Annotated in this window: 419 protein-coding genes, 4 tRNA genes, 4 pseudogenes and 2 riboswitches (2 of these 429 cut by a window edge); of the genes and pseudogenes, 150 read left to right on the top strand and 277 right to left on the bottom strand. The window is 70.3% G+C overall.

Annotated features, from left to right (window positions below; all coding sequences use genetic code 11):
• Positions 1-419: the beginning of a multicopper oxidase family protein gene (locus tag FNV62_RS31905; protein WP_060899003.1), read on the bottom strand. It extends 1213 nt beyond the left edge of the window; only the first 419 of its 1632 coding nucleotides appear in the window; its start codon is at positions 417-419; the stop codon falls past the left edge of the window.
• Positions 420-554: 135 nt separating this feature from the next.
• Here FNV62_RS31905 and FNV62_RS31900 point away from each other — a divergent pair, with 135 nt between their 5' ends.
• Genes FNV62_RS31900 through FNV62_RS31890 form a run of 3 tightly spaced genes read left to right on the top strand, consistent with a single transcriptional unit; the run spans position 555 to position 3729 of the window.
• Positions 555-1616: an iron-siderophore ABC transporter substrate-binding protein gene (locus FNV62_RS31900; protein ID WP_143627921.1), complete on the top strand. Its 1062-nt coding sequence runs from the start codon at positions 555-557 to the stop codon at positions 1614-1616.
• Positions 1613-2647, top strand: coding sequence for a FecCD family ABC transporter permease (locus tag FNV62_RS31895; protein ID WP_164331795.1), 1035 nt, complete (start codon positions 1613-1615; stop codon positions 2645-2647). The genes FNV62_RS31900 and FNV62_RS31895 overlap by 4 nt, the downstream gene beginning before the upstream one ends.
• Positions 2644-3729, top strand: a complete 1086-nt coding sequence (locus FNV62_RS31890) for a FecCD family ABC transporter permease (protein WP_143627919.1) — start codon at positions 2644-2646, stop codon at positions 3727-3729. Before FNV62_RS31895 ends, FNV62_RS31890 begins: the two co-directional genes overlap by 4 nt.
• 83 nt (positions 3730-3812) lie before the next feature.
• Here the strand turns inward: FNV62_RS31890 and FNV62_RS31885 are convergent, their stop codons facing one another.
• Positions 3813-4853, bottom strand: coding sequence for an NAD(P)-dependent alcohol dehydrogenase (locus FNV62_RS31885; protein WP_054234752.1), 1041 nt, complete (start codon positions 4851-4853; stop codon positions 3813-3815).
• Positions 4854-5028: 175 nt separating this feature from the next.
• Between FNV62_RS31885 and FNV62_RS31880 the strand changes: the two genes are divergently transcribed.
• Positions 5029-5919, top strand: coding sequence for a helix-turn-helix domain-containing protein (locus tag FNV62_RS31880; RefSeq protein ID WP_054234751.1), 891 nt, complete (start codon positions 5029-5031; stop codon positions 5917-5919).
• A 242-nt stretch (positions 5920-6161) separates the two neighbouring features.
• Here FNV62_RS31880 and FNV62_RS31875 read toward each other — a convergent pair whose 3' ends face one another.
• The 6 genes from FNV62_RS31875 to FNV62_RS31850 form a co-directional block, all read right to left on the bottom strand.
• Positions 6162-6932, bottom strand: coding sequence for a group II truncated hemoglobin (locus tag FNV62_RS31875; protein ID WP_143602749.1), 771 nt, complete (start codon positions 6930-6932; stop codon positions 6162-6164).
• Positions 6933-7023: 91 nt separating this feature from the next.
• Positions 7024-10266, bottom strand: coding sequence for a S8 family peptidase (locus FNV62_RS31870; RefSeq protein WP_143627917.1), 3243 nt, complete (start codon positions 10264-10266; stop codon positions 7024-7026).
• A 263-nt stretch (positions 10267-10529) separates the two neighbouring features.
• Complete coding sequence (locus tag FNV62_RS31865) at positions 10530-11213, bottom strand: ABC transporter ATP-binding protein (RefSeq protein WP_143627915.1); 684 nt, start codon at positions 11211-11213, stop codon at positions 10530-10532.
• Between the two features lie 89 nt (positions 11214-11302).
• Positions 11303-12769 (bottom strand): ABC transporter permease, encoded by a 1467-nt coding sequence (locus FNV62_RS31860; protein WP_054234748.1) that lies wholly within the window; start codon positions 12767-12769, stop codon positions 11303-11305.
• 181 nt (positions 12770-12950) lie between these two features.
• Positions 12951-14216 carry a L,D-transpeptidase gene (locus FNV62_RS31855; RefSeq protein WP_097286020.1) on the bottom strand — a complete coding sequence of 422 codons (1266 nt, stop codon included), beginning with the start codon at positions 14214-14216 and terminating at the stop codon, positions 12951-12953.
• Positions 14217-14481: 265 nt separating this feature from the next.
• On the bottom strand, positions 14482-14790 hold the full coding sequence (locus tag FNV62_RS31850) for a hypothetical protein (RefSeq protein ID WP_225900445.1): 309 nt from the start codon (positions 14788-14790) through the stop codon (positions 14482-14484).
• A 149-nt stretch (positions 14791-14939) separates the two neighbouring features.
• Between FNV62_RS31850 and FNV62_RS31845 the strand changes: the two genes are divergently transcribed.
• Both FNV62_RS31845 and FNV62_RS31840 read left to right on the top strand, forming a co-directional pair.
• Positions 14940-15320, top strand: coding sequence for a cell wall protein (locus FNV62_RS31845; RefSeq protein ID WP_399222847.1), 381 nt, complete (start codon positions 14940-14942; stop codon positions 15318-15320).
• Between the two features lie 35 nt (positions 15321-15355).
• A complete protein-coding gene (locus FNV62_RS31840) occupies positions 15356-16093 on the top strand; it encodes a DUF2625 family protein (RefSeq protein WP_143609084.1) in 738 nt (245 codons plus the stop codon).
• 98 nt (positions 16094-16191) lie between these two features.
• Here the strand turns inward: FNV62_RS31840 and FNV62_RS31835 are convergent, their stop codons facing one another.
• The 5 genes from FNV62_RS31835 to FNV62_RS31815 form a co-directional block, all read right to left on the bottom strand.
• Positions 16192-17817, bottom strand: coding sequence for a DEAD/DEAH box helicase (locus FNV62_RS31835; RefSeq protein ID WP_143609083.1), 1626 nt, complete (start codon positions 17815-17817; stop codon positions 16192-16194).
• Between the two features lie 135 nt (positions 17818-17952).
• Positions 17953-18156, bottom strand: coding sequence for a cold-shock protein (locus FNV62_RS31830; protein WP_028803001.1), 204 nt, complete (start codon positions 18154-18156; stop codon positions 17953-17955).
• 193 nt (positions 18157-18349) lie between these two features.
• Entirely contained in the window at positions 18350-19888 is a 1539-nt protein-coding gene (hutH, locus tag FNV62_RS31825) for a histidine ammonia-lyase (RefSeq protein WP_097286017.1), read from the bottom strand.
• 99 nt (positions 19889-19987) lie between these two features.
• A complete protein-coding gene (locus tag FNV62_RS31820) occupies positions 19988-21169 on the bottom strand; it encodes a sensor domain-containing diguanylate cyclase (RefSeq protein ID WP_143609082.1) in 1182 nt (393 codons plus the stop codon).
• Positions 21170-21270: 101 nt separating this feature from the next.
• On the bottom strand, positions 21271-22077 hold the full coding sequence (locus FNV62_RS31815) for an enoyl-CoA hydratase/isomerase family protein (RefSeq protein WP_054234739.1): 807 nt from the start codon (positions 22075-22077) through the stop codon (positions 21271-21273).
• A 220-nt stretch (positions 22078-22297) separates the two neighbouring features.
• Here FNV62_RS31815 and FNV62_RS31810 point away from each other — a divergent pair, with 220 nt between their 5' ends.
• Positions 22298-23128, top strand: a complete 831-nt coding sequence (locus tag FNV62_RS31810; protein ID WP_143627913.1) for a hypothetical protein — start codon at positions 22298-22300, stop codon at positions 23126-23128.
• 29 nt (positions 23129-23157) lie between these two features.
• On the opposite strand, the gene FNV62_RS31805 is transcribed toward FNV62_RS31810, so the two are convergent.
• Both FNV62_RS31805 and FNV62_RS31800 read right to left on the bottom strand, forming a co-directional pair.
• Positions 23158-24240: an adenylate/guanylate cyclase domain-containing protein gene (locus tag FNV62_RS31805; RefSeq protein WP_225900884.1), complete on the bottom strand. Its 1083-nt coding sequence runs from the start codon at positions 24238-24240 to the stop codon at positions 23158-23160.
• 364 nt (positions 24241-24604) lie between these two features.
• Positions 24605-25471: a biotin--[acetyl-CoA-carboxylase] ligase gene (locus tag FNV62_RS31800; protein WP_143627911.1), complete on the bottom strand. Its 867-nt coding sequence runs from the start codon at positions 25469-25471 to the stop codon at positions 24605-24607.
• A 131-nt stretch (positions 25472-25602) separates the two neighbouring features.
• Between FNV62_RS31800 and FNV62_RS31795 the strand changes: the two genes are divergently transcribed.
• Entirely contained in the window at positions 25603-27195 is a 1593-nt protein-coding gene (locus FNV62_RS31795; protein ID WP_054234736.1) for an acyl-CoA carboxylase subunit beta, read from the top strand.
• Between the two features lie 24 nt (positions 27196-27219).
• Complete coding sequence (locus tag FNV62_RS31790) at positions 27220-27426, top strand: acyl-CoA carboxylase epsilon subunit (protein ID WP_054234735.1); 207 nt, start codon at positions 27220-27222, stop codon at positions 27424-27426.
• Here FNV62_RS31790 and FNV62_RS31785 read toward each other — a convergent pair.
• Positions 27423-28553, bottom strand: coding sequence for an SGNH/GDSL hydrolase family protein (locus FNV62_RS31785; protein ID WP_143602742.1), 1131 nt, complete (start codon positions 28551-28553; stop codon positions 27423-27425). The genes FNV62_RS31790 and FNV62_RS31785 overlap by 4 nt on opposite strands.
• Positions 28554-28717: 164 nt before the next feature.
• Here FNV62_RS31785 and mmpB point away from each other — a divergent pair, with 164 nt between their 5' ends.
• Positions 28718-28846, top strand: coding sequence for a morphogenic membrane protein MmpB (mmpB, locus tag FNV62_RS57165; protein WP_096239832.1), 129 nt, complete (start codon positions 28718-28720; stop codon positions 28844-28846).
• Positions 28847-28948: 102 nt separating this feature from the next.
• The gene (locus FNV62_RS31780) at positions 28949-29569 is read left to right on the top strand and encodes a Maf family protein (RefSeq protein WP_054234733.1); all 621 of its coding nucleotides are present in this window, start codon (positions 28949-28951) and stop codon (positions 29567-29569) included.
• Here the strand turns inward: FNV62_RS31780 and FNV62_RS31775 are convergent, their stop codons facing one another.
• Positions 29570-30115, bottom strand: coding sequence for a hypothetical protein (locus FNV62_RS31775; protein ID WP_097286012.1), 546 nt, complete (start codon positions 30113-30115; stop codon positions 29570-29572).
• Positions 30116-30470: 355 nt separating this feature from the next.
• On the opposite strand from FNV62_RS31775, the gene FNV62_RS31770 reads away from it, so the two are divergent.
• Positions 30471-32243, top strand: a complete 1773-nt coding sequence (locus FNV62_RS31770) for an acetyl/propionyl/methylcrotonyl-CoA carboxylase subunit alpha (RefSeq protein ID WP_143602741.1) — start codon at positions 30471-30473, stop codon at positions 32241-32243.
• A gap of 848 nt (positions 32244-33091) precedes the next feature.
• On the opposite strand, the gene FNV62_RS31765 is transcribed toward FNV62_RS31770, so the two are convergent.
• The 3 genes from FNV62_RS31765 to FNV62_RS31755 all read right to left on the bottom strand — a co-directional run bounded on the left by FNV62_RS31765 (position 33092) and on the right by FNV62_RS31755 (position 37089).
• Positions 33092-34210 (bottom strand): AI-2E family transporter, encoded by a 1119-nt coding sequence (locus tag FNV62_RS31765; protein WP_054233756.1) that lies wholly within the window; start codon positions 34208-34210, stop codon positions 33092-33094.
• Between the two features lie 300 nt (positions 34211-34510).
• Positions 34511-35473, bottom strand: coding sequence for a DeoR/GlpR family DNA-binding transcription regulator (locus FNV62_RS31760; RefSeq protein ID WP_079089491.1), 963 nt, complete (start codon positions 35471-35473; stop codon positions 34511-34513).
• A 167-nt stretch (positions 35474-35640) separates the two neighbouring features.
• On the bottom strand, positions 35641-37089 hold the full coding sequence (locus FNV62_RS31755) for an NAD(P)H-quinone dehydrogenase (RefSeq protein ID WP_054233630.1): 1449 nt from the start codon (positions 37087-37089) through the stop codon (positions 35641-35643).
• A gap of 143 nt (positions 37090-37232) precedes the next feature.
• On the opposite strand from FNV62_RS31755, the gene FNV62_RS31750 reads away from it, so the two are divergent.
• The 4 genes from FNV62_RS31750 to FNV62_RS31735 all read left to right on the top strand — a co-directional run bounded on the left by FNV62_RS31750 (position 37233) and on the right by FNV62_RS31735 (position 42064).
• Positions 37233-37670: a gamma-glutamylcyclotransferase gene (locus tag FNV62_RS31750; RefSeq protein ID WP_054233631.1), complete on the top strand. Its 438-nt coding sequence runs from the start codon at positions 37233-37235 to the stop codon at positions 37668-37670.
• A 163-nt stretch (positions 37671-37833) separates the two neighbouring features.
• A complete protein-coding gene (locus FNV62_RS31745; protein ID WP_060896436.1) occupies positions 37834-38658 on the top strand; it encodes a purine-nucleoside phosphorylase in 825 nt (274 codons plus the stop codon).
• Positions 38659-39011: 353 nt separating this feature from the next.
• Positions 39012-40643, top strand: a complete 1632-nt coding sequence (locus FNV62_RS31740; RefSeq protein ID WP_143627909.1) for a phospho-sugar mutase — start codon at positions 39012-39014, stop codon at positions 40641-40643.
• 188 nt (positions 40644-40831) lie between these two features.
• Positions 40832-42064, top strand: coding sequence for a hypothetical protein (locus FNV62_RS31735; RefSeq protein ID WP_373559511.1), 1233 nt, complete (start codon positions 40832-40834; stop codon positions 42062-42064).
• A 280-nt stretch (positions 42065-42344) separates the two neighbouring features.
• Here the strand turns inward: FNV62_RS31735 and FNV62_RS31730 are convergent, their stop codons facing one another.
• The 10 genes from FNV62_RS31730 to FNV62_RS31685 form a co-directional block, all read right to left on the bottom strand.
• Positions 42345-43148, bottom strand: coding sequence for a hypothetical protein (locus FNV62_RS31730; protein WP_143627907.1), 804 nt, complete (start codon positions 43146-43148; stop codon positions 42345-42347).
• 30 nt (positions 43149-43178) lie between these two features.
• Positions 43179-44066: a phosphate ABC transporter ATP-binding protein PstB gene (gene pstB / locus FNV62_RS31725; RefSeq protein WP_225900444.1), complete on the bottom strand. Its 888-nt coding sequence runs from the start codon at positions 44064-44066 to the stop codon at positions 43179-43181.
• Positions 44067-44087: 21 nt separating this feature from the next.
• Positions 44088-45029 (bottom strand): sortase, encoded by a 942-nt coding sequence (locus FNV62_RS31720; protein ID WP_143627905.1) that lies wholly within the window; start codon positions 45027-45029, stop codon positions 44088-44090.
• Positions 45030-45116: 87 nt separating this feature from the next.
• Positions 45117-46535 (bottom strand): Ig-like domain-containing protein, encoded by a 1419-nt coding sequence (locus tag FNV62_RS31715; RefSeq protein ID WP_143651739.1) that lies wholly within the window; start codon positions 46533-46535, stop codon positions 45117-45119.
• 158 nt (positions 46536-46693) lie between these two features.
• On the bottom strand, positions 46694-47683 hold the full coding sequence (locus FNV62_RS31710; RefSeq protein WP_097286004.1) for a hypothetical protein: 990 nt from the start codon (positions 47681-47683) through the stop codon (positions 46694-46696).
• Positions 47684-47853: 170 nt separating this feature from the next.
• Positions 47854-50298 (bottom strand): hypothetical protein, encoded by a 2445-nt coding sequence (locus FNV62_RS31705; RefSeq protein WP_143627901.1) that lies wholly within the window; start codon positions 50296-50298, stop codon positions 47854-47856.
• Complete coding sequence (gene pstS, locus FNV62_RS31700) at positions 50295-52028, bottom strand: phosphate ABC transporter substrate-binding protein PstS (protein ID WP_225900443.1); 1734 nt, start codon at positions 52026-52028, stop codon at positions 50295-50297. Before pstS ends, FNV62_RS31705 begins: the two co-directional genes overlap by 4 nt.
• The gene (gene pstA / locus FNV62_RS31695; RefSeq protein ID WP_097286002.1) at positions 52025-53341 is read right to left on the bottom strand and encodes a phosphate ABC transporter permease PstA; all 1317 of its coding nucleotides are present in this window, start codon (positions 53339-53341) and stop codon (positions 52025-52027) included. Before pstA (FNV62_RS31695) ends, pstS begins: the two co-directional genes overlap by 4 nt.
• A 14-nt stretch (positions 53342-53355) precedes the next feature.
• Positions 53356-54285, bottom strand: coding sequence for a phosphate ABC transporter permease subunit PstC (gene pstC, locus FNV62_RS31690; protein ID WP_225900442.1), 930 nt, complete (start codon positions 54283-54285; stop codon positions 53356-53358).
• Between the two features lie 323 nt (positions 54286-54608).
• Positions 54609-54881 carry a hypothetical protein gene (locus FNV62_RS31685; protein ID WP_143602734.1) on the bottom strand — a complete coding sequence of 91 codons (273 nt, stop codon included), beginning with the start codon at positions 54879-54881 and terminating at the stop codon, positions 54609-54611.
• Positions 54882-55489: 608 nt separating this feature from the next.
• On the opposite strand from FNV62_RS31685, the gene FNV62_RS31680 reads away from it, so the two are divergent.
• Positions 55490-56248, top strand: a complete 759-nt coding sequence (locus FNV62_RS31680; RefSeq protein WP_143627899.1) for a calcium-binding protein — start codon at positions 55490-55492, stop codon at positions 56246-56248.
• Positions 56249-56417: 169 nt separating this feature from the next.
• Here the strand turns inward: FNV62_RS31680 and FNV62_RS31675 are convergent, their stop codons facing one another.
• A complete protein-coding gene (locus FNV62_RS31675; RefSeq protein ID WP_054233635.1) occupies positions 56418-57059 on the bottom strand; it encodes a PH domain-containing protein in 642 nt (213 codons plus the stop codon).
• A 570-nt stretch (positions 57060-57629) separates the two neighbouring features.
• On the opposite strand from FNV62_RS31675, the gene deoC reads away from it, so the two are divergent.
• Genes deoC through FNV62_RS31660 form a run of 3 tightly spaced genes read left to right on the top strand, consistent with a single transcriptional unit; the run spans position 57630 to position 60929 of the window.
• The gene (deoC, locus tag FNV62_RS31670; protein ID WP_054233759.1) at positions 57630-58580 is read left to right on the top strand and encodes a deoxyribose-phosphate aldolase; all 951 of its coding nucleotides are present in this window, start codon (positions 57630-57632) and stop codon (positions 58578-58580) included.
• A 5-nt stretch (positions 58581-58585) separates the two neighbouring features.
• Entirely contained in the window at positions 58586-60028 is a 1443-nt protein-coding gene (locus FNV62_RS31665) for an aldehyde dehydrogenase family protein (protein ID WP_054233636.1), read from the top strand.
• Complete coding sequence (locus tag FNV62_RS31660) at positions 60021-60929, top strand: aldehyde dehydrogenase family protein (protein WP_097285999.1); 909 nt, start codon at positions 60021-60023, stop codon at positions 60927-60929. The genes FNV62_RS31665 and FNV62_RS31660 overlap by 8 nt, the downstream gene beginning before the upstream one ends.
• A 37-nt stretch (positions 60930-60966) precedes the next feature.
• Here the strand turns inward: FNV62_RS31660 and FNV62_RS31655 are convergent, their stop codons facing one another.
• The gene (locus tag FNV62_RS31655) at positions 60967-61380 is read right to left on the bottom strand and encodes a hypothetical protein (RefSeq protein ID WP_143602731.1); all 414 of its coding nucleotides are present in this window, start codon (positions 61378-61380) and stop codon (positions 60967-60969) included.
• A 221-nt stretch (positions 61381-61601) separates the two neighbouring features.
• Between FNV62_RS31655 and FNV62_RS31650 the strand changes: the two genes are divergently transcribed.
• Positions 61602-62228, top strand: a complete 627-nt coding sequence (locus FNV62_RS31650) for a uridine kinase (protein WP_079090287.1) — start codon at positions 61602-61604, stop codon at positions 62226-62228.
• Between the two features lie 210 nt (positions 62229-62438).
• Here the strand turns inward: FNV62_RS31650 and FNV62_RS31645 are convergent, their stop codons facing one another.
• Positions 62439-63191 carry a SigE family RNA polymerase sigma factor gene (locus FNV62_RS31645; protein ID WP_075028321.1) on the bottom strand — a complete coding sequence of 251 codons (753 nt, stop codon included), beginning with the start codon at positions 63189-63191 and terminating at the stop codon, positions 62439-62441.
• A 309-nt stretch (positions 63192-63500) separates the two neighbouring features.
• Here FNV62_RS31645 and afsQ1 point away from each other — a divergent pair, with 309 nt between their 5' ends.
• The 5 genes from afsQ1 (at position 63501) to FNV62_RS31620 (ending at position 67708) form a co-directional block, all read left to right on the top strand.
• Positions 63501-64178: a two-component system response regulator AfsQ1 gene (afsQ1, locus tag FNV62_RS31640; protein ID WP_054233761.1), complete on the top strand. Its 678-nt coding sequence runs from the start codon at positions 63501-63503 to the stop codon at positions 64176-64178.
• Entirely contained in the window at positions 64076-65752 is a 1677-nt protein-coding gene (locus FNV62_RS31635; RefSeq protein WP_371645409.1) for an ATP-binding protein, read from the top strand. Before afsQ1 ends, FNV62_RS31635 begins: the two co-directional genes overlap by 103 nt.
• A complete protein-coding gene (locus tag FNV62_RS31630; RefSeq protein WP_060901423.1) occupies positions 65749-66396 on the top strand; it encodes a hypothetical protein in 648 nt (215 codons plus the stop codon). Before FNV62_RS31635 ends, FNV62_RS31630 begins: the two co-directional genes overlap by 4 nt.
• Positions 66397-66826: 430 nt before the next feature.
• A complete protein-coding gene (locus FNV62_RS31625; RefSeq protein ID WP_054233642.1) occupies positions 66827-67378 on the top strand; it encodes a VanZ family protein in 552 nt (183 codons plus the stop codon).
• 129 nt (positions 67379-67507) lie between these two features.
• Entirely contained in the window at positions 67508-67708 is a 201-nt protein-coding gene (locus FNV62_RS31620; protein WP_054233643.1) for a PspC domain-containing protein, read from the top strand.
• Between the two features lie 103 nt (positions 67709-67811).
• On the opposite strand, the gene FNV62_RS31615 is transcribed toward FNV62_RS31620, so the two are convergent.
• Together FNV62_RS31615 and FNV62_RS31610 are read right to left on the bottom strand one after the other, a co-directional pair.
• Complete coding sequence (locus FNV62_RS31615) at positions 67812-68165, bottom strand: hypothetical protein (RefSeq protein ID WP_054233644.1); 354 nt, start codon at positions 68163-68165, stop codon at positions 67812-67814.
• Between the two features lie 141 nt (positions 68166-68306).
• Positions 68307-69461: an adenosine deaminase gene (locus FNV62_RS31610; protein WP_143627897.1), complete on the bottom strand. Its 1155-nt coding sequence runs from the start codon at positions 69459-69461 to the stop codon at positions 68307-68309.
• Positions 69462-69573: 112 nt separating this feature from the next.
• Between FNV62_RS31610 and FNV62_RS31605 the strand changes: the two genes are divergently transcribed.
• Entirely contained in the window at positions 69574-70335 is a 762-nt protein-coding gene (locus FNV62_RS31605) for an alpha/beta hydrolase family protein (RefSeq protein ID WP_054233646.1), read from the top strand.
• 101 nt (positions 70336-70436) lie between these two features.
• On the opposite strand, the gene FNV62_RS31600 is transcribed toward FNV62_RS31605, so the two are convergent.
• Positions 70437-71399 carry a LysR family transcriptional regulator gene (locus tag FNV62_RS31600; protein ID WP_054233647.1) on the bottom strand — a complete coding sequence of 321 codons (963 nt, stop codon included), beginning with the start codon at positions 71397-71399 and terminating at the stop codon, positions 70437-70439.
• 62 nt (positions 71400-71461) lie between these two features.
• Between FNV62_RS31600 and FNV62_RS31595 the strand changes: the two genes are divergently transcribed.
• The 3 genes from FNV62_RS31595 (at position 71462) to FNV62_RS31585 (ending at position 75121) form a co-directional block, all read left to right on the top strand.
• On the top strand, positions 71462-72763 hold the full coding sequence (locus tag FNV62_RS31595) for an MFS transporter (protein ID WP_143627895.1): 1302 nt from the start codon (positions 71462-71464) through the stop codon (positions 72761-72763).
• 99 nt (positions 72764-72862) lie between these two features.
• Positions 72863-74020: a DNA polymerase III subunit beta gene (dnaN, locus tag FNV62_RS31590; RefSeq protein ID WP_143627893.1), complete on the top strand. Its 1158-nt coding sequence runs from the start codon at positions 72863-72865 to the stop codon at positions 74018-74020.
• A 111-nt stretch (positions 74021-74131) separates the two neighbouring features.
• Positions 74132-75121, top strand: coding sequence for a sigma-70 family RNA polymerase sigma factor (locus FNV62_RS31585; protein WP_097285992.1), 990 nt, complete (start codon positions 74132-74134; stop codon positions 75119-75121).
• On the opposite strand, the gene FNV62_RS31580 is transcribed toward FNV62_RS31585, so the two are convergent.
• Positions 75023-75409, bottom strand: a complete 387-nt coding sequence (locus FNV62_RS31580; RefSeq protein WP_097285991.1) for an STAS domain-containing protein — start codon at positions 75407-75409, stop codon at positions 75023-75025. The genes FNV62_RS31585 and FNV62_RS31580 overlap by 99 nt on opposite strands.
• 145 nt (positions 75410-75554) lie before the next feature.
• Here FNV62_RS31580 and FNV62_RS31575 point away from each other — a divergent pair, with 145 nt between their 5' ends.
• Complete coding sequence (locus FNV62_RS31575) at positions 75555-76475, top strand: AEC family transporter (protein ID WP_054233651.1); 921 nt, start codon at positions 75555-75557, stop codon at positions 76473-76475.
• A gap of 115 nt (positions 76476-76590) precedes the next feature.
• Here FNV62_RS31575 and FNV62_RS31570 read toward each other — a convergent pair whose 3' ends face one another.
• From FNV62_RS31570 to FNV62_RS31530, 9 genes are all read right to left on the bottom strand, one after another.
• A complete protein-coding gene (locus FNV62_RS31570; protein WP_097285990.1) occupies positions 76591-77874 on the bottom strand; it encodes a thymidine phosphorylase in 1284 nt (427 codons plus the stop codon).
• Between the two features lie 87 nt (positions 77875-77961).
• Complete coding sequence (locus FNV62_RS31565) at positions 77962-78375, bottom strand: cytidine deaminase (protein ID WP_097285989.1); 414 nt, start codon at positions 78373-78375, stop codon at positions 77962-77964.
• The gene (locus tag FNV62_RS31560) at positions 78372-79634 is read right to left on the bottom strand and encodes an ABC transporter permease (protein WP_075028333.1); all 1263 of its coding nucleotides are present in this window, start codon (positions 79632-79634) and stop codon (positions 78372-78374) included. The genes FNV62_RS31565 and FNV62_RS31560 overlap by 4 nt, the downstream gene beginning before the upstream one ends.
• Positions 79631-80758, bottom strand: a complete 1128-nt coding sequence (locus FNV62_RS31555; RefSeq protein ID WP_054233654.1) for an ABC transporter permease — start codon at positions 80756-80758, stop codon at positions 79631-79633. Before FNV62_RS31555 ends, FNV62_RS31560 begins: the two co-directional genes overlap by 4 nt.
• On the bottom strand, positions 80755-82335 hold the full coding sequence (locus FNV62_RS31550; RefSeq protein WP_399222837.1) for an ABC transporter ATP-binding protein: 1581 nt from the start codon (positions 82333-82335) through the stop codon (positions 80755-80757). The genes FNV62_RS31555 and FNV62_RS31550 overlap by 4 nt, the downstream gene beginning before the upstream one ends.
• Before the next feature lie 345 nt (positions 82336-82680).
• Positions 82681-83730 (bottom strand): BMP family lipoprotein, encoded by a 1050-nt coding sequence (locus FNV62_RS31545; RefSeq protein WP_143602727.1) that lies wholly within the window; start codon positions 83728-83730, stop codon positions 82681-82683.
• 471 nt (positions 83731-84201) lie between these two features.
• The gene (locus tag FNV62_RS31540; protein ID WP_054233764.1) at positions 84202-85269 is read right to left on the bottom strand and encodes a BMP family lipoprotein; all 1068 of its coding nucleotides are present in this window, start codon (positions 85267-85269) and stop codon (positions 84202-84204) included.
• A gap of 375 nt (positions 85270-85644) precedes the next feature.
• A complete protein-coding gene (locus FNV62_RS31535) occupies positions 85645-86931 on the bottom strand; it encodes an amidohydrolase (RefSeq protein WP_143627891.1) in 1287 nt (428 codons plus the stop codon).
• Between the two features lie 694 nt (positions 86932-87625).
• Positions 87626-88066 carry an ATP-binding protein gene (locus tag FNV62_RS31530; RefSeq protein WP_225900441.1) on the bottom strand — a complete coding sequence of 147 codons (441 nt, stop codon included), beginning with the start codon at positions 88064-88066 and terminating at the stop codon, positions 87626-87628.
• Positions 88067-88300: 234 nt separating this feature from the next.
• Between FNV62_RS31530 and FNV62_RS31525 the strand changes: the two genes are divergently transcribed.
• Both FNV62_RS31525 and FNV62_RS31520 read left to right on the top strand, forming a co-directional pair.
• Positions 88301-89182 carry a DUF5753 domain-containing protein gene (locus tag FNV62_RS31525; RefSeq protein WP_060900021.1) on the top strand — a complete coding sequence of 294 codons (882 nt, stop codon included), beginning with the start codon at positions 88301-88303 and terminating at the stop codon, positions 89180-89182.
• A 3-nt stretch (positions 89183-89185) separates the two neighbouring features.
• The gene (locus tag FNV62_RS31520; protein WP_060900022.1) at positions 89186-89383 is read left to right on the top strand and encodes a DUF397 domain-containing protein; all 198 of its coding nucleotides are present in this window, start codon (positions 89186-89188) and stop codon (positions 89381-89383) included.
• Here FNV62_RS31520 and FNV62_RS31515 read toward each other — a convergent pair.
• From FNV62_RS31515 to FNV62_RS31490, 6 genes are all read right to left on the bottom strand, one after another.
• Positions 89377-90063: a contact-dependent growth inhibition system immunity protein gene (locus FNV62_RS31515; protein ID WP_143627889.1), complete on the bottom strand. Its 687-nt coding sequence runs from the start codon at positions 90061-90063 to the stop codon at positions 89377-89379. The genes FNV62_RS31520 and FNV62_RS31515 overlap by 7 nt on opposite strands.
• Before the next feature lie 13 nt (positions 90064-90076).
• Complete coding sequence (locus FNV62_RS31510; RefSeq protein ID WP_143602722.1) at positions 90077-90376, bottom strand: RNase A-like domain-containing protein; 300 nt, start codon at positions 90374-90376, stop codon at positions 90077-90079.
• 22 nt (positions 90377-90398) lie between these two features.
• Positions 90399-91127, bottom strand: a complete 729-nt coding sequence (locus FNV62_RS31505; RefSeq protein WP_143602721.1) for a hypothetical protein — start codon at positions 91125-91127, stop codon at positions 90399-90401.
• A gap of 10 nt (positions 91128-91137) precedes the next feature.
• A complete protein-coding gene (locus FNV62_RS31500; RefSeq protein WP_143609065.1) occupies positions 91138-92673 on the bottom strand; it encodes an RNase A-like domain-containing protein in 1536 nt (511 codons plus the stop codon).
• Positions 92674-93068: 395 nt separating this feature from the next.
• On the bottom strand, positions 93069-93383 hold the full coding sequence (locus tag FNV62_RS31495) for a WXG100 family type VII secretion target (RefSeq protein ID WP_060900027.1): 315 nt from the start codon (positions 93381-93383) through the stop codon (positions 93069-93071).
• Between the two features lie 79 nt (positions 93384-93462).
• A complete protein-coding gene (locus tag FNV62_RS31490; protein WP_060900028.1) occupies positions 93463-93897 on the bottom strand; it encodes a WXG100 family type VII secretion target in 435 nt (144 codons plus the stop codon).
• A 172-nt stretch (positions 93898-94069) separates the two neighbouring features.
• Between FNV62_RS31490 and FNV62_RS31485 the strand changes: the two genes are divergently transcribed.
• Positions 94070-94258: a DUF397 domain-containing protein gene (locus FNV62_RS31485; protein WP_060900029.1), complete on the top strand. Its 189-nt coding sequence runs from the start codon at positions 94070-94072 to the stop codon at positions 94256-94258.
• A 13-nt stretch (positions 94259-94271) separates the two neighbouring features.
• Here the strand turns inward: FNV62_RS31485 and FNV62_RS31480 are convergent, their stop codons facing one another.
• The 13 genes from FNV62_RS31480 to FNV62_RS31420 all read right to left on the bottom strand — a co-directional run bounded on the left by FNV62_RS31480 (position 94272) and on the right by FNV62_RS31420 (position 111896).
• Positions 94272-95099 carry a poly-gamma-glutamate hydrolase family protein gene (locus FNV62_RS31480; RefSeq protein ID WP_143627887.1) on the bottom strand — a complete coding sequence of 276 codons (828 nt, stop codon included), beginning with the start codon at positions 95097-95099 and terminating at the stop codon, positions 94272-94274.
• Between the two features lie 17 nt (positions 95100-95116).
• A complete protein-coding gene (pstB, locus tag FNV62_RS31475) occupies positions 95117-95920 on the bottom strand; it encodes a phosphate ABC transporter ATP-binding protein PstB (RefSeq protein WP_143611426.1) in 804 nt (267 codons plus the stop codon).
• 163 nt (positions 95921-96083) lie between these two features.
• The gene (locus FNV62_RS31470; RefSeq protein ID WP_143627885.1) at positions 96084-96992 is read right to left on the bottom strand and encodes a sortase; all 909 of its coding nucleotides are present in this window, start codon (positions 96990-96992) and stop codon (positions 96084-96086) included.
• A gap of 122 nt (positions 96993-97114) precedes the next feature.
• On the bottom strand, positions 97115-99112 hold the full coding sequence (locus FNV62_RS31465) for an Ig-like domain repeat protein (RefSeq protein WP_097285971.1): 1998 nt from the start codon (positions 99110-99112) through the stop codon (positions 97115-97117).
• Between the two features lie 623 nt (positions 99113-99735).
• A complete protein-coding gene (locus FNV62_RS31460; RefSeq protein ID WP_164331794.1) occupies positions 99736-102399 on the bottom strand; it encodes a hypothetical protein in 2664 nt (887 codons plus the stop codon).
• A complete protein-coding gene (locus FNV62_RS31455; RefSeq protein ID WP_143627883.1) occupies positions 102396-104189 on the bottom strand; it encodes a phosphate ABC transporter substrate-binding protein PstS in 1794 nt (597 codons plus the stop codon). The genes FNV62_RS31460 and FNV62_RS31455 overlap by 4 nt, the downstream gene beginning before the upstream one ends.
• Positions 104189-105466: a phosphate ABC transporter permease PstA gene (gene pstA / locus FNV62_RS31450; protein WP_143627882.1), complete on the bottom strand. Its 1278-nt coding sequence runs from the start codon at positions 105464-105466 to the stop codon at positions 104189-104191. Before pstA (FNV62_RS31450) ends, FNV62_RS31455 begins: the two co-directional genes overlap by 1 nt.
• 1 nt (position 105467) lies before the next feature.
• Entirely contained in the window at positions 105468-106487 is a 1020-nt protein-coding gene (gene pstC / locus FNV62_RS31445) for a phosphate ABC transporter permease subunit PstC (RefSeq protein WP_079090288.1), read from the bottom strand.
• Positions 106488-106688: 201 nt separating this feature from the next.
• Positions 106689-107072 carry a hypothetical protein gene (locus FNV62_RS31440; protein WP_097285968.1) on the bottom strand — a complete coding sequence of 128 codons (384 nt, stop codon included), beginning with the start codon at positions 107070-107072 and terminating at the stop codon, positions 106689-106691.
• 99 nt (positions 107073-107171) lie between these two features.
• Positions 107172-108251, bottom strand: coding sequence for a hypothetical protein (locus FNV62_RS31435; RefSeq protein ID WP_054233673.1), 1080 nt, complete (start codon positions 108249-108251; stop codon positions 107172-107174).
• An 80-nt stretch (positions 108252-108331) separates the two neighbouring features.
• Complete coding sequence (locus tag FNV62_RS31430; RefSeq protein WP_054233674.1) at positions 108332-109270, bottom strand: N-acetylneuraminate synthase family protein; 939 nt, start codon at positions 109268-109270, stop codon at positions 108332-108334.
• Between the two features lie 14 nt (positions 109271-109284).
• Positions 109285-110517, bottom strand: a complete 1233-nt coding sequence (locus FNV62_RS31425; protein WP_075028355.1) for an N-acylneuraminate cytidylyltransferase — start codon at positions 110515-110517, stop codon at positions 109285-109287.
• 71 nt (positions 110518-110588) lie between these two features.
• Positions 110589-111896, bottom strand: coding sequence for a DUF6716 putative glycosyltransferase (locus FNV62_RS31420; protein WP_097289164.1), 1308 nt, complete (start codon positions 111894-111896; stop codon positions 110589-110591).
• A 198-nt stretch (positions 111897-112094) separates the two neighbouring features.
• On the opposite strand from FNV62_RS31420, the gene FNV62_RS31415 reads away from it, so the two are divergent.
• From FNV62_RS31415 to FNV62_RS31405, 3 genes are all read left to right on the top strand, one after another.
• Complete coding sequence (locus FNV62_RS31415; protein WP_054233676.1) at positions 112095-113075, top strand: glycosyltransferase family 2 protein; 981 nt, start codon at positions 112095-112097, stop codon at positions 113073-113075.
• Positions 113072-114406 (top strand): alpha-2,8-polysialyltransferase family protein, encoded by a 1335-nt coding sequence (locus tag FNV62_RS31410; RefSeq protein WP_143602713.1) that lies wholly within the window; start codon positions 113072-113074, stop codon positions 114404-114406. Before FNV62_RS31415 ends, FNV62_RS31410 begins: the two co-directional genes overlap by 4 nt.
• A 224-nt stretch (positions 114407-114630) precedes the next feature.
• Positions 114631-115755 (top strand): acyltransferase family protein, encoded by a 1125-nt coding sequence (locus tag FNV62_RS31405; protein WP_225900883.1) that lies wholly within the window; start codon positions 114631-114633, stop codon positions 115753-115755.
• Positions 115756-115880: 125 nt separating this feature from the next.
• On the opposite strand, the gene leuE is transcribed toward FNV62_RS31405, so the two are convergent.
• The 3 genes from leuE to FNV62_RS31390 all read right to left on the bottom strand — a co-directional run bounded on the left by leuE (position 115881) and on the right by FNV62_RS31390 (position 118839).
• Positions 115881-116534: a leucine efflux protein LeuE gene (gene leuE / locus FNV62_RS31400; RefSeq protein ID WP_143602712.1), complete on the bottom strand. Its 654-nt coding sequence runs from the start codon at positions 116532-116534 to the stop codon at positions 115881-115883.
• Positions 116535-116585: 51 nt separating this feature from the next.
• Positions 116586-117164, bottom strand: coding sequence for a Uma2 family endonuclease (locus FNV62_RS31395; RefSeq protein WP_097285965.1), 579 nt, complete (start codon positions 117162-117164; stop codon positions 116586-116588).
• Positions 117165-117258: 94 nt separating this feature from the next.
• On the bottom strand, positions 117259-118839 hold the full coding sequence (locus tag FNV62_RS31390) for a methylmalonyl-CoA mutase (protein ID WP_054233680.1): 1581 nt from the start codon (positions 118837-118839) through the stop codon (positions 117259-117261).
• A gap of 228 nt (positions 118840-119067) precedes the next feature.
• Between FNV62_RS31390 and FNV62_RS31385 the strand changes: the two genes are divergently transcribed.
• A complete protein-coding gene (locus tag FNV62_RS31385) occupies positions 119068-119901 on the top strand; it encodes a L,D-transpeptidase family protein (RefSeq protein WP_181360916.1) in 834 nt (277 codons plus the stop codon).
• Positions 119902-120292: 391 nt separating this feature from the next.
• On the opposite strand, the gene FNV62_RS31380 is transcribed toward FNV62_RS31385, so the two are convergent.
• The 9 genes from FNV62_RS31380 to FNV62_RS31340 form a co-directional block, all read right to left on the bottom strand.
• Complete coding sequence (locus FNV62_RS31380; protein WP_143609059.1) at positions 120293-121333, bottom strand: hypothetical protein; 1041 nt, start codon at positions 121331-121333, stop codon at positions 120293-120295.
• Positions 121333-122007, bottom strand: coding sequence for an RNA polymerase sigma factor (locus tag FNV62_RS31375; RefSeq protein ID WP_060899933.1), 675 nt, complete (start codon positions 122005-122007; stop codon positions 121333-121335). Before FNV62_RS31375 ends, FNV62_RS31380 begins: the two co-directional genes overlap by 1 nt.
• 615 nt (positions 122008-122622) lie before the next feature.
• Positions 122623-123213 carry an RNA polymerase sigma factor gene (locus FNV62_RS31370; protein ID WP_143602710.1) on the bottom strand — a complete coding sequence of 197 codons (591 nt, stop codon included), beginning with the start codon at positions 123211-123213 and terminating at the stop codon, positions 122623-122625.
• A gap of 149 nt (positions 123214-123362) precedes the next feature.
• Positions 123363-124835 (bottom strand): MFS transporter, encoded by a 1473-nt coding sequence (locus FNV62_RS31365; protein WP_060899931.1) that lies wholly within the window; start codon positions 124833-124835, stop codon positions 123363-123365.
• 112 nt (positions 124836-124947) lie between these two features.
• Complete coding sequence (locus FNV62_RS31360; protein ID WP_143602709.1) at positions 124948-125343, bottom strand: hypothetical protein; 396 nt, start codon at positions 125341-125343, stop codon at positions 124948-124950.
• Positions 125344-125463: 120 nt separating this feature from the next.
• Positions 125464-126099: a hypothetical protein gene (locus FNV62_RS31355; protein WP_164331791.1), complete on the bottom strand. Its 636-nt coding sequence runs from the start codon at positions 126097-126099 to the stop codon at positions 125464-125466.
• A 75-nt stretch (positions 126100-126174) separates the two neighbouring features.
• Complete coding sequence (locus FNV62_RS31350) at positions 126175-126678, bottom strand: hypothetical protein (RefSeq protein WP_060901438.1); 504 nt, start codon at positions 126676-126678, stop codon at positions 126175-126177.
• A 123-nt stretch (positions 126679-126801) separates the two neighbouring features.
• Positions 126802-127536 carry a DUF4328 domain-containing protein gene (locus tag FNV62_RS31345; RefSeq protein WP_225900440.1) on the bottom strand — a complete coding sequence of 245 codons (735 nt, stop codon included), beginning with the start codon at positions 127534-127536 and terminating at the stop codon, positions 126802-126804.
• Positions 127537-127655: 119 nt separating this feature from the next.
• Entirely contained in the window at positions 127656-129308 is a 1653-nt protein-coding gene (locus FNV62_RS31340; RefSeq protein ID WP_225900439.1) for a beta-N-acetylhexosaminidase, read from the bottom strand.
• A gap of 357 nt (positions 129309-129665) precedes the next feature.
• Here FNV62_RS31340 and FNV62_RS31335 point away from each other — a divergent pair, with 357 nt between their 5' ends.
• The 11 genes from FNV62_RS31335 to FNV62_RS31285 all read left to right on the top strand — a co-directional run bounded on the left by FNV62_RS31335 (position 129666) and on the right by FNV62_RS31285 (position 137333).
• Positions 129666-130178, top strand: coding sequence for a 2-oxo-4-hydroxy-4-carboxy-5-ureidoimidazoline decarboxylase (locus tag FNV62_RS31335; RefSeq protein WP_309171441.1), 513 nt, complete (start codon positions 129666-129668; stop codon positions 130176-130178).
• A 146-nt stretch (positions 130179-130324) separates the two neighbouring features.
• A complete protein-coding gene (sdhC, locus tag FNV62_RS31330) occupies positions 130325-130705 on the top strand; it encodes a succinate dehydrogenase, cytochrome b556 subunit (protein ID WP_075028381.1) in 381 nt (126 codons plus the stop codon).
• A 5-nt stretch (positions 130706-130710) separates the two neighbouring features.
• Positions 130711-131202 (top strand): succinate dehydrogenase hydrophobic membrane anchor subunit, encoded by a 492-nt coding sequence (locus FNV62_RS31325; RefSeq protein WP_054233701.1) that lies wholly within the window; start codon positions 130711-130713, stop codon positions 131200-131202.
• A 24-nt stretch (positions 131203-131226) separates the two neighbouring features.
• Positions 131227-132981, top strand: a complete 1755-nt coding sequence (sdhA, locus tag FNV62_RS31320; RefSeq protein WP_054233702.1) for a succinate dehydrogenase flavoprotein subunit — start codon at positions 131227-131229, stop codon at positions 132979-132981.
• Positions 132981-133760 (top strand): succinate dehydrogenase iron-sulfur subunit, encoded by a 780-nt coding sequence (locus tag FNV62_RS31315; RefSeq protein ID WP_054233703.1) that lies wholly within the window; start codon positions 132981-132983, stop codon positions 133758-133760. The genes sdhA and FNV62_RS31315 overlap by 1 nt, the downstream gene beginning before the upstream one ends.
• Before the next feature lie 227 nt (positions 133761-133987).
• Complete coding sequence (locus tag FNV62_RS31310; protein ID WP_143627876.1) at positions 133988-134137, top strand: M23 family metallopeptidase; 150 nt, start codon at positions 133988-133990, stop codon at positions 134135-134137.
• 286 nt (positions 134138-134423) lie between these two features.
• Positions 134424-134837 (top strand): VOC family protein, encoded by a 414-nt coding sequence (locus tag FNV62_RS31305; protein ID WP_143627874.1) that lies wholly within the window; start codon positions 134424-134426, stop codon positions 134835-134837.
• 106 nt (positions 134838-134943) lie between these two features.
• The gene (locus FNV62_RS31300) at positions 134944-135354 is read left to right on the top strand and encodes a hypothetical protein (RefSeq protein WP_054233707.1); all 411 of its coding nucleotides are present in this window, start codon (positions 134944-134946) and stop codon (positions 135352-135354) included.
• A gap of 5 nt (positions 135355-135359) precedes the next feature.
• Positions 135360-135866, top strand: coding sequence for a thiol-disulfide oxidoreductase DCC family protein (locus FNV62_RS31295; RefSeq protein WP_143605603.1), 507 nt, complete (start codon positions 135360-135362; stop codon positions 135864-135866).
• Positions 135867-135877: 11 nt separating this feature from the next.
• The gene (locus FNV62_RS31290) at positions 135878-136648 is read left to right on the top strand and encodes a TetR/AcrR family transcriptional regulator (protein ID WP_143627872.1); all 771 of its coding nucleotides are present in this window, start codon (positions 135878-135880) and stop codon (positions 136646-136648) included.
• A 76-nt stretch (positions 136649-136724) separates the two neighbouring features.
• The gene (locus FNV62_RS31285; RefSeq protein WP_143627870.1) at positions 136725-137333 is read left to right on the top strand and encodes a Uma2 family endonuclease; all 609 of its coding nucleotides are present in this window, start codon (positions 136725-136727) and stop codon (positions 137331-137333) included.
• Here the strand turns inward: FNV62_RS31285 and FNV62_RS31280 are convergent.
• Entirely contained in the window at positions 137326-139734 is a 2409-nt protein-coding gene (locus tag FNV62_RS31280) for an MMPL family transporter (protein WP_144316528.1), read from the bottom strand. The two genes, FNV62_RS31285 and FNV62_RS31280, sit on opposite strands and share 8 nt — an antisense overlap.
• 188 nt (positions 139735-139922) lie before the next feature.
• On the opposite strand from FNV62_RS31280, the gene FNV62_RS31275 reads away from it, so the two are divergent.
• From FNV62_RS31275 to FNV62_RS31265, 3 genes are all read left to right on the top strand, one after another.
• On the top strand, positions 139923-140612 hold the full coding sequence (locus FNV62_RS31275; protein ID WP_054233711.1) for a response regulator transcription factor: 690 nt from the start codon (positions 139923-139925) through the stop codon (positions 140610-140612).
• Positions 140609-142159 carry a sensor histidine kinase gene (locus FNV62_RS31270; RefSeq protein ID WP_143627868.1) on the top strand — a complete coding sequence of 517 codons (1551 nt, stop codon included), beginning with the start codon at positions 140609-140611 and terminating at the stop codon, positions 142157-142159. Before FNV62_RS31275 ends, FNV62_RS31270 begins: the two co-directional genes overlap by 4 nt.
• 178 nt (positions 142160-142337) lie before the next feature.
• Complete coding sequence (locus FNV62_RS31265; protein ID WP_225900438.1) at positions 142338-144542, top strand: sulfatase-like hydrolase/transferase; 2205 nt, start codon at positions 142338-142340, stop codon at positions 144540-144542.
• Between the two features lies 1 nt (position 144543).
• Here FNV62_RS31265 and FNV62_RS31260 read toward each other — a convergent pair.
• The 4 genes and pseudogenes from FNV62_RS31260 to FNV62_RS55890 form a co-directional block, all read right to left on the bottom strand.
• Positions 144544-144925, bottom strand: a pseudogene (locus FNV62_RS31260) (ATP-binding protein).
• A 114-nt stretch (positions 144926-145039) separates the two neighbouring features.
• A complete protein-coding gene (locus tag FNV62_RS31255) occupies positions 145040-146596 on the bottom strand; it encodes an ABC transporter substrate-binding protein (RefSeq protein ID WP_097285950.1) in 1557 nt (518 codons plus the stop codon).
• A 147-nt stretch (positions 146597-146743) separates the two neighbouring features.
• Positions 146744-148045: a metallophosphoesterase gene (locus FNV62_RS31250; RefSeq protein WP_143609052.1), complete on the bottom strand. Its 1302-nt coding sequence runs from the start codon at positions 148043-148045 to the stop codon at positions 146744-146746.
• 60 nt (positions 148046-148105) lie between these two features.
• Positions 148106-148348, bottom strand: a complete 243-nt coding sequence (locus tag FNV62_RS55890) for an SCO4848 family membrane protein (RefSeq protein WP_097285948.1) — start codon at positions 148346-148348, stop codon at positions 148106-148108.
• Positions 148349-148460: 112 nt separating this feature from the next.
• On the opposite strand from FNV62_RS55890, the gene FNV62_RS31240 reads away from it, so the two are divergent.
• The gene (locus FNV62_RS31240) at positions 148461-149771 is read left to right on the top strand and encodes a D-alanyl-D-alanine carboxypeptidase (protein WP_323186428.1); all 1311 of its coding nucleotides are present in this window, start codon (positions 148461-148463) and stop codon (positions 149769-149771) included.
• Here the strand turns inward: FNV62_RS31240 and FNV62_RS31235 are convergent.
• From FNV62_RS31235 to FNV62_RS31220, 4 genes are read right to left on the bottom strand one after another with little or no spacing between them, the layout of a single operon-like run.
• On the bottom strand, positions 149725-150684 hold the full coding sequence (locus FNV62_RS31235; RefSeq protein ID WP_143602700.1) for a YihY/virulence factor BrkB family protein: 960 nt from the start codon (positions 150682-150684) through the stop codon (positions 149725-149727). The genes FNV62_RS31240 and FNV62_RS31235 overlap by 47 nt on opposite strands.
• Positions 150672-151121, bottom strand: coding sequence for a GtrA family protein (locus FNV62_RS31230; RefSeq protein ID WP_211180071.1), 450 nt, complete (start codon positions 151119-151121; stop codon positions 150672-150674). The genes FNV62_RS31235 and FNV62_RS31230 overlap by 13 nt, the downstream gene beginning before the upstream one ends.
• The gene (locus FNV62_RS31225; protein ID WP_060894425.1) at positions 151115-152059 is read right to left on the bottom strand and encodes a decaprenyl-phosphate phosphoribosyltransferase; all 945 of its coding nucleotides are present in this window, start codon (positions 152057-152059) and stop codon (positions 151115-151117) included. The genes FNV62_RS31230 and FNV62_RS31225 overlap by 7 nt, the downstream gene beginning before the upstream one ends.
• Positions 152052-152582 (bottom strand): phosphatase PAP2 family protein, encoded by a 531-nt coding sequence (locus tag FNV62_RS31220; RefSeq protein WP_054233720.1) that lies wholly within the window; start codon positions 152580-152582, stop codon positions 152052-152054. Before FNV62_RS31220 ends, FNV62_RS31225 begins: the two co-directional genes overlap by 8 nt.
• A 142-nt stretch (positions 152583-152724) precedes the next feature.
• On the opposite strand from FNV62_RS31220, the gene FNV62_RS31215 reads away from it, so the two are divergent.
• On the top strand, positions 152725-154116 hold the full coding sequence (locus tag FNV62_RS31215) for an FAD-binding oxidoreductase (protein WP_097289157.1): 1392 nt from the start codon (positions 152725-152727) through the stop codon (positions 154114-154116).
• Positions 154117-154193: 77 nt separating this feature from the next.
• The gene (locus tag FNV62_RS31210) at positions 154194-154949 is read left to right on the top strand and encodes a decaprenylphospho-beta-D-erythro-pentofuranosid-2-ulose 2-reductase (RefSeq protein ID WP_097285943.1); all 756 of its coding nucleotides are present in this window, start codon (positions 154194-154196) and stop codon (positions 154947-154949) included.
• A 72-nt stretch (positions 154950-155021) separates the two neighbouring features.
• Here FNV62_RS31210 and FNV62_RS31205 read toward each other — a convergent pair whose 3' ends face one another.
• Complete coding sequence (locus tag FNV62_RS31205) at positions 155022-155606, bottom strand: 2'-5' RNA ligase family protein (RefSeq protein ID WP_054233723.1); 585 nt, start codon at positions 155604-155606, stop codon at positions 155022-155024.
• 198 nt (positions 155607-155804) lie between these two features.
• Entirely contained in the window at positions 155805-156818 is a 1014-nt protein-coding gene (gene trpS / locus FNV62_RS31200) for a tryptophan--tRNA ligase (protein WP_054233774.1), read from the bottom strand.
• Between the two features lie 177 nt (positions 156819-156995).
• Between trpS and FNV62_RS31195 the strand changes: the two genes are divergently transcribed.
• The gene (locus FNV62_RS31195; protein ID WP_225900437.1) at positions 156996-157649 is read left to right on the top strand and encodes a hypothetical protein; all 654 of its coding nucleotides are present in this window, start codon (positions 156996-156998) and stop codon (positions 157647-157649) included.
• Positions 157650-157662: 13 nt separating this feature from the next.
• On the opposite strand, the gene FNV62_RS31190 is transcribed toward FNV62_RS31195, so the two are convergent.
• Positions 157663-159159 carry a glycine hydroxymethyltransferase gene (locus tag FNV62_RS31190; RefSeq protein ID WP_079089764.1) on the bottom strand — a complete coding sequence of 499 codons (1497 nt, stop codon included), beginning with the start codon at positions 159157-159159 and terminating at the stop codon, positions 157663-157665.
• Between the two features lie 201 nt (positions 159160-159360).
• On the opposite strand from FNV62_RS31190, the gene rocD reads away from it, so the two are divergent.
• Positions 159361-160569 (top strand): ornithine--oxo-acid transaminase, encoded by a 1209-nt coding sequence (gene rocD, locus FNV62_RS31185; protein WP_097285941.1) that lies wholly within the window; start codon positions 159361-159363, stop codon positions 160567-160569.
• 15 nt (positions 160570-160584) lie between these two features.
• On the opposite strand, the gene FNV62_RS31180 is transcribed toward rocD, so the two are convergent.
• Together FNV62_RS31180 and FNV62_RS31175 are read right to left on the bottom strand one after the other, a co-directional pair.
• Positions 160585-161772: a glutathionylspermidine synthase family protein gene (locus tag FNV62_RS31180; RefSeq protein WP_097285940.1), complete on the bottom strand. Its 1188-nt coding sequence runs from the start codon at positions 161770-161772 to the stop codon at positions 160585-160587.
• Positions 161773-161843: 71 nt separating this feature from the next.
• A complete protein-coding gene (locus tag FNV62_RS31175; protein WP_143602694.1) occupies positions 161844-162227 on the bottom strand; it encodes a hypothetical protein in 384 nt (127 codons plus the stop codon).
• 135 nt (positions 162228-162362) lie between these two features.
• Here FNV62_RS31175 and FNV62_RS31170 point away from each other — a divergent pair, with 135 nt between their 5' ends.
• A complete protein-coding gene (locus tag FNV62_RS31170) occupies positions 162363-163214 on the top strand; it encodes a DMT family transporter (protein WP_097285939.1) in 852 nt (283 codons plus the stop codon).
• 280 nt (positions 163215-163494) lie between these two features.
• Here FNV62_RS31170 and FNV62_RS31165 read toward each other — a convergent pair whose 3' ends face one another.
• Entirely contained in the window at positions 163495-164274 is a 780-nt protein-coding gene (locus tag FNV62_RS31165) for a DUF3050 domain-containing protein (RefSeq protein WP_186003119.1), read from the bottom strand.
• Positions 164275-164471: 197 nt separating this feature from the next.
• Between FNV62_RS31165 and FNV62_RS31160 the strand changes: the two genes are divergently transcribed.
• The 6 genes from FNV62_RS31160 to FNV62_RS31135 all read left to right on the top strand — a co-directional run bounded on the left by FNV62_RS31160 (position 164472) and on the right by FNV62_RS31135 (position 172574).
• Positions 164472-165095 (top strand): antibiotic biosynthesis monooxygenase, encoded by a 624-nt coding sequence (locus FNV62_RS31160; protein ID WP_225900436.1) that lies wholly within the window; start codon positions 164472-164474, stop codon positions 165093-165095.
• Positions 165096-165125: 30 nt separating this feature from the next.
• Complete coding sequence (gene pabB, locus FNV62_RS31155; RefSeq protein WP_143627864.1) at positions 165126-167324, top strand: aminodeoxychorismate synthase component I; 2199 nt, start codon at positions 165126-165128, stop codon at positions 167322-167324.
• A 2-nt stretch (positions 167325-167326) separates the two neighbouring features.
• Positions 167327-168892: an AMP-binding protein gene (locus FNV62_RS31150; protein ID WP_143652172.1), complete on the top strand. Its 1566-nt coding sequence runs from the start codon at positions 167327-167329 to the stop codon at positions 168890-168892.
• 86 nt (positions 168893-168978) lie between these two features.
• Positions 168979-170550 carry a class I adenylate-forming enzyme family protein gene (locus FNV62_RS31145; RefSeq protein WP_143602692.1) on the top strand — a complete coding sequence of 524 codons (1572 nt, stop codon included), beginning with the start codon at positions 168979-168981 and terminating at the stop codon, positions 170548-170550.
• On the top strand, positions 170547-171749 hold the full coding sequence (locus FNV62_RS31140; RefSeq protein ID WP_143627862.1) for an FAD-dependent monooxygenase: 1203 nt from the start codon (positions 170547-170549) through the stop codon (positions 171747-171749). Before FNV62_RS31145 ends, FNV62_RS31140 begins: the two co-directional genes overlap by 4 nt.
• 18 nt (positions 171750-171767) lie before the next feature.
• Positions 171768-172574 carry an aminotransferase class IV gene (locus FNV62_RS31135; RefSeq protein WP_143627860.1) on the top strand — a complete coding sequence of 269 codons (807 nt, stop codon included), beginning with the start codon at positions 171768-171770 and terminating at the stop codon, positions 172572-172574.
• A 101-nt stretch (positions 172575-172675) separates the two neighbouring features.
• Here the strand turns inward: FNV62_RS31135 and FNV62_RS31130 are convergent, their stop codons facing one another.
• Together FNV62_RS31130 and FNV62_RS31125 are read right to left on the bottom strand one after the other, a co-directional pair.
• Complete coding sequence (locus tag FNV62_RS31130; protein WP_097285934.1) at positions 172676-173167, bottom strand: carboxymuconolactone decarboxylase family protein; 492 nt, start codon at positions 173165-173167, stop codon at positions 172676-172678.
• Positions 173157-174683 carry a PLP-dependent aminotransferase family protein gene (locus FNV62_RS31125; RefSeq protein ID WP_225900434.1) on the bottom strand — a complete coding sequence of 509 codons (1527 nt, stop codon included), beginning with the start codon at positions 174681-174683 and terminating at the stop codon, positions 173157-173159. Before FNV62_RS31125 ends, FNV62_RS31130 begins: the two co-directional genes overlap by 11 nt.
• A gap of 47 nt (positions 174684-174730) precedes the next feature.
• Between FNV62_RS31125 and FNV62_RS31120 the strand changes: the two genes are divergently transcribed.
• The 3 genes from FNV62_RS31120 to FNV62_RS57160 are packed head-to-tail and all read left to right on the top strand — an operon-like array spanning position 174731 to position 175853.
• The gene (locus tag FNV62_RS31120) at positions 174731-175261 is read left to right on the top strand and encodes a carboxymuconolactone decarboxylase family protein (protein ID WP_054233735.1); all 531 of its coding nucleotides are present in this window, start codon (positions 174731-174733) and stop codon (positions 175259-175261) included.
• Positions 175262-175296: 35 nt separating this feature from the next.
• Positions 175297-175725 carry a carboxymuconolactone decarboxylase family protein gene (locus tag FNV62_RS31115; protein WP_373559508.1) on the top strand — a complete coding sequence of 143 codons (429 nt, stop codon included), beginning with the start codon at positions 175297-175299 and terminating at the stop codon, positions 175723-175725.
• Entirely contained in the window at positions 175722-175853 is a 132-nt protein-coding gene (locus FNV62_RS57160) for a hypothetical protein (RefSeq protein WP_257040369.1), read from the top strand. The genes FNV62_RS31115 and FNV62_RS57160 overlap by 4 nt, the downstream gene beginning before the upstream one ends.
• Before the next feature lie 6 nt (positions 175854-175859).
• Here the strand turns inward: FNV62_RS57160 and FNV62_RS31105 are convergent, their stop codons facing one another.
• The 5 genes from FNV62_RS31105 to FNV62_RS31085 are packed head-to-tail and all read right to left on the bottom strand — an operon-like array spanning position 175860 to position 183035.
• Positions 175860-176816, bottom strand: a complete 957-nt coding sequence (locus tag FNV62_RS31105; RefSeq protein ID WP_097285932.1) for an ABC transporter substrate-binding protein — start codon at positions 176814-176816, stop codon at positions 175860-175862.
• Position 176817: 1 nt separating this feature from the next.
• Positions 176818-178776 carry an ABC transporter permease gene (locus FNV62_RS31100; RefSeq protein WP_097285931.1) on the bottom strand — a complete coding sequence of 653 codons (1959 nt, stop codon included), beginning with the start codon at positions 178774-178776 and terminating at the stop codon, positions 176818-176820.
• Positions 178776-179897, bottom strand: a complete 1122-nt coding sequence (locus FNV62_RS31095; RefSeq protein ID WP_143627856.1) for a quaternary amine ABC transporter ATP-binding protein — start codon at positions 179895-179897, stop codon at positions 178776-178778. Before FNV62_RS31095 ends, FNV62_RS31100 begins: the two co-directional genes overlap by 1 nt.
• Positions 179897-181444 carry a GMC family oxidoreductase gene (locus FNV62_RS31090; RefSeq protein ID WP_143609045.1) on the bottom strand — a complete coding sequence of 516 codons (1548 nt, stop codon included), beginning with the start codon at positions 181442-181444 and terminating at the stop codon, positions 179897-179899. The genes FNV62_RS31095 and FNV62_RS31090 overlap by 1 nt, the downstream gene beginning before the upstream one ends.
• A 52-nt stretch (positions 181445-181496) precedes the next feature.
• A complete protein-coding gene (locus FNV62_RS31085; RefSeq protein ID WP_097285928.1) occupies positions 181497-183035 on the bottom strand; it encodes an aldehyde dehydrogenase family protein in 1539 nt (512 codons plus the stop codon).
• Positions 183036-183305: 270 nt separating this feature from the next.
• Between FNV62_RS31085 and FNV62_RS31080 the strand changes: the two genes are divergently transcribed.
• A complete protein-coding gene (locus FNV62_RS31080) occupies positions 183306-184229 on the top strand; it encodes a helix-turn-helix domain-containing GNAT family N-acetyltransferase (RefSeq protein WP_143609043.1) in 924 nt (307 codons plus the stop codon).
• A gap of 7 nt (positions 184230-184236) precedes the next feature.
• On the opposite strand, the gene FNV62_RS31075 is transcribed toward FNV62_RS31080, so the two are convergent.
• The 8 genes from FNV62_RS31075 to FNV62_RS31040 form a co-directional block, all read right to left on the bottom strand.
• Complete coding sequence (locus FNV62_RS31075) at positions 184237-185166, bottom strand: hypothetical protein (protein ID WP_143609042.1); 930 nt, start codon at positions 185164-185166, stop codon at positions 184237-184239.
• 41 nt (positions 185167-185207) lie between these two features.
• The gene (locus FNV62_RS31070) at positions 185208-185570 is read right to left on the bottom strand and encodes a hypothetical protein (protein WP_054233744.1); all 363 of its coding nucleotides are present in this window, start codon (positions 185568-185570) and stop codon (positions 185208-185210) included.
• Complete coding sequence (locus FNV62_RS31065; protein ID WP_143627854.1) at positions 185563-187266, bottom strand: hypothetical protein; 1704 nt, start codon at positions 187264-187266, stop codon at positions 185563-185565. The genes FNV62_RS31070 and FNV62_RS31065 overlap by 8 nt, the downstream gene beginning before the upstream one ends.
• A gap of 237 nt (positions 187267-187503) precedes the next feature.
• A complete protein-coding gene (locus tag FNV62_RS31060) occupies positions 187504-188493 on the bottom strand; it encodes a malate dehydrogenase (RefSeq protein WP_054233746.1) in 990 nt (329 codons plus the stop codon).
• 789 nt (positions 188494-189282) lie between these two features.
• Positions 189283-190602: a helix-turn-helix domain-containing protein gene (locus FNV62_RS31055; protein ID WP_143602682.1), complete on the bottom strand. Its 1320-nt coding sequence runs from the start codon at positions 190600-190602 to the stop codon at positions 189283-189285.
• Between the two features lie 398 nt (positions 190603-191000).
• The gene (locus FNV62_RS31050; protein WP_143627851.1) at positions 191001-191642 is read right to left on the bottom strand and encodes a helix-turn-helix domain-containing protein; all 642 of its coding nucleotides are present in this window, start codon (positions 191640-191642) and stop codon (positions 191001-191003) included.
• A 269-nt stretch (positions 191643-191911) separates the two neighbouring features.
• Positions 191912-192379, bottom strand: coding sequence for a DUF3017 domain-containing protein (locus FNV62_RS57630; protein ID WP_097289151.1), 468 nt, complete (start codon positions 192377-192379; stop codon positions 191912-191914).
• Between the two features lie 253 nt (positions 192380-192632).
• Entirely contained in the window at positions 192633-193487 is an 855-nt protein-coding gene (locus FNV62_RS31040) for a bifunctional methylenetetrahydrofolate dehydrogenase/methenyltetrahydrofolate cyclohydrolase (protein WP_054233749.1), read from the bottom strand.
• Between the two features lie 280 nt (positions 193488-193767).
• Between FNV62_RS31040 and FNV62_RS31035 the strand changes: the two genes are divergently transcribed.
• Positions 193768-194376 (top strand): proline-rich domain-containing protein, encoded by a 609-nt coding sequence (locus FNV62_RS31035; RefSeq protein WP_060898689.1) that lies wholly within the window; start codon positions 193768-193770, stop codon positions 194374-194376.
• Between the two features lie 163 nt (positions 194377-194539).
• Here the strand turns inward: FNV62_RS31035 and FNV62_RS31030 are convergent, their stop codons facing one another.
• Positions 194540-194971 (bottom strand): peptidase inhibitor family I36 protein, encoded by a 432-nt coding sequence (locus FNV62_RS31030; protein ID WP_060898688.1) that lies wholly within the window; start codon positions 194969-194971, stop codon positions 194540-194542.
• Positions 194972-195195: 224 nt separating this feature from the next.
• On the opposite strand from FNV62_RS31030, the gene FNV62_RS31025 reads away from it, so the two are divergent.
• On the top strand, positions 195196-196350 hold the full coding sequence (locus FNV62_RS31025; RefSeq protein WP_143602679.1) for a helix-turn-helix domain-containing protein: 1155 nt from the start codon (positions 195196-195198) through the stop codon (positions 196348-196350).
• 55 nt (positions 196351-196405) lie between these two features.
• On the opposite strand, the gene purH is transcribed toward FNV62_RS31025, so the two are convergent.
• Both purH and purN read right to left on the bottom strand, forming a co-directional pair.
• Complete coding sequence (gene purH, locus FNV62_RS31020) at positions 196406-197995, bottom strand: bifunctional phosphoribosylaminoimidazolecarboxamide formyltransferase/IMP cyclohydrolase (protein WP_054233753.1); 1590 nt, start codon at positions 197993-197995, stop codon at positions 196406-196408.
• Entirely contained in the window at positions 197992-198612 is a 621-nt protein-coding gene (purN, locus tag FNV62_RS31015) for a phosphoribosylglycinamide formyltransferase (RefSeq protein ID WP_060898685.1), read from the bottom strand. Before purN ends, purH begins: the two co-directional genes overlap by 4 nt.
• A 465-nt stretch (positions 198613-199077) precedes the next feature.
• Here purN and FNV62_RS31010 point away from each other — a divergent pair, with 465 nt between their 5' ends.
• Positions 199078-199923, top strand: coding sequence for a hypothetical protein (locus FNV62_RS31010; protein WP_143627849.1), 846 nt, complete (start codon positions 199078-199080; stop codon positions 199921-199923).
• A gap of 201 nt (positions 199924-200124) precedes the next feature.
• Here the strand turns inward: FNV62_RS31010 and FNV62_RS58055 are convergent, their stop codons facing one another.
• Both FNV62_RS58055 and FNV62_RS31005 read right to left on the bottom strand, forming a co-directional pair.
• Complete coding sequence (locus tag FNV62_RS58055) at positions 200125-200586, bottom strand: hypothetical protein (protein ID WP_413083924.1); 462 nt, start codon at positions 200584-200586, stop codon at positions 200125-200127.
• A gap of 62 nt (positions 200587-200648) precedes the next feature.
• Positions 200649-201683, bottom strand: coding sequence for a DUF6350 family protein (locus FNV62_RS31005; protein WP_318658507.1), 1035 nt, complete (start codon positions 201681-201683; stop codon positions 200649-200651).
• A 126-nt stretch (positions 201684-201809) separates the two neighbouring features.
• Between FNV62_RS31005 and FNV62_RS31000 the strand changes: the two genes are divergently transcribed.
• Complete coding sequence (locus FNV62_RS31000) at positions 201810-203042, top strand: helix-turn-helix domain-containing protein (protein WP_143627847.1); 1233 nt, start codon at positions 201810-201812, stop codon at positions 203040-203042.
• Between the two features lie 78 nt (positions 203043-203120).
• On the opposite strand, the gene sucD is transcribed toward FNV62_RS31000, so the two are convergent.
• The 6 genes from sucD to FNV62_RS30970 form a co-directional block, all read right to left on the bottom strand.
• Positions 203121-204005 carry a succinate--CoA ligase subunit alpha gene (gene sucD, locus FNV62_RS30995; protein ID WP_075028438.1) on the bottom strand — a complete coding sequence of 295 codons (885 nt, stop codon included), beginning with the start codon at positions 204003-204005 and terminating at the stop codon, positions 203121-203123.
• Positions 204006-204026: 21 nt separating this feature from the next.
• A complete protein-coding gene (sucC, locus tag FNV62_RS30990) occupies positions 204027-205205 on the bottom strand; it encodes an ADP-forming succinate--CoA ligase subunit beta (RefSeq protein ID WP_060901446.1) in 1179 nt (392 codons plus the stop codon).
• A 710-nt stretch (positions 205206-205915) separates the two neighbouring features.
• On the bottom strand, positions 205916-206863 hold the full coding sequence (locus tag FNV62_RS30985) for a hypothetical protein (RefSeq protein WP_143609028.1): 948 nt from the start codon (positions 206861-206863) through the stop codon (positions 205916-205918).
• Positions 206864-206967: 104 nt separating this feature from the next.
• Positions 206968-208176, bottom strand: coding sequence for a VWA domain-containing protein (locus FNV62_RS30980; RefSeq protein WP_097285918.1), 1209 nt, complete (start codon positions 208174-208176; stop codon positions 206968-206970).
• Complete coding sequence (locus tag FNV62_RS30975; protein WP_144315705.1) at positions 208173-210557, bottom strand: DUF5682 family protein; 2385 nt, start codon at positions 210555-210557, stop codon at positions 208173-208175. Before FNV62_RS30975 ends, FNV62_RS30980 begins: the two co-directional genes overlap by 4 nt.
• On the bottom strand, positions 210554-211720 hold the full coding sequence (locus FNV62_RS30970) for an ATP-binding protein (protein WP_097285916.1): 1167 nt from the start codon (positions 211718-211720) through the stop codon (positions 210554-210556). The genes FNV62_RS30975 and FNV62_RS30970 overlap by 4 nt, the downstream gene beginning before the upstream one ends.
• A gap of 133 nt (positions 211721-211853) precedes the next feature.
• Between FNV62_RS30970 and FNV62_RS30965 the strand changes: the two genes are divergently transcribed.
• Entirely contained in the window at positions 211854-213209 is a 1356-nt protein-coding gene (locus FNV62_RS30965; protein WP_097285915.1) for an SWIM zinc finger family protein, read from the top strand.
• 42 nt (positions 213210-213251) lie between these two features.
• Positions 213252-214932 (top strand): annotated as a pseudogene (locus FNV62_RS30960) (DUF5691 domain-containing protein).
• 101 nt (positions 214933-215033) lie between these two features.
• Here FNV62_RS30960 and FNV62_RS30955 read toward each other — a convergent pair.
• Positions 215034-215450: a cobalamin B12-binding domain-containing protein gene (locus FNV62_RS30955; protein ID WP_060901461.1), complete on the bottom strand. Its 417-nt coding sequence runs from the start codon at positions 215448-215450 to the stop codon at positions 215034-215036.
• Positions 215451-215905: 455 nt separating this feature from the next.
• Here FNV62_RS30955 and FNV62_RS30950 point away from each other — a divergent pair, with 455 nt between their 5' ends.
• A complete protein-coding gene (locus FNV62_RS30950) occupies positions 215906-216778 on the top strand; it encodes an esterase/lipase family protein (protein WP_097285913.1) in 873 nt (290 codons plus the stop codon).
• Between the two features lie 84 nt (positions 216779-216862).
• On the top strand, positions 216863-218527 hold the full coding sequence (locus tag FNV62_RS30945; protein WP_143627843.1) for a M23 family metallopeptidase: 1665 nt from the start codon (positions 216863-216865) through the stop codon (positions 218525-218527).
• A 95-nt stretch (positions 218528-218622) separates the two neighbouring features.
• On the opposite strand, the gene pcrA is transcribed toward FNV62_RS30945, so the two are convergent.
• The gene (pcrA, locus tag FNV62_RS30940) at positions 218623-221163 is read right to left on the bottom strand and encodes a DNA helicase PcrA (protein WP_143609018.1); all 2541 of its coding nucleotides are present in this window, start codon (positions 221161-221163) and stop codon (positions 218623-218625) included.
• 338 nt (positions 221164-221501) lie between these two features.
• A riboswitch (cyclic di-AMP (ydaO/yuaA leader) is annotated at positions 221502-221674 on the top strand.
• A gap of 7 nt (positions 221675-221681) precedes the next feature.
• Here pcrA and FNV62_RS30935 point away from each other — a divergent pair.
• Together FNV62_RS30935 and FNV62_RS30930 are read left to right on the top strand one after the other, a co-directional pair.
• Positions 221682-222860, top strand: a complete 1179-nt coding sequence (locus tag FNV62_RS30935) for an NlpC/P60 family protein (protein ID WP_143627841.1) — start codon at positions 221682-221684, stop codon at positions 222858-222860.
• 95 nt (positions 222861-222955) lie between these two features.
• Positions 222956-223930: a tellurite resistance/C4-dicarboxylate transporter family protein gene (locus FNV62_RS30930; protein ID WP_143627839.1), complete on the top strand. Its 975-nt coding sequence runs from the start codon at positions 222956-222958 to the stop codon at positions 223928-223930.
• 91 nt (positions 223931-224021) lie between these two features.
• Here the strand turns inward: FNV62_RS30930 and FNV62_RS30925 are convergent, their stop codons facing one another.
• Positions 224022-224375, bottom strand: coding sequence for a hypothetical protein (locus FNV62_RS30925; protein ID WP_143627837.1), 354 nt, complete (start codon positions 224373-224375; stop codon positions 224022-224024).
• A gap of 413 nt (positions 224376-224788) precedes the next feature.
• Between FNV62_RS30925 and FNV62_RS30920 the strand changes: the two genes are divergently transcribed.
• Both FNV62_RS30920 and FNV62_RS30915 read left to right on the top strand, forming a co-directional pair.
• Positions 224789-225871 (top strand): NlpC/P60 family protein, encoded by a 1083-nt coding sequence (locus tag FNV62_RS30920; RefSeq protein ID WP_179858255.1) that lies wholly within the window; start codon positions 224789-224791, stop codon positions 225869-225871.
• A 148-nt stretch (positions 225872-226019) separates the two neighbouring features.
• The gene (locus tag FNV62_RS30915) at positions 226020-226652 is read left to right on the top strand and encodes a hypothetical protein (protein ID WP_097285907.1); all 633 of its coding nucleotides are present in this window, start codon (positions 226020-226022) and stop codon (positions 226650-226652) included.
• 22 nt (positions 226653-226674) lie between these two features.
• On the opposite strand, the gene FNV62_RS30910 is transcribed toward FNV62_RS30915, so the two are convergent.
• Positions 226675-227394 carry a LuxR C-terminal-related transcriptional regulator gene (locus tag FNV62_RS30910; RefSeq protein ID WP_143605593.1) on the bottom strand — a complete coding sequence of 240 codons (720 nt, stop codon included), beginning with the start codon at positions 227392-227394 and terminating at the stop codon, positions 226675-226677.
• A 134-nt stretch (positions 227395-227528) separates the two neighbouring features.
• Complete coding sequence (locus tag FNV62_RS30905) at positions 227529-228818, bottom strand: ATP-binding protein (protein WP_225900432.1); 1290 nt, start codon at positions 228816-228818, stop codon at positions 227529-227531.
• A gap of 178 nt (positions 228819-228996) precedes the next feature.
• On the opposite strand from FNV62_RS30905, the gene FNV62_RS30900 reads away from it, so the two are divergent.
• Positions 228997-230463, top strand: coding sequence for a PspC domain-containing protein (locus FNV62_RS30900; RefSeq protein WP_143602656.1), 1467 nt, complete (start codon positions 228997-228999; stop codon positions 230461-230463).
• Positions 230450-230674, top strand: a complete 225-nt coding sequence (locus FNV62_RS30895) for a hypothetical protein (protein WP_143602655.1) — start codon at positions 230450-230452, stop codon at positions 230672-230674. The genes FNV62_RS30900 and FNV62_RS30895 overlap by 14 nt, the downstream gene beginning before the upstream one ends.
• Before the next feature lie 153 nt (positions 230675-230827).
• Here the strand turns inward: FNV62_RS30895 and FNV62_RS30890 are convergent, their stop codons facing one another.
• Complete coding sequence (locus tag FNV62_RS30890; protein ID WP_060898089.1) at positions 230828-231364, bottom strand: DoxX family protein; 537 nt, start codon at positions 231362-231364, stop codon at positions 230828-230830.
• Positions 231365-231599: 235 nt separating this feature from the next.
• Positions 231600-232904: a hypothetical protein gene (locus tag FNV62_RS30885; protein ID WP_373559507.1), complete on the bottom strand. Its 1305-nt coding sequence runs from the start codon at positions 232902-232904 to the stop codon at positions 231600-231602.
• A 165-nt stretch (positions 232905-233069) separates the two neighbouring features.
• Between FNV62_RS30885 and FNV62_RS30880 the strand changes: the two genes are divergently transcribed.
• Complete coding sequence (locus FNV62_RS30880) at positions 233070-233987, top strand: DUF4429 domain-containing protein (RefSeq protein WP_097285903.1); 918 nt, start codon at positions 233070-233072, stop codon at positions 233985-233987.
• A gap of 17 nt (positions 233988-234004) precedes the next feature.
• On the opposite strand, the gene FNV62_RS30875 is transcribed toward FNV62_RS30880, so the two are convergent.
• Complete coding sequence (locus FNV62_RS30875) at positions 234005-234799, bottom strand: class II aldolase/adducin family protein (protein ID WP_060898092.1); 795 nt, start codon at positions 234797-234799, stop codon at positions 234005-234007.
• Positions 234800-234988: 189 nt separating this feature from the next.
• Here FNV62_RS30875 and FNV62_RS30870 point away from each other — a divergent pair, with 189 nt between their 5' ends.
• A complete protein-coding gene (locus FNV62_RS30870; RefSeq protein WP_225900431.1) occupies positions 234989-235507 on the top strand; it encodes a pyridoxamine 5'-phosphate oxidase family protein in 519 nt (172 codons plus the stop codon).
• Positions 235508-235516: 9 nt separating this feature from the next.
• On the opposite strand, the gene guaA is transcribed toward FNV62_RS30870, so the two are convergent.
• Complete coding sequence (gene guaA, locus FNV62_RS30865) at positions 235517-237097, bottom strand: glutamine-hydrolyzing GMP synthase (RefSeq protein WP_060898094.1); 1581 nt, start codon at positions 237095-237097, stop codon at positions 235517-235519.
• Positions 237098-237623: 526 nt separating this feature from the next.
• On the opposite strand from guaA, the gene FNV62_RS30860 reads away from it, so the two are divergent.
• Positions 237624-237947 (top strand): chorismate mutase, encoded by a 324-nt coding sequence (locus FNV62_RS30860; RefSeq protein ID WP_282459373.1) that lies wholly within the window; start codon positions 237624-237626, stop codon positions 237945-237947.
• A gap of 528 nt (positions 237948-238475) precedes the next feature.
• Here the strand turns inward: FNV62_RS30860 and FNV62_RS30855 are convergent.
• Positions 238476-239726, bottom strand: coding sequence for a hypothetical protein (locus FNV62_RS30855; RefSeq protein ID WP_143627836.1), 1251 nt, complete (start codon positions 239724-239726; stop codon positions 238476-238478).
• Between the two features lie 225 nt (positions 239727-239951).
• On the opposite strand from FNV62_RS30855, the gene FNV62_RS30850 reads away from it, so the two are divergent.
• On the top strand, positions 239952-240929 hold the full coding sequence (locus FNV62_RS30850) for an LAETG motif-containing sortase-dependent surface protein (RefSeq protein WP_097289146.1): 978 nt from the start codon (positions 239952-239954) through the stop codon (positions 240927-240929).
• A 97-nt stretch (positions 240930-241026) separates the two neighbouring features.
• Here FNV62_RS30850 and FNV62_RS30845 read toward each other — a convergent pair whose 3' ends face one another.
• The 7 genes from FNV62_RS30845 to FNV62_RS30815 all read right to left on the bottom strand — a co-directional run bounded on the left by FNV62_RS30845 (position 241027) and on the right by FNV62_RS30815 (position 255659).
• Positions 241027-242832, bottom strand: coding sequence for a GMC oxidoreductase (locus tag FNV62_RS30845; RefSeq protein ID WP_143627834.1), 1806 nt, complete (start codon positions 242830-242832; stop codon positions 241027-241029).
• A 57-nt stretch (positions 242833-242889) separates the two neighbouring features.
• A complete protein-coding gene (locus FNV62_RS30840; RefSeq protein WP_097285899.1) occupies positions 242890-244527 on the bottom strand; it encodes a succinic semialdehyde dehydrogenase in 1638 nt (545 codons plus the stop codon).
• Between the two features lie 213 nt (positions 244528-244740).
• The gene (locus FNV62_RS30835) at positions 244741-246420 is read right to left on the bottom strand and encodes a serine/threonine-protein kinase (RefSeq protein WP_164331787.1); all 1680 of its coding nucleotides are present in this window, start codon (positions 246418-246420) and stop codon (positions 244741-244743) included.
• Between the two features lie 103 nt (positions 246421-246523).
• On the bottom strand, positions 246524-248212 hold the full coding sequence (locus tag FNV62_RS30830; RefSeq protein WP_143627832.1) for a protein kinase domain-containing protein: 1689 nt from the start codon (positions 248210-248212) through the stop codon (positions 246524-246526).
• A gap of 110 nt (positions 248213-248322) precedes the next feature.
• Positions 248323-250071, bottom strand: a complete 1749-nt coding sequence (locus FNV62_RS30825) for a serine/threonine-protein kinase (RefSeq protein WP_143652166.1) — start codon at positions 250069-250071, stop codon at positions 248323-248325.
• A 164-nt stretch (positions 250072-250235) separates the two neighbouring features.
• Positions 250236-253127, bottom strand: a complete 2892-nt coding sequence (locus tag FNV62_RS30820) for a protein kinase domain-containing protein (RefSeq protein WP_225900430.1) — start codon at positions 253125-253127, stop codon at positions 250236-250238.
• A gap of 225 nt (positions 253128-253352) precedes the next feature.
• Positions 253353-255659 carry a protein kinase domain-containing protein gene (locus tag FNV62_RS30815; RefSeq protein WP_143627830.1) on the bottom strand — a complete coding sequence of 769 codons (2307 nt, stop codon included), beginning with the start codon at positions 255657-255659 and terminating at the stop codon, positions 253353-253355.
• 184 nt (positions 255660-255843) lie between these two features.
• Here FNV62_RS30815 and FNV62_RS30810 point away from each other — a divergent pair, with 184 nt between their 5' ends.
• Positions 255844-257004 carry a serine hydrolase domain-containing protein gene (locus FNV62_RS30810; RefSeq protein WP_225900429.1) on the top strand — a complete coding sequence of 387 codons (1161 nt, stop codon included), beginning with the start codon at positions 255844-255846 and terminating at the stop codon, positions 257002-257004.
• Between the two features lie 158 nt (positions 257005-257162).
• On the opposite strand, the gene FNV62_RS30805 is transcribed toward FNV62_RS30810, so the two are convergent.
• A complete protein-coding gene (locus FNV62_RS30805; protein ID WP_060901467.1) occupies positions 257163-258869 on the bottom strand; it encodes a glycerol-3-phosphate dehydrogenase/oxidase in 1707 nt (568 codons plus the stop codon).
• A gap of 261 nt (positions 258870-259130) precedes the next feature.
• Here FNV62_RS30805 and FNV62_RS30800 point away from each other — a divergent pair, with 261 nt between their 5' ends.
• Positions 259131-260339: a nucleotide sugar dehydrogenase gene (locus FNV62_RS30800; RefSeq protein WP_060901468.1), complete on the top strand. Its 1209-nt coding sequence runs from the start codon at positions 259131-259133 to the stop codon at positions 260337-260339.
• Between the two features lie 123 nt (positions 260340-260462).
• Positions 260463-261065, top strand: coding sequence for a hypothetical protein (locus FNV62_RS30795; RefSeq protein WP_097285893.1), 603 nt, complete (start codon positions 260463-260465; stop codon positions 261063-261065).
• Between the two features lie 82 nt (positions 261066-261147).
• On the opposite strand, the gene FNV62_RS30790 is transcribed toward FNV62_RS30795, so the two are convergent.
• The 4 genes from FNV62_RS30790 to FNV62_RS30775 form a co-directional block, all read right to left on the bottom strand.
• Entirely contained in the window at positions 261148-262272 is a 1125-nt protein-coding gene (locus FNV62_RS30790; RefSeq protein ID WP_067366955.1) for a GuaB3 family IMP dehydrogenase-related protein, read from the bottom strand.
• Between the two features lie 127 nt (positions 262273-262399).
• Positions 262400-263905, bottom strand: a complete 1506-nt coding sequence (guaB, locus tag FNV62_RS30785; RefSeq protein WP_060901470.1) for an IMP dehydrogenase — start codon at positions 263903-263905, stop codon at positions 262400-262402.
• A 275-nt stretch (positions 263906-264180) separates the two neighbouring features.
• Positions 264181-264756 (bottom strand): sigma-70 family RNA polymerase sigma factor, encoded by a 576-nt coding sequence (locus FNV62_RS30780; protein WP_060901477.1) that lies wholly within the window; start codon positions 264754-264756, stop codon positions 264181-264183.
• Between the two features lie 256 nt (positions 264757-265012).
• A complete protein-coding gene (locus FNV62_RS30775; protein WP_003948568.1) occupies positions 265013-265624 on the bottom strand; it encodes a response regulator transcription factor in 612 nt (203 codons plus the stop codon).
• A gap of 390 nt (positions 265625-266014) precedes the next feature.
• On the opposite strand from FNV62_RS30775, the gene FNV62_RS30770 reads away from it, so the two are divergent.
• Complete coding sequence (locus tag FNV62_RS30770; RefSeq protein ID WP_060901471.1) at positions 266015-266347, top strand: WhiB family transcriptional regulator; 333 nt, start codon at positions 266015-266017, stop codon at positions 266345-266347.
• Between the two features lie 86 nt (positions 266348-266433).
• On the opposite strand, the gene FNV62_RS30765 is transcribed toward FNV62_RS30770, so the two are convergent.
• Entirely contained in the window at positions 266434-267330 is an 897-nt protein-coding gene (locus tag FNV62_RS30765; RefSeq protein ID WP_143602649.1) for a LysR family transcriptional regulator, read from the bottom strand.
• Between the two features lie 79 nt (positions 267331-267409).
• Between FNV62_RS30765 and FNV62_RS30760 the strand changes: the two genes are divergently transcribed.
• The 3 genes from FNV62_RS30760 (at position 267410) to FNV62_RS30750 (ending at position 269761) form a co-directional block, all read left to right on the top strand.
• Positions 267410-268078, top strand: a complete 669-nt coding sequence (locus tag FNV62_RS30760; RefSeq protein WP_143627828.1) for an MOSC domain-containing protein — start codon at positions 267410-267412, stop codon at positions 268076-268078.
• A 117-nt stretch (positions 268079-268195) separates the two neighbouring features.
• A complete protein-coding gene (locus FNV62_RS30755; RefSeq protein WP_060901474.1) occupies positions 268196-268969 on the top strand; it encodes an SDR family NAD(P)-dependent oxidoreductase in 774 nt (257 codons plus the stop codon).
• An 84-nt stretch (positions 268970-269053) separates the two neighbouring features.
• Positions 269054-269761 carry an ester cyclase gene (locus FNV62_RS30750; protein ID WP_097289144.1) on the top strand — a complete coding sequence of 236 codons (708 nt, stop codon included), beginning with the start codon at positions 269054-269056 and terminating at the stop codon, positions 269759-269761.
• A 106-nt stretch (positions 269762-269867) separates the two neighbouring features.
• Here the strand turns inward: FNV62_RS30750 and groL are convergent, their stop codons facing one another.
• The 4 genes from groL to FNV62_RS30730 all read right to left on the bottom strand — a co-directional run bounded on the left by groL (position 269868) and on the right by FNV62_RS30730 (position 273913).
• Entirely contained in the window at positions 269868-271496 is a 1629-nt protein-coding gene (gene groL / locus FNV62_RS30745; RefSeq protein WP_144315704.1) for a chaperonin GroEL, read from the bottom strand.
• 129 nt (positions 271497-271625) lie between these two features.
• Positions 271626-271934 carry a co-chaperone GroES gene (gene groES / locus FNV62_RS30740; RefSeq protein ID WP_060901476.1) on the bottom strand — a complete coding sequence of 103 codons (309 nt, stop codon included), beginning with the start codon at positions 271932-271934 and terminating at the stop codon, positions 271626-271628.
• 273 nt (positions 271935-272207) lie between these two features.
• Positions 272208-272987 (bottom strand): polysaccharide deacetylase family protein, encoded by a 780-nt coding sequence (locus FNV62_RS30735; protein WP_097285891.1) that lies wholly within the window; start codon positions 272985-272987, stop codon positions 272208-272210.
• Positions 272984-273913 carry a polysaccharide deacetylase family protein gene (locus tag FNV62_RS30730; RefSeq protein ID WP_060901483.1) on the bottom strand — a complete coding sequence of 310 codons (930 nt, stop codon included), beginning with the start codon at positions 273911-273913 and terminating at the stop codon, positions 272984-272986. Before FNV62_RS30730 ends, FNV62_RS30735 begins: the two co-directional genes overlap by 4 nt.
• Positions 273914-274023: 110 nt before the next feature.
• On the opposite strand from FNV62_RS30730, the gene FNV62_RS30725 reads away from it, so the two are divergent.
• Complete coding sequence (locus FNV62_RS30725; RefSeq protein WP_097285890.1) at positions 274024-275205, top strand: THUMP-like domain-containing protein; 1182 nt, start codon at positions 274024-274026, stop codon at positions 275203-275205.
• A 47-nt stretch (positions 275206-275252) separates the two neighbouring features.
• Here FNV62_RS30725 and FNV62_RS30720 read toward each other — a convergent pair whose 3' ends face one another.
• Both FNV62_RS30720 and FNV62_RS30715 read right to left on the bottom strand, forming a co-directional pair.
• A complete protein-coding gene (locus FNV62_RS30720; RefSeq protein ID WP_260691496.1) occupies positions 275253-276578 on the bottom strand; it encodes an RNA polymerase sigma factor in 1326 nt (441 codons plus the stop codon).
• 45 nt (positions 276579-276623) lie between these two features.
• The gene (locus FNV62_RS30715; RefSeq protein ID WP_060901481.1) at positions 276624-276980 is read right to left on the bottom strand and encodes a YciI family protein; all 357 of its coding nucleotides are present in this window, start codon (positions 276978-276980) and stop codon (positions 276624-276626) included.
• 157 nt (positions 276981-277137) lie between these two features.
• Between FNV62_RS30715 and FNV62_RS30710 the strand changes: the two genes are divergently transcribed.
• Entirely contained in the window at positions 277138-277743 is a 606-nt protein-coding gene (locus tag FNV62_RS30710) for a class I SAM-dependent methyltransferase (RefSeq protein WP_097285889.1), read from the top strand.
• Here FNV62_RS30710 and FNV62_RS30705 read toward each other — a convergent pair.
• From FNV62_RS30705 to tsaB, 12 genes are all read right to left on the bottom strand, one after another.
• The gene (locus FNV62_RS30705; RefSeq protein WP_143652159.1) at positions 277736-278728 is read right to left on the bottom strand and encodes an LCP family protein; all 993 of its coding nucleotides are present in this window, start codon (positions 278726-278728) and stop codon (positions 277736-277738) included. The two genes, FNV62_RS30710 and FNV62_RS30705, sit on opposite strands and share 8 nt — an antisense overlap.
• A gap of 214 nt (positions 278729-278942) precedes the next feature.
• Positions 278943-280322 (bottom strand): endo-1,4-beta-xylanase, encoded by a 1380-nt coding sequence (locus FNV62_RS30700; RefSeq protein ID WP_097285888.1) that lies wholly within the window; start codon positions 280320-280322, stop codon positions 278943-278945.
• A 100-nt stretch (positions 280323-280422) separates the two neighbouring features.
• Positions 280423-281472, bottom strand: a complete 1050-nt coding sequence (locus FNV62_RS30695) for a LacI family DNA-binding transcriptional regulator (protein WP_179858254.1) — start codon at positions 281470-281472, stop codon at positions 280423-280425.
• Positions 281473-281584: 112 nt separating this feature from the next.
• Positions 281585-283810 (bottom strand): beta-glucosidase, encoded by a 2226-nt coding sequence (locus tag FNV62_RS30690; protein ID WP_144315703.1) that lies wholly within the window; start codon positions 283808-283810, stop codon positions 281585-281587.
• Positions 283811-283852: 42 nt separating this feature from the next.
• The gene (locus tag FNV62_RS30685; RefSeq protein ID WP_143627826.1) at positions 283853-284734 is read right to left on the bottom strand and encodes a carbohydrate ABC transporter permease; all 882 of its coding nucleotides are present in this window, start codon (positions 284732-284734) and stop codon (positions 283853-283855) included.
• Complete coding sequence (locus tag FNV62_RS30680; protein ID WP_097285885.1) at positions 284731-285747, bottom strand: carbohydrate ABC transporter permease; 1017 nt, start codon at positions 285745-285747, stop codon at positions 284731-284733. Before FNV62_RS30680 ends, FNV62_RS30685 begins: the two co-directional genes overlap by 4 nt.
• Before the next feature lie 9 nt (positions 285748-285756).
• Positions 285757-287067: an extracellular solute-binding protein gene (locus FNV62_RS30675; RefSeq protein WP_382094163.1), complete on the bottom strand. Its 1311-nt coding sequence runs from the start codon at positions 287065-287067 to the stop codon at positions 285757-285759.
• Between the two features lie 261 nt (positions 287068-287328).
• Positions 287329-288369 carry a LacI family DNA-binding transcriptional regulator gene (locus tag FNV62_RS30670; RefSeq protein ID WP_371645590.1) on the bottom strand — a complete coding sequence of 347 codons (1041 nt, stop codon included), beginning with the start codon at positions 288367-288369 and terminating at the stop codon, positions 287329-287331.
• Between the two features lie 100 nt (positions 288370-288469).
• Positions 288470-288721, bottom strand: a complete 252-nt coding sequence (locus tag FNV62_RS30665; RefSeq protein WP_097285884.1) for a hypothetical protein — start codon at positions 288719-288721, stop codon at positions 288470-288472.
• Entirely contained in the window at positions 288718-289845 is a 1128-nt protein-coding gene (gene tsaD / locus FNV62_RS30660; protein WP_097285883.1) for a tRNA (adenosine(37)-N6)-threonylcarbamoyltransferase complex transferase subunit TsaD, read from the bottom strand. Before tsaD ends, FNV62_RS30665 begins: the two co-directional genes overlap by 4 nt.
• Positions 289838-290344: a ribosomal protein S18-alanine N-acetyltransferase gene (gene rimI, locus FNV62_RS30655; protein WP_060895788.1), complete on the bottom strand. Its 507-nt coding sequence runs from the start codon at positions 290342-290344 to the stop codon at positions 289838-289840. Before rimI ends, tsaD begins: the two co-directional genes overlap by 8 nt.
• Before the next feature lie 17 nt (positions 290345-290361).
• Entirely contained in the window at positions 290362-291024 is a 663-nt protein-coding gene (tsaB, locus tag FNV62_RS30650; protein WP_097285882.1) for a tRNA (adenosine(37)-N6)-threonylcarbamoyltransferase complex dimerization subunit type 1 TsaB, read from the bottom strand.
• 122 nt (positions 291025-291146) lie between these two features.
• Here tsaB and FNV62_RS30645 point away from each other — a divergent pair, with 122 nt between their 5' ends.
• Positions 291147-291698, top strand: coding sequence for a hypothetical protein (locus FNV62_RS30645; RefSeq protein ID WP_097285881.1), 552 nt, complete (start codon positions 291147-291149; stop codon positions 291696-291698).
• 439 nt (positions 291699-292137) lie between these two features.
• Here FNV62_RS30645 and tsaE read toward each other — a convergent pair whose 3' ends face one another.
• The 12 genes from tsaE to FNV62_RS30585 all read right to left on the bottom strand — a co-directional run bounded on the left by tsaE (position 292138) and on the right by FNV62_RS30585 (position 302857).
• Positions 292138-292671, bottom strand: coding sequence for a tRNA (adenosine(37)-N6)-threonylcarbamoyltransferase complex ATPase subunit type 1 TsaE (gene tsaE / locus FNV62_RS30640; RefSeq protein ID WP_060895783.1), 534 nt, complete (start codon positions 292669-292671; stop codon positions 292138-292140).
• Positions 292637-293875, bottom strand: coding sequence for an alpha/beta fold hydrolase (locus FNV62_RS30635; protein ID WP_097285880.1), 1239 nt, complete (start codon positions 293873-293875; stop codon positions 292637-292639). The genes tsaE and FNV62_RS30635 overlap by 35 nt, the downstream gene beginning before the upstream one ends.
• Positions 293876-294033: 158 nt before the next feature.
• Entirely contained in the window at positions 294034-295188 is a 1155-nt protein-coding gene (gene alr, locus FNV62_RS30630; RefSeq protein ID WP_097285879.1) for an alanine racemase, read from the bottom strand.
• Positions 295189-295234: 46 nt separating this feature from the next.
• Positions 295235-296113 carry a L,D-transpeptidase family protein gene (locus FNV62_RS30625; protein WP_143602641.1) on the bottom strand — a complete coding sequence of 293 codons (879 nt, stop codon included), beginning with the start codon at positions 296111-296113 and terminating at the stop codon, positions 295235-295237.
• Positions 296114-296527: 414 nt separating this feature from the next.
• Positions 296528-297967 carry an NAD(P)H-hydrate dehydratase gene (locus tag FNV62_RS30620; protein ID WP_097285877.1) on the bottom strand — a complete coding sequence of 480 codons (1440 nt, stop codon included), beginning with the start codon at positions 297965-297967 and terminating at the stop codon, positions 296528-296530.
• Between the two features lie 68 nt (positions 297968-298035).
• Positions 298036-298407: a holo-ACP synthase gene (locus tag FNV62_RS30615; protein ID WP_060895278.1), complete on the bottom strand. Its 372-nt coding sequence runs from the start codon at positions 298405-298407 to the stop codon at positions 298036-298038.
• A gap of 64 nt (positions 298408-298471) precedes the next feature.
• Positions 298472-299719, bottom strand: coding sequence for a CU044_5270 family protein (locus FNV62_RS30610; protein ID WP_143627824.1), 1248 nt, complete (start codon positions 299717-299719; stop codon positions 298472-298474).
• Entirely contained in the window at positions 299716-300390 is a 675-nt protein-coding gene (locus FNV62_RS30605; protein ID WP_143602638.1) for an RNA polymerase sigma factor, read from the bottom strand. The genes FNV62_RS30610 and FNV62_RS30605 overlap by 4 nt, the downstream gene beginning before the upstream one ends.
• Positions 300391-300594: 204 nt before the next feature.
• Entirely contained in the window at positions 300595-301086 is a 492-nt protein-coding gene (locus tag FNV62_RS30600; RefSeq protein WP_060895263.1) for a peptidylprolyl isomerase, read from the bottom strand.
• 158 nt (positions 301087-301244) lie between these two features.
• Complete coding sequence (locus FNV62_RS30595; RefSeq protein WP_144315702.1) at positions 301245-301442, bottom strand: hypothetical protein; 198 nt, start codon at positions 301440-301442, stop codon at positions 301245-301247.
• A gap of 81 nt (positions 301443-301523) precedes the next feature.
• Complete coding sequence (locus FNV62_RS30590) at positions 301524-302216, bottom strand: DUF4232 domain-containing protein (protein WP_143602634.1); 693 nt, start codon at positions 302214-302216, stop codon at positions 301524-301526.
• A 227-nt stretch (positions 302217-302443) separates the two neighbouring features.
• On the bottom strand, positions 302444-302857 hold the full coding sequence (locus FNV62_RS30585) for an ATP-binding protein (protein WP_143602633.1): 414 nt from the start codon (positions 302855-302857) through the stop codon (positions 302444-302446).
• A gap of 210 nt (positions 302858-303067) precedes the next feature.
• Between FNV62_RS30585 and FNV62_RS30580 the strand changes: the two genes are divergently transcribed.
• A complete protein-coding gene (locus tag FNV62_RS30580; RefSeq protein WP_143605579.1) occupies positions 303068-303904 on the top strand; it encodes a helix-turn-helix domain-containing protein in 837 nt (278 codons plus the stop codon).
• An 8-nt stretch (positions 303905-303912) separates the two neighbouring features.
• On the top strand, positions 303913-304125 hold the full coding sequence (locus tag FNV62_RS30575) for a DUF397 domain-containing protein (protein ID WP_097289139.1): 213 nt from the start codon (positions 303913-303915) through the stop codon (positions 304123-304125).
• On the opposite strand, the gene glmS is transcribed toward FNV62_RS30575, so the two are convergent.
• Positions 304086-305933, bottom strand: coding sequence for a glutamine--fructose-6-phosphate transaminase (isomerizing) (gene glmS, locus FNV62_RS30570; RefSeq protein WP_097285871.1), 1848 nt, complete (start codon positions 305931-305933; stop codon positions 304086-304088). The two genes, FNV62_RS30575 and glmS, sit on opposite strands and share 40 nt — an antisense overlap.
• 209 nt (positions 305934-306142) lie before the next feature.
• Here glmS and coaA point away from each other — a divergent pair, with 209 nt between their 5' ends.
• A complete protein-coding gene (gene coaA, locus FNV62_RS30565) occupies positions 306143-307111 on the top strand; it encodes a type I pantothenate kinase (protein ID WP_060895269.1) in 969 nt (322 codons plus the stop codon).
• A 135-nt stretch (positions 307112-307246) separates the two neighbouring features.
• On the opposite strand, the gene glmM is transcribed toward coaA, so the two are convergent.
• The 3 genes from glmM to rplM all read right to left on the bottom strand — a co-directional run bounded on the left by glmM (position 307247) and on the right by rplM (position 309779).
• Positions 307247-308605, bottom strand: coding sequence for a phosphoglucosamine mutase (gene glmM / locus FNV62_RS30560; RefSeq protein ID WP_060895270.1), 1359 nt, complete (start codon positions 308603-308605; stop codon positions 307247-307249).
• A 163-nt stretch (positions 308606-308768) separates the two neighbouring features.
• Positions 308769-309290 carry a 30S ribosomal protein S9 gene (gene rpsI / locus FNV62_RS30555; protein ID WP_060895271.1) on the bottom strand — a complete coding sequence of 174 codons (522 nt, stop codon included), beginning with the start codon at positions 309288-309290 and terminating at the stop codon, positions 308769-308771.
• Positions 309291-309335: 45 nt separating this feature from the next.
• Positions 309336-309779 carry a 50S ribosomal protein L13 gene (gene rplM, locus FNV62_RS30550; protein ID WP_060895272.1) on the bottom strand — a complete coding sequence of 148 codons (444 nt, stop codon included), beginning with the start codon at positions 309777-309779 and terminating at the stop codon, positions 309336-309338.
• A gap of 472 nt (positions 309780-310251) precedes the next feature.
• Between rplM and FNV62_RS30545 the strand changes: the two genes are divergently transcribed.
• On the top strand, positions 310252-311133 hold the full coding sequence (locus FNV62_RS30545) for a hypothetical protein (protein ID WP_143602631.1): 882 nt from the start codon (positions 310252-310254) through the stop codon (positions 311131-311133).
• A gap of 29 nt (positions 311134-311162) precedes the next feature.
• On the opposite strand, the gene FNV62_RS30540 is transcribed toward FNV62_RS30545, so the two are convergent.
• The 5 genes from FNV62_RS30540 to FNV62_RS30520 all read right to left on the bottom strand — a co-directional run bounded on the left by FNV62_RS30540 (position 311163) and on the right by FNV62_RS30520 (position 318020).
• Complete coding sequence (locus FNV62_RS30540) at positions 311163-311915, bottom strand: polyprenol monophosphomannose synthase (RefSeq protein WP_143608980.1); 753 nt, start codon at positions 311913-311915, stop codon at positions 311163-311165.
• 84 nt (positions 311916-311999) lie between these two features.
• Positions 312000-313652, bottom strand: a complete 1653-nt coding sequence (locus FNV62_RS30535; RefSeq protein ID WP_097285868.1) for a glycosyltransferase family 39 protein — start codon at positions 313650-313652, stop codon at positions 312000-312002.
• Complete coding sequence (locus tag FNV62_RS30530) at positions 313649-315421, bottom strand: ArnT family glycosyltransferase (RefSeq protein ID WP_225900428.1); 1773 nt, start codon at positions 315419-315421, stop codon at positions 313649-313651. The genes FNV62_RS30535 and FNV62_RS30530 overlap by 4 nt, the downstream gene beginning before the upstream one ends.
• Positions 315418-316434 carry a glycoside hydrolase family 26 protein gene (locus FNV62_RS30525; protein WP_143627822.1) on the bottom strand — a complete coding sequence of 339 codons (1017 nt, stop codon included), beginning with the start codon at positions 316432-316434 and terminating at the stop codon, positions 315418-315420. The genes FNV62_RS30530 and FNV62_RS30525 overlap by 4 nt, the downstream gene beginning before the upstream one ends.
• On the bottom strand, positions 316434-318020 hold the full coding sequence (locus FNV62_RS30520) for a glycosyltransferase family 2 protein (protein ID WP_097285866.1): 1587 nt from the start codon (positions 318018-318020) through the stop codon (positions 316434-316436). Before FNV62_RS30520 ends, FNV62_RS30525 begins: the two co-directional genes overlap by 1 nt.
• A 297-nt stretch (positions 318021-318317) precedes the next feature.
• Between FNV62_RS30520 and FNV62_RS30515 the strand changes: the two genes are divergently transcribed.
• The gene (locus FNV62_RS30515; RefSeq protein WP_225900427.1) at positions 318318-322742 is read left to right on the top strand and encodes a choice-of-anchor D domain-containing protein; all 4425 of its coding nucleotides are present in this window, start codon (positions 318318-318320) and stop codon (positions 322740-322742) included.
• A 195-nt stretch (positions 322743-322937) separates the two neighbouring features.
• Here the strand turns inward: FNV62_RS30515 and truA are convergent, their stop codons facing one another.
• The 39 genes from truA to mycP all read right to left on the bottom strand — a co-directional run bounded on the left by truA (position 322938) and on the right by mycP (position 348091).
• Positions 322938-323792, bottom strand: a complete 855-nt coding sequence (truA, locus tag FNV62_RS30510) for a tRNA pseudouridine(38-40) synthase TruA (RefSeq protein ID WP_097285864.1) — start codon at positions 323790-323792, stop codon at positions 322938-322940.
• A gap of 92 nt (positions 323793-323884) precedes the next feature.
• Positions 323885-324394 (bottom strand): 50S ribosomal protein L17, encoded by a 510-nt coding sequence (gene rplQ, locus FNV62_RS30505; protein WP_060895277.1) that lies wholly within the window; start codon positions 324392-324394, stop codon positions 323885-323887.
• Between the two features lie 193 nt (positions 324395-324587).
• Positions 324588-325610: a DNA-directed RNA polymerase subunit alpha gene (locus tag FNV62_RS30500; RefSeq protein ID WP_003966937.1), complete on the bottom strand. Its 1023-nt coding sequence runs from the start codon at positions 325608-325610 to the stop codon at positions 324588-324590.
• A 115-nt stretch (positions 325611-325725) separates the two neighbouring features.
• Complete coding sequence (gene rpsK / locus FNV62_RS30495) at positions 325726-326130, bottom strand: 30S ribosomal protein S11 (protein WP_003956432.1); 405 nt, start codon at positions 326128-326130, stop codon at positions 325726-325728.
• A 64-nt stretch (positions 326131-326194) separates the two neighbouring features.
• Complete coding sequence (gene rpsM / locus FNV62_RS30490; protein WP_060901485.1) at positions 326195-326575, bottom strand: 30S ribosomal protein S13; 381 nt, start codon at positions 326573-326575, stop codon at positions 326195-326197.
• Between the two features lie 211 nt (positions 326576-326786).
• Complete coding sequence (gene rpmJ / locus FNV62_RS30485; RefSeq protein WP_003998809.1) at positions 326787-326900, bottom strand: 50S ribosomal protein L36; 114 nt, start codon at positions 326898-326900, stop codon at positions 326787-326789.
• Positions 326901-326969: 69 nt separating this feature from the next.
• On the bottom strand, positions 326970-327191 hold the full coding sequence (gene infA, locus FNV62_RS30480; protein WP_003948620.1) for a translation initiation factor IF-1: 222 nt from the start codon (positions 327189-327191) through the stop codon (positions 326970-326972).
• A gap of 452 nt (positions 327192-327643) precedes the next feature.
• The gene (gene map, locus FNV62_RS30475; protein ID WP_143627820.1) at positions 327644-328480 is read right to left on the bottom strand and encodes a type I methionyl aminopeptidase; all 837 of its coding nucleotides are present in this window, start codon (positions 328478-328480) and stop codon (positions 327644-327646) included.
• A 140-nt stretch (positions 328481-328620) separates the two neighbouring features.
• Complete coding sequence (locus FNV62_RS30470; protein ID WP_143602627.1) at positions 328621-329283, bottom strand: adenylate kinase; 663 nt, start codon at positions 329281-329283, stop codon at positions 328621-328623.
• Positions 329283-330596: a preprotein translocase subunit SecY gene (secY, locus tag FNV62_RS30465; protein ID WP_060901488.1), complete on the bottom strand. Its 1314-nt coding sequence runs from the start codon at positions 330594-330596 to the stop codon at positions 329283-329285. Before secY ends, FNV62_RS30470 begins: the two co-directional genes overlap by 1 nt.
• A 228-nt stretch (positions 330597-330824) precedes the next feature.
• The gene (rplO, locus tag FNV62_RS30460) at positions 330825-331280 is read right to left on the bottom strand and encodes a 50S ribosomal protein L15 (RefSeq protein WP_060901489.1); all 456 of its coding nucleotides are present in this window, start codon (positions 331278-331280) and stop codon (positions 330825-330827) included.
• Between the two features lie 2 nt (positions 331281-331282).
• Complete coding sequence (gene rpmD / locus FNV62_RS30455; RefSeq protein ID WP_060901490.1) at positions 331283-331465, bottom strand: 50S ribosomal protein L30; 183 nt, start codon at positions 331463-331465, stop codon at positions 331283-331285.
• A 2-nt stretch (positions 331466-331467) separates the two neighbouring features.
• Positions 331468-332073, bottom strand: coding sequence for a 30S ribosomal protein S5 (rpsE, locus tag FNV62_RS30450; protein WP_006376045.1), 606 nt, complete (start codon positions 332071-332073; stop codon positions 331468-331470).
• A 41-nt stretch (positions 332074-332114) separates the two neighbouring features.
• Positions 332115-332498 carry a 50S ribosomal protein L18 gene (gene rplR / locus FNV62_RS30445; RefSeq protein ID WP_143602623.1) on the bottom strand — a complete coding sequence of 128 codons (384 nt, stop codon included), beginning with the start codon at positions 332496-332498 and terminating at the stop codon, positions 332115-332117.
• A 3-nt stretch (positions 332499-332501) separates the two neighbouring features.
• Positions 332502-333041: a 50S ribosomal protein L6 gene (gene rplF / locus FNV62_RS30440; RefSeq protein WP_060901492.1), complete on the bottom strand. Its 540-nt coding sequence runs from the start codon at positions 333039-333041 to the stop codon at positions 332502-332504.
• A 24-nt stretch (positions 333042-333065) separates the two neighbouring features.
• Complete coding sequence (rpsH, locus tag FNV62_RS30435) at positions 333066-333464, bottom strand: 30S ribosomal protein S8 (RefSeq protein WP_010986352.1); 399 nt, start codon at positions 333462-333464, stop codon at positions 333066-333068.
• Positions 333465-333675: 211 nt separating this feature from the next.
• The gene (locus tag FNV62_RS30425; RefSeq protein WP_003948630.1) at positions 333676-333861 is read right to left on the bottom strand and encodes a type Z 30S ribosomal protein S14; all 186 of its coding nucleotides are present in this window, start codon (positions 333859-333861) and stop codon (positions 333676-333678) included.
• Positions 333862-333866: 5 nt separating this feature from the next.
• Positions 333867-334424, bottom strand: a complete 558-nt coding sequence (gene rplE, locus FNV62_RS30420) for a 50S ribosomal protein L5 (protein ID WP_143627818.1) — start codon at positions 334422-334424, stop codon at positions 333867-333869.
• Entirely contained in the window at positions 334424-334747 is a 324-nt protein-coding gene (gene rplX, locus FNV62_RS30415) for a 50S ribosomal protein L24 (protein ID WP_060901494.1), read from the bottom strand. Before rplX ends, rplE begins: the two co-directional genes overlap by 1 nt.
• Positions 334748-334749: 2 nt before the next feature.
• The gene (rplN, locus tag FNV62_RS30410) at positions 334750-335118 is read right to left on the bottom strand and encodes a 50S ribosomal protein L14 (RefSeq protein WP_003998823.1); all 369 of its coding nucleotides are present in this window, start codon (positions 335116-335118) and stop codon (positions 334750-334752) included.
• Positions 335119-335318: 200 nt separating this feature from the next.
• Positions 335319-335606, bottom strand: coding sequence for a 30S ribosomal protein S17 (gene rpsQ, locus FNV62_RS30405; RefSeq protein WP_060901495.1), 288 nt, complete (start codon positions 335604-335606; stop codon positions 335319-335321).
• Positions 335606-335830, bottom strand: a complete 225-nt coding sequence (gene rpmC / locus FNV62_RS30400; RefSeq protein WP_003998824.1) for a 50S ribosomal protein L29 — start codon at positions 335828-335830, stop codon at positions 335606-335608. Before rpmC ends, rpsQ begins: the two co-directional genes overlap by 1 nt.
• Entirely contained in the window at positions 335830-336249 is a 420-nt protein-coding gene (gene rplP, locus FNV62_RS30395; RefSeq protein ID WP_010986348.1) for a 50S ribosomal protein L16, read from the bottom strand. Before rplP ends, rpmC begins: the two co-directional genes overlap by 1 nt.
• A 5-nt stretch (positions 336250-336254) precedes the next feature.
• Positions 336255-337091, bottom strand: a complete 837-nt coding sequence (gene rpsC / locus FNV62_RS30390; protein WP_143602621.1) for a 30S ribosomal protein S3 — start codon at positions 337089-337091, stop codon at positions 336255-336257.
• The gene (gene rplV, locus FNV62_RS30385) at positions 337091-337438 is read right to left on the bottom strand and encodes a 50S ribosomal protein L22 (RefSeq protein ID WP_003974262.1); all 348 of its coding nucleotides are present in this window, start codon (positions 337436-337438) and stop codon (positions 337091-337093) included. Before rplV ends, rpsC begins: the two co-directional genes overlap by 1 nt.
• A gap of 41 nt (positions 337439-337479) precedes the next feature.
• Positions 337480-337761, bottom strand: a complete 282-nt coding sequence (gene rpsS, locus FNV62_RS30380) for a 30S ribosomal protein S19 (RefSeq protein WP_015035577.1) — start codon at positions 337759-337761, stop codon at positions 337480-337482.
• A 12-nt stretch (positions 337762-337773) separates the two neighbouring features.
• Complete coding sequence (gene rplB / locus FNV62_RS30375; RefSeq protein ID WP_030039757.1) at positions 337774-338610, bottom strand: 50S ribosomal protein L2; 837 nt, start codon at positions 338608-338610, stop codon at positions 337774-337776.
• 39 nt (positions 338611-338649) lie between these two features.
• The gene (rplW, locus tag FNV62_RS30370) at positions 338650-339066 is read right to left on the bottom strand and encodes a 50S ribosomal protein L23 (RefSeq protein WP_067367110.1); all 417 of its coding nucleotides are present in this window, start codon (positions 339064-339066) and stop codon (positions 338650-338652) included.
• Positions 339066-339722: a 50S ribosomal protein L4 gene (gene rplD / locus FNV62_RS30365; protein WP_060900353.1), complete on the bottom strand. Its 657-nt coding sequence runs from the start codon at positions 339720-339722 to the stop codon at positions 339066-339068. The genes rplW and rplD overlap by 1 nt, the downstream gene beginning before the upstream one ends.
• 5 nt (positions 339723-339727) lie before the next feature.
• The gene (rplC, locus tag FNV62_RS30360) at positions 339728-340372 is read right to left on the bottom strand and encodes a 50S ribosomal protein L3 (RefSeq protein WP_030619125.1); all 645 of its coding nucleotides are present in this window, start codon (positions 340370-340372) and stop codon (positions 339728-339730) included.
• Positions 340373-340389: 17 nt separating this feature from the next.
• Positions 340390-340698 carry a 30S ribosomal protein S10 gene (gene rpsJ, locus FNV62_RS30355; RefSeq protein ID WP_003948644.1) on the bottom strand — a complete coding sequence of 103 codons (309 nt, stop codon included), beginning with the start codon at positions 340696-340698 and terminating at the stop codon, positions 340390-340392.
• A gap of 597 nt (positions 340699-341295) precedes the next feature.
• Positions 341296-341808 carry a hypothetical protein gene (locus FNV62_RS30350; protein WP_143627816.1) on the bottom strand — a complete coding sequence of 171 codons (513 nt, stop codon included), beginning with the start codon at positions 341806-341808 and terminating at the stop codon, positions 341296-341298.
• A gap of 9 nt (positions 341809-341817) precedes the next feature.
• A complete protein-coding gene (locus tag FNV62_RS30345; RefSeq protein WP_164331784.1) occupies positions 341818-341979 on the bottom strand; it encodes a hypothetical protein in 162 nt (53 codons plus the stop codon).
• A gap of 118 nt (positions 341980-342097) precedes the next feature.
• Positions 342098-342757: a hypothetical protein gene (locus tag FNV62_RS30340; RefSeq protein WP_143627814.1), complete on the bottom strand. Its 660-nt coding sequence runs from the start codon at positions 342755-342757 to the stop codon at positions 342098-342100.
• A gap of 117 nt (positions 342758-342874) precedes the next feature.
• Positions 342875-343339 carry a hypothetical protein gene (locus FNV62_RS30335; RefSeq protein ID WP_143608967.1) on the bottom strand — a complete coding sequence of 155 codons (465 nt, stop codon included), beginning with the start codon at positions 343337-343339 and terminating at the stop codon, positions 342875-342877.
• Between the two features lie 39 nt (positions 343340-343378).
• Complete coding sequence (locus tag FNV62_RS30330) at positions 343379-343798, bottom strand: hypothetical protein (protein ID WP_143651735.1); 420 nt, start codon at positions 343796-343798, stop codon at positions 343379-343381.
• Between the two features lie 113 nt (positions 343799-343911).
• The gene (locus FNV62_RS30325; protein WP_225900426.1) at positions 343912-346158 is read right to left on the bottom strand and encodes a hypothetical protein; all 2247 of its coding nucleotides are present in this window, start codon (positions 346156-346158) and stop codon (positions 343912-343914) included.
• An 87-nt stretch (positions 346159-346245) separates the two neighbouring features.
• Positions 346246-346629 (bottom strand): hypothetical protein, encoded by a 384-nt coding sequence (locus FNV62_RS30320; RefSeq protein WP_186003117.1) that lies wholly within the window; start codon positions 346627-346629, stop codon positions 346246-346248.
• A 232-nt stretch (positions 346630-346861) separates the two neighbouring features.
• Positions 346862-348091 carry a type VII secretion-associated serine protease mycosin gene (gene mycP / locus FNV62_RS30315; protein WP_143627810.1) on the bottom strand — a complete coding sequence of 410 codons (1230 nt, stop codon included), beginning with the start codon at positions 348089-348091 and terminating at the stop codon, positions 346862-346864.
• Between the two features lie 1179 nt (positions 348092-349270).
• On the opposite strand from mycP, the gene FNV62_RS30310 reads away from it, so the two are divergent.
• Complete coding sequence (locus tag FNV62_RS30310) at positions 349271-349642, top strand: hypothetical protein (RefSeq protein ID WP_164331782.1); 372 nt, start codon at positions 349271-349273, stop codon at positions 349640-349642.
• Between the two features lie 46 nt (positions 349643-349688).
• Here the strand turns inward: FNV62_RS30310 and FNV62_RS30305 are convergent, their stop codons facing one another.
• Positions 349689-350258, bottom strand: coding sequence for a hypothetical protein (locus tag FNV62_RS30305; protein WP_318658473.1), 570 nt, complete (start codon positions 350256-350258; stop codon positions 349689-349691).
• 665 nt (positions 350259-350923) lie between these two features.
• Between FNV62_RS30305 and FNV62_RS30300 the strand changes: the two are divergent.
• A pseudogene (locus FNV62_RS30300) lies at positions 350924-351070 on the top strand (Uma2 family endonuclease); the annotation flags it as partial.
• A gap of 98 nt (positions 351071-351168) precedes the next feature.
• The gene (locus FNV62_RS30295; RefSeq protein ID WP_143627804.1) at positions 351169-352413 is read left to right on the top strand and encodes a cytochrome P450; all 1245 of its coding nucleotides are present in this window, start codon (positions 351169-351171) and stop codon (positions 352411-352413) included.
• Here the strand turns inward: FNV62_RS30295 and FNV62_RS30290 are convergent.
• The 6 genes from FNV62_RS30290 to rpsL form a co-directional block, all read right to left on the bottom strand.
• Positions 352403-355462 (bottom strand): glycosyl hydrolase 115 family protein, encoded by a 3060-nt coding sequence (locus tag FNV62_RS30290; RefSeq protein WP_143627802.1) that lies wholly within the window; start codon positions 355460-355462, stop codon positions 352403-352405. The two genes, FNV62_RS30295 and FNV62_RS30290, sit on opposite strands and share 11 nt — an antisense overlap.
• Before the next feature lie 213 nt (positions 355463-355675).
• Positions 355676-355963, bottom strand: coding sequence for a DUF6193 family natural product biosynthesis protein (locus FNV62_RS30285; protein ID WP_143627800.1), 288 nt, complete (start codon positions 355961-355963; stop codon positions 355676-355678).
• A 303-nt stretch (positions 355964-356266) separates the two neighbouring features.
• A complete protein-coding gene (gene tuf / locus FNV62_RS30280) occupies positions 356267-357460 on the bottom strand; it encodes an elongation factor Tu (RefSeq protein WP_060900339.1) in 1194 nt (397 codons plus the stop codon).
• A 168-nt stretch (positions 357461-357628) separates the two neighbouring features.
• Positions 357629-359755, bottom strand: a complete 2127-nt coding sequence (gene fusA, locus FNV62_RS30275) for an elongation factor G (RefSeq protein ID WP_060900338.1) — start codon at positions 359753-359755, stop codon at positions 357629-357631.
• 39 nt (positions 359756-359794) lie between these two features.
• Positions 359795-360265 (bottom strand): 30S ribosomal protein S7, encoded by a 471-nt coding sequence (rpsG, locus tag FNV62_RS30270; protein ID WP_003992340.1) that lies wholly within the window; start codon positions 360263-360265, stop codon positions 359795-359797.
• Positions 360266-360267: 2 nt separating this feature from the next.
• Complete coding sequence (rpsL, locus tag FNV62_RS30265) at positions 360268-360639, bottom strand: 30S ribosomal protein S12 (RefSeq protein WP_003948652.1); 372 nt, start codon at positions 360637-360639, stop codon at positions 360268-360270.
• Between the two features lie 628 nt (positions 360640-361267).
• Between rpsL and FNV62_RS30260 the strand changes: the two genes are divergently transcribed.
• From FNV62_RS30260 to FNV62_RS30235, 6 genes are all read left to right on the top strand, one after another.
• Complete coding sequence (locus tag FNV62_RS30260; protein WP_060900337.1) at positions 361268-361924, top strand: Crp/Fnr family transcriptional regulator; 657 nt, start codon at positions 361268-361270, stop codon at positions 361922-361924.
• Positions 361925-362554: 630 nt separating this feature from the next.
• Positions 362555-363415, top strand: coding sequence for a hypothetical protein (locus FNV62_RS30255; protein WP_143627798.1), 861 nt, complete (start codon positions 362555-362557; stop codon positions 363413-363415).
• The gene (locus FNV62_RS30250; RefSeq protein WP_143627796.1) at positions 363412-365568 is read left to right on the top strand and encodes a hypothetical protein; all 2157 of its coding nucleotides are present in this window, start codon (positions 363412-363414) and stop codon (positions 365566-365568) included. Before FNV62_RS30255 ends, FNV62_RS30250 begins: the two co-directional genes overlap by 4 nt.
• 24 nt (positions 365569-365592) lie before the next feature.
• Positions 365593-366942 carry a PE-PGRS family protein gene (locus FNV62_RS30245; RefSeq protein ID WP_186003116.1) on the top strand — a complete coding sequence of 450 codons (1350 nt, stop codon included), beginning with the start codon at positions 365593-365595 and terminating at the stop codon, positions 366940-366942.
• On the top strand, positions 366939-367442 hold the full coding sequence (locus FNV62_RS30240) for a Pycsar system effector family protein (protein ID WP_143627794.1): 504 nt from the start codon (positions 366939-366941) through the stop codon (positions 367440-367442). The genes FNV62_RS30245 and FNV62_RS30240 overlap by 4 nt, the downstream gene beginning before the upstream one ends.
• 26 nt (positions 367443-367468) lie before the next feature.
• The gene (locus FNV62_RS30235) at positions 367469-368932 is read left to right on the top strand and encodes a M48 family metalloprotease (protein ID WP_144315701.1); all 1464 of its coding nucleotides are present in this window, start codon (positions 367469-367471) and stop codon (positions 368930-368932) included.
• Between the two features lie 87 nt (positions 368933-369019).
• Here FNV62_RS30235 and FNV62_RS30230 read toward each other — a convergent pair whose 3' ends face one another.
• The 11 genes from FNV62_RS30230 to FNV62_RS30180 form a co-directional block, all read right to left on the bottom strand.
• Positions 369020-372919, bottom strand: a complete 3900-nt coding sequence (locus FNV62_RS30230; RefSeq protein WP_060901496.1) for a DNA-directed RNA polymerase subunit beta' — start codon at positions 372917-372919, stop codon at positions 369020-369022.
• A gap of 113 nt (positions 372920-373032) precedes the next feature.
• Positions 373033-376518 (bottom strand): DNA-directed RNA polymerase subunit beta, encoded by a 3486-nt coding sequence (gene rpoB / locus FNV62_RS30225; RefSeq protein ID WP_060901497.1) that lies wholly within the window; start codon positions 376516-376518, stop codon positions 373033-373035.
• A gap of 638 nt (positions 376519-377156) precedes the next feature.
• The gene (gene rplL / locus FNV62_RS30220; RefSeq protein ID WP_143602606.1) at positions 377157-377540 is read right to left on the bottom strand and encodes a 50S ribosomal protein L7/L12; all 384 of its coding nucleotides are present in this window, start codon (positions 377538-377540) and stop codon (positions 377157-377159) included.
• Between the two features lie 125 nt (positions 377541-377665).
• Positions 377666-378196: a 50S ribosomal protein L10 gene (gene rplJ, locus FNV62_RS30215; RefSeq protein WP_060901499.1), complete on the bottom strand. Its 531-nt coding sequence runs from the start codon at positions 378194-378196 to the stop codon at positions 377666-377668.
• 360 nt (positions 378197-378556) lie between these two features.
• Positions 378557-379408: a DUF1396 domain-containing protein gene (locus FNV62_RS30210; protein ID WP_164331953.1), complete on the bottom strand. Its 852-nt coding sequence runs from the start codon at positions 379406-379408 to the stop codon at positions 378557-378559.
• A gap of 150 nt (positions 379409-379558) precedes the next feature.
• Positions 379559-380494 carry a hypothetical protein gene (locus FNV62_RS30205; RefSeq protein ID WP_097285831.1) on the bottom strand — a complete coding sequence of 312 codons (936 nt, stop codon included), beginning with the start codon at positions 380492-380494 and terminating at the stop codon, positions 379559-379561.
• Positions 380495-380648: 154 nt separating this feature from the next.
• A complete protein-coding gene (rplA, locus tag FNV62_RS30200; RefSeq protein ID WP_060901502.1) occupies positions 380649-381374 on the bottom strand; it encodes a 50S ribosomal protein L1 in 726 nt (241 codons plus the stop codon).
• A 94-nt stretch (positions 381375-381468) separates the two neighbouring features.
• Positions 381469-381903: a 50S ribosomal protein L11 gene (gene rplK, locus FNV62_RS30195; protein WP_030359033.1), complete on the bottom strand. Its 435-nt coding sequence runs from the start codon at positions 381901-381903 to the stop codon at positions 381469-381471.
• Between the two features lie 168 nt (positions 381904-382071).
• On the bottom strand, positions 382072-382947 hold the full coding sequence (gene nusG / locus FNV62_RS30190; protein WP_099921156.1) for a transcription termination/antitermination protein NusG: 876 nt from the start codon (positions 382945-382947) through the stop codon (positions 382072-382074).
• 77 nt (positions 382948-383024) lie between these two features.
• Positions 383025-383306 carry a preprotein translocase subunit SecE gene (secE, locus tag FNV62_RS30185; protein WP_060901504.1) on the bottom strand — a complete coding sequence of 94 codons (282 nt, stop codon included), beginning with the start codon at positions 383304-383306 and terminating at the stop codon, positions 383025-383027.
• 107 nt (positions 383307-383413) lie between these two features.
• Positions 383414-383486 (bottom strand) — tRNA-Trp (locus tag FNV62_RS30180).
• A gap of 247 nt (positions 383487-383733) precedes the next feature.
• On the opposite strand from FNV62_RS30180, the gene FNV62_RS30175 reads away from it, so the two are divergent.
• Entirely contained in the window at positions 383734-384960 is a 1227-nt protein-coding gene (locus FNV62_RS30175; RefSeq protein ID WP_143627788.1) for a pyridoxal phosphate-dependent aminotransferase, read from the top strand.
• 130 nt (positions 384961-385090) lie between these two features.
• Positions 385091-386131 carry an adenosine deaminase gene (locus FNV62_RS30170; protein WP_097285828.1) on the top strand — a complete coding sequence of 347 codons (1041 nt, stop codon included), beginning with the start codon at positions 385091-385093 and terminating at the stop codon, positions 386129-386131.
• Here FNV62_RS30170 and FNV62_RS30165 read toward each other — a convergent pair.
• Positions 386076-386795, bottom strand: coding sequence for a hypothetical protein (locus tag FNV62_RS30165; protein WP_143627786.1), 720 nt, complete (start codon positions 386793-386795; stop codon positions 386076-386078). The two genes, FNV62_RS30170 and FNV62_RS30165, sit on opposite strands and share 56 nt — an antisense overlap.
• A 51-nt stretch (positions 386796-386846) precedes the next feature.
• Positions 386847-387458: a TetR/AcrR family transcriptional regulator gene (locus tag FNV62_RS30160; RefSeq protein WP_060901508.1), complete on the bottom strand. Its 612-nt coding sequence runs from the start codon at positions 387456-387458 to the stop codon at positions 386847-386849.
• Between the two features lie 125 nt (positions 387459-387583).
• Here FNV62_RS30160 and FNV62_RS30155 point away from each other — a divergent pair, with 125 nt between their 5' ends.
• The gene (locus FNV62_RS30155) at positions 387584-388216 is read left to right on the top strand and encodes an NAD(P)-dependent oxidoreductase (RefSeq protein ID WP_143627784.1); all 633 of its coding nucleotides are present in this window, start codon (positions 387584-387586) and stop codon (positions 388214-388216) included.
• 14 nt (positions 388217-388230) lie between these two features.
• On the opposite strand, the gene FNV62_RS30150 is transcribed toward FNV62_RS30155, so the two are convergent.
• From FNV62_RS30150 to FNV62_RS30115, 8 genes are all read right to left on the bottom strand, one after another.
• Entirely contained in the window at positions 388231-389286 is a 1056-nt protein-coding gene (locus FNV62_RS30150; RefSeq protein WP_143602602.1) for a UDP-N-acetylmuramate dehydrogenase, read from the bottom strand.
• Between the two features lie 195 nt (positions 389287-389481).
• Positions 389482-390951, bottom strand: coding sequence for a DHA2 family efflux MFS transporter permease subunit (locus FNV62_RS30145; protein WP_143602601.1), 1470 nt, complete (start codon positions 390949-390951; stop codon positions 389482-389484).
• Positions 390952-391054: 103 nt separating this feature from the next.
• Positions 391055-391624, bottom strand: a complete 570-nt coding sequence (locus tag FNV62_RS30140) for a TetR/AcrR family transcriptional regulator (RefSeq protein WP_186003115.1) — start codon at positions 391622-391624, stop codon at positions 391055-391057.
• Positions 391625-392048: 424 nt separating this feature from the next.
• A complete protein-coding gene (locus FNV62_RS30135; RefSeq protein ID WP_060899259.1) occupies positions 392049-392477 on the bottom strand; it encodes a MaoC family dehydratase in 429 nt (142 codons plus the stop codon).
• 2 nt (positions 392478-392479) lie between these two features.
• Entirely contained in the window at positions 392480-392932 is a 453-nt protein-coding gene (locus FNV62_RS30130) for a MaoC family dehydratase N-terminal domain-containing protein (protein WP_060899260.1), read from the bottom strand.
• Positions 392933-393097: 165 nt separating this feature from the next.
• Positions 393098-393262 carry a 50S ribosomal protein L33 gene (gene rpmG, locus FNV62_RS30125; protein ID WP_004571794.1) on the bottom strand — a complete coding sequence of 55 codons (165 nt, stop codon included), beginning with the start codon at positions 393260-393262 and terminating at the stop codon, positions 393098-393100.
• An 87-nt stretch (positions 393263-393349) separates the two neighbouring features.
• Positions 393350-393422: transfer RNA gene (locus FNV62_RS30120), tRNA-Met, on the bottom strand.
• A 46-nt stretch (positions 393423-393468) separates the two neighbouring features.
• Positions 393469-393541, bottom strand: a tRNA-Thr gene (locus tag FNV62_RS30115).
• Between the two features lie 584 nt (positions 393542-394125).
• On the opposite strand from FNV62_RS30115, the gene FNV62_RS30110 reads away from it, so the two are divergent.
• Positions 394126-395376, top strand: coding sequence for an amidohydrolase family protein (locus FNV62_RS30110; protein ID WP_143627780.1), 1251 nt, complete (start codon positions 394126-394128; stop codon positions 395374-395376).
• A 196-nt stretch (positions 395377-395572) separates the two neighbouring features.
• Positions 395573-396229, top strand: coding sequence for an NAD(P)H-binding protein (locus tag FNV62_RS30105; RefSeq protein WP_179858249.1), 657 nt, complete (start codon positions 395573-395575; stop codon positions 396227-396229).
• Between the two features lie 33 nt (positions 396230-396262).
• On the opposite strand, the gene FNV62_RS55880 is transcribed toward FNV62_RS30105, so the two are convergent.
• A complete protein-coding gene (locus tag FNV62_RS55880) occupies positions 396263-396475 on the bottom strand; it encodes a hypothetical protein (protein WP_060901523.1) in 213 nt (70 codons plus the stop codon).
• 938 nt (positions 396476-397413) lie between these two features.
• On the opposite strand from FNV62_RS55880, the gene FNV62_RS30095 reads away from it, so the two are divergent.
• Positions 397414-397728 carry a DUF6416 domain-containing protein gene (locus tag FNV62_RS30095; RefSeq protein WP_263986787.1) on the top strand — a complete coding sequence of 105 codons (315 nt, stop codon included), beginning with the start codon at positions 397414-397416 and terminating at the stop codon, positions 397726-397728.
• Between the two features lie 414 nt (positions 397729-398142).
• On the opposite strand, the gene FNV62_RS30090 is transcribed toward FNV62_RS30095, so the two are convergent.
• From FNV62_RS30090 to FNV62_RS30080, 3 genes are all read right to left on the bottom strand, one after another.
• Entirely contained in the window at positions 398143-399093 is a 951-nt protein-coding gene (locus FNV62_RS30090) for a hypothetical protein (RefSeq protein WP_143627774.1), read from the bottom strand.
• 404 nt (positions 399094-399497) lie between these two features.
• Positions 399498-400067 (bottom strand): GNAT family N-acetyltransferase, encoded by a 570-nt coding sequence (locus FNV62_RS30085; RefSeq protein WP_143627772.1) that lies wholly within the window; start codon positions 400065-400067, stop codon positions 399498-399500.
• Entirely contained in the window at positions 400064-400831 is a 768-nt protein-coding gene (locus FNV62_RS30080; RefSeq protein ID WP_143627771.1) for a GntR family transcriptional regulator, read from the bottom strand. The genes FNV62_RS30085 and FNV62_RS30080 overlap by 4 nt, the downstream gene beginning before the upstream one ends.
• 535 nt (positions 400832-401366) lie before the next feature.
• On the opposite strand from FNV62_RS30080, the gene FNV62_RS30075 reads away from it, so the two are divergent.
• The 14 genes from FNV62_RS30075 (at position 401367) to FNV62_RS30010 (ending at position 412043) form a co-directional block, all read left to right on the top strand.
• Positions 401367-401747 (top strand): RNase adapter RapZ, encoded by a 381-nt coding sequence (locus FNV62_RS30075; RefSeq protein WP_143627769.1) that lies wholly within the window; start codon positions 401367-401369, stop codon positions 401745-401747.
• 137 nt (positions 401748-401884) lie between these two features.
• On the top strand, positions 401885-402154 hold the full coding sequence (locus FNV62_RS30070; protein WP_143627767.1) for a DUF6284 family protein: 270 nt from the start codon (positions 401885-401887) through the stop codon (positions 402152-402154).
• Positions 402151-403014 carry a protein spdB gene (locus tag FNV62_RS30065; RefSeq protein WP_143627765.1) on the top strand — a complete coding sequence of 288 codons (864 nt, stop codon included), beginning with the start codon at positions 402151-402153 and terminating at the stop codon, positions 403012-403014. Before FNV62_RS30070 ends, FNV62_RS30065 begins: the two co-directional genes overlap by 4 nt.
• Entirely contained in the window at positions 403014-403418 is a 405-nt protein-coding gene (locus FNV62_RS30060) for an RRQRL motif-containing zinc-binding protein (RefSeq protein WP_143627763.1), read from the top strand. Before FNV62_RS30065 ends, FNV62_RS30060 begins: the two co-directional genes overlap by 1 nt.
• Positions 403415-403600: a hypothetical protein gene (locus tag FNV62_RS30055; RefSeq protein ID WP_143627761.1), complete on the top strand. Its 186-nt coding sequence runs from the start codon at positions 403415-403417 to the stop codon at positions 403598-403600. Before FNV62_RS30060 ends, FNV62_RS30055 begins: the two co-directional genes overlap by 4 nt.
• A gap of 2 nt (positions 403601-403602) precedes the next feature.
• Positions 403603-403920, top strand: a complete 318-nt coding sequence (locus FNV62_RS30050; RefSeq protein WP_143627759.1) for a hypothetical protein — start codon at positions 403603-403605, stop codon at positions 403918-403920.
• Between the two features lie 106 nt (positions 403921-404026).
• Entirely contained in the window at positions 404027-406156 is a 2130-nt protein-coding gene (locus FNV62_RS30045) for an FtsK/SpoIIIE domain-containing protein (protein WP_143627757.1), read from the top strand.
• 203 nt (positions 406157-406359) lie between these two features.
• Positions 406360-406827 carry a hypothetical protein gene (locus tag FNV62_RS30040; protein WP_143627755.1) on the top strand — a complete coding sequence of 156 codons (468 nt, stop codon included), beginning with the start codon at positions 406360-406362 and terminating at the stop codon, positions 406825-406827.
• Between the two features lie 19 nt (positions 406828-406846).
• Complete coding sequence (locus FNV62_RS30035; protein ID WP_143627753.1) at positions 406847-407407, top strand: hypothetical protein; 561 nt, start codon at positions 406847-406849, stop codon at positions 407405-407407.
• 86 nt (positions 407408-407493) lie between these two features.
• Positions 407494-408405, top strand: a complete 912-nt coding sequence (locus FNV62_RS30030; protein WP_143627751.1) for a bifunctional DNA primase/polymerase — start codon at positions 407494-407496, stop codon at positions 408403-408405.
• The gene (locus FNV62_RS30025) at positions 408402-408812 is read left to right on the top strand and encodes a hypothetical protein (RefSeq protein WP_225900424.1); all 411 of its coding nucleotides are present in this window, start codon (positions 408402-408404) and stop codon (positions 408810-408812) included. Before FNV62_RS30030 ends, FNV62_RS30025 begins: the two co-directional genes overlap by 4 nt.
• Positions 408809-410227 carry a phage/plasmid primase, P4 family gene (locus FNV62_RS30020; protein ID WP_225900423.1) on the top strand — a complete coding sequence of 473 codons (1419 nt, stop codon included), beginning with the start codon at positions 408809-408811 and terminating at the stop codon, positions 410225-410227. The genes FNV62_RS30025 and FNV62_RS30020 overlap by 4 nt, the downstream gene beginning before the upstream one ends.
• Before the next feature lie 245 nt (positions 410228-410472).
• Entirely contained in the window at positions 410473-410682 is a 210-nt protein-coding gene (locus tag FNV62_RS30015) for a helix-turn-helix transcriptional regulator (RefSeq protein WP_143627749.1), read from the top strand.
• A complete protein-coding gene (locus tag FNV62_RS30010) occupies positions 410679-412043 on the top strand; it encodes a tyrosine-type recombinase/integrase (RefSeq protein ID WP_143627747.1) in 1365 nt (454 codons plus the stop codon). Before FNV62_RS30015 ends, FNV62_RS30010 begins: the two co-directional genes overlap by 4 nt.
• A gap of 154 nt (positions 412044-412197) precedes the next feature.
• Here the strand turns inward: FNV62_RS30010 and FNV62_RS30005 are convergent.
• Positions 412198-412279: transfer RNA gene (locus tag FNV62_RS30005), tRNA-Tyr, on the bottom strand.
• Between the two features lie 202 nt (positions 412280-412481).
• Here FNV62_RS30005 and FNV62_RS30000 point away from each other — a divergent pair.
• Positions 412482-412970 (top strand): YajQ family cyclic di-GMP-binding protein, encoded by a 489-nt coding sequence (locus FNV62_RS30000; RefSeq protein ID WP_054228329.1) that lies wholly within the window; start codon positions 412482-412484, stop codon positions 412968-412970.
• Between the two features lie 130 nt (positions 412971-413100).
• On the opposite strand, the gene FNV62_RS29995 is transcribed toward FNV62_RS30000, so the two are convergent.
• On the bottom strand, positions 413101-413367 hold the full coding sequence (locus FNV62_RS29995) for a GlsB/YeaQ/YmgE family stress response membrane protein (RefSeq protein ID WP_143627744.1): 267 nt from the start codon (positions 413365-413367) through the stop codon (positions 413101-413103).
• A gap of 171 nt (positions 413368-413538) precedes the next feature.
• Here FNV62_RS29995 and FNV62_RS29990 point away from each other — a divergent pair, with 171 nt between their 5' ends.
• On the top strand, positions 413539-414783 hold the full coding sequence (locus FNV62_RS29990; RefSeq protein ID WP_143627742.1) for an APC family permease: 1245 nt from the start codon (positions 413539-413541) through the stop codon (positions 414781-414783).
• Between the two features lie 79 nt (positions 414784-414862).
• On the opposite strand, the gene FNV62_RS29985 is transcribed toward FNV62_RS29990, so the two are convergent.
• The 14 genes from FNV62_RS29985 to FNV62_RS29920 form a co-directional block, all read right to left on the bottom strand.
• Positions 414863-415429, bottom strand: coding sequence for an SMI1/KNR4 family protein (locus tag FNV62_RS29985; protein ID WP_143627740.1), 567 nt, complete (start codon positions 415427-415429; stop codon positions 414863-414865).
• Between the two features lie 52 nt (positions 415430-415481).
• Positions 415482-416627 carry a barstar family protein gene (locus FNV62_RS29980; protein ID WP_143627729.1) on the bottom strand — a complete coding sequence of 382 codons (1146 nt, stop codon included), beginning with the start codon at positions 416625-416627 and terminating at the stop codon, positions 415482-415484.
• Between the two features lie 15 nt (positions 416628-416642).
• Positions 416643-417035, bottom strand: a complete 393-nt coding sequence (locus FNV62_RS29975) for a YccF domain-containing protein (protein WP_054228318.1) — start codon at positions 417033-417035, stop codon at positions 416643-416645.
• Complete coding sequence (htpX, locus tag FNV62_RS29970; protein ID WP_060901518.1) at positions 417032-417895, bottom strand: zinc metalloprotease HtpX; 864 nt, start codon at positions 417893-417895, stop codon at positions 417032-417034. The genes FNV62_RS29975 and htpX overlap by 4 nt, the downstream gene beginning before the upstream one ends.
• Before the next feature lie 156 nt (positions 417896-418051).
• Positions 418052-419551 (bottom strand): NADH-quinone oxidoreductase subunit N, encoded by a 1500-nt coding sequence (locus FNV62_RS29965; RefSeq protein WP_143627727.1) that lies wholly within the window; start codon positions 419549-419551, stop codon positions 418052-418054.
• The gene (locus FNV62_RS29960; RefSeq protein ID WP_097285815.1) at positions 419548-421125 is read right to left on the bottom strand and encodes an NADH-quinone oxidoreductase subunit M; all 1578 of its coding nucleotides are present in this window, start codon (positions 421123-421125) and stop codon (positions 419548-419550) included. Before FNV62_RS29960 ends, FNV62_RS29965 begins: the two co-directional genes overlap by 4 nt.
• Positions 421126-421131: 6 nt before the next feature.
• Entirely contained in the window at positions 421132-423123 is a 1992-nt protein-coding gene (locus FNV62_RS29955; protein ID WP_143627725.1) for an NADH-quinone oxidoreductase subunit L, read from the bottom strand.
• Positions 423120-423518 carry an NADH-quinone oxidoreductase subunit NuoK gene (gene nuoK / locus FNV62_RS29950; RefSeq protein WP_054228323.1) on the bottom strand — a complete coding sequence of 133 codons (399 nt, stop codon included), beginning with the start codon at positions 423516-423518 and terminating at the stop codon, positions 423120-423122. Before nuoK ends, FNV62_RS29955 begins: the two co-directional genes overlap by 4 nt.
• A complete protein-coding gene (locus tag FNV62_RS29945) occupies positions 423518-424171 on the bottom strand; it encodes an NADH-quinone oxidoreductase subunit J (protein WP_060901521.1) in 654 nt (217 codons plus the stop codon). Before FNV62_RS29945 ends, nuoK begins: the two co-directional genes overlap by 1 nt.
• Positions 424168-424920, bottom strand: a complete 753-nt coding sequence (locus FNV62_RS29940) for a NuoI/complex I 23 kDa subunit family protein (protein ID WP_143602571.1) — start codon at positions 424918-424920, stop codon at positions 424168-424170. Before FNV62_RS29940 ends, FNV62_RS29945 begins: the two co-directional genes overlap by 4 nt.
• Before the next feature lie 2 nt (positions 424921-424922).
• The gene (locus tag FNV62_RS29935; RefSeq protein WP_060901522.1) at positions 424923-425891 is read right to left on the bottom strand and encodes a complex I subunit 1/NuoH family protein; all 969 of its coding nucleotides are present in this window, start codon (positions 425889-425891) and stop codon (positions 424923-424925) included.
• Entirely contained in the window at positions 425888-427228 is a 1341-nt protein-coding gene (locus FNV62_RS29930; RefSeq protein ID WP_143627723.1) for an NADH-quinone oxidoreductase subunit C, read from the bottom strand. The genes FNV62_RS29935 and FNV62_RS29930 overlap by 4 nt, the downstream gene beginning before the upstream one ends.
• A complete protein-coding gene (locus tag FNV62_RS29925) occupies positions 427225-427893 on the bottom strand; it encodes an NADH-quinone oxidoreductase subunit B (RefSeq protein WP_082416315.1) in 669 nt (222 codons plus the stop codon). The genes FNV62_RS29930 and FNV62_RS29925 overlap by 4 nt, the downstream gene beginning before the upstream one ends.
• Positions 427884-428297 carry an NADH-quinone oxidoreductase subunit A gene (locus FNV62_RS29920; RefSeq protein WP_060901524.1) on the bottom strand — a complete coding sequence of 138 codons (414 nt, stop codon included), beginning with the start codon at positions 428295-428297 and terminating at the stop codon, positions 427884-427886. Before FNV62_RS29920 ends, FNV62_RS29925 begins: the two co-directional genes overlap by 10 nt.
• Before the next feature lie 382 nt (positions 428298-428679).
• On the opposite strand from FNV62_RS29920, the gene FNV62_RS29915 reads away from it, so the two are divergent.
• The 5 genes from FNV62_RS29915 to FNV62_RS29895 all read left to right on the top strand — a co-directional run bounded on the left by FNV62_RS29915 (position 428680) and on the right by FNV62_RS29895 (position 436079).
• Positions 428680-429963 (top strand): sensor histidine kinase, encoded by a 1284-nt coding sequence (locus tag FNV62_RS29915; protein ID WP_143627721.1) that lies wholly within the window; start codon positions 428680-428682, stop codon positions 429961-429963.
• A 274-nt stretch (positions 429964-430237) separates the two neighbouring features.
• Positions 430238-431593: a sensor histidine kinase gene (locus FNV62_RS29910; RefSeq protein ID WP_143602568.1), complete on the top strand. Its 1356-nt coding sequence runs from the start codon at positions 430238-430240 to the stop codon at positions 431591-431593.
• A 500-nt stretch (positions 431594-432093) separates the two neighbouring features.
• Positions 432094-432753, top strand: a complete 660-nt coding sequence (locus FNV62_RS29905; RefSeq protein ID WP_054232179.1) for a response regulator transcription factor — start codon at positions 432094-432096, stop codon at positions 432751-432753.
• 322 nt (positions 432754-433075) lie between these two features.
• A complete protein-coding gene (locus FNV62_RS29900; RefSeq protein WP_054232178.1) occupies positions 433076-435007 on the top strand; it encodes a 2-oxoacid:acceptor oxidoreductase subunit alpha in 1932 nt (643 codons plus the stop codon).
• A complete protein-coding gene (locus tag FNV62_RS29895; RefSeq protein WP_143602567.1) occupies positions 435000-436079 on the top strand; it encodes a 2-oxoacid:ferredoxin oxidoreductase subunit beta in 1080 nt (359 codons plus the stop codon). Before FNV62_RS29900 ends, FNV62_RS29895 begins: the two co-directional genes overlap by 8 nt.
• Before the next feature lie 22 nt (positions 436080-436101).
• Here the strand turns inward: FNV62_RS29895 and FNV62_RS29890 are convergent, their stop codons facing one another.
• Positions 436102-436464, bottom strand: coding sequence for a winged helix-turn-helix transcriptional regulator (locus FNV62_RS29890; protein WP_143605564.1), 363 nt, complete (start codon positions 436462-436464; stop codon positions 436102-436104).
• A gap of 209 nt (positions 436465-436673) precedes the next feature.
• Between FNV62_RS29890 and FNV62_RS29885 the strand changes: the two genes are divergently transcribed.
• The 3 genes from FNV62_RS29885 (at position 436674) to FNV62_RS29875 (ending at position 439823) form a co-directional block, all read left to right on the top strand.
• On the top strand, positions 436674-437528 hold the full coding sequence (locus FNV62_RS29885) for an SDR family oxidoreductase (protein WP_143602566.1): 855 nt from the start codon (positions 436674-436676) through the stop codon (positions 437526-437528).
• Positions 437529-437670: 142 nt separating this feature from the next.
• Positions 437671-438744 (top strand): EamA family transporter RarD, encoded by a 1074-nt coding sequence (rarD, locus tag FNV62_RS29880; protein WP_225900422.1) that lies wholly within the window; start codon positions 437671-437673, stop codon positions 438742-438744.
• A gap of 131 nt (positions 438745-438875) precedes the next feature.
• Positions 438876-439823 (top strand): M28 family metallopeptidase, encoded by a 948-nt coding sequence (locus tag FNV62_RS29875; protein WP_143602565.1) that lies wholly within the window; start codon positions 438876-438878, stop codon positions 439821-439823.
• 89 nt (positions 439824-439912) lie between these two features.
• Here the strand turns inward: FNV62_RS29875 and FNV62_RS29870 are convergent, their stop codons facing one another.
• Entirely contained in the window at positions 439913-441073 is a 1161-nt protein-coding gene (locus tag FNV62_RS29870) for a tetratricopeptide repeat protein (RefSeq protein ID WP_143627717.1), read from the bottom strand.
• Between the two features lie 169 nt (positions 441074-441242).
• Here FNV62_RS29870 and FNV62_RS29865 point away from each other — a divergent pair, with 169 nt between their 5' ends.
• Together FNV62_RS29865 and FNV62_RS29860 are read left to right on the top strand one after the other, a co-directional pair.
• The gene (locus tag FNV62_RS29865) at positions 441243-441791 is read left to right on the top strand and encodes a DUF6668 family protein (protein WP_143652148.1); all 549 of its coding nucleotides are present in this window, start codon (positions 441243-441245) and stop codon (positions 441789-441791) included.
• 138 nt (positions 441792-441929) lie between these two features.
• Complete coding sequence (locus FNV62_RS29860) at positions 441930-442562, top strand: flavodoxin family protein (protein WP_143652147.1); 633 nt, start codon at positions 441930-441932, stop codon at positions 442560-442562.
• Positions 442563-442565: 3 nt separating this feature from the next.
• Here the strand turns inward: FNV62_RS29860 and FNV62_RS29855 are convergent, their stop codons facing one another.
• The 5 genes from FNV62_RS29855 to FNV62_RS29835 form a co-directional block, all read right to left on the bottom strand.
• Positions 442566-443474: an ABC transporter permease gene (locus FNV62_RS29855; protein ID WP_143627715.1), complete on the bottom strand. Its 909-nt coding sequence runs from the start codon at positions 443472-443474 to the stop codon at positions 442566-442568.
• Positions 443461-444456: an ABC transporter ATP-binding protein gene (locus FNV62_RS29850; RefSeq protein WP_225900421.1), complete on the bottom strand. Its 996-nt coding sequence runs from the start codon at positions 444454-444456 to the stop codon at positions 443461-443463. Before FNV62_RS29850 ends, FNV62_RS29855 begins: the two co-directional genes overlap by 14 nt.
• Before the next feature lie 103 nt (positions 444457-444559).
• Positions 444560-445837 (bottom strand): LolA family protein, encoded by a 1278-nt coding sequence (locus tag FNV62_RS29845; RefSeq protein WP_143627713.1) that lies wholly within the window; start codon positions 445835-445837, stop codon positions 444560-444562.
• A 245-nt stretch (positions 445838-446082) separates the two neighbouring features.
• Positions 446083-447114 carry a CHRD domain-containing protein gene (locus FNV62_RS29840; RefSeq protein WP_225900420.1) on the bottom strand — a complete coding sequence of 344 codons (1032 nt, stop codon included), beginning with the start codon at positions 447112-447114 and terminating at the stop codon, positions 446083-446085.
• Positions 447115-447311: 197 nt separating this feature from the next.
• The gene (locus FNV62_RS29835; RefSeq protein WP_054232168.1) at positions 447312-448322 is read right to left on the bottom strand and encodes a polyprenyl synthetase family protein; all 1011 of its coding nucleotides are present in this window, start codon (positions 448320-448322) and stop codon (positions 447312-447314) included.
• Positions 448323-448710: 388 nt separating this feature from the next.
• On the opposite strand from FNV62_RS29835, the gene FNV62_RS29830 reads away from it, so the two are divergent.
• The 3 genes from FNV62_RS29830 to FNV62_RS29820 all read left to right on the top strand — a co-directional run bounded on the left by FNV62_RS29830 (position 448711) and on the right by FNV62_RS29820 (position 452317).
• The gene (locus FNV62_RS29830) at positions 448711-450849 is read left to right on the top strand and encodes a CocE/NonD family hydrolase (protein WP_144316526.1); all 2139 of its coding nucleotides are present in this window, start codon (positions 448711-448713) and stop codon (positions 450847-450849) included.
• Positions 450850-450854: 5 nt separating this feature from the next.
• The gene (locus FNV62_RS55875; protein ID WP_225900419.1) at positions 450855-451013 is read left to right on the top strand and encodes a hypothetical protein; all 159 of its coding nucleotides are present in this window, start codon (positions 450855-450857) and stop codon (positions 451011-451013) included.
• A gap of 449 nt (positions 451014-451462) precedes the next feature.
• Positions 451463-451623: riboswitch (cyclic di-AMP (ydaO/yuaA leader) on the top strand.
• Between the two features lie 4 nt (positions 451624-451627).
• Entirely contained in the window at positions 451628-452317 is a 690-nt protein-coding gene (locus tag FNV62_RS29820) for a transglycosylase SLT domain-containing protein (RefSeq protein WP_143608922.1), read from the top strand.
• 145 nt (positions 452318-452462) lie between these two features.
• Here FNV62_RS29820 and FNV62_RS29815 read toward each other — a convergent pair.
• The 3 genes and pseudogenes from FNV62_RS29815 to FNV62_RS29805 form a co-directional block, all read right to left on the bottom strand.
• Positions 452463-453266: pseudogene (locus FNV62_RS29815) on the bottom strand (HAD family hydrolase); the annotation flags it as partial.
• A gap of 304 nt (positions 453267-453570) precedes the next feature.
• Positions 453571-454773: an FAD-dependent oxidoreductase gene (locus FNV62_RS29810; RefSeq protein ID WP_143627711.1), complete on the bottom strand. Its 1203-nt coding sequence runs from the start codon at positions 454771-454773 to the stop codon at positions 453571-453573.
• A gap of 27 nt (positions 454774-454800) precedes the next feature.
• The gene (locus FNV62_RS29805; protein WP_060894824.1) at positions 454801-456051 is read right to left on the bottom strand and encodes a D-aspartate ligase; all 1251 of its coding nucleotides are present in this window, start codon (positions 456049-456051) and stop codon (positions 454801-454803) included.
• Between the two features lie 365 nt (positions 456052-456416).
• Between FNV62_RS29805 and fahA the strand changes: the two genes are divergently transcribed.
• The 5 genes from fahA to FNV62_RS29780 form a co-directional block, all read left to right on the top strand.
• Positions 456417-457640, top strand: a complete 1224-nt coding sequence (gene fahA, locus FNV62_RS29800; protein WP_097285796.1) for a fumarylacetoacetase — start codon at positions 456417-456419, stop codon at positions 457638-457640.
• Positions 457641-458167: 527 nt separating this feature from the next.
• On the top strand, positions 458168-458947 hold the full coding sequence (locus FNV62_RS29795; RefSeq protein WP_186003113.1) for a GntR family transcriptional regulator: 780 nt from the start codon (positions 458168-458170) through the stop codon (positions 458945-458947).
• A 162-nt stretch (positions 458948-459109) separates the two neighbouring features.
• Positions 459110-459337 (top strand): ferredoxin family protein, encoded by a 228-nt coding sequence (locus FNV62_RS29790; protein ID WP_010986276.1) that lies wholly within the window; start codon positions 459110-459112, stop codon positions 459335-459337.
• A gap of 15 nt (positions 459338-459352) precedes the next feature.
• The gene (locus FNV62_RS29785) at positions 459353-460702 is read left to right on the top strand and encodes an ABC transporter substrate-binding protein (RefSeq protein WP_143627705.1); all 1350 of its coding nucleotides are present in this window, start codon (positions 459353-459355) and stop codon (positions 460700-460702) included.
• Positions 460699-461373, top strand: the 5' portion of a protein-coding gene (locus FNV62_RS29780; RefSeq protein WP_143627703.1) for an ABC transporter permease. Its footprint extends 183 nt past the window's final position; the window shows 675 of its 858 coding nt (coding positions 1-675); its start codon is at positions 460699-460701; its stop codon lies off the right edge, out of view. Before FNV62_RS29785 ends, FNV62_RS29780 begins: the two co-directional genes overlap by 4 nt.

Here is a 461373-nt window from a genome sequence, read left to right as displayed (position 1 = left end):
CCGTGCGAGTGCAGTGTCGTGGACACGGGCAGATGGTTGGTCAGGTTGAGATCGAGGATGTCGCCCGACTTGATCCGCACCTCCCTGCCGGGCAGCGAGTCGCCGTACGCCCATGACCTGACGGTCCGTCCACCCAGGTCGAGGGTGGTCTCGGCGGCCGTGAGCCTGAACGAGCGAACGGGGCCGGACCCGCGTTTCCTCTCGACGGCGAGGACCTCGGGATCGGACGGGTTCACGTACCCCTTGGGCCCCCTGGGGACGAAGGGTCTGCCGCCGTGGCCGCTCCCCTGGTGCTCGCCGGGGCCGGGGTGCGAGCCAGGTCCGGAGGGAGAGTCGGACCCGGAGCAGCCGGCCAGGAGTCCCGAGCCGGCGGCCGCGATCGAGGCACCGAGCACGGTGCGCCGCGTAGGTGAGTGCATGAATGAATAACACACGTTTTACGCTGATATGTCCTCGAACCCGGCACGGCGTGTCCCCCATCGGAGCAGACCCCGTCACCCCGAAACAGAGACTAAGGTTAGGCTTACCTCATCGCGATTGATCGGAGTATTTTCGTGCGCACCTTGGGGTCGAGGGCCGTCCTGGCCGTTGCCATCGTCGGCGGTCTGCTGGCCGGATGTTCGTCCGGGAGCGGGGACGGGGACAACGGCTCCTCGCAGAGCAAGAACACCTCGAGCGGCGACCGCAATCTGGTGAGCGGGGCCTCCGAGGGCCCCTCCGTCGCCCCCAGCGCCGTCGCCGCCGGGATGGGCGCGGGCAGCGCCAAGGACGGCGAATTCCCCCGGACCGTCGGGCACTTCGAGGGCAGGACGGAGATCAGGAGCGCGCCCAAGAAGATCGCCGCGCTCAGCACCGGACAGTTGGACGACCTGCTGACCCTGGGCATCGTGCCGACCGTGACGACCCGCGCGGACAACGCCGGGCCGGCGCCGGACTATCTGAAGGACGCCTTCCCCGCGTACAAGAAGCAGTTGTCGGCCATGACCGACGCGGGGACCCGCACCGCGCCCAACCTGGAGACGCTCGCCGCCGCCAAGCCCGATCTGATCCTGATCAACGACTCGCTCGGCGACCTCTACCCGAAGCTGTCGAAGATCGCGCCCACCGTCGTGACGGCCGGCAACGGCATCAACTGGAAGCGGGATCTGCTCCTCGTCGGTGACGCGGTCGGCAAGGGAGACAAGGCGCAGGAACTGCTCGACGGCATCGTCAGCGACGCCGCCACGCGGGGCAAGCAGCTCGGCGATCCCGCCGTGTCCATGGTGCGGTTCACGCCGGACCGGACGCGGATGTTCGGCGTGTCGTCCTTCACCGGCTCCATCGCCGCCGACATGGGGCTCTCCCGGCCCAAGTCGCAACAGTTCAAGGCGATTTCGCAGGACATCGGGGCGGAGAGCATCGATGTCGCGGACGGGGACTGGATCTTCTACTCCGTTCAGGGCGACGCCTCCAGGACCGACGCGGGCAGCGTGCTCGCCGGGCCCCTGTGGAAGTCGATGAAGGCGGTCAAGGCCGGGCACGCGGTGAAGGTCGACGACGACCCCTGGTACCTCAACGCCGGCCCCACCGCCGCCCGGCTCGTCGTACGACAGCTCGCGGACACCCTCGGCAAGTGACCGGTCCCACGTCCGTCACACGCCCCACGTCCGCCCCGACGGGCGCGCAGCGTGCGACCTGGCTGGGTGTGGCCCTCCTCCTCGCCGTCACCGCCGCCGCCCTCAGCCTCGCCGTCGGCACCCGCCCCGTCCCGCTGTCCGCCGTCCTCGACGCGCTGGTGCACGGCGGGAGTTCACCGGACGCTCTGGTCGTACGGTCGCTGCGGGTGCCGCGGACCGCGATCGGACTGACCGCCGGTGCCGCCCTCGGACTCTCGGGGGCGGCACTCCAGGCGGTCACCCGCAATCCGCTCGCCGACCCCGGCATCCTCGGGCTCAGTCAGGGCGCGGCGGCCGGTGTCGTGTTCGCCATCGCGCTCGGCTGGGCGAACGGCTTCGACGGGTACGTCTGGTACGCCTTCACCGGCGCGGTCCTCGCCGCCTGCGTCGTGTACGCCATCGCCTCGCGCGGACGCGGCGGCGCCTCCCCGGTGAAGCTGGCGCTCGCCGGCACCGCCCTGTCGGCGATGACGGCGGGAGCCACGACCGTGGTCCTCACATCGAGTTCGGCCACGCTGGACCAGTTCCGGTTCTGGCAGGTGGGCGCGCTCAGCGGGCGCGACGCGGCAACGGTGGGGCGCATGCTGCCCTTCCTCGCCGCCGGTGCGCTGCTCGTGCTGGCCTGCGCCCGGGGCCTGGACGCGCTCGCGCTCGGCGACGACACCGCACGGGCACTCGGCCACCGGGTCACACTCGTACGGGGCTGTGCGGCGCTCGGCGCGACCGTGCTCACCGCGGCCGCGGTCGCCGCCGCGGGCCCCATCGCCTTCATCGGCCTCGCGGTCCCCCACCTCGCCCGCCGACTGGTCAACGGCGGCCACCGCTGGACCCTTCCCCTCTCGGCGCTCCTCGGCGCCGCCCTGCTGCTCGCCGCGGACGTGGCGGGCCGGGTGGTACGCGCCCCGGCGGAAGTGCCGGCCGGGGTGATGACCGCGCTGGTCGGCGTGCCGGTCCTGGTCATACTCGTCCGACGCAAGGGCATGGCCTCGTGACCACAGCACCCACGACACCCACCGAGCCCACCGCGAGCCGCACCACGTACCCGCACTCGGCCGGGCTCTCCGTGCTCCGCCACCGGCGCCTCTCCCTCCTGGTGCACCGGCGCGCCGCCGTCGTCGTCACCGTCCTCCTCCTGCTCCTCGCGGGCGTGATGCTGCTCGCGGCCTGCGTCGGGCAGACGTATGTCCCGCCGGGCGAGGTCTGGCGGGTGCTGCGCGGCCACGGCGGCCCCTACGACCTGGTCGTCAGCGAACTGCGGGTACCGCGGATCGTGCTCGGCGCGCTGGTCGGGGCGGCGCTCGGGCTCTCCGGGGCGCTCGTACAGACCGTGACGCGCAACCCGCTGGCCAGCCCGGACGTCATCGGCGTCGGGCACGGGGCCGCCGCCGCGACCGTACTGGCGCTGGCCACCGGAACCGTCGCCTCCCCCGGCGCGCTGCCGGCCGTCGCCGTCACCGGCGGACTCGCCGCCGCCGCCCTGGTGTACGTACTGGCCTGGCGGCACGGAATGCAGCCGAGCCGGTTCGTCCTGACGGGGGTGGGCATCGGTGTCGCCCTCTCCGCCGTCGTCCAGCTCTACCTCACCGACAGCGAACTGGCCGCCGCCGAACAGGTCAAGCTGTGGCTGACGGGCAGTCTGAACGGGCGCGGCTGGGAGCAGGCGGGGCCCCTCGCCCGGGTCCTCCTCCTCTCGCTGCCCGCCCTGGTGTGGGCGGGCCGAGCGCTGCGCCCGCTCGGTCTGGACGCCGAGACGGCCGCCGCGCTCGGCGTCCGCGTGCAGCGCAGCCAGCTCGGCCTGACCGTGCTCGGGGTGGTGCTCGCCGCGGTCGCGACCGGCGCGGCGGGCCCGATCGGCTTCGTCGCCCTCACCGGCCCCCAACTGGCCCGCCGCCTCACGCGCACCTCGCAACTCCCCCTCGCCGCCTCCGCCCTGACGGGCGCGCTGATCGTGGTCGGCGCCGACCTGGTGGCCCGCACGCTGGTGCCGCCGCTGGAGATCCCGGTCGGGGCGCTCACATCCTTGGTGGGCGGCCCCTATCTGCTCTGGCTGTTGGGCAGGTCGGGCCGCCGCTGACGGGATCGCTGTACGTACGGTGGAACACCGAGGGCGCCGACCGGTCGTACGACCGGTCGGCGCCCTCCGAACGCCGTCCGCGACTAGATGGTGGCGGTGTCGATCACGAAGCGGTAGCGGACGTCGCTCGCCAGCACCCGCTCGTAGGCGTCGTTGATCTCGGACGCGCTGATCAGCTCGATCTCGGCACCGAAGCCGTGCTCGGCGCAGAAGTCCAGCATCTCCTGGGTCTCCTGGATGCCGCCGATACCGGAACCGGCGAGGGTCTTGCGACCGCCGATCACGGAGAAGAGGTTGAGCTTGACGGGCTCCTCCGGGGCGCCCACGTTCACGAAGGCGCCGTCCGTCTTCAGCAGGGACAGGTAGGCGTCCAGGTCCAGCGGGGCGGACACGGTCGACAGGATCAGGTCGAAGGTGCCGCGCAGTTCCTCGAAGGTCTTCGGGTCGCTGGTGGCGTAGTAGTGGTCGGCGCCCAGCTTCAGCCCGTCGTCCTTCTTGCGCAGGGACTGCGACAGGACGGTCACCTCGGCACCGAGCGCGTCCGCGATCTTGACGCCCATGTGGCCGAGGCCGCCCATGCCGAGGATCGCGACCTTCTTGCCGGGGCCGGCGTTCCAGTGCTTGAGCGGGGAGTACGTGGTGATGCCGGCGCAGAGCAGCGGCGCGGCCACGTCGAGGGAGATGCCGTCGGGGATACGGACGGTGTAGTTCTCGTCGACGACGATCTTCTCGGAGTAGCCGCCGTAGGTCGGCTCGCCGTTCTTGTCGAGGGCGTTGTAGGTGCCGACGCCGCCTCCGGTGCAGTACTGCTCCAGGCCGGCCTTGCAGTTGTCGCACTCGCGGCAGGAGTCGACGAGACAGCCGACGCCCACGCGGTCGCCGACCTTGAACTTGGTGACACCGGAGCCGACCTCGGAGACGATGCCGGCGATCTCGTGACCCGGCACCATCGGGAAGATCGCCTCGCCCCAGCCCTCCCGGGCCTGGTGGATGTCCGAGTGGCAGATACCGGCGAACTTGATGTCGATCAGGACGTCGAACTCACCGACCGGGCGGCGCTCGATGGTGGTGCGCTCCAGCGGAGCCTTGGCGGCGGGAGCGGCGTACGCAGCAACAGTGGTCATGCCGGGGGTTCTCCTAAGGAGTGGTATGTCCTGTGCCCGGCTGCCTTCGGTCGGGCACGCTGTACAGCCTGCCCCGGCGGAGAGCCTTCACCCAGGTCACGGCTTTGCGTACGTCCGCTGGTCCTACTACTGGCGGGGGCAGGGTCACCGGCGTACGACCGTGAATACTGGACGTATGGACGAACAGCCCTCCCCGCCCCTGGACCGGCGTGCCGAGCTCAGCGAGTTTCTGCGCACCCGCCGGGCCCGGCTGAAGCCGGAGGACGTGGGGCTGCCCGACTTCGGCCGGCACCGCCGGGTGCCCGGGCTGCGGCGCGAGGAGCTGGCGCAGCTGGCCGGGGTGTCCGTGGCGTACTACACGCGCCTGGAACAGGGCAACGGACGGAACGTGTCGGCGGAGGTGCTCGACGCGATCGCCCGCGCCCTGCGGCTGACGGACGCCGAGCACGCGCATCTCACGCACCTCGCGAAGCCCAAGGCGCACAAGAAGAAGCAGCCGGCACGGCCGCAGCAGGTACGGGGCGCGCTGCGGCAACTGCTGGACTCGATGGACGGCATCCCCGCGTACATCGGTGGGCGGCGCACGGACATCCTGGTGTGGAACCGGATGGCGGCGGCCGTGTTCGGTGACTGGTCGGAGCTGGCGCCGCATGAGCGGAACTGGGCGCGGCTGGTGTTCCTGAAGCCCGAGTACCGCGACCTGTACGTGGACTGGGAGCAGAAGGCGATCGACATCGTCTGCATGCTGCGCATGGACGCGGGCTGTCACCCGGACGATCCCCGGCTGTCGACGCTGGTCGGGGAGCTGTCCGTGAAGAGCGAGGACTTCCGGCGGCTGTGGGCCACGCACGACGTCAAGGAGAAGAGCCACGGGGTGAAGCGGATGCGGCATCCGCTGGTGGGTGATCTCTCCCTCCAGTACGAGTCGTTCCGGCTGCCCGACGACAGCGAGCAGTCACTGGTCACTTACCACGCGGAGCCGGGGTCCGCCTCGGCGGAGGCACTGCGTCTGCTGGCCAGCTGGGGCACGGACGCGACCCGCGCGGGCACGACGACGCCCCGGTAGCCCGGGCCGCGCCCCTCGGACCGGGGCTCCGCCCCAGATCCCCAGCCGCCCGAAGTGCCTCGTGTGCGGGTCGGCGGGGGCTGGTCGCGCAGTTCCCCGCGCCCCTGAAAACCTCGGCCCGCGCCTTCAGCCCGTCCGGCGTTTCAGGACGAGGCCGTTCAGGCCGATCGGGGGTCTGGGGGCAGAGCCCCCAGGAACGGGATGGGACGGGTAGGGGCGGCGGGGGCGAGGGAAATCCGGCGTCAGGGCTGGTACGGCGGGGCCGCTCCCCATGTCCACCTCGGTACCGGTTGGTCGCCCGGAGGGGTCGCGTCGGGGGCGGAGAAGTGGACGGCCAGCCGCGTGCCCCATTCCGCGTAGGCGAGGAAGGCGGAGCGGAACTCGGCGTCCGTGGGCAGGCCCGCGTCGTCCGCGGCGTCCTGGAGCAGGTTGACCCACCGGCGTCGCTGCACCTCGGTGATGTTCTTGCCGAGGTGTTTGGCGACCATGTGGCCATGGCCGCCCTGGGCCTCGGAGTAGGCGGGCGGCCCGCCGAAGACCTCGCCGAGCCAGAGGGCGACGTGGGCGGCGTGTTCGGGGGCGAGGCCGGAGAAGACCGGTGCGAGGACGTCGTCCTTGAGGACCTTGTCGTAGAAGACCTCGGTGAGGCGGGCGAAGGCCTCGGCGCCCCCGGCCCAGGCGTAGAGGGTGGGGACCGACGCGCCCGGGCCCCGTACCGCCGTCGGCGTGTAGTGGCGCATCTCCTCGATGTAGGGGATGTAGGGCCGGATCTCGGCGAGGAAGGCGGGGAACAGCTCCGACTTCCGGAATCCCTCGACGTGGTCCTCGGTCGAGGTCCAGGTGATGCGCAGGACGAAGTGCTCGAAGTCCTCCTCGCAGCGCGCCAGCTCGTAGTCCACGCAACTCGGCGACGCGGCGAGCTGGCCCGCGGCCCGCGTGTAGGCGGCCAGGAACTCCGCGGACTTCTCCTCGGGAATGCGATACCGGACGTACTCCACGGTCTGGTTGGTCATGGTGCCCACGGAAACACGGACGGCCCGCCGGAAGCTGCTCTTCCGACGGGCCGTTCGCTATCGGCACACTTCACGTGGCCGCGCTACGGGATCACTTTCCGTAGTACGCGTTGTAGATCGAGACCGTCGACTTGTTGCCCTGCTTGTCGGTGATCTTCGCGTGGAAGGAGATGCCCTTCCCCTTCGCCGGGTTCTTGACGGTGATCTTGCCGTTCTTGACCTTGAGCATCTTCCAGGTCTGGCCGTAGTCGTACGAGACGTAGACGTACAGCGACTTGAGGTTCCTGCCCGCGGCCGAGCCCTGCACGGAGACCGGGATCGTGACCGTCTTGCCGGCCGCGACACGGCTGTCGAGGCCGGTGGTGGCGTTGAAGCGGACCGTGGAGGTGGGCAGCTTCGTGAAGTCGGCCTTCTTGGACTTGAAGGTCCAGCTGGCGTCGATCCGCGTGGAGGCCGCGGCGACCTTCACCGTGCGCTTGACCGAGGTCGTGAGCTTGTAGGTGGCCTCGGCGGCCGGGACCTTGAACTCCTTCATCCCGACGAGCGGGTCGTCGTTCGAGGCGATCTTCGCGCCGTTGCGGTACAGCGTCGTCGTCACGGAGGTGTACAGCGAGGAGCCGGGGTGACCGCTCCCGTCGGCGAACAGCGGCAGGTAGCCCGAGATGCTGTTGCCGTCCCGGAAGACGCCGTAGTCCGCGTTGATCTTCGGACCGAAGACGGCCGTGTTGTACGTCCTCGTGTAGCTCTTGCCCGCCAGGAGGGTCTGCGGGTAGTCGTCCGTGTAGTAGGCCTCGATGATCGGGGTCCCGGTGGCGTCGACGCCCGCGTCCTGCTCGAGGTCGAACGCCCACTGGACCTTCTCACCGGTCGACACGTACAGCGTGCGCGAGGCCGGCAGCGTCTGGGGGACCCCGACGCTCATGCTGTCGTCGTCGGGCAGGAAGCCGTACGCGGTGACCGCGCCCGTCTTGCCGGAGGCCGCAGCCCCGAGGTTCGCCTTCACCTTGGCCAGCTCGCTCGCCTTGTAGTGCTTGACGTGCGCGCCCTGGAGCTTGGTGGTCCTGGTGCCGGTGAAGGTGTCGTACTCGGTGCCCGCACCCTTGGTCCACTGTCCGGACCAGCTCTGGAAGAGGCCGGAGGAGACCGCCGCGCCGACGTGCGCCACGCGCACGTCCTGGAAGGAGGCCAGGCCGATGCCGATGCCGATGCCGGTGGTGTCGTCGAAGTAGTTGACGAGTGCCGACAGCGGCTTCGCCCCCGCGTCCGGCACCGTGATGTCGGCGCCCTTGGCGGTACGGGCGTCGAGGGTCACCGTGGTGTTCCCGGTGACGCTCAGCCGGGGCTGGATCAGCCAGTCGACCCCGCCCTTCGCCTGGACCAGGTCCTTCACGAAGAGGGAGTTGAGCACGTACTTGCCCTTGGGGACGCGCAGGGTCGCGGTGTCGGCCGTGCTCTGCGACGTGTAGTCCCGGGTCTCGCCGACGCCGGAGTAGCCCGCCAGGTCGGTGAGGTGGGTGGGCGTCTCACCGGGTCGGTTGACGTACTTGAAGGTGACGTCGTACGACTCCACCTCGCGCTCGACCGCGACGGCCGTGCGCACGGCCTGGCCGCCGCCGCTCGCCGTCACGTACGCCGAGTACGCGCCGTCGAGGGTGCCCCCGAGCTTCGTGTTCGTGGTGACGTCGACGGAGGCCTTGCCGCCGGCCGGGACGGTGACCGTCTTGGCGCCGAGCGCGAAGAAGCCCGCCGGAGCCGTCTGGCCCTTGGGGTTGGTCGCGGAGATCGCCAGGGTCAGGGTGACGTCCTTCGTACCCAGGTTGCGGTACGTCAGCTGCTTGGTCGTCGCCGTGTCGTCGGTGTGCGGCCACTGCGCGACGCCGAAGCTCACCGAGGACGGGTCGGCGATCACGGTCTGCTTGATCGCCCTGTCGACGGCGATCCGGCCCGACCCCTGCTGGAACGGCGTGTAATTGCCGCCCTTCGCGGAGCCCGTCAGCGCACTCTTGAGCTCGGTGTACGTCCAGTCCGGGTGTTCCTGCTTGAGGATGGCCGCGGCGCCCGCGACATGCGGGGTCGCCATCGACGTACCGGAAATGGTCAGGTAGCCCGCGGGCTTCTCGCCGACCTCCTGGTCGATGAGACTGCCCGGGGCCGCCGCCGCCGTGATGTCCACGCCGGGCGCGGTGACGTCCGGCTTGATGGCGCTGTCGCCGACGCGCGGGCCGGTGCTGGAGAAGTCCGCCAGCTTGTCGTTGCCGTCGACGGCGCCGACGGTGAGCGCGGCGTCCGCGCTGCCGGGGGAGCCGATCGACTCGGGGCCCTCGTTGCCCGCCGCGATCGCGAAGAGGATGCCCTTCTCGGCCGAGAGTTTGTTGACCTCGGCCTCCAACGGGTCGATGTCGGGGGTGTCCTGGCCGCCCAGGCTCAGGTTCACGATGTCGGCGCCCTGCTCGGCCGCCCACTCCATGCCCGCGAGGATGCCCGAGTCGTCGCCGCTGCCGGTGTCGTCGAGGACCTTGCCGTTGAGGATCTTCGCGCCGGGCGCGACACCTTTGTACGTGCCGCCCGACTTGGCGCCGGTGCCCGCCGCGATGGACGCGACGTGGGTGCCGTGGCCGAAGTGGTCGGTGGCGTCGGCGGCGGTGGAGAAGTTCTTGGACTCGATCACCTGGGTCTTGAGGTCCGGGTGGCTCGCGTCGACGCCGGTGTCCAGGACGGCGATCTTGACGCCCTTGCCGTCGTATCCGGCCGCCCATGCCGTGGGGGCGCCGATCTGCGGCACGGACTTGTCGAGGCTCGCCTTGCGGACGCCGTCCAGCCAGACGTGCGCGATGCCGGAGGCCGTCTTCCCGTCGTCGGTGACCGCGGACCACAGCTCGGCCGCGTCCCGCTGCGGCGTCTGCACCGCGTCCGCGTTCAGGGCCTTCAGGCTCCTGCGGAGCGTGCCGGCGTCGCGGACCTCGGCCTTGGCGGCCGCCGCGGCTCCCCGGTAGCCGACGATCACCTTCAGGCCCCGCTGCTGGGACTTGCGGACCGCCGCCTTGTTGAGCTCGGTGACATCGAACAGCCGGCGGTCGAGCTTGCCGTCGGCTATCAACGCCTGCGCGTCGGCCGGCACCACCAGGGTGTGGCCGTCGGCCTTGCGGATCTGCACGGGTACGTGCTCACGGCCCTTGGCCCGTTCGAAGCCGACGACGCGCCCCTTGGCGTCGACGACCACCCGGTCACCGGTGATCAGGGTGATGCGGTGCTTGGCCGTGATCCCGGCGGCTTTCCCCGCCGCGGAGACACCCCCCGTGCGCTGCTCCGCCCGCGCCGACGCCGGGCTGGTCATTCCCGCCGCCAGCGCCACGGACGCCGCTACGGCGACGCTCGCAGCGCACGCTCTCTTCACTTGTCTGCGCAAGTCTCCCCCTGGAGATCAGGTCCGGACGAATCCCCGTTCATCCGGTCGGGGGAAGCCTCGTACGCATGCACGTACACCCCCCGGAATACGAAAGTATGCCCGGGAGGTGATCGTCCCCTCAATAGCGGGGTGAGGGTGAAGAGTTGACGGAGTTGTTCCGCTAAGGCCCCGCACGCTCCTTTTGCGCTTCTTTAAGCACCCGCGTTTTCCTTGACGGAGATCTTCCCCTTGCGAATCGTCGCGAGGCGCGGGGCCTTCTTCGCGATCGAGGAATCGTGCGTCACCATGATGAAAGTGAGCCCGTGCTCCTTCCACATGGCCTCGAGCACCTCCATGATCTCGTCGCGCATGGACTCGTCGAGGTTGCCGGTGGGCTCGTCGGCGAGCAGCACCTTCGGCTGCTTGACCAGGGCGCGGGCGATCGCGACACGCTGCTGCTGGCCACCGGAGAGCTCGGCGGGCAGATGCCCGAGCCGCTCGGCGAGTCCCACCGACTCCAGCGCGTCGGCGGCCCGTTGCCGCCGTTCCTTCGCCTTCACACCGAGGGGTACGAGGGCGGTCTCCACGTTTTCCTGTGCGGTGAGCGTGGGAATCAGGTTGAAGCTCTGAAAGACGAATCCGATGTTCTCGCTGCGTACTTTGGTGAGTTTCACCTCGGACAGTTTGGCCATGTCCGTGCCGTCGAGTTCGACGCTGCCCTCCGTGGGCCGGTCGAGACCGCCGAGCATCTGGAGAAGGGTGGATTTTCCGCCACCGGTGGGGCCCTGGATGACGAGCCGGTCGCCGTCCGCGATGGTCAGGTCGACCCCGGCGAGCGCGTCGACCGTCTCCTTGCCCCGGGTATAGCGCTTGGTGACGCCTCTGAGTTCGTACATGGTGCAACTCCTGGGTGAGGTGAAGGGGGTGCCCGGTACGGCGAGCAGCAGTGGGCGATTTCGGGGCACCCCCCTGAGAGGGGCTGGGCCTATTCGACGCGGCGCAGGGCGTCCGCGGGGCGGAGTCGGGAGGCGCGCCAGCCGCCGAAGGCGCCGGCGATCAGACCACCGGTGATGGCGAGGGCCACCGCGCCGACGATGGTGCCGAGGCTGACGGGCGCGGTGAGCGCGACGTCGAGGGCCTTGGCCGCGGCCTGCCGGCCGGGACCGCCGAAGCCGCCCCCGCCGCCGGGGCCGCCCTGGCCTCCGCCGCCGCCCGAACCGCCCACCTGCGCCTGCAGGGTGGGGCTGATCTCGGTGACGACGTAGGCGCCCGCGAGGCCGATCGCGATACCGAGGGCGCCGCCGACCAGACCGTTGACCATGGCCTCGCCGACGACCTGCCGGGTCACCCGGCCCGACTTCCAGCCGAGCGCCTTGAGGGTGCCGAACTCGCGCACGCGCCGGGAGACGGCGGAGGAGGTGAGCAGGCCGGCGACCAGGAACGCGGCCACGAGCACCGCGATGGACAGCCACTTGCCGACGTTCGACGCGAGGCTGGAGGCGGTGGAGAGGGAGCCGGAGACGGTGGACGCGAGGTCGGCGGAGGTGGTGACCGTCGTCCCCGAGATGTTCTTCTGGATGGTGCTCTTCACGCTGGAGATCTGCTGCGAGTCCGACGCCTTGACGTAGATCGTGGTGACCTTGTCCTTGGAGCCGCTGAGCGTCTGCGCCTGCTTGAGCGGGATGTAGAGGTTGGCCGCCGCGTCACCGCTGTCGGGCGTGGCGATGCCGATGACCTTGTACTTGACGCTCTTGATGGTGACGGTGGAACCGACCTTGAGCTTCTTCTCCTTGGCGTACGAGACGTCGGCGACGACCACCTTGGCATCGGTCTCGGACGTCTGGAACGTACGACCGCTGGTGATCTTCGAGGAGGTCAGCGGGCCGAGGGCGGGCTTGGTGACGTCGGTGCCGTACACCGAGTAGTTGTTGACGTCGAAGTTGGCGCCGCCGCCCTCGACACGACCCTGCGGGGACTGCTGGGCGTTCGGGCGCCCGCCCCCCTGGCCGGTGCCGCTGTTCTGGTTCTGCTGGAACTGACCCCGCGTGAACTGGCCGTTGATCCTGATGACCTGGAGGCTCAGTCCGCCGACGGAGTCCGCGACGCCCTTCTGGGAGTCGACCTTGGTGACCGTGGAGGCGGCCAGGGTCTGGAAGCCCTGCACCATGACGCGGTCGCTGCTCTGCTCCTTGGTGGAGCCGTTGTCGTTCGCGTCGAAGTTGAAGCGCGGACGCTGGCTGGTGCTCGTCGCCGGCGCCGCCGCCTTGGTGACGGTCATGTCCGTACCCAGTCCGTACAGCGACTGGAGGACCTTGCCCTGCGCCTTCTCCATGCCGGACGACACGGAGCTGACCACGATGACCAGGGCGATGCCCAGGGCGAGTCCGGAGGCGACGACGAGCGCCGCCTTCCTGCGGCGGCGCAGTTCGCGCCTCAGGTAGGTGAAGAACATGGCGGAAAGCTAGGTACGGCGCGTGATGGCGCGATAAGCCCCGCATAAGAGAAGGATGAGAAGGCTGTGGCAGCCCGGAAGTTCACCTGTGGGCGGTCCCTGAAGGCTGTGAGAACGCCGATGGCGGCGGCGACCCGTGCGGGCCACCGCCGCCATCGGCGAACGAGGGATTGCGGCGCGACTAGACGGCCGAGCCGGCCTTCCAGGCGGACCAGCTCAGGTTCCAGCCGTTGAGGCCGTTGTCCGGGGCGATGGTCTTGTCGCCGGTGTTCTTGACGACCACGACGTCACCGATCAGCGAGTGGTCGTAGAACCAGGCCGCGGGCGTGTTCGGGTCGCCCGCACCCTTGGTGTCGGACAGACCCACACAGCCGTGGCTGGTGTTCACCGCGCCGAAGATGGACTTCGCGCCCCAGTAGTTGCCGTGGATGAAGGTGCCGGAGCTCGACAGACGCATGGCGTGCGGCACGTCCTTGATGTCGTACTCGCCCTTGCCGTCGGTCTTCGTGAAGCCGACCGTCGAGCCGTTCATCCGGGTCTCCTTGAACTTCTCGGAGATCACCATCTGGCCCTGGTACGTCTTGTGCTCCGGGGATCCCGAGGAGATCGGGATCGTCTTGATCGTCTTGCCGTCCTGCGTGACCTTCATGGTCTTGCTCTGGGCGTCGACGATCGAGACCTGGTTGCGGCCGATCTTGAAGGTGACCGTCTTCTGCTGCACGCCGTAGACACCGCTCGCGCCCTGGACGCCGTCCAGGTTGAGCTTGAGGGTGACGGTGGAGCCGCCGGTCCAGTAGTTCTCGGGACGGAAGTCGAGGCGGTTGGCGTTGAACCAGTGGCCGACGACCTCCTGGCCGCTGCTGGAGGAGACGGTGATCCCCTTCTGCACGGCGGCCTTGTTCGTGATCGCCTTGTTGAAGTTGATCGAGACCGGCATGCCGACGCCGACGGTGGAACCGTCCTCAGGCGTGAAGTTGCCTATGAAGCTGTTCGCCGGGGAGACCGTGGTGAACGAGGCGTTCTCGTGGGCGACGAGGCCGGCGGAGTCGGTGGCTTCGGCGGCCACCTTGTACGTGGTGGCGCGGTCGAGCGGGGAGGCGGGCTTCCAGCTCTTCTTGTCGGCGGATATCTGACCGGACACCGGCGTGCCCGACTCGGTCGTCATGGTGACGGCCGTGAGCGTGCCCTTGCTCACGGTGACCGCCGCGGCGTTGTTGATGGAGGCGTTGTCGGAACCGTCAGCGGGCGTGATCTTGATCTGGGCCTGAGAGCTCTTCTTGGCCGCCGCCGCATCGGCCTGGGCCTGCGAGGTCTCGCCGTCCGAGGCGCTGGCCTTGCTGCCGTCCCCGCTGCTGCACGCAGAGAGCACCAGCACTCCGCCGAGCAGTGCGGACGCGGCCGTCAGACCCCTGCGCCGCTTACTGTCCGTCATCACACGCTTCTCCATCGTCGCCGAATCACCTGGAACCACATGAGCCCCGTTCGAACACTCAACGCTACGACCGGTTCGTCCCATTCCATACACTTCTGAGGCGTGGGTAACACCACCTCGGTCCACGGCGTCAACCGAATCGACCCGAGTCGACGGACCCCGATCGAGTGGTACCGACAGCCGGACCGAATTCTGGTGCGGAGGTGGTCGGTGCGTCGTCGGAGACGACAAAACCCCGGGCAGCGGTTGCCACCCGGGGTCACGTTTTCCCCAAGAGGCGTCAGCCGACTCCGACTTCCTCGTCGTCATCCTCGTCGCCATCATCCTCGTCGAGGTCCCATTCCGGCGAATCGGGGTCGTAGTCGATCGGCTCGCTGCTCCAGGAGGCCTGGGCGAGGTCGACCCCGGGCACCTCGCTGACCAGGTCGAACGGGTCTACGAGATAGGCCAGGGCCTCGGCAGTGTCTTCCGTCACTGCGTTCTCGGCGTGGGTCCGCTCGTCGGCCGGCATGCCGGAGTCGTCCGCGATGCGGCGCAACGCGGCCTTGGTGACGGCGTCCGCGTCGTCGACTTCCAACACCAGCTCCACGCGAAGCCGGACAAATCGTGATGTCTCAGGAGTACTCATGGGACGGAGCGTACGGCCCGTGGCTCCCGCGACTTTCCCACGACCCGCGCCTTTCATTAGCATCGGCCCACACGGCCAATTCGCCAGCGCCACAAGGGGATCGATATTACGTGTCCGCCGCTCGTCGCTCGTTGCTGACCGCCACCGCAGCGGGAACCCTTCTGGGGGCCCTGTGGTTCGTCCCGTCCGCCAACGCGACCCCGGAAAAGCCTGCTCAGCACAGCAATATGTCGACGAACACCACGTCGAGAACCGCGCTGCAGGCATCCACCGAGTCGGGCGGCACCCAGCCGGGCGCCGCCGACGCGAGCGACGCCGGAGCGAACGACACGGGCTCCGACACCACCGGGGCGCAGGACAGCGGGACCCTGCTCGCCGACACCGGAAGCGTCGACACGACGCCGTACGTCGTCGGCGGAACCCTCTTCCTGGGCCTCGGCGCCGGCTTTGTGACCTACTCGGTGCGCCGGGAGCGCACGGCGGCCTTCTGAGCGCTCCGCTCCGGCCCGGAACCCACGGGATACCCATGCGAGACCTGACCGAGCTGACTGATGTCGAGGAGCCGGCATGGCCGCTCCTCTCCGAGGCGATCTCCAACAGCAGGGTGTCCATGGACGTGCTGCCGGTGGACCCGGCGCAGGCCCGTGGATCCCTGCTGCAACTGCAAGCCACCGCGCGCTCCTCGCTCGGCTCCTTCGTGCTCAACTGCGGCGGGGTACTGCTGGACAGCGGCTGGCTGCGCATCTACGGCAGCCCCGACGACGACGCGCCTCCGGGGACGCCGAGCTTCGCCGAGATCAACGACCTCCCCGAGCGGTTCGACCCGGCATGGCGGCCGGAGGGCGGGCTCGTCATCGCCCATGACATCCTCGGCGGCGTCTTCGTGGTCAACGGACCCGACCCCGCGCAGCTGAACCGCCCCGGCGGTCCCGGCGAGGTGCTGTACTTCGCGCCGGACTCGCTGCGCTGGGACGCGCTCGGCGTGGGCCACGCGGACTGGCTCAGCTGGCTCCTGGACGAAGGCGGCATAGAGCAGTTCTACGACACCCTGCGCTGGCCCGGCTGGCGCGCCGAGACGGGGCCCATGTCGGGGTCCCACGGGATCACCTTCGACCCGGTCCTGTGGACGGCCGCCAACCGCCGCGACCTTCCCGCGGCCCGCCGCCGTGCCGTCCACATGTCGGATCTCATGGACCTCCACCGAGGCACCGGCCTGGAACTCGACAAGATCGACCCGGGCTTCCTGGGCAACTTCGACTACTGAGAAGTTCCGGGCCCCTAGGGAGCGCGCCTTGGGGCGCTCCCTAGGGGCGCGGGGAACTGCGCGACCAGCCCCCACCGAACCCGCAGATACAAACCGGGCTACGCAGCGCGCCGCCCGCCGCCCTGCCCGCCACGCTCCGTACGCCGCTGCTGCGGAGCACGCCCACGACCGCCGGAGCGACCCGCACCCCCAGTACCGCCACCCGTGCCGCCACTGGCCGTACCGCCGGCGGCACGCCGCGGCTGACGGCCCTGCGACTCCGAACCCGCGCCCGCACCCGTTCCGGCCGGACGCCTCGCGCCGCCTCCGACGCGCGGCCGTGACCGCTTCTTCGGCTGCTCAGGCTGCTGCGGCACCTCGATGACGACCGGGACGCCGGACGGCTCACGGGCGCCGGTGAGGCGGGCGAGCTCCTCGTCGCTGGACGCGATCCGCGCCGTGCGCGGGGTGATGCCGGCGTCGGCCATCAGCCGCGTCATCTCCCGCCGCTGCTCGGGCAGTACGAGGGTGACGACGCTGCCGGACTCACCGGCCCGGGCGGTGCGTCCGCCGCGGTGCAGGTAGTCCTTGTGGTCGGTCGGCGGGTCGACGTTGACCACGAGGTCGAGGTCGTCGATGTGGATGCCGCGCGCCGCGACGTTGGTGGCGACGAGCGCGGTGACCTGACCGTTCTTGAACTGGTCCAGGGTGCGGTTGCGCTGCGGCTGGCTGCGCCCGCCGTGCAGCGCGGACGCCCGGACGCCGCTCGCGAGCAGCCGCTTGGTGAACCGGTCGGCGCCGCGCTTGGTGTCGACGAAGAGGATCACCCGGCCGTCGCGTGCCGCGATCCGCAGGGCGACGGCCTTCTTGTCGGTCTCGTCGGCGACGTGGAGCACGTGGTGCTCCATGGTGGTCACCGCACCCGCCGAGGGGTCGACGGAGTGCACCACGGGGTCCGTGAGGAACATCTTCACGAGCCGGTCGATGTTCTTGTCGAGCGTGGCCGAGAAGAGCAGTCGCTGACCGCCCGGCTCGACCTGCTTGAGCAGCGCGGTGACCTGCGGCATGAAGCCCATGTCGGCCATCTGGTCGGCCTCGTCGAGGACCGTGATCGCGACCTGGTCGAGGACGCAGTCGCCGCGCTCGATGAGGTCCTTGAGCCGCCCGGGGGTGGCCACGAGCACCTCGGCGCCGCGCCGCAGCGTGCCGGCCTGCCGGCCGATCGACATCCCGCCGACGGCCGTGGCCACGCGCAGGTTGACCGCGGTGGCGTACGGCGTGAGCGCGTCGTCGACCTGCTGGGCGAGTTCGCGCGTGGGGACGAGGACGAGCGCGAGCGGTGCCTTCGACTCCGCCCGGCGACCCGCCGTACGGGCCAGCAGGGCGAGTCCGAAGGCGAGCGTCTTGCCGGAGCCGGTGCGGCCACGGCCGAGGACGTCGCGTCCGGCGAGGGAGTTGGGCAGCGTCGCGCCCTGGATCGGGAAGGGCTCGGTGACGCCCTGCGCGGCGAGGGTCTTGGTGAGGGCCGCCGGCATGTCGAGCGCGTCGAAGGAGTCGACGGCGGGCAGCGCCGGGGTGATGGTCTCGGGCAGGGAGAACTCCTGCGGCGCCACGGCCTTGCGGACCGGGCCCTTACCCGTGCCACGGCCGCCGCCGCGGCCCGCGCCCTTCGCGAAGCCGCCGGTCTGGGCGCCACCTCGTGCGTTTGCCGGCCGCTTACGGACGGGACGTTCGGATCGAGTCATGCTGGATCTGGATTTCCTTCCTGGGCCCCACGGACTGCACGCACAGCGCTCGCAACTGACAAGCACTCACAGCACGAGCCGGGACCCGCACCCCGAAGGTGCGGGCCCCGGCTCTGGAAAAGCGCGTCCCCGAAATCAGGCGGGGATGATGTTCTCCGCCTGCAGGCCCTTCTGGCCCTGCGCGACGTCGAACGAGACCTTCTGGCCCTCCAGCAGCTCACGGAATCCGGAGCTGGCGATGTTGGAGTAGTGGGCGAAGACGTCGGGGCCGCCGCCGTCCTGCTCGATGAAGCCGAAGCCCTTTTCCGAGTTGAACCACTTCACGGTGCCAGTTGCCATGTTTTTCTCCTGAATAGGTAGGGCCCCAATCCGGAGATGCACCGGGAAAAGCCGGAGATGCCGGTAAAACAAAACGCGCCTGCGGAGGATTCCGATCAGGCGCACAAAGTAAATGGGTACCAAAAACGTATCAATGAGACAGTAGCACACCTCGGGCCGCCCCTGTGACAGTGGCGGCCCGAAGGCGCTCCGGTCAGGCCAGCGGTCCGGTCACCGGCTCCACCGCCGCCACCACCCGGCCGCCGCGCACGAACGCGTCCGCCGCCTCCAGGTCCGGGGCGAGGAAGCGGTCGGGGCCCGGGCCCTGGACGCCGGCCGCGCGGACGGCCTCGATGACGGCCTGCGAGGCGGGGGCCGGGGTCAGCCCCTCGCGCAGTTCGATCGCGCGGGTGGCCGCGTACAGCTCGATCGCGACGATACGGGTCAGGTTGTCCACCGCGGTGCGCAGCTTGCGCGCGGCCGACCAGCCCATGGAGACGTGGTCCTCCTGCATGGCGGAGGAGGGGATGGAGTCCGCGGACGCCGGTACGGCGAGGCGCTTCATCTCGCTCACCAGCGCCGCCTGGGTGTACTGGGCGATCATCAGGCCCGAGTCGACGCCCGCGTCGTCCGCGAGGAACGGCGGCAGACCGTGCGAGCGGTTCTTGTCGAGCAGCCGGTCGGTGCGGCGCTCGGCGATCGAGCCGAGGTCGGCGGCGGCGATGGCGAGGAAGTCGAGGACGTAGGCGACCGGGGCGCCGTGGAAGTTGCCGTTCGACTCGACGCGGCCGTCGGGCAGCACGACCGGGTTGTCCACGGCGGAGGCGAGCTCGCGCTCGGCGACGAGCCGGGCGTGCGCGAGGGTGTCGCGTCCGGCGCCCGCGACCTGCGGGGCGCAGCGCACGGAGTACGCGTCCTGGACGCGCGGGGCGCCGTCCTGGTGGTGGCCGGTGAGCTCCGAGCCCTTCAGCACGGCCAGCATGTTGGCGGCGCTGGCGCTCTGTCCCGGGTGCGGGCGGATGGCGTGCAGCTCGGGGGCGAGCACCTTGTCCGTGCCGAGGAGTGCTTCGAGGGAGAGCGCGGCGGTGACGTCGGCCGACTTGTAGAGCGTCTCCAGGTCGGCGAGGGCCATGACCAGCATGCCGAGCATGCCGTCGGTGCCGTTGAGAAGGGCGAGGCCCTCCTTCTCCCGCAGCTCGACGGGGGTGATGCCGGCCTCGGCGAGCAGCTCGCCCGCGGGCCGTACGACACCGTCGGGACCCTCGGCGTCGCCCTCGCCCATCAGCGTCAGCGCGCAGTGGGAGAGCGGGGCCAGGTCGCCGGAGCAGCCGAGCGAGCCGTACTCGTGGACGACCGGGGTGATCCGGGCGTTGAGGATGTCGGCCATGGTCTGGGCGACCTCGGGCCGCACACCGGTGTGCCCGGAGCAGACGGTCTTGAGCCGCAGGAACATCAGCGCGCGGACGACCTCGCGCTCCACGCGCGGGCCCATGCCGGCGGCGTGCGAGCGGACGATGTTGCGCTGCAGCTGGGCGCGCAGCTCCGGGCTGATGTGCCGGCTCGCGAGGGCGCCGAACCCGGTGGAGACGCCGTAGACCGGCTCCGGCTTGGCGGCCAGCGCGTCCACGATCTCGCGGGCCGCGGCGAGGGCCGCCACCGCCTCTTCGGAGAGCTCGATCCGGGCGCCGCCGCGCGCCACGGCGAGTACGTCGGACGCGGTCACTCCGGACGTCCCCACCACCACAGTGTGCATATCCATATTCAGGAGCGTACGCACTGAATTCGATGATGTCACTAGTGGGTGGGCGGTTGACCCCTTACTTCGACGTACGTCACACACGCCCGCGCCGACTCAGGGGCGGGGGTGCTCGTGACGCCCACGGAAGCGGCGGCGCTCCCCCCGCGCAGGGGAGGGCGCGTCGGCGAGACGCACGACCGGGTCGTCGGGTCCCTCGCGCCCGGCGACGACGGGCTTCGCGGCCCGTACGGCCTTCGCCCGGTACTGGGCGGCGTCGGCCAGCCGGAAGAGCCGCCGCGCCGAGCGCACCGGACCGATCGGGTCCGCGGTCGAGGCGACCCCGCACGCCACCCCCTCCCCCAGCTCCAACTCGGCGGCGCGGCGGCACAGTTCGTCCGCGATGCGGACGACCTCGTCGGCCGGCGGGCCGACCGCGAGCAGGCAGAACTCGTCACCGCCGAGGCGGGCGGCGAGCGTGCCCGGGAGCATCGCCCCGCACAGCGACAGCACCGATCCGAACCGCTCCAGGAGCCGGTCGCCGACGGCGTGCCCGCGGGTGTCGTTGACGTTCTTGAGTCCGTTGAGGTCACAGACGACGAGGCTGACCGCGGCCCCTTCCTGCCGGTGCAGCTCGATGGCCTCGTCCAGGCGTACGTCGACCGCGCGGCGGTTGGCGAGTCCGGTGAGGGCGTCCGTGAACGCGAGGCGCCGGGCCTCCTCCAGGCGCTCGGTCTGGGCGAGTCCGGCGGCGACGACGGAGGCCAGCACGGTCGCGAAGTCCGCGTCGGCCCGGTCGAAGACGGGTGCCGTGACCGGGCGGGCCACATACAGCTCGCCCCACGCCCGTCCGTGCAGCACGATCGGGGCGACGACGCAGCAGCCGCGGCGGCGTCGGCGCAGGGCGGCGACCCTCCCCCCGCCACCGCCGGGAGGTGCCCCCAGGTGGCAGTGGCCGACGGGACCGGCCGCCGGCCCGTCGGCGGTCTCCACCCAGGCGTTCGGGCCACCTCCCCCGGCCCAGCGCTCGTGCAGGAACTCGGTGATCTCCGGGAACTGGTGCACGGGGTAGGCCTCGCCGTCCGGGAACTCCTCCTCGTCCGGCGCGCGTTCGCCCACGTTCGCCAGGACCCGCAGCCGGCCGAGCTCGCGCTCCCACACGGAGAGCGCGGCGAAGCTCCCGGCGAGCGCGTGGCAGGCGCCGAGCGCCGCGGCCCGCCAGGACTCGCGCGGGGTGCGTGCCGCCGCCATCCCCTGCGCCAGCTCCACCACGGCCCTCAGCCGTCTGTCCTCACCCATCACTCCAGGCTAGGGATATTCACGATGATTCGGGACATTGGTGAGGCGAACAGGGGTCCGAGTGGCCGTACCGGCCGGAGGGCACCGGGAAGCGTGGGGGGCTACTCCCCCGGCCACTGCGGCGGGCGCTTCTCGTTGAACGCGGCGACTCCCTCCGCGCGGTCCCCCGAGAAGGCGACGGACCGCCAGGCCGCGTCCTCCACCTCCAGGCCCGCGCGCAGGTCGAGCCCGTGCCCGAGCCGCAGCGCACGCTTGGCGGCGCGCAGGCCGACGGGGGAGTTGGCGGCGATGCGGGCGGCGAGCGCGAGGGCTTCGCCGCGGTCCTGGCCCGCGTCCACGAGTTCGTCGACGAGGCCCAGCTCCCTCGCCTCGCCCGCCTCCAGCCGCCGTGCCGAGAAGATCAGCTCGGCCGCGCGGGCCGCCCCGACCCGCCGCGGCAGCAGCTGCGTACCGCCGCCTCCGGGAATCACCCCGACCGACACCTCGGGCAGCCCGAGCACCGCCGTACGGTCGGCCACGATCAGGTCGCACGACAGGGCGAGCTCGAAGCCGCCACCGAGCGCGAAGCCGTGGACGGCGGCGATCGTCGGCATCGGCAGCTCCAGGACGCCGGTGTACGCGGCCCGTGCGACGGGGCGCTGGCGGACCAGGTCGGCATCACTGAAGGAGTTGCGCTCCTTCAGGTCGGCGCCGACGCAGAAGGCGCGCTCGGCGGTGGAGGTCAGCACGACCACGCGTACGTCGCGCTCGCCGCCGAGCGCCTCGCAGGCGGCCGTGATGGAGCGGGCCATGTCCGTGGACACGGCGTTCATGGCCTTCGGCCGGTCGAGGGCGAGCTCCGCGACGTACGCGTGCCGCCGTACGACGACGAACTCCCCGAACCGCCGCTCGTCCCCTTGCTCCGCCATGACACCCTCCCGGTGAACGGTTAACGCGGGTTAACTCCCGATGCCTCCGATCATCGCAGCCACCCCCGCCCGGCGAAACCCGTCCCCTCCCCTCCCCTCGCCCCGCGCTCCCCGTTCGAGTGACATCCCGCCCAACTCCCGCCCCACGCCCGCAAAACGCGCATAACCTGCGCACCACCCGGTGCTTCGGGGGGCGCGGGCACATCGGGGAGGGATGACCATGACGAACGGCACGACGACAGACGTGACGAGGCCGTCGAGAACACCGACGGACTCTCCACTCACCCCGTACTCCCTGCCCACGGCCCGGCGCGCGCCGGTTCCCCCGGGCACGCGTGAACCCGGCGGCACGGCAACCCGCCCCGTGCTCCGCCCCGTGGGGGGCGACCGCACGCCCGCCGGTCGCCCGGCGGCGGACCCCGCACCCGCCGCCTCGCCCTCCGCGAGCCTCGCGGAGGGCGAGGCGGTCGGTCCGCTCCGCGAGCGGGGCGGCCGGGGGCGGCACCGTAAGCCGCGGCCCCGGCGGGCGCTGTTCGCCGTGGGTGGGCTCGCGCTGGCCGCGGGGGCGTTGAGTCTGGCGCGGATGGCGCCTGAGTCGGTGGTCGGCGGCGGGAGCGGGAACACGGAGGCCGAGCCGAGGCCCGGGGTCGCCACGGACGAGGCGCTCGACGCCGCGCCGACCGTCTGGGCCGTGCCCTCCGCGCATCCGGCGTCCCCGGGTTCGACCGGCGCGCAGGGCGGGGCGAGCGCGACCCCGACCTCGGGCGTGAGCCCGGCGCCCACGGCACCGTCGACGGCCGCCTCACCCTCGGCGACGGCGACGATCCCGTCCGCCCGGGCGAGCGCCCCCGTGGGGAGCGTGCCGGACACGACCGGCATCCCGACCGCGCCCGTCGTCGTACCGTCGCAGCCACACACGCGGCCGACGCCCGCCCCGAGTCCCACCACCCACACCCCGGCCCCGGCGCCCACCCAGAACCCGCCGGGTCTGTGCGTGCCGATCGTCGGCATCTGTGTGAACGATCTGGCGGGCCCCGCCGGAGGCCATTGAGGGAAACCGGGTCCCTTGAGGGCCAGGGCCTACGGCTGGTCACCGTTTCGGCGGGCCAGCAGCCACGGTTCGACCACGCCGAGGCCGCGGACGGGACGCTGCCACATCGGCTGGAGGGCGAAGCGGTAGACGGGCGGCTCCTCGCCCTCCTTCTCCGCGGCGGCCGCGGCCTCGGCGGCCTCCGCCTCGGAGGCGGGCGCGTCCGCGGTGCGGATCAGTTCCCCCGCGAAGGCGCCGTCCACCAGGACGGCATCCCGTGGCGCTATCGACGTGAGCCGCGAGGCGAGGTTCACCGTCGTACCGAAGACGTCGCCCATGCGGGTCGTCACGGTGCCGAAGGCGATGCCGACGCGCAGCTCCGGCATCGTCTCGTCGTTGGCCATCGTCTCGATGAGGCGCAGGGCGATCTCGGCGGCGATCCCGGCGTCGTCCGCGGCGTACAGCACCTCGTCACCGAGGGTCTTGATGAGGCGCCCCCCGTGCGCGGCCACCAGGTCGGCGGCGGTGGTCTCGAAGGCCTCGACGAGCTCGCCGAGTTCCTCCTCCTCCATCCGGCGCGTCAGCCGCGTGAAGCCGACGAGGTCCGCGAAGCCGACGGCGAGGCGGCGGTCGACCATCTCCTCGTCGTCGCCGGCCTGGACGACACGGCCGGTCGCGGCGGCGAGCTGGCGCCGCCAGACGTAGACGATGAACTCCTCCAGCTCGGGCAGGAGCAGCTCGATCAGCGGGTACGTGACCTCGGTGCGCGTCATGCCCGGCTCGGGGGGCTCGGTCAGGCCCTCCAGGAAGGAGTCGATCTGCCATTCGGCCAGGCGGGCCGTGGTCTGCCCGGTGGAACGGGCGACCTGGACCGCCATCGCCTCGCTCAGCAGGCCCGCCTCGACGAGACCGGCGAGGCGCCGCAGCGCCAGCACGTCGGCCTCGGTCAGCGCCTTGGCCTGGCCGATGTCGGCGAAGCCCATGGCCCGCCAGAAACGCGAGGCCAGTTCCATGGAGACGCCTGCGCTGCGGGCGGCCTGGAAGGGGGTGTAGCGGCGCTCGGCGCCGAGGATGAGCGTTTCGAGGCGCAGCGCGAGGGGGTCCTCGCCGGAGTCGACGGACTCCTCGTCCATCCGGTTCTGCGCGTCCAAGCGGCTCTGTCCGTCCATCCGCCCGGTCGTCTCACCGGTCGGCCCGGCGGTCCTCTCGCCGGCCATGTCACCGTTCGTGTCGACGCGCGCGGGCGCCGGGTCGGTGACCGGCCCGGCGGTACGCCCCGGCTCACCGTCGGGGGCGGGGTGTGCACCCGTGCCGGAGCCCGTGTCGTCGACGGTCACGCCTGCTGCCCTTCCGATCTGCCGTGGTCAGGTATCGACCGCGCTCAACTCTACGGCAGGTGTGCGCTGGCTCACTCCTGACTCGTACGCCCGGTCGGAGCTCGGCACCACGATCGGTTCCGGGCCCCACCGCTCAGTACGGTCCACCGACCTCCTCGGCTCACGCCGGCCGCAGATGAACGATGTCCCCCGCTCCCACCGGCTGCTGTACGCCCTCCTCCGTGGCCAGGACCAGACGCCCGTCCCCGTCGACCGCCACCGCTTCCCCGGTGATCGACGTGCCGCCGGGCAGTTCCGCACGCACCACCCTTCCGAGGGTCGCGCATCCCGCGGCATACGTCTCCTGGAGACCGGAGGCGGCGGGGTCGCCACCCGCGGCCCGCCACTTCTCGTACCACTGCTCCAGGGAGCGCAGGACGGCTCGCAGCACGGTGTCACGGTCCGTGGTCGTGGCGCCCGCGAGGGCGAGGGAGCCCGCGCCGGGCACGGGGAGTTCGTCCTCGCGCAGGGTGACGTTGATTCCGATGCCGACGACGACCGCGTCGTTCCCGGCGCGCTCGGCGAGGATGCCGCCCGTCTTGCGCTCCTCGCCGCCCACCGTGACCAGCAGGTCGTTGGGCCACTTGAGCGCCGTGTCGACACCCGCCACCTTGGACAGGGCCGTGGCCACCGCGACCCCGGTGAGCAGCGGGAGCCAGCCCCAGCGCTCGACGGGAACCCCGGTGGGCCTCAGGAGTACGGAGAAGAACAGGCCCGAGCGGGCCGGTGCCGTCCACTGGCGGTCCAGACGGCCCCGCCCGGCGTTCTGCTCCTCCGCGACGAGGACGACGCCCTCGTCGGCCTTCTCGTCCGTGGCGAGGGCCACGAGGTCGGAGTTGGTGGACCCGGTGCGCGGCGTGACCCGGACATCACCCCAGAGCCCGCCCTCGCGCACCAGAGCCCGGCGCAGGCCGGTCCCGTTCAGCGGTGGACGGTCCAGGTCGGACCACCGGTTGTCGTTCGCGTCTGAAGCATCTCGCGGCGTCATGCAACCCACCCTAGGTGTGGTAAACGCCGCACTGCCGAACGGTATCGACACCACTACCCTACGAGTCAGTAGCAACCCCCTGAGCACATCACCCTCATATTCGCACTGAGCAGGCAGGGAGCCGCATCCCGATGTCCGAGCCGGAAGAGCTGCACCACCCCGACATCCACACGACCGCGGGCAAACTCGCGGACCTGCGGCGCCGCGTCCAGGAAGCGACGCACGCCGGCTCGGCACGCGCTGTCGAAAAGCAGCACGCCAAGGGCAAGCTGACGGCCCGTGAGCGGATCGAGCTGCTGATCGACGAGGGCTCGTTCGTCGAGCTGGACGAGTTCGCGCAGCACCGCTCGACCGACTTCGGCATGGAGAACAACCGGCCCTACGGCGACGGTGTCGTCACCGGCTACGGCATGGTCGACGGCCGTCCCGTCGCCGTCTTCTCCCAGGACTTCACCGTCTTCGGCGGCGCCCTGGGCGAGGTCTTCGGCCAGAAGATCATGAAGGTGATGGACTTCGCGCTGAAGACCGGCTGCCCGGTCATCGGCATCAACGACTCCGGCGGCGCCCGCATCCAGGAGGGCGTCAGCGCGCTCGGCATGTACGGCGAGATCTTCCGCCGCAACACCCACGCCTCCGGCGTCATCCCGCAGATCTCGCTCGTCGTCGGTCCCTGCGCGGGCGGCGCGGTGTACTCCCCCGCGATCACCGACTTCACGGTCATGGTCGACCAGACCTCGCACATGTTCATCACGGGGCCGGATGTCATCAAGACGGTGACGGGCGAGGACGTCGGCTTCGAGGAGCTCGGCGGCGCGCGCACCCACAACGCGGTGTCGGGTGTGGCCCACCACATGGCGGGCGACGAGAAGGACGCCATCGAGTACGTCAAGCAGCTGCTGTCGTACCTGCCGTCCAACAACCTCAGTGAGCCCCCGGTCTTCCCCGAGGAGGCGGACCTCGCCCTCACGGACGAGGACCGCGAGCTGGACGTGATCGTGCCGGACAGCGCGAACCAGCCGTACGACATGCACGCGGTGATCGAACACATCCTGGACGACGCCGAGTTCTTCGAGACCCAGGCGCTGTTCGCGCCGAACATCCTCACCGGCTTCGGGCGGGTCGAGGGCCACCCGGTGGGCATCGTCGCCAACCAGCCGATGCAGTTCGCCGGCTGTCTGGACATCGACGCGTCCGAGAAGGCGGCCCGCTTCGTGCGCACCTGCGACGCCTTCAACGTCCCCGTCATCACCTTCGTGGACGTCCCCGGCTTCCTCCCGGGCGTCGACCAGGAGCACACGGGCATCATCCGCCGCGGCGCCAAGCTGATCTACGCGTACGCCGAGGCGACCGTCCCGCTCATCACGGTCATCACCCGCAAGGCCTTCGGCGGCGCCTACGACGTCATGGGCTCCAAGCACCTGGGCGCGGATCTCAACCTCGCCTGGCCGACCGCCCAGATCGCGGTGATGGGCGCGCAGGGCGCGGTGAACATCCTGCATCGCCGCACCATCGCCACCGCCGAGGATCAGGACGCCACCCGGGCCCGCCTGATCCAGGAGTACGAGGACACCCTCCTCAACCCCTACACCGCGGCCGAGCGCGGCTACATCGACGCGGTGATCATGCCGTCCGACACCCGCTCCCACGTCGTACGGGGCCTGCGTCAGCTGCGTACGAAGCGGGAATCACTCCCTCCGAAGAAGCACGGCAACATCCCGCTCTAGAACCCCGGACCCTTGGGAGCAGACATGACGATCAAGGTCGTACGGGGCAATCCGACCCCGGAGGAGCTGGCCGCCGCTCTGGCGGTGGTCCGAGCGCGCGCCGCGGCGGCCACCACGCCGCCCGGCGCGCCCGGCACCCGGGACTCCTGGTCGGACCCGTCCCGCATAGCCGCCCAGCACCTGCCCCAGCCGGGCCCCACGGCATGGACGCGGACGTACTGGCCCGCCTAGAAGCACCCCGCCACCTCCTCGGCCATCACCTCGTACCCGGCGTCATTGGGGTGCAGGTGATCGCCGAAGTCGTACACACCCCGTAGCCGATCCGGATCCTCCGGATCGGCCAGCACCCCGTTGAGGTCCACCACCGCGTCCCACTCCCCCGCCCCGAGAATCCACCCGTTCACCTCGCGGCTCACTTTCGCGGCCCGCTCCCCCCAGTGATCGGACCCCCCGAAGGGGATCAGCGTCGCCCCGATCGCCCGCAGCCCCCGCCCACGCGCCTGCCGTATCAACTCCCGGTATCCGTCGATGAGTTCGTCGGCCTCCACCACCGGCGCGGGCTTGTACGTCGGCTGTTCGTCCGTCTCGCTGAACCCGATGTCGTTGAGCCCCAGCAGCACGACGACCGCCTCGACCCCGGCCTGGTCGAGAACGTCCCGCCCGAAACGCCGGACGCCCTTCTCCCCGTACCAGGCGGAGTCGTTCAGCAGCAGGTTCCCGCCGATGCCCGCGCCCAGCACGGGCCGCCCCGTGCGCTCGGCGAGCGCGTCCGACCAGCGGCGGTTCGCGCCCGGCGTCGAGCCGAACCCGTCCACGATGGAGTCCCCGAAGAGCACGACACCGTCCGTACGGCCCGCGTCGACCTCGACGGCCGACAGGAAGTACCAGGACTCGCTCGTCTCGCCGAATCCGTCGCCGTCGAGGTCGTCGAGGCGGTCCCCTTCGCCCCGGTGGCTCGTCGCGAAGGCCTGGGCGTGGAAGGTCGCGGGCCCGGTGGCGGCGTCGAGGCGCAGGGTGACGGTCACGGACTCCAGGGCCTCCACCACGAGTTCGGCGGGGTCGCTGGCGACCTGTCCGCGCGCCGGGATCTCGACGCCCCCGGCTCCCTCGAAGGTGAGCCGCCGCAGTGAGCCGGGCTCGACACCGGCCCCCTCGCCCGCACGGGCCACGGTGGCCCCGGCGATCCGCAGCGGCGAGGTGCCGTACGCGTTCGACAGCCGTATACGAACCCGGCCGCCGCCCGCCCCGATGCGGACGACCTGGCGCAGGGACTGGCGCCAGAAGCCCTCCTGGGACCAGTTGGGGGTGAAGCCCACGGCGGGGAGCTGGGGCGATGCGGTCCAGGCGGTGGTGAACACGGCGACTGCCTTCCTAAAAGGGACCAGAGTTCCTTTAGTGACTGCCATGACCGTAGCAGGCGGACGCGCGTTAAAGGAACCCTGGACCCGTTTAATCGGGTCGAGGGCAAGTTGAGTACGCGTACTCAGGCGGTCGACGCCCTCGCCGCCGCACGATCGAAGGCATGCTGTGGTCCGACCCGGAGAACGAGCCGCCCAAGGAACTTCGCGACATGCAGGAGATGTTGCGGCGGCTCGGCCTTCTCATGGCGTTGGCCATGCTGCTCGCGATGATCGTCCTCGGAGTGATGTGATCGGCACGAGGTGATCGGCGCCGCGTGATCGGCACGAGGTCATCGGCGCGAGGTGAGACAGGGCGACGGGGGACGACACGCCCACGCCGATACCCTGACCGCATGACTGATCAGCCGCGCCGCCGCCTCGTGCTCGCCTCGCAGTCCCCCGCCCGGCTCGGCCTGCTGCGCCAGGCCGGACTCGACCCCGAGGTCATCGTGAGCGGCGTCGACGAGGACGCCGTCTCCGCCCCGACCCCCGCCGAACTCGCGCTCGCCCTGGCCGAGGCCAAGGCCTCCGTCGTGGCCGCCCGGCCCGAGGTCCAGGGCGCCCTGGTGATCGGCTGCGACTCGGTCCTCGACCTGGACGGCGAGGCGCTGGGCAAGCCCGCGGACGCCGAGGAGGCCACCGCCCGCTGGAAGGCGATGCGCGGCCGGGCCGGCACCCTCCAGACGGGGCACTGCGTCTACGACACGGCCGCCAAGCGCTACGCGTCGGGGACCGCGTCCACGGTGGTCCGCTTCGGCGACCCGACCGACGCCGAGATCGCCGCGTACGTCGCCTCGGGCGAGCCGCTCCACGTCGCCGGGGCCTTCACGCTCGACGGCCGCTCGGCCCCCTTCGTCGAGGGCATCGACGGCGACCACGGCAACGTCATCGGCATCTCCCTGCCGCTGGTGCGTCGCCTGCTGGCGGAACTGGGCGTGGGCATCACGGAGTTGTGGACCCCGCGGGAGAAGTGATCAGGACGCGCTCGGTGTCGGGGGCGCCGTGACCGGGGATCCCCCGGTGCCTCCGTTCGTACCACCGTTCGTGTCTCCGTTCGCGTCCCCGTCCGTGCCCCCGTTGCCGTCCTTGCCGCCCGCGCCGTCGCCCGGCGCGGCGTCGGCGGGACCCGCGCCGCGGTCGAAGGCCAACAGAGTGAACACGATCAGCCCGAGCGCCACCATCATGAACACGAACGCGCCCCAGCCCACCAGGCCCACCGTGAACGCGCCGAGCAGACCGTGCACCACGGCGGCGCTGATCAGCAGGATGCGGCCGAAGAGACCCGGGGCGCGGTCGCGCACCGCGACGAGCAGCGCGGCGACGCCGCACAGCGCGAAGTAGAGGCCGAAGACCAGCCCCCCGACCTTGGACGAGACGGACATCATGTTCGAGTCGAGACCCGCCAGAGACATGTCCTGGCGGTCGACGACCACGCCGAGGAACCAGTTCAGCAGCGCAATGCCGATCGCCTCCACGAAAAGCACGATCGCCGCCACCCACGCCACCGGTCTGCGCGCCACCGGTCCCCACCCACTTCCGAGTGCTGTTACCCCAAGTATGTTCGAGACCTCCCGAACGCTACTAACGGGTAAACGCCGGGACAAGGGTTCGGCCGCGGGCAAAGAATCGTTGGGCCATTCGTAGGGACTCCACAAAGAAACGCTGTGCGTCGCAGCACGGCCTCACAGAGACCTTGGCCACACAGGAGGGCTAGGGTTCAGCCAAGGATTCCTGCGTACCGCGGTGTGACAAGGGATCTCGCGGGTCGAGCGAGCCTCGAATCACGCTCCGTGTGGGCAAGCTCACCATTGGGGACGGGTCGAAAGGTCGTGTCGGCAGTCCCTAAACTCGGCTTGTTTCAAGGAGGGAGCCATCGTGCGCAAGGTGCTCATCGCCAACCGTGGCGAAATCGCTGTCCGCGTGGCCCGGGCGTGCCGGGATGCCGGGATCGCGAGCGTTGCCGTGTATGCGGAACCAGACAGGGACGCTCTGCATGTCCGGGCGGCGGACGAGGCGTTCGCTTTGGGCGGTGACACCCCCGCCACCAGCTACCTGGACATCGCCAAGGTCCTCCAGGCCGCCAAGGACTCCGGCGCGGACGCCATCCACCCGGGCTACGGCTTCCTGTCGGAGAACGCCGAGTTCGCCCAGGCGGTCCTGGACGCCGGCCTGACCTGGATCGGCCCGCCCCCGCAGGCCATCCGCGACCTCGGCGACAAGGTCGCCGCCCGCCACATCGCCCAGCGCGCCGGAGCCCCCCTCGTCGCGGGCACCCCCGACCCGGTGAACGGCGCCGACGAGGTCGTCGCCTTCGCGCGGGAGCACGGGCTGCCCATCGCGATCAAGGCGGCCTTCGGCGGCGGCGGACGCGGCCTGAAGGTCGCCCGCACCCTCGAAGAGGTCCCCGAGCTGTACGACTCCGCCGTGCGTGAGGCGGTGGCCGCGTTCGGCCGCGGCGAGTGCTTCGTCGAGCGCTACCTCGACAAGCCCCGCCACGTCGAGACCCAGTGCCTGGCCGACACCCACGGCAACGTCGTCGTCGTCTCCACCCGCGACTGCTCCCTCCAGCGCCGCCACCAGAAACTGGTGGAGGAGGCGCCGGCGCCGTTCCTGTCGGACGACCAGGTGGCGGAGCTGTACTCCTCCTCCAAGGCGATCCTCAAGGAAGCCGGCTACGTCGGCGCCGGCACCGTGGAGTTCCTCGTCGGCATGGACGGCACGATCTCCTTCCTCGAGGTCAACACCCGCCTCCAGGTCGAACACCCCGTCACCGAGGAGGTCGCCGGCATCGACCTCGTCCGCGAGATGTTCCGCATCGCCGACGGCGAGGAACTCGGCTACGGCGACCCCGCCCTGCGCGGCCACTCCTTCGAGTTCCGCATCAACGGCGAAGACCCGGGACGCAACTTCCTGCCCGCCCCCGGCACGGTGACGCTGTTCGCCCCGCCGTCGGGTCCGGGCGTGCGCCTGGACGCGGGCGTCGAGTCCGGCAGTGTCATCGGCCCGGCCTGGGACTCCCTGCTCGCGAAGCTGATCGTCACCGGCGCCACCCGCGAGCAGGCGCTCCAGCGCGCCGCCCGCGCCCTGGAGGAGTTCCAGGTCGAGGGCATGGCGACCGCCATCCCGTTCCACCGCGCGGTGGTCCAGGACCCGGCCTTCGCCCCCGAACTGACCGGCTCCACCGACCCGTTCACGGTCCACACCCGCTGGATCGAGACCGAGTTCGCCAACGAGATCCCCGCGTTCACGGCCCCCGCGGACACGGACACCGACGAGGAGCCGGGCCGCGAGACGGTCGTCGTCGAGGTCGGCGGCAAGCGCCTCGAGGTCTCGCTGCCGTCCTCGCTGGGCATGTCCCTGGCCCGCACCGGCCTCGCCGCCGGCGCCAAGCCCAAGCGCCGCGCGGCCAAGAAGTCCGGCCCGGTCGCCTCCGGTGACACCCTCGCCTCGCCCATGCAGGGCACGATCGTCAAGGTCGCGGTCGAGGAGGGCCAGGAGGTCAAGGAGGGCGACCTCGTCGTCGTCCTGGAGGCCATGAAGATGGAACAGCCCCTCAACGCCCACCGCTCCGGCACCATCAAGGGCCTGAGCGCGGAGGTCGGCGCGTCCATCACGTCCGGCGCCGCGATCTGCGAGATCAAGGACTGACGACCCGGTCGTACGCCATCCGAAGCGCCCGCCGAACCGAACAATCGGTCCGCCGGGCGCTTCGCCGTCTCCGACAACGACCAGATCGCTTACCCCTAGGCCGAGCCACAGAAGTCCGTCCGGACCGGAGCCCGGGGACCGGAGCCCGGGGACCGGAGCCCGGGGACCGGAGCCCGGGGACCGGGGACCGGATGCCGGGGGCCGGAGGCCGGAGGCCGGAAGCCGGGGACCAGAGCCCGGAAGCCGGGGAGCGGGGACCGGGGACCGGATGCCGGAAGCCGGGGACCGAAGGCCGGGGACCGGGGAGCGGATGCCGGGGAAATCGTCGCCTCGGCCGGGCGGGCGACCGGGATGATTCCGCCCGCGCCAGACCCGCACCTCGCTGATCACGACGGCCCGCAGACCGTCCTCCCGGCGGCACGCCGCAGACCCCCCCAGCCGCGACCCACAGACCGCCTCACCCAGCCGCGGACCGGGGAAATCGTCACCTCAACCGGGCGGACGACCTGGATGATCCGGTCCGCGCCGGACCCGCACCTCGCTGATCGCGACGGCACGCAGACCGTCCTCCCGGCGGCACGTCGCAGACCGCCCCCCAGCCGCGGCCCACAAACCGCCTCACCCAGCCGCGGACCGGGGAAATCGTCACCTCAACCGGGCGGACGACCGGGATGATCCGGCCCGCACCGGACCCGCACCTCACTGATCGCGACGGCCCGCAGACCGTCCTCCCGACCCCCGACCCACAGACCGCCTCTCCCAGCGGCAGGCCGCAGCCCGCAAACCATCTCCCCCAGCCGCGACCCACCGACCGTCTCTCCCGGCCGCAGGTCGGAGAATTCGTCGCCTCAGGCAGGTGAGCGGCCGGGGTGGTCCGGGGCGGGGCGGGTTCGGATCTCGCTGATTACGGACCAGGCGACCGACACCATCGGGACGGCGACCACCGCACCGATCACACCGGCGAGGATGCCGCCCGAGATGACGGACAGGGCCACGACCACCGGGTGCAGCCGGACCGCCCAGCTCAGCACGAGCGGGTGCAGGACATGGCCCTCGATCTGGCCGACGACCACGATCATGGCGAGCACCACGAGCGCGATGACCGGCCCCCGTGAGGCCAGCGCGACGACCGTGGCCACGGCCAGCGCGATGGGCGAGCCCACCAGCGGGATGAACGCGGCGAAGAACTCCAGCAGCGTCAACGGCAGAGCCAGCGGCACGCGCAGCGCGAACAGGGCGATCCCCACCAGTACGGCGTTGGTGGCGGCCACGATGATGATGCCGCGGGTGTACCCGGCGAACGTCCGCCACGCGACCCGTCCCGCGCGGCCCCAGGGATCCCGGGCGCTCTCGGGCAGCAGGCCCTGGAACCAGTGCCAGAACCTGTCCCCGGAGTGGATGAAGAACAGCGAGCAGAACAGCGCGAGCACCGCTCCGGTCAGCACCTCCACCGCCCGCCCGGCACCGCTGAGCGCGCTGCTGATCAGTGTGGAGCGGTGCTCCGAGAGGTACGTCCTCACCTTGCCCTGAAAGTTCGACAGCACGGTGTGCCGGACGCGGAAGGGAGGGCCCTCCAGCCACCGCTGGATCCGCCCGATGCCCCCGGCGAACTGCTGCCCCAACTGGTCCGACTCGCCCGCGACCTGGCTGCCGACCAGCGCCAGCAGCCCGAGCATCAGCACCAGACTGCCCAGGACGCTCACCACGACGGCCAGGGACCGGGGCATGCGCCGCGCCAGCAGATCGGCCAGGGGACGCAGCACCGAGGTCACCACCAGCGCGAGGAACAGCGCCACGGCGACCAGTTGCAACCGGCCCAGGATCTTGAAGGCCGCGTACACGGCCACCCCGAGCACCAGCAGCCGCCACGCGTACGCCGCGGCCACCCGCAGCCCCTGGTTCACCGGAACGTCGTCGCGCTCCGCGGCACGCCGGATCGCCGTCCCCGCCGTACGGGCCCGTGCCACCGCCCTCACCCCGCGGGCGGACCCGCGGGCGGACCGGCTCCCCAGGACGACGTACCGCATCCGTCGCCGGTGCGAACGGCGCGATCCGTCGTTCACCTGTGCGTCACCGCCTCCCGTCGCCGTGTCAAGGACAGGTTGCGGGTGGACGAGGAGCCGTCGCAAGCCGGGACGCATGCGGACAAACCGCACCCGTAGGCCGTGAGCTGGGCCGCTTCCCCGTAGCGGGGCGGGGGGACGGCCGAGTGGAGGGTGCCCGGCGTACGCCATACGGCCCATGGGGGTGCACGCCGGTCGAGTCGGTCAGCGGCGGCGCAAATCCGCCACTCGCGCCCGCTCTCCCGGGGACTGCTCGCCCAGGACGGTAGCGCTGCGCAACTGCGGTCCCGCACCCGGCACCTGGCCGCGGCGCGGACCGGGGAGAGGCATGTCCCGGCGCGGCTGGCGCCCCGTCGGGACCGCGTCCCCTCCCGTGCCGCCGCCCGCCTGCCCGGCCACCGCGATCTGTACGCCCTGGTCCGCCAGGGCCTGCAGTTCGGTGACCGCACGGTCGTCGTGCGCCGGCGGCTCGTCCGTGACCAGGCGGGTGATCAGATCGGTCGGCACCGTCTGGAACATGGTGTCGGTGCCGAGCTTGGTGTGGTCGGCGAGGACGACGACCTCCGCGGCGGCCTGCACCAACGCGCGGTCGACGGACGCCGACAGCATGTTGGAGGTGGACAGCCCGCGCTCGGCGGTGAGCCCACTGCCGGAGAGGAAGGCCCGCGAGACCCGCAGCCCCTGGAGGGACTGCTCGGCGCCGCTGCCGACCAGGGCGTAGTTGGAACCGCGCAGGGTGCCGCCGGTCATCACGACCTCGACGCGGTTGGCATGGGCCAGCGCCTGCGCCACCAGCAGGGAGTTGGTGACGACGGTCAGCCCGGGCACCCGCGCGAGCCGGCGCGCCAGCTCCTGCGTAGTGGTGCCCGCGCCCACCACGATGGCCTCGCCCTCTTCGACGAGACCCGCGGCGAGATCGGCGATGGCCGTCTTCTCGGCGGTCGCGAGATGCGATTTCTGCGGAAAGCCGGACTCCCGCGTGAACCCGCCCGGCAATACCGCACCGCCATGCCGGCGGTCGAGGAGTCCTTCTGCCTCCAGTGCGCGCACGTCCCGCCGTACGGTCACTTCGGAGGTCTGGACGACGCGGGCGAGCTCACGGAGCGACACGGCCCCGTTCGCTCGCACCATTTCGAGGATCAATTGGCGACGTTCTGCAGCGAACACGAAACTGACAGTAACCCCAACGACCGTCTGCTTTCAGCAGTTTGCGCCGAATAACAGAAGTTGTTCGCATGGCAGTACGCGAAGTGGTATACGCGCCTACTCGCTCCGCCTATGCCGTACGAATGGTCGACAACTCCCCGTGACCAGCGGGAAGTCGGGGTGGGGCGTCAGCCTTCGTCGCCCGCCTTGCGGGTGTGCAACTGCCGTGCGACCTCGGCGATCGAGCCCGAAAGGGAGGGATAGACGGTGAACGCGTTCGCGATCTGTTCGACCGTCAGATTGTTGTCGACCGCGATCGAGATGGGATGGATCAGTTCCGAGGCGCGCGGCGCGACGACCACGCCACCGACGATGATCCCGGTGCCGGGGCGGCAGAAGATCTTGACGAAGCCGTCCCGGATGCCCTGCATCTTGGCGCGCGGGTTGCGCAGCAGGGGCAGCTTGACGACACGGGCGTCGATCTTGCCCGCGTCCACGTCGGCCTGCGAGTAGCCGACGGTGGCGATCTCGGGGTCGGTGAAGACGTTGGACGAGACGGTCTTCAGGTTCAGCGGAGCGACCGCGTCGCCCAGGAAGTGGTACATGGCGATGCGTCCCTGCATCGCCGCGACGGAGGCGAGGGCGAAGACGCCCGTCACGTCACCGGCGGCGTACACACCCGGGGCGGTGGTCCTGGAGACCTTGTCGGTCCAGATGTGCCCGGAGTCCCTGACCCTCACCCCGGCCTCCTCCAGACCCATTCCGCTGCTGTTCGGGATGGCGCCGACGGCCATCAGACAGTGCGAGCCGCTGATGACCCGACCGTCGGAGAGCGTGACCTCGACCCGGTCGCCGACGCGCTTGGCGGATTCGGCGCGGGAGCGGGCCATGACGTTCATGCCACGGCGCCGGAACACGTCCTCCAGCACCGCGGCGGCGTCCGGGTCCTCGCCCGGCAGCACGCGGTCGCGGCTGGAGACGAGCGTGACGCGCGACCCGAGCGCCTGGTAGGCACCGGCGAACTCGGCACCGGTGACACCGGAACCGACGACGATGAGCTCCTCCGGGAGCTCGTCGAGGTCGTAGACCTGCGTCCAGTTCAGAATCCGCTCGCCGTCCGGCTGCGCGTCGGGCAGCTCACGCGGATGCCCGCCGGTCGCGATCAGCACCGCGTCGGCGACGAGCGTCTCCTCGGTCCCGTCCGCGGCCCGTACGACGACCTTGCGCGAGCCGTCCAGGGACTGCATGCCCTCCAGTCGCCCACGCCCGCGCAGCACCCGCGCGCCGGCCCGCGTCACGGAGGCCGTGATGTCGTGCGACTGCGCGAGCGCGAGCCGCTTCACACGCCGGTTGACCTTCCCGAGGTCGACGCCGACGACCCGGGCCGCCTGCTCCGCGGGAGGGGTGTCGTCGGCGACGATGATCCCCAGCTCCTCGTACGACGAGTCGAAGGTGGTCATCACCTCGGCCGTCGCGATAAGGGTCTTCGACGGCACGCAGTCGGTGAGCACCGACGCCCCGCCCAGACCGTCGCAGTCGACGACGGTCACCTCCGCGCCGAGCTGGGCGGCAACCAGCGCCGCCTCATATCCGCCGGGTCCGCCACCGATGATCACGATCCGAGTCACGTACTCCATTGTCCCGCACGCTTCAAGATGCTTCCGCCCGGGGGCCGCGCCCGCCCCCATCCGAGCCCCATCCGTTATGTGCTCCTCCGTTATGCGCTTATGCGTTCTGTTACGCAAGAGGCTCCTGTGCTCCCTGCCGTACCCTCGACCTCATGTCGCTCTACGCCGCGTACGCCGGCAATCTCGACCCGCGGCTCATGACGCGCCGCGCCCCGCACTCGCCGCTGCGCGCCACGGGCTGGCTGAACGGCTGGCGGCTGACGTTCGGGGGCGAGCACATGGGCTGGGAAGGCGCGCTGGTGACCCTCGTCGAGGCCCCCCGCTCACAGGTCTTCGTGGCGCTGTACGACATCGCCCCCCTGGACGAGGACTCCATGGACCGCTGGGAGGGCGTGGGCCTCGACATATATCGCCGGATGCGCGTACGGGTGCACACGCTGGAGGGCGAGGAGCCCGCGTGGGTGTACGTACTGAACGGGTACGAGGGCGGACTCCCCTCCGCGCGCTACCTCGGTGAGATCGCCGACGCGGCGGAGTCGGCGGGCGCGCCCCACGACTATGTGATGGAACTGCGCAAGCGTCCCTGCTGAGGGGCCCTTCCGCGCCCCGGGCGGCCCTGCCGGGGGCACCCCTGATGGGAAGCGCCGGTCCACCGCGTTCCCATCCCTTCGTCGGAAACGACAAGACAACGATCGCAAGACCGTGACCTCCGTCATCTACGCGCGTAGGCCTGGACCAGCTACCCTCATGCGCGTGAACGCATCTCTTCTTCCGGACGACATCCAGGGCGACCCCCACGCCGCCGCCGACGCCGCCGCCACCCGCCTGCGGGAGCTCACGGGCGCCGAGACCCACGACGTCGCGCTCGTGATGGGCTCCGGCTGGGCTCCGGCCGTGGACGCCCTCGGCACCCCCGAGGCCGAGTTCCAGGTCACCGAGCTGCCCGGGTTCCCCCCGCCGGCGGTCGAGGGGCACGGCGGCAAGATCCGCTCGTACAAGGTCGGTGACAAGCGGGCCCTGGTCTTCCTCGGCCGCACCCACTACTACGAGGGCCGCGGGGTCGCCGCCGTCGCGCACGGCGTGCGTACCGCCGTCGCCGCGGGCTGCAAGACCATCGTGCTCACCAACGGCTGCGGTGGCCTGCGCGCGGACATGCGCCCCGGCCAGCCGGTGCTGATCAGCGACCACATCAACCTGACGGCGACGTCCCCGATCGTCGGGGCGAACTTCGTCGACCTGACCGACCTGTACTCGCCGCGGCTGCGCGCCCTCTGCAAGGAGGTCGACCCCACCCTGGAGGAGGGCGTCTACGCGCAGTTCACCGGGCCGCACTACGAGACGCCGGCCGAGATCCGGATGGCCCGTGTCCTCGGCGCGGACCTCGTCGGCATGTCGACGGTTCTCGAGGCGATCGCGGCGCGTGAGGCCGGTGCGGAGGTTCTCGGCATCTCCCTCGTCACCAACCTCGCCGCCGGTATGACGGGCGAGCCTCTCAACCACGAGGAGGTCCTCCAGGCCGGCCGCGACTCCGCGACCCGCATGGGCGCCCTGCTCACCCAGGTCCTGGACCGCCTGTAGGGGTCCCATCCTCAACCTGGGGTGCGTTCTTCGACTGCGGGGCGGTGGGGGCTGGTCGCGCAGTTCCCCGTGCCCCTGGGGCACGGGGCTACGCCCTGGCGCCCCATCGGCCTGACGGCCCAGGCCTCATACGCCGGACGGGCTGGAGGCTTTCAGGGGCGCGGGGAACTGCGCGACCAGCCCCCACCGGCCGTCGGCCGAAAGACCACGGGCAGGCGGGGGACGCGGGGCGAAGCCCCGCCTGCAGGGGCGCGGGGAACTGCGCGGGCAACCCCCGCCCACCTGCGGCCGACAGACCCACCTCCTGGCCGGGTACACAGCAAGGGCAGCACAAACAGAGAGGTTCACCCGACGTGCAGGACGAACTCATCGCACGGGCCGAGGCGTGGCTCGCCGAGGACCCCGACCCGGAAACCCGCGAGGAGCTCGCCGAGCTCATCGCCGCCAAGGACGTCCCCGAGCTCACCGCACGCTTCAGCGGCACCCTCCAGTTCGGCACCGCCGGCCTCCGGGGCGAACTCGGCGCGGGCCCGATGCGCATGAACCGCGCGGTGGTCATCCGTGCCGCCGCCGGCCTGGCCGCGTACCTCAGGAAGCAGGGCGAGACGGACGGCCTCGTCGTCATCGGCTACGACGCCCGCCACAAGTCCGCCGACTTCGCCCGCGACACCGCCGCGGTGATGACGGGCGCGGGCCTGCGCGCCGCCGTCCTCCCCCGCCCCCTGCCCACGCCCGTCCTGGCGTACGCCATACGGCATCTCGGCGCCGCGGCCGGCGTGGAGGTCACCGCCAGCCACAACCCGCCCCGCGACAACGGCTACAAGGTCTACCTGGGCGACGGTTCGCAGATCGTCCCCCCTGCGGACGCCGAGATCGCCGCCGAGATCGCCGCCGTCGGCAGCCTCGCCGACGTCCCCCGCCCGGACTCCGGCTGGGAGACCCTCGACGAGGGCGTCCTGGACGCCTACCTGGCCCGTACGGACGCCGTCCTCGCCCAGGACTCCCCTCGCACCGCCCGCACCGTCTACACGGCGATGCACGGTGTCGGCAAGGACGTCCTGCTCGCCGCCTTCGCCCGGGCCGGCTTCCCGGAGCCCGCGCTCGTCGCCGAGCAGGCGGAACCGGACCCCGACTTTCCCACCGTCGCCTTCCCCAACCCGGAAGAGCCCGGCGCGATGGACCTGGCCTTCGCGAAGGCCCGCGAGACCGGCCCCGACCTGATCATCGCCAACGACCCGGACGCGGACCGTTGCGCGGTGGCCGTCAGGGACGGTGCCGACTGGCGCATGCTGCGCGGCGACGAGGTCGGCGCGCTGCTCGCCCAGCACCTGGTGAACCGCGGCGCGCGCGGCACCTTCGCGGAGTCGATCGTCTCCTCCTCCCTCCTCGGCCGGATCGCCGAGAAGGCGGGCCTCCCCTACGAGGAGACGCTCACCGGCTTCAAGTGGATCGCCCGGGTGGAGGGCCTGCGCTACGGCTACGAGGAGGCGCTCGGATACTGCGTCGACCCGGACGGCGTACGCGACAAGGACGGCATCACCGCGGCCCTGCTCATCACGGAGCTCGCCTCCGAGCTGAAGGAGGCGGGCCGCACCCTCCTCGATCTCCTCGACGACATCGCCGTGACGCACGGTCTGCACGCCACCGACCAGCTCTCGGTCCGCGTGGAGGACCTGTCCGTCATCGCGAACGCGATGGGCCGGCTGCGCGAGCAGCCCCCGACGGAGCTGGCGGGCCTGCCCATCACCGGGTCCGAGGACCTGACGAAGGGCACGGACACGCTTCCGCCGACCGACGGGCTGCGCTACACGCTGGACGGCGCCCGCGTCATCGTGCGCCCCAGCGGCACCGAGCCGAAGCTGAAGTGCTACCTGGAGGTCGTGGTCCCGGTGGGCTCGCACGCCGAGCTGCCCACGGCCCACGCGAAGGCCGCCGAGCTGCTCGCGGGGATCAAGCGGGACCTGTCGGCGGCGGCCGGCATCTGATCCCGCGTCTCGGATCCGGCACCTCGGATCCGGCGCCTCGGATCCGGCACCTCCGCGAGGGCCCGAGTCCAGGGCCCAGCCACGTACGGGTGATTTCCGCCCGGCAGTTGACGCAGCGCTCCGGTGCGCCACCATCCGACCGAGGAACGGTTGGCGGTAGCGCACCGCCGAGCCCCAGGAGCTGCCGCGTGTCCTCGACCGCTTCCCGGCCGACATCCTCCCCACCCCGGAACGCTCCCGGCGAATTCCCCGCGACCACGAACACGAACACGAGTACGGGCACCAGCACGCGTGCGCGCACAGGCACCCTGTGCGCCTTCCGCACCCAGCTGCGCCGGGCGGCCCCCGCCCTGCTCGCCTACGGGGCCGTACGCCTCGTGAGTCTGCTGTTCCTCACCCTGTGGGCGCACCATCAACACCACGGCGTGTGGCCCGTCCTGGCCACGCAGTGGGACGCGGACTGGTATCTGGGCATCGCCCAGCACGGCTACACCCACCACCTGGGCACCCGGTACGACGCGAACAACCTCGCGTTCTTCCCGCTGTACCCGTTGCTGGTCAAGGCGGCCGCGGTCCTGACCCCGGGTACGCGCGCCACGACGGGCCTGGCGATCTCGATCGTCGCCTCCTTCCTCGCCGCGTGGGGGGTCTTCGCCGTCGGCCACCATCTCCACGGCCGGCGGGTGGCCCTGCTGCTGACGTTCCTGTGGGCGGCCCTTCCGGTCGGCCTGGTCCAGTGGATGGGTTACACCGAGTCCCTCTTCACGGCGTTCGCCGCCTGGTCGCTGTACGCGGTGCTCACCGGCCGCTGGCTCTGGGCGGGCACCCTGGCGTCGTTGTCGGGCCTGACCCGCCCGACGGGCATCGCGGCGGCGGCCGCGGTCACCGTCACGGCCCTGCTCTCCCTGCGGCACCGCTTCTCGCCCCGCGTCCTCGCGGCCGCGGCCCTCGCCCCGGCGGGCTGGTTCGCCTACGTCGGCTGGGTGGGTGTGCGCCTGGGCCGATGGGACGGCTACTTCGCCGTGCAGCGGCTGTGGCACAACGACTGGGACGGCGGCGCGGAGACCCTGCGCCGTGTGCGGGAGGTCCTCGCGGACGACTCCAGGCCGGAGCTGTTCCTGGTGATGGTGACGCTCACGCTGATCGTGTCCGTGGTCCTCTACGCCCTGGGGGCCTGGGACCGGCAGCCGCTCCCTCTGCTGGTCTTCACCGGCGTCCTGCTGCTGATCGTGCTGGGCAGCGGCGGCGTCTACTTCCCCCGTGCCCGCTTCCTCCTGCCCGGCTTCCCGCTCCTGCTCCCGCTGGCCCTCCATCTGTCCCGCGCCTCAGCCCGCTTCCGGGCCCTCGCCGTGACCGCGGCCCTGCTGAGTTCGGCGTACTGGAGCGCGTACATGGCGCTGGTGTGGCCGAGCGCGCCCTGAGCCGGCGTCCGTACGGCACCACACCTGGATTCGAACGTCTCTCGATTCACGGGGAGTTGGGCTGTCGCATGCTTCTCGGCTGCCTGCTCCGTCCCCGCGCGTCCCACGCTGGAGGGAAGCGCGGATGTGCTCCTCACCCCCCTTGGACGCATCCGCCCGCCAGGTGTCCCGCGCCCCCCATCACTGCGATGGGCGGGACGCCGCGCATGGGCCGGACACGGGGTTCAGCCCGCCCCCCCCCAGGCAACTGAACCCCGTGTCGGGCTCCGGCCGCGCCGCCTCACACGCGCATGAGGTAGCTGAAGCCCGTGTTCGGGCCGACGCAGGACTGGAGCGTGAGGTCGCCCCAGTACAGGCCCTGGGACGGGGTGCCGCGGCCGGGGCTGAGGTAGTGGGCGTACACGCGGTACTCGAACGTGCCGCGTGGCGTCGTGGCCGTGACGACGGTGCCCACGGGCAGCTCGGCGAACCGCTCGAAGCCGCAGTAGTCGTGGCCGACGACGACGGCGGTACGCAGCGCGTAGCCGTCCTCCGTCCCCAGGTCGGGCCCCGTCCACTGCACGGCGTCGCGGCACGCGTCCACCGCGTCCTGCCCACCGCGTACCACCCGGGCCGACCAGGAGCCGATGCGCAGGGTGGTCGAAGCGTCCGGGCCACGCCGACCGAACGTCTCGGCACCGGCCGACGGCCTCGGTGACGGCTTCGCGGGCGTGGTGCCGGGGCGCGGCGAGTGGGACGGGGGTGGTGTGCGCGACAGGTCCGGGAGCTTCGTCGTCGGCGACACGGTGGGCGCGCCGGGGGACGGCGAGGCCTGCGGAGCGGGGTCGCGGGGAGGTGGAGTGGGGGTGGGTTCGGGCGTGCGGGGGCGGGCCGAGGTCCCGAGTCGGGTGGGCCCGGCCGCGTCCGGGGCTGTCCGCTCGGTGGGCGGGACGGACGCGGGTGGGCCCGCCGACGCCTTCTCAGGCGCTCCGGGGACGGCGCAGCCGGCGAGGGCGACGGAGGCGACAGCGGCCAGGAGGGCCGCGGTACGGGCCACCGCGCGGCCGGATCGTCCCTCGCTCGTCGCTCGGAGGGTGCCTGGCATCCGACGCCTCCGTTCGTGTGACCGGTCGTCCTATCCGAAGCGTCCGTTCACGTAGTCCGTCGTGCGGGGGTCCTGCGGGTTGTTGAACATCGCGTCCGTGGTGCCGTGTTCGACGATGGCGCCGGGGGTGCCCTGCTCGGCGAGGAAGAACGCGCACTGGTCGGAGACCCGGGCGGCCTGCTGCATGTTGTGGGTGACGATCACGATGGTGACCTCTTCGGACAGCTCGTGGATCGTCTCCTCGATGCGCCGTGTCGAGGTCGGGTCCAGCGCGGAGCACGGCTCGTCCATGAGCAGGACCCGCGGTCGTACGGCCAGCGAACGCGCGATGCACAGACGCTGCTGCTGGCCGCCGGAGAGCGCGCCGCCGGGCTGCCGGAGCCGGTCCCGGACCTCTTTCCACAGGCCCGCCTTCGTCAGGCACTCCTCGACGAGCCAGTCCTTGTTCTCGCGGCCGGCCTTGATGCCGCCGAGCTTCAGGCCTGCGGTGACGTTGTCGTAGATGGACATCGCCGGGAAGGGGTTCGGCTTCTGGAAGACCATGCCGATCTGGCGGCGGGCGTGGGTGATGCGGCGGCCGCGGTCGTAGATGTCCTCGCCGTCCAGCAGCACCCGGCCCGCGAGGGAGGCGGAGCCGATCAGTTCGTGCATGCGGTTGAGGATCCGCAGGAACGTGGACTTGCCGCAGCCGGACGGGCCGATGAGCGCGGTGACCTTGCGGGCGGGCATGGTGAGCGACACGTGCTCCAGGACCTTGTGCTCGCCGAACCAGGCCGAGATGGAGTCGGCCTCCAGGGTCGCCGGGTTGCTCTCGCCGGGGCCGGGGCCGGCGACGACGGGCCTGCTCGCCCTGGTGCTCCGCATCTTCACCGTCGGGTCGAGGATCTCGTCGACGAGCGTCGGGTTCGTGTCGGACATGATGGTGGAACTCCTCGTCGGTCAGAGCAGGTTGGGCAGCAGGCGGGTGGCGGCGCCGGAGACGGCGAGGCCGAGGGCGGTCAGCACGGGCACGCAGACGATCCAGGTCTGCCAGCGGCCCCACACGCGGTACGCGGCCATGGTGAGCAGGGCCGCGCCGAGCAGCCCCTGCGACCAGAGGAAGACCGAGAGCCAGGCGGCGTTCTCCGTGCCCAGGGCCTGCTCGGACTCGTCGATCCAGCCGAGCGCCAGCGGGCGGGGCGGGGCGGGCTGTACGGCACTCGCCAGGGTCGCGTCCAAGCGGAGGGTGCCGGAGGGGGTGTAGGGGGCGCCGTCGGCGGTGATGAGCGTGAGCCGGCCCTGGCCCTGCTTGAGCGTGGGCGGCAGCGGGTCGCCCTTGCGGCGGATGGAGGAGACCTTGTAGGTGGCGGTGCCCTGACCGGTCGTCAGCCGGATCTCGGTGCCGAGGGGCAGTTGGTGCAGGTCGTTGAACGGGCTGCCGTACCCCCACTGACGGCCCATGATGACGCTGGTGCCGGCCTGTCCCGGCAGCGGGGTGTCCCGGCGGTGGCCGGGGCCGGACATCAGCACACCGGAGGTGGTGCCCTCCCCCGCGACCTCCTTCAGGCCCAGCGCCGGGATGCGCAGCAGGGCGACGGGCGCGCCGGGCTCCAGCATCCTGCCGTCGTACCCCCGCTGGCCCACCGGTGCCGTTCCGAGGGCGAGTTGACGGCGGAACTCGTCGTACGCGGTCTGCTGGTCACGCGCGTGCTGGAGGTGGCCGACGATGGTGAGGTTGGCGGCGAAGCCGAGCAGCAGCGCGGCGAGCACGCACAGCGCGGCCCCGGCGAACGCGAAGCCGGGACGCTCGGCCCGCGGCGGCCCCGCTTCGGACCTGGGCTCGGGTGCGGGCGCCGGCACCGGCGGCGCGTCGGCCGGCGGGGGCGGGGACAACACGGTCACGGGGAGCGCTCCTGTGGAGAGGTGTGTGGTGGAGATACGAAGGCGCGGGCGGCGGGGTGGGGGCCCGCCGCCCGTGCTCCCGAGCCGCTACGAGCGGGGGTCGCCGAACTTCAGCAGCCCCTCGCGGCGGCCGTACCGCACGGCGAGGACGCCGGCCGTGACGAGGACGACGGCTCCGAGGCCGGAGAACAGCGCGATCTGGCTGCCGGTGGAGGCGAGCCCCCCGGTGGGCGAGGTCCCGCCGGAGGTGGAGTCGCCGCCGGTGCCGCCGCCACCGGTCGTGGTGGTGCCGGACGTGGTGCCGGACGAGTCGCCCGAGGAGCCGTCGGTCGGTTCACTGCTGGAACCGTCGGTGGGCTCGCCGGAGGGGGTGTCCGTCGGGGAGTCGGTCGGGCTCGCCGACGGGGACCCGGAGGACGGCTCGGGGACGGTGAAGTCCACCGCGCGCACGGGGTTCTTGCCGCCGGTGCAGTCCGGGCTGTAGTCCCAGTTGCTCGCCCCTGCCACGGCGTCGTCCGGCACGGTCAGAGTGGACCAGGTGACCGTTCCGCTCGCGTCGGCCGTCGCGGTGGGGAAGGTGGCGTCGTTGTGGAACATGGTCATCGAGTACGTCGCGTTCGGCTGGCATCCGCGGATGAGGACCTTCACGGTCTGGCCGCGCTGCAGCTCGGGGTTGTAGGCCAGCAGCTTCCCCGCGGCGTCGCGCATCTCGTATCTCGGCAGCTGCACGGTCACCGCGAAGGGCGCGGATTCCGAGGCTCCCCAGTCGGCGGCGTTCCCCGGAGTGAAGCGGGCCGTGACGCTGTGGTCCCCCTCGGCCGGCGTCGACGTCTTGAACTCGGCCTTGCCACTGGCGACCGTGGCCTGGCCCAGCGTGGTGGCGCCTTCCAGGAAGGTGACGGTGCCGGCCGCCGCCGCGGGCGACACCGTCGCGGTGAGCGTGGTCTCCTCGCCGGGCGCGACCACGGCGGGGGAGGCGGTCAGCGCGACCTGGGTGGCCTCCGCGCCTGTGCCGACCACCCAGTTGTCGCCGGTGACGGTGATCTTCTGGGTCCAGTACGGGTCGCCCGGCACGATCGAGTCGGGCGGAACGGCCCAGTCGTAGTTGTCCACGCACCGCAGGCGCAGCTCGTAGGTGCCGTCGCCCGTGATGGCGTCCGACAGGCTGCTGACCACCATCCCCGGGTTGTCCGCCGCGACCAGCGAGACCGCCGGGGTCGCCGCGGTGTAGGGGGCCTTGTTGGTGATCCCGTTGAGCGCCTTCACCTCGGTGCCGTCGGCCTTGACGACGTACAGGGCGAGGACGCTGTTCCAGTTGAGGTCCTCGATGGTGGCGGCGGGACACGCGCCGGGGATCGCGATCGAGCCGGCGATGGGCTGCGGGTCACTCATCCTGCCGCCGGCGGGCGTCATGGTGAACTCGCCGACGGACGCCGCCCGGGCAGGCTGGGACTGGGACATGGCCAGGACCACGAGGCCCAGGGCGAGTAAGGCACAGGCGGCCACGATCGCGGCCGCTCTTCGGAATGGTTGTGGCACTGTCACGGCGATGCCCCCCGGGGGACGGTTGACGGATTACGTTGACGGATGTCAGGGACAGCGCGTGGGGCCGGGCACCTGGAGGGTGCCCGGCCGTCACGCGAGGATCAGACGACGATCACGGATCACCGCTCGCCCGTGAGCGTGGTGGCACCGCAGTTGGACACGGCGCCGAAGCCGTAGGTCGCGATCGTGGAGGTGGCGGCGCAGACCTTCGAGCCCGAACCGACGAAGGTCCCGGCGACGACCGAGTCCGAGAGGTTGGCGGTCGGGACGACGTTGTAGACGTCGCGCAGGAAGCCGGGGTCGAAGGCCGTGTTGAGCGCGATCGCGGAGCCCGTGCCCGTGGTGGGCGCCAGGCCGTTGATGCTGCGCAGACGCGACTCACCGCGACGGTTCGGGACGTCGGAGAGGCCCTTGCCCTGGGCGATCCACTGGGCGATCGAGTACGGCATGAGCTGGTTGCCGTTGAGGATCGCCGCGCCGTTGTGCTCCTGGATGGTGCCGTCGACGCAGGAGCCGACCTGCGCCTCGGTGATCCCGATGGCCGACAGCCAGAAGGTCCGGGTACCGGAGCCGGACTGCGGCAGCAGCGGCTGCGCGTTCGGGAACTCGGTGGAGTTGCACTGGTAGATCGCGGCCAACTGCGCCTTCGTCAGGTTCGTCGGCAGCGTGCTGCCCAGGTCGGTGGCGTAGGTCACACCGTCCTTGGCGTACGGGATCCACGTGAGGTCCGTGGTGGTGGTGTCCACCGGGCCACGCGAGGAGCGGGCGAAGTCGATGCAGTGGGTACCGGCGGTGATGTCGGCGTTCAGCGCGTTGATACCGGCCGAGGAGCCGTCCGGGCGGGCGACGGTGTCACAGCCGGTCGCCTTGGTCTTCACGGTGGCGGTGCCGGTGGCGTTCCACGACGCGACGATCTTGCCGCCCGCGTTCGTGACGGCGTCGCCGATGCCGTTCATGACGTACTGCGTGGTGTCCGAGCCGACACCAGCCAGCTGACGGTAGTCGGTGACCGGGTTCGGGTCCGCCGAAGCGGGGGAGGCCAGGATGCCGAGACCGAGAGCCGCGACACCGAAAGCAGCGCCGACCTTGGCGCGAGACTTGACGTTCACTTCTGAACCCCTTGTTTTCTGGATTTCGAAGGCTGGCCGTTCAAGCAAAATCCGGATCTTTTTCCTGCCGGCCCGTCGGTCGGCCACCACAAACAATTCCAGGATTTCCGCGCGGTGACCAACCAATTCCCCGTGAGAGAAAGGTTACGGGCAGGCTTCCTAGGTGTCTCCTAGGGAGTCCGACGCTGCGCGAAATGCAGCATTATCGGACCCGAAAGTCCTGCCGCACCACCCAGGAACAGGACGACGAGAAGAATCCAGCGAATAACTCCCAGGATCTCTCCGGGGGTGAATCCGGCCTTGGCTTCCGCGACATTTTGCTGCGGCCCCGAGGAGGGAGGAGCGGAGCCGTTCACCGCGGCGGCGGAGTCCGAGGCCGAGGGGGTGGCCCCGCCGCCCGTTCCGCCCCCGGACGCTCCGCCGGTGCCCCCGCCGGAGGAGGTTCCTCCGGTGCCGGCTCCGGATCCGGGCCCTCCCGTGTCACCCTGGTTCGACCCGCCGGACGGAGGGCCGGTCGTGGTCGCGCCGCGCTCCAGGGCGTCGGCGGCGGTCCGGGCCTGCAGACGCTGCTGGGCCGGCAAGGGCGCGTAGCCGAAGGGCAGCTGGCCCGCCGACACGCCGAGCGTCTGGCCCGATCCCGCGGCGTACCTGATGAACCGGGCGTACGCCTTGCGAGCCTTCGCGTCCTGGTTCACCGAGGCCGCGGCGTAGGCGACGGCCGTCAGCGGATACGCCTGCCCCTTGGCGCGCGCCGGGTCGGGCTTGAGCACCGAAGCGTCCTCGGACGACGGCCGCATGGTCGCGACGTCGGCCGTGAGCGTGGCGGCCGAGGGCTTCACGAAGTTGCCGTCCGCGTTCCGCAGCGCCGCGGTCGTCAACCCGTAACGCTCCGCCGACGCGGCGTCGACGATCGCCATCACGGCGCGCTGACCCGACATGGGCGCGTCGTTGATGAGCTTGGCCGGCGACTGGGCGGTGTCCCCCGACTGCCACTGGATGGTGCGGGTGTTGTTGCCCCGGCGGGTTCGTAGGGCCCCGTCGTGCAGGTCGGCCGTGTACGGGTCCAGGTCGGTGATCGCGTAGCTGAGAGGGGGTGTCCCGTTGCCGAGGGCCGGCGTTGTCGTCGGGTCCACCTTGGGGTAGTCGGTCAGCGTGGTGTTCTCCGCCAGCTTGAGGTCCTGGAAATAGCGATTCACCCGCATCCCCCATCGGTCCTTCGTCCCGGAGAGGAAGCCTCGGGCGTCCGCGTCCGACTGGAGCCAGTTCCAGACGATCCGCGTGGTGTCGGAGGACTGCAGCGGAACCATGAGACTCCTCAGCTGGTGATTGGTCAGCCGAGGGAATCCAGGATTCAATTCCTTGAATTCCGGATCCGTGACGAGGGAAGTGCTGTTCCCTATCAGATAATCAGGGGTGGCGCCCAGCGTCACGTCTTCCGCATAGGAGTGGGTGAGCATCTTCGCCACGAGCCGCGGATTCAGTTTCATTCCCTGGACCACGCCGGACGGACCTTCTATGAAGAAGGCGATCGCAAGCCCGGACACCGCCACCGGCGCGTGCACGACCTTGGATCCGTCCTCCGGCCGGGCGACCGGGTCGACGGTGAAGCCCAGCAGGGGCGCGTCGGCTGACGTGCTCAGGACCTGGCCTCTGGCCTCCTCCTCGCCGCCCTGGGTGAAGGCGAACGTGTTCCCCGTGGACGAGCACAGCTTCGGCTGCCAGGAAGTGACGGCGTCGGTCATCAGTTCGGAGCCGACCGTGGGCAGCTCCGGCTGGCCCTGCGGACAGAACGCGTCGACCGGCTGGAAGTCCAGACGGACGACCATCCGCTGAGCCCAGTTCGTCGCGGACAGCGGCGAGCTCTGCAGTGAATTGCCCGCCTGGTTCGGCTTGGTGATCTCGGTGCCGTCCGCGTCGTGCGTGCCGCGCGGGACGACCACCAGCCAGCAGTGCCGCGGAACGGGGTCGCTCCCGGCAGGCGCCGTGTTCATGCCGCAGCCCAGGTGGGACGCCTGGATGCCGTCCTGCGCCTCGAAGGTCACCTCGCCCGTGCCGTCGGCATAGGTTCTGGCGAACCGCTGCTCGTTGGTGTCCAGCGGACCGAAGTAGGTGAAGTCGTGGGAGGACTTGGTGGGGGGCAGGTCACCGACCGGGCGGAACGGGACGAAGCCACCGGGGTACTGGGTCTCGCCCGGATCGGTGCCGACCAGCCGGCCGTTTCCGGCCCCGAGTATCGAGCCGTCGCCGCCGAAGACGCACTGATCACGGTCGGGCCCGGCTGGATCGTCGCCCCAACACTGCATGATCTGGAGGAAGTTGACGGCGGCGTTCTGTCCGTCGATCGTCGGCGCCCCGCCTTGCCAGGTGACCCGCACCCCCTGCGACCGCAGGTTCTTCGTCTGGTGGACGGTCACCTTCAGCTTGGAGAAGTCGTCGTACCTGCCCTGCTTCCCCGTCACCGTGACCGCGGAGTCCTCCCCCGCGCCGTCCGCCGCCGCGGCGGAGGTGGCGGCGGACGGCAGCGGGAGCAGGGCCAGGACCAGCGCGGCCAGCAGCGCGCTCACGGCGGCGACGACGCGCCGCCGGGAACGGGACATCGCGGTCATCGCAGTCATGCCACACCCCCCTTGCGGCGGGCGCGGTGGGACATCATGCGCCCGATCAGGGGTGGCCCGACGACCACGCCGATCAGGAGCACGGCCGACAGTGCCATCAGCACGGTGCGCAGACCGAGGGCGTCCCCGGTGCCGAGGGAGACCGGGCTGGCGGCGACCGAGGTGTCGCCGGTGCCTCCGTCGCCGCCGAGCACCTGGCCCGTGTCGGGGTCGACGACGCCACCCGCCGTCGTCCCGCCCGTACCGCCGGTGCTGCCCGCCGTACCGCTGCCGCCGGTGGTGGTACCGGCCGTTCCCGTCGCGCCCGATCCGCCCGTCGCACCGGAACCGCCGGACGTGCCCGAACCTCCGGTCGTACCCGAGCCGCCCGAGCCCGAGCCGCCGCCGGACGTGCCGGAGCCGCTCGGCGAGGTGGGCTGCTTGGCGCCGCCGGTGCCGGTGGCGCACTGGTCCGAACCCTTCTTGTCGCACGCCGCGGGATACGGGGCGTTCTGGGCCAGGAGGTTCTTCCCGTCACTGGAGAACGTCGGGTTGTTGCAGTTCTTGATGTTGATGTTGTCCGTCACGGCGCCGGGGATCCTGCGCACCTGCTCCATGGCCGCCTGCACGAGGTTGATCGGCAGCGGCGAGTAGCCGAGCCGGTCGGCCAGTTGCTGGCCCTCGCAGAGGAAGTAGTTGTCGAACGCGCTCAGCGTGGCGCCCTTGGCCTTGGTGAACCCCATCTCCTCCTTGGTCGGGACGATCATGTAGCTGTAGCTGGACAGCGGGTAGGTACGCCGGTCGCCGTACGTGTAGACCCCGTCCAGGTTCTGGGTGAGGTAGTTGGCGGACCGCGAGTCGTTGTTGATCTGCGCCTGGGTCAGGGCGACGGCCACACTGGAGGCGGTCGGCTCGACGTAGTACCCGGACTTGTTGAGGACCTTGACGACCGGGAAGCCCGCGTTCCTGGCGTAGGAGTACTCGACGTAGGTGATGGCGCCCTCGGCCTGGGGCTGCTTGGTGTAGCCCGCGACGCCGAGCGAGCCGGACTGGGCGACGAAGCCCGAGCCGGGGATGTTCGGGAAGTACGACGTCAGACCGCAGGGCGTGGGCTTGCCCGCCCGACGGCAGTAGTCGTTCCACAAGGTGCCGTACTGCTTGGACATCCACAGGGTGAACTGCGCGGTGGTGCCGGAGCCGTCGGAGCGGATGACCGGGACGATACGACGGGCGGGGAGGGCCAGCTTGGGGTTGTCCGCCCTGATCTCCGGCGCGTTCCACATCGTGAGCCCGCCGGTGAAGATCTTGCTGAGGACCTCCCCGGACAGCCGCAGGTTGGTGACCCGGTTGCCGCCGATCTTCAGGTTGTACATGAACGACGTACCGCCGGCCACGATCGGCATGTAGGCGTACTTGCGCTGCGGCGGAGTGTCGGTCGTACCGAACTCCTTGAGGCCGTAGGGGATCTCGGACACACCGAAGTCGGAGGTGCCGTTCGCGAACTGGGTACGTCCGACCGACGAGCCCACCGACGCGTAGTTCACGGTCATGCCCTGCTGGCGTACGTTGCGCCGCCACTGCTCGATGGCGTTGGCGCTCCATGTCGAGCCGGAGCCACTGATCTTCACGTAGGTGACCGCGAAGGCACCTGGCGGATGTACGGCCATGAGCGCGCAGACCAGTGCGACGACCAGCGCCAGCGCCTGGTACACGCGCACGCTGCGCGGACGACGGACGGGTGCGGATATCACGGGGTGCTCCTCGTCGATGCGGGACTGGTCGAGGCGGGACCGGCGGACGGCCGGCCGGCGGTTGCGTACACGTCGAAGCGCTGCGCGTCACGGCGGGACGCCCTGACCCGGCGGTGCTCCTGACGGCGGGTCAGCTTGCCCGGCCCGCGGCCGCCGACGACGCGGGCCGCGACGAACAGGACGAGCACCAGCACCAGAAGCACCGCCGCGGTGCCGAAGCCGCGGGCGATGTAGGTGGGCTCGGGGGACTCGACGAGCTTGAAGGCCGCCAGCGGCAGCGACACCATCGGGTCGTGGAGCGGGTTGGTGTTGAGCTCCTGGGTGAAACCGGCGGTCAGCAGGACCGGCGAGGTCTCGCCCACACCGCGCGCGGTGCCCAGGATGACCGCCGTGGTCAGCCCCGACCGCGAGGTGGGGAGCACCACGTGCCAGACCGTGCGCCACCGTGAGGTGCCGAGCGCGTAGGACGCCTCGCGCAGCGTGCCGGGGACCAGCCGGATCACCACGTCCGCCGCGCGGATGATGATCGGCAGCATCATCACGGAGATCGCGAGCCCGGCGGCGAGGCCGGACTGTCCGAAACCGAGGCTCAGGATGAAGGTCGCGTAGATGAACAGGCCGGCCACGATGGATGGCAACGCTGTCATCGCCTCGACGATGGTGCGGACGAACCGGCTGAAGGCGCCGGGGACCTCGTTGAGGAAGACCGCGCACACCAGCCCGGTCGGTATGCAGATCACCAGGGCGATGGAGATCTGCCACAGCGTGCCGACGATGGCGTGCGCGATGCCGCCGACGCCGAGGGGCTCCAGCGGACCCGCGTCGGCCATCGACTCGGTGTAGAAGTTCAGGTGCGGCAGCGCCTCACGCCCCTCGTAGAGGGTGTAGACGACCACGAAGGCCAGCACGGTCAGCATCACCAGACCGAGGCTCTGGACGATCGCGGCGGCCACCCGGTCACGGACCGCGGGACCGTCCTCGTCGAAGGAGACAAGCAGCGCGTACAGGGCGATGAAGAGCGCGTAGGCGATGACGACGAAGCCCAGGGCGCCGTTGAAGGGCAGCAGCCGGTCGAAGATCAGCCAGGTCAGGGCGAGGGACGCGGCGCCGGCGCCGAGCATGGCGTACACGTCGGTGGCGCGCAGCGTGGAGAGGTTGCGGCGCGAGTCTCCGCGCGTTGAACCCCCGCCGGGCCGGCGTCCGGGCAGGTGGGTGGCCGGGGCCTGGGGCGGCGCCTTCGGCGCACCCGCGGGGCTCGGATCGGCCCCCGGCCCCTGGTCGCCGGGCGGGCTCTGTGGAGCGGTGACGGTCATCGGGCTCGGTCTCCTCAGGAGTCGCTCGTCGCGCCGGAACGGCTGCGGGCGACGATCGACGAAGCGGCGAAGTTGACCACGAGGGTCATCAGGAAGAGCGCGAGGCCTGCGGCCATCAGCGCCGACATGCCCATGGGGCTCGCCTCGCCGTAGCGCAGGGCGATCAGGGACGAGACCGAGCTGGTGCCGTTCTGCAGGATGTGCGGCTGGATCACGAACACCGGCGAGATGATCAGGTACACGGCGATGGTCTCGCCGAGTGCCCGGCCCAGGCCCAGCATGGTGCCGCCGATCATGCCGCCCTTGCCGAAGGGCAGGACGACGCTGCGGATCATGCCCCAGCGGTTGGCGCCGAGCGCGTACGCGCCCTCCCGCTCGCCGACCGGAGCCTGCGAGAAGACCTCCCGCACCACCGAGCAGATGATCGGCGCGACCATCAGGGACACGACCATGCCCGCGATGAAGGTGGAGGAGGTGTAGACCGTCGCGGTGGCGAGCGGGTCCCTCGGATCGGCGCCGTCGACCTTGAAGAGGGGGATCCAGCCGAAGTAGGTCGAGATCCAGCGGGACACGGTGACCACGTGCCCCTGGAAGAAGAACAGGCCCCACAGGCCGTAGACGACCGACGGCACGGCCGCCATCAGGTCCACGACGCTGATGAGGGTCTGGCGGATCCGCGGCGGCGCGTACTCGGAGATGTAGAGCGCGGTGCCGAGCGCCAGCGGTACGGCGAACACGATGGCGACCATGGCTATCAGCACCGTTCCGACGAGCACGGCCGCGATGCCGAAGTGCCCGCCTTCGGGCTCCCACGCCTCGGTGGTGACGAAGTCCCACTTCGCGACCGACAGCGCCTGCCAGGCCCGGTACGTCAGGAAGCCGCCGACCAGCAGCATGATCGCGAGGACCAGGCCGCCGCCGCCGCGCAGGACGCCCCTGAACACGCGGTCGGGCAGCCCCCGATCGGGGTGCAGGCGTCTCGGAGGGTCGTCCCCCGGAACCACGGATCGCTCAAAGATTCGCGTTGTCACATGGGACGACACTCCTGACGCGTGATGGACGCACGCACACACGAACGTGAACGAGACGCCCCCGAGGGGCAACTTCCGGTGTTGACGTGAACGCGGCGAAAGGAGAACACGTGAGGGGCTGGGGTGCGCTCTTGTGGCGCTCCCCAGCCCCTCACGTACACGGTCGAGCCGTCAGCCCCGTCCGTTCGCTCGGGGTCGCCCCGTCACTCGGGCCCCCATCACTCGGCGTCGTCCCCTCACTCGGCCTCGTCCCACGGGATCACCCCACCCGACCCGAGCTCGGCCAGGAGAGCCCGGAAACGTTCGTAGGCGGCCTGGCACGTCGAGTGCCGCTCGTAGGCACGCGAGGACACGGCCACGGCGCCGCCGGTGCCGTCACGCAGCCGCCAGACCCATCCACTGCCTTCCGCGGTGTGGTGCACCGCGCCGGGTAATTTCCCGATGTCGGCGCACAAGCGCTCGAACGCCGCACGGCACTCGCCGTAGTTCCGGTACGTCCTCGCGGCCACGGCGATCACCCGCCCGTTCGTGGCGGTGAGCCGCCACGAGTAAGTGCCATCTGCACCTATATCTATTTGGCAGCGCGTGCCTGGTACGGCCGCGCCCCCCATTCTTGCCGCCATCCATCCCCACTCCTGTATCCCCATATCAGGAAGCCGCATGAGTCGACGCGGATTCGTCGGTCATGCGGCACACGCAGATTAGTGAGACTAAAGAGAAACTTGATCCACACGTGAAACACATTTCACGCGAAGGTTGCCCCTCGTTCATGCAGTCGACCATCAGGTCACCTCAAGAGCGGGCGAATTCATCGACGCGCCGACGGGGCGCCACCCCGGGGCGCCCCGCCCTCCCGGCCCACCACGAAGAGGGGTGGTACACGTAGGTGGCCTCCAGGTCCGCTGAAATTTGAACCGAATTTCCCCTTCGGCTTTCCACGGAAACGGCGCACTCGATATTCGCGCGCATTCCCTTCACCGGGAAATCAGCGACTCGCACAACCCTCATACGAACGTTCCGAAATCCCATGGCAACGAGTACGCTGCACACGTCAATTCGGGCCTGCCGGTGTGAAATTGACAGGCCGCGGCATTCACATTGGGGAATTCGCATGCGTATGAGTTCAGCTGTCGCCGCTGCGTGTGGCGTCGCCCTGTCCGCCCTCACCGTTCCGGCCGCGCACGCGGACGAGAGGTTCGGCGACACCGACATCACCGGCGTGGTCGTCAACGACGGCAACCCCGTCGTCGTCGGCACCGGCGCGAGAACCGTCACCGCCGAGGTCACCGCGACCGACCCGTCCGGTCTCCAGCAGGTCAACGCCACGCTCTACCACGGCCCCTTCGGCGCCCCGGACAGCACCGTCGCCTCGACGGCGGCCTGCGGTCCGACGGTCGCCACCACGATCACCTGCACCCTGACCTTCACCCTGACCCCCGGCACCGCCCCGGCCGACGACTCGCTGGCCGGCGACTGGCACCTCAGCGCCTACGCGATCGCCCCCGACAGCGACGCCGTGTTCCTGGACAGCGCCGCCACCGTCAGCGTGCTGCGCGACAGCCAGGTGAGCGTCGACGCCACTCCCAAGCCGGTGAAGTGGGGCCGCGTCCTCACCGTCACGGGTGGCGTGCGCAACGCGGACTGGGCGACCGGCACGTTCGCCGGCGCCGAGGCCGGCCGACCCGTGAGCCTGCAGTTCCGCCCCAAGGGCAGCAGCACGTACTGCACGCTCAAGAGCGTGCCGACCGCCGCCGGCGGCGCCCTCTCCACCACCGTCCGCGCCTACACCGACGGCTCCTACCGCTGGTCCTACGCCGGCACGGCGGACACCGCGGCGGCGGTGTCGGCGGGCACCTTCGTCGACGTGGTGGGCTGACTCCGGTACGAGCGGCGCCGGGCACCCCTCGGGGGCGGCCCGGCGCCGAACGGGACCGGGAACACGGGCGGCAGGACCCGGAACGTGGGCAGTCCGATGCCGTACGGGGCGACGGGTCGGGGTCGGCTCTGCGCGACGACGGACACCGGTCCGCCGCACCGCCCTGGCGTCACCCCACCGCCAGCAGGATCACCAGGACCACGGCCCCCGCGAGCGCGGGACCCATGACCTCGTACGCCCACCGCACGCTCACCTCGCCCTGCGCGCCCTCCGAGGCCGCCCGGGCCTCGGCGAGTTCGCGCAGGTCGTCCATGACCTGGTCGGAGTGCGAACGGGTGGGCCCGCTCGCCACCGAGGAGGTGCGGCCGCTGCTGTCGGCGGCGGCGCTGCGCGCCTGCCGTCGGGCCGCGGCCTTGCGGGCGCGCAGCGAGACGGGGATCGCCCAGAGCTGGAACTTGGTGCCCTCGGCGTCGACCACCTCGTTGGAGTACCCGGAGCGCAGTGAGGCGACCTTGCTCCAGGGCAGCACGACGACACGGAACGGGTTACGCACGCGCAGCCGGTCCTCGTTGGCGTAGACGGCGGGGCGCAGGGTGAAGGCGGCCACCAGCGGAACCAGGAGGATCAGCGCGGCGAGTGCCAGCCAGGGGGTGCGGCCGTGGCCGGTGACCAGCGCGTCGATGCCGAGCCAGCCCGTGATGGCGAGCAGCAGTACGCCGCCGGCGATACCGGCGTGCGACCGGTAGATCCGGTCCTGCGACTCGGGTCGCGGGGCGTCCGGCACGGGTGGCTGGTCATCCGGGGTCGTCATGCCTCCGATTCTGCCCGACGCCTCCTGAACACTTCCTTCACCCCCGCCCCACGCCGCCGCGTCGCCACGGGTGGGCGGGGATTCGTTCGTCTACGGGTGGACAAGGACTGATCGCGCAGTTCCCCGCACCCCTGGGGACGGGGCCGCGCCCCGGATCCCCATCCGTGCCGATTGCCTTGCCCACGGGCCGATGGGAACCGATCGCGCGGTCCCCGCGCCCGGGCGGAGCCGCGCCCCGAATCCCCGGCCACACCTGGTCGCCCGGCCGCGGGCGAGTGGGGGCCGGTCGCGCAGTTCCCCGCGCCCCCAAAAGCCTGGGCGCCCCCGGCGTTCGAGGGCGAGCCCTTCGGGCGATGCGGGGATCCAGGGGCGAAGCCCCTGACGGGGTGCAGGGCAACCCCCGGCGGAGTCGAAGGGGCCGAGCCCCTGGGATTATGGATTCCCCCTGCTCGAGCGAAGCCGAGAGCTTGAGGGAGGGTCGGGGCGGGAGATGTCCGGGCGTGCGCTGCCCCACACCCACCCCCGGGGGTGTACAGCCGCTACGCGCGTAGATATGCTCAGCTCGTGACCATGCCCACCACTGCACCCGCACTCGGCGACGTAACCGCGTCGGACAGCACGCTGCGCCGCTTCCTCCACGGGCTCCCCGGCGTCGACACGGTCGGCCTGGAGGCGCGCGCCGCCTCGCTCGGCACCCGTTCCATCAAGACGACCGCGAAGGCGTACGCCATCGACCTCGCCATCTCGATGGTCGATCTGACGACGCTGGAAGGCGCGGACACCCCGGGCAAGGTCCGGGCGCTCGGCGCCAAGGCGGTCCACCCCGACCCCACGGACCGTACGACGCCCACCACCGCGGCCGTCTGCGTGTACCCCGACATGGTGGCCACCGCCAAGGACGCCGTCGCCGGCTCCGGCGTGAAGGTCGCCTCGGTCGCCACCGCCTTCCCGGCCGGCCGCGCGGCCCTCGACGTGAAGCTCGCCGACGTACGCGACGCGGTCGCCGCCGGCGCCGACGAGATCGACATGGTCATCGACCGCGGGGCGTTCCTCGCGGGCAAGTACATGAAGGTGTACGACGAGATCACCGCCGTGAAGGAGGCCTGCGGGACCAGCGCCCGCCTGAAGGTCATCTTCGAGACCGGCGAGCTCTCGACGTACGACAACATCCGCCGCGCGAGCTGGCTCGGCATGCTGGCGGGCGCGGACTTCATCAAGACCTCGACCGGCAAGGTCGCCGTCAACGCGACCCCGGCGAACACGCTCCTCATGCTGGAGGCGGTCCGCGACTTCCGCGCCCAGACCGGCGTCCAGGTCGGCGTGAAGCCCGCCGGCGGCATCCGCACCACCAAGGACGCCATCAAGTTCCTGGTCCTGGTGAACGAGACCGCGGGCGCGGACTGGCTGGACAACCACTGGTTCCGCTTCGGCGCCTCCTCGCTCCTGAACGACCTGCTGATGCAGCGTCAGAAGCTGGCCACCGGCCGCTACTCCGGCCCCGACTACGTGACGGTGGACTGATCACCATGGCATCCGCATCCGCATTCGAGTACGCACCGGCGCCCGAGTCCCGCTCCGTCGTCGACATCGCGCCCTCCTACGGCCTGTTCATCGACGGCGAGTTCACCGAGGCGGCGGACGGCAAGGTCTTCAAGACCGTCTCCCCCTCCACCGAAGAGGTCCTGTCCGAGGTCGCCCAGGCGGGCGCGGAGGACGTGGACCGCGCCGTGAAGGCCGCCCGCAGGGCCTTCGAGAAGTGGTCGGCCCTGCCGGGCTCCGAGCGCGCCAAGTACCTCTTCCGCATCGCCCGGATCATCCAGGAGCGCAGCCGCGAGCTCGCCGTCCTGGAGACCCTGGACAACGGCAAGCCGATCAAGGAGACCCGCGACGCCGACCTCCCCCTGGTCGCCGCGCACTTCTTCTACTACGCGGGCTGGGCCGACAAGCTCGACCACGCCGGCTTCGGCGCGAACCCCCGCCCCCTGGGCGTCGCGGGCCAGGTCATCCCCTGGAACTTCCCCCTCCTGATGCTGGCGTGGAAGATCGCCCCGGCGCTGGCGACCGGCAACACGGTCGTCCTCAAGCCCGCCGAGACGACCCCCCTGTCCGCCCTGTTCTTCGCGGACATCTGCCGCCAGGCGGGCCTGCCCAAGGGCGTCGTCAACATCCTCCCGGGATACGGCGACGCGGGCGCCGCGCTCGTCGAGCACCCCGATGTGAACAAGGTGGCCTTCACCGGCTCCACCGCCGTCGGCAAGGCGATCGCCCGCCAGGTCGCGGGCACGGACAAGAAGGTCACCCTCGAACTCGGCGGCAAGGGCGCGAACATCGTCTTCGACGACGCCCCCATCGACCAGGCCGTCGAGGGCGTCGTCACCGGCATCTTCTTCAACCAGGGCCAGGTCTGCTGCGCGGGCTCCCGTCTCCTCGTCCAGGAGTCGATCCACGACGAGCTGCTGGACTCGCTCAAGCGCCGCCTGTCCACCCTGCGCCTCGGCGACCCCCTGGACAAGAACACGGACATCGGCGCGATCAACTCCGCCGAGCAGCTGTCCCGTATCACCTCGCTCGTCGAGCAGGGCGAGGCCGAGGGTGCCGAGCGCTGGTCCCCGGCCTGTGAACTCCCCTCCTCCGGCTACTGGTTCGCCCCGACGCTCTTCACGAACGTCACCCAGGCGCACACCATCGCGCGCGACGAGATCTTCGGCCCGGTCCTGTCCGTCCTCACCTTCCGGACCCCCGACGAGGCCGTCGCCAAGGCCAACAACTCCCAGTACGGCCTCTCCGCCGGCATCTGGACCGAGAAGGGCTCCCGGATCCTCGCCGTCGCGAGCAAGCTGCGCGCGGGCGTCATCTGGTCCAACACGTTCAACAAGTTCGACCCGACCTCGCCGTTCGGCGGTTACAAGGAGTCGGGCTTCGGCCGCGAGGGCGGTCGCCACGGCCTGGAGGCGTACCTCGATGTCTGAGAAGACCGACAAGACCGAGCAGCAGCGACTGAGCGTCTTCAAGACCTACAAGCTGTACGTGGGCGGGAAGTTCCCGCGTTCCGAGAGCGGCCGGGTGTACGAGGTGACCGACTCCAAGGGCAAGTGGCTGGCCAACGCGCCGCTCTCCTCCCGCAAGGACGCCCGTGACGCGGTGGTCGCCGCCCGCAAGGCGTTCGGCGGCTGGTCCGGCGCGACGGCGTACAACCGCGGTCAGATCCTCTACCGCGTCGCCGAGATGCTGGAGGGCCGCAAGGACCAGTTCGTCCGTGAGGTCGCGGACGCGGAGGGCCTGTCGAAGTCCAAGGCCGCCGCGGTCGTCGACGCGGCGATCGACCGCTGGGTCTGGTACGCGGGCTGGACCGACAAGATCGCCCAGGTGGTGGGCGGCGGCAACCCGGTCGCGGGTCCCTTCTTCAACCTGTCCACCCCGGAGCCGACGGGCGTCGTCACCGTCCTCGCGCCCCAGGAGTCGTCCTTCCTCGGCCTGGTCTCGGTGATCGCCCCGGTGATCGCGACCGGCAACACGGTGATCGTGATCGCGAGCGAGAAGTCCCCACTCCCGGCGCTGTCTCTGGGCGAGGTGCTGGCGACCTCCGACCTTCCGGGCGGTGTCGTCAACGTCCTCTCCGGAAAGACGGCGGAGATCGCGGCGCCCCTCGCCGCGCACCAGGACGTCAACGCGATCGACCTCGCGGGCGCGGACGACGTACTGGCGAAGGAGCTGGAGATCGCCGCGGCCGACAACCTGAAGCGGGTCGTCCGTCCACAGGCTGTGGATTATTCACGGACGCCCGGCATCGAGCGCCTGACGGCCTTCCTGGAGACGAAGACGGTCTGGCACCCGACGGGCGCGCTCGGCGCCTCCGGCTCGTCCTACTGAGCGTTTCCCCGTGCCCCGTCCCGGGGCACGGGGACTCTCACGCACCCCCCAGCGACCCCAACGCCTGCCCCACCACCGGCACGCTCCCCACCGACCGCGCCTGTGCCAGCGGCCCCGTCAGGGCCCGCGAGGTCAGCGGCTTGAAGTCCGCGAGCTGGGTGCCCACCCCGTTGTCGAGCGGGTCGACCCCCGTGCCGGCGAGCGGGTTGGGCTTGAGGCCGGCGATCGGACCGGTGACGTATCCCACCGAGCCGGTCAGGACCCCCAGGCCCGCCTGCGGGTCGAGGTTGCCCAGCGAGGTGGGCCGGGTGCGCGTCAGATCCACGGCGGAGGCCGTGTCCGCGACGGCCGGACTCGCGGCGGCCGCACCGGCGGCGACCACCCCGAGCGCGACGGCGATGCGCGTGGTGGTGCGGGCCAGGGGGGTCTGCTGGTGTGCGTGTCGCGCCATCGGGTGTCCTCTTCGGTGAACGTAACGAATGCGGGCGGAGAGCAACGGGAATCGCACGCAGAGTAGTTGACCCGGATGCCGTTCCGGGCGGCGATGGCGGCGGATTCCCCTGTGCGGGTCAACAGACATACGGACGTAACCCCGATAATCCTTCGGGATAATGTTCCGGAGGCCTGCCGAAGCGCGGCGTGGCCCGGCCGAGTCACAGAAGGTACAGAGAATTGGGTTCCCATCCTCCGATACCCACCCGTGTGGTGCTGCTCTGCGGCCCCTCCGGCTCTGGAAAGTCCCTTCTCGCGGCCGACTCCGGACTTCCCGTGCTCCGCCTCGACGACTTCTACAAAGAGGGCACCGACCCGACGCTCCCCCAGGTCGAGGGCAGCTCCGACATCGACTGGGACCATCCGCAGTCGTGGGACGCGGACATCGCCGTCGCGGCGATCGAGGAGCTGTGCCGTACGGGACGTACGACCGTTCCCGTCTACGACATCGGGCTGAGCGCCCGTACCGGCGCGGAGGCGCTGCACATCGAGCGGACACCGCTGTTCATCGCGGAGGGCATCTTCGCCGCCGAGATCGTCGAGCGCTGCCGGGAGCTGGGGATGCTGGCCGACGCGCTGTGTCTGTCCCGCGGCCCGCTGACCACGTTCCGCCGCCGTTTCCTGCGGGATCTGCGGGAGGGCCGCAAGTCGGTCCCGTTCCTGCTGCGCCGCGGCTGGCGCCTGATGCGCGCCGAACGTTCGATCGTGGCCCGGCAGAGCGCGCTGGGCGCCCACCCCTGCGACAAGGACGAGGCCCTGGGCCGACTGGCCGCGGCGGCCGCCGGACGCTGCACGACACCGGCGTAGTCAGGGGCCCTGCGCCAGGACACGCGAAGAGGCCACCCACCGCAAGGGGCCAGAACACGAAAAGAGGCCCAGGCGGACCCCCCGTCCGCCCGGACCTTTTCTCGTTTCCCCCGTGCTCCTCAGGGGTCCCCCGACCCCGTTGGTTTTCCCCCCGGTACTGCTCCCCCGTACCAACCGGTACCACCGGTTGCCCTTCTCCCCCACAGACCTTCAGGCGACGAGCTCCCCGAAGGACTCCTCCTCGTCACGGCCGAAGCTGAGGACCTCGTCCTCACGCATCCGGCGCAGCGACCGCCAGATGCTCGACTTCACCGTGCCGACACTGATGTCGAGGATCTCCGCGATCTCCGGGTCCGTGCGGCCCTCGTAGTAACGAAGGACCAGCATGGTGCGCTGGAGTTCGGGCAGCCGGGCCAGCGCCTGCCACAGCACGGCGCGCAGCTCGGTGCCGCGCATCGCGTCCGTGTCACCGGCGGTCTCCGGCAGTTCCTCGGTCGGGTACTCGTTCAGCTTGCGGCGGCGCCACGCGCTGATGTGCAGATTGGTCATGGTGCGGCGGAGGTAGCCCCCGACCGCGGCCTTGTCACTGATCCGGTCCCAGGCCCGGTACGTCGAGAACAGCGCGCTCTGCAGCAGGTCCTCGGCCTCGAAGCGGTCCCCGGTCAGGTGGTAGGCGGTTGCGTACAGGGAGGCGCGGCGCTCCTGGACGTAGGCGGTGAACTCCGCCTCCGACACCGAGCGACGTTCCCCCGTGGCCTCCCTGTACGCGGCTCCCCCGTGAGCTCCCCCGTTACCGCCGTTCTCCCCCGTGAAGGCGTCAACCACCGTCATGTACGTGGTGTGCTGACGCCCGGTGCCGCGAGCGCACCCCCGCCCGCTCACGGCACCGGACTTCTCCGAACCCCTGACGTCGTGGAGCCGCGTGACAACTGCGCTAGTGCTGGTGCTGTGCAGCGTGTTCATCTCGCGCCCCCCGTCGTGGAGTTCCGGTTCTTCGGTTCGTTCCGTCGTGCTGTGTCGCCGTCTTGCCGTCGTGCTCTCTTGCTTGTGTCGAAAAGCTTGCCCGGGCCACTTCATGGCCGTGTCCGTCGACTGTCACAGACCTGTCACAGGGCCCCTCCCCAGGAGCGTCACGGCACGATCACAGCGCGGTCACAGAGGAGAGCGGTACGGCTACGCGGACGCCCTTCGGGCGCCTGCTTCTGTGCGAGAGATGGGTGGGAGCGCTCCAACTGTCGAAAGAGTCCCTCGCCATGGGCCAGAATGACGTTCGTGCCTTCCCTGTTGCTGATCGAGGACGACGACGCCATCCGGACGGCCCTGGAGCTCTCTTTGACGCGCCAGGGACACCGGGTGGCCACCGCTGCCACCGGCGAGGACGGTCTGAAACTGTTGCGTGAGCAGCGGCCGGATCTGATCGTGCTGGACGTGATGCTGCCCGGCATCGACGGGTTCGAGGTGTGCCGGCGCATCCGGCGCACGGACCAGCTGCCGATCATTCTGCTGACCGCGCGCAGCGACGACATCGACGTCGTGGTCGGACTCGAGTCCGGCGCCGACGACTATGTCGTCAAGCCCGTGCAGGGGCGGGTGCTCGACGCCCGTATCAGGGCCGTGCTGCGGCGCGGGGAGCGCGAGGCCAACGACTCGGCGACGTTCGGTTCCCTCGTCATCGACCGTGCGGCCATGACGGTCACCAAGAACGGCGAGGATCTGCAGCTGACACCCACCGAGCTGCGGCTGCTCCTGGAGCTGAGCCGCCGGCCCGGACAGGCGCTGTCCCGCCAGCAGTTGCTGCGGCTGGTGTGGGAGCACGACTACCTGGGCGACTCGCGGCTGGTGGACGCGTGTGTCCAGCGGCTGCGCGCGAAGATCGAGGACGTTCCGTCCTCGCCCACCCTGATCCGTACGGTCCGCGGAGTCGGCTACCGACTGGACACTCCTCAGTGACCCCACCGCACGACGAGCTCCGCGGCTGGGCCGCGGCGCGCCGGGCGATCCTGGCGGGGTTGCGCTTCACGAGCCTGAGACTGCGGCTGGTCGTGGTGTTCGGACTCGTCGCGCTCACGGCCGCCGTGTCGGCGTCGGGCATCGCGTACTGGCTCAACCGCGAGGCCGTGCTGACGCGTACGCAGGACGCGGTGCTGCGCGACTTCCAGCAGGAGATGCGCAACCACGCGAGCATGCTGCCGGTGCATCCGGCGCAGGACGAACTGCAGCGCACGGCGGGCCAGATGGCCAACAGCAGCCAGCGCTTCAGCGTGCTCCTCGTCGCCCAGGACGGCAACGGCAAGAAGGTCATCGGCAACTCCGCGCTGGACACCTTCACGCTGGACGACGTACCCAAGTCCCTCCAGAAGGCCGTGAACAAGGAGCAGCCGCTCTCCTCGAACAACAAGTCGGCCTATCACCTGTACTGGCAGCGCATCACCGACCACGACAAGCCGTACCTGGTGGGCGGCGCGAAGGTGATCGGCGGGACGACGACCGGCTACATGCTCAAGTCCCTGGAGCCCGAGGCCAAGGACCTCAACTCGCTGGCCTGGTCACTGGGCATCGCGACCGGCCTGGCCCTGATCGGCTCGGCGCTGCTCGCCCAGGCCGCCGCGACTACGGTCCTCAAGCCGGTGCACCGCCTCGGCATCGCGGCCCGCCGCCTGGGCGAGGGCAAGCTCGACACCCGGCTGCGCGTCTCGGGTACGGACGAACTCGCGGACCTCTCCCGTACGTTCAACCACACCGCGGAGTCCCTGGAGAAGCGCGTGGACGACATGAGCGCCCGCGAGGAGGCGTCCCGCCGCTTCGTGGCGGACATGTCCCACGAACTCCGTACGCCGCTCACCGCGATCACCGCCGTGACGGAGATCCTGGAAGAGGAACTCGACGCGGAGACCGGCAGCGTCGACCCGATGATCGAACCGGCCGTCCGGCTGGTCGTCAGCGAGACCCGCCGCCTCAACGACCTCGTCGAGAACCTCATGGAGGTCACCCGCTTCGACGCGGGCACCGCCAGGCTGGTCCTCGACGACGTGGACATCGCCGACCAGATCACCGCGTGCATAGACGCGCGCGCCTGGCTGGACGCCGTCGACCTGGACGCCGAGCGCGGCATCATGGCGCGCCTCGACCCGCGCCGCCTGGACGTGATCCTCGCGAACCTCATCGGCAACGCGCTCAAGCACGGCGGCAGCCCGGTCCGTGTCTCGGTCCGCGTGGAGGCCGACGACCTTCTCATCGAGGTCCAGGACCACGGGCCCGGCATCCCCGAGGACGTCCTCCCGCACGTCTTCGACCGCTTCTACAAGGCGAGCGCCTCCCGCCCCCGCTCCGAGGGCAGCGGTCTGGGCCTGTCCATCGCCCTGGAGAACGCGCACATCCACGGCGGCGAGATCACCGCGGCCAACGCGCCCAAGGGGGGCGCCGTCTTCACGCTCCGCCTCCCCCAGGACGCGTCGGAGCTGCTCGCCGACGACGAGCGCGAGCGCGGACGGAACGGGAACGGTACGGAGGGCAGCGCCGGATGACGACCTTGGTACGAGGCCGAGGCGGGCGCCGACGGACGCCTCTCGCCTCTCTCTCCCTCCTCTCGCTCCCCCTCCTCGCCGTCCTGCTCGCGGGCTGCGGCATCCGCTCCACCCAGGTCCCGACGGACTTCGGCCCGGCGCCGTCACGGGTCCCGTGCGCGCTGTCCGGCCAGGACATCACCACCCAGTCCTCGCGCGGCATCCCGGTGCAGGTCTTCCTGATCTGCTCCGGGCAACTGGTGACGGTCGACCGGTCCGTGCGGATTCCCGACGGTACGGCGGAGGGCGTGCGGCGGGTTCTGGTGGCGCAGGGGCTCCTCGACGAGCTCGCCGAGACGCCCTCCACGCCCGAGCAGCAGGCCGGCTACACGACCGACGTGCGGGGCGGGATGACGGTGAGCGGGCCTCGACCCAAGGACCCCGAGGACGCGCTCCGCCTCAGCACCCCTCCTCAGGACCTGACCTCCGCCGCCCTCGCCCAGATCATCTGCACCTTCTCCGACTCCGCCGCCGCGCGGGACGACGGTTCGGTCATCCTCGGCGGCCCCGACGCCACCCCGCTGCGCAGCTACGAGTGCCCCACCGACGTCCGCGCCAACCCCACCACCAAGTCCCCGCCGTCCACACCGATCTCCGGCGCGTAGCCAGGCGCGCGGGGAACCGCGCGCCTCACAGCCAAACCCCCACGCACGGGCAGGGACCCGGGGTGAAGCCCCCGGCTCAGGGGCGCGGGGAACTGCGCGATCCACCCCCACCGACCCGCAGCCAAACCCCCACGCACGGGCAGGGACCCGGGGCGAAGCCCCCGGCTCAGGGGCGCGGGGAACTGCGCGATCCACCCCCACCGACCCGCAGCCAAACCCCCACGCACGGGCAGGGACCCGGGGCGAAGCCCCCGGGCTCAGGGGCGCGGGGAACTGCGCGACCCGCCCCCACCGACCCGCAGCCGAACCCCCACGCGCGGCGCCGAGCCGCCCCGCTCCGCCCCGTACGTGTGGCGCATCCCTCACCCCTCAGTCCCAAGCTCACCAACAACCCGGAACCGATCCTGCCGACCCCCGCGTCTTGGGAGGCGTGCAACGTCAAGGCGAAGGCGGCGGCAGCGCCGTGACCCGCGTCCGTGCGACAGGAGCTCTCCTCCTCGTCGCACATCTCGCGCTCGTCGCCTGGATCACCCTGCGTCCCCTGGACGTCCCCTGGGTGAGCCCCGCCAACCTCCGCCCGTTCGCCGGCATCAGAGCCGATCTCGCGCTGGGCCCGGCGGAAGCCGCCCGCCGGATAGGCCATGGCCTCGGCCTGCTCGCCCCACTCGGCGTCCTGCTCCCCATGGCCGGCGGCAAGCTGACGGCGTCCCCGCTCGGCTCCCTCGTCCGCACGGTCGCCGCCGGCGCCCTGATCTCGCTGGGCATCGAACTGCTGCAGACCGGCGTTCCCGGCCAGGTCGTGGACGTCGACTCCCTGCTGCTCAACACGGTCGGCGTCGCCCTGGCCCATCTCGCGATCGTGCCGGCCGCCAGGGTCAGGCTCCGCCGCCGGGCCGAGACCCGGCGCCGCGCGGCCCTCCCCCGGGAGGACACGGCTCAGGGTCGGACCCCGACGATTCCCAGGGTCGGCATCGCCCCATAGAGCGACGCTTCGCCCCCTTCGTCACCGTAGCGTTGAAGACATCGAAGCCGGAGACATCGAGAAGACGCCGAAGACGACGTCGATGTCCCAACACCCCGGCATCCCACCACGGTTCACGAAGGAGCCATCATGACCGCCCTTGCCCGCCCCACCAACGGCCGCATGATCGGCGGAGTGTGCGCAGCGCTGGCGCGGCGCTTCGGCACCTCCGCGACCACGATGCGCGTGATCTTCGTTCTCTCCTGCCTGCTCCCGGGCCCGCAGTTCCTGCTCTACATAGCGCTGTGGATCCTGTTCCCCTCCGAGGACAAGGCCCGCACGGCCTGGTGACCCCCGGCCCGGCTCACGGCATGACACGTCGGTGGGGCGCACCCGATCAGGGTGCGCCCCACCGACGTTCGTACAGGCGAAAGACCGAAACAAGCGGAAGACGTCAGCCGAGCGGCAGCCCGTTCACCGGCAGACCGTGCGTCGGCAGGCCCTGCAGCGGCAGCCCCCCGAGCAGACCGGCCAACGGCGCCGCCGGCCCGTCGGCAAGGACCTTCGCGACGGCGGGCTGGGCCGCGGCCACCCCCGCGCCGAGCGCGCCCTGCCCGTGGGCGAGCGCCTCTCCCGCACCCGGGAGCGCCGCAGCGGCGTTCTGCGCGGGCAGCGTCTGGGTAACGGTGTCCAGCGCCTGGGAGGCGTCCGGCACGGCCGGGGCGGCGTTCGCGGCGCCCGCGCCGACGGCGGCGAATGCGGCACCGAGAGCGGCGACACCGAGAGTCTTGGCAGCAGACTGCTTCATATTGAATGCGTCCTTGGATCCGTGTGACGGGGATGTGAGCGGTCCAAAAACGTAAACACGCAGAGCCACCCTCCGCAAACATCGGAAAGCAGCCGAGTCATGGAGAACAAGTGAAGACCCGGCTGCTTTTCGCTCCTTCGATCAGCCCTGTTCCCTCAAGGAACCGCTGGTGGAGGCGGTCTGCTGGAACAGCCATTCGGACTTGAGCTCTGCATATCCAGGCTTGATCACGTCATTGATCATGGCCAGTCGTTCATCGAAAGGAATGAATGCTGACTTCATAGCATTGACAGAGAACCACTGCATATCATCGAGCGAATAACCGAACGCATCGACCAGGTGCTCGAATTCACGCGACATGCTCGTCCCCGACATGAGCCGATTGTCCGTGTTCACGGTCGCCCGGAAGTGCAGGCGCCGCAGCAGACCGATCGGGTGCTCCGCGTAGGAGTCGGCGGCGCCGGTCTGGAGGTTGGAGCTGGGGCACAGTTCCAGCGGGACGCGCTTGTCACGGACGTACGAGGCCAGTCGCCCGAGCTTCACCGAGCCGTCCGCCGCGACCTGGATGTCGTCGATGATCCGCACACCGTGCCCGAGCCGGTCCGCACCGCACCACTGGAGCGCCTGCCAGATGGAGGGGAGCCCGAAGGCCTCGCCGGCGTGGATGGTGAAGTGGTTGTTCTCGCGCTTGAGGTACTCGAAGGCGTCGAGGTGACGGGTGGGCGGGAAGCCCGCCTCGGCGCCCGCGATGTCGAAGCCCACCACACCCAGGTCGCGGTAGCGGTTGGCCAGTTCGGCGATCTCCAGGGCACGGGCCGCGTGCCGCATGGCGGTGAGCAGGGCGCCGACCCGGATGCGGTGGCCGTTGTCCCGGGCACGCCGTTCACCCTCCCGGAAGCCCTCGTTGACGGCCTCGACGACCTCTTCGAGGGTGAGCCCGGTCTCCAGGTGCTGCTCGGGCGCGTAGCGCACCTCGGCGTAGACGACCCCGTCCTCGGCGAGATCCTCGGCGCACTCGGCGGCGACCCGCACCAGCGCCTCACGCGTCTGCATGACGGCACAGGTGTGGGCGAAGGTCTCCAGGTACCGCTCCAGGGACCCGGAGTCGGCGGCCTCGCGGAACCAGACGCCGAGTTTGTCGGGGTCGGTCTCGGGGAGCCCGGAATAGCCGGTCTCCTGGGCGAGTTCCACGATCGTCCCGGGGCGCAGGCCCCCGTCGAGGTGATCGTGCAGCAGGACCTTGGGTGCCCGGCGGATCTGTTCCGAGCTCGGGGTGTTCTGGATCTGGCTCGTCATTTTCGCACTGTAGCCCCTACGCGCGTAGATCTCCTGTCGCGGCGTCCGTCGATACGTAACGGTGACCACGCGGACGGGTGGCGTACACCGTCACTTCTGACACTGTTCTGTCATGGCACAGCAAGCGACGCCGGTTCGCAGGGCCCGGCTGGGGAGGACGATCGGCCCGGAGCCGACGGCCGTCAGCGGAGTGGTTCTGCTGCTCCCGGGCGGCGACGAGGTCTCCGCGCGCAGACCGTCCCCGATGTTGGCGACCGCCTCCGTACGCGCGCTCGGCCGCCGGCTCATGCGCGCGGGACACGCGGAAGGCCTGGCCACCCATGTCGTGCACTACCGCTTCCGCGGCTGGAACGGCAGCGAGGCGCATCTCGCGAACGACGCGTCCTGGGCCGCCGACGAGGTCGTACGCCGCTACGGGGACGTGCCGGTGTGCCTCGCCGGTGTGGGCATGGGAGGCCGGGCGGCGCTGCGCGCGGCCGGGCACACGGCCGTCAACTCCGTTCTGGCGCTCGCCCCCTGGCTGCCCGAGGACGACGTGGCGGCGCCACCCGAACCGGTGAAGCAGCTCGCCGGGCGGCGCGTGCTGATCGTGCACGGCACCAACGACGAGCGCACCGACCCGGAGTTGTCCTTCCGGCTCGCGGCGCGGGCGAAGAAGTCCAACCGGGACATCTGCCGGTTCGAGGTCCACTCCGACGGGCACGGGTTGCACCAGTACCGGTCCGAAGTGCACGCGCTGGCGGAGGACTTCGTGATGGGGGCGTTGTTCGGACACGGGGTGTCGCGCCCTCTGGAGGACGCGTTGGCCGCGCCGCCGCCGTTGGGGTTGCGGATGCCGCTTGCCTCCGGCTTCGGGCGGGCGTTGCGTCGCTAGGTTGTCCGGTGTCTGCGGGTGCGTGGGGGCTGGTCGCGCCCACGCGGCGGAGCCGCATGTGTCAGAGCCCCGCGCCCCTGAAAGCGGGGCGCGTCCGCCCCTCAGTCCGGTAGCAGGTGGCCCCTCCTCGACAGCAGGAACTTCTTGAAGGCCGCCACCGGTGGGGTGTCCGGGTGGCCGTCCAGCCATGCCACTCCGATCTCGCGGACCGCTCTCGGGGCCGTGACCGTCAGTTCGACCACCCCTGGGCGGGGCACGGCCGGCGGGGGCAGGAGGGCGACTCCGAGGCCGGCGGCCACCAGGCCCCGTAGGGTCTCGGCCTCCTCGCCCTCGAAGGCGATGCGGGGCTTGAAACCGGCCTCCTGACAGAGGTCGTCGGTGATGCGGCGCATGCCGTAGCCGGGTTCGAGGGTCACGAAGGTCTCGTCGGCGGCCTCGGCGAGGCGGACGCGCTTGCGGGCGGCGAGGCGGTGGTCGGCCGGGACGACGAGCCGGAGCTTCTGCTCGTCGAGGAGGCGGCCCACCAGGTCGGGCGCGTCCGGCACCGGCGAGGTGAGGCACAGGTCCAGCTCGCCCGAGCGCAGTCCCTCCAGCATCGCCTCGCCGTAGTTCTGGACGAGGCTGAAGCGGACCCGGGGGTGGTCGGCGCGGAAGGCACGGATCAGGCCGGGGACGGTCTCCGAGCCCATGGTGTGCAGGAAGCCGAAGGCGACCTTGCCGGTGGCCGGGTCGGCGTCCGCGCGCACCTCCTCCGCGGCGCGCTCGATCTCGGCGAGGGCCCGCTCGACGGAGGAGAGGAACGTACGGCCCGCGGGAGTGAGGGAGACCGTGCGGCCCCGGCGTGCGAACAGATCGACGCCCAGGTCCTGTTCGAGCCGGACCATGGCCCGCGACAGGGTCGACTGGGGGACCCGCATCTCCTGCGCGGCGCGCGTGACGTGCTCCGTGCGGGCGACCCCGGCGAAGTACGCGAGGCGCGGGGCGAGCAGCCTCGACATGCCCGCGCTGTCTTCTGTGTCACTGGACGGTGACAGGTGAGGCCCTGACCTTTGCTGATGCGCCATGGGAACGATTATGGCGATTCCATGCATTGGACGGATGAGCGGCGGCTCTTTAGTTTCGAAGTATGCCTTCCGCCAGTACCGGGGCGTCCACCACCGTGGGCGCCACCTCCTCCGTGACGTCCTCCGTCAGGTCCTCCACCGCCGCCGTCGACTCCCGTCTCACCCCGGGTGGGCCCGGCTACCGCCGCATGAGCTTCGCGCTCTTCCTCGCGGGTGTGGCGACCTTCGCGCTCCTCTACTCCACGCAGGCCCTCCTCCCGCTCGTCTCCACGGACTTCGGGGTCAGCGCGAGCGAGGCGAGCTGGACGGTGTCCGCGGCGACGGGTGCGCTGGCGCTGTTCGTCCTCCCCATGAGCGCGCTGTCGGAGCGGTTCGGACGGCGTACGTTGATGACGGCGTCGCTGGCGGTCGCGGTGACGGTCGGGCTCCTGGTCCCCTTCGCCCCGTCGATCGGCGCGCTGGTCGCGCTGCGGGCGGTGCAGGGCGCGGCGCTGGCGGGCCTTCCGGCCTCCGCGACGGCCTATCTGGCGGAGGAGGTCCGCCCCAAGGCCCTGATCACGGCGATCGGCCTCTTCGTGGCGGGCAACAGCGTCGGCGGGATGAGCGGCCGGGTCATCACCGGCTGGGTCGCGCAGGAGTGGGGATGGCGGGTCGCCGTCGCCGCGATCGGGATCATCGCGGTGGCCTGCGCGGTCGCCTTCCGTATGCTCCTGCCCGCGCCGAAGCACTTCACGCCCGGCTCGCTGCGGCCGCGGGTGCTGGCCCGTACGGTCCGTGACCACCTCGCGAACCCGCTGCTGCGCCGGCTGTACGCGATCGGCGCGCTGTTCATGATGGTCTTCGGCGGGGTCTACACGGTGATCGGCTACCGCCTGACCGAGGCCCCGTTCTCCCTCCCCCAGGGCATCATCGGCTCGATCTTCCTGGTGTACCTGGTCGGTACGGTGTCGGCGTCCACGGCGGGCAGGCTGGTCGCCCGCCTGGGCCGGCGCGGCTCCCTGTACCTGGCGGGCGGCACCACGACCGCCGGCCTGCTCCTCTCCCTGGTCGACTCCCTCCCCCTCGTCCTGCTCGGCCTGGTGCTGATCACCGCGGGCTTCTTCGCGGGCCACGCGGTGGCGTCCTCGTCGGTCAGCCACACCGCCAAGCAGGGCCGCGCCCAGGCCTCCGCCCTCTACCAGTCCGCGTACTACATCGGCTCCAGCGCGGGCAGCACGCTCGGCGCGGTCGCCTTCCACGCGGGCGGGTGGGCCGGGACGGTGACACTCGGACTGTTCGCGGTCCTCGGCGTCGTCACGATCACGCTGCTCGGCTCCCACGCGGCCCGCGCCCAGGCCCGCCACGAACCGGCCCTGGCGCACTGAGCGTCCCGGACGCTCCTACGTTCCCCCTGGTCGGACCCCGTTGTCAGTGGCGGCACCTAGCCTCCACCCCGTCAACCGGCCCGAACAGGGGGATCTTTCATGGAGTTCCGCGTCGATCGCGACGACCTCGCCGAGGCGGTGGCCTGGGCGGCCCGCACCCTGCCCACCCGCTCGCCGGTACCGGTGCTGGGCGGACTGCTGCTGGAGGCCGGTCCTGGACGGCTCGGCATCTCGGGGTTCGACTTCGAGGCGGCGGCGAGGATCGAGATCGATGCCGAGACGGGGGCGGACGGACGGATCCTCGTGCTGGGGCGCCGGCTGCTGGACATCTGCCGGGTGCTGCCGCGGGGACAGGTGGGCTGCGCGCTGGAGGGGACACGGTTCACGGTGGAGGCGGGAGGCACCCGGTTCGGTCTGTCGACGCTGCCCAGGGACGAGTACCCGGCGCTGCCGGTGCCGCCCGAGCCGTGCGGCACCGTGGACGCCGCCGCGTTCGCGACCGCCGTGTCCCAGGTCGCCGTCGCGGCCGGGCGCGACGACACACTGCCGGTCCTCACCGGCGTACAGCTGCGGCTGTCCGGCGAGGAAATGACACTCTCCGCGTCGGACCGCTACCGGTACGCCGTGCGCACCCTGGCCTGGAAACCCGAGGCCCCCCTCGACGGCGTCGTGGAGGCCCTGCTGCCCGCGCGTCGGCTGCACGAGATCGCCCGTTCGCTGGCCCGCTGCGGTGACGTGCGCATCGGGCTCGACCCCGCGGGCGGCGGGATGTTCGGCTTCGAGGGTGGGCCGATGCGGACGGCGGTGCGGCTGATGGAGGGGCGGCTGCCGCGGCACGGCTCGCTGTTCTCGGTGCCCGACGCCGCGGTCGCGGAGGTGGAACGCGAGGCGCTGGCGGAGGCCGTACGGCGCGTCGCCGTCGTCGCGGAGGTGAACAGTCCCGTACGGCTGGACTTCACCGGTGACGGCGAGGGATCCGTTCTGCTGCGCGCCGGATACGCCGACGACGTGGCCTCGCAGCGACTGCCCGCGGCGCTGACCGGCACGGCGGGGATCATCGTCGCCTTCAACCCGGCCTATCTGCTGGACGCCCTGAACTCCTTCGAACAGCCGCGGGTACGGCTGGAGCTGCTGGGGCCGGGGCAGCGGGCGCTGCTGAGCGGGGCCGAAGCCAGGGCCGAGGCGGGGGACGAATCCGGGGGTGAAGCGGGCGGTGCGCACCGGCATTTGCTCATGTCCGTGAAGCAATTGGTCTGAGCTCCGCTTTTTCCCACTCCGGGGGCCATTGTCAGTGGGCTGCGGTAGCTTCCGAAGTGCCGACGCAACGAGGCGACGGGCGACGGGAACGGCCACAGGGGTGGGTTGGCTATGAGCGACGGTACGGCGACGACAGATCTGGACGTGCGGCTGGAGAAGCACCGGGTCGAGCTGACCGGGTACTGCTATCGGATGCTCGGCTCCTCCTTCGAGGCGGAGGACGCGGTGCAGGACACGATGGTCCGCGCCTGGCGGAGCTACGACAAGTTCGAGGGCCGTTCGTCGATGCGGTCCTGGCTGTACCGGATCGCCACCAACGTCTGCCTCGACATGCTGAACGCGGGCAACCGGAGGGCGCGTCCGATGGATCTGAGTGGTCCCTCACCCCTGGCTCAGGCGGCGCTCACCCCGCGCCCGGACAACACCTGGCTGGAGCCGATGCCCGACGCGCGCGTGCTGCCCACGGTCGGTGACCCGGCCGAGGCCGCGGTGGCCAAGGAGTCGGTGCGCCTCGCCTTCATGGCAGCCCTGCAGCAGCTGCCGCCCAAGCAGCGCGCCGTGCTCATCCTGCGCGAGGTCCTGGCCTGGAAGGCGTCGGAGGTCGCCGAGCTGCTCGGGACGACGGTCGCCTCGGTCAACAGCGCGTTGCAGCGGGCCCGCGCGACCCTCTCGGAGAGCGACAGCGCCGAGGCCGCCGTCTCCGACCCGCTCGACGAGGAGCAGCAGAAGCTGCTCGAGCGCTATGTCGCCGCGTTCGAGGGGTACGACATGACGGCGCTGACCGCGCTGCTCCACGAGGACGCGATCATGACGATGCCGCCGTTCGACCTGTGGCTGCGCGGCACGGGAGACATCACCGGTTTCATGACGACCCTCGGTGCCTCCTGCGCGGGTTCGCGCCTGCTGCCGGTCGCGGTCAACGGTCTGCCGGGATTCGCGCACTACAAGCCGGATCCCGAGGAGGGCGGTTTCAGTGCCTGGGCGATCCAGGCACTGGAGATCTCAGACGGCCGCATCACCGGGTTCCACTGCTTCCTGGACACCAAGCGCTGGTTCCCGCTCTTCGGCCTCCCCCTCCACCTCGAAGCGGAGTCCGACTAGATCGAGAAGCAGGAGGAGAGGCGGGGTCGGGGCGCGCAGACGGACGCGGCCCCCGGCCCGGCGGGCGGTGAGCTGCATCCTGGCCAGGGCGTCGACGGTGGCCAGGCCGGGTGGACCGAGGCCCGCGACATCGCAGACCACCACCCCGGCACCGGTCGCCGCCAGCCGCGCGCGCACGTCGTCACAGAGCCCCGGCACCTGGTCACGGGTGACGGGGCCGGGCAGCACGAGTACGGCGGGTGTCGTGGCGTCCACAGTCAGTAGACCGGCCGGGGGCACGGAACTCATCGCGCTGAGCCGCCCCGTTCGAGGCGCTCGCCCGCAAAGGATCACATTGACCTGCGCCCCTCCCAGCCCAGAGGGTTGGGTGTATGCCCCATGAATCAGCGCCTTCCGTGATACCCGACGGCCTCCTCCGACCGACGGGGGCACCGTGCAAGGGGTGCTGACGGGCTTCGCGGTCATCGCCGTCGTCATCGGAGTCGGTTACGTCATCGGACGCCGCGGCTATCTCGGGGAGAACGGGCGGGAGGTGCTGACGAAGCTCGCCTTCCACGTGGCCTCCCCCGCCCTGCTGTTCACCACGCTCGCCCGGGCCGACCTGTCGGTGATCTTCTCCAGCCGGCTCCTGGTGACGGCGATGAGCACGGCAGCGGCGGCCGGGGTCTTCGTCGCGATCGGGGTCGTCCGCGGCTGGGGCGTGGGCCGGACGACGATCGGCGCGCTCTGCTCCAGCTACGTCAACTCGGGCAACCTCGGCATCCCGATCGCGGTGTACGTGCTGGGGGACGCCTCGCTCGTCGCGCCCGTACTGCTCTTCCAGCAGATCATGGTCACGCCCATCGCGCTCACCGTCCTCGACCTGTCGGGGGACGGCGAGAAGGGCCCCCTGTGGCAGCGGCTGATCACTCCCCTGCGCAACCCCATCGCGGTCGGCTCGCTGAGCGGGGTCGCGGTGTCGGCGACCGGTCTGACGCTGCCGGGACCGGTCATGGACCCGCTCACGCTGATCGGCAACATGTCGGTGCCCGCGGTGCTGCTGGCGTTCGGCATCTCGCTGTGCGGCAGCACGCTGCCCGGCCGGGGCGCGGACCGGTACCCGGTGCTGCTGTCCGTCGCCCTGAAGTCGGTGGGCCAGCCGCTGGCCGCCTGGGCTCTGGCCGTGGGCCTGTTCGGGCTGCACGGCGCGCCGTTGCTCGACGTCGTGGTCACCTCGGCGCTGCCCGCCGCCCAGAACCTCTTCACCTACGCCTCGCGTTACCGGGTCGGCGAGACGCTGGCCCGGGAGTCGATCCTGCTGTCGACGATCCTGTCGGTGCCGGTGCTGGTGGTGATCGCGGCCGTACTCGGCTGACGGGTACTCGGCTGACGGCACCCGCACGGGGCACGCGAAAGGGCCGGCGCGTCCGCGCCGGCCCCTCCACCGCCGTACGGAATCAGCTGCCGGACGGGGCAACTGCCGTACGGAGTCAGGCGATACGTTCCAGCACGACCGGCGTGGCCTTGAAGTCCGTGCCCGCGGCGGCGATGTCGTAGGAACCCTCGACCGACTCCAGGGCGTACTCGAAGCGCTCGGGGGTGTCGGTGTGGAGGGTCAGCAGGGGCTGGCCCGCGGTGACGGTGTCGCCGGGCTTGGCGTGCAGTTCGACGCCCGCGGCGGCCTGCACCGGGTCCTCCTTGCGGGCGCGGCCCGCGCCGAGGCGCCAGGCGGCGATGCCGATGTCGTAGGCGTCCAGGCGGGTCAGGACGCCGGAGGACGGGGCCGTCACCACGTGCTGCTCGCGGGAGGTGGGCAGCGCGGCGTCCGGGTCACCGCCCTGCGCGGCGATCATGCGGCGCCAGACGTCCATCGCGGAGCCGTCCGCGAGGGCCTTCGCCGGGTCGGCGTCCTTGATGCCCGCAGCGTCCAGCATCTCGCGCGCCAGGGCGATGGTGAGTTCGACGACGTCGGCCGGACCGCCGCCCGCCAGGACCTCCACCGACTCCCGTACTTCGAGCGCGTTGCCCGCCGTCAGGCCCAGCGGGGTCGACATGTCCGTGAGGAGCGCGACCGTCTTCACGCCGTGGTCGGTGCCCAACCCGACCATCGTGGCGGCGAGTTCGCGGGCGTCCTCGATGGTCTTCATGAAGGCGCCGGTGCCGACCTTCACGTCCAGGACCAGCGAGCCCGTGCCCTCCGCGATCTTCTTCGACATGATGGAGGAGGCGATGAGGGGGATCGCCTCGACCGTGCCGGTGACGTCGCGCAGCGCGTACAGCTTCTTGTCGGCGGGGGCCAGGCCGTCGCCCGCCGCGCAGATGACCGCGCCGGTCGTGTCGAGGACGTTCAGCATCTCCTCGTTCGACAGCAGGGCGCGCCAGCCGGGGATCGACTCCAGCTTGTCCAGCGTGCCGCCGGTGTGGCCGAGGCCGCGTCCGGACAGCTGCGGGACCGCCGCGCCGCAGGCGGCGACCAGCGGCGCCAGCGGGAGGGTGATCTTGTCGCCGACGCCGCCCGTGGAGTGCTTGTCGGCGGTCGGGCGGGAGAGGGAGGAGAACTCCATGCGCTCGCCGGAGGCGATCATCGCGGCGGTCCAGCGGGCGATCTCGCGACGGTTCATGCCGTTGAGCAGGATCGCCATGTTGAGGGCGGCCATCTGGTAGTCGGCGACCTCGCCGCGGGTGTACGCGTCGATGACCCAGTCGATCTGCGCGTCGCTGAGCTCGGCGCGGTCCCGCTTGGTGCGGATGACGGAGACGGCGTCCATGGCCATGGCTTTCCTTCCGAAGACTTCCGAAAATCCGCGGCCCCTCCCGATCGGTCGTTCATCGTCCGGTCGTCGGAAGGGGCCGCGCAGGCGTTACTTGGTGAGATTCTCCGGCCCGAAGGCCTGCGGCAGCATCTCGGAGAGCGGCAGGATTCCGGCCGGGGTCTCCAGGAGCAGATCGGCCCCACCGAACTCGTACAGCAGCTGGCGGCAGCGCCCGCACGGGACGAGGATCTCGCCCCGTCCGTCGACGCAGGTGAAGTGCGTCAGCCGACCGCCACCGGTGTTCAGCAGCTGGGAGACCAGACCGCACTCGGCGCACAGTCCCAGTCCGTACGAGGCGTTCTCGACATTGCAGCCGGTGACGGTCCTGCCGTCGTCGACGAGGGCCGCGACACCGACCGGGAAGCCCGAGTAGGGGGCGTACGCCCGGGACATGGCGTCCCGCGCGTGCTCCCGCAGAGCCTCCCAGTCGACGGCCGCGGACCCGGCGTCGGTGGACGTCACTTGCCCTGTCCTCTCCGGTACGGCATGCCGTCCGCCTTCGGCATCCGCAGGTGCTGTGCGGACAGCGAGAGAACGAGCAGGGTCACGATGTACGGCGTCGCGCTGACGACCTGCTTGGGGACATCGCTGGTGGTGGCGTACCAGACGAACATCAGCGCCGACACCGCGGCGGTGATCAGCGCGGGCACGAGCCGCTTCTTCCACGCGAGGTAGGCGGCGCCGAAGACCAGCAGAATCGCGATCAGCAGGATCAGCGCGTGCACGTTGGTGGTGCCGCCGCGCAGGTTGAGGCTGTCGGTGTAGCCGAACAGACCCGCTCCGAGGGCGAGACCGCCCGGCATCCAGTTACCGAAGATCATCGCGGCGAGACCGATGTATCCGCGGCCGGCCGTCTGACCGTCCAGGTACACGTTGGACGCGACGATCGACAGGAAGGCACCGCCGAGGCCGGCGAAGCCACCGGAGATGATCACGGCGAGGTACTTGTACTTGTAGACGTTGACGCCGAGGGACTCGGCGGCCATCGGGTTCTCGCCGCAGGAGCGCAGCCGCAGGCCGAAGGACGTACGCCACAGCACCCACCACGTCGCCGGTACGAGGGCCACGGCGACGACCGTGAGCGGCGACAGGTCGGTGACCAGCCCGCCGAGCAGACCCGCGATGTCCGAGATCAGGAACCAGTGCTTCCCGTTGAGCGTGTCCAGACCGCTCGACAGCCCCGGAATGTCGAAGGTGCCGAGCGAGTCGATGGGCGGGGACTGCTTGGAGGAGCCCTGCGGCGCGTTCTCGAAGGTGAACTTCGACAGGTAGCGGGTGGTGCCGAGCGCCAGGATGTTGATGGCCACACCGGAGACGATGTGGTTGACGTTGAAGGTCACCGTGGCGATGGCGTGCAGGATGCCGCCGAGCACACCGCCGATGATGCCGAAGGCGACACCGGTCCACGGGCCCCACTGATAGCCGGCCCAGGCTCCGAACCAGGTGCCGAGGATCATCATGCCTTCGAGGCCGATGTTGACGACGCCCGCGCGCTCGGACCACAGGCCGCCGAGGCCCGCGAGGCCGATCGGCACCGCGAGGCGCAGCGCCGTGGACATCTGTCCGGTCGAGGTGATGCCGTCCGCGCCGGTGATCAGGCGGACAGCCGAGGTCAGGATGAGTACGCCCGCGATGATCAGCAGGAGCACGGGGAGCGAGAATCGGCGGCTGCCCTTGCCGGGCTGCTGCGCCTGCGGCTTGGCGACGGTCGCGGTGCTCATCGGGCAGCCACCTCCTTCGGGGAGTTGTTGTTGGCGGCGGCCGCGGCCAGTTCCTCACCGACCCGCTTCTGCTGGCGGCGCAGGCCCCAGACACGTACGGCCTCGTAGGAGATGACGACCGCGAAGACGATCAGACCCTGCATGATCGTGGCGATCTCCTTCTCGTACGCCACCGGGGTCGCGTAGTCGAGCGCCGGGGACGCCTTGTCGAGGAAGGCGATCAGCAGGGCGGCGAAGGCGATGCCCACCGGGTTGTTGCGGCCGAGCAGGGCGATCGTGATGCCGGTGAAGCCGAGTCCGGTCGGGAAGCTCAGGCTGTAGCTGTGGGCGTCGCCGAGCAGCAGCGGCAGGCCGGAGAGGCCCGCGACCGCGCCGGAGATCAGCATCGCGGTGAGCACCATCTTCTTGGCGTCGACACCGGAGGCCGCGGCGGCGGTCTCGGAGGCACCGGTGGCGCGCAGGTCGAAGCCGAAGCGGGTGCGGTTGAGGACCACCCAGTACAGGACGCCCATGAGGACCGCGAGGAAGACCAGGCCGTAGATCTCGCCGACGTCCGAGCCGAGGTTGATGCCGGGAACCCAGCCGGACTTCTTCATGATGCCGGTCGTGTTGTTGTTGCCGACCTGCACACCCCAGATGTTGTCGAGGGTGAGGTAGCCGATGAGGCTGGTGGCGATCGCGTTGAGCATGATCGTCGCGACGACCTCGCTCACTCCCCGGGTGACCTTCAGGACACCGGCGATGCCGGCCCAGAAGGCACCGGTGAGCATGCCGACGAGCAGCAGCAGCGGCACCTGCAGGACGCCGGGCAGCGCGATGTGCGTGCCGACGACCGCGGTCATCATCGCGGCGAGGCGGTACTGACCGTCGACACCGATGTTGAACAGGTTCATGCGGAAGCCGATGGCCACCGCGAGCGCCGCCAGGTAGTACAGCGACGCCTGGTTGATGATCAGCACCTGGACGTCGGAGTACGTCGCCTGCTGAAGCATCAGGGAGTACGGCTCGAACGGGCTCTTGCCCGAGGCGAGCAGCACGACCGAGGTCAGCGCGATCGCCGCGACGAGCGCGATGACCGGGCCGGCCACCGCGAGGAGCACGCGCTCCTTGTCGAACTTCTTCATCGGGCCTCGTCCTCCGGGGCGGCGCTTTCCGCTACGTGCTCCAGGTGTCCGGAGGCGGCGCCGGTCATGGCCGAGCCGAGTTCCTCCGGGGTGACGGTCGCCGGGTCGGCGTCCGCCACGAGCCTGCCGTTGTAGATCACCCGCAGGGTGTCCGACAGGCCGATCAGCTCGTCCAGGTCGGCCGAGATCAGCAGCACGGCCAGGCCCTCGCGGCGGGCCTCGCGGATCTGGTCCCAGATCGCGGCCTGCGCGCCGACGTCCACACCGCGGGTGGGGTGGGCGGCGATCAGGAAGCGCGGCTTGTGGCTCATCTCGCGGCCGACGATCAGCTTCTGCTGGTTGCCGCCGGAGAGCGAGGCGGCGGTGACGTCGATGCCGGGGGTGCGGACGTCGTACTCCTCGACGATCCGCTTGGTGTCCTCCTGGGCGCCCTTGATGTCGAGCCAGAAGCCCTTCGCGTTGGGGGCCTCGGTGACATGGCCGAGGATGCGGTTCTCCCAGAGCGGGGACTCCAGCAGCAGGCCGTGGCGGTGGCGGTCCTCGGGGATGTACCCGATGCCCTTCTCGCGGCGCTTGCGGGTGGCCCACCCCGTGATCTCGTCGCCGAGGAACGTGATGGTTCCCGCGTCCGCGGCCTTGAGGCCGATCAGCGCGTCGATGAGCTCGGTCTGACCGTTGCCCTCGACACCGGCGATGCCCATCACCTCACCCGCGTGGATGGTGAAGGTGACGTCGTCGAGGATGCGCCGCACCGCGGCGGCGGTCTCGGCGGTGTCCTCGGTGAGCAGACCCGCGCCCGTCGGCTCGGCGAGCTCGCCGAGGGAGGGGGCACCGCTGGCGAAGACCGTGAGGCCCTCGACCTGGATGACCGGCTTGTCCGTGACGGTGGACTCGGCGGTCTCCGGGGTCGGGAGCTCGCTGCCGACCATCATCTCGGCGAGCTGGCGGGGGGTCGTCTCGGCGGGGACGGCCGTGCCGACCGTCGTACCGCGCCGGATGACCGTGATCTCGTCGGCGACCGAGAGGACCTCGCCCAGCTTGTGCGAGATGAAGATGACGGCCAGGCCCTCGGACTTGAGCTCGCGCAGGTTGTCGAAGAGCGCGTCCACCTCCTGCGGCACCAGTACGGCGGTGGGCTCGTCCAGGATCAGGGTGCGGGCGCCGCGGTAGAGGACCTTGAGGATCTCCACGCGCTGACGCTCGGCGACACCGAGGCCCTCGACCAGGACGTCCGGGCGGACGTTCAGGCCGTACCGGTCGGAGATCTCCTTGATCTTCTTACGGGCGCCGCCGCCGATGCCGTACAGCTTCTCGCTGCCCAGGACCACGTTCTCCAGGACGGTGAGGTTGTCGGCGAGCATGAAGTGCTGGTGGACCATGCCGATGCCGCGCGAGATGGCGTCGGCGGGGCTGTGGAAGGTGACCTGCTCGCCGTCGACGGTGATCGTGCCCTCGTCCGGCTTCTGCATGCCGTAGAGGATCTTCATCAGCGTCGACTTGCCGGCACCGTTCTCGCCGACGAGGGCGTGGACCGTGCCTTTGCGGACCGTCAGGTGGATGTCATGGTTGGCCACCACACCGGGGAAACGCTTGGTGATCCCCGCCAGCTCGACCGCGGTCGACTGCGCGGTGAGCGGAGGGCTGCTGGACGCGTCGATGGCGCACTCTCCTTGGAAAAGGGGCCTATCTACGCGCGTAGCGCCCCTGCTTTGAATTGCACTCGGACGGACCGGGTTCTTTCCGGACTGCCTTCGGTCCGATCCGATCCGATCCGAGCATTCTGCCGCGCGAACGGGGCACGGGAAGGTCATCCTCCCCACACCCCGTTCCGTGGCCGTAACGCTGCCATTACAGCGTTGCCATGGCCATGGTTTCGACGTCTGGTGATGACGTCGTGACCTGGGCCGGGATCAGGGCTCCGGTCAGGAGGTCTTGACCGTGATCGAGCCGTCCTTGATACCCGCCTCGGCCTTCTTCAGCGCGGCCTGCAGGTCGGCGTTGTTCTTGAACGCCGGGTTCGAGTCGGCGAGGCCGACACCGCCGGTGGCGAGGCTGGCACGGACGACGCCGGTCGCGGGCTTGCCGTCCGCCACCGACTTCGCGAGGTTGTAGACCGCCCCGGCGACGTCCTTGGTGGCCGAAGTCAGGATGTAGTCCTTGTACTTGGCCAGCGCGTCCTGCTTGTACTGGTCGGAGTCGACGCCGATGGCCCACACCTTGTGCGAGGCGGCGGACTGGATGACACCCTGACCCGACAGGCCCGCGGCGGCGTAGATCACGTCGGCGCCCGCCTCGATCTGACCCTCGGCCGCGTCCTTGCCCTTGTCGGGGCTGGAGAAGCCACCCTCCTGGGGCGTCTGGGTCAGGTACTGCTTCTCGATCTTTATCTTCGGGTTGACCGACTGGGCACCCTGGACGTAACCGGCCTCGAACTTGTGGATCAGCGGGATGTCCACGCCGCCGACGAAGCCGATGTGGTTCTTCTTGGTGGCCTTCGCCGCCGCGACACCCGCGAGGTAGGAAGCCTGCTCCTCGTGGAAGACCATGTCGGCGACGTTCGCGGCCTTGTCCTGCTCGTCGTCGATGATGCCGAAGGTGATCTTCGGGTACTTCGCCGCGACCTCCTTGATGGCCGGCGCGTACACGAAGCCGACGCCGATCACCGGGTTGTAGCCGGACTTGGCGAGCTGCTCCAGGCGCTGCACCTTGTCGGCGTCGGACTCGCCGTCCTGCGGCTCGATGTCCCGGCCGCTCATCTTGAGGTCGGTCTCGGCCTTCTGGAAACCGGCGTACGCGGCGTCGTTGAAGGACTGGTCGCCCTTGCCGCCGATGTCGTACGCAAGGCCGATGCCCTTGGTCTTGGCCGAGCCGCCGCTCGAGGCTGAGGTGGACGAGCCGCCACAGGCGGAGAGGGCAACGGCGAGGGATGCGGTCGCAACGCCCGCAACCGCGATTCGGGACACCCGGCGCATGAACGTGACTCCTTTGTGCAGGCGCCCAAACCAGGCGCTGATTCCGCCGCAGCGTAACGCGCGTAGACATAGCAGAGAACCCACGTCGCCAGAGTGTTATCCGACCGTTTTGAACCCTCGGCGAACAATCTCCGAACACCTAGGGCGCACCTGGGGCTTCCACTCGGCAAAGGCGCCCGGACCCCGGGCGCGGTGTCCACGCGGTGTCGACACACCTTCGACGCGGCATCGACGTATGCGATGCCATGTACCAGACCATGGTACTTTGCGGGATTCTGACCGAGTTTGATCTTTTCGCCAGGATCACCGTCGCTCCAGAACGACCCCGCGTGAACACATGAACGCCTGAATCCTGAACGCGTGAATCCTGAACGCGTGAATGAGGGAGCCCCCGGCCCGTACGGCGGGCGGGGGGCTCCCTCATCGGTGATCAGTGACGCCAGGTCGGTGATCAGTGACGACGGGCGCGACTCACTGGGTCGTCTTGACGGTGACCTTGCCGTCGATGATGTCCTGCTTGGCCTTGTCGACCGCCGCGACCACGGCCGTCAGGGCCTTGTACTTCGGGTTGGAGTCGGCGAAGCCGACGCCGCCCGACTTGAGGTCACCACGCACGACGCCGCTCAGCGGCTTGCCGTCGACGACGGACTTGGCCAGGTCGTACACCGCGCCGCCGACGTTCTTCAGCGCCGAGCCGAGGATCCAGTCCTTGTACTTGGCCAGCGAGCTCTGCGCGTACTGGTCGGAGTCGACGCCGATGGCCCACACCTTCTTGGACGCGGCCTCGGAGATCACGCCCTGACCGGACAGGCCGGCCGCGTGGTAGAGCACGTCGGCGCCCTTTTCGATCTGGCCGGCCGCCGCGTCCTTGCCCTTGTCGGGGCTGGAGAAGCCACCCTCCTGGGGCGTCTGCGTCAGGTACTGCGACTCGATCTTGATGCTCGGGTTGACCGACTTCGCCCCCTGGTCGAAGCCCGCCTCGAACTTGTGGATCAGCGGGATGTCCACGCCGCCGATGAAGCCGATGTGGTTCTTCTTGGTGGCCTTCGCCGCCGCGACACCCGCGAGGTAGGAGGACTGCTCCTCGTGGAAGACCAGGTCGGCGATGTTCGCGGCCTTGTCCTGCTCGTCGTCGATGATGCCGAAGGTCACCTTCGGGTACTTCGCCGCGACCTCCTTGACGGCCGGCGCGTACACGAAGCCGACGCCGATCACCGGGTTGTAGCCGGACTTGGCGAGCTGCTCCAGGCGCTGCACCTTGTCGGCGTCGGACTCGCCGTCCTGCGGCTCGATGTCCCGGCCGCCGATCTTGAACTCGGTCTCGGCCTTCTGGAAACCGGCGTACGCGGCGTCGTTGAAGGACTGGTCGCCCTTGCCGCCGATGTCGTACGCGAGACCGATGCCCTTCCCGGTGTAACCCGACGAGCTCTTCTTGGAGTCGCTGCTCGTGTCGGTACTCGACTTGCCACAACCGACCGCCGCGAGGGCGATGACCGAGACGGCCACCGCTGCTTGGGAGAACCTGGTCCTCCGAGACATCAGACGCACAGCAAGCACCCTTCATCCCCACGGCCGTCGCCGGTCCGCTTCCCCAACACGCCGCCGACGCAGCGATTTCGGCGCACAGTAACGCGCGTAGAAGGGGAGGGGAACGGTGTTTCTCCGGGCCGTTATCGAACCGTGCCGCCACCGGGTTACGTTTGCGCGCCACCCGTTACGGCGGGGTGACGCAAGCGGACGAAGGGGTGCCGATCGGGGCATCGGCGGACCGGCGGCCCGGGTACCCCTACGTCACTTGTGCGCCATCACTTGTGCGCCATCTCCGAGTGAGCGTCTCGTGTTCGCGGGACCGCGTCCAGACCCTGTCCGGAGGAGCGCGCCGGACAGGCCCTGGACCTACAGGCCCGGCGTGCCCTAGCGGATCGCGTCCAGCAGGGCCGCCGCGGTGAAGAGCTCGACTCCGACCGTGATGGCCGACTCGTCGGCGTCGAAGTCGCCGCGATGCAGGTCACGGGTGGTGCGCTCGCCCGGCGTACGGACGCCGAGGCGCGCCATGGCGCCGGGCACGTGCTCCAGGTACCAGGAGAAGTCCTCGCCGCCGAGGCTCTGCTCGGTGTCCTCGACGGAGTGCGAGCCGCGCCGCGAGGTCATGGCCTCATGGAGGAGCTCCGTGACCGCCGGGTCGTTGACGACCGGCGGGACGCCCCGGATGTAGTTGATCTCGGACTTGGCGCGGTACAGGTTCGCGATCTCGTCGATGGCCGCGTGCACCAGGTCGGGCGCCTGCCGCCAGGCCTCGAGGTCGAGGCAGCGGACGGTCCCGGAGAGCTCGGCGTGCTGCGGGATGACGTTGCAGGCGTGACCGGACTCGACACGTCCCCAGGTCACCGCGAGCCCGCTGCGGGCGTCCACGCGCCGGGCGACGAGGGACGGCACGTCGGTGACGACGCGCGCGGCGGCGGTGACGAGGTCGGTGGTGAGATGGGGGCGCGCGGTGTGGCCGCCGGCGCCGTCGAGTGAGACTTCCAGCCTGTCGCAGGCGGAGGTGATGGGACCGTGGCGCAGTCCGATCCGTCCGGCGTCGACCTTCGGGTCGCAGTGCACGCCGATGATCCGCCCCACGCCGTCCAGCACTCCGGACTCGATGGCGTCGGGCGCGCCCCCGGGCAGGACCTCTTCGGCGGGCTGGAAGATCAGCCGTACGGGATGCGGCAGGAGCCCCTGGCGATGCAGCTCGGCGAGGACGAGCCCGGCGCCGAGGACGACGGTCGTGTGCACGTCGTGGCCGCAGGCGTGCGCGCGGCCGGGCACGGTCGAGCGGTAGGCGCAGTCACTCTTCGTGTCCGGGATGGGCAGCGCGTCGATGTCGGCGCGCAGGGCGAGCATGCCGCGTCCGCCGTCGACCACACGGTCCCGTGCGCGGTCGCGCGCCCCGCCCGCTTGCCCCTCCCCCGCACCTTCACCGGCGTCGATCCCGATGTCACAGATGAGCCCGGTTCCGATGTCGAGCACGCGGGGCTTGAGGCCCGCCTGCTCCAGGCGCGCCTTGAGTGCCGCGGTGGTGCGGAACTCCTGGTTGCCGAGCTCCGGGTGCATGTGCATGTCGCGCCGGAACGCGATCAGCTCGGCACGCAGGGCGTCGGGCAGGGTGCCGGGGAGCGCTGCTCCCCCGGGGACATCGGCCTCGTACTCTCGGGACATCAATTGGTTCACCCTTTGAAGGGTAGGGCGGCGGGGCGGCCAACTGACCCACGATCAACAAAACTTCAGCCCGTTAGGGGAAGAAACTTGGCCACGCGCCGCATAGGTTTCCGGTGGGATGGGTACGCTCGCCCGTCTTTCCGGACGATGGGATCTTGAGCCAGACGGTATGCGCGCCCTGCCCGGACCGCATCCGGGCCGAAGGCCGACTGTCGCGTCCGGGACGATGGCCGACTGCCATGTCCGCCGCGATGGCCGACTGCGGTGACGGCCCGTGACCACAGGGTGACGCGGGCCCTTGATGCGGGCCGCCGCCCCTCTCCAGATCCAGTCCGCCGGGGCTGCCGGCGAACTCCCATAGGGGAACGCTCGGGGTGTCCGAACCCATTCCCGTACCCTACGGTCCCACAGACCTGACCAAGATCATGCGCACGGATGCCCGAACACCACTCCCTGTCGACCCGGGCGCGAGGGGCCACCGGGGTCCGCGCCGGAGGGGCACGGGGATGACCTGGGGCGCCCGATCGGTCGACGGCGTCGGACAGCCGTACCGCCGACCATGAGGATCTTGATCGCGCCGGCGCCTTCGCCGTTTCCTCTATGTGGCCCTGTGTGCGTGACCCTGCGTGCGTGACCCTGTCGACGCCGTCACACAGCCGCCGCGGGGTGGTCTTGCCGACGGCGGCTCAGCAGGTCAGACATCAAGATCCCCGCGCATTTCCAGCTCCGCCCAGACGGTCTTGCCGACGGTGAGTTTCTCCACGGACCAGCGGTTCGCGAGCGCGCGGACGATGAGGAGGCCTCGGCCGAACTGGTCATCCGCGACGGGCGTGGGCGGATACGGAAGCCGTTCACCTCTCGGGTCGGTCACGGCGACGCGCAGTGCGTTGCCGGTCAGCGACGTCTCGACGCGGAACAGGCGGTCCCGTAAGCACCCGTGGAGCAGGGCGTTCGTGCACAACTCGCTCGCCAGCAGCGCCGCGTCACCGGCGACGTCGGGGTGGCCCCAGTCGACGGCGAGTTGGGCGACGCGTCTGCGGGCGCGGGGGATGTTGCCCGGGTAGGGGGTGTAGTCCACGGAGTCGTAGCGGTCGTCGCCCTTGGAGAAGCGAGGGGGAGGGCAGGAGTTGGTCACGGGGTGCGTCTCCCTGTGCGAGGGCGGGCGCCAGGTGGGGTGGCCATGCCGCGCGGGCCGGTTTGGGCAGCACGGTGCACTTCCGCCAACTGGTGCCACTGGGTAGCCAATTGAGCACCGACAGTAGCGGAATGACGCCATGGCGGGCAAGAAGTCTCGGGGAAATATGTCCCCCAGCTTTGCGACCCTGCTCGGCGACCTGCACACTGGCCGCGACCCGGGAGGTAATCCGACGTGACCGCAGTCCCGTTCACGCGCGGCAACCGCGTATCCACCGTCCTCGCCCGCAAGTTGGGCGGTGAGCTGCTGACGCTGCGCGACACGGCCGGCCTGACGCAGCCACAAGCCGCGGAGGCGCTGTCGGCAACTGCGGCCAAGGTCGCCAAGATGGAGCGCGGCTGGGTCCCCTTCCGCGATCCCGACATCCAGATCCTGTGCGACCTGTACGGCGTGACCGACCCGAAGGTCGTGGAACGGCTGCTGAACCTCGCCAAGACCGACCGGGGGCGCCGTAAGGCCAAGGGGTGGTGGAACCAGTACCCCGAGCTTCGCTCTCTGGTGGAGTACGTGGCCCTCGAGGACATCTCGACCGGAATCCGTACCTGGCAAGGAGCATTCGTCCCCGGCCTCTTGCAGACTCCGGACTACGCCCGGGCTCTCGCGATCGGCAACGCCGACTGGGATGATCCCGACGACATCGAGCGTTTCGTCGAGGCGAAGATCGCGCGGCAGGCACGCTTGACGGACACGAACCCTCTCAGCCTGTGGGCTGTCGTGGGCGAGGGCGCACTGCGCCAACTTGTCGGCGGCCGCGAGGTCATGCGCGTACAACTGGCGCACCTGGCGGAAGCGTCCCGTCTGCCCAATGTCAGGCTTCAGGTGCTTCCCTTCCTCGCCGGTTCCCATCCCGGGATGACCAGCGCCTTCAGCATCGTCTCGTTCGCCGAACCCGGCGCGATGGACGTGGTCTACATGGACACCACCTCGTCTACCCTGTGGCTTGAGAGCGAGGCCGACGCCGCGCGCCACAACGCCACATTCGAGCGGATCGCCCGGAGCGGACTCGCTCTTCGCGATTCCACCGCTCTGATCGAACGTATCCGCAAGGAGTTGTGAGCCGTGCCGCAGTTCGAGTTCGCCAAGTCCAGCCACAGCAGCGGCAACGGCGAGTGCGTCGAAGTCGCCCGCAACATACCCGGCACCGTCGCGGTCCGTGACTCAAAGGACGTGGACGGGTCCGTAGTCGTGGTCGCTTCGTCCACCTGGGCGGCGTTCGCGGTGTACGTGGGGCAGCGAACGGGCCGAGCGCTTCACTGACCGGCGTCCGGCCCGTAGTCCGCGCGCGGATACCCGAGTCGTTGGGAGACGAGGGTGAGCCAGCCGCTGGGGCTGTAGGGAGCCGGCGGGTCGACCTCCATGCCCAGTTCGGCGACGGCCAGGGCGTAGTCGGGCTCGTCCAGGTCCAGGGCGAGGAGTTCGGACAGTTCGCCGACCAGGCGGGCGACCAGCTGGGGGTGGGTGCCGGCCGCGTAGTCGACGATGGCGGCGTCGTGGTCGTCGAACTCGTCCGGCATGTCCTGGGAGAACCAGCCGCCGAGGAGCTGGGCGAGTTCGGGGAAGCGGGCGTGCCATTCCCAGTGGGTGGTGGGGGTGGCCGGGGGCGGGGCCTCGCCGGTCTCGACGCTGTGCTGGATGTGGTCGGCGAGGCAGGTCAGCCACTGCTCGATGTCCGACTCGGGTAGCCCGACGTCCGGGATCGCGTAGAACTCCCCGAGGCGCAGGCGGAGTCGGCCGGGCGGGTTGCGGGCGTACTCCCGCAGCTGGGTCTCCGCCGTGGCCAGTGCCCAGGGACGGGTGTGCCAGGTGTGGCGGAGGTAGGCGGTCAGGGCCTGGCTGGGCTTGTCCGGGGTGTCGTCGGCGGGCTGCCCGGCGTAGGCACGGATCACCTGGTCCAGTTCGCCGTAGCGACGGTCGTGTTCGAGGGGGCTCAGGGGCACGGCGGTCGGCCTTCTACAGGTAGACGGGGAAAGTGGCGTGGACGACGAAGCCGTGCGGCCGGGACGCGTCCCGATTCAGGATCACGCGGGCGGCGCGTACGTCGACGGGCTCGCGGCCCGCCAACATCATCGCCTGGAGCAGCACCCGGCCGACCGGGTCGGGACGGCTCGGCCAAGAGGCCTCGATGGCCAGGCGGGGGCGAGTGCCCTGGGCCAACCAGCGGTGGATGAGCTGCTCATTGGCGGTGACGACCAGCTGGGTGGCCCACTGGGCGGTTTCGCGGTCGGGGTAGGTGGCGGAGCGGGTACGCATGATGGACCGATTGTCTCCTGCCCTAGTTCTGTTCCGGTTCCCACAGGGGTGAGTGGGCTTCCTTCAGGTGCTCGATACACAGGCGGGCAAACAACGGGAAGAAGTCGAGGAAATCCTCGCTACCGGAGCCGCCGGCCATCGCCGCATGGCTGAAGAACCGGTCCATTTGGTGCTCCGTGTGGAACAGGGCAAGTGCCTGGTAACACTCGGCGACAACACTGGGCAGGTACCACGGGCAGCGCGGATGCGTCTGATCGATGTACATGCAGATTCCTTCTTCCACCGTGGCGTCCTGCATGTCGTCACTGATGGCCATGCCGTCCTGACCGAAGTAGATCGGCAGGATCTGGCTGAAGCGGGGGAAACGGAGACCCAGCTCCCAAACGTCCATGGGTGTTTCCCCGTACCTCCTCCAATCGGCGTTCCAGTCTTCAAGATGGCGAGCGATCTCTCGCAGAACTTCGGACGTGCGCTCCTCGGTTTCCGCACACGGAATCCTGTTCAGCGCCTTGTGAGATCCACCGGGAAATTCCTCGAAGAGTTCTGCCGCCAGCCGCAGTTCGGTAGCGATCTCGCGCAGGTTTCGACCGCCGTCCCGTTCTGCGGTCCGTATTCCGCGAATGAGCGGAAACAGCTTCTTCTGCCACTCGGACGGTTCATCAGGAATCCTTCTGCTCCAGCCGTAGTACGGCTCCAAGAGCATGCGAGCGCCTGCGAAATTCGAGTATTCGAGAGCTTCAGGGTGCGTCATGCGACTCATCCTACTTCTTCACGTTCTTCGGCATCGAGGTCATCACTGTGAAGGGTGGGTCGAGGTCGGGGTCGTAGAGAATTCGGGTCTCAACGCCGTCCACATATTTCGCCTTGTCGACCGGGAAGGGGTCGCCCTGGATTTCTTCCTTGCCAATGCTCCGGCCGCTGTGGCCGTACGGGGTCTCGGGCACCGCGATGTCCATCCGATCCCCTTTCTTAGGCTTGTCCTCGGCGATCCAGTTCTTGATGACATCGGCGTTCTCGTCGATGTTGTACTGCGTCATCTTCTGCGCCGATTCCAGGTTCTTGAAAGTAGACGCCTCGGCGACCTTGGGTTGGCCGTTGGGCCAAGCCGACCCTTCCCGCGGCGGCTTCTTCAAGTCGTCCCGCAGTCGCTGTGCCAACTGGTCGTCCGTGAGACCCACGTGCTTACTGACCGTATGAGAGTTCTCCAGCCACTCCGTGGAAGCCAGGTCCAGTTTGTAGACCCCGCGGTCCGCATCCCCCGGAGTGGACCACTTGTGCTCGGGCTTGAATTCATTCAAGGACCGCGCGCCGAAAGCTTCCGCGCGTGCCTCTTCCGCCTCGTAGGTGGGAGCACTGAGCGAGGCCTCCCTGAGCTCCGGGAGGAGTTTGCGGAGCTGGTCCGCACCGTCGTGGAACGCCTTGTGGCAGGCCTCGACCGCCGCGTCGGCTCCTGACTTGTCCATGTGGGAGCGGAAGACGGCGGTGATCTCCACGACGGTGAGCACGGCCGCCATCTTGGTGAACTCCTCCCAGTCGAAGCCATCCGGGACGAGGTCCCTGACGGTCGCCTTCGTCGCCTCTGCCGCCAGGTGTTCGGTGGTCTTCCGGCACTTGTCGGCGGCGTCCGCCACATCGTGGAACGCCTTCTTCATATCGTCGCCGGTCTTCTTCAGGACCTCGATGATGGGGCGGCGTGCGGAAGGATTCTCCTTGAAGTTGGTGCGCCAGTCCCGGCCCCCTGACTGGCTCGGGGGTACGGCGTTGTTGTCGGTGTCCCGGCGCCCGCCCCACGCCGTGGTACCCCAGATCGACTGGCAGAAGCCGTTCATGGCGCTCTGCCAGTCACTGTTGCTGCCGTCGGTCAGATACTCGATGCACTCGGTGAAGTGGTCGGCGGACTTCTGCGCCGACTTCCCCGCGGCTTCCCAGGCGTTTCCGATGTCGCGCAGATCGTCAGTCTCGGCTCCCGGGGTGATCTCGTGGGTCTTGCCGAGCCTCAACCCGTCCTCAACGGCCGGCTTGATCAAACCTGCTAGTAGGTCGGGCAGTTCACCAATTCCGGCCCAGAAGGCGGTGTCCGTGCCGTCGCCGGTGCCGGTCCATTTGATGGAGGCCACCGGACCGTACAAGACCTCGCCGACGCCGATCGGGGCGTCCCTGCTAGGGGGCGGCCCCTGTATTCCGCGTGAGTGCCAGTCGGCGGCCGCGTAGTTGTTCGCGGTGTTGGTCAGACCGAGCGAGACTCCTCCGATGCTGCCGACTGCCTTGGCCCACACGTCCAGGAATGCCTTGGCCACCTCGTCGTACGTCTCGGAGAAGTCGTCGGCACCGCTGCCTTTTCCGGCCGCCTGCCGACGGTGCACATCGTCCACGAGCCCCGTGGCCGCCTTGTGAAAGGTGAACTGTTCGTCACGGATCAACGCGGACGTGTAGTAGACGTGCGCGGTCTTCACGTCGAAGCCGCCCCCACTGTCGGGTGCGGGCTGTCTGAGTTGCTCGCGCTCCCACGCGCGGCGGGCGTCCGAGGGACGGCCGTCATGGCCGGTCGGTGGTGGGGGCGGGGGCTTGTAGTTGGGGTCCGGGGAGGTACCGGGACTCGGCTCGGGCTCGAGGTCGGCGGGCTTCGGAGCGGGATGAGTGTCACCGGCAGAGGGGCTGGCCGACGCACTGGGCTCGGGAGTGGGAGTGGCCATCAAGCAGCCCCCCAGCCCCGCAGCACCGCTCGATGCGCCGCCGCGTAGTTGGTATGGCCGGTGGTCACGTACGCGTGCAGCCATTTCTGGGCGGCTTGGAGGTCCTGGGCCGAGCGGTCCCACTCGTCGAGCTTGTCGACGAAGACCTCGCGGGCTTCGCCCTCCCAGGACAGCACGACCGGTACGACGCGGTCATACAGACCGTCCAGCTTGCCGTTGAGCTTCTTGAGGATGTCCTCCAGCTCGGCGGCGAGGTCGTGAAGGGTCGCGAACGAGACGGCTATGTGGTCGTCGTCGGAGTTCCCGGTCGACATGGTCCCCCTTGGTCGTTGGCCGTTGGTCGTTACGGCTGTGCAGTGCGCGTTGAACGTCTTGACGGCTTGTGCAGGACGCTCAGAACGAGTCGAGGCTGCTGCGCGACGGCGCGGACGGAGTGCCCGAGGCCGCGTCCGGGTTCGGCGTGGACAGCCTGGCCACCTCGCTCGCCACGTCCACCCGGATCTGCCGCATCTGCTGGAGCACGTCCAACTCCTGCTCCGTGAAGCCGTCCCGGCTCATCCGCACGGCCTGTTCGAGGTGCTTCATCACGTCACGGATGCGTACGGCGTCCTCGGCCGCCGCCCGGTGGAACTCTCGGTACGCCGTCGCCGCCGGGCCGCGCCAGCCCGCCTCGATGCGGTCCACGATCGCGTCCATGCGCTTGACCTGCTGGTCCAGGTGGTCCTGCATGTCGTCGAGATCGTCGGCCAGCTTCGTCAGATCGTGACTGGCTACGCGCAGATCAGAACGGCCGCCCTGACCGGATCCGCTGTTTCCCTGTGCCCCCATGGCTCATCCCGTCCCCGTCGCACCGGCATCACAAGTCCCGTTGCTCTCAGGACAATCGTACGAGTGGGTGCAACAAGGCGTACGGCAGGCCACTCAACAAGCCTCGTCCGTCTCGCCCTTGTCCGTTTCCTTCGCGCGCGCAACAAATCCCGAGGTGTCCAGGCCGAAGTCCATGCCCGAAATCAGCCGGCAGAAGTTCGCTTACGGCTCGGAAGTCTCCTCCTGTGTCAACATAGCCGCCGCCCCCGACGGAACCATCCGCCTCCGCGAGAGCGACGATCCGGACATCGTCCTCACAGCCTCCCCCGCCCAGTTCGGCACTCTCATTGACGCCGTCAAGAACGGACATACGCGCGGGTAGCCCGTCCTCGGCGTCACAGCACCGTCTGCCCCGCCTCCACCCGGTCGATCGCCCTGCGGGTCGCGGCGGTGAAGGTCCAGAAGGATGGGAGGAGGTTGGTGGCGCGGTCGGCGATCGTGTTCTTCCCGGGGGCGAACATCGCGGTGCGCAGGGCCGTGGTCATCTCCAGCTGGGCGCCCATGCCGAGGAGTGTGCGGTTGCAGATGTTGTCCGGGGAGATGCCGGCGATCTCCTCCTCGCCGGACGCCGTCACCGCGCGGATGCCGACTGCGGTGAACTCCTCCAGCAAGTACTGCCGGAAGGTCGGGTTGAGGCCGCCGATCAGGACCGCCGCGGCGCCGGACTCCAGGCCCGCCTGCTCGGGGCTGCACCCGTGCAGGGACAGCGCGTTCAGGCTGCCCGCGCACAGGGAGCGGGCGATCGTGTCGTCGCAGTGGGTGGAGGTGACGTGCAGCGCTCCGTTTCCGCTGCTCATCAGGCCCTCGAACATCCAGAAGTCGTGCACCGGGCCGGCCACCGGGGTGGGTGCGAGGTCGGCGGGGTCGTAACCGGCTATCGCCAGGCAGAGTTCCGAGGTGCCCCCTTCGATGCCGCCGCCGTGCGGGGCGATGACCGTGGAGCGGAGGAAGGGGGCGCGGCCGGTCCTGCTCTGGTCGTCGATCAGGTGGCGTCTGGAGCGGCGGCCCCAGTGGACGCCCTCGGTCCACGTGGGGTCCGCGTAGAGGGCCGTGTTCGATGCGGGTTCGGCGGCTGCCGCGGGCGTGGCGGTCGTGGTCACCGCGACGCCGCTCAGGACGGGGGTGGTCGCGAGCGCGGTCAGGAGAGTACGGCGTCTGATCATCACGGAAGCCGAGGATGTCAGCCGAAGCGGCCCGCCACATAGTCCGCCGTGCGCTGATCCTCCGGGGTGCCGAAGATGTGTTCGGTGGGACCGTGCTCGACGATGCCACCGGGGGTGCCCTGCTCGGCGAGGAAGAACGCGCACTGCTGGGAGACGCGGGCCGCCTGCTGCATGTTGTGGGTGACGATCACGACGGTCACCTGGCCCGCGAGTTCGTGGATGGTCTCCTCGACCCGGCGGGTGGACGTGGGGTCGAGCGCCGAGCACGGCTCGTCCATCAGCAGCACCTGGGGACGTACGGCCAGGGCGCGGGCGATGCACAGGCGTTGCTGCTGGCCGCCGGAGAGCGCGCCGCCGGGCTGGCGGAGTCGGTCCCGTACCTCCTTCCACAGGCCTGCCCTGGTCAGGCTCTCCTCGACCAGCTCGTCCTTCTCGCGGCGGCCGACGCGCGTGCCCGTCAGGCGCAGACCCGCCACCACGTTGTCGTAGATCGACATGGCGGGGAACGGGTTGGGCTTCTGGAAGACCATGCCGATCCTGCGGCGGGCGTCGGTCAGGCGGCGCTCGGGGGCGTAGATGTCCTCGCCGTCGAAGAGCACCTCGCCGCCCATCGCGGCCGTGGGGATCAGCTCGTGCATCCGGTTGAGCGTGCGCAGGAACGTCGACTTGCCGCAGCCGGAGGGGCCGATCAGGGCGGTGACCTGTCCGGCGGGCATGGTCAGGGAGACCTGTTGCAGCACCTGGTGGCTGCCGAACCAGGCCGAGACGGCGCGGGCTTCGAGGGTCGCGGGAGCGACGGCCCCTTTCGCGGCTCCCCGCACGGTCCCGACCGCCACGCCGGGCTCGATGGGCGCGACGGACGCGAGGGGCGGCAGGACTACGGTGTCGGCCACCGTCGTATCGGGGGTAGCGGTCGCATCGGTCACGTCGGGCACCTCGTCTTGCTCGTAGGAGTGGCGGGTCACGGGGAGTTCACAGGAGAGTTCACAGCAGGTTGGGCAGCAGTTCCGTGGTGCGGACGGCCACCTGGAGGCCCAGGACCGCGACCACGGGGGCGAACACGATCCACGTCTGGTGTCGGCCCCAGCGGTGCCAGGTCCACACCGCGGCGACGGCGGCGGCCACCAGCGCCTGGAGCCACATGACCAGCGGCCACGGCACGCCGGAGGGGTGGGCGAGGGGCTGTTCGGACTCCGGGAGCGTGCCGGAGCGGATGACGGCCGCCGGGGTCTGGGCGGGGGTGGAGATCAGGTCGGCGTCGACGCGCAGCACCCCGCCGGGCATGAAGCGCGGGCCGGTGGCCGTGACGAGGACCAGGCGGCCCTTGCCGGAGGCCACGGCGGCGGGCGCCGGGTCGCCGGCCCGGCGGAGGCCGAGGACCTGGTACTTCGCCTTGCCCTGGCCGGTGGTCACGGTGAACGTGTCGCCCGCGGCGAGCTGGTCGAGACGGCCGAAGGGGCCCCCGTAGGCGGCGGCGCGGCCCATCAGCACGCTGGTGCCGGACTGTCCGGGCAGCGGGGTGTCCCGGCGGTGGCCGGGGCCGTCGGTGAGGACGGCGGAGTCGGTGCCCTCCAGGACGACCTGGTGGACGTCGACGGCGGGGATGTCGATGAGGGCGACCGGTGTGCCGGGCGCGAGCAGTCTGCCCTGCTGGTCGGTCTGGGCCACCGGGGCGGTGCCGAGGGCGAGTTGGGTGCGCAGTGCGTCGTACGAGGCGTGCTGCGCGGCCCGTTCCTGGATGCCGCTGACGAGCAGCAGCTGGGCGGTGAGGCCGAGCAGCAGGGCGGCCAGGGTGAGCAGACCGCCCCGGGCGAGGTGCCGGACGGCGGTGACTCCCCGAACGCCCAGCCGCGGTACGGGCGTGGTGAGCGTGGTCTGTACGGCGACCGTCACGGCGACGCGTCTCCTTCCATGGCTTCACTGATATGGCTTCACTGGTGGGGCTTCGCTGGTGGGGCTTCGCTGGTGGGGCCGTAGGGGAGACCGCGGTCGCGGCCTCCCCTACGGGTGGTGCGTCAGGTGGACTTGATGGTGAAGTTCGCGCCGTTCTTCGAGTTCACCGTCGTGGAGCCCGCGTAGAACACGTGCAGGGTGTGCTTGCCACGGCTCAGCTTGGGCAGGGTGATGGTCACCTTGCCGCCGCTCAGCGTGCCGGTGGCGATCACCCGGGAGCCCTCGTAGACGCGCACCGTGCCGGTCGGCGTGGTGCCGGTCGCGGTGACCCTTACGCCGACCTTGGCGCGGCCGGTGTGGCTGATCGACGCGGGCGCCGTGGAGCTGACCGACGGGGTCGCCTTGGTGATCGTCAGCTTGGCGGTCGTGACGGAGGCGTTGAGCTTGGTGCTGCCGCCGTAGGACACCGTGAGGGTGTGCGTGGCGACCTTGAGGTGGTTGGACAGGCCGATGGTGACCTTGCCGGAGCTGTCCAGGGTGCCCGTGCCGAGCGTGGCAGCGCCGTCCCTGACGGTCACCTTGCCGCTCGGGACGACACCGTGCGAGCCGGTGACCGTGACGGCGACCTTCGGGGTCTTGCCGTACGCGGTCGTGGCGGCGGTGGCCTTCACGGCGCTGGTGTACTTGACGGCGCCGGTCCAGGAAGCCGCGTTGCCGCTGCCGTTGAGGTTGGCGGCGGAGACCGAGGCGGTGTAGGTGCCGTTGGCCAGGCCGGTGAAGCTGTACGTCAGGGTGGTGGCCGGGACGTCCTTGACGGCCACGACGGCGCCGTCCGAACCGGTCAGCGTGACGCGGTAGTCGGTGACGGGCAGCGCGGGCGCGGGGGTGGGGGCGCCCCAGGTCAGCTTGAGGTTCGCGTCGCCGGGGGTGACCCTCAGGGCGGGGGCGGACGGCGTCGCGGTGTCGATGCCGGACACCTCCAGGCCGCCGAGCTTGGCGTGCTTGGCCGGGTTGACCGAGCCGTTGTACGACTCGTTCAGGAAGCCGAAGTCGGCGATGACCTTCTCGGCGGTGTCGGTGGCGAGGGCCGCCTCGTGGGTGCCGCTGGTGACGAAGACGTCGTACAGCGCCTTGTCGAAGAAGACGCTGGAGGGGTCGATCGCGCGGCTCGGGACGACGTTGTAGACGTCGCGGCCGAAGGTGGCGTTCTCGAAGTAACCGGCGACCGGGGTGAGCTTGCCGTTCACCGTGGTCACCGGGTTGGTGTCGCCGGTGTCGCCGGGCAGCTGGACACTGGCCAGGTGGGCTCCGGCGGCGACCGCGGTCTTGCTGTAGTCGGGGGCGATGCCGTTGTTCTGGGCGATCCAGCTGCCCACGGAGAACGGGACGAGCGCGCCGTCCTCGGTGAGCGCGGCGTTGGCCTGGTTCTCCTGGACGGTCGGGATCTCCGAGGAGACCGTGGTCTCGGTCAGGCCGATCGCCGCGAGGAAGAACTTACGGGTGCCGGAGCCGGCCTGCGGGAGGACCGCGTGCAGGGTCTGGCCCTTCAGCACCTTCAGGCGGGTGTCGCCGGAGGTGTAGATGTCGTGCAGCTGGTCGACCGTCAGGGTGTCGAGGGCCGAGCCGCGGACGGCGACGCCCACCGCGTCCCGGGCGAACGGGATGTAGGTGAGGGTGTTGCCGGAGGTGCTCGGGCCGCCGGAGGAGCGGGCGAAGTCGACCTGTCCCTTGACGGCGACACCGGTCGCGTTCGGGAACTTGTCACCCGTCAGCGACATGCTGAGGGCGGCGCGGCCCGGGCCGGACCCGTTGGGGCGCAGGAAGGTCGGGCCGCCGGAGCGGGTCTGGATGGTGGAGGTGGCGGCGCCGGGCACGAACGCGTCGTACGAGGCGATGCCCGCGTCGCCCGCCTTCACGGCGGTGTCGGCGTAGCTCTTGCCGTTGACGATGTCACCGGCGAGGGCGTTGAGGACGTCCTGGGTGGTGTCGGAACCCACGCCGACAAGCTGGCGGAAGGTCCCGGCGGGGGTGGGGTCGGCGGACGCCGGGCTCGCGAGAGCCAGCGTGCCGGACACCACGGCTGCGGCGACCATGGCCGCGGTGAGGCGCGTTGTGCGCATCGAGCTTCTCCTGTGGTTGAGCGTCGGTTGTACGGCGGTTCTGCGTGGGTGGATCTGGCAGGGTGGGGGGTCAGGCCGTCCGCCCCGACTGCCTTTCGGGGCGGACGGCCGTCTGTGGGGAGCCCGGCCCGGTCGGGCCTGGCTCCGTCGTCATGGAGCCCTGGCCCGGGGGGACCTGGCTCCGTCGTCATGGAGCCCCGGCCCGGAGGGGCCTGGCTCCGTCGTCATGCAGCCCTGGCCCGGTCGGACCTGGCTCCGTCGTGGTGGAGCCCCGGCCCAGCGGGCAGGACTCCCTCCTCGGGGAGCCTCGGCCCGGCAGGCCCGGCTCCGTGGTTCGGGAACCTCAGCCCCGTAGGCCCGGCCCCGTGGTTCGGGAGCCCCGGCCGGTGGGCCGGACTCCGTGGTTCGCGAGCCCGAGCCCGGTGGACCCGAGACCCCCTGCTCGAAAGTCCAGGCCCGGCAGGCCCAGCCCCCGTCGTACGGGAGCGTGGGCCCGGAAGGGCCGGACTCCGTCATCCAGGAGCCTCAGCCCGGCGGCCCGGACTCTCCTGTCCGAGAGCCACAGCCCGGCGGACCCGACTCCCTGTCCCGAGAGCCACAGCCCGGCGGGCCGGGCACGGGGGTCAGTCCCGTCCCGGGGGCAGCAGCCTGCGCAGCCGTTCCGGGAGGGTGGGGGCGGGGATGGTCAGGGCGCGGCCGCCGGGCAGCGGCACGCGCAGCGGGAAGCGGAGCCTGCCGCCGCCCGCGAAGGGCGCGCCGAGGCCGGCCACGGCGCCGAGCGCGGCGCCGACCGGGACGGCGTAGCGCAGCGCGTTCGCGGGGTCGGCCGGTGTGGTGCCCTGGGCGGTGGTCGCGACGGCCTTGCCGCCGTCGTACGAGGGCGCGTCACTGGGCGTGGGGCTCGCGCTCCCGCCGCCGGACGCCGCACCGCCGGAGTCGGCCGTGCCGCCGGTGCCGCCGGCGCCGCCCCCGGCCGACGTACCGCCGGAGTCACCCGTGCCCCCCGTACCGCCGCCGCTCGATCCTCCGGAGGTCCCGCCGGAGGAGCCGCCGTCGGTGGCGGACGGCCCGGTGTAGTGGACGAGGGCGTCGGCGGCGTGGGTCGTCTTCGCGCGCTGTGCCTTCGACAGCGGGGCGTAGCCGGCCGGCAGCAGGCCGGGGTCCGCGCCGGGGACCTGGCCGGTGCCGGCGGCGTACGTCAGCAGCGCCGCGTAGGCCTTGCGGGCCGCCGCGTCGAGCTTGGCCGGGCGCACCGCCCCGTACACGAGTTGCGCGAGCGGGTACGCGCCCTTCGCGGTGGCCTTGGCGGGGCTGATCTCGGGCGCGTGGGCGCCGGACGCGGAGGACGCGGCGGCGGTGAGGGACGCGGTCGTGGGCGCGACGAAGGTGCCGGCCGTGTTGCGCAGCCGCGCGGTCTGCAGGCCGTAGCGGACGGCGGAGGCCGCGTCCGTGACGGTGATCACGAACCGGGAGCCCACCGTCTGCGGGCCGGGGCTCTTGTACGCGGGCGGACTGGCCAGCGGGTCCCAGGTCGCCTTCCACAGGCTGTCGGCGCGCCGGGTGTGCAGGGCGCCGGAGTGCATGTCCGTCACATACGGATGGAAGTCGATCATGCACTGCTTGTTGTCCTCGGTGGCGCCGGAGTTCGGCGGAACCGTGCACCAGGGGTCGCTCTTGGGGTACGTGTCCGTGTTCGCCGGGTCGAAGGCGACACCGGTCGGGTTCAGGTCCGCGTTGGTGCTGAAGTACGGGTTGACGCGCATCCCCCAGTCGTCGGACACGCCCGCGAGGAAGCCTCGGGCCTCTTTGTCGGAGACGATCCACTGCCAGACGGCGCGGGCCGAGTCGGTGCGGCCGAGCGAGGTGAGGAGATCGGTGTCGGTGGCCGGGGTCTCCGGGATGGACAGTTCCGCGAACTCGGGGTTGAGCGCGAGGAACTCGGGGTCGCTCGCCAGGCCCGCCGGGTTGTTCTTCGCCCAGCCGTAGCCCTTGGCGACGGTGGTGCCGAGGACCGCTCCCCAGGGGGAGTTGCGGTAGGACTCGGTGAGCAGCTTGGCGACCAGCCGGGGCGTGAGGTCGATGGAGTCGACCTTGGTTCCGGCGAGTCGGCGGGTCGCTTCGGAGGCTCCGGCCTTGGGTCTGCGTTCGATGGTGAAGCCGATGACGGTGCCCGAGAGCGCGGTCGGCGCGTAGACGGTGCTGTCCGTCGGGGCGGTGGTGCCGGGGTCCGTGCCGAGGGCGCGGGTGGTGAAGGCGAGCCCGGAGGTGCCGTCGCCGGCGAGGCGGGCGCGGGTGTCGGGCTCGCCGAGCTCGGTGTAGCCGAACACCTTGCCGGTCGGGCACAGGGCCGCCTGCCAGCTGGTCATGGCGTCGGCGGCGAGTTCACTGCCGGTGGTGGCGCGTTCGTCGGAGCCGAGGGCACAGTTGGTGCCGACCGAGTTGAAGTCGAGTTTGACGGCGACGCGGTTCTTCCAGTTGGTGGAGGAGACCGGGGAGCCGGCGTTGACCTGGCTGGTGTCGGCGTACGGCTTGCCGTCGAGGTCGAGGTGGCCCTGCGGGACGATCACCAGCCAGCAGGAGCGCGGGGTCGTACGGCCGCCCGCCGTGACCGGGACGCCGCAGCCCAGGTGCGGGGCCTCGTTGGCGGTCTGCACCTCGAAGAACTCCTGGCCCTTGCCGTCGGCGCCGGTGCGGGCGAAGTCGACCTCGTTGGTGGTGTTGCGGCTGTACAGGGCGTTGTTCTGGGTGCCGGAGGTGATCAGCGTGCCGTCGACGGACTTGAAGGGCACCTCGCCCTGTCCGGAGACGCCGCCGGCGCCGTAGCGGTCGTCCTGGCCGTAGTTGGTGGGGTCGGCGCTGTAGAAGATCTTGCGGGTGTCGTCGTACTCGTTGCCCGGCCAGTTGCCCCGGTCGGTGGTCGGGGAGGCCCCGTACTGGCACTGGGTGCGCGACGGGCCGGGGTTGGCCGGGACGGTGCCGTCGTCGTCGCCCCAGCACTGCATGATCTGGACGAAGTCGGTGTTGAACAGCGTGCCCGCCAGGGTGGTCGGGGCGCCGCCGGTCCAGGAGACGGTGATCGCCTGGCTGGTGAGGTGCTTGGTCTGGCTGACCGTGAACCTCATGTCCTTGAACTCGCCCCGGCCGGAGACGGTGACGGCGGAGTCGGTGGCCTGATCGCCGCTCGCCGCGGTCGCGGGCGCGGCGGTCTGGGCGACCGCGAGGCCGGCCAGCGCGCCCACGGCGGCGCCGGCGACTAGGCGCACCAGCAGGTTGCGTATGCGCTTCATCGCGCGCCCCCGTCAGTGAGGTTCTCCGAGTCGCCCTTCCGGCCGGCTCCAGTTGCCCCACGGATCCCGCCGTTCCCGCCGTTCCCGCCCCGCCCGGCCATCGCCCGTGAGACGAGGGACGGCAGGAGCAGCAGCCCGAGCACCAGGGCCACGGCGAGCAGCATCAACGTCTGGGTGGTGGTCCAGCCGCTGTGCCCGGCCACGGCGACCGGCTGGGCGAGGGCGATGGTGCCGTCCGCGGCGGTGCCACCGCCGGTGCCGGTGCCCGATCCGCCGCCGGTGCCGGGCGCCAGGGTCTGTCCGGTGTCGGGGTCGACGACGGGCTGGGCGCTGCCGCCCGCCGTGCCGCCCGAGCCGCCCGTGCCGCCGCCGCTGCCCGAACTCCCGCCGCTCGTACCGCCGTTGGCGGAACCGCCCGACGTGCCGCCGCCGCCCGTACCGCCCGTCGTCCCCGAACCCCCGCTGCCGCCGCCCGACTTGGCGCCGCCGCTGCCGGTGTTGCAGGCCGCTGCGCCCTTCTTGTCGCAGGCGGCCGGGTAGGGGGCGGTCTCGGCGAGCTTGTTGTGGCCGTCGGAGGAGAAGGTCGGGTTGTTGCAGCCCTTGATGTTGATGTTCTTGGCCTGCACGCCCGGGATCCGGCGGATCTGGTCGAAGCCCGCCTGCACCAGGTTGATGGGCAGGGGCGAATAGCCGAGCTTGGGCATCTGCTGCTGGCCCTGGCACATGAAGTAGTACGAGAACGCGCCGAGCGTCTTGCCCTTGGCCTCGGTGAAGATGCCCTGCACCCGCAGCGGCAGGATCATGTACGAGTAGCTGGAGAGCGGGTAGTTGCGCTTGTCGGTGTCGTTGTAGACGCCGTCGAGCTGCTGGGTGAGGTAGTCGGCGGAGCTCTTGTTCGTGTTGATCCTCGCCTTGAGGAGCGAGACGGCGACGTTCTTCGGGGTCGGCTCGGTGTAGTAGCCCGCGTGGTTGAGGACCTTGGCGACCGGATAGCCCTCGTTGATGGCGTACGAGTAGTTGACGTAGCCGATGGCGCCCTCGCCGTAGTTCTGGGCGACGTAGCCCGCCACGCCCGGGTCGCCGGACTGGGCGATCATGCCGGGCACGGTCGGGTAGTACGAGGTCTGCCCGCAGGCCCCGGAGCGGCCGACCTTGCCGCAGTACGCCTGCCACAGCGACGCGTGCTGGTTGGCCATCCACATCGTGAACTGGGCGGTGGAGCCGGAGCCGTCGGAGCGGACGACGGGCACGACGGAGCGGTGCGGAAGCTGGAGCCCCGGGTTGTCGGCCTTGATCACCGGGTCGTCCCAGGTCTTGACGACGCCGGTGAAGATCTTGGTGACGACGTCTCCGGAGAGGCGGAGGTTGGTGACCCGCTTGCCGTTGACGGTCAGGTGGTACATGAAGGCGGTGCCGCCGGCCACGATCGGCATGTACGCGTAGCTGCCGGCCGACGGGCGTTCGGCGGCCGAGCCGTCGGTGGGGTGGGTCTGGAAGGGGATGTCCGAGACCGCGAAGTCGACGGTGCTGCTGAGGAACTGGCGGCGGCCGTCGGAGGAGCCGTTGCCGGCGTAGCTGATCCGCATCCCGTACTGGTTGACGGCCTTGCGCCACTGGTCGATGGCGTTCTCGGCCCAGGTGGAGCCTGCCCCGGCGACCGGGGTGTAGCTCTCGGCCGTGGCGGTTGCCGCCGCGGGCCCGGCCAGCAGTCCGGCGATCATGCCGAGCAGGGCGCCGAGGGTCCCGAGGGCGCGCAGGCGCCCGAGGACGGTATGGAGGTGGCTGCGCATCAGTCGTTCTCTCCGGAGGCGGTGGGGTCGGCTGTGGCGGACGCTTCGGCAGGAGATTCGGCCTCGAACAGGGACAGGCCGGGGGCGTGCAGTTCGTCGAAGCGCGCCACGTCCTGCCGCGAGGCGCGGGCGGTGCGGCGGGCCTGCCGCTTGGTCTGGTGGCCGGGGCCGCGGCCGCCGATCACGCGGGCGATCACGAAGAGCACCAGGACCAGGGCCATGAGGACGGCCGCCGCGCCGAAGCCGCGGGCGATCATGGTCGGCTGGGGCGACTTGACGAAGTTGAAGACGGCCAGCGGCAGGGACACCATCGGCCCGCTGGTGGGATCGGTGTTGAGCGCCGCGGTGAATCCGGCGGTCAGCAGGACGGGAGAGGTCTCGCCGATGCCGCGCGCGGTGCCGAGGATGACGGCGGTGGCGAGCCCGGAGCGGGCGGTGGGCAGGACGACGTGCCAGACCGTGCGCCAGCGGGGTGCGCCGAGCGCCTCGGCCGCTTCGGTCAGGGTCCCCGGCACCAGCCGCAGCACGACGTCCGACGCGCGGATCACGATCGGCAGCATCATCACGCTGATCGCGAAGCCCGCCGCGAGGCCCGACTTCTGCATGCCGAGGCCGAGGATCCAGACGGCGTACACCATGAGGCCCGCCACGATCGAGGGCAGCGCGGTCATCGCCTCGACGATGGTGCGCACGAAGCGGGAGAAGCGCCCCGGGATCTGGTTCAGGTAGACCGCGCAGGCCAGGCCCAGCGGGATCGTGATCGCGAGCGCGATGGCGGTCATGATGAGGGTGCCGAGCATCGCGTGGGCGATGCCGCCGTTCGTCAGCGGGTCGAGCGGGCCCGCCGCCTGCATGTCCTGGGTGAAGAAGTTGCCGTGCGGCAGCGCCTCCCGGCCGCGCCAGGCGGTGAAGCCGACGACGAGGACGAGCGCCGAGAACAGCAGCGTGGCCGCGGTCCACAGCACGACGGTCATGACGCGGTCCCGTACGGCCTGCCCGTCCTCCTCGAATCCCGTCAACACCGCGTAGATCGCGAGGAAGAGCAGGTAGGCGGTGAGGGCGAAGCCCAAGGCGCCGGAGAACGGGGCGAGTTCGCCGTACAGCAGGATCGTCACGCACAGCCCGGAGGCGGCGGCGCCGGTGAGGGACAGCACGCCCGAGCGGCTGAAACCGCCGATGCGGCGCGGCCGGTCGGGGGGCAGGTCGGGCTCCGGCGCGGGGGCCGAAGGGGCGGCGGCCGGGGCGGCCCGGACGGGAGTCTGTTCCACGACGGTCATCTCATGCCTCGCTCTGTGCGCCGGACCGGGAGCGGGCCACGACCGAGGAGGCGGTGAAGTTGACCGCCAGGGTGAGCAGGAACAGCGCCAGGCCCGCCGCCATCAGCGCCGACATGCCGAAGGTGGAGGCGTCGCCGTAGTGCAGGGCGATCAGCGAGGAGACCGAGTTCGAGCCGGTCTGCAGGATGTGCGGCTGGATGGTGAAGACCGGCGAGATGATCAGGTAGACCGCGATCGTCTCGCCGAGTGCCCGGCCGAGGCCCAGCATGGTGCCGCCGATGATCCCGGCCTTGCCGTACGGCAGGACGACCGAGCGGATCATTCCCCAGCGGGTGGCGCCGAGCGCGTAGGCGCCCTCGCGTTCGCCCGCCGGGGCCTGCGAGAAGACCTCGCGCATCACCGAGCACTGGATCGGCGCGACCATGAGGGCGACGACGATCCCGGCGACGAAGGTGGAGGCCGTGTAGACGCTGTCGGAGGCGAGCGGTTCGCCCGGCTGGGCGCCGTCCACCGTGAACAACGGTATCCAGCCAAGCCAGCTGGACAGCCAGCGCGACAGTCCGATCACATGCTGCTGGAGGAAGAACAGTCCCCACAGTCCGTACACCACCGACGGTACGGCCGCCATCAGGTCGACCATCGTCACCAGCGTGCGGCGCAGCTTGCGCGGGGCCACGTCGGAGATGAACAGCGCGGTCCCCACGGCCAGCGGCACGGAGAGCGTCACCGCGACGGCGGCGATCAGCAGGGTGCCGGTGAGGACGGCCGCGATGCCGAACCGGTGGACGTCCGGCTGCCATTCGGCGGTGGTGAGGAAGGAGAAGCCGGTGGCCTTGAGCGCCTGACCGGCTCTCAGGAGCAGGAAGAGGCCGACTCCCGCCATGATGGCGAGGACGACGACGCCGGCGGCCGTCAGCTGGTACCTGAAGATGCGGTCACCGAGCCCACGGGCGGCGTACGGCCGCCGGGACGCGGGTCTGTCGGAGTCCGATCTGTCGGACTCCACATGTGCGGACGCCACGTGTGGTCCCCCCACTGCGTAAACGAAACAGGCGTGCGGCGACCGATTGGTGCCGTGCGGGGAGATTCAATGGCTGGATCGTGTCGGTCCAACGCGCGATCCATGGATGGTTGACGAACAACACGTGTCTGTTCGGTGCAACCAGTGTGGAGAAGATTCGGGGTTCCCGTGACCCGCCCGGAAGGGGCCGCCGCCGCGAACTCAGTCGTGGAGCCTCTCGATCCTTGCCAGGAGGATTTCGAGATCCCGCGTGGCACGGACGCAGAAGTCCTGGTCCCCGTACTTGAGGTCGGACAGGACACCCGGGTACCCCGGAGCGGCTCCGGAGAGTTCGTCCCGCACCCTCCGTGGCGCGAGGCACCAGTTCTCGGCCGAGACGTCCGCGACCCACCCGACGTTTCCCTCGAACGTCTCGACGGTCGGCGGGATCGCCAGGCGTACCCGGTCCTGCGGATCGGCGTAGCGCCAGACGACCAAGGGCGGACGGACGAGGGAATCCAGCGGATCCACCCCGGCCGAGATCCGGAACCACGCGATCGTTCCGTGGGCGCGCAGTGCCCGCAGCACCTCCGCCGAGCCGATCACGAGAACGGCCCGGCGCAGCCTGGAGACCCCGGCCTCAACCCCGGATCGATCGACTTCATCGGTCTCCCGCAGTGACTCGACGGACGGTGCGCGGCTTCCCTACGCCGATGTCACCGCCGACAACCGGTGTACGTCCCGTGCCGTTCCCGTCACCCCGGACAGGAAACCCTGGGCGCGCGGAGAGGCGTTCTCCGTCAGCCAGGCCGGGTCGATGTCGCAGACGGCGACGCGGACCTCGGTGCCGGCCAGGGCCAGCGGCAGCGTGTGGACGACCGTGGAGGGGAAGCTGAGGATCGTGCGGCCGATGGGGCCGCGGCGGGCGATCAGTTCCAGGGGGAGATCGGGGCGGACGATCTCCAGGCCCGTCTCCGCGGCCAGCCGGTGGAGCTTTTCGACGCTCTCGCGGCGGTGGGCGAAGTAGCGGGTGGCACCGTGGGCCTTGGCGAGGGTGCGGACCGCCTGGAGATAGCGGTCCGGGTCGACCACACCCGTCTCGACGAGGGACGTGCCGACCATGTCCGCGCCCTTGGTGAGGCGGGGCGGCCCGAAACGGGCCCGGGTCCAGGAGAAGTCGTTGGCGCTGACGCGCACACCGATCGGGGTCTCGTCGATCGGCATCGAGGAGAACACCTCGACCGTACGGCGCTCACTGGGCGTCAGCCGGCGCCGGGCCAAGGAGGACACCGGGGCGAAGAGCAGGTCGCGCGGGCCCGGGCGGCCACCCTTGCGGTGCCAGCGGACCAGTCGTTCGCCACGGGCGAGCTGGGCGACGAACTCCATCGTCGCCGTGCCGTCGTCGACCACGACCAGGTCGGGGGCGCGGGTGATGGTCAGGAGGAGTTGCACATAGCGGGAGAACGGGTCTCCCATGACGATGCGGCGGGCCCTGCGCAGCAGCGGGGCGAGGCCGCCGATGGTGTGGAAGGGCGCCGTGGAGCCACCGCGCGCCTCCTCCCAGCGGACCGAGTGGCCCTCGTCGCGGGCCAGTTCGGCCATGCGGCGCAGTTGGCCACGGGTCATCGGGTCGTTGGGGGACAGGACGACGAGGGTGAGCCCCGCGCCGGGCGCCGTGCCGTGGTGGGCAGAGGTGTGTGCCCATTCCAGCACGTTCAGGAGCTGTACCGGACTCTCGACGAAGGCGAGAGTGTGGGGGCCGGTGGATCCGGCGCGGGGGCTCATCGACGTACGACCGTCCTGTCGTAAGGAGTTGTCGTAGGGGGGTGGGAGGTAACGCGTGGGGGGTTCTGGAGGTCAGGACCTCAGACCGTGACCGGCTCGCCCGCGGCCGCGGCGATCTCGGCCTCGGCGACGACGCCGGTGACGCGGCGCAGCTTCTTCATGGGGCCGAGCTCGGACTCGTAGACCTTCTTGACGCCGTCGCCGAGGGAGGCCTCGATGGTGCGGATGTCGCGGACGAGGCGGGTGAGGCCCCCCGGCTCGACGGAGGCGGCCTGGTCGGAGCCCCACATCGCGCGGTCGAGGGTGATGTGACGCTCGACGAAGGTGGCGCCCAGGGCGACCGCGGCCAGCGTGGTCTGCAGGCCCGTCTCGTGGCCGGAGTAGCCGATCGGGACGTTCGGGTACTCGGCCTGGAGGGTGTTGATGACGCGGAGGTTGAGCTCCTCGGCCTTCGCCGGGTACGTCGAGGTGGCGTGGCAGAGCAGGATGTTGTCGCTGCCCAGGACCTCGACCGCGTGGCGGATCTGCTTCGGGGTCGACATGCCCGTGGAGAGGATGACCGTGCGGCCGGTGGCGCGCAGGGCGCGCAGCAGCTCGTCGTCGGTGAGGGACGCGGAGGCGACCTTGTGGGCGGGGACGTCGAACTTCTCGAGGAAGGCGACGGCCTCGGTGTCCCACGGGGAGGCGAACCAGTCGATGTTCTTGCTCTTGGCGTACTCGTCGATCTGGCGGTACTCGTCCTCACCGAACTCCACGCGGTGGCGGTAGTCGATGTAGGTCATGCGGCCCCAGGGGGTGTCGCGCTCGATGTCCCACTGGTCGCGCGGGGTGCAGATCTCCGGGGTGCGCTTCTGGAACTTGACCGCGTCGCAACCGGCCTCGGCGGCGGCGTCGATCAGCTTGAAGGCGTTCTCGAGCTCGCCGTTGTGGTTGATGCCGATCTCGCCGACGACGTAGACGGGGTGGCCGGGGCCGGCGGTCTTCGAACCGAACTGGCGCAGACGGGAGTTGGTGCTCATGGTGGAGAAGTTCCTTACTTGTCGAGGGAGTCGAGAGAAGGGCCGAGGATCCAGCTGGCGATCTCTCGGATCGCGCCGTCGCCGCCGGGGACGGTGGTGACCGCGCGTGCGGCGCCGCGCACGACGTCGTGGGCGCTCGCGACCGCCACGGGCCAGCCCACGAGGGCGAAGCACGGGAGGTCGTTGACGTCGTTGCCGACGTAGAGCACGCGCTCAGGCGCGATGCCCTGCTCCTCGCACCACTGCTTCAGTGCGAGGTCCTTGCGGTCGATGCCGTGCAGGACCGGAATCTTGAGCTTCCGGGCCCGGGCGGCGACCACCGGGTTCTGTTCCGTGGACAGGATCAGCATCGTCAGCCCGCTCTTGCGGAGGGCGGCGATACCGAGGCCGTCCCCGCGGTGCACGGAGACGAACTCCCGTCCGTCGGAGTCGATCAGCACCCTGTCGTCGGTCTGGGTGCCGTCGAAGTCGAGGACGACCGCGTCGATGTCCTCCGCGGTCGGAAGCGAGCCGGGTCGGTTCGCGTCGAAGAGGGGGGCCAGCGCGCGGGCGCGGGCGAGGTCGTGCGGGTCGTCGATCTCCAGCACGCGGGCCGGGTCGGTGCGGACGAGCTCCGTGCGGCCGAAGAAGCGGTGCTGGTGCTCGCGCAGGCCCGCCGCGTCCATGGCGTAGGCCGCGCCGGTCTCCAGGAGGTCCTGGGGCCGGTCCTGGCGGCGGGGCCGGAAGGACTTGTCGTGGTTGACGCCGTTGCCGCCCTCGGTGGACTCGTCGGCGGCGTCGCGCCAGATGAAGCCGTGGAAGTTGGCCACCGTCAGCGCGGTGTCGGCGCCGTTCTCGACGACGGCCCCGGCGACCCCGTCGATGTCCTCCCGCGTGATGAACGGGCTGGTGCACTGGACGAGCAGGACCACGTCGACCGCGGATCCGTGCAGCGCCTCGTGGGCGTCCAGGGCGTGCAGGACGGCGGCCTCCGAGGTGGCGGTGTCACCGGCGATGGCGGCGGGGCGCAGTACGACCTCGGCGCCCGCCTCGCGGGCGGCGGCGGCGATCGCCTGGTCGTCGGTGGAGACCACGACGTCCGTGACGAGCCGCGTCGCCCGGCACTCGCGCACCGCGCGGGCCACCAGCGGCACTCCGCCGACCGGGAGGAGGTTCTTGGCGGGGACGCCCTTGGAGCCGCCGCGCGCGGGAATCACCGCGAGCACCCGGCGCACCGGCGCCGCGTGACCCGCTTCCGAGTTGGTCATGCGCTGTTCTCCTTGACGAGGGACACGGGGAAGGCTTGGGATCGGCGGAAGGCCCGAGGGATCGGCGGTGGTCACAGCTCCCCCATCCGCCGGATCACGGGGGCCACGCGCTGCACTCCGTGGCGGTAGGCGCCGCGGGCCGCCCGGCGGACGATCTGCCGTACGGGGCTGGGCTCCTTGTCGGCCGCGGGGGCGCCGGGCAGCGGGCTGCCGTCCGGGGCGAGGTGGTGGCGGGCGAGGATCCCGGGGAGGTAGCCGGGGGCGGTGACGGGCGTGTAGTAGGGGGCCAGGGGCAGCAGTCCGGGGGCCGCCAGCAGGCCGGTGATCCGGGCGCGCGCCTCGTCGAAGGCCGTCTCGTACTGGCCGTCGGCGGCGACGCCCTGCCGGGCCACCCACACCGGGTCGGGGGCCGGCTCGTGTCCGGCGTCGAGCTGGTCCCAGGAGGCGAGGCAGCCGGAGCCCACGAAGTGGTGGTTGCCGAGCGCCTCGCGCACCCCGAGGTCGCTGAGGACGACGGTGGGGATGCGGCGGTGCAGGGACTCCAGGGCCGCCGTGGAGCTGATGGTGACCAGCAGGTCGGTGCGGTCGAGCACCTCGCCCATGTGGCCGTACACCAGCCGGAAGTTGGCGGGCAGGTCGGTCTTCTGCGCCAGCTTCTGGTAGGGCAGCTCCTCGATGTGCGTGGTGTGCTCGCCCGGCTTGGAGCGCAGCTTCAGCAGCACCTCGCGGTCCGGGTGGAGGCGGGCGTGCTGGATCAGCCGGTTCAGCAGGTACGTACGGTCCTTGCGGTTCTCCGGGACCGAGGGCTGGGCGGCGAAGACGACCGTGTACGGGTCGTGCTTCTCGTAGGCGGCGCCGCCCAGGAAGGGCAGTGCCACCTCCGTCACCGAGGAGGCGTCGGCGCCCACTCCCTCGTACACGGCCCGGAACCGTTCCGCGTCCTGTCGGGAGTTCGCGAGGACGAGGTCCGCGCCGTGCCGCAGCAGCAGGCCGTCGGCGAGCTTCTCGTAGACGACGCCGACATAGCCGGTGACGACCACGGGCCGCTTGCTCCGCCCCTCCCAGACGTGGGCCAGCCCGTGCAGGATCGCCTGCACACCGCCGCCCACGAGGGCGATGACGAGGACGTCGTACGGCTCCCCTTCCATGGCGCGCAGGAATTCGACGGCGGTGACCTCGCGGAGGGAATCCGCGCGGACGCCGACTTCTTCGAGCTGGCGGGCGGTGGGGGTGGCTCGGCCACGCAGGAGATAACCGTCAAGCAGAATGTCCGATTCAGTCGGTGAAATGCGATTCGCGGTGAGCGAACCCCATTTCCACCGGGTGTCGGAATCCGCGAGAACGGCGACCCGCAGGGACTTCCTGGTACTTGCTGGCACGTCCAAGACGCTAGGAAGCCATTCCGAGTTGCGGCCCAACCTGAATGCAACAAACGGTTAACAGCACATCGACGAATGGCGAATCAGGCCGTGATCCAGCCGGAAATCAGCTGGGTTCACGGCTTCGCCACGCGTCGTTCACCTGACATCTCACCAACGGTCAAGACGAATGCCGGGCTGCCGCCTAACGTCACGTGGGTGGTCAAGCTCTCCGTCATCGTGCCGTTCTACAACGTGCAGCAATATGCACCCGACACCTTGAAGAGCCTGCGTGCGAACGCACGTGAGGACTTCGAATTCGTTCTCGTGGACGACTGTTCGCGAGACGAGACTCCGGACATTCTCGCGCGCGCGGAGCGCGAGCTCCCGGGCGCGGTGTATGTCAGACACGAGAAGAACGGAGGACTGGCGACCGCGCGCAACACGGGCATCGACGCGGCGCACGGCGAATACCTCACGTTCCTCGACGGGGACGACTGGCTCGCCCCCGGCTATTACGAACAACTTGTTGCCTCCATCGAGCAACTGGGCTGTGACTTCGTCCGTACGGACCATGTGCAGTGCACCGCGCGGGCCCGCACCATCCACAGGGTCCCGCACGGCCGTCGCGGAGTGGTACTGAACCCCCGCGACGCGATACTGCCCGCCGACCGCTCCACCTCCGTCGACTACGCCTACGCCTGGGCGGGCATCTACCACCGCCGACTGGTCGACCGGGGGCTGCTGCACTTCACCGACGGCCTGCGGACGGCCGAGGACCGGCCCTGGATCTGGAAGCTGCACCGGGAGGCGGAATCCTTCGCCACGGTGGGGCTTCTCGGTGTGTTCTACCGACGTGGCGTGGCCTCCTCCCTCACCCAGATCGGGGACGTACGCCAGCTCGACTTCATTCGCGCGTTCGACCAGGTGGTGGCGGAAACCGCGGCGGACCGCGACGCCGAAAAACTCCTGCCCAAGGCCGTGCGCACGTATTGCGCGATTATTTCCCATCATCTGGGATCCATCGAAAGGTTCGAGCCGGCAGTGGCACGGAAACTGAAGTCGATGAGCGCCGTCGCTCTGCGGAACATGCCGCAGGACGTGCTCGACGACGCCCTCGACTCGATGGACGTGCAGCGCGCCACGCGGCTGCGCCGGCTACGCCGCCGTCCGGCTTCCACCACGGGGGTGGCCGCGTGACCACCCAGATCTTCATGGCGTCCACGCTGTACGGCACGGCCACGCTCGCCGCGGCCCTGGACAGCGACTGCTTCCGCCCCGCCGACCGGCGCATCCTGCTCGTCTCCAACAACGCGGCGACGCCCGAGACGACGCCCGGCCTCGACGAGATGCCCGGGTTCGAGCAGCTGCGCGGCCGCTTCGACGACGTGATCTCGTGGAACGAGACCATCTCCCCCTTCCACCCGGGCGGCTGGGCCCCGCGGCTCGACGACGTCCCCCTGTGGGAGCGGCACCTGCGGCTCGCCTGGAGCCTCGGGGACGACGACATCGAGCTGGCCGTCGAGTCGATCCAGGTCAACCCGGCACTCGGCATCTCGCAGATCTTCATGGGCGCGCCCGTCACCGTGTACGCGGACGGCCTGATGAGCTACGGACCCACCCGCAACAAGATCGACCCGCTGGTCGGCACGCGCGTGACCCGCCTGCTCCACCTGGACCTCGTCCCCGGCCTCAAGCCGCTGCTCCTCACCGAGTTCGGCGTCGAGCCGGAGATCGTGCCGACGGACGCGTTCTCGAAGGTGCTCGCCGAGCTGGTCGACACCGGCGACGAGCTGCCCTTCGTCGACGAACCGGCCCTCCTGCTCGGCCAGTACCTCTCCGCGCTGGACATCCTCACCGCCGAGGAGGAGGAGAACCTCCACGTACGGATGCTGAAGGGCGCCCTCGCGCTCGGCCACACGCGCGTGGTGTTCAAGCCGCACCCCTCGGCCCCGGCCCGCTGGTCGCGCCTGCTGGAGAAGGAGGCCGAGAAGCTCGGCGCCGACCTCACCGTGCTCGACACCCCGGTCCTCGCCGAGGTGCTCTACCAGCGGATGCGCCCCGCCCTGGTGGTCGGCTGCTTCTCCACCGCGCTGCTCACCGCGTCGGCGCTGTACGGCCTGCCGGTCGCCCGCGTCGGCACCGGCCCCCTGCTCGACCGTCTCACGCCGTACGAGAACAGCAACCGCGTCCCCGTCACGATCGTGGACGCGCTGCTGCCCGAACTGACGGACGAGTCGGCGGTCAACGAGCAGCGCCAAAGCATGGACGTGACGGCCCTGACGGACCTCGTCCGGGCCGTCGGCTTCGCGATGCAGCCGAAGATCTACCCGGACCTGCGCCCGGCCGCCGAGACGTACCTGACCAGGCATCTGAACCACCACACCCGGCGCTACTTCAAGCGCAAGCGCCTCACCTCGCTGGCGCTGCCCGGCGCGGTCCCGGCGCAGCTGGCGTTCATCCCGCGCAACGCCACCGTGCGCCGCGTGGCGCGCCGCGCCCGCTCGCTGAAGCGGGCGGTGGGTCGCTGATCCGGTTCCTGGGCCGGGCCGCGCGAACCGGCCCAGGAACCCGAAACGACGTGCAGGTGAACGCGTAGGGACCGTCGGGCGAATCGTCGGTCGGACGGCCAGGTAAACCTTATTAATCGGATTAGTGTGCTGTGGGTCCACTGAGTCCCGTTGAGGGGAAACCTGTGATCGACTCGCGCGAGGCCGTCCAAGTGGCCTCCACGGGCACCGTGGCCCGCACCGTCCTGCCGCCCACGGACGCAACGCCCCCCGCGATACCGGCCAAGCGCCGGGAGACGCGGCTGCGCGCACTGGACGGACTGCGGCTGGTCGCCGCGCTGATGGTGGCCGCGTACCACTACGGCGGACGCGACGGCGAGGTCGCGAAGGCCTGGGGCGGCTCGCCGCGCCACCAGTTCCCCGTGCTGCACGGGTACTTCGCGTACGGCTGCCTGGGCGTCCAGGTGTTCTTCGTGATCAGTGGCTTCGTCATCTGCATGAGCGGCTGGGGGCGCCCGCTGCGCTCGTTCTTCGCCTCCCGCGCCTCCCGGCTGCTGCCCGCGTACTGGGCCGCCATCATCCTGGTGACGGTGGTGTTCGCGCTGCCGATGGTCGCGTTCAAGACGGTCTCGCCGAGCGACACCCTGGTCAACTTCACGATGCTGCAGTATCCGCTCGGCGTCGACCGGGTGCTGGGCGTGTGCTGGACGCTGTGGGCGGAGGTCCGCTTCTACGCCCTCTTCGCGCTGTGCATCGTCCTGCCGGGCGCGAACCGCCGCCGCGTGATCATGTTCTGCGCCGGCTGGACGCTGGCCTACGTCATCGCGCAGGGCGCCAAGATGCCGCTGCTGGACATCGTCCTGATGCCCGAGTACGCGCCGTACTTCATCGGCGGCGTCGGCCTCTACTTGGTGCACCGCGACCGCAAGGACGTGTACGCCTGGGGCATCGTGGCCGTGAGCTGGCTGATCGGCCAGCACTACGCGGTGCAGGGGCTGTGGCACGCCCCGCAGGCGGGCGGCTTCTCCTACCGCACCACCTACGGCATCGTCCTCGTCGTCACCTTCGGCTATGTCGCGGTCGCCGCGATCGCCCTGGGCTGGCTGCGCTGGGCCAACTGGCGCTGGCTGACGGTCGCGGGCGCGCTGACGTACCCCTTCTACCTCGTCCACGAGCACCTGGGCTGGGTCGTGATCAAGGCCCTCCACCAGGGGCTGCACATCCCGTCGTACGCCACGTTCCTGCTGACGGCGGCGAGCATGCTGCTCCTGGCCTGGCTCCTCAACCGGTACGTGGAGAACTGGCTGACGCCCAAACTGCGCACGGCGCTGGCGAAGCCCCGGCCGACCGTGGGGACGTCTCGGCCGTAGGGCGCAGCGCGCGGGTTCAGCCGATCCCGTACCGCAGGCGGCACGGCTTCGTGGCTGCGGGAGTACGCGAGGCGCTTGGGCGTCCTGGGCCAGGGCCTCTCCCAGGACCTGGCCGAGGAGCTGTCCTAGGCGCTGGCCAGGGTGAGCTTCACGGCGAAGCCCAGGAACAGGGCGCCCGCCGCGGTCGTGGCCCCCGCCGAGAGCCGCTTGCGCCGCCGGAAGGCCGCCGCCAGCTTCGTCCCGCTGAAGATCAGCGCGGTGAGGTACAGGAAGCTGGCGAGCTGGGCGAAGGCGCCCAGGACGACGAAGGAGAGGGCCGGGTAGGCGTAGCCCGGGTCCACGAACTGCACGAAGAAGGCGACGAAGAACAGGATCGCCTTCGGGTTGAACAGGCTGATCACCAGCGCCCGTCGGTAGGGCCGCTCCTCGGCGGCCGGCGCCGAGGCGGCCTCGCTCTCCTCGGCCCGCTCGTACCGGGTGCGCCACATGCCCCACGCGGCGCGCAGCATCCCGACCGCCAGCCAGGTCAGATATCCGGCCCCGGCGTACTTCACGATCCCGAACAGCACGGCGTTGGCCTGCAGCAGCGAGGCGACTCCGGCCGCGGACAGGGTCATCAGCACGGTGTCCCCGCACCAGACACCCGCGGCGGCCGTGTACCCCGTGCGTATGCCCTTGCGGGCGGCGACGGACAGCACGTACAGCGAGTTCGGACCGGGAAGCAGAACGATCAGCACGAGTCCCGCGAGATAGGTCGGGAGGTCGATAACACCAAGCATGAGGTGGAGTGTCGCACGAGAGTACGACACTCCACCTTCGGGTGTCGGTGGTCAGTCGCCGTCGAGGAGGGTGTCGACGGCGAGGTCGAGGCTGACACCGACGGAGTCGGGGACCGGAACGCTCTGACCGCGCTTGAAGCGCTGGGGGGCGTCGTACTTCCCGTCGACCGGGTCCTGGTAGAGGAGCACCTCGTCGTGCTTGCGGTCGACCACGATGTAGACCGGGATGCCGGCCTCCGCGTAACTCTCGACCTTGGGGCCCAAGTCGTCGGACCAGTTCGAGGACGTCACTTCCATGACCAGGCGGAAGACGTTCGGGGCGTAGCAGTTCTTCTGGACCAGAGCGTCGCGGAAGTCCTCGTCGACGACCGAGAAGTCCGGGATCGCGTAGTCGTCAGGTAGCGCGGGCAGCCAGAGGCCGATGCCCTGGACATACCTGAGCCCGGCCTTCCGTGCCCCCGCCCCGTCGAACGCTACGACCAGCCAAGACAACGACTGCGCATGCGAACCGTCCGGCGGCGGTGTCGCAGTGAGCCTCCCCTGGAGAATCTCCACGCGGTGCCCAGGCAGTGCACGGGAGAGCAGGTCGGCGGCTTCGCCCAGCGTCAGCTTGTGTTGCAGTACGGCCACGGCACCCTCCTTTTCAGGGGGCTCACTCTTCACGAGAGTAACCGGGGCCGATCGAACTCCGCCCCTGATCACTCATACGGAGTAACCGCCCAGCTCAGAACGCATCGCTCGGCACATACGCCCCCCAAACCCCCCGCAACGCGTTGCACACCTCGCCCACCGTCGCGCGGGCGCGCAGGGCGTCCTTCATGGGGTAGAGGACGTTGTCCGTGCCCTCGGCCGCCTTCTTGAGGTGGGCGAGGGCCGCGTCCACCGCCGACTGGTCGCGCTCGGCGCGGAGCTTGGTGAGGCGTTCGGCCTGCTGGGCCTCGATGGCCGGGTCGACGCGGAGGGGCTCGTACGGCTCCTCCTCGTCGAGCTGGAAGCGGTTGACGCCGACCACGACCCGTTCACCGGAGTCGGTCTCCTGCGCGATCCGGTAGGCGCTGCGCTCGATCTCGCCCTTCTGGAAGCCGTGCTCGATCGCGGACACCGCGCCGCCCAGCTCCTCGACCCTCGCCATCAGTTCGACCGTGGCCGCCTCGACGTCGTCGGTCATCTTCTCGATGACGTAACTGCCGGCGAAGGGGTCGACCGTCGCCGTCACGTCCGTCTCGTACGCCAGCACCTGCTGCGTCCGCAGGGCCAGGCGCGCGCTCTTGTCCGTCGGGAGCGCGATCGCCTCGTCGAAGGAGTTGGTGTGGAGCGACTGCGTGCCGCCGAGGACCGCGCCCAGGCCCTGGACCGCGACGCGCACCAGGTTCACCTCCGGCTGCTGGGCGGTCAGCTGGACCCCGGCGGTCTGGGTGTGGAAGCGCAGCATCAGCGACTTCGGGTTCTTCGCGCCGAACTCCTCCCGCATCACCCGCGCCCAGATGCGCCTGGCCGCACGGAACTTCGCGACCTCCTCCAGGATCGTCGTACGGGCGACGAAGAAGAAGGACAGGCGGGGGGCGAAGTCGTCGACGTCCATGCCGGCGGCCACGGCCGTGCGGACGTACTCGATGCCGTCTGCGAGGGTGAACGCGATCTCCTGCGCGGGCGAGGCACCGGCCTCGGCCATGTGGTAGCCGGAGATCGAGATCGTGTTCCACTTCGGGATCTCGGCCTTGCAGTACTTGAAGATGTCCGCGATCAGCCGCAGGGAGGGCTTGGGCGGGAAGATGTACGTGCCGCGCGCGATGTACTCCTTGAGCACGTCGTTCTGGATCGTGCCCGTCAGCTGGTCGGCCGGGACGCCCTGCTCCTCCCCCACCAGCTGGTACATGAGCAGGAGCAGCGCCGCGGGAGCGTTGATCGTCATCGACGTGGACACCTTGTCCAGCGGGATGCCGCCGAACAGGATCCGCATGTCCTCCACCGAGTCGATGGCCACGCCGACCTTGCCGACCTCGCCGTGCGCGATCGGCGCGTCCGAGTCGTGGCCCATCTGGGTGGGCAGGTCGAAGGCGACCGACAGGCCCATCGTGCCGTTCGCGATCAGCTGCTTGTAGCGCGCGTTCGACTCCACGGCCGTGCCGAAGCCCGCGTACTGGCGCATCGTCCACGGGCGGCCCGTGTACATCGACGGGTAGACACCGCGGGTGAAGGGGTACGCGCCCGGCTCGCCCAGCTTCTCGGCCGGATCCCAGCCCTCCAGAACCTCGGGTCCGTAGAGGGGTTCGATGGGCAGTCCGGACTCCGACTCGCGCGCCATTGCTGTGCCTCCCGCTGAAGTTACTTACTGGTAGGTCCGACCCTCGCCACGGACTGTAGCGGCGGCCGTGCGCGGGATGGAGAGGACCGCGCTGGGACCTTGCTCACAGGCTTCATCGCTCTCAGGATTCATTGCTCACACGCTTCATTCCCCAGGATGGCGCGTCGTTCGCAACCGGGCGCGCGTGGGGAGCATCTCAGGGGACACGACGACGCACCGGGGGTTGGAATGCGTACGACTGGTATGGGGAGATCGCTGGCCGCCCTCGTGGCACTCGTAGCGGTGAGCGGCTGTACGGCCCAGGCCGTGGACGCGCACGGGAGCACGCAGGGAAGGACGCCGGGCAGCACGCCTCCGTCCGCCTCGAAGACGGACCGTTCGGCCACGCCCGGGGACGACAAGCCGGGCGGCACGACGCCGTCCGCCGCCCCCAAGGTCCTCTGGTCCCGCGGCGACAAGGGGAACGACGTCCGTGAGGTCCAGGCCCGGCTGCACCAGCTCGCCTGGCTCATCCCGGCGCCGACGGGGACGTACGACACCCCGACGGTCACCGCGGTGAAGGGGTTCCAGGGCAAGCGCGGGCTGCCGCGGACCGGCGAGCTGGACGCCGTCACCTGGGGGCGGCTGCGGGGGATGACGCACAAGCCGGCCGCGTGGGAGTTGTACCCGTACGGCGGGCAGCCCGCCGCGCGGCCCGACCCGCGCTGCATGACGGGCCGGGTGCTGTGCGTCAGCAAGACGAGCCGCACCCTGCGCTGGATGATCGACGGGAGGACGGTCTCGGAGATGGACGTGCGGTTCGGCTCGCAGTACACGCCGACCCGGGAAGGGGTCTTCAGCGTCTACTTCAAATCCCGCTACCACGTGTCGACGATCTACCACACGTCCATGCCGTACGCGATGTTCTTCAGCGGCGGCCAGGCGGTCCACTACTCCCCCGACTTCGCGGCCCGCGGCTACTACGGCGCCTCGCACGGCTGCGTCAACGTACGGGACGAGGGGAAGATCGCGGCGCTGTTCGCCCAGGTCCGGAACGGGGACAAGGTCGTCGTCTACTGGTGACGGCCGGCCCGGAGGGGGCGGAAGGAGTGATGGGGCGCGGGCGGGACCGGGGGAACGTGTCCCGCCCGCGCCGATGTGCACCGGGCCTGGGTACGGGGGGAACCCCGGCTCGGTGCGACGGCCGATGACCAGTCGGCTCACCCAGTACTGCGTCGGCGCGGCCGAAAACGTCACACCCTGGCGGAAGAAATTTCCGAGGGAGTGAGAAACCGCAGGTCAGATGGCAGATTGCTGGGTTCTCGGAGTTCGCGTGGCTGAGAACACGCCCGGGCCGGATGGCCGAAAGCTCGCTCAGAGGGCCGACAGCGGCGACTGCCTGGAGGGTCTGCTTCAGGGACCGGCCAGAGGGCCGACCGCAGCGGCCGACCAGAGGGCCGACCTCAGCGACTGCTCAGAGGGCCGACCGCAGCGGCGCGACGACCGAGCTCGGCGACGGGGCGAGGATCCCGTTGTCGCCGTGATGGCTCCCCGTACCGCCCGACCCTGTGTGGCCGTCGCCGTCACCGCCGCTGTCCCCGCCACCGGAGCCGCTGCCCGAACCGTCGCCGGAACCGCCCCCGGCACCCTGGTCGGAGCCGGAGTCCGAGCCCTGATCGCCCCGGCCGTCGCCCGTGTTGGCGCCCGCCCGGCCCAGGACGTCCTTGCAGTACTTCGTCACGCGCCGGCCGCCGCCCGCGGCGTCCACCAGGACACGTCTGCGGCCGGACTCCAGGGTCTTGCCGTCCAGCACGTCGCGGCAGTACGAGCGTGTCTTGGCCCACCACTCGCGGGCGCGGGCCGACCGCCCCGCGTCGGAGGAGTCGGGCTGTCCGCTCGGCGCGCCGGGCCCCTGGGCCTCGTCGTCGCCGGAACCGGCACCGGTCGGCGCGCTCGTGGTGGCGCCCGGGACCGGGGCCTGGGAACCGTCGGCCTTCGACGCCTGCGGCGACGGCGAGAGGGACGGCTGCCGCGGTGTCTGTGCCGCGGAAATCGTCGCGGCCGGGTGCGGCGAGTCGTCACGGAACGGAGTCGGCAGCACTCCGGTTCCGGCCGCGACGGCGACCCCGCCGATCATCCCCGCGGCCAGCGCGGCGACGATCCCGAGGCGCACCGGGCGGCCCCAACGGGGCCCCCGCGGGGCCGGACCCGGACGGCCCAGCCGGACGAGACCCGCGTCGGCGGAATGGGCCGCGGCCCCCGGGCGCACCCGTCCGCCGCGCTGGGCGACCTCACCCTGCCGGTCCGCGCGAGCCCGCTGGAACGCGGCCAACGCGACAGCCTCGCCGGGGAGTTCGGCACTGGTCGGCGCGGGTTCGGGTGCCAGCGCACCGAGCACGTCGGCGAGCCGCTTGGCCCGGCCCTGGGTGTCGGCGTCGACGGCTTCCAGCGGCTCACCACGCAGCAGACGCTCCGCGGCGTCACGGTCCAGCCACTTGTCCTGCTCGTCGGCCATCACATGTCCTTCTGCGTCCGCGAACGCGTATGCGTCACACCCGCGGACGTCACCGCGCGTGTGCGCGACTCTGTTCGTGACTCTCTTTGTGGGGGGACGACACCGAGGCCGCCAGCGGATTCCGGATCCGCGCCGAGCAGCTCCGCGAGCCGCTTGAGACCGCGGTGCGCCGCGGTGCGGACGGCTCCGGGGCGCTTGCCGAGGGTCTCGGCCGCGGTCTTGGCGTCGAGGCCGACGACCACGCGCAGTACGACGGCCTCCGCCTGGTCCTGGGGCAGTTGGGCGATCAGCGAGAGGGTGCTGTTGGTGGCCAGCGCCTCGATCGCCTCGCCCGCGGTGTCGGAATCCCCCGCCTTCGCGGTCAGTTCCGTCTCGTCACCGCCGATCGCGGGGCGGCGCCCGCGCATGCGTATGTGGTCGAGGGCGCGGTTGCGGGCGATCCGGGCGGCCCAGCCACGGAAGCGGTCCGCGTCACCGCTGAACCTCTCCAGGTCACGGGCGATCTGCAGCCAGGCCTCGGACGTGACGTCCTCCGCGTCCGGGTCACCGACCAGCGTCCGTACGTATCCGAGCAGCCGTGGGTGCACCGAGCGGTACACAGTCCGGAACGCGGTCTCGTCCCCGTCCTGTGCCGCAAGCACCGCGGCGGTCAGCTCCGCGTCGTCCCCCAGCACCGCGCGCCCTTCTCCGCCTAAGCCGGCGCCGCTTTCGCGGACCGGGCTGCTCGCCGTTGTGGTTCCTCGATTGGTGGATGCGGTCCTAGGCCCCTCATGGGTGCGGTTGTCCGTCCTCCGCACCCCGGCGCGAATGGCACGTTACGGCCTGAAACCGCTCCCCGTCCATGTTCGTACAGGATGCAACTAACTGGTGACACAGCGAGGTGTGACAGAAAACGCAGCCGCGGCGCTGTAGAGAGTACGGGTCGCCGCGCGGCCCGTGCCGCGCGACGGTCGGGGCCTCTCCTGTGGGGGGTGGCGGCCCCGGCCGTTGCCATCGGCCCTCTGACTCTCCTTGAACGCGCGCCCCGGTCGGCGCTGCTGGCGCGGTCGCCAGTCGTCGCGCCGCCGGGACCGCGCCCCGTGCGCCCCGCCCTCGCGAGCGGCCCGGTACGCGGCGACGGCCCGCCCCTCGGCCTCCGGATCGACGGGAACACCCCTTACGGCGCAGGCGAGCAGCGCGTCGAGGGAGGTCCCGTTCTCGCCCATGCCCTTGCCCACCCCTGCCCGTCCTCGGCCGACCGCTTCCTGACGCTCGTCCCGAATCCCTCGGCGTCCAGGGGTCGTTGGGCGTCACACCCCGGGCTCCCCGTCGGCGCCGAGCTGCTGCGCCAGGCGCTTGAGGCCACGGTGGGCGGCGGTGCGGACCGCGCCCGGGCGCTTGCCGAGGACACGGGCGGCGGCGGGACCGTCGAGGCCGACGACCACCCGCAGCAGTACGGCCTCGGCCTGGTCGCGGGGCAGCCGAGCGACCAGTTCCAGGGCGTGCTCCGTGGAGAGGCTCTCCAGCGCCTGGTCGTGGGTGCTGTGGGTGCCGGGCAGTTCCAGTACGTCGTTCTCGAGCCCGGTCGCCCTGGGCCGTACCTTCTGCCTCCGCAGATGGTCGAGCGCGCGGTGCCGTGCGATGGTCGCGGTCCAGCCGCGGAACCCCGCCCCGTCCCCCTTGAACCGCCCGAGGTCCCGCGCGATTTCCAGCCAGGCGTCGGACGCCACGTCCTCCGCGTCGTCCCCGACGATCCCGCGCACGTACCCGAGCAGTCCGGGCTGCACGATCCGGTACGCCAGCGCGAAGGCCGCCTCGTCCCCCTGCTGCGCCCGCGCCACGGCCGCACCGAGCTCACCGTCGTACGCCTGTACGCGGCGGGGTTCCCCTCCCTGGCCCAACGCTGTCCTCGTTCGCCCCGAGTCGGTCAGAATGCGCACCGTGCGACACGGTCGGCCGTGTCGACGCCCACGTGGTCATCTGCGTCGGGCCTCACATAAATGTCACAGCTCGTCAGGCACCCCGGGCGCCCCTCGGAACACGTCCTGGCTCAGGCGTCCGTCTCCACCGGTTCGGGCAGCGGAGCCGGCCGCGCCTGCGGGGCCGGCATCCGGTCCGCGTTCACCACGACCCCGGCGATCAGCGCGGCCAGCAGCAGCGCTCCCATCGCCCACCAGGTGGCCACGTTGAAGCCGTGCACGGCGGCCCGGGAGGCGAGGGCGCGACGGTCGACGCCGGGGGCCGCGTGCGCGGTCGCGTACCGGGTCGTCACGCTCGCGGCGATCGTGTTGAGCAACGCCGTGCCGATCGAACCGCCGACCTGCTGGGCGGTGTTGAAGGTGGCGGAGGCCGCGCCCGCGTCCCGGGGCGCGACGCTCACCGTGGCCAGCGAGATGGAGGTCATCATCGCCGTGCCCATGCCGAGGCCGAGCATCAGCATGCCGGGCAGGATGTGCGAGGCGTACGCGGGTGCCACCCCGACCTGCGCGATGATCGCCAGCGCGCCCGCGGCCAGCAGCAGCCCGGGGACGATGAGGGCGCGCGGCGGGACCCGGTTCAGGAGGCGGGCCGCGACCTGGGTGGAGCCGGTGATCATGCCGACGGTGATGGGGAGGTAGGCGAGTCCGGTCTTCATCGGCGAGTACCCGAGCACGCGCTGCATGTAGTAGGTGAGGAAGAGGAAGACCCCGAACATCCCGATGGTGACGAAGAGGATGGTGAGGAACGCCCCGACCCGCTGCCGGTCCCTGACCACCGACATCGGCAGCAGAGGCACCCGGGCGCGGGTCTGCCAGAGACCGAACACGCCGAGCAGCACGACCCCGGCGGCCAGCAGTCCAAGGACCAGTCCGTCGCCCCAGCTCCTCGACTCCGCCTCCGAGAAGCCGTAGACCAGCGAGAGCATTCCGGCGGAGCCGAGCACCGCGCCCGGCACGTCGAGGCGGGCGTCCTCGTAGCGGCCGCCGCCGCTGAGCACCGCCAGCGCGCCGGCGAACGCGACCAGGGCGATGGGCACGTTGACGTACAGGCACCAGCGCCAGTCCAGGTACTGGGTGAGGAAGCCGCCGGCGAGCAGCCCGAACGCCGCGCCCGCGCCGACGATCGCGCCGAACACGCCGAACGCCTTGCCGCGTTCCCCGGGGTCGGTGAACGTCGTCGTGAGCAGCGACAGGGCGGCGGGAGCGAGCAGTGCGGCGAACACGCCCTGGAGGGCGCGCGCGCCGAACAGCATCCCGGAGTTCGCGGCCGCGCCGCCCAGCGCGGACGCGGCGGCGAAGCCCAACAGGCCGATCATGAAGGTGAGTCGGCGACCCGCGAGGTCGGCGATCCGGCCGCCGAGCAGCAGCAGTCCGCCGAAGGCGAGGGTGTACGCGGTGATGACCCACTGCCGGTTGCCGTCCGACATGTGCAGGTCGCTCTGGGCGGAGGGCAGGGCGATGTTCACGATGGTCATGTCGAGGACGACCATCAACTGGGCGAGCGCGATGACGACCAGCGCCCACCAACGGCGGTTGTCGGCCACGAGGCCTCCCGAGTCCGGCGGTTGTCCTCATGTTCACTCCGGAGACCGCCGTTTGGGAACGGTCGCGTACCTTAAGAACCGGCAATCTCGCCGCCGTTCGGCACGCTTCCCCCTATCCCACGGCCTCGCGGCACAGCAGCCGCAGCGAGCCGTCGCCCGCATAGCAGCGGTGGGCCTCGTCGATGGGGTCCCACAGGCGCCCGTCGGGGGTGCGCAGCCAGTGCTCGCCGCCCGTCTCCCACCACTCTGCGCCGGTGCGCCGGACGACGACCTCACCGGCGTACGCGCCGAAGCCGCGCAGCACGGTGTGGAGGGCGGCGTACGGCGCCCCCTCCCGGCGTATCTCCTCGATCAGCCGGTCGACGCGCCACAGGCTCTGCGCCGAGTAGTCGAGGCGCAGCCGCGCGCCCTCGCGCATCGTCGCGACGGTGTCCGCGGCCCAGCGCACGGGCTTGTTCGCGGCGGAGGGCCTGGTCGCCCGGATCGGGTTCGCACTCGTTGCGTTCACACTCGGAAGAGCGCCTTCCGGACGGGATCCGTCACGCGTGCCGGGCACCTTCGCGACACCGACCCAGGACCCCCATCTCCGGCCCCAGGACGGTCACAGGAACCCCTCAGGGAAACAGGTTTACGACCGCCCGCGCGCCCGACGCGACACCACCGCGCGCAGGACGCGCCGCCCCTCCGTCGACACCTCAAGGGCGGGGCGCAGGCCGCCCGCGCCGCGGCCCGCGAGCAGTTCCAGGACGGCGACCTGGCGGCGCCGTTCGGCCGCGACGAGGGGGCCGTCGCCGTCGGCGGCGACATCGAGGAGCCGGTGGATCTGCAGGGCCGCCGCCGAACAGGCGTCGGCCCAGGCGCGCAGGGCGGACGCGCAGGGGTCGCCGGGGGCGGTGGCGAGCATGCGGCGGGCGAGCGCGGCGGCACGGTCCTCGTCACTCACGGCGGCCTCGGTCTCGGCCTCGGTCTCGGCCTCGGTCTCGGTCTCGGTCTCGGTCTCGGCTCCTGAGCCGGATCCGGGGGCGGGGTCGGGGCCGAGGACGGTGTCGGCGGAGGGGTCGGCGCAGTCCAGTTCCGCCCGCGCCTTGGCGAGCCGTTCGCCCCAGGCGTCGCCGTCCGCGCCACCGTCGGCGAGGCTCGACCAGAGCGGCCGCAGGACCTCGTCGTCGCCGCCCAGCAGCGGTACGCACCGATCCAAACAAGCCAGCCCGCTCGCCGCCAGACCACGCTCGTCGGCCCGAGCGATCAGGTCCACCAGGCTCATCACGCCTCCCTCGACAGGGCGCTCCCGCTTACGGAGCCCGCACTTTCCCTTACTGCGTGCTCCGGAGCGGGAGTGTCACAGGGGCACCACTCCGAGCCGGTCGAGGAACCGGAAGAGCAGGTTTTCGGCCAAGGGGTCGGCGTCCGCGGTCAGCACGGCGAGCAGGGGCTCGGCCACCACCGTGTGCCCGGCCTCCGCGGCCCAGGCGACAGCCCGTGCGGCGGCGTCGGAGGGCTCCAGGAAGTAGTCGTCGACGGTGAGCCCCTCCTCGCCCTGCCCCAGGTGCGCGGCCATCGCCGTGCGCGCCAGACAGGTCGTCCACGCGCCGCTCCCGGGACCGGCCGCCTCGACGACCACACAGTCGCTGTTCATGACGTACCCGAAGAGCGCGGGCGCGCCGGTCTCCCGGGCGAGCGTGTTCATGCTCCCGACGTCGCCGTCACCGCTCGGGTACTCCCAGACCTGCCAGCCGTCGGGCGCCGTGGTCCGCAGCACCATCCCGTGCGCCGCGCCCAGTGCGTCCAGCTCCGCGAGCGGCCGCTCGCTTCTGCCCACGACGTAGTAGCCCCAGTAGCCCATGCCGGTTTCCCCCCGGTGGTGTTTCGGTTCGGCCGCGCCGAATACACCACAGGGGCAAGTCAATTGGCCAGGGAATCGGCCGAACCGGCGCGCCGCCCGCCTCCAACGGCCCAACGCCGACGGTCAGCGGTGGTCCCGGACGGCCGCCGGGACCGGCTCCCCGGGCGGGACCGGGCCGCGCAGGGCCTTCTCGTTCTGCATCCGGGTCAGCCGCAGGACGACGAGGATGGCGAGTACGGCGGCCACGACGCCGGTGACGTCCGCGAACAACACGTCGCCCACGGCGACGTAGAGCTCCGTGGCTGTCTCGGCCTTGCGGTAACTCTCGAACCCGGCCCGGCCGACGAACAGCGTGATGGTCCACATCACCCACCATGCGTTGACGAGCCCGTGTGAGGTGCGGGTGCCGGCGGGACGGCTCGCGTCCCAGGTGTTGAGCATGATCCGGCGCGGGAACCAGAGGTTCACCACCGGCACGAACCAGCCCCAGCCCGTCCAGGCGCGCCCCATCTCGTGCCCGAACGGGTCGAACACCTCGGCGTTGATCCGCACCCGGTGGAACCAGACGAGGTAGACGACGACCGTGGCGACCAGGGAGGCCACTTGCACGACCCCGACCTCGGCCATGACCGAGTCCGCGTGGACCGCGTCCCGCTGGACCGCCTCGCCGGCCTCGCCGGCCTCGCCGGTCACGATGGTGCCCGTGACGTCGTAGACCTTGACGCCCGCCCAGATCGAGAAGAGACCCACGACGACCACCACGCCGAGCAGCACCGCGACCGCCCTCCCGAGACCCACCGGCGAGCGCAGCCAGGCATCCCCGTGCGGCGGCGCCATGGTGCCCCCGGGCACGGGCATGGGCGTACTGGACATGAAACCCCCCGAATCACCGGCACATGAGTCCGTGCCGGTGGAAGAAACCGGGCGCGCCCCTCCCCAGGGCACACCCGGCACACGAATCACAGGGAAGATACGCCTCAGCCCAGCCGGTTCGCCAAATTCTTGAAGTCCGTCCAGGACAGCGTCGGCCGGCCCGGGTCCCACAGCTTCTGGATCGTGGCGCGCAGCGGCATCCTGATCCCCGCCGCCACCTGGTCCTGGGTCTGGGAGTTCGCGCGGTCGGACCAGACGGCGAAGCTCCCGCCGAGGATCTGGCCGTCGTACTTGGCGGGGACCGGTGTGGTGCCGCGGACGACGAGCGGGGTCCACTGCTCGTAGATGCGCTGCCCGGTCGGGTAGACGAAGGTCTGCGGCTCACCGAGGACGTAGTAGAGGTACTCGTCGTTGTAGTTGATGAGCTTGCGGCCCGCGCTCAGATATTCGACGGGCGGCCGCGCGCCGAGCTCCTTGCCCGTCCAGTACGCGACGTCCAGGTCCTTGTCCGCCTGGACCGTGCCGCCACGGAAGAACCCGTCGTTCCAGGCCCGTGCGGTCCGGTCGTGGCCGCGCACCACCTGGGCGCGGGCGTTGAGCCAGCCGGTGGCGAGGTCCGCGACGGTGGCGCCGGGGCCGTAGGCCTGCTTGGCGGCGGCGGCCAGCTGCGGGTAGGAGGTCGACGGGCTGGCCACGGTCAGGGCCTGGTACTCGTCGCCGCCGAGGTGCCAGTACGGGCCGGGGAAGAGACCGGCGTACTCGTTCAGCAGGTCGTCGACGATGGAGGCCGCGGCGGGCTTGGAGATGTCGACGGTGCCGCGCGGGGCGGTTCCCGCGGCGCTGCGCAGCTGGAGGTCGGGGTGGGCGGCGATCACCGCGCCGAGGTGGCCCGGCGAGTCGATCTCGGGGACGACATGGATGTGGCGGCTCTCCGCGAGGGCGACGATGTCGTGGACGTCCGTCTTGCTGAGGTGGTCCTTCGACACGATCTCCGGGTGGGTGTCCGACTGGATACGGAAGCCCTGGTCGTCGGAGAAGTGCAGCCCCAGCTCGTTGTACTTCAGATCGCCCAGTTCCCGGATCCGGTCCTCTATCCAGGCCGCGGAGTAGGGCTTGCGCGCGATGTCGAGCATGAACCCGCGGCGCGGCTTGGCGGGCTGGTCGCGCACGACGCCCTCGGGCGCCGTACCGCCGCCGTGCACCTCCTGCTTGAGGGTGCGGGTGCCGTAGAAGACGCCCGCCTCGCCGGGCGCGGAGATGGTGACCCGGCGGTTCTTGACGGTCAGGGTGTAGGACTCCGGGTCGGCGCCGCCGGTGTTCAGGCCGAGCTCGACGTCACCGTCCTTGGCCCCCGTCTGTCCGGCGTACGACAGTTTCAGCTCGTCGGCGAGCAGCTTTCCCTCGTCGGCGAGGGCGGCGTCGTCGACGACCACGCGGGCGCCGGACGCGGGACGCCAGCCGGGGCCGCGCGCCGGGGTGTGCTCGCGCACGGCGGGGATGGTGCGCGGGGCCCGGGAGAGGGGGTAGGTCCGGGTCGGTGTGGGGGACGGTGGGGGCGCGGCCCCGGTCCGGTTCGCGGACCCGGCCGCCGTCCGGCCCGGAGTGACGCTCGCCCCGGTCGGCGCGCCGGCGTCACCGGACGGCCACAGCGTGACGGTCGCCGCCACGGCACCCGTCACCACCGCCACCCCGACCGCTATCAGTACCGGCCGCTTCCCGTCCTGCACCGGCGCCCGTCGTCGCCTGCCCGTGCTCACCGCACCACGCCCTTCGCTTCGGTAACCGAGGCCCACGCCCTGACGTACGCATCGAGCGCCTCGTACACCTCACGTCGTACACCCCCGGACGTTCCACGCTCCCCCTCTCCACGTCACCCGTCCACCGCAGGCTCCGAAACTCTCCCGTCCGGGTGACATTCGGGCATCCGTCGGACACCTCCCGTCAATCATGGATACCGTGGTGGCACGATTCTCACTTCTTCCCCTGCCGCACCACACGTGACGTTCACAGGACGTCACGGCATCCCGTCGACATCCCACCGCCGAGGACCCACGCTGCCTTCGCACCGTCTTCCACGCCTCCCCGGCCAGGTCGCCCCACCCCAGCAGAAGAGCGTGCCGTCGTCCCCGGCGCGCCTGGAGCCGTTCAACTCAGCGCCCGCCGACTCCGTCGTGCGCGCGCTCCTGACCTGCTGCCGCAGCCTGCGCTGGGCCCACCGGCTGGCCGACCACCGGCCCTACCCGGACCTGGACGCCTTCCTGGCCGCGGCCGACGAGGCGGGCTACGACCTCACCCCGGCCGACCTGACCGAGGCCCTCGCGGGCGAGTCCCTCACGCTGCTCCCGGACGGCGCCTACTCCGCCGCCCACACGGCCCTGAGCGCGGCCCACGCGGCCTACGAAAGCCGATTCGGGCACGTGTTCGTCATCTGTCTGGACGACTTCTCCCCGGAGGAATCACTGGATCAGGTGCTGGCCGGAATCCGATCACGATTGACAAACGATCCCGAAGAGGAGCGGCTGGTCACGGCGGAGGAGCTGCGCCGTCTGGCCAGGGGGCGCCTGACGCGCCTCCTCGGGGACGCGGGGCCCTGGGCGGTCCGGAATAGCCCGAACGTGCCTGATTGATTGCCAGTTTGATCACATAGATAGGGCCGCTGTAAACGTTCCGACAAGTCGTCGCTACGATGGCCGGGGCCGGTGGACCGTACCCGGCCGGGCCGACCGACACAGAAGCCGGCAGGCCCCAATCCCCGCTCCCGGAGGGTTCTTCCGTGCCGGCTGGAACGCTGTACCGCGGCCGGGAAGGAATGTGGTCCTGGGTGGCTCATCGAGTCACCGGCGTCCTCATCTTCTTCTTCCTGTTCGTACACGTGCTGGACACCGCTCTCGTCCGTGTCTCCCCCGAGGACTACGACAGGGTCGTGTCCACGTACAAGAATCCGATCGTCGCGCTGCTGGAGTACGGCCTCGTCGCCGCCATCCTCTTCCACGCGCTCAACGGCCTGCGCATCATCGCCGTCGACTTCTGGTCGAAGGGCCCGCGCTACCAGAAGCAGATGCTCTGGTCCGTCGTCGGTATCTGGGTCGTGCTGATGGTCGGGGCCCTCTACCCCGTCCTCGGGCACGCATTCCGCGAAGTCTTCGGGAGCTGACGCAGATGTCCACTACTGAGACCGCCGCTTCCGGCATCGGCCCCGTCGAGGGCGCGGGTGAGTTCTCCGCGTACAGCGTCGACAACCCGGCGCCGTTCATCGAGGCCCCGCGCAAGCGCACCAAGAAGACCCCGAAGTCCACCCGTGGCAACTTCGAGATGTACGGCTGGCTGTTCATGCGCCTGTCCGGCATCGTGCTGGTCGTCCTCGTCATCGGCCACCTGCTCATCCAGCTCGTCCTCGACGGCGGTGTCTCCAAGATCGGCTTCGCGTTCGTCGCGGGCCGCTGGGCCTCCCCGTGGTGGCAGGCCTGGGACCTCGCGATGCTGTGGCTCGCGATGCTGCACGGCGCCAACGGCCTGCGCACGGTCATCAACGACTACGCGGAGCGCGCGAACACCCGGCTGTGGCTCAAGGGCCTGCTCTACACCGCCACGGTGTTCACCATCCTGCTGGGCACGCTGGTGATCTTCACCTTCGACCCGAACATCCGCTAGGCACGGGGCTGAGGTAACCGACTCATGCAGATCCACAAGTACGACACCGTCATCGTGGGCGCCGGCGGCGCCGGCATGCGCGCCGCCATCGAGGCGACGAAGCGCAGCCGCACCGCCGTGCTCACGAAGCTCTACCCCACCCGCTCCCACACGGGCGCGGCGCAGGGCGGCATGGCCGCCGCGCTCGCCAACGTGGAGGAGGACAACTGGGAGTGGCACACCTTCGACACGGTCAAGGGCGGTGACTACCTGGTCGACCAGGACGCCGCCGAGATCCTGGCGAAGGAGGCCATCGACTCGGTCCTCGACCTCGAGAAGATGGGCCTTCCCTTCAACCGGACGCCCGAGGGCAGGATCGACCAGCGCCGCTTCGGCGGTCACTCCCGCAACCACGGCGAGGCCCCGGTCCGCCGGTCCTGCTACGCCGCGGACCGCACCGGCCACATGATCCTCCAGACGCTGTACCAGAACTGCGTCAAGGAGGGCGTGGAGTTCTTCAACGAGTTCTACGTCCTCGACCAGCTGATCACCGAGGTCGACGGCGTCAAGCACTCGGCCGGTGTGGTCGCCTACGAACTGGCGACCGGCGAGATCCACGTCTTCCAGGCGAAGGCCGTGATCTACGCGTCCGGCGGCACCGGCAAGTTCTTCAAGGTGACCTCCAACGCGCACACCCTGACGGGTGACGGCCAGGCGGCCGTCTACCGTCGCGGGCTGCCGCTGGAGGACATGGAGTTCTTCCAGTTCCACCCGACCGGCATCTGGCGCATGGGCATCCTGCTGACGGAGGGCGCCCGCGGTGAGGGCGGCATCCTCCGCAACAAGGACGGCGAGCGCTTCATGGAGAAGTACGCGCCGGTCATGAAGGACCTCGCGTCCCGTGACGTCGTCTCACGCTCCATCTACACGGAGATCCGTGAGGGCCGCGGCTGCGGTCCCGAGGGCGACCACGTCTACCTCGACCTCACGCACCTCCCGCCGGAGCAGCTGGACGCCAAGCTCCCGGACATCACGGAGTTCGCGCGCACCTACCTCGGTATCGAGCCCTACACGGACCCGATCCCGATCCAGCCCACCGCGCACTACGCCATGGGCGGCATCCCGACGAACGTCCAGGGTGAGGTGCTCCGCGACAACACGACCGTCGTGCCGGGCCTGTACGCCGCCGGCGAGGTCGCCTGTGTGTCCGTGCACGGCGCCAACCGCCTCGGCACCAACTCGCTCCTGGACATCAACGTGTTCGGGCGCCGCGCGGGCATCGCCGCCGCCGAGTACTCGGCGAAGGCCGGCTATGTCGAGCTGCCCGAGGACCCCGCCTCGCAGGTCGTCTCGCAGGTCGAGCACCTGCGCAACTCCACGGGCACGGAGCGGGTCGCCGCGCTGCGCCTGGAGCTGCAGGAGTGCATGGACGCCAACGTGATGGTGTTCCGCACCGAGCAGACGATCAAGACGGCGGTCGAGAAGATCGCGGAGCTGCGCGAGCGCTACCGGAACGTCTCGATCCAGGACAAGGGCAAGCGGTTCAACACGGACCTCCTCGAGGCCATCGAGCTGGGCAACCTGCTCGACCTGGCCGAGGTCATGGCCGTCTCCGCGCTCGCCCGCAAGGAGTCCCGCGGCGGTCACTACCGCGAGGACTACCCGAACCGCGACGACGTCAACTTCATGCGCCACACCATGGCGTACCGCGAGGTCGGCGACGACGGCACCGAGTCCATCCGTCTCGACTACAAGCCGGTCGTCCAGACCCGCTACCAGCCGATGGAGCGTAAGTACTGATGGCTACCCCGACCCTCGACAAGGCGGACAGCGCCGGCCAGCCCGAGGCGGGCTTCGCCGACTCGCCGTACATCACCGCCACCTTCCGCATCCGCCGCTTCAACCCCGAGGTCGCGGCGGAGGCGGTCTGGGAAGACTTCCAGCTGGAGATCGACCCGAAGGAGCGCGTCCTCGACGCCCTCCACAAGATCAAGTGGGACCAGGACGGAACCCTCACGTTCCGTCGCTCCTGCGCGCACGGCATCTGCGGCTCGGACGCCATGCGGATCAACGGCAAGAACCGCCTCGCCTGCAAGACGCTGATCAAGGACATCAACCCCGCCAAGCCGATCACGGTCGAGCCCATCAAGGGTCTGACGGTCCTCAAGGACCTCGTGGTCGACATGGAGCCGTTCTTCCAGGCGTACCGCGATGTGATGCCCTTCCTGATCACGAAGGACACCAACGAGCCGACGCGCGAGCGTCTGCAGTCCGCCGAGGACCGCGAGCGCTTCGACGACACCACCAAGTGCATCCTGTGCGCGGCGTGCACGTCGTCCTGCCCGGTCTTCTGGAACGACGGCCAGTACTTCGGTCCGGCCGCCATCGTCAACGCGCACCGCTTCATCTTCGACAGCCGTGACGAAGCGGGCGAGCAGCGCCTGGAGATCCTCAACGACAAGGACGGCGTGTGGCGTTGCCGCACCACGTTCAACTGCACGGACGCCTGCCCGCGCGGTATCGAGGTCACGAAGGCGATCCAGGAAGTGAAGCGCGCGCTGATCACGCGTCGCTTCTGACGCCTCTGTCAGCTTTCGCACCAAGAACCCCGCCTCCGTACAAGCTACGTACGGAGGCGGGGTTTTATCGCTGCCCTCGCTGCCCGCCGGTCACCTCGGCGCGGAGCTCGTGACCGGTGTTGTCCTGCTGGGCGGTGTCGCCGGGTACCTGGTGTGGGCGCGACGCCACCGCTGGGGCGCGGAGTTGTCGGCGCCCATGTGCTTCCCGCTGCGCGACGGCAGTACGCGTGGACCAACTCCTCGGCGAGGTCGGCAACTCTGGCAACACCACCGAGCCCCATCTGCACCTGTACGCCGAGCGCGACGGACTCGGCCTCGACCTCCGGTTCACCGGCATCATCGGAACGCTGCACCGGGGACGCACGCTGCGTACCTGAAGGGCTCTCTGAAGGTCCCTCACACCGGGGACCACCCGGAACCACTCCTCGTGACATCCTCACCGCGCCAACACCCCGCGCCAGCTGATCCTGCGCCCCCGCGCGGCCCTCGATCCCTACGGCACCGGCGTCCCCGGCGGCTTCCTGTGCTCGGCGGCGACCCCGCCCGGCCCCGGCGTGCACGGCAGGTGCGGCCACCACGCGGCGCGCTCGGCCTTGCACCACCTGGGGGACCCGCACGGTCAGCCACCGGGACCCCGGCGCGGCCCGTACCTAATCTGATGGCATGTCAGATGATGTGTCGTACGAGCTGCTCGGCTTCGACAACGTGCTGCTGCCCGTCGGGAACCTCGGTGCCGCGGTGGAGTTCTACGGGCGGGCCGGCATTCCGGTGACGTTCCGGCTCGACGAGGCCGGGATCGCGCTGCTGAAGGTGGGCAAGGAGACGCCGGGACTGCTGCTGCGACTGGAGGAGGAGCTCGGCCCGCGGCCGCCGCTGTGGGCCTCGGCGCGGGTGTGGCTGGAGGTCAGGGACGCGCGGGCCACGGCCGACGCGCTGACCTCGGCGGGCATCCGGCCGCTCGCCCCCGTCTTCCCGGTCGCCACCGGCTGGACCGTCGAGATCGCCGACCCCTGGGGCAACGTCATCGGCTTCACGGACTACGGCAAGCGGCCCGAGCTGGGCCGCCACCAGACGTGACCCGCCTCACCCCGAACTGCGCACCCGCCTGACTTGAACATGTTCAAAAGCAGGTCTACATTCCTTCTCGACAGCGTTTTGAACGCGTTCAAGAAGGGGTGGGGACATGGACCTCACGGTCGTCGCGTACGTCATCTATCTACTGGTCAGCATCGCGCTGACGGTCTGGGTGGCACGCACGCTCAGCCACAACGGGCGGATCTTCCTCGCCGACGTGCTGCACGGGAACGAGAAACTCGCCGACGCCGTCAACCACCTCCTGGTGGTGGGCTTCTACCTCGTCAACCTGGGGTTCGTCGCGCTCTATCTGAACGGCGACGACGCCGGGATCACCGACACCCGCGGGATCTTCGAGGCCCTGTCGACCAAGCTCGGCGTCGTCCTGCTCGTCCTCGGGGTCATGCACCTCGGCAACGTGTACGTGCTCAACAAGATCCGGCGGCGGGGCGTCATGGAGCGGGAGCAGCTGCCGCCCGTCGCGCCGACGGACTGGGTGGCGCCGACGGCCGGGGCGTGAGCGCCATGACCGGCCTCGAGGCCACCGGTGACCGGGACGCCGCACGCGTCCCGGTCCTCGGGCTCACCGTCCTCTACGACGCCTCGTGCTCGCTGTGCACGTTCCTGCGCGACTGGCTGGGCAAGCAGCCCCAGCTGGTGCCGCTGCGGCTCGTGCCGGCCGGTTCCGAGCAGGCCAGGGCACTCTTCCCCGCCCTCGACCACCGCGCCACCCTCGACGAGATCACCGTCGTCGGGGACGGCGGTCAGGTGTACCGCGGGGCCGCCGCCTGGGTCGTCTGCCTGTGGGCGCTGCGCGAGCACCGGCCGCTCGCCCACCGGCTGAGCACCCCGGCCGGGGCCCGGCTCGCCAAGGGCGCGATGCTCGCCGCCGCGAAGTGGCGCTCCGCGCACGCCCAGCAGGGGTGGGGCGGGGGCGCCTACCGGCGGGGGGACGGGTGGGTGTACGAACCAGGTGGCGGGTGGACGTACCGGCCTCCGGGCTGTGACAGCGGCTCCTGTTCGACTCGTTAGGCTCTGTTCCCGTGCCAGCACCGACAGACAGCCCCGGCCCGGACGACACCAGCGCGCCCGGAAAGGCCCAGGAAAAGGGTCCCGCCAAGAGCGAGCAGACCCGCGCGCTGATCCTGGAGACCGCGCTGCGGCTGTTCCAGGAGCGGGGGTACGACAAGACGACCATGCGGGCGATCGCTCAGGAGGCCGGGGTCTCCGTCGGCAACGCGTACTACTACTTCGCCGGCAAGGAGCACCTCATCCAGGGCTTCTACGACCGGATCGGCGCCGAGCACCAGGCGGCGATCCGGCCGGTCCTGGAGCGCGAGAAGGATCTGGAGGCGCGGATCGCGGGCGTACTGCAGGCGTGGCTGGACGTGGCGGAGCCGTACCACGAGTTCGCGGCGCAGTTCTTCAAGAACGCCGCCGACCCGGAGAGCCCGCTCAGCCCCTTCTCCCCCGAGTCGGCGGGCCCCCGCGAGGAGTCCATCGCCATACACCGCGAGGTGCTCGCCGGGTCGAAGGCGAAGGTTCCGGAGGAGCTGAGGGACGTCCTGCCCGAGCTGATGTGGCTGTCGCAGATGGGGCTCGTCCTGTACTGGGTCTTCGACCGCACGGAGGGGCGCGAACGCAGCTACCGGCTCGCCGAGCGCGGCGCCCGCATCACCACCCGGGGCGTCTCACTGGCCCGCTTCCGCGTCCTGCGCCCGCTCGTCCACGAGGTGCACGAGCTGTTCACGGACTTCCTGCCGGGGATGACGAAGCTGCTGCCGGATCCGGGGCGGGGCTCCACGATCGGGTGACGCCGCCAGTACAGGACACGGGGGAGACGTCCGGCCTACGATGATGTTCTCGACACCAGCCCATGGGAGGCACGTGATGTCCGCAGCAGGTGTCGAGCGACCGCACGAGGACCGGCCGCTGATCGCCGAGGCGAACCTCATCATGGAGAGTCTTCCGGGCCGCCGCGTCGAGATCATCGGAGGCCAGATCCTCGTGACGCCCTCTCCTGACGTCGCTCACGCGCGGGCGCTCAAGAAGGTGACTCGCCCATTCGAATCAGCAGGTCTCGATGAGGGTGAGACCGAGGTGCTCCAAGGCATCGGCATCTGGCTGCCGGGCGGTCCCGAGGATTACGCGATCCCCGACTTCTGCCTCGTCGAAGCCGACATCGACAAGCACCTCATCGAGAACAACGCCTACGACCCCGTGGCGTTCCGCCTCATCCTCGAAGTCACCTCCAGCAACTGGAGGACCGACCTCCGTGCGAAGGTCACCGCCTACGCCGAAGCCAAGGTCCCCGTCTACGTCATCGTCGACCGCGAACACCAACGCCTCCACGTCCTCACCGACCCCGCCGGAGACACGTACGCAACCCATCGCGTGCACGCCCCCGGCGAAATCGTCATCCTGCCCCGCTCCATCGGCGCCGAGGTCACTCTGGACGTCAACGAGATCCTCAAGGCCGGGCAGCCGAAGGCTAATTGACGGCGTCCACCTCCCCCTCCGTCAACTCCAGGTCGTGCACCAGCGGTTCGTCGGTCACGACGACGTGCCGGGCGCGGGCGCCGTACGACGAGGCCGTCGCCGACAGCAGATACGTGCCAGGAGCCGGTACCGAGACGATGTACGAGCCGTCCGCCAGTGAGGTCACCCGGTCCAGTTGACGCCCGCCCTTGCTGAGCAGGGTGAGGACCGCCCCGTCGACCGGCGCGCCCTCCGCGTCACGGACGAAGCCGTGCACGACCGTCGGTCCTCCCGCCGAAGCCCGCGGCAGCGACTCCGCCTCCTCGGCCGGCTCCACCGCCAGGTGCGGCAACCGCTTCTCCAGACCCGCCGGCAGCCACCAGTTGGACTTGCCCAGCAGGTGCATCGCGGCCGGCACCAGCGCCGTACGGAGAATGAACGCGTCCAGCGCGACCGCCGCCGCGAGACCCACGCCCGCCATCGCCGCCCCCGAGTCACCGCTGAGGACGAAGGCGAGGAAGACGCAGACCATGATCAGGGCGGCGGAGTTGATGACACGGCTGGTCTCCGCGAGGCCGACCCGGACCGCCCGCGCGTTGTCCTTCGTGTGCACCCACTCCTCGTGCATCCGGCTCACCAGGAACACCTGGTAGTCCATCGAGAGGCCGAAGAGGAGGGAGAGCATGATGACGGGCAGGAAGGCGTTGATCGGACCCTCCTTGCCGAGGCCCAGCAGGCTCAGCCCCCAGCCCCACTGGAAGATCGCGACGAGGACGCCGAAGGACGCGGCGGCCGCGATCAGGTTCATCAGGGCGGCGGTCAGGGGCACCACCAGGGAGCGGAAGGCGACCATCAGCAGCAGGAAGCCCAGGCCGATGATGGTGGCGATGAAGAGCGGCAGCCGGTCGCCCGTGACGGTCGAGAAGTCCTTGGAGATCGCCGTCACACCGCCGACGTGCGCCTGTGCCCCGGCGTCCGGGATCACCTTGTCCCGCAGGGTGTCGATGAGCTGGTCCGTCTTCTCGGACTGCGGTGACGTGGTCGGTACGACCTGGATCACCGTGACGCCCTGCGCGGGCGGCAGCGCCGCGACCTGGGCGACGCCGTCGGTCGCGCGGAGGCCCTGCACCAGCTTGTTCGTGTCGCCGCTGGTGGAGACCACCTGGAGCGGGCCGTTGAAGCCGGGACCGAAGCCCTCCGCGAGGAGGTCGTACGCCTTCCTGGTCGTCGTCGACGCGTCGTCGTTGCCCTGGTCGGTCGCGCCGAGCCGCAGCGACAGCACCGGGATCGCGAGGATCGCCATGACGACGACGGCCATCACGGCGATCGAGCGCGGGCGCTTCTGGACGTTCGCCGACCAGCGGGCCGCGAAGCCGCTGGCCCGCTCCTGCTCGGGGCCTTCGGCGGCCAGCTTGCGCCGCTGGCGGCGGCTGAGCACCCGGGAGCCGAGGAAACCGAGCAGCGCGGGCAGCAGCGTGACCGCCGCGAGCACGCTGAACACGACGGTGAGCGAGGTGCCGATGACCACGCCGTCCAAGAAGCGCAGGTTCGTCACGAGCATCCCGGCGAGCGCGATGCACACCGTGCCGCCCGCGAACAGCACCGCGCGGCCCGAGGTGTTGAGGGCGGTGACCGCCGACTCCTCCGGGTCCATGCCGCGCAGGATGCCGCGCCGGTGCCGGGTGACGATGAACAGCGCGTAGTCGATGCCGACACCGAGGCCGATCAGCGTGGCGAGCAGCGGTGCCAGGTCGGGCACCGACGTCACATGGCTGAGCAGCTGGGTGGAGAACAGGCCCGTGCCCACCCCGAAGATCGCGATGCCGATCGGGAGCAGCATCGCGAAGAGCGAGCCGAAGGCGAGGAAGAGGACGACCGCCGCGGCCAGGATGCCGATCATCTCGGCGAGTCCGGTGGGCGGTTCCTGGACGCGCTGGATCGCCTGACCGCCCAGCTCGACGTGCAGACCGCCGCGTCGGGCGCCCTGCGCGGTGTCGACCACGTCCTGCACCAGCTGCTTGGGCACCGCGTTCGCCTGCTTGGCGAAGGTGATCTGGGCGTAGGCGATCCTGCCGTTGGCGCTGATCTGCGCCGCGCCCCGGTCGCCGGCGTACGGGCTGGTGACGCCGCCGACCCCCGCCATCTTGCCGATCTTCTCCAGCACGGGCTGGATCCGGGACTGTACGGACTGGTCCCGGACGGTTCCCGCGTCGACCTTCCACACCACCGTGTCGGTGTCGCCCGCGCGCTCCGGGAAGGCCTTCTCCATCTGGTCGTACGCGCGCTTGGAGTCCGTGTTCGGAAGGGAGAAGACGTTCGCGTAATCCGTGGCCGCGGTCGAGGCCGCGGCCCCGAGCCCGAGCAGTGCCCCCACCCACAGCAACAGGACCACCAGCCGGTGCCGATAGCACCACCGTGCCAATGTCGCCACGCTCAACGCTCCTTAGTCGACCGGTCACCCGGTCGTTCGGTTGTCGGTTGGTCCCCCAGGTCCTGGGACCAACCATCGACCGGCACGCTCGAGCGACGACACAGACCGCCCATGACTCTCAAGGAACTCCAAAGGGGGGAGCCGCCCCCTGGCGCGACCCGCGTGCGGATACTGGGGGCATGACCGCTCACGAGGGGGCCACCGTTCTCGTCGTCGAGGACGAGCCGAGCATCGCGGACGTCCTCGCCATCGCGCTGCGCTACCACCGCTTCGAGGTGATGACCGCGGGCACCGTCCGTCAGGCGCTCACGCTCGCCGAACGCACCCGCCCCGACGCGGCGCTGCTCGACGTGATGCTGCCGGACGGCGACGGGCGGGCGCTGGGCCGTGAACTGCGCCTGCGCCGGCCCGACCTGGCGATCGTCTTCCTCACCGCGCGGGACGCGCCCGCCGAGATCGTCGGCGCGCTCGGTTTCGGCGACGACTACATCACCAAGCCGTTCAACATCGACGAGGTCGTCGCCCGGATCACGGCCGTACTGCGCCGCACACGCCCCGACGACGTCCTTCCCCAGCGCCCGCCCCTTCGCTACGGCGAACTCGAACTGGACGAGACGACGTACTCCGTGCACCGCGGGGACCGCACGGTGGAGCTCACCCCCACCGAGTACGCCCTGCTGCGTTTCCTCGTCCGCAACGGCGGCCGGATCGTGCCCAAGGAACAACTCCTGCGGCACGTCTGGCAGTACGAACACTCCGCCGAGTCGACCGTCGTCGAGACGTACATCAGCTATCTGCGCCGCAAACTCGAACCCCTCGGCCCACCGGTGATCCAGACCCGCCGGGGCGTCGGCTACGGCCTCGCATGACCCCGGCATCCCCGGACCCGGGGGCCGCCGCGGCGCAGGTGGAGCCCTCCCCGCGCGCGGAACCCGCGTCCCGGACCGAGCTCGCCCTCTGTGCGGGGATTCCCGCGTACGTGAGTGTGCGGCGCCCCCGGCGTCACCGCGGGATCCACTCGTTGCGCGGCAAGCTGACGCTCGCCAACGTGGGGTTGCTGGCGCTGGGCATCATCGTGGCGACCGCCGTCAGCCTGATGGGCATGCGGCACTATCTGCTCGACCAGGTCGACACGGAACTGTCCAAGACGCGGGAGTCGCTGACCGGTTCGCGGCTCACCCTCCACCAGATCGACTCGCTCACCGCGCTCGCCTTCGTACGCGAGCGGATGGTCCCCGGCGCGGACCGGTCCGACAAGCCCGACTCGATCTTCGCGGCGGTGGACGGCCACGGGACCCCGCTCAGCGTCGGCGGTTTCAAGCCCACCGACATCCAGCGCGCGCTGGTCACCGCGGTGGACGATCCGAGCGCCCTCGCGCACGACCCCGCCCTGCACGACACCACCGTGCACGGCGCCTCCTACCGGGTCACCGGAGCCCGGCTCGCCGACGGCACGTACGTGCTGCTCGCCGCCTCCACCGACGCCCTGCACAAAGGCATCGCCAAGGCCCTCAAACTCGATCTGGGCGTCGGCACCCTGCTGTTGTCGCTGCTCGCGGTACTGACCATGATCAGCGTGAGCCGCCGGATGCGGCCGCTGGAGGACATGGTGGAGACCTCGTCCGCCATCGCCGAGGGAGACCTCACCCGGCGCGTGCCCTCCAGCCACCATCCGACCCAGGAGGTCGAACAGCTGCGGCTCGCCCTCAACTCCATGCTTCACCAGGTGGAATCGGCGTACCGGACCCGCGAGCGCAGCGCGGCGCAGCTGCGCCGGTTCGTCGCGGACGCCTCGCACGAGCTGCGCACCCCGCTGTCGGCGATCCGCGGCTACCTCCAGCTGTACGAGAAGGGGATGCTGCGCGAGCCGGGTGAGCGCCGGCGGGCCTGGGACCGGATGAACGCCGAGGCCGACCGCATGGGGCGGCTCGTGGACGAACTGCTCATCCTGGCCCGCCTCGACCAGAGCCCCGAGCTGCGTTTCAAGAACGTCGACCTGAGCCGTCTGGTGCGGGACGCGGCCGAGGATCTGCGGGCCCAGCAGCCCGGGCGTCCGGTGACCGTGGGCGCCGACGGGACACTGCTGGTGCACGCCGACGAGTCGGGGCTGCGGCAGGTGCTGGGCAACCTGGTGGCCAACGTACGCACCCACACGCCCGCCGACGTGCCGGTGCGGCTCGGTCTCGAACGGGAGGACGGGACCGTACGGCTGTGTGTCGCGGACCAGGGGCCCGGGCTGGCTGAGGAGGACGCGGCGCGCATCTTCGACCGGTTCTTCCGGGCGGGCGGTGGTGCGGGCAGCGGGCTGGGAATGGCGATCGTGCAGGGAGTGGTGGCCGCGCACGGGGGTGACGTGGCGGTGCGGACGGCGCCGGGAGCGGGGCTCGAGGTCACGGTGACGCTTCCGACGCGGTGAGCTGCTTTAACAAGCACAGTGAGGTGCTTGAACAAGCTCGGTGACTCGCTTGAACATAAGCAAACCCGGATGATTGAACACCGGCCGGTACGACCTCGTACCCAACAGATGAAGGCGGCCCCGACCTCAGCCTGGTCCGCCGCGCCACCACCGGGCTTCGCACGGAAGGACCGCCGGGTTGTCGTTCAACACGAGCTCTCGACAGCTGTCGAAAACGGACGAGGCGCCGGAGGACGTGCCCTCGCAGGAGGTCACGCCCCTGGACGCCCCCGCCCCGAGGGACACCGTCCAGACCTCCGAGGCGGAGACCCCCGAGGTGAGCGCTCCGGAGGCGAAGGCCCCGGAGACGGAAGCTCCGGAGGCGAAGACCCCCGAAGCGGAAGCTCCGGAGGCGAAGACCCCCGAAGCGGAAGCTGCGGAGGCGAAGGCTCCGGAAGCCCCGGAGACGGAGACTCCGGAGGCCACGACCGACCCCGAGCCGAAAGCCCCGGAAGCGAAGGACCCGGAGCCGGAGACTCCCGAGGCGGAGGCATCTCAGACCGAGACATCCCAGACCGAGGCATCCGAGACCGAGACTCCTGAGACGGAAAGCCCCGAGGCGGAAGCCCCGGACGCCGACGCTCCGGAGGGCGAGGTCGAAGCCCCGGAGCAGGCCGCCGCCGCACCCGACCCCGCCGTGTCCGACGCCGACACCCCCACCGCCCCCCGCCCACGCCGGTGGCGGCGCGTCTGGGGTGGGTGGCGGGAGAAGTACCCGGTCGCGGCCCGCGTTCTCGCGTGGGCCACCACCGCCGTGGCCCTCGCCGTCGTGGTCGTCGCGCTGCTCATGCCGACCCAGGCGGACAAGGTCCGGCTCGCCGCTTTCGTGCGTCTCCCGGTGGAGGCGATCTTCGGTGCCGCCCTGCTGATCGTCCTGCCCCGCAAGCCGCGGATCGCCGTGGCGGCGTTCGCCGGGCTCGGCCTGGGCGCCCTGACCGTCGTGAACTTCCTCGACATCGGTTTCAACGAATACCTCGGGCGAGGCTTCAACGTCGTCCTCGACTGGTCGCTCTTCAGCGATGCGCAGGGATACCTCCAGGACACGTTCGGCAAGGGTGGCGCGCTCGGCATCGCGGCCCTGGCCGTGACGCTCGTGATCGCCGTACTCGCCCTCACGACGCTGTCGGTGATCCGACTGGGCAACCTGGCGGCCCGGCACACCGAGACGGCGACCCGCACGACGCTGGTGCTGGCCATCGCCTGGGTCACCTGCGCGGCGCTGGGCGTGCAGTACGCCGCGGGGATACCCATCGCTTCGGAGCACACCATGCAGGCCCTCCAGTTCAAGGCGGAGCAGGTACAGCGGACACTGCAGGACGAAGCCGAGTTCGCCAAGATCGCGAAGAAGGACAACTTCGCCAACACGCCGCCCGACCAGCTCCTCACCGGGCTGCGCGGCAAGGACATGATGATCACCTTCATCGAGAGCTACGGCCGCAGCGCGATCGAGGACCCGGTCATGGCACCCGGGGTCGACGCGACGCTCACCGCCGAGAACAAGAAGCTGACCGACGCCGGGTTCGCGGCGAAGAGCGGCTGGCTGACCTCGGCGACGTACGGCGGAAGCAGCTGGCTGGGTCACTCCACCTTCATGTCGGGCCTGTGGATCAGCAACCAGCAGCGCTACCGCACCGTCACCGCGGGCGAGCGCCTGACCCTCCCCGGCGCGTTCAAGAAGACGGGCGCCTGGGACACGGTCGGCGTGATGCCGGGCGTCCAGAAGGCGTGGCCCGAGCAGAACTTCTACGGCATCGACAAGCTCTACGACTCCCACAAACTCGGCTACAAGGGCCCGAAGTTCAGCTGGTCGACCATGCCCGACCAGTACGCGCTGACCGCGTTCGAGCGCCTGGTGCACAGCAAGAAGCACGACAAGCCGCTGATGTCGACGATCATCCTGACCTCCAGCCACCAGCCCTGGGCGCCGATCCCCGAGCTGGTCCCGCAGGACCAGGTCGGCGACGGCTCGATCTACAACGCGATCGAGAAGGCCGGCAAGAAGCCCGCGGACATCATCACCGACTCCACCAAGTCGAAGCAGGAGTACGGCAAGTCCATCCAGTACTCGGTGTCGAGCCTCATCAACTACCTGGTGAAGTACGGCAACAAGAACACCGTGCTGATCTTCCTCGGCGACCACCAGCCCATCGCCCGGGTCAGCGGCAACCACGCCAGCCGTGACGTGCCGGTCTCGATCGTCGCCAAGGACCCGAAGGTCCTGGACAAGATCGCCGCCTGGAACTGGGCGGACGGCCTGCAGCCGAAGCAGGACACCCCGGTCTGGAAGATGAACGCCTTCCGCGACCGCTTCCTGACGGCGTACGGCTCGACCCCGGCGCCGTGATTCACGGGGCCGGGGACGCCACGAGCGCCCACACGGTCTTGCCGTGGCGGCCCCGCCTCCACACCCCCCACGCCACGGCGACGCCCTCCACTAGGTGCAGGCCGCGGCCGTGGTACGGCGAGGCCCTCGTCGGAGACCTCGACGAAGCAGGAACCGTCGGCGAGGGCGGTGACCGCGACCTCGAACTCCCCTTCGTGACCTTCGTGAAGGGGTCCGTGGCGTACGGCGTTGGTCGCGAGCTCGGAGACGATCAGGACGACGTCCGCGAGGGCCGGGTCGTCGGTGCCGTGGCCCCAGTCCCGCAGATGGTCGCGTACCCGGCGCCGGGCGAGTCCGACGGACGCCGGGTGCCGGGGCAGCCGGAACGCGTTGCGTCTCAACACCTCAGCTCCTCACCGCGCGCACACCTCCGGCACATAGTGCGCGCATGGTGCCGCGTTGGGCGAGAGCGCGATGTCACCGGGGTGGGGGGCCACCCCGCGGGATCACGTCACGTGTCATATCCAGCTCAGCCGCCAGAGGCGGAAGACACCGGTCCCGTCCGACAGGTACTGGCCGCCTCCTACGTCCTCACTGCTGAGTACATACTCCTTGCGCTGCCACAGGGGAATCAGGGGAACATCGCGGGCCACGATTTCCTGCAGTGTCTGGAAGTCGTCGGACGTGCGGCTGCGGTCCTCGTACTGCTGACTGTCCTGAATCAGCCGGTCCACGTCCTTGTCGCTGTACCCGTTCTTCATGCTGTTGCCGGTGCCGACGAGCGGGGCGCTGAAGGTGTCCGGGTCGGGGAAGTCGGCGACCCAGCCGACCGCCCAGGCGTCCAACTGGCCCTCGGCGTACCGCTTCTGGAAGTCGGTCCACTCGTAGCCCTTGATGTCCACCTTGAACAGGCCGCTCGCCTCCAGCTGCCGCTTGAGCTCGGTGGCCTCCTCACCGGCGGCGCCCCGCCCCTCGGCGTACCCGTAGGTGAAGCGCACCGGCGTCGACACCCCGGCCTCGGCCAGCAGGGCCTTCGCCTTCTTCGCGTCGGGCTTGGGGTAGGCGTCGAAGAACGACGTCGAGTGCCCCGTGATGCCCGCCGGGATCAGCCCGTACAGCGGATCGGTCGTCCCCTTGTAGGTCTGGCTGACCAGTTGCTCGCGATTGATCAGTACGGCGACGGCCTGCCGTACGAGGCGGTTGTGCAGCGGCGAGTTCGCGCGGACGTTGAGCACGAGGTTGCGGGTCTCGGCGCTGTCGGACTCGGTGACGTGCTGGTTCGGGTCGCTCGGCGAGAGGGTGGCGAGCGTCGCGGGCGGCAGCTGACGCGTCGCGACGTCGACCTGCTTCGCCTTCCAGGCGCTCTCCAGCGCCTTGGGGGTCGCGTAGTAGCGCAGCACGGTGGGCGTGCCGCTCCCCTCGACGGAGCCCCTGTAGTGCTTGTTGGGCACGAGGACGGCCCGCTTGTCCTTCGTATACGACTTCAGTACGTACACTCCGGTGCCGTCGGCGCCCGCGTCCTTGCGCAGGGCGCGCTTCGGGTAGCGGGTGTGGTCGACGATCGACCCGGCTCCGGTGGCCACCTTGAAGGGGAAGGTGGCGTCCGGCGAGGACAGGTGGAAGGTGACCTTGAGGCCGTGGGCGTCCACCGAGCCGAGGGTGGAGAGCAGGGACGCGGGCCCCACCTCGGAGTTGATGGCCTTGACGCGGTCGAAGGAGAACTTCACGTCCTCGGCGGTCACCTTGCTCCCGCTCGGGAACGTCAGGTCGTCGCGCAGGGTGCAGGCATAGGTCCGCAGTCCCGCGCCCACGAACCCGCAGCTCTTCGCCGCGTCCGGCACGGGGGCGGCGCCACTGGGATCGAACGTCAGCAGTGACTGGAACACATTGCTGAACAGGGCCCAGGAGCCGGCGTCGTAGGCGCCCGCCGGGTCGAGGGACGTGACGGCGTCCGTCGTCCCGACCGTGATGGTCCTGTTGCCGTTCTCCTTCGACGGCAGTAACTGCCAGCCGCCCACACCCACGGCCGCCAGTACCACCAGCACCGCGAGAATCCGTATGCGAACCGATCGCATCGGCGCCCCTCCCCAGGCCACGCCCCGTGTCACTCCCCAGTGACGCGAATCACCCAACCACAGGTGTTTCGTCTGTGGGAAGAGGTGTCCGAAGAATCAGACGGGGTATTGGGAAGGACCGTTTCGCCCCTGTTTCACAGCCGGTTCTCAGGCTTGCGGGGACGCCAGTTCCACGACGGTGATGTCCGAGGGCGCGCCCACCCGCGTCGGCGGCCCCCAGGCTCCCGCGCCCCGGGAGACGTACAACTGCGTGTCGCCGTACCGCTCCAGGCCCGCGACCGTGGGATTGGCCAGCTCCGCGAGGTAGTTGCCCGGCCAGAGCTGGCCGCCGTGGGTGTGCCCGGAGAGCTGGAGGTCGACACCGTGCTTGACGGCGTCGTGGATCTGGACCGGCTGGTGGGCGAGCAGCACCACGGCCCGCGCGGTGTCCCGGTCCCCCAGCGCCCTCCCGAAGTCGGGCCCGTGCCCCTCGCTCTCCCCCGCGACGTCATTGACGCCCGCGAGATCGAATCCGGCCATTTCCGTCCGGGCGTTCTCGAGCGGGTGCAGACCCAGTTCCCGTACTTCCCTGACCCATTGCGCGGCACCGGAGTAGTACTCGTGGTTGCCCGTGACGAAGTACGAGCCGTGCCGTGCCCGCAGCCGCGCGAGGGGCGCCGCGGCGGGGCCGAGGTCCTTCACGCTCCCGTCGACGAGGTCCCCGACCACCGCGATCAGGTCGGGCTGCGTCGAGTTGATCGTGTCGACGACCCGCTGACAGAAGTCCCGCCCGAGGGTGGGGCCGAGGTGGATGTCACTGACGACGGCGATCCGGTAACCGTGCGCGGACCGGGGCAGTTTGGCCAGCGGCACGGTGACCCGCTTCACCCGGGGCCCGCGCAGCACCCCGTACGTCCCGTATCCCACGGTCCCCAGGGCGACGGCCGCGGCGGCCCCGCCGACGGCACGCGAGACGAAGAGCCGCCGCGAGGGGGTGGTGACGGGCCATGTCGGTTCCGCGGGCGAGGGCTCCTGGGGGGCCGCCGCTCCCGTCGGCACCGGCTCCGTGTGCGGTACCGGCTCCGGGTGCGGTACGGGTGCCGGGTGCCGTACGGGTGCCGATTGCGGTACGGCCGCGGAGGGGGCCGCGCGGCGCTCCAGGACCCGGCGCAGCAGCGGTCGTACGACCTCCCCCGCCACCACCCCCAGCAGCAGGTAGATCGACAGCGCCATCCACAGGAACCCCGGCCAGGCCAGCACCTGCTGGAGCCGGAAGGGCGCACCGGCGCGCTCCGCGGCGACCGCGGCGATCATCAGCACCGGCCCGGCGACGAAGACCACGGTGCCCGCGCGCCGGGCGAGCCCCGGACCGGACGTCGTGTCACGCACCAGACGGCGCCACACGTACCAGTACAGCCCCGCGACCGCGGCGAGGGCGAGCAGTCCCACCAGTACGAAGACGATGACCAAGACGCCGTACCCCCCGTTGTCCGCCGTTGTGTTCCGTTGTCCCCCGTTTGTCCCCTGTTGCTATGACGTCTGGCGCAATGCGCGCAGTCCGCGGAACCCGATGCCGCCGACGACCGTCCCCAAGACAAAGGAGACGACGGCGAGCGTCAGGTGCACCCAGAAGTACGCCGTCGGATCCCCCGCGTCGTTGAACGCGAGCCCGCTGCCGTCCTTCCACAAATTCTTGACGAAAGTGACCCAGATGATCCAGCTCCACACTCCGAAGACGAGCAGGAACCAGGAGACGGGGCGGCTGAGCTTCATGGGTCCAGTATCGCCGTCGCCGGCCGGGACCCGGCGCCGGGGTGGCCGGGACCAGGGGACTCCAGCATCGGGTGATGGGACTTCCCGGTCCGCGCCCTGTAATTTCTCGACCGTGCCCGCCACCAAGAAGACCATCCGGCGATCGATGCTGGTCACTTCCGCCACCCTGTTGACCCTTTCGCTGACGACGACGGTCCCCGTCTTCGCGGCCGACAAGCCGTCGTCGTCACCGTCACCGACGGCGAGCCCGAGCGCGACTCCCCCGGCGAACATGTCGACGGTGGGCGGAGCGCGGCTGGGAGAGGCCGGGACGCAGGTGGATCTCGGCACGGGCGCCCCGGTGCTGCCCAAGGATGTGACCGCGCGCTCCTGGATCGTCACCGACGCCGAGTCGGGCGACGTGCTGGCCGCCCACAACGCGCACTGGCGGCTGCCCCCGGCGAGCACGCTGAAGATGCTCTTCGCCGACACCGTGCTGCCGAAGTTCCCCAGCACCGCGCAGCACAAGGTAGCCGTCACCGACCTCTCGGGCATCGGCGCGGGCTCCAGCATGGTGGGGATAAAGGAGGAGGAGACGTACAGCGTGCACGATCTGTGGCTCGGCGTCTTCCTGCGCTCCGGCAACGACGCCGTGCACGTGCTGTCGGCGATGAACGGCGGCGTGGAGCAGACGGTCAAGGACATGCAGGCGCACGCCGAGGACCTGCAGGCCCTCGACACGCATGTGGTCAGCCCCGACGGCTACGACCAGCCGGGCCAGGTGTCGTCGGCGTACGACCTGACGCTGTTCGCCCGCTCCGGGCTGCAGAAGAAGGACTTCCGGGAGTACTGCTCGACGGTGCGGGCGAAGTTCCCGGGCGAGACGAAGAAGAACGACAAGGGGAAGACGACCCGCGAGTCCTTCGAGATCCAGAACACCAACCGGCTGCTGACCGGTGACACCGACGTCTCCACGTACCAGGGCATCGCGGGGGTGAAGAACGGCAACACCACCAACGCGGGCGCCACCTTCACCGGTGTCGCCGAGCGGAACGGCAAGGTGCTCCTTGTCACCGTGATGAACCCGGAGAAGGACGAGCACAACGAGGTCTACAAGGAGGCCGCGCGGCTGCTCGACTGGGGCTTCAGCGCGGCCGGCAAGGTCAAACCGGTGGGTGCGCTGGTGCCGCCGAAGGGCGTCGACACCGGCGCGCAGGCGGGTGCGACCGCGTCCGCCGGGTCCAACACGCCGGTGTCGACCGGAGACCAGGGGACCAAGGCCTCGTCGTCGCCGGTGGCCGCCTCCGCGGCGGCGAAGGGCGGTTCCAGCGGGATCGGCACCGCCCTGGCCATCACGGGCGGTCTGCTCGCCCTGGTCGCCGGCGCCGTCTTCCTCGTCAACCGCCGCTGGCCCCTCCCCGACCTGATGCGCCGCCGCCGCTGACCTCCTCGAAGTCCCCGGGCTCCGCGGGCCCGTCGGGGTCGTCGTCGCGTTGCTTCGGGCCGGAGTCGGCATGTCCCGTGGCCGTCCAGGCGGCGCAGAACAGGACGAGTTTCGAGGTGAAGTTGATCCACAGCAGCAGCGCGACGGGCACACCGAAGGCGCCGTACATGCTCTTCGACGCCACGCCCCTCATATAGCTGCTGAGCAGCAACTTGAGCAGTTCGAAGCCGACGGCGCCCATCAGCGTGGCGACGACGAGCCGGTGGCGCGGCGGCTCGACGCCCGGCAGCAGGGTCAGGACGTACAGGAGCACCAGGAAGTCGGTGAGTACGGCGACGGCGAACGCGGCGGACTGCAGCAGCACGCTCCCCCAGTCGTGTTCGCCGATGCCGAGATGCCGGGCCGACCAGCCGACCAGCGAGGTCGCGACGGTGGAGACGGCGATGGTGACGAGTACGGCACCACCGAGTCCGACGAGGATGACGGCGTCCAGGAGCTTGCGCAGGAGGGGGTTCTCCTCCCTGTCGGGCAGCTCCCAGACCGCGCGCAGACAGTCCCGCATGGAGCCGACCCAGCCGATGCCGGTGAGCAGCAGGACGGCGCCCGCGATGAGCCCGATGGTGCCGGCGTTCTGGACCAGTGCGTTGATGTCGAGTTGGTCGGAGATGCCCGGCACCTGCTCGGCGATCTTGTCCTGAAGCTCCTTCTGCCGCTGGCTGGTGAGGGTGGCGGCGGCGATCGCGGCGCCGACGGTCAGCAGCGGGAAGAGCGCCACGAAGCTGATGAAGGTCATCGCGGCGGCGAGCCGCGTCCACTTCACCCGGTCCAGACGCTCGTACGACCGCCACCCGTGCGTGGCCATCAGGCGGGTGACCAACGGCCCCACGCCGGGGAGCTTTTTCAGCCAGTCCATGATCCGACTCTGCCCTCACCTCGGAAAACCCATGTCCGGGTACCCCAAAAACGCAGGACCGTGGCGAGTGCCATACCGATCCCCGCACCGGAGACCGTGTCGGCGCGTCGCGAGGTGAGCCCGAGGCCATAGTGGCTGACGGCGACGCACAGGAGCTGGACGAGGGCGCCCGCGAGGTTCACGGCGAGGAACGCGAGGAAGTCGGCGTACCGCCGGGGCCCCCGCACGGGGTGGTGCCGGTACGTGCCGAGCGCGTTGCCGGTGTACGCGACCGAGCAGCCCGCCACGAACGACAGCGTCTTGGCGGTGAGCGGGTCGAGGGCTACCGGGCCACGCAGCCAGAGGAAGAGGCCGAGGTCGGCGGCGTAGGCGAGGACGCCGACGGTGGCGAAGCCCAGGAGCTCCTGGGTCAGGGGCCGCCGGGCGAGGCTCACCAGTTCACGACCGCGAGCCCGTACATCGCGAGCCACACCAGCCCGATCAGGGCGAGCGCGCGGTCGCGCAGGACGACGTCCTCGGGCTCGCCCGCCGCGCCCCGGTCGGCGAAGACGGCGTACCGCAGGACGGCCAGGATGAAGGCGACCATGGACAGCTGGCGCCAGGGCAGCACCCCGGCGCTGGGCACGCCGCCCTCCTCCAGGGCCCACAGGCAGTAGGCGAGCACGGCGACCCCGGCGGCCAGCTGCCAGACGAAGCGCAGATAGCCGGTGGTGTACTCGGTGAGCAGCGCGCGGGTGGCACCGGCGTTCCCGGCCAGCTGGACGGCCTCGGAGTACCGTTTCGCCGCCACCATGAAGAGCGCGCCGAAGCCCGTGGTGATCAGGAACCAGCGGGAGAGCGGGATGCCGAGGGCGAGCCCGCCGATCATCGCCCGCATCAGGAACCCGGTCGTCACGACGGCGAGGTCGACGACCAGGACGTGCTTGAGGCTGACGCAGTACGCCAGTTGCATGCCGAGGTAGGCGGTCAGCAGTGCCGCGGTGACCGGGGAGGACAGCAGGGCGGCGGCGGTCGGGGCGAGGACGGCGAGCACGCCTCCCGTGGCGTAGGCGAGGGGGACGGGGACCTGGCCCGTGGCGACCGGGCGGTGGCGCTTGACCGGGTGGGCGCGGTCGGCTTCGGCGTCCCGGGCGTCGTTGATCAGGTAGACGGCGGCGGCGCAGGCCGTGAACAGGACGAAGACGAGCGCGAGTTGGATCACCGCGTGCCGGGAGAAGAGCTGGCCCGCCGCCGCCGGGGCCGCCACGACCAGCAGGTTCTTCACCCACTGGCGGGGGCGGGTGGTCCTGAGGAGACCCCGGGCGAGGCTGGTGAGGGTCCGCACGGGAACCGGGGCGGTCGGCGTGGGGTCCAGGAGCACCGTGCGTTCAGCCATGGCCGGCCTCGATCCAGCGGGCGCCCAGACGGGCCGTCAGGGCGCCCAGGGCGGCGCCCGCGAGCACGTCCGAGGGGTAGTGGACGCCGGCCACCAGCCGGGAGAGGCACATCGCGGCGGCGAGCGGCGGCAGCGGGCGGACTCCGAGCGCGCCGAAGGCGACCGCCGCGGCCGTCGCGGAGGCCGCGTGGGAGCTGGGGAACGAGTGACGTCCGGCCGTGCGCACCAGCGGGACGATGTGCGCGGGGCGTGGACGGCGCACGATCTGCTTCACGCCCATGCTGGCGAGGTGCGCGGTGGCGGTGAGCGCCGTGCCGCGCAGCCACGCGCCGCGCCGCCCGCGGTCGACCACCGCGCCCGTGAGCCCGGCCGCGAGCCACAGCACGCCGTGCTCCCCGCTCCAGGACAGGGCGTGTGCGACGGCCGCCACGCGTGGATCCGTGCCGCGCTCGTGGAGGGCCGACAGCAGCCGACGGTCCATGCCGTCCCACCGTCGGCGGTCCATGTCGTCAAGGTCGTCCATGTGATCTCACTCTTCTAGGGAGTGGCCGCAGAATTACGGAAATCTTGTACGACATCCCATTAATCACCCATTTCGGTGAGGAGCCGCGAAGACGGGAGAGGTGAGGGCTTTGTGTACCTTTTTCGCCGATACGGTCACGGTCATGCCTGCCGACACCGCCTCCGACCCGGCCGGATCCGCCTCCGACCCGGCCGAACCCGTCTCCGTCACGGGCTGGGGCCGCACCGCCCCGACCACCGCCCGTGTGGTCCGCCCGCGCACCTACGAGGAAGCGGCGGCCGCCGTCCGCGCCTGCGGGGTCCGCGGAGGCATCGCCCGGGGCCTGGGGCGGGCGTACGGGGACGCGGCGCAGAACGCGGGCGGGGCCGTGCTCGACATGACCGGCCTCGACCGCGTCCACGCGATCGACGTCGACGGCGGGACCGTGCTCTGCGACGCGGGCGTGAGCCTGCACCGGCTGATGGAGGTCCTGCTCCCGCTCGGCTGGTTCGTGCCGGTCACGCCCGGGACCCGCCAGGTGACCGTCGGCGGCGCGATCGGCGCGGACATCCACGGCAAGAACCACCATGTGTCCGGCTCGTTCGCCCGCCACGTCCTCTCCTTCGAGCTGCTGACCGCGGACGGCGCGATCCGCACGGTGGGCCGGGGCACCCCCCTCTTCGACGCCACCGCGGGCGGCATGGGCCTGACCGGGGTGATCCTCACGGCGACCGTCCGGCTCCAGCCCGTCGAGACCTCGCTGATGTCCGTCGACACCGAACGCGCGGCGGACCTGGACGACCTGATGGCCCGTCTCACCGCCACGGACCACCGCTACCGGTACTCGGTCGCCTGGATCGACCTGCTGGCGCGCGGCCGCTCGACGGGACGCTCGGTGCTCACCCGCGGGGAACACGCCCCCCTGGACGCGCTCCCCCCACGCGCGCGCCGACGCCCGCTGGCGTTCCGACCGCCGCGATTCCCGTCCGCGCCCCCCTTCGTACCGGAGGGACTGCTCGGCCGCGGGACGGTGGCCCTCTTCAACGAGCTCTGGTACCGGAAGGCACCCCGCGCGCGTGCCGGTGAACTACAGCGGATCCCGGCCTTCTTCCACCCGCTCGACGGGGTGCCGCACTGGAACCGGATCTACGGGCGCGGTGGCTTCGTGCAGTACCAGTTCGTCGTCGGACACGGGCGCGAGGAGGCCCTGCGGCGCATCGTGCGGCGCGTCGCCGAACGCCGGTGCCCGTCCTTCCTCGCCGTCCTGAAGCGTTTCGGCGAGGGCGATCCGGGCTGGCTCTCCTTCCCGATGCCGGGCTGGACCCTCGCCCTGGACATCCCCGCGAACCTGCCGGGCCTCGGCTCCTTCCTCGACGAGCTGGACGAGGAGGTGGCAGGGGCGGGCGGACGCGTGTACCTGGCGAAGGACGCGCGGCTGCGGCCGGAACTGCTGGCCGACATGTATCCACGACTGACCGAATTCCGGGAACTACGGGCCGAGTTGGACCCGCGCGGGGTGTTCACCTCCGACCTGTCCCGCCGCCTCGACCTCTAGAACCGATCGAACTTCCCGCCGCCCCGGCCTCCAGAACCGGTCGACCCTCCCGCCTCCTCACCCCTCTAGGAGTTGTCATGAAGGACGCCTTCGGAGCCCCCCAGTCCCTGCTGATCCTCGGCGGCACGTCCGAGATCGCGCTGGCCACGGCGCGCCGTCTGATCGCCCGGCGCACCCGCACGGTGTGGCTCGCCGGACGGCCCTCGCCGGCCCTGGAGCGGGACGCCGAGCACCTGCGCGCACTGGGCGCCGACGTCCGTACCCTCGCCTTCGACGCGCTCGACCCCGAGTCCCACGAGACGGTTCTCGGCAAGGTCTTCACCGAGGGCGACCTCGACATGGTGCTGCTCGCCTTCGGGGTCCTCGGCGACCAGGCCCGGGACGAGCGGGAGCCGGTGGCCGCCGCCCGGATCGCGCAGACCAACTACACGGGCGCGGTGTCGGCCCTGCTGGTGTGCGCGCGGGCCCTCCAGACGCAGGGGCACGGGTCCCTGGTGGTGCTCTCCTCGGTCGCGGGCGAGCGCGCCCGCCGCTCCAACTTCATCTACGGGTCGAGCAAGGCGGGGCTGGACGCCTTCGCCCAGGGTCTGGGCGACGCGCTGCACGGCACCGGCGTCCACGTGATGGTCGTACGCCCGGGGTTCGTCCGTACGAAGATGACCGCGGGGCGCGCGGAGGGACCCATGGCCACCACACCGGAGGCGGTCGCGACGGCCGTCGAGGTGGGGCTGCGACGGCGCTCGGAGACGGTGTGGGTGCCGGGGGCGCTGCGGCTGGTGATGGCGGCGCTGCGGCACGTACCGCGAGCGGTGTTCCGCCGCCTGCCGATCTAGCTCGACCGAGGCCGTCCGGCTCGACCGCGGCTAGCGGCTAGCGGCTAGCGGCTAGCGGCTAGCGGCTAGCGGCTAGCGGCTAGCGATGGTGCCGCGCTCCACGTCCGCGTGGCCCGCCTGCGGTGGCACCACGGATCCGCCGAAGGCGAACTCCCGGAGCTTGCGCCACACACTGTCGGAGCCCTGTTCGTAGAGCGCGAACCCCGTGCAGGGCCACTCGGCGTCGTAGTCGGCGAGTTCCTGGAACGCGCGGTCCATCGCCGCGTCGTCGATGCCGTGCGCCACCGTGACGTGCGGGTGGTACGGGAACTGCAGTTCGCGCGCCACGGGACCGGAGGCGTCGCGGACCCGCTGCTGGAGCCAGGTGCAGGCCTCGGCGCCCTGGACGACCTTCACGAACACCACCGGCGACAGGGGCCGGAAGGTGCCGGTGCCCGACAGCCGCATCGGGAAGGGGCGGCCGGCCACGGCGACCTCGGTCAGGTGCGCCTCGACGGCCGGCAGGTCGGCGGCGTGGACCTCCGTCGGCGGCAGCAGGGTGACGTGCGTGGGGATGCCACAAGCCGCGGGGTCGCCGAAGCCCGCGCGCCGCTCCTGGAGCAGGCTGCCGTAAGGCTCCGGGACCGCGATCGACACGCCGATCGTTACGGTCCCCACGTCGTCTCCTGTCGTCGTGTCCGGTGCGTCGTCGGTCGCGTCACCGGTTGCGTTGTCCTTCGCGTCGCCGGGCGCGTTGTCTGGTTCGTACTCAGCCGTCCGGCTATCGACTGTAAGGCCACGGCTGTGTTGTGGGCAGGCGCAGCCGTAGTGATGTGCAGCGCTCTGCCCAGTGGTACGTGTGTGCGGTCGTACGCCTCAGTGCTTGGCGGGCAGGAAGCCCACCCGGTCGTACGCCTGCGCGAGCGTCTCCGCGGCGACGGCGCGCGCCTTCTCGGCTCCCTTGGCCAGGATCGAGTCGAGCGTCTCCGGGTCGTCCAGGTACTGCTGGGTGCGCTCCCGGAACGGGGTCACGAAGTCGACCATGACCTCGGCGAGGTCCGTCTTGAGCGCACCGTAGCCCTTGCCCGCGTAGTTCTCCTCCAGTTCCGCGATACCGGTACCGGTGAGGGTCGAGTAGATGGTCAGCAGATTGCTGATACCCGGTTTGTGCTCGCTGTCATACCTGATGACGGTGTCCGTGTCGGTGACCGCGCTCTTGACCTTCTTGGCGGTGGTCTTCGGCTCGTCGAGCAGGTTGATGAGGCCCTTCGGCGTGGACGCCGACTTGCTCATCTTGATCGACGGGTCCTGGAGGTCGTAGATCTTCGCCGTCTCCCTGAGGATGTACGGCTTCGGGATCGTGAAGGTCTCGCCGAATCGGCCGTTGAAGCGCTCGGCGAGGTCGCGGGTGAGCTCGACGTGCTGGCGCTGGTCCTCACCGACCGGAACCTCGTTCGCCTGGTACAGCAGGATGTCCGCGACCTGGAGGATCGGGTACGTGAACAGGCCGACGGACGCGCGGTCCGAGCCCTGCTTGGCGGACTTGTCCTTGAACTGGGTCATGCGGGAGGCCTCGCCGAAGCCGGTGAGGCAGTTCATGATCCAGGCGAGCTGGGCGTGCTCGGGGACATGGCTCTGCACGAAGAGCGTGCATCGGTCCGCGTCGAGACCGGCGGCGAGCAGCTGCGCGGCGGCGAGCCGGGTGTTCGCGCGCAGGTCCGCCGGGTCCTGCGGAACGGTGATCGCGTGCAGGTCGACGACCATGTAGAAGGCGTCGTGGGACTCCTGCAGGGCCACCCACTGGCGGACGGCGCCGAGGTAGTTGCCGAGGTGGAACGAGCCTGCTGTGGGCTGGATTCCGGAGAGCACGCGGGGACGTTCAGAGGCCATGTTCACCATTCTCTCAGGTACACCCGGGAGCTCGGGAACAGGTGGGAACAGAGCTCTCCCCCAAAGGGGGACCTGGGCGGATACTCGGGCGGGTACTCAAGGCACGTACCGGGGGCGGCGGACGGGGGACGCATGGCGGGCCGGGGCAGACGGGCGAGGTCGGGGATCGCGGGGTTCGTGGGGTTCGTGGGGTTGGTGCTCGCCGTGCTGGGGGCGCACCCGGCGCGGGCTTCCGCACCGGCCGCGGGGCGCAGTGCCCCGGACATCGCGCTGGTCATCGAGGGCGGCACGGGGCGCACGACCGCGCTGCACTCCGGGGAGCGGGACTTCAGGCGGCTGTGGGACCTGCTGACTCCCACCTACATGGGGACGGAGCGGGTGCCGGACGCGTGGACGGCGGGCGACTTCCCGCCGGTACGGGCCACCGTGGTGTGGGGGCTGAGCGGGGTCGGGGGCTGGCCGCAGACCGACAGCGCGCCGGGGGCCGATGTCGCCATGGGGCGCCAGGACCAGCTGTTCCTGGCCGCGGACGGCACGCCCTGGGTACGCACGGACCCCTCGCCCGACGTCGTGGACGACGACATCCGCTGGCACCGCGCGTCGCGCTCGGTGTACGAGCGGGTGGTCGAGCGGGGGAAGCTGCTCGACGCCGCCGCAAGCGCACCGGGCTCGGAACGGGGTGTCGAGGAGCGTGCGCGGTGGGTGCTGCCGGGGCTGGGAGCGGGTCTGCTCCTCGGGGTCGGCGGCACCCTCCTGGTACGCCGCGCGGCGGCCCGGCGCGAGGGCGCCGTACCGCCGCGGGAACCACGACAGGAGTTGATCGACCTCTGAACCAGGAGGTGGGTCAGCCGAGGTCGATCTCCGGGTAGAGCGGGAACGGGGCCAGCAGGTCGGTGGCGCGGTGGGAGATCTCGTCGGAGATCTTCGGGTCCAGGACGTGCTGGGCCTTGGACGGGGCGCCCTTGGCGGTGGTGCCGGGCTCGGCGGCGGTGAGGACGCGGTCGATGAGACCGGCGATCTCGTCCATCTCGGTGGTGCCCAGGCCACGGGTGGTCAGCGCGGGCGTGCCGATACGGATGCCGGAGGTGTACCAGGCGCCGTTCGGGTCGGCGGGGATGGCGTTGCGGTTGGTGACGATGCCCGAGTCGAGCAGCGCGGACTCGGCCTGGCGGCCGGTGAGGCCGTAGGAGGAGGCGACGTCGATCAGGTTGAGGTGGTTGTCCGTGCCGCCGGTGACCAGGGTGGCGCCGCGCCGCATCAGGCCCTCGGCGAGGGCGCGGGCGTTGTCGACGACGGCCTGGGCGTAGTCGCGGAACTCGGGGCGGCGGGCCTCGGCGAGCGCGACGGCCTTGGCGGCCATGACGTGCGGGAGGGGGCCGCCGAGGACCATCGGGCAGCCGCGGTCGACCTGCTCGGCGAGGCTCTCGTCGCACAGGACCATGCCGCCGCGCGGGCCGCGCAGCGACTTGTGCGTGGTGGTGGTGACGATCTGGGCGTGCGGGACGGGGTCGAAGTCGCCGGTGAGGACCTTGCCCGCGACCAGACCGGCGAAGTGCGCCATGTCGACCATCAGGGTCGCGCCGACCTCGTCGGCGATCTCCCGCATGATCCGGAAGTTCACCAGGCGGGGGTAGGCGGAGTAGCCGGCGACGATGATCAGCGGCTTGAACTCACGGGCCGACGTCCGCAGCGCCTCGTAGTCGATGAGGCCGGTGGCGGGATCGGTGCCGTAGGAACGCTGGTCGAACATCTTTCCTGAGATGTTCGGGCGGAAGCCGTGGGTGAGGTGGCCGCCGGCGTCCAGGGACATGCCGAGCATGCGCTGGTTGCCGAAGGCCTGGCGCAGCTCGGCCCAGTCGGCCTCGGAGAGGTCGTTGACGTTGCGGACGCCGGCCTTCGCGAGGGCCGGGGCCTCGACGCGGGCGGCGAGCACGGCCCAGAAGGCGACCAGGTTGGCGTCGATGCCGGAGTGCGGCTGGGCGTAGGCGTGCTCGGCGCCGAAGAGCTCGCGGGCGTGTTCGGCGGCGAGGGCCTCGACGGTGTCGACGTTGCGGCAGCCGGCGTAGAAGCGGCGGCCGACGGTGCCCTCGGCGTACTTGTCGCTGAACCAGTTGCCCATGGCCAGCAGGGTGGCCGGGGAGGCGTAGTTCTCCGACGCGATCAGCTTGAGCATGTCGCGCTGGTCGGCGATCTCCTGGCCGATGGCGTCGGCGACGCGGGGCTCCACGGCCCGGATCACGTCGAGGGCGCTGCGGAAGGCGGTGGACTCGGTGGAAAGGGGCTCGGGCATTGACGGCCTCCGGACGTGGCGTTCAGCGTTCACGGGTCGGCCCAGGCGCACGGCACACGGTTCATGGGCCGCTCCCCGATGGTCGGTCCCATCCCAGCGCGCCAGTCACGGCCCCGCCCGTCAGCCTACCGGGCGCGCCGGATCGCCGGGTTCCTCCGTCCACCATGCGAGCGACGATAGGAGATAAGAAGGGAGCCACGAGCCCGACCCCCGTGGGGCAGCGATCCCTGGGCTGCAGGAAACGGAGATCCCGTGACCACCACCGAACGACTCATCGCCTCGGCCGAAGCGCACGGCGCGCACAACTACCACCCGTTGCCGGTCGTCGTGGCGACGGCGGACGGGGCCTGGATGACGGACGTCGAGGGCCGCCGCTTCCTCGACCTGTTGGCCGGCTACTCGGCGCTGAACTTCGGCCACGGCAACCGGCGGCTGCTCGACGCGGCGAAGGCGCAGCTGGAGCGGGTGACGCTGACCTCGCGGGCCTTCCACCACGACCGGTTCGCCGACTTCTGCGCGCAGCTCGCGCAGTTGTGCGGCATGGAGATGGTGCTGCCGATGAACACGGGTGCGGAGGCGGTGGAGACCGCCGTGAAGACGGCCAGGAAGTGGGGGTACCGCGTCAAGGGCGTCCCCGACGGCCGGGCGAGGATCGTCGTGGCGAGCGACAACTTCCACGGCCGTACGACGACACTCATCAGCTTCTCCACGGACGCGGAGGCGCGGACGGACTTCGGGCCGTTCACGCCGGGCTTCGACATCGTGCCGTACGGGGATCTGGCCGCGCTGCGGGCGGCCGTCACCGAGGAGACGGTCGCGGTGCTGCTGGAGCCGATCCAGGGCGAGGCGGGCGTGCTGGTGCCGCCGCCCGGCTACCTCGCCGGGGTGCGGGAGCTGACGCGCGAGCGGAACGTCCTCTTCGTCGCGGACGAGATCCAGTCCGGTCTTGGGCGCACGGGCCGCACCTTCGCGTGCGAGCACGAGGGCGTGGTGCCGGACATGTACGTACTGGGCAAGGCGCTCGGGGGCGGGGTCGTACCGGTGTCGGCGGTGGTCTCGAGCAGGGAGGTGCTCGGGGTGTTCCGGCCCGGTGAGCACGGGTCGACGTTCGGCGGGAACCCGCTGGCCTGCGCGGTGGCGCTCGAGGTGATCGCGATGCTGCGGTCGGGCGAGTACCAGCGGCGCGCCGCGGAACTGGGTGACCACCTGCACCGGGAGCTGGGGCTGCTGGCGGGCACGGGGCATGTCACGGCGGTGCGCGGGCGGGGGCTGTGGGCGGGCGTCGACATCGCCCCCGAGTACGGCACGGGACGCGAGATCTCCGAGCGGCTGATGGACCGGGGTGTCCTGGTCAAGGACACCCACGGGGTCACGGTCCGGATCGCCCCGCCGCTGGTCATCAGCAAGGAGGACCTGGACTGGGGGCTGGCCCAGCTGCGTGCGGTGCTGGGTGCCGACTGAGCGCCGACCGGGTGCCTAGAGGATCACGTGGGGCAGGAAGCGGGCGTACTCGTCCGTGACCAGCCCGGACGACTCACGGATGCCGAGCCCCGCCGACTCGCCGTCCACGACCCAGGCGCCGAGGACGACATGGTTGCCGTCGAAGGAGGGAAGGGGGGCCAGTTCCTGGTAGCAGCAGGGCTCGTCCTCGCGTACGACGGGAACGGCGCCCGGCGCGTGCACCGTCACCCCGGCGCCCTCGCGGCCGAGGAGCGGCTTGGCGACGTACCCCCGGGTGGTGGCCAGCTCCCGGGGTCCGTCGAGGTAGGCGGGGAGGAGGTTGGGGTGGCCCGGGTACAGCTCCCAGAGCACGGCGAGGAGGGCCTTGTTGCTGAGGAGCATCTTCCAGGCGGGCTCGATCCACAGGGTCGTGCCCGTACCGCCGCCGTTGTCGAGGGTGTCCAGGACGTGGTCGGCGAAGCGGTCGGTGGTGAGCCACTCCCAGGGGTAGAGCTTGAAGCAACTGCGGATGAAACGGAGCTGGTTGTCGACGAAGCGGCCGGAGAGGGGGTCCCAGCCGATCTCCTCCACCGAGATCCAGTCGGTGTCGAGGCCCGCCTGCTGCGCCGTCTCCTTCAGGTACGCGACGGTCATCAGGTCCTCGCCGAGTTCGTCGGCGGCGGAGTGCGCGAAGTGGAGGGGGCTGCCCGGCGGGAGGAGGGCGGCCTGCTTCTTCCAGGCGGCGACGAGTCGTTCGTGCAGGGAGTTCCACTGGTCGGCGCCGGGGAAGCGGTCCTCCATCCAGAACCACTGCGGGCTCGCCGCCTCGACGAGGGACGTCGGGGTGTCCGCGTTGTACTCCAGCATCTTGGCGGGGCCCGTGCCGTCGTGACGCAGGTCGAAACGGCCGTAGACGGAGGGGAGTTCGTCGCGGCGCTGCCAGGCCTCGGCGACCGCCCGCACCACGCGCGGGTCGGTGATGCCGAGGTCGGCGAAACGGTTCTCCGTGACGATGTGCTCGGCCGCCGCCAGGCACATGCGGTGCAGTTCCTCGACGACCTCCTCCAGCGCCTCCACCTCCGGGAGCGAGAAGGCGTAGTACGCGCTCTCGTCCCAGTAGGGGCGCAGGGAGTCGTCCGGGTAGCGGGTCAGGGGGTAGATGAGGCCCTGTCGCTCGACGGTCTGCTGCCAGCCGGCGCGGGGCTCGATGGTGCGGCGCTCCATGGCGTACGGGTCCGATCGGTGCTGGGCGCGCGGCCCACGGCTACGGGTGCGGTGACGTGGTGTCGCGTCGCTCAGCCGCCGGAGCTGCCCTTGCCGCTGCCGAAGCCACCGCGGTCGACGGAGTGATGGCTGCCGCCGCTGGTGCTGCTGCCGGATCCCTTGCTCGCCTTGGTGAAGGAGCCGCCGTCGACCCAGCCGCCCTTCTTCTTGCCGCCGTAGTACCAGCCGCTGCTGACCGAGGTCTTCGTGGTCCCGGTCTTGGTGGTCTTGACGGACTTGGTGGTCTTGCAGTTCTTGTCGGCGATGACCTTGTAGCCCTTGAGCGAGGTGTAGCTGTCGCGGTCGACGCAGCGCTTGTCCGGCTCCGAGGAGCAGGCGGTGAGGGCCGCCGCGAGGAGTCCCATGCCGCCGAGTACGACCGTTCCCGAACGCAGTCGCCGTCGTGTGTCCGCCATCTTCGATCCCCCGTTGGTCATGAGCGTGCGCGCGCTTTGCTCGGCGCTGGCGATCAGATTAGAGGTCCTTTGCGCAAGGCAGGCGAGGGACCCCTTCGATTCGGCGTCGCCTAGAGTCACTTCGTGCTCTTTGGAATGGTGTGCGCGCTCGGCGCGGCGGTCTGCTTCGGTACGGCGACGGTGTTGCAGGCGATCGCCGCGCGGGCGGCGGCCGACAGCGGCGGCTCGGGCGGGGACGCGGCTCTGCTGCTGCGGGCGCTGCGGCAGTGGCGGTATCTCGCGGGCCTCGCGCTGGACGGGCTTGGCTTCCTGTTGCAGATCGCGGCGCTTCGCTCCATCCCCATCTACGCGGTCGGGGCGGCGCTGGCGGCGAGCCTCGCGGTGACGGCGGTGGTCGCCGCGCGGCTGCTGCATGTGCGGTTGAGCGGGGTGGAGTGGGCCGCGGTGGGGGTGGTGTGCGCGGGGCTGGCGATGCTCGGACTGGCGTCCGGGACCGAGGGCAGCGAGGCCGGGTCCATGACGCTGAAGTACTGGATGCTGGGGACCGCGGTGGTGGTACTGCTGCTCGGTCTGGTGGGCGGGCGGTTGTCCGGGCGGGGCCGGGCGTTGGTCCTCGGGCTCGGGGCCGGGTTCGGGTTCGGGGTCGTAGAGGTCTCGGTACGACTGATCGACGACCTCGCGCCCGCCACGCTGCTGACCAACCCGGCGACGTACGCGCTGCTCATCGGCGGAGGCGCCGCGTTCATCCTGCTGACCTCGGCGCTGCAGCGCGGCTCGGTGACGACGGCCACGGCCGGTCTGGTCATCGGCGAGACCATCGGACCGGCCCTGGTGGGCGTGATCTGGCTGGGCGACCGCACCCGCGAGGGCCTGGCCTGGCTGGCGGTACTGGGGTTCGCGGTGGCGGTGGCGGGCGCGTTGGCGCTGGCACGGTTCGGGGAGGCGCCGGTGGAAGAACCGGCGAAGGAGCCGCTGCAGGAGGGGTGACGGGGCGCAGCGGTCGAACCGCTCGATCTTGCCGTCGACGAGCTCGAACACGTACTGAACGAACAGCACCGGAGAGGCCCGAGCAGGACAAGGAGTGCTGGAGCGTACCGACGAGCTGCAGCACCGCAGCCCTGACGGCACGCGCAGGATCCCCGAGTGCTCCACGGCCGCGCGTGGGGCGGCCCCCGTTCGCGTCCGGGCCGCCGCGGATCCCTGGAGGGAGAAGCACGGCGCAGCCCCGCCGCAGGGGACCGTCCGCGGCGGCGCGCCCCTTCGGTCCTCAGGTCATCGCCTCCACGATCCCGTCCCACAACCGCACCCTCGCCTCCAGGGCCAGCGTCGCTGTTTCGACCGCCTCCTGCCAGCGTGTGTCGTCCGCGCCGCAGAGGTCGGCCACCATCTGCATGGCCATGGGGGTGTGTTCCTCGCCGTCGACCTCGATATGTCGGGCCAGGTAGTCGCAGAAGAGCGGGAAGCGGTCGGTGCCCTCCTTCTTGATGACCTGGTCGAACATGTCGGGGATGAGGTCCTCCCGGGAGAAGGCGAACGCGGCCGCCCGGCAGTGCAGCGGCCGGTCCGAGATGATCTCGAACGTGGTGCGGACGAACCCGGCTGCGGGGGCGGGGACTTGGGCGACGCGGAGCGCGGAGGGCACGTCGTGGCCCTCGGCGATCAGGGCGAGGAAGGTGTCGATCCTGGTCCCGTCGGCGTCCGCCTCGGTCATGCCCGCGCGGTACAGCTCGAAGTGGCTGGTGAAGCCGCCGTTCAGTTCGTCGCTCTCCTCGACCAGGACGATGTCGTTGATCAGGCGTCGGCTCACCTCCGTGCCGCGCGGCACCCAGGGGACGTCGACGCAGGTCAGTTCCCGTTGCAGGGACTTCAGGAGCGACATGAAGTCCCATACCGCGAACACGTGGTGCGCCATGAACGTCGCCATGCCCTCCCGGCTGTTTATCCGCTGGTAAATCGGGTGGGTGGTGACCTCCTTACGAGCGGGTTCGATCACGGAACGCGCCCGCTCGATTCCCTCGTGGTTCATATTCCAGTCGTACCTGGACATGGGATCTCCTTCTTGGTGCCGGAGGGGGGCCGCAGCGGCGACGGATGGCGATCGTGCAGCTTTATCGGCGGGCCTCGCAAGCACTTTCTGAAATTACGGGAGAGTTACCAGGAGTATCGACCTGCAGAAGATGCCAAGATAACCGAAAGGTAAACAAAAGGTCACGATCCGGACACTCGAGAAACTTCGTTGAAGATTTGAACGCGCGGTACGCGCTTTCCGTACTCGATGGCGTGACCAGGAATCCCGTAACCGTCACCGTGGCGTATCACGTGATCCCGGGCCGCGAGACCGACTTCCACTCCTGGGGGTGGGCCGTACTGCGGGCGAGCTCGCGCGAACCGGGCTTCCTGGGGGGTGGTGTACTTGCCGACGGAGAGGCGGAGTGGCATGTGGTCTACCGCTTCGACAGCGAGGGGTCGGCCCTGGCCTGGGAAGACTCGACCATCCGGGCGCAGTGGGCCACCCGGGCGGACCCGTTCGCCCGGGAGACGGGCCGGCGGAGCGTGCGGGGCTCCAAGAGCTGGTTCGACGCCCAGACCGGCCCGCCGAAACCGCCGGCCGCACCGCCCCCGCCCGCGAAATGGAAGCTTTGGTTCGTGAATATGAGCGCGGTTTTCCCACCGGTGCTGTTATTCAATCTGCTAGTGATTCCGTATCTCGGTGGTCTCAATCCGCTCATCCGAACACTGCTGCTGTGTCTGTGTGTGACGGCCCTCGTCACCTGGATTCTCATGCCGCGCCTTCAGCGGTTCTTCAAGAAATGGCTGTACCCACCGCTCCAGGCGCTCCGCGGACGCCACAAAAGACGGACCGCGTAGGCCCGAGAACGATCAAAGGGAGGTGGGCGGGTGAAGACCCTGCTCATCGACAATTACGACTCGTACACGTACAACCTGTTCCAGCTGATCGCCGAGGTCAACGGCGAGGAGCCGGTGGTGATCCTCAACGACGCCGCCCCCGACGGAACAGGCGGAAGAACTCCGGATCTCTCGGAATTCGACAATGTGGTGGTGTCGCCGGGACCGGGGCACCCGGCCGAATCCCGTGACTTCGGGATCAGCGCCAGAGTGCTCGCGGAGTCCACGATCCCGGTGCTCGGTGTCTGCCTGGGCCACCAGGGCATCGCACTCGGGGAGCGGGGCCGGGTGCTGCCCGCCCCGGAGCCCCGGCACGGGCATCTGTCGAGAATCCGGCACGACGAGCGGGACCTGTTCCAGGGGCTGCCGCAGCACTTCACCGCGGTCCGCTACCACTCGCTGTCCGTGCGCGAGCCGCTGCCCGAGACGCTGGAAGCCACGGCCTGGTCCGAGGACGGCGTCCTGATGGGGCTGCGGCACCGTACCCGGCCGCTGTGGGGGGTGCAGTTCCACCCGGAGTCCGTCCTCACCGAGTACGGCCATCGGATGCTCGTGAACTTCCGCAACCTCACGGCGCAACGCGCCCGCAAGACCCGTACGAAGAACACCGCGGTCCCCCCGTCCGCGGCGGCCGTCCCCGCCCCCGCCACGCCCTCCCGCCCCGCGCGGACCGTCCGCCCCGCCCACCGGCTGCACACCCGCCGCATCGCCACCGCCGTCGACGCGGAGGCCGCCTTCACCCGCATGTACGCCGCCTCCCCGCGGGCGTTCTGGCTGGACAGCGCGCGGGTCGAGGAGGGGCGGTCACGGTTCTCGTTCTTCGGTGACGGCTCCGGGCCGCTGTCGGAGTTCGTCCGGTACGACGTCACGAGCGGCCGCTGCGAGATCGAGCGGGCCGGCCGGCCCGCGCGCAAGGTCCGGGCGAGCGTCTTCGACTACCTCAAGCGGCAGTTGGCGAACCGCCGCGTGGACGCCACCGGGCTGCCCTTCGACTTCACCGGCGGATACGTCGGCTACTTCGGGTACGAGACCAAGGCCGACTGCGGCTCCCCGAACCGCCACCGGGCCGAAACCCCCGACGCCTGCTGGCTGTTCGCCGACCGCCTGATCGCCGTGGACCACCAGGAAGGCTTCACCTACGCCGTCTGTGTGGCCGAGGACACCCCCCAGGCCACCCGGGAGGCCACCGACTGGCTCGACGGCGCACTCGCCCAGCTCACCTTCGTCGGCCCCGAGCCGCAGCCGTTACCGCCCGCTCCCGTGTCGGCCGAGCCGGACCTCGACGCCGCCGAACCGTGGCTCGTCCGCGACCGGTCCACCTACCTCGCGGACATCGAGGCCTGCACACGCGAACTCCGCGCGGGCACCAGCTACGAGATCTGTCTGACCAACGCCGCCCGGCTGCCCGCGCCGCCCGACGCGTACGACTTCTACCGGGTGCTGCGCCGCGTCAACCCGGCGCCGTACGCGGCCTTCCTGCGGTTCGGCGACCTCGACGTGGCGGGCGCCTCCCCCGAGCGCTTCCTGCGGATCACCCGCGGCGGCGTCGCCGAGGCCCGGCCCATCAAGGGCACCGCGCCCCGGGGCGGCACCCCGGAGGAGGACACACGCCTGCGGGACGCGCTGGCCGCCGACGCCAAGACCCGCGCCGAGAACCTGATGATCGTCGACCTGCTCCGCAACGACCTGGGCCGGGTCTGCCGGACCGGGACGGTACGCGTCTCCCGGCTCATGGCCACCGAGACCTACGCCACCGTGCACCAGCTCGTCTCCACCGTCGAGGGCCGGCTGCGCCCGGAGACGGACGCGGTGGACTGCGTCCGCGCCTGCTTCCCCGGCGGCTCGATGACCGGCGCGCCGAAGCTGCGCACCATGGAGATCATCGACACGCTGGAGACCGAGGCGCGCGGGGTGTACTCCGGAGCCCTCGGCTACCTGGGGTGCAGCGGCGGCGCCGACCTCAGCATCGTCATCCGTACCGCCGTACTCGCGGAGGGGCTGACGCACCTGGGCGCGGGCGGCGCGATCGTCCTCGACTCCGATCCGGCCGCGGAGTACGACGAGATGCTGCTGAAGACGGCGGCACAGATGCGGGCCCTGCGGGAGCACCAGGAAGCCACCTCGGCAGGGGTGAACGCCCGTCGGGCTGACGCTCCCCGCCGTGCCGCCGTAGAGGAGCCCGCCCGGTGACGATCCCCACGTCCACGCCGACTCCGCGGTCGCCGACCGGCACCCACGCGGACGCCGACGCCCCCGGCAACCTCGCCACCCATCTCGCCGCGCTCGCCGAGCGGCGCGGCTGGGGCGACCGGATCGCCTTCCACCAGGGCCACCGGGCCTGGACGCACGGCGAGGTGCACGAGCTCGCGGGCCGCGCGGCCGGTGTGCTCCGCGGGCACGGCGTGGGCGCGGGAGACCGGGTACTGCTCGCGCTGCCCGACGGCATAGCCTGGGTGGCGGCCTTCCTCGCCACCGCCCGGCTGGGCGCCGTCGCGGTCCTGGTCAACCCCGAACTGCCCCCGGCCGAGCACGCGTTCATGGCCGAGGACGCCAAGGCCGTGCTCTGCGTGACCGGACCGGGCCTGGAGGACCGCTTCACCGACCGTGTGCGCCTCGGCGCCGATCAGCTGATGGCGCTCACCGCCGACGCCGAGCCGGCCGCCGCGCACCCGGTCGACGCGCACACCCCGCTCTACGTCCAGTACACCTCCGGCACCACCGGCCGGCCCAAGGGTGTCGTGCACTGTCACGGCGACCCGAAGACGTACCACGACCTCATCGGCCGACGGCTGCTGCGGATCACCCCGGACGACGTCACCCTGTCGGTGTCGAAGCTGTACTTCGCGTACGGCTTCGGCAACGCCTTCGTCTTCCCGCTCTTCTCCGGCTCCTCCGCCGTCCTGGTGGACCGGCGTCCGAACCCGGCCGCCGTGGACGAGCTGGTCGCCCGGCACCGGGTCACCTTGCTCTACTCCGTGCCCTCCGCGTACGCCGCCCTCGTCGCCGACCGGGGCAGCGGCCACGCGACCTGCTTCGCCTCCGTACGCGCCGCCGTGTCGGCCGGGGAGGGCCTGCCCGCGGGGCTCGAGAAGCAGGTCGCCGATCTGCTGGGCGCGCCGGTCCTGGAGCAGATCGGCTCCACCGAGGCCGGTCACGCGTTCTGCGCGAACAGCTTCGAGCACAACCACCCGGGCACGGTCGGCCGCCCGGTCCCCGGTTTCGAGGTGGAGCTGCGCGACGGCGCCGGTGTGCCGGTGGAGGACGGCGCGGAGGGCGAACTCTGGGTGCGCGGGCCGACGCTGACGCCCGGCTATCTGAACCGGCCCGAGGAGACGGAACGCACCCTGGTCGGCGGCTGGCTGGCCACCCACGACCGGGCGCGCCGGGAGCCGGACGGCAGCTACCGGCACCTGGGACGCACCGACGACCTGGAGATGGTCGGCGGGATCACCATCTCCCCGCTGGAGGTCGAGGCCGTACTGCGGACCCATCCTGCGGTGAAGGAGGTCGCGGTCGCGGCCATGACCGACTGGCGCGGCTTCAGCCGGCTGCGGGCCTTCGTGGTCCCCGTCTCGCCCCTGCCGCACGGCCTCTCCGGACTGTCCGGGCCGTCGGGTCTCGAGACCGAACTCGTGGGCCTGGCGCGCGAGCACCTCGCCGCGTTCAAGGTCCCCAGAGCCATCAGCTTCGTCCCGTCCCTGCCCCGCACCTCGACAGGAAAGCTCCGCCGCCACCTCGTCCGCCAGGGCGCCTGGTGACCCCCGCGGCACCACGACCACGGGCCACGACCACAGACCCGGACCACAGCCACAGCCACAGCCACAGGACAGAAGGGAACGGGCCCATGCGACAGCAGCAGCCCCTGCTCGCCGACCGCGGTTTCTACCTGGGCCCGATGTTCCGCCACGCGGCGGACCGCCACGGAGCCGTGTTCGTCACCCTGGACCGGCCGCTCGACGTCCGTCCCGGCCTCGGGGTCGACCTCAGCTATCCGGTACTGGCCGAGGTGGTCGAGGAGCTCTCCGGACGGCTGTGGGAGGCCGGGGTCCGGCCCTCGGAGGAGGTGGTCGTCCACAAGACGGACAACGTCGACATCGTCCTGCTGACCTGCGCCGTCTCCCGTATCGGGGCCGTTCCCGTCCTCCTGTCCCCCGCGCTCGCGGGCCCGGTGGTGGGCCGGCTCCTCGAACGGCTCCACCAACCCTGGCTGATCACCGACAGAGCCAAGCTGGAAGGCCCGCTGGCGGACGTCGACCTCTCCACCCTCGTACGACGGACGCTCTCCGTGGACGACGCGCCCGGGGCCGAACCCCTGGAGAAGTACGCCGGGGCGGAAACCCCCTCTCCCGTCCGGCTTCATCCGCGCGAGCCCGCCCTGATCACCCACAGCTCGGGCACCACCGGCCTGCCCAAGCTCGCCGTGCACTGCGCGAACACCATGTGGAACCGGCTCGTCCCGCAGAAGGCGATGGGCTGGCCCACCCGCGGCGAGACCGCCGCGCTGCACATGTCGTTCGTGCACTCGCGCTTCTACCACCTGCTCGGCGTCCTGCTGCACTTCGGCAGCCCGCTCGTGCTCATCACCGACCCGGACCCCGCCACGGTGGGACCGCTGCTGACCCGGCACCGACCCGGCATCGTCGAGACCCACCCCAACACCTTCGTGCTGTGGGAGGAGCTGGCCGACGCGCCCGGAGCGCCGCTGTCCCGGGTCCGCTCGTACGGCTCCACGTTCGACGCCATCCATCCGCGCACCGTACGGCGGCTGCTGGACGCCTCGAAGCGGCGCGCGCCCTGGCTGATCCAGCTGTACGGGCAGAGCGAGACAGGTCCGGTGGCCTTCCAGTGGTTCACCCGGCGCAGCGCCGCCCGCGCCGACGGGCGCCGGGTCGGGATCGGGATCCCCGGGTTCACCCGGGTCCGGGTCACGGACGACTCCGGCGGGCGGGCCAGGCCCGGCACGCCCGGCCGCATCGAGGCCCGCACCAGAGGGCGGATCCTCACCTATCTCGGCGCCCGGGAGCAGTACCTGCGCCAACTGGACGGCGGCGGCTGGTGGCAGATGGGCGACATGGGGTACCAGGGCCGGCTGGGCGGGCTGTATCTGATCGACCGTGAGATCGATCGGATCGACTCGGTGCACAGCAATCTGGAGGTCGAGGACGCGCTGATGGACCGGCTGGAGGAACTGCGTGAGGTGGTCATCGTGCCCGGCGCGGACCGCGAACCGGTGCCGGTGGTGTGCGTGCGCGGCGAGCGGCCGCTGGACCCGGCGCGCTGGCGGGAGGCGACGGCCGATCTGCCGCCCCTGGCCGAGCCCCGGCAGTGGCGCTTCGAGGAACTGCCGATGACCGCGACCTGGAAGGTGAAGCGGGTGGAGATCACCCGCATGCTGACCGAGGGCGCGCGCACGTGAGCGGCGACGCCCCCGCCCGGCCGGTCCTCGTGGTGGGCGCCGGGCCCGTCGGGCTGTCGGCGGCGCTCGCGCTGCGCGCGCACGGGCTGCCGGTCGTGCTCCTGGAGGCGGACCCCGAGGAGCGCGAACGCCCGGGCAGCCGCGCCCTGTTCGTCCACCGGGAGACCCTGCGGCTGCTCGACGGGATGCGCCCGGGACTGGCCGCCGAGGTCACGGCGTACGGGCGCACCTGGCACACCCGACGGACCCTGTACCGGGGCCGCGAGGTGTACGCCCGCACCTTCCCGCCACCGTCCGCGCCCGGCCTCCCGCCCTTCACCAGCCTGCGTCAGGTGGACACCGAGCGTTTCCTGCGCGCCGCGTGCGAGGCGGCCGGAGTGGAGTTCGCGTGGGGGGTGCGGGTGACGGGGGTGCGCGTCGCACCGACGGAGGTCGTGCTCACCGGCGAGGACGGCCGCGTCTGGACCGGCACGCACGCCGTCGCCGCGGACGGGGCGCGCTCGGCGGTCCGGGGCGAGCTGGGCATCCCGATGGAGGGGACGCGCGCGGACGGCTTCCATGTCGTCGTGGACGTCGCCGACCTGCCGGGCGCCGAGCTGCCGCTGGAGCGGGTCTTCCACTACGAGCACCCGGGGGTGGGCGGCCGCAGTGTGATGCGGGTGCCGTTCACCGGGGGCTTCCAGGTCGACCTGCAGTGCCGGGACGACGACGCGCAGGAGGCGTACGGGACCGAGGAGGCCGTACGGGAATGGCTGCCCGCGGTGGTGGGCGACGGGTACGCCGAGCGGATCCTGTGGGTGTCGACGTACCGTTTCCTGCGCAAGGTCGCCGCCTCGTTCAGCGACCCGCACCGGCGGGTGCTGCTGGTCGGCGAGGCCGCCCATCTGTTCCCGCCGTTCGGCGCGCGCGGGATGAACAGCGGGATCGCGGACGCGGCGGCCGCCGCGCGGGCGATCGCCGACGGGACGGCCGAGGCCGTCGCCGGGTTCGCCAAGGTCCGGCGGGCCGCGGCCCTGTTCAACAGCGCGGCCGCCGGCAGCGCGCTGGACCATCTGCGACCGCACCGCCGGATCGTCCGCGTCAAGCAGCGGGCGGCGGCGGCGCTCGCGCCCGTGCTGCCGTGGTGCGGTTCCTGGCTGGAGCACGCGCCGTACGGGCCACGGAACGGTTCGCCCGCTGTCGCGGGCCGCACGTACTGAGACCGAGAGGGGTACGCAGTGACACAACCGGCCATCGCGGAGGAGTTGTTGGCGTGGGCGCCAGGCCGTGGGCTGACTTCCGGTCCGGCCCCCGGTACGTTGCCGGGCGGCCGGCTGCTCGTCGCGGACTCGTGGCTGCTGCGCGACGGCCGGATGCGCGGCTTCGACCGGCACCGGGAACGCTTCCTGCGGGCCTGCGGCGACTGCGGCGGCCCACCGCTGGACCGGCTCGTCGCGTTCTGGCGGGACATGACCGCCGCGCTGCCGCGCACCGGGGAGTGGTTCCCCCGGGTCGAACTGGCCTCGGGCTCCATGGAGTTGCGGCTGCTGCTGCGGCACGCGCCGCCGCTCGGCACGGGCGTACGGGTCTGGGCGGCGGGGCAGAGCGATCCACGGACCGTCCCCCGCCGCAAGGGGCCCGACCTGGACACCCTGGCCCGGGTGAGGCGGCGGGCATCCGGGGAAGGCGCGGAAGAAGCGGTGCTGATCGCGTCCTCCGGTGTGGTCCTTGAGGCGGCCACGGCCAGCGTGCTGTGGTGGGAGGACGACACCCTGTGCCTGCCCTCGCCGCAGCTGCCCGTCCTGGCCGGAGTGACGGCCGGCCTCATCCAGGAGCGGGCCCACCGGTCCGGCATCCGTGTCGCCCACCGCGAACGGACCGTGGCCGAGCTCGACGGCCGTGAGGTGTGGCTCGTGAACGCGCTGCACGGAATTCGGCCGGTGACCGCCTGGACGGCGCGGCCGATGAGCCCGGGGCCGGCCGTGCGCGCCCCGGAATGGCGGCAGTGGCTGGACGACGTCATGGAACCGCTGCCGGCCGACTGAATTCCGGACACGAAAACCGAAGACGGGCCGATGACCGAAAAGCAGCGCCGGGACGAATTGAATTCGCCCCGGCGCTCTCTCTCGTGCCCTCGTTCCCGAATTCAGCTTTTCTTCTGGGCGGGCTGATGGGCACCCGGCACCATGCGGGTCGCGATCGCGATCCGGTTGTACGCGTTGATGACGGTGGCCGCCCAGATCAGCGCCGCGATCTGGGCCTCGTCGAAGACCTCCGCCGCCGCGGCGTAGACCGCGTCCGGCACGTGTCCGTCGTGGACCAGCGTCACGGCCTCGGTCAACGCCAGTGCGGCACGCTCCCGTTCAGTGAAGAACGGGGTCTCCCGCCAGGCGTTCAGGGCGTAGATCCGCTGCTCGGTCTCGCCCCCGGCGCGGGCGTCCTTGGTGTGCATGTCGAGGCAGAACGCACAGCCGTTGAGCTGCGAGGCGCGAATCCTGATCAGCTCCAGGAGTTCCGGTTCGACCTTGGCGTCCTGGGCCGCGGAAACGGCGGCACCGTGCAAGGCGCCCATGGCACCGGACACCTCGGGGGTAATCTTCTTCAGGGCCACACGGGACAGGGCTTCACTATTGCTCATGAGGCGACTCTATTCCACGGAAAAGGCCGTCGTCTCCCTCGTTGCGGAAAGTGCCGTTGAAATTGCCGTGGAAGGTTCCGTTGAAAGTGCCGTTGAAAGGCAGTGCCGCGCACAATGCGTCCAGCGCCCCGGACCACCCGTGGTCCGGCGGTGTCCCGTACCCCACCACCAGTGCGTCGGTCCGCTCGGCGGGCGACTCGGGGTGGCGGTAGCGGTCGAGCCCGTGCACCGCGAGCCCCTGCCAGGCCGCCGCCCGCAGCGTCTCCTGCTCGGTGCCGGGCGGCAGGCGCAGCACCACGTGCAGGCCCGCCGCGATGCCCGTGGCCCGGACCCCGGGAGCCTGTTCGGCGAGCCGCGCCACCAGGGCGTCCCGGCGGCGCCGGTAGCGCAGCCGGGACGCGCGGACGTGGCGGTCGTAGGCGCCCGACGTGATGAACTCCGCCAGGGTGAGCTGGTCCAGCACCCCGCACGACCAGTCCACCCCGCCCTTCGCCGCGACCACCTCCGGGGCGAGCGACGGCGGCAGCACCAGCCAGCCCAGCCGCAGACCCGGGGCCAGCGACTTGCTGGCCGTGCCCACATGGACCACGTGGTCGGGGTCGAGGCCCTGAAGGGCGCCGACCGGCTGACGGTCGTAGCGGAACTCCCCGTCGTAGTCGTCCTCCAGGATCAGACCGCCCCCGCGCCGTGCCCAGTCCACCACCTGCGCCCGCCGGTCGGGGTGCAGCGGTACGCCCATCGGGAACTGGTGGGCGGGCGTCATCAGCACCGCTCGTACGCCTCCCAGCGCGTCCCCGCCCCGCGGGCCGGCCGCCAACTCCTCCGTGCGCGTGCCGAGTTCGTCGAACCCGAGCGGCACCGTCCGCAGCCCGGCCCGCTCCAGCAGCCGCCAGTGGACGTCGAGCCCGTAGGACTCCACGGCCAGCGAGTTCAGTCCCCGCTCGCGCAGCACCTGGCCGAGCAGCATCAGGCCGTGCACGAAGCCGGAACAGATGACGATGTGCTCCGGGTCCGTGCGGACGCCCCGGGCGCGGGCCAGGTAGCCGGCCAGGGCGGTGCGCAGTTCCACCCGGCCGCGCGGGTCGCCGTAGTCGAGGGCCTCGTGCGGGGCGGCGGTCAGGGCGCGGCGGGAGGCCTTCAGCCAGGCCGCGCGGGGGAAGGAGGACAGGTCGGGGGTGCCGGGGACCAGGTCGTACGCCGGGCGGGCGTGGGTCGGGCGGCCGGGTGCCCATGTGGTGGAGGGGGCCGGCACCGGGCGGCGGGCGACGCTCGTGCCCGAGCCCTGGCGGGCGGTGAGCCAGCCCTCCGCCACCAGGTCCGCGTACGCCTCCGCGACCGTGTTGCGGGCGATGCCCAGGTCCGCGGCCAGGGAGCGGGAGGAGGGCAGCCGGGTGCCGGGCGCGAGGCGGCCACTGCGGACCGCCTCGCGGAGGGCTTCCGTCAGACCTCTGCGGACACCCGGTCCGGTCGGCTCGACGTGGAGGTCGACCCCGAAAGTGGCCCAAGATTTCGCCATGTAAATGGACCATACACCTGGGCTGCTTCGCTCGTAGGGTCGAGAACATGACGACGAACGACACCACCACCGAGACGACCGCCACGACCGACACCACCGCCGAGTACGCCCCCGAGCACAGCCCCCGCCTGCACTGGGCCAAGCACGCCCCCGAGGTCTACAAGGCCATGCTCCGGCTGGAGACGGCCGCGCAGCAGGGGCTGGAGCCGAAGCTGCGCGAGCTGGTGAAGATCCGTGCCTCGCAGCTCAACCACTGCGCGTTCTGCCTCGACATGCACACCAAGGACGCGCTGGCCGCCGGGGAGAGCGTGCAGCGGATCGTCCAGCTCAGCGCGTGGGAGGAGTCGAAGCACTTCTACACGGCGAAGGAACTCGCGGCGATCGAGCTGACCGAGGCCGTCACCGTCCTCACCGACGGATTCGTGCCGGACGAGGTGTACGAGAAGGCGGCCCAGCACTTCGAGGAGGCCGAGCTGGCGCAGCTGATCGCCGCGATCACGGTGATCAACGCGTGGAACCGGTTCGGCGTGAGCACGCGCATGGTCCCGGGTCACTACGAGGCGGGCCGGCACCAGTGACGGAGCGCGGCGAAGCCACGAGGGAGCGTACGAAGGTGCTCGACCCGGCGGTCGGGCGGGCCCTGTCCGCGCTGAGCGCCGCCGCGAAGAAGGGGCTCGGCGAGCCCGCGCTCGCCGAACTCGTCATGATCCGCGCCTCCCAGCTCAACCACTGCGCCTTCTGCCTCGACATGCACCTCGAACTGGCCCGCAAGAACGGCGAGTCCGAGGACCGCCTCCAGCTCCTCAACGCCTGGGAGGAAGCGGAGGACCTCTACAGCGGGCGCGAGCGGGCGGCGCTGGCGCTGACGGAGGCGGTGACCGTCCTGACGGAGGGCTTCGTGCCGGACGAGGTGTACGCGCGGGCGGCCGAGCACTTCGACGACGTCCGGCTCGCGCATCTCATCGCCCTGGTCACCGCGATCAACGGCTGGAACCGGGTGATGGTGAGCCGTCGGATCCCGCCGGGGGGATACGCGCCGTGAGCGTGGTCGAGGCCGCGCTGTACGTCCCGGCGGGCGCCGACCGCGGGTATCCGGTCGGCGCCCCCGTCGACGTGCTGCCACTGCCGCGGGCCGGGATCCCGGGCCCGGTCAACGGGTTCGCGCGGTAGCCGGGGTCACGCCAGCCACGCGCGCCATGTCGACGCGTGGCTGTCGACCCACTTCTTCGCCGCGTCCTGCGCCGACAGCTTGTCGTTCGCGATCATCAGGGAGACCTCGTTCTGGTCCTCGGTGGTCCACTTGAACTTCTTCAGGAAGGCGGCCGCCTTGCCGCCGCTCTTCGCGAAGTCGGCGTTCAGGTACTTCTGGAGCGGTGTGTGCGGGTAGGCGCAGGCGACCTTGGCCGCGTCGGCGTCGCAGCCCTCCTTGTACGGCGGCAGCTTCACCTCCGTCATCGGGACCTTCTTGAAGAGCCACTGGGGCGAGTACCAGTAGGTGAGGAAGGGCTTCTTCTCCTTGGCGAACTGCTTCATCTGGGTGATCTGCGCGGCCTCCGAACCGGCGAACACCACTTGGTAGTTCAGCTTCAGGTTGGCCACCAGGGCCTTGTCGTTGGTGACGTAGGAGGGCGAGCCGTCCATGAGCTGGCCCTTGCCGCCGCTCTCCGCGGTCCGCATCTGGCCGGCGTACTTGTTGAGGTTCTTCCAGTCGGTCACGTCGGGGTGCTGCTTGGCGAAGTACGTCGGGACGTACCAGCCGATGTGCCCGGTGACGCCCAGGTCCCCGCCGGGGGCGATGGTCTTCTTGTCCTCGACGTACCGCTTCTCCTGGTCGGGGTGGCCCCAGTCCTCCAGGATGGCGTCGACCCGGCCCTGGCTGAGCGCGTCCCACGCGGGGACCTCGTCGACCTGGACGGTGTCGACGCGGTAGCCGAGTTCGTGCTCCAGCAGGTACTGCGCGACGGCCACGTTGGCCTGCGCGCCGACCCAGGACTGGACGGAGAGGGTCAGGCTCTTCGAGCCTCGCGCGTTCGCGAAGGGCGAGGCCTGCTTGGTCATGTCGACGGCGCCGCAACCGGTCAGCGTCAGCAGCGCGGCCGCACCGGCCATCACCGAAGTCGTACGTAGGCGCATGTCACGCTCCCTTCTTCGTGGTCCGCGCGGTCGGCTGGGTCACCCGGTCGAGCATCAGGCCGAGGCAGACGATCGCCGCGCCGGCCACGAGGCCGGTCGCCAGGTCGCCCTGCGCGAGGCCGAACACGACGTCGTAGCCGAGTGCGCCACCGCCGACCAGACCGCCGATGATGACGACGGCGAGGACGAGCACGACGCCCTGGTTGACGGCGAGCAGCAGCGACTGGCGGGCCAGCGGCAGCTGGACCTGGCGCAGCTGCTGGGCGCCGGTGGCGCCGAGCGAGCGGGCCGACTCCAGCGCGGCCGGGTCGACGGCGCGCAGGCCCTGGGTGGTGATGCGGACGACGGCGGGCAGCGCGTAGACGACCGCGGCGGCCACGGCCGGCGCGCGGCCGACGCCGAACAGCGCCACCACCGGGATCAGGTAGACGAACTGCGGCATCGTCTGGAAGACGTCCAGGACCGGCCGCAGCAGCCGCTCGACGCGCTCGCTGCGTGCCGCCGCGATCCCGGTCGCGAAGCCGAGCACGAGGGTCACGGCGACCGCGGCGAGGACCTGCGACAGCGTGTCCAGGGACGGCTTCCACACGCCGAGCACCCCGATCACGGCCATCGCGAGGACCGCGGTGAGGGCGGTGCGCCAGGTGCCGATCAGCCAGGCGAGGGCGGCGACGATCAGCAGGACCGACCACCAGGGCAGCCACTGGAGGCCGTCCCGGACGGGGTCCAGGACCCAGGTGGTGAAGTGGCCCGCCCAGTCGGCGGTGCCGCCGATGTAGGGGACGCCGGAGTAGAGGTGGTTGGTCATCCAGTCGACGACCCGGTTCACGGGCTCGGCGATGGAGAGGGTCCAGGAGGCGGGCCAGGCGAGCCGGCCGGTGAGATGTCCGGCCAGCGCCACGGCGAGGGCCGCGGCGGCGGCGTACGCCCAGCGCGGTGCCGTCGCCCCGGAGTCCGAGCCGAGCCGCTCCCCCGCCGCTCCCGTCACCCGGTCCAGGACGACCGCGAGCAACACGATCGGGATGCCGGCGGCGAGGGCGGCGCCCACGTCGACGGAGGCCAGCGCCTGGTAGACGCGGTCGCCGAGGCCGCCCGCGCCGATCACGGAGGCGATGACCGCCATGGACAGGGCCATCATGATCGTCTGGTTGAGGCCGAGGAGGAGTTCCTTGCGGGCCAGCGGGAGGCGGGCGGTCTGCAGGCGCTGGCGGGCGGTGGCACCGAGCGAGGTGACGGCCTCCATCACCCCGGCGTCGGCGTCCCGCAGGCCGAGCGCGGTGAGGCGGGCCATGGGCGGGGCGGCGTACACGACGGTGGCGAGGACGGCGGCGGGCACTCCGATGCCGAAGACGAGAACGACGGGGAGGAGGTACGCGAACGCGGGGAGCACCTGCATGGTGTCGAGGACGGGGCGCAGCGCGCGGTAGGTGCGGTCGGAGAGACCGGCGGCGAGGCCGAGCAGCGCGCCCAGCAGGACGGACGCGAGGACGGCGACCACCATGAGCGCGAGGGTCTGCATGGTCGGCACCCACATGCCGAGCAGTCCGCAGGCGAGGAACGCGGCGGCCGTGCCGAGCGCGAGCCGTACGCCCGCCGTGCGCCAGGCGACGAGTGCTGCGACGGCTGTCACACCGGCCCAGCCCGCCGCGAGCAGCACCACGTAGACGGCGCGCACGGAGAGGACGACGGCGCTGCTGACGTACCCGAAGAAGTACAGGAACAGGGGGTGGCTGTCCCGGTTGTCGATGATCCACTCGCTGGCTCTGCCGAGGGGTGCGGAAAGATCGACGGTGAGGGCGCCCGGCCAGGTGCCGCTCGCCCAGTGGGAGTCGAGGACCGGGACGATCACGGCCGCCGCGACGGCGAGCAGCAGCAGCTTGCCGACGGCCCGGTGTCCGCGGAGGTTCTTGAGCAGCGCGGAGACGCCGGAGTGACCGACGGTCGCGGTGACGGTGGCCATCAGGCGGCCTCCCCACGGGGGCCGTCCGGCGCCCCGGTGGCGGGCGTGTCCGCGCCGGCCACGACGCCGAGCAGCGCCGCCGAGTCCACGACGCCGAGGCAGCGTCCGTGGTCCATCACGCGGGCGGGGTCGCCCGAGCGGGCCACCGCCTCGATGGCCTCGGAGACGGTCGCGTCGGGTGCGAGCGCCGGACCCCGGGCGGCCTCCGCGGCGGACGCGGCCCGCATGGCCGTACGGACGGTCATGACCTGTTCGCGGGGTACGTCCCGGACGAACTCGCGGACGTAGTCGTCGGCGGGTGAGCCGACGATCTCCTCGGGGGTGCCGAGCTGGACGACACGGCCGTCGCGCATGAGCGCGATGCGGTCGCCGAGGCGCAGCGCCTCGTTGAGGTCGTGGGTGATGAAGACCATCGTGCGGCCCTCATCCTGATGCAGCCGGATGACCTCTTCCTGCATGTCGCGCCGGATCAGCGGGTCGAGCGCGCTGAACGGCTCGTCGAAGAGCAGGACCTGGGGGTCGACGGCGAGCGCGCGGGCGAGTCCCACGCGCTGCTGCTGGCCGCCCGAGAGCTGGGCGGGCCGGCGCTGTTCCATGCCCTCCAGGCCGACCTTGGCGACGACCTCGGCTGCCCGCTTCCGGCGCTCGGCCTTGCCGATGCCCTGGATCTCCAGGCCGTACGCCACGTTGTCGAGCACCGAGCGGTGCGGGAGCAGGCCGAAGTGCTGGAAGACCATCGCGGCGCGGTGGCGGCGCAGTTCCCGCAGCCGGTTCTTGTCCATGGCGCGTACGTCCTCGCCGTCGATGACGATCGCGCCCGCGGTCGGCTCGATCAGCCGGGTCAGGCAGCGGACCAGCGTGGACTTGCCGGAGCCGGACAGCCCCATGACGACGAAGACCTCGCCCTTGCGGACGTCGAAGCCGACGTCCCGGAGGGCGGCCGTGCAGCCGGTGCGGGAGCGGAGTTCGGCGGGGTCGAGGGCGGCGAGCCCGGGGTCGGCGGGGACGCGCTCGGCCTTCGGCCCGAACACCTTCCACAGGCCGTCGACGGAGAAGACGGCGTCGGCGGAACCGGGGGCACTGGCGGGCGTACGGGCAGGGGTGCCGGTGGTCGTACTCATCACGCACCGCCCCCGATCAGCTCGGCGCATTTCTCCCCGACCATGAGCACTCCGATCATCGGGTTCACGGCGGGCATCGTCGGGAAGACGGACGCGTCGGCGATCCGCAGACCGTCGAGACCGCGCACCCTCAACTCGGGGTCGACCACGGCCAGTGGGTCGTCCGTGGCGCCCATCCGGCAGGTGCCCGCCGGGTGGTAGACGGTGTGCGCGACCTGACGGGCGTACGCGCTCAGCTCCTCGTCGTCGGTGACCTCGGGCCCGGGGCACACCTCGCGCTTGAGCCAGCCGGCGAGCGGCTCGGTGCGGGCGATGCGGCGGGCGATGCGGATGCCCTCGACGAGGGTGCGGCCGTCGTAGTCGTCCTCGTCCGTGAAGTAGCGGAAGTCGAGGGCGGGCTTGACCGATGGATCGGCGCTGGTCAGATAGAGGCGGCCGCGGCTGCGCGGTTTGGGGATGTTGGGGGTCATGGAGACGCCGTGCGCCGGGCGTTCGTAGCCCAGCCGCTCCGGGTTGTCCATGAAGGGGATCTGGTAGAAGTGGAACATCAGGTCGGGGCCCGCCTGTTCGGGGTCGCGGCGCACGAACAGGCCCGCGTCGGAGTCCATCGCCGAGTTCTCCGGGATCGGCCCGTCGGTCTCCCAGACGATGACCGACTCGGGGTGGTCGAGCAGGTTCTCGCCGACGCCGGGCAGGTCGTGGGCGACGGGTACGCCGAGCTCCGCCAGGTCGTGGGCGGGCCCGATCCCGGAGTGCAGCAGCAGTCGCGGCGAGTCGACCGCGCCCGCGCACAGCAGGACCTCGCGCCGGGCCCGTACGAGGCTCTCCGTGCCGTCCTTGGCGCGCACGTGCACGCCCGTGGCGCGGGTCCCCTCCAGCTCCAGCCGGTAGGCCCAGGTCTCCAGCAGCAGCGTGAGGTTGGGCCGTTCGTCCATCACCGGGTGGAGATACGCGACCGACGCGCTGGAGCGCTTGTTGTTCTCGGGGTGGTAGGCGAGGTCGAAGAAGCCGGTGCCCTCGGTGAACGGCTTCTTGTTGAAGCCCTCGACGCGGGGCACGCCCAGCGCGCCCTGGGCGGCTTCGACGAAGTCGCGGGCGATGGCGTTGCGGTCCTTCTCGTCGACCGGGACGATGTTGTTGAGGAGCCGCGCGAAGTACGCCTCCATGGGCACCGCGCCCCAGCCCTTGGCGCCCGCCGCCTCCCACTCGTCCCAGTCGGACGGCAGCGGCTTGAAGGCGATCAGCGTGTTGTGGGACGAACAGCCGCCGAGGACGCGGGCCCGGCTGTGCCGGATGTGCGAGTTGCCGCGCGGCTGCACGGTGGTCGGGTAGTCGTAGTCCAGTTCGCCGCCGAGCAGGCCCGTCCAACGGCGCAGGGTGAGGACGTCCTCACGGCCGACGTCGCTGGGACCGCCCTCGATGACGGCGACCGTCACGTCGGCGTTCTCGGTGAGACGGGAGGCGATGACGGAGCCTGCCGTGCCGCCGCCGATGACGACGTAGTCGTACGTGTTCTCGGACGCGTTCTCGTGAGTGCTTTCGTGCATGGGGGTGCTCCAGGGTGCAGAGGCAAGTGCTGTGTGGGGTGGGGGGGTTACGTCACTGGGGTCGGCCCGCGAACCAGCGGACCGGCTTCGGCGCCAGGTTCTGGTAGACGTGCTTGGTCTCGCGGTACTCGGCGAGGCCCGCCGGGCCCAGTTCGCGCCCTACGCCGCTCTTCCCGAAGCCGCCCCACTCCGCCTGCGGGAGGTAGGGGTGGAAGTCGTTGATCCAGACGGTGCCGTGCCGCAGCCGTCCCGCGACGCGGCGGGCGCGGCCCGCGTCGGTGGTCCAGACGGCGCCCGCGAGCCCGTACTCGGTGTCGTTGGCGAGCGCGACGGCCTCGTCCTCGGTGCGGAAGGTCTCCACGGTCAGGACGGGCCCGAAGACCTCCTCGCGGACCACCTTCATCTCCCGGTGGCACTGGTCGAGGACGGTCGGCTCGTAGAAGTACCCGGTGGCGGGCCGTTCGGCGGACGGCTCGGGGCGGCGGCCGCCCGCCCGCAGCACCGCGCCCTCCGCGAGCGCGGAGGCGACGTACGCCTCGGTCTTCTCGCGCTGTCCCTCCGACACGAGGGGGCCGCACTCGACGCCGTCCTCGGTGCCGCGGCCGAGCCTGATCCGGCCGGCCCTGCGGGCGAGTTCGGCGACGAAGCGCTCGCGCACGGACTCCTCGACGATGAGCCGGGATCCGGCCGAGCAGACCTGGCCGCTGTGGATGAAGGCGGCGTTGAGTGCCTGGTCGACGGCGGTGTCGAAGTCCTCGTCCGTGGCGCAGGCGTCGGCGAAGACGACGTTGGGGTTCTTGCCGCCGAGTTCCAGGGCGACCTTCTTGACGCTCTCCGCGGCGGCCCGCGCCACCTTCGTGCCGCTGACCAGGCCGCCGGTGAAGGAGACGAGGTCGACGTCGGGGTGCTCGGCGAGGCGTGCGCCCACCGTGTGCCCCGGGCCGGTCACGAGGCCCGCGACCCCGGCGGGCAGGCCGGCCTCGGCGAGCAGCCGTATCAGCGCGATCGTCGTCAGCGGGGTGATCTCGCTCGGCTTGACCACGAAGGTGTTCCCGGCGGCGAGGGCGGGCGCGATCTTCCAACTGGCCTGCAGGAGCGGGTAGTTCCAGGGGGTGATCAGCGCGCAGACACCGACGGGCTCGTGCACGACGACGCTGTGGACGTCGGCGGACCCGGCGTCGACGACCCGTCCGCCGCCCTCCCCCACGACGAGGTCGGCGAAGTACCGGAAGGCGTCCGCGACACAGTCGATGTCGACCCGCCCCTCCTCCAGGGTCTTGCCCGCGTCGCGGCTCTCCAGGAGTCCCAGCTCCTCGCGGTCGCGGACGAGGAGGTCGGCGACGCGGCGCAGCAGCGCGGCGCGCTCGGCGACGGGGGTGCGGGGCCACTCCCCCGTGTCGAAGGCGTGGCGGGCGGCGGCGACGGCCGCGTCCGCGTCCCGCTCGTCACCCTCCGCGACCACGGCGAACGGCTTGGCATCCGCGGGATCGAGGATCTCGCGGGTGGCACGGGAGACGGCCGCCCGCCACTCTCCACCCACGTGAAGGGTCTGTTGTGCCTGCTGAGCCTGGTGCGCTTGGTGTCCGGCCATGGTCGGTGTTGCCTTCCGTTCCTGTTCCGTGCCCCTGCGTGCCCGTGTGTCACACGCGTGTCACTCTCGGGGACCGGGAGCGCCTGCCCCTCGACCCGGAATGCATGCACAACCAGTGACCGAAAGTGCCCGGCGTCACTGAAAAAAGAGCAGAAATGCGACCAGAAACCGCAAAGCGCACACCGGCCGGCTCGGTCGGCATCTCGCCGCCGGGAAGCGAACCGCAGAAGTCCTGAAGCGGCGCGGGCTTTCTTTGACTAAAGTCAAAGAATGACTCGGTCGGTGTCAGCGGAGGACGTACGGGCGCTGCGGCGCTTCAACCGGTACTTCACCCGGCGCATCGGAGCGCTCGACGACCACTACCTCGGACAGGACCGGCCGCTCGGCGAGGCGCGGCTGCTGTTCGAGATCGGGGACGGGGCCTCGCTGCGGGAGCTGCGCGGCCGGCTCGGCCTGGACGCCGGCTACCTGAGCCGGATGGTCCGGGCGCTGCAGGCGCAGGGGCTGGTGCGGGTGAGCGTCCCGGCCGAGGACAGCCGGCTGCGGGTCGCGGAGCTCACGCCGGCCGGGCGGGTCGAGGTCGAGGAGCAGAACCGGCGGGCCGACGCGCTGGCCGAGGGGCTGCTCGGCTCCCTCGACGAGCGCCGGCGCGGCGAGCTCACCGCCGCCATCACCGCCGCCGAGCGGCTGCTGCGGCTGGCCGCGATCACCGTCGAGTCCGTCGACGGTACGTCGCGCGACGCACGCGACTGCCTCGCCGGGTACGCCGCCGACATCGACGCACGGTTCCCGGAGGGCTTCGACCCCGCCGCCCTCGTACGGCCCGACGAGGTGTCGGGGGACTCGGGCGCCTTTCTGGTCGCGTACGAGGAAGGGCGTCCCATGGGGTGCGGGGCGCTGCGCAGGCTCGCACCGGACACCGGCGAGATCCGGCATGTGTGGGTGCGGCCCGAGGCCCGGCGGCTCGGCCTCGCCCGCCGGATCCTCGACGGACTGGAGCGGGCGGCCGTCGCGCGCGGGTACGGCGTCGTGCGCCTCGACACCCACGCGGTGCTCACCGAGGCGCAGGCGATGTACCGGGCGTGCGGCTACACCGAGATCCCGCGCTACGACGACAACGTCTACGCCGCCCACTGGTTCGAGAAGCGACTGCCCGCCCGTCGGTGGACCGGCGGAGGATCGGCGCGGAAGTGACGGAGGACTAGGTACTGCTCACGCAGTTCGTGTCGGCGGGGCAGAAGGAGTTCAGGGCCGTGGTGAGCGGGCCCGTCATGTCCACGCCCTCGGGGCCGCTCGCGTTGATCGCGTAGAGCGTGCCGTCGGCGGCCCGGAAGCGGTGGTCGACCACGTGCGTGGCGCCCTTCTGCGGGCTGTCGTAGCGGTAGGTGACCTCCGTCCAGCCGGTGCCGTTCTGCCGCTCGATGAGCCGGTACCCCGGGAGCTTCTGCGAGATCGCCTCGGCCTGGGACGACGACTCCGCCAGGGAGCTCTCCTTGACCTCGAACAGCATGAGCCTGCTGCTGCCGCCGGGGGCCGTGTAGGTGACGACCGGCGCCAGCTTGCCCTGGACCTCCTCGCGTACCCAGCCGTCGGGCACGTCCACCGTGTAGCCCACCGAATCCACCGACCTGCTGTAGCCGGGCAACGGCTCCGGGGTCGTGGGCTGCGTCGCCGGGTCGCTGGACCCGCCCGAGCCGGCGTAGATGTCGGGACTCCCGGAGGTGTACCCGGTGTCCGGGGAAGGAACGCTCTGGGTCGCCGTGACGGTCACCGCGGGGCGCGACGGGTCGGCGCCGGTGTGCCCGGACGAGTCGCCCCTGGTCAGCGCCCACACCGCACCTCCGACACCGCCCGCGAGGACGGCGACGGCCACGATCACCACCAGCAGCCGGCGCGAGTCCGTGGGGGCCGGACCCCGACCGCCGCCGGAACTCCCGCCGGGCCCGGACCACGACGGTGGCGGCAGGGGCGTCTCGGGCGGGCGCGGTGGCCCCGCCTGGGTCGTCGCCGACGCCCACCACTGCTGCTCCGCGTCCGGCGGCACCCCGCCACCACCGGCCCCGCCCCTGCCCTGCCCGCCCGCGCCGTCGTCGACCCACCGCTGGCGGTCCTCGTCCCACCGTTGCGCCACCTCGTCACCCCGTTCCCACTAGACCCGTCCCGCGCCGACCGCTATCCGGCCAGCTGCGCGATCACCTGCACCACGGCCGCCGTCGACGCCAGCCCCGCCACGGCCGCGGCGGCGGTGTCCAGACGCATCCGCAGCCGGCCGAGCCGCGCCGGGTCCGCCTGGCCCGTTCTCTCGATCTCCCCCTGCACCACGGCCAGTTCGCCGTCGAGCCCGGTCGTGTCGTCGGTCTCCGTGAGCAGCCGCAGATGATCGCGCAACGTGCGGACGGCCTCCAGGAGCGCCACGGTCGTCTCGTCGGCGCCGGCCGCGGGCGGCGCCTCGTGATAGTTCGCGGTGCCGTGGTCGCCGAAGTTCACCGCACTGCGCGTGATCCGGTCGACCCGCCCGCCCGAGCCCTCAGTCATCCCTGTTCCCCTCGTTGTACGACGCGCCCCCACTGCCCATGGAGACGGCGCTCTTGCTGATCCGACCCACCGCGGTGCCACCGCTCATCTGCCCGATGAACTGGCCGCCCGCGGCCACGTTGAAGATGTTCTGCTCGAAGCTGCCCGTCTCACAGCCGCTGCGCCGCAGCGCCTCGCGCACCCCGCTCGCGATCCGGTCCTCGACGGTCTTGATGTAACGGCTGACGTCCATCTCCTGGAACAGCGACAGCCGGTCGGTGCTGCCCATCTCCCGCACGGACACCAACGGGGCGTCCGGCGGGGCCTGTTCGGGCCGGGCCAGCCAGGTGCGCAGGCACTGGACGAGGGTGCGCAGCATGGAGAACCCGGCCACCACGCCCGTCGCCGGGGCGGACAGCACCGTCCGCACCACCTCACGCCCCGTCGCGCCCTCCCCGGAGGCCGCGATGAAGTCGACGCGCCGGTACTCCTCGAAGATCGGCCCCAGCACGTGCGGCACGACTTCCAGGACCAGCATCCCGCCCTGCGTGTGGACGCGGACCAGCACCGAGACCACCACCTGCTCGTCCCAGGCGCCGACCCTGACCCGCAGGAAGTGACGGCGCGCCTCGCCGCCCTCGTCCACCGCCCCGTCCAGGTGCAGCCGGGCCGACGACGGCTCGTACACCCCCTGGTTGCGGCCCACGCCGTACGGCAGGTAGACGAACTCCTCGACCTCCAGGTCCTTGAGCCGGTCCCGGCTGGTGCGCGCGGCGGACTCCCGCAGCGCCTCCAGCTTCGGTACGACCAGGTCGAGAATCTGCCGGTTGGTCAACTGCACCTGCGGGCGGTGCCCGTTCGCCGAACCGTCGCCGGTCTGCTCGGGCAACTTACCGTTCAGGCCGTCGAACGGCTTCTTGGCGGGGGTGATCTCCATCGCGAACGACCAGGGTTCGTACGGCTTTCCCGCGCCGACGAACGGCCGGTGGGCGTCGTAGAGCGCCACGGACGCGTGCTGCTCCCAGGTGACGGCCCGCGCGACCCGGAGCTGACGCTCGCTGCCCATGGGCAGCGCCACGGTCGTACGGGCGAAGGCGTCCCGGGACAGTTCGACGCTCATGACCGCGGCCACCTGGGAGCGGTGGGCGCCGATCACGAAGGTGAGCAGGAGCGGGAAGATCACCAGAAAGGGGTCATGGAGCAACTGGGTGAACGCGTACACCCAGTAGGCGAGCTCCGCGGCCCGCGCCATGAAGGTGAGCCCCCAGGCGGTCGCCCTGCGCGGCAGCCGCAGCCGGGCGGACTCGTCCCGGCTCGCGGCGTACATGCTCATGCCCCACCCGGACGCGACCCGCGCGGACCACAGCAGAAAGCAGACGGCGGCGTAGAAGAACACCGCGAGGGCGCCGAACGCCTCGGCGAAGCCCTGGGGTCCCGCGGCCGCGACGCCGGTGGCCGCCCGGACCATCTCCACCAGGAAGAACACGACCCAGATGGCCAGCAGCCCGAGCCCGGTCAGCGCCTCCCTGCGGCGTGCGCGCAGCGCGTGCGCGAGCACGGCGACGACGTCGACACCGAGGGACGGTGCCGCGGGCCGCTCCTCGTGCCCTATGAGTTCGTCGATGACCCGTGCCCGGAACACCGTGTCCAGATGTACTCCGGCACACAACAGCCGTGTCGCCTCGCTGTGTGCGTACCGTCTCTCCGATTCCGTCACTGGGACCACCCCCGTGTGTCTCCCCCGGCCGCGCCCCAGCTCTCTTGAGCAGCCCTGCGCTCCCCTACCGGACCGTACGTCACGACGATAGCGAGAGTTACTCCCCGTGCACCCCCGCATACAGCGAGAAAGCACGTACGTTCGATGCGTACTTTCTGTACGCATGCGTCGGCCCCGCCCGGGGCACTTCCCGGGCGGGGCCGATGGGTTGCGAGTGACTCAGGTGAGCCGGGTACGTCAGATCAGACCGAGACCGCGGACCGCGTCGCGCTCCTCCTCGAGCTCCTTGACGGAGGCGTCGATACGGGCGCGGGAGAACTCGTTGATGTCCAGGCCCTGGACGATCTCGTACTGGCCGTCCTTGGTGGTGACGGGGAAGGAGGAGATGATCCCCTCGGGCACGCCGTAGGAACCGTCCGACGGGATACCCATGGAGGTCCAGTCCCCGTCGGCGGTGCCGTTGACCCAGGTGTACACGTGGTCGATCGCGGCGTTGGCGGCCGAGGCGGCGGAGGACGCGCCACGGGCCTCGATGATCGCGGCACCGCGCTTGGCGACGGTCGGGATGAAGTCCTCGGCGAGCCACTTCTCGTCGTTCACGACCTCGGCGGCGTTCTTGCCGGCGACCGTGGCGTGGAAGATGTCCGGGTACTGGGTGGCGGAGTGGTTGCCCCAGATGGTGAGCCGCTTGATGTCGGCGACCGTCGAGCCCGTCTTCTTCGCGAGCTGGGTCAGCGCGCGGTTGTGGTCGAGGCGGGTCATCGCGGTGAAGCGCTCGGCCGGTACGTCCGGGGCGGCGGCCTGGGCGATGAGGGCGTTGGTGTTGGCCGGGTTGCCGACGACGAGGACCTTGATGTCGTCCGCGGCGTTGTCGTTGATGGCCTTGCCCTGCGGCTTGAAGATGCCACCGTTGGCGGAGAGCAGGTCACCGCGCTCCATGCCCTTGGTACGGGGGCGGGCGCCGACGAGCAGCGCGACGTTCGTGCCGTCGAAGGCGACGTTCGGGTCGTCCGTGATGTCGATGCCGGCGAGCAGCGGGAAGGCGCAGTCGTCGAGCTCCATCGCGGTGCCCTCGGCGGCCTTCAGCGCCGGTGTGATCTCCAGGAGGCGCAGCTTGACCGGCACGTCCGCGCCGAGCAACTGGCCGGAGGCGATGCGGAAGAGCAGGGCGTAACCGATCTGGCCGGCCGCGCCGGTGACGGTGACGTTCACGGGAGTGCGGGTCATGGCGTTCTCCGTATGACAGCAGGCGGTGGGGCGTCCCTGCCCCGGGGTGCAGGATCGTCCCCTGCGTCCACCGCAATGATCGATCAAAGGAACCGATGATCGATCTCTCGGCGTCAAGAGAGATCCGCCGTCAGGCTATCGCGCATCCAGGATCCCGGACGGCCGGGTCCCGTGTGGCCCACCCCACAACCCCCCGACGGGGCGGTCGTCGGTCCGGGAGAGGATGACACGACGACCGCCGTCGGGGTGACCGACCGGGGGCCGGATCCCGTGGGGGTACGTTGCGCCTGCCCCAACGGCGCCGGAACATTCCTGGGCTTCGGCGATTCTTCGACTGCGGGTGAGCGGGGGTTGCTCGCGCAGTTCCCCGCGCCCCTGGGGACGGTACTGCGCCCCGAAATTCCGGCCGCCTGTTGCCTTTTGGCCGAGGGTTGGTCGGGGGCGCTTGCTGGCACGACCCCTCGGGGGATTCCTCGACTGCGGGACGGTGGGGGCTGGGCGCGCAGTTCCCCGCGCCCCTAAAAGCCTCGGCTCGACCGGCGTTCGAGGACGCGGCCGAAGGCCGAACCCCACCCACCCCCGTCCACCCACCCACCCCGGCCCGCATCACCCAGCCCGTCCGGCGTTTGAGGACGAGGCCGTTCAGGCCGATGCGGGGGTCCAGGGGGCGCAGCGCCCCTGGCGGGGTCGAAGGGGCGGAGCTCCTGGGGATGGGACGGGTAGGGGCGGCGGGGGCGAGGAACCGTGCCGCGCGTGCCCACCCACCCCAGCCAAGCCCCCCCCGCTACTTCACTTCGTGCAGCCCTTCTGGCCCGACTTCAACGTGACGCACGCCTTCGCCTCGGCGCCATCCTTCACAGCGATCATCGGGGTGTACGCATCGGTGGCGTTGACGACGGTCCCGGTCTGCTTGGCAGCGGTACCGGCCGTCACCTGCACCGAGTCACCGAGCACGGCCTGGGTGATCCGGGCCCAGGCCGCGGCGCAGGTCTTGCTGTAGCGCACCTCGACGAGAGTGGTCCCCACGGTGATGCTGGTGCTGGTCGTCGCCAGCTGCCCACCGCACCCCATGTTCTCCGGGTCCTTGCCCGTGCAGCCGGCACCACTGCACTTCACCCCGGCCGGCAGATCGGGATTGACCGCGGCGGACGTCGAGGGCGTCTTCGGCGCGCTCGCCGCCTTCTTGCCGTCGCCGCCCCCGGTGAAGTACACGACCGCGGCTATCACCACGAGCGCACCCACAACCCCCGCGAGGAACATCGTCAGCCGCCGCTTACGCCGCGCCGCCGCGTCCGGGCCGGATCCCCCCACGGGCGCACCCGGCCCACCGGCACCGACAGACCCGGCCGCACCCACGGAACCGCCCGGCCCCGACGAACCCACAGAACCCGCTGAACCCACAGAACCCGCGGAACCCCCCGGCCCCACAGCCCCCGTCGCCGGAGTCGACGGACCGAACCGCCCCCCGTCACCGGACGGCGTGGCGACGACCCCCCAGCCCCCACCACGCGAGCCCCCACCGGACGAAGGCCCACCCGAAGGCCCACCCGAAGAGGACCCGCCGTACCCGGCACCCCCACGCGCCCCACCCCCGAGCGACGACGAAGAGCCGTACGACGAGTCCTCCACCTCCGTGGCGGACGGCTGCGGCGGCACCGTCGGCGACACCCCCGCGGGCCCCGCGATCCCCGGCGTGATGCCGGGCGTCGCGGTCGCGCTGCCGCCCTTGCGGGCCTGCTTGCCGTTGCTCCCCTTCGCCGGGGGCGCCCCGAACTCCCCGAGCGCGGCGCGCGCCTGGGAGATCCGGATCGCTTCCATGGTCATGTCGTGGCGCATCTCCGAGCGGCTCCACGCACGCTCGGCCAGCTCCCACATGGTCGTCAGATGGATGGGATTGGTCCCGGTCACCTCGGCCAGGGCGACGATCGCGCCCTTGGGCGCGAGGAGCCGACCGTTGAGGTACCGCTCCCAGGACGTCTTGCTGTAGCCCGTACGGTCGGCCACCGCGGCGATGCTCAGCCCGCTCCGGTCGACCAGCCGGCGCAACTGGCTGGCGAACTCCCTGACCTGCGGATCGAGTTCATCCGGCAAGTCCCTCCAACGAGGCATTACTGCTCCCCCCTGCTTCTTTCCCCCCGTACGTGCCTGACTGTTCCCCCGCGTGTCTCGGCACCCGTCCGCCGAGTCCCCCCGGCCCCGCCGGTCCCCGTTCTGGCTACCCACAGGGATGCGATCGGTCAGGATCTCAGTTCCCGGGATGGGGGCGCACGGGAGCATTCGGGCCCGGGCATGCACCGTTGCACGCCCCGCGGGCTGCGGCCCATTGTCCCATCGACGTCATGCCCGCCAATCGGACCCTCGTCCTCCGCAACAGGACGTCCGATACCGTCCCGATTGGCCACGCTATCCGGGTTGTTGGGATGGATCAGGGTAAATCCTTGAACTTGTCAAGACATCGACACAACGGGAACACAGGTGCGACCTCACCCGTCACGAGAACGCTCAGCTCACCCGAGGGTGACGGCACCCACGACGGCGGCGAGGAGGATGACGACGGCGAGGAGGGCCGCGTAGAGGAGGAGACGGGGCGTACGGAGCCCGGCGGGCCGCCGGGACGACTCCTCGTCGAGCAGGTCCCACCACGGGAGCGTGGGGTCCTCCTCGTAGCCGTCACGGCCACGCGCGGCGGAATCGGCGCGCGCGACGGGAACGCCCTGCACGGCAGGGACGGGGGCTTCGGCGCCGGGAGCGGTTTCGCCGCCGGGGACAGAGACGGGGCCGGGGACGGGGCCGGGGACGGGACCGCCCGCCGGTACCCGTACGGGCGGCACGGACGACACGGGCGGCACGGGCGGCACGGGCGGCACGGGCTCGCGCGGCCAGGCCCGCACCGCCAGTTCCCAGCGCACCCCGAAGCGTTCGGTCTCCTCGCCCGCGACACCCGCGACCCGGCACAGGGCGACGACCGCCTGCCGCGGCGGCGGCTGGCTCGCGTTGAGGTAGCGCTGCCAGGAGGACTTGCTGTACGCGGTGCGCGTGCCCAGCGCGACCAGGCTCATCCCTGTGCGGTCCTTGAGCAGCCGCAACTGCTCGACGAAGTGCCGTACCTCCGCCGGAAGCTCCTCCGGCAGCGGCTGCCAGGCACTCATCGCTTCACCCACCTCCCGCGGCGCTCACCAGGCGCCCCGTGTCGTTCCCTGTGAGCGATTGACGGCGCCGGGCGGTGGACGGTTCCCGTCACGTGGCGCGGACACCGTGGCGGAATGGTCACTTCCGTGCCACAGGGAACTGACAGCTGTTGTACAGGCGGTGCCTGTACAGAAGGGTTGACCCGGGCGGTCCGACCGCCCGGCCGCGGCCCGTCCTTACTCGGGGGAGGGGACGGGCCGCGCCCTGCTTCAGGGCATGCGCGGGGGTCTCAGCGGACCGTGAAGTGCAGCGTGTCGTCCAGGAACGGGATGACCAGCCACGGGTTGGGCTGTGCCATCAGCGAGAGCAGCACGATGGCGACGCCCAGCACGCCGTACGTGAGCATGTCCGTGAAGCGGGAGCGGACCGCGAGCATGCCCACGTCGGGCAGCATCCAGCGCATCACGGCACCGGCCAGCAGCGCGGCGCCGATCAGGATCGTGCCGAGCCGGAACACGTCGAGGGCGGTCAGCAGCAGGCCGAGTCCGACGGCCGACAGCACGGCGAGGATCGGCCACTGGCGGGCCGGGGCCGGGGCGTCGCCGCCCGCCGCCCGGCCGCCGCCCTCGGGCCGCGCGGTGTCCCTCGTGAACAGGGGGAAGCGCCGTGTGGTGCGGCGCGGCTTCCCCTCGGCGTCGGGCGCGCTCACGGCGTCGAGCGCACCCGGCTCGCTCTCGGCACCCTCCGCCTCCCGCACACCCGCCACGCCGTTCACGGCCCCCGCCTTCCCCGAACCGGCCACGCCGTTCACCGACCCCGCCTTCCGAGGACCGGCCTCACCGTTCAAGGACCCCGCCTCCCGCACGACGGACTCACCCTTCCCAGCCCTCGCCCTCCGCACGGCCGACCCGCCGTTCGCGGACGCGGCTCCCCGTACGGCCGACTCGGCGTCGGAGCCGGTGTCGGCGTCGGAGCCGGTGTCGCGGGCCGCGGCGTCCTCGGGTCCGCCGTCAGCCGACACTGCGCTCCGCCGCTTCCACCACGTTGACCAGCAGCTGGGCACGGGTCATCGGGCCCACGCCGCCGGGGTTCGGGGAGATCCACGCGGCGACCTCGGCGACGTCCGGGTGGACGTCTCCGACGATCTTGCCCTCGGCGCTGCGCGAGACACCGACGTCGAGGACGGCGGCGCCCGGCTTCACGTCCTCGGCGCGGATGAGGTGGGCGGACCCGGCCGCGGCGACGATGATGTCGGCGCGCTTCAGGTGCGCGGAGAGATCACGGGTGCCGGTGTGACACTGGGTGACCGTGGCGTTCTCGCTGCGCCGCGTCAGCAGCAGCGGCATCGGACGCCCGATCGTCACCCCGCGGCCGACGACCACGACCTCGGCGCCCTTGATCTCCACGCCGTAGCGGCGCAGCAGGGTGAGGACGCCGTTGGGGGTGCACGGCAGCGGGGCCGGCTCGTTGAGGACCAGCCGCCCGAGGTTCATCGGGTGCAGGCCGTCGGCGTCCTTGTCCGGGTCCATCAGTTCCAGGATGCGGTTCTCGTCGATGCCCTTGGGGAGCGGGAGCTGGACGATGTAGCCGGTGCACGTGGGGTCTTCGTTGAGTTCGCGCACCACCGCCTCGATCTCCTCCTGCGTGGCGGTCGCGGGCAGTTCACGCTGGATGGAGGCGATACCGACCTGGGCGCAGTCGCGGTGCTTGCCCGCGACGTACTTCTGGCTGCCGGGGTCGTCGCCGACCAGGACGGTCCCCAGGCCGGGCGTGACGCCCTTCTCCTTGAGGGCCGCCACGCGGGCGGTCAGATCGGACTTGATCGCGGCTGCGGTGGCCTTGCCATCGAGAATCTGGGCGGTCATGGCCCCATCCTCGCGGATGACCCGCTCCCGGTTCCAATCCGGGCGCCCCTTTCCCCCTGTGACCAGCCGAGATCAGCCGAGATCAGCCGTGATCAGCGATGTTGCACTTGCACAACACCTGCACAACACCATCGGAAGGGCTCTGGACAAATAAGTAAGGCATTGAGAACGATGAACATCACAGTGCCGCGGACAGTACCGGGGGGACGGACCGCTCTGTAGAACTCTCCTCCGCACCTTGCCGCGCGTCCCCGCACCAGGCAACGGAGGAACACCCGCCATGAGTTTCGGCGACCCGAACAACCCCTACGGTCCCCCGCAGGGCCAGCCGGCCGGCTACCCGCCCCAGGGCCAGCCCGGCTACGGCTACCCCCAGGGCGCGCCGCAGCAGCCCGGTTACGGCTACCCGCAGGCCCCGCCGATCGGCCAGCAGCCGTACGGCGGCTACCCCGGCGGCCCGATGGAGATGCCCGGCACGGTCAAGGCCGCGCGCGTGATGCTGTTCGTCATCGGCGGTCTCCAGGTGCTCGGCGCCATCCTGATCGCGATCTCGGCGCTCGCCGTCTCCGCCGCGAAGAACAACGCGGACCTCAAGAACGACGTCCAGTTCCAGCAGCTCGCCGACTACTCGGCCGGTGTCCTGTGGGGCATCACGGTCGCGGTCCTGGCGTGGGGCGTCTTCGCGATCTGGCTCGGCGTCAAGTGCGCGAAGGGCGGCAGCGGCGTCCGCATCGCCGCGCTGGTGTTCGGCATCCTCACCGCGATCCTCGGTATCTACCCGTTCATCGTCATCGGTCTGGTGCACACCGTGCTCGCCATCCTCATCGCGGTGTTCGTCGGCAAGGCGGACGGCGCCGCCTGGTTCGACCGCCCGAAGTACTCGGCCTGAGGCCACCGGCGGCACGGCCGCCACGAGGCCGACTCCGAGGCCGAGAAGGCGACTTCCCGCCATTCGATTCACTCCGAGGGCCGCCGGAACGGCGGTGGTCTCCGCCCCTCCCCCGAGGGGGCCGGAGACCACCGCCGCGCCCGTGCGCGAGCCGCCCTGTGGGTCAGCCGCAGTTACCGGTGATCCACTGGTGGGACCGCACCTTGTAGGTACCGGCGAGGTTGCCGCCCTGCTGCTGCCGGGTGCAGCCGATCCGGCCGTTGTAGTTGGTGTTCGCGTAGAAGGCGACACCGCTGTACGACCCGGTGCCGGCGTTCCACACCGACTTCACGTTCGTCGTGGCGGCCCAGGAACACTTGATGGCGCCGCTCTGCCAGTCGGGGTCGGCGACGCTCCACGAGCACTTGCTGCCGGTGAAGTTGAAGCCGGTCCAGAAGCAGACGTCACCCGACGCGCAGTCCACGGCGGCGGCCGAGGCGGGTGCCGCCGACGCGGAGGCGGGCAGGGCCAGCGTGGTGGCGGCCGCCGCGCTGACGGCGAGGGTCGCGAGCAGCGGGGAGAGTCGGCGCGGACGACGTGTCACGGAAAGGTTCATGGGTCTGTTTCTCCTTGCGATGCGGCTGCTGGTGGTCGGACAGCCAGAAGGTGGCAACGCGTGTCCCGGCCGGGCAAGGAGACCGGGCGGGCTGGGACGCCGGGACGGCCGGACGCCCGCTACTTGGCGCGTTATCTAACCCCTGGGACGGCCGTGGGACGGCTACTGTGTCCAGCCACTGCAACGTCTGACCAGCGTGCCGTAAGTGCCAGGGGGGAACCGCGATGCCCGCGTGCCCGGAAACCGAACGGTTCGCCGCGCTGTTGCGCTCGCTGAAGAACCGGTCCGGTCTGAGTTACGAGGCCCTCGCCAAGAAGACCGGCACGGCCGGATCCACACTGCACCGCTACTGCCGCGGCACTTCGGTGCCCCAGGACTACGGCAGCGTGCACCGGTTCGCCACCGCCTGCGGCGCGACCCCGGACGAACTGCGGACACTGCACCGGCAGTGGGCCCTGGCCGACGCCGCCCGGACGGAACCGGGGACGGGGACGGGAACGGAGGCCGACGCAGACGTTGTCGAGGGCGTCGAGGGCGTCAAGGTCGTCGATCTCGTGGACAGTGACGGCGCCGAGGAGCCGGAGGCCGTGGAGCCGGGAGCGGCGGATCCGAAAGCGGTGGAGCCGAAAGCGGTCGAGGTCGGGCCCGTTCGGCCGGTCCGTCAGGGCCGTTTCCGTCTTGACCAGTTCCGGCAGGGCCGGTTCCGTGTCGTGGTGATCGGCGCCGTGGTCCTGACGCTCGGTGTCTCCGCCTGGGCCCTGACGACCGATCACCCGTCGTCCGGCAGCAGCGGCGGCGGCTCCGCGGCGGACGGCCGTCTGCTCTTCTCGGCCGCCTGTCAGCCCGTGGTGGCCATGGGCCAGCACGACGCGTGCGTGGGTGAGGTACAACGGCTGCTGCACGCCAAGGGCGCGGACATCGACGTCGACTCGGACTTCGGCCCGCAGACGCTGCGCCGGGTCACCGCCTTCCAGGTGTACAGCGGTCTCCAGCCCAACGGAGTCGTCGGGGACGCCACCAAGAAGGCGCTCTACACCTCGAACGTACGCATGACCGTCTGGCCGCCTGCGAAGGTACGGCAGCACATCCGCGCGGTCTTCACCGACGCGCCCGACGCGGCGGTCGCCATCGCGGACTGCCAGTCGTTCCTCGACCCGCTGCACATCCTGCCCAACACCAACGGCACCCGTAACTGGGGTCTGTTCCAGATCTCCGACCTGCGCCTGCGCGAGCTGGGCGGGACCCCGCGTCAGGCGCTGGACCCGGAGTGGAACATCAGGGCGGCCCAACGCCTCTGGAGCAAGAAGCGCGACTTCCACGACTGGCCGAACTGCGAGCGCGCGGTCAAGGGCGCCGCCACCACCGCGCCGGCACGGTAGCGGCGGCCCACCGGAACCCCGGTGGACCGCCGCGCACGCACCGACCTGCCGCGGATCAGTGGAAGAAGTGCCGCGTCCCCGTGAAGTACATGGTGATGCCCGCCTTCTTCGCGGCGTCGACCACCAGCTCGTCACGGACCGAACCGCCGGGCTGGACCACGGCCCTGACGCCCGCCTCGGCGAGGATCTCCAGACCGTCGGGGAACGGGAAGAACGCGTCCGAGGCCGCGTACGACCCACGGGCCCGCTCGGCACCCGCCCGCTCGACCGCGAGCTTCGCGGAGTCGACGCGGTTGACCTGGCCCATGCCGACGCCGACCGAGGCGCCGTCCTTGGCGAGCAGGATCGCGTTGGACTTCACCGCGCGGCAGGCCCGCCAGGCGAAGGCCAGCTCGTCGAGCTCGCCCTCGTTCAGGGCGTCACCGGTCGCCAGGGTCCAGCTCGCCGGGTTGTCGCCGTCGGCCTGGAGGCGGTCGGTGACCTGGAGCAGGACGCCGCCGTCGATCGGCTTGAGCTCGGTCGGGTTCGCGGGCGCGCGGTGGGCGCGCAGCACGCGGATGTTCTTCTTCTTGGTGAGGGCTTCGAGGGCGCCGTCCTCGTACTCAGGCGCCACGATGACCTCGGTGAAGATCTCGGCGACCTGCTCCGCCATCTCCTTCGTGACCGGCCGGTTGACCGCGATCACACCGCCGAACGCGGACAGCGGGTCACAGGCGTGCGCCTTGCGGTGCGCCTCGGCGACGTTCGAGGCGATCGCGATGCCGCACGGGTTGGCGTGCTTGATGATCGCGACGCAGGGGTCCTCGTGGTCGTACGCGGCACGGCGCGCGGCGTCCGTGTCCGTGTAGTTGTTGTACGACATCTCCTTGCCGTGCAGCTGCTCGGCCTCCGCGAGACCGCCGGCGCCCGAGGTGTAGAGGGCGGCGGGCTGGTGCGGGTTCTCGCCGTAGCGCAGGGTGTGCGCGCGCTCCCAGGTGGCGCCGAGGAAGTCGGGGAACCGGGAGGCGTCGACGGGGGCGTACTCGGAGGCGAACCAGGAGGCGACGGCGACGTCGTACGCGGCCGTGTGCTGGAAGGCCTCGGCCGCGAGCCGCTTGCGGGTGGTGAGGTCGAAGCCGCCGGTCTTCACGGCGGAGAGGACGTCGCCGTAACGGTGGGGGCTGGTGACGACGGCCACGGACGGGTGGTTCTTGGCGGCGGCACGGACCATCGAGGGGCCGCCGATGTCGATCTGCTCGACGCACTCGTCGGGCGTCGCGCCCGAGGCGACGGTCTCACGGAAGGGATAGAGGTTGACGACGACGAGATCGAACGGCTTGACGCCCAGCTCTTCCAGCTGCCGCTGGTGGTCGGGCAGACGCAGGTCGGCGAGGATGCCGGCGTGGACCTTGGGGTGCAGGGTCTTGACGCGGCCGTCGAGGCACTCGGGGAAGCCGGTCAGGTCCTCGACCTTGACGACGGGGACCCCGGCCGCGGCGATCTTGGCGGCGGTGGAGCCGGTGGAGACGAGCTCGACACCGGCCTCGTGGAGCCCGCGGGCGAGCTCTTCGAGCCCGGTCTTGTCGTAGACGCTGACGAGCGCGCGCCGGATGACCCGCTTGGTGCCCTCGGTGCTCTCGGCCGTGACTGTGCTGTCGGCGGTCACTGGATAACTACCTTTCGTCCCTCAATGCGATAGCCGTTGCGGGCGAGCCGCCCCACGACATCGACGAGCAGTCTTCGCTCGACTTCCTTGATGCGCTCGTGCAGAGCGCTCTCGTCGTCCTCGTCCCGGACCTCCACCACGCCCTGAGCGATGATCGGTCCGGTGTCGACGCCGTCGTCGACGAAGTGGACGGTGCAGCCGGTGACCTTCGCGCCGTACGCGAGCGCGTCGCGTACGCCGTGGGCCCCCGGGAAGCTGGGCAGCAGGGCGGGATGCGTGTTGACGAACCGCCCACCGAACCGGGCGAGGAATTCCTTCCCCACGATCTTCATGAACCCCGCGGAGACCACCAGGTCGGGCTCGTGGTCGGAGACGGCCTCGGCGAGCGCGCCGTCCCACTCGTCGCGGGTGTCGTAGTCCTTGACGCGGCGGACGAAGGTGGGGATCCCGGCCCGCTCGGCCCGGGCGAGCCCTTCGATGCCGTCGCGGTCGGCGCCCACGGCCACGATCTCGGCCCCGTAGGCCTCCGGCCCGGCCGCGGCGATGCCGTCGAGCAGTGCCTGCAGATTCGTGCCTGATCCGGAGACCAGCACGACGAGGCGCTTGGTCTTGGCCACGACGGGGCCCTTTCTCGGGGGAGCGTTTGTACGGTCGTACGAATGCTTCGCGCCCCTGGATACAGGGAAGTCTACAAAGCGGCCGACCGTCAGCAACGATACCGGCACACCGGGCGGCCCCCACGGGACGGGGGCGTGGCCGGAAGGTAGCGTCTGCGGTGGATCCTCCCGGGAACACCGTTCGGCACGGGGAACGCCCTGTGCGCTTGGGACGTTGACCTGGGACGGGTAGAACGTTCGGGGTACGAGCCCCGGGGGCGAACGTCCGGGGCGCGGGTCTCGGACGGAAAACCCGGGGCAGGGACTCCACGGAGCGGTATCCGGGGCGAGAATCCCGGGTCCCGATCCTGAAAACGAACGCCCGGGGTGCGAGCCCCGGGCAGGACGCTCGGGGTGCGCGTCGCGAGCACGATGCCGTGTGGACACGCCGCCCGCCAGAACCACCAAGGGGAAGACGCACACCTGATGCCGGACCGCAGTCTCCGACTCCCTCCGCTGCTGCTGCGCGAGCGGCACCCTTCGCCTACCCCGCCGCGGGAGAGCGGGGACACGCCCGCGGGTGGGAACGGTTCCGCGGACGGACGCGGCCCGGACACAGACTCCGGCACGGGCTCCGGCTCCGGCTCCGGCTCCGGCTCCGGCTCCGGCTCCGACGACAATCCCTTCGCTCCGCCGCCGGAGGGCACGCCCGACCGCCCCTGGCAGCCTCGACGTCCCACGTCCGGCCAGGGCCCGAACGAGAACGACGGTTCCGGCCCCGGGTCCGACCCCGGACAGTCCCCATGGGGCAGTCAGTGGAGCGACCGGCAGCCGGGGCGTTCGTCCGGTGGCGGTTTCGGCGACCGTCCCGGGGCTCCGCACGGTCAGGGTGGCCCGGAAGGTCCCGGCGGTGGGCCGGGCGCGGGCATGCGCTGGGACCCGACGGACCCCGCCCAGCGCCGCGCGCGCTACGCGCTGCTCTCCGGAATGTGGGCGTTCTTCTTCGCCCTGTTCAGCTGGCCGTACGTGGCGCTGCTGCTCGGTGCGCTCGCCGTGTACTGGGGCGTCAGCGCACTGCGCGCCAAGCCGCGCGCACAGGACCCGGACACCCCGGCCCCCGACGCGAACACCCGCCCCCAGACGACCGCCGCGGTCAGCGGCCTCGTCACCGCGTCCCTGGCGATCATCATGGTCGCCGCGACCTTCACCGCGCAGCTCGTGTACAGCGACTACTACTCCTGCACGAACGACGCCCTCACCAACTCCGCCAAACAGTCCTGCAACGACCTCCTCCCGAAGGACCTGAGGGGCGTCTTGGGGACACGCGGCTAGCGCAAACGGGAGATGCGGGCATGGTCCCGCGCTGAAAAACGCGCCCCGTCAGGGGCGCGGGGAACGGCGCGCCCAGACCCCACCCACCCACAGCAAATCAGCCTGCCCCCGCCCGGGGGCGCAGCCCCGGGCGGGGTCTGGGGCGCAGCCGAGAGCTTGGTGGAGGGTAGGGGCGGCGGGGGCGAGGAAACCGAGGGCCGCTCACTCACTCCATGTCATCGGAGGGCAAGAGGTCGTACGGCTCCAGGCTCGGATCCCGAGCCGGGACCGACCCCGAAGCCGGACCCGCCCCCACCGTCGAAACCGCCCCCACCGCAGGAGTCGGCTCCTCCTTCGGCGCCGGCTCCACCGGACCCCCCCCAGCACGCGACCGCCCCGCCCAGACCCTCCACGAGAACCACGACCGCCACGCCCCCCACGAGGGCCACGAGGGCCACGAGGGCCACGAGAGCCGAGAGCGCCACGAGGTTCGAGAGCGCCACGCAGGCCAGGAAACCCCCGTCTCCGCCAAAGCCCCCACCCCCACAACCCCACCCCCGCAGGAACCCCCACCCCCACCGTCCACACCACCGCCGCTCCCCCCACCTGCCACCACACCGGCCCGAAGTGAGCCAACGCCGCCACCCCCAACGGCCCACCCGCCACCCCGGCCAGCACCGCCATCACCAGCCTGCACCACACGGCCGCGACCCCCACCCCCAGCACGACCCGCCCCCGACCAGGTCTCACGACCCTCCCCGGCGCGCCCCCGCGGTCACCAGGAACCACGCCACCGTCACCCCCGCCACCACCGGCACCCCCATCCCCATCTCATTCCACACCGCCCCGGGCACCGGCACCGCCGCCAGCAGCGGAAACGCCGGCAGCAACGGCCCCGGTCCCGCCGCGGACAACGGCCCCGCGACATGCCCGGCCCCCAGCACGACCCCGGGCCCGAGCCCGTACGCGGCCCCCCACACCGCCGCGTTCGGCACCAGCGCCAGACAGAGCAGCAGTACCGCGAACCGCCCCGACCACACTTCGGTGAGCTGCGGGAACGAGTCCCGGACGGCATCGCCGTGCCACACCAGCGACGCCGCCACCAACAGCGAGCCGCCCCCGACGAGCACCGCCGCCCCGGCCCCGGCCGCCCGCGCGGAGGCCCCGAGGAATTCGGGCGGGCAACGGCGTACGCCGGCGGGCAACACGGCGAGCAACCGCCGGACCCGTCCGAGCTCGGGGAAGCCGGCGCGCCCGTACGCCGCCCACACCCCCACCCCCGCCGCACTCCCGGCGAGCAACGGCAGGCATCCGGCGGTCCACACCCACGACGGCCGCAACTCCCCGCCCGAGCAGTACAGCGCCGCCGCCAGTCCGACCGTCAGATAGCCCCCGACGACCCCCGTCCACACCGTGCCCGGCTCCGCCTCGGCCCCGGCGTCCGCCACGCCACGCACCGCCCGGTACAGCAGCCACACGGGCAGGACGACCAGCAGCAGCGGTGTCACACCCACCGGCATGGGCAGGCCCGACAGGGTCTCGGTGCGGACCAGCTCCACGCCGTGCGCGAGCAGCCACAACGCGGCGGCCACGTGCAGCGATCCGCTCGGTCCGCTGTCCGGATAGGGCGAGCTGATCCACAGCATCATGACGAGGACGGCGAACGAGCCGAGTCCGAGCCCCGCCGCGAGGGCACCACCCAGGAGGCTGGCGCCCAGTCCGGATGAACGCTGGCGCATCCGGGTGAGCAGGGGCGGCAACGACAGCCTGCGGTCGGTCATTTGGGTCACGCCCGCCATGTTCCCAACGACACGCGCTTTCTCGTCGTAACAGGCGAACCTCGGATGTGTCGCTCAATATGCAGCTATGTACTTTTTCGTACTAAGGGGCACCCTATGGGGTCCGACATGACACGCACCCCTGAGACCCCGCTGCCCTCCCCCAAGGAGTGCCGCCGCCTGCGCGAGGCCCAGTCGCTGAGCCAGGCCGACGTCGCGGCCGCGTTGGGCGTCACCCGTGCGACGGTGCGCTCGTGGGAGAACGGCCGTACGACGCCACGCGGCACCAATCGGGATGCGTATGTACGACTGCTGGCGGGCGCCGAGGAGGTGACCCCCCATCAGGAGAACCCGGCTCCCGCCCTGGTCGGCGCCGCCATCGGCCCCGTACAGGCGTCCCCCGACCGTGCCGAACCCGCCCCCGAGCCGCCCTCCGAAACCCCGTCCGCCTCCGAACTCGCCCCCGAACCCGATCCCGAACTCGGCCCTGATCCCGCACGCGGCCCCGAACCCGAGCTCGGCTCCGAGCTCAGCCCCGAAGCCGAACCAGAACCCCTTTCGCCCTCCCTGACGCCCGATCAGGCCTTCGACGCCCTCTACGCGTTCTGCGCCCCCGCCCTCGTACGGCAGACCTACCTGCTCACCGGGCGGCGCGAACTGGCGCGCGAGTCGGTGGAGTGCGCCTTCCAGCTGGCCTGGCACCGCTGGCCCGAGGTGGCCATGGACCGCGATCCGGCGGGGTGGGTGCGGGCGACGGCGCACGAGTTCGCGCTCTCGCCCTGGCACAGGCTGCGCCCCCGGCACCGCAACCCGGAGCCGCCGCCCGCCGCCCCCGCGGATCGCGCGCTGCTCGACGTACTCCTGCAGCTGCCGCCCGTGTACCGGCGGACCCTGCTGCTCTACGACGGGGTCGGGCTCGATCTGCCGGAGACCGCGGCCGAGACGGAGGCGAGCACGCCCGCGGCGGCCAACCGGCTGCTGCACGCACGCGAGGCCGTGGCCACGCGGCTGCCGGAGCTGGCGGAGCCGAAGGAGTTGCACCGGCGACTCGCCGAGGTCGCCTCCGCCGAGCGGCTGCACGCCGCGAAGCCCACCACGGTCCGCTGGGGCGGAGAGCAGCGCGCCCGGCACTGGACCCGCGCCGCCATCGCCTTCACGGTCGTCCTCATCGGCGCCACGACACTGACGCTCCGTACGGCCCCGGACCACTACGAGCCGCCGCTGGCGCCCGGCGCCACGGTGCACGGGGTGCCGCCCCGGGTCGCACCCGGACCGCTGTCCGCGGAGGAGCTGGCCCTGCGCGCCAAGCTCAAGGGGGAGACGGTCAGCGGGCCGGAGCGGCTGGTTCCGGAGGCAGGCTGAGCCGGGTACGACGACGGGCTCGCACCCCCGTGGGGATGCGAGCCCGTTCAGTCCGGAGAAGGTCCAGCCCGGAGAAGGTCAGCCGGCGAGGATCTCGCGGGCCAGCTTCGCCGTCTCGGTCGGCGTCTTGCCGACCTTGACGCCGGCGGCCTCGAGGGCCTCCTTCTTCGCGGCGGCCGTGCCGGAGGAGCCGGAGACGATGGCGCCGGCGTGGCCCATGGTCTTGCCCTCGGGCGCGGTGAAGCCGGCGACGTAGCCGACGACCGGCTTCGTCACGTTCTTGGCGATGAAGTCCGCCGCACGCTCCTCGGCGTCGCCGCCGATCTCACCGATCATGACGATCAGGTCGGTGTCGGGGTCGGCCTCGAACGCGGCGAGCGCGTCGATGTGCGTCGTACCGATGATCGGGTCGCCACCGATGCCGACGGCGGACGAGAAGCCGATGTCACGGAGCTCGTACATCATCTGGTACGTCAGCGTGCCGGACTTCGAGACCAGGCCGATGCGGCCCGGCTTCGTGATGTCGCCCGGGATGATGCCGGCGTTCGACTGGCCCGGGGTGATGAGACCGGGGCAGTTCGGGCCGATGATGCGGGTCTTGTTGCCCTTCGACTTCGCGTACGCCCAGAAGGCGGCGGAGTCGTGGACGGCGATGCCCTCGGTGATGACGACCGCGAGGGGGATCTCCGCGTCGATCGCCTCGACGACGGCGGCCTTGGCGAAGGCCGGCGGCACGAAGAGGACGGACACGTTGGCGCCCGTCTTCTCCATGGCCTCGGCGACCGTGCCGAAGACCGGGATCTCGGTGCCGTCGATGTCGACGGACGTGCCCGCCTTGCGCGGGTTCACGCCACCGACGATGTTCGTGCCGTCGGCCAGCATGAGCTTGGTGTGCTTCATGCCCGTGGCACCGGTCATGCCCTGGACGATGACCTTGCTGTCCTTGTTGAGGAAGATAGCCATGGCGGTTGTTTCCCTCGTCCCTTACTTCGCAGCCGCGAGCTCGGCGGCCTTGTCGGCCGCGCCGTCCATGGTGTCCACGCGCTGGACCAGCGGGTGGTTGGCGTCCGACAGGATCTTGCGGCCCAGCTCGGCGTTGTTGCCGTCCAGACGCACGACCAGCGGCTTGGTGACTTCCTCGCCCTTGTCCTTGAGCAGCTGGAGCGCCTGGACGATGCCGTTGGCGACCTCGTCACAGGCGGTGATGCCGCCGAAGACGTTGACGAAGACGGACTTGACGTCCGGGTCGCCGAGGATGATCTCCAGGCCGTTCGCCATCACCGCGGCGGAGGCGCCGCCACCGATGTCGAGGAAGTTGGCGGGCTTGACGCCGCCGTGGTTCTCACCGGCGTAGGCGACGACGTCGAGGGTGCTCATGACGAGACCCGCGCCGTTGCCGATGATGCCGACCTCGCCGTCGAGCTTGACGTAGTTGAGGTTCTTGGCCTTGGCCGCCGCCTCGAGCGGGTTGGCGGCGGCGTGGTCGACCAGCGCCTCGTGCTCCGGCTGGCGGAACTCGGCGTTCTCGTCCAGCGACACCTTGCCGTCGAGCGCGATGACGCGGCCGTCGGCGACCTTGGCGAGCGGGTTGACCTCGACGAGGAGGGCGTCCTCCTTGATGAAGGTGTCCCACAGCGTCACCAGGATCTCGGCGACCTGCTCGGCGACCTCGGCCGGGAACTTCGCCTGGGCGACGATCTCGCGGGCCTTCTCGATCGAGACGCCCTCGTTGGCGTCGACCGGGACCTTCGCGAGGGCCTCGGGGTTCTCCTCCGCGACGACCTCGATCTCCACGCCGCCCTGGACGGACGCCATGGCGAGGAAGGTGCGGTTGGTGCGGTCGAGGAGGTACGAGACGTAGTACTCCTCGGCGATCTCGGGCGCGGTCTCGGCGATCATCACCTTGTGGACCGTGTGGCCCTTGATGTCCATGCCGAGGATGTCCGTCGCCCGGGCGACGGCCTCGTCCGGGGTGGCGGCGAGCTTGACGCCGCCGGCCTTGCCGCGGCCACCGACCTTCACCTGGGCCTTGACGACGGACTTGCCGCCAAGACGCTCGGTCGCCTCGCGGGCTGCCTCAGGCGTGTCAATGACTTCACCGGCCAGCACCGGTACACCGTGCTTGGCGAAGAGGTCCCTCGCCTGGTACTCGAACAGGTCCACGCGCGTCCGTCCCTATCAGTGATCTCGCGGTTCGTTGGATGCGTGGGCGTGCCGCGAAGGGCAACGTGACGTCCGCTGTCACAAGGGTGGCGCACACGGTGTCCGAGCGCGCGGCATGTCCGTCTCGCAGGTTATCGCCGCAGGACGTGGGTCCCTAAATCGCAGGTCACACCTGAGCGGTGATACCTGTCACAGATCTTGCCGGGACGGGGCCTCACCAGGCTGGGGTTTGCCTGGTGAGGCCCCTCGAACAGCCCCTGAGGGGCCCAGGGAGGGTGATCCCCACCCCAATGGGGACCACCCTCCCCATCCGCGGGGTTTCGGTCGGACACAGCCGACGGCTTTCGGCCGTCCGGGGCCGTGGCCCCGCGGAGTCGGTCAGTGGATACAGCGAGCGGTACGGCGGGAGGGGCGGGCAGACGCTGTACGTGTCGTACGCGGCGTAGCGCGGCGCGGACAGCTCGGCGTGACGGACTCGGCCGCACGTCGTCCGCGACGCCCGCCGCGAAGTCGCCGACATTCACCTCGCCGCCGTAGGCCAGACCGGTGGCGCCGGCGGACCCTGGGCTTCCGTCCGGGGACCGGAAAGGGTCCGGATCGGGAGCGGATCGGGAGCGGAAAGAGTCCGGATCGGGACCGGAAAGGGTCCGGACGGCGGGCAGACCTGTTCCGTCCCCGCGCGGCAGGCCGGCCACGGAGGAAGGACCGCCCTAACCGGGGAAGAGCGGAATGTCCCGGTACCTGTCGCGGGTACCGGCCGCGGCCACCGCCGCGGGAGCGCCGGGCACGAGCCGCAGCGGCGCCCGGTGACTCGGAGTGACGACGGCATGAGGATCGCCGTGGCGCGGCGTGCCGCTGTCGACGGCAGCCTGACCGCCCGGCGCGCCCGTGGGATCGCCGGGCGGTGCCTGACGGTCGGGCCCCGATCCCGGCGCCACACCCCGGTGCTCGCCGCGCACGGCGACACCGTCCGTGTCCGTACCGAGGCGAGCGGGGCCGTAGTACGTCGGTCCGACGGTCCCGGCGTCCGCGTGACGCACCACCGCATGCGACATCGAGGGCACGGCACCCGCACCCGAGTGCCGGGGCCCCGAGCCGGCGGACGGAACCTGACCCCCCGCGCCCGGAGCCGAGGGCGGACCGGGCAGCTCGGGCAGGGAGGGCAACGAGGGCTGGGACGGCAGGGACGGCAGGGTCTTCGGCGGAGCCTGGCCCAACTCGCCGGTCACGGTCTCCACGAGATCACCGACCGGCCGTACGACGTGCCGGACGGTGTCGGCCACGCGGGTGACGGTGTCACCGACCTGAGCGACGGTGTCCGTGACGTCGGCGTGAGTGACGGTGTCCGTGACGTGAGTGCGAGTGACGGTGTCCGTGACGCGAGTGACGGTGTGGGCCACCGAGTGCGCCACCGGGAGCGGAGCACCCGGCTTCACCAGCCGTACCGACGAACTCGTCGGAACCGTCGGAACCGTCGGAGCCGTCGAAACCAACCCGTCCGCCGCATGCGCCCGCTCCCCGCAGAGGAGCCCGAGCGCGAACAACCCGGCCACCAGCAGCGCCAGTCGCAGCGCACGTCGCCCGGCCGCCGTGCGCGTCATATGTGTCATGCGCAGAGCGGCACCGGCGAGGGGCAGTTCGGCGGCGGGCGGGGTCAAGACGGGGTGATCCTCCGTGCGGCGGGAAGAGGCGTCGATCCTCGCACGGGTCTCCCGAGGTCGCGCAAGCCCCCTGTCGCCGTCATCGCCGATGGCACGTCTCCTCAGGCGATGTCCGGTATCGGAAGCGGCCGTTTCTCGATCGCCGCCGCCATCACCTCGGGAAACAGGTCGGGCGTACAGGCGAACGCCGGTGCGCCCAGCGCCGCGAGCGCCGCCGCGTGCTCACGGTCGTACGCGGGCGCCCCCTCGTCGGACAACGCCAGCAGCGTCACGAACTGCACCCCCGACGCCTTCATCGCCGCGACCCGCTTGAGCATCTCGTCGCGTATACCCCCTTCGTAGAGGTCGCTGATGAGCACGACCACCGTGTCGGCGGGGCGGGTGATCTGCGACTGGCAGTACGCCAGCGCCCTGTTGATGTCCGTACCGCCGCCCAACTGGGTGCCGAAGAGGACGTCGACCGGGTCGTCGAGCTGGTCGGTCAGATCGACGACGGCCGTGTCGAAGACGACGAGCCGGGTGGCGATGGACCGCATCGACGCGAGGACGGCACCGAACACGGAGGCGTAGACGACGGACGCCGCCATGGATCCCGACTGGTCGATGCAGAGGACGACCTCCTTCTTCACGGACTGCGAGGCACGCCCGTAGCCGATCAGCCGTTCGGGCACGACCGTGCGGTACTCGGGCAGGTAGTGCTTCAGGTTCGCCGCGATCGTGCGGTTCCAGTCGATGTCGTGGTGACGGGGTCTGCTGATGCGCGTACTGCGGTCGAGGGCGCCGGTGAGAGTCGCCCGCGTGCGGCTCGCGAGCCGCTTCTCGAGATCCTCGACGACCTTGCGCACGACCGCCCGCGCCGTTTCCTTCGTCGTCTCCGGCATGGCCTTGTTGAGGGAGAGCAGCGTGCCGACCAGGTGCACATCGGCCTCGACCGCTTCCAGCATCTCGGGCTCCAGCAGGAGGGTGGACAGCCCGAGCCGGTCGATGGCGTCCCGCTGCATGACCTGCACGACGGACGAGGGGAAGTACGTCCGGATGTCCCCGAGCCAGCGCGCGACCGACGGCGCCGACGCCCCCAGCCCCGCCGAACGGTCCCGCCCGGACCGCCCCTTGCCGTCCTTCCCGTACAACGCGGTGAGCGCCCCGTCCATCGCGGCGTCCTGCCCCGCGAGCACGCATCCGGTGCCGTCCGCCTCCTCACCTCCCAGCACGAGCCGCCACCGCCGCAGCCGCTCGTCGGCGGCGTCGGCGGCGTCGGTGGGTCCCGTCGGACCGTTCGATCCGGTCGCTTCCACAGGTGCCGCTGTCATCGGGCCACCCCCGCAAAGTCGTCGTCGTAGGCCTCGCCCAGCCCCAGCAGCAGGCTCAGCACCGGCAGGACCGCGTCGGCGCGCCCGGGGTCGAGGTCGGGCGCGAACCCGGGTATGCCGGAGGCGGCGGCCTCGGCGCTCCCCCGCGCCCCCGGGCCGCGCCGAACCAGCTCGCCCAGCGTTCTGCGCACTCCTGCCTCGTACGCCGAGAAGGTGCGCCGCAGCAGTGGCAGCACATCGGTGAACGCCTCCGTCGGCACCCCGGTCAGCCACGCGTCCACCAGACCGAGCAGCCGCTCGTCGTGCACGAGCAGCATCCCGCCCCCGGAGCCACCGCCGACGAAGCCCTCGATCCACGCGGCCGCGTCCCCCGGCTCCGTACCCGGCGACAGCACGAGACCCATGAGCCGCGCGGCCTCGTCCTGCCCCAACTCCCCGTCGTCCAGCAGCAGTCGTACCGCCCGCCCGCGGATCACCCCCGGCACGGTGTCCCGCCCGGCCAGCACCCGGAGTACGGAGTGCCAGCGCTCGCGTATGCCGCCGGAGGCCGCCGCGCCCGGCTCCCCCAACAGCCCCACCGCGCCGTGCACCGCGTCCACATGGCGTCGCATGTGCTCGGCGGCCTCGGCGTCGATGGCCGCGCAGGCAGGTGGGAGCCCGACGAAGATCCGCTCGGCGAGGCCCACGGCGACGTCCGTGAGGGCGTGTGTGTCCGTGCCGCGCACATCGCCGTACCGCAGCGAGCGGACCAGCGCGGGCAGGGCCTGGGCGAGATGACCGACATCCGCGTCCAGCGCCGCCCGGTCGGCGAGGACCCGCATCACCACGGGCAGCGCGTCCGGGAGTTCGGCGAGCAGACAGCGCTCGGCCAGTGCCGTGACGTCGGCCAGGGCGTGCGCGGCGACGGCGTCCGCCTCGGCCTTGCCGGTCGCCGCCGACAGCACCGTCGTGCCCCAGACCCCGGCCTCAGCGACCCGCACGGACAGCTCCGGCTCCCAGCACAGCCGCCAGGTCTCCCGGAAGGTGCCGGTGCTGCCGCGCGAGGCGGTGGGCTCGCCCCACGCGACACCGAGCAGCCGCAGCCGGTGCAGGAGTCTGCTCCGCCCCGCGTCGGTCTCCCCCCGCAGGTCCAGCTCCAACTCCCGCTCCATCGGCTCGGGTTTCAGCCGCAACCGCTTCTGCGCACGCGCCAGATCGCGCTGCAACGGCACCGCGGGAGCCGACTGGGGCACCTCGCCCAGCACATCGCCGACCACGAGCCGGTCGTGCACGAGCCCCAGTGGCACGTCCGAGCCCTCGCACATCACGGCTCGTACGGCGTCGGTGGTCTCGGTCAGCCCGGGCAGTGGGCGACCGCGCATCGCGGCGAGGGTGTCGGCCAGCCGCACCGCCTCGATGACGTGCGCCGACGACACCATCCGGTCCTCGTCGCGCAGCAGCCGCGCCACCTTCGTCATCCAGCGCTCGACGGGACGGTCCGGAGCGGCGAACAGATGCCCGTACCAACCCGGCGAGTCGATGCCCGCGCCGTACCCGCTGACCCGCGACAGCCTCCGGTGCGTCCACGGCACCCACGTCATGTCGGCCTTGGCCTTGGGGAGCCCCTTGAGCAGCGCCCGATCGGCGGCCACGCTCGGCTTCTGCCGCAGCGCGGGCACGTGCCAGGCCCCGCACACCACGGCCACCTCGTCCCCGAACTCCCGCTGCGCCGCCCGCAACTGGAGCCGCATGTACGCCTCGCGCACCAGGTCCCGGTCGTGTCCCCCGACCCCGTAGACCTCCCGCAGTGCCCCCATCGCCTCCTCCAGCGCGGTGAACGGCGCGAACGGGTCGGCCCCGATCCCGGCCCCGCCCCGGTGCTCCACCACGTCCTCCCACCAGCGCTCGGGATCGTCGTGACCGGCCGTCTCCGCGAGTACGGCGAGGGGGTCGATCCGCACGTCCGCGTCGACGGAACGGTCGGACGCACCGGCCTCCTCCCCCTTCTCCTCTTGCTTCTCCTCTTGCCCCTTCTTCTCCTCCGCCGTCCCCTTCTCCTCTTCGTTCCCCCACGCCAGCGTGTGGGTCGCCGGGAGGTCGATGAAGCGGGCCGGGACTCCGTGCTCCAGGGCCCACCGGATCGCCACCCACTCGGGGGAGAACTCGGCGAGCGGCCAGAAGGCGGAGCGGCCGGACTCGTCCACGACATGGGCGAGGAGTGCGACGGGGGGACGCATGTCCTTCTCGGCGGCGAGCGGGATGAGCGCGTCCGCCTCCGGGGGTCCCTCGATCAGTACGACCTCGGGCGTCGCCGCCTCCAGCGCGGCCCGCACGGCACGGGCCGACCCCGGACCGTGATGCCGCACCCCCAGCAGCAACGGCCCAGCCGCGAAGGTCGTCATGCGCTCACCTCCCGGCAGGCCCGGTAGAAGTCCTTCCAGCCGTCCCGCTCGCGGACGACCGCCTCCAGATACTCCTGCCAGATGACCCGGTCGGCGGCCGGATCACGGACGACGGCACCGAGGATGCCGGCCGCCACGTCGGACGCGCGCAGGACGCCGTCGCCGAAGTGGGCGGCGAGGGCCAGGCCGCCCGTGACGACCGAGATCGCCTCGGCGGTGGACAGCGTGCCGCTGGGCGACTTCAGCTTTGTCCGCCCGTCTGCGGTCACCCCGTCGCGCAGCTCCCGGAAGACGGTGACGACACGGCGGATCTCTTCGATGCCCTCGGGCACGGCGGGCAGGTCGAGGGACCGGCCGATCTGGTCGACACGTCGCGAGACGATGTCGACCTCGGCGTCCGCGCTCTCCGGCAGGGGCAGCACCACCGTGTTGAAGCGGCGGCGCAGGGCACTGGACAGCTCGTTCACCCCGCGGTCGCGGTCGTTGGCCGTGGCGATCACGTTGAAGCCGCGGACGGCCTGCACCTCCTGGCCCAGTTCCGGTATGGGCAGGACCTTTTCCGACAGGATCGTGATCAGTGTGTCCTGCACGTCCGCCGGGATACGGGTCAGCTCCTCGACCCGGGCCGTCATGCCCTCGGCCATGGCCCGCATGACCGGGCTCGGCACGAGGGCGTCCCGGCTGGGGCCGTGGGCCAGCAGCTGCGCGTAGTTCCAGCCGTACCGGATCGCCTCCTCCGGTGTGCCGGCCGTGCCCTGCACCAGCAGGGTCGAGTCGCCGCTGACCGCCGCGGCCAGATGTTCGGACACCCACGTCTTCGCGGTGCCGGGCACGCCGAGCAGGAGCAGGGCGCGGTCGGTGGCGAGCGTGGTGACGGCGACCTCGACGATGCGGCGCGGTCCCACGTACTTCGGTGTGATCACCGTGCCGTCCGGCAGCGTGCCGCCCAGCAGATAGGTCGCCACCGCCCACGGCGACAGCCGCCAGCGGGCGGGCCGCGGCCGGTCGTCCTGCGCGGCCAGCGCGGCGAGTTCGGCGGCGAAGGCGTGCTCGGCATGTGGTCGCAGCGCCTCGTCCGCGCTCTCGCTCACGCCTTCGCCCAGTCCCTCGCTCACGGGCGGACGGACGGTCGTCGGTTCAACGGACGCAACGGGCACGGACATGGCTCGCTCCCCCTCCAGCTCGGCCGGTTCGGATCTGGTTCCACCGTGCACCACGCCACTGACAATGTGCTCTGACCTGCGCGAATACGCTCGCGAAGGTCGATTGTCAGTGGCGGGACCTACCTTCGATGACATGACTCAGCAGGGGGTGCGCTGGACGGCGGATCAGGTGCTGGCACTGGCGCCTGATGCCGCGTCACGTACGGCCGGCAGCAAGCTCGGCGCGGCCGGGCCGTGGTCGGAGGCAGGCAGTTCTGACGAGGGGACGGTATGGGGACTGTGCAGGGGAAGCGGCAGCAGGCCTTATCAGACGGTCATCGACATCGCGGACTCCACCGGGCCCGCGTACACGTGCAGTTGCCCGAGCCGGAAGTTCCCGTGCAAGCACGCGCTGGGACTGCTGCTGCTCTGGACGGGCTCGGACGGTTCGGTACCGCGAGGGCCGGCGCCGGACTGGGCGGAGCAGTGGATAAAGGGGAGACGAGAGCGAGCGGCGGAGAAGAGGACGACGGACGGGGCATCTGGGACGGCGTCACCGGGCGATCCGGAGGCTGCCCGGCGCAGGGCGCAGCGGCGGGCCGAGCGGATCACCGCGGGGGCGGCGGAGCTGGAGCAGCGGTTGGCGGATCTGCTGCGGGGCGGCCTCGCGTCGGCCGAGCAGGCGGGGTACGGGATGTGGGAGGAGACGGCGGCCCGCATGGTCGACGCGCAGGCGCCCGGACTGGCCGCGCGGGTCAGGGAATTGGGGGCGATTCCCTCCTCCGGACCCGGCTGGCCGGTGCGGCTGCTGGAGGAGTGCGCGTTGCTCCATCTCCTCGACCAGGGCTGGCTGCGCCGTGAGCGGCTGCCGGACGACCTGGCCGCGACGGTTCGCTCGCGGGTGGGGCTGCCCGGTTCGGCGGACGGACCACCGGTGCGGGACCGCTGGCTGGTCCTCGCCCAGTACGACACGGCGGACACCCGGCTCACGACCCGCAGGATCTGGCTCTACGGCGCGGAGAGCGACCGCACCGCGCTGCTCCTCTCCTATGGGGCCGCCGGCCGTGCGCCGGAGCTGACACTGCCGGTGGGGCTGGCCTTCGAGGCGGAGGTGTCCGCGTATCCGGGCGCCGGACAGCTCCGAGCGGCCCTGGGCGAGCGGTTCACGCCGCCGGCCCCCGCGCGGACACGTCCACCGGGGCTGACCGCCTCCCAGGCGGCGGCCCGCTTCGGCGAAGCCCTGCGGGCCGACCCCTGGCTCGACTCCCACCCGGTCACGCTGGCCCGGGTGATACCCACCCCCGATGGCGACACCTGGCAACTGGCGGACGCCGACGGCGACTTCGCCCTCCCGATCGCCTCTTCCCTTCTCTCCCGACCGGGGCTGTGGCGCCTCGCCGCCCTGTCCGGCGGCGCCCCCGTCACGGTCTTCGGAGAGTGCGGCCACCGCGGCTTCACTCCCCTGACGGCCTGGCCGGAGGGCGTCGGGGAGCCGGTGTCCCTGTGCTGACCACCGGCACCGCCCACACCACCAGCACCAGCACCAGCACCACTGTCACCGGTCGAACCATCAGCACCGCCTCCCCACGGAAAGGACGCTCATGAACACGACCTCCGCCTCCGCGGGCGCGTCCGTCGGAGGTTCCTGGGAGGAGCTCGTCACGATGGCCCTGCTCGGGACCGAGCGGCGCCCCCCTCCCGCCTGGGCCGCCGGGCGCGAGGCGCCGGTGGCCCTGCTGGACGCGGCCGCGGTGGAAACCCTGCGGCGGCGGGCCGGGGTGCGGGCCGCACGGGCGGCCGCCCGTCCCGAGCCCGCCGCGCCCGACCCACGGCGGGCCCTCCCGCCCGCCGCGGCCCACCGACTCACGACACTGCTGGCGGACCGTCCCGGCACGGGAGGCGGCGGCCGCCGGGGCACGGCGCCCGACCTCATGGAGCTGCTGCCGCAGTGGCTCGCGCTGGCGAACGCGCGGGGTTTCGCGCCGCCCCCGGAAGCACTGCCCGCGCTCCTCGACGCCGCCCGGGGCCGTACGGACCTGCGGCCCGCGGCCCTTGCCTTCGCCGGGCCGCGCGCCCTGTGGCTCGCGCGGCTGAACCCGGACTGGCGCTTCGCCCTGCGGTCGCTGCCCGGCGGCGGCACCGCGCTGCCCGGCCCAGAGGACCCCGGGCGCGCGCAACAGCTCTGGCAGGAGGGTCTCTTCGCCGAGCGGGTCGCACTACTCACCTCGATACGGGCCCAGGACCCCGGGGCCGCGCGCGAGCTGCTCGCCACCACCTGGGCGACCGAGCGGGCCGAGGACCGGCTGATGTTCCTCGACTCCTTGCGCTCCGGACTGTGCGCGGCGGACGAACCGTTCCTGGAGCGGGCGCTCGCCGACCGGAGCCGCAACGTCCGGGCCACGGCGGCGGAACTGCTGTCCGCGCTGCCCGGTTCGGCGCTCGCCGCGCGGATGGCGGCGCGGGCCGGCACCTGCGTGGCCGTCGACCGGACGCGGGGCACACCCTCGATCGTCGTCGAGGCGCCGCACGAGTGCGACGCGAGCATGGAGCGCGACGGTGTTGTACCGAAAGCTCCGGCGGGACGAGGGGAACGGTCGTGGTGGCTGGGCCAGTTGGTCGAAGCAGCGCCGCTCGGGACATGGTCGCGACGGCTCGGCGGACGTACGCCGGAGGAGATCGTGGCGCTTCCGGTGGCGGACGACTGGCAGAGCGAGCTGCATGCCGCGTGGTGCCGGGCGGCGGTACGGCAGCGGGACCCGGGCTGGTCCCGGGCTCTGCTCGGCGCGCCGTCGGCTCCGGAGGCCGGCGGGCCGGGAGCGGTGTCGCTGGCGGAGCGGTCGAAACTGCTCGCCACGCTGGGCTCAGCCGAGCGGGCCGAGTGGGTGGCGGGGTTCATCGCCACGCACGGTTTGTCCGAGGCGTTCCAGCTGCTCGGGGTCTGCGCGGTGCCGTGGGCGGGGCCCCTGGGGCGGGCGGTGGTCGACGCGCTCAATATCGCGCGGGACGCGGGGAGTTATCCATGGAGCTTCAGTGGGGTGATGGGGCTGGCCGAGCGGTGCCTGGATCCGGCGGAGGCGGGGCGGCTGGAGGGACTCACGGCGGTCGCCGACGAGCCGGAGAACGCGGCGCCCGGTGCCGGTGGCTACTGGGCGGAGGCCTTCCAGCGTCTCGTCACCACCCTGCGTCTGCGCGCGGTGATGTCCTCGGAGCTGGATGGGGCGCAACCACACTGACAGGAGCGCCCCTCGAGGGGCACGGGGAACTGCACCTCCAGTCCCCACCCACCCGCGGCCGCCCCACGAGCGATGGGGACCGCACGTCCGCCGGAGAGGTGCTACGCGCCGGCCGGCTGGCGCACGTTCGCCCGGACCCACTCCACGATCGACGTGGTCGTCGCGCCCGGCGTGAAGATCTCGGCGACGCCCTTCTCCTTGAGCGGCGCGATGTCCGCCTCGGGAATGATCCCGCCGCCGAAGACCTTGATGTCCTCCGCGTCGCGCTCCTTGAGGAGATCGATGACCGCGGCGAACAGTGTGTTGTGGGCGCCGGAGAGGATCGAGAGGCCGATCGCGTCGGCGTCCTCCTGGATCGCGGTGTCGACGATCTGCTCCGGGGTCTGGTGGAGCCCGGTGTAGATGACCTCCATACCGGCGTCGCGCAGCGCTCGCGCGATCACCTTGGCCCCGCGATCGTGGCCGTCGAGCCCCGGCTTGGCCACCACCACGCGGATCGGACCGGCTGCCACACCCATCACTGCCTCCATGAACGGACTTCATCGACCGCCCCGCACCGCACCGGCAGGGGAAGTGAACGAACGTTATCGTCAGATCCGTGCAAACCGCAGTTTCCCGCTGAAGACCGAGGGGGAAATCACACGGTGGGACACATTCGCCGCGCACCGCTCCGCGTCACTGCGGCACACGCGCCGCAGGGATCTGCGACGCGCGGGCCGTGGCCGGAGCCTGCGCAAGGAGAGCCGCCAGCGGGTGGCAGCACCACCGTCGCATCACGGAGGAGCGACGGCGGTGCGGCGCACCGGCGGGAGCACGACGGCAGGGAATCCCGTCGCGTCACCGGCGCACCACACGCCACGGACGCACCGTCGGCAACCGCCCACGCCATCGCCACCGGTACCACCACCGCGGCTTTCCACGAGGGCACACGGGGGACAGAGCGGTCCCGCTGCGTGCCGACTGGAGGTCGGCCATGAAGGTCACCGGGGCTGAGTTGCCCTTTCTCCCTCTCCGTCAGCGCCTGCTGCCCAGCCGACTGACCGGGCTCTCGGTGGCCCTGTTGAAGGCGACGGCCCTGGAGATCGCCATCCTCGCCGGACACCTCCTCCTCTATCCGTCCGGCATCACCCAGGAGCGCCGCGGCACCCCCGCGCTCCCCCCGCCCGACGCGCCCCGGCTGCCCACCGGGACCAAGCCGCCGGTCGTGCTGCTGCACGGCTTCATCGACAACCGTTCGGTCTTCGTGCTGTTACGCCGCAACCTCGCCCAGCACGGCAGGCAGCACATCGAGTCGCTCAACTACTCGCCGCTGACGAACGACATCCGCGCCGCCGCGGAGCTGCTCGGGCGACACATAGAGGACATCTGCGAGCGCACCGGGCGCGATCAAGTGGACATAGTGGGGCACAGCCTCGGCGGACTGATAGCGCGCTACTACGTCCAGCGCCTCGGCGGGGACCTGCGCGTCCGCACCCTGGTCACGCTCGGCACGCCGCACGCGGGCACGAAGGTCATTCCGCTGATGAACGCGCACCCGATCGTCCGTCAGATGCGGCCGGGTTCCGAGGTGATCGAGGAGCTGCGCAAGCCCGCGCCCGACTGCCGTACGCAGTTCGTGAGCTTCTGGAGCGACCTCGACCATCTGATGGACCCACTGGAGACCGCCTCCATCGACCACCCGGACCTGCTCGCACAGAGCGTCCAAGTGAGCGGAATCGGACATCTCGCCCTGCCCGTCCACCCCGCGGTCGCCGCCGGGATACGGCAGGCACTCGACTTCGAGGAGACACAGGCCCGTCCCGTCGCCGCGCCCGCCGCCGAAACCGGGGGTCTGACAGTGGCGTAACGCCTCCACGGAACACCCTCAACATCGAACGGCAATCGAACGCCAGGCCAAAGCCGTGCCCGCCCTCCCCCGAAACACGGCCGAATGCCCGTTTCCCGAGTGGAGGAAACCTGCGGAAGATTGTCGCGCCCGCGTACCGCCGGGTACAGTCACCGCACTGCTCTGCCAGCCCCTGTTGTCGAGGCGAAAGAGAAGTTGGTGAACGACCGTCACCCGTCGGGGACCGTAACGCCCCCGGCTCCGGCCTCCGATGCCGCCGCGGCGCCCTATGCGTCGTACGGTGGCCAGGAAGCCCAGTACGGCGACTTCACCTCGTACGACGGCTACGCCACCACCGGTACCTACGCGACCGGAAACTTCGAGACCTCGACCTTCGCGGCCGACCCTCTCTTCGGCGACATGTCGGGCGGCGACGGCACGGGTTCGTACGACGCCACGCAGTGGAGCACCGGCAGCCACCAGATGCCGCACTACGACCCGTACGCCGCACAGCACCAGGCCGCGTACGACACGGGTGCCTACGACACGACCGCCTGGGCGAGCGGGTACCAGCAGCTCGCCGACATCCCCGCGCAGCACCCGGGCCCCGAGGGCACCGGTCAGTGGGACGCGGCCGCCTGGCTCCAGGCCGAACAGACCGGCCAGGCCCAGCAGTGGACCGCGCACACCCAGGAGACGGGCGCGTACGACGCCACGCAGTGGAACACCGCGGGCGAACACGACCCGTACGACGGGTACGAGCAGCACCAGCAGGCCGAGTCGTACGAGCAGCAGCTCGCCGCCGAGGCCTACGAGCATCAGCCGGTGTCCGAGTCCGACGTGGACGACCAGACCTTCGACCGGCCCTTCGACCAGCAGGCGACCTCGACCTTCGAGCAGGTGTCGTACGAGGAATCCGGCGCCGCGGAGGACGAGTTCGAGGACGTCGGTGACGCGCAGGACGCGCCGCTGCTGGAGGACATGGAAGAGGTCACTCCGGTCCCCCGCCCCGCGAACCGGTCCGGGTCCCGTTCCCGGCGGCGCAGCCCGGCGAAGCGTTCCGCCTTGCTGACCGTCGCGGTGCCCTCGGCCTGTGTGATGGGGGTCGCGGGGATCGCCGCCGCCTCCGTGGGCACCATCGGCGGGAACGACAGCAAGGACAACACGACCCTCAGCGCGTCCGACGGGACCGCGGTGAAGCCGTCGGCCGCCAACAACAAACTGGACACCCAGCTCCAGAGCCTCTCCGCGGGCGCGGACGACTTCGCCGACCGGGCCAGCCGGACACAGGAACGTATCGACCTCAAGGCGCAGCAGGCCGCCGACAAGCAGAAGGCGGCGGCGGAAGCGGCCCGCAAGGAGCGGCTGCGGCCGAAATTCGTGCTCCCGGTCACGCAGAAGGGCCTCAGCGCCTACTTCGGCCAGGCCGGCATCAACTGGATGTCCGTGCACACGGGCATCGACTTCCCGGTGTCGTACGGCACGCCGGTGATGGCCGCGACCGACGGGACCGTACGGACGCAGTGGAACAGCGCGTACGGGAACATGGCGATCGTCACCGCGATGGACGGCACGGAGACCTGGTACTGCCACCTCTCCAGCTACAAGGTGCCGTCGGGGACGGTCGTGAAGGCCGGGGAGCAGATCGCGTTCTCCGGGAACTCCGGCAACTCGACCGGTCCGCACCTGCACTTCGAGGTCCGCCCCGCGGGCGGCTCGGCGATCGACCCGCTGCCGTGGCTGCGCAGCCACGGCCTGGACCCGACGTGACCCACGGGGCCTCGGGCCCGATGTAACCCACCGGCCCCTCACTCGGCGACGTGACCGAACGCCGTCGCCGAGTTCCGAGCTGCCGTCCCGTAGGACTACAGCTTCTCCACCGGCGCGTACCGCAGCAGCAACCGCTTCGGCTTCGCCTCGCCGAAGTCGACCGTCGCCTCCGCGTTCGCACCCGTCCCCTTCACGCCGACCACGGTGCCCAGGCCGAACTGGTCATGGGTGACCCGGTCGCCGACCGCGAGCGAGACCACCGGCTTCTCGGAGATCCCGCGGCGTGTCGCGAAGCCGGAGGCGCCGGACGCCGCGGACCGCGAACGCGAGGACGACAGTGAGGCGGCCACACCGGAGACGGGCCCCGAGGGCATGGGAGCGGTCGCGCCGGTGCGCTTCCACTCCAGGTGCGTCTCCGGGATCTCCTCCAGGAAACGGGACGGCGGGTTGTACGAGGGCTGGCCCCAGGCGCTGCGCATGGACGAGCGGGTGAGGTACAGCCGCTCCCGCGCGCGCGTGATGCCGACGTACGCGAGGCGCCGCTCCTCCTCCAGTTCCTTGACCTGTCCCAGCGCGCGCATGTGCGGGAAGACGCCGTCCTCCATGCCGGTGAGGAAGACGACCGGGAACTCCAGGCCCTTGGCGGTGTGGAGGGTCATCAGCGTGATGACGCCGTTGCCGTCCTCCTCGTCCGGGATCTGGTCGGAGTCGGCGACGAGCGCGACACGCTCCAGGAACGCGGAGAGCCCACCGGACGTCGCACCAGCAGCAGCCGCACCCGCAGCAGCGCCCGCCCCCGTGCCTTCGCCCTCGCTCTCGCCGGTCTCCTGCTCGAACTCCAGGGCCACGGCGGCGAGCTCCTGAAGGTTCTCGATCCGGGTCTCGTCCTGCGGGTCGGTCGAGGCCTGCAGCTCGGCGAGGTAGCCGGTGCGCTCGAGGACCGCCTCCAGGACGGTCGCCGGGCCCGCGCCGGACTCGACGATCGTGCGGAGGTCCTCCATGAGCGTGTTGAACCGCTTCACGGCGTTCGTCGACCGCGCCGCCATCCCGTACGCCTCGTCGACGCGGCGCAGCGCCTGCGGGAAGCTGATCTTCTCGCGCTGCGAGAGCGCGTCGATCATGGCCTCGGCGCGCTCGCCGATGCCGCGCTTGGGAACGTTCAGAATGCGGCGCAGCGGGACCGAGTCCTCGGGGTTGGCCAGGACCCTGAGGTACGCGAGGACGTCCCGGACCTCCTTGCGCTCGTAGAAGCGGACGCCGCCGACGACCTTGTAGGGCAGGCCGACGCGGATGAACACCTCTTCGAAGACACGGGACTGGGCGTTCGTCCGGTAGAACACGGCGACGTCGCCCGCCCTGGCGTCGCCCGCGTCGGTGAGACGGTCTATCTCGTCGGCGACGAACTGGGCCTCGTCGTGCTCGGTGTCGGCGACATAGCCGGTGATGTTCGAACCGGCGCCCGCGTTGGTCCACAGGTTCTTGGGGCGGCGGGACTCGTTGCGCTCGATGACCGCGTTCGCGGCGGTCAGGATCGTCTGGGTGGAGCGGTAGTTCTGCTCCAGCAGGATCGTCGTCGCGTCCGGGTAGTCCTCCTCGAACTGGAGGATGTTGCGGATGGTCGCCCCGCGGAAGGCGTAGATCGACTGGTCGGCGTCGCCCACGACGCACAGCTCGGCGGGCTCGAGCTCGCCCTCGGCGGGCGGCACGTCCTCGGGCCGGTCACCGGCGGCCGGGCCGACGAGCTCCCTGACCAGGGCGTACTGCGCGTGGTTCGTGTCCTGGTACTCGTCGACCAGGACGTGGCGGAAGCGGCGCCGGTAGTGCTCGGCGACGTCCGGGAAGGCGCGCAGCAGGTTGACCGTGGTCATGATCAGGTCGTCGAAGTCGAGCGCGTTGGCCTCGCGCAGCCGCGACTGGTACATCGCGTAGGCCTGGGCGAGGGTCTTCTCGAAGCCGTCGGCGGCCTGCGCTGCGAAGTCCTCCTCGTCGATCAGCTCGTTCTTCAGGTTCGAGATCTTGGCGCTGAAGGACTTGGGCGGGAAGCGCTTGGGATCGAGATCCAGATCACGGCAGACGAGCGCCATCAGCCGCTTGCTGTCGGCGGCGTCGTAGATCGAGAACGAGGAGGTGAAGCCGAGCTTCTTGCTCTCCCGGCGCAGGATCCGCACACACGCGCTGTGGAAGGTCATCACCCACATCGCGTTCGCGCGCGGGCCGACGAGCTGCTCGACGCGCTCCTTCATCTCGCCCGCGGCCTTGTTCGTGAAGGTGATCGCGAGGATCTGGCCGGGGTGGACATGGCGCTCGCCCAGCAGATGGGCGATGCGGTGGGTGAGCACCCGGGTCTTGCCGGAGCCCGCGCCGGCCACGATGAGCAGCGGGGAGCCGGAGTGCACCACGGCCGCGCGCTGGTTCTCGTTCAGCCCGTCCAGCAGGGCCGCCGGGTCCACGGCGGGGCGGTGCGCGCCGTCGCGGTAGTAGGCGTCCCGGCTCGCGGGCACGTCGAAGCTGCCGCCGAACAGGTCGTCCGGAAGCGGCTCCGGCGCCCCGTCCTCGGGCGGCGGCGGAGGCTCTTCCTCGTGGGCCCCGGAAGGCTGGAGGTCCGCCAGAAAGCTGTCATCAAAGAGGCTGCTCATCGCTCTCCGAGTCTAGGCGGCCCCACTGACAACCCGCGGCCACCCTGGAAACCCGACCGGTTTTTCCGCGACCGCGCATGATCTCTTTCCACGACCGCGCATGATCCCTTTCCGTGACCGCACCTGATCCCTTTCCGCCACTCTTTCCGCCGCGGACGCCGTCACCGTTCAGGATCGTTTCATTACGGTCAGCCACAGTCGGTCCGGATCAATGGCCCCCAGGATCAAGGTCACAAAAAAGTATCGGGCATATCGCACATCAAACTTCACAGAACACTTATGAGTTGGCTAGCGTGCCGGGCAGGCCGCTCGACCCAACCGGCGAACATCGCCGGGCCGTGCGGCCTCCGCCGAGTCCGGTGCGCCGTACGGCAGCCGGAGCCGGGGACCCAACCGACCTTGGGGTGAATCGGTCCAACTGTCCGCTGGGACAAGGACCGTAGGGCAAACCTTCCGGAATCACCCGCCCGAACCCGACAGCTAACTCGGTAGGCGGAAGACGGAAGGAGTCGCCTCTCTTGGCGTCGCATCGCAAGTGGAGTCCTACGGGTACGCGCATAGCGGGTATACGGACCCCCGCCCTCGCCACGGCGGCCCTCACCTCCGTGGCCCTGCTCTCCCAGACGGCGAACGCCGCGCCCTCGGCCGACTCCAAGCCGAGCATCGAAGAGGTCGAGAAGAAGGTCGACGACCTCTACCACCAGGCCGAGGCGGCGACCGAGAAGTACAACGCGACCAGGGAGAAGACCGCGCAGCAGCGCAAGCGCGTCGACTCCCTCCTCGACGACGTGGCCCAGCGCACCGAGAAGCTCAACACCGCGCGCGACGAGCTGGGTTCGTTCGCCGCGGCGCAGTACCGCACCGGCGCCTCCGCCCCCGACACCGCGACCCTCCTGCTGGCCGACAATCCGCAGGACTACTTCGACCAGACCCAGCTGATGAGCCGTCTGACCAGCCGCCAGAAGGTGGCCGTCGACGACTACATCACCGAGCAGGCCGCCACCACCAAGAAGCGCGCGGAGGCCTCCCAGAGCCTGCAGACGCTCACCACGACGCAGAGCGCGCTGAGGACGTCCAAGGCCGACGTGCAGCGCAAGCTCGCCGAGGCGCGCGACCTGCTCTCGAAGCTGACCGCCGAGGAGAAGGCGCGACTCGCGGCGATCGAGAAGAAGAAGCAGGAAGCGGCCGACCGCAAGGCGGCCGAGCTGGCGCAGCAGCAGGCCGCGGCGGAGAAGAAGGCCCAGGAGGCAGCCGCCCAGCAGCAGACGACCACCGGGACCACCGCCACCACCGGGACCACCGGGACCGCCGGGAGTTCGGCCACCGACTCCTCGTACACCGCCAAGGCCGACAAGGCCCTCGCCTTCGCCCGCGCCCAGGTCGGCAAGCCGTACGTCTGGGGCGCGACCGGGCCCGGCTCCTACGACTGCTCCGGCCTCACCCAGGCCGCCTGGAAGACCGCCGGCGTCGATCTCCCGCGCACCACCTGGGACCAGGTCAACGTGGGCACGACGGTCCCGCTCTCCGACATCAAGCCCGGTGACCTCGTCTTCTTCTACGACGACATCAGCCATGTCGGCCTCTACGTCGGCAACGGCATGATGATCCACGCCCCCAAGCCGGGCGCGTACGTCCGCGAGGAGTCGATCTTCTACGGCGGCGAGTCGATCATCCACAGCGTGGTGCGTCCGGCCTAACGCCTCGACGCCCGGCACGCGCGCGTGGGGCTCATCGAGCTCCACGCGCGCGTGGCCCGCCGCCAACCCGCTCGAAGGTCCTTAGCATCGGGCCCATGTCAGCCATCTCCCCGCCCGGCGCCCGGTGGACCGGCCTGCGCACCTGGTGGGCGCAGAGCCCGCCGGGCGCCGGAGCCGCGATCCTGGCCACCGGCATCATCTCGATCGGGCTGGAGCAGACCGGCTACGAGATCCTGTCCCGGGTCGTGCTGGTCCTCGCGGCCGTCGGCTGGCTCGGGCTCGCCGCGGCCTTCGTCGTACGGCTGCTGCGGGAACGGGAACGGTGGCTGACGGAGGCCGGTACACCGAGCGCGCTCACCGCGGTCGCGGCGACCACCGTGCTCGGCACGCGGCTGGTCACGCTGGGCTGGGAGGTGCCGGCCGAGGCCCTGCTCGCCCTGTCCGCGGCACTCTGGCCGGGGCTGCTCCTCCTGGTCGTACGGCAATGGCGGCCCCGTATGCCCGGAGCGGTGTTCCTCGGCTGTGTGGCCACGCAGGGGCTCGCGGTGCTGGGCGCGACGCTCGCCCCCGCGACGCACACGGACTGGCTCGCGCACACCGCGCTGGTGCTGTTCTGGCTGGGGCTCCTGCTCTACACGATGGCGCTGTTCTACTTCGACTACCGCGAGGTCGCCACGGGCGCCGGGGACCAGTGGGTCGCGGGCGGCGCGCTCGCCATCTCGGCGCTGGCGGGGTCGAAGCTGATCCTCGCCTACCAGGCGAACATCTACCTGTGGAACGACGACGACAACGGCGTGCTGCGCTGGGTGACCGAGGCGCTGCTCGTGCTCGTCCTCGGCACGTACTGCGTGCTGGCCGTGGCGGAGGCCCTGTGGCCCCGACCGCGCTACGACGTGCTGCGCTGGGCGACCGTGTTCCCGCTCGGGATGACGGCGGTGGCGACGCTGTCGGTCGCGGCCGCCATCGGCGTCGGCCGGCTCAGGGGGCTCGGGCAGGTGCTGCTGTGGATCTCGGTCGCGGCGTGGCTGGCGGTGGCGGCCGTAGCGGTCAGGCGTCCGCGGGAGCCGTAGCGGTCGGGCGCCCGCGGGAGCCGTAGCGGTCGGGCATCCGTAACGCTGTCCGGAAGCGCCGTAGCCGTCCGTGGGGGCCTTCGGGGGGTCGTCAGGTCCAGAGCACCGCGATGAAGATGTTCGCGGTCGTGAGCAGCCCTACGAGCCCGAACAGGCCCTTGTCCACCTTCTCGTCGTCCCGCTTCACATAGACGAGTCCGAGGATCACGATCAGCAGGGCGAGCTTCACGCCGATCTTGATGGTGTTGACCGAGTGGTCGTCGGCCTGGTTGAGGCCGACGAGTGCGATGCCCGTGACCAGCATGGTCAGCGCGCCGTGCAGCATGGCGGGGACGAACCGGGCGGTGCCCTGGCCCATCGCCTTCATCTGGGTGAGGAAACCGCCGAGGAGCGAGGCGATGCCGATGATGTGCAGGCCGACGAAGAGATGGATGAGTACGTCCATGGGGCCGGAGCCTAATCGGCGGCCCTGACCCCTCTTGTCACCGGCCCACCCCCTGTAGACCCGTACCACCTGGGAACCACCGATTGTCCCGGAACCGCCCCATCGGTCATCACACCGCGTGAAGTCGACCCCGTCGGGCCAGGATCACGGTCACATACGGTCGCCCCGCGATCCAGTGGTGCCACTTCCGTACATGACGTTACCGGGACATCACTCTCAGGTTTAGCGTCCTCCACCAGGTGGCCGGCTCCCCACCGCCGCCCGGGCCAGGGGCGGCAGCCGGACACCACCGCCGAGAAAGGTCCGGCGGCGGCCCGCTCCCCCTGTGTGGGCCGCCGCCGGACGTGTCCCCCGCAGACCGCGCTCGTCCCCGGCGGTCGTAGGAAAGTCCCCCGGGAAGGATGTGGGCCCTCGTGGCAGCGCACCGAAAGCCCAGACAGCGCTCGCTCGGTGGAAACACGGCCCGCACCGCCGCGACCATCGCCCTCGCGGGCGCGGCCACGGCGACGGGCTTCGACGGGACGGGGCACGCGGACCCGCAGCTGTCGCCGGCACAGGTGAAGGCCAAGGTGGACAAGTTGTACGAGGAGGCGGAGGTCGCCACCCAGAAGTACGACGGCGCGAAGGACAAGGCCGACAAGGCGGAGCAGCGGCTGAACGCGCTGCGCGACGAGGCGGCGCGCAAGGAGGACCGGCTCAACACGGCTCGGGAGGCGCTGGGTTCGATCGCCGCCGCGCAGTACCGCAGCGGAGGCCTGGACCCCGCGCTGCAACTCGCGCTCTCCGACAACCCCGACCAGTATCTGGAAGGGGCCGCGTTCGCCGAGCGGGCCGGCAGCCGGCAGGCGGAGGCCGTGGCCCGGGTGCGCAAGCAGTTGCGGGAGATCGAGCAGCTGCGCGGGGCCGCGCATGTCGAGCTGGCCTCGCTCAAGTCGCGTCAGGCGGAGCTGAAGCGGGCCAAGAAGACGATCACCGGGAAGCTGGACACGGCGCGGCAGCTGCTGTCGCGGCTCACCGACGAGCAGCGCGCGCAGCTCGGCGACCTGGGAGCGGCCGGGGGTACGGGAAGCGCCGGGCAGCGCGCCTCGCGCTCCGCCGTGCGGGACCTCGGCCCGGTGTCGTCACCCGGCTCCGTCGCGGCACCCAACTCGCGTGCGGCGGAGGCTGTCGCGTACGCCTACGGGAAGCTCGGGAGCCCCTACGTCTGGGGCGCCACCGGGCCCGACGCCTTCGACTGCTCGGGCCTGGCCCAGGCCGCGTACCGTGCCGCGGGCATCTCGCTGCCGCGCACGACGTACGCGCAGATCAACGCCGGACACCGGGTCTCACGGTCCGAACTCCGCCCCGGCGACCTGGTGTTCTTCTACTCGGGAATCAGCCATGTGGGCATCTACGTCGGAAACGGCCAGATGATCCACGCCCCGAACCCTTCGGCGCCCGTACGGCTGGCGCCGGTCGACGAGATGCCGTTCGCGGGGGCCACCCGAGTGGCGTGAAAGACGCGGGGGCGACCGCGGTGTGGTGCGGACGGAGAAGTGGATCACGGTAGCGTCGGCGCGGACTCTGTTTCCGTCGTTATCGCTCCGTCGTCCCGTCGTCGTTCCGTCGTCGCTCCGTCGTCGCTCCGTCGTCCGAGAGGTTCTGATGCCCGGCTCTCTGCTGCCGCCTCCGCCGCCGCCCGCGCACATCAGGACCTGGCCGGACCGTGCCGCGCTGCTGGCCGACCGGGGGCGGGCGCTGGAGGAGCTGCGCAGGCGGAGCCTCGGGGTGCACCGGGTGCTGCTGCTCTGGCTGCTGGCGCTCGCGGCGATCATCGGCTGGGCTCTTCTGGTGCTGCCGCTGCGACAACTCGAGCAGCGCGACCCCACCGGTTTCGTCCTGGGCCCGCTCTTCGCCCTGCTCGGCCTCGCCGCGCTCGCCCCGACCGTCGTCGCCGTCGCCCTCTCCGTGCGCCGGGACCACCACATACACCGACTGCTGGACGCCTGGTCCGAGTTGGACCGGCACCCCGCGACCGACTCCCGGCTCCGCTCCCCCGGCCTCAGCCTCTTCTGGCTGCTCTCCTCGCTCGGCGTCTGCGCGATCGGTGCCTGGACGTCCTTCACGGCGGCGGCGCGGGCCGAGCCCGGCCACCCCCTGTACAGCGATGTCGTCCAGGGCATGGGCATCGGCCTGATCCTGTGGCTGACCGGCCTCATCGGCATCGTGAAGGCCGTACGTCACTACCGCTGGGCGCTACGGATACTGGGCCGGGCGACCGACGCGGAACACCGGTAGCCAACCCTCTCGACGCGATCGGCTAGACCAGCCGACGCGCGGTGGCCCATCGGGTCAGCTCGTGGCGGTTGGACAGCTGGAGCTTCCTGAGGACCGCCGAGACGTGCGACTCGACCGTCTTCACCGAGATGAACAGCTGCTTGGCGATCTCCTTGTAGGCGTAGCCGCGGGCGATGAGACGCAGGACCTCGCGCTCGCGCTGGGTGAGACGGTCGAGGTCCTCGTCGACGGGCGGGGCGTCGGTGGAGGCGAACGCGTCCAGGACGAATCCGGCCAGGCGGGGCGAGAAGACCGCGTCGCCGTCCTGGACGCGGAAGATGGAGTCCACCAGGTCCGTGCCGGTGATGGTCTTGGTGACGTAGCCACGGGCGCCGCCGCGGATCACACCGATGACGTCCTCCGCGGCGTCCGACACGGAGAGCGCGAGGAAACGGACCGGCTGGCGGGCGTCGGCCATCAACGGGGCGCAGCGGCGCAGCACTTCGACACCGCCGCCGCCGGGCAGATGGACGTCGAGCAGGACGACCTCGGGCCGGGTGGCCGTGATGACCGTGACCGCCTGGTCGACGTCCGCGGCCTCGCCGACCACCTCGACGCCGGTCCGCTCGGTCTCTCCGATCTCGGCCTGCACTCCCGTACGGAACATGCGGTGGTCGTCGACGAGCACGACCCGCACACGGCGTCCGCCCGCGGCGGCAGTCGTGTGGGGGCCGACAGCGGTCGCACCCGTGGGCGCGCCCACACCGGCGACGGACTCGGCGGCCGATCCGGCGGCCGACCCGGTCGCGGCCTCAGCCCCGGCCCCGGCCGTACCCACGGCGGCATCCTCCGGCCCGTTCGATGCCGGGGTCTGCCCGGTCGGTCCGTTCACGTCGCTCATGACGTCTTCTCCGCCCTTTCCATCTCCAGCTCGACCTCCGTGCCGCCGTCCGGCACCGCGCGCAGTCGCGCCGTGCCGCCGTTGCGCTCCATGCGGCCGATGATCGATTCTCTAACGCCCATGCGGTCGGCGGGTATCCCGTCGAGGTCGAAGCCGGGACCGCGGTCGCGGACGGACACGAAGACCGTCCTGCCCTCGACTTCGGCGTAGACCTGTACGGCGCCGCCCTCGCCACCGTACTTGGCGGCGTTCACCATCGCTTCGCGTGCGGCCTGCATCTGTGCGGTCAGGCCCTCGTCGAGCGGGCAGTCGCCCACGACGACGACCTCGATGGGGACGCCGTGCTTGTCCTCGACCTCGGCCGCGTTGCGACGGACCGCCTCGGCCAGGGTCGTCGGCTCGTCCGCCTCGTCCTTGCCGGTGCCCTCCGGTTTGTAGAGCCAGGCGCGCAGGTCGCGCTCCTGGGCGCGGGCGAGCCGGCGCACCTCGTTCGCGTTCTCCGCGTTGCGCTGGATCAAGGTCAGGGTGTGCAGCACCGAGTCGTGGACGTGGGCGGCGACCTCGGCCCGCTCCTGGGCGCGGATGCGCATCAGGCGCTCCTCGGAGAGGTCCTGGGTCATGCGCACGAGATACGGGCCGGCGAGGAGCGCCGTGCCGACCAGGACCGCGAGTGCCGCCTGGAGGACCGACCCGAGGTGGGCCGCCGAGCCCTGCAGCACGAATATTCCGGAGACGCCCGCGGTGACGAGCAGGACACCGGCCGCGGAGCGCAGCAGCGTGAGCGTACGACGACGGCGGCCGACCTCGACCCAGCGGGCCCGCCGCGCGTTGTCCGCCTGGCGCCAGACCAGGGCGACGCCCGCGCCGACGAGAACGGTCGGCCAGAGATAGGCCCTTGCCCCACCGCCGAGATTCACATTGCCGACGAAGACCATGGCCACGACGACCATGAGGAGCAGGGCGACCATCTGGCCCCGGTCCGGCTTGCGGGCCACGAGTCTGCGGCGGCCGTCGGGGGCGGTCTCGGTGGTGAAGGCCGGGGTGCGCCCGGAGTCGACGCCGCCGACGCCGAGCGGCACGAAGAACCAGAACGCGGCATAGAGCAGCGCCCCGAGGCCGTCCGCCATGAACAGGCCGACGAACACCAGCCGCACCCAGATCACGGGCAGCCCGAGATGCCCGGCGAGCCCTCGCGCCACGCCCCCGAGCCAGCGTCCGTCGCTGCTGCGGTAGAGCTTGCGCGGGGGCCGCGGGTCGTCGAGGGGCACTGCTGCGGCTTCCGGCATGCCATCGATGTTCACACGGGCGGAGGGCGGGAGCATCAGGGTCGACCCCCGAGACTCCCCTGATCTTCGAGAGATTGGTGCTCGAACGGTTCCCTCCGACCCCGTCAGGGCCGATATCAGGGTTCGGCCAGGGTCGTCCCGACTGCCGCCGGGCCTTCCCGCCCGTCACCATGGACACATGACAGATCAGCAGCACGCGGCAGCGGAGCCGGATCCCGGCCCCGGCCCGGGCGCCCCGCCATCGGGTGCCGGGCCGCGGGACGCCGCTGCGCCCTCCGTGGGCACCGCCACGGGCTCCGCGGGAGCCGCGGAGGGTGCGGGAGCGCCGGGCGCGACAGGTGAGGAGCCGCGCGCGCACGGGGAGCCGCCGGCGCCCGAGGGCCCGCGCAGGTTCCGGCGCGACCGGCGGCAGAAGATGCTGGGCGGTGTGTGCGCCGGGCTGGGGCGGCAGTGCGACATGGACCCGGTGATCTTCCGGATCGTGCTCGCCGTGCTCTCCGCCACGGGCGGCATCGGTCTCATCTTCTACGGCTTCGTCTGGCTGTTCGTTCCCTACGACGACGAGGAGGAGAACGAGGTCCGCAAGCTCCTCACCGGCCGCGTCGACGGCCACGCGCTGGCGGCCGTGCTCTTCGCGCTGGTCGGCTGCGGGGTGTTCCTGTCGATGTTGAGCAACGGCAGCGTGCTGACGTTCGCCGTCGTCCTGTCCCTGCTTCTCGCGGGCGCGGGGTACTGGTCGCAGCAGCGCGGCGCCCCCGACCCCGACCCGCTCGCCGCCCAGGCGGTGGCGGACGCCCCGCCGGAGGCGCAGGCCCCGCCCGTCCCCGTCTCCTACCCCTCCTGGTGGCGCGACCCGATCGTCAAGGACGGCTCGCACGTGGGCGGCACCGGCTATCTGTGGGGCCCGCCGGACGCCCGGGACCGGGATGTCGCGGCGGCGCTCAACATCGCCCGCGGCACGCCCCGCCCGGACATACGGGACCTCCGCGCGGCCCGTGAGCCGCAGCCGCGCGGCCCGCGCTGGATCGGCGGCTGGGTCTTCCTGCTCGCGCTGGTCGCGGGCGGCCTCGGCACGGGCCTGACGTGGAACGACCATCCGCTCGCCACCAGCCTGCAGACCGGTCTGTCCTGCGCGCTCGTCGTGTTCGGCCTGGGCATCGCACTCAGCGCGTTCGTGGGGCGTACGGGCGCGGGGTCGATCTTCCTCGCAGTGATCACGGCGGCGCTGCTGGCCGGCTCCGTGGCCATGCCGAAGGACATCAGCACCCACTGGATGCGGGTCGAGTGGACGCCCAGGACCGCTGCCGCAGTGCCGGAGCGTTTCGACCTCGGCACGGGTGTGGGCACCCTCGATCTCACCCATCTCGGCCTCACCAAGGGCCAGACGGTGACGACGACCGCGGAGGTGGGCGCGGGCCAGTTGAAGGTGATCGTCCCCAAGGACGCGACCGTGAAGCTGAACATCGACGTGGGCGTCGGGGACATCCAGCTGCCGGGCGACGGCAAGAAGGACGTGGACGTGGAACCGGGCAAGCACAAGCAGGTGACCCTGCCGGCCCCGACCGGCGGCAAGAACGGCGGCACGCTCGACCTGAACCTCCAGGTCGGCGTGGGACAGGCGGAGGTGATCCGTGCCACGTCATGAGTTCCAGCCGGGAAAGCTGGTCGCCGGCCTCTTCCTCACCGCCGCGGGCGTCACCTACGCGGGCGACGCGGGCGGTTGGTGGGACACACCGTGGTTCGCGATCATCCCCGTCGTCACGGGTGGACTCTGCCTGGCGGGCGCGGTGGCGTTCCTGACCCATGGCATACGTCGGCGACGGTTGCGGCGACGGGCAGCGGGGGTGTCCGGATAGCGGGGGCGTGAACGCAGCACTGGTAGGTGCAGGGCGATCCACTCCCTGCACCTACCAGCCCGCGATGCCGTGCGATCCACCCTCGCAAGGCCGTGCGATCCACCCTGCGATGTCGTGCGACGCTCCGCGCTGAACCGCCCTGACCCGCGTTGCTCAGTAGCGGAGGTTTCCGGACCGTTGGCCGCGCCTCGCGCGCAAGGCCGCGTCGACGGAGAAGTACGAGGCGCCCGCGAGGACCAGGGGCAGCCAGGCCATCAGGTAGGCGAGGTCGTTGCCGTAGTAGTACGGGTCGGAGGCCCAGCTCACCGTCATCCACAGGCTGAGGGAGATGAGCGCGCCGCCGAGGGCCGCGAGGCGGGCCAGCAGGCCGATGAGGGTGCCGATGCCGACGGCCAGTTCGCCGAAGGCGATGGCGTAGCCGAAGCCGACGGGGCTCTTCAGGGCGAGGTCGACGAGGGCCGGGATCGCAGCGGAGTCGTGCACGTTGCGCATCAGCTCGCCGATCGAGCCGGAGCCGGAGTCGGAGAGGAAGGCGCTGTTGGTGAGTTTGTCGAGGCCGGCGTAGATGAAGGTGACGCCGAGGAAGACGCGCAGGGGCAACAGGGCGTAGCGGGTGGCGGTGTCCCGCCAGTCTCGTCCGCCGCCGTCGAGATAGGGGGTTTGGGTGTCCGACCGCATACCGTGAGTCATCGCTCTCCGCCGCCTCTCGCCACGTGCCGTTGACCCCTCAACAGACCATACGTACGAGAGCGGGCTCCCGCTCAACGCTCGGGGCCAGTTTTTTTCGATGGCGCGGGCGCGCCCTCGATGGACGCGGAGAACTGCGCGAACGGCCCCCACCGGCCCGCAGTCGAACGACTCCGGTGAGCCCACCCGCCCGCATTCGAACTTACTCCGGTGAGGCCCCCGCCCGCAGCCGCGGAGTTCAGTCCGTCACCTCGATCAGGCAGCGGTTCGTTTCCACCCCGGCTGCCGTGACGACCTGGACCTCCACCCGGCCCGGTTCCACGTCGACCGGGACCGGCACGGTCAGGACCGCGTCCGTGGGGTTGCTGAAGCCGCCCGGGACCGGCACCAGGGGGACATGGACGTGGACCGCGCCGATGCGGACCACCATGCGGGACAGACGGTCCGCGCTCTGGGCGCCGGGTGGCACGAAACCGGCGCCCCGGATCTCGATGTCGTCGCCGGTGCGGATCGGCGCGTCGAGGTCGCCGGCCTCACGGGAGCGGACGACGGAGAGGATGACGGGGCGGCCGCCCTCGGCGTACTTCCCGGCGAGGTAGGTGGCCGCCGAGACGAGGACCAGGAGCGCCAGACCCCAGGGGAGGTCGGGCAGTTGCTGCGGGCGCCTGGCGAGCCGTACCGCCGCGAAGACCAGGGCGACGGCGCCGATGACGACGTACTGGATGTCGGCGAAGCTGCCCCGGCCGGAGTCGTCCGTGAGGAGGTCGGCGGCGCGCGGCCGGTCCGCGCGTACCTTCTGCAGGCGTTGCCCGAGGACCCGCAGGCCCACGACCCGGCGTACCACCACCGCGATCGCGCAGACGACGGCGACGACGGTCACCACACCCGCACCGCGGGCGAGTTCGAGTCCGGCGATCAGGTCGTCGCGCTCGCCGTGGGCGGAGGCCGCCGCCAGTTGGCCCACGAGGACGAGTACGGCGTAGACGACGAACAGGACCCAGCCGGCGGCCATCGCCCGTGAGGTGGAGAGGCGGTTGTCCTCGCCGACGACCGGGGCGAGGGCCCCGCCCCGCGCCCGGTGCAGATAGCCCGCGCCCGTCAGCCCGGCGGCCACCACCAGAGCGGCCAGCAGGCCCGCCGTGCGCGCCGCCGTCCAGCCCGCGCCGATCGCCGTGAGCGCCTGGACGATGAGCAGGGTCAGGACGGTCCCCCACACCGCGTACGCCGTGCGTCGCCACAGGCGTCCCAGCCATGCCTCGCCGTCGACGCGTCCGCGCTCGGCGACCAGGTCGGCGGACTGGGTGAGTTCGTCGGAAACCCACTGCCGGGACGCGGACGCCGAGTGCGCGACGGCGGCGGGCAGTCCCTGTCCGGACGCCAACTCGTCGCGCCTGGCGAGGAACGCGGCGACGGCGCGCCGGTGCCCCTCGCGCGCCCCGTGCGGACAGTCCCCGCAGGTGCAGCCGCCCGTGTGCGCCGCCCCCTGTCCCGCACCGAGCCCGCCACCGCGCTCCGCGCCGTGTCTCGCCTCCTGCACCGCCACGCCCGCTGCCGCCTTCCCCGCGCCGAGAGTTGCCTCGCAAGCCTTGCAACTGCCTTGCGATGACAGGGCATTGTGCCGCACGAAACAGTGCCCGCGTCGGGCAGGTCCGGTCAGCGTGGGTGAAGCGCGGTTACCCCGTGTTGACCCGGCTGCGAGAATTTCCCCATGGCCGAGATCATCCAGCGCGACGGGACCTGGGCCTTCGACGGCAGCACGGTCAGGATCACGCCGGGACTCCATCGCTCCGTGCCCTTGTTCCGGCAGACGTACGGAGAGATCGCCGTTCCCCTGGAGGCGGTTTCAGGCATCGTCTACGAACCCGAACGCAAGCGCGGCAGACTGCGCCTCAGGCTCCGTGAGGGTGCCGATCCGCTGCTGCAGGCGACCGGCGGGCGGCTGCCCGACGCGGCGGACCCGTACCGGCTGACGGTCGACATCGACCGTACCGGGGTCGCCGAGTACGTCGCCGAGGAGATCCGGCACGCCCTGCTCCTGGACCAGATCCCCAAGGAGCCGGCGAAGGCCTTCCTCCTCGCGGGGCCGCCCGTGCCCGTGTCCGTCCGGTCCAGCGACGGCACGGTCTCCTTCGACGGCGCGCAGGTGCGGATCGACTGGGCGGACACCTCGGACCGGGTCAAGCGGGCGACGGGGCCGCGGATCATCGCCGTCGGGGACCTGGTGCAGGTGGAGTGGCTGCCCAATTCCGGGTACGAGGACGGGTTTCTGCGGTTCGTGACGCGCGAGACCGTGTTCTCCAAACTGCCGCCGGAGAAGGATCCGTTCGCCCTCGACCTGTGGGGCAGCGCCCGCCGCGACCTGCTCACGGCGCTCGTCGCCGCCGCGGTGACCGCCCGGCTGCCGCATCCGTCCCTCCGGGCGGGCGAGCACGTCGACCGGCCGCCGCAGCTCACCGCCGCGGCGGGACCAGGATCGGCACCGGTAGCAGCGTCGGTACCGGCCCAGGCCGACCATCACGACGTACTGCTGCGGCGGCTGCGGGAGCTGGGCGAGCTGCATCGCGACGGGGTGCTCACGGACGAGGAGTTCGCGGCGACCAAGGCGGCCGTACTGCGGGGTTTCTAGCCGTCACGCACCGGAACTCAGCTGAGGAGGTCCGGTTCGCCGCGGCTGATGTCCTGCCACAGCGGCTGGTAGTTGATCCACGCCACCAGGTCGCCGCCGAGCTGCTCCCGGGTCGCGACCGCCTGCTTGTGGTCGATGAGGAGGGGGCGGCCCGCGGCCCGTGCGGTCAGCTGGACCTGGCTGGAGCGCTCCATCGACAGGAACCACCAGGCCGCCGCGTCCACCGAGTCGCCCACGGTCAGCAGCCCGTGGTTGCGCAGCACGAGCGCCTTGCGGGTGCCGAGCGCGGAGGCGATCCGGCGGCCCTCCTCGGTGTCCACGGCGACACCGGTGTACGAGTCGTACAGCGCGTGGTCCTCGTAGAAGGCGCAGCTCTCCTGGCTGATCGGGTCGAGCAGGTCACCGAGGGCGGACAGGGCGCGGCCGTGCACGGAGTGGCAGTGCGCGACGGCGACGACGTCGGGGCGGGCGGCGTGGACCTGAGCGTGCACGGTGAACGCCGCCTGGTTGACGTGGTAGCGGCCCTCGATCACCTGCCCGTCCTGGTTGGCCATGACCAGGTCGCTCACGGTGACGTGCTTGAAGGGCATCCCGAAGGGGTTCACCCAGAAGCAGTCGCTGTACTCCGGGTCGCGCGCGGTGATGTGACCGGAGACCCCGTCCTCGAAGCCGAGCCGCCCGAAGATCCGCAGCGCCCCGGCCAACCGCTCCTTGCGATGACGTCGCTCGTCGTCCAACGAGTCGTACATCGGCGGCATGGCGAACTGCAGCTGGTCGGTGGGCAGGGGCACGGGCGGCGTGGGCCCTTGCATAGGTCCTCCAGCACTGGCGTGTCCGATACGGAGCGGAAGTTACCTCTGGTCGGTGCAGGAGAACAGAGCCGTTCGGTGAAGAGAGTGCGCAACCGTTACGAGAGGGCCGGAGCCGGGGCCCGAGATCGCCGACCGAGCGCCCGCCCATACCCGACAGGAGGTGTCGGGTATGGGCGCCACACTCACCGTATGAGCGCTACCAACGGCCTTGCCGAGAGCCCTGCCGAAGAGGTGAACCCCGCGCGCTGGGGCACCTTCGCCGCCGCCGAACCCTCACTCGCCCGGTCGGTCGAGGAGCGTTTCGGGGCCTTCACGCACCACGTCCTCGCGACCCTCCGCAAGGACGGTTCGCCCCGGACCACCGGCCTGGAGGTGCGTTTCCTGCGCGGCGAGCTGTGGCTCGGCATGATGCCGGACTCGCTCAAGGCACTCGACCTGCGCCGCGACCCGCGCTTCGCGCTCCAGGCGAACCCGGGGCCGGGCACGGCGATGGGGGGCGGGGACGTCCGCATCAGTGGACGGGCCGTCGAGGTCGGCGACGGGGCGGCCAAGGCCGCGTACGTGAAAGAGGTGGAACCGCCGGAGCCGTTCCACCTCTTCCGCACCGAGCTGACGGGGGTCGTACGGACCTACGTCGAGGACGACACGTATCTGGTCGTCCAGGTCTGGACGCCCGGAGAGCCGGTGCGGACTCTCAGGCGGACCTGACGGGTGGGACTACTCCCACTCGATCGTGCCCGGGGGCTTGCTCGTGACGTCGAGGACGACTCGGTTGACGTCCGCGACCTCGTTGGTGATGCGGGTCGAGATCTTGGCGAGGACCTCGTACGGGAGGCGGGACCAGTCGGCGGTCATCGCGTCCTCGGAGGAGACGGGGCGCAGCACGATCGGGTGGCCGTACGTGCGGCCGTCGCCCTGGACGCCCACGCTGCGGACGTCCGCGAGCAGGACCACCGGGCACTGCCAGATGTCACGGTCCAGGCCGGCCGCCGTGAGCTCCTCGCGGGCGATGGCGTCGGCCTCGCGGAGCAGGTCGAGCCGCTCCTTCGTCACCTCGCCGACGATCCGGATGCCGAGGCCCGGGCCCGGGAAGGGCTGGCGCTGGACGATCTCGTCGGGGAGACCGAGCTCCTGCCCGACCATCCGGACCTCGTCCTTGAACAGCTTGCGCAGCGGCTCGACGAGCTCGAACTCGAGGTCCTCGGGGAGGCCGCCCACGTTGTGGTGGGACTTGATGTTGGCCGTGCCGGTGCCGCCACCGGACTCGACCACGTCCGGGTAGAGCGTGCCCTGGACCAGGAAGGCGACGTCCTCGCCCTCCGCGGCCTCGGCGATGATCTCCGCCTGGGCCTGCTCGAAGACCCGGATGAACTCCCGGCCGATGATCTTCCGCTTCTCCTCGGGGTCCGAGACGCCCTTGAGCGCGGTGAGGAAGCGCTCCTCCGCGTCCACGACCTTCAGCTGTACGCCGGTCGCGGCCACGAAGTCCTTCTCGACCTGCTCGGTCTCGCCCTTGCGCATCAGGCCGTGGTCGACGTACACGCAGGTCAGCTGGGAGCCGATGGCCTTCTGCACGAGGGCGGCGGCGACGGCGGAGTCCACGCCGCCGGAGAGGCCGCAGATGGCGCGCTTGTCGCCGACCTGCTCGCGGATGAGGGCGACCTGTTCGTCGATGACGTTGCCGGTCGTCCAGTTCGGCGTGAGGCCGGCGCCGCGGTACAGGAAGTGCTCGAGCACCTGCTGGCCGTGCGTGGAGTGCATGACCTCCGGGTGGTACTGGACGCCGTACAGCTTCTTCTCGTCGTTCTCGAAGGCCGCGACCGGGACGACGTCCGTGGACGCCGTGACCGTGAAGCCCTCGGGGGCGGCGCTGCACGCGTCGCCGTGCGACATCCACACCGACTGCTCGTCCGGGGTGCCTTCGAAGAGGGTCGATCCGGACTTGGAGACGTGCAGGGGCGTACGGCCGTACTCGCGGGCGCCGGTGTTGTCGACCGTGCCGCCGAGGGTCGTCGCCATCAGCTGGAAGCCGTAGCACATGCCGAAGACGGGGACGCCGGACTCGAAGATCGCTCGGTCGAGGCGGGGGGCGCTCTCGGCGTACACCGACGAGGGGCCTCCGGAGAGGATGATCGCCGCGGGGTTCTTGGCGAGCATCTCCTGGACCGGCATGGTGCTCGGCACGATCTCGCTGTAGACCCGGGCCTCGCGGACGCGGCGGGCGATGAGCTGGGCGTACTGCGCACCGAAGTCGACGACCAGGACGGTGTCGGGGGCGGCGGGGGACGCTTCTGGCACGGTTTGCCTTCCGGCGGTGAGCAGGGGGTGTGGGGTATCGAGTCTACCGGGGGTCCACGCGAGCGTGCCTGCACCGGGTTCTCCGCCCCCGCCGCCCCTACCCGACCCATCCCCAGGGGCTCCGCCCCTTCGCCCCCGCCAGGGGCTCCGCCCCCGGACCCCCGATCGGCCTGAACGGCCTCGTCCTCAAACGCCGGACGGGCTGAAAGATGCGCGCCGGCGCCCCTTCAGGGGCGCGGGGAACTGCGCGGCCGGCCCCCACCGGCCCGCGGCCGAACGAACCGGGCCGAAGCCCTACCCGCCCGGAGCCGGGTCCGGGTCCGAGTCCGGGTCTCAGGATCCGAACCCACTTGGACGTGGCACGGCCCTGTGGGCATACTGCTTGCATGCTCACGCAGGCGACCTTCGTGTTTACCTATGGCAACCGGCCCACCGGCTGCCATGGTCGTGCTGCTTGAGCAACTGACAAGCGACTTCCCAGGCGCCCCGGGCCGACAAGGCCCGGGGCGCCTGTCGTTTCCGGGTCCTGCCGATCCGGGGCACCTCATCCCAAGAGGAGCCCACCATGGCCGACGTACTCGACAAGACCGGCGCCCGTACCGACGAGGCCGCAGACGTGATCACCGGCGCCCGTGAACGCATCGACGCCCTCGACGACCGGATCATCGGCCTCGTCCAGGAACGGATGGCCGTGTCGAAGGTGATCCAGGAGGCCCGGATCGAGTCCGGTGGCCGCCGGGTGAACCTCTCGCGCGAGATGGAGATCCTCGCCCACTTCAGGGACGCGCTCGGCAAGCCCGGCACCTCGCTCGCCATGACGCTGCTGGAGCTGTGCCGCGGCCGCGTCTGACCCCGTACGCGACGCACGCACGTACGCATGCCCTCTCACCCGTACGCCGCGTGACCGGGGCGCCGCGGACTTCGTTGGTCCCGGTGTCCGTGCCAGCCAGGGGCGGGCCCGAAAGAACCACGCGTGGCTCCACTGGGGCGATGAGACGTACGGATCGTGCCGTACGTCGTGGGACCTCGTCCCAGGGGTGTGACCGGACGGCAGGGGACAGCAGCCCGGTCACTCAAGAGAACGGTCGGCTCCGGGGACGCCCGGGGCCGTCCGGCGGAAGCTGTTCCACGGGCCGGGCACACCCCCAGGCTTCGGCTTCCGCCCTGCTCCACGGTCCCAAGTCCCGTACCCCGTGTCCGTACCCCCCGTAGCCATACCCCGTGTCCGTACCAAGACCCGCGGCGCAACCCCCGGCGCCGCTCCCCAGGCACCGGCGCTGCCCTGACGTCGGTGCTGGCGAAGAAGGGCCCCGCGGTCTCCGTCCCGCGGGGCCCTTCGCACGCCCGTCGGATCCCATCGAGGTCCCGTCGGATCCCGTCAGGTGCGGGACACCGTGCCGCACGTCTCCGTGCCGGAGTGCTCGATGTCCCGGCTGCGGTCGTACGGGTCGGTCGTGGGCCCCGTCGGAGGCGCGCCGGTCGGGGCGGCCGAGTCGAACTGGGGGTGCAGGAAGCCGTCGTAGACGTCGCAGGCGGTGTTGCCGAGGTCCTGGTCGTACCGGGTGATCGACAGCTTGCCGGGAGTGGCCTGGTACTTCCGCGGGTCGAGGAGTTCGAGGTCGAGGACGCGGCGCACGATGGTGCGGGCCACCTCGGTCGAGCCCCCACCGGAACCCTCGGTCGGCGCCCCCGACGTCTCCGTCGTCCCCGGCGCCTTCGATGCCTTCGATGCCTTCGATGCCTGGATCAGGGGGTAGACGAAGGTGTAGTCCATGTGGATGGCGACGGACGCGTGTGCGCCCGCCTTGAACGTCGTCCGGCCACGGACCTTGACCACATCCCCGGCCGGCCGCACCTCGGCCGGGTCGAACCGGCTGAAGAGCATCAGCGGATCGTGCTTCTTGCCCGGCGCGCGCAGCCAACTGTTCACGTCGTCGAGCATGCGGGGCTGCTTCGGGTCGAGGACGGCGAGCGCGCTCTCGGGGCGCTCGCCCCGCAGGGTCCCCGGAGCCAGGTTCGCGCCGACGAGCAGGGTCTTCGCCTGCTTCAGGGCCGCGGCGACCTGCGCGCTCGTGAACGTACCGACCGGCGTCGCCTTCGGTACGACGATGGCGGCGGCGCCATCGGCCCAGCGCTCGGCGGGCGAGCCGGCGAACGGCCTGTCGAGGGTGGGCGTGTCGGGCGCGGCGCTGGAGGGAGCGGCGGTCGGAGGCGCGGTCTCGGCGGGCAGCGCGGCGGCGGACGCGCCCCCGGACGGCGTACCGGCCGACGCACCGGACGACGTGCCGAAGGGGTCGCCGGGCAGCAGCGACGGCTTGACCGCCACCAGCGCCACGGCGATCGCGACGGGCACGCCGAGGATCGCCCACAGCCGGCGCCGACGGGCCGCGCGCCCGTCCATCTCCCGCCAGGCCGGACCCGTTCGCCACCCCTCCGGCTGGGCGCCCTTGGCGTCCTTCTGCCGGAGCCGTTCGGTCACCATGCGCGCCCGGGCGGACGGCTCCTTCGGCGCCGAACTGCGGATGTCACGTTCGGTGTCGCGGGCGAACCGCTCCCACACGTCGTCGGGGACGGAGGGTTGCTTGAACTCCCCGGACTCCCCCGCCCCTTCGGGCTGCTTGTCAGACACGAGGATCAGTTCTAAGTGGATCGAAAGCCTGTACACAAGGCAGATCCATGCAGATCCGTGTGTGACACAGCCCACATAAGAATTCTGTGAGTGAAGGCACAACCGTTCACAGGTTTCGCGGGTCACACCTGCAGAACCAACGGCCACACCCGCGCCCCACACGCGGAGGCCTCACCCCATACGCGTACCGCGACACAGCGGTACACCGGACTTTCCGAGGTCTTCATGAAGCTTCGCCGTGCCATGGCCCTGGCGGCCGCAACGGCAGCAATAGCCCCTCTGGCGCTGCTTTCGGCGCCGGCCGCGTTCGCGGAGGAGACCCCCTCCCCCACCGCGACGGTGTCCGAGACCGCGAGCGAGCCCGCGTCGGCGACCCCGACCGAGACGACTCCCGCGCCCACCGAGACCCCGTCCGCGTCGGCGACCGAGACCACTCCGGCTTCGAGCGCCACCGCCACCACCTCGACCTCCGCGACGCCGCCCGCACCGAGCACCTCGGCGCCCGCGCCGTCCGACACGCCGGAGCCCGAGCCGTCCGAGTGCCAGGACTCCAAGGTCGACGTCTCCATCTCCGGCCTGCCCGGCAAGATCGCGGCGGGCAGCGGTTGGCACAAGTTCTCCCTGAACGTGCTCAACAACTCCAAGTCCACGCTCAAGGAACCTGGCTTCTTCGCCGGCGCCTCCGCCGACAAGGCGGGCGAAGACATCTTCGAGAGCAAGAAGGTCCAGCTCCAGGCGTACAACGAGGACACCAAGGCCTGGGAGGACGTCGACTCCGAGGGCTACGCGGCCGGCTTCGTCGGCTACACCCCCGAGCTCAAGCCCGACTACGAGGTCGACATCCCGCTCCGTATCAACGTGAAGTCCAGCGCCCCGGTGGGCGTCGGCTTCTCCCTCGGCGCCAGCATCTACGGCGACGCCGACGGCTCGTGCACGGGCTTCGGCGAGGTCGCGTACAAGTTCCAGATCGTCTCCGCGGGCACCGACACCAACGGCACCAAGCCGCAGGAAGGCGGCAAGGTTCCGGTCTCGGACAAGCCGGCCGACAAGGGCAACACCCCTGTGGTCAACGGCAGCCTCGCCGAGACCGGCTCCAGCTCCGCCCTGCCGACCATCGCCCTCGTCGGCGGTCTCGCCGTCGTCGCCGGTGCCGGTGCGGTGTTCGTGGTGCGTCGCCGCAAGTCGGGCGACGCCACCGCGTAAGCGGCCAGTGGGCCAGTAGGTACGAAGAGAACTACGGATACAAGAAGGACCCGCACTCGGAGGGGGGTGCGGGTCCTTCTCGTATCCGGAGACGGAGTTACGGTTTCGGCGGCACCGTCGGCATCCCCAGGAACGGCAACCGCAGCGCGCCGAAGGCGTCCGCGGGTACCGCCGGGTCCCGGGGCTCGACCGGCTTCAGACGCTCGTACGCCGCCCCCGGCGCCGGGCGCGGGTCCGCCTCGCCCTTGTTGGGCCAGTACGACATCGCGCGTTCGGCCTGGGCGGTGATGGTGAGCGACGGGTTCACCCCGAGGTTCGCGGAGACCGCGGCACCGTCGACGACGGAGATGCCCGGGTGGCCGTACAGCCGGTGGTAGGGGTCGATCACGCCGGTCTCCCGGGAGTCGCCGATCGGGCAGCCACCCAGGAAGTGCGCGGTCAGCGGCGTTCCCATCAGCTCGCCCACGTTGCTGCCCGCGAACCCGTTGATCTCCGCGGCGACGGCGGACGCGGCCTCGGACGCGGCCCTGATCTGCTTGGGGTTGGGCGCTCCGTGCCCCTGCCGGGCCGTCAGCAGGCCCTTCCCCGCGCCCTTCGGCTTCAGGTAGGTCGTCAGGGAGTTGTCCAGCGACTGCATCACCAGACCGATGATGGTCCGCTCGGACCAGCGGCGGTTGGAGAGCGAGCGGAGCACGAGGAGCGGGTGCTTCGCCGCGTTCGCCAGCCATCCCGCCACCCTCGACGAGCCCTCCGCGTACGGGACCTGGAGGATGGACAGGCCCCCCATGGCGTTCGAGCCCTTGCCGTAGCGGACGGGCTCGATGTGGGTGTTCTCGTCCGGGTGGATCGAGGAGGTGATGGCGACACCCTGGGTGAAGTCGGCCTTGGGCGTGCCGTGCGCCTTGCGGTAGCGGCGGTTGTCGGTCTGCGCGCCCACCAGCGCCTCGGAGTTGGTGCGGGTCAGCTCGCCCAGCCTCGGGGAGAGGTACGGCAGTTGGCCGCCCGCCTTCATCCGGTGCAACAGGGTCTGCGTGCCGTAGGTACCCGCGGCGATGACGACCCTGCGCGCCTTGAGCGTCCGCCCCTCGCCCTTGCGTTTCTCGTCCGTGGGGAGGGTGGCGACGGCGTATCCGCCCTGCGAGTCGTCGGTGACGGACACGATGGTGGTCATCGGGTGCACGACCGCGCCCGCCTTCTCCGCCAGGTACAGGTAGTTCTCGTTGAGGGTGTTCTTCGCGCCGTGCCGGCAGCCGGTCATGCACTCGCCGCACTCGGTGCACGCCTTGCGGGCGGGTCCGGCGCCCCCGAAGTAGGGGTCCTCCACCTCACCGCCGGGCCCGGCCTTCGCCGTGCCGTCCGCGTCCTGCCCGTCGCCGAAGAAGACGCCGACCGGCGCCATGTGGAAGCTGTCGCCGACGCCCATCCGCTGCGCGGCCGCCTTGAGATGGACGTCGGACGGGGTCATCGTCGGGTTGAGCCGCACGCCGAGCATGCGGCGGGCCTGGTCGTAGTACGGCTTCAGCTCCGCCTGCCAGTCGGTGATGTCCTTCCACTGCGGGTCGTCGAAGAAGGCCTTCGGCGGTACGTAGAGGGTGTTGGCGTAGTTCAGAGAGCCGCCGCCGACTCCGGCGCCCGCCAGCACCATGACGTTGCCCAGCAGATGGATGCGCTGGATGCCGTACATGCCGAGCGCCGGCGCCCACAGGTAGTTCTTGATGTCCCAGGAGTTCTTGGGCAGCGCGTCACGGGTGAAGCGACGGCCCGCTTCCAGCACTCCTACGCGGTAGCCCTTCTCGGTGAGCCTGAGGGCCGTGACCGAGCCGCCGAAGCCGGAGCCGACGACGATGACGTCGTAGTCGTAAGCGGTGTCGTCCGGGTTGTGGACGGAGTTCTCCTGTGACACGTGCTGCTCTCCTCATTGAGAACGTGGTGCGGCCTGACGGAGCCCTTGCCGGGGCCCTTATCGCAGCCGGAGCGCCTTCATCACCCTCAGGCTGCGGCTCATGAACTGCGCGTACTTCTCGTCGTCCATGCCGAGCGAGGGCGCCATCGGCAGCAGCCGCTGCTGGGCGACGGTCTGTGCCTCGGTGTACTTGAGGATGCCCTCGGAGCCGTGCCGGCGGCCGAGGCCGGAGTCCTTCATGCCGCCCATCGGCGACTGGACACTGCCGTACGCGGGCGCGTATCCCTCGTTGACGTTGACCGTGCCGGTGCGCAGCCGCGCCGCGACCGCGCGTCCGCGCCGCCCGTCCTTCGTCCAGACGGAGGAGTTGAGGCCGTACGACGTGGAGTTGGCGAGTTCGACGACCTCGTCGTCCGTCTTGAAGCGGTAGAGGGAGACGACCGGCCCGAAGGTCTCCTCGTTGCAGACGGCCATGGGGGCTTCCACACCGTCGAGGATGGTGGGCTCGTAGAAGTAGGGGCCGATGTCGGGGCGGGCGACGCCGCCGGCGACGACCTTCGCGCCCTTCGCGACCGCCTCCTCCACGTGCCGGGTCACGGTCTCCAGCTGCCGCTCGCCCACCAGCGAGCCCATGTCGGCGCCGTAGGCGAGGGAGGTGCCGAGCCGCATGGCCTTGGTCCGGGCGGCGAAGCGCTCCGCGAACGCGTCGGCGACGGACTCGTGGACGTACAACCGCTCGATGGAGATGCAGAGCTGGCCGGCGGAGGAGAAGCAGGCGCGGACGGCGCCCGCGGCGGCCTTGTCGATGTCGGCGTCCTCCAGGACCACCATCGCGTTCTTGCCGCCGAGCTCGAGGGAGACGCCGACGAGCCGGGCGGCGGCGCCCTGGGCGACCTCGCGGCCGGTCCGGGTGGACCCGGTGAAGGAGACGTAGTCGGCGTGCTTGACGACCTCAGGCCCGACGACCGGACCGTCCCCGATGACGACCTGGAAGACCTCGGCGGGCAACCCGGCCTCGACGAGCAGGTCGCGCGCCCACAGGGCGGTGAGGCAGGTCTCGGTGTCCGGCTTCATCACCACCGCGTTGCCCGCGACGAAGGCCGGGAGCGCGTCGCCGACGGAGAGTTCGAGGGGGTAGTTCCAGGGCGCGATCTGGCCCACGACACCGCGCGGGTGGCGCAGTTCGGTGACCTTGGTGAGGGTGGGCATGGCCCCGGCGTGCCGCTTGGGGCGGAGGTAGGCGGGAGCCTTCCTGCCGTAGTGGCGGGCGGCCACGACGACGGCCTGCACCTCTTCGTGCGCGTGCAGCCGGGCCTTGCCGGTCTCCAGCTGGATGAGGTCGAGCACCTCGGCCTGGCGGGCGAGCACCAGGTCGTGGAAGCGGAGCAGGACGGCGGCGCGCTGGCGTACCGGCGTGGCACCCCAGGCGACCTGCGCCTTACGGGCCCGCTCGAAGGCCTCCTGTACGTCCTCGGGGGTGGACTCGGGCAGGTCGGCCAGCTTCTCGCCGGTGAACGGGGTGTGGTTGGCGGTCCGACCGGAGCCGACGACACCCTTGGTGAGCTGCGCGACCAGCTCGGGCGTGACCACGTCGGCGGCGGTGCGGGCGCCCACGGGAGCGGGGGCGAGGGGATTGGTGCCGGTCTTTTCCGACTTGACCGTGCCGGTGATTTCCGAGGCCTGCGAGTCCGTCATGAGGCGCAGCGTATGACGGAGCGAGGGCTTTGGGTACCCGTTGGTAACCCGCTTTCACCGACTGCACACACCGCGCCAGTGGCCACTGGCAGGGAACGCCCTGATCAGGGCGTTGTTCGGGAGCTCGGCGCCGCCTTGCCGACGCCGAGGCGTGCGCGGGCGCTCTTGAACGGCGAGGTGCCCCGGCGGCGCGCGCGGCGTCCGACGCGCCCTCTACAACTGGTCGATGTCCAGGTTCGCGATCGCCGTCCTGGCGACTTCACGGCCGCGTGTCGTGAAGTCGCCCTTGCCCGGATAGCTGATCGTGAGCTTGTACATGTCGCCCTTGGACGTCTTGTAGTAGAAGATCTTCACCTCGCGCGGGCGCGGGTTCTGGCTGTCGGTGGTCGTGTAGGCGACGGTGTTCTCGGCGGCCTGCCTGCCGTGGTACTTCGCGTTCTCCGGAGACGTCCGCGGGGACTCCGGCATGCTCAGCTCGTAGGCGCCGCTGCCCTTGAAGTCGTCGTTGTCGGCGTACATCTCTGCGGCCGAGGAGTCCTTGATCCGGTGGCTCGTGTCCTCGGACTTCTTGATCAGGGTCAGGCCGATCCAGATGCTGCCGCTCCAGTCGGTGTACGTGACCCAGTGCCCCTTGTCCGACGTCCGGTCCGGCGTCGATCTCTGGTAGCCCGCGGGTGCCGCCAGTGTCGCGGCGACGTCCGTCTCGTGGTGCTTCTTCCAGCCGTCGGGCAGCGGACCCGCGAACGGGTTCGCGAACAGCAGGTACGCCGCCACCGCCGCCGCGACGACCACCGCGCCGAGGCCGATGAACAGGGGCTTGCGGCGCACGCGCAGACCCTTGCCGCCCGGACCCGCGATCTGCACCACCTGCGTCGGCTCCGGGGCGGGTGGCTCGGCGGCCTCCTCCAGCATCCGTCGGACCCGGTCCGCGCCGGGGCGGCGGGAGGGGTCCTTGTCCAGGAGCCCGTTGATGGCCTCCGCCAGCGGACCACGCGCCGAAGCGGGCGGCGCCGGGGTGGAGTTGAGGACCGACTGGAGCGTCGCGGGCGTGTTGCTGCGGCGGAAGGGCGACACGCCCTCCGTGGCCGCGTACAGGACGACACCGAGCGACCAGAGGTCGGAGGCCGGGCCCGGACGCTGGCCGAGCACCCGTTCCGGCGCGATGTACTCGGGCGACCCGACGAAGCCGCCCGTGGCCGTCAGATTCGTCTCGCCCTCGATCTGCGCGATGCCGAAGTCGGTCAGGACGACCCGGCCGTGCGGGCCGAGCAGCACGTTGTCGGGCTTGACGTCCCGGTGCAGGATGCCCGCCGCGTGCGCCGCCTCCAGCGCGCCGAGCACCTCAAGACCGATACGCGCCGCCTCACGCACCCCGAGCGTGCCCTCTTGGAGGGCGGCGCCCAGCGAGCGGCCCCGCACCAGTTCCATGACGATCCAGGGCTGTCCGTCCACGACCGCGACGTCGTGGACGTTCACCACCGCCGGGTGGTCGAGCCGGGCCGCGGCGCGCGCCTCGCGGCGCATCCGCTCGAAGACATTGGCGCGTTCACGCTCGGGAAGGTGGTCCGGGACGCGGGGCTCCTTGACGGCGACCTCACGGTCCACCGTCTCGTCCTTGGCCCGCCAAACCGTCCCCATCCCACCGTGACCGAGCTTGCCGAGCAGCCGGTAGCGGCCCGCGATGAGCCGCCCGGTGCCGGGATCGGGGTCGGGATCGAGGTCGGAACCGGTCGCGGTCACGGGATGGGGCGCGGGCACCGGACCGGGCGCGGGCGCGGGTACTGGACCGGGCGCGGACCCGACCGTCGGTTCCGGGGCGACCCGGGTCGGCGGTTGCAGAACGAAACTCGTCGGCTCGTCGGCTCCGTAAGGGACTCCCCCGTTGTTCCTCATGGGTCCATCCCTATCGCGGCACGCTCTTCGGCATCCAGACCCGTCGCGCACCGGTCACAGACCCGTGACGCGGACCGTCCCTTATCTCCCGTTTACCTCCCGCCTACGGGGCCACGAAGGTGTCCAACGCGACGTCGAAGTACTCCTTCGCCTGCGTCACCTTGCCGACCGGCGCCGACACCCACACGTCGTACATCCGGCCGCCTTCCTCCCAGCAGAGGTCGTACGTGTGCCGCGCGCCCTCCGCCGTGGTGAAGCCGTTCCAGGTGAACTCCCAGAGCGCGGCGGGCTGTCCGTCGTGCGTGGTCGAGGTGACGGTGCCGTCGTGGTAGCCCGGGTTCGTGGACGGCCCGTCGGCGTCGGAGCGCCGCATCACCGCGAGCGGGCCGCCCGCCTCGGGGTCGGTCGCCTTGATGCCGAGGCGGAAGGTCTGGCCCGACGACATGTAGAAGATCCGCTCGCCCTGCGGATCGCGGGTGAAGCCGTCCGGCACGGCGAGCGAGAACCCGTCCGGGTCATGGACCGTCCGGTAGCCCGAGGGCGCCGGGCCGGAGGCGACGGTCGGCTTCTGCTGTCGGGTGACGGTGACCGTGGGGGCGGGGCTCGGTGAGGCCGAGGACCCCGGCGCTGCGGGCGCGCTCGGGGAGTGCGAGGCGCTCACGGACGTGCCCGGCGCCGAACTGGCGGACGGCGTCGACGTACCGCCCCCGCCGTTGCCCCCGCCGCCCCCACCATGGTTCACCAGCAGCACCGCCGTCACGCCCGCCCCGGCCACGGCGGCGACCAGCGCCGCGACGACGAGCATGGTCCGCGCCGACCGCTTCGGGGCACGGTCGGACCCGGCGGCAGGGAGAGAAACCGGTGGAGGGGAGGGGTGCGCGGCCTGCTGGACGGGTGACTTCCGCTTCGGCACGTCCCGTTGCGTGGGCGTGTACCCGGCCGACGCGGCCCGCGGCGTACGGCCCGTCTCCAGGAACGCCCTGAGCAGCCGCTCCGCCTCCACCGCGTCGAGCCGCCGCTCCGGATCGCGCTCCAGCAGCCCCCGTACGACGGGCAGCAGGGGCGCGGCCTGCGCGGGCGGGCGGATCTCGTCCATGACGACGGCGTGCAGGATGCCGCCCAACGAGTCGCGGCGGAAGGGCGATTCACCGCTCAGGACCGTGCAGAGCAGCGCCCCGAGCGACCACAGATCGGACTCGGGGCCGGTTCTGACCCCGGACATCCGCTCGGGCGCGGTGTACTCGGGCGAGCCGACGAACGACCCGCTCTCGGTGAGCGTCGTGGCGCCCGCGACCTGGGCGATGCCGAAGTCGGTGAGCACGACACGGTCGGTGCCCGCCTCCATCAGGACGTTGGCGGGCTTGAGGTCACGGTGCAGGACACCCGCCTCGTGCGCGCGCCGCAGCGCGCCGAGGAGGGCGAGGCCGATCCGGGCGGCCTCGCGCGCGTCGACCGGACCGTCGGCGGAGATCCGCTCGGCGAGCGAGCCGCCGTCGATCAGCTCCATGACGATGTACGGCCGTTCGTCCTCCTCGACCACGTCGTGCACGACGATGATGTGCGGGTGGTGCAGCTGGGCGACCGCGCGGGCCTCGCGCAGGGTGCGGTCGCGCTGCGTCCGGGCCTCGTCGTCGGAGAGCGAGTCGTCGAGGGCGAGCTCCTTCACCGCGACCTGCCGGGCGAGCAGCTGGTCGGTGGCGCGCCAGACGACGCCCATGCCGCCCCGGCCGATCCTGGCCTCCAGCCGGTAACGGCCGCCGATCACACGGACGTTCTCCCCCTCGGTCCCCATACGCCCCATCATGCCGCACCGGACGGACGCGCTCCGGGCCCCGGACCGCGCGATGGTTGTTATCCGGCCTCGTCAGACCGGTTGCGACCGGTTCGTGTCCGTCCGGCCCGTCAGGTCTTGGGGAGCCAGCTGCGGAGAATCACGTCGAACTGCCGACGCGCCGTGTCCCAGTCCGCCGCGGGCGAGGACATGTAGATCGCGTACTCGACACCCTCCCGGCTGAGGTACGTCTGCTCGATCGCCCGCCGGTTGCCGGGGAACGGCGTCTGCTTCGGCAGCGCGGTCCAGGTGAAGTCCCACAGGGAGCCCGGGCAGTCGCGGAACGTGTTGGACTGCAGTTGCACCCGGTGGTAGTCGACCAGCTTGGTCAACTGCTGTTCCAGGTCCAGCTGGTGTGCGTACGGAGTGGGGAAGTCCGGCGAGTCGTCGATGGCGATGCGGACGAAGTGCTTGCCGCCGTCGGGCGTGTAGTCGACCTGGTTGCCGTTGGCCTGCCGCTGCCAGGTCTTGTCGGGCAGGGAGATGGTGAAGCCCTCGACGTCGTCCCGCTGCACCCAGGTGTCGGGCACGGCGCCGGACGGCTCCTGGGAGCCCGAAGTCGCGGTCGGGGTGCTCCCGGGCTTGGTGGTGCCGGGATGCGCGGTGCCGGGCGAGGCACTGTTGTGGGTGTCGTCGGTCCGTGCGCCGTTCACATAGTGCATGGCCACGGCGCCGCCACCGCCGATCAGGGCGGCGAGTACGACGACGAGGGCGATCGTACGACCGCGGCGCCGTCTCCCGGACGCGCCCCCGGAGCCGGTGCCCTCGCCCAGGGGCCCGGGCACCGGCGCGTGAAGCGTCGGCGTCGCCCGGTGCGCGCCCGATCCGTGCGCCACGGACCCGTGCGACGCCGTCTCGTGCCCGCCCGGTCCGTGGGGCGCGGCGCCGTGCGATCCCGTCCCCTGGGGCGCCGACCCATAGGGCGCCACCCGCTGCGCGCCCATCCCCATGGTGCCCGTGTCCACGTGCTGTTGCGTCGGCACATACGCCTGCGCCGCACTCGGCCGACGCCCCTCCACGGCCTCGGCGAGCATCTGCTCGGCCTCTTCCGCACCGGGCCGCACGGCCGGGTCCTTGTGCAACAGCGCGGTGATGACGGGCCCGAGCGGACCGGCGTGCTGCGGCGGCGCGGGCTCCTCGTCGACCACGGCCTGCATGGTGGTCAGCGGCGAGGTCCGCCGGAACGGCGAGCGCCCCTCCACCGCCGTGTACAGCGTCGCGCCGAGCGCCCACAGGTCGGCGGACGGGCCGGGGTCGTGACCGCGCACCCGCTCGGGCGCCAGATAGTCGACCGAGCCGACGATCTCGCCGGTACGCGTGATGGTCGTGTCGCCCTCGACCTGAGCGATCCCGAAGTCGGTGAGCAGCACCCGTCGGTCGGAGGACAGCAGTACGTTCCCGGGCTTCACGTCACGGTGCAGCACGCCGGCGGAGTGCGCGGCGCGCAGGGCGCGCAGCACCCACAGCCCGATCCGCGCCGCCTCGGTCGGTTCGACGCGCCCCTTCTCCTTGACCTCGTCGGCCAGTGAGTTGCCCTCGACCAGCTCCATGACGATCCAGGGCCGGTTGTCGTGATCCAGGACGTCGTGCACGGTGACGACGGCCGAGTGGTTGATCCGGGCGGCGGCCCGCGCCTCGGCGTGGGTGCGCGCCAACAGCACGGCCCGGTCGCTCTCCGTCACGTACAGCGCGGCCGTCAGCTCCTTGACCGCGACGGCACGGTGCAGCACCTCGTCGTGCGCACGCCACACGCGGCCCATGCCACCGCTGCCGATGGATTCGACAAGTCGGTAGCGGCCCGCGAGGAGCAGGCCCTGCATCTGATTCACGTTTCCCCGCAATGGTATTGACAGGGTCAGAGTAAAGATCGGTCCCCGCGCAGGGAACCGGCGGGGTCGTACGGAGACCGCACTGTGACGGTTCTCCCTTCCGTGTACGGGAGGGAACCATTCGGCGTTCAGCGGTTCATGAGTACGGGAATTGCTCAGCCGGTGACTCGGTAGGTCGCCGACGCCTGCTCGTACAGCCTCGTGACCTCGTCCCGTTCGGCCTCCGGGCCACGCACCTGCACCACGTGGTAGCGGCCGCCGACGATGATCGCGAGATTGCGGACGTACAGCGACTGCCCCGCGGAGTTCTGCCAGGTGAACTGCCCCTCGGCCATGGTCCGTCCGCCCACGTCGATCCGCCGCATCCCGCTGGACGTGGCCCACGTCGAGTCGCGGAACGGCTGCAACTCGCTCTCGGTCTCGCGCTGGTACGTCAGCGGATCGCCGCCGTACCTGCTGGTGCTGTCCCGTCCGGGTACGACGATGAGCTCGAAGTCGCCCTGGGAGTAGACGACCTGGCCGCGCCCGTTCTTGGGCGTGCGGTTCCAGCCGTTGGCCACGGCGACCTGGAAGCCCTCGGAGTCCTTGCGCAGGGTGAAGCCCTGGCCGACCGCCGGGTCGTTGGACTGCGAGGTCGTCGAACTGGCGCCGCCCGAAGGGTTCGTGTCCGTGCCGGGAGAGGTCTGGTCCGGGCGCGGCCGGCTGCTGGCGCTGCCGTCGGCGCCCGTGCCCGCGGTGTTCCCGGGTGCCGGGCTCACCTGGCTCGCGGAGCCGGTCCGTTCGCCGTTCGCGTCGCTGTTCGGGTCGGTCTTCTTCGGCATGAAGACCATCGCGTACGCGACCGCCGCGACCAGCAGGAGCAGGACCAGCAGGAGCAGGTTCCGGCCCAGCTTGCGGGGCTTGGCCGTCTCCGTCGACCTGGCCGGCCTCGCCTGCCGGTCGGACTTCGCGCGCTTGTGGCGGGCGTGCGCGCTGGTCGCGGGCAGTCCGGCCCGGCGCCTGCGGACGAGCTCGCCCCTGCGCCGTACGATCGGCAGCCGGCTGGGGTCGACGGGCGGGGCCGCGACCACGTGCGCGCCCGCCTCGGGTTCCGGCGCGGACCGCACCAGTGAGCGCAGCCAGCCGCTCAGCTCCTCGAAGTCCAGCCGCTCGGTGGGGTCCTGTCGCAGCAGTGACTCCACGACGGGCCGCAGTGGCCCGCACTCCTCGGCGAACGCGGGCGGCTCCGCGCACACCAGCTGCACCAGCTCCGCGGTGTTGTCCTCCGGGTAGGGCGCGTGTCCCTGCACGGCCCGGAAGAGCAGGGCGCCCAGCGCCCACAGATCGGTCTGGGGGCCGATCGGCGCCGCCAACTGCCAGTTCTCGTGCACCGGCCCGGCCTGCTCCGGCGCCCATCGCTCGGTCACCGGTCCGACGACGGCCATCCGCGCCTGCCGGGCCCGCTCCGCGGCGAGCGCGGTGGCGGGGCCGCGCCGCGGGGGCGTACCGGCGACCAGCTCGTCCCAACGGCCGTTGGGCGTCGGGGTGGGGGTGGACTGCTGCCCGGGCACGAGGGCGGGGGCGCCGTGGTTCTGGGCGCCGTGGTTCTGGGCGCCGTGGTTCTGGGCGCCGTGGTTCTGGGCGCCGTGGGGGCCTTGGATTCCTGGGGGAACCGCGGTGCCGCTGTGCGCACTTCCATGACCGGCCGCGGGGCCGGGGAGCGCCGGGTGCCCCTGACCGCCATTGCCGCCGGGAGCCGGGGCGGGACCGGGGCCACCGAATCCGGGGCCGTTGACGCCAGGGGCGGTACCGGGGCCGCTTCCGGGGCGGGGCTGTGCGCCGGGCCACGCGCCCGCGCGTCCGACACCGACGCCGTACGGGTCGGCGATCTGACCGGGGGGCGGGGTCTCCGGGCGCTGCTCCCCACTCTGCCCGGAGGCCTGGGTCCCCGGCGCGGAGCCGTCTTCCGCCGGGGCGGGACGGGGCGCGGGCAGTGCCGCCGGACCGCCCCGCTGCTGCTCGTGCACACGGGCCGCGGCCCGGGCTCCGGCCCGGTACGCGGCGATGGCTCCGGCCCGGGCCGCCCGGGCGTCGCCTCCGGCCTCCAGTGCCCTGCGCGCCAGGGCCGCTCCGCCGTCGACGGGCGGCTCCCCCACGGGAGTGGTGTTCTCGGCCCGCGCCTCGATCGCGGCCCGCCGCGCGGCTTCGGCATCGGCCCCCTGCGCGCTGGCGACCACCGCGCCGAACGAGGCTCCGGGCCTCCCGCCGGAGGTACCGCCGGCTCCCCCGCCGGGCAGTGCTCCGGTCGCTCCACCAGGCGCGGCACCGCGCGCACGGGCCGCCCCACGCGGGACACCGGCGCCCGTGCCCGTACCCGCTCGTGAATCCGCACCGGGACCCGCGTGGGGCGAACCGGCGCCGACACCTCCCTCACCCCCGGGACCCTCGAAGTCCTGTACCGGCACCGGGTCGTACCCGCACAGTGCCTCCTCCGCGGCGCCGGCGGCCAGGCCGGTCAGCATCACCCGGCCGTCGTCGCAGACGAGCACCGTGCGCACGGTGATGTTGCGGTGGACCCATCCGTGCGCGTGCAGCACCCGCAGCGCGGTGACGACGTCGGCGGCGACCTCGGCCGCCCGATAGGGGCTCAGCGGCTTCTCGGCGAGCAGTGCGGCCAGCGACCGCGCGGGCACCAGTTCACTCACTATCCACAACGACCCGCCTTCGGCGAACACGTCGAAGACCTGGTCCAGCCGGGGATGGTCGGGAATCTGCGCGGCGGCCTGCGCCGCCTCGATCGCCCGCAGTACGGCGGGTTCGGTGGGCCTGCGCGTGGTCCGTGCGGAGGCGCGCCGCGCCCCGCCGTCCCGCGCCACGAACCCTTCGGGCAGCCCGTCCGCGTCGAGCATCTCCGCCTCGACGACCTCCGGCAACGGCACCTGCCGGACGAGGACTTCCTGACCGCTGTAGGTGTCGAAGGCCCGGCTCTCGGCGAGTTCGTACTCGTCGGAGGGCGGCAGCGGCAGGCGGTAACGGTCGGCGAGCACCCGACCCGCATAGTCGTCCACGACGCCTCCCCCGGCCGCCCGGTGGTCAATTCCGTTCGCCTCGCGTCCCGTTACGGCTTCGTACGGTCCGCAACCACTCACGATACGTGCCGGAGGCAACCCGCAATGTCGGGATGCGAGATGTCACCGCCCCGTGACCGACCCCTACAACAGACACCCGGGGCGAACCGGCCCGAACCTCACGGCATGAGCACGCGGCTCACGACGTGGGCTCGGGCCCATGCCTCACGACTTCGGCTGGAACGTCGCCGTCAGTGTCTTCCAGGTGTCCTTGCGCAGCTCGCTGTCCCAGTCGGATGCCTTCGCCGTGTACATCAGCCCGTACCCGAGATGATCATTCACGACGAACCCCCGGTCGATCGACTGGTACTTCGTGCCGCCGTCCTGATAAGTGAACTCCCAGTCGGCCGTGTTCCAACCGCGGTAGTCCACCTTCTCTATGCGCACCCGCTTGTACTGCGAGCGCACCATGTACCCCTCTTGGTTCTTCCAGTCCGCCACGGGGTCGCTCTTGGGCGTGGTCGTCCAGCCGACGAGGAGCTTCTGCCCGTCGGGACCGGTGAAGCGGGCTCCCGCGTCATCCGTCGACTGGTACTTCCACCCCTTGGGCAGCCCGATCTTGAACCCCTGGCCGCCCTCGTACGTCGACACGGCGGTGGAGCCCGAGGAGCCCGACTCCTTGCCGTCGCCGCCCGTCCCGCTCGTTCCGTTCGTTGCGGCGGCGCTGCCCGACGCGTCGGTGTTCGGCGCGCTGCCCGAACTCCCGTCCCCGGCCGCCCCGGTGGCACCGTCCGTCTTGTCGCCGCTGTCGGTGTGAGAGCCGCTGGTCGCGCCCTTGCCGCCGCTGCCCGCGGTCACCCCGTTGGACGCGGCCGCCTTGGTGTCACCGCTCTTGCCGTTCTTCGCCCCGCTGTCGTCACCGCCACCGAGGGTCAGGGCCAGCACGGTGCCGATCACGGCGAGCGCCACGACCACCGCGATGATCAACAGGGTCCGCCGCGACACCACATCGGTGAGCGGTGCCCGCGGCACGGGCCGCGGCGGCCGCTCGGGCGCCACGGGCCACCCCGAGGCAGGCTTGGCCTCGCCGGTCGAACCGGTGGAGCCGGAACCTCCCGAACCCGCCGAGCCGAGAGCCCCCTTCGAGCCGACGGGACCGGAGGCAGAGCCCACTGGCGCGCCGTCACGCACGCCCGACTTCGGGGAGCCCTCCGCCGCCTTGCCACCCTGGCCGGGCGTGACCGTCCCGGACTTCGCCGCAGCCGCGGCGGGCTTCGACACGTCCACGCGCGGCGGAGCCGGGGGAGCCTTCGGAGCGACCGGAGCCGCCCCCTCCACGCCCACCGAACCGGAAGCCGCGGTACCGCCGGCACCACCCGCACCGCCCGCGGTACCCGCGCTGCTCGCACCGCCCGTCCCGCCCGCGGCGCCGGACTTCGCACGAGCCGTCGCCGCGGCGGTGGCCGCCGCCGTGGCCGCACCGGCGACCGAGGCGGCCTTCCGCACGGAACGCAGCGCTCCGCGCAGCCGCTCCCCGGCCTCCTCGCCCCGCTTGGCCCCGGATCCGCCCGAGCCGCCCGAGCCACCCGAACTCTTCTTGCCCCGGCCCTCTTCCGGCACCGGCGGCAGCACCACGACCTTCGTCGCGTCCACCGGCTCCGGCACGGTCTCCTTGGGCTCGGGGGCGTAGACCACCTCGCTGAGCATCGCCCGGGCGCGCTCGTTGTCGAGCCGCTGCGCGGGGTCCTTCACGAGCAGCCCGTAGATCACGTTCTCCAGCGGGCCCGCGTTCTTCGGCTGCTCCACCGGCTCGGTCATCACCGCGGTGAGCGTCGCGATCGCGGAACCCTTGTCGTACGGCGGCACGCCCTCGACCGACGCGTACAACAGCCCGCCCAGCGACCACAGGTCGGCCGCGGGGCCGGGCTTGTGCCCGCGCGCCCGCTCCGGCGAGATGTACGAGGGCGCGCCCACCAGCATGCCGGTCGAGGTGATCGACGGGTCGCCCTCGACCTGCGCGATGCCGAAGTCGGTCAGCACGACCCGGCCGTCGTCGGAGATCAGCACGTTCGACGGCTTCACGTCGCGGTGCAGAATGCCCTCGCGGTGCGCGGAACGCAGCACGTCGAGTATCGCGAGCCCCACCTCGGCGGCGCGCTTCGGCGTGAGCAGGCCGTCCTCGCGGATGACCTCGGCGAGCGACTTGCCCTCGACGAGCTCCATCACGATCCACGGCCGGTTGTCCTCGTCGACCACGTCGAAGACCGTCACCGCGCCGTTGTTGCGAATCCGCGCGATCGCCTTGGCCTCACGCAGGGTGCGCGTGATCAGCCGCCGCTTCTCGTCGTCATCGATGCTCGACGGGAACCGCAGCTCCTTGACGGCGACCGTGCGGCCCAGCGTTTCGTCCTGGGCCCGCCACACCGTGCCCATGCCGCCGCGGCCGAGAACATCTCCCAGCCGGTAGCGCCCGGCGAGGAGACGTTCGCTCTTGTCCTGACGGGATGCTCCCGCCCGCTCCGCCTCCGACATGCGTCCCCTCATGCAACCCGCCCTGACAGAGCCTTCATTGTCCCTCACCCGACAAGCGCTCAGCGCCCAGGGGGCCCTTCGGCCGACAAGCCCCCGACGACCGGCACGCCCCTCACCTGCGGACCACCCGCTCGTGCGCACAGGTCCGTCCCCCATGATGTGCCGCAACAAGGAAGGAACGCCGATGCCTGTGCCCCGGACACCTCGGACACTCCTGGTCATACCCGTGTCTCTGGCCGTCCTGTTGCTGGCCCCGATCGACCTGCCGCGCCTGATGCCGACCGCCGGTCCTTCCCACTCCACCACACCCTCGGCCGCCCGTCACACCCCCAGGTCCGCGACCCCGACGGGCTCACACTCCCCCGCCGCCCCGGCAACGGGCGCCACCCGTGCCCTCCGCCGTCTGCTCCCCCTTCTCGTCACCCGCGGCAAGGCTCCCGCCGCCGCGCTGCTGGCCGACGACGCCTCCGGCGCACGCTTCGCCCGCGCCGGCGAGGGCATCGCGCGCGGCGACCACTTCCGCGCGGGCAGCATCACCAAGACGTTCATCGCGACCGTGGTGCTGCAACTCGCCGCCGAGCACCGGCTGTCCCTGTCCGACGCCCTGGACGCTCATCTTCCGGGTCTGGTGCGCGGCGCGGGCAACGACGGCCGGCGTCTGACGCTGCGCTCCCTGCTCACCCACACCAGTGGCCTGTACGACTTCACCGACGACACCAAGGGCGCCGTCCCCCTCACCCCGCTCCGGGCCGTCCGCATCGCACTCACCCACCCCCCGGCCGCCCGCGGCCGCTTCGCCTACTCGAACACCAACTACGTCCTGCTCGGCATGGTCATCCGCCAGGTCACCGGCCACTCGTACGCCACCGAGGCCGAGCGCCGCATCATCAACCCCCTTCGTCTGACAGGCACCTCCTTCCCGGGCGCCCGCACCTCGCTGCCCTCCCCGCACGGCCGCGCCTACGCCGCCGACGGCACCGACGTGACCGCCCTCGACCCGCGCGTCGCCGGCGCGGCGGGTGAACTGGTCACCACGCTCGCCGACCTGAACCGCTTCTACGCGGCCCTGCTCGCGGGCGACCTGCTCCCTCCCCGCCAACTGCGCGAGATGCTCGACACCCGCACCGCACACGGCCTGTACGGCATGGGTCTGTATCCGGTGAAGCTGTCGTGCGGCACCACGGTGTGGGGGCACGACGGCCACATATCCGGCAGCTACGTGCGCACCGCGGCCACCGTCGACGGCCGTCGTGTCCTCACCTTCCGGGTGAACACGGACGGGATCGAGGACCCGGACCTCGAACCCGACCTGCTCGCCGCCGATTTCTGCCCTCGCACCCAGTAGAACGGCCGGGTTTCGAGCAAAGATCCCAGCTCACGACACCCGTTCGAGTGACATCCACGGGAACCCCCGGGAACTCCTGGGATCCCCCAGGGAACTCCTGGGACCCCCTGGAGTCCCCTGGAACTCCCGGGCAGGCCCTCGCAGACAGCAGCGCCCGATCAACGCGGCACGATGTCCGGCGCCCCCAGCCGCGCCGCGTCCGCCGTCTGGTCGTCCGGCTGACGCTGGGACTCCCGCTCGGCCTCGACCCGCTTCTCGTAGTGCTCCACCTCGCGCTCGATCTGGTCCTTGTCCCAGCCGAGGACCGGCGCCATCAGATCGGCGGCCTCGCGGGCGCTGCGCGTACCGCGGTCGAAGGTCTCGATGGAGATACGGGTGCGCCGGGTCAGCACGTCGTCCAGGTGCCGCGCGCCCTCGTGCGAGGCGGCGTAGACGATCTCGGCCTTGAGGTAGTCCTCGGCGGCCGGAAGGGGTTCGCCCAGCGCGGGGTTGGCGGCGATGAGCTCGAATATCTCCTCGGCCAGCACACCGAACCGGTTCAGCAGATGCTCCACGCGGACCACATGGAGTCCGGTGCGCTGCGCGATGCGCGCCCGCGCGTTCCACAGCGCCCGGTACCCCTCGGCCCCGAGCAGGGGGATGTCCTCGGTGACGCATTCGGCGACCCGCTGGTCGAGGCCGTGCACCGCCTCGTCGACCGCGTCCTTGGCCATCACCCGGTACGTCGTGTACTTGCCGCCCGCCACGACCACCAGTCCCGGCACCGGATGGGCCACGGTGTGCTCGCGCGAGAGCTTGCTGGTCGCGTCCGACTCGCCCGCGAGCAGCGGACGCAGTCCCGCGTACACGCCCTCCACGTCGTCGCGGGTCAAAGGCACCGAGAGCACCGAGTTCACATGCTCCAGCAGATAGTCGATGTCGGCGCTGGAGGCCGCGGGGTGGGCCTTGTCGAGGTTCCAGTCGGTGTCCGTGGTGCCGATGATCCAGTGCCGCCCCCAGGGGATCACGAAGAGGACGGACTTCTCCGTACGCAGGATCAGACCCGTCGCGGCGTTGATCCGGTCCTTCGGCACGACCAGGTGGATGCCCTTGGAGGCCCGTACGTGGAACTGGCCCCTCTCGCCCACCATGGCCTGGGTGTCGTCGGTCCACACGCCCGTGGCGTTGACGATCTGCTTGGCGTGGATCTCGTACTCCCCGCCGCCCTCGACGTCCAGCACCCTGGCGCCGACCACGCGCTCGCCCTCGCGCAGGAATCCGGTCACGCGGGCACGGTTGGCGACCTTCGCGCCGTACGCCGCCGCCGTGCGCACCAACGTGGCCACATAACGGGCGTCGTCCACCTGCGCGTCGTAGTACTGCAACGCGCCGACCAGCGCGTCCTTCTTCAAGGCGGGTGCTATGCGCAGGGCGTGGGCGCGCGTCAGATGACGGTGGGCGGGCAGTCCGCGTCCATGTCCGCTCGTCATCGACATGGCGTCGTACAGCGCGACGCCCGATCCCGCGTACAGCCGCTCCCAGCCCTTGTGCTGGAGCGGATAGAGGAAGGGCACCGGCTTCACCAGGTGCGGTGCCAGGCGTTCCAGAAGGAGTCCACGCTCCTTCAGGGCCTCGCGCACGAGGGCGAAGTCGAGCATCTCGAGATAGCGCAGGCCGCCGTGGATCAGCTTGCTGGACCTGCTGGAGGTGCCCGACGCCCAGTCGCGCGCCTCGACCAGACCCGTGGACAGGCCGCGCGTCACGGCGTCGAGCGCCGTCCCCGCACCGACCACGCCCGCGCCCACCACCAGCACATCCAGCTCACGCTCGGCCATTCCCGCCAGGGACTCGGCACGTTCCGCCGGCCCCAGTTTCGCTGTCCTCACCGCTGCCTCCCGCTGTCTGTCGCGCTGGCCGCACCTGTCCGGCGACGCCCGGCTCACGTCCCCCTGCCCCAAAGTCTGACCGCGATGTCCCTCATCGGCCACCACGCGCCCCCAGCCTGTGGACAACACTCCCGGAAACTCGCCCGCCCAATACCGCGAATCGGTCATATTTACTCCTAGTCTGACATTGCGCTCGCCCGTTCTGTCCACAGGGCTTGCGCACCTGTCCCGCTTCGGTTACTGGGAAGGACGGCCCACGCCATGCCCGCAGATCTCGCCGTCATCGGACTCGGACATCTCGGCCTGCCCCTGGCCCAGGCCGCCGTCGCCGCCGGCATCCCCACGCTCGGCTACAAGACCGGGCCGGAAGGCGGCTCACTCACCCCGGCCGAACTGCGCCGGATGCTCTCGGGGGGCTTCCGGCCGACCACCAACCCCGCCGAACTCGGCCGCGTCCGCACCGCCGTCATCTGCGCCCCGACCCCACCCGTCCCGGACGGCACCCCCGACCTGGGCCAAGTGGCCTCGGCCGCCCGCACCCTGGCCGAACGGCTGCGCCCGCACACCACCGTGATCCTGGAGTCGCCGGTCCACCCCGGCACCACCGAGGACTTCCTGCGCCCGCTCCTCGAAGAGGGCTCGGGTCTGCGCGCGGGGCGCGACTTCCACCTCGCGTACTCACCCAGCCGCGTCGATCCCGGCAACCGCGACTTCACCCCCGCCAACACCCCCAAGGTCATCGGCGGCCTCACCCCCGCCTGCACCGAGTCGGCCGCCGCCTTCTACGGGCGCCTCACCGACAAGGTCGTACGCGCGCGTGGCCCCCGCGAGGCGGAGACCGTGCAGCTCCTGGAGAACAACTACCGGCACGTCAACATCGCCCTGGTCAACGAGATGGCCGTGCTCTGCCACGACCTGGGCGTCGACGTGTGGGACGTCATCCGCTGCGCCGAGACCAAGCCGTTCGGATTCCAGGCGTTCCGGCCGGGGCCGGGCGTCGGCGGCCACGGCATCGCCCAGGACCTGGCGGGCCACTCGGGCCGCACCCTCCGAATGGTCGAACTGGCCCAGCAGGTCAACAGCCACATGCCGCGGTACGTCATCCAGCGCGCCGCCACGCTCCTCAACGAACACGGGAAATCGGCCCGCGCCGCGCGCGTGCTCCTCCTCGGCGTCACCTACAAGCCCGATCTCGCCGACCAACAGGGCACGCCCGCCCACGAGATCGCCCTGCGTCTGATGGAGCTCGGCGCGACCGTCAGCTACCACGACCCGCACATCCCGGCCTGGAACGTCCTCGGCCGCCCCGTCCCGCGCGCCGACTCCCTCTACGAGGCCGCCGCCGACGCCGATCTCACGATCCTGCTCCAACAGCACCGCACGTACGACCTCCAGGGGCTCTCCGTGAAGGCCCAGCTCCTGCTGGACACCAGGGGAGCGACCCCGACCGGAGCCGCGCACCGGCTCTGACCCCTGCGAAACCCCTGGACGGGATGTCACTGCCGACTGCTACTGTGCGTCAGCTCTCGCACACCAGTGCGCCCGTGTCCCGGGCGCTCCCAGGTGTGCGCTCACATCCCTGGGGGGAACCACATGAGTCAGTCGTCTCCGCCGCCGTCCGGTCCACCGGTCGACAACCCGTACGCGGACCAGAACCCGTACGCCGACCAGTCGGGCCGGCCGCCCGCGCCGCCGCAGGAGACGGCCCAGGCCGGGTTCCCGCAGCAGGGTGCCCCGCAGGGCGCACCCCAGCCGGGCTTCCCGATGGCCCCCGTCGCCCCGGCCGCTCCGGTGCGCGACAAGCTCGGGCTCGGCCTCGCGGCCGCCGTCGGTGCCGCCCTGGTCGCGGCGGGCGTCTACGGAGTCGTCATCGGCCTCACCAAGCACGAGATCGGCTGGGCGGCCGTCGGCGTCGGCTTCCTGATCGGCCTCGCCGCGGGCCGCGTCGGCGGACGCAACCCGATCCTGCCGATCGCCAGCGTGATCCTTTCGGCGGCCTCGGTCTACCTCGGCCAGCTGGTCGGCGAGGCCATGCTCGGCGCCAAGGAGGTCGGCGTCGGCTTCAACGAGATCTTCTTCCACCACTTCGGTGTGGTCCAGGAAGCCTGGAAGGCCCAGGCCGACCCGCTGACCTTCCTCTTCTTCGCCATCGCCGCGTACGCGGCCTTCTCCGGCGCCAAGAAGGCCGGTCAGTAACCCGGCCCGGTATGCGCGAGGGCCCGCCCACCTCATGGTGGACGGGCCCTTCGGCGTCGTACGAGCCGCCGTACCGCTCCCGCTAGCGCTTGTGCTGGGAGTCCGCGACCGTCACCTCGACGCGCTGGAACTCCTTGAGCTCGCTGTAGCCGGTGGTGGCCATGGCGCGGCGGAGGGCGCCGAAGATGTTCATGGAGCCGTCGGGGATGTGCGAGGGCCCGGTGAGGATCTCCTCGATGGTCCCGACGGTGCCGAGGTCGACCTTCTTGCCGCGCGGCAGCTCCTCGTTGACCGCTTCCATGCCCCAGTGGTGGCCCCTGCCGGGCGCGTCCGTGGCGCGGGCCAGCGGGGAGCCCATCATCACCGAGTCGGCGCCGCAGGCGATCGCCTTGGGGAGGTCGCCGGACCAGCCGACACCGCCGTCCGCGATCACGTGCACATAGCGGCCGCCGGACTCGTCCATGTAGTCGCGGCGGGCCGCGGCCACGTCGGCGACGGCGGTCGCCATCGGGACCTGGATGCCCAGCACGTTGCGCGTGGTGTGCGCGGCGCCGCCGCCGAAGCCGACCAGGACACCGGCCGCGCCCGTGCGCATCAGGTGCAGCGCCGCCGTGTACGTGGCGCAGCCGCCGACGATCACGGGGACGTCGAGCTCGTAGATGAACTGCTTCAGGTTCAGCGGTTCGGCGGCACCGGAGACGTGCTCCGCGGAGACCGTCGTACCGCGGATGACGAAGATGTCCACGCCCGCGTCGACGACGGCCTTGGAGAACTGGGCCGTGCGCTGCGGCGACAGGGCGGCCGCGGTGACGACGCCCGAGTCGCGCACCTCCTTGATGCGCTGCCCGATCAGCTCCTCCTTGATGGGAGCGGCGTAGATCTCCTGGAGTCGGCGGGTCGCGGTGTCGGCGTCCAGCTCGGCGATCTCGTCGAGCAGCGGCTGCGGGTCCTCGTACCGCGTCCACAGGCCTTCGAGGTTCAGTACGCCCAGGCCGCCCAGCTCGCCGATGCGGATCGCGGTGGCCGGGGAGACGACCGAGTCCATCGGGGCCGCCAGGAACGGCAGCTCGAAGCGGTAGGCGTCGATCTGCCAGGCGATCGAGACCTCCTTCGGGTCTCGCGTACGGCGGCTCGGGACGACGGCGATGTCGTCGAAGGCGTACGCCCGGCGGCCGCGCTTGCCGCGCCCGATCTCGATCTCAGTCACGTGTGTGGCCTTTCCCTCTTCGTTTCTGCGCCTCCCAGTATCCCCGACGCCTACGACAAGGGCGGCCCCGGAACCTCCGGGACCGCCCTCACGTACACGTACGGCCAGTCGTCAGTACAGGTGACGGCTAGTCGTTACGGCTGTAGTTCGGCGCCTCGACCGTCATCTGGATGTCGTGCGGGTGGCTCTCCTTGAGGCCCGCCGAGGTGATCCGGACGAACCGGCCCTTGGACTCCATCTCGTCGATGGTGGCGGCGCCCACGTACCCCATGGTCTGGCGCAGACCACCGACGAGCTGGTGCAGCACGTTGGCCAGCGGGCCGCGGTAGGGCACCTGGCCCTCGATGCCCTCGGGCACGAGCTTGTCGTCGGAGGCCACGTCCGCCTGGAAGTAGCGGTCCTTCGAGTACGACCTGCCCTGGCCCCGGGACTGCATGGCGCCGAGGGAGCCCATGCCGCGGTACGACTTGAACTGCTTGCCGTTGATGAAGAGCAGCTCGCCGGGCGACTCCTCACAGCCCGCCAGGAGGCTGCCGAGCATCACCGTGTCAGCGCCGGCGGCCAGCGCCTTGCCGATGTCGCCGGAGTACTGCAGACCGCCGTCGCCGATCACCGGGACACCCGCGGCACGGGCCGCGAGGGCCGCTTCGTAGATGGCGGTGACCTGCGGGACGCCGATGCCGGCGACCACACGGGTGGTACAGATCGAGCCGGGGCCCACGCCCACCTTGACGCCGTCGACGCCGGCGTCGATCAGTGCCTGGGCACCGTCACGGGTGGCGACGTTGCCGCCGATCACGTCGACGTGCACGCTCGACTTGATCTTCGCCATCCAGTTGAGCGCGTTGCTGTTGTGCCCGTGCGAGGTGTCGACGATCAGGAAGTCCACCCCGGCCTCGGCCAGCGCCTGAGCGCGCTCCAGCGCCTCGGGGCTGGCGCCGACGGCGGCACCCACCAGCAGCCGGCCCTCGGCGTCCTTCGCGGCGTTCGGGTACTTCTCGGCCTTCACGAAGTCCTTGACCGTGATGAGGCCCTTGAGGACGCCCGCGTCGTCGACCAGCGGAAGCTTCTCGATCTTGTGGCGGCGCAGCAGTTCCATGGCGTCGGTGCCGGAGATGCCGACCTTGCCGGTGACCAGGGGCATCGGCGTCATGACCTCGCGCACCTGGCGCGAACGGTCGGTCTCGAAGGCCATGTCACGGTTGGTGACGATGCCGAGCAGCTTGCCGCCGCCGTCGGTGACGGGGACACCGCTGATGCGGAACTTGGCACACAGGGCGTCGGCCTCGGCCAGCGTCGCGTCCGGGTGCACCGTGATCGGGTCGGTGACCATGCCGGACTCGGAGCGCTTCACCAGGTCGACCTGGTTGACCTGGTCCTCGATGGAGAGGTTGCGGTGCAGTACACCGACGCCTCCCTGCCGGGCCATGGCGATCGCCATGCGCGACTCGGTCACCTTGTCCATCGCCGCGGAGAGCAGCGGGATGTTCACACGTACGTTGCGGGAGATACGCGACGAGGTGTCGACCGCGTTGGGCAGCACCTCGGAGGCGCCCGGCAGCAGCAGCACGTCGTCGTAGGTCAGCCCGAGTGTCGCGAATTTGGCGGGCACTCCGTCGACGTTGGCAGTCATGACACCTTCCCCAAATGGCCTTGATCGGTGCGGATGTCCATGCTAACGGGAAGCGAGGGTCTCCCATTCCACGGTTCGGATCGCCCTCGGGCTTCGTAGGTTCGTACGGGCGGGGTGGCGACGCCGTTCAGTTGTGGCCTGGGCCCGGTCCCCGCGGCGGAACGACGCGAACCCCACGCCTGCCAAAAAACCGGTCCGCCCCTTGGGAGGGCGGACCCGTCGCGCCGGCCGAAGCGTCTCCGGAGGTCCCGGTGGCGGCGGCCCCTGAGAGCCGCCTACTGCTCCGCCAGCGCCCGCAACCGGCTCAGCGCGCGGTGCTGGGCCACCCGAACGGCGCCCGGTGACATTCCCAACATCTGGCCCGTCTCCTCGGCCGTGAGGCCCACCGCGATGCGCAGCAGAAGCAGCTCGCGCTGGTTCTCGGGGAGGTTGGCCAGGAGTTTCTTGGCCCACTCGGCGTCGCTGCTGAGGAGAGCGCGCTCCTCCGGGCCGAGGGAGTCGTCGGGGCGCTCGGGCATCTCGTCCGAGGGAACCGCCGTCGAACCGGGGTGGCGCATCGCGGCGCGCTGCAGGTCGGCGACCTTGTGCGCGGCGATGGCGAAGACGAACGCCTCGAAGGGGCGCCCGGTGTCCTTGTAGCGCGGCAGTGCGAGGAGCACCGCTACGCAGACCTCCTGGGCCAGGTCCTCGACGAAGTGCCGCGCGTCGCCCGGAAGCCGGGAGAGGCGGGTGCGGCAGTAGCGCAACGCCAAGGGATGTACATGCGCGAGCAGGTCGTGCGTGGCCTGCTCGTCGCCGTCGACCGCGCGATGGACGAGCGCACCGATCACCGTCGTCTCGTCGTCGCGCATCGGTCCATGGTGCCTTGGCGTCGTCTTGTCCGTGGCACCGCGTCCGTAGTTGTGCACCGAAGCGTTATGAGCAGGTGCGCCGGAACTCATCTCCTGCGCCCTCCCCTTCCGCTCGACCGACTCGTCCCCGAGGAACTCCACACCTCAAGCATGCGGCATCCGCGGCGAAACGAGCAGCGGGCACTCGGCGGGCGCTGTTGTCGGCCCCGCCCACCATGAGGTAGGCGGGGTGCGTCGTACCCCCGCGACGGCTCACCTAACGAACCAGACCCCACCGGAAACCGAGCGCCACGGCGTGCGCGCGGTCCGAGGCGCCGAGCTTCTTGAAGAGCCGCCGGGCGTGCGTCTTCACGGTGTCCTCGGAGAGGAACAGCTCTCGGCCGATCTCGGCGTTGGAGCGGCCGTGACTCATGCCTTCCAGCACCTGGATCTCACGCGCCGTGAGCGTCGGCGCCGCGCCCATCTCGGCCGACCGCAGTCTGCGCGGGGCGAGCCGCCAGGTGGGGTCGGCGAGCGCCTGGGTCACGGTCGCGCGCAGCTCGGCGCGGGAGGCGTCCTTGTGCAGATAGCCGCGGGCCCCGGCGGCGACGGCGAGCGCCACACCGTCCAGGTCCTCGGCCACGGTGAGCATGATGATGCGCGCACCGGGGTCGGCGGACAGCAGCCGCCGAACGGTCTCGACGCCACCCAGTCCGGGCATGCGTACGTCCATCAGAATCAGGTCCGAGCGGTCGGCACCCCAGCGGCGGAGGACTTCCTCGCCGTTGGCTGCCGTCGTCACGCGCTCGACGCCGGGCACGGTCGCCACCGCTCGGCGGAGCGCCTCTCGGGCAAGCGGGGAGTCGTCGCAGACGAGGACGGATGTCATGGCCGCCCTCCGCAGCTGATGCGCGTCACCTTGAGCCTCCAGGCTGGTACGAATCGTCATCTGTGCGGTCGACACTCGCCGACGGAACTGCCGTCTGCCCGAGCGCTTGTTCCTTCAACCGCCTCCGCACTCTCAACGATGGTCACTCGAAAGAGTTACGGGGCAGTCGGTCGCCTTCGGCACTCTACGTGAGGGCGTGGACACGAGGCAGACATGCGCAACGGACCCTCAACGTTTCATCACAACCTATGCCCCATTCAGCCTGTTTTCTTCCCCTTTGCTGGTGTCTGCGGCTAGATTCGCAATGAGTCATATTTTCATCTCCTTAGATCGTAGATGTACGGTCGGTGGGCACAGAGCAGCCCAGAACGGCAACAAGGGGACAAAGCAATGGCAGATTTCTCCCGCCTTCCCGGTCCGAACGCGGACCTCTGGGACTGGCAGCTCCTCGCGGCCTGCCGCGGGGTCGACAGCTCGCTCTTCTTCCACCCGGAGGGCGAGCGCGGTGCGGCACGGAGCGCTCGCGAGAACTCGGCCAAAGAGGTCTGCATGCGATGCCCGGTACGCGCCCAGTGCGCTGCGCACGCCCTGGCGGTGCGCGAACCGTACGGCGTATGGGGCGGCCTGACCGAGGACGAGCGCGAGGAACTCATGGGGCGGGCGCGCAACCGGCTGGTGGCGGCGTCGACCACCGGGAGCGGCGATCCCGCTTCGAACAACTGAAGGAACGTTTCTGCTTTTCCGTCCACTGTCGGGCACGCGCACGCGTGCCCATGCTTTTTGGCGGCGTCAGCCGCTTTTGGGCGGCGTCAGCGGCTCGCGGCCCGCGCCAGTTGGTCGAGCGTCGCCGCCACCGCCGGCACCTGTGCCAGGTCCGGCAGGGTGAGTGCGACGATCTCGCGCCGCACCGGCGGCTCCACCGTCACGGTGCGTGCACCCTTGGGGCGTACGGACTCGATCGCGAGCTCGGGCAGGACCGCGACCCCGAGGCCCGCGCCGACCAGCCCGACCACGGCCGGGTAGTCGTCGGTGGCGAAGTCGATGCGGGGCACGAAGCCCGCGGCGCGGCAGACCTCCACCAGTTGTCCGCGACAGCGCGGGCAGCCCGCGATCCACGGCTCCCCGGCGAGTTCGGCGATCGCGACCGATCCGGCCCGCGCGAGCCGGTGCTTCTCGGGGACCAGCCCGACGAGCCGGTCCCGCAGCAGGGGCCGCACGACCAGGTCGTCCCACTCCTCGGCACCCGCGGCTCCCTCGTAGCGGAACGCGAGGGCGATGTCGCAGTCCCCGGCCCGGAGCTTCTCGACGGACTGCGGCGGCTCGGCCTCCTCCAGCGAGACCCGGGTGCCGGGATGCGCGGCGCGCAGCGCGGCGAGGGCCGTGGGGACGAGCGTGGAACTGCCGCTGGGGAAGGAGACGAGCCGGACCCGGCCCGCGCGCAGGCCCGCGATCGCGGCGACCTCCTCCTCGGCCGCGGTCAGACCCGCGATGATGCCCGCCGCGTGCCGGACCAGCGCCTCGCCCGCCTGGGTGAGGCGCATCTCGCGGCCGGTGCGGACGAGCAGCGGGGTGCCTACGGACGATTCGAGCGCCTTCATCTGCTGGCTGACGGCGGGCTGGGTGCAGCCCAGTTCACGTCCCGCCGCCGAGAAGGAGCCGGTGGCGGCGACGGCGCGCAGGACACGGAGATGACGGGCCTCGATCACCGTCCGAGCATAAGTGAGTCTTGGGTACGGCGGCGAATATTGCGTCGCCGCTTTGGTTCTCATCGCCTAGCGTGCTGCCATGAAGCTTCTGTCCCTGAACATCGGCCGCCCTCGGGCCGTCCCGTACACGGACCAGCCCGAGGGCGTGACCGGCATCGACAAGCGACCGGTGGACGGGCCGGTGCGGGTGACGGCGCCCGGGCCCAAGGGGGTCGGCGCGAGCGGCCTCGCCGGGGACGCGGTGTGCGACCTGCGCCATCACGGCGGGAACGACCAGGCGGTGTACGCGGTCGCCCGCGAGGACCTCGACGACTGGGGGCGCGAGCTCGGCCGGCCGCTGGCGAGCGGCGCGTTCGGCGAGAACCTCACGACCCAGGGGCTCGACGTGTCCGGGGCGCGGATCGGCGAACGCTGGCGCGTCGGCTCCGAGGTGGTCCTCGAAGTCACCTGCGGGCGCATCCCCTGCCGTACGTTCCAGGGGCACCTCGGTGAGCAGCGCTGGGTGAAGCGGTTCACCCAGAAGGGCGCGCCCGGCGCCTATCTGCGGGTGATCGAGCCGGGCGACATACGGGCGGGCGACCCGATCGAGGTCGTGCACCGGCCCGACCACGAGGTGACGGTCGCCCTCGCCTTCCGCGCCGAGACGACCGAACGGGCACTGCTGACAAGGGTGTTGGCCGCGGGCGACGCGCTGCACCCGGAGTTGCTGGAGATGGCGGAGAAGTACGTGGCACGGCACAGCGGCTAGCCGCTCGGAGCGGGGGCGCGGGGCGGGGCGTCCGGGGCGTGCGGGGAACTCGTGGAGCGAGGTGGGCGTTGGGTGGCGGGCGCGCGGCCCGGCTGGTCAGGTCACTAGCCTTGGGTCATGACAACGGCTCTGATTACGGGATCGACCGCGGGCATCGGCGCCGCCTTCGCGCGGCGGCTGGCGGCTGACGGGCACAACCTCGTGCTGGTGGCGCGCGACACCAAGCGGCTGGGCGAGCAGGCGACCGAACTGCACGACCGGCACGGCATCGAGGCGGAGGTACTGACCGCCGACCTGTCGACGGACGAGGGCATCGATGCGGTGGCCGCCCGCCTCTCCGACCGCAAGAACCCGGTCGACCTGCTGATCAACAACGCGGGCTTCGGCAACAAGGGCCACTATCTCGAGGTGTCGATGGCCGACGAGCTGACGATGCTCAAGGTGCACTGCGAGGCGGTGCTGCGGTTGACGTCGGCGGCGACCGAGGCCATGCGGGAGCGCGGCCGGGGCGGAGTCGTCAACGTCGCGTCGGTGGCCGCGTTCGTGCCGCGGGGTACGTACGGGGCCTCCAAGGCGTGGGTCGTGCAGTTCACGCAGGGCGCGGCGCGGGATCTGGCGGGCAGCGGCGTACGGCTGATGGCGCTGGCCCCCGGCTTCGTCCGCACCGAGTTCCACCAGCGGGCCGGGATGGGCACGGACAACATCCCGAACTGGATGTGGCTGGATGCGGACAAGCTGGTCGCGGCGGCGCTCGCGGACCTGGCCCGCGGCAAGTCGCTGTCCATCCCCGACCCCCGCTACAAGGCGCTGATGGGCCTGGTGAAGGTGGCGCCGCGAGGACTGCTGGGCGGGATCACGTCGAAGACGGGCCGGAAGTACGGCCCCCAGTAGGGGCCACCGCGCAGTGGGTGGTGTCGTCCCTCCGGTGGGAAACTGAGGGTGTTCAACCGGACCCAGGGGGCCGGAGGCGACGCCATGACATTCGTACAGCTCATCGATTGCAGGACCAGCCGGTTCGACGAGATGAACCAGCTGATGGACACATGGGTCGAGAGGACCAGGGGCAAGCGGACCGCGACGCACAGTGTGATCGGCAAGGACCGCTCCGACGCGACCCACTTCGTGGAGATCGTGGAGTTCCCCTCGTTCGAGGAGGCGATGCGGAACTCGAACCTCCCCGAGACCGACAGGATCTTCCAGGAGATGGTCGCGCTCTGCGACGGACTGCCGACGTTCACCGACCTGGACGTGGTGCGGGACGAGCAGTTGTTCGCGGCCAACATCCGCAGGTTCTTCGAGACGTTGGCCGGCCCGGGTGAACTGCCGCCGCTCAACGGTCTGATGGTGGAGAGCTACCACGACCACGATCCCGCCAACGAGCAGGACACCATCGGCCTCGACGCGATGCGGCGCGAGATCGAGATGTGGCGCGGCGGTTTCGACTTCACGTTCACCGTCGAGGACCAGCTCACCCAGGGCGACCGGGTCTGCACCCGGTGGGCCTGGAACGGCACCCACAAGGGCGACTTCATGGGGATCCCGGCGACCGGGAAACAGGTCACCATGACCGGCACGACCGTCTTCCGCTGCCGGGAGGACGGGAAGATCGCCGAGGGCTGGTGGCAGTACGACCGGCTGGGGCTGTTGGCTCAACTGGGGGCGCTGGACGCGCTGGAGCAGTAGTGCGGTGGTCGGTGACGCGGTAGCCGGTACGCGGTAGACGGTGGTGCCGCGTACGGGAGAAGCCCCCGTTCCGTGCGGAACGGGGGCTTCTTCGGGAGTACGAGACTCAGTGGGAGTGCCCGTGGCCGTGGCCGTGACCGGCGTCGGCCTCCTCCTCGGCCGGCTTCTCGACGACCAGGGTCTCGGTCGTGAGGAGCAGGGAGGCGATGGAGGCGGCGTTCTCCAGGGCGGAGCGGGTGACCTTGACCGGGTCGATGACACCGGACTTGACCAGGTCGCCGTACTCGCCGGTGGCCGCGTTGAAGCCCTGGCCCTTGTCGAGCTCGGCGACCTTGGAGGTGATGACGTAACCCTCCAGGCCGGCGTTCTCGGCGATCCAGCGCAGCGGCTCGACGGCGGCCTTGCGGACGACCGCGACACCCGTGGCCTCGTCGCCGGTCTTGCCGAGGTTGCCCTCGAGGATCTTCACGGCGTGGACGAGCGCGGAGCCACCACCGGAGACGATGCCCTCCTCGACCGCGGCGCGGGTCGCGGAGATGGCGTCCTCCAGACGGTGCTTCTTCTCCTTGAGCTCGACCTCGGTGGCGGCGCCGACCTTGATCACGCACACGCCGCCGGCCAGCTTCGCGAGGCGCTCCTGGAGCTTCTCGCGGTCCCAGTCGGAGTCGGTGTTCTCGATCTCGGCCTTGATCTGGTTGACCCGGCCGAGGACCTCCTCGGAGTTGCCGCCACCGTCGACGATGGTGGTGTCGTCCTTGGTGACGGTCACACGGCGGGCGCTGCCGAGCACGTCCAGACCGACCTGGTCGAGCTTGAGGCCGACCTCCTCGGCGATGACCTGACCACCGGTGAGGGTGGCGATGTCGCCGAGCATGGCCTTGCGGCGGTCACCGAAGCCGGGGGCCTTCACGGCGACGGCGTTGAACGTGCCGCGGATCTTGTTCACGACCAGGGTCGACAGGGCCTCGCCCTCGACGTCCTCGGCGATGATCAGCAGCGGCCGGGAGGCGTTGGACTGGATGACCCTCTCCAGCAGCGGCAGCAGGTCCTGGATGGAGCTGATCTTGCCCTGGTGGATGAGGATGTACGGGTCGTCGAGGACGGCCTCCATACGCTCCTGGTCGGACACCATGTACGGGGACAGGTAGCCCTTGTCGAAGGCCATGCCCTCGGTGAAGTCCAGCTCCAGGCCGAAGGTGTTGGACTCCTCGACGGTGATGACACCGTCCTTGCCGACCTTGTCCATCGCCTCGGCGATGAGCTCGCCGACCTGCGGGTCCTGGGCGGACAGCGCGGCGACGGCGGCGATGTCCGACTTCTCCTCGATCGGGCGCGCGGTGGCGAGGAGCTCGTCCGAGACCGCCTTGACGGCCGCGTCGATGCCCTTCTTCAGCAGCGCCGGGGAGGCACCCGCGGCGACGTTCTTCAGGCCCTCGCGGACGAGCGCCTGGGCCAGCACGGTGGCGGTGGTCGTACCGTCACCCGCGATGTCGTTGGTCTTGGTCGCCACCTCCTTCACCAGCTGGGCGCCGAGGTTCTCGTACGGGTCGTCGAGCTCGACCTCGCGGGCGATGGTGACACCGTCGTTGGTGATGGTGGGTGCGCCGAACTTCTTGTCGATGACGACGTTGCGGCCCTTGGGGCCGATCGTCACCTTCACCGTGTCGGCAAGCTTGTTGACGCCGCGCTCGAGGGCGCGACGGGCGTCCTCGTCGAACTTCAGGATCTTCGCCATGGGAGCGATTCAGCCCTCTCGGAAAACTGGGGTGAACGAACCGCGCCCCCGACGCCCGGCTGGTTATGGTCGCGGGGGCCAGGGGCGCAGTTCACTGCAAAACTGGGTGGAACGGTGAAGCTCGGCGAACTACTTCTCGATGATCGCGAGCACGTCGCGAGCCGAGAGAACGAGGTACTCCTCGCCGTTGTACTTCACCTCGGTGCCGCCGTACTTGCTGTACAGCACGATGTCGCCGGTGCTGACGTCGAGCGGCAGGCGCTCGCCGTTCTCGAAGCGGCCCGGGCCCACGGCGAGGACGACGCCCTCCTGGGGCTTCTCCTTCGCGGTGTCCGGGATGACCAGGCCAGAAGCCGTGGTCTGCTCGGCGTCCAGCGGCTGGACCACAACACGGTCCTCGAGCGGCTTGATGGCAACCTTGGAGCTGGTGGTCGTCACGATCCGACCTCCCCCTTCGGAGATCTCACGGGGTTAACTGTCTGAGGTGGCGACCAGGTGGATCCGTCGTCGCGGGTGCCGGACCTGCCCGTCGCTATTGGCACTCTCCAGGGGGGAGTGCCAGGGCCGAGACTATGACCGCGGTTAGCACTCGGTCAAGCGGAGTGCCAAAGCGTCCGGCGTGGCGTGGGGTTTTTGGGCACCCAGCGCGCGTGTCGGCGCGCCCGGGGCGCACGGCGCGAGCCACCCTCAAGCCCTTGCCCTCTCGAAGGTCTAGAGGTAGTTCTCCAGGCGCGCCGGTGTGAAGCCCTCCGCCTGGATGCGCCGCAGGAGTCTGATCGTCGCCTCCGTGAGGTTGGGTTCCTCGAAGCCGGAGAGGATGTCACCCGGTCGCAGACGGCGGGCGTCGGGCTCCCGGCCGAGGACGACGGCCGCGACCCCGCAGTCGGCGGCGGCGTGCAGCGTGGTGGTGTCGTAGGTGCCGTAGGGGGGACGGAAGAGCCGGGGGCGGACGCCGAAGCGGGCCTTGAGCTTCTCCTGCTGGCCACAGATCTCGGCCCGCTGGCCCGCGTAGGGCAGTCCCCGCAGCGAGGCGTGGTGCAGGGTGTGGTTCTGCACGCTCGCGCCTACCGTCCGCAGCTGGGCGAAGTGCCCGTACCCCGGCCCGACGACACTGTCCGTGAGGAACATGCTGACCGGCAGCCGCAGTTCACGGACCATGTCGACGAACCGCGGGTCGCGCTCGGCACCGTCGTCGTACGTCAGGAAGACCACCTTGTCGCGGGTGTGTACGCGGTCCACGACGGGGGCCAGCCCCGGCGCCGCGCCGCGGAGGGCGGGCCGGGCGGGTTGCCGCGGCGCGGCGGCGAGCGGGGTGGGCAGCCCCCAGTGCCGGTACGTCGCCGGGGTCGGGCCGTTCGGCCTGGACCTGCGCACCTCCTGCGCGGCCTTCTTGCCCAGCCGTTCGATCGGGTCGACGGACTGGGCACAGCCGGTGCAGTTGGTCAGGAGCGCCGCGGTGAGCGCCCCCGCGACCAGCGCCCGCGTTCTCACAGGTAGTCCTCCAGCCGTGCCACCGCGTACCCCTTGTCGGTGACCAGCTTCAGGAAGCGGCGGATCATGTCGGGCATGGTGCCGTCCCAGTCCTCCCTGCCGCGGAAGTGGGTGAGGACGATGTCGCCGGGGTGCAGGTCGCGGTCCCAGTCGCGGTACTCCCAGTGGTCGACGAAGACCTCCTCGTCCCAGATCGGCGCGTACTTGATGCCGCAGGACTTGGCGGCACGCAGGGTGTCCTGGTTGTAGTTGCCGTAGGGCGGTCTGAAGACCTTCGGACGCTTGCCGAACTGCTTCTCCATGATGTCCTGCATGCCGCAGATCTCGTCCCGCTGCTCCTCGTACGACAGCCCCGGCAGGTAGGGGTGGGTGAGGGTGTGGTTGTTGAGGGTGACGCCCCGGTCGCGCATCTTCCGGAAGTACCCGTAGTCGTCCTTGACCAGGTAGTTGCTCAGGAATGCGGTGTACGGGATCTTCAGGTCGCTCATCATCCTGAGGAACGCCGGGTCCTTCTCGGAGCCGTCGTCGATGGTGAGGAAGACGACCTTGTCCTTGGTGGGAACGGTCGTGAAGACCGGCGGCAGGCCGAGCTCTTCCTGATCGGTGACCTCGAAACCGTCGCGGGGTCCGATGACCGGCTTCCTCGCCGGGGCCGGCGGCGCGGCCAACGGGACCTTCGCGAGCCCCCAGTGCTTGGCCGCGACGGCCCGGGCGGCCTGCTGCGCGCGGAGTCTGGCGGCGTAGGAGTCGAGAGCGCGGGCCGGGGGCGCGTGCAGCGCCTGCTGGGGTCCCTCGACGGGACGGGCGCCGTTGGTGTCGTCGTCGGCGCAACCGGACGCGAGGGCGGCGACGGCGAGGACGGCCACCCCGCCCCACACGCGCGCCCTCTTTGCGTTGTTTTTGTACTTTTGTCGTACTGGTCGCATGGTGTCGGATCCTCGCAGGCCACCGCTCGTCCGGGGCTCCGACACCGCGACCGGGGGCGCACCGTCCACCGACTGGCCCACACCCACCCGCGCTGACCGACAATGGGCCGGTGAACGACGTCTCCTTCGCCTCTCTCCTCACCCCCGAGGGCCGCGCCCTGCTCGACGAGGTGCGCGGCACCGAACCGGCCCAGGAGCTCGCCGTCGCCACCCGGCTGCGCCGCGACCACCCGGCCGACCTGGTCTCGGCGGCACTCGGGCAGGCGCGGCTGCGGCAGCGGGCGGCGGCGAAGTTCGGCGCCGAGGACGCGGAGCGGATGTACTTCACCCCGAACGGGGTCGAGCAGTCGACGCGCACCACGGTCGCCACCCATCGCGCGCGGCGGCTGCGGTCCCTGGGTGTGCGCTCGGTCGCCGACCTGTGCTCCGGCATCGGCGGCGACGCGATCGCGCTGGCCCGTGCCGGGATCCGCGTCCTCGCCGTCGACCGCGACCCGCTGACGGTGGCGGTGGCGCGCGCGAACGCCGAGGCGCTCGGGCTCGCCGACCTGATCGAGGTGCGCGAGGCCGATGTCACCGAGGTCGGCACGGAGGCGTACGACGCGGTCTTCGTGGACCCGGCGCGGCGCGGCGGACGCGGCCGCATCTTCGACCCGGAGGCGTACTCGCCCCCGCTCTCGTGGGCGATCGCGACGGCCCTGAAGGCCCCGCTCGCCGCCCTGAAGATCGCCCCTGGCATCCCCCACGAGGCGGTCCCCGCCGAGGCCGAGGCCGAGTGGATCTCGGACGCCGGTGACGTGAAGGAGGCGGTGCTGTGGTTCGGCACCGAGCCGGGGCTGGTGCGGGCCACCCTGCTGCCCGGCCCGCGCGAGCTGCGCGGCCGCGGCCTGCCCGACCCCGCGGTGCGGGAGGTCGGGCGCTACCTGTACGAGCCCGACGGCGCCGTCATCCGCGCCCATCTGGTCGCCGAGGTCGCGGAGGAAGTCGACGGCGGCCTCGTCGACGAGACGATCGCGTACATCACTGCGGACGAACTGCGCCCGACGTCGTACGCCGCCGCCTACGAGATCACCGACCGGCTTCCCTTCAACGTGAAGAAGTTGAAGGCGCTGCTGCGGGAGCGGGGCGTCGGGGTACTGACGGTGAAGAAGCGGGGGTCGGCGGTCGAGCCGGAGGAACTCCGCAAGAAGGCCCTGCCCAAGCAGCACGGCCCCCACTCGGCCACCGTCTTCCTGACCAGGGTCGCGGGGGCACCGACCATGCTGCTCGGCCACCCGGCCCAGCGCTCCTAGAGCGCGTGCATGGCGTCGCGGGGCAGACGGGAATGTGACGACAGGGCCTAGCGGCAGTCCCGGGCCCTCGTCTCCAGCAGCTCGCGTTCCCGTTCGTTGCGGGCCAGGCCCGCGGCTCGTTCGAACTCCGCGCGGGCCTCCTTCGTGCGGCCGAGGCGGGCCAACAGGTCGCCCCGGACGCTGGGCAGCAGGTGGTAGTCGCGCAGGGCCGGTTCGCCGGCCAGCCGGTCGACGATCTCCAGCGCCGGGACGGGGCCCTCGGCCATGGAGACGGCGACGGCGCGGTTCAACTCGACCACGGGAGACGGGGAACGGGTCGCCAGCAGCCCGTACAGGGTGGCGATCTGCCGCCAGTCCGTGTCCTCGTACGCGTACGCCTGGGCGTGGCAGGCGGCGATGGCGGCCTGGAGGGCGTACGGGCCAGGGGGGCCGGTGGTGACGGCGCTCGCCCGGCCGAGGGCGGCGAAGCCGCGGCGGATCAGCAGGCGGTTCCAGCGGCGCCGGTTCTGGTCCTTGAGGAGGACGGGCTCGCCCGAGGGGCCGGTGCGGGCGGCGGCGCGGGACTCCTGGAGTTCCAGCAGGGACACCAGCCCGTGCACTTCGGGCTCCTTGGGCATCAACTCGGCGAGTACGCGGGCCAGTCGCAGCGCGTCCTCGCACAGGGCGGGGCGCAGCAGGTCGTCGCCCGCCGTGGCCGCGTACCCCTCGTTGAAGACCAGGTAGATGACCTCGAGCACGGACCCGAGGCGGGCCTCGCGGTCCGGGCCGTAGGGGACCTCGAAGGGGACGCCCTTCGTCGCCAGGGTCCGCTTGGCGCGCACGATGCGCTGGGCGACGGTCGCCTCCGGGGCGAGGAAGGCGCGGGCGATCTCGGGGGTGGTCAGACCGCCGACGAGGCGCAGGGTGAGGGCGATGCGGGCCTCGGCGGAGAGGACGGGGTGGCAGGCGGTGAAGACGAGCCGCAGCAGGTCGTCGTCGATGTCGTCCGGGTCGGAGGGTTCGTCGAGGTGGTGCGGGGCGGTCACCGAGAGGTCCCGCCCCACCTCCGCCAGCTTGCGCGCGTACTGCTCCCGGCGGCGTACGAGATCGATCGCACGACGCTTGGCCGTGGTCGTCAGCCAGGCGCCCGGGTTGTCCGGGACGCCGTCCCGGGGCCACTGCTCCAGCGCCGCGACCAGGGCGTCCTGCGCGAGCTCCTCGGCGATGCCGACGTCGCGGACGATGCGGGAGACGCCCGCGATGACGCGGGGCGACTCGATCCGGAAGATCGTCTCGACGGCTTCGACCGCTTCGACGGCTCCGACGGCACCTCGGGTGGCCCCGGACGCGACGGGTTGCGTGACGGGCGTGACGGTGGGCTGTTGCTCTTCCACAACCCACCATCAGACACCCACGGCGACCGCAGGCCAAGGAACTGCTCAGCCCTCGGCGATCTCCCGCACCTCGCAGGTCACCGTCCAGTGCTCCTCGTGCACCTTCAGGAACCGCTTGGTCCACTCCAGGGCCTCGGCCATGTCCTTGCACTGCATGAGCGCGTAGCCGCCGACGACCTCCTTGGACTCGGTGAAGGGCCCGTCGGTGACGGACAGCTGCCCGCCCGACCAGTGCACCCGCTTGCCCTGGGCGGACGGCGTCAGCCCGGCGGTGTCGAGCATGACCCCCGCCTTGGTGATCTCCTCGATCAGCTCGCCCATCCGCTGCATCAGCTCCGGGCTCGGGCCTTCGGCGGGCGCGGTGCTCTCGTCGATCTGGACCAGCGACAGGTAACGCGGCATGGTGACTCCTCGTGTCCGTGGTGCCTCGGAGGCGGGGCTTCTCCCTGCCTCTCACCCGTGCGTCGAACGGGAGACACCCGTTTCGACACCGTCCCCGAAATTCTTTGAACTTTCTCGCCGGGCGCTGCCGCGGGGTTCGTGTGGGCAGGGTCCTCGTATGCCCTTCGACCACAACGATCACTACCACCGGATGCTGCTGCGGAAGTTGCCGAAGCACGGGCGTGTCGCCCTCGACGTCGGCTGTGGCACCGGGGGTTTCGCGCGGCGGATGGCGGCGCGGGGTTATGAGGTCGACGCCGTCGATCCGTCGGCCGAGGTGATCGCCGTGGCGCGGCGGATCGGGGGCGGCCCCCGGTTCCGGCGGACGGACGTGGCCTCCGCCGGGCTGCCGAAGGGGCACTACGACGTCATCACCTGTCTGGCGAGCCTGCACCACATGCCGTTCGGCACGGTGACCAGGTTCCGGGAGGCGCTCGCGCCCGGCGGGGTGCTGCTGGTGCTGGGCTGCTACGCGGGGATCACCTGGTGGGACCTCGCCGCCGTGCCCGCCAATGCCGTGGCACGGGCGGGGGTGGCGGTGGGTGAGCGGCTGCGCGGAGGCGGAGCCGTGCCCCCGCGGGCGCCGGTGCGCGAGCCGCGGATGTCGCTGGCGGACGTCCGGAGCGAGGCGGACCGGCTGCTGCCCGGCTCCCGCGTCCGCCAACTCCTCTACTGGCGTTATCTGTTGACGTACCGGGTCGGCGGGGTCGACCGGGTCACCTGAGCGAGGCCCACAGGTCGCTCGCCTCCGGCTCGTCGGCCACCACCCGGTTGGGGTTCGACGGAGCGGTCACCACCGGCATGGTGATCGTCTTGACCTTGTCGGAGGAGAGGGACTTCAGACTCTGGCCGAGCTTCATCAGTTCGCCCAGCGAGTCGAGCCCGGTGTCCGTCGTCAGACTGCCGGTGACGGCGTCGGCGACCTTGTAGAGCTTGGTGGGGTCGGTCAGCAGGGACGTCGACGCCATCTGTTCCAGCAGTGCCTTCACCAGCTTCTGCTGGAGGCCTATGCGCCCGAGGTCGCTGCCGTCGCCTATGCCGTGCCGGGTGCGGGCAAGGGCCAGGGCCTGGGTGCCGCCCAGGTGGTGCGTGCCCGCCTTCAGGTGCAGATGGCTCTTGTCGTCGTCGATGTTCTGGTCCGTCGTCACCGTGACGCCGCCGAGCGCGTCCACCAGCTTCGCGAACCCGGAGAAGTCGATCTCGATGTAGTGGTCCATGCGGACGTCGGTGAGGGACTCGACGGTCTTCACCGCACAGACCGGACCGCCCACCGAGTAGGCGCTGTTGAACATCGAGTTGTACGCCACGGAGGTCGCCCCGCCGGACGAGGTCGGGCACGACGGGCGGGTCACCAGGGTGTCCCGGGGAATGCTCACCACCGTCGCCTCGGTGCGCCCCTCGTCGATGTGGACGACCATCGCCGTGTCGGAACGGGCGCCCGAGCTGTCACCGCCCCCGAGCGTGGCGTTCGCCTTCCCGCTGCGCGAGTCGGAGCCGAGGACCAGGATGTTCAGGGCGCCGCTCGGCAGCGGGGCGGCCGAGGCGGACGCGGACGGAGCCGACACCGCCTTCGCCGGACGGTCGTCGCCCAGCGCGCTGTTGATGTCCACGCTCTTGATGTTCTGGTTCAGATGCCAGTAGACCCAGCCCGCCCCCGCCACGGAGAGCACGAGGACGCCGGCGAGCGTGATGCCGGCGGCTTTCAGCAGACCTCTCCGCCGTCCGGCACGTCTCGCGGCGCCCTCGTTCCCGTCCCCGCTCCCGTCCCCGCTCTCGACCCCGTTCCCGTCCCCGCGCCCGGCCCCACGTCCGCCCCCGCGCTCCTCTTCTGCAGTCACGCGGAGGAACGTAAGTCCGAATTATTACGAGCAGGAACCTCTTCTGGGGTTTCCTTCGGAAAATCTAAGACTTCTCACGCCGCCCTCAGCCCAGCGTCACCGTGGGCACCGGATTGCTCCCGCTCCATGACGCGTTGAACCCGAACGTCACTGATCCGCCGTTCGGTACCGTTCCGTTGTAGGAGGCGTTCGCGCACGTCACCGCCGCACCGGACTGGGTGCAGTCGGCGTTCCAGGCCTGGGTGATCCGCTGGCCCGCGCCATACGTCCAGCTCACCTTCCACGACGACAGCGCGGCCCCCGAACAGGCGATCCTCACCTGCCCCGTGAACCCCGTGTTCCACTGGCTCTGGACGCTGTACGCCGCCGTGCAGGCACCCGTGGGCGGTGGTGTCGTGGTCCCGCCCAGTGAGCCCGCGATCGCGTAGTACGCCGGTTTCGGCACGTAGTTCTCGTCGTACGGGGTCGCCGCGCCGTAGCCGGAGAAGACGTCCGGGATCCAGGAGTCGGAGTCGGTGAAGCCCCAGACGGTGACGCCGTGGCACCGGGACACCGCCACGCACGCGTCGAACACGGCCTTGTAGTCGGCGGCCTGCTGCGTCAGCTTCGCGCTGTCGGAGGGGAGTTGCATACGGATGTCCAGCTCCGTGACCGCCACGTCGACGCCGAGGTCGGCGAAGCGCTGGATGTTCTGCTGGAGCGTGGCCGGCACCTGGCCGAGGATGAGGTGGGCCTGGAGACCGACCCCGTCGATCGGGACGCCGCGCGCCTTCAGCGACTTGACCAGGTCGTAGAGGGCGGTGCTCTTGGCGTTGACGCCCTCGACGTTGTAGTCGTTGATGTAGAGCTTGGCGCTCGGGTCGGCCGCGTGCGCCCAGGTCAGGGCCTGCGCGATGTAGTCGGAGCCGAGGCCGTTGTACCAGAGGGTCGAGCGGTAGGTGCCGTCCTCGTTGAAGGGCTCGTTCACCACGTCCCAGGCGGCCAGCTTGCCCTTGTAGCGGGTGACCTCGGTGCTGATGTGGTCCTGGAGGAGGGCGCTGAGCTGGGCCGACGTCCAGGTGCCGTTCGTCAGCCAGCTCGGGTTCTGGCTGTGCCAGACCAGTGTGTGACCACGCACCTGCTGGTTGTGGGCCTGCGCGAAGGCCACGATCTGGTCGGCCTCGGCCCAGTTGTAGGTACCCCGGGTGGGCTCGACGGTCTCCCACTTCATGGCGTTGCCAGGAGTGAGCGAGTTGAACTGGGCCCCGGCGATGTCTCCGTACGTCCCCGTCAGCTTGGACCCGGTGACGGCGGTGCCGATGACCTTGCCCTTGGCGGCGGCGAGGTCGCGCAACGGGGTGTCGGCCGCGTGGGCGGTCGTGGCGACCGCGAGCAGGGCGCCCACCACCGCGCCGCCGGTGAGGAGCGCCGTGAGGCGCGCACGTAAGGAAGTTCGGGAGGTTCGAGAGGTTCGGGAGGTTCTCATTGCGGGTGCCTCCGAAAGTTTCGGTCGTGCAACCGATTGACTTCGGAGAGTGTCGGGCCGAGCGCCCCACTCGTCAATAACAGGAACAGCAATCCGTTCCCTATGCCGGAGGCGCCCCCGTACTGCTGCGCACCACCAGACTCGTCGCCAGCTCCACTCTGGTCCCCGCCGCCGGCCGCTCCTCGCGCCCCAGCTCCAGCACCAGCTTGGCCGCCGCCTCCGCCATCTCCGTCAGCGGCTGTCGTACGGTCGTCAGCGGCGGCCCGACCCAGCGTGCCACCGGCAGATCGTCGAACCCCACGACGCTCAGGTCCTCCGGGATGCGCAGGCCCAGTTCGCGGGCGGCCTCGTACAGGCCGAGCGCCTGGAGGTCGTTGCCGGTGAAGACGGCCGTCGGGCGGTCGGGGCGGCGCAGCAGGCCGAGGCCCAGCCGGTAGCCGTCCTCGTGGTGGAAGTTCCCGACTCTGATCAGCTCCGGGTCCACCGGCAGTCCCGCCGTCTCCAGCGCCGCCCGGTATCCGTCGATGCGCGCGCGGCTGCACATCATCCGCGAGGGCCCGCTGATCGCGCCGATCCGCCGGTGCCCCAGGTCGACGAGATGGCGGGTCGCGGCCAGCCCGCCGTGCCAGTTGGTGGCGCCGATGGACGGCACGTCGTCGCCCGGGTCGCCCGCCGGGTCCATCACCACGAACGGGATGGACCTGCTGGTCAGCAGCGCGCGCTGGGACTCGTCCAGCCGGGACAGGACGAGGATCACGCCGTGCGGGCGACGGGCGGCGACCTGGTCGGCCCAGGTCCGCCCGGGTGTCAGCCGCCCCGCGCTCTCCGAGAGGACGACGCTCAGCCCCTCCTCCCGCGCCACGTTCTCGACGCCCCGGATCACCTCCATCGCCCAGGCGCTCTCCAACTCGTGGAAGACCACGTCGATGAGGGGCGAGCGGGTCGCCTCGGCCCGGCGGCGCCGGTAGCCGTACGCGCGCAGCAGCTCCTCGACCCGGGTGCGGGTGGCCGGGGCGACATCGGCCCGGCCGTTGAGCACCTTCGAAACAGTCGGCGCGGAGACGCCGGCCTCGCGGGCGATCTCGGCGAGGGTCGCGGTCCCCGAGGAACGGTCCGCCATCCGATTCTCCACGGGCTTCGCGGGATTCATGGGCGCGATCGTATCCCCGGGTGCACGCCGGGCGACCCCTCTCCGACCCCAGTGAGGTCCCTAACATTCGGAGACTGGCGGGAAACATTCGGCCGCCGCGGGAACCGACGGCTCACTTCACGCGCACCTCGCACCGCATCCGCCGCTCCCGGCCCACCACCCGCTCGGGCCCGGTCAGCGTCACCGGCACCGCGTACCGCACCCCGCCCTCGGCACTGGACGCCCCCAACCGCAGCTCCAGCTCCCCCGGTTCGACGATCCGGTCGCCGTCCGGGCCGGTGTACGCGGCCAGGTCCGCCGGGACCGTGAAGTGGACCTCCGCCGACGCGCCCGCCGCCAGCGGCACCCGCGCGTAGCCCACCAGCCGGGCCACCGGACGCGCCACCTTGCCGACCGGGTCGTGGAGATAGAGCTGCACGACCTCGGTACCGGCCCGCTCCCCCGTGTTGCGGACGATCAGCCGCAGGGTCGTCTCGCCGTCCGTCGGGAACGCGGTGTCGTCGACCGAAGGCGCCTGCCAGTCGTACGTCGTGTACGACAGCCCGTGTCCGAAGGCGAACAGCGGCGTCGGGTCGAGGTTGCTGGCCCCGCTGAGCTGTCCGAGCGGCGGCGCGAGATACGTCCACGGCTGTCCGGCCCGCTCGCGCGGCACGCTCACCGGGAGCCGCCCCGACGGGTTCACCCGCCCGGACAGCACCCCGGCCACCGCGGGACCTCCCTCCTGTCCCGCGAAGAACGCCTGCACCACCGCCGCGCACCGGTCCGCCCAGCGTCCGAGCGCGTACGGCCGCCCCGACAGCAGCACCAGCACGACCGGTGTCCCGGAGGCCAGCGTCTTGTCGACCAGCTCTCCCTGCCCCTCGGGCAGTTCGAGGTCGGCCGCGTCGCACCCCTCGCCCGAGGTGCCCCGCCCGAACAGTCCCGAGCGGTCGCCGACCGCGACCACACACACGTCGGCGGCCACCGGATCGTCCGTGAACTCCACGTCCGGCAGTTCGGCGCGCAGCGCCTCCAGCAGCGTCGGCACGTCCACCCCCATCTCGACCTCGGGGTGGTCGAGGAGGACATGGCGGGGGAAGGTGTAGCAGCCGAGCATGGCCGCGGGATCGTCGGCGAGCGGACCGAGCACGGCGATCCGCCGCACCCCGGGCGCCAGCGGCAACGTACCCCCGTTGGCCAGCAGGACGACCGACTCCTCCGCCAGCTGCCGGGCCAGCGCCCGCATGTGCGGCGGATCGAGATCGGCGGAAGCGGAGTCGGCGGGGGGCGCCCAGTCGGGGTCCAGCAGTCCCAGTTCGCACTTCTGCGTCAGCACCCGCAGCGCGGCCCGGTCCACGAACTCCTCGTCGAGGGGCCCGGCGCCGTAGCAGCGTACGGCGGGCAGCTCGACGTCCACGCCCGCCGCGAGCGCGAGCCCGGCGGCTCCCGCGGGCGAGTCGGTGAGCCCGTGCGCGGACTCCAGGAGGGACACCCCGAAGTAGTCGGCCACGACCGTGCCGGTGAACCGCCATTCCTCCCGCAGGAGTTCGGTGAGCAGTCGACGGTGTGCGTGGGCGGGCAGTCCGTCGAGGTCGTTGTACGAGGCCATCACCGAGCGCGCCCCGCCCTCCCGTACGGCCATCTCGAACGGCGGCAGGATGACGTCCGCGAGTTCGCGCGGGCCGAGCGAGGCGGGCGCGTGGTTGCGGGCGCCTCGGGAGGCCGAGTAGCCGGCGAAGTGCTTGAGGGTGGCGACGACACCCGCCGACTCCAGGCCCTGGACATAGGCGGTGCCGACGGTCGCCACGAGGTAGGGGTCCTCGCCGATCGACTCCTCCGTACGGCCCCAGCGGGGATCGCGTACGACGTCGAGGACCGGGGCGAGGCCCTGGTGGACGCCGACCGAGCGCATCGAGGCGCCGATCGCCGCCGCCATCTCCTTCACCAGGGAAGGATCGAAGCTCGCGCCCCAGGCGAGCGGGGTCGGGAAGACGGTCGCCCGCCAGGCCGTGAACCCGGTGAGGCACTCCTCGTGGGCGAGCGCCGGCAGCCGAAAGCGGTTCGCGGATCGGATGCGCTCTTGGAGGGCGGCAAGACGGGCGGCGCCCTCGGCCGGGTCGACCGGTGCGGTGCCGAAGGGGCGGGTCAGCTGGCCGAGCCCGTGCGGGAGCAGCCGCGTCAGGTCGATGTCCTCGGACAGGGCGTGCTGCAGCGGCGCCATGTCCCCGGCCGGGGTCTGGTTCGAGCCGGGCCAGACGCTGTAGAGCTGGGCGACTTTCTCTTCCGTGGTCATACGGGCGAGCAGATCGGCGGCGCGGACGCCTGCGGGCAGAGCAGGGTCCTGCCAGGGGTCGGTCATGTAACTCCTCACATCCACAGGGGCATCTGGAGGGGCTGGTGTTCAGCCCTTGGTCGCGCCGAGCGTGATGCCGCCGATCAGCTGTCGTTCGGCGACCGCGTAGAAGGCCAGGGCGGGCGCCATGGCGAGGACCAGATAGGCGAAGATGCGGGCCACGTCGGAGGCGTACTGGCCCTGGAACTGTTGGATGCCGACAGGGACGGTCCACCAGGTGGGTTCGCTGAAGACGAGCAGGGGGAGCAGGAAGTTGTTCCAGCTGCCCACGATGGCGAGGACGGAGACGGTGCCGAGCGCCGGACGGGCCAGCGGCAGCAGGATGCGCCAGAAGAAGCCGAACGGGGAGCAGCCGTCGAGGGTGGCGGCCTCCTCCAGTTCGCCGGGGATCTCCCGGAAGAAGCCGCGCAGGACGACGATCGTCATGGGCAGGCCGAACGCGGCCTGGGGCAGGATCACACCCCAGGGGTTGTCCAGCAGCCCGAAGGTGCGCAGCAGGATGAACAGCGGCAGGATCGCCACCGCGAAGGGGAACATCAGCCCCATGGTGAAGACGGTGAAGAGCACTTCCCTGCCCCGGAAGGCGAACCGGGCGAGCGCGTAGGCGGCGAGCGCCGACGCCCCCACGGTCAGCAGGGCGGTGGCGACCGCGATGAGGGTGCTGCTGCCGACGGACCGCCAGAACGGTCCCGAGCCGAGCAGCGAGGTGTAGTTCGAGGTCACCCAGGGGTGGGGAAGGCCGAAGGTGTTGCTGGAGAGCTGGTCGGTGGACTTGAAGCCGGAGACCAGGGCGTACAGCAGTGGGGTCACCATGACCGCGCCGACCAGCCACAGGATCACGTACACGGGCAGCGTGCGCAGCCTGCGACGGCGTACGACACTCTTGGGGACCGTGTTCTTCACGGCCGCGCTCTTCACGACCGCGCTCATCGGTTGGCTCGCATGGTGGTGATGGCTCCTTCGGTGTCGCGGCGCAGCACGAAACGCTGGTAGGCGAGGGCGAAGACGAGACTGATCAGGAACATCGCCACGCTGATCGCGCTGGCGTAGCCCATCTGGTAGCGCTTGAAGCCGTACTGGAACATGCTGATGACCATGGTCTCGGAGTGGTGGTCGGGACCGCCCGCGGAGATCACCCACACCAGGTCGAAGAGCTGGATGGCGCCGATCACGGACAGGAACACGCTGATCCGCAGGGTCGGCGCGAGCAGCGGGAGCGTGACGTGGCGGAAGCGCTGCCAGCTGCCGGCGCCGTCGATGCGTGCCGCCTCGTGCAGCTCCGCCGGGATGCCCTGGAGGCCTGCCAGGTAGAGCATCATGTGGAAGCCGAAGTACTTCCAGGTCATGACCAGGAAGAGGGTGGGCAGGACGGTGTTCTGGCCCGCGAACCAGAGCCCGCCCAGGCCGTCGAGACCGACCGCGCCGAGGACCTTGTCGGCGAGTCCGTCGCCCGGCGCGAAGATCATGCTGAACAGCACGCCGGTGATGACCTCGGACAGGATGTACGGCGCGAAGAACAGCATCCGGTAGACGGCCCGGCCGCGCAGCCTCTGGTTGAGCAGCACGGCCATGGCGAGCGCGAACGGCAGCTGGAGGACGAGGGAGAAGGCGACGAGCAGGACGCCGCGCCACAGGTCCCCGAGGAACACCGGGTCCTGGAAGAGCCGGGTGTAGTTGTCGAACCCCACGGAGTCGGTGGGCGAGCCGAATCCGCCCCAGTTGAAGAAGCTGACGTAGAAGGCGTAGCCCATCGGCAGGAGGACGAGCATCCCGAACAGGGCGAGCGCCGGGACCGTGAAGACGAAGGCCGCGAACCAGTCGCGCACGCGCCGCAGGACGGGACGGCGGGGCCCCCCGCCCGGTGAAACGGCCGTCACGCCGGTCGACTTGCCGAGCTCGGGCACATACGTCGACGCGGTCGAGGTCGAGGTCGAGTGCGTCATCGCCGGCCGCTAGCTCTTCTCGCTCTTGGCGACCTGGGTCACCGAACGCGTGACCTGCTCGGGTGACTTGGAGCCGGCGATGAGCGCGGCGACGCTGTCGTTGATCTCCTGGCCGACGGCGGGGGCGTACGCCTGGTCGAGGTAGAGCTGGAAGCCGGTGGCGTTGTTGAGGGCGTCCGACACGGCGGTGAGGTTGGGGTCGGTCAGCGCGGGGCGCGCGTCCTTGGACACCGGTATCAGGCCGGTCTCCTTGACGAGGGTCTCGGCGAACTGCTTCTCCGCGAAGAACTTCAGGAACTCCACCGCCGCGTCCGGCGCCCCCTTGCGCACCGCGTGGCCGCCGCCCCCGCCGAACACCTCGGTGAGCGCGCCCTTTCCGCCCTCCACGGAGGGGAAGGAGAAGAAGCCCAGGTCGTCGCCGATGCCCTTGCCCGAGTCCTTCTCGACGGTCGGCGCCCACTGGCCCATCAGTTCCATGGCCGCCTTGCCGTTGCCCATCAGGGCCGCCTCGCCGTTGGGGTCGGAGTAGGCCCCGCCGAGGAAACCCTTCTGGAAGGGTTCGAGCGCGACGAGGTCCTTGAGGTGCTGGCCGGCCGTGACGAACCCGGCGCCGGTGAAGTCGGCGTCGGTGGCGGCCTTCTGCATCGCCTCCAGTCCGGCGACGCGCATCGACAGATACGCCCAGTAGTACATGCCGGGCCACTTCTCCTTGCCGGCCAGCGCGATGGGCGTGATCCCGGCGCTCTTGAGGGCCCTGATGGTGTCGAGATAGCCGGACCAGGTGGTGGGCGGGGTGTCGATCTTGGCCTTCTTGAAGAGCGCCTTGTTGTACCAGAAGCCGACCATGCCGATGTCGAACGGGACCGCGTACGTCTTCTTGTCGAACTGGTAGGCCGCCAGCGAGGCGGGCACATAGTCCTTCGTCCAGGAGGCGGTCTTGTCGGTCAGGTCCTCGACCAGACCCGCGTCGATCTGCTGCTTGAGGACCCCGCCGCCCCAGGTGTGGAAGACGTCCGGAAGCTTCCCGGAGGTGGTCAGCGCGGTCATCTTCGACTTGTACGCCTCGTTCTCCAGCGTGACGACCTTGACCTTCACGTCCGGGTGCGCGGCCTCGAAGTCCTTGGCGCGCTGGGCCCACAGCTTCTTCGCGGGCTGGGTGGTGGTGATGTTCCACCACTCGATCGTGGTCTTGCCCGAACTGTTCCCGCTGTCGGAGGAACCGCACGCACTCAGGGCGGCCGCCCCCAGTCCGGTCGCCGCGGATGCCGCCAGGAACCTCCGGCGGGAGAAAGAGGTGTAGGTGTTGCCCAACGCTCGCATCGCACACCTTCCGGAAGAGAGCCGATAATTATCGGCCGAGTGCGCCGGAAGTTACGGGTGCGGGACAGCCGTGTCAACGCCCCTGACAAATATCGAGAGTTCTTCGCGTGCGGGCCGGTGGGGGCTGGTCGCGCAGTTCCCCGCGCCTCTTCGGGCACGCCGGGATCAGCGCCCCTTCAGGGGCGCGGGGAACCGCGCGACCGGCCACGAATCACCCGCAGCCGCCGAACCGCCTCAGACACCCCGCCCTTGAGGCGCCCCTCAACCCCGTCGCGCCGTACTCGCCCGTACGACCAACTCAGTCGCCAACTCCACCCGCGGAGACACCGGATCCTCGCCCAGCGCCAGCCGCAGCACCGTGCGCGTGGCCAGCTTCCCCATGTCCGCGAGCGGCTGCCGCACCGTCGTGAGCGGCGGCGCCGACCACCGGACCTCCGGCAGGTCGTCGAACCCGACGACACTCATGTCCTCGGGCACCCGCAGCCCCCGCCGCCGCAACGCCTCGATCGCCCCGAGCGCCATCTGGTCACTCGCCGCGAACACGGCGGTCGGCGGTTCCTCCAGGTCGAGCAGCGTGTTGCAGCCGTCGAAGCCGGCCTGATGGTAGAAGTCCCCCGGCACGATCAGGGCGTCGTCGACGGCGACCCCCGCGCCGTCCAGCGCCGCCCGGTACCCGTCGAGCCGCGCCCGCGAGCACAGCAACCGCACGGGCCCGGCGACAAAGCCGATCCGCCGGTGCCCGAGCCCGAGCAGATGCTCCGTCGCCGCCATCCCGCCCGCCCAGTTGGCGGCGCCGACGGTCGGCACGTCGAGGGTCGGGGACCCCGCCGGATCGATCACGACCAGCGGCACCCCGAGCCGCCGCAACTCCTCGTGCAGCCGGGGTTCGAGGACCGAGGTCACGAGGATCACGCCGTCCGAGGCGCGGGCGCGCAGATTGGTCATCCACTGCCGGGCCGAGCCCGACGCACCGTGGATGGCGGAGACGACCGTGCCCACCCCGGAGGCGTGCGCGACCTCCTCGACCCCCCGGATGATCTCCACGGCCCAGGGGCTGTCGAGGTCGTTGAAGACCAGGTCGATCAGGGCCGCCCGGTCGCCGGGCGCGGACGACCTGCGCTGGTAGCCGTGGCGCCGCAGCAGGTCCTCGATGCGGGCCCGGGTCTCCGGCGACACGTCGGAACGGCCGTTGACGACACGCGACACGGTGGGCACCGAGACGCCGGCCTGCCGGGCGATCTCGGTGATCGTCACCTTGTTCTTGATGCTCTCCCGGGCCACTGCGCCCACCTCCGTCGACACGTCGAACCGCCCCTCTACCGTTCCACACCCACACACGAAACTTTGCAGGAGTCTTCCGGAAAAGCGAGTTCGTCGTGAAGCCCGGCCGGAGACGAAGGCCTCAGGAGACCGACTCGAACCGCCACCGATGGACCGCCCGGGTCACCAACTCCCCGCCCGGCTCGGGGAGTTCGGGCAAGTCCGCGTCGTAGGGCGCATCCCACCAGGTGATGACGAGCACCCGGTCCTGCGGCGCGCGCAGGATCTCCCGCCGCAGCGGCTCGCTCGCCAGCTCCTGCCCCCGCACCCAGGCGAGCAGTTCCTCGCCCCGTCCGGGGACGGCCCGCGCCTCCCACATCAGCGCGACGCTCACGAGTACAGGTTCTCCTTGGAGACCTCGTGCACGTGATCATGATCGTGGCCGGATCCGTGGTCGTGGCCGTGCTCATGTGAACGGCCGGGCACGTGCGGGTCCGTCACCGGCAGCGAGGAGTCGGCCGACAGGTCCCAGTCGGAGGCGGCCCGGTTGCGGGAGACCATCTCCGCGCCCAGCGCGGCCACCATCGCCCCGTTGTCCGTGCACAGCTTCGGCCGCGGCACCCGCAGCCGGATCCCCGCGGCCTCGCAGCGCTCCTGCGCGAGCGCCCGCAGCCGTGAGTTCGCGGCCACGCCGCCGCCGATCATCAGGTGGTCGACGCCCTGGTCCTTGCAGGCCCGTACGGCCTTGCGGGTCAGCACGTCGACGACCGCCTCCTGGAAGGAGGCCGACACGTCACGCACCGGCACCTCCTCGCCCGCCGCCCGCTTGGCCTCGATCCAGCGGGCCACGGACGTCTTCAGGCCGGAGAAGGAGAAGTCGTACGCCGGGTCGCGCGGCCCGGTGAGCCCGCGCGGGAAGGCGATCGCGGAGGGGTCGCCCTCCTTCGCATACCGGTCGATGACCGGACCGCCGGGGAAGCCGAGGTTGAGCACGCGCGCGATCTTGTCGAAGGCCTCGCCCGCGGCGTCGTCGATGGTCGCGCCCATGGGCCGTACGTCGGAGGTGATGTCGGTCGAGAGCAGCAGGGACGAGTGGCCGCCCGACACGAGCAGGGCCATCGTCGGCTCCGGCAGCGGGCCGTGCTCCAGCTGGTCCACGCAGATGTGGGAGGCGAGGTGGTTGACGCCGTACAGGGGCTTGCCCAGCGCGTAGGCGTACGCCTTCGCCGCCGACACCCCGACGAGCAGCGCGCCGGCCAGCCCGGGCCCCGCGGTGACGGCGATGCCGTCCAGGTCCCTGGCGCTCACCCCCGCGTCCTTGAGCGCCCGGTCGATGGTCGGCACCATCGCCTCCAGGTGCGCGCGGGAGGCGACCTCGGGCACGACGCCGCCGAAACGGGCGTGCTCGTCGACGCTGGACGCGACGGCGTCCGCGAGCAGCGTGTTGCCGCGGACGATGCCGACGCCGGTCTCGTCGCAGGAGGTCTCGATACCCAGGACCAGCGGTTCGTCAGCCATTGCTCTCTGTTCCTTGTACGCCGTTTACGGAGGGTGAACCCGGGGCGGAGCCGCTGTCGGACGCGGTGCGCATCCGCATGACCAGGGCGTCGACGTTGCCCGGCTGGTAGTAGCCGCGACGGAAGCCGATGGGCTCGAAGCCGAAGCGCTCGTACAGCTTCTGCGCGCGGACGTTGTCCACCCGGCACTCGAGCATGACCTCGGCGCACTCGAACGCGGTCGCGGCCCGCAGCAGCTCGGTCAGCAGCCGGGCGCCGAGGCCGGTGCCCCACTGATCACGTCGTACGGCGATGGTCTGTACGTCGCCCAGGTCACCGGAGGCGGCCAGCCCGGCGTATCCGACGAGTCGGCCGCTCTCGGTCGCCACCACGTACCGGCGCGTCGCCCCGGGCCCGCGGGCGTGGGCCAGCTCGGACCAGAACATCCCCCGCGACCAGGCGTCCTCGGGGAAGAGGTCCTTCTCCAGCTCCAGTACGGGATCGATGTCCCACCAGCGCATCTCGCGCAGCTCGGCGGTCACTTCGGGGTGACCACCTTGTAGTTCTTGGGCACCTGGGCGTCCGGGCGGCGCAGGTAGAGCGGCCGGGGCGCCTCGAGCTCCTCGCCCGCGGCGAGTTTCTCCGCCGCCAAGGACGCGAGCGCGCCCGCGGAGACGTGCTCGGGAGCACGGGCGTCCGGGAAGGTGTCGGGATAGAGCAGCGCACCCGCACCCACGGCGGGCAGACCGGCGACCGTCCCGGCGATGTCGGCGGGCCGGTCGACGGCGGGCTCGGAGGCACGCGTACGGGGGTCGTCGTACAGCGCCCAGTACACCTCCTTGCGCCGGGCGTCCGTCGCGACGACGAACGGGCCCTCTACGCCGGTACCGTCGGCGGCGTACGCGAGCCCGTCGAGGGTGCACAGGCCGTGCACGGGCACGCCGAGCACGAGGCCGAAGGTGTCGGCGGTCATGAGGCCGACGCGCAGCCCCGTGTACGGGCCGGGGCCTACGCCCACGACGATGCCGGTGACGGCGTCCAGCTTGAGGCCTGCCTCGGCGAGCACCCGGTCGACGGCCGGCAGCAGCAGCTCTCCGTGCCGGCGCGCGTCCACCTGGCTCGACGAGGCGATGACGGACGTGCCGTCGTGCAGGGCGACGGTCACGGCGGGGGTGGCGGTATCCAGAGCGAGCAAGAGCACGCAAACAGCCTACGGCGCCCGAGCGGGACGCACGGCCGCCCCGGTCTGCGGGGCGGCGGCTGCTACCGTCACCACAAAGGACGTAATGGACACGAACGCGGTACGAGAGGCGGGTACACAAGGTGGCTAGGAGCAGCTCGGGATTCGTGGCCGGGCTCACCGCGGCGGCTGTCGCGGTGGTCGGCTTCCTCGCCTACCAGGCGTCCGCGAACGTGCCCGACACCCTGGGCAAGCCCCTCGCGGGCGCGTCCAAGGTCCCCACCACGAAGGCACCCCGGGACAAGAAGAACCCGGTGGCGCTGCCGACCGCCTCGGGCAGCGGTGAGCGGGTCGTCTACTCGGTCGACGACGACCGCGTGTGGCTGGTCGCCGCGAACAACAGGACCGAGCGCACCTTCAAGGTCACCCCCGGCACGGTGGACCCGGGAGTCGGCACCTACGCCGTCACCTCCCGGTCCAAGGCTGTCACCGGATCGGACGGCGCCCAGATCGAGCACGTCGTCCGCTTCACCGTCGTCGACGGCGTGGCGATCGGCTTCAGCTCCGCCATAGACGGCTCCACGGGTTCCCCCGACTCCACCAAGAAACTCGGCGGTATCCGGGAGACCCGCAAGAACGGCACCGCGATGTGGAACTTCGCGACGGTCGGCGTGAAGGTGGTCGTCATCCGCTAGTCGGCGGACCTGTGCGGAGGCGCGCCCTCAGGGGCGCGGGGCTGCGTACATCAGCGGCTCCGCCGCGGGGCGCGACCCGCCCCCACCCACCCGCAGACGAAGTACCGCCCTCCAGCGGAGCGCTCACGCAGCTTTGCGCGGCCGCGCCTCCGCACGCGGCGCCTCCGGCATCGGCGCCCGAGGCGGCCTGGACACCGCGTCGGCCGCCGCACACGACGCCAAAAGGTCCCGCATCGACACCCCACCGCACGGCTGCTTCACCGGCGCGTCACGTTCCGAAGCCGACATGGACGCCTCCTGGGGATTCGGGGGCAAGCGTGGTTAGGTAGACCTAACTACGGACTGAGGTCCATGTGACCACGGCCGGGACACCGAACGCAACATCTTGCCGACGACTTGTCGGAACCTTCACGTCCCCCGGAACCCTCACCCAGGGTGATCAAGCCGCGAGCACGCTCAGATCGGTCGTCGCCCAGCGCTCCCCGAGCCCGGTGAGCGTGACGTGCCGTACCTCGTCCGTGGTGTCACCGACGGCCCGGTGGATGACGACGGTGAGCCGGTCGTCGGTGAGCTCCTCGACCTTGCCCTCGCCCCACTCCACGACGATCACCGAGTCGGAGAGCGACACGTCGAGGTCGAGGTCCTCCATCTCGTCGAGGCCGCCGCCCAGCCGGTACGCGTCCACGTGCACGAGCGGCGGACCGTCGCCGAGGGAGGGGTGCACACGGGCGATGACGAACGTCGGCGAGGTGACCGCGCCCCGTACGCCGAGCCCCTCGCCGAGGCCACGGGTCAGCGTCGTCTTGCCCGCGCCGAGCTCCCCGTTCAGCATCACGAGATCGCCCGCGCGCAGCAGCTTGGCCAGGTGAAGGCCCAACTCCCGCATCTGTTCTGGCGAGTTGACGGTGATCCGGACGTTCACGCCCTCGGCGGCGGTCTCAGCCGGGTTGTGCGCTGCTGCTGGTGCTTCCATAGCCACCCACGGTAGCCCCTGCCGGGACGGCGCCCGCGCGCATCAGAAGGTCGGCGAGACGGTCTATGACCACCTCGGGGTGCTCCAGCATGACCAGATGCCCGGCGTCCGGGACGAGCACCAGCTCGGCGTCCGGCAGCAGGTCCGCGATCGCCTCGCTGTGCTCACTCGGTGTCACCATGTCGCCGACCCCGGCCAGCACCAGCACCGGCAGTTCGGCGAAGTACGCGAGGGCCTCGGTCTTGTCGTGCGCGGTGAACGCCGGGTAGAACTCCGCGACGACGTCGATCGGAGTGCCCTCGATCATCCGTTCGGCGAACCGCACGATGGCCGGGTCGACGTCCCGGGACGCGAACGAGTACCGCTTGATGATCCCCGCGAACAGGTCGGCCGTGGCCCGCCGCCCCCGCTCCACCAGGGCGGCCTGCTGACCGAGCGCCTTCAGCACACCGGGCAGCACCCGGCGCACCGCGTTGACGCCCGCGACGGGCAGCCCGAAGTTGACCTCGCCGAGCCGCCCCGACGACGTACCGACGAGCGCGACGGCGACGACCCGCTCGCGGACGAGGTCCGGATACCGGTCGGCCAGCGCCATGACGGTCATCCCGCCCATGGAGTGCCCCACCAGCACGATCGGCCCCTCCGGCACGGCCGCGTCGATGACGGCCTTCAGGTCCTGGCCGAGCTGGTCGATGGAGACGGGCGTGCCGTCCTTCGTCTGCGCGACCCCGCGCCCGGAGCGGCCGTGACTGCGCTGGTCCCAGTGCACCATGCGCACCACCCCGCGCAGCGCGGCCCGCTGGAAGTGCCAGGAGTCCTGGTTGAGGCAGTACCCGTGGCTGAAGACGACGGTGACGGGGGCCGGGGCCTTGCGCCCAAAGAGCCGGCGCCGGCGTGGGGTGAACGTCACATCCTGCTCGATGTCGTCCACCTCGTAGTACAGCTCGGTGCCGTCGTCGGCGTACGCCTTGCCCGGCGTGCCGCGCAGCGAGCCGTACGGGCCCGTGGAGTCGAGCGCGAGGCGGGCCTTGTTGCGCATACCGCGGCCCACCGTCAGCCGCTCTATGGCGACTCCGGCGGCGGCGCCCGCGGCGACCACGCCTATGGCGACGCCGGCGATACCGGCCTTGCGCCAGTTCCCGGCGGCGGAGGCGACGGCCGCCGCGGCGACGTCCGTGACGGCCTCCGCGCTGCTCTCGCTCACGTACCGCTCCTCTTCGCCGGGGTGTCGTTCACTTCAGAAGGTCGTGCTGGGGGTGGTGCCGGTCGTGCTGAGGGTGGTGCCGGAGGTACCGCTGATGGTGCAACTATGTCCTGTTGCCCTGTTGTCCTCCGAGGGGCACCCCCCGTACTCCTTGCGGGTTACCCGCCTTGTTCCTTATTCACGTATACGCGCGGCACTCGGGTTCCGATCCGGGTGACGATTTCGTACGCGATCGTCCCCGCCGCCCGCGCCCAGTCCTCGGCGGTCGGCTCGCCCCGGTCGCCCGGACCGAACAGGATCGCCTCCGAACCGGGCACCGGCTCGTCCCCGCCCAGGTCGACCACGAACTGGTCCATCGCGACCCGCCCCGCCACCGTCCGCCACTTGCCGCCCACCAGCACCGGTCCGGTGCCGGAGGCGTGGCGCGGCACGCCGTCCGCGTAGCCGACGGGGACGAGGCCGAGGGTGGTGGCACCCGCGGTGACGTAGTGATGCCCGTAACTGACCCCGTGGCCCCCCGGTACGTGCTTCACCAGCGCGAGGGACGCGCTCAGCGTCATCACCGGGCGCAGCCCGAAGTCGGCCGGGGTGCCGATCTCGGGGCTGGGCGAGACGCCGTAGACCGCGATCCCCGTCCGTACGAGGTCGAAGTGGCTCTCGGGGAGGGTCAGCGTGGCCGGCGAGTTGGCGATGTGCCGCACCTCGGGGCGCACGCCCCGCTCCTCGGCGTACGTCACCATCTCGCGGAAACGGTCCAGTTGGGCACGGATGGAGGGATGCCCGGGTTCGTCGGCGCAGGCGAAGTGCGACCACAGACCGGTGATGTCGATCAGCCCGCGTTCCTCGGCGCCCAGCGCCTCGCGCACGAGTTCGGCCCAGTCGGCGGGCTGGCAGCCGCCGCGCCCGAGCCCGGTGTCGGCCTTGAGCTGGACCCGCGCGGCCGTCCCGGCCGCCTCGGCCGCCGCGGTGACCTCCCGCAGGGCCCACATCCCGCTCACCGACACGTCGAGGTCGGCCTCGATGGCCTCCCGCCACGGCCCGCCCGGCGTCCACAGCCAGCACATGATCCGGCTGTCGGTCAGGCCGGCCGCGCGCAGCGCGAGGGCCTCCTCGGGGGTGGCGGTGCCGAGCCAGGTGGCGCCCGCCTCCAGCGCCGCGCGGGCGCACGGGACCGCGCCGTGGCCGTACGCGTCGGACTTGACCACGGCCATCAAGGCCGCGGACGGCGCGTGGGCGCGCAGGGTCCGCACGTTGGCCCGCAGGGCGGCCAGGTCGATCTCTGCGCGGGCGCGCAGGGGTGCTGTGTCGTTCATCGCGCCCCCAGTGTCTCAGAGGGGCCCGAGAGCCCCCGGAGGACGGTCAGGTGCCGGCCCTGCGGCCCCACGCGTACACCCGGTCGTTCGTCTTGGTGACGTTCCACAGGGAGCGGGCGTCGGCGAGGCGCAGATTGACACAGCCGTACGAGCCGTTCGGGTCGTAGACGCTGCCGTAGATGGCGTGGAAGGCCTCTCCGCCGCTGAAGAACTGGCTGTACGGCATCGGGGTGTTGTACAGGGTCGACCAGTGGTTCTTGTGCTTCCAGAAGATCTTGAACCAGCCGGTCCTGGTCCGGTACCCGGCCCGCCCGCTGCGCATCGGCACCGGTCCCCACAGCACCTTCTTCCCCTTCTGCACCCAGGTGAGCTGCCGGGTCAGGTCCACACACGCCACGCGGTACGACCGCACGGGGCACTTCCCGGCCGCGTTCGGGTTCTTCTTCGCGGACAGCAGCCGCATCCAGCCCCAGGTGGCGGGGCCGGCGAAGCCCGTGTTCGGCTTGATCCCCTGCTTCTTCTGGAACGCCCGGATGGCGGCGCAGTCGCCCTTCGACTGCTTCCCGTCGACCTTCAGCTTCAGCCACCGCTCGACCTGCCGCTGGTACGGCCCGGTCAGCTTGGTGCACGTCACGGACTTGCCCGCGACGGCCTCGCTGAGGGGGACGTACTCGATGAGCGCGTCCGTCTGCGCGGGGGCGTCCCTCGGCTCGACGGCGTCCTCCTTCGCGCTCGGTGTGTACACCTTGGGCGGCAGCATCTGGTCCGGCGTGTCCACCTGCCACGGTTGCTGGGGCCCCGGCGGCACGCCGGGCACCAGCTCGCTTCCCGGCCCGGGCGCCGGGGGCCCGGCCTCCGCCGCCGCCCCCTCCACCGGCATCACCACCAGCAGCGCGAAGAGCACCCCCGCGCTCCCGCATCTCATTCGTCTGCTCATCATCATGCGACCAGCGATACGCAACCCCGGGGCGAGCGGGGGTGCGCCGCGCGGACGGGGTCCCCCGTAATGGGCAACGCAGCGCCCCCCTAAGGGGCGCGAGGAACTGCGCGACAAACCCCCACCACCCGCGGACAAAGAACCCACCCGGGGGGGCTGGGGCGAAGCCCCACCCCAGGGGCGCGAGGAACTGCGCGACAAGCCCCCACCACCCGCGGACAAAGAACCCACCCGGGGGGGGCTGGGGCGAAGCTCCGCCCTAGGGGCGCGGGGAACTGCGCGCCCAGCCCCCACCGCCCGCGGACAAAGAACCCACCGGGGGGCTGGGGCGAAGCCCCGCCCTAGGGGCGCGGGGAACTGCGCGCCCAGCCCCCACCGCCCCGCAGCCAAAGAACGGCGCACTCAGCGGAGCGCGTCGCGGACGTCCCGCCAGGCCTCCGGAATCGCCGCCGCGACATCATGCGCCCCCAAGGGCGCCCCGTCCGCCGCGAGCCTCCCCGCCAGCCCGTGCAGATACGCGCCCACACTCCCCGCGTCCAACGCCGACAACCCGGCCGCGAGCAACGACCCCGCAAGCCCCGACAGCACGTCCCCGCTCCCGGCCGTGGCCAGCCACGCCGTCCCCGTCGGATTCACCCGCACCGCACCGCCCGCCGGATCGGCGACCAGCGTCGTCGACCCCTTCAGCAGCACGGTCGCCCCGTACCGAAGCGCCAACTCCCGCGCCGACGCCAGTCGAGCCCCCTCCACCGACTCCCGCGAGACCCCGAGCAACGCCGCCGCCTCCCCGGCGTGCGGAGTCATCAGCGTGGGCGCGGTACGGGCCCGTACGGCGGACCGGTCCGCGAGCCGCAGCCCGTCCGCGTCCACCAGCACCGGCACATCCGCCCCGAGCACCTGCGCCACCGCCGAAGCGTCGTCCCCGACCCCGGGCCCCACCACCCACGCCTGGACCCGCCCGGCCCGTGCGGGCCCCTGGTCCGACACGAGCGTCTCGGGAAAGCGGGAGATCACGGCATCCGCCGCGGGCCCGACGTACCGCACCGCCCCCGCCCCACCCCGCAACGCCCCGGACACGGCGAGCACGGCGGCCCCGGGATACCGCGCGGACCCGGCCGCGATCCCGACGACCCCACGCCGGTACTTGTCGCTCTCGGCCCCCGGCACCGGCAGCCGCGCCGCCACGTCCATGTGCTGAAGGGCCTCCAGCTCGGCCTCCTCGGGCAGTTCGAGCCCGATGTCGACGAGGCGTACCGAACCGGCGTACTCACGCCCCGGGTCGATGAGCAGCCCGGGCTTGTGCGTCCCGAAGGTCACCGTCAGATCGGCGCGGACGGCGGTACCCAGGACCTCTCCCGTGTCGGCCTCGATCCCGCTCGGCAGGTCCACGGCGACCACGGCCGCCCGGGAGTCCGCCGCGTACGCGGCCAGCGGCACCGCCTCGGGCCGCAGGCCGCCCTTGCCCCCGATGCCGACGATCCCGTCCACGACGAGGTCGGCCCGCAGGATCAACTCCTCGGCGGCGCCGGACCCGGCCACCGTGCCCCCGGCCCGCCGCAGCGCGGCCAGGCCCGCTCCATGCGTCCGTTCGGGCACGAGCAGCACGGCGGTGACCCCCGCCCCCCGCCGCGCCAGCCGGGCCCCGGCGTAGAGCGCATCGCCCCCGTTGTCCCCGCTGCCCACGAGCAGCACGATCCGGCTGCCGTACACCCGTCCCAGCAAGTCCGCGCAGGCAGCGGCCAGTCCGGCCGCGGCGCGCTGCATCAGCGCACCCTCCGCAAGCCGCGCCATCAGCTCACGCTCCGCCGCCCTGACCGTCTCCACGCTGTACGCAGTACGCATGGGTCGAGTCTCCCGTACGCGGGCTCACCGCGCCGCCCCGGCCGCGGGACGTCGGCCCCTCCCCCGCCCTACCCCTCGGCCACCACCACGGCCGAGGCCACCCCCGCGTCATGGCTCAGCGACACATGCCACGAACGGACGCCCAGTTCGGCCGCGCGCGCCGCCACCGTCCCCGTCACCCGCAGCCGCGGCCGGCCGCTGTCCTCGACGTAGACCTCCGCGTCCGTCCAGTGCATGCCGGCCGGGGCGCCCAGCGCCTTGGCGACCGCCTCCTTCGCGGCGAAGCGCGCGGCCAGGGACGCGATGCCGCGGCGCTCCCCGTTCGGCAGGTGCAACTCCTGATCCAGGAAGAGCCGATGGGCCAGCCCCGGCGTACGCTCCAGCGCCGCCAGGAACCGGTCGATCTCGGCCACGTCGATACCGACCCCGATGATGCTCATGCCCAGCACCCTATGGGCCGGACGGCCGCCGACGTGCCGACCTCTCGGCGTTGATTGCGCGAGCTCAGTGGCCGGCGTTCTTCGGCACGGTGATCTGGTGCTCACCCCAGCTCATCCGCGTCGTCGCCTCGTAGTTCACCGTCGTACCCGCCTCGAGACCCGCCTCCCGGGCCCTGGCCGACGGTTCGACCAGCACGGTCTGCTCGCAGAGCATCGCGCCGGTGGACGGGTCCACGACCAGCCGCTGCTGCACGCTCCCCAGCGGCGTCCGCGCCGTGCCGGGGAACGCGACACCGACGCCCTCACGCCCCAGAGGATCGGTGACACGCCCCAGCCCCCGGACGCCGGGCAGGTCCGCGATCACCCGATACGCGGCCGCCCGTACGGCGGGCTTCACCGGCATCGTGATGAGGTCGGCCGCCTGGCGCAGCACATAGGCCGTGCGCCCGCCGCCGGTCTCGGCACCGCTGCTGTCCTCCCCGTACAGCTTCTCCAGCTGACGGCGCAACTCCCCACTGCTGGAGGGAAGTTCGCGCAGATCCTGGTACGAGACGTTCCGCGGGCCGAGGGCGTAGATCTTGTCGCCGGCGTCCGTCCGCATGACCATCGGTCGCCCGGTTCCGATCCTGTACCCCAGCGTGCCCTGTCCGGCCGCGGTCGAGGCCTCGGCCTGCACCGTGGCGGGCGAGCCCGCGGCCCGCCAGCGCGCCTGGTCCGCCTCGGTGCGGGGCGCGGTCACGTCGTCCAGACCGGAGACCATCAGGCTCCGGGTTCCCGGACGCACACCCACCGACCACTCCCCCCTCGACGTGGTGCGCACGGCGAAGAGCTGTCCCTTCGCACCGACGACGTTCACGTCCTGCGAGCGCGTGGTGGTCTGCCAGTACGTTCCCTCGGCCGCCGGTGTCTCCGCCTTCTTCGCCACGCTGAGCAGTTCGAGGCGGCCGTCGACCTGGACGTCGGCGCGACCGTCCGACGCCGCCGACCCCGGCGTGGCGGCCGAGGACTGCGGGCGTGCGCTCGTGCGCACGCCTGAAGGATCCTGCCCGTCGAGCGTGCTCACGACCACCACCGACGCCGCGACGGCCGCGACAGCCACGACGGTCCCGAGCGGCCGGATCCCGACCCAGAGGCGCCGCGGTTCCTGGGAGCGTGCCGCGCCGCTGTCCGTCGCTCCGGCCAGGATGCGTGCCAGGTCGTCGTGCTGCCGCGGGGAGTCGGCCAGCCGGGCCGGGTCGAGTTCGTCGGGCCGGGCGTCCGCGAGCACCCTCAGGACATCGGGCCGCCCGGACCGTGCGTGGGTGTTCTTCATGTGAGTGCTCCTTTGCGATCGGTGCTGCGGTGCGGGGCCCGAGCCGGCGGCACTTGCGTGGCCGGCGCGTGTGCGGGTGACGCTTGCGTGGGCGGCACCCGTGCTGGGGGCGCTTGCGTGGGCGGCACCCGTGCGGGCGGCGCTTGTGCGGGGGCTACGGACGCCGTTTCCGCCGGGGACACCGCCTCCAGGGCTTTCTCCAGACGGCGGCGGGCCCGGTGCAGCCGGACGGTCAGCGTCGCGATGGTGCAGCCCAGGACCCGTGCCGCCTGCTTGGGGCTCAGCCCGTGCCAGGCGATCAGGGTCAGCAGCTCCCGGTCGGCGTCGGACAGACTCGCCAGGGCCTGCAACGCGGCTTCCCGGTCGGTCACGTCCGCCGCGACGTCACCGACGTCGCCCCGGGCACCGCTGCCGATGCGCTGCGCCTCCTCGGCGGCGAGGGCGTACTGGCGGCTGTCCCGGCGGCGCAGTTCGCGCACCAGGTTGCGGGCCACTCCCAGCAGCCAGGGCAGTGCGGGTTGCGGAATGTCCCGTACGCGCCGCCAGGCGACGGTGAACGTCTCGCTCGTGATGTCCTCGCCCACCTGTCGACCCACCAGACTCGTGGCATAGGCGAGGACGCGCGGATAGCACTCCTCGTAGACATCCCTGAAGCGTTGGGCATGTGTCACACGCCATCCCCTCGTATCGGCTCTCTCACCAAGCAATGCGTGTGACGGCCCACTTCTTACAGGGCGAGCCGAAATTCATGCGGTGTGGTCCGCGTCACGCCGAGGAGAGGCGAGGGTGCCCCATACGGATCGAGCGGGAACGGCCGCAGCCGTTCCCGCTCGATCTCTGTGCCGTACGGCCGGACGAGTCCCGGCCCGGATCTCTCAGACGGTGCCGGAGTCCGAGATGACGATCTTCTTGGACGTGGCGCCGGAACGGCTGCCGAGCTTCTCGACGGCCTTGACGACGTCCATGCCCTCGACGACCTCACCGAAGACGACGTGCTTGCCGTCGAGCCAGTCGGTGACGATCGTGGTGATGAAGAACTGCGAGCCGTTGGTGTTCCGGCCGGCGTTGGCCATGCTCAGCAGACCCGGCTTGGTGTGCTTGAGCTTGAAGTTCTCGTCCGGGAACTTCGCACCGTAGATGCTCTTGCCGCCGGTGCCGTCCTCGTTGGTGAAGTCACCGCCCTGCAGCATGAAGTCCGGGATGACACGGTGGAACGGCGAGCCCTTGTAGCCGAAACCGTTCTGACCGGTGGCCAGCTCACGGAAGTTGCGGGCCGTCTCCGGGACCACGTCGTCGTACAGCTTGAACTCGATCCGGCCGAGCGGCTCCCCGTCCGCGGACACCTCGAAGAAGACGTTCTGTCCCATGGCACTGCTCCTCTGGTATTCGAAAGGTCGTGTCCGAGAATAAGAGGGCACCGGCCCACGGGTCGCAGCGGGAACCCCCACAGCGGGACAAACGGCCTAACGCCACCATCGGGACGAGCCTCCTCGCCGACGCCGGCGCCTGTCCGACGGGCCAGGCCCTAGTCGCCGTCACTGCTGGACCGATTCGCACTCCGTCGCCCGTTGCTCTTCACGGCGGCGCGCACCAGCTGCCCCACGACGAGCGTCACCGCCGCCACGCCCCGGACCCAGCGGGGCCCGCCTCGCGACGCCCACACCACACACACGCACCCACCGATGACAAGCACCAGGAGACCGGCCAGCACCAGAACGCCCATGTTCCCCACCCTGCATTCGCATATCCGTACGGTGCGGGTGATCCTCTCAGGAGGGAGGGCCCCCGCGGGATGTCACTGGGCTCACTTGCCTGAGCCGACGTGGTAGCCGATGGGGTCGACGTAGACGTCGGGAGCGTCGCCGCTGGGGGCGGCGATGGTGATGGCCAGGTCGTTGAGGTTCACGATCTCCGAGACCTTCTCGTTGGGCGGGGTGACGGAGAGCCGGGTGTAGGTCTTGGCGGAGCCGCTGGTGCTCGGGATGTAGCGCAGCAGGAAGCGGGTTTCCTCGCCGGGCCCGATGCTGACAGTGGACCCCGAGGCGTCGGTGCGGGCGGCGTCGGGCCCGGTGTCGCCCAGACCGTCGGGGCCCACGAGTTGGACGCCCGGGAAGCCGTGCATGCTGCACTTGCCGGAACCGGTGTTCTTCAGGTTGACGACTATCTGGTCCTTGACCCCCGCGGCGGAGGCACTGAGGGCGAGATGGTCGGTCTTGCACATGGAGCCCGACGTCGCGGACCGGTTCTGGGCGGTCAGCCCACTGCCCTTGCTGGAGCCGGTGGAGGAACCGGACGAGGAGGAACCGGACGTGGAGGAACCTGCGGTCGAGGTCGAGTTCTGACCGCCGGTGGAGCTGCTCGCGGCGCTGGACGCGTTGGTGGGTGACGCGCTGGTGTTGGCGGAGGCGCTCGATCCGTCGCTGCTGCCGCACGCGGTCAGCGAGAGGCCGGCAGCGGCGACGACGAGGGCGAGAGCGGACATCTTCTTGACGCGCATCGGAACTCCTGGGAAGCGGTGTCGTCGTGCTCGCTCCGGCTGAGCGGGCTTCGTTGCTTCAGAGGAGACCCGCCGCCGGGCGGGCGTTGCGACAGGCGTCGCATCAAGACGCCCCTGTGACAGGCGAGTCGACGCGCCGTTACGGGAAGCGGAGGAAGCGGGACAGGAGCCAGGTCACGTGCCAACTGCCCAACCGCCCAACCGCCACGGCAAACACCGTTGCAGTATCAGGCCGCCGCCAGCTCGCACCACACGTACTTGCCGCGCTGTCCGTTCCTGGCGAGCGGCTGCCAGCCCCACAGATCGGCGCAGGCCCGTACGAGGGCGAGGCCGCGGCCCTCCTCCGCGTCGGCGACCCGGTCCCACGGCAGGGAAGGCTCCGGGGGCTGCGGGTCCGCGTCCCAGGCGCCGATGCGCAGGACCCCGGCCCGCCACTGCACCCGTAGCGCCGCCTGGCCCTTCGTATGCCGTACGGCGTTGGAGACCAGCTCGGCCGCGACCAGCTCGGCGACGTCGGCGAGGCGGATCAGTCCGTGCAGGGTGAGGATCAGGCGGACGGTACGGCGACTGACGGTGACGGCACGGAGGTCGTGGGGGATGTACATCATGTACTCCCAGGGCTCGGCGACGGTTTCGGGCATGGGTGAACTCCGTTCGAGGGGTGGGGGGTTGGGGATACGCGGCGGTTCCGGGCGGTGGCATTGACGCAGCCGTCATGGCAGGACGGAGCGGTGCGCTTCCGGTGCCCCGGGGTGTCGCAGTGTGTGCGTCGCGTCACCCACCGTAGGGATAACCTGTCATCCCGAGCAAGCCGATCGCGTAATCTGCCCCCGAACGAGGAGGAGCAACTGATGGTCCTGAGGCGCGAACCAACGGCACGTCAGATGCGCTTGGGGATCGAGTTGCGCAGGCTCCGCGAGGCGGCAGGGCTCACCGCCGTCGAAGCGGCGGCGTTGCTCGGTACCGGTCGCGTCCAGATCAGCCACATCGAATCCGGACTCACGGGCGTGAGCGAACAGCGACTCCGCCGCCTGACATCCCACTACGCCTGTTCGGACGAGGAGTTCATCGAGGCGCTGGTCGCCATGGCCACGGACCGGACACACGGCTGGTGGGAGGAGTACCGGGGCCTGCTGCCCACGTCATTCCTGGACCTGTCCGAGTTGGAGCACCACGCCCAGTTTCAACGCCACGTGGCCATCCTGTACGTGCCTGGCCTGCTACAGACGGAGGACTACGCCCGTGCCGTCTTCTCATCTCGGCTGCCCGAACTCACCCAAGAAGAGGTCGAGTTGCGCATTCGGCACCGAATGGCACGCCAGGAGATCACCCTTCCGTACGAAGTAGTGCTCCATGAGGCGGCACTTCGGATCAGGGTCAGTGACCGCGCCACCTCGAAGGCTCAACTCAACCGGCTCCTGGAGCTTTCCGAAGCGGACCACATCGCCTTGCGCGTCATCCCCTTCGACGTGGACGACTTCGCCAAAGCCTCGAGCACGATGACGTATGTGGGCGGCCCCCTGACCAAGCTGGACACAGTGGTGCGTGACGCGCCCCACGGCTCAGTCCTCATCGATTCCGAGGCTCAGCTCAACACTTACCGAACGAGCTTCCGTAGAGTGGAGGCCGCTTCACTCGAACCCGAACTGTCGCGCGAGTTCATCCACAAGCTGACGAAAGAGCTGTGAGGCACCCCATGGACAACTGGCGAAAGTCGTCCTATTCAGGCGAGGGCGACGGCAACGAGTGCGTGGAAATCGCGAACTCACCCACCCACATAGCCATCCGCGACTCCAAGGCCCCGGCCAGGGCCACCCTCACCTTCCCGACCGGAGCCTTCGTCAGCTTCATCGGCGCCCTAAAAACAACTCACTCCACCGTCACCGACTTCGCCAGGTTCCGAGGCTGATCCACCTCGTTCCCCCGCGCCGTCGCCAGTTCACACGCGAACACCTGCAACGGCACTGTCGCGACAAGCGGCTGAAGCAGCGTCGGCGTGGCCGGAATCCGGATCAGGTGGTCGGCGTAAGGCACCACCGCCTCATCCCCCTCCTCCGCGATCACGATCGTGCGCGCACCCCTCGCCCGGATCTCCTGGATGTTGGACACGATCTTGTCGTACAGAACCGAGCGCCCGCGCGGGGACGGCACGACGACCACGACCGGCAGATCGTCCTCGATCAACGCGATCGGCCCGTGCTTCAGCTCCCCCGCCGCGAAGCCCTCGGCGTGCATGTAGGCGAGTTCCTTGAGCTTGAGGGCACCTTCCAGGGCGACCGGATAACCGACGTGCCGCCCCAGGAACAGCACGGTCTTCTTGTCGGCGAGCGATCGTGCGAGCTCCCGTACCGGCTCCATGGTCTCCAGGACCCGTTCCACCTCGCCGGAGATCTGGGACAGGTCCCGGATGACGGCCTGGATCTCGTCGCCCCACTTGGTGCCGCGGACCTGGCCCAGGTACAGCGCAACGAGATAACAGGCGACCAGCTGCGTGAGGAAGGCCTTGGTGGACGCGACGGCGACCTCAGGACCCGCGTGCGTGTACAGCACCGCGTCCGACTCGCGCGGGATCGTCGAACCGTTCGTGTTGCAGATCGCCAGCACCTTGGAGCCCTGTTCGCGGGCGTGCCGCAGCGCCATCAGCGTGTCCATGGTCTCGCCGGACTGGGAGATGGCGATCACCAGCGACCGCGTACCGAGAATCGGATCCCGGTACCGGAACTCGCTCGCGAGCTCCACCTCGCACGGGATCCGCGTCCAGTGCTCGATGGCGTACTTGGCGATCAGCCCGGCGTGGAAGGCGGTCCCGCAGGCCACGATGACGACCTTGTCGACCTCGCGCAGCTCGTGAACCGGGATCCGCACCTCGTCGAGCGTCAGTGAACCCGCCGCGTCGATCCGGCCCAGGAGCGTATCGGCGACCGCCTTGGGCTGCTCGGCGATCTCCTTGAGCATGAAGTAGTCATAACCCCCCTTTTCCGCCGCCGACGCGTCCCAGTCGATGTGGTACTTGCGCACGTCCGCCGGACGGCCGTCGAAACCGGTCACCGTCACGCCGTCCCGGCGCAGCTCCACCACCTGGTCCTGACCCAGCTCGATCGCCGACCGCGTGTGGGCGATGAACGCGGCGACATCCGAGGCGAGAAAGGCCTCGCCCTCTCCCACGCCCACCACGAGCGGCGAGTTCCGCCGCGCCCCCACCACCACGTCCGGATCGTCCGCATGCACCGCGACCAGCGTGAACGCACCCTCCAGGCGGCGGCACACCAGCCGCATCGCCTCCGCCAGGTCGTCGCACGCCGAGAACTCCTCGGCGATCAGGTGTGCGACCACCTCGGTGTCGGTCTCGGAGGCCAGCTCGTGCCCGCGCTCGGCCAACTCGGCACGCAGCAGCGCGAAGTTCTCGATGATCCCGTTGTGCACGACGGCGACGCGCCCGGCGTTGTCGAGATGCGGATGGGCGTTCGCGTCCGTGGGCCCTCCATGCGTGGCCCAGCGCGTGTGCCCGATCCCCGTCGACCCGGTCGGCAGCGGCCGGCCGACCAGCTCCTTCTCCAGGTTGACCAGCTTCCCGGCCTTCTTCGCGGCGGCGAGGCCCCCGTCCGCCAACACGGCGACGCCCGCCGAGTCGTACCCCCGGTACTCCAGCCGCTTCAGCCCGGCCATCACCACATCAAGCGCCGACTGCGACCCCACGTATCCCACGATTCCGCACATGCGCCGCAGCCTAAGCGCCAACAGCCTCCCGAACCCGGCACTCCGTGCCCGAATTCGGAAATTCCAGCCACCTTTTGGTGGGTCCCCCGGCCCCCTGGACGCCTCTGGACGCTCCGCGTGACCCCGAGCAGCCGACTACGTGACCCACCCCACCCCCCACCCAGTCCACACTCCCGTAACAATGGACTGTGATCTCTCCGGTCTCCCCGATGCCCCGGAGCGCCCACCGGCACAGGCCGGAGGCGACTCCCTACGTCGACCTCACCCGAGCCGAGTGGAGCGTGCTGCGTGAAAAGACGCCGCTGCCACTGACCGCCGAGGAGGTCGAGAAGCTGCGCGGTCTGGGCGATGTCATCGACCTCGACGAGGTGCGGGACATCTATCTGCCGCTGTCCAGACTGCTCAATCTGTACGTCGGCGCCACGGACGGGCTCAGGGGCGCGCTGAACACCTTCCTCGGCGAGAAGGGCTCCCAGTCCGGCACCCCGTTCGTCATAGGGGTGGCCGGGTCGGTCGCCGTCGGCAAGTCCACCGTCGCGCGCCTGCTGCAGGCCCTGCTCTCCCGCTGGCCCGAACACCCACGCGTCGAACTGGTGACCACGGATGGTTTCCTGCTCCCCACCAAGGAGCTGGAGGCACGCGGTCTGATGTCGAGGAAAGGTTTCCCCGAGTCGTACGACCGTCGCGCCCTCACCCGGTTCGTCGCCGACATCAAGGCGGGGAAGGACGAGGTCACGGCCCCCGTCTACTCGCACCTGATCTACGACATCGTCCCCGACCGGCGGCTCACCGTCCGCCGTCCGGACATCCTCATCGTCGAGGGCCTGAACGTCCTGCAGCCCGCCCTCCCCGGCAAGGACGGCCGCACCCGCGTCGGCCTCGCGGACTACTTCGACTTCAGCGTGTACGTCGACGCCCGCGCCGAGGACATCGAGCGCTGGTACCTCAACCGGTTCAAGAAGCTCCGCCAGACCGCCTTCCAGAAGCCCGACTCCTACTTCCGCAGGTACACCCAGGTCTCCGAGGAGGAGGCGCTCGACTACGCGCGCACGACCTGGCGCACCATCAACAAGCCCAACCTGCTGGAGAACGTGGCTCCCACCCGGGGCCGCGCCACCCTCGTCGTGCGCAAGGGCCCGGACCACAAGGTGCAGCGCCTGAGCCTGCGCAAGCTGTAGCCGCGAGGCCTGGGGGCTCCACCGAGCAGCTGCTGTTCAACCTGCTGGGCATCGTCCGGCCGGTACGTTCACGCTGGTCGTCCAGAAGTGGCTCTGGGCCCAGCAGCGTGAACGTACCGCCAGAACGGGTCGGTTCTAGCCCAGCGCCGACTTCACCGCGTCCGCGAGCCGCCCCGCCACCGACCGCGCGTGGTCGATGTCGGCGGCCTCGACCATGACCCGGACGAGCGGCTCGGTGCCGGAGGGGCGCAGCAGCACCCGGCCGGTGGAGCCGAGTTCCCGCTCGGCCTCGGTGACCGCGGCCGCCAGTTCGGCGGAGCTGTTCACCCGCGAGCGGTCGACGTCGGGGACGTTGATGAGGACCTGCGGCAGCCGCTCCATGACGGACGCGAGGTCCTGGAGCGTACGGCCGGTCTGGGCGATCCGGGCCGCCAGCAGCAGGCCGGTCAGCGTGCCGTCGCCGGTGGTGGCGTGGTCGAGGATGATCACGTGCCCGGACTGCTCGCCGCCGAGCGCGTAGTTGTGCTCCTTCATCTCCTCCAGGACATAGCGGTCGCCGACCGCGGTCTGGATGAGGGAGACACCTTCGCGCTCCATGGCGAGCTTGAAGCCCAGGTTGGACATGACCGTCGCGACAACAGTGTCGGAGCGCAGTGCGGAACGCTCCCGCATCGCCAGCGCGAGTACGGCCAGGATCTGGTCGCCGTCCACCTCGGCACCCGTGTGGTCCACGGCGAGGCAGCGGTCGGCGTCGCCGTCGTGCGCGATGCCGAGGTCGGCCCCGTGCTCGACGACGGCGGCCTTCAGGAGGTCGAGGTGGGTGGAGCCGCAGCCGTCGTTGATGTTCAGGCCGTCGGGCGAGGCGCCGATCGTGATGATCTCGGCACCGGCCTGCGTGAAGGCCTCGGGAGACACCCGGGCGGCGGCGCCGTGCGCCTCGTCGAGGACGACCTTCAGGCCGTCGAGGCGGTTCGGGAGCACGCCGAGGAGGTGGGCGACGTACTGGTCGAGCCCCTCGTCGTACGCGCGCACGCGCCCGACGCCGGCGCCGGTGGGCCGGTCCCAGGGCGCACCGGTGCGGTGCTCCTCGTAGACGCCCTCGATCCTGTCCTCCAGCTCGTCGGCGAGCTTGTGGCCGCCGCGGGCGAAGAACTTGATGCCGTTGTCGGGCATGGCGTTGTGGCTGGCCGAGAGCATCACGCCGAGGTCGGCGCCCAGCGCGCCGGTGAGGTACGCCACCGCGGGGGTGGGCAGCACACCGACGAGCAGGACGTCCACACCTGCGCTGGCCAGGCCCGCGACCACGGCGGCTTCCAGGAACTCCCCGGACGCACGTGGGTCCCGCCCGACCACTGCCACCGGCCGGTGGCCCTCGAACGTACCCGCCTCGGCCAGCACATGTGCCGCCGCCACGGAGAGACCGAGCGCCAGCTCGGCCGTCAGATCCGCGTTGGCGACACCGCGCACGCCGTCCGTGCCGAAGAGTCGTCCCACTGGTGTCCTCCTGATGAAGCTCAGTTTTCGGAAGTCATCCGATCATGCAAGCCTTTGAGCGCCTTGTGCCGTTATACGCCCTGGGCTGTGATAAACGAACGCCCCAGCGGCACACAGCGTGCCGCCGGGGCGAACGGTCGTACGAATACGCAGCAGCCAGTGATTAACGCTTGCTGTACTGCGGAGCCTTACGGGCCTTCTTGAGACCGGCCTTCTTGCGCTCGACCGCACGGTCGTCGCGCTTGAGGAAGCCGGCCTTCTTCAGGGCCGGGCGGTTGTTGTCCACGTCCGCCTCGTTCAGCGCGCGGGCGACACCGAGACGGAGCGCACCGGCCTGACCGGAGACGCCGCCACCCGAGATACGGGCGATGACGTCGTAGCGGTTGTCGAGCTCGAGCACCTTGAAGGGCTCGTTGACTTCCTGCTGGTGCACCTTGTTGGGGAAGTAGTCCTCAAGGGTGCGACCGTTGATCTTCCACTTGCCGGTGCCCGGGACGATCCGGACGCGGGCGATGGCGTTCTTGCGACGGCCCAGGCCGGCCGCCGGCTGCGGGTCGCCGAAGCGGCCCGCGAGCGACTCCGAGGTGTACTCGCCCTCGACGGGGACCTCGGACTCGGTGGTGTAGTTCTCGATGTCGACGAGCTCAGTCTCTTCGACCGGCTGCTCAACGGTGGTCTCGGCCACGATTCTCCTCAGATTCTTTTCTGTCTTAGGGGGTGGTGGCCGGAACTACTGCGCGACCTGGGTGATCTCGAACGGGACCGGCTGCTGAGCAGCGTGCGGGTGGTTCTCGCCCGCGTAGACCTTCAGCTTCGAGAGCACCTGACGGCCCAGGGTGTTCTTGGGGATCATGCCCTTGATGGCCTTCTCGATGGCCTTCTCGGGGTTCTTGGCCAGCAGCTCGTCGTAACGGACGGAGCGCAGACCACCCGGGTAGCCGGAGTGGCGGTACGCCAGCTTCTGGGTCTTCTTGTTGCCGGAGAGGTGCACCTTGTCGGCGTTGATGATGATGACGAAGTCACCAGCATCGACGTGCGGCGCAAAGATCGGCTTGTGCTTGCCCCGCAGGATGTTCGCGGCAGTGGTGGCCAGACGGCCCAGGACGACATCCTGGGCGTCGATGACATACCACTGGCGAGTGATGTCGCCGGGCTTGGGGCTGAACGTACGCACTTCGCAGCCTTCTTCTTCAGTGGATGGGTGCTGACACATGGCATCACTGAAGCGATCGTGCAGCTGGGGACGACAGTGCCGGGAACGATGCCCGTATGCCGCCCACTGGTAACTGCTCCAGGGAACCTACGTAGGGGCCTCTCGCGTGAGAACGACCAAGCCGATACGCATAACGAACTGCAAGAGTACCCGCGGTTGCCCGGACGGGTCAAAACGCGGGTTCGCGACCCGAGCACCAGGGCACTCAGGGCCACGCGAGCAGTCCATGGAAACAGGGTAAGGCAGTCCTTTCCTCCGCAACGGTCCGACTACCCGGCGTCACCGGACGGCCGGTGCCCGGAAGCCTGTAGAAGCGTGTCGCACCAACCACCCGGAGATGTCAGTTTTGCCCGTGCGCACTCAGGTCACGCTAGGGGCTCAAGTGCCCTCCGGTGCGGACCGCCACCCCCCGGACCCCGTCTAAGATGCGCGCATGAGTTATGGGCAGGGTGGGCAGGGTGAGCCTCCGTGGGATCCCTGGAAGCCTGGTTCTCAGCAACCCGATTGGGGACGTCGGAACCAGACTCCGGACTGGGCGGCACTCGCCGACGCGTCCGAGGCACGCAACCGTCGGCGCAGACTGCTGGTGATCGTCGGCTCGGCGGTCGCCACGATCGCGGTCGGCGCTGCCGTCGCCGTGGCCGTCGTCTCCTCGAACGGGGACAACCAGGCCGGGAACGCGCCCAGCAAGCTGCCCGCCACCGCGAGCATCCCGAGCGACAGCACGGCGCCGGTGCCGACGTTCGCGCCGACCTCGGCGCCGCCGCCGCTGGATCCGATGGACTTCATATCCAGCGTGCAGAAGGACACCGCGCCGCTCAGCCCGGACATCCTCTTCCCCGGTTCGCAGCTCACGATGGGTGACCGCGTCTACCGCAAGGGCCCCACCGCCTCGACGACGAACTGCGCGTCGGCCGTGCAGGGCACGCTGCCCGCGGTGCTCAACAAGAACGACTGCACCCGGATGATGCGCGTCACCTACAGCAAGGACGGCGTCTCGGTGACCGTCGGCGTCGCGGTCTTCAACACCGCGGCCCAGGCGGCCAAGGCGAAGTCCGAGGCGGACAGCAAGAGCATCATCACCTCACTGTCCGGCCAGGGCGTCGCCAACTTCTGCCGCACGTCGATCTGCCGCTCGACCACCAACTCCTACGGCCGTTACGCCTACTTCACGCTGGCCGGCTTCGCCAACGGCAAGGACGTGACGACGAAGGACGCCAAGGTCTTCACGACCGGCGACGACCTGGCCGAGTTCGCCTTCCGCCAGATCCGCCGCCGCGGCGAGGCCCAGGCGTCGACGGCGGCCAACCAGTAGGCCGGCCGCCGCCGTACCCGGGCCCCGGGTCACTTGTTCTTCATACGCAGCCGGATCGGCACCACAGCCGACTCCAGCTGCGTCTTCAGCGTCATCTTCGAGACCCCCTCGGTCCGCTCCTCGAAACGGATCGGGATCTCGACGGCGCTGTACCCCGCCCGTACGGCCTTGTACTTCAGCTCGACCTGGAAGCTGTAACCGGCGCTGTCCAGCGTGGCCAGGTCGACGTCGCGCAGGGCCTGGGCCGACCAGAGGTTGAACCCGGCCGTGATGTCCCGGATCCGGGTGCCGAGCACGGTACGGGCGTACCGGTTGGCGAAGCGGGAGAGCAGGACGCGGTGCGCGCCCCAGTCCTCGTCCAGCGAGCCGCCCTCGACGTACCGGCTGCCGATGACCAGGCCCACCCCGTTGGCCAGGGCCGTGCCGAGCATCCGGGGCACGGCCTCGACGGGGTGGCTGCCGTCGGCGTCCATCTGGACGACGTACTCGGCGCCCTCGTCGAGCGCGAGGCTCATCCCGGCCGCGTAGGCGCGCCCGAGTCCGTCCTTCTCGGTGCGGTGCAGCACGCTCATCCGGCGCCGCCCCTTGGTGTTGTACTTCTCCGCCAGCTCGTCGGCGATCCTGCCGGTGCCGTCCGGGCTGGAGTCGTCCACGATCTTCAAGTGAAGTCCGTCGAGCGGCAGTTGAAGCACCGCTTCAGCCATTCTCGGCAGGTTGGCCGCCTCGTTGTAGGTCGGCATCACCACAGTGACGGCAGTGCCCGCCCCCAGGTTGATCGTCATTCCCCTTCTCCTCCCCATATGTCATCGTAAATTTCCCCCCGGTGGACGGCCGTGTCCGGCACGGCACCCGGAAGGCCGCTGCGCTCAGGTGTGGATCTTGCGCCGGGCGGCGTCGTCCTTCTTCCCTGACGTGACGCCCGTGGCCGCCTTGGCGGACTTTTCGAACAGCACCAGCGTGAGGCTGTCCAGCTTGCGTGTCTTCACGACGCGAAAGCCTCGCTCGACCGCGGTCGCCGTCGCCTTCGGCATACCGCTGAGCGGCTGTCCGTCGAACGTGGTGGACACCAGCCACAGCCGGTCGGCGTTCGCCAGGCACTTCGCGGGCCGCGGGCACTCCGCGGCGCCGAAGGAGCCCAGTTCCTGCGGGGTGCGGTACATGAGCACGTCCCGCGGACGCCCCTTGTCGTCGCGCAGCTCGTAGTCCATCGCCCGGCGCTCCGCCAGCACCCCGCTGAACACGATCCCGTCGCCCTTGCGCTGCCCGGCCTCGATGAACTGGGCCGCGCCGCGGAAGTCGGGCTCCCCGAGCGCGTTCTCGCGGGTCTCGCGGATGCCCGGAAGCGCCTGCCAGGCGAGCCCCGCGACCGCTGCCGCGGCAAGCACCCAGCCGAACCCACGCCGGGCCGCGGCCCCCGTACCCGCCTTCGGCCCGGCCACCGGCCCGGCGATCCGGCAGACCGCGACCGCGGCGAGCAGCACCCAGGCGGGCGCCGTGAACAGCAGATAGCGCGGCAGAAAGAGATGCAGCTTGGACGCGGTGACATAGGTCGCCAGCGGCGGCAGCACGATCCACACGGCCAGCGGAAGCGCCCGGCGGCCCGCGAAGAACAGGCCCAGAGCGCCCAGCGCCATCACCGGCGCGGCCACCGCCCAGGACCCGAAGAGGTTCTTCGGGAAGTCGACCAGGTCCTTCGTGACGGGGTTGTTCCAGGCGATCTGCCCGCTCTGGCCCGTGCCCTGGATCGCCATCGGGATGACGAAGCACAGGCCGACGGTGCCCGCCGCCGCGTACGCCCAGCCCACGATCCGGTCCCCCGAACGCCGGGCCATCAGGACCATCACGACATGCGCACCGAGCACCGCGAGCGAGGCCAGATGGCTCCAGCCGATCATCGGGACGGTGAGGGTGTAGCCCACCCACACCTTGAAGCCGGGCTGCTCCAGCGCCCTGGCGAGCAGCAGCGTCGACAGGAGCACGGCGGCCACGGCGAAGGCGTACGGCCTGATCTCCTGCCCGTAGCGCGTCACCGTCGGCACCACCGCGAACAGGAAGCCGGCGAGCACCCCGGTCTGCGTGGTGAACAGCCGCCGCCCGAGCAGAGCGAGCAGTCCCGCGGAGGAGGCCATGGCCAGGGCCCCCGGGATACGCATCGCGGTCGGTGAGTCCCCGGCGAGCGAGACCCAGAAGTGCATCAGCACGTAGTACGGGGTGAACACCACGTCGATGGAGCGGATCAGCTGGCTCAGGTCGTGGAAGGAGAGCGTCGCCGCCCACCAGGTGGCGTGCTCGTCGCGCCACAGCTGTCGATGGCCGATCCCGCGCAGGATCAGCGCCAGCGCGGCGGCCGAGGGCAGCAGGAAGACGAGCAGCGCCGTTAGGCGCCCGCCGCGGTCACGGGTGTGCTGCTCGGCCTCGCGCCGCGCCCTCCGTCCTCCGGAACCGGCGCCCGCGGACGTCTCCGAGGCGGGCTCGTACCCCGCCGCAGTACCGCCGTCGACCGCCGTCGTGCCGCTCATCGCTTGACCCAGATCCGGTAGGCGTTCTGACCGCTGCTCGTCGTGAAGGGGAAGACCGCGGCCAAGCGGTAGTGCGTGTTGCCCTTCAGCCCCTTCTTGACCGCCTCGTACGTCGCCGGGGTCACCGAGCCGTGCATCACGATCACGTCGAAGCGCCCGTCGCGCACCGCCTGTTCGAAGGCGTCGGGGCCGGTGTGCTGCTTGCCGTCCTTGCCCCGGTAGTCCATGAAGTAGGTGTTCTGCCACTGGTTCCAGCCGGTGACGTCGCGCAGGTAGTACGCGGGCACCTCCTGCTCCTCTGCCAGGTAGAACCCCTTCTTGTCGACGTGGGCCACCGTGCGCAGATAGGCGACCATCGGCGAGGAGTCCGGGAAGCTGTACGCCTTCTGCGCCTGCACCATGCCGAACACCAGCGCGAGGACATACACCATGATCCCGAGCTGTGGATGCCGGAAGTGCGGGCCGACCAGGCGGGCCATGCCCAGGCCCGCCATGGGCGCGGCGAAGAGCAGGCCGAAGCCGACGTGCTTGTAGAGCGAGACCTCGGTGTGCAGATGGATCTGGTACGCCGGTGCCAGCAGCGTCGTCCCGGTGAGCACCACTCCGAGCCCGGCGCGCCGCACCCGCCCGGCGGTCTCCCCCTCGATCCACGGCATCTCGCCCATCCGCCCGCGCAGCGCGTACGCGACCGAGCCGACGAGCGCCGCCAGGAAGACCAGACCGCCCCACTCGGCGCTGTGCTCCAGCAGCTTCATGGCGGAATCGGCGCCCTGGGCCCGGTTGGTGGTGGTGGAGCTGATGCCGCCGAGCGGCCCGGAGAGGACGTACCCGGCGCCGAGCAGCGCCCCGATGCCCGCGCCGAGGAACACCCCGCGGCCCAGGGTCTTCACCCCGCGGTGCCGGTGCGCGGTGACCACCGCGAGCAGCACCAGCGTCGGCAGATACAGGCCGGAGGCGTACTTCACGGCGAAGGCCAGCGCGGCCGGTGGCGCGGCCAGCAGGACGGCCGCCGAGCGCATCCGGTCGGTGCGCACGACGGCGTACATCGACAGGGCGAGCAGGAAGATCGCGGCGGCGTCGTACGTGGCGAAGTTGCCGAGCACGGTCGTCGACTGGAGGACGGAGAAGAGGGCGGCCGCGCCGAGCGCCGCCCGCAGGTTGAACAGGCGCCGGGTCACCGCGTACAGCAGGCCGGTGGCGGCCAGCATGAACAACAGGCTGAGGACCCGGACGCCGGTCAGCCCGAAGTACGAGTCCACGGCCGCGGCGAGCACCGGGTACAGCTTCGGGTGGCCGGAGAAGTAGCCCGCGAAGTCGACCGGCAGCTTGGTGCCGTGCAGCAGGTTGTTCAGTTCGTAGTGGCCGGAGGCGATGTAGAGCGCCTCGTCCTGGAAGGCCGTCCCCCGCAGCCGCAGCGAGAGCCCGGCCTGCACCAGCAGCAGGCACCCCAGCACTCCGCGCCCGAGCAGTTTGCCGCGCCGGTTGTCCACGGCCCAGGAGGACTCGGGGACGGCGGGCAGTGTGTAGCCGGGGTCGTCGGGCTCGGGTTCGGGTTCGGGCTCCGGTCCGGTCGCACGGACCGGGGTTCCGGGGCTCGAAGGGGCCGAGGGCTCCGCGTACGGGTCGTACGTCTCGTAGTACGGCGGATACGTCTGCTGCTGGGGCGGCCACGCGTACGAGTCCTGCCCGTACGACTCCTGTTGGTACTCCTGGTACTGCTGGTACTGCTGCTGGTGTTCCTGCGGCGGCTGCGGCTGTCTGCTGCTCATGGCTTGGTCACATCGAATCCGAAGCGGGAGGCGGCGGCCTGCTCGCGGAAGGTGCGCGTCGTGGCCGGACCGCTGGTGATGCGCCAGTCCGCTTCCTTGTCGAAGTTGAACCAGACGAAGCCGATCACGTCGTCGTGTGCGGCCGTCCCCTTGAAAAGGTCGGTGATGTCGGCCGGCTTGCGCTGCCCGGCCTCGGCCGCCGTCTCCGCGATGATCACGGGCTTCTTGGTGAAGGCACGGATCTGGGTCGTCGTCGGCCCGTACAGAGTCGAGAAGGTGGAGGGGCCGGTGCGGGCGTAGTAGCCGATGACTCCGACCCAGTCGACGTACTCCTCGCCCGGCCAGTACGGCTTCAGGCGCACGGTCGGCACCGGGTTGATCACGTTCGGGCTCCACACCCAGATGACCTGGGTGGCGCCCTCCTGGTCGAAGAGGTCGTGGACGTGCCGGTACGCGGCGACGAACTGCGCGGCGGTGGCCTTCTTCGTGCCCCAGGGGTACCAGAAGGCATTCATCTCGTGCGCGAAGCTGATCGCCACCGGCAGGTTGAGCTCCTTGACGGACCTCGCGTAGCCGCGGATGTACGCGTCGTCGGCGCCGGAGGCGATCTGCCCCAGCGTCTTGTCGAAGGGCTCCCAGGCGATGAAGGGCAGCGCCTTGTAGTCCCGGGCGTTCTGTACGGCGGCCGCCTCGTAGCGGTCGCCCCACGCCGAGTAGAACTCGATCAGGTTGGGCTTCTTGCCCGCGGACTTCGCGAAGGAGTCGACGTTCTTCATGTCGGCGGGCGCGCCTTCGGCGGCCAGGCCGAGGTACTTCTTCGCAGGTTTCAGCAACGGGCGTACGTCATACGGGGGTTCCGGCTTGGCCGTCTCGGTGGCCGCTGACTCGCCGGGGTCCGCCGCCTCGCCCTGGGCCCGTCGGTAATCGTCCCGGCCCTGCTCGGAGAACGTGCTGCAACCGGCGAGGAGTGCGCCGGCGAGCAGGACTGCCGCCAGCGCACGAAAACGATTCATCACGCGATCTGCTCCCGGGGCTGGACGAGCACGCGCCCGACGACCATGGCATAGAAGAGGCCGGCGGACAGCATCAGCGCGAAGTCCGGCGGATAGAGCGTGAGCATGCGCCAGGCGGCGACGCCGATCCACAGCACCGCGGTCCCGGCGCTCCACACGATCATTCCGGTCCAGTACCGGCGCATGCCGTTCTTCTTGGCGCCCTGCGAGCCGGTCGGCTTCCAACCCATCGGACGTCCGCGCAACACGTCCCACACGGCGAAGACATGCGACCACCCGTACATCACGCGAACCGACCAGGCCTCCAGGCGGTACGGCGCCCGGTGCCACAGCGGCAGCACCAGCGTCACGTACGCCACGCTGGGCAGCACCCAGAGCGAGGCCTCGGCGCGCAGCAGATCGGGCCGCAGGATGAGCAGCCCGAGCGGGATCAGCGGGGCGAGAAAGGTCGCGAGGGCGGTCTGCAGGTAGTAGAGGAACCCGGAGACGTAGCACAGCCGTGTCTGGAACTTGAGGTCCATCTCCCAGAACCGCTTGCTGGTCAGCAGCGACAACGAGCCCATGCACCAGCGGTACTGCTGGTTGTGGAAGGCACCGGCGGTGTCCGGGCACACACCGGCCGACAGCGCGACGGGCACGTAGCACAGCTTCCAGCCCAGCGCCCGCAGGTCGAAACCGGTGTACATGTCCTCGGAGTGCTCGATCAGCGTGATGCCGCCGATCTGGGCGAGGGCCGCGCGCCGGTACACCGCGCACGAGCCGACGCAGATCGATCCGTCCTTGTCCTCGCGGGAGGTCTGCACGGACCGGTAGAACTGCTCCTGCACCGCTCCCGCGCCGCGCTCGATCCAGTTCTGCCGGTCGGTGATCCGGAAGAACTGCGGCGACTGCACGATCCCGATCCGCTCGTCGGCGTCCATGTGCGGCAGCAGTTCGTCGAGCAGGTCGGCGCGCGGCGCGAAGTCGGCGTCGAGGATGAGGATGTGGTCGCCGTCGGTGATCCCGAAGGCGTGGTGGAGGTTGCCGGCCTTCTTGAACCAACCGCGGTTCGGCCGCACCACGTAGTGGAAGCCGAAGTCCCGCGCCATGGCGCCGACCTCCGGGTCGTCGGCGTCGTCCAGCACGTACACCTTGACGACGCCCCGGTAGGTGCCCGCGAGCCGGTTCACGTTGACCCAGGTGTTGTGCAGCACCTCCAGCGGCTCACCGCACACCGGCAGGAAGACGTCCACGCTCGGGTGGACGGCGGGCCGCCAGTCCCGCACCAGCAGCTTGTGCGCCTTGATGTCGAAGTCCTTGCTGAGCCCGTCCAGGTACAGCGAGATCAGGTAGTCCGCGACCACGAAGGCGAGCAGCGGCATCGTCAGCCAGAACCACGGGCTGGACGCCGTGAACAGGAACTGGCTCACCGCGAGACAGGCGAAGCTGATCAGCGAGCCCAGCGTCAGGACCCACAGGTGACGGCGCGTGTACGAGTACTTCTCGGCGTCGTCCGGCGGCTGCGGCAAGAGCCCATGGCTCTCCGGCTCGCGTCTGCGTCGATGAGGACGCTCAGCGCGCGCCGCAGCACTCACTGCACTATTCATGAACCCCCCCAGGACCTGGAACGGACCTGTGAACCCACCCCGAGCCCGGCTGCCCCAAATTCGAACTTTCAGCCGGACCGCGAAAGCATAACCGGCTCTCCCCTTTAAGACTCAACAACCTTGTTACGTGATGGTTTCATCACGAGTCACAGGGGTAGCAGTGGCGCCGCACAGCAGCGAAGCACACCCCCGCGGTGCGCAAAAAGGTGAACTGATGGTAAGAACAACCACTCAGTCTTCACGTTTGCGCCGCACCTGTGACCATTCCGGGTGCGAACACTAGGGGGAGGTCCCGATTTGCCCGGGTTTTCCGTGCCCGCACGCGGTGGCCGCCATCGCAACCGGCGGCGCAGATGGCTGTTCGCCACAGTGGCCGTGGCCGCTGCGGCACTGATCGGCACGACGATCAGCCTGGTGGCATCCTCGGCCCAGGCCGACCAAACCACCCAGGGCATCGACAACTTGCGCACCAACTGGGACCAGAACGAGGCCGGGCTCTCCCCGGCTGTTGTCCAGTCGTCCGCCTTCGGCCGGCTCTTCGCCACGAAACTGGACGGGCAGATATACGCCCAGCCCCTGGTGCTGGGCGACCAGGTGATCGCGGTCACCGAGAGCAACACCGTGTACGGCCTCGATCGCGCCACCGGAGCGATCGAGTGGAGCAAGAACTACGGACCGGCATGGCCGGCCTCGGCGATCGGCTGCGGGGACCTGACACCCAATGTGGGGGCGACCGCGACTCCCGTCTACGACCCGGCCACCAACGCCCTCTACTTCACCACCAAGGTCGACGACGGCACCTCCACGCACCGCCACCCGACGTGGCTGATGCACGCAGTGGACCCGGCCTCCGGAGCCGAGCGCCCGGGGTGGCCGGTCACCATCGCCGGCAGCCCCGTCAACGACCCGAGCGCCAAGTTCGACGCCTACTACGAGCAGCAGCGCCCCGGCCTGCTGTTGATGGACGGCGTCGTCTACGCGGGCTTCGGCGGCCACTGTGACGCGTGGCCGTACCGCGGCTATGTGGTCGGGGTGAGCACCACCGGGCACAGCATCACCTCGATGTGGGCCACGGCGACCGGTGCCGGCACCGGCGGCGCCGGCATCTGGCAGTCGGGGGGCGGACTGGTCTCGGACGGGTCCGGCCGGATCTTCTTCAGCACCGGGAACGGCATCAGCCCGGCGCCCGGGCCGGGCAAGACCGTTCAGGGAACCCTGGCCGAGTCCGTCGTACGCCTCCAGGTCGGCGCGGACAACACCCTCGGTACGGCCGACTTCTTCAGCCCGAGCGACGCCTCCACCCTGGACCTCAACGACCAGGACATCTCCTCGGGCGCCCCGATGGCGCTGCCGGACGGCTTCGGTACCAGCGAGCACCCGCACCTGCTGATCCAGCAGGGCAAGGACGGACGGGTGTTCCTGCTCGACCGCGACAACCTCGGCGGCATGGGCCAGGGAGCCCAGGGCGGCGACGCCGCGGTGAGCGTGTCCGGCCCCTACCAGGGCATGTGGGGGCACCCCGCGTTCTGGGGCGGCGACGGCGGCTATGTCTACGTCGTCGGCAACCAGGGTCCGCTGCGCGCTCTCAAGTACGGCGTGCGCAACGGCGGTACGCCCACGCTCACCCTCACCGGCCAGAGCCAGGACACCTTCGGCTACACCAGCGGCTCTCCCCTGGTCACGTCCGACGGCACGGACGAGTCCAGTGCCCTGGTGTGGATGACCTCCGCGAGCAACGCCTCCGGAGCCGACGGCACCCTGCGCGCCTACAGCCCCACTCCCGACGGCAACGGCCTGCTCCAGCTGCTGTGGTCCGCGCCGATCGGCACCGCGACCAAGTTCAGCACGCCGACCGCCGAGGGCGGCAAGGTGTACGTCGGCACCCGGGACGGTGTGCTCTACGGCTTCGGCAGCCCGGCCAGGACGGCTCTGACCGCGGCCTCGCTGGACTTCGGTCAGGTCGGTGTGGGCGACAGCGGCTCCGCCGAGATGAAACTGACGGCCACGCAGGACGTCAGCGTCACGGGGCTCAAGGCCTCCGGCGCGTTCTCGGTCGACCCGTCCGCCGTACCCACCCCCGAGCAGCCCACGGCGCTGGCGGCGGACGCCACCCTGGACGTACCGATCACCTTCGCCCCCACCGCCACCGGCGGCATCAACGGCACGCTGACCGCGAACCTGTCGGACGGCCAGAAGCTGGTCTTCGCCCTCCACGGCGTCGGCACCAGGCCCGGCCTCGGGGCGGCACCCGCCGCCCTGGACTTCGGGGAAGTGCCCACCGGCAGCACTTCGACGCTGAACCTTCAGATCACCAACACCGGTACCGAACCGGAGACCATCGACTCGGTCGACTCGCCCGGCGGCGCCTTCTCCGCCTCGGGGCTGCCGAGCGCGGGGACGGTCGTACCGGCCGGTGGCTCGTTCGTGCTCTCGGTCACCTACACCCCGACCGGCGACCAGGTCGACAGCGACGCGCTCGTGGTCAGCAGCAGCGGCGGCGGCGCCACACACACGCTGAGCCTGCCGGTCAGTGCGACGGCCATCACGGGGCAGGGACACCTGGAGTTCTCCACGAGCTCACTGGACTTCGGCCAGGTCCCGATCGGCAGCTCCAAGTCGCTGTCGTTCACCATCACCAACACCGGCAACATCCCGGTTACGGTGACCAAGGCCAAGGCGCCGACAGGTGACTTCAACAGCCCGGTGCAGCTGTCGGAGGGCCTGATCATCGGTCCTGAGCAGACCGCGGTGCAGAACGTGACGTTCACTCCGCGTTCGGCTGCGGATCTGAGCGCCTTCTACGAGGTCACCGGCACCGGGACCGACACGAACGGCAACAGCCAGGGCGCCATGTACGTGCCGGTCAAGGGCACCGGTACCGGCACCGCCACGACCACCTCGGCCGACGACGGGAAGTGGCAGACCAACGGCTCGGCGGTGCCGGCTGACGGCAGCGGGGTCCAGCTGACCCCGGCCACCAGCAATCAGGCGGGCACGGCGGTGTACACCGAGCCGTTGCGCACCGACGGTCTACGGGCCACCTTCACCACGAAGTTCGGCCCCGGCACCGGCGGCAAGGGCATGACGCTCACTCTGCTCGACCCGGCCCAGAACTCCGCCTCCGCACTGGGCGGGACCGGTGACAGCCTCGGCATCGCGGGGCGGCCGGGCACGGTGATCGCGTTCGGCACCGGCTGGAACGACACGCTCAAGACACAGAACTTCGTGGGCGTCGGCCCCAGTGCGGCCGGCTCGTCAACGATCGACTACCAGTCGGTGGCCACACTCGGCACCTCCCTGCGCCAGGGCACACACCAGGTCGACATCCAGGTGGCCGCCGGCCATCTGTACGTCTGGATCGACGGGACGCAGGTGACGGACGCGACACCGACGCTGCCGTCCACCGCGCTCCTCGCCTTCTCCGGTGCCACCGGCGACAACGCCGACGTGCAGACGGTGAGCGGCCCGGTCGTCAGCGAGGCGGCGCCTCCGGCCCCGGACCCGAAAGCGGCGACCTCGCTCCATCTCACCGCCCCGAGCACGGGTGTTCCGGGCCGGCCGTTGACCGTTGCCGGCACGTTGACCTCGTCCGTGGCGCCTCCCGCAGGTCAGGTCGCGCACATCACGCGGAACGGAACAGCACTGCGCGATGTGACGACGAAGGCGGACGGCTCCTTCACCTTCAGCGACACCCCGCTGGCAGAGGGCACTTACACCTACGCCGCGAGCTACGCGGGGGACGCGACACACGAGGCGGCGAGCACGACAAGCCTCGTCCAGGTGTCCAAGCTCGCCACCTCGGTCACTCTGGCGGCCCCGGCCACGGCCACCCGCACGCACAAGCAGACCGTGTCCGGCACGCTCTCCGGCTCGCCCTTCGCCACCGGTGGGGTCGTCACGGTGACGAAGACCGACCTCGCACACCCGTCCGGTGTCGCACTCACCGACGCGAAGGTCGCCGCGGACGGTTCGTTCACGTTCGCGGACACCCCGCAGATCGGCGGCGCCAACACCTACAAGGTGACCTACGGCGGCGACATCTCACACAAGCCGGGCAGTCGCAGCGCCACCGTCCAGGTGTCCCGAGTCTCGACGGGCCTGACCATCACCACCGACCACTCGACGTACGCATACGGTCAGTCCGCGAAGGTCACCGCTCACCTCGGTACGACCTACAACAAGCGAACGGTGGCGATCTACGCTCAGCCGTTCGGCGGCACATCGGTCCTGGTGAAGTCGGGCACGGTGGACTCCCACGGCAATCTGACAGGGTCCTACAAGCTCGCCCGCAACACCACGTTCAGCGCGGTGTTCGCCGGCGACTACCAGTACGCCCCGAAGACCGTCGCCCGAAGTGCGCAGTCCTATGTGCGGATCTCGGAGAAACTGTCCGGTTACTACACGAGCACGCACTACGGCAGCACTCTCTACTGGGTCTACCACCACACCGCCAAGGAGCAACTCGACGCCACCGTCGCACCCAACAAGGCCGGCCAGTGCCTCGTCTTCCGCGTGCAGCGGTACTACAGCGGCGCCTGGCACACGCAGACCACCACCCCCTGCTCCTCACTCGGTTCCACCAGCGCCGGCCGCCACCAGATGTCTCTCACCAAGTACGTCAACAGCAGGTTCCGCATCGCCGCGGAGTACATCCACAGCAGTAAGGACAACACCAACCTCAGCACCTGGGGCGCCTGGCAGTACTTCACCGTCAGGCAGTAGGCACGACGGCGACCCGGCTGAACAGCCCCGTCCTCGGACAGCGGTCCAGGGCGGGGCCTCGCCTTCCGCGCGGCAGGTCCTCGTGGCCGACCTCCATGCCCCGACGGAGGCTGCGACCGGGCACGTCCATGGCCCGGCCGACGGCCCATGCAGTGGGGCGTGCCACCGCCTTCCGGTCCTCCGCCGACAGCCGGTTCAGCAGCAGGCCCCCGGCAGCGTCCGCCGGTTGCGCGCCTCCTTGTTGCGCGCGGCGAGCAGTTCGTCCGCGGGGTAGCCGACCTCCTCCAGGGTCAGCCCGTGCGGCCGTACGACATGGACGGCCGAGTCCCGTACGCCGGCCGCGAGCACCTTCCCGGGCCAGTCGGGCCCGCGGTGCCCGTCCCCCACGAACAGCAGCGCGCCGATGAGCGAGCGCACCATGTTGTGGCAGAAGGCGTCGGCGCGGACGGTGGCGGTGATGACCCCGTCCCCCCCGCGCACCAGGCTCAGCTCCTGGAGCGTACGAATGGTCGTGGCGCCCTCGCGCTTCTTGCAGTAGGCGGCGAAGTCGTGCTCGCCCACGAGCCGCTCGGCCGCCTCGTTCATGGCGTCGACGTCGAGCGGCCAGTCGTGCCACAGGACATGACTGCGCAGCAGGGGATCCACTCCCCCGGGGTTGTCGGTGACCCGGTACGCGTACCGCCGCCAGATCGCGGAGAAGCGGGCGTTGAACCCGCTGGGGGCCTCCCTCAGGGACCACACCCGCACGTCCTTGGACAGCCGCCCGGCCAGCCGCTTGAGCAGCTTCTCCTCGTGCTCGGCCCACAGCTCGACGGGCAGATCGACGTGCGCCACCTGCCCGCGCGCGTGCACACCGGCGTCGGTGCGCCCGGCGACGGTCAGCTCGTACGTGGTGTCCCTGGACCGCGTGACGGTCCTGAGGGCGTCCTCGATCTCCCCCTGCACGGTCCGGCGCCCCGAGGCCTGCTTGGCCCACCCGGAGAACTCGGTCCCGTCGTACGACAGATCCAAACGCACCCGTACGAACCCGGGCTGTACTTCGTCACTCACACCTAGATCCTCTCAAGGCCGGCAGCTGTGCCGGAAACGCGAGAGCGGGCCCGCCCCCGAAGGGACGGACCCGCTCACAGCCAGGCAGTGCCTCAGGCGTCCTTCGACTCCTCGGCGGGAGCCTCGGCGGCGTCCTCGACCTTGGCGTCCTCGACCTTGGCCGGAGCCTCGGTCTTGACCTCGGCGTCCTTGGCGGCACGCTTGGTGGCCGCCTCGGCCTCACCGGTGGCCTGCTGGGCCACGGTCAGGGCCTCCACCAGCTCGATGACGGCCATGGGCGCGTTGTCGCCACGGCGGTTACCGATCTTGGTGATACGGGTGTAGCCACCCGGGCGGTTCTCGTAGCGCGGGCCGATCTCGGTGAAGAGCGTGTGCACGATGCTCTTGTCCGTGATCACCGAGAGCACCTGACGGCGGTTGTGAAGGTCACCCTTCTTCGCCTTGGTGACCAGACGCTCCGCGTACGGGCGCAGGCGACGGGCCTTCGCCTCGGTGGTCGTGATGCGGCCGTGCTCGAAGAGCGACTTCGCGAGGTTCGCGAGGAGCAGCTTCTCGTGCGCGGCGCTGCCGCCCAGACGGGCACCCTTGGTGGGCTTCGGCATGGTGTTTCTCCTAGGTGTCTGCCCCGGCCGTATCAGGTACCGGGGTCAGTGTCCGAGCGGGCGATTGCCCGTCGGAGATCCGGGCACCTCTTGCAAGGCGCCGGAGGACCCGCGCCCCGTAAGGGGCGCGGGGAACTGCGCGACCAGCCAAGAACCGGCCCGCAGCCTGGAACCGGCAGTGGAACCCGAGCTCTTAGTACTGCTCGGTCTCCACAAAGCCCGCGTCCGCGTCGTCGTCGGCACCAAAGGCGTCGGCGGCGGCGGTCGGGTCGAATCCGGGCGGGCTGTCCTTGAGGGCCAGGCCCATGCCGGCCAGCTTCGCCTTGACCTCGTCGATGGACTTCGCACCGAAGTTGCGGATGTCCAGGAGGTCGGCCTCGGAGCGGGCGACGAGCTCACCCACGGAGTGGATGCCCTCACGCTTGAGGCAGTTGTACGAACGAACGGTGAGCTCGAGCTCCTCGATCGGCAGCGCGAGGTCCGCGGCGAGGGCGGCGTCCGTGGGGGACGGGCCCATGTCGATGCCCTCGGCGTCGATGTTGAGCTCGCGAGCCAGACCGAACAGCTCGACCAGGGTCTTACCGGCCGACGCCATGGCGTCACGGGGACGCATGGCCTGCTTGGTCTCGACGTCGACGATCAGCTTGTCGAAGTCGGTGCGCTGCTCGACACGGGTCGCCTCGACCTTGTACGTGACCTTCAGCACCGGCGAGTAGATCGAGTCGACCGGGATGCGCCCGATCTCCTGACCGACCTGCTTGTTCTGAACGGCGGAGACGTAGCCGCGACCGCGCTCGACGGTCAGCTCCATCTCCAGCTTGCCCTTGCCGTTGAGCGTGGCGAGGACGAGGTCGGGGTTGTGCACCTCGACACCGGCCGGGGGCGCGATGTCGGCGGCGGTGACCAGACCCGGGCCCTGCTTGCGCAGGTACATCACGACCGGCTCGTCGTGCTCCGAGGAGACGACCAGCTGCTTGATGTTGAGGATCAGGTCGGTGACGTCCTCCTTGACGCCCGGCACGGTGGTGAACTCGTGCAGAACGCCGTCGATGCGGATGGACGTGACCGCCGCACCCGGGATCGAGGACAGGAGGGTCCGGCGCAGGGAGTTGCCGAGGGTGTAGCCGAAGCCCGGCTCCAGCGGCTCGATCACGAACCGGGAGCGGAATTCGTCGACGACCTCTTCGGTCAACGAGGGACGCTGAGCAATCAGCATGTTGCGATCCTTCAGTCATGGGCGCCCGCTATTTGACGCCCTGCTGCTACTGCAAGGGTACGGGCGGCACGCCTCCGAAGAGACGTACCGCCCGCAACCTCAAGACAACCGAGCCTCAGACGCGGCGGCGCTTGGGCGGACGGCAGCCGTTGTGCGGGGTGGGGGTGACGTCCTGGATGGAGCCGACCTCGAGGCCAGTGGCCTGGAGGGAGCGGATCGCGGTCTCGCGACCGGAGCCCGGGCCCTTCACGAAGACGTCAACCTTGCGCATGCCGTGCTCCTGCGCGCGACGGGCGGCCGACTCGGCGGCCATCTGCGCGGCGAAGGGGGTGGACTTGCGCGAGCCCTTGAAGCCGACGTGGCCGGCGGAGGCCCAGGAGATCACGTTGCCCGAGGGGTCCGTGATCGAGACGATGGTGTTGTTGAACGTGCTCTTGATGTGAGCGTGCCCGTGAGCGACGTTCTTCTTTTCCTTGCGGCGCACCTTCTTGGCAGCGCCCTGACGACCCTTGGGGGGCATCTATTACTCCTACGGGAGGTGGTCGGTCCTACAGCGAAGACCGCTGATAAGCGTCCGCTGAGGACTACTTCTTGCCCGGCTTCTTCTTACCGGCGATGGCGCGACGCGGGCCCTTGCGGGTACGAGCGTTCGTGCTGGTGCGCTGACCGTGGACGGGCAGGCCACGACGGTGGCGCAGACCCTGGTAGCAGCCGATCTCGACCTTGCGGCGGATGTCGGCCTGGATCTCGCGACGGAGGTCACCCTCGGTCTTGATGTTGGCGTCCACGTACTCGCGGATCTTGACCAGCTCTTCTTCGGAGAGGTCACGAACACGGGTGTTCGGGTTCACGCCGGTCTCGGCCAGCGTCTGCTGGGAAAGGGTCCGGCCGATGCCGAACACGTAGGTCAGGGCGACCTCCACACGCTTTTCGCGAGGGATGTCAACACCGGAAACGCGTGCCATTCAATGGCTCCAGTTGTCGTTCGGAGGTCTTCCGCAGAACCGGATCCCGCCCGCCGTCCTCTCCTCTTGTCGAAGATTCGGTACGAACCGGGTCCCCGGCCTCCGACCGGGGGTGTCAGGCCTGATGAGACTCAGCCCTGGGTTCTGCGTATGAACATGTACTGCTTGCGTCGCGCGAAGTATCTGCGGATGCAGAAGGTGCGGTCGTGCGTCAGCCCTGGCGCTGCTTGTGGCGCGGGTTTTCGCAGATGACCATGACCCGACCGTGACGGCGGATCACCCTGCACTTGTCGCAGATCTTCTTGACGCTCGGCTTGACCTTCATTGGTGAGGTTCTCCGGGTCAGTGCCACCCCCCGCGTCCCGGAACCGGGAACACGGAGTAAGGGCAAGATCTACTTGTACCGGTAGACGATGCGGCCACGCGTCAGGTCGTACGGAGACAACTCCACCACGACCCGGTCGTCAGGGAGGATGCGGATGTAGTGCATACGCATCTTGCCGCTGATGTGTGCCAGGACCTGGTGGCCGTTCTGGAGCTCGACCTTGAACATGGCGTTCGGAAGAGACTCGACGACAGTGCCCTCGATCTCGATGGCACCTTGCTTCTTGGCCACGCTTCGCCCTTCGAATCGACTACCTTGATCGACTTCGCACGAGCGCATGCAGACATGCGGGTGCACGAGAGCCGACGAGTCAGTCTACGTCAGGCCTCTCGGAAAGACGAATCGAGAAAGAATGCCCCACTACGGAGATCGTTAAGCAACGGGGGTCGTCAACGCGTCTCCGCGGACCCTCCGGGGCGGCGTCGCGGAGACGTACGGCGATCACACCGCGACCCACCGTATCCGCCCGGCACCCTCGCCCGGGTGCCGCGATCCCCCACACCCCACCGACCCGCCCCCGCCCGCCACGGTGAGACCAGCGGGTCCGCCACCACCGGGCCGGCACCATCAGGCCATCGGGTCTGTCACCGTCAGCCCAGCGGGACCGGCGCCATCAGACCCACAGGTCCGGCGCCGTCAGCCCAGCGGGACCGGGCGCCGTCAAACCAACAGGTCCGGCGCCGTCAGGCCAGTGGGTCCGGCGCCGCCGTGATCCCGTGCTCCGCCAGCTTCGCCCTGCCGCCGTCCGGGGACGTGAGGACCAGCGGGCCCTCCTCCGTCAGCGCCACCGAGTGCTCCCAGTGCGAGGACCACGTGCCGTCCGTCGTGATGACGGTCCAGTCGTCCTCCAGCACCTCGGTCCGCGGCGTGCCCAAGGACACCATCGGCTCGATGGCCAGGCAGAAGCCGGGGACCAGCTTCGGACCCTTGCCGCGCCGCTTCTCGACGTAGTTCAGCAGGTGCGGGTCCATGTGCATCTCGGTGCCGATGCCGTGGCCGCCGTAGTCCTCGATGATTCCGTACTTGCCGCCGCCGGGCTTCGGCTGGCGGCGGATGTACGTCTCGATCGCACGCGAGACGTCGACGAGCCGGTTGCCCTGCCTCATCGCCGCGATGCCCGCCCACATCGACTCCTCGGTCACCCGGGAGAGCTCGAGCAGCTCCGGGGCGTGACCGGAGCCCACGAACGCGGTGTACGCCGCGTCCCCGTGCCAGCCGTCCACGATCGCGCCGCAGTCGATCGAGATGATGTCGCCGTCCTTCAGGACCACCTCGTCGGACGGGATGCCGTGGACGACGACCTCGTTGGCCGAGGTGCAGATGGTCGCGGGGAAACCGCCGTACCCGAGGAAGTTCGACTTCGCCCCGTGCTCGGCCAGCACCTTGCGCGCGACCTCGTCCAGGTCCTTCGTCGTGGCACCCGGCACGGCCGCCTCACGTGTGGCCGCGTGAATGGCCGCGACGACCAACCCCGCCGCACGCATCTTGGCGATCTGCTCAGGGGTCTTGATCTGCACCATGGCGGCCCGCGCTCTCCGTCTTCTCCGTCATTCCGACGACGTACCCAACAAGGTCGTGCACCACTACGTACACGACCACCTGCACAACACTACGGCCGCGGCACCCCCGGAGGGCACCGCGGCCGATGGCAGCGTGACGACTACTTGTCGCCGACCTTGCTCTTGAGCGCCTCCATGGCGCGCCCCGTGACCTCTTCCACCTTGCCGAGCGCCGAGATCGTCACGACCAGGCCCTGACGGGCGTAGTAGTCGATGATCGGCTCGGTCTGCGTGTGGTAGACCTCGAGACGCGTACGGACCGTCTCCTCGGAGTCGTCGTCCCGCTGGTACAGCTCGCCGGCACAGACGTCACAGACGCCTTCCTGCTTCGGCTGCTTGTACGTCACGTGGAAGACGTGCGAAGAGTCGTTGCGGCAGATGCGGCGGCCCGCGATGCGCTTGACCACCTCGTCCTCGGGGACCTCCAGGTCCAGCACCGCGTCCAGCTTCATGGCCTCGGCCTTGAGCATCTCGTCGAGCGCCTCGGCCTGCGAGACGTTACGAGGGAAGCCGTCCAGCAGGAAGCCGTTGGCGGCGTCGGGCTGCTCCATGCGGTCCTTGGCCATCCCGATGGTGACCTCGTCCGGCACCAGCTTGCCCGCGTCCATGTACGCCTTGGCCTGCTTGCCCAGCTCCGTGCCCTGACTGATGTTGGCGCGGAAGAGGTCGCCCGTGGAGATGTGCGGAATCCCCAGGTTCTTGGCAAGGAACGCAGCCTGCGTTCCCTTCCCGGCACCGGGCGGCCCGACGAGGACGATTCGCATCAGCGGAGGAACCCTTCGTAATTGCGCTGCTGAAGCTGGCTCTCGATCTGCTTCACCGTCTCAAGACCGACACCCACGATGATCAGGATGCTGGTACCACCGAACGGGAAATTGCCGGTTGCCCCGAAACCCACCAACGCCATTGTCGGCACGAGAGCGATCAGACCCAGATACAGCGACCCCGGCCAGGTGATCCGGTTGAGTACGTAGCTCAGGTACTCAGCGGTCGGCCGGCCAGCCCGGATGCCCGGGATGAAGCCACCATACTTCTTCATGTTGTCCGCGACTTCCTCGGGGTTGAACGAGATCGCCACGTAGAAGAACGCGAAGAAAACGATCAGGAGGAAGTAAGAGACCAGGTAGATGGGGTGATCGCCCTTGGTCAGGTTCTGCGTGACCCAGGTCTTCCAGCCGGAATTGCCGTTGGAGAACTGGGCGACCAGAGCCGGGATGTAGAGCAGCGACGACGCGAAGATGACGGGAATCACACCCGCCTGATTGACCTTCAGCGGGATGTAAGTGGACGTACCACCGTACGACCGGCGCCCGATCATGCGCTTCGCGTACTGGACGGGGATCCGCCGCTGGGCCTGCTCGACGAAGACGACCAGCGCGACCATGACCAGTCCGACCGCGATCACGGTGCCGAACTCGATCCAGCCGCCGGCCAGCGTGCCCTGCGTCTTGATCGCCCACAGCGCGGACGGGAAGGTCGCGGCGATCGAGATGAACATGAGGATCGACATGCCGTTGCCGATGCCGCGGTCGGTGATGAGCTCGCCCAGCCACATGACGACGCCCGTACCGGCGGTCATGGTGACGACCATCACGACGGTCTGGAAGATCGACTGGTCAGGAACGATCTGGTTGGCCACCTGGCAGCCACTGAACAGGGCGCCGCTGCGGGCGGTCGCGACAAGGCCGGTGCCCTGCAGGATCGCCAGCGCCACCGTCAGATAACGGGTGTACTGCGTGATCTTCGCGGTGCCGGCCGAACCCTCCTTCTTGAGGGCTTCGAGGCGCGGGATCACCACCGTCAGCAGCTGCAGAATGATGCTCGCCGTGATGTACGGCATGATGCCGAGCGCGAAGATCGTGATCTGCAGCAGCGCACCACCACTGAACATGTTGACCAGCCCGAACAGACCCTGGTTGCCCTTGGCCACGTCGATGCAGGTCTGGACGTTCTTGTAGTCGACACCTGGGATCGGTACGTGGGTACCGACCCGGTAGACCACGATGATGCCGAGCGTGAAGAGCAGCTTCTTGCGCAGGTCGGGCGTCTTGAACGCCCGGGCGAACGCGGTGAGCACGGTGCCTCCTGCGACCCCCGCGCAACTGCGTCAGAGGTGACGGTCTTGAGGTTCGACGAATAGGTAGGTATCGGTCGACTGCCGCCCGACGGAACGCCGGACGAAAGTCGGCAGTGCAGGCCACCTTACCGGCGAGACTGCCCCCCTAGGAACGACCAACCGGGGATACCCCATTTGTAAGGGCACCCCCGGTCGGGATCGCTCATGTCATCGAGACGCCTGAAAAGATCAGACGAGCTCGGTGACGGTACCGCCGGCGGCGGTGATCTTCTCCTTGGCGGAGCCGGAAACGGCGTCAACCGAAACCTGCAGCGCGACGGAGATCTCGCCCTGGCCGAGGACCTTGACGAGGCTGTTCTTGCGAACGGCACCCTTGGCGACGAGACCCTCGACGGTGACCTCGCCACCCTCCGGGTACAGCGCGGCCAGCTTGTCGAGGTTCACGACCTGGAACTCGGTCTTGAACGGGTTCTTGAAGCCCTTCAGCTTCGGGAGGCGCATGTGGAGGGGCATCTGCCCGCCCTCGAAGCGCTCCGGAACCTGGTAACGGGCCTTCGTGCCCTTGGTACCACGACCGGCCGTCTTACCCTTCGACGCCTCACCACGACCCACACGGGTCTTGGCGGTCTTGGCGCCCGGGGCGGGACGGAGGTTGTGGATCTTGAGCGGGTTGTTCTCCGCCATGATCAGTCGACCTCCTCAACCGTCACGAGGTGGCGGACGGTGTGCACCATTCCGCGGAACTCGGGGCGGTCCTCCTTGACGACCACGTCGTTCAGGCGCTTGAGCCCGAGCGAACGCAGGGTGTCGCGGTGGTTCTGCTTGCTGCCGATGTACGACTTCGTCTGCGTGATCCTGAGCTGAGCCATGATTACGCACCCGCTCCCGCACGCGCACGCAGCAGAGCGGCGGGGGCGACGTCCTCGAGGGGCAGACCACGGCGAGCCGCGATCTCCTCGGGACGCTGCAGACCCTTGAGGGCCGCCACGGTCGCGTGCACGATGTTGATCGCGTTGGACGAGCCGAGCGACTTCGACAGGATGTCGTGAACGCCGGCGCACTCGAGGACAGCACGCACCGGGCCACCGGCGATAACGCCGGTACCGGGGGAAGCAGGCTTGAGCAGGACGACGCCCGCGGCCTTCTCGCCCGTGATCGGGTGCGGGATGGTGCCCTGGATACGGGGGACCTTGAAGAAGTGCTTCTTGGCCTCCTCAACACCCTTGGCGATGGCGGCCGGCACCTCCTTGGCCTTGCCGTAACCGACACCCACGGTGCCGTCACCGTCGCCCACTACGACGAGCGCAGTGAAGCTGAAGCGACGACCACCCTTCACAACCTTGGCGACGCGGTTGATCGCGACGACGCGCTCAACGTACGCGGTCTTCTCGGCGGCAGCAGCGCCGCCGTCACGGCCCTTCCGGTCCCGCCGCTCGCCGCCACCGGCACCGCTTCCGCGGCGCTGGGGTCCAGCCATTGGAATTACCTCTCTCTGTTTCCGCTAGCTACGGAACCGACTCAGAACTTGAGTCCGGCTTCGCGGGCGGCGTCCGCCAGGGCGGCAATGCGCCCGGCGTACTGGTTGCCACCACGGTCGAATACGACAGCCTCGACACCGGCGGCCTTGGCGCGCTCGGCGACCAGGGCGCCGACCGACTTGGCCTGAGCCGACTTGTCGGCTTCGCCACCGCGGATCGTCGTGTCCAGGGTCGACGCCGACGCGAGGGTGTGACCCTTAACGTCGTCGATGATCTGGGCCACGATGTGGCGGTTGGAGCGCGTCACGACCAGGCGCGGACGCTCAGCCGTACCCGAGATGTGCTTACGGATCCGGATGTGACGACGCTTGATGGCAGCACGCTTGTAAGCGTCGCCCTTAGCAATCTTGACACCGTATGCCATGGCTTACTTACCCGCCTTTCCGACCTTGCGGCGAATGACTTCGCCCTCGTACTTGACGCCCTTGGCCTTGTACGGGTCGGGCTTGCGCAGCTTGCGGATGTTGGCCGCAACCTCGCCGACCTTCTGCTTGTCGATGCCCTCGACCGAGAAACGGGTCGGAGCCTCCACCTTGAAGGTGATGCCCTCGGGGGCCTCGACGGTGATCGGGTGGCTGTAGCCGAGCGCGAACTCCAGGTTGGAGCCCTTCGCCTGGACGCGGTAACCGACACCGCTGATCTCGAGCTTCTTCACGTAACCCTGGGTCACGCCGGTGATCATGTTCGCCACCAGCGTGCGGGACAGGCCGTGCAGGGCCTTGTTCTGACGCTCGTCGTTGGGGCGGGTGACGTTCAGAACGCCATCCTCAGCCTTGACGACCTCGATCGGCGCGGCAACGGTGTGAGCGAGGGTGCCCTTGGGGCCCTTCACCTGGACCGTACGGCCTTCGATGGTGACGTCCACGCCGGCGGGAACCGTGATGGGGAGCTTGCCAATACGCGACATAGCTGTTTCCTCCGTTCCCTTCCGTTACCAGACGTAGGCGAGAACTTCTCCGCCTACGCCCTTCTTGCCGGCCTGCTTGTCGGTGAGGAGCCCGTGGGACGTGGAGATGATCGCCACGCCAAGGCCGCCGAGCACCTTCGGCAGGTTGGTGGACTTCGCGTACACCCGGAGACCGGGCTTGGAGATCCGCTTGATGCCCGCGATGGAGCGCTCACGGTTCGGGCCGAACTTCAGCTCGAGGACGAGGTTCTTGCCGACCTCGGCGTCCTCGACCTTCCAGCCCGTGATGAAGCCCTCCTGCTGGAGGATCTCCGCGATGTGCGACTTGATCTTGCTGTGCGGCATACCCACGGTGTCGTGGTACGCCGAGTTCGCGTTACGCAGACGCGTAAGCATGTCTGCGATCGGATCAGTCATGGTCATGAATTGGCCTTCGGCCTCTCTCGCCGGGGTTTCCTGTATGCGCCATCCCTCTCCCCACTCAGTGGCGGGACGGGTGCGGTGCGGGGACCTACGGCGTAGTAAGTCGTACGGGCGTCAGGCGCCCAACCCTCCTAGCCTAAGCCATGGAGGGGTGGGCACCTGACCGAGCCCTTTGCTTACCGAGAGCCTCTGGAGTCCGGAATTACCGGAACTACCAGGAGCTCTTGGTCACGCCCGGCAGCTCGCCACGGTGAGCCATCTCACGAAGGCAGACGCGGCACAGGCCGAACTTGCGGTACACGGAGTGCGGACGACCGCAGCGCTGGCAGCGCGTGTAGCCACGCACACCGAACTTGGGCTTACGAGCAGCCTTGGCAATCAGAGCCTTCTTCGCCATCTCGCTTACGCCTCCTTGAAGGGGAAGCCGAGGTGACGGAGAAGGGCACGGCCCTCAGCGTCGTTGGTCGCCGTGGTCACCACGGTGATGTCCATACCCCGGACGCGGTCGATCTTGTCCTGGTCGATCTCGTGGAACATGACCTGCTCCGTGAGACCGAAGGTGTAGTTGCCACGGCCGTCGAACTGCTTGGGGGACAGACCGCGGAAGTCGCGGATGCGCGGCAGCGCGAGCGACAGGGTGCGGTCCAGGAACTCCCACATGCGGTCGCCACGGAGCGTGACGTGGGCACCGATCGGCTGACCCTCACGCAGCTTGAACTGCGCGATGGACTTCCGGGCCTTGGTGATGGCCGGCTTCTGACCGGTGATCGTGGTCAGGTCACGGACGGCACCGTCCATGAGCTTCGAGTCACGGGCGGCGTCGCCGACACCCATGTTGACCACGATCTTGACGAGGCCGGGAACCTGCATGACGTTCTCGTAGGAGAACTCCTCACGCAGCTTGCCCGCGATCTCCTCGCGGTACTTCGTCTTGAGACGCGGAGTGGTGGTGGTAACCATCAGATGTCCTCACCCGTCCGCTTGGCAACGCGGATCTTGTTGCCCTCGTCGTCGAAGCGGTAACCGACGCGCGTGACGACCTTGTTGCCGTCCTTCTCCACGACGAGCTGAACGTTGCTCACGTGAATGGGGGCTTCGGTGGTCACGATGCCGCCGGCCTGCGAACCGCTGGCGGTGGGGCCGGCCTTCGTGTGCTTCTTGACCCGGTTGACACCCTCGACCAGGACGCGCTCGTCGCGCGGGTAAGCGGCAATGACCTTGCCCTGCTTGCCCTTGTCCTTGCCGGTGATGACCTGAACCGTGTCACCCTTCTTGATCTTCATGCTTACAGCACCTCCGGCGCGAGCGAGATGATCTTCATGAACTTCTTCTCGCGCAGCTCACGGCCGACGGGGCCGAAGATACGGGTGCCGCGAGGGTCGCCGTCGTTCTTCAGAATGACAGCGGCGTTCTCGTCGAAGCGGATGTACGAGCCGTCCGGACGGCGGCGCTCCTTGACGGTGCGAACGATGACCGCCTTGACGACGTCACCCTTCTTCACGTTGCCACCGGGGATCGCGTCCTTGACGGTGGCGACGATGACGTCACCGATGCCCGCGTAGCGGCGACCGGAGCCACCGAGCACACGGATGCAAAGGATTTCCTTCGCCCCCGTGTTGTCGGCGACGCGCAGTCGCGACTCCTGCTGGATCACGTCTATCTCCTGATTGTCTGCCGGTTCCCGCGGGGATCCCTTCCGGGTCGCCCCGCGAGCCTGGCGGAACCGTCCTGCGGATGAGCTCCGCAGGAATTACTTGGCCTGTTGAGGGAGAAAACCTCCGCCGGGGGCCGGGCACCTGACGGTGCGGCAGGCCCCCGGCGGGGGGCAACGGGGGGGTTGAGACCCCCGTTTGATTACTTCGCCTTCTCGAGGATCTCCACGATGCGCCAGCGCTTCGTCGCGGACAGCGGACGCGTCTCCATGAGGAGGACGCGGTCGCCGATACCCGCGGCGTTCTGCTCGTCGTGGGCCTTCAGCTTGCTCGTACGGCGGATGACCTTGCCGTACAGGGCGTGCTTGACGCGGTCCTCGACGGCGACGACGACGGTCTTGTCCATCTTGTCGCTGACGACGAGACCCTCACGGGTCTTGCGGAATCCGCGCGCCTCAGTGGTGTTCTCGGTCACGTTGCTCTCGCTCATCAGGCGCTCTCCACCGTTTCGATGCCCAGCTCGCGCTCACGCATCAGGGTGTAGATCCGCGCGATGTCCTTGCGGACGGCCTTGAGCCGACCGTGGTTCTCGAGCTGACCGGTCGCCGCCTGGAAGCGGAGGTTGAACAGCTCTTCCTTGGCTTCGCGAAGCTTCGCGAGAAGCTCCTCGTCACCCAGTTCGCGCAGCTCGGACGCCTTGGTACCGGCCGACATCACGCTTCACCTGCCTCGCGCTTGACGATCCGGCACTTCATCGGCAGCTTGTGGGCTGCGCGAGTGAGGGCCTCACGGGCGATCTTCTCGTTGGGGTAGGACAGTTCGAACATGACCCGGCCCGGGTGCACGTTCGCGATCCACCACTCCGGCGAACCCTTACCGGAACCCATGCGGGTCTCGGCGGGCTTCTTCGTGAGCGGGCGGTCCGGGTAGATGTTGATCCAGACCTTGCCGCCACGCTTGATGTGGCGGGTCATCGCGATACGGGCGGCCTCGATCTGGCGGTTCGTCACGTACGCCGGCGTGAGGGCCTGAATGCCGTACTCGCCGAACGAAACCTGCGTACCGCCCTTGGCCTGACCACGGCGCTTCGGGTGGTGCTGCTTGCGGTGCTTGACCCTACGGGGGATCAGCATGTCGGTCAGGCCTCCGTTCCGGTGCTCTCAGCCGGAGCGGCAGCCGCCGGAGCCTCGGCCTTGGGGGCCTCGGCAGCGGGAGCCTGCTGCGGCTTGCGGCCGCGGCCGCCACGCTCGCCACCACGGCCACCACGGCCGGCCGGGCGGTCGTTGCCGCCACCACGGGCCGGGCGGTTGCCGGCGCGGGCAGCGGCGTTCTCGGCGCGGACCTCGGCGATGTTCTTGACGTCGCCCTTGTAGATCCAGACCTTCACACCGATGCGGCCGAAGGTCGTCTTGGCCTCGAAGAAGCCGTAGTCGACGTTCGCACGGAGCGTGTGCAGGGGCACACGACCCTCGCGGTAGAACTCCGAGCGGGACATCTCGGCGCCGCCGAGACGGCCACCACACTGGATCTTGATGCCCTTGGCGCCCGCCTTCATCGCCGACTGCATGCTCTTACGCATGGCACGGCGGAAGGAGACGCGGGAGGACAGCTGCTCGGCAACGGCCTGAGCAACCAGCTGAGCGTCCGTCTCGGGGTTCTTGACCTCGAGGATGTTCAGCTGGACCTGCTTGCCCGTGAGCTTCTCGAGGTCACCGCGGATGCGGTCGGCCTCGGCGCCACGGCGGCCGATGACGATGCCGGGACGCGCGGTGTGGATGTCCACCCGCACGCGGTCACGGGTGCGCTCGATCTCAACCTTCGAGATACCGGCGCGCTCCATGCCGGACGTCATCATCCGACGGATGGCGACGTCTTCCTTGACGTAGTCCTTGTACAGCTTGTCGGCGTACCAACGGGACTTGAAGTCCGTGGTGATGCCGAGCCGGAACCCATGCGGGTTAACCTTCTGGCCCATTACCGGGTTCCTTCCTTGCTGCTGACGACCACGGTGATGTGGCTGGTCCGCTTGCGGATCCGGTAGGCACGGCCCTGGGCCCGCGGACGGAACCGCTTCAGGGTCGGACCCTCGTCGACGTACGCCTCGGAGATGAAGAGGCTGTCGGCGTCGGTGTGGTCGTAGTTGTGCGCGGCGTTGGCAATGGCGCTGTCAAGCACCTTGCCGACCGGCACGCTCGCGGCCTGCGGGGCGAAACGCAGGACCGCCTGAGCCTCCGTGGCATCCATGCCACGGATAAGGTCCACCACGCGGCGGGCCTTCATGGGCGTAACGCGGATGTACCGCGCCTGGGCCCTGGCTTCCATGGTTGTCCTTCCAGTGTCTGTCATGGTCATTCCACCCCGCGTTAGCGGCGCTTCGACTTCCGGTCGTCCTTGACGTGACCCCGGAAGGTGCGCGTCGGCGAGAACTCGCCGAGCTTGTGGCCGACCATCGACTCGGTGACAAACACCGGAATGTGGGTCTTGCCGTTGTGCACCGCGATCGTGTGGCCGAGCATGGCCGGGATGATCATCGAGCGACGGGACCAGGTCTTGATGACGTTCTTGGTACCGGCTTCGTTCTGAGCGTCCACCTTCTTTACGAGGTGGCCGTCAACGAAGGGTCCCTTCTTGAGACTGCGCGGCATCTAAACCCGCTCCTAGCGCTTCTTGTTCGTCTTGCGGCGGCGGACGATGTACTTGTTCGAAGCCTTCTTCGGCGAACGAGTACGACCCTCCTTCTGACCCCACGGGGAGACCGGGTGGCGACCACCGGAGGTCTTGCCCTCACCACCACCGTGCGGGTGGTCAACCGGGTTCATCGCCACACCGCGGACGGTCGGGCGAACGCCCAGCCAGCGCTTACGGCCGGCCTTACCCCAGTTGATGTTGCTCTGCTCGGCGTTGCCGACCTCGCCGACCGTGGCGCGGCAGCGCTGGTCGACCAGACGGATCTCACCGGAAGGCATACGAAGGTGGGCCATCGTGCCCTCCTTCGCGAGCAGCTGCACCGAGGCACCGGCGGAGCGGGCGAACTTGGCACCGCCACCGGGACGGATCTCGATCGCGTGGATCGTGGTACCGACCGGGATGTTGCGGAGGGCCAGGTTGTTGCCCGGCTTGATGTCGGCCCCGGGACCGTTCTCGACGCGGTCACCCTGCTGCAGGTTGCGCGGGGCGAGGATGTAGCGCTTCTCGCCGTCGGCGTAGTGCAGCAGCGCGATGCGCGCGGTGCGGTTGGGGTCGTACTCGATGTGCGCGACCTTCGCCGGCACGCCGTCCTTGTCGTGACGACGGAAGTCGATCACTCGGTAGGCGCGCTTGTGTCCGCCACCCTGGTGGCGAACGGTCACACGACCGGCGTTGTTACGGCCGCCCTTGCTGTGCAGCGGGCGGACCAGCGACTTCTCCGGCGTGGACCGCGTGACCTCGACGAAGTCGGCGACGGAGGAGCCACGGCGGCCCGGCGTCGTCGGCTTGTACTTGCGGATTCCCATTTCTCAGTCCTCGTCCGATATTCGGACCAGGGCGCTCCGTTAGGAGGCCTGGCCGAAGATGTCGATACGGTCGCCCTCAGCGAGGGTCACGATGGCGCGCTTGGTGTCAGCACGCTTACCGAAACCGCTCTTGGTGCGCTTGCGCTTACCCTGACGGTTGATCGTGTTGACGCCGGTGACCTTGACCGAGAAGACCGCCTGGACGGCCTGCTTGATCTGGGTCTTGTTGGCGCCCGGCGCGACGACGAAGGTGTACTTGCCCTCGTCGAGCAGCGCGTAGCTCTTCTCGGAGACGACCGGCTTGAGGAGGACGTCACGGGGGTCCGTGAAGCTCTTGCTCGCCGGCGTCTCGACGGTGTTCTTGCCCTCGGCCTCGTGGCGCTTCGCCTTGGCGACGCGCGCGGCCTTGGCGGCCTTGGCCGCCTTGGAGGCAATGCTCGGGTGACGCGTAGCCATCAGGCTTCGCTCCCTTCGGTGTCAGCGGCCTTGGGGCCAGACACGAAGGACTCGAAAGCGGCCTGGGTGAAGACCACGTCGTCCGAGACGAGAACGTCGTACGTGTTCAGCTGGCCCGGCTCCAGGATGTGGACCTGGGGCAGGTTGCGCGCGGAGAGCAGCGCGGCCTCGTCGGAGCGCTCGATGACCAGGAGCACGTTCTTGCGCTCGCTGACCTTGCCGAGGAAGCTCTTGGCGGCCTTGGTGGAGGGGGTCTCGCCCTCGATCACGCCGGTGATGACGTGGATGCGAGCGTTGCGGGCCCGGTCGGTGAGGGCGTGGCGCAGGGCCGCGGCCTTCATCTTCTTCGGGGTCCGCTGCGAGTAGTCACGCGGCGTGGGGCCGTGGACGACGCCACCGCCGGCGAACTGCGGCGCACGGGTCGAACCCTGGCGCGCGCGGCCGGTGCCCTTCTGACGGTAAGGCTTCTTACCGCCACCGCGGACCTCGCCACGACGCTTGACCTTGTGCGTGCCCTGACGGGCGGCGGCCAGCTGTGCGACGACGACCTGGTGAAGCAGCGGAATGCTGATCTTCTCTACGTCGAAGATCTCGGCCGGGAGCTCAACGGTCCCGGCGGTGTCGCCGGAGGGCGACAGAATGTCAATGGTGCTCATAGTCCTCAGGCCCCCTTGGCCGCGGTGCGGACCAGGACGAGGCCGCCGTTCGGACCAGGAACCGCGCCCTTGATAAGGAGCAGGCCCTTCTCCGCGTCAACGGCGTGAACGGTCAGGTTCTGGGTGGTGACCCGCTCGTTGCCCATGCGACCCGCCATGCGGAGGCCCTTGAACACACGACCCGGGGTGGCGCAGCCACCGATGGAGCCGGGAGAGCGGTGCTTGCGCTGGGTGCCGTGACCGGCGCCGAGGCCCTTGAAGTTGTGACGCTTCATGACACCGGCGAAGCCCTTGCCCTTGCTCTTGCCGGTGACGTCGACCTTCACGCCCGCCTCGAAGACCTCGGCGGAGATCTCCTGGCCGAGGGTGTACTCGGAGGCATCCGCGGTGCGGATCTCGACGAGGTGACGACGGGGGGTGACGTCGGCCTTGGCGAAGTGACCCTTGAGGGGCTTGTTCACCTTGCGCGGGTCGATCTCGCCGAAGGCGATCTGGACCGACTCGTAGCCGTCGCTGTCGTTGGTACGCACCTGGGTGACGACGTTGGGGCCGGCCTTGACGACGGTGACCGGAACAACACGGTTGTTCTCGTCCCACACCTGCGTCATGCCGAGCTTCTCGCCCAGGATGCCCTTGATCTGCTTAGCCATTCTCAGATCACCGATCCCTAGAGCTTGATCTCGATGTCGACACCGGCCGGGAGGTCGAGTCGCATCAGAGAGTCAACGGTCTTGGGCGTCGGGTCGAGAATGTCGATCAGGCGCTTGTGCGTGCGCATCTCGAAGTGCTCGCGCGAGTCCTTGTACTTGTGCGGCGACTTGATGACGCAGTACACGTTCTTCTCAGTGGGCAGCGGCACCGGGCCTGCGACCGACGCACCAGTGCGGGTCACCGTCTCGACGATCTTCTTCGCCGAGCTGTCGATGACCTCGTGGTCGTAGGCCTTGAGCCGGATGCGGATCTTCTGTCCCGCCATGGCTACTCAGTAGTCCTTTGTCTCGTGAAACGCTCTGGAACCCGGGGGTTCGCGTCCCGCATCTCCGACCCACGCGGTCGGGTGTGTCGCGCTCCTGCCGCAGAAATATCCGTAACGGATTTCCCTACGAGGGACGCGGCCCGCCCGAAAGCAACCGCAGGACCGGAGGCTGGAACACCCACCGGGTGCCTGGCCCGCACCCCGCTGACACTTCCCGAAAGATTCCCGTACGTCCGCCCCAGCGCTGCCTTACGGCAGTTGAGGCGACGAGTACTGTGGGACTCGCTTCCGGTCCTCCCGACGGGAGGCGCGCAGCATCGGCACTCGACCGAGCAACCCCGTTAGTCTGCCATACGGGGCGGGGGCCTGGCCAATCGAGCCGAGGATCGTACCCCTTGAGTGGCGCAGGTCAAACCCTGGGCGCCGGCATGCCCTGACCGAGGTCACTCAGGTCGGCCTTGGGCTGCCGACCGGGGTGTGCTGTGACGACGAGTGGAAGTCCACTCACAGTACGTGACCCTCTCTGGGGCCACAGGACGACGAACACGCGTACGACACAGTTCAAGGAAGTACCCCTTGCTCGGGGTCCCGCCGACCTCACAGTTTGCCGGTGACGACTCCGCGCCAGGTCCACCCCGCGCCGAGGACGGCGTCCTGCAGCGGACCCTTGAGCTCCGAGCTGTCGAAGCTGAACGTCTCGATCGCCTCGAGACCGCCGTCGTTCCCCCCGCCCAGCGTCCACTGCTTCGAGACCGTCTGCACCTGACCGCGTTGGACCTCGGCCGAGATGGACAGCCTGGGGGTGCCGCCGACCCAGGTGACCTCGTACTGCTGGTCGAGGGAGCGGACCTCGTTCTTCTCCGGGACCAGGCGCATACGGACCTGGAACACCCGGCTCACCTGGTTGCGGGCGAAGAAGCTCTGCCAGGCCGGCTCCAGCATCCGCCACTCCCCCACCAGCTCGACGCCCTCCGCGCGGCCGTCCCGGATGACGTACGGGACGTCGGGGCGGTTGAGGCCAAGCAGCGCCGCGCGGACCTCAGCGGCGGGTCGCGGGACGACCCCGTCGGCCGGGCGCTTGGTTCCGGTCAGCCTGTCGAAGAGTCCCATGAGATCAACCTATGCCGAAGCCGCGCCGGTGCCCGGGCGGACCGTGTGCACGAAGTCCCGGAAGTCGCCCTGGACGGCGGGGTGTTGGGCCGCGGTGGCGGTCAGGACCAGGGGGATCGTCGACGGCTTACGCGGGTCGACGGCGTCCAGCATGGACAGGTGGACCTGCACGCCGACTCAGCTTCCGCCCACGTCGCTCGCGGTCTGGTGGTCATCTGTCCTCCCGTCGACAGTCAGACCTTCAGCTGGGGTCCGTTCAGACCGCCGACACGCCACGCGCCGAGGAGGCTCAGCCTCGTAGTGGGGCCGGCGCCTGTTGAGCCGGGAGTTCCGGATCGCCCCACTCGGTCATGGGCGTACCCGACGGATATCGGGCGCACTCGGAGTAGGCGACAACACCCAGACGGTCATAGGGGAAAGCCTCAACCTGGACGACGTCGTCGGTGCCCGGGGGCTGCACGCTCAGTACGGTCCAGTGGTCGCTGATCTCGTAACTGGTGACTTTCCATCCGCGCCGCGTCAATTCCTTCCGCGCCCGTCGCAGCGCCGACACCGCCTGAGACGGGGTGACACCCTTCAGCCCCCATTCGCTGCTCACCGCGACCACACCCGGCACACTGGGCGGCGAGTCGCTCACCTGCTTGGTCAGGTCCTTGAGCCCGGTGTAGTAGCACCCGGAGCCGTCGGTCTCCTGGCCGCCTCCGGGCCATTTGGGGTCCAGCGTGGCCTGCGGCACGTCAAGTGTGTCGTAGACCTGTTGTGTGAGGCCGTCGAGGCGCTGCGAGGTAACGGCTGGATCCGCGACGGGGTAGGGGTCGCCGTTCCAGAGCCGCCCGACCCCGCGAGCAAGCCACACCCCTCCGGCTGCCGTCACCGCCATGGCCAACGCGGCGGCCGTGGCGAGAAGGATTTTCCGGTGCGGTCCGAGGGGACGGCATAGCTGTCTCATACAGAGATCGTGCGGCGGCCACGGCGAGGAGGTCATGAGCCCCCGTACTCAATTGCCGTGTGTGGACCACCCTCCGCGAAATCCCTCGCCCCACCTCGAGTCCCACCGGCCAACCGGTCACAGCTTCACGAGCACTCCGCGCCAGGTCCAACCCGCGTCGAGGACCGCTTGCTGGAGGGGATTCGTCATCTCCCGCGTGTCGAAGCGGAACGCCTCGACCTTGCGCCGGCGGCCGTCGGGCCCCTGCTCGGTCCTCCACTGCCGGTACACCGCGGGCGCGTGCCCACGTCCGTACTGCGCATCGGCCCGGTCGGACGAACGGTTCTCCCACCGCTCGTCGAGGAAACGCACCTCGCGTTTCTCCGGGAGCAGGCGCATTCGGGTCTTCAGAGTCACGCCCACCCGCGGAATCCGGCACTCCGCCACCAGGTCGGCCTTCTCGGCAGGGAGCGCATTGCGCACGCGGTACGGCACGTCCGGCCCGTTGAGCGCGAGCAGCGCGGCCCGGACCTCCACGGTGGACAGCGCTGCGACACCGCCTTCGGGGTACTTGGTGCCGACGAGCTTGCCGAAAAGGCCCATCGAATCACCCCATGAATGTGTGGCTACGCAGGGAGAAGATCAATTCTTGGTGCAGCCGAATTTGTCCGTTTCACGAGGCACGAAGTCATTGATGAAGCGCAGGAGCTTCTTATAGCCCAACGGGGTGTCCTCCACGCGATCGCCGGAGAAATAGACCGCGAACGACATGTATGCAGTGTGAGTGTTGCATTTCGCCTGAATTATGGCGTGGTCGCTTCCGATCGACGCGTAGCCCGGGAACGACACAGGTCGTTGAGCAGCATGCTTGTAGGGAGAGCCCACTTTGTTCCAATCCACCGGATCCGGGGCCCGGTCCCAGCGCACAATGTCGACGAACAGCACCTGATGGCCGTCCACCCGCAACGTGCAGGACGCCCCTGGCTGGGCTTCGGCGGCCGTGTACTTCTGCTTGATGGAGCTGCCGTTCGGGATGAGTGGCGCCAAGGAGTCCTTCTCCACGGAAACCTTGCAGAACTCCGCCGGGACAGTGGCATGTGCGCTGCTGCAGCCTGCCCCGGCTCCCAATACGGCGGTGCACAATACGGCCGCAGTCTTGCGCCTCAGCTTCGTCATTACTGGTCTCCCGACAATCCACGGGACCGTGCGTTGCCGTCATTGGCTGCCGCGGCGATCTGCTTGTACATGCCGTCATCGTAGGAATACCCAGTGTGGTTTGAAGCCCAGTCGGAGTTGACCGCGTGCCACTGCCGGGCGATGGCGTTGAGCTGGTTCTGACGAGTGTCGTATGTCGCCTGGCTGTCACTGGTCAGCTGGTCGGCCTGGTGCTGCTGTTCATCCATGATCCAGGCGCTGGTGAGCACATCAGCGCCGCGCTGTGCGATGTCGCCGTACACCGGGATGAAATTGAGCAGTGCCCCGGAGGCGTGGTAGCTCCATGCCTTGTCCCATGTGTAGTCGTGCTGATCACCCTTGAGCGCCTCATATCGGGCTTGCTCCATGAAGCCGACCGCGTAGCCTGCCGAGCTGAGGGTGTCTTCCGGCCGTCGTGAGCCGTCGTGGATGTCATCCATGATGGCGTAGTTCATACCCTCATGGAGCAGGCCGTAGGAATGCTCGCTCCGGGATATCTGCTTGGTGATCTCCATGACCTGGTGGCGGTCCAGCGGGGGTCCGTGGTCGGGTTGCCGCTGGTTGCTCAGATCGCTCATCGCCACATACGCCTCATGGCCGTGATTGGTCATGATCTTCGCCATGTCGTCGCGCAGCGAAGCCGGCATGTCATCGCCCTGACCGGACAGGACGTCCAACGCGTGTACGAACACCCGGTTGTTGGCGTCCGTGTGTGACGTGGGTCCCAGCGGGCGTGAGTCGTGCGGGTCAACACCGGTGGCTGCTGCTGTCAAAGCGTCGCCCAGACCGCTGCGGCTGTCGGTGTCCTGAACATCGCTCCCGTTCATCTCGATGTTCCCGCCCGGCCCTCCCCAGTGGGTGGTGTTGGTGATGCTCCAGTCGCGGCTGCCATCGCCGTTGCCCAGAAGGTAGTCAGAGCGTTCTTTACCCGCGGTTGTGCCGGGGTCGAGGTATCCCGCGGCCGCTTCTGGATTGCGGGACATGACCTCAAGAGCTCCGTCCACCGGATCGTTCGCGAACCAGCCGTCACCGTCTTTCTCGCTGAAGTGGCCGTACAGGTCCCAGACATCCGGGTTCTTCTTCTCCTTGGCGATCATGTCGTCGGTGACGTCTGCCACGAACTGCGGCGAATAGCCGTGACCCTGCTGCATCAGCGTGGCCAGGCTTTGGTAACCACGGACTTCCTGCCCCTGCCCCATGGCCAAAGTGATCTTCTCGCCTGCTGCATTGAGGGCGTACTTGTCATCGCCATACTCACGCAGCCCCTGGCGCCACTTGTTGTAGAACCGGGCATCGTCGGTCTTCGTCCACGCCGTGAACGCTTCGCTGTACGCCTGGGTCCCGAAGCGCAGGTGTTTCCCGTTGGCATCCTTGAAGTCGGGAACCCGCGTGGCAGTCGCCAGGGAGTCGGCCAGGCCCCCGTTGACCTCCAGGTAGGCGCTCTTGTGTTGGGTGTCGCCGAAGTACGCGAGGTCGTCGAGCCTGTTGGTCAGTTTAATCGTGCCATCAGGCCCCAACCCGTCCAGGAACGTTCGACTGAACCCCTTGTCGTTGGAATTGTCACGGAACGCGCGCCGCAGCTCGGCGAGGTCGGCAGCGGAGACCTTCTCGCCGCGCGCGACCCGGTTCGCGATGTCGTCCGCCTCCTGTGCCTCGTACTTCTCGATGTCGCCCTGGGCCTTCCCGTTGAAACCGTTGAGGGTGCCGTCGTTGACATCGGAGTCGATCACGACGGCTTTGAAGGCGACCTCGACGCCCTTGTCGGCGTCGTCCACGTCCCCGACCAGCTGATCGATGCGCTGCTGCCACGAACTGACACTCTTGCGAATGCTCTCCTGGTAATCGGGGTCGTGAGCAAGAGCGGTCCGATCCCCCTGGCTCAGCCTCTCGGTGTCGTACGAGACCACGCCCTGGTCCGACACCTTCATGCCCTTCGCCAGGGCTTCGTCCCGAGCCGCCTCCAGCTTCTTGCGCAAGTCCACGAACTGCGTGTGCGCGTCGCGCAGGAGCGAGGCGACCGCCTTGGCCTCGATCTGGGCGTTCTGGAACTCCTTGAGCGTGACATCGAAGCGCCTGTTCGCGGCCTCCGCGCTCAGTCCTGTCCACGTCTGGCCCATGGAGATGCCGTGCACGTCACGCTCGTACGCCGTCTCCTGCTTGTGGAACTCCTTCGCCATACCGTCCCAGCGCTCGGCGGCCGTGGTGAGCGTGGACAGGTCAGTGGTCATGATCTCGTGGTACGTCGGCATGGATCCCCGTTGTCTGCGATGGCGTGCGAGTCGGTCACGATGGCGGTGAGGAAAACCGCGCTTCGGTCAGTACTCGTCGATCGGAGACACCCCGCGCACGCTTGCCCGGACTCCGAGGTCCGTGCTCTGCAGCAAGATGTTGGTGCTCCCCAACGCCGCTTTCTCAGACGCGAGCCGGTTCATGAGGTTCTGAACCTGTTCGCCCCACGTCTCGTGCGCCTTCTTGAGGCATCCTGAGGTGAACCATCCGTGGCCGTCCTTGGGCCCGAATGCCTTGACGGCGGCGCCGGTCTCCCCGTCCGCCCAGTCACCTGACTTCCGGGTGTCGGGCTCGATGTGCAGTTCGATGGCGCGAGCCGCGGCCCGCTTCTCGGCTGGCGACGACGCCAGATCCGGTTGACCGCCAAGGGCCCCACCGCCCGGGTCTGCGGGGAGTTGGTTCAGCCGCATGCCGACCGGGCGTACAGCCTCGCTGCTGACTATGTGCTGCTCTCCTGCAGACTCAGCCATGAATACCTGCCCCCGTTGCGCTCAATTGGCGTGCGCCTGTCAGGCTATCAACCAGCCAGAGCTTCGCCGTAATGGATCCTGAGCCATCACATTCCCTTTACAGCCACTCATCTGACGGGATGTTCCGGCGCGAAGCGGCCTTATGTCCAGATCGCGTTACCGACAACAGCGACTACGCAATGGACCGTCGACGTTTGCCGATGACGGCAGCTGTTACTGCTCCGCCGAGGATTGCGGCACCGACGCCCAACGCGATCCAAAGGATGCTGCGGTCGTTGCCCTTGGAGGAGGCTTCGGCTGCCGCCTTGCCGTCCTTTGCAGGAGCAGAAGGTTCCTTGGAGGCTGCAGCGCCCGGAGAGGGCGATGTCGAGGCCGTGGCCGGGAAGTCCGGGAGCGGATAGGCATGGGCAGGGCCCGGATTGCCCGGGTTTTGAAGGGCGATGCGTGGGCGGACGATGCCGTAGCCGATGGAGTCGTTACGCTTCGCGCCGTCCGTGGGGCCGCCGATGGTGTTGAGCATGACGCGCAACACCTGGTTGTTGGTCCAGGTCGGGTGCTTGGACCAGATCAGGGCGGCGCTGGCGGAGGCGAGGGCGGTGGCGTCGCTGGTGCCGCTCCCCTTGCAGAGGCCCGTCTTGCCGCCGCAGGCGTGGACCATTTCCTCGCCTGGGGCGGAGATGTCCACCTGAGGGCCGTACTGGGACCAGGAAGTCCGCCGAAGATTCTTGCCCACGGCTGCCACACCGACGACACCTGGAGTGGCGGCTGGATACTCAACGGTATTGCCCTTGTCGCCGCTATTCCCTACCGCCGCGAAAACGAGCGAGCCGTGGTCCAGGGCGTATTTCACGGCAGCAGTCAGCTGGGGTGCGGTGATAGTCGTACCCGCTGAAATGTTGATGACCTGAGCACCTGAGTCTGCCGCGTAGTGGATGGCCTTCCCGAGGTACGAGGGCCCCGCAAAGCCATTCTCGTCACCCTTGGCAGGCAGACGGATGGGAAGGATCTTGGTACCCGGTGCAAGACCGAACGCACCGTTTCCACCTCCGTACGCCCCCGTACCAGCGATGAGTCCGGCCATCCCCGTACCGTGGCCGTCATAGTCCGTGTGCTCGTCTCCAGAACGGCTTGAAGGTGCCAGATCCAGTCCGTCGAGCACCCGTCCCTTCAGATCGGGATTGTTCGGGTCGACTCCCGTATCGATCACAGCGACGGTTATGCCTTTGCCCGTGCTCGTCCGCCACATGTCCTCGGCGTGCATGGCGTCCAGGTACCACTGCTGGGAGCGGGTGGAGTCGGCGTGAGCCTGAGTGGACGTACCGCCCACCAGCAGCAGGCCAATGGCCGCTGAGGCCACAGCCTGGACCCTCCTGTGCCACGTATTGCCGACGGGCATGTACATCCCTCTCATACTCATGGAACTCATTCGGCGGTCGGTGGTTCACCGCGATGGTCGGTCTGCCGCTTCCGCTTTTCCTGCCGGGCGCCACCCGTCTGTCCAGCAGCACCGCCGCGAGCCCCTCTGCGACTGCCTGCCTCGCTGGGCGTACCGCCGGAGATGCCTCCTCGCGTCGGTGCGGAGGGTACCGGTGCACCGGGGCGGGCCGGCGCGCGGCCTGTCTGCTGCGGGGTGCCACCCACGACGCCGCGAGTGGGCGTCGACGCGGAGCGCCCGGCAGGTTGACCGACGGCCGGACGGGCAACCGCCTGCCCTCCCGGTCCTGTTGTCTGCACGCGGCCAGTCGAACCTCGACTGCCTGCAGGCTCACCGCCGACGACCGTCCCGCCGGGCAGCCGACCCGTCGACCTGCCCGTGCTGGGCGTCGCAGTAGGACGCCCACCGGTGATGCCTGAATTGCTCGGAAGACCACGACTGGAGCCTTGGCCTGGAACGGTACGGCCCGCAGCCGCGCCGGAGCCTGGCATGTTGCGGCTCGGGATCGGACCGGCTCCAGCGGCTCCACGGCCGGGAAGAGAGTCGACGGCTCGCTGCCCAGGTCGGGCAGACATGCGTCCACCGACGTCCGGCCTACCCGGGCCGACGGAGGCCGAAGGAACGCGTGGAGCAGCGCCCGAGATCGGCAGTATCACGCCATTGCCCGCAGAAGGTGCCCCCGTGTCCGGACGAGAAGGGGCGGGCATCCCTTGCGTCGCTCCTGTGGGCGGTTGGTGAACTTCGGGGACCGTAGTCGCCGAGTCGATGCCGACATGCGTGACAGGCTCGATTGTCCGCGCACGCAGGTGAACAGACGGCGCCTCACTTGTGGGCCGGTCCGTCTCAAGCCGCCTTGGGGGCACCGCATGGCCGTTCTCAGTCCCCACGTTTCCGGCGGTCGCGAAGGCTCCGGAGCCCGTGCCACCCCCGCTCACACCACTGGAGTACTGGGACCCAGGGCGAGCCAGGTCCTCAGACCTCTCACGGGGAGGCACAAAAGCCTCAGGCGGCGGTGGAAACTTGGGCCTCTCCAGCCCGTCCAGCTGCGTGGCCGACAGGGAGTAGGTCTGGCCCAGCTTCCGCATCTGCGCGGCCGCCTCCTGGCGCACCTTCTCCTTGTCCGCCGCCAGCGCCGCGAGTTCGCTCGTGGACTTGCTGCTCACCGCCGCCGCGTCCGGGTCGTTGTGGGCCGCTCGGGCCGCGTCCAGGTTGGCCTGGGCGCTCTTGGTGTCGCGCGGGATGGACGCCTGCGCCGTGGCGATCGCTCCCGAGGCCTCGCCCAGCCACTTCGCGGCGCCCTCGCTGAAGTCACCCAGGCGCAGGGCCGAGTTGGCCAGGTCGCCGCTCCACGTGCGGAACGCGTCCGCGCCCTCGCCCTTCCACTCCACGTACTGCGGGCGGACCTTGAGCTCCTCCGCGATCTTGCGGATCTCCTTGGCCGCGGCGATCAGCCGGTCGGCGGCGCCCTGCACCGTGCCGGCGTTCGCCTGGTCCAGCCACGCGAGCATCTGCTCGTGACTCATGCCCTCGAAAGACGTACCGCCGCCGGTCCCCTGGCCGGACATCAGATCGTGCCTCCCGAGTCGCCGCCCGAAGGCGTCTGGTCCGGCTTCGACCCGGTGCCGCCTTCGCGGCTCTTCTTCGGCAGCGCTGGGTCGTAGCTCCCGCCGTAATGCTTCGTCGTCTCCGTGCTGATCGCCGTCATACGGTCCCGGATGTCCAGGTCGATGTTCTGGTAGCCCTTGTGGGAGGCCAGCACGGCGATACCCATGCCTTCCATCGAGTCGGACAGCAGTTTGGACAGGTTCTCCAGCTCGGTGATCACCGTCTCGTACGAGGTGAAAAGGCCGGACGCCTCCGCCCACGCCCCGCTCCCGCCGCCGAACTGGTGCCGTGCGAGCTGCTCCTGGCCCACCTCGCCCGGTCCCGCCGCCGAACCCTTGAGGTCGCGGATCAGGTCGTCGACGCGCTTCTGGAACTTCGTGAACGACGACAGCTCGGTGACCACATCACCGATCGCGTTCTGCGCCGCGTCGAACACGCCCGACGCCCACGACGACGGTCCAGGCGCCGCCCCACTATCGCTCGGCAACACAATCTCTCCCCCGTACAGCCAAAACAGCCGAAGCTTCACCAGCAACTCTAGCTATCGGCTGTGACAGTCCACAGACAGCCCCTGGCGGAGAGTGAACGGAATCGCGCCATTCCGAGGGGCGGCTCGGCCAGTCGCCGCGGCCGGTGAGGAAGAGCATGACCCCACTCAACCCCGCTACAGGAGACGGCACATGAGTGTCCGTACTCATATGCGGAGCGGGAGTATCCAAGTGCCCGTCCGGGCCGAACTCGACCTCGCAGCACCGCAGCACCGGAGCACGGCGGAGCGTGTTCCGGTGCTGCCTGCGCTCTTCCCAAAGAAACACGAGAGGGAAAGAACCCCACCAAGCCCCACCCCTCCCGCCCGCCCGCCGAAGCGGTGACCACCGCGCAAACTCACTCCCGCGAGTGAATATGCTCACGCCCGTCCCGCCGGCGTCATCCACGACAACACCCGCCACACCACCCGCTTCACGGTGATCGGCAACCACCTCGCCCAGCACCCGGAGCTTTCCGGACTCGCGATCGGGCTGGCCGTCTACATCCAGTCGCTCCCCACCGGCGCCCGCGTCGACATCAAGACCCTCGCCGCACGGTTCCCCGAAGGCCCGACCCGTATCGCCGCCGCCCTGCGCGAGCTCGAAACCCACGGCTACCTCCGCCGCACCCGCGAACGCACCCCCGGCGGCCGGATCGTCACCCGTGGGAGAAGGTGCCGTCCTCTCCGACATCCACCCCACTCCCGGCGGCCCCCGCTACGCGACCCGCAAGGACTTCATGTACGGCGAAGACGTCACCATCGCCGAATGGACGATCTCCACCGCGGACCTGCCCCGATACCCGAACCAGTAAGCCGGACCGCGGCGACGACGGCACGACGAAGGCGTTCCGCTGCTCCGCCTGGAGCACTCCCGCACGACACCCCACCCCCGCCCGACGATGCTGAACGCATGGCAGAAGAGACCAGCACACTCGCCGAGCGGCCCGAGCGGCCTCTTCCCCCTGTTCGGGACTGGCCCGCCGGTGAGCTGAACGCCACCGAGTTCGAGCCGGTGCTCGCGGAGTTGATGCGGGAGGGGCCGCTGACGCGGATCCGGCTTCCGTACGGGGAGGGCTGGGCGTGGCTGGCGACGCGCTACGACGACGTGAAGATGATCACGAACGATCCCCGGTTCAGCCGGCGGGAGGCCTCCGTCCGGCAGGTCACGCGACTCGCGCCGCACTTCGCGCCGCGCCCCGGGGCCCTGGCCTGGGCCGATCAGCCCGACCACAACCGGCTCCGGAACGCCGTCTCGGCCGCCTACACCGTGAGCGCCGTGAAGCGCCTGCGCCCCCGTGCCCAGGAGATGCTCGACGCCCTGGTGGACGGGCTGGTGGCGGACGGCCCCCCGGCGGACCTGGTCGAGCGGGTCCTCGAACCCTTCCCGATCAACGTCGTCTGCGAGGTCATGGGCGTACCCGCCGACGAGCGAAAGAAGTTGCACGACTGGACGCGGGAGATCATCAGCACGGCGGGCGGCGCCGAGGCCTCCGAGGAGGCCAAGAAGGGGCTCTTCGGGTGGATCGGGGAGGCCGTCCGCGAGCGCCGCGACAGCGAGAGCGACGGTGACAGCGAGGACGTGCTGTCCCTGCTCGGTGGTGCCGTGCGGCGGGGCGAGCTCGGTCTGGAGGAGGCGATCAGTGTCGCCGGGCCGCTCCAGATCGGCGGCGAGGCCGTCACCAACAACAGTGGCCAGATGTTCTACCTCCTCCTCACCCGGCCCGAACTGCTGCAACGCTTCCGCGACGACCCCGCCTCCCGCCCGGCGGGCATCGAGGAACTCCTGCGCCACATCCCGCACCGCGCCGCCGTCGGTCTGCCCCGCATCGCCACGCAGGACGTCGACATCCACGGCACCCGCGTCAGCGCGGGCGACGCCGTCTACGTCTCCTACCTGGCCGCCAACCGCGACCCGGACGTCTTCCCCGACCCCGACCGGATCGACTTCGACCGGGACGCGGGCGCCCATGTGTCGTTCGGCAACGGGCCGCACTTCTGCACGGGCGCCGTCTTCTCCCGTATGCAGATCGAGCTGCTGATCGACACCCTGCTCAAACGCCTGCCCGGACTGCGTCTCGCCGTACCCGCCGATCAGGTCCCCTTCCGGCAGCGCACGATGATCCGCGGTCCGGTGGCCTTGCCGGTCACCTGGTGACACCCCGGTCCACACGGTGACTCTCCGGCGGACCCAGGTACGTCGGTCCGAGCCCACCCGTGTCGATCACCAGCCGTTGCAGCACCACCGTCGGATCGACCATCCAGAGCTTCAGGAGGTGCACCCCGGGAGCGGCGATCGCATGCCTCGTCGACGTCATGTTCACGTTGTCCGAGGTGTTGCGGGCCCACTGGCTGTTCATCAGGCCGTCGTCGGCTCCCGTGGCCGCGTGGATGTCGACCGTCAGCGGCGCCGCGTCGTCGAAGGAGAGCGCGTAGCGCAGGCCGCCCGTCGGGAGGGCCGGGTTGCGTGGGGACAGGTACGCCCACACGGTCACCGTGCCGGCGCCCAACAGGCTCACCTCGTACTCCAGGCGGGGGGAGGCGGTGCCGCCCGGCGTCCGGCGCGGGGCCGTCACGGGGTACGGCGTCATGCCCGCCCCGGTGCGGCCGATCCGGTCGATCCGCCGCCAGGTGCCCACCGCCCGTACGCAGTGCTCCGCGTCCATCGCCACATACCCGCCCGCCTCGACGAATCCCCGCAGGCCGCGGGCGGCCGGGTGCTCGGCGATCACCGGCACGACCACCGAGGCTCCCGCGCCGCTCACCGTGATCCGGGCCCGCGTACGTCCGTGCGGCGCCCGCGACCAGTCCGCCTTCACCACCGCCCGCGCCTGGTCCCGGACTCTCCCGCGGGGACGGTCCACGGTGATCCACGGCTCCGAGGCCTCGATCCGGTAGTCGAAGGGGTCCCGGCCCCGGTTGAACACCTCGATGTACGGCGCCGGACCCGTCCGGTACGGGCTCAGCACCGCCTCCGCGCCCGGGGCACCGTCGACCGCCACCCCCAGCTCGGCGCCCGGCGGCAGTTCGATGCGGCGCACCGCGGGAAACAGGACGTCCGGCAGTGCCACGTTGTTCAGCTCCGGCTGCTGCCAGCTCGCGTTCGGGCCGTAGCGCGCCACATCCCCGTAGTCGATGTGCGGCTGCGTCTGGAAGCCCGCCCATTTGCCGCCCGCGACGCCGTGGTTGAAGCGTTCGGCGAGCGCGAAGTCCCGTTCCAGGGCCGCCTCCGCCGCCGCGGCCAGGTCGTTCGTCGCCGCCCGGCCCTGGGCGGCGTAGAGCAGGTTCGTGAACTCGGCCTCCCGCAGCTCGTACAGGTTGGCCGTCGCCTCGACCTCGTAGCCGACCAGCTCGAACCACGCGTCCCGCGCCGAGTCCGGCAGCCGTCCCGCGATGCGCCCGGCCCGAGCCGCGAGCGTCCGCCACTCCTGTGTGACCTGCTCGAGTTCGCGGCCGTGGAAGGGGGTTGCCCCGTCGTCGTACACCACCGCGCCCGATGCCGGGTCGAGGGTGATCCGGCGGTTGAGGAGTTCCGGCTTGCGGCGCGACTGGAGTTGTCCGTACGTCGCCAGTACTTCCGCGATCGCCGCCGCCTGCCCCGCGCCGAAGTTCTGGCGCGCGTACCGCCTCTCCCACTCGCCGAGCGCGCCAGGCTCGTCCCAACGGCCGGGATTCCAGGCGTAGTCGAGGAAGAACTCGGTGGGCAGCTCGTTGCCCTTGAGGTCGCCGACGTTCGTCACCCACAGCCCGTGGTTGCCGTACGCGTGCGCCTGGTGGAGCTGGTCCCAGAGGTTGGGCAGACTCGCCGTGTCGACCCACTTGTAGTTGCGGCCCGCGCCCACGTAGTCGAAGTGGTAGTAGAGGCCGTAGCCGCCGGGCCGCGCGGGCTCGGCCGGGTCGGGGTGCTTGCGGATGTTGCCCCAGTTGTCGTCCGTCAGTACGACGGTGACGTCGTCCGGGGCCCGCAGCCCGCGGTCCCAGTACCGCTGGACCTCCTTGTAGAGCGTCCACACCTGGGGGACCGAGGCCGGGTCGCGGCCCGTCACCTCGGCGATGATCGTCCGCTGCGCGTCGATGATCTCCCGCATCAGCTCGACGCCGTCGCCGTCCGGCAGGCTGGTGTCGCCGTTCCCGCGCATCCCGAGGGTGACGACGCCCTCGAAGTCCTGGTCGGCCATCCGGCGAATACCGTCGCGCCAGTACGCCTTGAGCGCTTCGGCGTTGCGGCGGAACGACCACTCCCCCGTACCGCCGTACGGGTCATGGCCGGGCGTGACGACGGTTCCGGCGCTGTCGCGCACGGCGGGTACCGCGTGCCGGTTCCACTCCTCGATGCCCCGCATCATGGGCGCCTCATGGGACGTGCCCATGACAATCCCGTACTCCTTGGCGCGGGCGTGGTTGCGTGGATCGTCCTCGGCGAAGGCGCGGCCCCACACCGCCGGCCACAGGTAGTTCGCCTTCAGGCGGAGCAGTACCTCGAAGACCTTCGCGTAGAAGTCGGCGTTGAAGCCGCCCTCGTGGCCGGGCGCCCTGCCGGGCCCGAAGTGGGCGGGGGCCCAGGTGCCGAGGGCCGGGTTCTCGTCGTTGATGAAGATCCCGCGGTACTTCACCGCGGGGGTGCCCTGTGTGTGCCGTCCCGGCAGCACATGGAGGGCGTCGCGGTGGACCGGGCGTACGTCGTCCCACCAGTACCAGGGCGAGACGCCGATGCCGTACGAGACGTCGTACGCGCCGAAGATCGTGCCGCGGGGGTCGCCGCCCGCGATGACGAAGGCCCGGTCGACGCCGGGCATCGGCCGCTCCACCACGGTCTGCAGGGAGGTCTCCCACCGCCCCCGCACTCCCGTGACATCCAGCTTCCCGGCGGCGATCAGGCCGTCGATCAGCGGGCTGCGCCCGATCGTCCCGACGAGCACGACCTCGCGCGCCATCCCGTCGCCGGGCCGTACGTCCGTCACCCGTTCGAGGTCGTCACGGAGGTCGCCCGCCACCCGTACGACTCCGGGGTGGTCCTCCGGGGAGACCACGACCGGAGCGCCCACCAGCGAGAACGCTCCGCCGGTGAAGGAGATGTACGCGCCGGGGTCGGTGGGCCGCGGCCGCCCGCCATCCGCCCACGCCACTCCCGACAGCCCCGGCCACACCGCGAGCCCCGCACCGAGCCCGGCACCGAGAACGGTTCTGCGACTGACGTCTCCAGACATGCCTCACCCCTCGCCCCGACGGTGTACGAATTTGCTCAGCGGCATGACAAATAGTGGAGGGAGGGTCACGCGGGGGGAATGGGTCGTCGGCGTCGAATACTTTCGGGGGCCGTCATCACGCTTACGGAGGCCGTCGTCGGTGTACTGAGACCGTCATCGGCATACGGAGGCGGTCATCGCTTGAGGGAGACCGTCATCGGCATACGAAGGCCGTCATCGGCGAAGACCGTCGGCGCTGTCGGCCACCGCCGGGCCGAGCCCCGCCGGAAGGTGGGCCACGACCAGGGCCACGGCCGCTTCCGCCGTGTCGGTCTCGCCGAGGAGGGTCCCGACGCGGGGCACGAAGGCCCGGAAGCGCCCGTCGTACCGAGGCAGGACGCTCGGTACCCGCAGCACGTACGGGTACCGGGTGCAGCTGCTCAGATGCAGGGCGAAATGGCTGTTGTACGGATACAGCTGCCGCAGTGTCCGTTCCGCGCCGGCCGCCTCTATGAGGTCCACGATGCCCGGGTAGCCCCCCCCGGCCGGAGGACCTCCTGCCGCTCGCGACGCCACTGCCACGCCAGCGCCGGCTGCCGCCACCGCGCCTCCACGGCATCGGCCGGGCCGCGCCGATGCGCCGCCGCCACGTCCGGAAGAACCGGCTTCGTCGGCAGCGGCCGACGTCCCACCATGTCCAGGTCATTGGAATCCGCGCACGCAGTGTGCGCGATGGGCACGGCAAAGGGGCCCGTACGACCGAAGTCGTACGGGCCCCTTCAAGGAGCTCGCGAGGAGCTACCAGGCTGTCAAGCCAACAAGGACTTACTTGTTGATCTTGATGACCTGGCCGGCGCCCACGGTCCGGCCACCCTCACGGATGGCGAACTTCAGGCCCTCCTCCATGGCGACGGGCTGGATGAGCGAAACGGTCATCTCAGTGTTGTCGCCCGGCATGACCATCTCGGTGCCCTCGGGGAGGGTCACAACGCCGGTCACGTCCGTCGTACGGAAGTAGAACTGCGGACGGTAGTTGTTGAAGAACGGCGTGTGGCGGCCACCCTCGTCCTTGGACAGGATGTAGGCCTGGGCCTCGAACTCGGTGTGCGGCGTGACCGAACCGGGCTTGATGATGACCTGGCCGCGCTCGACGTCCTCGCGCTTGATGCCACGGAGGAGCAGACCGACGTTCTCACCGGCCTGGCCCTCGTCGAGCAGCTTGCGGAACATCTCGATGCCGGTGACCGTGGTGGTGGTCTTCTCCTGCTTGATGCCCACGATGTCGACGGTCTCGTTGACCTTGAGGACACCACGCTCGATACGACCGGTGACGACGGTGCCACGACCGGTGATCGTGAAGACGTCCTCGATCGGCATCAGGAACGGCTTGTCGACGTCACGCTCGGGCTGCGGGATGTTCTCGTCGACGGCCTGCATCAGGTCGAGGACGGTCTGGCCCCACTCCTTGTCGCCCTCAAGGGCCTTGAGCGCCGAGACCTTGACGACCGGCAGGTCGTCGCCCGGGAACTCGTACTCGGAGAGCAGCTCGCGAACCTCGAGCTCGACGAGCTCCAGGATCTCCTCGTCGTCCACCATGTCGGCCTTGTTCAGGGCGACGACGATGTAGGGAACGCCGACCTGGCGGGCCAGGAGCACGTGCTCCTTGGTCTGCGGCATCGGGCCGTCGGTGGCGGCGACCACGAGGATGGCGCCGTCCATCTGGGCCGCACCCGTGATCATGTTCTTGATGTAGTCCGCGTGACCGGGGCAGTCGACGTGGGCGTAGTGACGCGTCTCGGTCTGGTACTCGACGTGCGCGATGGAGATGGTGATACCGCGCTGGCGCTCCTCAGGAGCCTTGTCGATCTGGTCGAAGGCCGAGGCCTCGTTCAGGTCCGGGTACGCGTCGTGCAGCACCTTGGTAATGGCGGCCGTGAGGGTCGTCTTACCGTGGTCGATGTGACCGATGGTGCCGATGTTGACGTGCGGCTTAGTCCGCTCGAACTTCGCCTTCGCCACTGGGTCCTCCTGTGGAGTGGTTCTGGTACGCCTTACTCATCGGCGCCAGGTGATCTTTGCTGGGATGCCGCCCGCCGGGGTTCTCCCCCGGGGGACGATCTCTCGTCCCCTTGCCGGTTCGAAGCCCCGGCGGTCGGTGTCAAGCCTAAAGCGTGTAAACGGGGTGCGTTACTCGCCCTTGGCCTTCGCGATGATCTCCTCGGCGACGTTCCGGGGAACCTCGGCGTAGGAGTCGAACTGCATCGAGTAGCTTGCGCGACCCGAGGTCTTGCTGCGGAGGTCGCCGACGTAGCCGAACATCTCCGAGAGGGGCACGAGGCCCTTCACGACGCGGGCACCGGCCCGCTCCTCCATGGCCTGGATCTGACCACGGCGGGAGTTGATGTCGCCGATGACCTCACCCATGTAGTCCTCGGGCGTGGTGACCTCGACGGCCATCATCGGCTCGAGCAGCACGGGGCTGGCCTTGCGCGCGGCCTCCTTGAAGGCCTGCGAACCGGCGATCTTGAACGCGAGCTCGGAGGAGTCGACCTCGTGGTAGCCACCGTCGAGAAGAATGACGCGGACGCCCGTCATCTCGTAGCCGGCCAGGATGCCGAACTGCATGGCCTCCTGCGCACCCGCGTCGACCGAAGGGATGTACTCCTTCGGGATGCGGCCACCGGTGACCTTGTTCACGAACTCGTACGAGGCGTCGCCGCCCTCGATCGGCTCGATCGCGATCTGCACCTTGGCGAACTGACCGGTACCACCGGTCTGCTTCTTGTGCGTGTAGTCGTGACGCTCGACGGCCTTACGGATCGTCTCACGGTACGCGACCTGCGGCTTACCGACGTTGGCCTCGACCTTGAACTCACGGCGCATACGGTCGACCAGCACCTCGAGGTGCAGCTCGCCCATACCACCGATGATGGTCTGGCCGGTCTCCTCGTCCGAGTGAACCTGGAAGGAGGGGTCCTCCTCCGCGAGACGCTGGATGGCGACACCCAGCTTCTCCTGGTCACCCTTGGACTTGGGCTCGATGGCGACCTGAATGACCGGCGCCGGGAAGTCCATGGACTCCAGGATGACCGGGTTCTTGTCGTCGGCCAGCGTCTCACCGGTGGTGGTCTGCTTCAGGCCCATGACGGCGACGATGTCACCGGCGCCCACCGACTCGATCTCCTCACGCTTGTTCGCGTGCATGCGGTAGATCTTGCCGATGCGCTCCTTCTTGCCCTTGACGGAGTTCAGCACGGCGCTGCCGGACTCCAGGCGGCCCGAGTACACCCGGACGAAGGTGAGCTTGCCCAGGTGCGGGTCGCTCATGATCTTGAACGCGAGGGCGGAGAGCGGCTCGTCGTCGGACGGCTTGCGCTTGACGACCAGCTCCGGGTCCTTCACGTCGTGGCCCTCGATGGCCTCGACGTCAAGCGGAGTCGGCAGGTAGCGCACGACCGCGTCGAGCAGGGGCTGAACGCCCTTGTTCTTGAACGCGGTGCCACAGAACACCGGGGTGACCGTGACGCCCTTGGACTTGCCGGACGCGATGGTGACACGACGGATCGCGGCGTACAGCTGCTCCTCGGTGGGCTCCTGGCCCTCCAGGAACAGCTCCATGATCTCGTCGTCGTTCTCCGCGACGGCCTCGACGAGCTTGCCGCGGTACTCCTCGGCAGCCTCGGTGTGCGTGGCCGGGATGTCGACGACGTCGTACATCTCGCCCTTGGCGGCCTCGGCGGACCACACGAGCGCCTTCATGCGGACCAGGTCCACAACGCCCTTGAAGTCCATCTCGGCACCGATCGGGAGCTGCATGATCAGCGGCACCGCACCGAGGCGGTCCTTGATCATGTCGACGCAGCGGTGGAACTCCGCGCCGGTCCGGTCGAGCTTGTTGACGAAGCAGATGCGCGGCACGCCGTAACGGTCGGCCTGACGCCACACCGTCTCGGACTGCGGCTCCACACCGGCGACACCGTCGAACACCGTGACGGCACCGTCGAGGACGCGCAGCGAGCGCTCCACCTCGACCGTGAAGTCGACGTGCCCCGGGGTGTCGATGATGTTGATCGTGTAGTCGTTGTCCTCGAGCGGCCAGTGACAGGTGGTGGCAGCAGAGGTGATCGTGATGCCACGCTCCTGCTCCTGCTCCATCCAGTCCATGGTGGCAGCGCCGTCGTGGACCTCACCGATCTTGTAGCTGACGCCGGTGTAGAAGAGGATCCGCTCGGTGGTGGTCGTCTTGCCCGCGTCGATGTGGGCCATGATCCCGATGTTGCGGACCCTGGCCAGGTCAAGTGAAGTGGTAGCCATAAGGCTTCGGTCTTCTCTCGGTCTCGATGGGGGTAGCGACTACCAGCGGTAGTGCGCGAAGGCCTTGTTGGACTCGGCCATCTTGTGGGTGTCCTCGCGCTTCTTCACAGCGGCACCAAGGCCGTTGGAGGCGTCGAGAAGCTCGTTGAGCAGACGCTCGGTCATGGTCTTCTCGCGACGGGCGCGGGAGTAACCGACGAGCCAGCGCAGCGCGAGCGTGTTGGCACGACCGGGCTTGACCTCGATCGGAACCTGGTACGTCGCACCACCGACACGGCGGGACTTGACCTCGAGGGTCGGCTTGATGTTCTCCAGCGCGCGCTTCAGCGTGATGATCGGGTCGTTGCCCGTCTTCTCACGCAGACCCTCCATGGCGCCGTAGACGATGCGCTCGGCGGTGGAGCGCTTGCCGTTCAGCAGCACCTTGTTGATGAGGGAGGTCACCAGAGGGGAACCGTAGACCGGGTCGATGATGACCGGGCGCTTCGGGGCGGGGCCCTTACGAGGCATTTCTACTTCTCCTTCTTGGCGCCGTAGCGGCTGCGGGCCTGCTTGCGGTTCTTGACACCCTGGGTGTCGAGCGAGCCACGGATGATCTTGTAGCGAACACCCGGCAGGTCCTTCACACGGCCGCCGCGCACGAGCACGATGGAGTGCTCCTGCAGGTTGTGTCCCTCACCCGGAATGTAAGCGGTGACCTCGATCCCGCTGGTCAGACGCACACGCGCGACCTTACGCAGGGCCGAGTTCGGCTTCTTCGGGGTGGTCGTGAACACACGCGTGCAGACGCCGCGACGCTGGGGCGAACCCTCGAGTGCGGGCGTCTTGTTCTTCTCGACCTTGTCCTGCCGGCCCTTCCGGACCAGCTGCTGGATCGTAGGCACTACTTCTCCGGTTTCTGTGTGCCGAATGGTGAAGCTAACCTGGAACATCTCCGACCCACGCGGTCGGGTGTGTCGAATGCTGCAGACTCCCGCCGCGAGGCGAAAAGGGCGCAGATTACGGTGGCCGGTTACGGCTCGCCTTGCGGTTTGAAGGCACGCACGCGAGCCAGGGCACACCCCAGGCACAAGGTCTGAGCGTACCTACCTCAACGACTTCGGTCAAAACAAATGCTGTCCAGGGCGACACGCCGGACTTCTTGCCACGTCAGCGCGGTGCTGCCGCAGGTCGGACGCGAGTCGGGGACGGGCGGTCGTGGGGCGGTGGCGGGGCGGTCGCGGAGCCGTTGCGGGGTGGTTGTCGGGCCGGCCTTAGCGCATTCCCTGGGCGCCCGTCCCCAAAAGTTTCCGATCTCCGACGGTACCGCGCAATCTCTGTCCACCGCCGTGTGCCCTTCAGTACCTTGATCGGTCGGCTGCGGCGATCGGGGGGACCATGACGGCAGCACACGCACCGGACTCATCCGGGTCATCCGGGTCATCGGGCTCGTCGGGCTCGTCGGGCTCATCGGACTTACCCGGTTCGTGGGATTCGTCGGGCTTACCCGGCGACGGGGGGCTCGACGACCGGGTGCCGTTCCTGGCCCGGCTGGAGAGCGAGGACCGCTCGGCGCTGCTCGATCTCGGGCACGAGCTCTCGTACGCGCCCCGGACGGTGCTCCTGCACCAGAGTGAGCCGTCCTCGCACGTCCTGTTCGTCACGCACGGCTGGACGAAGGTGACCGCGGCCGCCTCCAACGGCTACGAGGCGCTGCTCGCGCTGCGCGGCCCCGGCGACATCATCGGGGAGTCCGCGGCGCTCACCGGGCGCCCTCGGTCGGCCACCGTGACGGCCTTGGAGCCGGTCCGTACGGTCGCGGTCGAACGCGGCCGGTTCACCGAGTTCCTCGCCCGCTCCCCCGCCGTCTCCTTCGCCCTCCTCGGCCTCACCTCCGATCGCACCCGGGCGGCCGATCGGCGCCGCCTGGAATTCGCCTCCCTCAGCGTGCGGGAGCGCTTCGCGATCCTGCTGCTGGACCTCGCCCGCACCCACGGGCGGCGCACCGACCAGGGCATCGAACTCTCCGTACCCCTGAGCAAACAGGAACTCGCCGGGTCGGTGGGGGCCTCCCGCGAGATGGTCCAACGCCTGCTGAAGGACCTGCGGGAACGGGGGGTCGTGATGACGGGGCGCCGGGCGCTGGTGATCGTGCGGCCGGATGTGCTGCGACGGATCGCGCGGGGGTGACGTGGGTTCGGTGGGGGGTGGTGGCTTTGGCGGGGCCGGGTCCGGTGGATCACTGCGGGCCGGTGGGGGCTGGTCGCGCAGTTCCCCGCGCCCCTGGGGGCCGGGGCTGCGCCCCGGGTCCCCCGTCCGCCCGCAGTTCTCCGGCTGCCGGCCGGTGGGGGTCGGTCGCGCAGTTCCCCGCGCCCCCAAAAGCCTCGGGGTGTCCGGCGTTCGAGGTCGGAGGCCCACCCGCTCCGACCGCACCTGCCGTCGAGGACAAGGCCGTGGGCCAGTTCCCACCCCACCCGACCCCACCCCACCGCTCACCTCCAGCCCGTCCGCCGGTCGGGCACGAGGCCGTGGGCCGCTCCCCGCCCACCCCGGCCCGCGTTTTCAGCCCGTCCGGCGTTTGAGGACGAGGCCGTTCGGGCCGAAGCGGGGTCCGGGGGCGCAGCCCCGGGTGGGGTGCCCGCCGGGCGCCGGGGTCGAAGGGGCGGAGCCCCTGGGGATGGGACGGGTAGGGGCGGCGGGGGCGAGGGACCGGGCGTTCTGTGTACGCCGTCACACTCCGACTGCGTCATCCGCCCTCACGCCACCACAACCCCGCCCGCCACTCTTCTGCCACTGCCGCACCACCTGCGAAAGGCGACCATGACCGACCCCGTGAGCCGCACGATCCTGTTGCTCGACATCGAGAAGTACAGCGACCGGGACGACATCGAGCAGGCGTACCTGCGGCGCATGCTGTACGACGTCGCCGACCGCACCCTGGAGCGCGCCGGCATCGACGAACGCCTGCGTCTGCGCGCCGACCGGGGCGACTCCGTGATGGAGCTGATCGACGCCAACGCCTCGGTCACCGCACTGCTGCGCGCCCTGCTCACCGAAGTCCCCGCCCAGCTGCACGCGGTCAACCGGATGGCGTCCAGCTCGGCGCAGATCCGACTGCGCGGCGTCGTCGCCACGGGCTACGTCGCCGTGGACGAGCACGACGGCTGGGTCGGCTCCGACCTCAACCACGCCTGCCGCCTGCTCGACGCCCAGCTGCTGCACACGGCCCTGCGGGAGCGGAGGGACGACTTCGCCCTGTGCGTCTCGGAGAGCGTGCACACGGGGATCGTGCGGCACGGTCACGCGGGCATCCCCGCCGAGGACTTCCATCCGGTGACCGTGGACAGCAAGAACGGCCCACTGCGCGCCTGGCTGCACGGCCCGGTTCCGGGGGCCGGCGACGACCACAGTGAGAAGGGGGGAACCTCGGTGCCGGGCGCCAGCTCGGGGGAGCGTCCGGCACCGAGGCGGGACCAGCCCGGGGCCCAGGCGCCCGGGGCCCAGGCCCCCGAGGCCCGCGCGGCCCGGCCCTCCGCCCCTCCCGCGGGCGCCGTCTTCCACTTCGACGGAGGCGCCCCCACCTTCGGCGGCAGCCTCGTCGGCGGCGACCAGCACGGCGTGTCGGGCGGCCAGGTCACCGGAGACGTCCACCTCGGCGGGTCCGGGGGTGAGTCGGCGTGACGGTGCCTGCACCCACGGCGCCGGGCCCCGACGACGCACCCCCGAAGGACGTACACCCGGCCCCCGAACCGGACACCCGGCGCCAGGACGCGGAGGGGGAGGGAGAGGGGGAACAGGAACGGACGCAGGAGGCGCGCGCGGCACAGCGCGAGCTCTTCGCGCACACCCCGGGGTTCATCCTCGGCTCGGCCGCGTCCTTCGGCGGGAGTCTGGTCGGCGGCGCCCAGCACGGCGTGTCCGGCGGCGAGGTCGCCGGTGACGTGTTCATGGGCGGCAAGACGGAGATCCACCACCACGGCTCGGCGGCTTCGGCGACGTACGCCTCCGGAGAGATCCCGCGGCGCCACCTCGAAGACCTGGACGCCGTCTTCGTCGAGAGCCCCGCCTTCGCCGCCGCCCTGGACCGGCTGCGCGAAGAACGCGTCCTCGTCCTCGCCGGCGCCCACGCCACCGGCCGCCACGCCGCCGCGCTGATGCTCCTGCACCGGCTGGGCGTGCCCGCCGTGCACGCCCTCTCGCCGGAGACGAGCCCGGCGACCCTGAGCGCCCCGCTCACCGCGCCCGGCGGCCACGTCCTGCGCGATCTGCCGCTGAGCCGCAACCGGCCGTTGCGCGACACCCATCTCCACGCGGCCCGCGACCAGCTCAAGAAGGTCGACGGGTATCTGGTGGTGACGGTCGAGAACTCGCCCTTCCTGCTGGGCGCCACCGCCTCCGTCTGGCAGCCGCCGGAGGCGTCGGCCGTCGTCCGCGCGTATGTGAGCAGGCACCGCGCGCAGGACACCGACGGCCTTCTCGCCCTCGCCCCGGTGCGGGACTTCCTCGCCCGGGGGCACCATCAGCCCGCCGAGGCGGCCGAGTTCGCGAAGGAGGTGGCGGGTTACGACGGCGGCGAGGCGGCCGCGGCCCGGCTCGCGGAGTTCGGGCAGGCGGCCGTGGAGCAGCAGTGCCGGGAGTGGCTGAGCGACCCCGAGTCCACGCTGCGCGACAAGGCCTTCCTCATCTCGCTCGCCGTCTTCGACCGGGCGCCGTACGTCCTCGCCGCCGAGCTCGCGGACAAGCTGTTCGTGCACTTCCAGCGCTTGCAGCACCCCGAGGAGCCGCCGGAGATCCCGGTGTTCGGGCTCGCCGCCGAGACCCGGCTCGCGCGGGCTCGCGCCGAGGGGGAAGTGCGCAACGAGGCGACCGAATGGGGCCCGGTGCCGCAGTTCACCGCGTTCTTCCGGAAGGAGAACACCCCGCGCGCCCTGCTCACCGAGGTGTGGACGGGACATCCCTCGGCCCGGCCCGCACTGATCGCCTGGCTGAGGGAGCTGGCCCGCGACGGACGTCCCGTCGTACGGACCCGGGCCGCCGCGGCCACCGCCATGCTCGCGCTCGCCGACCTGCCCTCCGCGGTCGCGCTGCTGATCGACGGCTGGGCGGTGTCGAAGACGTTCGGCCCCCGTGTCACCGCCGCGAACACCCTCACACTCGCCCAGCTCCTCGACGCGCCCGTCGTCCTGCGCCTGCTCACCCAGTGGTGCACGGACGCCCACCCGGCCCGCCGCTGGACCGCGATCCGCGCGTTCGGGCTGCTCGCGCCGTTGCGCCCGGACCTGGTGGCCCCGGCCCTGAGCGCCCTCGCGACCCTGGCCCGGGCCGACAGCAGCAGTCCGGCCGAGGCGGCCAACCTGATCGAGTCCACGGCCCTGCTGCTCTCGGTGGGCCTCAGGCGCGGCGAGATGCTCTCCGAGCTGGTGCGGCTGCTCCACCACGACACCCCCGCGGTCCGCGCGCTGGCACTGGGCGCCTTCGTACTGGCCTGCGACAACGCCGAGGAGGGCGCGCTCGTCGAGTGGTACGCCGGCGACGGCATGTACCAGGCGGACTCGGCCCGCGACCTCGCCACCCTCTGGCGCACCGCCCTCGGCGACCGCGCCCACACCCGGGGCGCCCTGAACGCCCTGCACACCTGGGTGTACGTGGCCGAGCACCGCCCGGACGCGGCCCAGGCCCTGGAACTGCTGCTGCCCGCACTGGTCGTCACGGCGGACGACCACAAACGCCTCAGCCACGAACTGCGCACCCTGCGCGGCCGGGACGGCGGCCCGCGCCCGCCCCTCGCCGACCGCCTGCTCGCCGCACTGCGTCCCCCCGTCCCGACAGCCTGACACAGAGTTACGAGGAGTTGACCCATGGCGGAATTCCGCCGCCCGCCGGAGTGGCAGCAACAGGCCGACCGGCACACCACGCTGATCGACCCGGTTCTCACCGTGCGGCCGATCTCCCGTTTCGACTACACGGCCCGGCGGCCGGTCTCCGCGATCGACCACGCACTGGTGTTCGCCACCGCGGGCGGCGGCTACGACGCGTACATGCCCCCGCACCGGCCCAGCCGCACGGACGCCGCGACCCGCCGCTACACCTCGGTCTACGAGGTCGACATGGGCAGCCACCCGGTCCAGCTGGAACTCGAACTGCCCAGCGACGACGACGCGTTCTCGTTCGGCGCCACCGCCGATCTGACCTGGCGCGTCTCGGACCCGATCGCGTACGTGGCCGGCGGCGAACGTGATGTGCCCACGCGGCTCGCCCGTGAACTCCACCAGCTGGCGCGACCGGTGAGCCGCCGGTTCTCCATCGAGGACAGCCGGGACGCCGAGGCCGAGGTCCAGTACGCGGTCGAGAGCGGCGTCTTCGCCGACGGCATCGGGCTCGCGGTCACGTGCGCGGTGCGGCTGCGCCTGGACGACGACGCGATCGCGCACAGACGGCGCAAACGGGCGCTGCGCTACGAGGCCGACATGCTCGACCCCGAGCACGAGTACCGGCTGCGCCAGGCCCAGCAGTTGCACGAGCTGGAGGTGCTGCGCCAGTACCAGTCCCAGGAGTTGATGGCCCAGAAGATCGCCTTCTACCAGCACCACCTGCAGCACGGGGGCGTCGCCCAGTGGGCCTTCCACCTCGCCGCGCACCCCGAGGACACCCGGATGGTCATCAACGCCCTCCAGAAGGACCAGCTCTCCGCCATCGAGAGCCAGCTGGAGCTGATCGCCGGAGACACCCTGGAGGACTACCAGAAGGCCGAGTCGGCCCGCTCCACCCTGCGCGTCGTCAAGGAACTCAACAGCCGCCAGGAGGCCCCGCCACAGCCCCCGGTTCCCGGCCGACCGGCGCCGCCGCCCGGGGGCGTACCGCAGCAGCCGTACGACCCCTCGCAGCCGCAGCCGTACAACCCCTCACCGCCGTACGGGGCCGCCGCACAGCCCTATGGCGGCGCTCCGACCCCCGGAGGCGTACCGGGCGCCCCCTACGCCCCGCCGGGGCCGCCCGTGTCCCACCAGCCGTACGTCCCGCCCGCGCCCGGTACCGTGCCGCCCGGGCCGTACCAGGCCGAGCCCCCGGCCGCGCCCGCCGCCGGGAACCCGTACGACCAGGCCCCGCCGCCCCCGGCCGTCGCTCCCACGCCCGTCATTCCGCCCGCGCCGTCCGCCTATCCGCCCTCGCCTCCGGCACCGGAGTCCTCCGAGACGGGCCCGGAGTGACCACCACCGCTCCCGGCACCCGAACCGCCGAACGGCTGCTGGAGGAGCTGCGGGGCGAGATCGCCCGGGCCGACAGCAAGGCGTCCGTGCTCGTGGCGGCGCTCGGGATGACGGCGGGGGTGTTCAGCGGGCTGCTGGCCGGGCGGAACTGGTCCCCGAGCTCGCTCTCCGCACCCGGTACGGCCGTCTGGTGGACCGGCGCCCTGGCCCTCGCCTTCGCCCTGTTCGCGCTGCTGCTCGCGGTGCTCCCCCGGTACCGCGCCAGTTCATGGGCCCGGGGCCGGCCTCTCTGTTTCTTCGGCGACATCCAACAAGCCGTACGTGAAGGTCAGTTGGCGACCGCTCTCGCCGACACCGACCGCGACCCCGCCGCCGGTCTCACCGCGGCGCTCACCGAGACCAGCCGCATCGCCGCCCGCAAGCACCAGTGGATCCGCACCGGCCTGATCGCCTTCTGCGCGGGCACGTTGCTGCTTCCCGCCGGGCTGCTCATCGGCTGACGTCCCCATCCTGAAGGAGCCCCACCTTGTCCTACCCACCAGACCCGGCCGCCCAGGAGCCCGGCCCCGTCTACCCGGACCCCCCGTACCCGGGCACGCCCGCGCCCCCGTACCCCGGGTCCGCCGTTCCCGCGCCCCCCTATCCCGGGTCCGCCGTTCCCTCGCCCCCGTATCCCGGATCCGCCGCTTCCGCGCCCCCGTACCCCGGATCCGCCGTTCCCTCGCCCCCGTATCCCGGATCCGCCGCTTCCGCGCCCCCGTACCCCGGATCCGCCGTTCCCTCGCCCCCGTATCCCGGATCCGCCGCTCCCCCGCCCCCGTACCCGGAGACCCCCGCGCCCCCGTCCTATCCGGGCGGCGCACCCCAGTACCCCGGGGCCGCACCCTCGTACCCCGCGGCGCCGCCCGCCCACCCGGGGGTCACGCCCACGTACCCGAGCGGTCCGCAGCCCACCGCCACCGCTCCGCCGTACGTCCCACCGCAGACGCCCCCGGCCGCCCCCACACCCGCGGCACCGTCGGAGGCCCCCGCACCCGACGACCTCGACTACCGTCACGCGGGCTCCCGCATCCACGTGGCCGCGCACCAGCGCGGTGCCGACGCCACCGCGATCGGGCAACTGGCGGTCCAGGTCCCGGGCTTCCTGGTGAGCCTCGCCGTGGTCGCCTCGTTCGCCGTGGGAATCCTCGGCACGGCCATGGGCTGGCTGGTCATCCTCGCCTGGCTGGCCTCCGGGGCGCTCGTCTTCCACCGGCCCACCGAGCTGGCCTTCGCCCGGCACGTGATGAAGCTCAGGGCGCCGCTCGCCGAGGAACGGGCCCGTCTGGAACCCGTCTGGCGCGAGGTCACCGCCCGGGCGGGCATCGAGGCACACACGTACGAGCTGATGGTGGAGAACAGCACGGACCTGAACGCCGTGGCGGCCGCCGGCCATGTCGTCGGCGTCACGACGTACGCACTGAACGAGATCCCCAGCAGCAACCTCGCCGCCGTACTCGCCCATGAACTCGGCCACCACACCGGCGGTCACGCCTGGACGGGCCTGCTCGGCTACTGGTACTCGCTGCCCGGCCGGATCGCCTGGGCCTTCATGCGGGGCATCGCCAGGATCGCGATCCGGGTCGCGAGCGTCTTCTCGCTCGCCGCGACGGGGATGGTCTACCTCTTCATCGGGATGTTCGTGATCGGCGGGTTCGTCGCCGCCTGGTACATCACCGTGCCGCTCGTCGCCGCCCCCTATCTGCTCGCCTACGTGGGTCGCCAGGGCGAGCTGCGTGCCGACCGGCAGGCGGCGGACCTCGGCTTCGCGCCCCACCTGGCGCAGGTCCTGCACCACTTCCAGGCCCAGGAGGACGCCGTGAAGGCGCAGGCCGCGGCGCAGGGCAGGCAGCTCAAGGAACCGGGCGGCCTGGCCAAGCTGCTGACCACCCACCCGGACAACTACACCCGGCTCCAGGCCCTGGAGCCCTACCTCCAGCTCGGCCGCTGACCACGACGACCGGCACCGGACAACGCCGAAGGGCGGCCACCCCGTACGAAACGGAGTGGCCGCCCTTCAGTACTTCAGACGTACGCCTTACTGGTTGTACGGACCGTAGTCGTAGTCCTCCAGCGGGACGGCCTGGCCGGAGCCGGTGCCGAACGGCGAGTAGTCGATGTCGTCGTAGCCGACGGCCGAGTACATCGCGGCCTTGGCCTCCTCGGTCGGCTCGACCCGGATGTTGCGGTAACGGGACAGACCCGTACCGGCCGGGATGAGCTTACCGATGATGACGTTCTCCTTGAGGCCGATCAGGGAGTCGGACTTGGCGTTGATCGCCGCGTCCGTCAGAACCCTGGTCGTCTCCTGGAAGGACGCCGCCGACAGCCACGACTCGGTCGCCAGCGAGGCCTTGGTGATACCCATCAGCTGCGGACGGCCGGAGGCCGGGTGGCCGCCTTCCTGGACCACACGACGGTTCTCGGTCTCGAACTTCGAGCGCTCGACCAGCTCGCCGGGCAGCAGCTCCGCGTCGCCCGACTCGATGATCGTCACACGGCGCAGCATCTGCCGGATGATGATCTCGATGTGCTTGTCGTGGATCGACACACCCTGCGAGTTGTAGACCTTCTGGACCTCGCCGACCAGGTGGACCTGGACGGCACGCTGACCCAGGATGCGCAGCACGTCGTGCGGGTTGGTGGCACCCACGGTGAGCTTCTGGCCCACCTCGACGTGCTCGCCCTCGGACACCAGGAGCCGGGCGCGCTTCGAGATCGGGAACGCCGTCTCGTCGCTGCCGTCGTCCGGGGTGACCACGAGCTTCTTGGTCTTCTCGGTCTCCTCGATCCGCACGCGGCCGGAGGCCTCGGAGATCGGGGCGACACCCTTGGGCGTACGAGCCTCGAAGAGCTCGACGACACGGGGCAGACCCTGGGTGATGTCGTCACCGGCCACACCACCGGTGTGGAAGGTACGCATCGTCAGCTGGGTACCGGGCTCACCGATGGACTGGGCGGCGATGATGCCGACCGCCTCACCGATGTCGACCAGCTTGCCGGTGGCCAGCGAACGGCCGTAGCACATGGCGCAGGTGCCGACGGCGGACTCGCAGGTCAGGACCGAGCGGGTCTTGACCTCCTCGATGCCGTGCTTGACCAGCTCGTCGATGAGGACGTCGCCGAGGTCGGTGTTGGCCGGGGCCAGCACCCTGCCGTCGACGGTGATGTCCTCGGCCAGCGCACGTGCGTACACGCTGGTCTCGACGTTCTCCGCCTTGCGCAGGACACCGTCCGCGCCGCGCTCCGCGATGTGCAGCTTGAGGCCACGGTCGGTGCCGCAGTCCTCCTCGCGGATGATGACGTCCTGGGAGACGTCGACCAGACGACGGGTGAGGTAACCCGAGTCGGCGGTACGCAGAGCCGTGTCCGCCAGACCCTTACGAGCACCGTGCGTCGAGATGAAGTACTCCAGCACCGACAGGCCCTCACGGAAGGAGGCCTTGATCGGACGCGGGATCGTCTCGTTCTTGGCGTTCGACACCAGACCGCGCATACCGGCGATCTGACGCATCTGCATCATGTTTCCTCGGGCACCCGAGTCGACCATCATGAAGATGGGGTTCGTCTTCGGGAAGTTCGCGTTCATCGCCTCGGCGACCTCGTTGGTCGCCTTGGTCCAGATCGCGATGAGCTCCTGAGTGCGCTCTTCCTTGGTGATCAGACCGCGCTCGTACTGCTTCTGGACCTTCTCGTCCTGCGCCTCGTAGCCCTTGACGATCTCCTTCTTCGCCTCGGGAACGACGACGTCGGAGATGGCCACGGTGACGCCGGAACGGGTCGCCCAGTAGAAGCCCGCCGCCTTCAGGTTGTCGAGCGTCGCCGCCACGATGACCTTGGGGTAGCGCTCGGCCAGGTCGTTGACGATCTCGGAGAGCTGCTTCTTGCCCACCGAGTAGTCGACGAACGGGTAGTCCTCGGGCAGCAGCTCGTTGAAGAGCGCACGGCCCAGGGTCGTACGGAGGCGGAAGGTGTCACCCTGCTGCCACTCGGGCTCGCCCTCCTCCTGCGCCGGCGGGGTCCAGCCGCGCGGCGGGATGGTGCCCACCGGGAAGCGGATGTCGACGGCCGACTGGAGCGCGAGCTCCCCGGCGTCGAACGCCATCGTCGCCTCGGCCGTGGAGCCGAACGCGCGGCCCTCGCCCTTGACGTCGCGGAGTTCGCCGTCGGTGGTGAGGAAGAACAGACCGAGGACCATGTCCTGGGTCGGCATCGTCACCGGACGGCCGTCGGCGGGCTTGAGGATGTTGTTCGAGGACAGCATCAGGATGCGGGCCTCGGCCTGCGCCTCCGCGGAGAGCGGCAGGTGGACGGCCATCTGGTCACCGTCGAAGTCCGCGTTGAACGCGGTGCAGACGAGCGGGTGGATCTGGATGGCCTTGCCCTCGACCAGCTGCGGCTCGAAGGCCTGGATGCCGAGGCGGTGCAGCGTGGGCGCACGGTTCAGCAGAACCGGGTGCTCCGCGATGACCTCTTCCAGGACGTCGTACACGACCGTGCGGCCGCGCTCGACCATCCGCTTGGCGCTCTTGATGTTCTGCGCGTGGTTCAGGTCGACCAGGCGCTTCATCACGAACGGCTTGAAGAGCTCCAGCGCCATGGCCTTGGGCAGACCACACTGGTGCAGCTTCAGCTGCGGACCGACGACGATCACGGAACGCGCGGAGTAGTCCACACGCTTGCCGAGCAGGTTCTGACGGAATCGACCCTGCTTACCCTTCAGCATGTCGCTGAGGGACTTCAGCGGACGGTTGCCGGGGCCCGTGACGGGGCGACCACGACGGCCGTTGTCGAAGAGCGCGTCGACGGCCTCCTGAAGCATGCGCTTCTCGTTGTTCACGATGATCTCGGGGGCACCGAGGTCAAGGAGTCGCTTCAGACGGTTGTTGCGGTTGATCACGCGGCGGTACAGGTCGTTCAGGTCGGAGGTCGCGAAGCGGCCACCGTCCAGCTGCACCATCGGACGCAGGTCCGGCGGGATGACCGGCACGCAGTCGAGCACCATGCCCTTGGGGCTGTTGCTGGTCTGCAGGAACGCGGAGACGACCTTGAGGCGCTTGAGCGCACGGGTCTTCTTCTGGCCCTTGCCGGTGCGGATGATCTCGCGGAGGCGCTCGGCCTCCTCGTCGAGGTCGAAGGACTCCAGGCGCTTCTGCAGCGCCGCGGCACCCATCGAACCGTCGAAGTACGTGCCGAAGCGGTCACGCAGCTCGCGGTAGAGGAGCTCGTCACCCTCAAGGTCCTGGACCTTCAGGTTCTTGAAGCGGGTCCACACCTCGTCGAGACGGTCGATCTCGCGCTGCGAACGGTCACGCAGCTGCTTCATCTCACGCTCGGCACCTTCGCGCACCTTGCGGCGCACGTCGGCCTTGGCACCCTCGGCCTCGAGCTCGGCCAGGTCGGTCTCGAGCTTCTTGGCGCGGGCCTCGAGGTCGGCGTCGCGACGGTTCTCGATCTGCTGACGCTCGACGGAGACGTGCGCCTCCAGCGAGGGCAGGTCGCGGGTGCGGCGCTCCTCGTCGACGAACGTGATCATGTACGCCGCGAAGTAGATGACCTTCTCGAGGTCCTTCGGGGCGAGGTCGAGCAGGTAGCCCAGACGCGACGGAACGCCCTTGAAGTACCAGATGTGGGTGACGGGAGCGGCCAGCTCGATGTGGCCCATCCGCTCACGACGCACCTTGGCGCGAGTGACCTCGACGCCGCAGCGCTCACAGATGATGCCCTTGAAGCGGACACGCTTGTACTTACCGCAGTAGCACTCCCAGTCCCGGGTCGGACCGAAGATCTTCTCGCAGAAGAGTCCGTCCTTTTCGGGCTTGAGGGTGCGGTAGTTGATGGTCTCGGGCTTCTTGACCTCGCCGTGGCTCCACTGACGGATGTCGTCAGCGGTGGCCAGACCGATCCGGAGCTCATCGAAGAAGTTGACGTCGAGCACTATGCGTCAATCCCTCTCAGGGTTGTAAGTCTTGGGGTCTGAAACGGGGGTCCTGGGGCCGGCGGGCCTTCTGCACCTTTTCCAAGGGCGTTCAAAGGCCCGCCGAACTCCCGTCAGACCTCTTCGACGCTGCTCGGCTCGCGCCGGGACAGGTCGATGCCGAGCTCCTCCGCCGCGCGGAAGACGTCCTCGTCGGTGTCACGCATTTCGATGGACATACCGTCGCTGGACAGCACCTCCACGTTGAGGCAGAGAGACTGCATCTCCTTGATGAGCACCTTGAAGGACTCGGGGATGCCGGGCTCGGGGATGTTCTCGCCCTTGACGATGGCCTCGTAGACCTTCACGCGGCCGGTCACGTCGTCGGACTTGATGGTCAGCAGCTCCTGGAGGGCGTAAGCGGCGCCGTATGCCTCCAGCGCCCACACCTCCATCTCACCGAAGCGCTGGCCACCGAACTGGGCCTTACCACCCAGCGGCTGCTGGGTGATCATCGAGTACGGACCGGTCGAGCGGGCGTGGAGCTTGTCGTCGACCAGGTGGTGGAGCTTGAGGATGTACATGTAGCCGACCGAGATCGGCTCCGGGAACGGCTCGCCGGAGCGGCCGTCGAACAGCGGCGCCTTGCCGGACGGAAGCACCATGCGCTCGCCGTCGCGGTTCGGGATCGTGTGGTTCAGCAGACCGGCCAGCTCGTCCTCACGCGCACCGTCGAAGACGGGTGTGGCGACGTTGGTGCCCGGGGCGACCACGTCGGCCTCGATGGCCTGCAGGCGCTGCGCCCAGTCGTCGGCGAGACCGGAGACGTCCCAGCCGCGGCTGGCGAGCCAGCCGAGGTGGATCTCCAGAACCTGTCCCGGGTTCATTCGGGACGGGACACCGAGCGGGTTGAGGATGATGTCGACCGGGGTGCCGTCCTCCAGGAACGGCATGTCCTCGATCGGCAGGATCTTCGAGATGACACCCTTGTTGCCGTGGCGGCCGGCGAGCTTGTCACCGTCCGTGATCTTGCGCTTCTGCGCCACGTAGACACGAACCAGCTGGTTCACGCCCGGCGGCAGCTCGTCGCCCTCTTCACGGTCGAAGACGCGGACGCCGATGACCTTGCCGATCTCGCCGTGCGGCACCTTCAGCGAGGTGTCGCGCACCTCGCGCGCCTTCTCACCGAAGATCGCGCGGAGCAGGCGCTCCTCCGGGGTCAGCTCGGTCTCACCCTTGGGCGTGACCTTGCCGACCAGGATGTCGCCGGCGACGACCTCGGCACCGATGCGGATGATGCCGCGCTCGTCGAGGTCGGCGAGGACCTCCTCGGAGACGTTCGGGATGTCCCGGGTGATCTCCTCGGGGCCGAGCTTGGTGTCACGGGCGTCGACCTCGTGCTCCTCGATGTGGATCGAGGAGAGGACGTCGTCCTGCACGAGGCGCTGCGACAGGATGATCGCGTCCTCGTAGTTGTGACCCTCCCACGGCATGAACGCCACGAGCAGGTTCTTGCCGAGCGCCATCTCGCCGTTCTCGGTCGCCGGACCGTCGGCCAGAACCTGACCGGCGACGACCCGGGCGCCCTCGTCCACGACAACCTTCTGGTTGACGGAGGTGCCCTGGTTCGAGCGGGAGAACTTGTGCAGGCGGTACGTGGTGTACGTGCCGTCGTCGTTGGCGGTGGTGACGTAGTCCGCGGAGACCTCCTGGACCACACCGTCCTTCTCCGACTTCAGTACGTCACCGGCGTCGACCGCGCAGCGGTACTCCATGCCGGTGCCGACCAGCGGCGCCTCGGACTTGATGAGCGGAACGGCCTGACGCATCATGTTCGCGCCCATGAGGGCACGGTTGGCGTCGTCGTGCTCGAGGAACGGGATCATGGCGGTCGCGACCGACACCATCTGGCGCGGCGAGACGTCCATGTAGTCGACGTCCTCACCGGGGACGTAGTCGACCTCTCCGCCACGACGGCGGACCAGGACGCGGGACTCCTCGAAGCGGAGCTCGTCCGTCAGCGGCGCGTTGGCCTGCGCGATGACGAATCGGTCCTCTTCGTCGGCCGTGAGGTAGTCGACCTCGTCGGTGACGACACCGCCGGTGACCTTGCGGTACGGCGTCTCGACGAAACCGAACGCGTTGACCCGGCCGTAGGAGGCGAGCGAGCCGATCAGACCGATGTTCGGGCCTTCAGGGGTCTCGATCGGGCACATGCGGCCGTAGTGCGAGGGGTGCACGTCACGGACCTCGAAGCCGGCCCGCTCACGGGAGAGACCACCCGGGCCAAGAGCCGACAGACGGCGCTTGTGGGTGAGACCCGACAGCGGGTTGTTCTGGTCCATGAACTGCGACAGCTGGCTGGTGCCGAAGAACTCCTTGATGGAGGCGACGACCGGCCGGATGTTGATCAGGGTCTGCGGCGTGATCGCCTCGACGTCCTGGGTCGTCATGCGCTCGCGGACGACGCGCTCCATACGAGCCAGACCCGTGCGGACCTGGTTCTGGATGAGCTCGCCGACGTTGCGCAGACGACGGTTGCCGAAGTGGTCGATGTCGTCCGTCTCGACGACGATCTGCGTGCCGTTGTCACCGACGGTCTCGGTCTCACCGGCGTGCAGCTTCACCAGGTACTTGATCGTCGAGATGATGTCCTCGACGGTCAGGATGCCGGCGTCCAGCGGGGCCTCGCCGCCCAGCTTCTTGTTGACCTTGTAACGGCCGACCTTCGCGAGGTCGTAGCGCTTCGGGTTGAAGTAGAGGTTCTCAAGAAGCGTCTGCGCGGCCTCGCGGGTCGGGGGCTCGCCCGGACGCAGCTTGCGGTAGATGTCGAGCAGCGCGTCGTCCTGGCCCTGGGTGTGGTCCTTCTCCAGGGTGGCGCGCATGGACTCGTACTCGCCGAACTCCTCGAGGATCTGCTCGGTCGTCCAACCGAGAGCCTTCAGGAGAACGGTGACGGACTGCTTGCGCTTGCGGTCGATGCGGACACCGACCATGTCGCGCTTGTCGATCTCCATCTCCAGCCAGGCACCCCGGGACGGGATGACCTTCGCGGAGAAGATGTCCTTGTCGGACGTCTTGTCGATGGAGGAGTCGAAGTAGACGCCCGGCGAGCGGACGAGCTGCGACACCACGACACGCTCGGTGCCGTTGATGACGAAGGTGCCCTTGTTGGTCATGAGCGGGAAGTCGCCCATGAAGACCGTCTGGGACTTGATCTCGCCGGTCTCGTTGTTGGTGAACTCGGCGGTGACGAAGAGCGGGGCCGCGTACGTGAAGTCGCGGTCCTTGCACTCGTCGATGGAATTCTTCGGAGGCTCGAAGCGGTGGTCCCGGAACGTCAGGGACATCGACCCGGAGAAGTCCTCGATCGGGGAGATCTCCTCGAAGATCTCCTCCAGACCGGACTTCGTGGGGACGTCCTGTCCGTTGTCCAGAGCCGCCTCGACACGAGCCTTCCACGCGTCGTTGCCGAGCAGCCAGTCGAAGCTCTCGGTTTGCAGCGCAAGAAGGTTCGGAACCTCGAGGGGCTCCTTGATCTTTGCAAAGGAGATGCGCAGCGGGGCGGTGCTGGCGCCGTTGTTCGTATTCGCGGTCGAGGCAGTGCGCGAGGCGGCCAAGAGGGGGTCCTTCCGAGGGCTCGGACTCACTACGCGCGTACCGGCCCCCCACTGTGGGCACAGAGACAGTCCGTTCCCGATTCAGCCAAAAGGCCAGGTCAGGGATGATCTAGTCATCGGTGCTCACGCGAGGGCATGCCCCTGGTGACGGGCAGGAGGCAGCTAACAGGCAGCGCAAAGGGTCAGTGTAGCCACTAGGCCCACTGATGTCCAGTCCCGGTTTTTTGAGACCATCGTTGTTCTCAACACCTGCGGCAAGCCACGCCCTCAATGCACATCGATACTGCCCTCTTCGTCACCGATCCATGCCTCGGATCCGGATCGTTGTGACGACGCGTCCTGAGAATTGCGCGCTGCGTGCGGTTCGTCAAGGCCCCCCATGCCCTCAGCAAGTGCCGCGATCGTCACGTGCAACCTGTCTTGCAGCCCGTCTTGCAGCCCGTCACGGGCTCGGCCGGAGGCACAACGAAGATCACCATACTCGTCGCCACCGACAGTGCAAGGCAGCCGCCACCGGACCCCCGGGAACGCCGAAGAGCGACCACCCAGATGGGTGATCGCTCCTCAGTGCGTCAGCGTTACAGGTCTACGAGAAGTCCTGTATCGGCTCGCGAGGGGCCCTCAGCGGGCCCGTGGGACTACTTGACCTCGACGGAGGCGCCGGCGCCCTTGAGGGACTCGGCAGCCTTCTCGGCGGCCTCCTTGGCGACCTTCTCGAGAACGGGCTTCGGGGCGCCGTCCACGAGGTCCTTGGCCTCCTTCAGACCCAGGGAGGTCAGCTCACGCACGACCTTGATGACCTGGATCTTCTTGTCGCCGGCACCCGTGAGGATGACGTCGAACTCGTCCTGCTCCTCAGCGGCCTCGACGGCGGCGGCGGGGCCGGCCGGACCGGCGACGGCGACCGCGGCGGCGGCGGTGACGTCGAACTTCTCCTCGAACGCCTTCACGAACTCGGAGAGCTCGATGAGGGTCATGTCCTCGAACTGCGCGAGCAGGTCTTCCTGGCTGAGCTTCGCCATGATGGGCGATCCTTCCACTTATTCGGCTGGTGCCGGGATGTACATGTGAGGCGGGCGTACTTTCGGCCCGCTGCGACCACTGCCTGGGCGGAACTGCTCAGGCGGCGGTCAATGCGCGAGCCGAATTACTCGGCACCGCCCTGCTCGGCCTGCTTGGCACGAAGAGCGTCCACGGTGCGGACGAGCTTCGAGGGGAGCGCCTGGAAGAGCTGGGCAGCCTGAGTCTGCTTGCCCTTGAAGGCACCCGCCAGCTTGGCGAGCAGAACCTCGCGGGACTCGAGGTCCGCAAGCTTCTTGATCTCGTCGGCGGACAGCGCCTTGCCGTCAAGGACACCGCCCTTGATGACGAGGTTGGGGTTGTCCTTGGCGAAGTCACGAAGACCCTTCGCGGACACCACCGGGTCACCGGTGATGAACGCGACCGCCGTCGGACCGTTGAACAGGTCGTCGAGCGTGGAGATCCCGGCCTCGTTGGCCGCAATCTTGGTCAGCGTGTTCTTCACCACGGCGTACTGGGCGTCTTCACCGAGCGAACGACGCAGCGTCTTGAGCTGCGCCACGGTGAGACCCCGGTACTCGGTCAGCACGGCGGCGTTCGAGCTGCGGAACTGGTCCGCGAGCTCGGCTACCGCGGCAGCCTTGTCGGGCCTTGCCATAGAGCGTCGGCCTCCTTCCGGGTGATGAGGACCGCTCAGAAGGGGCTGGGCAAAACGAAACGCCCCGGCGCAGGCGCACGGGGCGTAGCTCGACCGGTACGTCCGCAAGCTGGGCAAGCGAACTCCGGGAGCACATCCACGGTCACCTACGCGGGTCGTCCGCAGTTTCAGCGGATCCTTCGGCCGCCCCGTCCTCTTGCGAGCACAAGGCAACGACCAGCGGTCTTTGGCTTCTGGGGAACAGTACGTGACGGGGTCGCTGTCAAGCAAATCCGCTCGACAGCGCCTCGTCCCGGCACTCGACGGCGCCTCGGCCCAGCGCCCCACGGCGCCTCGGCCCAGCGACGGTTCAGTACAGGATCAGCCCTTCTGGGCGTCCTTCATCAGCTGCGCGAGGTCGACGGTGTCCTTGGCGGGCGGGGCCTTCACCGTCACCGGCTTGTTGTAGTCGAGGAAGACCATGGTCATGTCGAGCGGGCCCTTGTCGGAGGCCGCGCGCACCCGGACCTGCTTGGTGTGGTCGTCCGGCCCGACCCACATGTCCATCGTGAGCTTGTCGGCGCCCAGCTCCTCGTACTGCTTCAGGCTCTTCTCGCGCTTGTCCCGCGTCGCCTTGTCCTTCTTCTTGAGCTCGGCGCGGAGGTCGTCGAGGGTGACCGTGCCGTTGTAGTGGGTGGTCTGCACGCCGTCGATCTTCTCGGTGCCGACCTTCTTCACGTCCTTGGAGCCGGTCAGGTACGTGGACTCCTGGGACGGGTCCTGCTCGGCCTGGTCGGAGAGCTTGCTCGCGTCGATGCCCGGGGAGTTGTTGGCACCCTTGGCCATCCCGGAGATGTCGAACTTCATCCAGCTCTTGCCGTCCATCTCCTTGGCGGCGGCCGCGCCCCCGCCCAGGTACATCGCCCCGTCGACGACCCGGATCTCCACCTTGCCGTCGGCGCCCTGGTCGAGAGCGGTCATCTTCATGCTCATGGCCAGCGGCTTCATGCTCATCGACGCCTGGGCCTCGACGCGGCCCGTCTCCGGGACCTTGCCGGTCATCCGGTAGCTGAGCGAGGTGATGGCCTCGCTGTTCTTCGCCGCCTTGGCCACGGCCGCCGCGGGCGTCATCTTCGGCGACTCGTCGCCCTTCGCACAGGCGACGGCGCCCCCCGCGAGGACCAGGGCCGCGAGCGCGGCCCCCGCCGCTCCGTGACGTACGGAGTCACGCACAGAAAACATCAGGATCCCCCCCAGGGAACACATGAGCGATACACAGACTTCGGCAGCGTAGCCCAGGGAGGTTCCAGCGGTCTCATGAATTCTTTTGAGTTTCTTGGTACTTGAGTTTCTTGGTACCTGGGCCTCCGGGCGCCCGGAGCCTCAGCTCGTGGTGCCCGAACCGCTCGAAGTGTCGCCGCTGCCCGGCGTCAGGCCCTGTGACTTCAGCAGGTCCTTGAAATCGGTCGTGTCTCCCGCCGGGGGCGCCACGGCGGCGACCTTCACTCCGTAGTCGCTGTAGTACGTCGTGGAGGACATCGTGCCGCTCGACAACTCGCCCTTGGAGACCGCCTTGACGAGCAGGTCCTTGCCGTTGACCCAGATGTCGACGTCCTCCGTCGTGATGCCGGCCTGGGTGAACTGCTTCTTGAGGTCGGCGAGTTGGCTCGCCGTGAGGTGGGAGCTCTTGGCCGCGAGGTCCGTCACGTTCACCGTGCCCGCGTAGTGCGTGGTCTTCTCGCCGCGGACCGTCTCGTCGCCGACCTTCTTCACATCGCCGGAGGCCAGCAGGAGCTTCACCGACTGGTTCGGCGAGCTGTTCTGCATCTGGTCCTTCAGGAACGCGCCGGAGCCGCCCGCGATCTTCGCGAGGTCGTCGTACGCGTACTTGATCCAGTGCTTGCCGCCCATCTGCCCGGCGAACGCCTCGCCCATCTTGGCGTAGTAGGCGTCCGACAGATAGCGGGCCTGCATGGAGGTGCTGCCCGTCTTGCGCATCGCCTCGGCCATCGTGCCGCCGGTGTACGTGATCGTCATGTCACCGGTGAGGCCGCTGCCCCAGCTCATGGAGCCGCCCGACTTCATGGACATCAGCGTGCCCAGGCTCGTCGTGGACTCGATCCTGGCGGAGTCGGCGCCGTCGGTGGACTTCTCGGCCGACTGGAGGGCCGCTATGGGGCTGACGTGAGTCGTGCCCTGGGCCGCCTTGTCGTCCTTGCCGGAGCCTCCGGAGGAGCCCGAGGAACAGGCGGCCACCCCCGCCAGCGCGCTCACCAGCGCGATCGAAAAGGTCACTCGGCGCACGCGCGTGCTCTTCATTCGTCCCACCCCTATGCGAATCCTGAGAGCTGCACGCTAACGCAGCCCACTGACACACGTATCCAGGAATGGGGACGGGCCCCGCACCTCGAAAGGTTGCGGGGCCCGTGCCAAGAACGCGTATGCGACGCGGTCACCGTGGTGAGCGGAAGGCTCAGACGGCGGCCGGGTCCTCCTCGACGAGGAGGTTGCGGGTGCGGTTCGGGTCGACCGGAACGCCGGGGCCGATCGTGGTGCTGATCGCGGCCTTCTTGATGTAGCGACCCTTGGCGGCGGACGGCTTCAGACGAAGGATCTCGTCCAGCGCGGCGCCGTAGTTCTCCACCAGCTTGGCCTCGTCGAAGGAGGTCTTGCCGATGATGAAGTGCAGGTTCGAGTGCTTGTCGACGCGGAACTCGATCTTGCCGCCCTTGATCTCGGTCACGGCCTTGGCCACGTCCGGGGTCACGGTGCCGGTCTTCGGGTTCGGCATCAGACCACGCGGGCCGAGGACACGGCCCAGACGGCCGACCTTGCCCATGAGGTCCGGGGTGGCGACGACGGCGTCGAAGTCCAGACGGCCCTTCGACACCTCGTCGATGAGCTCGTCGGAGCCGACGATGTCGGCGCCCGCGGCGAGTGCGGCCTCGGCACGGTCACCGGTCGCGAAGACCAGGACCCGGGCGGTCTTACCGGTGCCGTGCGGGAGGTTCACGGTGCCGCGGACCATCTGGTCGGCCTTGCGCGGGTCTACACCCAGGCGGAAGGCGACCTCGACGGTGCCGTCGAACTTGCTCGTGGAGGTCTCCTTGGCGAGACGGACGGCCTCGAGCGGGGCGTAGAGCTTCTCCCGGTCGATCTTGGCGTCCGCAGCGCGGAGAGACTTGCTGCGCTTGCTCACTACTGCTCCTGATGTGTTCTGAGGAGTCGTGGTACGGACCGAGCAGGCCCTGCCACGTGCGGCTCGCGCCGCATGGTTCCTACGAAGGTGGGTGTCAGCCCTCGACCGTGATGCCCATGGAACGGGCGGTGCCGGCGATGATCTTCGACGCGGCGTCCAGGTCGTTGGCGTTGAGGTCGGGCATCTTCGTGGTGGCGATCTCGCGGACCTGCGCCTGGGTGATCTTGGCGACCTTGGTCTTGTGCGGCTCGCCGGAGCCCTTCTCGACACCCGCGGCCTTGAGGATCATCTTGGCGGCCGGCGGAGTCTTGGTGATGAAGGTGAAGGAGCGGTCTTCGTAGACCGTGATCTCCACCGGGATGACCCAACCGCGCTGCGACTCCGTCGCGGCGTTGTAGGCCTTGCAGAACTCCATGATGTTGACGCCGTGCTGGCCCAGCGCCGGACCGACCGGCGGAGCCGGGTTGGCCGCGCCGGCCTGGATCTGGAGCTTGATAAGCCCCGTGACCTTCTTCTTCTTGGGAGGCATGTGCTCTCTCCGGGTCCTAGTGAGAGTTTTCAGCTTCCGTCCGGTTCATCCGGATGGAGGCATACCGCACAACGATAACGGGTATCCATGCGCGGCCAAAAACCGAGCAGGTCAGACGGGCTGCGTGAGCCCGTCTGACCTGTTCGGAAGACGTACGTCCAGAAGCTGCTAGTTCTTCTGGATCTGGTCGAACGAAAGCTCGACCGGGGTCTCGCGACCGAAGATCTCCACCAGGCCCTTGACCTTCTTGGAGTCGGCGTTGATCTCGTTGATGGTCGCCTGCAGCGTGGCGAACGGGCCGTCCGTGACGGTGACCGAGTCGCCGACCTCGAAGTCCAGCACCTGGACTTCGAGCTTGCGCTGCGGAGCGGGCTTGCCCTCGGCCTCGGCGGCCTCACGGGCGGCCTTCTCCTCGGCCTCCGGGGCGAGCATCTTGACGATCTCGTCCAGCGTCAGCGGGTACGGGTCGTAGGCGTTGCCCACGAAGCCGGTGACACCGGGAGTGTTGCGGACGACACCCCAGGACTCGTTCGTCAGGTCCATGCGGACCAGGACGTAGCCCGGGAGCTTGTTCTGCTTGATCGTCTTGCGCTCGCCGTTCTTGATCTGCGCGACTTCTTCCTGCGGCACCTCGGCCTGGAAGATGAAGTCCTCGACGTTCAGCGAGACGGCGCGCTGCTCGAGGTTGGTCTTCACGCGGTTCTCGTAACCGGCGTAGGTGTGGATGACGTACCACTCGCCGGGGAGCGTGCGCAGCTCCTCGCGCAGAGCGGTGACGGGGTCGACGGGTTCGGCCTCTTCTTCGGCCTCTTCCTCGTCGCCTTCCTCGGCGTCTACGGCAAGGGCCTCGTCGGGAACGTCCTCGTCCTCGACGTCCTCACCGGACTCGTCCTCGACGTGCAGGGCCGCTTCCTCGGCGGGCTCGCCGGTGGCGGCATCGGCAGCCTCGAACTCGTCCACGACGTCCGCGCCCTCGACGATGTCGAGCTCGTCGTCAACGGACTCGACCGACTCGCTGGCATCGTTCAGGTTCGGGTCAGACACGGTGGCTGCTTCTTCCTGGATACATGGGGGTGGAACGCGCGAAAGGGGCGCCGGTGACGGCGCCCTTCGCTCTCGGCTCAGCCGAAGACGTACTTGGCGGCGTGGTTGAGCCCATAGTCAATCACGGTCACCAGGCCAATCATGATGACGACGAAGACAATCACCACTGTGGTGTACGTCGTCAGCTGATTGCGAGTCGGCCAGACGACCTTGCGGAGCTCCGCGATGATCTGGCGGTAGAAAGTGGCAAGGCGCTTCAGCGGGCCCTTCTTGGCACGCTTACCGCCCTTGCGGGCCTTCTTCTGAGACTCGGGCGCCTCGGCATCAGGCATGTCGATGGAGCCCACGGCGTCCGTCACTCGTCCTCACCTGATTCCGGGTCGTGGCCGTGCCGCGCCCGGTTGAGCCGCACGGCGGTGCATTGCAGTACGTACATGCGCACACATCCTGGCGAAGGTGTGTGTAGCAGGGCCGGAGGGACTTGAACCCCCAACCGCTGGTTTTGGAGACCAGTGCTCTACCAATTGAGCTACGACCCTTTGTTTCCCCCAACGTACCGCATCCACCCGGATGCTCGGTGTGCATCGGATGAGTGCGGCCGGTGAAGGCCAACGAGGTGAGAGTGTACGTGGTCCGGGGCCGGTCGTCGAACAGAAAGTGTCCGTACGGGCTTTGTCCGCCGAAGATCGACCGGTGAGGGATCCGGATCCGGACGGTTGTTCTCTTGTTGTTCAGTCCGTGAAACCCGCGTGCCGGGGAAGTTTCCAGTCTGAAACGATGGGTGCCATGAGCCCTGCAACCCCTCCCACCGAGCGCCGGGTCTCCGCCCGAGTCGGCGCGATCTCCGAGTCCGCCACCCTCGCCGTGGACGCCAAGGCCAAGGCACTCAAGGCCGCCGGGCGCCCGGTGATCGGCTTCGGCGCCGGTGAGCCCGACTTCCCGACCCCGGACTACATCGTCCAGGCCGCCATCAAGGCCTGCTCCAACCCGAAGTACCACCGCTACACGCCGGCCGGCGGGCTCCCCGAGCTGAAGGCCGCGATCGCCGCGAAGACCCTGCGCGACTCCGGCTACGAGGTGGAGGCCGCCCAGGTCCTGGTCACCAACGGTGGCAAGCAGGCCATCTACGAGGCCTTCGCCGCGATCCTCGACCCGGGCGACGAGGTCATCGTCCCGGCGCCCTACTGGACGACGTACCCGGAGTCGATCCGTCTCGCCGGCGGTGTCCCGGTCGAGGTCGTCGCCGACGAGACCACCGGCTACCGCGTCTCGGTCGAGCAGCTGGAGGCCGCCCGCACCGAGAACACCAAGGTGCTGCTCTTCGTCTCCCCGTCCAACCCGACGGGCGCGGTCTACAGCCGCGAGCAGATCGAGGAGATCGGCCGCTGGGCCGCCGAGAAGGGCCTGTGGGTCCTGACGGACGAGATCTACGAGCACCTGGTCTACGGGGACGCGGAATTCCACTCCCTCCCGGTGGTCGTCCCCGAGCTCGCCGACAAGTGCATCGTCGTGAACGGCGTCGCGAAGACGTACGCCATGACGGGCTGGCGCGTGGGCTGGGTCATCGGCCCGAAGGACGTCGTCAAGGCCGCGACCAACCTCCAGTCGCACGCCACCTCGAACGTGTCCAACGTCGCCCAGGTCGCCGCCCTCGCCGCCGTCTCCGGCGATCTGACGGCCGTCGCCGAGATGCGCGAGGCCTTCGACCGCCGCCGCAAGACCATCGTGCGGATGCTCAACGAGATCGACGGCGTGCTCTGCCCCGAGCCCGAGGGCGCCTTCTACGCGTACCCCTCGGTCAAGGCCCTCGTCGGCAAGGAGATCCGCGGCAAGCGCCCCAAGGACACGGTCGAGCTGGCCGCGCTCATCCTGGAGGAGGCCGAGGTCGCGGTCGTCCCGGGTGAGGCCTTCGGCACCCCGGGGTACCTGCGCCTGTCGTACGCCCTGGGTGACGAGGATCTCGTCGAGGGCGTCAGCCGGATCCAGAAGCTCCTGGCCGAGGCACGGGACTGACGTTTTCGCGCTCCACGCGTGTGTGCGGGCCGTTTCCCCCGGGGGGAGACGGCCCGCTTCTTCGTGCGAGCAAGACCACTAACGAGGAAAGCGCTACCGACACGGCGGGAACGTACGGCAGGATCCTGGAATGGAGCGCGTACGTGATCTCTCTGAACTGCCGAAAGCCCATCTGCACCTGCACTTCACCGGTTCGATGCGGCCCACCACCGTGCTGGAGCTGGCCGACAAGTACGGCGTCCGGCTGCCCGAAGCCCTCACCGAGGCCCTGACCAGCGGCGAACCGCCCAGGCTGCGGGCGACCGACGAGCGCGGCTGGTTCCGCTTCCAGCGGCTGTACGACGCGGCGCGGTCCTGCCTCAGAGAGCCCGAGGACATCCAGCGGCTGGTGCGCGAGGCCGCCGAGGAGGACCTGAGGGACGGCTCCGGCTGGCTGGAGATCCAGGTCGACCCGACCTCGTACGCGCCCCGGCTGGGCGGGCTCATCCCCGCCCTGGAGATCATCCTGGACGCGGTGGACTCGGCCGTGCGGGAGACCGGGCTCGGGATGCGCGTCCTGGTGGCCGCGAACCGCATGAAGCACCCGCTGGACGCCCGCACCCTGGCCCGGCTCGCCGTGCGCTACGCGGACCGCGGCGTCGTCGGCTTCGGGCTCTCCAACGACGAGCGGCGGGGCATGGCGCGGGACTTCGACCGGGCCTTCGCGATCGCGCGGGACGGCGGTCTGCTGTCCGCGCCCCACGGCGGCGAGCTGACCGGCCCGGCGTCGGTCCGCGACTGCCTGGACGACCTGCACGCCACCCGGATCGGGCACGGTGTGCGCGCCGCCGAGGACCCCCGGCTGCTGAAGCGCCTCGCGGACCGCGGCATCACCTGCGAGGTGTGCCCGGCGTCGAACGTCGCCCTGGGGGTCTACGAGAAGGCCGAGGACGTCCCCCTGCGCACCCTCTTCGAAGCCGGCGTCCCGATGGCCCTCGGCGCCGACGACCCCCTGCTGTTCGGCTCCCGGCTGGCCGCCCAGTACGAGCTGGCACGCCACCACCACGGCTTCACGGACGCGGAACTGGCCGAGCTCGCACGCCAGTCGGTGCGGGCCACGGCGGCCCCCAAGGACGTCAAGGAGAAGCTCCTGTCGGGCATCGACGACTGGCTGACCGCCCCGGTCGCCTGAAGTGGGTGTAGGGCGGATACGCCTGGAAGCCGATGTCCAGCTCGACGTGACAGCCTCGGGACGGCGGCAGGTGCGGGGTGAGGGAGGCGACGAGCACGTCCTGCCCCTCGGCGGCCCGCTTCCCACGCGGCCCGAACCCGGCCGCCGCCTCCAGCTGCGTGGCCGCCGAGGCGAAGGTGTCGCGGGCGCCGAGGAGGAAGAGCGTCCCCGCGTGTACGGCCGGACGGATCCGGTCCCGCACGTCGAGGCGGTCCCAGCGCTGCTCCCAGCGCGCCTCCCAGGCGGCCGCGTGGGCGGCGGTGCGCTCCTCGTTCGTGCGCACGGTGAGCGGGGTGCCCTCACCCAGCCGACGGCGCAGTTCGGGCCAGGCGGAGGCCCGCAGGCCCGGCGACCGGTGGGCGAGGACGAGGTCGACCGGCACCCCGGGCGCGTAGGCCCTGGGGATGCTCCGCCGCAGCGGGACGTACACGATCGTGTGCCGGGAGAACGCGGCGAACGAGAAGAGCGCGGCGAGGCGGGCGAGTCCGTCGTGGTCGCCCACGAGGTAGCCCCAGCCTTCGATGGGGTCACTGAGCGTGGTGTGCCGCAGCGGCGGACGCGGCTGGACGACCCGGTAGGCCCGGGGGCCGATGCGCGGCGTGAACTCCGTGACGCTCAGCCGCACAGGGAGCGTCTCGCGGCCGTGGGGGCTTGTCTCATCGGGCCAGGGTGACCGTCACGAGGGTTCGTCCGCAACGGAGATTCCGCCCAGCAGCGTGCGGGCGATCGACAGGGCGAACTCGTCCACGGGCGGCGGCTTGCCCTCCTCCGTGGAGTCGTAGGCGAAGGCGCGCTGGGCGCAGGCGCCCAGCAGGAGCGAGGCGGCCGCGTAGGTGTCGACCCCGGCGCGGACCCGGCCCGCGTCCTGTTCGGCGCGGAGATAGGCGTCGAGACCCCGGATGGGCATGTGGGGGCCCGACCCCATGGAGCGCATCGACTCCTCGTGCCGGCGCTTGAGCTGCGTTTCCGCGTACAAGGAGGCGGCGATCGGAAAACTCTGCTCATAGAAGAGGGCCGCCTGGCGGGCGATCTCGGTGAGGTTCTCCAGAAGGGAGCCCCGGCCCGGCTCGGCCGCGAGGCCGGCCAGCAGCGGCTTCAGCTGGGGCAGGCGTTCCTTGAGCACGTTGACGAACAGTTCCTCCTTGCTCGGGAAGTACTTGTAGAGCGCCGCCTCCGAGCAGCCCGCGGCCTTGGCGATCTCCTTGGTCGTGGCGCGGGCGAGGCCGATGGTGAGCATGAGCTCGTGCGCCGCGTCGAGGATGCGGATCCGGGCCGGTTTCTGCTGCATGGGCCCCAAGGATTCCATGGTCACCCCTGTTCGGCCTTGACGAGTGGGTGAGTGCTTACCCACTCTAGGAGCAAGCAGGGGTGAGTGAATACTCACCCACTCAATCCGTCCAGGGGGATCACGTCATGAAACTCACCGTCTTCGGGGCCACCGGCGGCATCGGCCAGGAGATCGTCCGGCAGGCGCTGGACTCCGGCCACCAGGTCACGGCCGTCGTACGGGACCCGGCGCGGCTGACCGTCACGGGTGCGGGCCTGGAGGTGTTCCGCGCGGACCTCACGGACCCGCAGGCGCTGCGCCCCGCGGTCGCGGGCCGGGACGCCGTCCTCTCCGGGCTCGGCGCCCGCAGCCGCAAGGACGCCGGGATCGCGACCCGGCTGACCCGTACGGTGCTGGGCGCCATGGAGGCCGAGGGGGTGCGCCGGCTGCTGGTGGTGAGCGCGGGGCCGGTCGGTCCCGACCCCGAGGGCGCGGCGTTCGCCGACCGCGCCGCGCGGGGCCTGGTCTCGCTGATCCTGAAGGACGTCTACGCCGACCTGGCGGCCATGGAGGGCGAGCTGGCCCGGAGCACGAGCGACTGGACGGTCGTGCGGCCGCCGCGCCTGCAGAACAAGCCGGTGACCGGCTCGTACCGGACGGTCGTCGGAGGCTTCCCGCTCAAGGGCCGGTTCATCGGGCGCGCCGACGTGGCGCACGCGATGCTGGCGATGATCAACGACCCCGGGACGGTGAAGCAGGGCGTCGGAGTCGCCTACTAGAGCCGGAGCTCCGCCTAGAGCTCCACGCCCACCGTCACCGGCTCGTTGACGAGGGTGATCCCGAAGGCGTCGCGGACGCCGGCGACGACCTCGCGGGCCAGCGCGAGGAGGTCCTCGGTGGTGGCCCGGCCCCGGTTGGTGAGGGCCAGCGTGTGCTTGGTGGAGATCCGGGCGGGTCCGGAGCCGTAGCCCTTGGTGAAGCCGGACTTGTCGATCAGCCAGGCCGCGGAGGTCTTGGTGTGGCCGTCGCCCGCCGGGTACGCGGGCGGCACGACGTCGGTGCCCAGCCGCTCCGCCACGCGCGCGTGGAACGCGGTGAACTCCTCGTCCGTGAGGATCGGGTTGGTGAAGAACGACCCGGCCGACCAGGTGTCGTGGTCCTCGGGGTCGAGCACCATGCCCTTGCCGGAGCGCAGCTTCAGGACGGTCTCGCGGGCGGTGGCGAGCGGCACCCTGTCGCCGGGCTCGACCCCGAGGGAGCGTGCCGTCTCGGCGTACTTGATCGGCGCCGACAGCCCGTCCGCGTCCTCCAGCTCGAACCTGACGCGCAGCACGACGTACCGCTCGGGGTCGGCCTTGAAGCGGCTGTGGCGGTACGAGAAGGCGCAGTCGGCGTTGGCCAGGGTGACCGTCTCGCGCGCCCTGCGGTCGTACGCGACCACTTCGGTGATGGTGGACGACACTTCCTGGCCGTACGCGCCCACGTTCTGGATCGGGGTCGCGCCGGCGGAGCCGGGGATCCCGGCGAGGCACTCGACGCCGGCGAGCCCGGCCTCGACGGTGCGGGCGACCGCGTCGGTCCACACCTCGCCCGCCGCCAGCTCCAGCCTCGTACCGTCGAGGGCGAAGCCGGTGGTCGCGATGCGCAGGGCGGTCCCGGCGAAGCCCTTGTCGCCGATGACCAGGTTCGATCCGCCGCCGATGATCAGCAGCGGCGTACCGGTGTCGTCGGCCTCTCGGACGGCGGCGATCACCTCGTCGTCGGTCGTGGCGGTGATCAGCCGGGTCGCGGGACCCCCCAGCCGGAAGGTGGTCAGCGGGGCGAGGGGGGCGTCGTGGAGTTCCTGCACGGGCTCAAGAGTACGAGAAGGGCCCCGCCGGTCGAGGCGGGGCCGCTTCTGTGTGCGCACGGGATGAACCAATCAAGGGTTTGGATCCTGGACCCTCTACGACGAGCGGTTGCCCTCCCACTCACCGCGAGGCGGTTTCTCCGGCCTCGGAGTGAGGCGTCTCCTGTGTCTCAGCGTGAGGCGGTTTCCCTTGCCTCAGCGTGAGGCGGTTTCCAGAACCGGGCCCTGGGCCAGATCCTGCCCTTGGGGCGACTCGGGGGCGACGACCCGGGTCTGAGCCTGAGCCGCACGCCGCGCCGTCGGGATGAGCAGCACCGCGACGCCCGCCAGGGCGACCACCGCCGAGCCCACCACGAGCGCCGGCCGCAGACCGTCCACGAAGGTCTGCGCGGTCCCGTAGCCGCCCTGCGCGGAGAAGATCGAGGACATCACCGCGATGCCGAGCGCGCCGCCCACCTCACGCAGCGCGTTGTTGGCGCCGGAGGCGATGCCCTGCTCCTGCGGACGGACGCTGGACATGACCAGGTTGGAGGCCGGGGCGAAGTACAGGGACATTCCGATGCCGCTGACGATCAGGGCGGGCAGCTGGGCGGCGTACGAGGCGTGGGCGGCGACCACGGAGGCGTAGTACGCGAGCCCGGCGGCCTGCAGGAAGAGCCCGGTGGCGACCACGGGACGCCCGCCGACGCGGTCGGAGAGGTACCCGGCGATCGGCGCGACGAGCATCGGCATCCCGGTCCAGGGCAGCATCCGCAGGCCGGCCTGGGTGGGCGAGTAGCCGAGGACGCCCTGCATGTACTGGCTGAGCAGGAAGATCGAGCCGAACATCCCGAGGAACATCAGCAGGCTCGCGGCGTTGATCCCGGCGAAGGCACGGGAGCGGAAGAGCCGCATCGGCAGCATCGGGTTCTTGGCGCGGATGCCGTGGACGACGAAGCCGGTGAGCAGCGCGGCGCCGGCGAGCAGACCGGTCAGGACGATCGGGCTGGTCCAGCCCTCGGCGGGCCCGCGGACCAGGCCGTACACGATCCCGAACAGACCGCCGCTGACGAGCAGGGTGCCGGTGATGTCGAGCGGGGCGCCGGTGCCGTGGGACTCGGCCAGCCGCAGTCGGGCGAGGGGCAGCAGGGCGAGGCCCAGCGGAACGTTCAGCCAGAAGATCCAGTGCCAGGAGACGTGCTCGGTGAGACTGCCGCCGATGAGGGGCCCGGAGGCGACAGCGAGTCCGTTCACGGCACCCCAGATCCCGTACGCCATGCCGCGCTTGGCGGCCGGCACCGCGGCCGTCAGCAGGGTGAGCGTGAGCGGCATCATGATCGCCGCGCCGACGCCCTGGACCGCGCGGGCGGCGATCAGCGAGTCGAGGCCGGGCGCCATGGCGGCGGCCGCCGAGGCGCCGGTGAAGACGGAGAGACCGACGAGGAAGAGCCGACGACGGCCGAACCGGTCGCCGAGCGCCGCGCCGAACATCAGCAGGACGGCGAAGGTGAGCGTGTAGGCGCTCACGGTCCATTCCAGGTCGTCCAGCGCTCCGCCGAGATCCCTGCGGATGGAGGGCAGTGCGGTGGTGACGACGAGATTGTCGAGAGCCGCCATGAATCCGGCGACGCTGGTGATGATGAGGGCCCAGGTGGCTCCCCCGCGACGTGCGGTCTGCTGTGACATCGCTCCCCCTAAGGGCGATCGTTCCCTATGATTAGTTATTGCTGACTAACTTTCGCGGCCAAAAAAAGGCGCTTCCACCCGCCTCCCCCACCCGCTTCCCTGCCTACTTCTCCAGCTGGCCAGTGAGCCGCGCCGACGGATAGAGCCCTTCCCAGACCCTGTGCTCGGGCGGAAAACCCATGGCCACCAGGCAGTTGATGAGCATCCCGTACGCCATGAAGCCCGTCGTCTCATTCGGATCGGCGCCCAGCGACAGGTGGGCGGTCTCCCACAGCCGCATCCAGCCGGCCCGCACGGCCTCACCGAGCTCGCGATCACCGGCCTGCTCGGCGGCAGCGGTCGCGACGTACATCTGCATCTGCATCAGCAGTTGCTCCGGGCGCTCCGCGATGCTCTTCGTGTACGCGTTCGCCATGGCATGCAGGGCACCTTCGCCCTCCAGCCCCTTGGCGGCTTCCTCGAAGGCGCGGATGGTGTCCTCCATGCAGCGCTGGGCCGCCGCGAGGAACATCGCCCGCTTGTCGGGGAAGAGCCGGAAGAGATACGGCTGCGAGACGCCCACACGCTTGGCGATCGCCTCGGTGGACGTGCCGTAGTAACCACCCCGGGCGAACTCCGCGATCGCCGCGCGAATGACGCTCTCGCGCCTCTCGTCTGCGCTCATCCTGACCATGCGACTAAGTTAGTGCCCAATCACTAACTAAGTCAAGCGGTGGACGGGAGCGACTTCGAAGGACACGCGCGCCCCCCACGACCGGCAGCCGCGCACGCACGGAAGGGGCCGTGCCGGTACGTCGCAAGCCCGTCGCTCACGCCCGGATCGAGCAGCGGCTCCCTTGCCCGGCCCCCGTCTGATCCAGCGGCGACGGGCTCGACGTACCGGCACGGCCCCGACCCACCCCCGCCGGACAGCCGGACCGCGGACGACAGACCACGGACGCCCATAGACAACCGGACCACGAACGGGCGAACCGGGTACGACGAGGTACGACCAAGTACGACCAGGCGAGGCCGACCACGACCAGACGCACGTAAGGGGCGCCGACCATGGCCGACGCCCCTTACCCGCCCCTACCCATCGCCCCTCATGACGGCCATCAGGCCAGTCGAACGACCGCTCGCGACATGCCCAGGACCTTCTGCCCCGCGCTCATCGCGGTGAGGTCGACGCGGACGGTGTTGTCGTCCAGCTTGGCCGCGACCTTGCCGCTGACCTCGATGGTCGCTCCCTTGTCGTCGTTGGGGACGACGACGGGCTTGGTGAAGCGGACGCCGTACTCCACGACCGCACCCGGGTCGCCGGCCCAGTCGGTGACGACACGGATCGCCTCGGCCATGGTGAACATGCCGTGCGCGATGACGTCGGGGAGACCGACCTCGACCGCGAACTTCTCGTTCCAGTGGATGGGGTTGAAGTCCCCGGAGGCGCCCGCGTACTGCACGAGTGTGGCGCGCGTCACAGGGAAGGTCCGGGCCGGCAGCTCGGCACCGACCTCGACGTCGTCATACGCGATCTTCGCCGTCATGGTCAGCCCTCCTCCGCCGCACGTGCCACGAGCTTGGTGACGGCCGTCACCACGTGCTCGCCCGCCTCGTCATGGACCTCACCACGGATGTCCACGATGTCATTGCCCGCCATGGACTTGATCGCCTCGATGGTCGAGGTGACCGTGAGCCGGTCACCCGCCCGCACCGGACGGGTGTAGGCGAACTTCTGGTCACCATGCACCACGCGGCTGTAGTCGAGACCCAGTTGGGGGTCCTGGACGACCTGCCCCGCGGCCTTGAAGGTGATCGCGAACACAAAGGTCGGCGGGGCGATCACATCGGAGTACCCGAGTGCCTTGGCGGCCTCCGGGTCCGTGTACGCCGGGTTGGTGTCCCCCACGGCCTCCGCGAACTCGCGGATCTTCTCCCGACCGACCTCATAGGGGTCGGTGGGCGGGTAGGACCGCCCCACGAAGGACTGGTCGAGCGCCATGGGCTCGGTACCTCCTGGTTTTCAGCCGGTGCAGCGATTCTCGGACCGATGCCCGTACGAGAACTGTCGGCGACTGCTCGACGACCACTCGCACGTCGGCACTCGACCGGTGAACGACGCGAGGCCGCCCCCGTTGCTGGGGACGGCCTCGTGTACGAGCCTGATTTATCGCGTTTCGCGGTGCGCGGTGTGCGCGTTGCAACGCGGGCAGTGCTTCTTCATCTCCAGTCGGTCCGGGTCGTTACGCCGGTTCTTCTTGGTGATGTAGTTCCGCTCCTTGCACTCCACGCAGGCCAGCGTGATCTTCGGGCGGACGTCGGTGGCAGCCACAGGAGTGCTCCTTGACGAACGGATGGGACATTAACGCATAGAAGAGTAGCCGATCGAAGGACCGACCCCACAATCGGCTACTGTCTGTAGCGGTGACCGGACTTGAACCGGTGACACAGCGATTATGAGCCGCTTGCTCTACCGACTGAGCTACACCGCTGTGATGCGATTGGTCCCCGCCTTGCGACGGGAACCCCTCACACCAGAGCCCCAATACGGAATCGAACCGTAGACCTTCTCCTTACCATGGAGACGCTCTACCGACTGAGCTATTGGGGCGAGCGATGAAGACATTACACGCTCGCCCGCCGATCGCCCAAATCCGTTTCGCGGCACCCGCCCCGGCCTGTTCCCGGCCGTTCGCCGCCGCGACTCCGGCCCCTCACGAACGGTGTGTCACGGCCGTGACTCCGGTCGCTCCCGACCCAGGGATCACGGGCACACAGCCCGGTCGACGCCCCCGGTTCCCGCCTCTCCGCGCGTCCGACCAGCGACTCCGTCCGGCCGTCCCGACTCGCGTGTCCGGCTCTCCTCTCCCACTTTCTGTCCGTGCACGGACCACACCGGTACGACTATTGCGCTCCTCCCGGACGAGGAGGGTTCGCCACCCTAGGCTCGACTCACGCTGCGTGATCTTGCCCCCACCACCCACGACCTCGCCCCACCCCTCCACCGGCCACCTCCCACTCCTCCTCCACCACCCAGCCACCCCACACCCCACACCCCCCACCACCCAGCCACCCGCCATCACCCCACGCCCCCACCACCGAAGCGCCCACCTCTCCAGTCGCCCCTCTCAACCGAAGCGCCCCACCTCCCCCAGTCGCCCCTCCCCGCAGCCGCCCCCGAGCCCCAGGAGCGCGATGCCCGACAGTCAGTCGCAGCCACCCCACTCCTCGTCGGGACAGACCGACACCGCCACCCTGCTGCTGCGCGGAGCGCGGCTCACCGACGGCCGGACTGTGGACGTGCGGCTGGGCGGCGGCCGCATCGAGGCGGTCGGCACCGCCGGGAGCCTGGCGACCCCCTCCTCCGGCTCGCGCGCCTCGAAGGTGGACCTCGACGGCTACCTGCTCCTGCCGGCCCCCGCCGAGCCCCACGCCCACGGCGACACGGCCCTGACCGCCGACGGCGACGGTCCCGTCTCGTACGACACCCAGGAGGTCCAGCGCCGGGCCACCGAGGCCTCGTTGCTGCAACTCGGGCACGGGGCGACGGCATTGCGCTCGCACGTGCGCGTCGGCGACGTACAGGGTCTCGACGCGCTGGCGGCGGTGCTCCAGGCGCGGCGGGCGCTGCGCGGGCTGGCCGAGCTGACGGCGGTGGCGATGCCGCGGGTACTCACCGGGGTCGCCGGTGCCGACGGGCTCGCGATACTGCAGGACGCCGTGAAGATGGGCGCTTCGGTGGTGGGCGGCTGCCCGGACGCCGACCCGGACCCGACGGGGTACGTGGAGGCGGTCCTGGAACTCGCCTCGGAACACGGCTGCCCGGTCGACCTGCACACGGACGCCGCCGATCCCGCCCGGCTCGCCCGGCTCGCGGCGATGGCGGGCGGCCTGCGGTCCGGCGTGACGCTCGGCCCGTGCGGCGGCCTCGGCCGACTGCCGTCCGAGGTGGCCTCCCGGGCGGCCGACCAACTCGCCGCGGCGGGCGTGACCGTGGTGTGCCTGCCGCAGGGCGGCTGCGGGGGCGTGGACCGGCGCGGAACGGCTCCGGTGCGGATGCTGCGGGCAGCCGGGGTACGGATCGCCGCGGGCAGCGGCGCCCTCCGGGACGTATCGAACCCGGTGGGCCGCGGGGACCCCCTGGAGGCCGCCTACCTGCTGGCCTCACGGCACGGTCTGTGCCCCGAGGACGCGTACGACGCCGTGAGCTCCGGCGCGCGGGCCGCCCTCGGACTGCCCGAGGTGCGCGTGGAAGCGGGTTTCCCTGCCGAGTTGCTCGCGGTGCGCGGGAACCGGCTGGCAGGGGCGCTGTCGCTCGCGTACAGCCGGATCGTGGTGCACCGGGGGCGCGTGGTGGCACGGACCAGCGCGGTGCGGGAGTACTACAACTCGGCGGCGGTGGCGGGTCTGGACCTGCCACGACAGGGGCGCGGAGAGCCTTCCTAGCCACAACTGCCGTCCATCACCCCGCGCGTTGTGCGAGCGCAGCCGCAACCACCGCCCGAGCGGCCCCTGTTCACCACGCGGACCGAGGGCACGACGGCCTCCACCGCCGCGCGCCCCTGGGGACAACTCAAGAGACCCCTGAGTTGTCCCCAGGGTCGTGCGGCGAACGGGTCCATCCGGGCGTACGGTCAGAAACATGCGCATTGTCATCGCTGGAGGTCATGGTCAGATCGCGCTGCGGCTGGAGCGACTGCTCGCCGCGCGCGGTGACGAGGTCGCGGGGATCATCCGCCGCGCCGAGCAGGGCGACGATCTGCGGGCGGCCGGTGCCGAGCCGGTCCTCTGCGATCTGGAGTCGGCTTCGGTGGAGCAGGTCGCCGCCCATCTGCAGGGCGCGGACGCGGCCGTCTTCGCGGCGGGCGCGGGCCCGGGCAGCGGTCCGGCCCGCAAGGCGACGGTGGACAGGGGTGCCGCCGTCCTGTTCGCCGACGCCGCGGAACGAGCGCGCGTACGGCGCCATGTCGTCGTGTCGTCCATGGGCGCGGACCCGGCGCACCCGGGCGACGACGTCTTCGACCTGTATCTGCGCGCCAAGGGCGAGGCCGACGAGTACGTACGCGGTCGTACGTCCCTGGAGTGGACGATCCTGCGTCCCGGATCGCTGATCGACGACGCCGGCACCGGCCTCGTACGTCTGGAGGCCTCGACGGGCCGCGGAGCGGTCCCGCGGGACGACGTCGCCGCGGTCCTGGCGGAGCTGGTGGAGACTCCCGCGACGGCCGGACTGACCCTGGAGTTGATCAGCGGCTCGACGCCGATTTCGGTGGCGGTCAAATCGGTCGCGGGGAACTAGACACCGACCGGACCAGGCCATTCGCCGGCCCGCTCAGAACAACGGAAGCTGCCCGGGAAAGTCGGGCACGGAGTACCCGTCCAGCGTCGGCTGGGCCGCCCCCAGCTGCGCCGGCCGACGCGACCCAGGACACGAGACCAGCTCCCCGCTCCCCCGGGCACCAGGCGGATCATGCCGGGCGAACCGTCCCGCGACGACGGCGATCTCCCGACGGCACTCGGGGCAGTTCCTACGACGCGATGACATGAGATCAGTCTGCCCGGCCGGCAGCAGCCGCACCGACCGCGACAACGCGCATTCCTCGTCCCCCGCGATCCAGCGCTCGCAGCCAGTCGCGTTGAACGGTGAGCATCTCGGAGACCGCATCAAGACCCACCCCCGGCGCGTCGATCGGCGCCACGGCCCTTCCACGCACCCCGAGACAGGGCGGTTCGCATGCGAGACAGCGCGCGACAGGACGTCTCTCGCGAGAGCGCATGACAAAGGGCCCGTGACCTGTGTAGAGGACAGGTCACGGGCCCTTAGTTTCCCGTGTGGCGGCGCCAGGATTCGAACCTGGGAAGGTAGAACCGGCAGATTTACAGTCCCCTCAAGATCGGGCTCTCAAATCCCGCTTGACCAGGCCCATTGTGGGATGCATGAGCGGGGCACTCCGTCCCCGTCCACATCTCGTCCTGATCTTGAAAATTCGTGCGCCCGCGGACGTGGCCGTGATCGCCCCTGGGAGCGTTGAGTCTGTCCGCCGGAGACTCGTCAACCGCCGCCCTGTAAGGGCGGCCGTGGTCGGCGGCGGAGTTGCCCAGGTCACTCCGGGTGTAGCAGTAGCCCAGCTGAACGGGGCATCTCGACTGCGGCGACCCGTCGTTGACCGTGATTGACCGCACGATGTGGCACGGCTGTGGCACGTTCCGAACGACGGAGCACTTAGAAGGCGCTCTGTGGCTGCGTCCCGTCCTCCTCTTGACCTGTGGCTCTTCCTCAGCTGAGCTGCTTGCCGGTGGAACTTCGACACGGATTCGACACGCAGTGTCCTGGCGGATCTGTACGGTGCGAACGACACACACCCTAGGGGCGAACTGTTGGGGGCGGGCATGACGGCGTATCTGACTGAGGCTGATCCACGATGGGCTAAGCACTCTGGTGAAGCGGGGCACTATGGAGCCCCGGAATGGGGTCCGGAGGACTTGGAGCGCGCCGCGATGTTCTTGGCCGAACTCGCGCCGCAGGCCCGGCGGGTGTTCCAGCACCTGCTGCGCAACCCTGGCCGGAGGATCCACTGCACGGAGTTGGTGGATAAGGCCCTGGGCGGGCCGAACGAGAGTGATCCGGCGCGGCGCGTGGCAGGGGCGCTGTCCGGGATGAGCAAGGGACACAGCAACAGTGAGCGGCGGCTTCCGTTCTACTGGTGGGAGGCTCCCGAGGGGAACGCGGGTGCAACGTACGCAGTCCGCCCCTCGGTGGCAGCGGTGTTCCTGGCCGCTCAGCTCGACGCCACGTGATCTGCACAACCCCAACTGATCAAGGGCGGCCGTGACCTGCGGCTGCCTAACCGATCACCGCTCTGACCTGCTGCTGAGCTGTCGGCAGTTGTCGACGTTGGTCACCATCGAGCGCCCCTCCACGGCCCCAGGACGGCCCGGGAGGGCGCTCGTGCGTTGAGGGAGACAGCCGCCTTGTAAGTTCGATTCGTGGGCCGCGCGGACTGCTTGGGCCCATGCTGGCTGGGCGAATCGGGATCCAGCTTTGGACGCTGGGATCTGTGGTCGTCTGGCGACGTTGATGTCAGCTGGTGATGTCAGACTGCTGGATGCTCGTCGGGCAGAGGATCGCGGACGAACTGGGTACACCGCTCGTCCGAAGGTCGGCCGAGCGGGTGGGTGGGTGGCGGTGCCTCCAGGGCTGCACGGCGGTGTTCAGCCTGTGCAGCCCAGGACACTTCCGGGCGGAGCGCAGTTGTCCGGGGTGTTGTTACGAACCACGGACCGGTCGAGGCTCAAGGAGCCGCCGGCTTTGTAGACGCCGCCGCCACTGCCGGGGCCGCCCGTCGCGGTATTGCGTTGCACCGTGGAGTGGGTCACCGTCAGCGTTCCTCGGTTCCAGATGCCGCCGCCGAAGGGGGCAGTGTTGCTGTACACCGTGGAGCCGGAGACCGTCATCTCGCCCAGGTAGTTGAGGATGCCGCCGCCGTCACTCACTCTCGCGGTGTTGTGGTGCACCGACGAGCGGATCAGCGTGACCGTTTGGCCGGCGAGGTAATTGAAGATGCCTCCGCCATTGTCTCCGGAATTGCCGAACACACTGGAGTCACGCACCGTGAGGGACCCGTTGTTGTTGATTCCGCCGCCGGCGCCGATTGAGTAGTTGTCCCTCACCGTGGAGCTGACCACCGTCAGCGTGCCCAGGTTGTGGATGCCTCCACCCGCGCCTGAGGGCGCCGTGTTGTCTCTCACCGTGGAGTGGCTCACCGTCAACGTGCCCTCGTTGTCGACGCCGCCGCCGGAGGACGCAGCGCTGCCATGGGTGAGGATCACGTGGTCCAGGAGAACCCGGGCTCCGCTGCCGACCGTGACGGTGGAGCCTGCTTGGTTACCGTCGAGCACCGCCCCACCGAGGCCCCTCAAGGTCAGGTCCTTGTCGATGGTGAAGGGGCCGGTACAGGTCCCTCTCACCAGCAGGGTGTCGCCGGGCGAAGCGGCGGTAATGGCGGGCTGCAGGGCGTTGGGGTTGGCGCTGCAGCTCACCGTGGTCACCTGGGCAGCCGCGGCCGGTACCACTCCGGCCAGGCCGGCTGCCCCTGCCGCTACCGCAACTGTCGCCTGTGGCAGCCAGCGGCGCCGTAGGAACCTGCTTACTTCGATGAGCATCTGGCTTCTCCTGGCCTTTCAGTACGCATATGCGGGAAAGAGGTACGCCCTAACGTCGTTCTCTCAGCGCGGCGCGAGCACCCCTTGATCGAACATGTGGTGCCCCGGCCGGACAGCGCAGAGTCGGGGGCGATCGGCTTGTCCCTCGAATAGTCCGACAAACCTGCCTGATCGGACTACGCGGACCGTTCGGGCTTGAGGAACCTAGGTAAGGCATGAGGGAGTCACAGCGTGGACTGGAAGGCGATCGCAACCGTTGCTGTCGGAGTGATCGGGCTGATAGGCGTCCAGCACTTTTCGAGATCAACGAGATCAGAATCGACCAGACGTCGGGCGATCCGCGTTCTGAGGCTTCTGATCGTGGAGAGCTCGAAATTTAGGGCCTACGGCCAATCCTCGTGTACTCACGCCGCGAAGCGAAGCTTCTCCGGCGTGGGCGTACGGTCGACGAAGCCATGATCAGCTGACCGTGCCGCCCGCTGCGCGAGCCACCCCGACACCCGGGGCCCGCCATTCACTGCCGCACCCTCGCGGACGGTACGAACATGTGTGAAGCCGTGCGCGAGGTAGTACCGCTGGAGCCCCTCGTTCGTCGTCCAGGCATCCAGGCGGAGCCATCGAGCACCCGCACGATATGCACGGTCACCGGCCCAGTCGAGCAGCCGGCCCCCGAGGTCCTGCCCGGCGTACTCACGAGCGGTGGTGAGCTTGTTGACGAACATCGACGGCTCGGTCAGTTCGTCGTCCGTCCACAGCCCTTCTTCGGCGTCGGGCGTGAGGGTGATCGTGCCAGCGGTCGTATGCCCGTCTCGGAGCATGAACACAGTGCCCGCTTCGATCGTGGCCAACAACTTGTCGGCAGGATACGGACGGCTCCACTGATCGGACCCCAGGCTCCGCAACCAGGCTGCCGCCTCCTCGCGAAAGGCAAGCAGCTTGGTCACGTCGTGCGGTTCTGCAGGAGTGATGATCACGTGTTCTCGCTTCGGGCGGACAACTCGCCGATCTCGTAGTTCATGCGGTTCAGGTCCCCTCGGAACGTCGTGATCGTGCACCGGATCGGACGGTCTGCCGAGTAGCCGGTACGCGTCCAGAGCATCACTGGCACGCCGGCTCCGATCTCCAGTAGTCGGGCTTCCTCTGGCGTAGGCATCCGAGCGGCGATCTCATCGAAGTACCCGACCTGCTCGATGCCTCGCGAGGCGAGGTATCGAGTCGTGCCTTCCTCGATGTCTCCCGGCTCAGCCAGTCGCGGCGACGCCTCGACGAGCCAGGACGGATAGTAGGTCGCCTGCGTGGACCACGGAACGTCGTCTACGTAGCGATGACAAAACCGCAATACCGCCTTCGTACCTGCCGGGACCTTGAGTCGCTCAGCGACGTCCTTCGAAGCTGGGAGCATCTCCACGCGGAATGTCTGGTGGGGCCGCCGACCAGCGTTCGTCACGTCGGTGCTGTAGGCGTCCCCGTTCTGCGGGAAGGTCAGATTCTCGAACCGCGTCGCGTTCAGCTGGAACACCTCGTGCGACTTGACCTCGTATCCCAGCCCCTGGCTGGACGTGATCAGACCTTCGCTGACCAGCAGGCTTAGTCCGTTGCGGATCGTGTTCCTGGACGCGTCGAAGCGCTGCTGCAAGTCGTTCTCAGAGGGCAGCCGCGCCCCCGGCGCGTAGGTGCCGTTGTCGATCTCGCGGCGCAGGACGTCAGCGACTTGCCGGTACTTCGGCTGCTTGTTCATGGCCCCATCATGACGCACTCGCACCTCTTGTTGGTACATGTAAGCCCTAACCCCTTGACGCCTCACTGCCCGTGGGTGCAGCATCACTGCATCAGCTTGTACCAACAAGCTGAGCAAGAGGTGCAACACCTTCAAGTGTGCCCACTTGCGCTGAAGGCGCACGGAGGAAAGCCCGCGGGGGTGAGTACGAAGGAAGCGCCGCTTGGTTGAGAACTCAACAGCGTGTCTAGATCGACGGGGTGAGATTCCCCGTCCCCGTGGCGGCCCGGGTGAAGGTCGCCGGCGGCCACTTCCCCGCGCACCGGCTCTGGACAACGTCCCTCGGGATCATCCCTCCATTCCTGGAGGTCAGCCCTTGGTGATGCCACCTGGTGCGCGCCGCCCTGCTGGCGTCAGAGCAGTAACGATGACGCGCCCGATTCACCGGCTCGGGACCGGTCCGCCGCAGCAACGGCGGACCGGTGAAGCCGACACCCTTCCGCCGCAGTGTCTGCTGCGGCTCGTCGGAGCACCCCTGAGCTTCCAAGGAGCCCTGATGGCTGCTGTTGAGATCGTTTCGTTCGGCTACCTGCACGACGAGCCGCCCGCCGCGCACCTGACCGTCGACCTGCGCCACCACTTCCGCGACCCGGACGTCAGCCCGGAACTGCGGTACATGACCGCGGACGACGAGCCGGTACGCACGGCGGTGCTGTCCACGCCGGGTGTCGCCGCCCTCGTGCTCGCGACCGCCGCGGCGGTGGACGCGTTCACGTCCGGCCCGTCCGCCGGAACCGTCACCGTCGCCGACGGGTGCGCGGGCGGCCGGCACCGCGCCCCCACCTTCGCCCGCGCACTCGCCGAACTGCTGCGCGACGCGGGCCATGACGTCACCGTCCGGCACCGCGACCTCGGCAAGGACGTCGTCCACCGCTGACCGCACCGCGGCCGCTGTTCCACGGCCATGCCGCCCATCATCCGCACGGCTTTCCACCACCAACGGCACGCGGTCCCCGGGATGCCCCCCGGGGACCGCTTTCGGGCCGTACCACCGACTAGGGAGAACACGACCCAATGGACCACATCGTCACTGTTCAGGAAGCTGTTACCGCGTTCGCCGACTGGAACGAGCCGACGGATGCGGAGCTGGACGCGATCGAGTCGGAGATGCCGCTGATCCTGGCGGACGTCGACCTGATCGACGCGCAGATCATCGCCATGGACCACACCCCGAACGAGGTCGACACCCGCCGCGTGCGCCGCGCCCTGGCCCGGGTCCTCACGGAGTGGCGGATCCTCGCCAACCGCAGCGCCAACGAGATGGCCGCCGGGGGCGCGGCATGAGCGCCAAGACCGTGTTGCCCGCCGTCGCCATGACGGCCGTGTCCATGGTCCTCACCCTGGCCGTGGTGGTGATGTGGCTGGGCACGGCGATGCCGTGGCCCGTCGCCCTGGTCGTCGGTCTCGGCATCGACGGCGGATGGCTGGCCACCCTCGCCTACGAACGCCGCCTCGCAGCCCAAGGCGACCACAGCAACGCCGTCACCGGCGTTGGCTGGTCCTTCGGCCTCATCGCCGCCGGCGTCCTCATCGCCCACGCACTCACAGCAGAGGCGTCCGCTGGCGCGTGGCTGGCCGTGGCCTGGCTGCCCATCGCCGCCAAGGCCCTGTGGCTGGTCCACGGACTGTGGGAGCGCACCGCACTCACCCCGAACGCTCTCGGAGCGATCCGCGGAATCCAGCAGGAAGCCCGCGACGAAGCCGCCGTGGCCCGCGCCCGCCTGCGGGCCGAAGCCACCACGGAGGAGACCCGGCTGACGGCCGTGACGCAGGCCGGCGCCCGCGTCGCACGCGTCCAAGCGAAGACCGCACAGACCCTCTCGCGGGCGTGGTCGACGCTGGAGACGGCACGGGACGGCGAGGACACCGGCAGGGCGCTGACCAGCGTGACGAACCGCGTCACACCCGACGTCACACCCCGCTGGCAACTGCCCGTCTGGGGGCCCACCGAGCCGGTATCCGCGTTCACGCTGGACGCGGCGCCCGCTCTCACCGACGCAGCGCTTGACGCGCTGGTCGACGAGATCCGCCACAGCGAAACCCCCGCCCTGTCCTACCGCGAGATGGCCACCCGCTTCCGCGCGGCCGGCCACTCCGCATCAGAGGTCCGCCTGCGGGCCGCGTGGAAGCGCGTGGTCGCCTGATGTCGGCCGCGTTGGGCAAGTGCTTCGACCCGTCCGGCGCCCGCTACGGCATCCCCACCTACCCCTGGAAGTTCGCCCCCGACGACGACCAGTTGGCCACCCGCCGGCAGTTACGGGCCCGGGGGCTGCGTCCGGGCGGTCAGCCGATAGCGGCGCAGGTCATGCGCATCAACCGGCGCGCCGGGAACGTCCGGGTCGCCTACCTCTACCGCATCGACCTCGCCAAGCCCGTCCGGCCCATGACCTCACGCAAATGGGGCGCTCTCGCCCTGGCGATGCTCGCCCGCCGCACCTGCCCCAAATGCCGCCTCACCTACAGCTACTGCATGCCGCGCTCGCTCGGCATGTGCGTGCTGTGCGCCTACCCCGACAGCCACGACTCCGCCCGCCAGGGGGCCTGTTGAGCATCTGCCGCGAGACCGCCGCCGACGACTGCGCCCGCACCGTAGGCCTGATGACCGCCCTCGGTGACTCCCTGCCCCCCGACCGCGAGCCGGACGAGTTCGAACAGACCGTCGCCTGCGCCCTGTACGCCAACCGGTGCGACCAGCCGCCCGCCGGCCACACCTACCCCAGGAGGGGATGACCATGGCCAACTCCGACATCCGCCGTTTGGACCGCGAGATCCAGCAGACGCAGAAGAAGCTGGAAGCCGTCCGCCGGGGCGAGTGGTGGCCGCTGAACGGCTCGGAGCGCCGCGCCATGGCCCGCGCACTGGCCGGCGGCGCCTACCGCGCCTCCCGCGGCCGCAGCACCAGCCGGGCCGAAGAGCGGATGGACACCACCGGGTCCGCCGCCGAGATGCGGCTGAACGCGGAACTGACCGCCCTGCACAGCGAGAAGCAGCGCCTCATCACCGAGGCCGCCCGCGCCAAGGCCGCCAAGAAGTCTTCCCGCTGGTTCTGACCAGCCCGCACAACCCGCCGGGGTGACCGCCCCCTGCCACGGACACGGCCACCCCGGCGCCCTCCACAACTCCCGCCCCAAAGGGGCAGTCAGGAGCACCCTCAGCATGACTGAGAACGTCGTTCACCTCCACAAGCCCACCGACCCCCCGACCGACGACGCAGCGCCCACGGTGCTGACCGTCGTGCCCGACGCCCCGCCGGCGCCCCCGGTGCCGCTGTGGGTGCGCTCGGGCCGCGCCGTAAAGACCGCGGTCACGCACGAGACCACCAAGACAACCGCCCGCGCCGTCGCCCGGCACAGCCTGTACACGTTCAACGGGGGCCGGATCGTGGCCCGCCGCACCTGGGACGGCAAGACCGGAGCCCGCTACGAGCGCATGATCCGTACGGCCGAAGCCGCGGGGAACCTGGAAGCGGCCGAGGAGTGGGAAGAGCGGTTGCAGCGCTTCCGCGCCGCCCGCCACCACCGCCGCATGGACCTCCTCCACTCGCCCGTAGAGGCCGCCAAGGGCATTGCGGTCGGCACCGGCGTGAGCATCGGCGTGCTGGTCGCGCTCGGGGTCGTCATGGCCATCAACAACCACGACGTCACCGACGTCATCACCCCGCTGAAAGCGACGATCGAGTTCATTGCCCTGCTCATCCGGATCGTGCAGGTCGTATGGGGCCCTGCCCTCACGATCGGCCCGTTCCTCGCCCTGCTCGCCCTGTGGACCGTCGGCAGCAAGCAGCAGGCCGCCCCGCAGTGGGCACTGCCTGCCAACATCCGCAACGGTGAGGGCGAGCCGATCACCCCCTCGATCGTCGTCAAGGCCCTGCGGGACCTCGGGGTGCCCGCGCTGCGCAACGCCATCAAGGAGATGGGCGACGCCGGCGCGAGCATGCTCGGACCGATCCGGATCGCCGGATGCGGCGTGGAGGTCGACGTCACGCTCCCGTCCGGGGTGGCGACGAACGAGGTGCAGGCCAAGCGCCGCAAGCTCGCCGAGAACCTCACCCGGCACGAGCACGAGGTGTTCATCACCATCCCCGAGGCCGCCCGTACCGTCCGGCTGTGGATCGCCGATTCCGGGGCGCTGGACGAGCCGATCGGCCCCTCTCCGCTGGTCACCGACGAGACGATGACTGCGAACTACAAGACCGGTAAGGCCCCGTGGGGGCAGGACCTGCGCGGCGACGCCGCCGCGATCAGCCTGTATCAGCGGCACCTGTTGGTCACGGGCCTGTCCAACCAGGGCAAGACCGCCGCCCTGCGCGCCCTCGCCCTGTGGCTGGCCCTGGACCGCAACGTGGAGTTCTGGATCGCCGACCTCAAAGGCATCGGCGACTGGGCGGTGTTCGAGGGCATCGCGAAGATGCTGATCGAGGGCCCCTCCGACGACCACTGCATCCAGGCGACCGAGATGGTCGAGGAAGCGGTGGAGGAGATGAACCGCCGGATCGAGGCGCAACGCCGGGACCCGAGCATCGTGTTCCCGCCGCTGATCGTGCTGGTCGACGAGGCACAGAAGGCGTTCATGTGCCCGGCCAAGGGCGAGGACAAGCGGCCCTACGGCGGCTCCAAGGCCACGTCCCGGTACTTCATGGCCGTCCGTGAGATCCACAACCAGGGCCGTGCGGTCGACGTGCTGATGTGGCAGGGCACGCAGGACCCCACCGACCAGAACCTTCCCAAGCTGGTCCGCGAGGGCGCCCACACCCGCGCCTCCCTCGTGGTGGGAACCGAGTCTCAAGCTGAGATGGCGCTCGGTGCCAAAGCCGTCAACGCCGGCGCCGCTCCGCACCTGCTGCGCCAGGGTCTGGACAAGGGAACCCTGGTGGTTGCCTCCGACGGCATCGCCATTCCGGCGGGGCAGTCGTCCATCACGGTGCGGACCCACTTCATCGACGACGAGCCGGCCGCCGAGATCGCCGCCCGGGCCAAGGCCCTGCGCGACGGCGTCGCCACCCTGCGCGCGGTCGACCGGGGCGAGGAGCGCGACGCGCTCGCCGACGTCGCCGCCGTCCTCGGCGACGCGCCCCGGCTGCGGACCAACGAGGTCCTCAAGCGGCTGCACGCCCTGGACCCAAGCACCTACGGCGACCAGTGGACCAACGACCGGCTCAAGAGCCTGTTGGAGGAGCACGGCGAGGAGCCGAAGAAGTCGCACGGGGTCATGGTCGTCCACCGCGATCACGTCCTGCGAGCGCTCGCCAACCGCGACGCCGAGGGTTCCGCTTCCGCCGCCGAGTAGCGGGGAAGCAAGGCCGTCCGGCCCGGGGAGGCGGGGAGAACTCCCCAACCCCCTCCCCGAGCCACCTCCCCCACGTTGATCAGCGAAAACACCGCTTCGGGGAGGCGGGGAGGCACCCCAGGTCAGACCCCGAAAACCCCCTCCACGCGCCCCGGCAAGGGGGTGCCCCTGCCTCCCCACCCCAGCACCAGAAGGGATTCCGCATGTACCCCGACCACACCGACCGCGCGCCCGCCGTACGGGCCCCGGAAGTCCACCAGCCCACCCCGCTCACCCCCGCCATGGCGCCTTACCCGGCGCCCCTGGCCACCGTCCAGCCGCACACCGTGCCGGCGGTCGCGTCCGTTGTCCTGCCCGACGGACGGGTCGTCACCGGCTACGCCATCACCCCGATACAGCCCGAACCCCTCGCCGCCAAACCCGCCGTCTCCCGCGCCGCGGTGAACATCGCGCTCGGGGGCATCGGGTTCGGCGCGGTGTGCGGCGGGCTCGTGCTGCTCACCACGTTCATCGCCGCCCTCGCCGCGCTGATCCACCAACTCATCATCCTCGCCGCCGTCATCTTCGGCGGCTGGATCGCCGCGCAGGTCTTCAGCGCGCGCGGCCACCGCGGCGCCACCACGGTCAACATCCGCAAAGCCGTCATCAAGCGCAACCACTTCCACGGCTGAACACCACCAGAGGAGAACCGTGTTCGACATCCGCATCATCTGCGACCCCGCCGACGAGCCGGACATCACCCGCGCGTTGACCGCCGCGTTCGACTGCGACCCCATCCAGCGCCGTCCCGCCCACAACGGATACCGCGTCCGCCTCTACACCAAAGCCTTCCAGCCCGACCCCGCCGCGCTGCTCAACGACGCCCCCGAGGCGACCGAGGTGGGGCCGGCAGCATGGCCCACGCCGGAAGACGCCTACGCCACCGCCCCCGGCATCACCTACGAGATCGCGTGGACCGCTTCCACGGCCAGGACGCCCGCCAAGAACCCGCACCGGGGCGACGTGGACCGTGAGTACTGGCTTCGCAAAGCCGCCCTGCTGGACCGCATCGCGCTGGAGTACGAGGCCGACGGCGTCCCCAACGGGACGGATGAGGTCGCGGCCAACGCCGCTCGCCAGCTCATCGAGGTCGACCAGGACACCGAGGGCGACTACAGCGGTGCCCCGTACGGGCCGGAGCACCCGGCCACGCTCACCCACCCGCGCGGCTACGTCCGCCAGGAATACGCCGTCTGGGCCGAGAACCAGTAGCTACGCCAAGGGCGGCCCCCGTCTCGCCAAAGTCCGGGGCCGCCCTTGCCAACCAGCCCACTACAGACCTGTTGGAGGTCTCCAGCATGACCCAACCGACCGACAATCGGCGAGAGGCCTTACTCGCCGCCGCCCTGAACGCTGCCGGCCGCGGATGGCACGTCTTCCCGCTCCGTCCCGGCACCAAGCGCCCCGCCCTCCACGGGGAAGCCACCTGCCCGCGCACCGGAACGTGCGCGGGAGGACACCGGAAGTGGGAGCAGCGGGCGACGACCGACCCGGACCGCATCTGCGCCACTTGGGCCACGGACACGTTCAACGTCGGTATCGCCACTGGCCCTTCCGGGCTGCTGGTCGTCGACCTCGACATGCCCAAGGACAACAGCAATGGGGACGCGCCTGACGGCGCGGCGACCTTCGGGGCGCTCTGCGAGCGCACCGGCCACGCCGTCCCCGACACCTACCGGACCCGGACCGCGAGCGGCGGCCACCACCTCTACTTCACGGCGCCGCCCGGGGTTCGGCTGGCCAACACGGCAGGAACGATCGCCCCGTTGGTCGACACCCGGGCATGGGGCGGCTACGTCGTCGCCGCGGGCAGCATCACCCCCGCCGGACCCTACGAAACCGTCAGCGGCCCCGTGGCGACCTCTCTGCCCCCGTGGCTGCTGAGCATCCTGAAACCGGCCCCCAAGCCCGTACAGGCCCCCTCAGTGCCCGTAACGGCACAATACCGCCGATACGCTGACATCGCGCTCACCAACGAGACGCGCAACGTCTCCGGGGCCCGACTCGGCCAGCGCGAGGCGAGGTTGTTCCGGGCGGCGCGAGCCATGGGGCGCTTCATCGCGTGGGGCGACCTCCCCCGGCACGAGGTCGAGCAGGCTCTTCAGGAGGCAGGCGAGGCGGTGGGACTGCCGCCATCACAGTGCCGCGCCACCCTCCGCAGCGCCCTCAACTGGTCCATCGCCCACAACCAGCGCCGGCGGACGGCATGAGCACCCACCGGCATCCCCCTCTGAAGAGCATCACCACCACCCCGGACGGCCCGCATGCCGCTCCACAGCCTGTGGACACCGCGGGCGTGGGCGAGCCGAAAGGCGCCGCCCGTCAGGGCGTCCGAACGAGCCCTGACCCGCACCCGGAAGACCCGGGCAACCCCACCCCGGACCGCCCCGGCATCCGCATCTTCGCCCCACCCGTCTACCGCCACCCCAACGACGGGGGGCGCTGGTCAAAGCGTTACGGCAGCACCCCGACCGCCGCCTACGCCTGCCCCTGCGGACAGACCCGTACCGCGACCGGAGCGCACGCCGTGGCCGCGCTGGTCGCCGACTACGGCGCTCACCGATCCATCTGCACCGGAACACCCGCCCCGCGTACCGAAGGGAGGACGGCCGCATGATGAACCGCCCCACCGCCGACACCGAGACCGAGGAACTGCCCCCGCCCACCAACCCCCTGGCCGTGGCTCGTCGGCTGCTGCCCGACTGGCAGACCGAGGACGGACGGCTCGTCTGCCGGCGCTGGCGGGCATCGTGGATGCGCTGGAACGGCTCCTGCTGGCGCGAGATGGACGACGCCCAGATCCGCGCCGGTATGTACACCCGCCTCGAACACGCCATCTACATCGGCCTCAACAAGAAGGGCGAGCCGGAACCGCACCAGTGGGCCCCGACAAAGCAGAAGATCGGCAACCTCCTCGACGCGCTCGGGGCGATCACCCTGCTGCCCACCGACACCGACGCCCCGGCATGGATCGACGGACAGGGCGCCACGGGACAGGACGAGGGGCCCATCGTGGCCTGCGAGAACGGACTCCTGCGCATCCAGGACCGGGCACTGCTCCCGCACGGACCTGAGTTCTTCAACCTCGTGTCCGTGCCGTTCGCCTACGACCCCGACGCGACCGCGCCGACGTGGGAACGATTCCTCGCGCAGCTCTGGCCCGACGACCCCGACACCATCGCCGCACTTCAGGAATGGTTCGGCTACGTCCTGTCCGGCCGCACCGACCAGCAGAAGATCCTGCTCATCGTCGGCCCCTCCCGCTCCGGCAAAGGCACCATCGCCCGGGTACTGAAAGCACTGGTCGGCAAGGAGAACCTGGCCGGCCCCACCCTGGCAGGGCTCGGGACGAACTTCGGTCTATCCACCCTGATCGGCAAGTCCCTCGCGATCATCTCGGACGCCCGCCTGTCCGGGAACGACAACAGCCAAGTCGTGGAGCGACTGCTGACGATCTCCGGTGACGACACGATCGACATCGACCGCAAGTTCCGAGAGCCGTGGACAGGCAGGGTGCCCTCGCGACTGATGATCCTGTCCAACGAGCTGCCGCACTTCGGCGACTCCTCCGGCGTCATCGCCAACCGGTTCATCCTGCTCAGCATGCGCGTGTCCTGGCTCGGCAAGGAAGACCCCACCCTCACCGACCGCCTCACCGCGGAAATGCCCGGCATCCTCAACTGGGCCCTCGACGGCCTGGCGCGCCTCCAGCGCAACGGACGGATCACACAGCCACCGTCCAGCCGCGACGCGATCACCACCATGCAGGACACCGCCTCACCGACCAGCGCATTCATCCGCGAACGCTGCACCACCGGCCCGGCATGCACCGTCGCCGTGGACGACCTGTGGAACATCTGGCGCGAGTGGGCCGAGGACAACGGCGTCCGCGGCGGCACGAAACAGATCTTCGGCCGCAACCTCCTGTCCGTCGTCCCGCAGCTCAGCCTCACCCGTCCTCGCGACGGCGGCAACCGCATCCGCACCTACACCGGAATCGGCCTGCGCCCCTTCCAGAACGCATCCGAGTAGAGCGCCGCCGACATTCCGCTGGGTCGCGGACCATCGCGGACCACCCTGCCTGACCTGCGCGTTCGCCTCCGCCGGGAACGGGACCATTGCGGACCCCCCGCCCAACGGTGGTCCGCAACGGTCCGGACACCGCGCCGACAAAACCGCAGGTCAACAGGGGTGGTCCGCGATGGTCCGCGACCCACGGGACTGTGGCGCCAACTGCCTCCCTTACCGCCCTCTCCTCAGCTCAAGGAGATCTCCGCATGAGTACGCCCACCCGCAGGCGCCGTGCACCGAAAGACGAACTGCTGCCTCTGAGCGACGCCCTGGAAGAGATCGGCATCAGCCGCGCCACCTGGTACCGCTGGCGCAACCAGGGCTACGGCCCGGAGGCCCGACGCACCCCATCTGGCCGTATCTGCGTACGACGCAGCGCCCTGGACGCCTTCAAAGACGAATTGGAAGCCGCGTGACCGAGTGGAGCTACACCGTCAAAATCTGGGCGATCCGGAAACGCGACTACCGGAAGCCCTACCAACTTCGCTGGAAGGTAGGCGTACGCCCGCACTCCGAGTCGTTCCTCACCCTGGGCCTGGCAGAGAGCCGGCGGGCGCAGCTCATCACCGCGGCGCGCGAGGGCGAACCGTTCGACGTCGACAGCGGGTTGCCGAAGTCTCTGGTCGCAAAGGACCGAGATATCTCCTGGTACGAGCACGCGCGCAACTACATCGAAATGAAGTGGGACGACTCCCCCGCGTCTACGCGGCGCACGCTCGCCGAAGCGATGGCGACCGTGACCCCCACGTTCGTGAAGGACACCAAGGGCATGCCGGACGCGAGGGCCGTCCGCACCGCGTTGTACGGCTGGGCCTTCAACAAGAACCGGTGGGACGAGGAACCTCCCGCCGACGTCACCAAGGTTCTGGACTGGTTCGAGCGCAAGTCTCTGGCCACGTCGGCACTCTCGGATCTCGTTCTCGTGCGGAGCAGTCTCCGAGCCATCTCCAGGAAGTTGGACGGGAAGACAGCAGCGCCCGGAACCATTAGCCGGAAACGGGCAATTTTCTACAATTCTCTTGAATTCGCCGTGGAGGCTGAACTCCTCACTGACAACCCGCTGACTCGCATCAAATGGAAGGCGCCTGAGCAGGTGGTCGAGGAGGTGGATCCTGCATGCGTGCCCAATCCTGAGCACGCATCCAAGCTGCTGGCCGCCGTACGTGACCAGAGCCCTCGTGGGCGTCGTCTCGCGGCATTCTTCGGCTGCATGTATTTCGCGGCTGCACGGCCGGCGGAAGTCATCGGGCTGCGGTTGCGCGACTGCGACCTCCCGCGGCGCGGGTGGGGGCTGCTGAAGCTCAGGGAGACCCGTCCTCGCTCCGGATCGGCCTGGACGGACAGCGGCGAGTCACACGACAGGAGGGGGCTCAAGCATCGCCCGCGGAAGGCGGTCCGGCACGTCCCGATCCCGCCCGAGCTGGTCGCCTTACTCCGATGGCACGTCACCGCGTACGGCACGGCTCCGGACGGTCGACTCTTCCAGACGACGCGAGGTGGGTTGATCCAGGACACCGGATACGGCGAGGTCTGGGCGGAGGCCCGGAAGCGCGCCCTCACCACCCCTGAGTTCGAATCGACGCTGGCCAAACGACCATATGACCTACGTCACGCCGCCGTCTCCACGTGGCTCAGCTCCGGTGTGGAACCTCAGCTCGTCGCGGAGCGGGCCGGCCACAGCGTGGGGGTGCTCTTCCGGGTGTACGCGAAGTTCCTCAAGGGGGGTGATGACGCTGCCAACGCCAAGATCTCGGCCCGGCTGGGACTGCGTGGCTGACCTGCCAGGAATCCCGTCCACGCCCCGTCCACGCATCCCGAGATACGGCGTTCGAACACGAGACAGAGTGAGACAGCGAGCCGCCCGGCGGGTGGCATCACTAAGGGCCCGTGACCTGCTGTTTAGACAGGTCACGGACCCTTAGTTTCCCGTGTGGCGGCGCCAGGATTCGAACCTGGGAAGGCTGAGCCGGCAGATTTACAGTCTGCTCCCTTTGGCCGCTCGGGCACACCGCCGGGGTTGCTGCCCTGAGGACCGCTTTTCGGCGGTGCTCCCTGGCAACGACGTAAACGATACCTGATGCTCGGGGGTGCTTCGCCACCCGATTGATCTGCGCTTGGAGGGGAGGGGGTGGCTAGGCTTATGCGGATGCGGCCGGGGACCTACGCCGGGCTCGACGGCCGCCCCTACGCACCCCGATACAAGGAGCCACAGGACATGGCCGACTCCAGTTTCGACATCGTCTCGAAGGTCGAGCGGCAGGAGGTCGACAACGCCCTCAACCAGGCCGCCAAGGAGATCTCGCAGCGCTACGACTTCAAGAACGTGGGCGCCTCCATCTCCTGGTCCGGCGAGAAGATCCTGATGGAGGCGAACTCCGAGGAGCGGGTCAAGGCCGTCCTCGATGTGTTCGAGACCAAGCTGGTCAAGCGCGGTATCTCGCTGAAGGCGCTGGACGCGGGCGAGCCCCAGCTGTCCGGCAAGGAATACAAGATCTTCGCGTCCATCGAGGAGGGCATCTCCCAGGACAACGCGAAGAAGGTGGCGAAGATCATTCGCGACGAGGGCCCGAAGGGCGTGAAGGCGCAGGTGCAGGGCGACGAGCTGCGCGTCAGCTCGAAGAGCCGCGACGACCTGCAGGCCGTGCAGGCACTGCTCAAGGGCAAGGACTTCGACTTCGCGCTGCAGTTCGTGAACTACCGGTAGCCATCGGCAGCCCACCGGCTTCGGCCGGTGGTTCTTTGCACGTACGAGGAAAGTTTCGCGTACGAGGAAGGGTGGGCCCCCGGGGGTGCCCACCCTTCTCGCCTGCTGGCTGCGGCCTCGGGGCGCGCCCTCAACGGCGCGAGTCGCCGAACAGGATGCGGTAGAGGATGAGCAGGACGAGCGAGCCGCCGATCGCGGCGGCCCACGTGGCGCCGTCGTAGAACTGCTTGGCGATCGGGTGGTCCAGCCAGCGCGCGGAGATCCAGCCGCCGAGGAAGGCGCCCGCGATGCCGATGACGGTCGTTCCGATGAAGCCGCCCGGGTCACGGCCCGGCAGCAGGAATTTGGCGACGGCTCCGGCCAACAGTCCCAGAATGATCCAGCTGATGATGCCCATGCCCTGAACCTGCCTCTCCGCGCTGTGCTTGTGCTGTGATCCTGCTCCGGACCTGCTGTCTCATGCCTTCGAGTTCGAGCAGCCGGTGGTCGTGCTGGTGTTCGTGGCGCGTTGTCGGGAAGGACGCCTCGTCGGCGGCGGTCGGTTGCAGCGGTCAGTAGGGTGCCGCCCATGGCACAGTCCGGATCAGAGTTGCGGCGCACCCTGGGCGTCGGGGACGCCGTGGTCATCGGGCTCGGGTCGATGGTGGGTGCCGGGATCTTCGCGGCGTTGGGCCCCGCCGCACGGGCGGCCGGGTCCGGTCTGCTCCTCGGGCTCGCGGTCGCGGCCGTGGTCGCGTACTGCAACGCGATGTCCTCGGCACGGCTGGCCGCTCTGTATCCCGCCTCCGGTGGGACCTATGTGTACGGGCGTGAGCGTCTCGGCGCCTTCTGGGGGTATCTGGCGGGCTGGTCGTTCATCGTCGGGAAGACGGCCTCCTGTGCGGCGATGGCGCTCACCGTGGGCGCGTACGTCTGGCCGGGGCAGGCGCACGCGGTGGCGGTCGGGGCCGTGGTCGCCCTCACCGCGGTGAACTACGGCGGCATGCACAAGTCCGCCCGGCTGACCCGGGTGATCGTTTCGGTGGTCCTCGCGGTCCTCGCTTCCGTGGTGGTCGTGTGTCTCGGATCGGACGCCTCCGACGCCGGTCGGCTGGACGTCGGGGTCTCCGGTGGCGCGGGCGGGGTGCTTCAGGCGGCGGGGCTGCTGTTCTTCGCGTTCGCCGGATACGCACGGATCGCGACGCTCGGTGAGGAGGTACGGGATCCGGCGCGCACCATTCCGCGCGCGATCCCGACGGCTCTGGGTGTCGCGCTCGTGGTGTACGCGGCGGTCGCTGTGGCGGTCCTTTCGGTGCTGGGGCCGGAGGGGCTCGGGCGTGCCTCGGCGCCGCTGGCCGACGCGGTGCGGACGGCCGGTGTGCCGGGGCTCGTGCCGGTGGTACGGGTGGGTGCGGCCGTGGCCGCGCTCGGCTCGCTCCTCGCCCTGATCCTGGGCGTCTCACGAACGACCCTGGCCATGGCCCGCGACGGTCATCTGCCGGGCGCCCTGGCCGACGTACATCCGCGTTTCCAGGTGCCGCACCGGGCCGAGCTGGCCGTGGGCGCGGTCGTCGCCGCGCTGGCCGCGACGGTGGACGTGCGGGGCGCGATCGGGTTCTCCTCCTTCGGTGTACTGGCGTACTACGCCGTGGCCAACGCGTCGGCGTGGACCCTGAGTTCCGCTCCGGCGGCGCGGCTGGTGCCGGTGGTGGGACTCGTCGGGTGCGTGACCCTGGCGTTCGCGCTGCCGGCGCTTTCGGTGGTCGTGGGCGCGGCTGTGCTGGGTGTGGGGGTGGCGGCGTACGGCGTGAGGGGATGGCGGCGTACGGCGTGAGGGGATGGGTGGCGTACCGCGTGACGAGGCGGGTGGCCTCGCGGTAGCCATCGGCGGGGCGTCGGTGGCGGGCGGGTCGCTACGAGGCCTGTGTCGTCGCCGTGCGTATGCGGAAGTCGGGCCAGGGGGCCAAGTCCGCGTCGTCGTTGGACTCCTCGTACCAGCCGGAGCCTTCCAGCCAGGTGGCCAGCCACGCCTCTAGGTCGGGTGCGTCCACGTACCAGGCGTGATCGGCCTCGTCGGCGTTCGGCTCGAAGAGCAGGACCGTGCCCCGGGGGGTGCGGCAGTCCACGCACGCGTACATCCCGCAGCCCCAGTGGGATATCGGCAGGACGCCCTCGGGCCATGGCCAGTCGGGATCCTGGCGACCGCTCTCCCGATGGGCGAGGTACTGCGGGACGGCGGCGGGCTCGCCTGACGGGGAGCCGTCGAGCAGCGGCAACAGGCCGTACTCCGGACCGAAGCCGCCGTCACCTATCTGCAGGTAGAGCGCGGCGAGCAGTGGCGGCAGGGTGAAGCCCAGGACGGCTTCGGCGCGGGTGACCGTCGCCGCGTCCACGGGCTCGGGGAGCGAAGGCCAGCCCCACGGGCGGGTGTTGCGGGCCTCCGTACCGACCCGTGCCAGCAACTGCTCGATTTCGGTCATGGCTTCATGATGCAGCGCGCCACTGACAATCGGGCGGCCTGTGGATAACCCATCAGGCGATGCGTACGTCGACGCCGTTCTCGGCGAGGAAGGCGAGCAGTTCCTCGAATGTCGGGGGTCTGCGGTCGCGCCACGGTGTCACGCCGAGGCAGGTGCGGGCGACGTCCGCGTCGTGCCAGACGAGGGTGAAGGGCGGCTCGGCGCCGTAGCCGCCTCGCAGGCAGTCGACGACGGCGCTCAGGTCGTGGCCGAAGTAGCCGCCGGGACCGTTCACCGCCTCGCCCAGCGCGCAGTGGAAGGCCGGCGCGTCGGTGACGTGGCGGCCGTCGAGGTGGTAGGTGGTTCCTGGCTCTGGGTCGGGCCCGTACGGGTTCGTTCCTTCCCGTGCCCGGTCGAGCCAGAACTCGCGCCCTTGCGAGCTGCATCGGGCCCAGCTGTTCGGCTCGGACTGGCGTTCGCGCCACCACACGTCCCAGGCCTCGCGGGCTGCTCTGGGAAGCCTCCGCGACCAGGGGTCGAGCGTGAGATCGACCAGGCCCCGGCCGTGCGCGGAGGGGATCCACGCGATGATCTCGCCTTCGAGTACGGAGCCGACCGTCCGGCCGACCCGGTTGAGGCGCAGCACGTGGGCGTGTCCCAGGTCCTCGTCGCCCGCTTCGAGCGCGTCGCGCAGGGGTCCGCGCGGGGAGCAGCCGAGCAGGCGCACCGGCGGGTCGGCCGGTTCGAGGAATTCGCCCGGGACTTGGACGAGGTCCCGGCAGTGGCCCCACGGCTCGCCGTCCGCGCCCAGCAGTCGGTGTCCCGCGGAGAGTAACGGCCGTTGGGGGTGTTCGGCCTGGGTGTCCGGGACCGCCGACGCCTCGACGGTGATGTCGCGCAGCGTCGGGTCGAGCGCGCACGGGCGGTCGCCGAGGACCCGTGCGTACTCCAGTGGCCATTCCTCCCCGACCGGGGTGTGCGTGGCGTCGAGGGTTCGCACCAATAGGCCACCCAGCGGAGCGGAGCCTGTGGTGCGGGCCCGCTCCACGGCCCCGGCCAGCTCGCCCTGGGGTGCGCAGCCGAGGAGGTCGTACCGGACGCGCGGGGGAGGGAGCGGATCGGCGTAGAGCTCGTCAGTGGCGTCCTTGCACAGCGCCCATATCGACTCGCCGACGCCCCTGTTGCTGTACGCCGCCACGGCGTACTTCGGATTCTGCACCCCCGCGCCGCCCTGTCAGCGCGTGGCGAACGGCTCGTCCGTGCGGACGATTTCGCGGCCCAGCGGGAGCAACGAGACCGGGATGAGCTTGAAGTTGGCGATGCCGAACGGGATGCCGATGATCGTGATGCACAGCAGGATGCCGGTGACGATGTGGGCGAGGGCGAGCCACCAGCCCGCGAGGACCAGCCACAGGACATTACCGACGCAGGAGGGGGCGCCCGCGTCGCGGCGCTCCACCGTCGTATAGCCGAAGGGCCACAGGGCGTAGACGCCGATACGGAAGGCCGCGATGCCGAACGGGATGCCGATGATGGTGATGCACAGCAGCACGCCGGCGGCCAAGTAGCCGAGGAACAGCCAGAAGCCGCTCAGGACGAGCCAAATGACGTTCAGGATTGTCTTCATTGCTGGCGACCTGCCATCTGCTCGAGACGGGCGATGCGCTCCGCCATCGGCGGGTGCGTGGAGAACATCTTCGACATTCCCTGGCCCGGGCGGAAGGGGTTGGCGATCATCATGTGGCTCGCGGTCTCGATGCGCGGCTCGGGGGGCAGAGGCAGTTGTTTGGTGCCCGCGTCGAGCTTGCGCAGGGCACTGGCGAGGGCGAGGGGGTCGCCGGTGAGCTGGGCGCCGGACGCGTCCGCCTCGTACTCCCTGGAGCGGCTGATGGCCAGCTGGATGAGGGACGCGGCGAGCGGACCCAGGATCATGATCAGCAGCATGCCGAGGATGCCGGGGCCCTCGTCGTCGTTCGAACGGCCGACCGGGATCAGCCAGGCGAAATTCACCAGGAACATGATCACGGAGGCGAGGGCGCCCGCGACCGACGAGATCAGGATGTCGCGGTTGTAGACATGGCTGAGCTCGTGGCCGATGACGCCGCGCAGCTCGCGCTCGTCCAGGATGCGCAGGATTCCCTCGGTGCAGCACACCGCCGCGTTGCGTGGGTTGCGTCCCGTCGCGAACGCGTTCGGCGCTTCGGTCGGTGAGATGTACAGGCGCGGCATGGGCTGGCGGGCCTGGGTCGAGAGCTCCCGGACGATGCGGTACAGGGCCGGGGCCTCGAATTCGCTCACCGGGCGTGCGCGCATCGCGCGTAGAGCCAGCTTGTCGCTGTTCCAGTACGCGTACGCGTTCGTCCCGATCGCGATGAACAGCGCGACGACGAGGCCGGTACGCCCGAAGAAGCTGCCGATGACGATGATGAGTGCGGACAGTCCCCCGAGGAGTACGGCGGTCCTGAGCCCGTTGTGCCGGCGGTGCACGGTACGCCCTCCAAGTGGTGCGGCAGGGGAACCCTTTGCTTGCTGATACCTTGCTTCCACTTTTCAGTGGAACCTCCCGCACTGGTCAACGCCAGGCGGGGAGCACTAGTTCCCTTGTGCGCGCGACAGCGCATGTGGACCGTCCGGGTGACGGTCTCAGAACAGGCCGGTCACGGAGAAGCGCAGAACCAGCTGAGGTGCCCCGGAGAGGGCGATGCCCAGGACGGCCGTCAGGGCGATCGCGGCGGTCAGCGGGGCCGGGACGCGGTGCTTCTCGGACTCCCCCTCGGGGGCGCGGAAGAGCAGGGTCGTCCACTGGAGGTAGTAGAAGAGCGCGATCACGACGTTGACGGCCATGACCACGGCCAGCCAGCCGAGCCCCGCGTCGACGGCCGCCGCGAAGACGGTGACCTTGGCGAAGAGCCCGATGATGCCCGGCGGCAGTCCCGCGAGGCAGAGCAGGAAGAAGCCGAGGATCAGCGCGGACAGGGGGCTCCTCGCGTACAGGCCCCGGTAGTCGCTGATGCGGTTCAGGGGGCTCGTACGGGCGACGAGGGCGGCCACGGCGAAGGCGCCCAGGTTCACCACCGCGTACATCAGGGCGTACGCGACGGTGGAGCCGATGGCCTTCTCGGCGTCCTTGGAGTAGGCGGCGGACGCGATCGGGACCAGGAGGTAGCCGGCCTGGCCGACGGAGGACCAGGCGAGCAGGCGGACCGCGCTGTACGCGCGCGTGGCCTGCTGGCGCAGGGCGCCGACGTTGCCGACGGTCATGGTGAAGGCGGCCAGCGCGGCGAGCGCCGGGCCCCAGACGTCTCCGTACGAAGGGAGGGCGACGACGGTGACGAGGATCAGGCCGGAGAAGCCGACCGCCTTGCCGACGACCGACAAGTAGGCGGCGATCGGCAAAGGCGCCCCTACGTAGGTGTCGGGCACCCAGAAGTGGAAGGGCACGGCGGCCGTCTTGAAGGCGAAGCCGACAAGGGTGAGGACGACGCCCGCCTGGGCGAGGGTGTGGAACTGTCCGTCGACGTGCTGGATCTTGTCCGCGATCTGGGTCAGGTAGAGGCTGCCGGTCGTCGCGTAGACGAAGCTGACGCCCATGAGACTGACGGCGGTCGCGGTGACGGAGGACAGGAAGAACTTCAGGGCCGCCTCGGAGGACTTCTTGTCGCCGCGTTTGATGCCGACGAGTGCGAAGGCGGGCAGTGAGGCGACTTCGAGGGCGACGATGAGCGTCGCGAGGTCGCGGGAGGCGGGCAGCAGGGCGGCGCCCGCGGCCGAGGAGAGCAACAGGAACCAGAACTCCCCTTCGGGGAGGTCTTTGTTGGCGTCCTTCAGGGCCGTGACCGACAGCAGTGCCGCCAAGAGCGCGCCGCCGAGGACCAGGAACTGGATGACGAGGGTGAAGCGGTCCGCCGTGTAGCTGCAGGCGTGCGCGTCGCCCGTCAGACAGAAGGTGGCGCGGTCGCCGTCCCGGAGGGGCAGCAGCATGAGCGCGGACGCGGCGAGCCCCGCCACCGACACCCAGCCGAGTACCGCCTTCTTCTCCTCTCCGATGAAGAGGTCGGCGACCAGCACGACGAGTCCGACGACCGCGGCGAGGGTGGGCGGCGCGATCGCGAGCCAGTCGACGGACTGGACCAGGGAGCTCATCGGGTGCCTCCTGCGAAGAGCTGCTGTACGGCCGGGTCGGTCAGGCCGAGAAGGGCCTTGGGCCACAGACCGGCGACGACGGTGAGGGCGACGAGCGGCGTCCAGGCCGCGAACTCGTAGCTCTGGACGTCGGCGAGCTTCGGCGCCTCCTGCCCCGGGGTCTCGCCCATGCACACACGGCGTACGACGACGAGCATGTACGCGGCCGTGAGCAGCGTGCCGAAGGCGGCGATCGCCATGAACGTCAGATACGCGGGACGGCTGAGGTCGGCTGCGGGTTTGAACGCGCCGAACAGAGCCAGCATCTCGCCCCAGAATCCGGCGAGGCCCGGGAGCCCGAGCGAGGCGACGGCGGCGAAGGCGAGGAGCCCGCCGAGACGCGGAGCCTTGCCGTAGAGCGCGGCGCCGGTCTCCTCGGCGAGGGTGTCGAGGTCGGTGGTGCCCGTGCGGTCCTTCAGCGCCCCGACGAGGAAGAAGAGCAGTCCGGTGATGAGGCCGTGGGCGATGTTGGCGAACAGCGCGCCGTTCACGCCGGTCGGGGTCATCGTCGCGATGCCGAGCAGGACGAATCCCATGTGACCGACGGACGAGTACGCGATGAGCCGCTTGAGATCGCCCTTCGCTCCCTGTTTCGCGAGGGCCAGGCAGGCCAGGGATCCGTAGATGATCCCGACCACGGCGAAGGCGGCGAGGTAGGGGGCGAAGGTGTGCATCCCGTTCGGCGCGATCGGCAGCAGAATCCGGACGAAACCGTACGTACCCATCTTCAGCAGTACACCGGCCAGCAGGACCGAGCCGACGGTGGGCGCGGCGGTGTGGGCGTCCGGCAGCCAGCTGTGCAGCGGCCACATCGGCGTCTTGACCGCGAGCCCGATTCCGATCGCCAAAACGGCGATGACCTGCACGGATGTGGTCAGCGACCGGCCGTTGTCAGTGGCGAGTGCCACCATGTCGAATGTGCCCGCCTTGATTCCGATCAGGAGCAGGCCCAGCAGCATGACGACCGAACCGAGCAGTGTGAAGAGGATGAACTTCCAGGCCGCGGCCTGGCGCTGCGCACCGCCCCACCGGGCGATGAGGAAGTACATCGGGATGAGCACCATCTCGAACGCGAGGAAGAACAGCAGCAGATCGAGGACGGTGAAGGTCGCGAGGGTGCCGGACTCGAGGACGAGCAGCAGTGCGACGAAGGCCTTCGGGGTCGGCCCCGCGGGCATCTTGAAGTAGCTGTAGAGCGCGCAGAGGAAGGTCAGCAGCGCGGTCAGGACCACAAGGGGGAGGGAAATGCCGTCGATGCCGAGGTGGATCCGCACGTCTAGTGCGGGGATCCAGCTGATGTCCGTCGTGGCCTGCATCTTTGACGGGTGGTCGTGGTCGAAGCCGAGCGCGAGGACGATCGCGGCGATGAGCACCACACCGGTGACGATCACGCCGTGCCGCAGCACGGCCTGGTCCGGTGACTTCCCCTTCAGTCCGGGCGGCGCGGGCAGGAGAGCGGCGGCGGCGCCGATGAGCGGCCCGACGACGATCAACGCGAGAAGAATCTGCATCACGGATTCACTGATATCGATCACGCCTGCTCACGCTCCCGTGGCGACGAGGAGGGCGGCGACCACCAGGACGACGGTGCCGGCGAGCAGCGCGCTCACATAGGTCTGCACATTGCCGGTCTGCGCGCGCCGTACGGCGGCGCCGAGCAGGCGGGGTAGGGCGGCGGCACCGCGTACGTAGGTGTCGACGACCTCACGGTCGAGGAACCGGACGAGTGCGGCTCCGGCCTGGACGGGGCGGACGAACAGCACGTGGTACACGGCGTCGAGGTGGAATCCGACGGCCGCGTGCCGGTGCAGCGGGCCGAGCAGCAGCCGTCCGGGATCCGCCGGGTCCGGGGCGTAGGCCACGTCTCCGAACATGGGCGCGTGACTGGCGATCGCCTCCGCCTCGACCCGCGCGGGTTCGGCATCGGGATGGGCCACGACCGCACCCATCGGCACGCGGGGAGCCAGCGCGGTGGTGTGCCGCCAGGCGCCGTAGGTGACGATCCCGCCCACCAGGGCGAGCCCCGTGCCGAGGACGGAGGTGGTGAGGACCGGTGTCAGGTCGCGGCCGTCGAACCAGTCGGGCAGTCGGCCGTACGCGAGCCCGAAAGCGAGGGAAGGGACGGCGAGCACCCACAGCACGACGGTCATGCTGCGCGGCTCCTTGCCGTGGTCGGGAGCCTTGACGCCCCGGCCGTGGAAGGCCAGCAGCCACAGCCGAGTCGCGTACGCGGCGGTGAGTACGGCGGTGACCAGACCGGCGACGAGGACGATCCAGCCCGCGGAGCCGGGGGCGTGCTCGGTGTGGCCGGTGGCGACGCGCTCGGCCGCGCCGAGGACGGCCTCCTTGGAGAAGAAGCCGCTGAACGGCGGGATCGCGGCGAGCGCGAGCAGCGCCACGGTCATCGTCCAGTAGGCGTCGGGGACGCGGGATCGCAGGCCCGTCATGCGGGACATGACGGCCAGCGAGTTGGTGCCGGAGGCGTGGATGATCACGCCGGCGGCGAGGAACAGCAGCGCCTTGAAGGCGCCGTGGGACAGGAGGTGGAAGACGGCGGCACCGCGGTCGCCGACGGCGAGGGCGCCTGCCATGTAGCCGAGCTGGCCGATCGTCGAGTACGCGAGGACCCGCTTGATGTCGTCCTGGGCGAGTGCGGCGAGTGCCGAGCCCGCCATCGTGACGGCGGCCATGACGGCGAGGACCACCATCGCGGCCGAGGAGGCCTGGAAGACGGGGAGGAGCCGGGCGACGAAGTAGATACCGGCGGCGACCATCGTCGCCGCGTGGATCAGGGCGGAGACGGGTGTCGGGCCCGCCATCGCGTCGGGCAGCCAGGTGTGCAGCGGGAACAGCGCCGACTTGCCCGCCACGCCGGCGAGCAGCAGCAGGGCGATCAGCGTCGGATGGTGCAGTCCGCCGCTCGCGACGGTGCCGAGGACCGTGGTGATGCGGAAGGACCCGGCGTCGGTGGCGAGGGCGAACAGACCGATGAGGAAGGGGACGTCGCCGAGTTTGGTGACCAGGAAGGCCTTGATCGAGGCGGCGCGGGCCTCGGGGGTCTCCCAGTAGTGGCCGACCAGGAAGTACGAGCAGATGCCCATGACCTCCCAGCCGACCAGGAGCACGATCAGGTCGCCGGAGTAGACGACGAGCAGCATCGCGGAGGTGAAGAGGGAGATGAGAGCGGCGTACGAGGGGTAGCGCGGGTCGTCGCGCAGGTATCCCGTCGAGTAGATCTGCACGCAGGAGGCGACGACGCCGACGAGTACGGCGACGAGGGCGGCGAAGCCGTCGATGTGCAGGGCGAGTTCGATCGGGACCGAGCCGGTGGGCGTCAGTTCGGTGGCCGCGTTGATGGCCTGGCCGCCGCCCTGGCGCACGGCGACCAGTACGGCGAGGACGAGCGAGGTGAGGGACGGGAGTACCGCGAGGGGGCGGACGTAACCGGGGGCCGTGCGGCCGAGGAGGAGTCCGGCCGCTGCGCCCAGGAACGGAAGGAGGGGGACGAGGACGGCGAGGGTGGTCGTGGTCACGCGGTGGCCTCAGCCTTCTCGTCTCCCGTGACGGGGGCTTCTTCGGTGCCGTCGCCGTGGGAGCCGTCCGGGGCGGGGCCCTCGGCGGTGTCGCGGAGCTTGTCGATGTCCGAGGTACCGCGGCCCCGGTAGACGGCGAGGACGATCGCCAGGCCGATGCCGATCTCGGCGGCCGCGATGGCGATGGTGAACAGGGTCAGGGCCTGGCCGGAGTGGAGCGTGTCGCGGGCGGTCCTGGAGAGCCAGACGTCGAAGGCGACGAGGTTCAGGTTGACGGCGTTGAGCATGAGCTCGACGGACATCAGGACCAGGATCGCGTTGCGGCGCGCGAGGACTCCGTACAGGCCCGTGCAGAAGAGGAGGGCGGAGAGCACGGCGGGATAGGCGAGGTGCATCAGCGGGTCCCTTCCTTCTCGCTCCGGCGGCTCTGGGCACCCGCGGGGGTGGCAGCGTCCGCCGTGGTGGTGGCGTCAGCCTTCGCCTTGCGGGAGAGGACGATCGCGCCGACCAGGGCGGCGAGGAGGAGGACGGAGAGGGCCTCGAAGGGGAGGACCCAGTTCTGGAAGAGGCTCGCTCCGGTGACCTCGGTGGAACCGGCGGCGGGGCCCTTCAGGTCGACCCAGGTGGTGCGGAAGGCGTCCACGACCACCCAGACGAGGGCGGCGGCCGCGGCGACGGCCACGGTGAGGGCGGCCCAGCGGTTGCCCGAGTCGGCGTCCGGGGAGCGGCCGATCGGCGCCTTGGTGAGCATCAGACCGAACAGAAGGAGGACGACGACGGAACCGACGTAGATGAGGACCTGCACCCAGGCGATGAACTCGGCCGTGAGCAGGAGGTACTCGACGGCGAGGCCGCCGAGCGTCATCACCAGCCACAGGGCGGCGTGCACCAGCTGCTTGGTGGTGACGGTGACGATCGCGGCGCCGAAGGTGACCAGTCCGACGAGGAGGAAGGCGATCTCGACGCCCGTCGGGGAGAGGAAGCCGTGGCTCTCGGCGGTGGTGGTCGTGGCCCGCGCCGCGGCGGCCGTGGCTGCTGCGAGGCTCACGACGCACCGTCCTGCGGGTCGGAGGGCTTGGAGGGCTCGGGCGTGCCTGTGGTCGCGTCCGTGGTCGTGCCTGCGGTCGTGCCTGTCGTCTCGTCCGTGGCCGGGCCTGTGGTCGTGGTCGTGCCGCCGGCCGGGGGTTCGGGCTGGGCTGCCTGTTCGGCTGTCCGCGCCGCGAGTTCGGCTGCCTCGGCTGCCGTGGCTGCCTCGGCGGCGAGTTTGTCGGCGGTTTTGCGGGCGGCGGCCAGTTCCTTCGGTTCCTCGGCGCCGGGGTCGAGAGCGGGCGGGGCCGGAACCGTCCACATCCACTCGCGGAGCTTGTCGCGCTCGTGGGTGAGTTCGTGGATGTCGGTCTCCGCGTACTCGAACTCCGGTGACCAGAACAGCGCGTCGAAAGGACAGACCTCGATGCAGATACCGCAGTACATGCACAGGGAGAAGTCGATGGCGAAGCGGTCGAGGACGTTGCGGCTGCGCTCGCGGCCACCGGGGGCGGTCGGCGGGACCGTCTCCTTGTGGGAGTCGATGTAGATGCACCAGTCCGGGCACTCGCGGGCGCACAGCATGCAGACCGTGCAGTTCTCCTCGAACAGGCCGATGACGCCGCGGGAGCGGGGCGGGAGTTCGGGCTGGACGTCCGGGTACTGCGCGGTGACGGTCTTCTTCGTCATCGTGCGGAGGGTGACGGCCAGGCCCTTGGCGAGTCCGGAGCCAGGAATGCGGGAGCGGGTGGGCGGGAGAGGCTCGGCCATGGTTACGAGATCACCACCTTGACGATGCCGGTGAGGGCGATCTGGGCGAGAGAGAGGGGGACGAGGAGGGTCCAGGAGAGTTTCTGGAGCTGGTCCTCGCGCAGGCGGGGGTAGGTGACGCGCAGCCAGATCACGACGAAGGCGAGGAGGGCCGCCTTCAGAAGGGTCCAGACCCAGCCGAGGCCGTCGGCACCCCACGGACCGTGCCAGCCGCCCAGGAAGAGGACGGTGGTCAGACCGCACAGGACGACGATTCCGGCGTACTCGGCGAGGAGGAAGAGCGCGAAGCGCAGACCGGTGTACTCGGTGTACGCGCCGAAGATGATCTCCGAGTCGGCGACGGGCATGTCGAAGGGCGGGCGCTGGAGTTCGGCGAGGCCCGCCACGAAGAAGACGACCGCGCCGACGATCTGCCAGGGCACCCACCACCACTCGAAGGCGGCGACGATGCCGGGCAGGGAGACCGTGCCGGCCGCCATCGCGACGGAGGCGGCGGTCAACAGCATCGGGAGTTCGTAGGCGAGGAGCTGCGCGGCGGTGCGCAGGCCGCCGAGAAGGGAGAACTTGTTGGCGGAGGCCCAGCCCGCCATGAGCGAGCCGAGGACGCCCACGCCCATCACGGCGAGAACGAAGAAGATCCCCGCGTCGACGACCTGGCCGACGGCGCCCTCACCCGGGCCGATCGGGATGGCGAGGAGGACGAGAAGGTACGGGAGAAGGGCGACGGCGGGGGCGAGCTGGAAGATACGGCGGTCCGCACCCGCGGGGACGATGTCTTCCTTCTGCGCGAACTTCACGCCGTCCGCGACGAGTTGGGCCCAGCCGTGGAAGCCGCCGGCGTACATCGGGCCGAGGCGGCCCTGCATGTGGGCCATCACCTTGTGCTCGGTCTGGCCGACGATCAGGGGGAACGTCAGGAACACGACGAAGACGACGAGGAGGCGTAGGGCGACGTCGAGAGCGTCGTTCACTGCGTGCCTCCGGCTGGGTTTCTGGGGGTGGGGTCTTCGGGAGCGGGATCTTCGGGAGCAGGGTCTTCGGGGGTGGGGGTGGAGTCGGGGTGCGAGCCGGAGCCCGAGTCAGAGCCCGAATCAGAGCCTGAATCGGAGTCCGAATCAGGGGATGCCGGGGGTCTCGAGGTGGCCTCGGGGGCCGGACTTGGGGCAGCCGCGGGCTCCGGGGTGGCCCCCGGCTCCGACTCCGACCTGGACTCCGGCTTCGGCTCCTGCTTCGGCTCCTGCTTCGGCGTCTGCTCCTGCTGCGGCGTCTGCTCCTGCTCCGACTCCTGCTGCGGCTCGTCGAACGCGGGGCGGGCGTGGTGCCAAGGGGCGTCGGAGCTGCGCGGCGCCGCGGCAGCGGGCGGCTGCTCGGTGGCCTGTGTCCTTTGTGTCGCCGAGCCCTGGCTCGCACTGCGCGTACGGCGCGGGCCGGCGGGAGGCGTCGGCTCGGCGGACCCCGGGACCGCGGGGGCGGCTGTCGAAGGCGCCTGTTCGTCGGCGGCCGGGGCCTCGGTCTGCTGGCTGGCCGAGCCCTGGCCGGCGCTGCGCGCCCGACGAGGGGGCGTCGGGGCCTGCGCACCGGCGGCGGCAGCAGCGGTGGCACCGGCGGCGGGACCGGTTCCTGTGTCACCAGTGGTGGTGGTCTGGCTTGCCGAGCCCTCGCCCGCCGTGCGGGCCCGCCGCACCGGGCGGTCGCCGGCGGCTCGGGCCGCTCCGCGCGCCGGGCGGGCGGGGGCCGGGGGGAGCTGGCCCTTCAGGGGACCCCATTCGTTGGGGTCGGGTACGCCGGGCGGAAGCATCTGGCGGCGCTTGGGGCCACCGTGATCGGACTCCCCCGGCTCCTTCGCCCCGGGCCAGGCCTTGGCGACGCGGGCGGCGAGGACGAAGTCCTTGCGGAGGGGGTGGCCTTCGAAGCCCTCCGGGAGAAGAAGGGGGTCGAGGCCCGGGTGGCCCTCGAAGATGACGCCGAACATCTCGTGGGTCTCGCGCTCGTGCCAGCCGGCGCCGGCGTACACGGAGACCGCCGTGGCCAGGACGGGTGCCGAGTGCGGGACGGTCGTACGGACGAGGAGGCGGCGTACGGGAGACAGGGCCACCACGTGCGCGGCGACGCGGAAGCCCGTGCCGGGTTCGTCGACGGCGCTCAGCCAGTCGAAGTAGGTGCAGCCCAGTGAGTCGCGCGCGGTCTCCAGGGCGGGGAGCCAGGCGGTCGGCGGTACGTCGACCGTCAGGACCTCGTACGACTCCTCGGCCGTGGCCTCCGGGCCGAAGAGTTCCTCGACGGGGGCGGGGAGCCAGCCGACGGTCATCGGTCCTCCCCCACGGCGGGCGGACGCACCAGGTCGCTCTGCAGGGCGGCGGCCGACGGACGCGGCGAGGAGCTGTAGCGCTCCCCCAGCGACTCCCGGGCGATCTTCTCCTGGAGCTTGAGGATGCCCTGCAGCAGCGCTTCGGGGCGGGGCGGGCACCCGGGGACGTAGACGTCCACCGGGATGATCTGGTCGACGCCCTTGGTGACGGAGTAGGAGTCCCAGTACGGGCCGCCGCAGTTGGAGCACGCGCCGAAGGAGATGACGTACTTCGGCTCGGGCATCTGCTCGTAGAGGCGCTTGACGGCCGGGGCCATCTTGTCCGTGACCGTGCCGGAGACGACCATCAGGTCGGCCTGGCGCGGACCCGGCGCGAACGGGATCACGCCGAGCCGGATGAAGTCGTGGCGGGCCATCGACGCGGCGATGAACTCGATCGCGCAGCAGGCGAGGCCGAAGTTGAAGACCCAGAGCGAGTAGCGGCGGCCCCAGTTCAGGACCACCTTCATCGGCTCCGGGGCCAGCCGGGAGAGCACGCCGAGCCGCTTCGGCTCGGGAAGCAGCACCGGCTCGGAAAGCACCACCGGTTCGGGCAGCACCGGCTCGGGCAGCGGCGCCGGCTCGGAGGGCGTCGAGGGGGTCACGTCCGAGGGGGTCACGTCCATGTCAGGACGCCCTTCTTGTATGCGTACAGCAGGCCCACGGCCAGGAAGCCGAGGAAGATGAACATCTCCACGAGGGTGGCCGCGCCGTAGCCGGGCGCGGCGAAGACGGTCGCCCAGGGGAAGAGGAAGATCGAGTCGACGGCGAAGATGACGTAGAGGAAGGCGTAGACGTAGTAGCGGACCTGGGTGTGGGCCCAGCCCTCGCCGACGGGGTCGACGCCGCACTCGTATGTCAGGAGTTTCTCGGGGGTCGGGACCACCGGCCGCAGCAGACGGCCCGCCCCGAAGGCGACGGCGACGAAGAGCACGCCGACGACGACGAGCAGTCCGACGACCGAGTACGACTGGAAGTAGCCCGCCGCGACGACGGCCCCGGTTGCCGAGACAACGGTCGGTTCCGGCACGTCAGCCCCTCACTCCCTGACCTCGTTGCGCCCGGCGCGCGCCCCGTCGCGCACGCTGTGATGCGCCCCGTTCGACGATCTGTACGGACGGGAGTCTAGGGCCTGCTAAAGAGACGGTAAGCAGCCCGTCACGCATTGACTATCGGGGACATGTCAGGGACTCGTCCGTCTCGCCCGTCGCCGGGTTCGCGCACTCGCCCGGCTCACGTGTCACCGGGTTCCCGTCCGCATCTCGCGGTCACTTCCCATTTCACCTCGCGAGCACATCCAGGTACACCGCGCGGCGGCCTTTGCTTTCATCTCAAGGGGTGGGGTTTTCCCCAGTGGATCGTGGCGGTCGACCTCATGGCGCGACGGCCCGCCGCCGGGCAGGCTAGCGAATATGACCGAACGCATCACCCCTGTCGGCCCCCTCGGCCCCCTCGGCCCGTCGGACACGCCGCAAGCCCCGGACATACGGGGTGTACCGGATGTACCAGATGCACAAGATGTACCGGACGAGTCGGCCGACAGCGACCGGCTGCCTCCCCCACGCTTCGCGCTCGGCCGGCAGACGTGGAAGGAGATCGCGCACCTCCTCGCCAATCTGCCGGTCTCGATCTTCGGCTTCGTGTACGTCGTGACGCTCGTCTCCACGGGCGCGGGGCTGGCCGTGACGGCGATCGGGCTGCCGCTGCTCGCGGGCGGGCTGCGGGGCACCCGGCTGCTGGGCCGGTTGGAGCGGGCGCGGGCACGCAAGCTGCTCGGCGTGCGGATCGACGAGCCGAGCCCGATGCCGGTGCGCGGGACGGGCTTCTTCCCCTGGTTGTGGTCGAGCCTGCGGGACCCGGTGGCCTGGCGGACCGTGCTGTACGACTTCATCCGGCTGCCGTGGGGCATCGTCACGTTCACGGTCACGCTGATGTCGTTGTTCCTGCTGTGGCCGGTGCTGCCGTTCCTCGCGCGGGGGCTGACGAACGTGGACCGGGCCATGGTGCGTGGGCTGCTGTCGCCCTCGGACGAGTTGGAGCGGCGCATCGCCGAGCTGGAGTCGGACCGGGGGGTCGTGGTCGACACGGCCGCGGCGGACCTGCGGCGCATCGAACGCGACCTCCACGACGGGGCGCAGGCCCGGCTCGTCAACCTCGCGATGGGGCTCGGGCTCGCCAAGGAGAAGATCCTCGAGGGGCAGGCCGACGAGACCGTCGCGGCCATGGTCGACGAGGCGCACGGCGAGGTGAAGCTGGCCCTTCAGGAGCTGCGCGATCTGGCCCGCGGCATCCATCCCGCGGTCCTCACCGACCGGGGCCTCGACGCGGCGCTGTCGTCGATCGCCTCGCGCTGCACCGTGCCGGTGAAGGTGACGGCCGACCTCCCGACGAGACCGGCCGCCGCCATCGAGGGCATCGCCTACTTCACCGTGTCCGAGCTGTTGCAGAACGTCAGCAAGCACAGCGGCGCGCGCTCCGCGTCCGTCGACGTGTGGCGGACGGACGAGCGGCTGCTCATACAGGTCCAGGACGACGGGCGCGGTGGGGCCGCCCTCGACGGCGGTACGGGGATGGCGGGGCTCGCGGACCGGCTGGGCGCGGTGGACGGGCTGTTCGTCATCGACTCACCGCCCGGCGGCCCGACCACCATCACGGCGGAGCTGCCTTGGCGGGACCGGGGGGACGGGCAGGGCTGACGGGGCTGACGGGGCTGACGGGGCTGACGGGGCCGGCCTATGGGGTGACCTGCGCGGGTCCGCCTCGACGGGTCGGCCTTGGCGCGTCCACCTTGGTGCGTCCACCTTGACGGGTCCGCCTTGACGGGGCCGTCGGCATGCGGCTTCCGTCCGGCTTCGAGGTAGGGAAAACCCCCGTCCCAAGACGCCGACCCGCTCCATGGTCGGCAAGGGCCGAGAACAGCAGGGTGGGGGTACGAACCGACAAGCAGGACGAGCAGAACGGACGAGACCGATGGCGACGGAGTACGGACAGGGGTACGGGTACCCGAACGGGCCCGGATTCCACGAGGCGGGTGCCGAGGAGCGGCGGCACCGCCTCCCGACACCGCTGCGGGCGCCGATCGAGGCGCGCAGCTGGCGCGAGTTCGGTTACGTGATGTCGAGCCTGCCGGTCGGCATCCTCATGTTCACGTTCGCCGTCACGATGTTCTCGCTCGGCATGGGTCTGCTGATCACCTTCCTGGGGATCCCAGTGCTCGCCGCGGCCCTCGCCGGCGTCCGCGGGTTCGGCGCGCTGGAGCGGGCGCGGGCGCGCGGGTTGCTCGGGATCGACGTGGCCGCGCCGGAGCCCCTGCGGGTGCGCAAGCAGGGGGCGCTGGCGTGGATGGGGGCGATCCTGAAGAGCGGTTCGGCGTGGCGGCATCTGCTGTACTCGGTGGTGCAGTTCCCGTGGTCGGTGTTCTCGTTCGTGGTGGCGCTGAACTTCTGGGCGTACGGCTGGGCGATGCTGACGTATCCGCTGTGGTTCTGGCTCTTCCCGGTGTACGGCGGACAGGGCGGCCTCCAGCTCTACGGCGACGGCATGCACCGCATCTACCTGGACAACCCCTTCGAGATCACGGTCACCGCGCTGCTGGGGCTGCTGATCACGATGGCCACGCCGTGGATCGTGCGGGCGCTGACCATGGTGGACCGGGTGATGGTGGCGGGGCTGCTCGGGCCGTCGCGGCTGGCGAGCCGGGTGGTCGAGCTGGAGTCGGACCGGGGGGTCGTGGTCGACACGGCCGCGGCGGACCTGCGGCGCATCGAGCGGGATCTGCACGACGGGGCGCAGGCCCGGCTCGTCAACCTCGCGATGGGGCTCGGGCTTGCCAAGGAGAAGCTCACCGAGGATCCGCAGGCCGCGGCGCGGATGGTGGACGAGGCGCACGGTGAGGTGAAGACGGCGTTGCAGGAGCTGCGGGATCTGGCGCGGGGGATTCATCCGGCCGTGCTGACCGATCGTGGGCTGGATGCGGCGCTGTCTTCCGTGGCCTCGCGGTGCACCGTGCCGGTGCAGGTGGATGTGGATCTTCCCGCTCGGCCGGCGCCTGCGATCGAGGGGATCGCGTACTTCACCGTCTCCGAGCTGCTGCAGAACATCAGCAAGCATGCGCGGGCGACGCGGGCCACGGTCGATGTGTGGCGGGTCGAGAACCGGTTGATGCTTCAGGTTGTCGACGATGGTGTGGGTGGGGCCGATGTTTCCCGCGGGTCCGGGTTGGCGGGGCTGGCGGAGCGGCTCGATGCGGTGGACGGGGTTCTGGTGGTGGACTCTCCTGTGGGTGGGCCCAGTCGGATCACTGCGGAGTTGCCCTGGCGGGGGTGAGCGGGAGTGAGCGGGGGTGAGGGGCGGGGTGTTTCTCGCCCCCGCCGCCCCTACCCGTCCCATCCCCGGGGGCTCCGCCCCCGACCCCCCGGCGGGGCTCCGCCCCTGCGCCCCATCACGGGCGCTGCCCCTGCGCCCCATCACGGGTGCGGCCCGTGCGCCCCATCACGGGCGCTGCCCCTGACCCCCGCGGGGCAGCTGCCCCGCACCCCACCACAAGCGCCACCCCTCACCCCCACGGGGCTCCGCCCCCGCCCCTGTCCCCGCTCCCCACCGTCAGCCCGAAATCCCCGCCCCCTAATCCCCACCCCGGAGCCAAAAGTGCGCCCCCCGCATTCCCCCTTCCCTCTCCTTCCCCCTCCCCCTGATTTCCCTTGATTCCCCTTGCTCGGGGGCGGGTGGGTCCGAATGCTGGGATGCTGTGGGCTGATGTATGGGCGGGGACGCGGCCGACGTGGGTCGGGGAATGGTGTGGGGGGCCGAGAATCGTGGAGGACAGGGTGCGGGTGGTCATCGCCGAGGATTCAGTGCTGCTCAGGGAGGGCCTGACCCGGTTGTTGACCGACCGCGGGCACGACGTCGTGGCCGGTGTCGGAGACGGCGACGCGCTGATCAAGACGATCACCGACCTGGCGGCCCAGGACTCGCTGCCGGACGTCGTGGTCGCCGACGTACGGATGCCACCGACGCACACCGACGAGGGCGTGAAGGCGGCCGTGCAGCTGCGCAAGCAGCACCCGGGGGTGGGGGTGCTGGTGCTGTCGCAGTACGTGGAGGAGCGCTACGCCACCGAACTGCTGGCCGGTTCGAGCCGTGGCGTCGGCTACCTGCTCAAGGACCGCGTCGCGGAGGTGCGCGAGTTCGTGGACGCGGTGGTGCGGGTGGCCCAGGGGGGTACCGCTCTGGACCCGGAGGTGGTCGCGCAGCTGCTCGGCCGCAGTCGTAAGCAGGACGTACTGGCCGGGCTCACCCCGCGGGAGCGGGAGGTCCTAGGACTTATGGCCGAGGGACGCACCAACTCGGCGATCGCGCGGCAGCTCGTGGTGAGTGACGGAGCGGTCGAGAAACACGTCAGCAATATCTTCCTGAAACTCGGGCTTTCCCCGAGCGACGGCGATCATCGGCGTGTTCTCGCGGTCCTCACCTATCTGAACTCCTGAGGGACTGACACTAGGAACTGACACGGGGCAGCCGAACGCACTGGGTCGGCCGAACGGGATCGCCCTCGAAGGACAGGGGGCCCGGCATGGCACCAGAGCGGCGCGAGACCGGCACGAGAACCAAAGGATGAGGTAGAAGCGTCTTCCAGAGCAGCGTCGGGGGCGAGTAAGTCATGACAAGTCAGGGCGTCGAACCATCTCAAAATGGTGTCCATCATGCGAACGGCCGAGGGAAGGCGACCCTTACAGACGTAGGGTTGATCCCGGGAAGGCCTGCGGGAAGGCCGCTCCCAGACAGCCGCCTCGAAGGAGGTCCAGTTAAGTGACCAGCCAGGTCAGTAGCCCAGCGGAGCAGGCCGACGAAGCCGTCGTAGGAGAACAGCGCAAACCGGCGGGGGCAAAGGAAACACGCCGGCTCGACCGGGTGATCATCCGGTTCGCGGGTGACTCCGGTGATGGAATGCAACTCACCGGCGACCGCTTCACCTCCGAGACGGCGTCCTTCGGCAACGATCTTTCGACGCTGCCGAACTTCCCCGCCGAAATTCGAGCGCCCGCAGGCACACTGCCGGGCGTTTCTTCATTTCAGCTGCATTTCGCGGACCACGACATCCTCACGCCCGGTGACGCGCCGAATGTGCTGGTGGCCATGAATCCGGCGGCGCTCAAGGCGAACATCGGTGATGTGCCGCGCGGCGCGGAGATCATCGTCAACACGGACGAGTTCACGAAGCGGGCGATGGCGAAGGTCGGCTACGCGGCCAGCCCGCTGGAGGACGGTTCGCTGGACGGGTACGCCGTCCATCCGGTCCCGCTGACGACGATGACGGTCGAGGCGCTCAAGGAGTTCGAGCTGTCCCGCAAGGAGGCCGAGCGCAGCAAGAACATGTTCGCGCTGGGCCTGCTGTCCTGGATGTACCACCGGCCCACCGAGGGCACCGAGAAGTTCCTGCGGAACAAGTTCGCGAAGAAGCCCGAGATCGCCGCCGCCAACATCGCCGCCTTCCGGGCGGGCTGGAACTTCGGCGAGACGACCGAGGACTTCGCGGTCTCCTACGAGGTCGCCCCGGCCACCAAGACCTTCCCGACCGGTACCTACCGCAACATCTCCGGGAACCTGGCCCTGTCGTACGGCCTGATCGCCGCCTCCAAACAGGCGGACCTGCCCCTCTACCTGGGCTCCTACCCGATCACCCCGGCCTCCGACATCCTGCACGAGCTGAGCCGGCACAAGAACTTCGGCGTGCGGACCTTCCAGGCCGAGGACGAGATCGCGGGCATCGGCGCGGCCCTGGGCGCGGCCTTCGGCGGCTCCCTCGCCGTCACCACCACCTCCGGGCCGGGCGTGGCGCTGAAGTCGGAGACCATCGGGCTCGCGGTCTCCCTCGAACTGCCACTGCTGGTCATCGACATCCAGCGCGGCGGGCCTTCCACGGGGCTGCCGACGAAGACGGAGCAGGCGGACCTGCTCCAGGCGATGTACGGGCGCAACGGAGAGGCCCCGGTCCCGGTGGTCGCCCCGTGCACGCCGGCCGACTGCTTCGACGCCGCCCTGGAGGCGGCCCGGATCGCCCTCACCTACCGCACCCCCGTCCTCCTCCTCTCCGACGGCTACCTGGCCAACGGCTCCGAGCCGTGGCGGATCCCGGACGTCGACGAACTTCCGGACCTGCGGGTGCAGTTCGCACAGGGTCCGAACCACACCCTTGACGACGGCACCGAGGTGTTCTGGCCGTACAAGCGCGACCCGCAAACCCTGGCCCGTCCGTGGGCGATCCCCGGCACACCGGGACTCGAGCACCGCATCGGCGGCATCGAGAAGCAGGACGGCACGGGCAACATCTCCTACGACCCCGCCAACCACGACTTCATGGTCCGCACCCGCCAGGCGAAGATCGACGGCATCGACGTCCCGGACATCGAGGTCGACGACCCCTCCGGCGAGGCCAACACCCTGGTTCTGGGTTGGGGTTCGACGTACGGACCCATCACCGCGGCGGTACGGCGGCTGCGGGCGGCCGGGGAGAACATCGCGCAGGCCCATCTGCGCCACATCAACCCCTTCCCCCGGAATCTCGGCGCGGTGCTGGGGCGTTACGAGAAGGTGGTGATCCCCGAGATGAACCTCGGCCAGCTCGCCACGCTCGTCCGGGCGAAGTACCTGGTCGACGCGCACTCCTACAACCAGGTCAACGGCATGCCGTTCAAGGCCGAACAGCTCGCCACGGCGCTCAAGGAGGCCATCGATGGCTGAGACGTCCACAGGAAGCGCGGACACGATCGAGGCCCTCACTCTGGTGCCCAAGGCCGAGGCCAGGCAGTCCATGAAGGACTTCAAGTCCGATCAGGAAGTGCGCTGGTGCCCCGGTTGCGGTGACTACGCGGTCCTGGCCGCCGTACAGGGCTTCATGCCCGAGCTCGGCCTGGCCAAGGAGAACATCGTCTTCGTGTCGGGCATCGGGTGCTCGTCCCGCTTCCCGTACTACATGAACACGTACGGCATGCACTCCATCCACGGCCGCGCGCCCGCCATCGCGACGGGCCTCGCCTCCAGCAGGCGGGACCTGAGCGTGTGGGTGGTGACCGGTGACGGGGACGCCCTCTCCATCGGCGGCAACCACCTGATCCACGCGCTGCGCCGCAACGTGAACCTGAAGATCCTTTTGTTCAACAACCGGATCTACGGCCTCACCAAGGGGCAGTACTCGCCGACCTCCGAGGTCGGCAAGATCACCAAGTCGACGCCGATGGGCTCGCTGGACGCGCCCTTCAACCCGGTGTCCCTGGCCATCGGCGCGGAGGCGTCCTTCGTGGCCCGGACCGTGGACTCCGACCGCAAGCACCTCACCGACGTACTGCGGCAGGCCGCCGCCCACCCGGGCACGGCGCTGGTGGAGATCTACCAGAACTGCAACATCTTCAACGACGGCGCCTTCGAGGTCCTCAAGGACAAGCAGCAGGCCGAGGAGGCGGTGATCCGGCTCGAACACGGGCAGCAGATCCGCTTCGGCGCGGACCGCGCCAGGGGTGTCGTACGGGATCAGCTGACCGGTGACCTGAAGGTCGTCACCGTCACCCCGGAGAACGAGGCACAGGTCCTGGTCCACGACGCCCACTCCGCGTCCCCGACCACGGCCTTCGCGCTCTCCCGGCTGGCCGACCCGGACACCCTGCACCACACCCCGATCGGCGTCCTGCGCTCCGTGGAGCGGCCGGTCTACGACACCCAGATGGCCGACCAGCTCGACACGGCCATCGAACAGAACGGCAAGGGCGACCTCGCCACGCTCCTCGCGGGCGGGGACACCTGGACGGTCGTCGGCTGAGCGAGCCGTCCGTTCGAGGCGTTCAGGAAGTTCCAGGGGCCCGGGTGGCTGACACCCGGGCCTCGTCGTACGCGTGGCGGGACTTCTCCACGTCGTCCATCCGGTCCTTGGTCCAGACGGCCAGCGCGCGCACCTGCTCGGCGGCCTCGTGGCCCAGTTCGGTGAGCGAGTAGTCGACACGGGGCGGGATCACGGGCTTCGCGTCACGGTGGACAAGACCGTCGCGCTCCAGGGTCTGGAGGGTCTGGGTGAGCATCTTCTCGCTGACCCGGCCGATCGCCCGGCGCAGCTCGCTGAAGCGGTAGGGGCGGTCGAGGAGCTCGATCAGCACGAGTACACCCCAGCGGCTGGTGACGTGCTCCAGGACGAGGCGGTACGGGCACATCGCCTCGCCCGTGTCGTACTTGGAAACGGCCGCAGGCCTGGAAACGGCCGCAGGCTTGGAAACGGCCGCAGGCTTGGACGCGGCCGCGGTGTCGGTGGGTACCTCTGCACTTACTCCCATGCCAGTACCTTACTTCAAAGTGGGTACTTTCGCTGAGTTAGTGCACCTCCTAGGGTTAGTGACAGACCTACCCCACAAGGAGCCACGTCATGAGCATCGTCGTCACCGGAGCCACCGGACACCTCGGCCGCCACGTCATCGAGGGACTGCTGGAGAAGGTTCCGGCCGACCAGATCACCGCCGTCGTCCGCGACGCGGAGAAGGCCGCCGGCTTCGCGGCCCGCGGCGTGAAGATCGCGGTCGCCAACTACAACGAGCCCGAGACCTTCGGGACCCTCCTCGCCGCCGGCGACAAGGTGCTGCTCATCTCCGGCAACGAGTTCGACAAGGGCCGCGTGGCCCAGCACCAGGTCGTCCTGGACGCCGCCAAGGCCGCCGGGGTCGCGCTCTTCGCGTACACCAGCGCGCCGGGCACCCTCACCGCCGCCCTCGCCGACGACCACAAGGGCACCGAGAAGGCGATCCTGGAGTCGGGTGTGCCCTACGCCCTGCTGCGCAACGGCTGGTACAACGAGAACTACACCGAGAACCTCGCCCCGGTCCTCGAGTACGGCGCCGTCACCCAGGCCGCCGGCGACGGCAAGGTCGCCTCCGCCGCCCGCGCCGACTACGCGGCCGCCGCCGTGGCCGTACTGACCGGCGAGGGCCACGAGAACAAGACGTACGAGCTGAGCGGCGACACCGCGTGGGGCTTCGCCGAGTACGCCGCCCTGGTGGCCGAGCGGTCCGGCAAGGAGATCGTCTACAACGCCGTCTCCGTCGAGGCGCTCACCGGCATCCTGACCGGCGCCGGACTGCCCGGCCCCCTCGCCGCGATCCTGGCGGGCGTCGACGCGTCCATCGAGAAGGGCGAGCTCGCGGGCACCAGCGGTGACCTGTCCCGGCTGACCGGCCGCCCGACCATGCCGGTCGCCGAGTCCATCGCGGCGGCGCTGAAGGGCTGACTCCCCCTCGGGGCCCTGGCGCCGTCGCCGCCCGCACCCCCGCCTGTAATGACCGTATAGCGATACGGGCATGACAGGCGGGGGTGCTCGGCGCTACCTTCTTGGAGGCTGCGCGGGAGCAGCTGTGCGAGAGGGAGGGCCGGTGGCCGTGCAGCAGGCGAAGAATTCGATGGGTGCGACCGGCTCCGCGGGTTCCAGTGGCCCCGCCGGTTCCGCGGGTTCCAGTGGCCCTGTCGGCTCGACGGGTCCCCGTACATCCAAGGCAGAACAGCGCGTCGGGCTGTTGAACGGCTTCGCCGCGTACGGCATGTGGGGGCTCGTTCCCCTCTTCTGGCCGCTGCTGAAGCCGGCCGGGGCCCTCGAGATCCTCGCCCACCGGATGGTGTGGTCCCTCGCCGTGGTCGGCGTCGCCCTGCTGGTGATGCGGCGCTGGGCCTGGCTCGGCGAGCTGCTGCGCCAGCCGCGCAAGCTGGCGCTGATCAGCGTCGCGGCGGCCGTGATCACGGTGAACTGGGGCGTCTACATCTGGGCCGTGAACAGCGAGCACGTCGTCGAGGCGTCCCTCGGATACTTCATCAACCCGCTCGTCACCATCGCCATGGGCGTCCTGCTGCTGAAGGAACGGCTGCGCCCCCTGCAGTGGACGGCGGTCGCTGTCGGCTTCTCCGCGGTGCTCGTCCTCACGATCGGGTACGGCCGGCCGCCGTGGATCTCCCTCACCCTCGCCTTCTCCTTCGCCACGTACGGGCTGGTGAAGAAGAAGGTCAACCTCGGCGGGATCGAGTCGCTCGCCGCCGAGACGGCGATCCAGTTCCTGCCCGCGCTCGCCTATCTGCTGTGGCTGGGTTCGAGCGGGGGCGCGACCTTCGGCACGGAGGGTGCGGGGCACGCGACGCTGCTCGCGGCCACGGGCGTGGTGACCGCGCTTCCGCTGGTGTGCTTCGGCGCGGCCGCGATACGGGTGCCGTTGTCCACGCTGGGGCTGTTGCAGTACCTCGCCCCGGTGTTCCAGTTCCTGCTCGGCATCCTCTACTTCCACGAGGCCATGCCGCCGGAGCGGTGGGCCGGGTTCGCGCTGGTCTGGCTCGCGCTGTCGCTGCTCACCTTCGACGCGCTGCGGACCGCGCGGCGGGCGGCCAGGGCGCTCAGGGCCGGGGCGGTCGCGGGTGCCGTCGCCGGCGTGCGGGGTGCCGCAGCCGTGGACGCCAAGTCGTAGAGGGTTTCGCCCCCGGCGACCCGGGTTCGCTATGCGAACCGCCCTGACCGGATTGCGCTCTTGACGGAACGTCAGCCTCAGAAACACCATCAGGCACCTCATTCCCACAAGGAATCCGGAGCCCCCCCCACATGAAGCTCTCCGTTCCCGGGCGTGCCACCGGCGCCGTCGTCGTCGCGGCCGTCACGCTCCTCACCACCGGCGCGATAACCGGCGCGGCGCCGGCCCCCACCGCCGCGGCAGCCGCACCCGACATCCCCGTGGCCAACGTCAAGGCCCATCTCGCGCAGCTGCAGTCCATCGCCACCGCCAACGGCGGCAACCGCGCACACGGCCGCACGGGCTACAAGGCCTCCATCGACCATGTGAAGGCGAAGCTGGACGCGGCCGGATTCACCACGACCCTCCAGCAGTTCACGTCCTCAGGCCGCACCGGGTACAACCTGATCGCCGACTGGCCCGGCGGCGACGCCAACCAGGTCGTCATGGCGGGCTCCCACCTCGACAGCGTGACCGCGGGACCCGGCATCAACGACAACGGATCGGGGTCCGCCGCGATCCTGGAGACCGCGCTCGCCGTCTCCCGTGCCCAGTACCAGCCCACCAAGCACCTGCGGTTCGCCTGGTGGGGCGCGGAGGAGCTGGGGATGGTCGGCTCGAAGTACTACGTGAACGGCCTGTCCTCCGCGAACCGGGCGAAGATCAGCGACTATCTGAACTTCGACATGATCGGCTCACCGAACCCCGGCTACTTCGTCTACGACGACGACCCCACGATCGAGAAGACCTTCAAGGACTACTTCGCGGGCGTCGGCATCGCCACGGAGCCGGAGACCGAGGGCGACGGCCGTTCGGACCACTCCCCCTTCAAGAACGTGGGCATCCCGGTCGGCGGTCTCTTCAGCGGCGCCGACTACATCAAGACGGCCGCCCAGGCCGCCAAGTGGGGCGGTACCTCCGGTCAGGCCTTCGACCGCTGCTACCACGCCTCCTGCGACACGGCGTCCAACATCGACGACACGGCGCTGAACCGGAACGCGGACGCGCTGGCGTACGCCGTGTGGACGCTGTCCTCCTAGGGCTCCTGGGCTCCTGGGGCGCACTGGGGCTTCCTGGGGCGCACCGGGGCTTCCTGGGGCCCACTGGGCTCCTCGTCCTCCCAGCCCGCCTAGGGGGTGTACGGATTGTCCGCCAGGGAGCGGGCCCGGGCCCGGTCCGTGAGGCGGGTCATGCGGGTGCGGGCCGATTCGAGCTGTTCGAGGTCGTCGGCGGCGGGGCCGCCGTCGGCCACGAGCTCGGTCCACAGCGTGATCAGGTCCTGCCCCAGGTTCAGCCCCTGCACGGGGTCGCGCACGGCGCGCCAGGCCGCGGCGGCGCTCTGTACGTTGCCGTACGCGGCCTCGGGGTCCTGGTGCCGCCTGCGGACGCGGGCGAGGTCGAGGGACACGTGGAACGCCCGGAGCGGGTCACCGGCCAGATAGGCGATGTACGAGGTCAGCTCGCGCAGCCGCAGCACCTCCGGGTGCTCGGGGCCCAGCGACCGCGACGCGTCCGCGCCGACCCGCTCCGCCATCCCCGTGGCCTCTTCGATCCGGCCCATCTTCACGGCCTCGTTGATCCGCGCCACGGGCTCCACGAGGAACGCCGCGCCCTCCGTCTCCTGAACCGGTGCCAGCACGGACTCGGCGACGGCGTCGAAGCCGCGCGCGGGAGTGGGCTTCGGATCCGGCTCCGGCTCGGGGTCCAGGACGGACATGGCCTCCATCGCGGGGGCCGGACGCTCGGGAGTCGGTCCCACGGGCGGCGGCGGGCCGAACTCGCCCGTCGGAGCCACCGCGACGCCGGGGGCGACGTCCCGCGTCGGCTCCGGCAGCGCGCGCAGCGCATGCGTCGGCGCGGCCCCGGGCAGGGGCTGAGGCTCCGACACCGGCACCCGCGGCGGCGCGGGAGGGGCCGCGGGCATCGCGGGAGGGGGTGCCGGCAGCGCGGGCACCTCGGCCGACGGCCCCAGCCGTACCGGCTCGCCCGTGTACCGGCTCGACCCGTCCCCGTACACCTCCAGCGGTACGACGAAGCCGATCCGTTCGTCGTGGATGGTGGCGCGCACGGAGTGACCGGCGGCGAGGGCGAGTCGGTGGAGGTGGTTCAGGACGCAGGCCTGGACGGTCTCGCCGGGCACGACGACGACCGGCACACCGCCGACCGTGGCGCCGCCCCCGCTTTCCCCCGCGGGCGCGGGGACCCATACCTCCACCGGGCCGGCACCGGGGCCGACCGCTGAGCGCTGCCGCTTGGATTCCCGCTTCTGTTCGCGGCTGAGTCGAGACATCGATTCCCTCACTCGGGTCGTACTTCCATGCGTCGACCTTGCCTCAAGATCCCGTCAGGTACATACAGTCAAGTCTCTCGGCTCACCACCGCTGCATGCGTCACTACGGCGTCACAGCCTCGTAAGAGTGGCCGACAACGCCGACAACGACCGAGGAGAGTGTCAGGTGATGCAGGTGAGCATGCGACAGGGGGCGGAGGGGCCCGAGATCTGGCTCCGCGGGCCGGTCGCCGACACGGTGGAACCCACTCTGTGGCCCGAACCCGGCGGGGACGAACCCGGACACCTCGCCGTCGGCCCACGGCGGTTCGCCTGGGTCGCGACGCATGGCGGGGCCGGCACCACCACGCTCGCCGCGGTCTTCGGCGGCCATGACGCCGGGCGGAACTGGCCCCGGCCCGACCTGGGAGAACCGGGGTCGGTGCTCCTCGTCGGGCGTACGCACGCGGCGGGACTGGACGGCGTCTCGCACACCCTGGAGACCTTCCGCCGGGGCGAGGCGCCCCCGGGGCTCGACCTCGAGGCCGTGGTGCTGGTCGCGGACGCGCCCGGACGGCTGCCCCGCCCACTCGCCCAGCGCGTCAAGGTGATCGATTCGATGATCGACGTGTATCAGGTGCCGTGGATCCCGGGGTGGCGCATCGGTGACCTCACCTCGGCGCCGCCCCGCGAGACGGCCGCGCTGGCCCGCCTGACGGGCGGCCCACGCCTGCCCTGACCCCATCCCTGTCTCTCGGCACGGACCCTGTGTCTCGGCATGGACGTCACATGCGTATGCATATATTGTGCACGCATGCAGTTGCACTCGCGGGTCGTGGCGTTCCGCGACCTGTCGCACACGCACCCTGGGGGACCCATGAGCCGTCACTTCCTGTTCCTGCTGGGCAGCAGCCGCCCCGACGGCAACACCGAGCTGCTGGCCCGACGGGCCGCCGAACAGTTGCCCGCGGAGGTCGAGCAGCGCTGGCTGAGCCTCGCCGAGCACCCGCTGCCCGACTTCGTGGACCTGCGGCGCGACAGCGACCACGTACACCCGGCCGCGGGGAGCAATCCGGCGCTGCTGCTCGACGCCACCCTGGCGGCCACCGACATCGTGATCGCCTCGCCGCTGTACTGGTACTCGGTGTCCGGCCTCACCAAGCGCTACCTGGACTACTGGTCGGGCTGGCTGCGCACGCCCGACATCGACTTCAAGGCCAGGATGGCGGGGCGCACCCTCTGGGGCGTCACCGCGCTGGCGCACGAGGAGGAAGAGGTCGCCGACCCGCTGATCGGCACGCTCAACCACTCGGCCGCGTACCTGGGCATGCGTTTCGGCGGCGTCCTGCTCGGCAACGGCAGCAAGCCCGGTGACGTACTGAAGGACACGGCCGCGCTGGCGCATGCGAAGACGTTCTTCGCACGGGAGGCGCCGCTCGCCCGCTACCCCTACGAGACGCACGAGACGCGAGGCACCGGCGACACGCAGGGCATGGCAGCCGCGCGCTAGCGGCTACGCGGTGATGTCCTTCGCCGCGAACCGCGCCCACGCCGCCGAGCCGAACACCGCCGCGTACAGGCCCTGGAGTCCGAGATTGCGGACCATGTCGTCCCAGTACACCGGGTCGCGCATGAGGTCGGCGAAGGACAGCCAGTAGTGGGAGAAGAAGTACGGCTGGAGGGCGTGGAGCTGGGGTATCTGGTCGAGGATCTGGATGGTGATGAGAAGGCCGACCGTCGTCGCCATCGCCGCGATGCCGCTGTTGGTCAGCGTCGAGACGAACAGGCCGAGGGCCGCGACGCCGATCAGTGACGCGGCGACGACCAGCGCGATGAGAAGCGCCCGTCCGAGCCCCTCGGTGAAGCTGATACGGGTCCCGGAGATCGTCGTCAGCTCGCCCAGGGGGAAGAGCAGCGCGCCGACCGTGAGCGCCGAGAGCGCCACCACCAGGGTCGCGACCAGGCAGAACGTCATGGTGGTCGCGTACTTGGTGAGCAGCAGGCGGGTACGGCCGGCCGGCGCGACCAGCAGGTAGCGCAGCGTCCCCGCGTTCGCCTCGCCCGCGATCGCGTCGCCCGCGATGACGCCGATGGCCATCGGCAGGAAGAAGGGGAGGGTCGCGGCGAGCGCCGTGAACACCAGGAACAGGCCGTTGTTGGTGATCTGCGAGATGAACGCCGGTCCTTCGCCGCCACCACCGCCCGCCGTCGAGCCGTCGCGCGTCTCTATCTTGATCGCGATGCCGATGAGGATCGGCACGGCCGCGAGCACGGCGAGCAGCGCGATGGTCCGCCAGCGCCGGAAGGTGGTGAGGAGTTCGCTGCGGAAGAGTCCGAAGGTCCACAGGGGGCTCGGTTTCCGTACCGCCATGTCCTCGACGCGTACCGCCTCGGCCCCGGCCTCGACTTCAGCCCGCGACATCGAACCCCTCCCCCGTCAGCGCCACGAACGCGTCCTCCAGTGAGGCCCGTTCAACGCCGAAGCCACGGACGCGGACGCCGGCCGTGACCAACGCGGCGTTCAGTTCGGCGAGTTCGCGGTCCGGAGGTTCGGCGCTCACGCCCGTCTCCGTCACGACGAGATCCGCGACTCCCTGTTCCTTCAGTACGCGCGCCGCGTCCCCGGGGTCCGGGGTGGTCACGACCAGCCGCCCCCGCGCGCCCGCCGCGAGCTCCGCCACCGGGCCCTGCGTGATCAGCCGCCCCTGTGCCATCACGGCGGCGTGCGTGCACACCTGCTCGATCTCGTCGAGCAGGTGGGAGGAGAGGAAGACGGTCGTGCCGTCCGAGGCCAGCTCCCTCACGAGGGAACGGATCTCGCGCATGCCCTGCGGGTCCAGGCCGTTGGTCGGCTCGTCCAGGACGAGCAGGCGACGGGGCTGGAGCAGCGCGGCCGCGAGCCCGAGCCGCTGCTTCATGCCGAGCGAGTACGCCTTCGCCTTCTTGCCCGCGGCCGCGGTGAGTCCGACCCGGTCGAGGGCGGCCTCGACGCGGGTACGCCGGGTGCGCGGGTCGGCGGTCGGGTCGGCTGCGTCGTACCGGAGGAGGTTGTCACGGCCGGAGAGGAAGCCGTACAGCGCGGGGCCCTCGATGAGGGCGCCCACGTGCGGGAGCACGGCGCGGGTGGCGCGGGGCATGGGCTGCCCCAACACATGCGCCGTGCCCGAGGTCGGCTCGATCAGCCCCATCAGCATGCGGATGGTGGTGGTCTTGCCCGAGCCGTTGGGTCCGAGGAAGCCGAAAACGCTGCCCGCCGGGACGATCAGATCGAGACCGTCCACGGCGAGCTGTCCGCCGCGGAAGCGCTTGGAGAGCGCGCGGGTGGCGATCACCGTGCCCTCGTCGGACGCGCTGGCGGTGCCCGCCACAGGCGGGTCCGTACCCTCGGCGGACCGCTCCTCCATGGGCTCCCTCGTCTCGGCTTCGTCCGTACGTCAGTTCCGTACGTCAGTTCCGTACGTCAGTTCCGTACGTCAGTTCCGCACGTCAGTTCCATACGTACGGTACTCAGTGGGCCGCGTTGGCCGCCTTGACCAGCGCGTCCTTGGTGACCGCACCGGCGTACACCTTGCCGTCGTCCGTGATCAGCGCGTTGACCAGGCGGGTCGAGAAGACCGTGCCCGAGCCGAACTTGCCCTTGACGTGGTCACCGAGGGAGTTCAGGAACCCGGAGACGTTGCCGCCCTGGGACGACGAGCCGGAGGGCATGCCCTGGCCGCCGGTGTCGAACTCCGCGATGGTGCTCCAGCCCTTGCCGACGGTCTTCAGACCGTCGAGCCCCTTGCCGAGGTCTCCGCGGCTCGGAGCGGACTCCGGGGCCTTGGAGTCCTTGGAGCCCTTAAAGTCCTTGGAGTCCTTGGAGTCCTTGAGGTCCTTGGAGCCCTTGGAGTCCTTGCCCTCGGTGACCTTCGCACCCTTCGGCGGGGTGAAGTCGAAGGTCGAGGCGGCCGGCTTGGTGAAGGCGACCTGAGTGAACCCGGCGTCCACGACGGCCGCGCCGCCACTCGTCGGGACCAGCGTGAACTTCAGCGGCACCCCGGTCTTCGCGTCCACCGCGACGGTGATCGCGCCGACCGTGGAACCGGACTGCTTCGGCTTGATGAGCAGCTTGTAGGCGTCACGGCCCGCGACCTGCGCCGTGCCGTCGACCGTCACGGAGGTCGTGTCGTCGACCGACTTCAAGGCCTCGTCTGCGAGCTGCTTGGGCGTCGTCGGGACGTCCTTCGGCGCCTTCTCCTGGCCCTTTTCGGCTGCGGGGGCCGTCGAGTGGTACACCTCGTTCGACTTGCTGTCGTACGCCCACACGTCGTTGCCGTTGTGGATGATGCTGTACTCGGCGGCGTTCTCCAGGACGGAGACCTTGGCCTTGTCCGGGCCGTCGGCCGCGACGCGCACCGTGTGCGTGCCGGAGGCCAGCTCCATGAGCTTGGACTGCGGGTCGGCGGAGGAGCCGCCGGACCCCTTGGTGACGCCGGAGAGCATGCCGCTCTCCAGGCCGCCCAGGCTGGGCAGTCCAAGATCGGTGCTGACCTTGACCGTGCCGGACAGCTGCTGGACGTCCGACTTGGCGATCTTCTCGATGAGCTGCTCTGCGGTGATCTTCGGCAGGCTGGGGTCGCCGGAGTCCGCGAGCGCCGGGACGAGCCCGATGGTCGCGGCCGCCACCCCCACCACTGCGACCGGAACGACGTAACGAGCCGCCTTGCGCCGACCGGCGCGGACGTCGTCGGCCTCGTCGGGCAGCCCTTCCGCCCCGGCGGTCCTGTCGGATTCGTACGGTGCCATGTGTGCCTTACCTCCGTCGTCGGCGGCGGCCTACCGTCCTCACTTCTCCACCCCTATAGCCGCCATTCTCACCCGAACCGGTGAGGAGTGGTGTTCTCAATCTGACCAAATCGGCCGACGAGAAGCGTCAGACCCCGGACTCAACTCCACGTAGTCCTGCGGTATGACGTGAGGAGGCGGTGGCTCCCCCGACCCGTAGGGGTTGGGGAAACCACCGCCTGAGCCTCACAGAGGCCCGGTACCCGTCAGCGCTGCACGAACACGTAGTCCGCCTGGTAGGGCACGCCCACGATCGTGCCCGGTGAACAGGAGCCGGCCGGCGCGACGCCGCCCACGGTGTTGAGGCGCAGGATCTCCTGCGTGTCGGCCAGCAGACCGCGGTGCTTGCCGGACCGGGTGGCCTTGAGGTCCAGCTCGGCGATGTTCTTCTCCCCGTTCGGAGTCTTGGAGATCACCGCTCCGGTGACCGCGCTGCGGTCGGGCGCGACCCACTGCGGCGTACCGGAGTTGGGCTTCACGAACGTGTGCACGATGTCGCCGCCGAGCAGGGCCGCGACGTCACGCTGAGCGAAGGCGTAGCCACCGCCTTCGACGGGCTTGCACTCGTAGATCTGCTTGCCCTTGACCACGGACGCCTGGAAGTTGCCGAGGGCGTCACGGAAGTCGAAGGAGCCGGTGACCTTGTGGAGTTGGCCGCGGACGGCTCCGCCCGGGAACTCGGCGGTGTGCAGATTGGCGTAGAACGCCCCCGGGTCGTTCTTCAACCGATCCAGCAGGGCGACGTCCTTCACCTTCACGGTGCCGACCACGTGGTGACCCTTGATCCTGCCGAGCAGCTTGGTGAAGTCGATCTTGACGCCGCCGTTGGTGCCCTTGGCGCCCTGGTGGATGTGGAGCATGGTGGGCCTGCCGGTGCCGCGCCAGGTCACGGCGACGGACACCTTGTCCCCCTTGACCTTGATGAACTCCAGGGCCGCGCCGTCCTTGTCGCCGACGGCGGGGCCGCCCTGGACGGGCACCTCGTTGGCGCCGCGGAGGCTGGTGGCGAGGATGGTGCCGCCGCTGCCGCCGACGACTCCGCTCTGCGCGACGATGGTCTGGTCGCCGTGCGTCGAGTGGCTCATGCCGCCGTGGTCACTGCGGTGGCTGCCGCCGGCCGCGACCGCCGGGATGACGGCGGCGGCGACACCGGCCGCGGCTGCCACCGCGACACCGGCCATGACCAGGCCCTTGCGGCGCATGTCCGACATGGCATTGAACGTGGTGTTCGAATCCATGATTCTTTTTTCTCCCCGTAATGCAGCCGACGCCCCCTGCGTCAGCTTCTGTACGGGAGTACGGACTGATTCCTACCCTGGACTCAATCCAACAGTGTGACGTGCGTCACAGCGAGGAGAGCCCATTCGCCTGCACCGGGGAGGGCGTACGCCGCGGCACCCGAGGAGGGCGTACGCCAGTGGCTCGCTCCGGGCACCTAACCGGCCCGGTGCACCACCGCGTCCACCAGCTCCATGAGCGCCGCCTTCGCATCGCACTCGGGGAGCGGAACGAGCGCGGCGCGGGCCTCCTCCGCGTACCGCACGGTGTCACGGCGGGCCTGCTCCAGCGCGGGATGCACCCGCAGCAGAGCCAGCGCCTCCGCGTGCCGGTCGTCGTCCGTGAGGTCGGAGTCGAGCAGCTCGCACAGCGCGATGTCCTCGGCGAGACCGAGCCGCTCCGCCCGCTCACGCAGCCGCAGCACCGGCAGTGTGGCGATGCCCTCGCGCAGGTCCGTACCGGGCGTCTTGCCGGACTCGTGCGAGTCGGAGGCGATGTCCAGCACATCGTCCGCGAGCTGGAAGGCGACGCCCAGCCGTTCCCCGTACTGCGTCAGCACGTCCACGACCGTCTCGTCGGCGCCCGACATCATCGCGCCGAACCGGCACGCCACGGCGACCAGCGAGCCGGTCTTGCCGCCGAGCACGTCGAGGTAGTGGTCGACCGGGTCGCGCCCGTCGCGCGGCCCCGCCGTCTCCAGGATCTGCCCGGTGACGAGCCGCTCGAACGCCTCGGCCTGGATACGGACCGCCTCGGGCCCGAGGTCGGCCAGGGTGTGGGACGCGCGCGCGAAGAGGAAGTCGCCGGTGAGCACGGCGACCGAGTTGCCCCAGCGGGTGTTCGCGCTGGGCACGCCGCGCCGCGCGTCGGCCTCGTCCATCACGTCGTCGTGGTACAGGGTGGCGAGATGGGTCAGTTCGACGACCACGGCCGAGGGCACGACACCCGGCGCGTAGGGGTCACCGAACTGCGCGGCGAGCATCACGAGCAGCGGACGGAACCGCTTCCCGCCGGCGCGCAGCAGGTGCTGCGCGGCCTCTGTGATGAAGGGGACCTCGCTCTTGGTGACTTCGAGCAAGCCCTCCTCCACAGCCGTCAATCCGGCCTGGACATCGGCTTCGAGAGCCTGGTCCCGCACGCTCAGCCCGAACGGCCCGACGACGGTCACGAGAGGTTCTCCTGTCTGCTGACGATCACATGGCGAACTCGGTCGATCATTCGGTCGATGACACGGTTTGTCGATGTGTCGCTGCCATCACTCAAGTCAGCGTATCCGGTCACGTTTCGATCACCACGAGCGCCCACCGTCCCCACTGCCGACTTCCTCCCGACTTCCCTCTCCCCCGCCATCCGATGTCCCCCGAGCGGCAGACAGTCCCCCACCCGGGCGGTACGGGATCACGGGCGGTATGTTCTTGGTCATTCGATATGACCCGATATGGGATGTATTGACTGATCGGACGTTGTTGAGAACCGACCGCCGAAGACGACCGGGGCACCGAGGACGGCCACAGGGCACGAAGGGCACCGAGGACACCCAGGACACCGTGATGAGCATGCACATCCGTACGTCCTTCTCGCACGAGACGACTCACGAGGATCTGTGGATCCCTCTCCCGGACGGCACCCGCCTGCACGCGCGCGTGTGGCGCCCGCTGACCGACGCGCCCGTCCCCGCGCTCCTCGAATATCTCCCGGACCGGCTCACCGACCGGACCGCGCCACGCGACTGGCAGCGTCACCCCTGGTACGCGGGCCACGGCTACGCCTCCGTCCGGGTGGATGCCCGCGGTCACGGCAACTCGGAGGGCGTGCCGGCGGACCCCTACGGGGAGAGCGAACGGGCCGACGGGGTGGAAGTGATCCACTGGCTGGCGGACCGGCCCTGGTGCAGCGGCGCGGTGGGCATGTTCGGCATCTCCAGGGGCGGCTTCACCTCCCTTCGGATCGCGGCCCTCGCGCCCGAACCGCTCAAGGCGATCGTCACGGTCTGTGCGACCGACGATCCCTATGACAACGACGGGCACCGCTTGGGAGGTGCCGTCCTCGCCGTCGAGACGCACGCCCGGGCGGCCACGGCGCTCGCCGACGTCGCCCGTCCGCCGGATCCGGTGCACGTGGGCCAGGTGATGTGGCGCGACATGTGGGTGAAGCGCCTGGAGAAGGTGGAGCCGTTCATCCATACGTGGCTGTCCCACCCGACCCGGGACGCGTACTGGCGCCACGCCGGTGTGCGCGAGGACGGGGGATACGGAGGAATCCGGGCCGCCGTGCTCGCGGTGGGCGGCTGGCACGACCCGTCCTGCGACACGGTGCTGCGGCTGGTCGAGAGCCTCCCCGCCGACCGCGTACGCGGCCTGATCGGCCCCTGGTGCCACCAGTACCCGGACCGGGGCCTGCCGCCGGGTCCGGCGATCGGCTTCCTCCAGGAGACGCTGAGGTGGTGGGACCACTGGCTCAGGCCGACCGCCACGAGCGTCCCCGATCCCGGCCCCGGCCCCGGCCCCGGCCCCGGCGTGAACGACGATCCAGGGCCCGGCGTGAACGACGATCCGGACCCCGGCGTGAACGGCCGTGCCGTCATGGCGCAGCCCCTCCTGCGCTCCTACGTCATGGCCGCGCACCCCCCGGCGACGACGTACCCGTCCCTCCCCGGCCACTGGGTGGGCGACACCGCCTGGCCCTCCCCCTCCGTGACCCCGATCGCGTACGCGCTGCGGGGCGCACCGGTGCTGGTGCGCTCCCCTCAGCACACGGGCGTGGACGCGGGCCGTTTCCGCCCCGTCGGGAACGACGCGGACCTGCCGCCGAACCAGCGGGAGGAGGACGCGAGATCGGTCTGCTTCGAGTTCGAGGTCCCGGGGGAGACCTGGATCCTGGGGCGCCCCAGGGTCCGCCTCCGTCTGACGTCCCACTCCCCCTGGGGCCAGGTGATCGCCAGGGTGTGCGACGTCGCCGCCGACGGTTCCTCGACGCTGGTGACCCGGGGTGCCCTGAACCTGTCAGCGCGCTACGGCCCCGACCAGGCGGTCTCCTGGAAACCGGGCTCTACGGAGGACGTGGTTTTCGACCTGACCGCCACCGGCTACGCGTTCCCGTCCGGCCACCGCATCCGGCTCTCCCTGTCCTCCGCCTACTGGCCGTGGATCTGGCCCCAGCCGGGCTCGGCGGCGGGGCTCGTCCTGGACCCGGCGGGCAGTTCCCTCGAACTTCCGGTGCGAGCAAGGGAGTCGGACCCGAGGATCACCTTCGAGGAGCCGGAGCAGTCCGAACCCCTGGGAGTGACGTCCGCGGCCACCCTTGACGAGCCCCGCCCCGAACGCCTGGTCGCCCGTGACGTGGCGAGGGGCGAGTGGCGTCTGGAGGTCGACCCTCGCCAGGACGGCACCCGTGTCCACCCTGACGGCCTGGAATGCACGGAGGACGCCCGGGACACGTACACCATCGACGAGTCGGACCCGCTCTCCGCCCGTACCCGCTCGACGAGGTCGATCCGTCTGCACCGCCCGGAGCTGCCCTGGGACGCCCGGGTCGAGACACGCTCCGAACTCAGCTGCGACGCGCGGGAGTTCATCACCTCGAACGAGCTGATCTGCAAGGACGGCAACGAGGTGGTCTTCCATCGGACGTGGGAGAGAAGAATCCCCCGGACGCCGCCGGACTGGGGACCCGGCGGCGGCATGGGCAACCCCTGAGGAGCATGGCGCGGACCGATGAGTTCCTGATGGCCCTGGACGAGGGGATGCTCGCGCACTTCCACGAGATGACCGCCGAGACGACCGACGAGATGGTCACGCGTTTCGGGATTCCCCGGGCCGAGGCGGTGGCGAGGATCAACAGGGCTTACGCGGGGCGGTAGTTCGGGGCCCACCCGGACCTGATGTGCCACGAACTCCCCGAATACTGGGCCCACGGCCTCTACTTCAAGCCCCACGCCGGCCGGCTCCCCGACGACGACCCCGACACGGACCTGCCCGTGTGGGAGGTACGCCCGGCTCCGCCTACGGGCTCAACGGCCTGGACACTCGAAGCCGTATGTCCGATTTGCCGCCAGTGCCGCTTTATTTCTGCTTGGTCGAGTGAATTGGGTCACTCCCATGCGAAGTGGGCCCTTTATCCCCTCTTGACGACTCCCCCTTTGCATAAGGCAAGTTGAGCGTCACGTTCCGGATTAATCGGGCATTTTCTCCCCCTTATTGCACAGGTGAAAGCGATCTACACCGGGAAATGAGGGCTTGTTCCGGACATGTGCTCTCGCATACGTTCACGTCGATCCGGACGGACCGCCCAATCCTGCCGCCGACCGGAATATCCCAGCCACCCACACACACGCACGGCAGGAGCGGGGGACCCAGGTAAGCCGCCGATCCGGACACCGGAACGGCTAGGGGTGAAGTCGCACACACCGTGCGGCCGGGCAGCTCCCGCCCGAACCCGACAGCTCACCTCGCAGGCGCCGGAGAGGAATTCGCCATGTCCGCACGAGGCAAGCACCGCAGCTTCAAGATCCACGGCATGCTCACTCGGGGCATCCTCGCCGCGGGAATGGGCGGAGTCGCACTCGCCCTTCCGCTCGCGGCGGCGACCTGCGCACAGGCCGCCACCGCCACCACCACCGATGTCCAGCTCATCACGTACAAGGTGACCGCGGGCGACACCCTGGCCAAGATCGCGCGGAAGTACCCCAAGAGCGGCGGCGCGGCGAAGCTGTACGCCGCCAACCGCGCGGTCATAGGCCCCGACCCGACGACGCTCCGTCCGGGCCTCACCCTGACCGTGGGCACCAAAACCGTCCAAATCCCCGCCAAGGCGAAGACGGCGCCCACCACCTCGAAGACGTACGCGAACAACCTCGACGGATGGATCAAGCACTCGCTGGACATCATGGCCCGCGCCAAGATCCCCGGCAGCTACAACGGCATCCACCGCAACGTCATGCGCGAGTCCTCCGGAAACCCCATGGCCATCAACAACTGGGACTCCAACGCCAAGGCCGGCATCCCCTCCAAGGGCCTGCTCCAGGTCATCGACCCGACGTTCAAGGCCTACCACGTGCCGGGCACGTCGATGAACATCTACGACCCGGTCGCGAACATCACGGCGGCCTGCAACTACGCGGCGGCGAAGTACGGCTCGATCGACAACGTCAACGGCCCCTACTGACAGGACTGTGGGGCTGGCTGAGCCGGTAGGGCTCGTACGACTGCCGGGGCTGATGCGGCTGATACGGCTGATGAGGTCGGAGCGACTCGGAGAGCTGCCGGGACCCACCGGGCTCTCCGGACTCCCGGAACCGATCCGACCGGCACGGGAACAGCCGCTCCAGCACCACCGCGATCCCGTCGTCCTCGTTCGACAGCGTCACCTCGTCGGCCACCGCCTTCAGCTCCGGATGGGCGTTGGCCATGGCGACCCCCCGGGCGGCCCAGTCGAACATGGGGATGTCGTTGGGCATGTCGCCGAAGGCGATGGTGCCGGCGGGAGTGAGACCGAGGTGGGCGGCGGCGAGCGCCAGACCGGTCGCCTTGGTCACGCCGCATGGCTGGAGTTCGACGGTCCCCGGCCCCGACATGGTGACGGTGGCCAGCGAGCCCACCACACCCCGGGCGGCCGAGGCCAACTCGTCGTCGGACAGCGACGGGTGACGGAGCAACACCTTGCTGATCGGCTCCGTCCACAGGTCGTCGCGGTGATGCACCCGTACCGCCGGAAGCGTCGGATGCGGCATCACGTACCCCGGCTCGATGAGCGTCAGCCCGTCCACGCCGTCCTGGTCCACCGCGGCGTAGAGCAGCCCGACCTCCGCCTCGATCTTGCCGAGCGCGGTCTCCGCGAGTTCCCTGTCCAGGGTCACCGACCACAGCAGGCGGTCCGCCGCCGCGTCGTACAGCTGCGCCCCCTGCCCGCACACCGCCAGCCCCGCGCCGCCGAGTTCGTCGAGCAACGGTCGTACTCTCGGCGCCGGGCGCCCCGTCACGACCAGGTGTCGGGCGCCCGCCTCGGCCACCCTCTCCAACGCGGCCCGGGACCGGTCGGAGAGGGTGTCGTCGCCGCGGAGCAGCGTTCCGTCCAGGTCAGTGGCGATAAGTGAATATGCAGTCGGAGCGGCCATGATCCGAAGAATACGGATCGAACGACTCATCGGCCCGGCGTGAACCGGACGACGTCCGGTATCCCGTCAGCAACGCCGTTCACCGTACGGGCCGTACCGGGCGTACAGAGTGCAGTTCCGCCCCGTCCACCGATGCGGACGGTACGAAAAGACTCCGAGCGGAATGTCACTCCAGAGGATGACGCTGCTGCGGTGACTGTGGCCGCCTGAGCCCAACACGAGCTCCGACGCGGCGGGTTGGGCCCCGCCCACGGCGTGGCCCACCAGTCACCGCCCCCCTCCGACCGAACTGGCCCCGGTCACCTCACCCGTGCGCGCTCGCCAAGTGCTTGGCCAGCCGCGGCGAAGCGAACTCCGTACCGCACACGAACCGCATCACCGGCCCGTACGAAGCCGCCGCCGGCAACCCCGTGAAGTACAGCCCGGGCACCGAAGAGCAGTACCCCGCACCGAGCTTGGGAGTGCCGCGGCTCACCGCGAGCGCCGTACGCAACTCGTGTCCCAGGAAGTCCATCGCGGCGATGTCGACGCGATAACCGGTCGCCGCGATGACATGGTCGGCGGCGAGCTCCTCGCTCCGGCCGCCCAGGGTCTGCACGGAGAGGACCGGACGCCCGTCGGAGACAGCGGCGCGAACGATTCCGGAGACCTCGCTGACCTCGACCTTGCCCTCGAAGCGGTCGCGCAGCCACCACGCCCCGAGGGGGCCGAGCACCCGGCGGACCAGGTAGTGCCGGGCTTCGGCGGGCAGATAGCGGTAGGGGTGCGGGTAGTAGCTGAGCGCCCACAGGGACCAGGCGCGTCCGAAGGGCGACTCGGGACGCAGCTTCGGCTGCTTCCAGGGCGGTGCTCCGAAGGCGACCCTGCCCCGTCCCCGGGACACCACCCGCACCTGCGCGCCCGCCTCCGTCGCGAGCGCCGCCGTCTCCAGCGCGGACTGGCCCGCGCCGACGACGATCAGTTCCTTGCCGGAGAACCGGGCGAGGTCGTGGTGCTGGGAGCTGTGCGAGACGGGGCCGGTGGGTGTGGGTCCGTCCGCCGCCGCGCCCCCGAGCTCGGGCGGCAGATGGGCGAGTCCGTACAGTCCCGTGGCCACGACGACCGCCCGCGCCGTGAACGACTCCCCCGAGTCCAGCTTGAGTTCGAAGCCCTCGCTGCCCCGGCGGTCGACGGACACGACCCGCACCCGCTCCAACTCGGGCACCAGCTGCTGCTGGAACCACTCGCCGTACGCGATGAACGTCTCGACCGGAATGATGTCCTCGTCCGTGACGAGCCGGCGGATCCCCGCCGCGTCGCAGTAGTCGGCGAGCGTGTGGCCGGGCTGTGGGGCGTCGAGGCTGGACGCGACCGGCGTCGACTTGAGAAGCATCCCCTCGGGCATGTGGTCACGCCAGCTCACCATGGGTTCGCCGAACACGCGCACCGGGATGCCCCGCGCACGCAGATGGGCGGCGGTGGACAGGCCGAACGGGCCGGCGCCGATGACTGCTACCGGATGAATCACGAAGTCCCTCCCCAGGACGTACGTTCGTCACTTCGTGGTCGTACTGGTGCTGTTGCCACGGCGGTTGGTCCGCCACAGCTGATACAGATGCCTCGCGCCCGGCCGCACGAAGCGCGCGAGCATCGTGAAGAACGGCCGCAGGTCGTCACCCGCGAGCCAGGCCAACTCCGTGCCGCTCGCGCGAGCCGGCGCGTGCGGGGTCGTGTAGCCGCTGCGCCGGTAGGCGAGCAGGGCCGGCAGGTCGATGTTCTCCACGATGTACCGGTGACCGGCCCGCTGTTCCCCTTCGGGAACGGTGCGCCCGGTCAGGTCGAGATGCATGGCCCGGACGACGTCGATCCCCGACTCGTTCTCGAAAAGCCGGAACTGCGCGCCCATCCGGGGGTTGAAGTCGAGAAGTTTGTACTGCCCGTCGCGCCGGTCGAAGCGCAGGTCGAGGTCGATGACGCCGCTGAAGCCGATCTGTTTGATGAAACGCGCGGCGAGGTCCGCGAGTTCCGGATTGTCGACGACGTACGCGTTCGCCGTCATTCCCGCGTGCGGCGGCCAGGAGCGGACCTTCACGCCCGTGAACATCGCGAGCGGCGTCGAGTCCGCGTCGAAGTACGCGTGCACGATCCAGTCCTCCGCCTCCTCCCTGGGCAGGTACTCCTGGAGGATCACGCCCGGCTGATCTCCCCAGTCCCGGGCGAGTGACAGCAGCCCCTCCCGGGTCGCGATCCTTGTCGTCCCGTTCACCGCCGGCTGGCTGCGGCGTACGAACGCCTCCCGGTTCTTGGCGACGATCGGAAACCGAGCGCTCTCGGCGAACGCCACGATCTCCTCGTACGACTGCGGGAAGGCCGCCGCCGGACTGGGGATGCCGTGTTCCACACAGAGTTCGTGCAGGCCCTGCTTGCTGGCGAGGCGCCTGGGCAGTTTGGCGTCGACCCGGGGGAAGAGGAACCGCTCCCCCAGTTCCTCCTGGTGTTCGGCGATCAGGACGGCCGCCTCCTCGTCCGTCGGGACGAGCACCGTCGGCCGCCCGATGCGGGCCCCGATCCGCAGCAACCCCTCGACCAGACGTTCCGGCTCCTCCGTCCCCGTCGTCGGCCAGACGAAGGCACGGCGCAGATAGCGCGAGGCCGCGGCAGGCGTGTAACGGTCCTCGGTGATCGCATACATCGGTATGCCGAGGCGGCCCAGACTTCGGATGGCGCCCACACCGCCGTGGTGCAGCGGATAGTCGCCAAACTTCACGATCAGGCCCGGAACGTTCCGATCGGCGTCGACCGGCACTCCGCTGACGCTCCTGGCCACGGGTCCCCCCACGTGTCCCCCCTACGGACCGGACCCACCCCGTCCGTGTCCCCAAAGGACGCTAAGCCGGAACTACCGAGTCCGACAAGGCCTATTCGGACATTGCGAACTCTTTAGGCACTGTCGAGGCAACTCTTCAGGTACTGCCACAGCGCCTCATGACAACGCGCGGCAACTCATGGCAACTCTTTGGGCACTGCCACAGCACGTCACTCCCCCGTAACCTGTGCCGCGACCACCCGGAACACGTGAAACACCCACACGTGCACCGCGCGGATCACACGGCCAAGACAGTCACACGAACCACACAGCGCGCACGACCACGAAAGCGAGGCACCACCCCGATGCCCCCCTTCGATGTCCCCGAGGGCGATCCCTTCGGCCCGCACAACCTCCCCTACGGCGTCTTCTCCCGGGCCGGAGCGTCCGAGCGGAGCGTCGGCGTCCGGCTCGGCGACCACGTCCTCGACGCGGGAGCGACCGCCCGGGCACTCGGCTCCCCGTACGCCGAACTGCTCGCGCAGCCCACCCTGAACCCGCTGCTCGCCGCCGGCCGCACGGCCTGGTCCGACGTACGCCGCGCACTCACCGCCTGGGTGACGGTCCCGGCCCACCGGGAGACCATCGCACCCCTCCTGCACCCCCTCTCCGAGGTGACCCTGCACCTCCCCTTCGAGGTGGCGGACTACGTCGACTTCTACGCCTCCGAGAACCACGCCCGGAACGTCGGACAGATCTTCCGCCCCGACGCCGCCGACTCCCTCACCCCCAACTGGAAGCACCTGCCGATCGGATACCACGGCCGCTCCGGCACGGTCGTGGTGTCGGGCACGGAGGTGGTCCGCCCCTCGGGCCAGCGCAAGGCCCCCTCCGACACCGCCCCCGTCTTCGGCCCCTCCGTCCGGCTCGACATCGAGGCGGAGGTCGGCTTCGTGGTCGGCGCACCCTCGACCAGGGGCACGCCCGTCCCGCTCTCCTCCTTCCGCGACCACGTCTTCGGCCTCTGCCTCCTCAACGACTGGTCGGCGCGCGACATCCAGGCCTGGGAGTACGTCCCTCTCGGCCCCTTCCTCGGCAAGTCCTTCGCCACCTCGGTGTCGGCGTGGATCACCCCGCTCGACGCGCTGGACGACGCACGGGTCGCGCCCCCGGCCCGCACGCACCCCCTCCTCCCCTACCTGGACGACTCCGAGGACGAGCCCGGCGGCTACGACCTCCGTATCTCCGTCGCCGTCAACGGCCACGTCGTATCCGAACCCCCCTTCTCCACCATGTACTGGACGGCCGCCCAGCAACTGGCCCACATGACGGTCAACGGGGCCTCCCTGCGCACCGGCGACCTGTACGGCTCGGGAACGGTCAGCGGCCCGTCCGAGCACGAGCGCGGCTCCCTCCTGGAACTCACCTGGAACGGCCGCGACACCCTCGACCTCCCCGACGGCAAACGGGCCTTCCTGGAGGACGGCGACGAGGTCACCCTGACGGCCTGGGCCCCGGGCCCCGGCGGCACGCGGGTGGGACTGGGCGAGGTGAGGGGCCGCATCACCCCGGCACCCAACCCCTCCTGACTCCAGCGGCGCCCGGGGGCAACAACCCCGGCGGGGTGCAAGGGCGACAGGCCCGACGGGGTCCAAGGCCAATAGGCCCGACGGGGTCCAAGGCCAATAGGCCCGACGGGGTCCAAGGGCAATAGGCCCGCCCTGTTCCGGGGGCGCAAACCCCGCCGGGGTGCAGGGGCGAAGCCCCGCGTGACGACCTGAGCGCACAGCCCCCGCCGGGGTGCAGGGGCGAAGCCCCGCGGTGGCCCCTCCGGGAGGGGAGACCAGGGGGTCGAAGGGGCGGAGCCCCTGGGAGGGGACGGGTAGGGGCGGCGGGGGCGAAGACCCCTACCCCGCCGACCCCACGTCCCCGCACTCGCACTCGCACTCGCACTCGCACCCACAAGACACCCCCGCCCCACACCGCGCCCCCACGGGTGGCAGATCTCCCCTCCTCCCGGCCAAAACCGCAGGCCAACCCCCGACCCTCACCATCGACAGGTGGCGCAACACTCCAGCAACACCACCACCCGCACCCCGTCGGTATGGTCCGTCGCATGCCCACCGAACGCGTCCGAGAGCACGCCGGCCCCGGCGCGACCACCGTCGCCGCCCACCGGCGTCGGCTGCGCGCGGACCGGGCGAGGCAACTCGCCGACCTGCTCCGCCACCAGGTGCTGACCGGCGGTTTCCCGGACGGCACCCTGCCGCACGAAGCCGCCCTCGGCCCCGACTACCGCGCCTCGCGCAACACCGTCCGCCAGGCCCTGGACCTGCTCCGCGCGGAGGGCCTGGTGGAACGCCTCCCCGGCGTCGGCACCGTCGTCGTCGCCCAGAAGTACCCGCACGGACTCGACCGGCTGATGGGACTCGCGGAGACCCTGCGCGAACACGGCCAGGTCACCAACGAGGTACGCACGGTCGGCCCCGTGGCCGCGCCCACCCCCGTGGCCGACCGACTCCGTATCGCCCCCGGCGCCGACGTCCTCTACATCGAACGCCTCCGCCGCCTCGACGGACTCCCCCTCTCCCTCGACCTCACCTACATCCCGCTCGACCTCGGCACCGCCCTGCTCGGCGCCGACCTGGAGAACACCGATGTCTTCCGTCTCCTGGAAGCCGTCGCCGGCCAGCCGCTGGGGCACGCCGAGATCACCCTGGAGGCGGTCAACTCCGACGCACACTCGGCGGTCGTCCTGCAAGCGCCTCGCGGTGCGGCCGTCCTCATGCTGGAGCGGCTCACCCACCTCGCCGACGGCCGCCCCGTGGACCTGGAGTTCATCCGCTTCCGCGGCGACCGCATCACGATGAGCGGCCGGCTCCGCCGCGCGCTCTGACGCCTCCCTTCACCACGTCACCGTCACCTCCCTTCCGCGCCGCGCCCTCACCACAGCTCCCTCTCACCACCACCCCCCCTCAACCACCGCGCCCCTCCACCCCTTCATCGTTTCGAAGGGTCCTCCCGGTTCATCCCACGCACGACTTTTCTGGAGACAGCCATGCCCTTGGCGCCCCAGCGGGCCGACGTGCCCGTGACCATCGACGAGTCGAAGTGCATCGACGGCTGCACGCTCTGCGTGGACATGTGCCCGCTGGACTCCCTCGCCATCGACGAGAGCAACGGCAAGGCGTACATGCACGTCGACGAGTGCTGGTACTGCGGCCCCTGCGCGGCCCGCTGCCCCACCGGGGCCGTCACGGTCAACATGCCCTACCTCCTCCGGTGAGAGGACCGAACTCCCATGAAACTCAAGGCATTCGCCGCCCTGGCCACGGCCGCCCTCGTCCTTCCTCTCACCGCCTGCGGCAGCGGCACCACGACCGGCTCCGGCTCCACGGTCACCATCACGGTCGGCTACCAGTCCAAGACCATCAACACCGTCACCGCGGGAACCCTGCTTCGCTCCCTCGGCTCCTTCGAGAAGGAGTTGAACTCCCTGAGGGACGGCACGACGTACAAGGTGAACTGGCAGGACTACGCGACCGGCGCCCCGATCACCGCCCAGATGACCGCCGGGAAGATCGACATCGGCTCGATGGGTGACTTCCCGCTGCTGATCAACGCGGCCCGCGGCAAACAGCTCGGCCGCCCCACCCGCCTCGTCTCCGTCACCGGGTACAACCTCCGAGGCGGCCTCAACACCATCGTCACGGCACCGGACTCCACACTCGCCACCCTCGCCGACCTGCGCGGCAAGAAGGTGTCGACCAGCATCGGTTCGGCGGCCGACGGCACCCTCGTACGAGCCCTGCAGCGCGCCGGGATCGACCCGGACCAGGGCATCCAGAAGCTCAACCAGCAGCCCGCGGTGGGCGCTTCGGCCCTCTCCGCGGGCAGCGCCGACGCGCTCTCGCAGTTCGTCGCCTGGCCCGGCCTGCTCGCCTTCCAGGGCAAGGCGAAGGCTCTGTACGACGGCGCCGCACTCGATCTGCCGACCTTCCACGGCGTCACCGCCCGCGAGGACTTCGCGAAGAAGCGCCCGGCCGTGCTGGAGGCCTTCCTCCAGGCGCAGTCGGAGGCGACGACCTATCTGCACGACCACCCGCTGGCCGCCGCCCAGAAGGTCGCGAAGGCGACCGCTCTGCCCGCCGAGGTCGTCTACCTCTACAACGGCGCTCACGGCATCGCCACCTTCGACCCGGCCCTCAAGCCCCAACTGATCTCCGCGCTCAAGAAGGACGTCTCCGTCCTGAAGTCGGCGAAGCTCGTGGGCGACGTCGACGTGGACGCCTTCGTCGACGACCAGTACGTGAAACGCGCCCTCGGCCCGACCACGTACGCCGATCAGCTCGCCGCGTCACCTCCACCGGCCTCTAGCGAGGTGTGGCCCAAGGGCGCCTCCTCGACCCGTACCTTCGCCTCCCCCTCCGCTCTCCTCCACTACGTGTCCTCCCACCGCGACACCGTCCGCGCCGCGTACGTCCCCGACGCCACGACCGGCACCCTGTGGTTCGCCGACCGGGCGGTGTGGGTGGCCGACGGCAGCGGCCTGCGCCCCTTCGTCACGGCGGCGAACGCCCAGGCGTACCTCGCCGGCCACCGGGGCGCGCACACGATCTCGTACGCCTCCGCGCTGGAGCGGGCGTCATGACCCGGTATCTCGTCAGGGCCGCTTCGCTCGCCGCGGTCCTGACCGCCTGGCAGCTGCTGACCAGCCTGAACGTCGACCTCTGGCTGCGCTTCTCGCAGTTCCCCACCGTCGCCGACGTGGCCCGTGCCTTCGGTGACCGCCTCGGCGGCCACGACTACTGGACGGACCTCACCGACAGCCTCACCCGGATCCTCACCGGCTTCCTGCTGGCGGCCGTCCTGGGGGTGGCCACGGGCGTGCTCGTGGCTCGCTCGCGCCTGGCCGAGGACCTGCTCGGCCCGCTGGTGGAGGTGCTCAGGCCGATCCCCGCGATCGCGCTCGTGCCGGTGGCGATCCTCCTCTTCCCCAGCAACGAACAGGGCATCGTCTTCATCACCTGCGCCGCCGCCTTCTTCCCTGTCCTGGTCTCCACCCGGCACGCGGTTCGGGCCCTGGCCCCCGTGTGGGAGGAGGCGGTGCGCACCATGGGCGGCGGCCGATGGCGGATCCTCGGCTCGGTCGTCCTGCCCGGCGCCCTCCCCGGGATCTTCGGCGGTCTCTCGGTCGGCATCGGCGTCTCGTGGATCTGTGTGATCTCCGCCGAGATGATCTCCGGCCAGTACGGCGTCGGCTACCGCACCTGGCAGGACTACACCGTCGTCGACTATCCCGGTGTCTTCGTCGGCATGGCC

The organism is Streptomyces sp. RLB3-17 (assembly GCF_007113425.2).
Lineage (GTDB): Bacteria > Actinomycetota > Actinomycetes > Streptomycetales > Streptomycetaceae > Streptomyces > Streptomyces mirabilis_D.
Note: the sequence above shows the minus strand (reverse complement) of the source record. Positions and strands in the feature narration are given on the sequence as shown.

Coding starts and splice junctions, on each gene's coding strand:
- FNV62_RS31865 (WP_143627915.1), bottom strand. CDS start 11,213: ATGTACGAACTCAGAGGCGTCACCAAGCGCTATACCCGGGGCAAGGAG.
- rplE (WP_143627818.1), bottom strand. CDS start 334,424: ATGGTTACCACCACCACTCCGCGTCTCAAGACGAAGTACCGCGAGGAG.
- FNV62_RS31875 (WP_143602749.1), bottom strand. CDS start 6,932: ATGACCAACCAGACCGTGGAGTACGTCCGGTATCGCATTCCCGAGGAG.
- FNV62_RS30255 (WP_143627798.1), top strand. CDS start 362,555: ATGACCGACCCCGTGAGCCGCACGATCCTGTTGCTCGACATCGAGAAG.
- FNV62_RS31120 (WP_054233735.1), top strand. CDS start 174,731: ATGACGACGAACGACACCACCACCGAGACGACCGCCACGACCGACACC.
- FNV62_RS29860 (WP_143652147.1), top strand. CDS start 441,930: ATGAGCCGTCACTTCCTGTTCCTGCTGGGCAGCAGCCGCCCCGACGGC.
- FNV62_RS31750 (WP_054233631.1), top strand. CDS start 37,233: ATGTCGCTCTACGCCGCGTACGCCGGCAATCTCGACCCGCGGCTCATG.
- FNV62_RS30075 (WP_143627769.1), top strand. CDS start 401,367: ATGGCTGCTGTTGAGATCGTTTCGTTCGGCTACCTGCACGACGAGCCG.
- FNV62_RS30975 (WP_144315705.1), bottom strand. CDS start 210,557: ATGACGACCTTCGCGGCTGGGCCGTTGCTGCTGGGGGTGCGGCATCAC.
- FNV62_RS31880 (WP_054234751.1), top strand. CDS start 5,029: ATGGACGAACAGCCCTCCCCGCCCCTGGACCGGCGTGCCGAGCTCAGC.
- rpmJ (WP_003998809.1), bottom strand. CDS start 326,900: ATGAAGGTCAAGCCGAGCGTCAAGAAGATCTGCGACAAGTGCAGGGTG.
- FNV62_RS30425 (WP_003948630.1), bottom strand. CDS start 333,861: ATGGCGAAGAAGGCTCTGATTGCCAAGGCTGCTCGTAAGCCCAAGTTC.
- FNV62_RS31435 (WP_054233673.1), bottom strand. CDS start 108,251: ATGAGCCCCCGCGCCGGATCCACCGGCCCCCACACTCTCGCCTTCGTC.
- FNV62_RS31275 (WP_054233711.1), top strand. CDS start 139,923: ATGACCGCTCACGAGGGGGCCACCGTTCTCGTCGTCGAGGACGAGCCG.
- rplW (WP_067367110.1), bottom strand. CDS start 339,066: ATGGCTACGCGTCACCCGAGCATTGCCTCCAAGGCGGCCAAGGCCGCC.
- FNV62_RS31125 (WP_225900434.1), bottom strand. CDS start 174,683: ATGGCGAAATCTTGGGCCACTTTCGGGGTCGACCTCCACGTCGAGCCG.
- FNV62_RS30900 (WP_143602656.1), top strand. CDS start 228,997: ATGACAGATCAGCAGCACGCGGCAGCGGAGCCGGATCCCGGCCCCGGC.
- FNV62_RS30755 (WP_060901474.1), top strand. CDS start 268,196: ATGACAACGGCTCTGATTACGGGATCGACCGCGGGCATCGGCGCCGCC.
- sdhA (WP_054233702.1), top strand. CDS start 131,227: ATGCAGATCCACAAGTACGACACCGTCATCGTGGGCGCCGGCGGCGCC.
- FNV62_RS31780 (WP_054234733.1), top strand. CDS start 28,949: ATGACTGATCAGCCGCGCCGCCGCCTCGTGCTCGCCTCGCAGTCCCCC.
- FNV62_RS31050 (WP_143627851.1), bottom strand. CDS start 191,642: ATGAGTGCCTGGCAGCCGCTGCCGGAGGAGCTTCCGGCGGAGGTACGG.
- FNV62_RS31800 (WP_143627911.1), bottom strand. CDS start 25,471: ATGACGCCGCGAGATGCTTCAGACGCGAACGACAACCGGTGGTCCGAC.
- FNV62_RS31285 (WP_143627870.1), top strand. CDS start 136,725: ATGTCCGCAGCAGGTGTCGAGCGACCGCACGAGGACCGGCCGCTGATC.
- FNV62_RS30050 (WP_143627759.1), top strand. CDS start 403,603: ATGGCCAACTCCGACATCCGCCGTTTGGACCGCGAGATCCAGCAGACG.
- FNV62_RS29890 (WP_143605564.1), bottom strand. CDS start 436,464: ATGTGCCCGTACCGCCTCGTCCTGGAGCACGTCACCAGCCGCTGGGGT.
- FNV62_RS31480 (WP_143627887.1), bottom strand. CDS start 95,099: ATGATCAGACGCCGTACTCTCCTGACCGCGCTCGCGACCACCCCCGTC.
- FNV62_RS30780 (WP_060901477.1), bottom strand. CDS start 264,756: ATGCGCGACGACGAGACGACGGTGATCGGTGCGCTCGTCCATCGCGCG.
- FNV62_RS30325 (WP_225900426.1), bottom strand. CDS start 346,158: ATGACCACTGACCTGTCCACGCTCACCACGGCCGCCGAGCGCTGGGAC.
- FNV62_RS31210 (WP_097285943.1), top strand. CDS start 154,194: ATGAAGGACGCCTTCGGAGCCCCCCAGTCCCTGCTGATCCTCGGCGGC.
- FNV62_RS30810 (WP_225900429.1), top strand. CDS start 255,844: ATGCCTGTGCCCCGGACACCTCGGACACTCCTGGTCATACCCGTGTCT.
- FNV62_RS31560 (WP_075028333.1), bottom strand. CDS start 79,634: ATGAGCACCGCGACCGTCGCCAAGCCGCAGGCGCAGCAGCCCGGCAAG.
- FNV62_RS31610 (WP_143627897.1), bottom strand. CDS start 69,461: ATGACGAGCCAGATCCAGAACACCCCGAGCTCGGAACAGATCCGCCGG.
- FNV62_RS30730 (WP_060901483.1), bottom strand. CDS start 273,913: ATGCGACCAGTACGACAAAAGTACAAAAACAACGCAAAGAGGGCGCGC.
- FNV62_RS30840 (WP_097285899.1), bottom strand. CDS start 244,527: ATGACGGACTCGCAGGCCTCGGAAATCACCGGCACGGTCAAGTCGGAA.
- FNV62_RS31095 (WP_143627856.1), bottom strand. CDS start 179,897: ATGAGTACGACCACCGGCACCCCTGCCCGTACGCCCGCCAGTGCCCCC.
- rplK (WP_030359033.1), bottom strand. CDS start 381,903: ATGCCTCCCAAGAAGAAGAAGGTCACGGGGCTTATCAAGCTCCAGATC.
- fahA (WP_097285796.1), top strand. CDS start 456,417: ATGCCCCCCTTCGATGTCCCCGAGGGCGATCCCTTCGGCCCGCACAAC.
- FNV62_RS31355 (WP_164331791.1), bottom strand. CDS start 126,099: ATGAGCCTGGTGGACCTGATCGCTCGGGCCGACGAGCGTGGTCTGGCG.
- rplO (WP_060901489.1), bottom strand. CDS start 331,280: ATGGCGGAGAACAACCCGCTCAAGATCCACAACCTCCGTCCCGCCCCG.
- FNV62_RS31675 (WP_054233635.1), bottom strand. CDS start 57,059: ATGACGACCCCGGATGACCAGCCACCCGTGCCGGACGCCCCGCGACCC.
- FNV62_RS30610 (WP_143627824.1), bottom strand. CDS start 299,719: ATGAAGAACACCCACGCACGGTCCGGGCGGCCCGATGTCCTGAGGGTG.
- FNV62_RS30880 (WP_097285903.1), top strand. CDS start 233,070: ATGGCCGAGATCATCCAGCGCGACGGGACCTGGGCCTTCGACGGCAGC.
- FNV62_RS30835 (WP_164331787.1), bottom strand. CDS start 246,420: ATGAGGAACAACGGGGGAGTCCCTTACGGAGCCGACGAGCCGACGAGT.
- FNV62_RS30160 (WP_060901508.1), bottom strand. CDS start 387,458: ATGCAGCAGAAACCGGCCCGGATCCGCATCCTCGACGCGGCGCACGAG.
- FNV62_RS29910 (WP_143602568.1), top strand. CDS start 430,238: ATGGCGACGGAGTACGGACAGGGGTACGGGTACCCGAACGGGCCCGGA.
- FNV62_RS31070 (WP_054233744.1), bottom strand. CDS start 185,570: ATGACTGAGGGCTCGGGCGGGCGGGTCGACCGGATCACGCGCAGTGCG.
- FNV62_RS31705 (WP_143627901.1), bottom strand. CDS start 50,298: ATGACTGCGATGACCGCGATGTCCCGTTCCCGGCGGCGCGTCGTCGCC.
- FNV62_RS31595 (WP_143627895.1), top strand. CDS start 71,462: ATGCCTTCCGCCAGTACCGGGGCGTCCACCACCGTGGGCGCCACCTCC.
- FNV62_RS29840 (WP_225900420.1), bottom strand. CDS start 447,114: ATGGATTCGAACACCACGTTCAATGCCATGTCGGACATGCGCCGCAAG.
- FNV62_RS31390 (WP_054233680.1), bottom strand. CDS start 118,839: ATGGCGCGCGAGTCGGAGTCCGGACTGCCCATCGAACCCCTCTACGGA.
- FNV62_RS29790 (WP_010986276.1), top strand. CDS start 459,110: ATGCCCTTGGCGCCCCAGCGGGCCGACGTGCCCGTGACCATCGACGAG.
- FNV62_RS31570 (WP_097285990.1), bottom strand. CDS start 77,874: ATGGCCATGGACGCCGTCTCCGTCATCCGCACCAAGCGGGACCGCGCC.
- FNV62_RS30950 (WP_097285913.1), top strand. CDS start 215,906: ATGAAGGTCACCGGGGCTGAGTTGCCCTTTCTCCCTCTCCGTCAGCGC.
- FNV62_RS31030 (WP_060898688.1), bottom strand. CDS start 194,971: ATGAACCTTTCCGTGACACGTCGTCCGCGCCGACTCTCCCCGCTGCTC.
- FNV62_RS31165 (WP_186003119.1), bottom strand. CDS start 164,274: ATGTCCAGGTACGACTGGAATATGAACCACGAGGGAATCGAGCGGGCG.
- FNV62_RS29865 (WP_143652148.1), top strand. CDS start 441,243: ATGCAGGTGAGCATGCGACAGGGGGCGGAGGGGCCCGAGATCTGGCTC.
- FNV62_RS31430 (WP_054233674.1), bottom strand. CDS start 109,270: ATGAGCACCAACTCCCGTCTGCGCCAGTTCGGTTCGAAGACCGCCGGC.
- FNV62_RS30130 (WP_060899260.1), bottom strand. CDS start 392,932: ATGGCGCTCGACCAGTCCTTCGTGGGGCGGTCCTACCCGCCCACCGAC.
- FNV62_RS30470 (WP_143602627.1), bottom strand. CDS start 329,283: ATGCGAATCGTCCTCGTCGGGCCGCCCGGTGCCGGGAAGGGAACGCAG.
- FNV62_RS31665 (WP_054233636.1), top strand. CDS start 58,586: ATGGCATCCGCATCCGCATTCGAGTACGCACCGGCGCCCGAGTCCCGC.
- coaA (WP_060895269.1), top strand. CDS start 306,143: ATGCCCCGGAGCGCCCACCGGCACAGGCCGGAGGCGACTCCCTACGTC.
- FNV62_RS55890 (WP_097285948.1), bottom strand. CDS start 148,348: ATGAAGCTCAGCCGCCCCGTCTCCTGGTTCCTGCTCGTCTTCGGAGTG.
- FNV62_RS29985 (WP_143627740.1), bottom strand. CDS start 415,429: ATGACCGAAATCGAGCAGTTGCTGGCACGGGTCGGTACGGAGGCCCGC.
- FNV62_RS30060 (WP_143627763.1), top strand. CDS start 403,014: ATGTCGGCCGCGTTGGGCAAGTGCTTCGACCCGTCCGGCGCCCGCTAC.
- rplX (WP_060901494.1), bottom strand. CDS start 334,747: ATGAAGATCAAGAAGGGTGACACGGTTCAGGTCATCACCGGCAAGGAC.
- dnaN (WP_143627893.1), top strand. CDS start 72,863: ATGGAGTTCCGCGTCGATCGCGACGACCTCGCCGAGGCGGTGGCCTGG.
- FNV62_RS30825 (WP_143652166.1), bottom strand. CDS start 250,071: ATGCAGGGCCTGCTCCTCGCGGGCCGCTACCGACTTGTCGAATCCATC.
- FNV62_RS30520 (WP_097285866.1), bottom strand. CDS start 318,020: ATGAATAGTGCAGTGAGTGCTGCGGCGCGCGCTGAGCGTCCTCATCGA.
- FNV62_RS30110 (WP_143627780.1), top strand. CDS start 394,126: ATGCCCGACAGTCAGTCGCAGCCACCCCACTCCTCGTCGGGACAGACC.
- hutH (WP_097286017.1), bottom strand. CDS start 19,888: ATGCACACTGTGGTGGTGGGGACGTCCGGAGTGACCGCGTCCGACGTA.
- FNV62_RS30625 (WP_143602641.1), bottom strand. CDS start 296,113: ATGAGATGCGGGAGCGCGGGGGTGCTCTTCGCGCTGCTGGTGGTGATG.
- FNV62_RS31680 (WP_143627899.1), top strand. CDS start 55,490: ATGAGTTCAGCTGTCGCCGCTGCGTGTGGCGTCGCCCTGTCCGCCCTC.
- FNV62_RS31795 (WP_054234736.1), top strand. CDS start 25,603: ATGTCCGAGCCGGAAGAGCTGCACCACCCCGACATCCACACGACCGCG.
- FNV62_RS30525 (WP_143627822.1), bottom strand. CDS start 316,434: ATGAATCGTTTTCGTGCGCTGGCGGCAGTCCTGCTCGCCGGCGCACTC.
- FNV62_RS31870 (WP_143627917.1), bottom strand. CDS start 10,266: ATGACCAGCCCGGCGTCGGCGCGGGCGGAGCAGCGCACGGGGGGTGTC.
- FNV62_RS29855 (WP_143627715.1), bottom strand. CDS start 443,474: ATGTCGCGGGCTGAAGTCGAGGCCGGGGCCGAGGCGGTACGCGTCGAG.
- FNV62_RS30350 (WP_143627816.1), bottom strand. CDS start 341,808: ATGGGACTCTTCGACAGGCTGACCGGAACCAAGCGCCCGGCCGACGGG.
- FNV62_RS31820 (WP_143609082.1), bottom strand. CDS start 21,169: ATGGGTGAGGACAGACGGCTGAGGGCCGTGGTGGAGCTGGCGCAGGGG.
- FNV62_RS30870 (WP_225900431.1), top strand. CDS start 234,989: ATGAGCGCTACCAACGGCCTTGCCGAGAGCCCTGCCGAAGAGGTGAAC.
- FNV62_RS29915 (WP_143627721.1), top strand. CDS start 428,680: ATGACCGAACGCATCACCCCTGTCGGCCCCCTCGGCCCCCTCGGCCCG.
- rplQ (WP_060895277.1), bottom strand. CDS start 324,394: ATGCCGAAGCCCACCAAGGGTGCCCGTCTGGGCGGCAGCGCCGCGCAC.
- FNV62_RS29830 (WP_144316526.1), top strand. CDS start 448,711: ATGCACATCCGTACGTCCTTCTCGCACGAGACGACTCACGAGGATCTG.
- FNV62_RS31790 (WP_054234735.1), top strand. CDS start 27,220: ATGACGATCAAGGTCGTACGGGGCAATCCGACCCCGGAGGAGCTGGCC.
- FNV62_RS30135 (WP_060899259.1), bottom strand. CDS start 392,477: ATGACGGCGAAGATCGCGTATGACGACGTCGAGGTCGGTGCCGAGCTG.
- FNV62_RS31535 (WP_143627891.1), bottom strand. CDS start 86,931: ATGTCCCGAGAGTACGAGGCCGATGTCCCCGGGGGAGCAGCGCTCCCC.
- FNV62_RS31855 (WP_097286020.1), bottom strand. CDS start 14,216: ATGGAGAAGCGTGTGATGACGGACAGTAAGCGGCGCAGGGGTCTGACG.
- leuE (WP_143602712.1), bottom strand. CDS start 116,534: ATGCTTGGTGTTATCGACCTCCCGACCTATCTCGCGGGACTCGTGCTG.
- FNV62_RS30040 (WP_143627755.1), top strand. CDS start 406,360: ATGTACCCCGACCACACCGACCGCGCGCCCGCCGTACGGGCCCCGGAA.
- FNV62_RS30070 (WP_143627767.1), top strand. CDS start 401,885: ATGGACCACATCGTCACTGTTCAGGAAGCTGTTACCGCGTTCGCCGAC.
- FNV62_RS31060 (WP_054233746.1), bottom strand. CDS start 188,493: ATGACCCGCACTCCCGTGAACGTCACCGTCACCGGCGCGGCCGGCCAG.
- FNV62_RS30090 (WP_143627774.1), bottom strand. CDS start 399,093: ATGCTCATCGAAGTAAGCAGGTTCCTACGGCGCCGCTGGCTGCCACAG.
- FNV62_RS31620 (WP_054233643.1), top strand. CDS start 67,508: ATGACCGCCCTTGCCCGCCCCACCAACGGCCGCATGATCGGCGGAGTG.
- FNV62_RS30030 (WP_143627751.1), top strand. CDS start 407,494: ATGACCCAACCGACCGACAATCGGCGAGAGGCCTTACTCGCCGCCGCC.
- rpsH (WP_010986352.1), bottom strand. CDS start 333,464: ATGACCATGACTGATCCGATCGCAGACATGCTTACGCGTCTGCGTAAC.
- FNV62_RS31835 (WP_143609083.1), bottom strand. CDS start 17,817: ATGACTCGATCCGAACGTCCCGTCCGTAAGCGGCCGGCAAACGCACGA.
- FNV62_RS31505 (WP_143602721.1), bottom strand. CDS start 91,127: ATGACGCACCCTGAAGCTCTCGAATACTCGAATTTCGCAGGCGCTCGC.
- FNV62_RS31730 (WP_143627907.1), bottom strand. CDS start 43,148: ATGCCAGGCACCCTCCGAGCGACGAGCGAGGGACGATCCGGCCGCGCG.
- FNV62_RS31585 (WP_097285992.1), top strand. CDS start 74,132: ATGAGCGACGGTACGGCGACGACAGATCTGGACGTGCGGCTGGAGAAG.
- rpsE (WP_006376045.1), bottom strand. CDS start 332,073: ATGGCTGGACCCCAGCGCCGCGGAAGCGGTGCCGGTGGCGGCGAGCGG.
- guaB (WP_060901470.1), bottom strand. CDS start 263,905: ATGACTGCCAACGTCGACGGAGTGCCCGCCAAATTCGCGACACTCGGG.
- rpsK (WP_003956432.1), bottom strand. CDS start 326,130: ATGCCCCCCAAGGGTCGTCAGGGCGCTGCCAAGAAGGTGCGCCGCAAG.
- FNV62_RS30530 (WP_225900428.1), bottom strand. CDS start 315,421: ATGAGCAGCAGACAGCCGCAGCCGCCGCAGGAACACCAGCAGCAGTAC.
- FNV62_RS31220 (WP_054233720.1), bottom strand. CDS start 152,582: ATGGACGACCTTGACGACATGGACCGCCGACGGTGGGACGGCATGGAC.
- FNV62_RS31425 (WP_075028355.1), bottom strand. CDS start 110,517: ATGACCAACTCGGAAGCGGGTCACGCGGCGCCGGTGCGCCGGGTGCTC.
- FNV62_RS31130 (WP_097285934.1), bottom strand. CDS start 173,167: ATGAGCAATAGTGAAGCCCTGTCCCGTGTGGCCCTGAAGAAGATTACC.
- rimI (WP_060895788.1), bottom strand. CDS start 290,344: ATGCGCTGGTGGGACATCGATCCCGTACTGGAGCTGGAGAAGGACCTC.
- FNV62_RS30875 (WP_060898092.1), bottom strand. CDS start 234,799: ATGCAAGGGCCCACGCCGCCCGTGCCCCTGCCCACCGACCAGCTGCAG.
- FNV62_RS29930 (WP_143627723.1), bottom strand. CDS start 427,228: ATGACCGTCGGCTGGCTCCCCGCCCCCGTCGAGGAACTCTTCGGCCCG.
- FNV62_RS31645 (WP_075028321.1), bottom strand. CDS start 63,191: ATGAACACGCTGCACAGCACCAGCACTAGCGCAGTTGTCACGCGGCTC.
- FNV62_RS30015 (WP_143627749.1), top strand. CDS start 410,473: ATGAGTACGCCCACCCGCAGGCGCCGTGCACCGAAAGACGAACTGCTG.
- FNV62_RS30970 (WP_097285916.1), bottom strand. CDS start 211,720: ATGTCCGTGCCCGTTGCGTCCGTTGAACCGACGACCGTCCGTCCGCCC.
- FNV62_RS30795 (WP_097285893.1), top strand. CDS start 260,463: ATGAGTCAGTCGTCTCCGCCGCCGTCCGGTCCACCGGTCGACAACCCG.
- FNV62_RS30045 (WP_143627757.1), top strand. CDS start 404,027: ATGACTGAGAACGTCGTTCACCTCCACAAGCCCACCGACCCCCCGACC.
- FNV62_RS30945 (WP_143627843.1), top strand. CDS start 216,863: ATGCCCGTTTCCCGAGTGGAGGAAACCTGCGGAAGATTGTCGCGCCCG.
- FNV62_RS29795 (WP_186003113.1), top strand. CDS start 458,168: ATGCCCACCGAACGCGTCCGAGAGCACGCCGGCCCCGGCGCGACCACC.
- pstB (WP_225900444.1), bottom strand. CDS start 44,066: ATGTCCGACACGAACCCGACGCTCGTCGACGAGATCCTCGACCCGACG.
- rpsJ (WP_003948644.1), bottom strand. CDS start 340,698: ATGGCGGGACAGAAGATCCGCATCCGGCTCAAGGCCTACGACCACGAG.
- mmpB (WP_096239832.1), top strand. CDS start 28,718: ATGCTGTGGTCCGACCCGGAGAACGAGCCGCCCAAGGAACTTCGCGAC.
- FNV62_RS31485 (WP_060900029.1), top strand. CDS start 94,070: ATGCCCGAAATCAGCCGGCAGAAGTTCGCTTACGGCTCGGAAGTCTCC.
- FNV62_RS31600 (WP_054233647.1), bottom strand. CDS start 71,399: ATGGCGCATCAGCAAAGGTCAGGGCCTCACCTGTCACCGTCCAGTGAC.
- FNV62_RS30175 (WP_143627788.1), top strand. CDS start 383,734: ATGAGCCCTGCAACCCCTCCCACCGAGCGCCGGGTCTCCGCCCGAGTC.
- FNV62_RS31755 (WP_054233630.1), bottom strand. CDS start 37,089: ATGGAGTACGTGACTCGGATCGTGATCATCGGTGGCGGACCCGGCGGA.
- FNV62_RS29870 (WP_143627717.1), bottom strand. CDS start 441,073: ATGTCTCGACTCAGCCGCGAACAGAAGCGGGAATCCAAGCGGCAGCGC.
- FNV62_RS30680 (WP_097285885.1), bottom strand. CDS start 285,747: ATGACGCACTCGACCTCGACCTCGACCGCGTCGACGTATGTGCCCGAG.
- FNV62_RS31555 (WP_054233654.1), bottom strand. CDS start 80,758: ATGAAGAAGTTCGACAAGGAGCGCGTGCTCCTCGCGGTGGCCGGCCCG.
- FNV62_RS30830 (WP_143627832.1), bottom strand. CDS start 248,212: ATGGGGACCGAGGGGGAGAACGTCCGTGTGATCGGCGGCCGTTACCGG.
- rplP (WP_010986348.1), bottom strand. CDS start 336,249: ATGCTGATCCCCCGTAGGGTCAAGCACCGCAAGCAGCACCACCCGAAG.
- mycP (WP_143627810.1), bottom strand. CDS start 348,091: ATGTACATGCCCGTCGGCAATACGTGGCACAGGAGGGTCCAGGCTGTG.
- FNV62_RS30585 (WP_143602633.1), bottom strand. CDS start 302,857: ATGCCCGAAACCGTCGCCGAGCCCTGGGAGTACATGATGTACATCCCC.
- FNV62_RS31660 (WP_097285999.1), top strand. CDS start 60,021: ATGTCTGAGAAGACCGACAAGACCGAGCAGCAGCGACTGAGCGTCTTC.
- FNV62_RS31090 (WP_143609045.1), bottom strand. CDS start 181,444: ATGCACGAAAGCACTCACGAGAACGCGTCCGAGAACACGTACGACTAC.
- FNV62_RS30170 (WP_097285828.1), top strand. CDS start 385,091: ATGGAGCGCGTACGTGATCTCTCTGAACTGCCGAAAGCCCATCTGCAC.
- FNV62_RS30155 (WP_143627784.1), top strand. CDS start 387,584: ATGAAACTCACCGTCTTCGGGGCCACCGGCGGCATCGGCCAGGAGATC.
- rpsM (WP_060901485.1), bottom strand. CDS start 326,575: ATGGCACGCGTTTCCGGTGTTGACATCCCTCGCGAAAAGCGTGTGGAG.
- rplR (WP_143602623.1), bottom strand. CDS start 332,498: ATGGCATACGGTGTCAAGATTGCTAAGGGCGACGCTTACAAGCGTGCT.
- rplV (WP_003974262.1), bottom strand. CDS start 337,438: ATGGAAGCCAGGGCCCAGGCGCGGTACATCCGCGTTACGCCCATGAAG.
- FNV62_RS29875 (WP_143602565.1), top strand. CDS start 438,876: ATGAAGCTCTCCGTTCCCGGGCGTGCCACCGGCGCCGTCGTCGTCGCG.
- FNV62_RS31490 (WP_060900028.1), bottom strand. CDS start 93,897: ATGGGGGCACAGGGAAACAGCGGATCCGGTCAGGGCGGCCGTTCTGAT.
- FNV62_RS30025 (WP_225900424.1), top strand. CDS start 408,402: ATGAGCACCCACCGGCATCCCCCTCTGAAGAGCATCACCACCACCCCG.
- FNV62_RS30815 (WP_143627830.1), bottom strand. CDS start 255,659: ATGTCGGAGGCGGAGCGGGCGGGAGCATCCCGTCAGGACAAGAGCGAA.
- nuoK (WP_054228323.1), bottom strand. CDS start 423,518: ATGCACCTCGCCTATCCCGCCGTGCTCTCCGCCCTCCTCTTCTGCACG.
- FNV62_RS31025 (WP_143602679.1), top strand. CDS start 195,196: ATGCCCGCGTGCCCGGAAACCGAACGGTTCGCCGCGCTGTTGCGCTCG.
- FNV62_RS30205 (WP_097285831.1), bottom strand. CDS start 380,494: ATGAAGAGCACGCGCGTGCGCCGAGTGACCTTTTCGATCGCGCTGGTG.
- FNV62_RS29965 (WP_143627727.1), bottom strand. CDS start 419,551: ATGAGCTCCCTGGTCCAGTCCGTCGACTGGCTCGCGATCGCGCCGCCC.
- FNV62_RS31810 (WP_143627913.1), top strand. CDS start 22,298: ATGACGAACGGCACGACGACAGACGTGACGAGGCCGTCGAGAACACCG.
- FNV62_RS30595 (WP_144315702.1), bottom strand. CDS start 301,442: ATGGGCGTTCTGGTGCTGGCCGGTCTCCTGGTGCTTGTCATCGGTGGG.
- sucD (WP_075028438.1), bottom strand. CDS start 204,005: ATGGCTATCTTCCTCAACAAGGACAGCAAGGTCATCGTCCAGGGCATG.
- FNV62_RS30690 (WP_144315703.1), bottom strand. CDS start 283,810: ATGACCGACCCCTGGCAGGACCCTGCTCTGCCCGCAGGCGTCCGCGCC.
- FNV62_RS31295 (WP_143605603.1), top strand. CDS start 135,360: ATGACCGGCCTCGAGGCCACCGGTGACCGGGACGCCGCACGCGTCCCG.
- FNV62_RS30540 (WP_143608980.1), bottom strand. CDS start 311,915: ATGACGATCAACCTGGGGGCGGGCACTGCCGTCACTGTGGTGATGCCG.
- FNV62_RS29925 (WP_082416315.1), bottom strand. CDS start 427,893: ATGGACGTGACCCCCTCGGACGTGACCCCCTCGACGCCCTCCGAGCCG.
- pstA (WP_097286002.1), bottom strand. CDS start 53,341: ATGACCGTCACCGCTCCACAGAGCCCGCCCGGCGACCAGGGGCCGGGG.
- FNV62_RS31000 (WP_143627847.1), top strand. CDS start 201,810: ATGACACGCACCCCTGAGACCCCGCTGCCCTCCCCCAAGGAGTGCCGC.
- FNV62_RS30000 (WP_054228329.1), top strand. CDS start 412,482: ATGGCCGACTCCAGTTTCGACATCGTCTCGAAGGTCGAGCGGCAGGAG.
- FNV62_RS31055 (WP_143602682.1), bottom strand. CDS start 190,602: ATGCCTCGTTGGAGGGACTTGCCGGATGAACTCGATCCGCAGGTCAGG.
- FNV62_RS30905 (WP_225900432.1), bottom strand. CDS start 228,818: ATGCCGGAAGCCGCAGCAGTGCCCCTCGACGACCCGCGGCCCCCGCGC.
- pstA (WP_143627882.1), bottom strand. CDS start 105,466: ATGACCGTCGTGGAACAGACTCCCGTCCGGGCCGCCCCGGCCGCCGCC.
- FNV62_RS31805 (WP_225900884.1), bottom strand. CDS start 24,240: ATGGACGAGGAGTCCGTCGACTCCGGCGAGGACCCCCTCGCGCTGCGC.
- FNV62_RS29820 (WP_143608922.1), top strand. CDS start 451,628: ATGTCCGCACGAGGCAAGCACCGCAGCTTCAAGATCCACGGCATGCTC.
- FNV62_RS30615 (WP_060895278.1), bottom strand. CDS start 298,407: ATGAGCATCATCGGGGTCGGTATCGACGTGGCCGAGATCGACCGGTTC.
- FNV62_RS31270 (WP_143627868.1), top strand. CDS start 140,609: ATGACCCCGGCATCCCCGGACCCGGGGGCCGCCGCGGCGCAGGTGGAG.
- rplL (WP_143602606.1), bottom strand. CDS start 377,540: ATGGCGAAGCTCAGCCAGGAAGACCTGCTCGCGCAGTTCGAGGACATG.
- FNV62_RS31840 (WP_143609084.1), top strand. CDS start 15,356: ATGCGAGACCTGACCGAGCTGACTGATGTCGAGGAGCCGGCATGGCCG.
- FNV62_RS30620 (WP_097285877.1), bottom strand. CDS start 297,967: ATGCGTACTGCGTACAGCGTGGAGACGGTCAGGGCGGCGGAGCGTGAG.
- FNV62_RS30105 (WP_179858249.1), top strand. CDS start 395,573: ATGCGCATTGTCATCGCTGGAGGTCATGGTCAGATCGCGCTGCGGCTG.
- FNV62_RS30925 (WP_143627837.1), bottom strand. CDS start 224,375: ATGGACGTACTCATCCATCTCTTCGTCGGCCTGCACATCATCGGCATC.
- rplJ (WP_060901499.1), bottom strand. CDS start 378,196: ATGGCAAGGCCCGACAAGGCTGCCGCGGTAGCCGAGCTCGCGGACCAG.
- FNV62_RS31325 (WP_054233701.1), top strand. CDS start 130,711: ATGTCCACTACTGAGACCGCCGCTTCCGGCATCGGCCCCGTCGAGGGC.
- FNV62_RS30295 (WP_143627804.1), top strand. CDS start 351,169: ATGGCAGAAGAGACCAGCACACTCGCCGAGCGGCCCGAGCGGCCTCTT.
- FNV62_RS31170 (WP_097285939.1), top strand. CDS start 162,363: ATGGTGTGCGCGCTCGGCGCGGCGGTCTGCTTCGGTACGGCGACGGTG.
- FNV62_RS30535 (WP_097285868.1), bottom strand. CDS start 313,652: ATGAGCGGCACGACGGCGGTCGACGGCGGTACTGCGGCGGGGTACGAG.
- FNV62_RS30700 (WP_097285888.1), bottom strand. CDS start 280,322: ATGAGAACCTCCCGAACCTCTCGAACCTCCCGAACTTCCTTACGTGCG.
- FNV62_RS31255 (WP_097285950.1), bottom strand. CDS start 146,596: ATGCGATCGGTTCGCATACGGATTCTCGCGGTGCTGGTGGTACTGGCG.
- FNV62_RS31540 (WP_054233764.1), bottom strand. CDS start 85,269: ATGTCTCGGAGGACCAGGTTCTCCCAAGCAGCGGTGGCCGTCTCGGTC.
- rplF (WP_060901492.1), bottom strand. CDS start 333,041: ATGTCGCGTATTGGCAAGCTCCCCATCACGGTTCCCGCCGGCGTGGAC.
- FNV62_RS30915 (WP_097285907.1), top strand. CDS start 226,020: ATGCCCGGCTCTCTGCTGCCGCCTCCGCCGCCGCCCGCGCACATCAGG.
- FNV62_RS30290 (WP_143627802.1), bottom strand. CDS start 355,462: ATGTCTGGAGACGTCAGTCGCAGAACCGTTCTCGGTGCCGGGCTCGGT.
- FNV62_RS31815 (WP_054234739.1), bottom strand. CDS start 22,077: ATGGCGGAGCAAGGGGACGAGCGGCGGTTCGGGGAGTTCGTCGTCGTA.
- FNV62_RS30750 (WP_097289144.1), top strand. CDS start 269,054: ATGACATTCGTACAGCTCATCGATTGCAGGACCAGCCGGTTCGACGAG.
- FNV62_RS29995 (WP_143627744.1), bottom strand. CDS start 413,367: ATGGGCATCATCAGCTGGATCATTCTGGGACTGTTGGCCGGAGCCGTC.
- FNV62_RS30500 (WP_003966937.1), bottom strand. CDS start 325,610: ATGCTGATTGCTCAGCGTCCCTCGTTGACCGAAGAGGTCGTCGACGAA.
- alr (WP_097285879.1), bottom strand. CDS start 295,188: ATGAACGACACAGCACCCCTGCGCGCCCGCGCAGAGATCGACCTGGCC.
- FNV62_RS31005 (WP_318658507.1), bottom strand. CDS start 201,683: ATGACCGACCGCAGGCTGTCGTTGCCGCCCCTGCTCACCCGGATGCGC.
- FNV62_RS31100 (WP_097285931.1), bottom strand. CDS start 178,776: ATGGCCACCGTCACCGCGACCGTCGGTCACTCCGGCGTCTCCGCGCTG.
- FNV62_RS30800 (WP_060901468.1), top strand. CDS start 259,131: ATGCCCGCAGATCTCGCCGTCATCGGACTCGGACATCTCGGCCTGCCC.
- FNV62_RS31300 (WP_054233707.1), top strand. CDS start 134,944: ATGGACCTCACGGTCGTCGCGTACGTCATCTATCTACTGGTCAGCATC.
- FNV62_RS30545 (WP_143602631.1), top strand. CDS start 310,252: ATGAGTTATGGGCAGGGTGGGCAGGGTGAGCCTCCGTGGGATCCCTGG.
- fusA (WP_060900338.1), bottom strand. CDS start 359,755: ATGGCTACCACTTCACTTGACCTGGCCAGGGTCCGCAACATCGGGATC.
- FNV62_RS29895 (WP_143602567.1), top strand. CDS start 435,000: ATGGCTGAGACGTCCACAGGAAGCGCGGACACGATCGAGGCCCTCACT.
- FNV62_RS31225 (WP_060894425.1), bottom strand. CDS start 152,059: ATGGCTGAACGCACGGTGCTCCTGGACCCCACGCCGACCGCCCCGGTT.
- FNV62_RS30600 (WP_060895263.1), bottom strand. CDS start 301,086: ATGGGACAGAACGTCTTCTTCGAGGTGTCCGCGGACGGGGAGCCGCTC.
- FNV62_RS55880 (WP_060901523.1), bottom strand. CDS start 396,475: ATGTCATCGCGTCGTAGGAACTGCCCCGAGTGCCGTCGGGAGATCGCC.
- FNV62_RS31860 (WP_054234748.1), bottom strand. CDS start 12,769: ATGTTCTTCACCTACCTGAGGCGCGAACTGCGCCGCCGCAGGAAGGCG.
- FNV62_RS31035 (WP_060898689.1), top strand. CDS start 193,768: ATGAGTTTCGGCGACCCGAACAACCCCTACGGTCCCCCGCAGGGCCAG.
- FNV62_RS31350 (WP_060901438.1), bottom strand. CDS start 126,678: ATGGGCTACTGGGGCTACTACGTCGTGGGCAGAAGCGAGCGGCCGCTC.
- FNV62_RS31510 (WP_143602722.1), bottom strand. CDS start 90,376: ATGCGTACCCGCTCCGCCACCTACCCCGACCGCGAAACCGCCCAGTGG.
- FNV62_RS30080 (WP_143627771.1), bottom strand. CDS start 400,831: ATGAACAAGCAGCCGAAGTACCGGCAAGTCGCTGACGTCCTGCGCCGC.
- FNV62_RS31010 (WP_143627849.1), top strand. CDS start 199,078: ATGCCGGACCGCAGTCTCCGACTCCCTCCGCTGCTGCTGCGCGAGCGG.
- deoC (WP_054233759.1), top strand. CDS start 57,630: ATGCCCACCACTGCACCCGCACTCGGCGACGTAACCGCGTCGGACAGC.
- FNV62_RS30020 (WP_225900423.1), top strand. CDS start 408,809: ATGATGAACCGCCCCACCGCCGACACCGAGACCGAGGAACTGCCCCCG.
- rpsQ (WP_060901495.1), bottom strand. CDS start 335,606: ATGAGCGAGAGCAACGTGACCGAGAACACCACTGAGGCGCGCGGATTC.
- FNV62_RS31215 (WP_097289157.1), top strand. CDS start 152,725: ATGCCTGCCGACACCGCCTCCGACCCGGCCGGATCCGCCTCCGACCCG.
- FNV62_RS30145 (WP_143602601.1), bottom strand. CDS start 390,951: ATGTCACAGCAGACCGCACGTCGCGGGGGAGCCACCTGGGCCCTCATC.
- rpmD (WP_060901490.1), bottom strand. CDS start 331,465: ATGGCTCAGCTCAGGATCACGCAGACGAAGTCGTACATCGGCAGCAAG.
- FNV62_RS30695 (WP_179858254.1), bottom strand. CDS start 281,472: ATGAATCCCGCGAAGCCCGTGGAGAATCGGATGGCGGACCGTTCCTCG.
- FNV62_RS29990 (WP_143627742.1), top strand. CDS start 413,539: ATGGCACAGTCCGGATCAGAGTTGCGGCGCACCCTGGGCGTCGGGGAC.
- groL (WP_144315704.1), bottom strand. CDS start 271,496: ATGGCGAAGATCCTGAAGTTCGACGAGGACGCCCGTCGCGCCCTCGAG.
- rpsG (WP_003992340.1), bottom strand. CDS start 360,265: ATGCCTCGTAAGGGCCCCGCCCCGAAGCGCCCGGTCATCATCGACCCG.
- FNV62_RS31105 (WP_097285932.1), bottom strand. CDS start 176,816: ATGCGCCTACGTACGACTTCGGTGATGGCCGGTGCGGCCGCGCTGCTG.
- FNV62_RS55875 (WP_225900419.1), top strand. CDS start 450,855: ATGGCGCGGACCGATGAGTTCCTGATGGCCCTGGACGAGGGGATGCTC.
- FNV62_RS30980 (WP_097285918.1), bottom strand. CDS start 208,176: ATGACAGCGGCACCTGTGGAAGCGACCGGATCGAACGGTCCGACGGGA.
- FNV62_RS29885 (WP_143602566.1), top strand. CDS start 436,674: ATGAGCATCGTCGTCACCGGAGCCACCGGACACCTCGGCCGCCACGTC.
- FNV62_RS29975 (WP_054228318.1), bottom strand. CDS start 417,035: ATGAAGACAATCCTGAACGTCATTTGGCTCGTCCTGAGCGGCTTCTGG.
- FNV62_RS30770 (WP_060901471.1), top strand. CDS start 266,015: ATGGCAGATTTCTCCCGCCTTCCCGGTCCGAACGCGGACCTCTGGGAC.
- trpS (WP_054233774.1), bottom strand. CDS start 156,818: ATGGCCTCTGAACGTCCCCGCGTGCTCTCCGGAATCCAGCCCACAGCA.
- FNV62_RS31465 (WP_097285971.1), bottom strand. CDS start 99,112: ATGCGCACAACGCGCCTCACCGCGGCCATGGTCGCCGCAGCCGTGGTG.
- rplD (WP_060900353.1), bottom strand. CDS start 339,722: ATGAGCACCATTGACATTCTGTCGCCCTCCGGCGACACCGCCGGGACC.
- FNV62_RS31615 (WP_054233644.1), bottom strand. CDS start 68,165: ATGAAGCAGTCTGCTGCCAAGACTCTCGGTGTCGCCGCTCTCGGTGCC.
- FNV62_RS31385 (WP_181360916.1), top strand. CDS start 119,068: ATGCGTACGACTGGTATGGGGAGATCGCTGGCCGCCCTCGTGGCACTC.
- FNV62_RS31580 (WP_097285991.1), bottom strand. CDS start 75,409: ATGAGTTCCGTGCCCCCGGCCGGTCTACTGACTGTGGACGCCACGACA.
- FNV62_RS29940 (WP_143602571.1), bottom strand. CDS start 424,920: ATGGCCGAGCCTCTCCCGCCCACCCGCTCCCGCATTCCTGGCTCCGGA.
- FNV62_RS31455 (WP_143627883.1), bottom strand. CDS start 104,189: ATGCGCAGCCACCTCCATACCGTCCTCGGGCGCCTGCGCGCCCTCGGG.
- FNV62_RS30335 (WP_143608967.1), bottom strand. CDS start 343,339: ATGGGCCTTTTCGGCAAGCTCGTCGGCACCAAGTACCCCGAAGGCGGT.
- FNV62_RS31545 (WP_143602727.1), bottom strand. CDS start 83,730: ATGCGCCGGGTGTCCCGAATCGCGGTTGCGGGCGTTGCGACCGCATCC.
- FNV62_RS31345 (WP_225900440.1), bottom strand. CDS start 127,536: ATGCCCGTGCCCGGGGGCACCATGGCGCCGCCGCACGGGGATGCCTGG.
- FNV62_RS30775 (WP_003948568.1), bottom strand. CDS start 265,624: ATGACATCCGTCCTCGTCTGCGACGACTCCCCGCTTGCCCGAGAGGCG.
- FNV62_RS31040 (WP_054233749.1), bottom strand. CDS start 193,487: ATGACCGCCCAGATTCTCGATGGCAAGGCCACCGCAGCCGCGATCAAG.
- FNV62_RS31655 (WP_143602731.1), bottom strand. CDS start 61,380: ATGGCGCGACACGCACACCAGCAGACCCCCCTGGCCCGCACCACCACG.
- FNV62_RS30850 (WP_097289146.1), top strand. CDS start 239,952: ATGAAGCTTCGCCGTGCCATGGCCCTGGCGGCCGCAACGGCAGCAATA.
- FNV62_RS31180 (WP_097285940.1), bottom strand. CDS start 161,772: ATGGAGCGCCGCACCATCGAGCCCCGCGCCGGCTGGCAGCAGACCGTC.
- FNV62_RS31080 (WP_143609043.1), top strand. CDS start 183,306: ATGACTCGGTCGGTGTCAGCGGAGGACGTACGGGCGCTGCGGCGCTTC.
- FNV62_RS30065 (WP_143627765.1), top strand. CDS start 402,151: ATGAGCGCCAAGACCGTGTTGCCCGCCGTCGCCATGACGGCCGTGTCC.
- FNV62_RS30340 (WP_143627814.1), bottom strand. CDS start 342,757: ATGAGACAGCTATGCCGTCCCCTCGGACCGCACCGGAAAATCCTTCTC.
- FNV62_RS31085 (WP_097285928.1), bottom strand. CDS start 183,035: ATGGCCGGACACCAAGCGCACCAGGCTCAGCAGGCACAACAGACCCTT.
- FNV62_RS31495 (WP_060900027.1), bottom strand. CDS start 93,383: ATGTCGACCGGGAACTCCGACGACGACCACATAGCCGTCTCGTTCGCG.
- FNV62_RS58055 (WP_413083924.1), bottom strand. CDS start 200,586: ATGGCGGTGCTGGCCGGGGTGGCGGGTGGGCCGTTGGGGGTGGCGGCG.
- FNV62_RS31380 (WP_143609059.1), bottom strand. CDS start 121,333: ATGGCCGACGAGCAGGACAAGTGGCTGGACCGTGACGCCGCGGAGCGT.
- FNV62_RS30890 (WP_060898089.1), bottom strand. CDS start 231,364: ATGACTCACGGTATGCGGTCGGACACCCAAACCCCCTATCTCGACGGC.
- FNV62_RS30140 (WP_186003115.1), bottom strand. CDS start 391,624: ATGGTCAGGATGAGCGCAGACGAGAGGCGCGAGAGCGTCATTCGCGCG.
- FNV62_RS31830 (WP_028803001.1), bottom strand. CDS start 18,156: ATGGCAACTGGCACCGTGAAGTGGTTCAACTCGGAAAAGGGCTTCGGC.
- FNV62_RS31315 (WP_054233703.1), top strand. CDS start 132,981: ATGGCTACCCCGACCCTCGACAAGGCGGACAGCGCCGGCCAGCCCGAG.
- rplB (WP_030039757.1), bottom strand. CDS start 338,610: ATGGGAATCCGCAAGTACAAGCCGACGACGCCGGGCCGCCGTGGCTCC.
- FNV62_RS30685 (WP_143627826.1), bottom strand. CDS start 284,734: ATGAGCGCGGTCGTGAAGAGCGCGGCCGTGAAGAACACGGTCCCCAAG.
- FNV62_RS30965 (WP_097285915.1), top strand. CDS start 211,854: ATGACTCAGCAGGGGGTGCGCTGGACGGCGGATCAGGTGCTGGCACTG.
- rpmC (WP_003998824.1), bottom strand. CDS start 335,830: ATGTCGGCCGGTACCAAGGCGTCCGAGCTGCGCGAACTGGGTGACGAG.
- FNV62_RS31885 (WP_054234752.1), bottom strand. CDS start 4,853: ATGACCACTGTTGCTGCGTACGCCGCTCCCGCCGCCAAGGCTCCGCTG.
- FNV62_RS29845 (WP_143627713.1), bottom strand. CDS start 445,837: ATGGCACCGTACGAATCCGACAGGACCGCCGGGGCGGAAGGGCTGCCC.
- FNV62_RS30675 (WP_382094163.1), bottom strand. CDS start 287,067: ATGCGAGCGTTGGGCAACACCTACACCTCTTTCTCCCGCCGGAGGTTC.
- tsaD (WP_097285883.1), bottom strand. CDS start 289,845: ATGGCTGACGAACCGCTGGTCCTGGGTATCGAGACCTCCTGCGACGAG.
- rplC (WP_030619125.1), bottom strand. CDS start 340,372: ATGGCTAAGCAGATCAAGGGCATCCTGGGCGAGAAGCTCGGCATGACG.
- rpsS (WP_015035577.1), bottom strand. CDS start 337,761: ATGCCGCGCAGTCTCAAGAAGGGACCCTTCGTTGACGGCCACCTCGTA.
- FNV62_RS30955 (WP_060901461.1), bottom strand. CDS start 215,450: ATGGGTGTGGCAGCCGGTCCGATCCGCGTGGTGGTGGCCAAGCCGGGG.
- pcrA (WP_143609018.1), bottom strand. CDS start 221,163: ATGAGCAGCCTCTTTGATGACAGCTTTCTGGCGGACCTCCAGCCTTCC.
- rpsC (WP_143602621.1), bottom strand. CDS start 337,091: ATGGGCCAGAAGGTTAACCCGCATGGGTTCCGGCTCGGCATCACCACG.
- glmS (WP_097285871.1), bottom strand. CDS start 305,933: ATGTGCGGAATCGTGGGATACGTGGGGTCGCAGTCGGCGCTTGATGTG.
- map (WP_143627820.1), bottom strand. CDS start 328,480: ATGGTGCAGATCAAGACCCCTGAGCAGATCGCCAAGATGCGTGCGGCG.
- FNV62_RS31460 (WP_164331794.1), bottom strand. CDS start 102,399: ATGAAGCGCATACGCAACCTGCTGGTGCGCCTAGTCGCCGGCGCCGCC.
- FNV62_RS29850 (WP_225900421.1), bottom strand. CDS start 444,456: ATGGAGGAGCGGTCCGCCGAGGGTACGGACCCGCCTGTGGCGGGCACC.
- tsaE (WP_060895783.1), bottom strand. CDS start 292,671: ATGGAAGCACCAGCAGCAGCGCACAACCCGGCTGAGACCGCCGCCGAG.
- FNV62_RS31175 (WP_143602694.1), bottom strand. CDS start 162,227: ATGGCGGACACACGACGGCGACTGCGTTCGGGAACGGTCGTACTCGGC.
- FNV62_RS30930 (WP_143627839.1), top strand. CDS start 222,956: ATGTCAGCCATCTCCCCGCCCGGCGCCCGGTGGACCGGCCTGCGCACC.
- FNV62_RS31605 (WP_054233646.1), top strand. CDS start 69,574: ATGGCACAGCAAGCGACGCCGGTTCGCAGGGCCCGGCTGGGGAGGACG.
- FNV62_RS31235 (WP_143602700.1), bottom strand. CDS start 150,684: ATGGACTGGCTGAAAAAGCTCCCCGGCGTGGGGCCGTTGGTCACCCGC.
- FNV62_RS30715 (WP_060901481.1), bottom strand. CDS start 276,980: ATGCCGCGTTACCTGTCGCTGGTCCAGATCGACGAGAGCACCGCGCCC.
- FNV62_RS29785 (WP_143627705.1), top strand. CDS start 459,353: ATGAAACTCAAGGCATTCGCCGCCCTGGCCACGGCCGCCCTCGTCCTT.
- FNV62_RS31145 (WP_143602692.1), top strand. CDS start 168,979: ATGCGACAGCAGCAGCCCCTGCTCGCCGACCGCGGTTTCTACCTGGGC.
- FNV62_RS30575 (WP_097289139.1), top strand. CDS start 303,913: ATGGACAACTGGCGAAAGTCGTCCTATTCAGGCGAGGGCGACGGCAAC.
- FNV62_RS30590 (WP_143602634.1), bottom strand. CDS start 302,216: ATGCGCGTCAAGAAGATGTCCGCTCTCGCCCTCGTCGTCGCCGCTGCC.
- FNV62_RS30245 (WP_186003116.1), top strand. CDS start 365,593: ATGGCGGAATTCCGCCGCCCGCCGGAGTGGCAGCAACAGGCCGACCGG.
- FNV62_RS31630 (WP_060901423.1), top strand. CDS start 65,749: ATGACGACCTTGGTACGAGGCCGAGGCGGGCGCCGACGGACGCCTCTC.
- FNV62_RS30580 (WP_143605579.1), top strand. CDS start 303,068: ATGGTCCTGAGGCGCGAACCAACGGCACGTCAGATGCGCTTGGGGATC.
- FNV62_RS30320 (WP_186003117.1), bottom strand. CDS start 346,629: ATGCGGCTGAACCAACTCCCCGCAGACCCGGGCGGTGGGGCCCTTGGC.
- FNV62_RS30710 (WP_097285889.1), top strand. CDS start 277,138: ATGCCCTTCGACCACAACGATCACTACCACCGGATGCTGCTGCGGAAG.
- FNV62_RS30760 (WP_143627828.1), top strand. CDS start 267,410: ATGAAGCTTCTGTCCCTGAACATCGGCCGCCCTCGGGCCGTCCCGTAC.
- FNV62_RS31305 (WP_143627874.1), top strand. CDS start 134,424: ATGTCAGATGATGTGTCGTACGAGCTGCTCGGCTTCGACAACGTGCTG.